The sequence below is a fragment of the Xanthomonas sacchari genome (assembly GCF_024266585.1).
Classification (GTDB): Bacteria; Pseudomonadota; Gammaproteobacteria; order Xanthomonadales; family Xanthomonadaceae; genus Xanthomonas_A; species Xanthomonas_A sacchari_C.
This window is the reverse complement of the sequence record NZ_CP100647.1, coordinates 1,934,399-2,387,344: the sequence shown is the minus strand read 5'-3', so window position 1 is coordinate 2,387,344 and position 452,946 is coordinate 1,934,399. Positions and strand designations below refer to the sequence as shown.

Below are 452,946 nucleotides of genomic sequence, written 5' to 3'. Positions count from 1 at the left end.
TCTGCGTGCCGACCACCCCGGCGCAGGCCTTCCACATGATCCGCCGGCAGATGCGCATGTCCACGCGCAAGCCGCTGGTGGTGATGACGCCCAAGTCGCTGCTGCGCCACAAGCTGGCGGTGTCGATGCTGGAGGAGCTGGCCGACGGCGAGTTCCAGCACCTGATCCCGGACGCCAAGGCCGACCCGAAGAAGGTCAAGCGCGTGGTCGCCTGCTCGGGCAAGGTCTACTACGACCTGCTCGAGGACCAGACCAAGCGTGGCCAGGACGACGTCGCGATCCTGCGCGTGGAGCAGCTGTATCCGTTCCCGCGCGCGCTGCTGGCCGCCGAACTCAAGCGCTACGGCAATGCCACCGACCTGGTCTGGTGCCAGGAAGAGCCGCAGAACCAGGGCGCCTGGTACCAGATCAAGCACCACCTGCAGGCCTGCCTGGCCGACGGACAGAGCCTGCACTACGCCGGCCGCGCCCGTTCGCCGTCTCCCGCCGCCGGCCATTTCGCCGAGCACGTGGAAGAGCAGCTGAAGCTGGTCGCCGATGCGCTGTTGAATCCGTTCAACGACCAAGTCGCTGAATAAATCCCTTTTCACATTCCAAAAAAGACACCACTAGGACGCCCCCTGCAATGGCCACCGAAGTCAAAGTTCCGGTACTGCCCGAATCCGTATCCGATGCCACCATCGCCAGCTGGCACAAGAAGGCCGGCGACGCGGTCAAGCGCGACGAGAACCTGGTGGACCTGGAGACCGACAAGGTCGTGCTGGAAGTGCCCTCGCCCGTCGACGGCGTGCTGAAGGAGATCAAGTTCGAGACCGGCGCCACCGTGACCAGCTCGCAGATCCTGGCGATCATCGAGGAAGGCGCGACCGCCGCCGCGGCCCCGGCCGAAGCCAAGGCCGCCGAGGCACCGAAGGCCGAGGCGCCCAAGGCCGCCGCCGCCGAAGCGCCGAAGGCCGCCAAGGCCGAGACGCCGAAGGCTGCCGGCGATGTCTCCAGCCTGCCGCCGGGCGCGCGCTTCAGCGCCATCACCGAAGGCGTGGATCCGTCGCAGGTCGAAGGCACCGGCCGGCGCGGCGCGGTGACCAAGGAAGACATCCTCAACTACGCCAAGAACGGCGGCGCCGGCAAGGCCAGCGGTGCGCGTCCGGAAGAGCGCGTGCCGATGACCCGCGTGCGCAAGCGCATCGCCGAGCGCCTGATGCAGTCGAAGAACTCGACCGCGATGCTGACCACCTTCAACGAGGTCAACCTGGCCAAGGTCTCGGCCGCGCGCAAGGAACTGCAGGACGAGTTCCAGAAGGCCCACGGCATCAAGCTCGGCTTCATGAGCTTCTTCGTCAAGGCCGCGGCCAACGCCCTGCAGCGCTTCCCGCTGGTCAACGCCTCGATCGACGGCGACGACATCATCTACCACGGCTACAGCGACATCTCCATCGCCGTGTCCACCGACAAGGGCCTGGTCACGCCGGTGCTGCGCAACGTCGAGCGGCAGTCCTTCGCCGACATCGAGCAGGGCATCGCCGACTACGCCAAGAAGGCGCGCGACGGCAAGCTGAGCCTGGAAGAACTGCAGGGCGGCACCTTCACCGTGACCAACGGCGGCACCTTCGGTTCGCTGCTGTCGACCCCGATCATCAACCCGCCGCAGAGCGCGATCCTGGGCATGCATGCGATCAAGGAGCGTCCGATCGCCGAGAACGGCCAGGTCGTGATCGCGCCGATGATGTACCTGGCGCTGTCCTACGACCACCGCATCATCGACGGCAAGGACTCGGTGCAGTTCCTGGTCGACATCAAGAACCAGCTGGAAAACCCGGGCCGGATGCTGTTCGGTCTGTAAGAGCCGGGAATCGGGAATGGAGAGTGGGGAATGGGACAAGCGCCCATTTCCCTTCCCTGTTCCCGCCTGGACCTGGATGGGAGGCGGCAGGCGCAGGCGCTTTTGCGACTCCCCATTCCCTATTCCCCATTCCCGTGTGAGCGAATGAAATGAGCGAACAATACGACGTCGTCGTCATCGGTGCCGGCCCTGCCGGCTATCACGCGGCCATCCGCGCCGCCCAGTTGGGCCTGAAGACCGCGTGCATCGACGCCGCGCTCGGCAAGGACGGCAAGCCGGCGCTGGGCGGCACCTGCCTGCGCGTGGGCTGCATCCCGTCCAAGGCGCTGCTGGATTCCTCGCGCCAGTTCTGGAACATGGGCCACCTGTTCGGCGAGCACGGCATCAGCTTCAAGGACGCCAAGATCGACGTCGCGGCGATGGTCGGGCGCAAGGACAAGATCGTCAAGCAGTTCACCGGCGGCATCGCGATGCTGTTCAAGGCGAACAAGATCACCCCGTACTACGGCTTCGGCGAGCTGCAGCCGGGCAACGTGGTCAAGGTCAAGCAGCACGACGGCAGCGAAGTCGAGCTCAAGGGCACCAACGTGATCCTGGCCGCCGGTTCGGATTCGATCGAACTGCCGTTCGCCAAGTTCGACGGCGAGACCATCGTCGACAACGTCGGCGCGCTGGACTTCACCGAAGTGCCCAAGCGCCTGGCGGTGATCGGCGCCGGCGTGATCGGCCTGGAACTGGGCAGCGTGTGGAAGCGCCTGGGCGCCGAGGTCACCATCCTCGAAGCGCTGCCGGACTTCCTGGCCCTGGCCGATGCCGAAGTGGCCAAGACCGCGCTGAAGGAATTCAAAAAGCAGGGCCTGGACATCAAGCTCGGCGCCAAGGTCTCCAAGACCGAAGTCACCGGCAAGGGCAAGAAGCAGGAAGTCGTCGTCACCTATAGCGATGGCGAAGGCGAGAAGAGCCTCACCGTGGACAAGCTGCTGGTGGCCGTCGGCCGCCGCGCCGCCACCAAGGGCCTGCTGGCCGAAGGCACCGGGGTCAAGGTCAACGAGCGCGGCCAGATTGAGGTCGATGCGCACTGCCACACCGGCGTCGACGGCGTGTGGGCGATCGGCGACTGCGTGCGCGGGCCGATGCTGGCGCACAAGGGCTTCGAGGAAGGCATCGCGGTCGCCGAGCTGATCGCCGGCCTGCCCGGCCACGTCAACTTCGACACCATTCCGTGGGTGATCTACACCGAGCCCGAAATCGCCTGGGTCGGCAAGACCGAGCAGCAGCTCAAGGCCGAAGGCGTGCCGTACAAGGCCGGCAGCTTCCCGTTCGCGGCGATCGGCCGTGCGGTGGCGATGGGCGAGCCGGCGGGCTTCGTCAAGGTCATCGCCCACGCCGAGACCGACCGCGTGCTGGGCATGCACCTGGTCGGCGTCGGCGTCTCCGAACTGGTCCACGAAGGCGTGCTGACCATGGAGTTCAACGGCTCGGCCGACGATCTGGCGCGCATCTGCCACGCCCACCCGACCCTGTCCGAAGCGATCCACGACGCGGCCATGGCGGTGAGCAAGCGGGCAATTCACAAGGCCAATTAAGGCCGGGAAACAGGAGTGGAGAATCGGGAATGGCAAGCGCATTCCCGGCACTCCACTCCCACCGCATGACGCCGGACTCAGGTCCGGCGTCATGCGTTTCGGCTTTTGGTTTTTCCCATTCCCTATTCCCTATTCCCGACTCCCCATTCTCGATGAAAAGCATCTGCGTCTACTGCGGCTCCAATGCCGGCAACAAGCCCGCCTATGTCGAACGTGCCACCGCGCTGGGCACGCGCATCGCCGAAGAGGGGCTGCGCCTGGTCTACGGCGGCGGCAATGTCGGCCTGATGGGCACCGTCGCCAATGCGGTGCTCGCCGCCGGCGGCACGGTCACCGGCGTGATTCCCAAGCAACTGGCCGATTGGGAGGTCGCGCACCGCGGCCTCACCGAGCTGGAAATCGTCGGCTCGATGCACGAACGCAAGTCGCGCATGTTCGACCTCTCCGACGCCTTCGTCGCCCTGCCCGGCGGCTTCGGCACCATGGAAGAGATCTTCGAGATGCTCACCTGGCGCCAGCTCGGCATCGGCAACAAGCCCTGCGCCTTCCTCGACGTGGAAGGCTTCTACGCCCCGCTGATCGGCATGATCGACCGCATGGTCGAGGAACGCTTCCTGCACCCGGACCAGCGCGCCGACCTGTGGTACGGCAGCGACATCGACACGATGCTGGGCTGGATGCGGGACTACACGCCGGCGCAGGCGTCGAAGTGGATCGACGAGAAGCGTCGCAACGCGTTGCGCTGAGAGGTACCTGACGGGCGGCGAGTTCGTGGCGCGTGGCGACGCGTTACAGAGTCCTGCGCCCCACGGCTCCTGCGGAGCGGATCAACAAAAAGCGGCGCAACGCGTTGCGCTAAGAGGTGCCTGACGGGCGGCGAGTTCGTGGCGCGTGGCGACCGCTTAGGTCACCGCATACAACGACAGGACGTGTCGTGTAGGAGCGGCTTCAGCCGCGACGGGCGTTCCCGGTATAGCTCCGTCGCCGCTGAAGCCGCTCCTACACGATAAGCTGCCATGGCGAAACCTTCAGTCGCTCCAGCGTCGGAGGATGACGGAGGCGCGAATCGAACAAACGCGCCGCAACGCATCGCGCTGCCGCCAACGGGAACGTGCCGACAGCAAGCGCCACGCGCACCGCGACCCGCGCCACGTTCGATCGCCTCAGAGCTGTTGCGGCGCGGCGGCCGGGCGCCCCAGCAGATAGCCCTGTCCGTAATCGCAGCCCAGTTCGCGCAGGGTCGCCAGTTGCTGCTCGGTCTCGATGCCTTCGCCCACCGTCTCGATGCCCAGGGTGCTGGCCAGGGCCAGGATGCCGCGTACCAGCGCATGGCTGCCGGCGCCGGCGCCGCCGTCGCCATCGCCCTGCAGGCCGGCGACGAAGCTCTGGTCGATCTTCAGCACCGAGATCGGGAAGCGGTGCAGGTACGACAGCGCCGAGAAGCCGGTACCGAAATCGTCCAGTTGCGCCAGCACGCCACGCTCGCGCAGCGCCTGCAGGATGGTCAGGGTGCGCGGGGCGTCGTCGAGCAGCGCCACCTCGGTGATCTCCACGCGCAGGCGGCGCGGATCGGCGCCGGCGGTGTCGATCAGCCCGAACAGCCGCTCGGTGAAATCCGGCGAGCGGAAGTGCCGCGGCGAGACGTTGACCGAGACGTAGCCGCCCTCGCTCTGCGCCAGGCGCCGGATCACCTGCGCGTACAGCAGCCAGTCCACCTGCTCGATCAGGCCGCTCTCCTCGCCCAGGTCGATGAACTGGCTCGGCACCAGCAGCCCGCGGCTTTCGTGGCGCCAACGCAACAGGGCTTCGTGGCCGATCACCTCGCCGTCGCGCAGGCGCACGATCGGCTGATAGAACGGCTCGAAGTCGCGGTTGTTGATCGCGCGGCGCAGGTCGGCCTCGAGATCCAGGCTGCGCAGCGCCGCCTCGCGCATGGCCTCGTCGAACACCACGCAGCGGTCCTGGGTCTGCGCCTTGGCCCGGTACATGGCCGCGTCCGCGTCGCGCAGCATCTCCTCGCCGTTGTGGTAGCGCGGATGCCAGGCGGCGATCCCCAGGCTGCCGGACGGGAACAGTTCGCGGCCGGCCACCCACATCGGCTGGCCGAGCACGTGCAGCAGGCGTCGCGCCAGCTCGCGCGCGCCGTCCAGGCCGTGCTCGCTCGGCGTCAGCACCGCGAATTCGTCGCCGCCCAGGCGCGCCACCACGTCCTGGCCGCGGATCGTGGAAACGATGCGCTTGGCCACCTGCACCAGCATCTCGTCGCCGGCGGCGTGGCCGATGCTGTCGTTGACCAGCTTGAAGCGGTCCAGATCCAGGAACAGCACGGAGAAGGTCTTGCCGCCACCACGCGCGCGGGCGATCGCCTCGCTGAGCCGGTCCAGCAGATGCGAGCGGTTCGGCAGCCCGGTCAGCGCATCGTGCAACGCCTGGTGGGTCAGGCGCTGCTCGGCGCGCCAGCGTTCGGCGATCTGCGCCAACAGTTGCTGGTTGACCTCGGCCAGTTCGCGGGTGCGCTCGTCCACGCGCTGTTCCAGCTCCGCGTGCGCCTGCCGCAGCCGCTCCTGCGCGCGCTGCCGCGCCAGGCCGTTGCCGACGTTGTGCGCGACGAAGGTCAGCAGGCGCTGGTCGTGCTCGGTGAACCGCACCTTGGCGATGTAGCTCTGCACCACGATCGCGCCGACCACCTCGCCTTCGTCGAACAGCGGCACGCCCAGCCAGCTGTACGAACGCCTGCCGTAGCCCTGTACCTCCCCCCGCGCCACCAGCTCGTCGATCGAAGCGACGTCGAGCAACTTCGGATGCCCCATGCGCATCACGTATTCGGTCAGGCCGCGACCACGGCCCCGTTGCGGCCGGTACGGCGTGTACTCGTCCACCGAATAGACGAACTCCAGGTGCTTGGCGTCGTCGGACAGCAGGGCGATGTACAGGTTGCGCGCATCGATCAGCCCGCCGACGATGGCATGCACCTCGGCATAGAACTGCTGCAGGCTCTCCGAACGGATCGCCAGCTCGGCAATGCGGAACAGCGCCAACTGCAGCGTTTCGGCGCGCTTGCGCTCCTGGATCTCCTCCTGCAGGTCGTGGTTGGCGCGCTGCAGTTCCTGGGTGCGCAGATGCACGCGCCGCTCCAACTGCACCTGCGCGTGGCGCCGGTCCATCGCGGTCTGCACGTGCTGCGCCACATAGGCCAGCAGCGCACGGTCGGCATCGGTGTAGCGCAGCGCGTGGTCGTAGTCCTGCACCACGATGGCGCCGCACACACGGCCCTCGCGCAGCATCGGCACACCCAGCCAATCCTGGCTCTCCGGGCCATGCTCGGTGTTGTCGCCGACCCTCAGGCGTTCGCGCACCTGCTCCGACGGTCCGCGCACTGCGCGGCCGTGGCGCAGCAGGCCGACGGTGAGGCTTTGCGGCATGTCGCGCAGGAAGTGGGTCTGCTGCGGATCGGCGACGAAATCGTCGTGGCGATCGCAGAAGTAAAGAAAACGCATGCTTTGCTGGTCTTCGTCGTACTCGACGATGTAGCAGTTCTCCGCGTACATCAACGATCCCAGCACCGCATGCACGCGCTGCAGCATCTGGCGCATTTCCAGATCGGCGCCGGCCAGGTCGGCGATCTCGTACAGCGCCTGCTGCAACTGCTTGGATTTTTCCAGGCCCTCGATGCGCGCGCGCATGCGCTCGGTGTCGAGCAGGTTCAGGCCGAACGCGACCGCGGCATCGCACCAGGCCGCGCGTTGCGCCGCGTCCAGGGGCTGCGCCAGCTGCGCGCCGATGGCAACGCAGGCGCCCTCGGCGGTGCGGTGCACGTGCAGCACCGCCGGCGTCGTCGGCAGCGGCCCGGCGTCGGCCAGCGCTTGCGCGACCAGCGCCTGCAGCCACTCCGGCGCCTCCGCGCTGGCGCCGTACAGGCGCCCGACCACGCCGTCGCCGCAGCCGATCGCCACCGCGCTGCCGGGCGGCAGCAGGCCGCACAAGGCCTGCGCCGTGCGCATGGGCGCATGGCCGCCGGACGAGTCTTCGCGGACGGTGGCGGACGAATTGAACGGCATCGACAACGACTCTCCTGCAGGGCCCCCCGGAACGGCTCCACGCTCGCCCTACGCCATCAGCATACCCGTTGCATGAACCGATCGACGCCCGATCGACCCCGAAGCGGCGAGATGGGCGTTTGTCTCCCCATGTTGTCCGAACTGCCCCCCTTGGCTCCCACTCCCCGGCCCGCGCCTCCCGACTATCCGCCGGCCCGGCGAACGCTTAGGCTTGCCGCCGTGGACGCCCCGGTCGAAGCGAGCGACGAAGCCCTGATGCTGGCCTACGCGGCCGGCGATGCGCGCGCGTTCGAGACGCTGTATCTGCGCCACCGCGGCCGCCTGTACCAGTACCTGCTGCGACAGCTGCGCGATCGCGCGCTGGCCGAAGAACTGTTCCAGGACGTGTGGCAGCGGGTGATCGCCGCCCGCCTGGACTGGCAGCCGCAGGCCGCGTTCAGCACCTGGCTGCTGCGCATTGCCCACAATCGCTTGGGCGACCATTGGCGCGCGGCCAAGCATCGCCCGCCGGCGCCGGCCGACGCCGACCTGCGCACCGCCCGCGTGCAGGACCCCGACACCCCGGAGCGGCAACTGTCCGCCTTCGAACAACGGCGCCAGCTGCAACTGGCGCTGGATGCGCTTCCCGAGGAGCAACGCGACGTGCTGCTGCTGCGCCTGGAGCAGGAACTGAGCCTGGACGAGATCGGGCAGATCACCGGCGTCGGCCGCGAGACGGTCAAGTCGCGGCTGCGCTATGCGATGGACAAACTGCGCGCGAGGCTGGGCGGATGAGCGCCGACGAACCGCTGACCCCGGAAGAGCGCGCGCTCGCCGAACGTCTGCGCCTGGGCCGGCAGGCGCTGCCACCGCCGTCGCTGGATGCGGCGATCCTGGCTGCCGCGCGCGCGGCGGTCGCGCCGGGTGCCACCGAGATCGCGGAATATCCCAGCAGCGCCGCCGAGCGGGCGCGGGCGCACGCCGCCGCAGCGCCAGCCGCACCGATGGCGGCAACGCCCGCCAATTCCACCTCGGCCTCGGCAGTGGCTGCACCGACGTCCCCCGCCACGGCACGTTCGCGCTCGCGCTGGCCGACCTGGCTCGGCCTGGCCGCCTCGCTGGTGCTGGTGGCCGGCATCGCCTGGCGCGGGCGCCCGCCGGCGCCTTCCGCGCCGGCACCGGCGGCGCTGCCCGCCCCGGCCGTCGCGCCCGCCTCCGACGCCACGCCAGCGCCTGGCGCAGCGCCGCCACCGCCGTCTGTGGAAGCGGCGCCGCCTGCCGCCGCGCCGGCGGCAGCCACGACCGCAGCACCGACCGCGACGGCCTCCGCGCGCATGGCAGCGGAGGCGCCAGCCACGCCGCCGCCGCAGCGCGCGCCGCAGGCGCAGGCAGGCGAGCCGGCACCCGCGGAGCGCATGGCGCCGGCTCCCGCGCCACCGGCCATGGTGGCGCCCTCCACACCGCCCGCCCCGGCCGCCACGCCGGCGCCGGTGCCGGCAGTCGCAGCGGAGCGCGACGCGCCTTCCGCCGAACCCGACACGACGCGACAGGCCGCACCGGCCACGATGGCCCTGCGCGCGGCGACGGCGCAGGACAGCTTGATGCGCAGTGCGCAAACCGACAGCACCATGCAGGCCAAGCGGGCCGCGTCTGGCGCGCACACCCAGGCCACGACGTCTGCGGCATCGGACGCGCATGCACCGCCCCCGTCGACGTCGACCGCCACTCCCACCGCCGCAGCGCCGGCGCCCCCCTCCGCCGCGGCCCTGGCGGCCGCGACGGAGGCCGATGCGCGCCTGCCGCCGCGCCGCTGGCTGCAGCGGATCCGCGAGCGCCGCGACCAGGGAGACCTGGAGGCGGCGCGCGCCAGCCTGCTGCGCTTCCAGCGCGCGCATCCGCACCGGTCGGTGCCGGAGGATCTGCGCGCGCTGTTGCCGGACTGAGCCGCACCGCGCCGACGCGAGCCCCGCGACGGGCCGGCGGCGCGTGTCGTCTACAATGCCGCCGATGCCCGATACGCTCCCGCACCCCGTCAGCCACAGCGTGGAGATCAAGCACAGCCGCTTCGTGGCCCACGCCGCGCCGATCGCCGACGCCGGCGCGGCCCTGGCGTTCGTGCAGCAGGTCTCGGTGGCCGACGCCACCCACAATTGCTGGGCCTACCGCCATGGCGACGAGTACCGCTCCAGCGACGACGGCGAGCCCGCCGGCACCGCCGGCCGGCCGATTCTGGCGGCGATCGACGGCCAAGGCTTCGACCGCGTGGTGGTGGTGGTGACGCGCTGGTACGGCGGCATCAAGCTCGGTGCCGGCGGCCTGGTCCGCGCCTACGGCGGCACCGCCGCCGAATGCCTGCGCCTGGCGCCACGGCAACCGCTGCTGGCGCTGAGCCTGCTGACCCTGCACTGCGGCTTCGACGACCTGGGCGCGGTGCATGCGGCGCTGGGCGCCTGCGCCGCGGAAAAACTCGACGAACGCTTCGATGCCGGCGGCGCCGAACTGCGCCTGCGCCTGCCCAGCGATCGGGTGGACGCCTTGAAAACCCGCCTGCGCGACGCCACTCGCAATCGGGTCCGCTGTTCGGAACCCGCTCCCGCATGAACACCCCGTCGGCCGACCAGGCCAAGTCGCTGCGCAGGCTCGGCAGCCTGCGCACCCTGTGGCCGTTCGTGCGACGCCGGCGCGGCCTGCTGATCGCCTGGCTGGTGGCGCTGGCGATCTCTTCCAGCGCCACGCTGAGCCTGCCGGTGGCGGTGCGGCAGATGATCGACCATGGCTTCAGCGACAGCAGCCGCATCAACCAGTCCTTCGCCCTGCTGTTCGCGGTCGCGCTGGTGCTGGCGGTGGCCACCGCCACGCGCTTCTACTTCGTGTCGCTGCTCGGCGAGAAGGTCGTCGCCGACCTGCGCGAGCGCCTGTACGCGCACCTGATCGGCCTGCATGCCGGCTTCCACGACCGCAACCGCAGCGGCGAACTGGTCTCGCGCCTGTCGGCCGACAGCGAACTGCTGCGCGGGGTCATCGGCAGCACCATGTCGGTGGCGCTGCGCAGCACGGTCACCGCGATCGGCAGCGTGGTGATGCTGTGCGTGACCAGCCCGCACCTAGCCGCCTACACCCTGCTGGGCATTCCGCTGGCGGTGCTGCCGATCGTGCTCGGCGCGCGCCGCCTGCAGAAGATCTCGCGCGCCAGCCAGGACCGCGTCGCCGACGCCAACACCCTGGCCGCCGAGACCCTGGGCGCGGTGCGCACGGTGCAGGCGTACGCGCGCGAAGGCTACGAACGCGGCCGCTTCGGCGAGGCGCTGGCGCAGACCGTGGCGGTGGCGCGGCGCCGGGTCGGCGCGCAGGCGATGATCACCGCCGCGGCCATCGTGCTGATCTTCGGCGCCATCGTGCTGGTGCTGTGGTCGGGCGCGCACGAGGTCGCCGCCGGCGAACTGAGCGCCGGCGCACTCGGCCAGTTCGTGCTGTACGCGATGTTCGGCGGCGGCTCGGTGGCCTCGCTGGCCGAGGTCTGGAACGACCTGCAGCGCGCCGCCGGCGGCATGGGCCGCATCGCCGAGCTGTTCCAGGAGCGCCCCGAAGTGGTGGCGCCGGCGCAGCCGTGCGCGTTGCCGCAGCCGCTGCGCGGCGAGGTGCGCTTCGACAACGTCAGCTTCCGCTATCCGCAGCGCCCCGATCACCCGGCGCTGGACGGCTTCGACCTGCACGTGCGGCCCGGCGAGAGCGTGGCCCTGGTCGGCCCGTCCGGCGCCGGCAAGAGCACGGTGCTGGCGCTGCTGATGCGCTTCCACGATCCGCAATCGGGCAGCGTGCAGGTGGACGGCCTGGACCTGCGCACGCTGGACCCGTCGCAGCTGCGCGCGGCGATCGGACTGGTGCCGCAGCACCCGACCCTGTTCGCCGCCAGCGCCGCCGACAACATCCGCTACGGCCGGCTCGAGGCCAGCGAGGCCGAGGTCGAGGCCGCCGCGCGCGCGGCCGAAGCCGATACGTTCCTGCAGCAACTGCCCGACGGCTACGCCAGCGAACTGGGCGAACGCGGCGCACGCCTGTCCGGCGGCCAGCAGCAGCGCATCGCCATCGCCCGCGCCCTGCTCAAGGACGCGCCGATCCTGCTGCTGGACGAGGCCACCAGCGCGCTGGACGCGCAGAGCGAACATGCCGTGCAGCATGCGGTGGAGCGGCTGATGGCCGGGCGCACCACCCTGGTGATCGCGCATCGCCTGGCCACCGTGCTCAAGGCCGACCGCATCGTGGTGATGGACCACGGCCGCATCATCGCCCAGGGCACGCATGCGCAGCTGCTGGCGCAGGGCGGGCTGTACGCGGAGCTTGCTCGGCTGCAGTTCATCGACTGAGCACGCCGCCCTAACGACCGCGGGACTGCGGTCGGACCGCGTCTGCGCTGCGGCCGCACGCACCGCGGCCGCCGCTCCGGCGCCCCGCATTCGATGCAGCGTTCGACAGGAGGCTCCCGATGTCCTTTCGCCAATTGCCCGCCCTCGGCCCCGACGGCGAGGCCTATCTGATCACCGAGTTCCAGGACGACGCGCCGCGCCAGCAGCAGGCGCAGCACGACGCGCACCACGACAGCGGACTGCGCTACGAACTGGCCGACGGCCGCAAACTGATCCGCCGCGGCCAACAGTTCGTCACCACCGGCGGCGAGCTGACCCTGACCGCGGTCTAGCGCTGCGACGGCAAGCATCGCCGCGAGGCCCCGTCATCGCCGCTGGCGTTCGGGGCGCTGGCGGCGGACTGGTCAATTTTTCGCCAGGCCACTTGACAGGCTTGCCGCGCAAGGCGCGCCGACGGTTATCCACATGTTTGCGCAGTGGCCATCCACATGGGCTGTGGATGACTCAGGGAAGGCGGGCGTGATGCGTTTCGGGGGCGGCGGTCGCGGCTGAAGCCGCGACCACGTAAACCAGCGAACCCACGCGATCGACCAACCTCGCGCGGCTCAGCCCGCCAGCACCCGCCCGATCCCGCTGGCGTCGATCTCCGCGGCGGCCATGCGCACCGCCGCCGCGTCGCTGGCAGGATCGAAGCCGAGCCGGAAATGCAGCTCCCCCGCCTGGGTACGCGAGGAATGGATCGAGGCCAGGTTGACCCCGTGGCGCTCGAACACGTGCAACAGCGCGCGCAGCGAGCCGGCGCGGTCTTCCGGCAGGTACACGCTGAGCGCGGCCTGCTCGGTCAGATCGGCCAGCAGGTAACCGACGCGCTCGTAGCTGTAGTTGCCTTGCGCGATCGCCGCCTCGCCCAGCGCCTGCCGGTTGGCGTCGAGGAACTCGGCGCGGAACTGCGCGCGCGCCGCGTCGTCGCCGCGGCCGACCTGCGCGCGCAGCCGCGACAGTTGCGCGATCAAGCCGTCCAGCACGTCGCCGACATGCGGATTGCCGAACTGGATGTCCTCGTAGATGGCAGGATTCAGGGCCAGGATGCGCGCGATGATCGCGGTATCCAGCTCGAACGAGGCCGAGCGGTACGGCAGCAAGGCCTGCAACGGCCCCAGCGCCGGCGCATGCGCGCGCAGCACGCCCGCCTGGGCCAGGTGCGTGGCGTGGACCATCGCCTGCACCAACGCCATCACCCGGTCGTGGTGCTCGGGCGTGGTGCGCACGCACTCGCCTTCCAGCGCCGCGCACATCTGCTGCAGCCAGGGCTGCCACTGCGCCACGCGCGCCTCGCATACCACCAGCACGCGGCCCTTGAGCGTGGGCGACTTGGGCGGCGCGGTCATCGGGTGCAGCCCGGCCACTTCCGCCTGCGAGGCCAGCATCGCCGCCACCGGTCCGGCCTTGACCGAGGTGACGTCCAGCCACAGCTGGCCGCGCTCGCGGCCGCCGGCGCGCTGCACGTAGTCGCCGATCAACGTCGGGGTGTGGCGGATCGGAGCGGAGAAGATCAGCACCTGCGCCTGTTGCAGCAGCGCCTCCGGCGCCAGCGACTGCGGGTCGGCCGGATCGTGGCCGACCACCTCCAGTTGCATGCGCTCGCGGAAGAAACGGCCCAGCCAGCGCCCGTAGGCACCGGCGCTGCCGACGATGCCGACGACCGGGCGCAGGCTCACGCCAGGCGCTCGGCGACGAAGCGCAGCGGGGTGGCCAGCGCCGCCGGCGCCGCCGCCAGCACGTCCAGTTCCTCCACGTCCGCGACCAGGGTCGCCTCCAGCGCCGCATGCACGCCGGCGATGGCGCGGCCGATCGCCGCCTCGAACGCCTCGCCGCGCAACAGGAACGCCACCAGCAGCGCCATCAGCACATCGCCGGTGCCGGCCACGTCCACCGGCAGCAACGGCGAACCCCAGCGGTAGACCGCGTCGCGGCTCACCGCCAGCGTCACCAGTTGCCCGGCATCGCCGCCGACGCTGTGCGCGAGCACCCACTGCGGCCCGCGCGCCAGCAACACCCGCGCCGCGGCGATCGCCTCGTCCTGGGCCAGCGCCGGCATGCCGGTCAGGCGGCCGAGTTCGAACGCGTTCGGCGTCACCAGCCATGCATGCGGCAACAGGCGCTCGGCGAAGATCGCTTCCAGGCCCGGCTCCACGTAGGGACCGGTGTGCGTATCGCCGATCACCGGGTCCAGGCAGTAGCGCAGCGTCGGGCACTGCGGCAGCGTGGCGTCGAGCCAGTCGGCGAAGGCCGCGCCATTGCCGACGCTGCCGAAGTAGCCGGAGACCAGCATGCGCGCGCGTTGCGGCAGGCCGCGCTCGCTGGCGCCGAGCAGCAGATCGGCGAACCAGTCCGACGGCAGCACCTTGCCGCGCAGCGTGGCGTAGAACGGCGCATTGCTCAGCAGCGTGGTCGGGATTTCGGCCACGCGCAGGCCCAGCGCGCGCAATGGCGGCACCGCCGCGCTGTTGCCGGCGTGGCCGTAGACGAGTTGCGACTGCACGGAAATGACATCGACCGGCGTCGGCCCGTCGGGCCGCTGGCGGCGGCCATGGATGAGATGACTGTCTGCGGAGGCGTCGGCTGCGTTCATCGCCGTAGTGTAGCGCCAGCGCAAGCACGCCCAGAGGCGCGCATATGCGCCGTGTTGCGGGGCTTTCAGCAACAACGGCCTCAGCTGCAACGCTCCGACGAGAAAGCGGCGCGGCTGAAGCCGCTCCTGCAACGAAGACGCCAGATGCAGGTGGATCGCCACGCATCAAGCCTTGAAGATCCTGATTCGCCGCTGCACTCAGCGAGCGAAACAGTCCAGCACAACATTCCGATGTAGGAGCGGCTTCAGCCGCGACGCGTTCGACGATAACGCGTCGGGGCTGAAGCCCCTCCCACAAAAAGCCTGGCAGCGACCAGGAACGCTTGGAACATCCCGAATTCCGGCTTTCAGCAGCCGCAGGCTGTCATCCCGAATCCCGAATCCCGAATCCCGAATCCCCAATCCCGGCCTTACGACGTCATCCGATCCCAGAACCCCTTCACCCCATCGATGAAGGTCGCCGACTTCGGCGAATGCTTGCGCGCGTCCTCGCCGGTGAAGGTGGACTCGAACTGCTCCAGCAGCTTGCGCTGGTCGGCGGTGAGGTTGATCGGCGTCTCCACCACCACCCGGCAGTACAGGTCGCCTTCGCTGCGGCTGCGCACCGAGCGCACGCCCTTGCCGCGCAGGCGGAACAGCTTGCCGGTCTGGGTCTCGGCGGGAATGCGGATCTCCGCCTCGCCGCCGAGGGTGGCCACGCGCACGGTGTCGCCCAGGGCCGCCTGCGAGATGCGGATCGGCACCTCGCAGTGCAGGTCGTCGCCGTCGCGCTGGAAGATCGCATGCTCGCGCACCCGCACTTCCACGTACAGATCGCCCGGCGGGGTACCGGCCGGACCGGCCTCGCCCTCGCCCGAAAGGCGGATGCGGTCGCCGTTGTCGACGCCGGCGGGAATCTTCACCGACAGCACCTTGGTCTCTTCCACGCGCCCGGCGCCGCGGCACACGCCGCACGGGTTCTGCACGATCTGGCCGCGACCGGCGCAATGCGGGCAGGTCTGCTGCATGGCGAAGATGCCGCGCTGGATGCGCACCTGGCCGCGCCCGTGGCAGGTGCCGCAGGTCTCGACCTTGCCGTCCTCCGAGCCGCTGCCGTGGCAGTGCTCGCACTCGCTCAGGGTCGGAATCTCGATGCGGCGCTCGATGCCGGCCACCGCTTCCTCCAGGTCCAGCTCCAGCACGTAGCCGATGTCGGCGCCACGCCGCGGCGCACGCCCGCCACCGCCGGCCCCGCCGAAGATGTTGCCGAAGATGTCGCCGAAGATATCGCCCATGTCCGGGCCGCCGGGACCGCCGCCCATGCCGCCCATCCCGTGCTCGAACGCGGCGTGGCCGTGCGCGTCGTACATGCGCCGGCGGTTGCCGTCGGACAGCACCTCGTAGGCTTCCTTGCATTCCTTGAACGCGGCCTCGGCGGCTTGGTCGCCGGGATTGCGGTCCGGGTGGTACTTCATCGCGCAACGGCGATAGGCCTTCTTCAGCTCGTCGTCGCTGGCGGTGCGGGCCACACCCAGCACTTCGTAATAGTCGCGTTTGCTCATAGCTGGGAATAGGCGGTGGAGAATGGGGAATGGTTCAAAACGGGCATCCTTTGGCGATACGTCATAGCGGCGTTGAAACCGGGAACCTTAAACGGCGAAGGAGCGGAGCCTGAGCACCGCTCCTTCGAAAACCGATTCCCTACAGCTGGGTCACGCCTTCTTGTCGTCCTTGACCTCGGTGAACTCGGCGTCCACCACGTCGTCGGACGGGGCCGAGGCGTGCGCGCCGCCGCCGGCGTTGCCGCCCGGCTGCTGCTCGCCGGCGGCCGCGGCCGCGTACAGCGACTGACCGGCCTCTTCCAGCGCCTTGGTCTTGGCCTCGATCTGGCCCTTGTCGTCGCCCTTCATCGCGGTTTCCAGATCCGCCAGCGCCGACTCGACCTTGCCGATCACGTCACCGCCGACCTTGCTGCCGTGCTCGGTGATCGCGCTGCGGGTGGCGTGGATCAGGCCGTCGGCCTGGTTGCGCGCCTGCACCAGCTCGTGGAACTTCTTGTCTTCCTCGCGGTTGGCTTCCGCGTCGGCGACCATCCGCTGGATCTCATCGTCCGACAGGCCGGAACCGGCCTTGATCTCGACCTTCTGTTCCTTGTTGGTCTTCTTGTCCTTGGCCGACACGTGCAGGATGCCGTTGGCGTCGATGTCGAAGGACACCTCCACCTGCGGCAGGCCGCGCGGCGCCGGCTCGATGCCGGACAGGTCGAACTTGGCCAGCGACTTGTTGAAGCGGGCCTGCTCGCGCTCGCCCTGCAGCACGTGCACGGTCACCGCCGACTGGTTGTCCTCGGCGGTGGAGAACACCTGCGAGGCCTTGGTCGGGATGGTGGTGTTCTTCTCGATGATCTTGGTGAACACGCCGCCCAGGGTCTCGATGCCCAGGCTCAGCGGGGTCACGTCGAGCAGCAGCACGTCCTTGACGTCGCCGGCCAGCACGCCGCCCTGGATCGCGGCGCCCAGCGCCACGGCCTCGTCCGGGTTGACGTCCTTGCGCGGTTCCTTGCCGAAGAACTCGGCCACGGCCTGCTGCACCTTCGGCATGCGGGTCTGGCCACCGACCAGGATCACCTCGGTGATGTCGCTGGCGCGCAGGCCGGCGTCGTTCAGCGCGGTGCGGCACGGGTCGATGGTGCGCTTGACCAGGTCCTCCACCAGCGCCTCGAGCTTGGCCCGGGTCAGCTTGATGTTGAGGTGCTTCGGGCCCGACGCGTCGGCGGTGACGTACGGCAGGTTGACCTCGGTCTGCTGCGAGGACGACAGTTCGATCTTGGCGCGCTCGGCGGCGTCCTTCAGGCGCTGCAGCGCCAGCGGATCCTTGCGCAGGTCGATGCCCTGGTCCTTGTTGAACTCTTCGACGAGGTAGTCGATGACGCGCTTGTCGAAGTCTTCGCCGCCCAGGAAGGTGTCGCCGTTGGTGGCCAGCACTTCGAACTGCTTCTCGCCGTCGACGTTGGCGATCTCGATGATCGACACGTCGAAGGTGCCGCCGCCCAGGTCGTACACCGCGATCTTGCGGTCACCGCCCTGGGCCTTGTCCAGGCCGTAGGCCAGCGCGGCCGCGGTCGGCTCGTTGATGATGCGCTTGACGTCCAGGCCGGCGATGCGGCCGGCGTCCTTGGTCGCCTGGCGCTGGCTGTCGTTGAAGTACGCCGGCACGGTGATGACCGCCTCGGTGACGGTCTCGCCCAGGAACGCCTCGGCGGTCTTCTTCATCTTCTCCAGCACCTGCGCGGAGATTTCCTGCGGCGCCAGCTTGCGGCCGTCGGCGGTGGCCACCCAGGCGTCGCCGTTGTCGTGCTGGACAATGCCGTACGGCACCAGGCCGATGTCCTTCTGCACTTCGGCGTCGGTGAACTTGCGGCCGATCAGGCGCTTGACCGCGTAGAAGGTGTTCTTGGGGTTGGTGACAGCCTGGCGCTTGGCCGAGGCGCCCACCAGTACTTCGCCGTCCTTGGTGTAGGCGACGATCGAAGGCGTGGTGCGGTCACCCTCGGAATTCTCGATGACGCGCGCCTTGCCGCCGTCCATGATCGCCACGCACGAGTTGGTGGTGCCCAGGTCGATGCCGATGATCTTGCCCATTGCGATGACTCCTGAAAGGTCGTGTTTCCGGCCAGTGCCGGGATCTGATTCGGATATAGGGATGGCCGCAGGTCATTCAAGCCATCGCCGCAAACTAGCGTTCCACTCATGCCGCGCCGGGTTCAGGCGCGGGCGGGCGGCCCCGCTCAGTCGTGCTTGGCGACCACGACCAGCGCCGGGCGCAGCAGGCGCTCGTTGAGCAGGTAGCCCTTCTGGAACACCTGGATCACGTGGCCCGGGGCGACGCCCTCGGCCTCGGCCTGGCTGATCGCCTGGTGGTGGTCCGGGTTGAACAGCTGCCCGGTCGGGTCCAGCAGGGTCAGGCCGTTGTCGGCGGCGACCTTCAGCAACTGCTTGTAGGTCAGCTCCAGGCCGTCGCGCAGCGGGCTGGGCTCGCTGCCGGCCGCGGCCAGCCCCGCGTCCAGACTGTCGAACACCGGCAACAGGTCGCCGAGCAGGCGCTCGTTGGCGAACTTGCGCGCCTGCTCCACGTCGCGGGCGATGCGCTTGCGCTGGTTCTCCAGGTCGGCCCGCTCGCGCAGGACGTCGGCCTTGACCAGCGCCAGCTCGCTGCGCAGCGTCTCCACTTCCGCCTGCAGCGGATCGGTCGAGGGCTGCTGCGCCTCGGTGAGGTGTTCGGAATCGAATTCGGGGTGCTCTTGCGTCATGTCCGTGTCCCTGGCGGGGTGCGTCCCGCCTTACCCGACCACCTATGTGGGCGTCCGGGGCGGATTCAAGACGCCTGAGTGCCGGGAATGGGGAATCGGGAATGGGGAATGGCGCGCCGCGGCTGGATCGCGGGCTGGCGGATGGCGCCGTGGCGCGTCACGAACCGTGTCAGCGGTCGCTGGGCGGGGCCGGGTCCAGGCGGGCGCCGAGGACGTCGGCGGCGGTCTGCACCAGGGGGATGACGCGGTCGTAGTCCATGCGCTTGGGGCCGATCACCCCGAGCACGCCCAGCACCTGGCCGCCGGCCATGTACGGGGCGGTCACCAGCGACACGCTCTTCAGCGGCACCATGCCGGTCTCCTCGCCGATGAAGATGCGCACGCCCGGGGCGCGGATGGTGCGCTCGAGCAGTTGCAGGATCTCGCGCTTGCTGGCGAAGACCTCGAACAGCTCGCGCAGCCGCTCCAGGTCCGACAGGTCCTGCACGCCCATCAGCTTGGTCTGCCCGGCCAGCACCACGTCGTCGCCGGCCGGGGCCAGCGCCTGCTCGGCCAGCTCGACGCTGTGCGCCAGCAACTGCTCCATCTCGTCGCGCGCATGGCGCAGGTCGCGCAGCAGGCTGGCGCGGATGTCGGCCAGCGCCCGCCCGGCGAAATGGCGGTTCAGATAGTTGGCCACCCGCTCCAGCTCGGCCGGTTCGTAGGCCTTGCGCGGCTCGATGACCCGGTTCTGCACCTCGTTGTCGGCGAACACCAGGATCGCCAGCACCCGCCGCGCGTCCAGCGGCACGAAGTCGATATGCCGGAACGCGAACTGCTCGCGCTTGGGCGCGCTGACCACGCCAACGAAGTGGGTCATGGCCGACAGCAGTTCCGAGGCGCTGCCCAGCAGCGCCTGAGTACCGGCGGCGCTGGCCATCTCCGCGCGCAGCCGCGCCACCTCGCCTTCGGCGGGCGGGCGCATCTGCACCAGGCTGTCGACGAACACCCGGTAGCCGGTGGCGGTGGGCACGCGTCCGGCCGAGGTGTGCGGCGAGCTGAGCAGGCCGGCGTCCTCCAGGTCGGCGAGGATGTTGCGGATCGTCGCCGGGCTCACGTCCAGCCCGGCATGCCGGGCCAGGGTCTGCGAGCCGACCGGCTCGCCGTCGCGGATATAGCGCGAGATCAGCGTCCGCAGCAGCTGCCGGGCACGCGGATCGAGGCTGGAATGGACCTGGGAAGCGCGCATGGAATCAACCCGTGAGACTGGTCCTTAGATAATGGCTGCACGCCGGCTTGGCAAGTCATTGGCCCACCTACCCGCGCATGCTAGCGTTGCGCGGCCCCGGAAGCAGACCCCATGCTCAGACATCTCTCGATCAAGGATTTCGCCGTCGTCCGCGGCACCGAACTGGAATTCGGCCCAGGCATGACCGTGGTGTCCGGCGAAACCGGCGCGGGCAAGTCGCTGATGGTGGACGCGCTCGGCTTCCTGTCCGGGCTGCGCGCCGACAGCGGCGTGGTCCGCCACGGCGCCGACCGCGCCGAACTGTCGGCCGAGTTCGTCGCCCCTACCCCGGCCCGCGCCTGGCTGCGCGAGAACGAACTCGACGACGAGGACCACTGCCAGCTGCGCCGGGTGATCCGCGCCGACGGCGGCTCCCGCGCCTGGATCAACGGGCGCCCGGTGACCTTGTCGCAACTGGCCGAACTGGCCGGACACCTGGTCGAGATCCACGGCCAGCACGAACACCAGGCCCTGCTCTCGCGCGGCAGCCAGCTCGGCCTGCTCGACGCCTACGCCCGCAACGACGCCGAGCGCGCCGCGGTGCGCGCCGCCGCCGCCCGCTGGCAGGGCCTGCTCAGCGAGCGCGAGACCCTGCTGGCGCAGGGCGACGTCAGCGACCGCATCGGGTTCCTGCAGCACCAGCTGGCCGAGCTGCAGCGCGAGGACTTGGACCCGGCGGCGATCGCCGCCCTGGACGCCAACCACCGCCGCCAGGCCCACGCCGCCGCGCTGATCGGCGCCTGCGAGGGCGCGGCGCAGCGGCTCAACGGCGACGAGGCGCCGGCCGTGCTGGACCTGCTGCAGCAGACCCGCCACGAGCTCGGCAAGGTCGGCGAGTACGACCCGCGCTTGGCCGAGGTGCAGGCGCTGATCGACAGCGCCGGCATCCAGCTGGAGGAAGCACTGGCGCTGATCGACCGGGTCCGCGACGACCTGGACGCCGACCCGGCGCAGTTCGATGAAATGGAACGCAGGCTCGGCCGCCTGCACGACCTGGCCCGCAAGCACCGCATCGGGGTGGACGCGCTGGCCGACCACCGCGACGCCCTGCTCGCCGAAGTGGAGAGCCTGCGCGGTGCCGGCGAGCGGCTGGACGTGCTCGACGCCGAGATCGCCCAGGCCACCCAGGCCTGGCGCGACGCCGCGGCGGCCCTGACCGCCACCCGCGACCGCGGCGCGCAGGCGCTCTCGCGCGACACCACCGCGCTGATCGGCGAACTGGGCATGGGCGGCGGCCGCTTCCTGATCCAGCTCGAGCCGCACGAGAGCGAACGGCCGGACCCGGCCGGCGCCGAGCGGGTCGAGTTCCTGGTCGCCGCCAACGCCGGGCAGCCGCCGCGCGCCCTGCGCAAGGTCGCCTCCGGCGGCGAACTGTCGCGCATTTCGCTGGCGATCGAGGTCGCCGCGCTGGGCCTGGACGCGGTGCCGACCATGGTCTTCGACGAAGTGGACTCGGGCATCGGCGGCGCCGTCGCCGACATCGTCGGCAAGAAACTGCGCGCGCTCGGCGAGCAGCGCCAGGTGCTGTGCGTGACCCACCTGCCGCAGGTCGCAGCGCAGGGCCATGCCCACTACCGGGTCAGCAAGGCACCGGTCGAAGGCATGACCCAGAGCTCGGTGGAACTGCTGGCGCCGCGCCAGCGCGAGGAAGAACTGGCGCGTATGCTGGGCGGGGTCGAGGTCAGCAAGGAAGCCCGCGCGGCCGCCAAGCGGCTGCTGCTCAGCGCCGGGTGAGACGCGGGGGCCGACGGCGCCATGCGGGCGCCGGCCGGCCCTGCCCCTAGCGCCGGCCCGGAGAGGCCACACCGGCTGGCCAGACATGTCTCTCCAGCCTGGCTGCGACGGACGTAATCGGCATGCGAGGGCGCGGCTGAAGCCGCTCCTACGGCTTGCGCCCAGGACACGCCCAGCGGATACCTTGTGGGAGGGACTTCAGTCCCGACGCTTTTCCCAACCAGCAGGTTGGCCGACACGGTGCATCGCGACTGAAGGGCACCTCTCATCGCCTGCTTCCGCCGCAATGAAGCGGGATGCCGAGTGCCCCGTAGCGATTAGAGCGGCCTCAGCCGCGAGCCGACAGTCCGCCAAGTCCACTCAGACGCCAGACCACGCATGCGCGCCGCTGCCGAGCCGGTATCGCCGCGGCATGAGGTCGGCGTTGTGCACCAAGCCATCCGTCGAGCGGCACCAAAGCCCCTCTCCCCCCGGGAGAGGGGTTGGGGTGAGGGTCCGTCGGCGAAGCCCCAGCGCATCTCCCGCGCCGGTGGCGCACAGGCTGGCCAGGCGCACCCGGCCGCCAGGACTACCCCTTCTTGCCGCTCGGGCGCTTGCTGCGCACGTACAGCACCAGGGAGTGCTCTTCCAGTTCGTAGCCGTGATCGGCGGCGATCTTGCGCTGCAATTCCTCGATTTCCGCGCTTTCGAACTCGATGATCTTGCCGGTGTCCACGTCCACCATGTGGTCGTGGTGGCCGCCACGGTCCAGTTCGTACACCGCCTGGCCGCCCTCGAAGTTGTGCTTGAGCACCAGCCCGGCCGCCTCGAACTGGGTCAGCACCCGGTACACCGTGGCCAGGCCGATCTCGTCGCCGTGGTCCAGCAGCTGCCGGTAGATCTCCTCGGCGGTCATGTGGTGCCGCGCCGATTTCTGCTCCAGCAGCTCGAGGATGCGCATCCGGGGGTGCGTGACCTTCAGGCCGACTTTGCGCAGATCGTGGGATTCCATGGCGTCTCCGTTCATAGCTGGTTTATCGCCAGCTGCCTGGGAATGGGTCGCGGCGGTCGCCGGGAGTGTATCATCGACGCGATTTCATTCAGCCCTGTCCCCGATGCGCAATCTCCTGCTGGTCGCCGCTGTTGCCCTGTCCACCGCTGGCTGCGGCATCATTTACAAGCAGCCCATCTACCAGGGCAATCTGATCGAGCCGTCGGCCGTGGAGCAGCTCAAGGTCGGGCAGAGCAAGCAGCAGGTCAATGCGCTGCTGGGCACCCCCTCGATTCCGGACCCGTTCCACGCGCAGCGCTGGGACTACACCTCCACCGAGCGTCTGGACCGGCTGGGCCATACCGAGATCAAGAATTTCGTGGTGTTCTTCGACAACGACCTGGTGACCCGTTGGGAAGGCGATTACTTCCCGGACCAGGACGAAGAGCTGGCCAAGAACAGCGTGCGCCAGTTCGGCCGCAACCTGGCCAAGGACAAGAAGAAGCAGCGCCGCGGCGAATGAGCCGACGGCCGCGTCCGCGCCCCGCCGCTCAGCGCGGCTTGGCGCGGCGTCGCCTGGCGTCCTTGGGATCGATCAGCAACGGCCTGAGCAGTTCCACCCGGTCGCCGTCCTGCAGCAGCCGCGTCGGCGCGGCGACTTCGCCGTAGACCGCGCACGGCATACCCGGCGTCGCCCCGGGCAACGCGGCGGCCGCAAGCGCATCGGCGACCGTCGCCCCCTCAGGCAGTTCCAGCCGGCGGGACACGAAATGCTCCGGCCAGGCCAGCACCACTTCGACCTGCATCGCGGCTAGCCCGGTTCCTGGTCGGCCACGCGCACGAAGTCGTTGACCATGCGATCGGCCAGGCTCTGGAAGCCCAGCGCCAGCGCCGGCCCCAGCAGGCGCGAGGCGGGTTCGAAGTCGAGCATCAGGCTGACCTTGCTGGCGTGATCGTTGAAGCCCTGGAAGGTCCACTGCCCCTGCAGGCGCTTGAACGGGCCGTCGCGCAGCTGCATATCGATGCGATCCGGACGCTGCAGGCTGTTTTCGGTGGTGAACCAGGTGCGGAACGAACCCAGCCCCAGGTCCAGCCGCGCCACCAGGAAGCGGTCGCTCTGCTCGAGGATATGGGCCGCATCGCACCAGGCGAACCGGCGCGGATAGGCGGCGACGTCGTTGACCAGATCGAACATGCGTGTTGCGGCGTGTTCGACCAGGGCGCTGCGGCGGATGATAGGCATTCGGGACGGGAAGTGGGACCAAGACGTTCGGGAGGCCCCGAATCGGAGACAATAGCAAGATGAGCAAGAAACCCGTCAAGGATAAAGCAAACGGCGCGGCGGCCAACAAGACCATCGCCCTGAACAAGCGCGCGCGCCACGAATACCACCTGGAGGACCGCTACGAGGCGGGCCTGGCCCTGCAGGGCTGGGAGGTGAAGTCGATCCGCGCCGGCCGCGCCAACATCGGCGAGAGCTACGCCTTCGTGCGCCAGGGCGAGCTGTTCCTGTTCGGTGCGCAGATCACCCCGTTGATCCAGGCCTCCACCCATGTGGTCGCCGACGACCGGCGCACGCGCAAGCTGCTGCTGCACCGGAACGAGATCGACAAGCTGATCGGCCGCGTCGAACGCGACGGCTACACCCTCGTGCCCACCGCGATGTACTGGAGCAAGAACAAGATCAAGCTCGAGATCGCACTGGCCAAGGGCAAGCAGGATCACGACAAGCGCAATGCGGCCAAGGACCGCGACTGGGCCCGCGACAAGCAGCGGATCATGCGCCGGCACAACAAGAATGCCTGAGGGGCGGGGATTGGGGAGTCGGGAGTGGGGATTCGCAACGGCGGCTGCCCCGCCCGCCCAGTCTCTCCCGTAGGAGCGGCCTCAGCCGCGACCGAGGACTGGGGATTAGAGACTGGACGCGCAACGGCAGTTCCCAGACGCACCAGCTCAGCCGCAAGCACGGGACTCACCCGTCGCAGGCGCGCCGATGCCCGTGTGGGAGCGGCTTCAGCCGCGACGCGCTGAAGTGGGAATCTCGCCGCGATGCGGACGCGCCGGTTGCAGAAGGCGCGCCAGCCCGTTTCAAGGCCTCATCCCGCCACGCTGGCATTCAGCCACGGCGGCGAAAGCAGATTCCCGCATGAAAGACGATTGTGGCCTGGGAACCGCTGTTGCGAATCCCCACGCCTAAATCCTCAATCCGCGCCTCACCGCGTCGCGGCTGAAGCCGCTCCTACAGAACCGACAAAACGGGCCGAGGCGCCGCCGTTGCGAATCCCCAATCCCAAATCCCCACTCCCAGCCCCACTCACGTCCCACCAAGCATCCGCATCAAGCTCGGCAACCCGCTGCCCTGCATGTAGCGATCGCGCTGCAGGTCCAGGCACTGCGCCAGCACCAGTTGCTTGACCCGGTCCGGTGCGCCGATGAACTCGCGGCGCACCGACAGGAACGCGGCGATCAGCCCGGACACATGCGCCGCGGCCATGCTGGTGCCGCTCATCTCCACCATCCAGGTGCCCGGATCCTCGAGCACATAGCCGTGGTGCGCCGACAGGATCTTTTCGCCCGGTGCGACCAGATCGGGCTTGTAGCGGCCATCGGCGGTCGGGCCGCGCGAGGAGAAATACGAAATGCCGTAGCTGTGCGGGCTGCTCTTGTGCACCGAGCCCACCGCCAGTGACTCCTCCAGGTTGGCCGGGTCGCCGATGCTCAGGTCCAGGTTCAGCGGGTAGGCCTCGCCATCGCCCTGCATCAGCCAGGCCAGGCCGTCGTTGCCGGCCGCGATCACCACCACCACGCCCTGCCGCCAGAGCCGGCGCAGTTCGTTGCACAGCGGAGTGAAGCCGCAACCATAGCTCTCGGCGTCGAAGTAGCCGCCCAGGCTCAGGTTGACCCCGTGCACCACCAGTTCGCCGGCGCGCTCGTTGAGCTCGGCCACCTGCTGCACGCCCTTGATGATCCACGAGTCGCGGCCGTTGCCGTCGTCGTCCAGCACCTTCAGCCCGTAGAGCCGGGCCAGCGGCGCCATGCCGGCGAACTGCAGCGGCGCGGCGGCCGGCAGGCCCGGCAGCGGCGCCTGGCATTGCCCGGCGATGATGCCGGCCACGTGGGTGCCGTGGCCGTTGCCGTCGAGCGCGTCGAAACCGGCCTCGCCCGGGCGCAGCGCGCGCGGGCGCCCGCGCTGGGTGCAGTCCCATTGCGCCAATACCGTCGCCGGCTGTCCGGACGCGTGGAAATGCGGATGCGCCGCGGCGATGCCGCTGTCCAGCACCGCCCAGCCGATGCCGGCGCCGAGCGCGCGATAGGCCACCTGCGCCGCGTCCACCTGGATCGTGCTGCGCGACTGGTAGATCAGCGCGCGCTTGCCCGCATCGCGCCACAGGCGCTTCAGGTTGAGGTCGCGATAGCGCTCGCGCAGGCTCTCGATCTCGAACCGGGTCAGCCGCGCCGACACGTAACGCTGCAGGGTGTCCTCCAGTTCGATCTGCGCATCCAGCGCCTCGCCATGCAGGCCGGTGGAGGCCTCGGTGAGCGCACGCAACGCGGCGATCAGCGCGTGCTTGCGCTGCGCCGGATCGCCGGCATCGGACAACCGCTCCAGCTCGATCAGCACTTCGTGCCGATAGTCCGGCGCGCGCGCCTCCAACTGGTCGGACAGGTCCTTGATCAGTACCGGATGCGCGATCGGCTGATCGAAGCCCACTCCCACCGCGCGCCGCACCTCGGCACGCACGTCGGGGATGGACAGGTAGCCGGCGGCGGAATGCGGGTTGTGCTGCCAATCCGGATTGATCTTCGAGCCGGCGATGTTGTGGAAGCGCCCGTCGGCATCGGCGATGTCGTCGCCGAGATCGGCGTCCAGTGCCACCGGGTCGCGCCGCTCGGCGACATTGACCCAGCGCGCCACGCAGGCCGGAAACGGCAACTTCGGCGTGCCGGTCCATTCCTTGAACATGCTGCGCACCACCGGCAGCCCCAGCGGCGAGCCGAGCGTGAGCAGCAGCGACACCTCGCAGTCCTGCGGCTGCAGCTCGCGCAGCACGTCGTAGGCGATCAGCGAGCCCTGGCTGTGCGCGATCACCACGAACGGGCCGCCGCCGGCGCGGATGCGCTGCAGCAGGCTCTCACGCATCTGCTCACGTCGCGCAGGCACGAAGAAGAAGTCGTGCACATCCTGCAGCAGCGCCGCGGAGATCAACTTGAGCAGCGCGCGGTTGAGCACGTCGACCACGCCTTGCGCATGCACGTCGGCGCTCGCCGCAGGCGGTGCCACCGCCTCCACTTCGTCCAGCAGTTGCTGCAGCCGCGCACGCTCGGCGTCGCTGGCGGCCAGCGTGTCGGCGAGCTGGCGCAGATCGGCCAGTTGCGGGGCCAGGCCGAGCGCGCTGAGCACGCGCTGCTCGGCCTGGTTCAACACCGGGCCGCGGTCCTGATCCTGGCAGTCGCCCGGCTCCGGCGACGGATAGCGTTCGCGATTGACCCAGTAGGCCATGCGCGTGCGTTCGCCCATCGCGCGACCGAACAACGCGCGGTCCCACTGGCAGCGCAACACCTCGGCCGGCGGCTTATTGCCAATGCCATGGATGTAGACGACCGTGCGTGCCCGCCCTTGCGCCAGCGAGCCTGCGCCGGTGGCCTTGGGCCGCAGCGCGGTGTCGGCCGGCGGCGTGGCGGCAGGCGCCGCCGCGGCGCGCCGGCCGGTGCGGGGACCCGCGGCGTTGGACCTGGGCGGCGCAGCGGCCGGTACCGATGCAGGCGCCGTTGTCGACGCACCTGCCGATACCGTCGCGGCCTTCTGCGCCGTTTTGGCGCCGGCGCCGCCGCTTGCGGCCGTCCTGGCCGCCGCCGTCGGCTTGCCGTCAGATGTCGGCTGCGCCTTGGCCGAGGCCTGTGCGCGGGCCGGGGTGGAGGACGTGACGGGCGTCTTGGACACGCGTCCGCTGCTGCGGCCACGCGACTGTCTGCTTGCCATTGCGCTGCTCCATGCTGGGGGTTGCCTGGGGGACCGCGCCGCGGCAGGGCCGGCGCCGCAGTGAAGCCAGCTTAAGCGCGGCCTGTCGCAAGACTTGTGACTGCCCTCCCCGATCCCTACACTGTGCAGGTCAGCGTTTGACGTTGTCCCCGGGGGTGCACTGGTTTCGACGGGGGTTGCAAAATCGCTTGGCGCATGCCGAGGGGGCAGCTTTCCTCGTAAATCCAGCCGCAAACTTATAGTTGCCAACGACGACAACTACGCACTGGCCGCTTAAGGCCTAGCCCCGAAATCGCTTGTGTCCGTGCTCGCGACGTAGGGTCATTATCACGGAATCGCCGGTGGTGGCTGCCTGTCAGCCATTGGCTAAATCAAGCAGGCTGGTCCCGGGATGCGCTTCGCACATCGTGCTGTCCCGGGGCGAGATCCAACGATGAGCTAAGCATGTAGTGCCGGGGATGGAGTGCCTTCGGACGGCGGTTCGATTCCGCCCACCTCCACCATCCAAACGTCCACGGACGTGCAAACGAAGCCGGAATCCCGATCGCATCGGTATCCGGCTTTTTTTGTGCCTGATGCCAACCAGTGGCCCGCCTGTCGCCACCGACACCGTCCGGTTAACCGGTCACGTTGCCGCGTGCCATGATGAGACACGGGACCGTGAGGAGCCCAACAGCCTTACGAGACAGCACTGCGACCACTCGCCGAGGAAGAAGACCATGAAACGCATTCTGTTCGCGCCCGTGCTATGGATGGTGCTAGCTTGCACCGCGCAGGCCGGTGAACCCGAGTTCGTGAAGGTATCGCCAGGCGTGTGGATGGTGACAGTCAAGAATCACGCCGGCATCTTCGCAAGCGCCGCCACGACCAAGCGCAAGGCACTCCTCGCCGCCAACGCTTTCGCCGCTGCCCAGAACATGCAGGCGGTGCCGGTGGCAATGCAAGCAGTGGACGCAGGCGGACCGGGCTAATGGCCATACGTCGAGTATCAGTTCCGCCTGGTCCCACAGGGGGCTGAGGATGCCGTCGGGTTGCAGCCACGAGCTGACATTCAGATCGAGGTGAACGCGAGCGCCACCTCGCCAGCCGCAGCCAGCGCGCCTGCGCACACACTTGGCGCCCAGCCCGATCTATACGCCGAACTGCTGAAGCTGGACGACTTGCGAAAGAAAGGCCTACTCACCGACGCCGAGTTCCAGGCGCAGAAGGCCAAATTGCTGTCGCGCTAGCCACGTCGAAAACAGCACTCACGCGATGTTCCGTACACAGGCACGCCGGCGCGGTGGCCGGGTGCGAGACAGCGAAACACGCACTGTGTGCTCCTCACGCGTGCTACCGTCGAACCGCCAGTCGCCGAAGCAGCAGTTGCTGTTTGCCTGCGGCCCCTCTTGAGACAGCGTCATCTTCGACGGCGGGCTCCTGCGAAGCGCACAGGAGCACTGTCGTCGCCTCAGGCCGCTTCCGACTCAACCAGCGATGGTCTGCACCGACCCGGAATCGACCCGGATGCCGGCGCCATTGATGAAACTGGCGCGCTCGGAGCAGAGAAACGCGACCGCCGCCGCCACCTCTTCCGGCCGGCCACGCCGCTTGAGGACCATGCCGGGGCGCTCCTCGTCCAGGAACGACGACACCGCTTCATCGAAGGTCGTTCCCTTCTCCTTCGCACGCTTGTGCATCATCGCGTCGGTCATCGGGGTATGGATGAACGCGGGCGACACCGTATTGACCAGCACGTTGTCGCCGCCGTAGGCCTTGGCCAGGCCCTTGGCGAGGCTCAGGATCCCCGCCTTCGACGCGCAATAGGCCAGCTCGTCCACGTAGGGCTGCACGGCGTCCTCGGACGCGAACAGCACGATGCGTCCCCATCGGTTGCGGCGCATCGCGGGAATCGCTTCGCGGCACATCCGCACCGCGCCCATCAGGTTGATGTCCAGCGTCTCGAGCCACCCGGCATCGCTCACGTCCAGAAAGTCGCCGGTCGCGCCGGTGACGCCGGCCGCGTTGACGTAGATATCCGGATCGCCCAGTTGCGCCCGGACCTGCGCCCAGATCTGCGCGACATCGTTCGCACGCCTCACATCGCCCGCCACGGCGATGACCTCGCCCAGGCCCGACAGTTCGGACAGCGCCTCCTCGAGCGTGCCATCGACGCGGTCGGTGATGGCCACGCGGACGCCGGCCTGCAGCAGTTGCCGTGCGGTTTCCTTGCCCATGCCCGAGTCGGCGCCGCTGATCAGGGCAATGCGATGGTTGATGCCTAGGTCCATGTCGATGTCCTCGTTATAGTGAAGGGGAAGCAACCGCCTATTGCGCGAGAAACCGCTCCGCGGTGCGCAGGCCGAGCGCCATCTGCGTCAAGCCGGGATTGGCCGCCAACGCACTGGGAAACACGGAGTTGTCGCAGACGTAGAGGTTGCCGATGTCGAACGAACGGCCGTCCGGATCGACCACGGCCCGCGCGGGATCGCGGCCCATCCGGCAGGTGCCGAGCGTGTGCGCCGAGCGCGCGGCGGCGAAGATGTCCTGGGCGCCGGCCGCCTCCCAGATCGCCTGCAGCGTGCGCCTGGCGTGGGCATCGAGCGCCTGTTCGTTGGGGCCGTAGCTGAAGTCGATGCGCGCCTTGCGCAGGCCGAAGGCGTCGTGCTCGTCGGCGAGCGTCAGGCGATTGGCGTCCTGCGGCAGGCATTCGCCATTGACGCCGATGCCGGCCAGGCGGTTGTAACGCATCATGGTCCGCACCAGCGCCGCGCCCCAGCGTCCGGCGCCGCGCGCCAGGGTGTTGGCGAGCGTCACCGGCTGCACGCCCAGGCTCTGGATCAGATAGCCCCCGGCAAACCCGGCATGCGCGGGGCGCAGCATGTCCTCGCTCATCAGCGACGAGGGGTAGCCGCGGTTCATGCGCATGTCCATGTCGAACGCGCCCCAGACCTGGGTGGCGACATGCGCCATGAAATTGCGCCCGACCTGGCCGCTGGAGTTGGCCAGTCCCAGGTTCAGCAGCAAGCGCGGGGTTTCCACACCGCCAGCGCACAGGAACAAGGCCGAGCAACGCTGGCGCAGTTCGCGCTCGCCCTGCCGGTAGACGACGCCGCTGACCGCGCCACGGCCGTCGCGCTCGATCCCGACCACCCGGCAATCGGTGCGCAGGTCGGCGCCATGCGCCCGTGCCAACGGCAACCAAGTCGTATCCACACTGACCTTGGCGCCGTTGCTGCAGCCCTGATGACACGCACCGCAATTGTTGCAGGCGACCCGCATGCCCCAATGCGGCTGTTCGTGCGTGCGGGTGACCAATGCCGCCGGTGCATCGGCGGCGGTGATGCCGAGGGCACGGCAGCCGCGCGCCATCGCCTCGGCAGGCGCGTTGCGCTGGGCGGGCGGGAAGGCATAGCAGCGCGCGCCATCCCATGGATAGACCGCCGGCCCGGACACGCCGATGAAGCGTTCGACACGCTGCAGATAGGACAGCAGCTCCTGATGCGGGATCGGCCAGTCTTCGCCCTGGCCGGTCTGCGTCCGCAGTTGCAGATCGCGCGGGTCCGGGCGCGGGCAGAAGGCGCCCCAATGCAGCGTCGAACCGCCGAGCCCCGCACCGGAATTGTTCGGGCCGAATGCCGTCGGCGTGCGCCCGCCGCTGAGGCGCTCGTCCATCCAGTAGATGTCCGTCGCCAGCTCGTCCGCGCGGTGCGCGTCTGGGCCGAACGCCGCGCCGGCTTCCAGCACCACCACCGAGACGCCGGCCTGCGCCAACCGCGCGGCCAGCGGACCGCCGCCGGCGCCACTGCCGACCACGACCGCATCCGCTACAGCAGCCGAGGCGACGGTCATGGATGCGCCTTGGGCAACAGCTGCCACGCCTCGCGCCGATCGGCGGCGGTTTCCTGGTAACCGGGGCTGCCCGCGCCCAATCCGCCCACGGCGAAGCCGTCGTAGCCCAATGCGGCCATGGTGACGGGAAGGCTTGTCCAGATCCGCACGGTCTCGGCGCGCAGGTCTTCGAACCAGGCGGCAAGTTGCGCCGCGCTCCATCCGCAATCGGCACAATCGCCCGCCTCGCGCACGAAAATGGCATGCAGCCAACGATCCTGCTCCTGTGCGGACAAGGCGGCGAACCCGCCCGACAGTGCGTCCAGCGCATCGAGCCCCAGCGGCCAGGCGAGACGATCGGGGGGCAGATCGGCAAAGCGCCATCCGTCGCCCACTTCGCTGGCGAGATCGACGTCGATGCGGCGTGCGATGTCCCTGGCGTCGCCGGCACCGTCCAGCACGCGTTCGACCACCGCGGCCAGCGTGCTCGACTGGCGCGCGCTCAATACCCCTTTCGCCGTGCTGGACGGCCCTGCGTGGCGATGCAGCAGCGTCTTGCGCATCTGCGGCGCGACACGCTCCGCGTTGAGCAACGCCACGAAGTCGTCGGGCAGCCGGCGTGCTGCGGTGCCGTCGACATGCGCGGCGATCAACGCCGCGAGCGCCTGCGGCTGTTCGTAGGGGATCAGGTGCGCGGCCTGCGCCACCACCGCGAGGCGCGCGTCGCGGTAATGCGGCAGGTTCCAGCGCCGCTGCGCCGCTTCGTCGAGATCGCCATCCTCGCTGCCCGCGACGATCAGGGCGGGCACTTCGATGCAGCCGGCTTGCGCCGCGCAATCCTCGCGGCTGCCATGCGTGAGCCAGGCGTTCCATGCGCGCGCGCTGCTGCGCAGCACATCGTCGACGGCGCCGTCGCGCGGCGGCGTCGGCAACGCCGTCGCGCAGTTGTCGTCGATGAACTGCTCGGCCTGCTGCCGCGTGGGACCGGCGGCGGCGAACCAGGACAGCATGGTCTGCCGCCGGGATTCGTCCATCGGCTCGGGCGCGGGCGGCGATGCGGCCACCAGGACGACCCCGGCCAGGCCGGCGAGTCCGGCCATGCCGTCGCGTGCGCGCGCCGCGGCCAGGGTGGCGATCTTCCCGCCCATGCTGTGGCCCACGACATACCAGCAGTCGGGCCTGTCCCGCGCGACCTCGCCCGTGAACCAATCGACCAGCGCCGCCACATCGGGACGGCGCAACGCCGGCGCATTGCCGAAGCCCGGAATGTCCAGTGCGATGCAGTCGAAGCGCGCGTCCAGAAACTCGATCACCGCAGACCACTCGCGCCCGCTCGAGCCGAGGGCGTGCAGGAAGTACAGGACCGGTTTTCCCATGGCGCACCTCGATGACGGTCACGCACGATGGAACAGCCCTCGTCCACGCCACGTGCAGGCCTGCGCGGCGCGTGCCGTCTTCACCGCGCGTCGGCAGCCCGACCACTACCGTCGGCCTGCCCTTGCTTATTGCGCTTTCTTCATGCCGCATCGACACGCCATGCCGGAATCGACGACGTACCAGCACTGCGCCAACGCGTGTTGGTGCGGAGCCTGAGCGCGTGCCTGCGACCGCCCGTCGGCGTCGTTCGACCCATACCGCTGAGCGCACCGACGGCGCATTGCCGATCGAGCAGTACGGCGCGCTTGGCGAAGGACGCTCGGTCGCGTTGACCGGGGCGGACGGCTCCATCGATTGGTGGTGCGCGCCCAACATGGACAGCGCGCCGCTGTTCGACCGGCTGCTGGATGCGGAGGAAGGCGGTTACTTCGTTTTCGCCCCGGACCAGCCGTTCCGCAGCGAGCGGCACTATCGGCGAGACAGCAATGTCCTGGTCACCACGTTCACCACCGCATCCGGACGGGCGACGCTGACCGAGTCGCTCAACAGCGGGCATGCGGGACGACTGCCCTGGTGCGAGCTTGCGCGGCGCATCGAGTGCCAGCGCGGAACAATGCGCTTCCGGCTGGAGCTGAAATTCAGCTTGCGGGCCAAGAACGCCAGCCCCTACTGTTCAGCGATCGGCCCGCACACCGTGTTCCATGTCGACCGCCTGCTCGGCGTCATGATCCATGACGACCGGCTGACCTGCGCGTGGTCGGACCACGGCGTTCGCGGCCATATCACCGTCGCGCAGGGGCAACGCGCGACGGTCGGCCTGGTCGTCGGCGAGGACGAGCCGCTGGTCGCCCCCACCATCGAGGAGATCGACAGCCGCATCGACCTGACCGACAAGGAATGGCGGGCATGGTCGAAGAACGTGACGTTCTCCGGCGAGGGCCGGGACTTTTTCCTGCGCAGCGCGCTCGCGCTCAAGCTGCTGCTGTATTCGCCCTCCGGCGCCATCGCCGCGGCCGCGACGACGTCGCTGCCGGAACGGATCGGGGGAGACAAGAACTTCGACTATCGCTATGCCTGGGTCCGCGATGCCGGCTACACCATCCAGGCGTTTCTCGCCGCGGGCCTGGAAGCGGAATCGAAGGCCGCGTTCACCTGGCTGATCCGGCAACTGCGACAGCACGGCCCGAAAGTCGTGTTCACCCTGGACGGCGGAGTGGTTACCGACGTCACCGAACTGGAGGCCGCCGGCTATCGCAACACCCTGCCGGTGGTGAAAGGCAATCTCGCCGGCGAGCAGCACCAGCACGGCATCTACGGCGACATCTTCGAGACCGCGTATTGCTTCGTGAGCCGCGGCAACATCCTGGACGCGTCCAGCGCCGAACTGCTGTCGCGCCTGGCCGACCAATGCGCCGATCGCTGGCGCAAGGCCGACTCGGGGATCTGGGAATTGCCCGAGCTGCAGCACTACACCATGTCGAAGGTCAGCTGCTGGCAGGCGCTGGCCAGGGCCGTGGAGTTGGCCGATCAGGGCCAACTGCCGACGACCTGTCGCGATCGCTGGGAACGCGAGCGCGACAGGATCAAGGACTGGATCGAAACCCACTGCTGGTCGGACGCGCAACAGGCGTTCGTGATGTATCCGGGAAGCGACAGGCTGGATGCGTCGGTGGCGCTCGCCGCGCGCTTCCGCTTCGACGGCAAGGATCGCCTGCTGTCCACCCTCGACGCGATCGACCGCGCGTTGGGGGCCGGCGTGTTCCATTACCGCTACTCCGGCATGGCGCAGGAAGAAGGGTGTTTCGTGGCGTGCTCCTACTGGATCGCCGAAGCCTATGCCCGCCTGGGACAGAAAGCCAAAGCCAGGAAACGGCTGATCCAGCTCAACGCCGCGCTGGATCGCTGCGACGGCCTGTTGAGCGAAATGGTCGATCCGCATTCCGGCGGTTTCCTGGGCAACTTCCCGCAAGGACTGAGCCATCTCGCCCAGATCATGGCGATGTCGACCATCGAGAACACGCAAACCAATCCGGTGAAACTCCGCCCACACGCCAAGAAGAGGAAGACGCGATGAACGATCGACTGAAGATGCAGGACCCGCGCGAACAATACCCCAAGCCGCCCTTCCCGCCGCAGCCGCAGCCGGTTCCGGGGAAGGCGTCGGACATGGACCCGGTTCCCGACCATGGCGAGACCAGCTACCGCGGCTCGGGCAAGCTGACAGGCCGCCGGGCGCTGGTGACCGGCGGCGACAGCGGCATCGGTCGCGCCGCGGCGATCGCGTTCGCCCGCGAGGGCGCCGACGTGGCCATCTCCTTCCTTGCCGAAGAGGCGTCGGACGCGCAGGAGGTCGTCGCCCTCATCGAGGCCGAAGGACGCAAGGCGATCAGCCTTCCCGGCGACATCACCGACCGGCACTGGTGCGCGGCGTTGGTCGAGAAAGCCGTTGCCGGCCTGGGCGGCCTGGACATCCTGGTGATCAATGCGGGGCGACAGCAGTATCGGGAAGAGATCGGCGAGGTCAGCGACGAGGATTTCGACAAGACGCTGAAGACCAATCTCTATGCCATGCACTGGATCTGCCGCGCCGCGGTGCCGCACCTGCCGGCGGGCGCCGCGGTGATCACCACCGCGTCCATCCAGGCGTACGACCCGTCGGCGATCCTGCTCGACTACGCGACCACCAAGGCCGGCATCGTCGCCTACACCAAGGCGCTGGCGGCGCAGTTGAGCGAAAAGGGCATCAGGGCGAACGTGGTGGCACCGGGTCCCTTCTGGACCGCGCTGCAGTCCTCTGGCGGCCAACCGATGGAGGCGGTCACCCAGTTCGGATCGAAGACGCACTTCAAGCGCCCCGGCCAGCCGGTCGAAATCGCCCCGCTGTATGTGCTCCTCGCCAGCCAGGAAGGCAGCTACCTGACCGGCGAGGTGTTCGGCGCGACGGGTGGCGCCGGCGTCGCCTAGCGCGGCGCGTTGCAGGCACACGGTCGACGCGGTTGCGCGCCCATGCGCGCAATCGCGTTTCCAGTCGCCGGGCCACTTGGCCTTGTGCCGCTGAAAGCGCGGGCGCCAGCGGAGCTTTCGTTGCGACCGCGTCCATCCACCAGCGCGCGGGCTGCGGATGGTGCGCGGCAGGCGCCGACACCGCGCGTCACGGCGTACGCTCCGAGCGCAGCGCAATGAACGCCATCGCGCTGCGCCTGCATCGCCACGAAAGACACGAAAACGCATCGCCAGACCAGTGTGCCTGGCGATGCGCAAGGAAGTGGTCCAGCCGCGGATGCTTGCATCCTTGAAGCAGCCCCGAGCGTTGCCTTCGGCCGCACAGCTGGTACGCGTAGGATGCGGCGGCGTCCGTTACGGCGGCGTCCTTGAGGCGTTGCGGAATGATGTCGACGCGACCGCGCCGCGGAACGCGCCGGACGCACGCCCCGCTCAGCGTCCGGCGCTCCGCCTGCCGGAGGCCACCTTCATGGCGCGCCGACGCCCCCGTCACCGCTGGCCTGTAGGGTGGAATGCCCTGACCGCTCCGAGACTGCCCGCCATGCCCTTGACCCAGGAACAACTGCGCATCCTGCAGGACATCCACGCCACCACGCCGGTCAGCGAAGCGGAGGCGGCCTGGGCGGTGCGCGAGAACTATGCGGCGCAAGGCGAGGACGGCGATCTCGCGCTGAACCAGAAGGGCTTGAAGGCCATCGACGGCGACGCGGCGTAGTCGTCCTCGCCGGCGTGTCGGGTTCGCCATGCCCTGCCGGCGCGATGCCAGCGCACCACGTCGCGGCGATCCCGTCATCGCATCGACGCGCACGGCGCCAGCTCGAGGCCAGCACCACGTCCGCTGCGCCGCCGTACGCGGCGGCTCGAGCCACCCCGACCCGGGCACGCCCGTCGTGTGGCGCAACCGACCTCTTCGCAACCTCCGTCCCGGCGTCAATGCGATGCCGTCGCGACGCACAGCGTGTCGACAATCGCGCGACGTCCTGTTCAGCAGCGGAATGAAAACCACAAAAACAGGTCGGGCACGGAACTTGCTTCTGCGTGCGCAGCATCCTTCCGCCTCCGCTGACGTCACCATGTCCGTCGCCCGCCCCAGCTCGCCCATCCACCTTGCCCATGCACTGATCCGGGGTCCTTCTCCGTGAGCGGCGCGGGATTGACCCTGCGCCGGCACTTCCGACTCGGCATCATCAAGGTCCTGGGTCCGTCCACGGCGGCGGTGCTGCTGCTGTTCGCCGCCTACCAGATGGCGATCGGCGCGCCATTGAACGCGCTGGCCGGTGCCGCGCTGGCCGGATTGGCCGCGCTGGCGACCTGGCTGGCGCTGCACCGCGGCGACGGCCGCATGGATCCGCTGCTGTCGCTGAGCTGGTTGCTGGGCAGCGCCCTGGCCTGCCATGCGCTGCGCCATGCCGCGGTGCCGTGGCTGTACCTGGTGATGATGAGCAACTTCTTCGTGGTGACGCGCCATGTCGCGTTGGCCTGCAACGCCACCCTGATCGCGGTCCTGCTGGTGGTCACGGCGAGCGGACTGGGCGCCGAACACCTCTTCTCGATGCTGGCGGTGTCGTTGCTGATCACCGGGCTGGGCTACATGCTGGCGTTGCGGGTGGAAGGCGATCGCGTGCAACTGGAGCAACTGGCGTCGCACGACCCGCTGACCGGGTTGCCGAACCGCCGCATGCTCGAGCGCAGCCTCTCGCAGCGGCTGGCCGACCCGCGTCGCGCCAACCGCCGGCATGGGCTGATCGTGCTCGACATCGATCATTTCAAGGAGGTCAACGACCTCTACGGCCATGCCGAGGGCGATCGGGTGCTGGCCGAGCTGGCGGCGCTGCTGCGCGCGCAGGTCCGCGCGCCGGACGAGGTGTTCCGGTTCGGCGGCGAGGAGTTCGTGGTGGTGGCGCGGCTGCAGTCCACAACCGAACTGTCCGCCTTCGCCAGGCGCCTGCACGACGCCGCACGCGCCGCGCTGCGCGGCCCCAACGGCACGATCACCGTCTCGCTGGGCGCGGCCATGCTCTGCGACGAGGTGCAGTGGCACGACTGGTTCTCGCGCGCCGACGCCGCGCTGTACCAGGCCAAGAACAACGGACGCGACCGCTACGTGATCGCCGAGGACGTCGCGCAGGACTGAGCGGCCGGCACCCGCGGGCAGACACGGCGCGATCGGCCGCGCGCAGGAGCGGCTTCCGCCGCGGCGGGCTAAACCAGAAACGCCCATCGCAGCGGAAGCCGCTCCTAAAGGCAACCCTGCATCCGGCCCGATGGTGAGACGAGATGGGCCGCCAGGCATCGCGGTGCGTGCAGTCGGCCCGCACCGCGGACTTCGCAGCCTCCCGCTCAGCGCGCCTGCACCGCGGACGCCGCCACCGCGGTGGTCGCCACGTCCCTGCCCGCCTCCGTGCCCGCATCCTGGCCCCAGCCGCCGAGCGCCTTGTACACCCGCACCACGCCGATGTTCACCGCGGCCTCCGCGTCGGCCAGGTCGGCGTTGGCGGTGAGTTGCGTGCGCTGCGCATCGAGCAGGGTCAGGAAATCCTCCGACCCTTCGCGATAGCGGATCTGCGCCAGCGCCTCGGCGCGCTGCGCGGCCTGCGCCTGCTCGGCCACGATCGCCAGCCTGGCCTGTTCGTGGGCATAGGCGGTCAGCGCGTTCTCTGTGTCCTCCAGCGCACCGAGCACGGCCTTCTCGTAGTCGGCGGCGGCGCCGTCGGCCTGCGCCTCGCTGGCGCGCAGGCGCGCGCGCACGCTGCCCAGGTCGAACGCCGCCCACTGGATCGACGGGGTCAGCGACCAAGCCTTGCTGCGGCCGTGCAGCAAGGCGCCGGCGTCGCCGGACAGGAAGCCGACGAACCCGGACAGGCTGATCCGCGGAAACAGATCGGCGGTGGCCACGCCGACCCGCGCGGTCGCCGCCGCCAGCCGGCGTTCGGCGATGCGCACGTCCGGACGCCGGCGCAGCAACTGCGTGGTGTCGCCCAGCGGCAAGGCCCGCGCATAGGCCGGGGTCGGCTGCGGCGCCAGCAGCGCGTCGAGCGTGCCCGGCGGCTTGCCCAGCAGCACCGCCAGCCGGTGCCGCGCCTGCGCGGCGTCGACTTCCAGCAGCGGGATGTCGGCCTCGATCGCCTTCAACCGCGCGCGGCTGCTCTGCACGTCCAGTTCGCTGCCGGCACCCAGCCGCCAGCGGGTCTCGGTGAGGCGCTGGGTGTCGTGCAGGTTGTCCAGTGTGGTGCGCGCCAGCGCGATGCGCTTCTGCGTGCCGCGCAGGGCGAAGTAATTGCGCGCCACCTCCGCGGCGACGGTGACCTGGGCGTCGGCCAGGCCGGCCTGCTCGGCCTCCAGATTCGCGCGCGCGGCTTCGCTGGCGCGGCGCTGGCGCCCGAACAGGTCCAGCTCCCAGCCGGCATCGAAGCCCAGCCGATAGCTCTCGGTGAGCACGCGTGCGCCGCCGGCGTCGGCATCCGGCGCCTTGCCGCGGCTGTAGTCGCCATCGGCGGTGACGTGCGGCGCCTGGTCCAGGCGCTGCTCGGCGAAGACCGCGCGCGCCTCGTGCACGCGCGCCAGGGCGATGCGCAGGTCCAGGTTGGCGACCAGGCTGTCGTGCACCAGTTGTTCCAGCACCGGATCGTCGAACTGCGCCCACCAGGACGCGACCGGCGAATCGGTCGCGAACACCGGCGACGCCGCGCCCTGCAGCGTCACCGGCGGCTGCGCCGGCGCGCGGTAGTCGGGGCAGACGCTGGCGCAGGCGCTGAGCAGCGCCAACGCCAGCGCGCCGAGTGCGGGACGGATCACCATGGCAGCACCTGTCCGACATGGGTGTAGCTGCCGGTGGGACCGTCCGCGTCGAGCAGCGCCATCATCACGCTGCTGCGGGCGCCGTCGGCCACGTCCAGCTCGCCCTCGCCCCCGTTCATGTCGGTCTTCACGTAGCCGGGGTGGATGGTGTTGACCTTGATCGGGGTATCGCGCAGTTCGTGCGCCAACTGGATGGTCCAGGCATTCACCGCGCTCTTGGACACGTTGTAGGCCGGCACCTTGAAGTCGTAGATCGGCGAACCGGGCTGGCTGTGCAGCGTGAGCGAGCCGAGCAGGCTGGAGACGTTGACGATGCGCGCGGCCGGCGCTTCGCGCAGCAGCGGCAGGAACGCCTGGGTGACCGCGATCAGGCCGAACAGGTTGGTGTCGAAGGTCTCGCGCCAGGTGTCCAGGCGCTGCTGCGACACGCTCAGGCGCAGGTCGTCGCGCAGGATGCCGGCGTTGTTGACCAGGATGTCCAGCCGCCCGTGGCGCGCGCGCACCGCCTCCACCGCGGCAGCGATGCTGGCGGCGTCGGTGACGTCCAGGGTCAGCGGCTCGACCGGCAGGCCCTCGCCCTGCAGTTCCAGGGCCGCGGCGCTGGCGCGGGTAGCGTCGCGCCCGGCCAGCAGGGTGTGCACGCCGGCTTCGGCCAGCTGCCGCACGGTATGCAGGCCGATGCCGCGGGTGGCGCCGGTGACCAGGGCGATCTTGTGTGCTGCGTTCATTGCGAAATTCCTGAGAAGGATGGGAAAAGGATCAGCCGTGCGCCGGCGCGTCGGCGTGGGCCGGCGCATGCGAGACCAGCGGCCGCCCGGCCAGCTTGCGCAGGGCGACATAGAACACGGGAGTGAGGAACAGGCCGAACAGGGTCACGCCCAGCATGCCGGCGAACACGGTGATGCCGGTGGCCGAGCGCACTTCCGCGCCCGCGCCATGCGAGAACACCAGCGGCACGGTGCCGGCGATGAAGGCGATGGAGGTCATCACGATCGGGCGCAGGCGCAGGCGGCAGGCCTGCAGCGCCGATTCGACGATGCCCTTGCCCTGCAGTTCCAGTTCGCGGGCGAACTCGACGATCAGGATCGCGTTCTTGCACGCCAGGCCCATCAGCACCACCAGGCCGACCTGCACGAACACGTTGTTGTCGCCGCCGCTCAGCCACACCCCGAACAGCGCCGACAGCAGCGTCATCGGCACGATCAGGATCACCGCCAGCGGCAGCGTCCAGCTCTCGTACAGCGCGGCCAGCACCAGGAACGCCAGCAGCACCGCCAGCGGGAACACCACCAGCGCCGCATTGCCCTGGGTCGCCTGCTGGTAGCTCAGGTCGGTCCACTCGATCTCCATGCCGTTGGGCAGTACCTGCTTGGCGATCTGGGCGATCTTGGCCATCGCCTCGGCAGAGGACAGCGATCGCGCATCCGCTTCGCCGGCCAGGTCGGCGGCCGGATAGCCGTTGTAGCGCAGCACCGGGTCCGGGCCGTAGGTCTGCTTGATCGTCACCATCGAGCCGATCGGCACCATCTCGCCCTGGGCGTTGCGGGTGCGCAGCCGGGCGATGTCCTCCACGCTCTCGCGGAACGGCGCATCGGCCTGGGCGATCACCTGCCAGGTACGGCCGAACTGGTTGAAGTCGTTGACGTAGGTCGAGCCCAGGTAGGTCTGCAAGGTGTCGAACAGATCGGTCAGGGCCACGCCCTGGGCCTTGGCCTTGACCCGGTCGACCTCGGCATCCAGCTGCGGCACGTTGGCCTGGTAGGTGCCGATCGGGAAGCTCATGCCCGGGGTCTGCGCCACCGCGCCCTGCATCGCGCTGACCGCGTTCTGCAACGCGCCGTAGCCGAGGTTGGCGCGGTCCTCGATGAACAGCTGGTAGCCGTTGCCGTTGCCCAGGCCGAGGATCGGCGGCGGCATGAAGGCGAACGACATGCCCTCGCCCAGCTGCGAGATGCGCTGGTTGATCTCGGCATTGATCTCCAGCGCGCTGCGGTGGCGCTGCGCGAACGGCTTCAGCGGCAGGAACACCACGCCAGTGTTGGGCGTGTTGGTGAACTGCAGCGCGTTCAGGCCCGGGAACGAGATCGCATGGGCCACGCCGTCGGTCTGCATGGCGATGGTGGCGACCTTGCGCAGCATCGCGTCGGTGCGCTCGATCGAGGCGCCTTCCGGCAGCTTGACGCCGGCGATCAGGTACATCTTGTCCTGGGTCGGAATGAAACCGCCCGGCACCGCCTTGAACATCAGCCCGGTGACCAGCAGCAGCGCCACGTACACCGCGAACACCGCGCCGCGGCGGCCGAGGATGCGCGACACCGCGCTCTGGTAGCGGTCGGAACTGCGGTGGAAGAAGCGGTTGAACGGACGGAACAGCCAGCCGCCGAACAGCCGTTCCATGCCGCGCGACAGGCGGTCCTTGGGCGCGTCGTGGCCTTGCAGCAGGCGCGCGGCCAGCGCCGGCGACAGGGTCAGCGAGTTGATCGCCGAGATCACCGTGGAGATGGCGATGGTCACCGCGAACTGCTTGTAGAACTGCCCGGTCACCCCGGACAGGAACGCCATCGGCACGAACACCGCGCACAGCACCAGCGCGATCGCGATGATCGGCCCGGACACCTCGCGCATCGCCTGGTGCGCCGCCGCCAGCGGGCTCAGCCCCTCCTCGATGTTGCGCTCCACGTTCTCCACCACCACGATCGCATCGTCGACCACGATGCCGATCGCCAGCACCAGCCCGAACAGGGTCAGCGTGTTGATCGAGAAGCCCAGCAGGTACAGCGCGGCGAAGGTGCCGACCACCGACACCGGCACCGCGATCAGCGGAATGATCGAGGCGCGCCAGGTCTGCAGGAACAGGATCACCACCAGCACCACCAGCAGCACCGCCTCCAGCAGGGTGTGCACCACCGCGCTGATCGAGTCGCGCACGAAGATGGTGGTGTCGTACACCGCCTCGTACTTCACGTCGTCCGGGAACTGCTTGGTCAGCTCGTCCATCTTGGCGATGACCTGGTCGCGGATCTGCAGCGCGTTGGCGCCCGGCGCCTGGAAGATGCCGATGCCGACCGCGTTCTTGCCGTCCAGCTGCGCGCGCAGGGTGTAGTCGCCGGCGCCCAGCTGCAGGCGCGCGACGTCGGACAGGCGCACGGTCTGGCCGTCGGCGCCGACCTTGAGCACGATGTCGCCGAATTCCTGCTCGGTGCGCAGGCGGCCCTGGGCGTTGATCAGGGTCAGGAACTTGCTTTCGGGCATCGGCTCGGCGCCGAGCTGGCCGGCGGAGACCTGCACGTTCTGCTCGCGCATCGCCGCGACCACGTCGCTGGCGGTGAGCCCGCGCGCAGCCACCCGCTCCGGGTCCAGCCAGGCGCGCATCGCGTAGTCGCCGCCGCCGAACACCTGCGCATCGCCCACGCCCTGGATCCGCGCCAGTGCGTCCTTGACGTGCAGGCGCGCGTAGTTGCGCAGGTACAGGGTGTCGTACTTGCCCTTGGGCGAGGTCAGGTGCACCACCATCAGGAAGGTCGGCGACTGCTTCTGCGTGGTCACGCCCTGCCGGCGCACGTCCTCGGGCAGGCGCGCCTGCGCCTGCGCCACGCGGTTCTGCACCTTGACCGCGGCATCGTCCGGATCGGTGCCCGGGCGGAAGGTCACGGTCATCTGCAGCACGCCGTCGGAGCCGGCGACCGACTTGATGTACATCATGTTCTCCACGCCGTTGATCGCTTCCTCCAGCGGCGTGGCGACGGTCTCGGCGATGACCTTGGGGTTGGCGCCCGGATACACCGTGCGCACCACCACCGAGGGCGGCACCACGTCCGGGTATTCGCCGATGGGCAGCAGCGGGATGGCGATCAGGCCCGCGGCGAAGATGACGATCGACAGCACGGCGGCGAAGATCGGCCGGTCGATGAAGAATCTGGAAAAGTCCATGGGTGGTGGTCCTGGAAACGGATGGAACGGGAGGCCGGGCGCGGACGCGGGCATGCCGGTGGCGGCGCCGGGCCTTTGCGGGCCCGGCGGGTACGGCCGGCGGTGGCCGGCCGGTGCTGCGTCGACGCCCGCGACTCAGTCGAGGGCGACGGCCTGGCGCGGTGCGGCCGGGGACGTGGTCTGCGCGATCGGCTTGGCCTGCACCGGCATGCCGGGCATGAACACCTTCTGCACGCCGTCGACGATGACCTTGTCGCCGGCGGACAGCCCGCTCTGCACGATGCGCAGGCCCTCGGCGCTGCGGCCGAGCTGCACGTCGCGCCGCTGCGCCTTGCCGTCCTTGTCGACCACGTAGACGTACTTGCGGTCCTGGTCGGTGAGCACCGCGCGGTCGTCGATCAGCACCGCGTCGAAGCGGCCGCTGCCGAGCAGCCGCACCCGCGCGAACAGGCCGGGCGTGAAGCGGCGATCGGCGTTGTCCAGCAGCGCGCGCACGTGGATGGTGCCGGTGCTGCGCACCAGTTGGTTGTCCAGAAAATCGACCTTGCCGGCATGCGGATAGCCGTCCTCGCCGACCAGGCCGACCTGCACCGGCAGGCCGCCATCGCGGTCGCTCGGGCGCTGGCCGTCGCGCGCCATCTGCGCATAGCGCAGGAAGGTGCCTTCGTCGGCATCGAAGTACACGTGCACCTTGTCCAGCGACACCAGCGTGGTCAGCACGCTGGCGCTGTCGCCGGCGCTGACCAGGTTGCCGGCGGTGACCATCGCGCGACCGGCGCGGCCGTCGATCGGCGCGCGCACCTGGGTCCATTCCAGGTTCAGGCGCGCGGTGTCCACCGCCGCCTGCGCGGCCAGCACGTCGGCCTGCGCCTGCTCGGCGGCGGCACGCCGCTGCTCCCAGCTCTCGGTGGAGATGGCCTGCTGTTCGGACAGGGTCTTGGCCCGCGCGGCCTCGCTGGCGCTGAGCTTGGCCTGGGTGCGCGCGCGCGCCAGCTCGGCCTCGGCACGCGCCAGCTCTGCGCGGTAGCTGCGCGCATCGATGGTGAACATCACCTGGCCTTTCTTCACTTCCTGGCCTTCGACGTAGGCGACCTTGTCGATGTAGCCGGACACGCGCGGGCGCAGGTCGACGTGCTCGACCGCCTCGACACGGCCGCTGAACTCGTCCCACTGGCTGATCTGCTTCTGCAGCGCGGGCGCCACGCCCACGCTCGGCGGCGGCGGCGCGCCCGGTTCGTTGGCGTGGCTGCCGCAGGCGGCGAGCGTGGCGACCAGCAGCGCCACCGCCAGCGGGCGCAGGGCGCCCGGCAGCAGGCGCGACGGCATCAGAATCGGATTCATGGAGAGACCTCGTGGGGGGAGAAGGAAAACGGCAAGGCGGTCAGCAGGGCGTTGCGCGGCTGGGCGAAGTGGCGGCGGTCGATCTCGACCAGGGCGCGGTCCGGTCGCTGCGGATCGGCGAGCAGGTGGACCACGGCGCGGCCGACGCCGAGGGTGGTGAACCACTCCGGGCAATCGTCGATGGCGGCGTCGCTGCGGCACACCGGCTCGGACAGCGACAGCAGATGCACGTGCACGCCCAGCGGCTTGGCTTCTTCGTGCAGCACCTGGGCGAGCATGCGGATCGCCGCCGCCGCCACCGAGCTGTCGCCATGGCCGGACCAGGCGCGCAGCGCGCACGGGCTGCCCAGCAGCACGTAGCGGCCGCCGCGCGGATGCTCGGCCAGCAGCGGCAGCAGGTGCCGGGCCGCGGCCAGGTGCGGCAGCAGGTCCGCATCCAGGCGCTTGCGCAGCGCGCTCAGCGGCCGCTCCAGCAGGCGCCCCGGCCGCAGCGGACTGCCCAGGCACACCACCACCGCCGCCAGCGGCCGCGGCCGCTGCGCGACCTCGGCCGCCAATGCCGCAGCGGCCGCGTCGGTGCCGACCGAACCGCACAGCACGTCCAGGCCCGGTTCGTCGCGGTGGCGCTCGCGCAAGGCGCCCAGGCGAGCGCGGTCGCGCGCCACCGCCAGCACCGGGCTGCCGGCCTCCAGCAGCGCCTGCACCACGCCCTGCCCGACCGTGCCGCTGCCGCCGAGGACCAGGACCTCGGGGGCCAACATCCCGCTCACGGGACTTTTCCTCCCGCCGACGGGACAATCGCGATGCGACCCAGCCGATCGCTGCCCGACGCGCCCAGGCGCAGGCTGCCGCCGCCCTGCCGCCGCGGCGGCGGCGTGAACTCGCGAAACGCTTTCGGGTAAAGGGATTGCGTCACCACGGCCGGCGCGGAACGGCGCCGCGGCTGGCGATCGGGGCAGGCGAAAAACTGGAACAGGTGGCGCATCGACATGGCAAAGACCGTCGGGGATGGCGAATGCGAACAAATTAGGCGCCAAAGCCGCACTTGATTAGTCCGAATTAAGGGGAATAATCGTCCCGCTATCGGTCCAATCGTCTCTCCCTCAAGGAACCGCCATGAGCCACGATCTGAACGACACCCTGATCTTCGTCAAGGTGGTCGAGCAAGGCAGCTTCATCGCCGCGGCCAATGCCCTCGGCCTGCCCAAGACCACCGTCAGCCGCAAGGTGCAGGACCTGGAGGCGCGGCTGGGCGCACGCCTGCTGCACCGGACCACGCGCCGGCTCGGGCTGACCGAGGCCGGCGCGGTCTACCACGAGCATTGCCAGCGCATCGCCCGCGAACTGGAGGAGGCCGAGAGCGCGGTCGGCCAGCTGCAGGCCGGCCCGCGCGGCTGGCTGCGCTTCAGCGTGCCCTACTCGGCCGGCATCTCCTGGGTCGCGCCGATCCTGGGCGAATTCCACCGCCAGCACCCGGAAGTGCGGCTGGAAATGATCATGACCAGCGACAAGGTCGACCCGATCGCCGAAGGCGTGGATGTGGCCCTGCACATGGGCACGCTGCCGGATTCGACCATGGTCGCGCGCAAGCTCGCCACCTTCCGCACCCAGGTCTTCGCCAGCCCCTACTACATCGAGCGCCACGGCGAACCGCTGCATCCGGACGACCTGCAGCACCACCGCACGCTGGCGCTGAGCAACGGCCGCAACGGCGGCAACCGGTTGTGCTGGCCGCTGCGCAACGGCAAGCAGAGCGGCGAGTTCCTGGTCCAGCCGATCCTGCTGGCCAACGATTCGGCGGCGCTGATCGGCGGCCTGGTCTGCGGCGAAGGCCTGGTGCTGGCCAGCGACGCGACGATCAAGCCGCTGATCGAGGCCGGCAAGGCGCGGCGCGTGCTCGGCGGCTGGGTCGGGCCGGACCTGGACTTCAACGCGGTGTTCCCGGGCGGGCGCATGCTCTCGCCGAAGGTGCGCGCCTTCGTCGACTTCCTGGTCGACAAGCTCAACTTCGACGTCAGCTACATGATGGCGCAGTGCCCGGCCAAGCTGGCCACGCAGCAGGCCGAGGATGGCGCCGAGTTCACCCTGTGCAGCGGCGTGGCGATGAACACGCAGTCGCTGGGCAGCGTGCCGCGCATCGCCGCCGCGCCCGTCCCCGCGCCTGCGGACGCGGCGCTGGAGACCGAAGCCGAGGACGAGGAGGACGCGGCGCTGGTCTGAACCACGCCGCGCACGCCGCCGCGCAGCGCATCGGTACGGCGGAAACGCGAACGGGCCGCAGTGCGGCCCGTTCGTTGTCGCTATCGCCGCAACCGATCAGCCGGCGGAGGCGCGCAGCGGCACCAGGCGGATCTCCACGCGGCGGTTCTGCGCGCGGCCGGCCTCTGTGCTGTTGTCGGCGATCGGATACTTCTTGCCGGCGCCCAGGGTCTGGATGCGCTCGGGCTGCACACCCTGCGCGGTCAGGTACGCGGCCACCGAGGAGGCGCGCTGTTCGGACAGGCGCTGGTTGACCGCATCGCTGCCGATGTTGTCGGTGTGCCCGACCACTTCGATCATGGTCTGATTGTATTCCTTCAGGGTGCTGGCCACGCCGTTGAGCGCCGAATAGAACTGCGGCTTGAGCGTGGACTGGTTGAAGTCGAAGGTGATGCCATCGGGCAGGTTGAGGGTGATGTTGTCGCCGTCGCGGCGCACGTCGATGCCGGTGCTGGCGGTGCGCTCGCGCAGTGCGCGCTCCTGCCGATCCTGGTAGTTGCCGATCGCCGCGCCGCTGAGCGCGCCGATGCCGGCGCCGATCATCGCGTGCTGGCGGCGCTCGGTGGCGCTGCTGCCGCTGAGCAGGCCGGCGGCCACGCCGATCGCGGTGCCGATCAGCGCGCCGCGGCCGGTGCGGTTCTGCTGCTCGGTGGGGTTGCCGTATTGGTCGCGCTGCACGTAGGAGCCGCCGGTGGCGCAGGCGGACAGCACCAGCGCACTGGCCAGAGCCACGGATATTCCGCGAAGGGCGGTCGTTTTCATGGTGTTCTCTCCCGAACCTGGATTGACGTGGCCGCAGCATAAACAGCGCCACGCGAGGCGCGGATGAACGCCGCCAGGCGCGCGATGCGTCCGGTTCAGGAAGACCGCAGCAGGCCCTCGGCCTCGGCCGCGCGCAGCGGCTGCTCCCAGTCGCTCATCAGCGCCAGGTACAGCAGCTTCTCGAATTCGGCGCCGACCCGCCGCATCACCGCGTCCGGATCGGGAATCAGCCGCGCATCGCCGATCAGGCCGAAGTGCACGCGGTGGTTGTAGCTCATGATCGACACGCCGACGCCGATCGAACCGGTCTGCGGCACCCAGAACATCATCTCGCGCACGCGGCTGCCGGCCAGGTACAGCGGCTGCTGCGGCCCCGGCACGTTGGTCGCCACGGTGGTGGCCTTGCGGCTGAACAGATCCAGCGCCGCCGACTGCAGCGCCGCCGGCGCCATGCCCACCGCGGCCAGCAGGCCGAACACCACCATCGCCTGGCGCGACTGCTTGAGCTGCCGCATCGACTCGGCCACGCGCTGCAGGCGCCGCACCGGATTGGCCTCGCCCACCGGCAGCTCCAGGAACACCAGGCCGAAGTGGTTGCCGAGCTTGCGCGCGTGCTCCAGTGGCCGCAGATTGACCGGCACGGTGGCGCGCAGGGTCACCCCGTCCAGGCGCTCGCCGCGCTCGAGCATGTAGTCGCGCAAGGCGCCGGCCATGGTCGCCATCAGCACATCGTTGACCGTGCAGTCGCAGGCGCGGCCGACCGCCTTGACCTCGTCCAGGTCCAGCGGCTCGGCCCAGGCCACGCGCTTGCTGACGCCGAGGCGGCCGCGCAGCAGCGTCGGCGGATCGTCGGCCAGCAGCAAGGCATTGACCAGTTCGCGACCGATCAGCCCGCCTTCGCGCGCCAGCATCGTCGGCAGGTTCGGGTCCTGCGCCATCGCCCGGCCCTTGTCGAGCATGCGCCCGCCGAGCTTGAGGTAGCGGTCCACCGCGCCGACCCGGCGCACCACCTCCTTGCCGTCGTCCTTCAGCCAGGCCTGGCCGAGCTGCGCCGAGGGTTCCGGCGTGCGCTGGGTATCGGTCAGCGACAGCAGCACCTGCACCAGCGCGATGCCGTCGGCGTAGCTGTGGTGGATCCGCGCCACCAGCGCCGAGCCGCCTTCGTAGCGTTCGATCAGGTGGAACTGCCACAGCGGCTTGGTCTTGTCCAAGGGCGTGGACGCCATCTGCCCGGCGAAGCGCTCCAACGCCTTCTTCTGCCCGCGCCCGGGCAAGGCCGACAGGCGCACGTGCCAGTCCAGGTCGAAATCGTCGTCGCGCTGCCAGTAGGCGCCGGTGGCGGTCTCCACCGGCTTCTGCAGGAACCGCGGGAAGGCCAGGAAGCGCTTGCGCACCAGTTGCTTGAGGGCCTGCAGGGTCAGCGGCTCATCGAACATCAGCACGCCGGTGATCATCATCGGATTGGTCGGCCGGTCCATCCGCAACCAGGCGGTGTCCACGCGCGACATCGGTTCGCGCGGCGGCTTGCGGCGAGCTGAGCTGGTGGCCATGCGGGCTCCTGTCCGAGCCCGGAGTGAATCATGGCCCCGCGAAGGGCGTCAATCGCGCCGGCGTCCATGCTGCGCTGCGCAATACGGCACGGCGCTCAGCCGGCGGCGGTCTCGCGGTAGGCGGCCAGCGCCGCATCGCGGCCGGCGGCCAGGTCCACGATCGGCTGTCGCGGATAGTGCGGCGCGGCGCGGGCCAGCCGCTGCGGCGCCTGCCACGGGGCGAAGCGCTCGGCCACCGGCAGCGCCGCCAGTTCCGGCACCCAGCGCGCGATGTACGCGCCCTGCGGATCGAACTTCTGCGCCTGGGTCACCGGGTTGAACACGCGGAAATACGGCGCGGCATCGGCGCCGGTACCGGCCACCCACTGCCAGCCCAGCGTGTTGTTGGCCAGGTCGGCATCGACCAGGGTGTCCCAGAACCAGCGCGCGCCCTCGGACCAATGCATGCGCAGGTGCTTGCACAGGTAGCTGGCGACGATCATGCGCACGCGGTTGTGCATCCAGCCGGTGTGCCACAGCTCGCGCAGGCCGGCATCGACGATCGGCACGCCGGTGCGGCCGCGCTGCCAGGCGTGCAGTCGCGCCGCATCGGGCTTGGCCCAGCGAAAGCGCTCGAAGCGCGGATTGAGATTGCGCTCGGGCGTGTCCGGGAAATGGTGCAGCAGGTGATGGGCGAAATCGCGCCAGCCGAGCTGGCGGATATAGCCGTCGATCGCCGCGGCGGTGGCGGCGCGGCGCTGCCGCTCCAGCGTCGCGACGATGCGCCACGGCGCGATCTCGCCGAAGTGCAGATGCGGCGACAGCCGCGAGGTGCCGACCTGGTCGGGGCGGTCGCGACCGGCGAGGTAGTCGCGCAACGCGCCATCGACGAATACCTCCAGCGCCTCGTGCGCCCCCGCCTCGCCCGGCTGCCACGCCTCCCAGAAACCGCGGTCCCAGTCCAGCGCCGGGGCCAGGCCGAGCCGCTCCAGCGGCAGGCTTTGCAGGTCCGCGGGCGGCGGCGGCAGGGTCTTCGGCGCAGGCTGCAGCGCCGGCACCTGCCAGTGGCTCAGCGCGCTGCGCCAGAACGGGGTGAAGACCTTGTACGGGCCACCCTGCTGGGTCGCCAGTTGCCAGGGTTCGAACAGCAGCGCGCTGTTGTGGCTGTGCACCTCCAGGCCCTGCTCGCGCAGGTCGCGTTTGAGCCGCGCATCGCGCGGCTGCGTGGCCGGCTCGTAGCGGCGGTTCCAGTACACCGCCTGCGCGCCGCAGTCCTCGATCACTTGGCGCAAGGCGGTGTCGGCCGGGCCCTGACGCAGGATCAGGCGCGAGCCGCGTTCGCGCAGCTGCGCATCCAGCGCCGCCAGCGAGCGCTGCAGCCAGCTGCGCGAGGCCGCGCCCGCGGCCCACGCGCCCTCGTCCTCCGGGCTGTGCAGGTACACCGGCACCGGCGTATGCCCGGCGTCCAGGGCGGCCTGCAGGGCGGGTTGATCGTGCAGGCGCAGGTCGCGCCGGAACCAGACGATGGCGTAGCTCATGCGCGAACGGGACGCAGCGAAGGACGCCCCATGATACGGATCGGGTGCAGCGGCCAAGTGAGCATGCGGCGACGTATGCCGCACGCGCTTGGCGATGCCGGTTGGTGTGCGGCGGGTACCGCCCTGGCCCGATTTCGTAGACATCGCCGCGCGCCGCGCACGTGCGCCTCGCCGCCCCTGCTATAACGCCGGGGCGGGCGCCGTCATGTCGAAGCGGCGCCGCGACCGCTGCTGTTGGATGACGTTCCGGGGAAGGACGTCATCCGTGCTTTCGCTGCACCGCGCACGACACGGCCACCGCCGTCTCGCGCGCACGGGGACATCCGCCATCGCCGCTGCGACCTCACCGCCACCACGGCCGGCGGCGCGGCTGCGTGCGCCCCGAACCGCCCGCGTACGGACCTGCACCGGCAGGGCCGCGACGCGCTGCGGGCAGTGCACGGCGCAGCGCGCTCATGCCCATCGCCGACATCCGCAAGACCTTCAGGAGAGCAAGACCATGGATAAGCGCATCGCAAAAGCCCTCGTCACCCTGGCACTGAGCCTCGCCGCCCCGCTGGCGATGGCCTGCACCACCGAACCGGGCGAATTCCAGAACGAAGTCAGCGCCGATAACGGCATCGAATGTGGCGGCGGCGGTGGCGGCGGCAGCACGCCGGTCTACACGCTGCAGGGCGTGATCCAGAACCAGGGCTACGAGTCCGACAACCGCCCCGCCGGTGGCAAGCGTCTGAAGATCCGCGCCTACTCGCGCTTCGCCAACGCCAACAACGATCGGGTCGACGCCCGCTACATCAACGTGCGCTGCAACGCCTACGACCAGGTCGGCAACGGCTACACCACCGACTACGACGAGGAAGGCAACGGCGCGCTGGTCGACGTGCACTTCACGTCCAACTTCGTCTATGGGATCTACCGCAAGATCACCGTGGTGTGCACCCACCACGCCGAGTACGGCGCCAACACCTACGACGCCACCAGCAACGCCGAGATCGAGATTCCCTACTGATCGTCGCGCCATGCGGACGGTGCCCGGAACACTCCGGGCGCCACACGTGTCACCGCCGTTGCCCGCGGATGCGGGCGGCGGCTTACTCGAACGCGCCCACCGAATCGTGCGCGAGGTTGTCGAAGCGGGTGTATTCGCCGAAGAACTTGAGCTTGCACGAGCCGGTCGGGCCGCCGCGGTGCTTGCCGATGATGATCTCGGCCAGGCCCTTGTCCGGCGAATTTTCCTTGTTGTAGTAGTCGTCGCGGTAGATGAACACGATCATGTCCGCGTCCTGCTCGATCGCGCCGGATTCGCGCAGGTCGGCCATCACCGGACGCTTGTCGGTGCGCGTTTCCAGCGAGCGGTTGAGCTGCGACAGCGCGATCACCGGCACCCCCAGTTCCTTGGCCAGGCCCTTGAGCGAGCGCGAGATCTCCGAGATCTCGGTGGCGCGGTTCTCGCTGTTGCCGGGCACCGACATCAGCTGCAGGTAGTCGATCACGATCAGGCCCAGGTCGTGTTCGCGCTTGAGCCGGCGCGCCTTGGAGCGCAGCACTTCCGGCGACACGCCTGGCGTGTCGTCGATGAAGATCTTGGTCTCCTTGAGCATCTTGATCGCGCCGGTGACCCGCGCCCAGTCCTCGTCCTCGAGCTGGCCGGTACGCAAGCGCTGCGCGTTGATGCGGCCGTTGGAGGAGATCAGGCGCATCGCCAGCTGCGAGGCGGACATTTCCATCGAGAACACCGCCACCGCCTTCTTCGACTTGATCGCCGCGTACTCGGCGATGTTCAGCGCGAAGGTGGTCTTGCCCATCGCCGGACGCGCGGCAAGGATGATCAGGTCGGTCGGCTGCAGGCCGGCGGTCATCGCATCGAAATCGTTGTAGCCGGTCGGCAGGCCGGTGATGTTGCCGCCGTTCTCGAAGCGGTTGCGCAGCTCCTCGAACGCGTCCTTCAACGCGCCGGGCATCGCCACGAAGTCGCTGCGCCCACGCGCGCCGGCTTCGGCGATCTGGAACACGGCCTTTTCCGCCGACGCCAGCAGTTCCGCGCTCTCGCGGCCTTCGGGCTGGAAGCCGTCGTTGACGATGGTGGTGCCGACCTCGATCAACTGCCGCAGCACCGCCTTGTCGCGGACGATCTCGGCGTAGGCGGCGATGTTGGCGGCCGAGGGCGTGGTGCTGGCCAGCTCGATCAGGTAGGCGCCGTCGCCGACCATCTCCAGCTTGCCTTGCGATTCGAACCACTCGCCCAGGGTCACCGCGTCGAACGGGCGCCCCTTCTCGGCCAACTCGCGGATCGCGCGGTAGATCAACTGGTGATCGCGCCGGTAGAAGTCCTTGTCGGTGAGCTGGTCGTTGACCCGGTCGTAGGCCTCCGGCGCCAGCATCAGGCCGCCGAGTACGGCCTGTTCGGCCTCGATCGAGTGCGGCGGCACCCGCAGTTGGTCGAGACGCGGCTCGCTGCGTTCGTTGCGCTCGCTTTTGCGATCGCCACGGTAGCCGGGACGGGCGGACATAGGCTGGGTCTTCTCTGTGGGGCGCGGGGCGCCGGGCGCGGCCTCACCGCGGCCCGGGTGCCGATTTTAGTCGCCGCGCTCGGCCGGGGCTAGGGCGCGGCGCCTGCACGGGCCGCGGTGCGCAGCGCGGCGGCTCGCCCGCGCTGGGGACAAGTCTGGGGACAAGCGGTTGAAAACCTCGCCCATGCCCTGCCGCACAAGGCCCCCCGGCCCGATCCGCGCGCCACCGACGGCGCGCGTGGCGCGGCTCAGGCCTGCAATTCGTCGACCCAGGCAATGAACTTGTCGACGAAGCCGGCGAGGAACTTGCGCGTGCGCTCGTCGTCGATGGCGCCGTCCTCGGCGATCAGGCCTTCCTTGAACTGCAGAAAGATCTCCGGCTGCCCGAGCACCGGCATGTCCAGGTAGGCCAGCACGTTGCGCAGGTGCTGCTGGGCCAGGGCGCTGCCGATCGCCCCCGGCGAGGTCCCGCAGACCGCCGCCGGCTTGCCGGCGAAGGCGCTCTCGCCGTACGGCCGCGAGCCCAGGTCGATGGCGTTCTTGAGCACGCCGGGGATGGAGCGGTTGTATTCCGGGGTGACGAACAACACCGCATCGGCGCTGCTGACCTGGGTCTTCAGGCGCCGGCCCTGCTCCGGGTAGTCGTGGTCGTGATCCTGGTTGTACAGCGGCAGGTCGCCGATCTCGATGTACTCGAAGCGCGCACGCTCGCCGGCGAGTCGCTCCAGCGCGCGTGCCAGGCGCCGGTTGAACGACTCCTTGCGCAGGCTGCCGACGAAAACGGCAATGCGGTACTGGCTCATGGCGTTGCTCCTAACCGAATGGACCTGCAGGCTAGCTGCCGGTGCGCGGCCATCAGGTGAACGCCGCTGGCGACGCGGCCAGCGCCAGCCGCGCACGCACCTGCTCCGGCAGCGGCGGCAGCGCCACGAAACCCGGCGTCGCGCGCACCCGCTGCAACCAGTCGCACAGCGCCGGATGGCGCGCCAGCGCGATGCCGGCATCGCCGGCGCAGTGGGTGTAGGCGAACAACGCGATATCGGCGATGCCGTAGGCCGAGCCGGTGAACCAGGCCTGCGCCTGCAGGTGCTGCTCCATCACCGCCAGCGCCCGCATCGCCCCCTCGCGCAGGCGCGGCAGTTCGGCGCGACGCGGCGAGTCGGCCGGCGTCCAGCCGCAGACGAAGCGCGCCACCGCCACGTAGGGTTCGTGGCTGTATTGCTCGAAGAACAGCCAGCTCAGCGCCTGCGCGCGCTGCCAGGGATCGGTGGGCAGATAGCCGGTGCCCTCGGCCAGCCAGCACAGGATGGCGTTGGATTCGGCCAGCACGCGCCCGTCCTCGCGTTCCAGCAGCGGCACCTTGCCGTTGGGGTTCTTGGCCAGGAACGCCGGGGTGCGGGTCTGGCCGTTGGCGCTGTCGATCTCCACCCAGCGGTAGGCGCAGCCGAGCTGGTCCAGCAACAGCCGCACCTTGTAGCAATTGCCGGACAGCGCCATGCCGTACACGGTCAACGGGAAACGTTCGGATGTCATGCATCGCTCCTGTGTGGAATTCTGTCCCCGCCGCGGCTCAACGCCGCGCCTGCCAGTGCGCCCGCGACTGGCCCCAGACCTCGATCGGCTCCTGCGCCAGCGGCTCCGGCAATTGCCCCGGGCGCAGATACCGCGAACCGAGCTTGCCCGCCACCGCCTTGGAGTTGGCGTTGTCCGGGGCGATGACGTGGATCACCTCGCTCCAGCCCAGGTGCGCGAATGCCCAGTCGATCGACGCCGCGGCCGCCTCCGGCGCATAGCCGTGGCCCCAGTACGCACGCGCGATGCCCCAGCCGACCTCGGTGCCCGGCCAGCCGTGCGGCTGCCAGGGACCGACCCGGCCGATCCACTGCCCGCTGCGCTTCTCGATCACCGAGAACATCGCAAAGCCCTGCAACTGCCAGCTGCCGACCATCGCCGCCAGGCCGCGCCAGGCCACCGACGGCACCTGCACGCCGCCGAGGTGGTGCATGGTCTGCGCATCGGCGGCGAAGGCGCAAAACGCCGCAAAATCCTCGGCACAGGGCGGGCGCAACAGCAGCCGCTCGGTCTCCACGCGCACATCGAAAACACTCATCGTCGGTCCTCCTGCAGAACGCGCCCGGATCCGCGCGCGGGCCATGGGTCAAAACGCATTGATGCCGGTCAGCTCGCGCCCGACCACCAACTGGTGCACGGTCTCGGTGCCTTCGTAGGTGATCACCGATTCCAGGTTCAGGGCATGGCGGATCGCGCCGTAGTCGGTGGTGATGCCGGCGCCGCCGAGCAGGTCGCGGCACTCGCGGGCGATGTCCAGGGCCATGCGCACGTTGTTCCACTTGGCCAGCGACACCTGCGCCGGCTGCAGCGTGCCGGCGTCCTTGAGCCGGCCCAATTGCAGCGCCAGCAACTGCGCGGTGGCGATGCGCCGCGCCATGTCGGCCAGCTTGATCTGCGCGCTCTGCGTCGCCGCCAGCGGCCGCCCGAACAGCAGGCGCTCGCAGGCGTAGGCCAGCACCTCGCGCAGGCAGGCGATGGCCGCGCCGATCGCGCCCCAGCTGATGCCGTAGCGGGCCTGGGTCAGGCAGCCCAGCGGGCCCTTGAGCCCGCGCACACCCGGCAAGCGCTGGCTGTCGGGCAGACGCACGTCGTCGAAGAACAGCGCCGAGGTCACCGAGGCGCGCAGGCTCATCTTGTGCGCGATGTCCTGGGTACCGAAGCCCGGGGTGCCCGCCTCGACCAGGAAGCCCTGCACGCCATCCTCGGTCTGCGCCCACACGATCGCCACGTCGGCGATGCTGCCGTTGGTGATCCACATCTTGTCGCCGCGCAGGCGCCAGCCGTCGCCGTCGCGCACCGCGCGGGTCTGCATCGCCGCGGGGTCGGAGCCGCCCTGGGACTCGGTCAGGCCAAAGCAGCCGATCGCCGTGCCGGCGGCCATCGCCGGCAGCCAGCGCTGGCGTTGCGCATCGCTGCCGTAGGCGTGGATCGGATACATGCACAGCGAGGACTGCACGCTGACGAAGCTGCGCAGGCCGCTGTCGCCGCGCTCCAGCTCCTGGCAGATCAGGCCGTAGCAGACCGCGTTGAGGCCGCCGCCGCCCTGCCCCGCGGGCAGGCTGGCGCCGAGCAGCCCCAGTTGCGCCAGTTCCGGCACCAGCTCGCGCGGGAACCGCGCCTGGTCGAAGGCATCGCCGATCACCGGCAGCACCTTGGCGTCGACGAAGCGCGCCACCGCCTGCTGGATCGCGCGTTCTTCCTCGCTCAGCAGCGCGGCTACGTTGAACAGGTCGTCGCAAGGCAGGGGCATGGCGGTGTCCACGGCGAAAGCCGCATTGTATCGGCCCTGCCCGCGCCGCCACCCGCAAATAGACGAAGGCCGGCGCAAGCGCCGGCCTTCGGGGAGACACAGCAGTGGCGGATCAGCGCTGGCTGACGGCGCTGTCGCCGGCCGAGGCGGTCTGGGTGACCAGGCGGCCGTCCAGCACCGGCAGGCGGTCGCTGTTCGGGCGGTCGTCCATGCGCACGGTCTTTTCCTGGCCGTCGTAGCGGTAGGTCACGTCGTAGCCCTTGACCACGTCCTGCGTGCCCATGGCGATGCGGCTGCCCGGCTTGCTGTCCATGCGCATGGTGCCGGTGGTGCCGTCGTCGTTGCGGTAGGTCACGTTGTAGCCGGTGATGGTCGAGGACTGCGCGGTGCTGTTCTCGGTGTGGCACTGGCGCTCGGTGCGGTCGACCACGCGGCCGCCGACGTGGTTCTGGTCGATGCGGTTGCCGATGAAGCCGCCGGCCACCGCGCCGGCCGCGGTGGCGGCCTTGCGGCCGTTGCCGTGGCCGACCTGGTTGCCGAGCAGGCCGCCGACCAGCGCACCGACCACGGTGCCGCCGACGTTGCCGTCGCGCTCGGGCAGGCGCTCCTGCACCACCACGTCGTTGCACACCTGGCGCGGGGTGGTGGTGGTGGAGGTCTCGCGCAGCGGCTCGGTGCCGATCACCTGGGCGTAGCGCTGCTGCTTCTGGGTGATCGGATCGACCCGCACCACGTCGGCGTACTCGAGCTTGCCGCCGACGCTGTTGTCCATCGCGCTGTCGCCGCGCGTATTGTCCAGAGCCGGGCGCACGTCGCTGCTGGCGACGTCCACCGGTTTGTCGCGATTGTTCATGAAGGCTGCGGTGGCGACGCCGCCGACCAGCAAGGCGCCAGCCGCGACCAGAACGGTTGTCGTAGTGCTTTTCATGTGTGCTCTCCTGCGGGCTGACCGCGTTGTCTACGGTGCTGTGATTACCACGCCGAAGCTGAACCGATCCGCTCCCTATTCAGTAACGCGGCGGATACGCGACTGGTAACGTCCCCGGAACGTCGCCATATCGCGGCTGTTAGCGTTTCCACCGCTGCCCCGGAGAACCTGCCATGCCCAACCCGATCGTGTATCCGCTGCTGCGCTGGGCGGGCAAACTGCGCTACCCGACGCTGTTCAAGATCACCGCCGGCCTGTTCGTGCTGAGCGTGCTGCTGCCCGATCCGGTGCCCTTCATCGACGAGATCGTGTTCGGCCTGGGCACGCTGCTGCTGGCCAACTGGAAGACCCGCACGCCGGCGCAGGCCACCGAGCCGCTGACCTCGACCGCGCAGCGCGTGCGCCGCTGATCGCCGATGCAGTTGATCGACAGTCACTGCCACCTGGACGCGGAGGAGTTCGACCCCGACCGCACCGCCGTGATCGCGCGCGCGCAGGCGGCCGGCGTGCAGGCGCAGGTGGTGCCGGCGGTGACCGCGGCGTCCTGGCCCAAGCTGCGCGCGGTCTGTGCGACCGCACCCGGCCTGTATCCGGCGTACGGCCTGCATCCGCTGTTCCTGGCCGAGCACCGGCCCGCGCACCTGCAGGCCTTGGAGGAATGGATCGAACGCGAGCGGCCGTGCGCGATCGGCGAGTGCGGCCTGGACTTCTTCGTCGAAGGCCTGGACGCGGCCGAGCAGCAGCGCTACTTCGTCGGACAGCTGCAGTTGGCGCGCCACTTCGACCTGCCAGTGATCGTGCACGCCCGGCGCGCGGTGGACGCGGTGATCCTGGCGATCCGCCAGGTCGGGCGCGTGCGTGGCGTGGTGCACAGTTTCGCCGGCAGCGCCGAACAGGCTGCACAGTTGCGCTCGCTGGATTTCCTGGTCGGGCTGGGCGGGCCGGTCACCTATGCGCGGGCGCAGCGCCTGCGCCGGCTGGCCGCCGCGCTGCCGTTGCAGCAGCTGCTGCTGGAGACCGATGCCCCGGACCAGCCGGATGCGGCGATCCGCGGCCAGCGCAACGAACCGGCGCGGCTGCGCACGGTGCTGGACACGATCGCCACGCTGCGCGACGCATCCCCCGCGTCCATCGCGGCGCAGACCACGGCCAACGCGCGACGCCTGTTCGGCCTGCCCGAGCCACGCGCCGACGCCGCCGCTCCGGCCTGAGGCAGGATCGCGTTCGCAGACAGCCAGCGCCGCGCGCCGATGCCGCAGCGATGCGCCAGCGCACCGCCGCCACGCAAGGCACCGAGCGCCTCACGGCGGGCGCGGACCGCAGCAACACGCCCGACCGCCGCTTGCCGCGCACCTTTCGCACGAAACTGTGAACTGGGCTACCGGATCGGCCTCTTTTGGCAGGGTTTCCGCGTGCTCGCTTCTGCTACTGTGCACCGCGCTGAAACGGCGAGCGGAGTGTTTGTCCGCCAGGCACCGGAGTGTGAACCCGTTCGCTCTCAGCGAAGGCTCGGCGGCCGGCTCGATGGCACGCGTTCTGGCAGATCGGATCATCCTGGCGTGAAACAATCGGCAAGCCGTTCCCCCTACCCGCTTCTCCACAGCGCGCGGTGCGCGCGTGCGATCTCCTCGACCGCCGCCTTTCCCGCGCGGACGGCGACCGCGCGCATGCGGGCGCCGTGGCGATGAAGAGTGGCGCCGGGTCGGAAAAATACGCCTCCAACGGCGAAAGCTGGGTCACGCTGAAGTTCCGCGACGGCAATCGCAGCCGCAAGATGCGCAGTACCCTGACCCTGGCCGGGGTGTCGTGCACCACGCTCGGCGTCCTGTGGACCATGTGCTACCTGTACTACGGCCGGCCGGAACTGGCCTTCGCCTTCGTCGGACTGACCGCGGTCGGCCTGCTCGCACTCGGCCGACGCCATCAGTGCGACGAGGCCTCGCTGTCGCTGGTCGCGCACGGCATCTTCGTGGTGGTGCTGGTGATCTCGATCATCGACGCACCGATCGGCACGGTGCCGCGCTCGGTACACACCTATTTCCTGACGCTGGCGGCCGGCGCGCTGTTCGTGTTCGAGCGCAGCCGCAGCTACCGCGCGCTGGTGTTTCCCATGGCGTGCCTGGCCGCCTTCGTCGCCTTCGGCTCGGGCGAACTGGACTGGCTGGCGCCGCATGCGTCGCCACCGTTGCGGATGCGCCAGCTCGGCGCGGTGTCCAACCTGGCCTGCGCGGCCGGGCTGCTGGCGGCGATCCTGCACATCTACCGCAACGACGTGAACGCGCGCATCTCGCTGGAACGGGAACTGGCACGGGCGGTCGGCAACGGCGAGATCGAGGTGCTGTACCAGCCGCAGGTCAACGCAAGCGGCAGCATGCTCGGGGCCGAGGCGCTGGTGCGCTGGCGGCATCCCAGCGGCAAGCTGCTGACCCCGGACAAGTTCATCCCGCTGGCCGAAGAAAGCCAGTTGATCCGCGAAGTGGGCCTGGAAGTGCTGCGCCAGGTCTGCAGCACCCTGCGGCGCTGGTCGCACGACCCGGACCTGCGCGCACTGGTGGTGGCGGTGAACGTCAGCCCGGTGCAGTTGCTCGACCCCAACTTCGTGGCCGCAGTGAAGCAGGTGATCACCGGCGAGGGCGTGGCGCCGGCGTCGCTGGAATTCGAGCTGACCGAATCGGCGCTGTACGTGGACACCGCCGCGGTGCGCGCCAAGATGCACGAACTCAAGGCGTTCGGCATCGGCTGGGCGCTGGACGACTTCGGCACCGGCTTCTCGTCGCTGGCGATGCTCAGGACGCTGCCGGTCACCAAGCTCAAGATCGACCGGCAGTTCGTCAACGACGCCAAGGCCGACGAGTCCTCGCGGCGCCTGCTGGCGAAGATCGTGGAGATCTCCGAGGTGATGGGCATGGTCGCGCTCGCCGAAGGCATCGAGGACGCGCAGCAGTGCGAGATGCTCTCGGCGATGGGCTGCCGGCACTTCCAGGGCTTCCTGTTCGGCCGCCCGCAGCCGGCGCACGACCTGGAACGGCTGGCCGTGCTGCAGGCCGCCACCGAGCGCAACCTGTCGACCGGCGCGGCGGACCCGCCCGACCCCTGCCCCGACAAGCGCTAGGCGGCCGCGGCCTCGCGCGCGGCGGCGCGCTTCAACAGCATCTCCAGCGCCTTGCCGACCGCGGCGAAGGCGAACGCCCCGGTGATGTGCGTGGCCGCGCCCAATCCGGCGCCGCAGTCCAGGTTCAGCGCCGCATCCGGCCCCAGCGCCGGCCGCAAGCCGCAGACGCTGCCGTCGGCCTGCGGGTAGCGCACGTTCTCCAGCGAGTACACCGCCGGCACGCCGAAATAGCGCTGCGGGTTCTTGGGAAAATTGAATTCGCTGCGCAGCTTCTTGCGGATCAGCGCCAGCATCGCGTCGTGCTCGGTGCGCGACACGTCGCGGATCCGCACCAGGGTCGGGTCGGTGCGTCCGCCGGCTGAGCCCACGGTCAGCAGCGGCAGCTTGCGCCGCCGGCACCAGGCGATGGTCTCGACCTTGACCCGGAAGCTGTCGCAGGCGTCGATCACCAGGTCGAACCCGGCATCGAGCAGTTCGGCGATGTTGGCCGGGGTCAGGAAGGCCTCGACCGCGACCGCCTCGATCTGCGGATTGATCGCCACGCAGCGCTCGGCCATGGCCACGGCCTTGTTGCGCCCGTACTGCCCGGCCAGCGCCGGCAACTGCCGGTTGGTATTGGAGACGCAGATGTCGTCGGCGTCGATCAGGGTCACATGGCCGACCGCCGAGCGCGCCAGCGCCTCCACCACCCACGAGCCGACCCCGCCCATGCCGACCACCGCCACCCGGCAGTGCGCCAGCCGCTCGATCGTGCCTTGCCCATAGAGCCGGTCGATGCCGGCGAAGCGCTCGCGCCATTGTTCGTTCATGCGCCCATTTTAGGGGATCGTGGGGTGGAGCCGGGATTCGGGATTCGGGATTCGGGATTGGAGATTGGAGATTGGAGATTGGAGATTCGCGCCGTGGCCTGGGCGCTCGCGCGCGACGCGTGGCCGCGGGCGTACCATCGGGGCTCCCTCCCGCTGCGCACGCCTCCGATGGCCAAGCCGCCCCCGCCCGCCTCCGCCTCCCGCTATCTGTTCGTGCTGCTGGCCGGGTTGCTGCTCGGCCTGGTCCTGACGGTGATGACGCTGCGTGCGGTGCAGGCGCGGCAGGATCCGTTCCCGCGCAGCCTGATGCAGGTCATGGGCAAACAGTTGGCGCTGCTCGAACGCGACACCGCGTACCGGCAGTGCAATGGCGCCGGCCCGCAGGCGCGGCTGCGCACGCTGCGCCTGCTCGGCGACGAACTGGGCACGGCGTTTCCCGCCCTGGCCGACGACAGCCGCTTCCGCGAGCACGCCGCCGCGCTACGCGCCGGCCTGGATGCGGCGCTGGCGCATCCGCCGGCGGACTGCGCCGCGCTGGCGCAGGCCCGCCAGCAGATCGACGAACGCTGCGACGCCTGCCACCGCGATTTCCGCTGACCATCCGGCGAGATCGGCGCCGACCTGCCTGCGGGCTTCATCGCGCACGTGCCGCGGCACGTTTCGCTGCCCACCCGGCGCGCGTTGCCGCGGTCGTTTCGCAGATCCGCCGGCACGCTGTTGCGCTGACCGCCCCGCGCCCCTTTCGATGAATTGCCGCTGACGCCGGCCGCCGCGAGGCTGAACGGCGCCTGCCAGGGTTGGCGTTGCATTCACGCAGGGGTGGACAGGATGCGTCCGAACGCGGCGCTGCCGCGCTCCATCACTGTCTGTCGAGGAGAGCACCCATGAAGATCCAACTGATGGCCACCGCTGCCGTGGCGACCCTGGCGCTGGCCGGCTGCGCCACGTCCCCCGGCTATGGCGGCGGTTACGGCGGCGGCTACAGCCAGCCGGCGGGCGGCGGCTACACCCAGACCCGCTGCGCCGACTGCGGCATCGTCACCCGCATCGACACCGTGCCGTCCGGGCGCACCGCGCCGTCGGCCACCGGCGCGATCCTCGGCGGCATCGTCGGCGCGGTCGCCGGCCACGAGATTTCCGACCACACCGGCGGCAGCAAGGGCAACCAGAACGTGTCGGCGGTGGCCGGCGCGGCGGCTGGCGCGCTCGCCGGCAACCAGATCCAGAAGAACGTCACCAGCGACACCTACGACGTGCACGTGCAGATGGACGACGGCCGGGTGATCGTGGTCAACCAGCGCGACCTCGCCGGCGTGCGCGAGAACACCTACGTGCGCGTGGTCAACGGGCGCGTCGTGCCGCGCTGATCGGCCGCGCCGACCATTGCCGGAAACGCAAAAAGGCCCGCATTGCGGGCCTTTTTGCTGCGCTTGGCGCGACGCGGCGCGCGGCGGCGACTCAGAGCGGCTGTACCGCGTCGGCCTGCAGGCCCTTCTGGCCCTGCACCACGGTGAAGCTGACCTTCTGACCTTCCTTCAGGCTCTTGAAGCCCTGGGTCTGGATGGCCCGGAAGTGCACGAACACGTCCTCGCCGTTTTCGCGGCTGATGAAACCGAAGCCCTTGGCATCGTTGAACCACTTCACGGTGCCGTTTTCGCGATTGCCGTTGCCGTTCATGATCGACTTACTCCTTGGAACACGTCTCAGGGGTGGGTACGCCGGGGGTGCGGCGGCTGGTTGCAAGGAGGAAGCGAGGTATAACGATGTAGCGGATCGATGGATCTACCGCATCAGGCCACGATTCACGGTGACCTTTGCAAGCGCAGCGGCTGCAACTTACCCCGGCCAAAATGAAAATGCAATCATCAAAAATGCCCCGCCTGTCAACCCCCAAAACTGCCCGGCGGTGAGCCACATGGACCCTGCGTTCATCTATTACCTGTGTGCCGGTCTGCTGGTGCTGGTCGGGCTGGCGGGGGTGGTGCTGCCGGCCCTGCCCGGCACCCCGCTGATGTTCGCCGGCATGGCGCTGGCGGCCTGGGCCGACGGCTTCCAGCGGCTGGGCTGGCCGACGCTGACGGTGCTGGGCGTGCTCACCGCGCTGTCGCTGCTGGTCGACCTGCTGGCCACCGCGTTCGGCGCGCAGCGCGTCGGCGCCAGCCGCAAGGCGCTGTGGGGATCGGTGCTGGGCAGCATCGCCGGCCTGTTCTTCATGCCGATCGGGCTGTTCGTCGGCCCCTTCGTCGGCGCGCTGGTCGGCGAGTACTGGCATGGCCGCGAACTGCGCCAGGCGACCCGGGTCGGCGTCGGCACCTGGCTGGGCATCGTCCTGGGCACCGCCGCCAAGCTCGGCCTGGCGCTGGCGATGCTCGCCGTGTTCGCGGTGGCATGGGTCGTCTGAAGGACCACAACCCACGTTCGCCACGCATGCCCTGTTCCGTGGGAGCGGCTTCAGCCGCGACGGGCGTTCCCGGTAAGCCCGTCGCGCTGAAGCCGCCCCTGCAGGTCGCGTCCCGGCGTTATTAGAGCGGCCCTGAAGACGGCGTCGCGGTGGCAGCATGAACGTGTGATGACCCTGTTGGCGTAGCTTCCTGTATTTTCGCTGCCGGCCATTCACCCCGGCAGCGCACCACCCGCCCGCGCCGCCCGTTGCAGCGAGAACCGCATGTCCCACCGCCAGGTCCGTCCCCTGTTGCTGCTGTCGATCGCGGCCGTGCCGCTTGCGCACGCCCAGGAAGTCCTGCCCACCCCCGCCTCGCCGGAGGCCTGCGTGGCGATCTCCAGCGACGCCGCGCGCCTGGCCTGTTACGACCAGGCGCTTTCGCGCAAGGTCGCCGACCCGCAGGCGGCCGATGCCGCCGCCCAGGTGGCCAGCGAACGCCAGAAGCAGCGTCTGGATGCCAGCGTGCCCGAGGACGCCAGCGTCGCCGAGCGCGCCCGCCAGCGCGCCGCCGCGCTGTTCAAGCAGGACCGCTACGACAGCACCATCGCCAATGCCGGCAAGGGCTCGCTGCTGGACAGCCGCTGGGAACTGGCCAAGGACTCCAAGCTGGGCACCTTCCAGTTGCGCGCCTACAAGCCGGTGTACCTGCTGCCGGCGTTCTGGACCAGCAAGAAGAACGAGATGCCGTCCTCGCCGAACCCGGCCAACACGGTGACCACCGCCGAGCCGCTGGACAGCGTGGAGGCGAAATTCCAGCTGAGCTTCAAGACTAAGATCGTGGAGAACATCTTCGGCGACAACGGCGACCTGTGGGGCGGCTACACCCAGAGCTCGCGCTGGCAGGTCTACAACGCCGAGCAGTCGCGGCCGTTCCGCGAGACCAACTACGAGCCGGAACTGATGCTGGTGTTCCGCAACAACTACAGCCTGTTCGGCTGGAAGGGACGGATGACCGGCATCCAGCTGACCCACCAGTCCAACGGCCGCAGCGATCCGCTGTCGCGCAGCTGGAACCGGGCGATGCTCAACATCGGCCTGGACCGCGAGAACTGGGCGCTGGTGCTGCGCCCCTGGTACCGCATCCCGGAGAGCCGCAAGCAGGACAACAACCCGGACATCGAGGACTACATGGGCCGTGGCGACGCGACCCTGATCTACAACCGCAACGGCCACGAAGTGGCGCTGATGGCGCGGCATTCGCTGCGCGGCGGCGACCGCTCGCACGGCGCGGTGCAACTGGACTGGGGCTTCCCGATCAGCAACCTGCTGCGCGGCCATGTGCAGGTGTTCGACGGCTACGGCGAGAGCATGATCGACTACAACCACCGCGCGACCTACGTCGGCGTCGGCATCTCGCTGCTGGAGTGGTTCTGAACCGGCTCCACGGCCGGAGCGTCTGCGCCGCCGGCGCCGTCTAGGCACACGAAGTACCGCATGCGGCAGCCGGACGGCTGTCGTGTGCGACGGCCGCTTCAGCCGCCGTCCGCCACGCGCGCAACGCGAAGCCAGCCCTCCTTACCGCTGCGATGCCACACCAGCGGCACAGTTGAGGCTGGCGCCACCCCGCCGACTCCCCGCACGGCGCCGCCGCAAGCGCCGCCCACTTGCGGCGGCGCCTGGCGAGCACCGACCATGCGCCCATGAGCACCGATGCCGCCGCGCGCCTGGTGGCGCGCCTCAAGACCGACCTGACGGCGGCGCTGCGCGCGCGCAACGCCGCCGAGGTCGCGGTCCTGCGCCAGCTGATCGCCGCCGTCGACGATGCGCAGGCGGTCGCGGTCGGCGACCGCCACGACCGCTACCGGGTCCACGCCTTCGGCGATCCGGCGGTGGAAGTGCCGCGCCAGTTGCTGGACGACGCCGCGCTGCGCGCGCTGCTCGAACACGAGATCCACGCCCGCGGCGCCGCCGCCGCGACCTATCGCCGCCTCGCCCAGGACGAGCGGGCGCAAGCGCTGGACGACGCGGTGCGGGTGTTGCGGCGCTATCTGCCGCCTGCGCACTGAGCCGGGCGCGGCGGCGGCCGGACGATCGCGACGCCGCAGACCGGCGGGACCGCCTTGCCTGTCGGTCGCCGACCGCATGAAACGCGTGCGGGGCGATGACGGCGGCGGCAGCCCGACGCCGATCGTCCACCGGCGCTTGCCGCAACGGCCACGGCGGCCTCGCGCGGCGGCCAGGCGCCTCCGCCGCACTCAGAACCGATAGTTGCCCTTCAGCCACAGGTTGCGGCCCGGTTCGGCGATGCGCACCGGGTCGGCCGGGAAACCGAAGTCGGCGCTACCGGCCAGATTGAGGTGTTCGCTGTAGCGCCGGTCGAAGACGTTGTCGATGCCGGCGGTCAGGCGCAGCGCCGCGCTGACGCGGTAGCCGCCGCTCAGCCCCAGCGTGGCGAACCCGGCGCTGCGGCCGAGGTCGCGGCCGACGACGTTGCCCTGGTCCGGCGCCACCCGTCCCTGCCGCGCCACCGCGCGCAGCAGCGCCCCGGCCGACCAACGCTGGCCTTCCCACTCCACCCGCCACCGCGACTCCAGCGGCGGCATCTGCGGCAACGGCGTACCGTCGCTGCGGTTCTCGCCCCAGGCATAGGCCAGCGTGCCGCCGAGGGTCAGGCCCTGCCACGGCTGCCAGTCCAGTCCGGCCTCGGCCCCGGCAATGCGTGCGTCGACGTTGTCGACGCGGGTGGAGGTGCCCATCATGCCGCCCTCGGCATAGGTGAACAGGATGAAGTCCTGCACCCGCCCGGCATAGGCCGACACCCACCCCTGCACGGTGGCGCCGCGGTACTGCAGGCCGAGGTCGAGCTGGGTGGTGCGCTCCGGACGCAGCCCGGCGAAGGCGTTGGCCGCGCCGATCGGGCCCATGTCGGCGGAGAACAGTTCCCAGTAGTCCGGCATGCGTGCGCTGCGGCCCAGCCCGGCATACCAGACGGTATCGGCGGAAAGAGTGCGCTCCAGGCGCAGGAAGCCGCTGCCCAGGTCTTCGCGGCGCGTCTGCCCGGCGGTGGGATTGGGCATGCCCATCATGCCGACGCTGCGGCGGGTGTCCTCGACCTGCGCGCGGTCCACGCGCAAGCCGGCGATCCAGCGCTGCGCGGTCCCGGCGCCGAAGGTGGCTTCGGCGAAGGCGCCGAGGTTGTCGAACCGCGCATCGGTCCGCCACGGCACCGTCCGGTACACACCCTCGCCGCTGGCGCTGCGGTCGCGGTGGCGGCTTTGCTGAGTGTCCACACCGGCCTGGACCACGACCTGGTCCCAGCGCCACTCCGATTCCACGCGGCCGCCACTGGTGCGCCGGTCCACGTTGGCGGCCATCGGCATCGGCATCGCCGACTGCGGGTTGGGCCGGCGCAGCGTGTAGTTGTCCATGACATGGTCGGCGTCGTTGACGTAGGCATTGGCGCGCAGCGCCTCCCAGGCGCCAGGCAGATCGGTGCGCTCGAAACGCGCGGCATAGCTGCGGCGGCGGAACTGGGTGCCGTCCATGCTGCGCCCGGCGTAGCGGGCCAGGCCGTCGCCGCTGCCGGCGGAGAGTTCCAGCACGGTGTCCGGATCCGGGGTCCAGCCCACCGCGGCGTCGGCGTTCCACTTGCGCCAGCGCGACGGCACCACCGCACCGTCGCCATCGCGGTAGTCATCGGACTCGGAGCGGTTGGCGTCCACGCGTGCGTAGCCGCCGCGGCTGCCGCCGCGCAGGTCCAGGGTCTGGTCGTTGCGGTTCCAGGAACCGACCAGCGCGCTGGCCTCGCCTTCCAGGGTCGGCGCGGCGTAGTGCGGGGTGTCGCGCTCGAAGCGCACGGTGCCGGCGGAGGCGCCGGGCCCCCAGCGCACCGTCTGCGGCCCCTTGACGATGGTGAGCCGGTCGAAGGTTTCCGGGGCGATGTAGGACAGCGCGTTGTCCATCCGCGCCGGGCACGCACCGATCAGGGTGCCGTCGTTGCTGAGCACGTTGAGCCGCGAGCCGAACATCCCGCGCAGCACCGGATCGCCGTTGGTGCCGCCGTTGCGGATCGCGGCGAAGCCGGGGACCGTCTTCAGATAGTCGGCGCCGTCGCTGGCCGGCACCGGCTGCCGCGGCAGTTTCGGATCGACCGTCCAGGTCAGTGGCGCGACCGGCGCGGTGGCGGTCACCAGCATCCGTTCGAGGGTGGTGGTAGCGGGTGTCTCGGCATGGCCGGCGGCGGGAAACAGGCTGGCGAGCAGGCAGCACGACAACGCCGCCCGCGCGGGCGGCGGCAGGAACTGAGGCATGAGGTGAACTCCAGAAAGGAACGGCGCCGGCGCGCCTAGCGCACCGGAAGCAGGAGGGCGTTCTGGAGACCCGGTGGCGGCCCACGTGCCGCATGCGCGCGCCGGCGCACGGCGGCATGGACGCGGTGGCGCAGCGGCGTCGCGGCTGCCGGTGCCGGCAGCGCCGCGGCCAGCAGCAGGACGATCGCCAACCACGGCAACAACCGCGCGGCGAGCAGGCAGTAGTCGCAGGCGGCATGCGCCGGGCCATGGTCGCGCTGCGCGCCCGCTGCATCGGCATGGCCGGCCTGGACCGCACCGTGCTGCGCCAGCCCGTCCGCGGCGGCCTGCAATCCGGCCGAGGTACACAACGGCACCGGCAGCGTCTCCGCCTCGAGGAGGCGGCTGGCCACCGGCGCGCCCACCAGCAACAGCGCGGCCAGCAAGGCGGGCCAGCGCATCAGGCGGCGCAGTCGGGCGGGAAGGCAGGGAACGGACACCGCATCATTCTAGGTGGCGACGCGGGTGGCGGCCACGGCATGGCGGCGGGTGCGACAACGTGACGCAGGCGGGCCGCCGGGCCTGCGTCGCCACGCGCTGCCGATGGGCAGGCGGCGTGGCAGACGTCCACGACGATGGTGCGGGAGCGTGGAACGACCGGCGCCGGGAGTGAACGGGAGGCGCCTGCTCAGCTCTCGGCACGAGCCTGCGCGTCAATCGCCCATGCCGCCATTCACGTGCGTCTGCGCGCCAGACGCAGCGCCGATGCTGTTCATTCCCTGCTCCGTACTGAAAATGAAGCGATGCTCGGCAGGCAAAGCCCCCTGCGAAACCGGCAGTTCGATCATGGAGTAAGCCGGCGCGCCTTCGCCCGAGAACAGCGCGGCGTGGATGCGCTGATACTGCGCCTCGCCCTGCGGGCCGTAGGCGATCAAGCGCCCGGCGCAAATGCTGATTCCACAAGCAAATGACGCCAAGGAGATGGCACGATCGTCGGTGACACCGCTCAATATCTGCCTTGCGTACACTTCAGTCAGTTCCGCGGACTCCACATCGCGCCGGGATTGAGAGGACATCGTCTTCATAAACTCGAGGAAGGCCTCGCCACTCATCAGGCTGACTGCACGATCGCGCGATAGCTGACCGCTGCGGATCATGTCGATCTCCGCAGGGAGATTTGCGCTCTTCACTGGATTCTCCGCTGCCGTTCCTAGACGCGGCCTGTCCTGCTTCGGTACGTGTTCTTCGTCCACACGTTGCAGCTGGCGACCATGCGGTGAGGCCGGCACTGCAGCGGACTCAATCGCGTGGCGAGCACGCCCTTCCAGTGCAGTCTTGTCGCCCGGAGCGCATGCAACGACCAGACACGCCACCACGAGCGCGATCGAAAAAATGCGATTCCGTGTAATCCTCACCTCGATCTCCTTGGGCTTTCTGCATCCTGCTTTCGCGGCCACTTGGCAATAACGCGAATGGAGCTGTTTGGATGCGCGCATTCAGAAAATAGCGCTTGACACGCTCGCCGGATCAGGCAGGTAATGCTGCGGCCTGCACATGCAAGTTTCATGGGTGGAGCGCTTGCGCGTCCAGAGCATCATGTCGTATCGGAAAATCGCTTGCGCCACCCATCAAGGAGGATTTTATGAGGACGACCAGTGTAGTGATTGTTTCAACGCTCGTCCTGGGATTTGCGGCTGCAAGTTTTTCATCATATGCGGCCACCCAGACGATCACGGCAAGCGCGAGCCATGGAAATACGTACAACGGGACGGCTTCCACCTCCGTGCCTTCCACCGTGACCTGCACGCAGGCAAGCGCGCCCGGCACCGACGGCACCAAGTGCATGATTCAAGCACCCGGCTGGTACGGCGCCATCAACCAGGGAGATTCCATCGGGACCACTGGCGCGGGGACGGTTGTGCTGAACTGCAGCGGTCAGTACGACTACAACAGCGGGAGCCTGTCGTGCGCCGCCACGGTCGAGGACACGGTCTGCCGCCAGTCGACGACACTGAATTCATCGATAAAAGGGCAGCGCAATATCGTTGCGACGACACCGATCAAGGCTGGCGCGACCGTGAAATGTACCGCGGCATCCGGCGGAATCTACGGAACGACCTGCGGTGTGACAAATCCGGGAGCGTCCATGGTCGTCCTGCCCGTCGGGCAATCGATCGTGGCCAACGGCCCCGGCACCGTCAAAATGGGGTGCAATGGCGCCTATGACGCCAATAGCGGCTCGCTGACCTGCTCGGCGCTGGTGACCCAGGTTTGCCAGTAGCTGGGGCGTCCCATACGGACGTTTCCACCCCGGCGACCACAGGCGCTTAGCGCGACCGGACCAGATTCTGCACCGGTTATCTCGTTGCTTGCAGACGGTTGCAGCATCGGCAGTTGACCAGCGCCTGGCCGCTGCGAGTCCAACGCTGGGACCTGACACACCACGGGGCTTGCGGATGCTCCGCAAGCCCTGCTCCGGCGCTCAGCGAAAACCTGCCGGGAAACTTCGACAGCCGCTGCCAGACAGCGCGACCGTCGGTACGGCCAGGCTCAGCGCGCGCGCCTCACATCCAGTCGCTAATGCCCTCGCGGCGATAGGCCTCGTGGAACGCCGGGCGCGCCTTCATCCTGTCGGCCAGCGCCTTCAGCGCCGGCCAGGTGTCGGTGGGCCGCGGCATGTTGCGCGACCAACGCATCAGCATGACCAGCACGAAGTCGGCGGCGCTGCAGTGCTCGCCCAGCAGGTAGGGGCCGCCCTGCTCCAGGTGCGCCGCCACTTCGTCCCAGGCCTTTTCCAGGAACGCGCGGGCGTTGGCGCGCACGCGCTCGGCATTCTCGGCGCCGGCCGGTTCGTCGGAGTAGAACCAGGCGCGATAGGCCGGCATCAGGGTGTAGGCGCCGAACAGCATCCAGCGGTAATAGGCCGCGCGCTCGGGGGTGCCGGGCGGCGGCGCCAGGCCGGCGTGCGGATACAGGTCGGCCAGGTGCATGGCGATGGCGACCGATTCGGTCAGCACCTGCCCGTCCAGGACCAGCGTCGGCACCCGCCCCTGCGGGTTGAGCGCCAGGTACTCGGGGCTTTTCTGCTCCTGGCGGTCGAAATCGAGCATGCGCAGTTCGAAATCGACCTGCAGTTCGATCAACAACCAGTGCACGACGAACGAAGCGGTACTGGGCGAACCGTAAAGCACAATGGACACAACGCTTTCCCCGAAGGCGGAACCAGCGCCGATTATTGCCGCGACGCCGGCGTGCCGCCAGCACCGCGCGGAACGCCGGCGCCAGCGCCGGCGTTCGCCGGGCCGATCAGGCCTCGACCACCACCGGGATCTTGCCGATGCGCGCCTGCCACTCGCGCGGGCCGGTCTTGTGCACCGACTCGCCGCTGGCATCGACCGCCACCGTCACCGGCATGTCCTTGACCTCGAACTCGTAGATCGCCTCCATGCCCAGGTCTTCGAAGGCCAGCACCTTGCTGGCCTTGATCGCCTTGGACACCAGGTAGGCCGAGCCGCCGACCGCCATCAGGTACACCGCCTTGTTGTCGCGGATCGCGGCGATCGCCGCATCGCCGCGCTCGGACTTGCCGACCATGCCCAGCAGGCCGGTCTGCTCCAGCATCTGCCGGGTGAACTTGTCCATGCGCGTGGCGGTGGTGGGGCCGGCCGGGCCCACCACCTCGTCGCGCACCGGATCGACCGGGCCGACGTAGTAAATGAAGCGGTTGGTGAAGTCCACCGGCAGCGTCTCGCCGCGGTTGAGCATGTCGATCATGCGCTTGTGCGCGGCGTCGCGGCCGGTCAGCAGCTTGCCGTTGAGCAGGATCGTCTCGCCCGGCTTGAAGCTGGCCACGTCCTCGCGGGTGATGGTGTCCAGGTTCACCCGGCGCGCGTTGGTCGGGTTGTAGGTCAGCGTGGGCCAGTCTTCCAGCGACGGCGGATCCAGCATCACCGCGCCGCTGCCGTCCAGGGTGAAGTGCGCATGGCGGGTGGCCGCGCAGTTGGGGATCAGCGCCACCGGCAGGTTGGCGGCGTGAGTCGGGTAGTCCTTGACCTTGATGTCCAGCACCGTGGTCAGGCCGCCCAGGCCCTGCGCGCCGATGCCCAGCGCGTTGACCTTTTCGTACAGCTCCAGGCGCAGTTCCTCGGCACGGTTGGAGGCGCCGCGGGCCTGCAGGTCGACGATGTCGATCGGCTCCATCAGCGCTTCCTTGGCCAGCAGCATCGCCTTCTCGGCGGTGCCGCCGATGCCGATGCCGAGCATGCCCGGCGGGCACCAGCCGGCGCCCATGGTCGGCACGGTCTTGAGCACCCAGTCGACGACGGAGTCGGACGGGTTGAGCATGGCGAACTTGCTCTTGGCTTCCGAGCCGCCGCCCTTGGCGGCGACGATGACGTCCACGGTGTCGCCGGGGACGACCTTGACGTTGACCACCGCCGGGGTGTTGTCCTTGGTGTTCTGGCGCTTGCCGGCCGGGTCGGCCAGCACCGAGGCGCGCAGCTTGTTGTCCGGATGGTTGTAGGCGCGGCGCACGCCCTCGTTGACCATGTCCTCCACGCCCATGGTGGCGTCGTCCCAGCGCACGTTCATGCCGATCTCGAGGAACACGGTGACGATGCCGGTGTCCTGGCAGATCGGCCGGTGGCCCTCGGCGCACATGCGCGAATTGATCAGGATCTGTGCGATGGCGTCCTTGGCCGCCGGCGACTGCTCGCGCTCGTAGGCGGCGGACAGGTTCTTGATGTAGTCGACCGGGTGGTAGTAGCTGATGTATTGCAGCGCGTCGGCGACGGACTGGATGAGGTCTTCCTGCTTGATCGAGGTCACGGCTGGCTCTGCGGCTGGCGGGGGGGAAGCCGGCTCATTTTAGGGCAAAGTGGCGGCCCCGCCCGCTGTCACGCCGGCACGCCCTGTTCCGTCCTGGTCGTCATGACCCACGATCCGACCTTCGAATCCCACCGCACCAGGCTGTTCGGCCTGGCCTACCGCCTGCTCGGCAGCCGCGCCGACGCCGAGGACACCGTGCAGGACGCCTGGCTGCGCTGGCAGGCCAGCGACCGCGACGCGATCCGCGACCCCGAAGCCTGGCTGGTGACCGCCACCACCCGGCTCGGCCTGGACCGCCTGCGCGCGGCGCGCAGCGCCCGCGTCCACTACGTCGGCCCGTGGCTGCCCGAGCCGCTGGAGATCGCCGACGCCGCCGACCCGGCCGAGCGCCATGCCCGTGCCGAGCAGGTGTCGGTGGCGTTCCTGGCGCTGCTGGAGCGGCTCGGCCCGCACGAGCGCGCCGCCTTCCTGTTGAAGGAGGCCTTCGACTACGACTACGCGCAGATCGGCCGCACCCTGGAGCGCAGCGAGGCCGGCTGCCGGCAACTGGTGCACCGGGCGCGTGAGCGCCTTGGCCAGGACCAGGTGCGCTTCGCGGTCACGCCGGAGCGCCACCGCCAGCTGCTGGAGCGCTTCCTGCACGCCTCGCAGCGCGGCGACCGCGCCGCCATCGCGGCATTGCTGCATGCCGACGCGCAGTTGCGCTCCGACGGCGGCGGCAAGGTCACCGCCAGTCTGCGCCCGCTGCGCGGCGCCGAGCGCATCGGCCGGCTGTACTGGGCCTTGGCGCGGCGCAACCTGGGCCTGCAGGCGCGGATCGGCACGGTCAACGGCGAACCGGCGATCCTGCGCTTCCTGGGGCCGCGGTTGCACTCGGCAACGGTGCTGCGCATCGACGGCGAGCGCATCGCCGAAGTGCTGACCCTGATGAACCCGGACAAGCTGCCGACACCGAGCGCGCGCCCTGCCGCCGGCGACTGACCTGCGGCGGCGCTGTCACGCCGGCACGCGCCGCCGCGTCCTGGAGGGGAAGGCGGCCATGGTGGCCGCCATGACCGCCACGCCCATGCACTTCCATCGGATCGACTACACCCGCCACGAACCCGAGGCGTACCGCGCCCTGCTCGGTGCCAGCCAGCAAGTCCACGGCGGCACGCTCGGCAGCGCCCTCACCGAACTGGTGTTCCTGCGCGTGTCCCAGCTCAACGGCTGCGCCTACTGCATCGACATGCACGCCACCGCCCTGCGCAACGCCGGCACCGAACCGCGCAAGCTCGACACCCTCGCCGCCTGGCGCGACAGCCGCTTCTTCGACGCCCGCGAGCGCGCCGCGCTGGCCTGGGCCGAGGCGCTGACCACGCTACCGGCCGGCGCACCGCCGCAGGCCGTGTACGACGCACTCGCGGCGCAGTTCGACCCGGCCGGCATCAGCGCGCTGACCATGGCCGTGGCGGTGATCAACGCCTGGAACCGGCTGGGCGTCGGCTTGCAGCCGGCGCTGCCGTAGGCGCTGCGCGCCGGGAATGGGGAATGGGGAATGGGGAATGGGGAATGGGGAAGCGGGAGGCAGATGCAGATGCAGATGCAGATGCAGATGCAGGATCTTGCAAGCGGCGGGACGTGTGGGGAATGCCGAATCCCGAATGTTGGCTGCTGGACGCGCTACCAGGCACGGCACACGCCAACGCAGCGCATGGCCGCAGCGCGCGCGATCCTGCCTTTCCGAATCCCCGATCTCCACTCCCTAATCCCCGATCCCACTGGCATGCGCCGCCGATGACCGACATGTCTCCGCAACACGGCGCCGCTAGCGTGACGCCCATTCCCGACGCGGAGCGCACGCATGATCGAGAACGTCCTTGCTGGCAGCCTGACCGACGACGCCGACCTGGCCCTCGCCTCCCCCGAGCCGCAGTCCCGCACCGGCGCCGGCCATCGCCACCGCCTGCTGATGTGCGCGCCGCTGCACTTCGCGGTGGACTACGTGATCAACCCATGGATGGAAGGCAACGTGCACGCCGCCAGCCGCGTGCGCGCGCAGGCGCAGTGGAACGCGCTGGTGGCCGCCGCCGAGGCCGCCGGCGCCCGCGTCGACTGCATCGCCGCCGCCGCAGGCCTGCCGGACATGGTGTTCAGCGCCAACGCCGGCCTGGTGCTGGGCGACCGCTTCGTGCCCAGCCGCTTCCGCCACGCCGAACGCCGTGGCGAGGAAGCCTTGTTCACCGCCTGGTGCCGCCAGGCCGGCCTGCGCATCCACGCACTGCCGGAGGCGGTGTATTTCGAAGGCGCCGGCGACGCGCTGCTGGACCGCGGCGCGCGCCGGCTGTGGATGGGCCATGGCCACCGCAGCGACCTGGCCGCCGCGCACGAGCTGACCGACCTGCTGGATATCGAGGTGGTGCCGCTGCGCCTGGTCGATGCGCGCTTCTACCACCTGGACACCTGCTTCTGCCCGCTGCGCGACGGCTACCTGCTGTACTACCCGGCCGCGTTCGACGCCGACGCGCAGCAGGCGATCGCCCAGCACGTGCCGGCGTCGCGGCGCATCGCCGTCGGCGAGGCCGACGCCCTCGCCTTCGCCTGCAACGCGGTGGACCTGGACGACACCCTGCTGCTCAACCGTGCCTCGCCGGACCTGTGCGCCGCCCTGGCGGCGATCGGCTACCGCGTGGTGCAGACCCCGCTGGACGAATTCCTCAAGGCCGGCGGCGCCGCCAAGTGCCTGACGCTGCGGCTGGACGAATAAGCCGAAAGAGGCTCCCGCGAGCCGCCGCAATCAGCCCCTCCCCCCCGGGAGAGGGGTTGGGGTGAGGGTGCGAGACGCCGCATGACACCGCCGGCGCGCCGGACAGCCCGCGCCGCAACCATCCCCCATCAGCACAGACCGAGGACCGCATTGAGCACCTCGCGCCACACCTGATCGAGGTCGATGCCGCCGCGGCCACCGAACAAGCGAAATACGCTGTAGCCGATCGCGAAGCCGACATACGACAGCGTCAGCACCACCATGACGGCGTTGCCCCACCACAGCAGCGCGGCGGCGAACAGAACGAAGACCGCGCAACCGAGCAGCTCGCGCCGCGACGGCAGGTGCCCACCCACGCGGGCGACGATAGGCGCGACGGGATCGGACATGGCAACAGCCTCGGCGGGACATCGACGAGACTAACCGACGCCTCGCCTTCGGAGGTCGCGCGCCTGCCACCCGGGTCAGCGCCGGTGCAGCCGCCGCCCCGGCGCGACCCACACTCCCCGCCCACACCCGCCCCCGGCACAATGCGCCGATGGCCTCTTCCTCCCCGTCCCATGGCGGCGCCCGCGCCGCGTCCCGCACCGGCCCGAGCCTGCGCGAGCGCTTCGACGCGATGCGCAACCTGCCGCCGTTCCTGCGCCAGATCTGGCAGACCAGCCGCTGGCTGACCCTGAGCAGCATCGGCCTGCGCGTGATCCGCGCGCTGCTGCCGGTGGCCTCGCTGTACGTCGGCAAGCTGATCATCGACGAGGCCATCCATCTGGTCGGGCAAGCGCCCGGCTTCGAGTCGCTGGGCCAGGCCCTGGCCAGCGGCCGGCTCAACCGGCTGCTGGAACTGCTGGGCCTGGAACTGGCGCTGGCGATCGCCTCGGACCTGCTCGGACGGCTGGTCAGCTATGCCGACACGCTGCTGTCGGAGCTGTTCAACAACACCACCAGCGTGCAGCTGATGGAGCACGCCGCGCAACTGGACCTGGAGGATTTCGAGGATCCGGAACAGCAGGACCGGCTCGACCGCGCGCGGCGCCAGACCATGGGCCGCATGAACCTGATGAGCCAACTGTTCGGACAGGTGCAGGACACGATCACCGTGGCCAGCTTCGCGGTCGGCCTGCTGGTCTACGCGCCCTGGCTCATCGCCCTGCTGGCGGTGGCGCTGGTGCCGGCGTTCATCGGCGAGGCGCACTTCAACGCGCTGGGCTATTCGCTCAACTTCCAGTGGACGGCCGAGCGCCGCCAGCTCGACTACCTGCGCCAGCTCGGCGCCAGCGTCGAGACCGCCAAGGAAGTGAAGATCTTCAACCTGCACAACTTCCTGATCACGCGCTACCGCGCCCTGGCCGACCGCTACTTCCAGGCCAACCGCGCGCTGGCGCGCAAGCGCATGCTGTGGGGCACGCTGCTGGCGGCGCTGGGCACGCTGGGCTACTACGGCGCCTACGGCTACATCGCCTGGCGCACCGTGCGCGGCGACTTCAGCATCGGCGACCTGACCTTCCTGGCCGGCAGCTTCCTGCGCCTGCGGCAGTTGCTGGAAGGCCTGCTGATCGGCTTCTCGCAGGTGGCCGGGCAGGCGCTGTACCTGGACGACCTGTATTCGTTCTTCCGCATCGTCCCGGAGATCCGCAGCCGTCCCGGCGCGGTGCCGGTGCCGCGGCCGATCAGGCAGGGCTTCGTGTTCGAGAACGTCGGCTTCCGCTATCCGGACGCCGAGCAGTGGGCGGTACGGCACCTGGACTTCACCCTGCGCGCCGGCGAGGTGCTGGCCCTGGTCGGCGAGAACGGCGCCGGCAAGACCACCCTGGTCAAGCTGCTGGCGCGGCTGTACGACCCGGACGAAGGCCGCATCCTGCTCGACGGGCGCGACCTGCGCGACTACGACCTGGACGACCTGCGCGCCAATCTCGGGGTGATTTTCCAGGACTTCGTGCGCTACCACTTCAGTGCCGGCGAGAACATCGGCGTCGGCCAGGTCGACGCGCTGGACGACGCGCCGCGGATCCGCGCCGCCGCGCAGCGGGCGATGGCCGCCGAGCTGATCGACGGCCTGCCGCAGGGCTACGCGCAGGTGATCGGGCGCCGCTTCAAGACCGGCGTGGACCTGTCCGGCGGGCAGTGGCAGAAGATCGCCATCGCCCGCGCCTACATGCGCGACGCGCAGGTGATGATCCTGGACGAGCCGACCGCCGCGCTGGACGCGCGCAGCGAGTTCGAGGTGTTCCAGCGCTTCAAGGAACTGTCCGACAACCGCACCGCGGTGCTGATCTCGCACCGTTTCTCCAGCGTGCGCATGGCCGACCGCATCCTGGTGCTGGCCGACGGCCGGATCGAGGCCAGCGGCACCCACGACGAACTGATGGCGCAGGGCGGCCGCTACGCGGAGCTGTTCGAACTGCAGGCCGCTGGGTATCGTTGAGCCTGGTCCGCCCCTTCCGACGCCGCCATGCTCCGCATCCTGCCCTGCCTGTTCGCCGCCGCCCTCGCCGTCCCGGCTGCCGCCGCTCCCGCCGCGGACGCGCCGGCGCCCGCCGACTACGCCGCGGCCAAGGCCCTGGCCGACCGCGACGAGGCCGGCCTGCCGGCGGCGCTGGAGCAACGCCTGCAGACCCTGCAGCGCGCGGCGCTGGACGAGGGCGTGGCCAGTTGCGCCACCCCGCGCCCGGACACCTCGCCGTTCACGGTGGTGGTGCAGGTGCAGGCCGACGGCAGCGTCGGCGCCAGTTGGCGCAACGGCACCACCCCGCTCGCCCTGTGCCTGGAACGCTTCCTGCGCCAGCGTCCGCTGCTGGCGCCGCCGCAGGCGCCGCTGTATCTGTCCTACGAGGTTTCGTTCGAGAAGTGAGCGTCGCTGGCGCGATGGCCACCCGGCCCCTCCAAATGAGAGTTGATCTCATTTGAGTCGACATGGGGTAGAATGGCCGCCGTTCCTTCCCCATCACGATCAACGGCATGTCTTCCGCTTTTGGCCCCGAAACGGTGCTCGAGGTCCGCCACTGGACCGAGGACTACTTCAGCTTCACCACCACCCGCAACGACGGCTTCCGTTTCGACAACGGCCAGTTCGTGATGATCGGCCTGGAGACGGAGACGCGGCCGCTGCTGCGCGCCTACTCCATCGCCAGCGCCAACTGGGAAGAGCAACTGGAGTTCTTCAGCATCAAGGTGCCGGACGGCCCGCTGACCTCGCGCCTGCAGCACATCAAGCCCGGCGATTCGGTGCTGGTCGGCAAGAAGCCCACCGGCACCCTGCTGATCAGCGACCTGCACCCGGGCCGCCACCTGTACCTGCTCGGCACCGGCACCGGCCTGGCGCCGTGGCTGTCGGTGATCAAGGACCCGGAAACCTACGAACGCTTCGACAAGGTGATCCTCACCCATGGCGTGCGCTTCGAGAAGGACCTGGCCTACCGCGACTATTTCGAGAAGGAACTGCCGCAGCACGAGTTCCTCGGCGAGACCATCCGCGAGAAGCTGCTGTACTACCCGGCGGTGACCCGCGAGGACTTCCGCAACCGCGGCCGCCTCACCGAACTGATCGAGAGCGGCGCGATGCAGCGCACCCTCGGCCTGCCGCCGCTGAACCCGGAGCACGACCGTGCGATGATCTGCGGCAGCCCGCAGATGCTGGCCGACCTGCGCCACAGCCTGGACGCCCGCGGCTTCGTCGCCTCCCCGCGCATCGGCTCGCCGGGGCACTACGTGTTCGAGCGCGCCTTCGTCGAGAAGTGACATCACATTGCGCGTAAGCGGCGCCACGTGGCCTCCAGGCCATCGGCCGCGCCGGACGCATGACCGATAACGCCGCACTATCCCCTGTGGGAGGGACTTCAGTCCCGACGCGTTCGAGTTAAAGGCGTCGGGACTGAAGTCCCTCCCACAACAGCAGCAGCCCGGCATTCGCGACCACGCCGGGAGTTCCGCGCCGAAGCGTCACCCCAGCGCCCGCTCGATATCGTCGGCCAGCGCTTCCGGCTTGTCGGTCGGCGCATAGCGCGCCAGCACCTGGCCGTCGCGGCCGACCAGGAACTTGCTGAAATTCCACTTGATCGCGGCGATGCCGAGCAGCCCGGACTTCTGCTGCTTGAGCCAGCGCCACAGCGGATGCGCACCGTCGCCGTTGACCTGCACCTTGGCGAACATCGGGAAATCGACGTCGTAGCTGAGCGAACAGAACTGGCGGATCTCCGCGGCATCGCCCGGCTCCTGGTGACCGAACTGGTCGCACGGAAAGCCCAGCACCACCAGCCCGCGATCGCGGTAGCGCTGCCACAGCGCCTGCAGCCCCGCATATTGCGGCGTGAAACCGCACTTGGACGCGACATTGACGATCAGCAGCACCTTGCCGGCGTACTCGGCCAGCGGCTGCGCCTGCCCGTCCAGCGTGGTCGCGGTGAAGGCGTAGGCGGTGGTCGGGGTGTCCATGCGAGGAACCTCACTGGCGATGCGCGCCGCGGCGGCGCGTGTTCGGCGCGATGCTACGCGCTTGGCCGCACGCCTCGCCAGCGCCCAGTGCAGGCCTCACCCCGGCAGCGCACCGGCAGCACCACGCGCCTGCGCGCTGGCTCGCGCAGCATCAGCGCCGCCCACCGGTGCGCGCCCCTTCACCGGCACCCGCAAGAGAAGGCGCATTGCATCAAGCCGCGCGCCACATCCCGCAAAGCCGTACCGGCCGCGGCGCGCCTGCTGCAGCGCGCCCATGGCTTTCGTCACGGGTCACGCCTGCCGGCCTGGGGTAGCCTGCCGGATCACCATGATTGCGGATACCGCTTGATGACCTCTCGCCTCGCCCTTGCCCTCGCCGCCACGCTCGGACTCGCCATGCCCGCCTACGCCGCTCCGGCCACCACGCCCGCCGCCACGGCGGCCACGCAGGCCAACCCGTTCTTCGCCGAAAGCCCGCTGCCGCTGCACTACCCGCAGTTCGACAAGATCAAGGACAGCGATTTCGCCCCCGCGTTCGACGCCGGCATGGCGCAGCAGTTGCAGGAAGTGCAGGCCATCGCCGACCAGGCCGCCAAGCCGACCTTCGACAACACCATCGTGGCGATGGAGAAAAGCGGGCAGGTTCTGGACCGCGCCACCACCGTGTTCTTCAACCTGGTCGGTGCCGACACCAACGACACGCGCAAGAAACTGCAGGCCGAATACGCCGGCAAGCTGGCCGCGCACCGCGATGCGATCGCGCTCAATCCCAAGCTGTTCGCGCGTATCCAGACGCTGTACGACACCCGCAACCAGCTCGGTCTGGACGCGGAGGGCGTGCGCCTGATCGAGAAGTACCACAGCGACTTCGTCCGCGACGGCGCCAAGCTCAACGATGCCGACAAGGCCAAGCTCAAGGCGATGAACGCCGAACTGGCCGAACTGGGCACCAAGTTCAGCCAGAACGTGCTCGCCGAAGTGAACGCGGCCGCGGTGGTGGTGGACGACGTCAAGCAGCTCGGCGGCCTGTCCGACGCACAGATCGCCGCCGCGGCCGAGGCGGCCAAGGCGCGCAAGCTCGACGGCAAGTACGTGATCGCCCTGCTCAACACCACCGGCCAGCCGCCGCTGGCCCAGCTCAAGGATCGCGCCCTGCGGCAGAAGATCTACGAAGCCTCGGTGTCGCGCGGCAGCCACGGCGGCCCCTACGACAACACCGCGCTGGTGTCGCGGATCATGACCCTGCGCGCCGAGCGCGCCAAGCTGCTCGGCTACCCGAACCACGCCACCTATTCGCTGGAAACCCAGACCGCCAAGACCCCCGAAGCGGTCAACGCCATGCTCGGCAAGCTGGCCCCGGCCGCGGTGGCCAACGCCAAGCGCGAGGCGGCCGACCTGCAGGCGATGATCGACCAGGAACAGAAGGCCGCCGGCAAGCCCAGCTTCAAGCTCGAGGCCTGGGACTGGGCCTACTACACCGAGAAGGTGCGCCAGGCCAAGTACGACTTCGACGAGGCCCAGCTCAAGCCCTACTTCGAGCTGAAGAACGTGCTGGAGAACGGCGTCTTCTACGCCGCCAACCAGGAGTACGGGCTGACCTTCAAGCAGCGCACCGACCTGCCCACCTACCGCGACGACGTGCTGGTCTACGACGTGTTCGACGCCGACGGCAGCCAGTTGGCGATCTTCATCGCCGACATGTACGCGCGCGAGTCCAAGCGCGGCGGCGCCTGGATGAGTTCCTACGTCTCGCAGTCGGCGCTGACCGGCGACAAGCCGGTGGTCGCCAACCACCTCAACATCCCCAAGCCGCCGGCCGGCCAGCCGACCCTGCTGACCTGGGACGAGGTCACCACCGCGTTCCACGAGTTCGGCCATGCGCTGCACGGCATGTTCTCGAACGTGAAGTACCCCTACTTCTCCGGCACCAGCGTGCCGCGCGACTTCGTCGAGTTCCCCTCGCAGGTCAACGAGATGTGGGCCGACGATCCGGCCATCCTCAAGCACTACGCCAAGCACTACCAGAGCGGCGCGCCGATGCCGCAGGCGCTGCTGGACAAGGTGGTGGCCACCGCCAAGTTCAACCAGGGCTTCGCCACCACCGAATACCTGGGCGCGGCCATGCTCGACCAGCGCTGGCACCAGCTCAGCGCGGGCCAGGTGCCGCCGGCCTCGGGGGTGATGGATTTCGAGGCCAAGGCGCTGGCCGCCGACGGCATCGCCTATCCGCCGGTGCCGCCGCGCTATCGCACGCCGTACTTCAGCCACATCATGGGCGGCTATGCGGCCGGCTACTACGCCTACATCTGGGCCGAGGTGCTGGACGCCAACACCCAGCAGTGGTTCAAGCAGCACGGCGGGCTGAGTCGCGCCAACGGCGACCGCTTCCGCCAGACCCTGCTCTCGCGCGGCGGCAGCGTCGATGCGATGCAGCTGTTCCAGGATTTCGCCGGGCACGCACCGCAGATCGAACCCTTGCTGGAGAAGCGCGGCCTCAACGCCACGCCGGTGGCGACGCCAAGCGCTCGCTGAGGCGCACCGCGGCACGGCCCCTGCGCCGTGCCGCCCGCTCGCGGCGACAGTGCAACACACACCCGCAACCAACCGCATCACCCAATACGCACGACGCCCGGCTCAGCCGGGCGTCGTGTTTTTCAGCCTGCAGTCTCGATGGCGACGCGTGTTGCCTCGCGCGCGGCCGTCGACGGCTTATTGGCCGTCGCTGGAGGCGTTGATGCTGGCCCCCAGGGAGGCATTGCCGCCGGCCTGCCCCTGCGCCTGGCCGTTGCCGGCCTGCGCACCGCCCTGGCCGCCCGCGCCCAGCTGGCCCGACACCGACCCACCGCGCGCGCCGGCATGGTGCGAGGCGCTGCCGCTGGCCGCGCCATTGGCGCTCCCGCTGCCGGACAGCGCCGGCAGGCCTCCACCGCTGGCCGCGCCGTTGCCGTTGCCGTTGCCAGCCGCGCTCGCGCCCTGACCGGTCATGCCGTCGCCCGCGCCGGCGGCATTGCCGGCCGTCGCCAGCGCCGCCGCGGGCGTGGCCGCACTGGTCGCCGCGCCGAGTGCAGCGTCGGCCTGACCCATCGCGCTGCCGGCCGCGCCGCGTGCCGCCGCACTACCACTGGCGGCCGCGTTGCCGGCCAGCGTCCGGCCCTGGTTCACCGCAGCGCCGGCGGTCTGCGCCGCGCCGTCGGCGGTGGCCGCGCCACGCGCCGCCGCCCGCTGTGCCGCCATCCGCGCACGCTGCGACTGCTGCTCGATGCCGCTGCGCGCGCGATCCAGCGGAACCCCGGCGTCCAGGCGGCCTGCGCCCATCCCGTTGCCGCCGAGGCTGCCGCCGCCCAGGCCGCCCAGGCCGCCCAGGGTGCCGTTGACCGCACCGCCCACGCTGCCCGCACCACCCAGCAACTGCGCACCGGCCACGCCCGGAATCAGCGCCACCGACGCCACCAGCACCGCGCTCGCCAACAGAGTCTTGCCGTTCATCGCATTCTCCTCGTGTCGCCGCAGGCCATCTGCGGCTCTCATGTAGTCCTACGAATCGAACGGCGCGGAACATCCCCTGCGCGGCGGACGCAGACAGAAAGCGTTCAGCCGCTCGGCGCGCGCTGCAGCGCCAGGTCCGCGCCGAGCAGGCCGGCGCCGTACACCGGATCGGTACCGGGCGCGCCGAGATCGCGTGCCTGCGCCTGCAACTGCGCGCGCACCTGCGCGGCCGCCTGCGGATCCGGCCGCGACAGTGCCTGCGCCGCCAGCCGCGCCACCAGCGGCGCGGCGAAAGAGGTGCCGCGCTGCATCTGCCAGCGGCCTTGCGGCGCCGCCGCGATCAAGTCGCCGACCGCGGCGAAGGCGACTTGCGGTCCTCGCCCGGCTTCGGGCAAGACCCGCCCACGCGCATCCACCGCGGTCACCCCAAGCACGCCGGGATAGGCCGCGGGATACAGCGGCGGTGCCGCCGGGCCGTCGTTGCCGACCGCCGCGACCAGCACGTGGCCGCGCGCGAGCATGCGCTGCACGGCCAGTTGCAGCGCGCGATTGGGGCCGCCGATCAGGCTGATGTTGACCACCGGCACCTGCCGCTGCGCCATCCACGCCAGCGCCGCGACCAATTCCACCGCAGTGCCGCCGTCGGCCTGCCCGCAGTAGATGTCGGCCGCATACAGCGTGCGCGCGAACGGCCCGTGCGCCACCGCGCGCCCGGCCAGCAACGAGGCGACCGCCGTGCCATGCGGCTGCGCGCGCACCTGCCCGTCGCAGCCCCAGGGCTGCACCTGGATGCCGGCCAGTGCCGGATGCGCGGCGTCCACGCCGCTGTCGATCAGGCCGACCACGAACCCGCCCGCCGCGGCCTCCGCAGTTGCCGGTGCAGCGGCTGCGCTGGCCGCTGCCGGTGGCGCCGCCGCCGATCCGCTGTAGACGTGGTTATAGTCGTAGTCGCCCTGCGGATCGCGCTCGCGCAATTGCTGCAGCGCGCGGCGCGTGGACAGGCCCGACGGCACCTGCAGCACCACCAGGCGCAGGCCGAATTCGCCGAAGCTGCGCTGCTCCAGCACCGCGAAGCCGGCCGCCTGCGCCGCCTGCAGCGCCGCCGGGTCCGGTTCCAGCGCCACCACCTGCCCGCGCATCACCACCGCGCCGCCCTCGTCGCGCTCCAGCCCGCGCGGATCGCTGCGCAGCAGCGCCTGCAGGCGTTTGAGCCGCAGCCGTTCGAGGTCGCCGCGCGCGTCCTGCAGCGACTGTCCCAGCCGATCCATCCCGCCTTGCATGCCCTGGGTGACGTCCTGCACCAGGCCGCCGGCCGATGGCAGCGCCAACTGCGCCAGCGCCGGTGTCGCCACCGCCAGCAAGGCCACCGCCATCCAGCGCATCCGCCTGCCCGTCGCCATGCCCCACTCCGTCGTCCGCCCCTGTTGGCGTGCCACACTAATCCTGCCATCCCGACCCGCCGTGAACGCCGCGCCGCGCCCATGGAAGAAACCGCCTCCGCCGAACGTATCCCCCACATGCACGCCGATCCCACGGCCGCCGTCGGCGACGGCATCTGTACCCTCCTGCCTCAGCTGCGGCGCTTCGCGCGTGCCGTCGCCGGCCACCGCGAGGATGCCGACGACCTGCTGCAGATCGCGATCGAACGCGCCCTGCGCCGCGCCGCGCAATGGCGGCCGGAGACGCCGCTGCAGTACTGGCTGTACGGCATCATCCGCCACGCCTGGATCGACGAGGTACGGGCGCAGCGGCGACGGCGGCACCTGTTCGTCGATGCCGCCGAGGGCGAACACGTCGGCGACACGCCGCTGGAGCGGCAGCAGGACTGGATGGCGGTGCAGGCCGCGATGGCCGGCCTGCCCGAGGAACAACGCCTGGCGATCGCGCTGGTGCTGATCGAAGGCCTGTCCTACAAGGATGCCGCGGCGGTGCTGGAGATTCCGCTCGGCACACTCACCAGCCGGCTCGCGCGCGGGCGCGAGGCCTTGCAGGCGTCACTGGAGGCGACCGCATGAACACCACGATCGACGCACTCACCCTGCAGGCCTACGCCGACGGCGAACTGGACGCGGCGCAGGCCGCCCAGGTGGAAGCGGCGCTGCGTACCGATCCGCAGCTGGCGCAGGCGCTGGAGCGGTTGCGCCAACTGCAGGCGCGGCTGCGCGCCGGCTTCGCCCCGGTGCTGGACGAAGCCGTGCCCGCGCGCCTGCTCGCCGCTGCGCGCGCGCGGCCGACCGACGCGCCCGGCCAGGACGCCGCTGTCGCGGTGCCGCCTCCCTCGCCCGTCCATGCGCCGGCGCAGGCAAGCCGGCCGACGCCACTGCGGCCGCGCGCGCGCCGCCGCTGGGCGCTGCCGGCGGCGTTGGCGGCGGCACTGCTGCTGGGGCTGTGGATCGCGCAGCGGCAGTTGCCGCAAGGCGCTGCGCCGGGCCCGACGTTCGCGGCAACCCAGGGCGGCATCGCCGAGGGCGCGCTCGCGCAGGCGCTGGCGCAGCAGTTGTCCGGCCAGAACCAGGGCAGCGTGCGCATCGGCCTGAGCTTCCGCGATCGCGATGGCCATTACTGCCGCACCTTCGCCATGGCGCGCGCCAACGCCGGCCTGGCCTGCCAGCGCGATGGCGCATGGCGGGTGGAGCTGCTGGTGCCCGCCGACGCGCGCGGCGACGGTGGCGGCATGCGCATGGCGGCCAGCCCGATGCCGGCCGCCGTGCTGCAAGCGGTGGATGCACGGATTGCCGGCGAGGCGCTGGATGCCGACGGCGAACAGCGCGCACGCGCGCGTGGCTGGCGCTAGCGGCAACGCAACGCCCTGGCTCCGTTGGGATGGACAGCGCGACCGAGGAGCGACCTTCAATCACTCCGGGACACGTCCGTTAGGAGCGGCTTCAGCCGCGACGGGCTTATCGGCAACGCCCGTCGCGGCTGAAGCCGCTCCTACAGGCATGCTGCATTCCGCTCGACTGTCGCGGAAGCAGCGTCTTCGAGGTGTCCTTAGGGCAGCGCGGCCTGCGTCTTCGATTCGGCAGCATCGAGGCCGTCGATGCCGGCCAGCATCTTTTTCAGCAGCGTCTCCAACTGCTGCTGTTCGCCGGCATCCAGCGCCGCGGTCTCCGCATCCAGGAACGCGCACACGTCCGGCAGCAGCCGCTCGATCAGGGCGATGCCGGCCGGCTGCAGGGTCAGCGCGACCTTGCGCCGGTCTTCCGGACTGGCCGTGCGCGACAGCAGCCCCTTGCTGCACAGGCTGTCGGTGAGACGGGTGATGTTGGCCGGTTTCTCGCTGGCGGCCTCGGCCACCTCGGTGGGGGTGATGCACTGCTCGGGCGTGCCATACAGCATCATCAGGATCTCGTACTCCGGCGGGCTGATGCCATACTCCTTGAGCACGCCGCTGGCGTTGGCATGCACGCGCTTGTACAGATGCTTGACCAACCGGACCAGGACGGCGGGTTCGCGCGGGAAAGCGGGATAACGCGCGCAAGTGTGCGCCACACGCCGCTCGGTCTGATCGAAACTGCCCATGAGGAAATCGATTGCAAAGTGGGGTGGCCGCCAATGCTACCCATTGCGCACCGCCCCGACGAGGGCAGGCGTTGCGTTCCGGCGCGCTGTCGACGCGATGCACCAAACGCGTTCGTCCAAGCGCAATGGCGCACTCGCGACCGCTCAGGCGGCGAACAGCGACGCGTACTCCGGCGCCACCAGGGGGCGCAGCACGCTGGCCGGCACGTCCACCGTCTGCGTGCCATCGGCGTACGGCCCCACCTGATACGGCGGGAACACGAAGCGCAAGGCGGTGATCTTGCCCGCCGCGTCGACCAGCGGCTGGAACTGGCTGAAGTTGCTGGCCTGCGGCTCGGTGCCTTCGGCGATCATCTTGCTGGCGCTGCGCACCTGCTCCTGCTGATCCTCCGGCGGCACCTGCTCGGCATCGACCCGCGCCTGCACCGCCTGGCGCAGTTGCGCGGCGGCGTAGTCGGCGACCTGTTTCCAGTGCGCCGCATCCGGGATCAGCGTTTCAGCGGTGAGCATGCGCTGCTGCTGCGGCAGCCACACCCAGCGCGCCACCAGCGGTTCGCCGTGCGCGCCGCCGGTATAGCGGCTGCCGTCGGCGCTCAGCGCGACCAGATCCGGACGCTCCAGCAGCATCTCGAACTGCAACGAGAGTTCGTAGGGCGCACGCGGGCGATCGTTACCAAGGCCGTCCACCGCCTCCATCAGTTCGCTGCGCGCGTTCTGCGCATAGCGATTGGCGGCGTCGGCCAGCCCCGGATAACGGTTGATCGCCGGCGGGAAAGTGATCCCGACCACATAGCTGGGGCTGTGCTCGACGATATCCTTCAGTTCCGGCGGCGTGGCCGGCGCCTGCTCCGCGACCGCCGGCGCGGCGGCCTCGGCCGGCGCCGCGGCGGGCGCTGGTGCGGCAGCCGGTTCCTCGCGCTTGCAACCGGCCATTGCCAGTGCCGCCGCGACCGCCAGTGCCGTCCATGCCATCCGCCCGTTGCCCATCGTCTCTGCCCTGCTCACGTTCGACTGCCCCTGTTCCTGCGATGTCTGTGGAAGTGCGCGCATTATCGCGCCGTTGCGATGCCGCGCGCTCAGCCGAGCAGCGCGGCGTACTGCGGATGCCGCTGGATGAACAGCGCCGCGTACGAACACGCCGGCACCACCTTCCAGCCTTGCGCCTGTGCATACTCAAGCGCGGCGGTGACCAGTTGCGCAGCCAGGCCGCGCCCGCCGATCGACGTCGGCACCCCGGTATGGGTGATGACCATGCGCCCCTGCTCCAGCACGTAGTCGAGTTCGGCGCGATGGCCGTCGACTTCCAGGGAGAAGCGGCGCTGCTGCGGATCGTGCGTGATCGGGACGTTGGCTGCGGACATGGGGAGCGGGCGGTGTCGCGGAGCGCGCAGTGTCCGCTGCCGCTTGCCGCGACGATGTGAAGCACCCGCTCCGGCGCATCACGCCGCCGACGCGGTGCGTCGGCTGCCCGCCGCTCAAGTCGTGCCGCGCGTGGCCGATACCGCCGGGACGGGCCGAAAACCTGGCACGGGAGTTGCAACTCCCATCACGCAGCGATCCAACAGGGAGCCACGCGCATGAGCGAGAACGAGAGCAAATACGACCAGGGCGACCACAACGCCTCCCTGCTGGAAGGGCTGTTCCAACTGTCGGTCAACGGCGACCACCAGGGCGGCGAGTTCAAGCAGCTCGACAACGAGGTCTACCAGCGCCTCAAGCGCACCTACGAGAATGCCGCCATCGGCAGCGCCAAGGTGCAGTTGCGCGGCCAGCAGACCCGCTGAGCGTCGATGGCGGCCGAACGGGCCGCCGCCAGCCCTTGCGCAATGCGGCCGTCCCCGGCCGCGCCGACGCCCCGGCGTCTCTCCCGACGCAGCGCACCCCACAGGCGCCGCTCACGCGGCGCCGCACTGCCCTGCTGGCGTCGACGCGCCGCGCGTCACCCGCGCCCGAAGCGCGGGTTCGCCAGCTCGCCCAGGAAGTGCTGCAGTATCGACGGCTCCATGATCAGCAGGAACATCACGCCGAACGCCGCGCCGGCCAGGTGCGCGCTGTGGTTGACGTTGTCGCCGCCGCGGCGGTCCATCCAGATGCTGTAGCCGACATAGAACACGGCGTAGAGGATGGCGGGGATCGGAATCGGGATGAAGAAGAAGAAGATCCCGGTCCACGGCGCCATCAGGATGAAGGCGAACAGCACCGCCGACACCGCGCCGGACGCGCCCAGGCTCATGTAGTTGGGGTTCTTCTGGTTCTTCAGGTAGCTGGGCAGGATCGAGACCACCAGCGCCGCCAGGTAGAACAGCGGATACACCAGCATGTTGCCGGTCAGCCGCTCCATCAGGACCTCGATCGGGCCGCCGAAGAAGTACAGCGTGACCATGTTGAACAGCAGGTGCGGGAAATCGGCGTGGATGAAGCCGTAGGTCACCAGCCGGTCGTACTGCTTGTGGCGGTCGATCGCCGGCGGCCACAGGATCAGCCGGTCGAGCAGCCGGCGGTTGTTGAACGCCGCCCACGACACGAGCACGGTCAGGACGATCAGGATCAGGTTGACGGGGGTGACGGAAGGCATGCGGGGTCTCAGGCGGGGCGGTAGTGGTCGACCATGCGGTAGCGGCGCGCGTACAGCCCGAACAGCAGTGCGGCGACGAAAGCGAAGGCGGCGAAGAAGAACATCAGGAACGCGGTCTCGCTGAGCCCGGTGCTGCCGATGTGCGCGGTGACGCGCTCGTTGCGCACCGCGGCGTTGGACAGCAGCACCCACAGGTTGCCGACGGTGGTGGTGAGGTTCCAGAAACTCATCACCACGCCCTTCATCGACTGCGGCGCCTGGCTGTAGGCGAACTCCAGGCCGGTCGCCGAGACCAGCACTTCGCCGAAGGTCAGCAGCGCATACGGCAGGATCTGCCAGGCGATGGACAAGGCGTCGCCGCCGTCCATCATCACCTGCAGGCTGCCGACCACGATCCAGGCCAGGCCGCTGAAGGCGATGCCGGCGGTCATCCGCCGCAGCGCGGTCGGCTCGTAGCCGCGCCGGCGCAGCAGCGGGTACAGCACCAGGTTGTTGAACGGGATCAGCAGCATCACCAGCGCCGGATTCAGCGCCTGCATCTGCGAGGCGCTGAACCAGTCCGGCATCTGCATCTGCTGGCCCTGCAGCACCCAGGTCGAGGCCTTCTGGTCGAACAGCGAGAAGAACGGGGTGACCAGCGCGAACACCACCAGCACCCGCAGCACCGCGCGCACGCCGTCCACCGCGGCGTCCGGATGCACCGCGCGGGCGCGTTCCAGCTGCCACCAGGTGCCGCCGCCGATGCCGGCCAGCAGCAGCACCAGCGCCAGGCACAGGCAGATCACCAGGCCCAGCGTCGGCGCCAGCGCGAACGTGCCCAACGCCAGCAGCACCGCCACGCCGGCCAGGGCCAGCCCGGGACGCCCCTGCCCCGGCACCTGCCGCAGCAACGCGGTGCGCACCACCTGGGCGAAGCCGTGCGGATCCTTGGGCGGCAGCGGCACGCGCACGTAGCGGTGGCGCCCGGCCCAGAACACCAGGGTGGCCACCAGCATCAGGATGCCGGGGATGCCGAACGCCCACGCCGGGCCCAGGTTCTTCAGCGCCAGCGGGATCAGCAGCGAGGCGAACAGCGAGCCGAAGTTGATGATCCAGTAAAAGGCGTCGAACACCACCTTGGCCAGGTGCTTGTTGCCCTGGTCGAACTGGTCGCCCATGAACGAGGCCACCAGCGGCTTGATCCCGCCCGCGCCCAGCGCGATCAGGCCCAGGCCGAGGAAGAAACCGCTGCGGTGGCCCTCGAACAGCGCCAGGCACAGGTGTCCCGCGCAGTAGACCAGGCTGAACCAGAGGATGGTGTTGTACTTGCCGAAGAAGCGATCGGCCAGCCAGCCGCCGAGCAGCGGGAAGAAGTACACGCCGATCATGAAGCTGTGCATGATGTGCTTGGCCTCGGCCTCGCGGCCGGGCGCGCTCACTTCCTGCAGCAACAGCGAGGTGATCAGGAACTGCACCAGGATGTTGCGCATCCCGTAGAAGCTGAAGCGCTCGCAGGCCTCGTTGCCGATGATGTACGGAATCTGCCGCGGCATGCGCGCGGTGGCGCGTTCCTGCGCCGCGCTCATGCGGCGTGTCTCGTGGTGGCTTGGCTGCTCACGGGCCTCCTCCAGGCAAAATTTTCAGAAGGTTACCCGATCGTTCCGGCGAATCGAACCGCCAGGGCGTGTCCTAGGGTGCTTTCGCAATCGGCGCGCTGCCCGCATCATGGGGGCCTGTCCCGAGACGGTGCCGAGATGATCCGACCCTGGCTGGCCTGCCTGCTGTTGCCGATGCTGCTGTGCAGCATGCCATCCCTGGCCAGCGATGCGGGCCTGTCCACCGAGGCCGAGCGCAGCGGGTTCGCGCGCACCGGCCGCTACGCCGAAACCATCGCCCTGTGCGATGCGTTCGCGCAGCGCTACCCGCAATCGGTGCGCTGCTTCGACTTCGGCACCTCGCCCGAAGGCCGGCCGATGAAGGCGCTGGCGGTGTCCACCTCCGGCACTCTGGACGCGGCGGGCGCGCAGGCGCGCAAGCTGCCGGTGGTGCTGATCCAGGGCGGCATCCACGCCGGCGAGATCGACGGCAAGGACGCCGGCTTCCTGGCGCTGCGCCAGCTGCTCGACGGCCAGGCCGCGCGCGGCGCGCTGGACAAGCAGGTGTGGCTGTTCGTGCCGGTGTTCAACGTCGACGGGCACGAGCGCTTCGGCGCCTGGAACCGGCCCAACCAGCGCGGCCCGGAACAGATGGGCTGGCGCACCACCGCGCAGAACCTCAACCTCAACCGCGACTACGTCAAGGCCGATGCGCCGGAGATGCAGGCGATGCTGCGCCTGGTCGAGCAATGGGATCCGCTGCTGTACGTGGACCTGCACGTCACCGACGGCGCGCAGTTCGAGCACGACGTGTCGATCCAGGTGGAACCGCTGCATGCCGGCGACGCCGCGCTGCGCGGCGACGGCCTGCGCCTGCGCGACGGCGTGCTCGCCGACCTGAAGCGGCAGGGGTCGCTGCCGCTGCCGTACTACCCCTCGTTCGTGGTCAACGACGACCCCGCCTCCGGCTTCGAGGACGGCGTGCCCACGCCGCGCTTCTCGCACGGCTACTTCCAGCTGCGCAACCGCTTCGGCATGCTGGTGGAGACGCACTCGTGGAAGCGCTACCCCGAGCGCGTGCGCATCACCCGCAACACCATCGTCTCGGTGCTGCAGCAGGTGGCGCGGCACGGTGCGCAGTGGCGCGCCGACGCGCTGGCCGCCGACGCCCGCGCGCAAGCGCTTGGCGGGCAGACCGTGGCGCTGAACTACCGCACCACCGACGCCTCGCACCTGGTCGACTTCCGCGGCTACGCCTACACGCGCACGCTTTCGCCGGTCTCCGGCGCGCTGATGACCCGCTACGACGAACGCACCCCGCAACGCTGGCGGGTGCCGCTGCGCGACCAGGTCGTGCCCAGCGTGGAGGTCGCCGCGCCGCGCGCCGGCTACCTGGTGCCAGCCGCGCAGGCCGCCCTGGTCGGCGCCAAGCTGCGCCAGCACGGCATCGCCTTCCGCACCCTGGAGCACGACGCCACCCTGCCGGTGCAGACCTTCCGCGCCGACACCGCCAACTTCGCCGCACGCTCGTCCGAAGGCCACCAGCGGCTCAGCGTCACCGGCGCCTGGAAGCCGGAAACCCGCGCCGTCGGCGCCGGCGCGCTGTTCGTGCCCATCGCCCAGCCCAAGGCGCGGCTGCTGATGGCGCTGCTGGAACCGCAGGCGCCGGATTCGCTGCTGCAATGGGGCGAGTTCAACAGTGCGTTCGAGCGCGCCGAGTACATGGAGGACTACGTCGCCGAGGACGTGGCGCGGCAGATGCTGGCCAGCGACCCGGCGCTCAAGGCCGAGTTCGAGGACAAGCTCGAACACGATGCGGCCTTCGCCAAGGATCCGCAGGCACGGCTGGAGTTCTTCTACCGCCGCCACAGCTCCTGGGACGAGCGCTACCGCCTGTACCCGGTCATGCGCAGCGACGAAGCCCCGTCCTGATCCGCGGTTCCGCCCTCCCCCGACTCCCCCCGATGCGCCTTCCCTTCATCTGCTAGAGAGGCTGTTCGCCCCGCTATGAAAACGTTTACAGGATCCCTTTGCCTGACCCTCGCGCTGGCCGCGCCCGCCACCGCCGCCCCGCCGGCGACGGCCGCCAGCGCCACCTCCACGACGAACGCCGCCGCCGATGCGCAGCGCCCGTGGAACGACCGCACCCTGTCGCCGGACCGGCGCGCCGCGCTGCTGGTGCAGGCGATGACCCCGGACGAGAAGTTCCAGCTGCTGCACAGCTACTTCGGCCTGGGCAAGGACGGCGGCCCGCGGCCGCCCGGCGCGCTCGGCTCGGCCGGCTATGTGCCGGCGATCGCGCGCCTGGGCATCCCGTCGCAGCAACTGGCCGATGCCGGCCTCGGCGTGACCAACCCCGGCAACATCCGCCCCGGCGACCATGCCACCGCGATGCCGTCCGGCCCCGCCACCGCCGCCACCTGGAACCGCGCGCTGGCCTTCGCCGGCGGTGAGACCATGGGCCGCGAGGCCTGGCAACAGGGCTTCAACGTGCTGCTGGCCGGCAGCGTCAACCTGCAGCGCGACCCGCGCAACGGCCGCAACTTCGAGTACGCCGGCGAGGACCCGCTGCTGGCCGGGGTGATGGTCGGCGAATCGATCCGCGGCGTGCAGAGCCAGCATGTGGTCTCGACCATGAAGCACTTCGCGATGAACGACCTGGAGACCGGGCGCAACACCCACAGCGCCGACATCGGCGAGCAGGCCATGCACGAGTCGGACCTGCTGGCCTTCGAGCTGGCGCTGAAGATCGGCCAGCCCGGCTCGGTGATGTGTTCGTACAACCGCATCAACGGCGTGTACGGCTGCGAGAACGACTACCTGCTCAACCAGGTGCTGAAGCAGGAATGGAAGTTCCCCGGCTACGTGATGTCCGACTGGGGCGGCGTGCACAGCGGCTCCAAGGCGGCGCTGGCCGGCCTGGACCAGCAATCGGCCGGCGAAGTCTTCGACAAGGCCGTGTACTTCGACCAGCCGCTGCGCATGGCGGTGGCCGCCGGCACCGTGCCGCAGGCGCGCCTGGACGACATGGTCAAGCGCATCCTGCGCGCATTCTTCGCCACCGGCAGTTTCGACAACCCGCCGCAGCACCAGCCGATCGACGACGCCGCCGGCGGCCTGGCCGCGCAGCGCGTGGTCGAGGAAGGCACGGTGCTGTTGCGCAACGAGGGCAAGCTGCTGCCGCTGTCGCGCAGCGTGCGCCGCATCGCGGTGATCGGCGGCCATGCCGACAAGGGCGTGATCGGCGGCGGCGGGTCCTCGATGGTCGGCGTCACCGTCAACGGCGGCAACGCGGTGCCGGGGATCGCCCCGACCACCTGGCCCGGCCCGGTGATGTTCCATCCGTCCTCGCCGCTGCAAGCGCTGCGCAAGGCCCTGCCCAACGCGCAGATCGACTATGCCAGCGGCGACGACCCGGCCGCGGCGGCCAAGCTCGCGCGCGCGGCCGACGTAGCCATCGTGTTCGCCACGCAGTGGTCGGCCGAGTCGGTGGACCTGCCGGACATCGCCCTGCCCGGCAAGCAGGACGCGCTGATCGCCCGGGTGGCCAAGGCCAACCCGAAGACGGTGGTGGTGCTGGAGACCAACGGCCCGGTGGCGATGCCGTGGCTGCAGCAGGTGCCGGCGGTGCTGGAGGCCTGGTATCCGGGCATCCGCGGCGGCGAAGGGCTGGCGCGGCTGCTGCTGGGCGAGGTCAATCCGTCCGGGCGCCTGCCGGTGACCTGGCTGCGCGACGTGTCGCAGCTGCCGCGGCCGTCGATTCCCGGCCTGGGCTTCAAGCCCGCGCAGCCGGCCGGCAGCAACGTCGACTACACCATCGAAGGCGCCAACGTCGGCTACCGCTGGTTCGCCGCGCGCGGCCTGGAGCCGGTGTATCCGTTCGGCTATGGCCTGTCCTACACCACGTTCGCCTACAGCAACTTCAAGGTGCAGGCCGACGGCGACCGCGTCGTCGCCAGCTTCGACGTGCGCAACACCGGCGACCGCGAAGGGGCCGACGTGCCGCAGCTCTACCTGCGCCTGCCGCAGGGCCACCACACCCCGATCCGCCTGGTCGGCTGGGACAAGCTGACGCTCAAGCCGGGCGAAAGCCGCCACGTCAGCATCGTCGCCGAGCCCAAGACCCTGGCCGACTACGACCCGAAGCAGCGCCGCTGGCACATCGCCGCCGGCGACTACGAACTGCTGCTGGGCCGTTCGGCGACGCAGGTGGAGGCGCGCGCGCCGCTGCACCTGAAGGACCGCGTGCTGCAGCACTGACCGCGGGCCGCGGCCCGGTGCCAGCCCCGCCTCCGCGCCCATGCGCGCCGGAGGCGGGGCGATGTTCGAATTCCCCCCCGCACGGCAGCGATTGTGTGGCGGCCGCCGTAGCACCGCCGGCTGTATACGCAACCCTGAGGCGCTGCGCCGTAGCATCCTGCGTATGAATCCCCGCGTCTTCCGATGGCATCGCACCGGCTGGCTGTTGCTGGCCGTGGCGGCATTGGCGCAGGCGCACGTGGCCGCGGACGCAGTGCCGACGGTCTCGGCGACACCGGACAGCGCCCTCACCGTGGTCACCCTCACGCTCGCCCCGGATCCGCGCGCGGCGCAGGACGGCGACGACTGGAGCGCGCGCCGCGAGCGCATCGTCGCGGCCCTGCAGCGCCTGCAGCCCGACGCCATCGCCCTGCAGGAAGTGCTGCAGACGCCGGAGATGCCGAACCAGGCGCAATGGCTGGCCGCGCGCCTGGGCTACCACTGCCATTTCATCAGCCCCGATCCGCCGAGCCGGCCGCAACGCCGCGGCAATGCGCTGCTGACCCGCCTGCCGGTGCTGGAGGAGGCCGAGACCTTGCTGCATCCGCTGGAGGACTACAGCGTGGCCGGCCTGGTGCGGGTGGATCTGCACGGGCAGCCGGTGAACCTGTACTTCACCCGCCTGCACGCCGCCCGCGATGGCGGCGCCAGCCGCCGCGAACAGGCCGAGGATCTGATGGCATGGATCGACGCCACCGCCGAGGGCGTGCCGTCGCTGCTGGCCGGCGGCTTCTTCGCCGCGGCGCGCGCGCCCGAGCTGGCGCCGCTGGCGGTGCGCTTCGAGGACGGCAGCGTGCGCGGCGAGTCGACGCGCAACCGGATCGCCGTGCGCGCGCCCGGCACGGCGGCGGCCGCCGATCACGTGTTCTTCGAACGCGGCCACTTCCGCCCCCTGCACGGCGCGCGCCTGTTCGCGCCGGCACCGGACCTGCGCGCGGCCGGCACGCGCGGCCTGCTGATGGCGCTGCAGCCGCTCGATCCGCTGCCGGAGCCGCTGCCGCCGATACCGTAGCGCACGGCGGGCCGGGCGCGTTCGCGCGCCGCGCGAGCACAGCCGTGCGATGCGGCGCATGCGGATGCCATCGGCATCGGCAAGCCACCGGCCCGGGACGATCGGGCACCTCACGCATCACGGCATCGTGTACGCGACGGCCTTGCACGGACAACCTGGTCGCGGCTGAAGCCGCTCCTACGCGCGTGCGGCCCCGAGGTGATAGACGCCCTGGCGACGCCGCGGCGCAAGCGGTGGCCGATGCGGTGCGGACCGCCATCGCTGCGAAGCAGGCTGCGCACGCGTACGGTGGGCGACTTGCCACCGCTCCTCGCCGCGCCGCGCAGCCACGCCCGCCTGCACCGCCAGCGCGTCCGTGTGGAATTCCCACAAAAAAGGCCGGGCGAACCCGGCCTTGTTCCTGCTGCGGCGCTGGCGCGCGATCAGCCGATCGCGGCGTGGTAGCGGCGCTCCACTTCCTTCCAGTCGACCACGTTGAAGAACGCGCCGATGTAGTCCGGACGACGGTTCTGGTACTTCAGGTAGTAGGCGTGTTCCCACACGTCCAGGCCCAGGATCGGGGTATTGCCCTCGAACAGCGGGCTGTCCTGGTTGGCGGTGCTCTCGACCACCAGCTTCTTGTCGGGGGTGACGCTCAGCCAGGCCCAGCCGCTGCCGAAGCGGGTCAACGCGGCCTTGGTGAAGGCCTCCTTGAACTTGTCGAAGCCGCCCAGTTCGCTGTCGATCGCCTTGGCGACGTCGCCGCTGGGGGTGCCGCCGGCGTTGGGCGCCATCACCGTCCAGAACAGCGAGTGGTTGGCATGGCCGCCACCGTTGTTGCGCACCGGACCCTGCAGGTTCTCCGGCAGCGACTTCAGCTTGGACACCAGCGCCTCGATCGGCAGATCGGCGTACTCGGTACCTTCCAGCGCGGCGTTGACATTGTTGATGTAGGTCTGGTGATGCTTGGTGTGATGGATCTCCATCGTCTGCGCATCGATGTGCGGTTCCAGCGCGTCGTAGGCGTAGGGCAACTTGGGGAGGGTGTAGGCCATGCGGTTCTCCTGGACTTTCGCCGTCGAAAGGACGAGCGTTGCGTGAGCAATGGTAGGGACGGTCGGCAACCTTACCAAGGGCGCGGCTGGGGAAACATCGTCCCATCCCGCGGCGGCGGTGTCGGCCGGCGTAACGAATCGGCGCCTACCATGCCCCACGCCCCGGTTAGTCGGATGTGAATCGCCCGCGCTACCGCCATGACCGGCGGCGTTTAGAGCGGGAACAGGCAGGCCGGCCCATACTGTCCGCGATGGCGCCGTTCTGCGCGCCGCCGCCGTTCCTGCAGGAGAGTCCATGCGCAAGCCCGTGCTGTTGATCGCCGCCATCGTCTTGCTGGTGGGCGGGCTGTGGGGCATCCGCGGGCTGCAGCATCCGCCGCACCCGCAATTCGCGCCCTCGCTGGACGCCGCCGCGCAGGCGCCGTACACCGTGCCCGGCAAGACCGCCGCGGCATCGGATGCCACGGCGCCGACACTGCCGGCGTTCCTGCCACCCGAAGCCCGCGCCACGGTGGCGCTGATCCTGCGCGGCGGGCCGTTCCCGCATCGCCAGGACGGCAGCGTGTTCGGCAACCGCGAGAACCGGTTGCCGGCGCAACCGCGCGGCTACTACCACGAGTACACCGTCGACACCCCGGGCCTGTCGCATCGCGGCGCGCGCCGCATCGTCACCGGCGGCACCCCGCCGCAGGTCTGGTACTACAGCGACGACCACTACGCCAGCTTCCGCAGCTTCCAGGTGGACGGTACGAGGGCGACACCATGAGCGGCTTCCCGTTCGCACTGAACCTGGCCGAGCCGGCCGCCTCCGGCGTCTACCGCGTCGCCAACCGCGACCTGGACAGCGTCGCCGCCCTGGCCCGCGACGCCGGCCTGCGGCTATGCCGGATCGACCTGCACGGCTGCACCGGCAAGGCCATGCTGCTGATGCGGCTGGCCGCGCAACTGGACTTCCCGCCCGGCTTCGGCCGCAACTGGGATGCGCTCACCGACGGCCTGCGCGACCTGTCCTGGCTGCCCTCCCCGCGCGGCTACGCGCTTCTGCTGGAGGATGCCGGACAGTTGCAGGCAGTGGCGCAGCCGGCATTCGACGTGCTGCTGGAGATCCTCGACGACGTCGCCCGCGAGTGGGCGCAGGACGGTCTCAGCTTCGTCGCGTTCGTGGGCGGCAGCGAGGAGCCGGAAGCGCCTGCGGAGTCCGACTGAGCGCAGTACGTAGGAGCGGCGTCGGCCGCGACCGGCAGTCGGAGCGATCTCGATCGCGACCGGCGTGCGAACTGATGCCATCGCTAACCATGGGTGGCACAGGCACATCCGTGGACGCGCGCCTGCACGCACATCGTGCAGGCGCCGCGTCAGCCGCGACCGCATTCACCGGGAACGCCCGTCGCGGCTGAAGCCGCTGCTACGACGAGCGCCCACTCCGCGCTCCAGGCGGAGCCGCCTAGCGGTGGCGGTTGCCGCTCCGGGTCCCGGCCTTTCAGCCGTCCAGCTCGCTCCAGCGCGCATACGCCGCATCCAGATCCGCCTGCGCCTGGCTCAGCGCCTGCGTGTGCACGTTCACCGCCGCCGCGTCGCGCTGATAGAAGCCCGGGTCGGTCATCGCCTCGGTCAGCGCGGCGACCTGCTGTTCCAGCGTTTCGATCCGCGCCGGCAATTGCTCCAGTTCGCGCGCGTCCTTGTAGCTGAGCTTGCGCTTGGCCGGCGCGGGCGCCGGTGCCGCCGCTGCCGCTGCCACCGGCGTGGTCGCCGCGGCGGTGGCCGACGCCTTCGCCACCGCCATCGCGCTGGCCGGCGCCGCCGGGCGCTGGCGCACCCAGTCGCTGTAGCCGCCGACGTATTCGCCGATGCGGCCGTCGCCTTCCATGACCATGGTCGAGGTCACCACGTTGTCGATGAAATCGCGGTCGTGGCTGACCAGCAACAGCGTGCCGCTGTAGTCGCCGAGCAGTTCTTCCAGCAGCTCCAGGGTTTCCACGTCCAGGTCGTTGGTCGGTTCGTCCATCACCAGCAGGTTGGACGGCTGCGCGAACAGCCGCGCCAGCAGCAGGCGGTTGCGCTCGCCGCCGGACAGGCGGGTGATCGGCGCGCGCGCACGCTCCGGGGTGAACAGGAAATCCTGCAGGTAGGCATGCACGTGCTTGCGCTTGCCGTTGACCTCGATGAAGTCGCGGCCCTCGGCCACGTTCTCGATCGCGCTCCAGTCCTCGCGCAGGGTGGCGCGGTACTGATCGAAGTACGCCACCTGCAGGTTGGTGCCCGCGCGCACTTCGCCCTGGTCCGGGGTCAGTTCGCCCAGCAGCAGCTTGAGCAGCGTGGTCTTGCCGCTGCCGTTGGGGCCGATCAGGCCGATACGGTCGCCGCGCAGGATGGTGGTGGAAAAATCGCGCACCATGCTGCGCGCGCCGAAGGCGAAGCTCAGGTCCTTGGCCTCGATCACCTTCTTGCCGGAGGATTCGCCCTGCGCCGCCTCCATGCGCACGTTGCCGCCGAGTTCGCGGCGCTGGGTGCGCTCGCGGCGCATCGCTTCCAGCCGCCGCACCCGGCCCTCGTCGCGGGTGCGCCGGGCCTTGATGCCCTGGCGGATCCACACTTCCTCCTGCGCCAGCAGCTTGTCGAAGCGAGCATTCTCCTGCGCCTGCGCGTTGAGCCGCTCCTCGCGGCGGCGCTCGTAGTTGGCCCAGTCGCCCGGCCAGCTGCTGACCTGGCCGCGGTCGATCTCGACGATGCGCGTGGCCAGGGCGCGCAGGAAGCGCCGGTCGTGGGTCACGAACACCACGCTGCCGTTCCAGCCCTTGAGGAAGCCTTCCAGCCAGTCGATGGCCTCGATGTCGAGGTGGTTGGTCGGTTCGTCCAGCAACAGCAGGTCCGGCGCCGACACCAGCGCGCGCGCCAGCAGCACGCGGCGCTTCATGCCGCCGGACAGCCGCGCGAATTCGGCGTCGCCGTCCAGCTCCAGGCGGGTCAGGGTCTCGTTGACCCGCTGGTCCAGCGCCCAGCCATTGGCGCCATCGATCTTGGACTGCACCGCGCCCAGCGCATCGCCATCGAACTCGGCGGCATGGCTGAGCCGGTGGAACTCGGCCAGCCAATGGCCGAGCTCGCCCAGGCCGTCGGCGACCACGTCGAACACGCTGCCGGCGGCGCCATGCGGCACCTCCTGCTCCAGCCGCGCGATGCGCACGCCCTGCTGGACCCGGACCTCGCCGTCGTCGGGCTTGAGTTCGCCGGCGATCAGTTTCATCAGGGTGGATTTGCCGGCGCCGTTGCGGCCGATCAGGGCGATGCGTTCGCCCGGCTCGATCGACAGGTCGGTCTTTTCCAGCAACAAGGGGCCGCCGACGCTGTAGTCGAGGTTCTGCAGAGTGATAAGAGGCATCGCGCTATTGTACGTGGATGCGCCCTGCGCCGAAGCCGGTTGCGGCGAAGCCGTCCTACGGCGCGCAACGGGCATCGCGCAGCGCCCAGCGCTCGCAGAACCACCCCATCCCGAATCCCCACTGCCGAATCCCCGCCGTCAACCGGCTAAAATGCCGCATGACCGATTTCGCCACCCTCTCCCTCTCCCCGGCGCTCGCGCCCGGCATCGACGCGCTCGGCTACACCAGCATGACCCCGGTGCAGGCGCAGAGCCTGCCGCCGATCCTGGCCGGGCGCGACGCGATCGTGCAGGCGCCCACCGGCAGCGGCAAGACCGCGGCGTTCGGCCTGGGCCTGCTGCACAAGCTGGACCCGACGCTGAGCCGCGCGCAGGCGCTGGTGCTGTGCCCGACCCGCGAACTGGCCGACCAGGTTGGCAAGCAGTTGCGCAAGCTGGCCACCGGCATTCCCAACATGAAGCTGGTGGTACTGACCGGCGGCATGCCGCTGGGCCCGCAGTTGGCCTCGCTGGAGGCGCACGACCCGCAGGTGGTGGTCGGCACGCCCGGCCGCATCCAGGAGCTGGCGCGCAAGCGCGCGCTGCACCTGGGCGGGGTGCGCACGCTGGTGCTGGACGAGGCCGACCGCATGCTCGACATGGGCTTCGAGGAGCCGATCCGCGAGATCGCCAGCCGCTGCGACAAGCACCGGCAGAGCCTGCTGTTCTCGGCCACCTTCCCCGAGGCGATCCGCGCACTGGCGCGCGACCTGCTCAAGGACCCGGCAGAGATCACCGTCGAGGGCGCCGACAGCGCCCCGGAGATCGACCAGCAGTTCTTCGAGGTCGACCCCACCTACCGGCAGAAGGCGGTGGCCGGCCTGCTGCTGCGCTTCACCCCCGAATCCAGCGTGGTGTTCTGCAATACCCGCAAGGAGGTCGACGAGGTCGCCGGGTCGCTGCAGCAGTTCGGGTTCTCGGCGCTGGCGCTGCATGGCGACATGGAACAGCGCGACCGCGACGAGGTGCTGGTGCGCTTCGTCAACCGCAGCTGCAACGTGCTGGTCGCCAGCGACGTGGCCGCGCGCGGGCTGGACGTGGAAGACCTGGCGGCGGTGATCAACTACGAATTGCCGACCGACAGCGAGACCTACCGCCACCGCATCGGCCGCACCGCCCGCGCCGGCAAGCACGGCCTGGCCCTGAGCCTGGTGGCGCCGCGCGAGACCGCGCGCGCGCAGGCGCTGGAAACCGAACAGGGCCAGCCGCTGCGCTGGTCGCGCGCGCCACTGGCGACCGCGCGGCCGGCGCAGTTGCCGCAGGCGGCGATGGTCACCCTGCGCATCGACGGCGGCAAGACCGACAAGCTGCGTCCAGGCGACATCCTCGGCGCGCTGACCGGCGATGCCGGCCTGTCCGGCGCGGCGATCGGCAAGATCGCCATCTACGCCACCCGCTCCTACGTCGCCATCGCCCGCGCCCACGCCGGCAAGGCGCTGGCGCAGCTACAGGCGGGCAAGATCAAGGGCCGCCGGTTCCGGGTCGCCAAGCTGTGAGCGCGACTGCGCAGATCCTGGCGTCGCTGCACCCGGACGAGGACGGCAACCTGTGGAGCGATGCGGTGCCGGTGCCGTGGATGCGCGACACCTGCTGCTTCGTGCTGGTGGGGTGCGACGCCGGCGACGTCCCGGCCGACGCGGCACCCGCCATCGAGACCTTCCTGCAGCTCGACGCCGCGGTGTTCGCCGCGGCCGCGCCGCACGTGTTCGCCTACTACCGGCACACGCAGGCGCTGTGCGCCAAGTACGGATGGCCTTCGCCGGACATCGCCAGCCCCGCCGAGGTGTGGGCGCACGTGCGCTTCGGCAGCGAAGCCTATGTCCGTCGCCATCGCGACGGCCGCCTGCGCATCAGCCTGGAATGCAACTGCGACTGGGAACAGGAACACGGCCTGCAGTTGGTGTTCGCCGACGACGGGCGGATCTGCAAGGTCGGCCCGTTCGACGGCAAGCTGAGCCACGCCGCCGCGCATGCCGACCCGGCGCTGGAGGACGTGATCTACCCGCATTGAGCCGGCTGCCGGCGCGGGTGCGACCGCTGCCGGCCTCGCCCGCGCGCAGCCTCCGGCCTCAGTAGCGCAGCGGCGCGGTGAGCGGAATGTCCGCCGGCCAGCGCGCCCGCGCGCCCAGCGCGGCCAGTTCCACCAGCACCGTTGCCGCGACCACCTCGGCGCCCACCCGCTGCGCCAGCGCCAGCGCCGCCAGCAGGGTGCCGCCGGTGGCCAGCACGTCGTCGACCAGCAGCACGCGCATGCCCGGCTGCAGCGCGTCGGCATGGATCTCGATGCGGTCGCGGCCGTACTCCAGGCCGTAGTCCTGGGCCAGGGTCTGCGCCGGCAGCTTGCCGGGCTTGCGCACCGGTACGAACCCCACGCGCAGTTCGTGCGCCAGCGGCGCGCCGAGGATGAAGCCGCGCGCCTCGATGCCCAGCACCACGTCCAGCGGGGTGCCGCGCCAGGGCTGGGCCAGCGCATCCAGGGCGGAGGCGAAATCCGGCCCGTCGGCCAGCAGCGGAGTGATGTCCTTGAACAGGATGCCGGGCTTGGGGAAGTCCGGCACGTCGCGGATTCGGGTGGCCCAGGACAGGGGTTCGGCAACGGCGTCGGTCATGGTCGCGCGTCCCGGCGGGCCGGGACGATCCAGTAAGGGCGTGACATCCTACCCGCTGTGCGCCGCCGTTGCCGCATCCGCCGGGTTGCGCCGCAGCGCGCGCCGCACCAGCACGAAGAACAGCGGCACCAGCAGCACCGCCAGCGCGGTGCCGGTGACCATGCCGCCGATCACGCACACGCCGATCTCGCGGCGGCTGGAGGCGCCGGCGCCGGTGGACAGCGCCAGCGGCAGCACGCCGGCGACGAACGCCAGCGAGGTCATCACGATCGGCCGCAGGCGCAGCCGCGCGCCTTCCAGCGTCGCCTCGAGCAACGGCATGCCCGCGCGCTGCCGCGCTTCGGCGAACTCGACGATCAGGATCGCGTTCTTCGCCGACAGGCCGATCGTGGTCAGCAGGCCCACCTGGAAATAGATGTCGTTGACGAACCCGGCCAGCGTGGTCACCAGCACCGTGCCGACCACGCCCAGCGGAATCACCAGCAGCACCGCCACCGGGATCGACCAGCTCTCGTACAGTGCCGCCAGGCACAGGAAAATGAACAGGATCGAGGCGGTGTACAGCCACAGCGTCTGGTTGCTGGACAGCTGCTCCTGGTAGGACAGCCCGCTCCACTGCAGATCGAAGCCCTGCTGCTTGGCCACCAGCGCCTGCATCCGCTGCATCGCCTCGCCGGAACTGCTGCCGGCCGCCGCACCGCCCTGGATCTGCGCCGCCGGCAAGCCGTTGAAGCGCTGCTGCAGTTGCGGGCCGCGGGTCCAGTGGGTGCTGGCGAAGCTGGCGAACGGCGCCATCTGCCCGCCGCTGCCGCGCACGTACCACTGCGCGATGTCCTCCGGCAGCGCGCGGTACGGCGCATCGCCCTGCACGTACACGCGCTTGACCCGGCCGCGGTCGATGAAGTCGTTGACGTAGCTGCCGCCCCAGGCGGTGGCCAGGGTGGCGTTGATGTCGCTCTGCGCCAGGCCCAGCGCGCTGGCCTGGGCGTGGTCGATGTCCACCTGCAGCTGCGCCTTGTCGCCCAGGCCGTTGAGCCGCACCGCGGTCAGCTGCGGATCGTCGCCGGCGTCCTTGAGCACCTGCTGCTGCGCCTTCAGCAACGCCGCGCGGCCGGCGCCGTCGCTGTCGCGGATCCACAGCTCGAAGCCGCTGGACTGGCCCAGGCCGCGCACCGCCGGCGGCGACAGCACGCTGATCTTGGCGTCGCCGACGTTGCGGAAATGCGCGTTGGCGCGGTCGATGATGGCCTGCGCGGTATTGTCGCGATTGCGCTCCCCCCACGGCCTGAGCGCCACGAAGGCCTGGCCGGCGTTCTGCCCGGTGCCGGCGTTGTTGCGGCCCACCACCATGAAGATCGCGGTGAGATTGGCCTTCTCGTGGGTCATGAAGTAGTCGCTGATGCGATCGCCCAGCGCCTGGGTCTTGGCCAGCGGCGTGCCTTCCGGGGTGGTGAACTGGATCTGCACCTGGCCCTGGTCCTCCACCGGCAGGAAGCCGGTGGGCATGCGCATGTACAGCACGACCATCGCCAGCACCACCAGCGCATACAGCGCCAGCCAGCGCCGCGGCCGCTGCAGCACGGTGCCGAGGCGCCGCTGGTAGGCCTGCTGGCCGCGCTCGACGCTGCGGTTGAACCACCGGAAGAAGCGACCGAGCTTGCGTTCCTGCTCCACCGGCTTGAGCAGGGTCGCGCACAGCGCCGGGGTCAGGGTCAGCGCGACCAGCGCCGACAGCGCCATCGCCGAGGCGATGGTGATGGAGAACTGCCGGTAGATGATGCCGGTGGAGCCGCCGAAGAACGCCATCGGCAGGAACACCGCGCCCAGCACCACGGTGATGCCGACCAGCGCGCCGGTGATCTCGCCCATCGAGCGCTCGGTGGCCTCGCGCGGCGGCAGGTGCTCCTCGTGCATGATCCGCTCGACGTTCTCCACCACCACGATGGCGTCGTCGACCAGCAGACCGATCGCCAGCACCATCGCGAACAGGGTCAGCGTGTTGATGGTGAAGCCGGCCGCGGCGAGGATGCCGAAGGTGCCCAGCAGCACCACCGGCACGGTGATCGCCGGGATCAGCGTGGCGCGGGCGTTCTGCAGGAACAGGAACATCACCACCACCACCAGCACGATGGCCTCGGCCAGGGTGTGCACCACGTTCTCGATCGAGATCCGCACGAACGGCGTGCTGTCGCGCGGATAGGCCACGTCCAGGCCCGGCGGGAAGGTCGGCTTGAGCCGTTCGATGGTGGCGTGGATCGCGTCGGAGGTGGCGATCGCATTGGCGCCGGCCGACAGCGTCACCGAGAACCCGGACGCCGGGTGGCCGTTGAGGGTGGCGTTGTTCTGGTAGTTCTCCGCGCCGATCTCCACCCGCGCCACATCGCCCAGGCGCACGCTGGAGCCGTCCGCGCGCGTGGCCAGGATGATCTGGCGGAACTGCTCGGGCGTCTGCAGCCGCGACTGCGCGGTCACCGTGGCGTTGAGTTCCTGCTCGGCGCCAGTAGGTAGCGCGCCGAGTTCGCCAGCGGTCACCTGGGTGTTCTGCGCCAGGATCGCGCTGCGCACGTCGCCGGGCATCAGTTGGTAGGCATTGAGCTTGTGCGGGTCCAGCCACACCCGCATCGCGTACTGCGCGCCGAACACGTTGATCTCGCCGACGCCGTTGATGCGGCTGATCGGGTCCTGCAGGGTGCTGACCAGGTAGTCGGAGATGTCGACGTTGTCCATGCGGTCGGTGCGGTCGTACAGCGCCACCGCCATCAGGCTGTCGCCCTGCGACTTGGCCACGGTCACGCCCTGCTGCTGCACTTCCTGCGGCAGGCGGTTGAGCGCCTGGTTGACCGCGTTCTGCACCTGCACCTGGGCGATGTCGGGATTGGCCGCCTGGTCGAAGGTGATGCTGATCCGCGCCTGCCCGGACGAGGAACTGGTCGAGGAGAAGTACAACAGGTGGTCGATGCCCTTGATCTGCTGTTCGATCACCTGGGTGACGCTGTCCTCCACCGTCTGCGCCGAGGCGCCGTTGTAGGTGGCGGTGACATTCACCGACGGCGGGGCGATGTCCGGGTACTGCTCGATCGGCAGGGTGAACACGGCGATGGCGCCGGCGGCCATGATGCAGATCGCCAGGACCCAGGCGAAGATCGGGCGGTGGATGAAGAAACGCGGCAGCATGCCGGCTCAGCCCTGGCCGGCGGCAGGGGCGGCCGTGACGGCGGCCTTCACCGTCACCTTGGCGCCGTCGCTGAGGCCCTGCCGGCCCGCCACCACCACCCGCTCGCCGGGCTTGAGGCCATCGCCGACCAGCCAGCGGTTACCGACCGCGCGCAGCGTGGTGAACTCGCGCTGGCGCACCACGTTGTCGGCGCCCACCACCCAGGCCACCGCCTCGCCGCGCGGCGTGCGGTCCACCGCCGCCTGCGGCACCAGCAAGGCCTGCTGGCGCACGCCCTGCCCGACCAGCGCACGCACGTACATGCCCGGCAGCAGTTGCGCGTCGGGATTGGGGAAGCGCGCGCGCAGGGTGACCGCGCCGGTGGTTTCCTCCACGTCGAGGTCGGCGAATTCCAGCGTGCCCGGCAGCGGGTATTCGGTGCCGTCGGACAGGGTCAGCCGCACCTGCGTGCTGGCCGGCTGCACGCCGCCGGCGGCGATCGCCCGGCGCAGCGCCAGGAACTGGTTGCCGGACTGGGTGATGTCCACGTTCATCGGATCCAGCCGCTGGATCTTGGCGATGGCGTCGGTCTGGTTGGCGGTGACCAGCGCGCCGGGCGTCACCCGCGCGCGGCCGATGCGCCCGCCGATCGGCGCCAGCACGGTGGCGAAGCGCAGCTGCGTGCGCGCGGTGTCCAGCGCCGCGCGTTGCGCGTCGCGGCTGGCCAGCGCCTGCTTGTAGGCGGCCTGCGCATCGTCCACGTCCTGTTGCGCGGCCAATTGGGTCTTGCCCAGGGTGCGATAGCGCTCGGCGCGCAGCGTGGCGGCGGCCAGCGTGGCCTCGGCGGTGGCCAGGTTGGCCTGGGCCTGGTTCGCGGCGGCTTGGTACAGGGTCGGCTCGATCTGGAACAGCGGCTGCCCGGCCCGCACCGTGGCGCCCTCCTCGAACAGCCGCTGGCGCAGGATGCCGCTGACCTGCGGCCGCACCTCCGATTCCTCCGAGGCCACGGTGCGCCCGGCCAGCTCCACGCTCAACGGCACGCTCTGCGGCTGCAGGGTCACCACCTCCACCATCTTCGCCGCCGGCGCCGCTGCCTGGCCCCCGCCCTTGCAGCCGGCGAACGCGAGCACGACGACGGACAGCAGCAACGGCAGCGCGCGGCGGCGCTGGACGAAAGGCGCGGGCATGCGCTTGATCCTGGGGACGACGAGGGGGATCATTTAATTTACTTAAAGACAAAAAAACAATCATGAAGGGAAGCAAACCCCTTGCCCGCCAGGAGGCACAGGCAGTGGCCACGGCGCCGGGGGCAGCGGCATCGGGCGCGCCCACCCGCCCGCGCGGACGGCCGGCGCTGGCGCGACAGCGCCTGCTGGCGGCGGCGCGCATGCTGCTGCTGGAGCACGGGCTGGAGGTGTCGCTGGAACAGATCGCCAGCCGGGCCGGGCTGACCCGGCAGAGCCTGTACAACCATTTCGCCAGCAAGGCCGAGCTGCTGATGCAGGTGTTCGAGGCCTTGAGCGAGGAACTGCAGACCCGCCTGGAGAACATCGGCAGCGCCACCGCGCAGGACCTGCCTGCGACCCTGCGGCAGATCGCGGTGACCGTGCCCGCGCACCTGTACGCGCCCAACGCCTTGCGCCTGCATCGCCTGCTGGTGCAGGCCAGCGCGCAGATGCCGGACCTGCTGCAGTCGCTGCACCGGCGCCGCGCCGGCCGCCTGCGCGAGCGCCTGAGCGCCTTGCTGCAGACCCTGCACGCGCGTGGCGACGTGCAGGTCGGCACGCCCTTCCTCGCCGCCACCGCGTTCATCGGCGCCACCTTCGGCTACGCCTATCCCGGTGCGATGCTCAACGGGCAGGCGCCGGACGCGGCCGCGCAGCAGGCGCTGGCGGAAGAAGTGGTGGCGACCTTCCTGGCCGCCTGGCGCTACCGCGGCGCGATGCCGTCCTGAGCGCACGCGCCGGCCCCGCTCAGGAACTGCACGACAGCATCGAACAGCCGGCCCGGCTCCGCGCCCAGTCCGGGCGTTTGGCCGCGAAGGCCTCGCGCCCGGGCTGCTCGTCGTAGGGATGGCGCATCACCTCCAGCAACTCGTCGATGCCGCCGGTGTCGCCCTGCTCGGCCCGGTCGATCGCCTGCTGCGCCAGGTAGTTGCGCAGCACGTAGCGCGGGTTGGCCGCGCGCATCTTCTCCACGCGCGCGGCAGCGGGCAACGGATCCTGCCGCAGGCGCTGCGCATAGCGCGCCAGCCAGGCCTCGAACGCCGGCGCCCGCGCCGCCAGCCTGGCGGGGTCGTAGAACGCCTCGGCCAGCGCCGCCAGCGCCTGCGCCGGCGTCCACGCCTGCCGCGGCAGCGCGCTCAGCCCGCGGAACCACAGGGTCATGTCGACTTCGCCCTGCTGCAGCAGGTCCAGCAACGCGTCCATCAACGCCACATCGGAGTCGCCGCAGGTCTCCAGGCCGAGCTTGGCGGCGATGCTGGCGCGCTCGGCCTGCGCGTATTCGGTGCGGAACCGCTCCAGCCCATCGTGCAGCGGTGCCACGTCGCCGAACAGCGGCGCCAGCGCCTGGGCCAGCCGCCCCAGGTTCCAGTACGCGACCTGCGGCTGGGTGCCGAAGCGGTAGCGTCGCCCCTGCGCGTCGGTGGCGTTCGGAGTCCAGTCCGGGTCGTAGTCGTCGACCCAGCCGTACGGGCCGTAGTCGATGGTCAGCCCCAGGATCGACATGTTGTCGGTGTTCATCACCCCGTGCACGAAGCCGACCCGCATCCAGTGCGCCACCATGCGCGCGGTACGCGCGCAGATCTCGGCGAACCAGGCCGCATCGCGCGCGCCGCCGGCGCCCTGCAGTTCCGGGAAATCGCGCGCGATCACCAGGTCGGCCAGGCGCCGCAGCAGCGCCGTGTCGCCGCGCGCGGCCGGCAGCTCGAAACTGCCGAAGCGCACGAACGACGGCGCCACCCGGCACACCACCGCGCCCGGTTCGGCGCGCGGATGACCGTCGTAGAACATGTCGCGCACCACCGTCTCGCCGGTGCCGACCAGGCTCAGCGCGCGCGTGGTCGGCACACCCAGGTGATGCATGGCCTCGCTGCACAGGAACTCGCGGATCGAGGAGCGCAGCACCGCGCGGCCATCGGCGCCGCGCGAGTACGGCGTGGGCCCGGCACCCTTGAGCTGCAACTCCCAGCGCCGTCCACCCGCGCCCAGGGCCTCGCCCAGGGAGATCGCGCGGCCGTCGCCGAGCTGCCCGGCCCAATGCCCGAACTGGTGGCCGCCGTAGTTGGCCGCGTAAGGCTGCATGCCCGGATAGCGTGCATTGCCGGCGAACACCGCGGCGAACTGCGGCGCCCGCACGTCCTGCTCGGACAGCCCGAGCAAGGCCGCCACCTCCGGCGAATACGCCAGCAGGCGCGGCGCCGCCACCGGCGTCGGCTCGACCGGCGACCACAACGCCCCCAGCACCTCGCGGCGCCGCGGACCGGTTTCGGGGTCGCCGGGCAGTTCGGCGACGAAGCGATTGTCGAAACGCAAGGCAGACATGGGCAACAGCGTAGAAGTCGTAGCCCGCATTGGAAAGGCCGCAGGGTGAGCATACGGTGCACGCCCGGTGCCGCTCGGGCCGGCAAAGCCCCTCTCGCCCCGGGAGAAGGGTTGGGGTGCGGGTCCGACTGCCGCAACGTCGCAGCGCCCATGCAAGAAGCCCGCGCCCCAGCAAATCCCCAATCCCGGATCCCCAATCCCCGCCCCACCTCCACTCGCCGCCGACACCGGCATCCGGCATGCTCCGCGCTCCTCTCAGGGATCGCCCATGTCCGACCGTCCGTTTCCGCCACGCTGGCCCCGCAACGTCCTGATCGCCGTGTCCTCGCTGCTGGTCTCGGCCTGCAGCAGCCTGTTCTTCGGCGGCCTCAACGCCAGTTCCTCGCGCAACGGCCTCAGCGAGCAGCGCGGCATCGTCTACGACGCCGCGCATGGCCTGGCGCTGGACGTGTACCGCCCGGCCGGGGTGCAGCACGCGCCGGTGGTGGTGTTCTTCCACGGCGGCACCTGGAAGACCGGCAACCGCCAGAACTACCGCTGGGCCGGCGAAGCGCTGGCGCGGCACGGCGTGGTCGCGATCGTGCCGGACTACCGCAAGTACCCGCAGGTGACCCTGGACGGCTTCATGCGCGACGCCGCCGCCGCGGTCGCCTGGAGCCAGCGCCATGCCGCCGACTACGGCGGCGACCCGCAACGGCTGGTGCTGATGGGCCACTCCGCCGGCGCGCACATCGCCGCGCTGCTGGCCACCGACGGCCACTGGCTGCAGGCACAGGGCCTGTCGCCACGGCAGTTGTGCGGCCTGGTCGGCCTGGCCGGCCCCTACGATTTCCTGCCGCTGACCGACCCGGACCTGATCGGCATGTTCGGCCAGGACCCGGCGCAGCAAAAGCGTTCGCAGCCGGTGACGTTCGTCGACGGCGACGAGCCGCCGGCGCTGCTGCTGCACGGCGACGCCGACACGGTGGTGGCACCGCACAACAGCCAGTCGCTGCAGGCCGCGCTGCAGCGCGCCGGGGTGCCGGCGACACTGAAGACCTATCCCGGCGTCGGCCACATGCGCCTGGTGCTGGCGCTGCGCAAGGACGACCCGGCACTGCCGGTCATGGCCGACAGCATCGCCTTCGTGCGCGCCTGCCCGGCGCGTCCGGCCGCTCGCTGAGCGTGCGGGAGGCGCGGCCGGGGCGAAGCGGGCTCAGCCGTCCGCACCGCCGAGCAGTTCGAACGGGCCGCCCTGCTGCAACGCGCGTTGGTAGGCGGGGCGCTGTTCGATCCGCTGCACGAACCCGGCCAGGTGCGGATGCGCCTGCAGGCCGATGCGCGCCGCCGCGGCCTGCACCGGGAAGCTCATCTGCACGTCCGCGGCGGTGAAGCGGTCGCCGGCGAACCAGCCGGTGGCCGCCAGCTCGCGCTCCATCCAGTCCAGGTGCAGGCGCAGCTGTGGCCCGACGAAGCCGCGCATCGCCTTGTCGACAATGGCCTTGGCGATCGGCCGGGCGAAGAACGGCATCTTCGCCGAGCGGATCCGCCCGAACACCAGGCTCATCAGCAGCGGCGGCATCGCCGAGCCTTCCGCGTAGTGCATCCAGTAGCGGTAGCGCAGGCGCTCGGGCGAATCCAGCGGCTGCGGCGCCGGCGACAGGGTGCAGCCGGTGTCGTAGCGGTCCACCAGATAGTCGAGGATCGCCCCGGACTCGGCCAGCACGTGGCCGTCGTCCACCAGCACCGGCGACTTGCCCAGCGGGTGGATCGCGCGCAGTTCCGGCGGTGCCAGCATGGTCTTGGGGTCGCGCTGGTACTTGATCACCTGGTACGGCAGCGCCAGTTCCTCCAGCAACCACAGCACGCGCTGCGACCTGGACTGGTTGAGGTGATGCACGGTGATCATGGCGACGGCTCCGGAGCTCGGGGGCCGCCATGGTAGCCGGATGCAGGGGTGAACCCGCGCATGCACGGACAGCGCCGCTGCGCCTGCGACATGACCGCGGCAGCGCCCCAACCGGCGCGAACGATGTCCGGGAAAAACGATCGTCCAAACAAAAACGCCGGAAGCTTGCGCTTCCGGCGTCTGGCTACCTTGCGGTGGCGGGCGTCCTTAGACGGCCTGCACCTGGTCAGCCTGCATACCCTTCTGGCCCTGCACGGCGACGAAGGTCACTTTCTGGCCTTCCTGCAGCGACTTGAAGCCGGTGCCCTGGATCGCACGGAAGTGCACGAACAGGTCCGGGCCGCTTTCCGGGGTGATGAAGCCGAAGCCCTTGGCATCATTGAACCACTTCACGATACCGTTCTGACGGTCAGACATTTGCTAACTCCTGAAACATTGAATTGAAGAAATCGCAGCCATCGGAGATCGAGGCCGAGACTGAGTTGCAGGCGTTAGTAAAGCGAGCGGAACGATGAAGCGGATCGCGAGATCTACTGCACCAAGCCACGATTCACGGTGACTCTAGCAAACACAGTGGGGCCACCATACGCGGGTCGCGCTCAAAAAGCGACATGTTTGTGTAGACAAACCGGGACTCACCACAAAGAAGCTGAACCTCACCCTAAAGTTAGTGCCAGCGCGGCCGATCCCCGTGCCGATTCGCGGAAACTGCGCAAATCCGCCGCCCTCCCCGGCAACGCCGACTGACCCCGCGGTCACGCCGGAGGCGCCCGTCTCGGCCCACCGCACCCATCGCCCTCCTCCCGGAAACGCCGGACCGGCCACCGATCCTCGACTCCCGGGCAGGTCCAGGACCGCCTGCGCCGCCGCACGCCGTATCCTATGCGCCCTTCGATCCCGGTAGCCGCATGGCCCTCACCGCCACCCTCCGCAAGGCGGAGCTGCAGATTTCCGACATGGACCGCGGCTACTACGCCGCGCATTCCCTGACCCTGGCGCAACACCCGTCCGAGACCGACCAGCGGCTGATGGCGCGCCTGCTGACCTTCGCCCTGTACGCCGACGAGCGCCTGCTGTTCGGCAAGGGCCTGAGCAGCGACGACGAGCCCGACCTGTGGCGAATGGACTACACCGGCGCGATCGAACAATGGATCGAGGTCGGCCAACCCGACGAATCGCGGGTGCGCAAGGCCTGCGGCCGGGCGCGCTCGGTGGTGGTGGCCAACTACGGCGGCCGCGCCGCGGACATCTGGTGGGAGAAGAACGCCTCGGCGCTGGGCAAGCTCAAGCCGGTGCAGGTGATCGACCTGCCGGCCGATGCGGTCGCCGCGGCGGCCGAGCTGATCCAGCGCAGCATGCGCTTCGACGTGATGATCCAGGATGGCGAGGTGCAGTGGCTGGGCGACGCCGGCAGCGTCACGTTCACCCCGACGGTGCGCAAAGCCGCGGCATGAGCGCCGGGACCGCCCCCATCCGCAGCGACGTCGTGGTGATCGGCGCCGGCGCCGCCGGGCTGATGTGCGCGATCGCCGCCGGCCAGCGCGGCCGCCGGGTGCGGGTCATCGACCATGCCAACAAGGTCGGCAAGAAGATCCTGATGTCCGGCGGCGGCCGCTGCAACTTCACCAACACCGGCACCGGGCCGGGCAACTTCCTGTCGGCCAACCCGCACTTCTGCAAGTCGGCGCTGGCCCGCTACCGCCCCGCCGACTTCATCGACCTGGTCGAACGCCACGGCATCGCCTATCACGAGAAGGAGCTGGGGCAGTTGTTCTGCGATATCTCCTCCAAGCAGATCGTGCGCATGCTGGTGGACGAATGCGCCGCGGCGGCGGTGACGGTGCGCACCGGCTGCAGCGTGCGCGCGGTGGAACGCGGCAGCGAAGGCTTCCGCCTGGACACCGACGACGGCCCGGTGCATGCGGCCTCGCTGGTGGTGGCCACCGGCGGCCTGTCCATCCCCAGCCTCGGCGCCAGCGGGTTCGGCTACGACCTGGCGCGGCAGTTCGGCCATGCGGTGCTGCCGACCCGCGCCGGCCTGGTGCCGCTGACCCTGAGCGGCAAGCACCAGGAGCGCCTGCAGGACCTGTCCGGGCTGGCGCTGCCGGTGGAGGCCCGCTGCAACGGCGCGCGCTTCCGCAACTTCATGCTGATCACCCACCGCGGGGTCAGCGGCCCGGCGATCCTGCAGATCTCCTCATATTGGCAACCGGGCGACGACCTGCGCCTGGACCTGCTGCCGGGGCAGGACGCGGCGGCCTGGCTGCGCGACCAGAAGCGCCTGCGCGGCGCCGCCGAGCTGCGCACGGTGTTGGGCGAGGCGCTGCCGCGCCGCTTCGCGCAGCGGCTGTGCGAGGTGTGGCTGCCGGACAAGCCGGTGCGCCAGCTGGACGAGCCGCAGCTGCGCGCCGCCGCCGAGCTGCTCGGCGCCTGGCCGCTGGTCGCCAGCGGCACCGAGGGCTACCGCACCGCCGAAGTCACCCTGGGCGGCGTGGACACCGACCAGGTGTCGTCCTCGACCATGGAATCGCGGCGCGTGCCCGGCCTGTACTTCGTCGGCGAAGTGCTCGACGTCACCGGCTGGCTGGGCGGCTACAACTTCCAGTGGGCCTGGGCCTCGGGCCATGCTGCTGGGCTGGCGGCCTAGTGGCCGGGAATGGGGAATGGGGAATGGGGATTTGACACAGCGCGCGTTGCTTGCGTGCGTCTCGGCCTTCCCCGGGAACATTCCCGCTCTTGCGATTCCCCATTCCCGATTCCCCATTCCCATTCCGACATGGACGCGACAGCAGGCATCGTGTATTAAACCCCGTCCCCGGGAGGCTTCATGCAGACAGGCAAAGACATCACCCTCCGCCTGATGATCGTCGACGACAGCGGCGAAGACGCCGAGGCGATCGTCAGCAGCCTGCGCAACAGCGGTATCGCCGTGCGTCCGTCGCGGCCGCAGCACGCCGAGGAGCTGGCGGCCATGCTGGCTTCGCAACCGATCGACCTGGTCCTCAGCGCGCAGGCCCAGTCGATCCCGCTGGCGCAGGTGCTGCAGCGGGTGGCGGCCAGCGGCAAGGACATCCCGGTGATCGTGCTGGCCGAACGCATCGAGGAGCAGGAATGGCTCGAGGCGATGGCCGGCGGCGCGCGCGCGATCGCGCTGCGGCGGCGCCCCGAGCACCTGCTGGCGGTGGTGCGCACCACCTGGGCCGACCTGCAGGCGCGGCGCGGCCTGCGTCGGATCGAAGCGCAGATGCGCGAGACCGAGCGCCGCTGCGACGCGCTGATCGCCTCCTCGCGCGACCCGATCGCCTACATCCACGAAGGCATGCATATCCGTGCCAACGACGCCTACCTGGAGATGTTCGGGTTCGACTCGTTCGACGACGTCGAGGGCGTGTCGCTGCTGGACATGGTCGCCCCGCAGCACGTGGAAGGCTTCAAGCAGTTGCTGAAGTCGCTGGGCAAGGGCGAGCCGCCGCCGGCGCAGTACCAGGTGGACGCGCGCACCCTGGAAGGCGAGAGCTTCCCGGCGACGATGGAGTTCGCCACCGCCAGCTACGAGGGCGAAGCCTGCGTGCAGGTGGTGTTCCGCCGCCGCGAGGAATTCGACCCGGAGCTGGCGCGCGAGGTCGAGGACCTGCGCCAACGCGACCAGGTCACCGGCCTGCTCAACCGCCCGACCTTCATGCTGGCGCTGGAGACCGCCGTGGCCCACGTCGGCCGCGGCGAGGGCCAGTACGGCTTCCTGCTGGTCGAGCCGGACCACTACGCGCGGCTGCTGGCCGACATCGGCCTGGACTCGGCCGACGCGCTGGTCGCGGCGCTGGCCCAGCACCTGGCCGCGGCCATCGACGGCGACGTGCAGGCGGCACGCTTCGGCGAACACAACTTCGCGCTGCTGCTGGAAGGCGACTACGCGCGCACCGCGGCGCTGGCCGAACGCCTGCTGCAGGCCTACGCCAGCCAGGTGTTCAGCGTCGGCGAACGCTCGGCCACGGTCACCGTCAGCATCGGCGGCGTGCAGATCGGCGAGAAGATCGCCAGCGTCGGCCAGGTCCTGGCCCGCGCCAGCGAGAACGTGCAGACGACCGTGGAACTGGGCGGCAACGCCTGCAAGATCTTCGACCCGGGCGCGGCCGACCGGCTCGAGGAGGAGCGCGTGCAGCGCTGGGTCCAGCACCTGCGCGAGGCCCTGGCCGGCGACGGCTTCCTGCTGCACTACCAGCCGGTGCTGAACATGCAGGGCGAACCACACGAGCTGTACGAGGCCTACCTGCGCCTGGAGCGCAACGACGAACTGATCGGCCCGTCGACCTTCCTCGGCATCGCCGCCGAGCACGGCCTGACCGCCGAGATCGACCGCTGGGTGGTCGCCCGTGCGATCGCGGTGATCGGCGAGCGCCAGCGCGCCGGCCATGCCACCAGCCTGATGGTCAAGGTCAGCCCGGAGGCCTTCGCCGACAGCCAGATGGTCGACCTGATCCGGCGCGAACTGGCGGCGCATGGCGTGCCCGGCGAGCGCCTGTGGCTGCAGACGCCGGAGGCCAAGGTGTTCACCCACCTGCGCAATGCGCAGCAGTTCCTCGCCGACGCCACCGCGCTGGGCTGCAAGGTCGGCCTGGAACAGTTCGGCTCGGGCCTGGACTCGTTCCAGCTGCTGGCGCACTTCCAGCCTGCGTTCCTGAAGCTGGACCGGGGCTTCACCCAAGATCTGACCCAGACCCGCGAACACCAGGACAAGATCCGCGAGATCACCGCACGCGCGCAATCGGCCGGCATCCGCACCATCGCCGAGTTCGTCTCCGACGCGACCTCGATGAGCCTGCTGTTCAGCGCCGGCGTCGATTACGTGCAGGGCGAGTTCGTCGGCCTGGCGACGCCGGCGATGACGTTCGATTTTGCCTGAGGGGCCGGGATTCGGGAGTGGGAGTGGGGAATGGCAAAAAGCGCCGGCCGGCGCAGCCTGCGCTGCGCCGGCCGGCGTCTCGCTCCCGCGCTGGCTCAGCTGACCGTCGCGTTGACCTGCGCGGCGCGCAGGGTGGCGATGCGCTCGGCCAGCGGCGGGTGGCTCATGAACAGCTTGCGCAGGCCCTGGCCCAGGCCGCCGGCGATGCCGAAGGCCTGCACCTGCGCCGGCAGCGTGCTCTGTCCGTGGTTGAGTTCCAACCGCTGCAGCGCCGCGATCATCTTGCCGCGACCGGCCAGGCTGGCGCCGCCGGCGTCGGCGCGGAACTCGCGGTAGCGCGAGAACCACATGGCGATCATCGTCGCGAACAGGCCGAACACCAGTTCCAGCACCATCACGATCGCGTAGTAGGCCAGGCCGCGACGGCCGTCGCGGTTGCCCGACAGGTAACTGTCCACCACGCCGCCGACCACCCGCGCCAGCACGATCACGAAGGTGTTGAGCACGCCCTGCAGCAGCGCCATGGTCACCATGTCGCCGTTGGCGATGTGGCTGATCTCGTGGCCCAGCACCGCCTCGGCCTCGTCCTCGGTCATGTTCTGCAGCAGGCCGGTGGAGACCGCGACCAGCGCGTTGTTGCGGTTGGCGCCGGTGGCGAAGGCGTTGATCTCCGGGCCGTCGTACACGGCGACCTCGGGCATGCCGATGCCGGCGGCCTGCGCCTGGCGCTGCACGGTCTGCAGCAGCCAGCGCTCGGTATGGTTGCGCGGCTCGGTGATCACCTGCGCGCCGGTGGCGCGCTTGGCCATGAACTTGGACAGCAGCAGCGAGACCAGCGAGCCGCCGAAGCCGAAGATCGCAGCCATCACCAGCAGACCGCCCATCTGGTTCGGATTGACCCCGAACACCGACATGACAATGCCGGCCAGCACCAGCACCGCCAGGTTGGTGATGAGGAACAGGACGATGCGATTGAACATGTGAGCGTGGGCTCCGCACGAAGAATGATGGAGGGATTGGCTCGAATCTGCGGTGTCGGCCGCTTGAATTCAAGCGCGTACCTGACCGAGGATTCAGCTTGTCCATGTCCCCGCCTCTCTACCTCGGCCGTTTCGCGCCCTCGCCCACCGGCCCGCTGCACCTGGGTTCGCTGCTCGCCGCCTTCGGTAGCTGGCTGCTCGCGCGCCACGCCGGTGGCGAGTGGCTGCTGCGCATCGAGGACGTGGACCGCCCGCGCAGCGTGCCCGGCGCCGCCGAGCGGCAGTTGGCCAGCCTGCGCGCCTGCGGCCTGGAGGCCGACGGCCCGGTGCTGCGGCAGAGCGAGCGCGCCCCGGTCTACCGCGACGCGGCGCACCGGCTGCTGCAGGCCGGCCTCGCCTTCCCCTGCCATTGCAGCCGCAGTGCGCTGGCGGCGCAGGGCGGCGTGCACCATGCCTGCGTCGCCACCGCGCCGCGTGCGCAGCCGGCCATCCGCCTGCGCGTGCCGCCCGGCACGGCCAGCGTGATCGCCTTCGACGACGGCCTGCGCGGGCGGCTGAGCCAGGACGTCCACGCCGAGGTCGGCGATGTGGTGCTGCTGCGCGCCGACGGCTGCTGGGCCTACCAGCTGGCGGTGGTGGTCGACGATGCCGCGCAAGGCGTCACCGACGTGGTGCGCGGCGCCGACCTGCTGGATTCCACGCCGCGGCAGATCCTGCTGCAGCGCGCGCTGGGCCTGCCGACGCCGCGCTACCTGCACCTGCCGCTGCTGCTGGGCGCCGACGGCCGCAAACTGTCCAAGTCGCATGCGGCGCTGCCGCTGGACGATGCCGACCCGCTGCCGGCGCTGCGCCTGGCCTGGGCGACGCTGGGCCAGCCGCCCGCGGCGTTGGCCGGGGCCGGTTCGGTGCCCGCACTGCTGGCCGCCGCGCTGCGCGCCTTCGACCCGTCGCGGCTGTCCATGCAGGACCGCGGCGTGGACGATGCGGCGCAGGTCGCGGCCGCTATCCCCAGCGACACCCAGGCTGACTAGAATCGGACCCTTGGCCGCGCCGCGGCCCCCCCCCCCCTTTCCTTATCTTTATCCGGAGCAACATCCATGACATCACGCGTTGCGCTGGTCACCGGCGGCACCGGCGGCATCGGAACCGCGATCTGCGAGCGGCTGGCCGCCCAGGGCCACCGCGTGGCCAGCAACTACCGCGACGAGGCCAAGGCCCTGGCCTGGCAGCAGCGCATGCGCGAGCGCGGCCATGACGTCGCCATCGTCCCCGGCGACGTCGCCTCGCCCGAGTACGCGCAGGCCCTGGTCCGCGAGGTCGAACGCCAGCTCGGCCCGGTCGAGATCCTGGTCAACAACGCCGGCATCACCCGCGACACCACCTTCCACAAGATGACCGCCGAGCAGTGGCACGAGGTCATCAACACCAACCTCAACTCGGTGTTCAACGTCACCCGCCCGGTGATCGAAGGCATGCGCCAGCAGCGCTGGGGCCGGGTCATCCAGATCAGCTCGATCAACGGCCTCAAGGGCCAGTACGGCCAGGCCAACTACGCCGCGGCCAAGGCCGGCATGCACGGTTTCACCATTTCGCTGGCGCGCGAGAACGCCAGCTACGGCATCACCGTCAACACGGTCTCGCCCGGCTACGTCGCCACCGACATGGTGATGGCGGTGCCCGAGGAGGTCCGCGCCAAGATCGCTGCCGACATCCCCACCGGGCGCCTCGGCAAGCCGGAGGAGATCGCCTACGCCGTGGCGTTCCTGGTCGCCGAGGAAGCCGCATGGATCACCGGCTCGAACCTGGACATCAACGGCGGCCACCACATGGGCTGGTGAGCGGCTGAATCGGTCAGCCGGCGGCGCTGGGCGCGCGGTAACGCCGCCCGCGATCGGCCCATCAAGGCCCGTGCGGCGACCGGTGCCGGGCCGCGAATGCTGCGCAGCATAAATTTTTTGCTGCACCCCCCTGTTCAGGCGGCAACGGCGGTTGCAAGCCCTGCTGCGCTGCGCCATGCTGCGCGCCTACCGTCACAGAGCGACCGCTTCATGGCTGAGATCCGCATCATCAAGAAGTATCCCAATCGCCGCCTCTACGACACCGAGATCTCCAGTTACATCACCATCGAAGACGTCCGCCAGCTGATCATCGACGGCGAGGAATTCGAAGTCCGCGACGCCAAGACCGGCGAAGACCTCAGCCGTGCGGTGCTGCTGCAGATCATCGCCGACCAGGAACAGGACGGCGAACCGATGCTGTCCACCCAGTTGCTCAGCCAGATCATCCGCTTCTACGGCGACTCGCTGCAGGGCTTCATGGGCAACTACCTGGAGCGCAGCATGCAGGTGTTCCTCGACCAGCAGCAGCAGTTCCGCCAGCAGATGGGCAATCTGCTGGGGCAGACCCCGTGGACCATGATGAACCAGCTCACCGAGCGCAACCTGGAGCTGTGGCAGGAGTTCCAGCGCAACCTCGGCGCCGGCTTCGGCCGCCCGGCCGGCGGCGCGGGCAAGCCCGGCGAACCGCCGGCCGGCGCCACGCCGAAATCGCGTCCGCGCTGAGCCGCGCGACCGCGCAGGGTTCGGCGGGGCGCTTCGCGCCTTACCCTCACCCCAACCCCTCTCCCGATGGGAGAGGGGCTATGGCGTTTCCCTTCTCCCGCCGGGAGAAGGTACCCCGCAGGGGCGGATGAGGGTCGGGCGCAGCCGCGCAGACTTGCTTCGGCGGGAGCGCTTCGCGCCCTACCCTCACCCCAACCCCTCTCCCGGTGGGAGAGGGGCTATGGCTGTTCCCTTCTCCCGCCGGGAGAAGGTGCCCCGCAGGGGCGGATGAGGGTCGGGCGCAGCCGCGCAGACCTGCTCAGCGCGACCTTGCCGGCTTGCAGCTCGCGCAGATCCGCTCGACCTTGTAGCCGCGCGCGCGCAAGCCGTCGACCACGCCGTCGGGCCCCAGCAGATGCAGCGCGCCGACCACCACCAGGGTGTCGCCGCCGCCATCCTTCAGGCGCTGCTCCAGGCGCGGCAGCCAGGCCTGGTTGCGCTCCACGTCGATGCGCTGGTACAGCCGCGGGTAGTCGCGCTTCATCTGCGCGCCGATCTCCTGCCACAGCTGGCGCTCGTCGCCGCGGCGCCAGGCGTCGTGCAGGCGCAGGGTCTGCGCCGCACCCTGCTCGGCATCGTCCAGCGCCTCGGTCAGCATCTGCTTCTGCTCCACCGGGTCCATGCCGTCGAGCAGGTCGATCTGCGCCTGCGCCGTCTCCAGGCCTTCGGCGGTCTTGCCGTCCTGCAGGGCCAGGGTCATGAAGTGGCGGTCCAGCCCGGCATCGGCCTGCAGGCCCTGCGCCTTCATGTCGGCGATGCTGATGCTGAGGCCGACGAACCACGGCTCGAAACCGCTCATCTGCGCCAGCGGCAGGCCGTGCCCGGCGGCATAGCGGCGCAGCCGCTCCCAGGTCGCCGGGTCCAGGTCGTCCTGCAGCCGCTTGCCGTCATGGCGCTGTGCCGCCTGCAGCATCTGTGCGCCCAGCTGCGGCGCGTCCACGTCCTTGGGTGCCAGTTCGAACAGCAGCCGCGGCGAGGCCGCATAGGCCGCATCGACCTCGCGCGCCAGCGGATAGTCGTCGGCCTTGAGCATGTGGAACGAACCCAGCAGGTACAGCGCCCCGCGCGGGCCGCTGACCTTCCACAACAACGGCGTGGGCGGCGCCACGGTGGGCGCAGCGGCGGCGGGTGCGACAGGCGTCGCGGCCACCGGCGGCGGCGTGCGGGCCAGTGCCGGCAGCACCAGGCACAGCGACAGGCCCAGCAGCAGGCGGCGCAACGGGCGCGGGAACGGGGTCATCGGCTTCCTCGGTTCAATGGGCGGCGGCGTAGGCCTTCTCGCCGGCGTCCACCGCCAGGTCGAGGCGGTTTTCCGGCGGCGGCAGCGGACAGGTCGCGAACGGGGTGAACGCGCACGGCGGGTCGTAGGCGCGGTTGAAATCCAGCACCACGCTGCCGTCGGCGGCGGGCGCGTCCACGTCCAGGAAGCGTCCGGCCGGGTAGCTGCCGTGGCCGCTGGTGCGGTCGGCGAACACCACGAACAGCGGCTGGCCGGGTTCGCCGATGGCCTGCAGGCGGTAGCGCTTGCCGCCGCGCTCGAACTCCAGGGCACCGGGATTGGGCGATGGCGTGGTGACGCCGATGATGTCGACGATGGGCAGGGTGGTGCCGGGCGGATTGGGCACGAAGCGGCCGCGCACGCGCCAGGACTCGGCCAGCGGCCAGTACGGCACGCCGGTGAAGCCGCGCCGGGTCGGCGCATCGGCGTGCTTGACCCGCAAGGCGTAGCGACCGCCGCGCTCGATCAGGCTGAGCTTGCCCTTGCCGTCGTCGAAGTCGACGACCGTCGGCTGCGGGTCGTGGTCGCTGTACAGGCGGATGCGCCCCTGCACCGGCGCGCCGGCGACGCTCAGTCCGACGCCACGCTCCGGGGTCAGGTACACCTCGCGCTGCACCTGCGACACCAGCGCCATCCGCGCCGGCCCCACCGCCAGGCGGATGCCGCTGTCCGCGCCGCTGCCGATGTAGTGCTCCTTCAGTTCCAGCCAGTGCAGGCCGACCAGGCTGGTCCAGCCGTCCGGCGCCTGCAGCTCGCGCTGGCGCTGCGCGCGCCAGGCCTGTTCGTCGGCCACGAACCGCGCGTCCGGCGCTGTCGGCGCGGCCGGTGCCGGCGCCTGCTTGCCGCATCCCACCAAGGCGACAAGCGCCGCCAGCAGCGCCGTCGTCCAGATCCGCTTGTCCATCATCGTCCCCGCAAGAACCAACGATCGATTTCGCCCAGGGTGAACCGCGCCCAGGTCGGACGCCCATGATTGCACTGGCCGGAGCGCTCGGTGGCTTCCATGTCGCGCAGCAAGGCGTTCATTTCCGGCACGGTGAGGCGGCGATTGGCGCGTACCGCGCCGTGGCAGGCCATCGTCGACAGCAGCGCATCGCGGGCGCCGGCGACGCGGCCGCTGTGGCCGTGTTCGCGCAGGTCGGTGAGCACGTCGCGCAGCAAGGCCTCCGGCTCGGCCTGCGCCAGCAGCGCCGGGATGCTGCGCACGTGCAGCGACTGCGGCCCGCTGCGGGTGACCTCGAAGCCGAGCGCGGCCAGCGTCTCCGCCTCGCGTTCGGCGGTGTCGGCATCGCGTTCGCCGACCGCCAGGGTGATCGGCACCAGCAGCGGCTGCGCATGCAGGCCGATGCCGTCGTGCGCGGTCTTCAAGCGCTCGTAGCCGATGCGTTCGTGCGCGGCGTGCATGTCGACCACGATCAGGCCGTCGGCGTTCTCGGCCAGGATGTAGATGCCGTGCAACTGCGCGATGGCGTAGCCCAGCGGCGGCACGCCGCTGTCGGCGACGGTCGGCGGCAGGCCGCCTGCCGGATCCTGGGTCTGCCGGCCGGCGACGGTGCCCGCCTCCGCAGGCGCGGCATACAGCGCCGCGTACGCGGCCGGCGCTTCTTCCACGCGCAGGCCCAGCGGCGATTGCGCCGGGCGCCACTGCGCGCCGTACCCGTAGCCCTGCCCGCCGCCGCCCGCGCCGCTGCCGCCATTCGGCGCGCCTGCGGCCGCCCAGCCAGGAGCGCCCGCGGCCGCGGCAGGCGGCGCCGCGTCGGCGCCCAGCGCCCCGGGCAGGCTGCCGGCACGGGTCTGCGCCAAGGCATCCTGCAGCGTGCGATAGACGAAATCGTGGATCAGCCGCGCGTCGCGGAAGCGCACCTCGTGCTTGGCCGGATGCACGTTGACGTCCACCCGCGAGGGTTCCAGTTCCAGGAACAGCACATAGGCCGGCTGGCGGCCATGGAACAGCACGTCGCCATAGGCCATCTTCACCGCGTGGGCGACGCTGCGGTCGCGCACCGAGCGGCCGTTGACGTAGAGATACTGCTGGTCGGCGCTGGCGCGCGAGTAATGCGGCTGCGCGATCCAGCCATGCAGGCGCAGGCCGGCGCCGCTGTGGTCCACCCGTAGCGCCTGCCGCGCGAAGTCCTCGCCCAGGGTTTCGCCCAGGCGCGCGTCCGAGTACAGATCGCCCGGCTTGTAGCGCCGCGACGGCTTGCCGTTGTGCGCGACGCGCAGCTCCACGTCCGGGCGCGCCAGCGCCAGCGAACGCAGCCACTCTTCGATGTGGCCCAGTTCGGTGCGTTCGGCGCGCAGGAACTTGCGCCGCGCCGGCACGTTGTAGAACAGCTCGCGGACCTCGACCAGGGTGCCCGGCGGCAGCGCGCGCGGCTGCACCTCGCCGACCTTGCCGCCTTCGACCTGCAGGGCCGCGCCGTGCTCGTCGCCGGCGCGGCGCGAGGCCAGGGTGAAGCGGCTGACCGAAGCGATCGACGGCAGCGCCTCGCCGCGGAAACCCAGCGTACCCACCGATTCCAGGTCGTCCAGCGAGGCGATCTTGCTGGTCGCATGCCGCGACACCGCCAGCGGCAGTTCCTCGGGCGCGATGCCGCCGCCGTCGTCGCGGATGCGGATCAGGCGCACGCCGCCTTCTTCCAGATCGATGTCGACGCGGCGCGCGCCGGCGTCCAGCGCGTTCTCCACCAGTTCCTTGACCACCGAGGCCGGACGCTCGACCACTTCGCCGGCGGCGATCTGGTTGATCAGGATCTCGGGCAGCTGACGGATGCTCATGCGGTCGCGGCCCCATGCACGCGCAGGCGCACGCCGGTCGTGGCGACGAAAGGAGGACGACAGCAGGAAAATGACATCGGCACGGCTCGCGGCGCGGACGCCGTCATCGAGGATCAGCCGTTAATGATAGCGTCTCAGCGACTGCCGCCGGCCACGGTGCCGGCCGCCGCTTCCGCCTCGGCCTGTGCGCGCGCGGCGAACAGCGTGCCCGGCGGCGGCTGCCGGGTGAAGAAGGTGCTGACGCCGTCGAGCACGGCGCTGGCGATGCGGCGCTGATAGGCCGGATCGGTCAACCGGCGCTCCTCGTCCGGGTTGGAGATGAAGGCGGTCTCGACCAGCATCGCCGGCATGTCCGAGGTGCGCAGCACCGCGAAGTTGGCGCGCTCGATCTCCGGCTTGTGGTTGTTGCCGATCCGCTTGAGCCCGCCCAGCACGTGCCCGGCCGCGTCTTCGGAGGCCTTCATGTGGCCGCTCTGGGCCAGGTCCAGCAACACGTTGGCCAGGGTGCTGTCGGTCTTCTGCAGGCGCACGCCGCCGATCAGGTCGGCCGCGTTTTCCTTGTCCGCCAGCCAGCGCGCGCGCTGCGAGGAGGCGCCCTTGGTCGACAGCACGTACACCGAGGAGCCGGTCGCGCTGCGGTTCTCGGCCGCATCGGCATGGATCGAGATGAAGATGTCGGCCTTGGCCGCGCGCGCCTTCTGCGCACGCATCGGCAACGGAATGAACACGTCGGTGGTGCGGGTCATGTAGGCCTTCATGCCCGGCGTGGCGTTGATCTGGCGCGCCAGTTCGCGGCCGATGGCCAAGGTCACGTCCTTCTCGTGCTTGCCGGTCGGGCCGCTGGCGCCGGGATCCTGGCCGCCATGGCCCGGATCGATGGCCACGATCAGCGGACGCATGCCCGGCGCCATCTTCACCCGCGCCGCCGCGCTGGGCATCACCGGCCGCGCTTCGGCGGCAGCGACGACCGCCGCGTCGTCCGCGTCGTCACGCTCGGAGCTCTCGTTCGCCGGCGGCGCGACCGGCGCGGGCGTCGGCGGCGGCACCACCACCCCCGGCATGGGACGGCCGGATCCCGCCGCGACCGCGGTCGGCGCGGCCGCCACGACGGTCGGTGCGGCCGCGGCGGGCGGCGGCGGCGGGGCCGGCGCGGGCTGGCTGGCGCGCTGCACCACCGACGAGGTCAACGCCGCGGTCGCGCGCGCCGCTTCGGCCCGCGCATCCGCTGGCGGCCTGGGCACCGGCACTGGCGCGGCCTGGGGCAGCGCGGCCGCGGCTGCCGGCGCGTCGCCGGCCACCGCCCTGCCCGCCGGCGCCTCGCCCGGCCACTCGATCACCAGCACCGAACTGCCGCCAATGGTCTGCATCTGCGGCTTGAACGCCACCACCGGGCTGCTCAGATCGAACACGATGCGCAAGGTGCCCGGTACCGGATGCCCGGTGCGCACGGCGCTGACCACGCCGCCGCCGGCCGGCAGCTTCAGCCCCTTGACCGCGGACGACTCGGGAAGATCCACCACAAGACGATTGGGATTGGCCAGCGACAGCGTGCTGAAGCCGCCACTGCCCTGCAGGCGGATCTCCGCGCGGGTGCCGGTGGCGCCGTTATCCAGAGAGACCGACTGCACCTGACCGGCGAACGCCGCCTGCGCCGCCAGGCACCAGCCTGCGGCGGCGGCGAAACTGGCGAAAAAACGGGTCCCCGGGCGCATGAACGCGATTCAAACATCGCCGGGAGCCAAAGGCAAGCGGTTTTCCCTTAATAATCCATAACCTGCCTTCACTTCCTAGCGTCAGCCGGCAAAAAGTCCCTGCAAGTCGGCCTGTTCGGCCATCCGTGCCAACCAAGCGGCGCCGACCTCGGTGCGCGCCTGCAGGACGACGCTGCGCCCGTGCGCGCGCACTGCCAGTCGCACGTCCAGATCGGCCGGCGCCAGCACGTCGCCGCCGCGCTCGGGCCATTCCACCAGCCACAGCGTGGCCCCGCCCTCGTCCAACCCCAGGAAATCCAGCTCGCCGGCCGCGCCGATGCGGTACAGATCCAGGTGCCAGGCCTCGCCGTCGGCCAGCGGATAGCGCTCCACCAGGGTATAGGTGGGGCTGCGGATCGCGCCCTGCACCCCGAGCGCGCGCAGCAGCGCCCGCGCCAGGGTCGATTTGCCGGCGCCCAGGTCCCCGTGCAGATGCACCGAGGCCTGTGCCGGGCGGGTCGCGGCCAGTGCGCGACCGAGGCGTTCGGTAGCCTCGCTGTCGGGCAGGAACAAGGCCATGCTCATGGTGTGGATTCCGGATTGGACAGGCGCCGCAGCGCCGGCAACAGGTCGGTGGGCAGCAGCCCGCGCTGGCCCGCGGCGGCGGCGCGGTCGCCGGCGCCGGCATGCAGCAACGCGCCGACGCTGGCCGCCTCGAACGCCGCCAGGCCTTGCGCGCGCAGCGCCGCGACTACCCCGGTCAGCAGATCGCCCATGCCGCCGACCGCCATGCCCGGATTGCCGGCGGCGATCACCCGCGGCGTTTGCCCCGGTGCGGCGACCAGGCTGCCGGCGCCTTTCAGCACCACCGCGGCCTGGTAGCGGTCGGCCAATGCCGCGGCGGCCGCGAAGCGATCGCGCTGCACCTGGGCGGTGGAGAGGCCGAGCAGGCGCCCGGCCTCGCCCGGATGCGGGGTCAGCACCGCCTGCGGTACGGCCCGCGGCGCCTGCGCGAGCAGGTTCAAGGCATCGGCATCCAGCACCAGCGCGCGCTCCGCGTCGGCCAGCACCGCCTGCCACAGCGCCTGCGCCCAGGCATCCTGGCCCAGCCCGGGGCCGAGCGCGACCACGTCGGCCTTGCGCAGCAATGGCGCCAGCGCCGCCGCATCGTCGACCGCATGCACCATCGCCTCCGGACAGCGCGCCAGCAGCGGCGCCACGTGCACGCCGCGGGTCGCCACGCTGACCAGGCCAGCCCCGCTGCGCAGGGCCGATTCGGCACCGAGCATCACCGCGCCGCCGCTGCCGAGGTTGCCGCCGACGCACAGCACATGGCCGGAATCGCCCTTGTGGCTGTCCTGCCGGCGCGGCGCCAGACGGCTGCGCAAGGCGCCGACGGTCCAGGCCTGCGCACGCGGCGCACAGCCGGCGAACGCCGCCGACGGCACCTCCAGCGTCGCCAAGGCGCGCTCGCCGACATGATTCAACGCCGCACCGGTATGCAGCCCGGCGTGGGCGACGATGAACTGCAGGGTCAGCGTCGCCGGCAGGACCGCGCCGGGCACGCTGCCGGATTCGGCGTCGACGCCGCTGGGCACGTCCAGCGCCAGCACCGGCGCACCGAGCCCGCCCAACGCGCCGAACAGTGCCGCCAGTTCGGCATCGGGCGCGCGATTGAGCCCGATCCCGAGCAGCGCATCCACCACCACGTCGGCCGGCGCCAGCGCCGCGTCGAACTCCTCGATACGGCCGCCCACGCCGATGTAGTCGGTGCAGGCACGCTGCGCCAGCGGCGATTGCGGCCCGCGCCCGGGCAACTGCAGCACGCGCACCTGGCGCCCGGCGCGGTGCGCCAGCCGCGCCAGCACGTAGCCATCGCCGCCGTTGTTGCCGCTGCCGCAGGCCACCAGGATGCGCTGCGCCTGCGGCCAGCGCTGCAACAGCGTCTGCCAGGCGGCCTGGCCGGCGCGCTGCATCAGCGTGTAGCCGTCGCCGCCGAGCAGCGCGGTGGCCTGCGCGTCGATGCGGCGCGCGGCCGCGGTGGCGTGGAGATCGAAACAGTCGTACATGCACGGGATTCTATACTTGCGCGATGTCCGCCCGCCTCGCCATCGCCGATCCCCACGCCGCCGCCGCGCGCATCCGCGCGCTCGCGCGCACGTTCGGCTTCCAGCGCTGCGGCATCGCCGGGATCGAGCTGCAGCAGGACGAGGCGCATCTGCGCGACTGGCTGGAACAGGGCCTGTACGGCACGATGCACTGGATGGCGCAGCACGGCGACAAGCGTTCCCGCCCGGCGGAGTTGATTCCGGGCACGCTGCGGGTGATCTCGGTCGGGCTGGACTACGGCCGCAACGACGACGATTCGGCCTGGGACACGCTGCGCGACGGCGAGCGCGCCTACGTCGCGCGCTACGCGCTGGGCCGCGATTACCACAAGCTGATGCGCAACCGCCTGCAGAAGCTGGCCGAGCGCATCCAGCGGGAGATCGGCCCGTTCGGCCACCGCGTGTTTGTCGACTCCGCGCCGGTGCTCGAACGCGCCCTGGCGCGCGATGCCGGCCTGGGCTGGATCGGCAAGCACACCTGCCTGATCGACCGCAACGGCGGCTCCTGGTTCTTCCTCGGCGAGATCTACGTCGACCTGCCGCTGCCGATCGATCCGCCGGCCAGCGCGCACTGCGGCACCTGCACGCGCTGCATCGACGTCTGCCCGACCCAGGCGATCGTCGCGCCGTACCGGCTCGATGCGCGCCGCTGCATCGCCTACCTGACCATCGAGCACGACGGCGCGATTCCCGAAGAACTGCGCCCGGCGATCGGCAACCGCATCTTCGGCTGCGACGATTGCCAGCTGATCTGCCCCTGGAACAAGTTCGCCAAGCGCAGCGACGAACCGGACTTCCGCGCCCGCAACGACCTGGACAAGGCCACGCTGGCGCAGTTGTTCGCCTGGGAAGAAGACGAGTTCCTGCGCCGCACCGAAGGCAGCGCGATCCGCCGCAGCGGCCACGAACGCTGGCTGCGCAATCTGGCGGTGGCGCTGGGCAACGCGCCGACCACGCCGCAGGTGCTGGCCGCGCTCGACGCGCGCGCGCAGCATCCTTCGCCGCTGGTGCGCGAACACGTGCAGTGGGCGCTGGCCCGGCATGCGGACACGTCGGCCCACACGCCGACTGTGCCTTCGCGGCCGGCGGCGCCTGCCGACGTGCGAGGATAGGCGCCCGTACGCCCTGCACTGCCCGCATGTCCGATCGCGCCGACCAGATCCTCAGCCCCAGCCAGCTCAACACGCTGGCCCGCGACCTGCTGGAAAGCACGTTTCCGCTGGCCTGGGTGGAAGGCGAACTGGGCAACGTCACGCGCCCGTCCTCCGGCCATCTGTACTTCACCCTGAAGGACGCCCGCGCGCAGGTGCGCTGCGCGATGTTCAAGCCCAAGAGCCAATGGCTGCGGTTCGTGCCGCGCGAAGGCCTGCGGGTGCTGGCGCGCGGGCGCCTGACCCTGTACGAGGCGCGCGGCGACTACCAGTTGGTGCTGGACCACCTGGAAGAAGCCGGCGAAGGCGCCTTGCGCCGCGCGTTCGAGGAACTCAAGGCCAGGCTCGCTGCCGAAGGCCTGTTCGCCAGCGAACGCAAGCGCGCCCTGCCCGGCTTCGTGCGCCGCCTGGCGGTCATCACCTCGCCCAGCGGCGCCGCCGTGCGCGACGTGCTGAGCGTGCTCGGCCGGCGCATGCCGCTGCTGCAGGTGGACATCCTGCCGAGCCTGGTCCAGGGCGACAGCGCCGCGGCGCAGATCGCCGCTTTGCTGCGCCAGGCCGACGCCAGCGGCCGCTACGACGCGATCCTGCTGACCCGCGGCGGCGGCTCGCTGGAAGACCTGTGGGCGTTCAACGACGAGCGGCTGGCGCGCACCATCGCCGCCGCGGTCACCCCGGTGGTGTCGGCGGTCGGCCACGAGACCGACGTGACCCTGGCCGATTTCGCTGCCGACCTGCGTGCGCCGACGCCGTCGGTCGCCGCCGAATTGCTGGTCCCGGACCAGCGCGATCTCGGCGCACGCCTGCGCGCCCAGCACGCGGCGCTGTTGCGCTGGCAGCAGCATCGACTGCGCCAGGCCCAGCAACGCGCCGATCGCGCCCTGCTGCGTCTGCAGGCGCAGAGTCCGCAGGCACGCCTGCAATTGCTGCAGCGCCGCCAGCACGAGATCGGACGGCGGTTGGCGGCGGCGTGGCGGCAACAGCAGGAACGCCGCCAGGCGCAGCTGCGCCATGCCGCCGCGGTGCTGCGCGCCGCGCAACCGCAACGACGGCTGGCACTGCTGCGGGTACGCCTGCTGGCGTTGGGCCGGCGCCCGCAGGCGGCGATGGCGCGGCAACTGCAGGCCGATGCGCAGCGCCTGCGCGCGCTGGCGCGCGCCCTGGAGACGGTCAGCCCGCTGGCCACCGTGGCACGCGGCTACAGCATCCTGACCCGCGCCGACGACGGCAGCGTGGTGCGCTCGGCCGCCCAGGTCGCGCCCGGCGACCGCCTGCGCGCGCGCCTGGCCGACGGCGAACTGCACCTGCGCGCCGAGCGCGCAGAGTGACCTTTCCAACCCGCATCATCCTCGCCGCCCATGACCGACGCCAACCTCCACGAAGCAAGGATCAAGGCGATCCTGCAGGGCATGCGCCGCGCCGAACGGCGCCGGGCCGAGCGGCGCGCCGACAGCAGCGACCTGCTGTCGCTGATCGACGGCGCCGCCTACGGCGCACCGGAAGACGCGCAACGCGCGCTCGCCTGGCTGGCGCATGACGGCACCCTGGCGCACCTGAACCAGGCCGACCTGCTCAATGTCGGCGAAACCATCTGCGTGGCGTGGAACGGCTGCGGCAGCGATCTGGCGGCGTTGTCGCACTGGATGCGGGAGATGCGTCTGGCCGATGGCCGCAGCGCACTGCAGACGCTGCGCGACGGCGACAGCGCGCAACTGCTGGCGGCGGCACGGGCGGCGTTTCCCGACTGACCCCGATCGGCTCCGCCGCCTGGCGCACGCAATGGCCCGCTAGCTGTGATCTCTCAGTAGGTTGTTCATCCGGGGCATCTCAGGAAGATGGGGGTTACGAAGCCAACCACCCCCCAAGAGCCCCGGATGAACCTGCATAAACATGCCCGCTTGAGTCCTCGCGGTCGAGCCCTGCTCGTGGATCGCATCCTTGTTCAGGGGCTGCGCGTGGAAGATGCCGCCCATGCGGCCGGCGTAAGCGTGAGGACGGCCTACAAATGGCTCAAGCGGTTTAAGGAAGAAGGCGCGCAGGGGTTGAACGACCGCACCTCCCGCCCACACAGCTGCCCCCATGCCACGCCGTCGGCCATCCTCGCTCAGGTCGTGGAACAACGCCGCTCACGGCAGACCTACCGCCAGATTGCCCAGCAGCTCTGCGTGGCACCCAGTACCGTCGCCCGGCTGTTGCGTCGTGCCGGCCTGCATCGGTTGGCCGAACTTGCGCCGGCCCCACCGGAGAGTCGCTACGAATACGCCAGCCCCGGCCAGTTGCTGCATCTGGATATCAAGAAGCTAGCGCGCTTCCGCCAGCCCGGTCATCGGGTCACCGGCAATCGCCAGGTCAACTCCGACGGCATCGGCTGGGAGTACGTCCACCTTGCCATCGACGACCACTCGCGCGTGGCCTTCGGCTCCATCGAGCCGGACGAACGCGGAATGAGCGCCTGCAAAGCCCTTCTTCGGGCGCTTCGCTACTACCGTGCCTTGGGCGTGCGCTTCCAGCGCGTGCTCACCGACAATGGCGCCTGCTATCGCTCCGGCGCCTTCCGCCGACTGCTCCGTCGCCTTGGCATGCGCCATCTGCGCACCCGGCCCTACACCCCGCGCACCAACGGCAAGGCCGAGCGTCTGGTCCAAACCAGCCTGCGCGAATGGGCTTATGCGCGCAGCTATGACACCTCCGAGCAACGCGCCCGCGCCCTCGCACCCTGGCTGCAATCACTACAACTGGCACAGGCCCCACGCCAGCCTCGGCTACCTGCCCCCTATCTCCAGAATCCCGCTGAACAACGTACTGGGTTTACACAGCTAGGTGCTGTGCTGACGTCCGCATTGCGCTGGCAGATACCATCACGCGTGGCGTTCTGGAGCACCGGCGATCGCCGGCAGAAGCGGCAGTTTCTCGCCCAAGCTGCCATGCAACGTCCGGGACTGCCCGGCCAACGCACGGTCGTCAGGGCCCATCGCCCGTGCGGCACTGGGCCTGCACGCACAGGCGCCCTGCGGCGGCGCTGGATTCAATCCAGCGGCGCGATCACCAGCAGCGGATCGAGGTCGTACCCCATCGCCACCGCCTTGGCCTTGATCGCCTCGAACACGCTGCGCTGCATGCGCGGCGAACGCGACAGCACCCACAGGTACTTGCGCCCAGGCTCGCCGATCAGCGCCCATTGATAGTCCGGATCCAGCGCGATCACCCAGTAGTCGGCCCATACAAACGGCACCCACCCCAGCCAGTCCGGCACGAAGCGCACCTGCAGCCGCCCGGGATGGCCTTCCACCCGCCGTGCCACGCCCTCGGCCGCCAGCAGGTCGCCGCCGGCGGTGCGGCAGGCGTTGCGCACACCGATCTGGCCGTCGTCGCGCAGCACATAGGCCGCGGTGACGTCGCCGACGCATTTCTTCTGGAAGGAAACCGGCAGGTGCGCGATCTCGTGCCACTGCCCGGCGTAGCGGCCGAGATCGAACTCGGCGACCGAACTCACCGGCTGCGCGGCACGCAGTGGCGGTGCGAGGCACAGCAGGCATGCCAACAACAGCAGCGCGATCGGCGAAAGGCGCATGCGCAGGTTCCGACGGACGGGAAGCAGCAGCTTATGCAGGAGCTGCGCAGCGATGTAAAGCGCCGCGGCATACGCCCACGGCGATGGCACCGCGGCTCATTGGCTGAGATCGGCCATGGCCTGCGGATCGGACCGGCTGGCGCATTGCACCGGCTCGCGCAGCACCACGCGTTCGACCACCCCGTCGCGTCGCTGCAGATACGTATTGACCAGCACGCACTCGGCACCGACCTGCTCGATATAGGGCGCGTCGGCACCGGGGCTGCCCTGTTCGCCCGCATGCTCGCCGCCGTCGACGGGGGCGGCCACGCCATGGCCGGCCATGGCCCACAGCAGCGCCACGCTGCCGCAGCGCCATCCGAATCCGCTGGTCATTGGCAGGTCCTCCCCGATTGCCCGTCCCTATGATTACGACAGGCAATGCCTTTGATTGAGCTGGATCTACCGAAAAGCCGCGAACCGGCTGCACTTGTCTACCGACGTGGACACACCTTCTTCACACGCGATCGGCGCAGGCGGTCGCCATCGCACGGGGCGGGGTAGCGGCACGCATGCGGAAGTCTGCATAGCGCCGGGGATCGGCACGGATGCCGGATGGCGACGGCCGTGACTCGTCGCATGGCAGGCTCGACCAGCCAGCCCCGCGACATAAACGCTCCACAGGGGCCGCGAAACGCAGGGGCAAAAGAAAAGGGCTTGCATTGCTGCAAGCCCTGAAAGAATGGTGGCCGAGGACGGAATCGAACCGCCGACACGGGGATTTTCAATCCCCTGCTCTACCAACTGAGCTACTCGGCCACTGCGCAACGCGGCAGTGCCGGTGCGAGGACGCGCATCATAGCGAGGTGATCGGGATTGGGCAAGCGCAATGTTGCAGAATTTTCCTACGGACCGACGCGGCGTGCGCCGACTGCCACCGTCCCCGGGCCGGCACGATGCTGTCCGTGTCCTCGGCATCCGGCCGGCGCATGGCAGGGACGCCTTGGCGATGGCGGCCGGCCGGAACGCCGAGGACGCTCCCCAGGCGCTGGAGCAGCACGATGTTGCCCCATGCATTCCGAACACTTTCGGGCACGTTCGGGCGCGCGTGGCCGGTGGGTGGCCTGGCCTCGGGAAGGATGGAGGAGGATCGGCGACGCTGGCGGAACAACAGCCCGGCCTAATGGCGCGCCTATAGACCGACCGCCTGGCGACCTGAAGGGCTGCCGATGGATCGGACCATCGGCAGACGGCGCCATCGCGCAGCCAGGCGTCGCATGCCGATGAGGGGCGCGCTCGGCGCCAGGCCGGGGCGACGGGGCGGGCGCCTCCGCCGCCCGTCGCCCGTCGCCTCGCGGTGGCACCCGCGGCGGCGGCGACCATGCCGCCAACACGCCACGGCGCACGGGTCCGCCCCCGCCGGTTCCGCCAGCGCCGCGCCACCACGGCATGCAGGGCCGTGGTGTAGTCTTCGCCGGTCTTCCCTTCTGTGGATTCCGCTCATGCGTCACCCGCTCCGCCTCGGTTTGCTCGTGTTGTGCACCGCCCTGCTCGGCGCCTGCAGCGACGGCATCGTGCGGCGCGTATCCGACCCGGCCGCCAGCGTGCAGCAGCTGACGGTCAACATGGACGGCAGCTGGAAGGTGGAACTGCGCCTGCAGAATTACAGCAGCATTCCGATGCGCTACGACACCCTGCGCCTGGACCTGGGCGTGGGGGGCGAAGCGGCCGGCAGCCTGCAGGCCGCCCCCGGCATCTCGATCGGCCCGGAGACGGCGGACGTGGTGAGCGTCGCGCTGCGGCCCAGCTCCAGCGCGCGCCTGGTCGTTGCCGACGCCCTGGCCGGCCGCCGCAGCCTGGAGTACACCCTCAAGGGCAGCATCGCCGCGACCCCGGAAGACAAGAAGCAGCGCAGCTTCGACATCGACACCCGCAACATGCTCTCGCCGGCGCCCGGTCTGGACGGCGTGCTGCGCTGACCATGCGGTGGCGCTGAAGCGCCCCCCTGCTCCGCTTGCTCTAACACGACGCCCCGACCCTCGGGGCGCAGCGCGCGCCTGCGCATCGACCTGCGCTTCACCGGACGCAGGCGCCTCCTCGACCTGCCCCTCGGCACGCTAGCGCGCCACCGCGTCGGCGCAGGCCCGCCCGCGCGTGCGCTGTTCACATCTGCGTCCCCGGCGCCGACCGCGTTCAGCCAGCATTACCGTAAAATTAATACATAAATGTATTATCTACATATGTACAAGAACCCGAGCCGGCCATGAGTCGCTTTGCCGCCACCGAGCAGCGCCTGGACGTGACCGCGCGCAAGCATCCGCCCTTCCCGCGCGAAGCGGCGCTGCTGCTGCGGCTGATCAAGCTGCTGCACAAGCTGAGCCTGGACCAGAGCAACGAGGTGCTGCGGCCCTACGGCCTGACCTATGCCGAATACAACGTCTTGATGATGATCGACGCCAGCGCGGACGGGACCTTGAATCCGTCCCAGCTCAGCGACGCGGCCGGCGAGAAGTCCGCCAACATCACCCGCCTCACCACGCAACTGGTCGACAAGGGACTGATCCAGCGCACGCCCAGCGCCGAGGACCGGCGCATGCTGTTGCTGCGCCTGACCGACGCAGGCGAGCGCCTGATCGAAGCGTTGATCCCGGCCCTGTGCGCCCAGCTCGACGCCTATGTCCAGCATCTGGATCCGGCGGCGATGGCGCAGTTGCAGACGCTGCTGAAGGCCTTGCTGCGCGGCGTCGAGGACGCCGCATGAGCGCGCCCCGGCCCAATCCCGTGCCCGCCGAGACCGCGCCGGGCCTGCGCACGCTGCTGACCGATGCCTTGCGCGGCGAAGGCGAGGCCTGGCTGTTCGTGCTGCGCTCCCTGCTGTCGATCTATCTGGCCGGGTGGATCGCGCTGCGCCTGGATCTGGCCTCGCCGATGACCGCGATGATCACCGTGGTGGTGGTGATGCACCGGCAGACCGGCATGGTCTTCGCGAAGGCGTTCTATCGGGTGCTGGGCACGCTGATCGGCAGCGTCGCGGCGCTGACCATGGCGGCGCTGTTCCCGCAGGAGCCGGTCCTGTTCCTGCTGGCACTGTCGCTGTGGATCGGCGCCTGCACCGGCGGTGCGCTGCTGTACCGCAACTTCAAGGCCTACGCCTTCGTGTTGTCCGGCTACACCGTGGCGCTGATCGCGCTGCCGGCGGTGAACCAGCCGCAGAACGTGTTCAACCTGGTGGTGGCGCGGGTGACCGAGGTGCTGCTGGGGCTGCTGGTGACCGGCATCGTCAGCGACGTGGTGTTTCCCAGCCGGCTGCGCCAGACCCTGCGCGACACCGTGCGCCGCGCCTCCGACGGCTTCCTGGACTTCGTCCGCGACGCCACCGGCGGGCAGTTGCCGCGCAAGGCGATGGAGCAGGCGCACCTGCGCTTCGTGCGCGACGCGGTGACCATCGAGGACCTGCGCAGTTCGGTGGTGTTCGAGGATCCGGAAGCGCGCGCGCGCAGCGGGCGGCTGCGCCTGCTCAACCAGCGTTTCATGGCGGTGTCGACCAGCTTCCAGGCGCTGCACCATTACATCAACCGGTTGCTGCGCAATGGCGCTGCCGACGTGGCCGAGGCACTGATCGGCCTGTACCGGCCGCTCAAGACCGCGCTCAGCGACCGCGGCGGGCGCGAGGGGGCCGCCGTGACGGCGCGCAAGCTGGCCGCCTGCCGCGATGCGCTGGCGGCGCGTGCGGCCGAAGCGCGTGCACCGTTGGCCGCGGCACAGCACGAGAGCTTCGACACCGGGGTCTCGCTGTTGCGGCGTTTCTTCGCCGATCTGCACGACTACATGGCGACCGAGGCGACCCTGGCCGCGCCGCAGCAATGGCGCACGCCGCAGGACCGTGGCGACACCGCCGTGTTCGTGCGCGGCAACGACTACGCGGCGGCGGCGCTGACCGCGTTGCGGGCGGCCCTGCTGGTGGCGTCGCTCTGCTGGCTGTGGCTCAACGCCGGCTGGGTCAGCGGCTCCACCGCGGTGCTGATGGCCGCGGCGCTCAACGCTATCCTGTCGTCCAGCGCCAACGCGCCCAGCGCCGCTCGCTCGCTGTTCAAAGGCTTCGTGTTCGGCCTGTCCCTTGGCGTGGTCTGCCAACTGATGGTGCTGCCGCAGATGGACGGGTACTTGCTGTTCGTGGCGGGCACGGCGCCGTTCCTGCTGCTGCTCCTGTATCTGGCCTCGAAACCAGCGCTGTTCGGCTTCGCCACCGGCGGCAATCTCGCCTTCATCACGGTCCTGGGCGTGCAGGCCACGCCCACCTTCAACGCCAGCGCCACCTTCAACAACGTGATGCCGACGTTGTTGGGGTCGCTGGCCGTGTGGGCCGCGTTCGTCCTCCTGCCGCCGGTGATCGGCACCCCGTGGCAGCGCCGGCGCCTGCTGGAGCGGTTGCGGCGGCAGACGGTGCTGGCGGCGCGCGCGCCGTTGCCGGGACTGGCGTTGCAGTTGGAGAGCGTCAATCGCGACCTGTTCCAGCAGATCGTGGCGCACACGCCGGCCGACAGCGACGAAATGCGCGAATTGCTCGGCTGGGCGCTCGCGGTGCACGAGACCTGCCGCGTCCTGGTCGATCTGCGCCACGATGCCGACGCCGGCGCGCTGCCGGCGGAGCTGGCGTCGGCGGTGGATGCGGTGGTGCAGGCCATGGCCCAGTTGTATCAGACGCCATCGCCGGAGCGGCATCGCGTGGCGCTGCAGCGCGTCGAGGCCGCGCTGGCGGCCAGTTGCCCGAACGGCGAGGTGCCGCTGCGCTGGAAACCGACCCGCGAACATCTGCACCTGGTACGCAGCGCATTGCTCGACGCCGACTCCGTCCTCGCCGCCCTCGCCGGCGACTCCGCCCCTTCCCCTACGTCATCAGGAGCCAGCGATGCAGCTGCCCGCTGAAGTGTCGATCGCCGGCGTCTATGTGCCCGGCCTGCTGCTGGTGGCGGCCGCCCTGCTGCTGGTCGCCTGGGCGCTGGACGCGGTCGCCGGCCGCGCCGGCCTGTACCGCTACGCCTGGCATCCGGCCCTGTTCCGTCTGGCCCTCTACGTGGGCGCGTTCGCCGCGCTCGGCCTGCTTCTTCTTCCCTGAGTCCTGCCATGAAGACCCCTGCCCTGATCCGTTTCGCCCTGACCGCCATCGTGGTGCTGGTCGCCGCCCTGCTGGCGCATGCGCTGTGGCGCCATTACATGCTCTCGCCCTGGACCCGCGACGGCCGCGTTCGCGCGGAAGTGGTGCGGATCGCGCCGGACGTCTCCGGCCTGGTCGATGCGGTGGCGGTGCGCGACAACCAGCACGTCAAGCGCGGCGACCTGTTGTTCAGCGTGGACCGCAAGCGCTACGAACTGGCCCTGGAGAAGGCCCGCGCCAACCTCGCGGTCGCGCAGGCGCAGGCACGCGCGGCCGGCGCCAGTCTGTCGGCGGCGGCGGCCACCCAGGCGGCCAGCGAAGCCGAGTTCCAGATGCGGCGCGCCCAGGCCGAGCGGCGCGCGCGCGCCGCGGCGGTGATCTCGGCCGAAGCGCGCTCGGACGCCGAAGCCACCGCGCGTTCGGCCCAGGCCGACGTGCACCGCAGCGCTGCACTGCGCGGGCAAGCCACCGCGGCGCAGGCGCAGGCGGTGGCCACCGTGGAGCAGGCGCAGGCCGCGCTCGACCTGGCCGAGCTGGATCTGCAGCGCACCCAGGTCCGCGCCACCGCCGACGGCTACATCACCAATCTGGACGTACGCGTGGGCGACTACGCCCAGGCCGGCGGCGCCCGCCTGGCGCTGGTACGCGACGACGCGATGTGGATCTACGGCTACTTCGAGGAGACCAAGCTGCCGCGCGTCCATGTCGGCGACCGCGCCGACATCCGCCTGATGAGCGGTGGCGTGATGCTGCACGGCCAGGTCGAGGGCATCGCCCGCGGCATCGCCGACAGCGACAACCCCACCGGCAGCTCGCTGCTGGCCGACGTCAGCCCCACCTTCAACTGGATCCGCCTGGCGCAGCGCGTGCCGGTGCGCATCCGCATCGACCCGGCCAGCGTGCCGCAGGGCACCCTGCTCGCTGCCGGCATGACCGCCACGGTCAGCGTGCATCCGCGGCAGGACTGATGCGGCGCCCATGTGGGCTTCCCATGATCAGGGAAGCCGCGTGTGCAAGCGCGGCTTCAGGGCACCGCTACTATCGCCAGGACGCGTCCCGTAGGAGTCAACTGTCATGCCCCAGCGATAACCGGAGGGGCGTACGGTGCCTGATCGCGCGCGATGGCATTGAGCCAGCGCAGGAACTTGTGCATGCAGGCGACGATGGCGACCTTGGCCGGCTTGCCGGCCGCGCGCAAGCGCGCGTAGGTGTTGGCCAAGGGGGATTTGGCGCGGATGCTGGCCCAGGTGGCCATGTACAGCACGCCTCGCACGTCGGCACGGCCGCCTTTGATGCGACGTTGGCCTTTCCAGCAGCCGCTGTCGTGATTGAACGGGGCCAGCCCGACCAGGGCGGCGAGCTTGCGTGGCGGCAGCGTGCCCAGCTCTGGCAACCGCGCGGCCAGGACCGCGCGCAGGATCGTGCCGAGCCCAGGCACCTTGGGCAAGCTCGAGCAGGTCTTGCCCTGCTGCTCGATCTCCTGCGTCAATGTCTGGATCTGCTGGTTCAGCAGGGCGACCACCTCTCGGCAGCGGCGTTGCACCTTGGCGCTGGTGATGTGCTCCAGGCGCCGCCGATGGGCATCGCGCTGGCCCACCAGGGTGGCGCGTAGGTCCAGCAGTTCGCGCAGGGACTGAAGATGCTCGGGCACCACGGTCGTGGGCGTGGCCGGGATGTGCTGGGCGGCGATGGCCAGCAGGCGCGCGTCCAGGGCGTCGGTCTTGGCCTGCAGGCCCAAGGCTTGGGCTAGCTTGCGCGGACGATCGGCGGCCATCCGCACTGCCGGCAGGTCCGCCTCTCGGAGTACCTGCAGCACGGCATGTTCGTAGCCGCCACTGGCTTCCAGCACGATCCGCTCGCAGCCCAGCGCCGCCAGGCGTTGGGCCAGCGCACGCTGCCCCTGTGGCGTATTGGGTTGGGTCCAGGCCTGCTCGTCCGGCAGGACATGAATGACCAGTTCGGCCTTGGATACATCGATCCCGACATAGCGCCGCATAGACGTTCTCCGCAGTAGACTCAGGAACGAGAGCACTCCTGCCGATGCCCATGCTTGTGGAGTTCGAGCTCGCGACTCGGGCAACTGTTCGGGCTGATGAGGCAGGAGATACGGGGTGCGGCGGCGCTGACTCCTACTCGTGCTTGCTGGCACTGCGGCTAAACGGCCTGCCGCACTCCGCTCTCACCTATAACGATAGACCCTCATTTGACACAAGCGGCTTCGGCCGCGACGGGCGCCCCGGTAAACCGTCGCGGCTGAAGCCGCTCCTACGGGTCGCAACGACGGAACCCGCGAAGCCTTAGAAACAGCGTGTTACTAGGATGCCGGTGCCGAGCGCCTGCAGTGCGGCACCGGTCCATGGCGCAGGCGTTGCACCTGCGCGCATGGCGTCGTTGCGTTGACCGTGGCCCTCAGTCCTTGGCCTGCCGATTGACCCCGAGGAAGCGCCCGGCGATCACCGCATAGCCGCTGCGCGACACCGCGCTGCCGGGATCGAAGTACGCATGCAGGGTCGGCGACAGGTCCTGCGGCCCCTGGGTCACCGCGAAGCGCGCGTTGAGGATGCCGGCATCCAGCGCCAGCTGCACGTAACCGCGCAGATTGCTCGGGATCGCCGCCACGTCCTCGATCGGCAGGCGCTGGTTGTTGTAGCTGACCGACAGCGTGCCGTCGAAGGCCAGCGCCTGCGTCTGCAGACCCAGCGCCTGCACCAGCGAGTACGCCAGCTGCAGCTTGCTGACGGTATCGTTGGGACGGAAATCGCCTGCGACCAGCCCCATCACCGCCGCCTGGTTCTGCTGCAGGTCGCGCAGCACCCCGCCCTTGCCCACCGCGGCCTCGGCGAACGGATAGGCCGGATCGTTGCGGCCGAGCCCGCTGAAGCTGGGCGTGGCCGGCAATGCCTGGCGCACGCCGGCGCCCATCACCAGATAGCGCGCCAACTCCGAGCGCTTGAGCGGATTCTGCGGGCGGAACAGGCCATCGGCATAGCCGTCCATCAGGCGGTTGGCGACCGCGTACTCGACCGCGCCGCGATCGCGATCGCCGCTGGCCACGTCGTTGAGACCGGTGTAGCCGCCGCTCAGCAGGAAGCTCAGGGTGCCGCGCACCGTGCCCGGGGCCGCCACGCCGTTGCTGCCCTTGGGCGCCACCTGCACGCCGCCGATCGATCCGATGCCGCGCACGCTGATGGTCCAGGTGCCCGGCTTGCCCGGCGCCCCGACGCTGACCGTGCTGCCCAGCAGCGGCAGCGCGATCGGCGAGCCGTGGCTGACGCCGTCCGGATCGGTCAGCACCAGCGCCTGGGTGTTGGCGTCGATGGTGGCCTTGGCGCTGACCCAGGCGACGTCCTTGCCGACGGTGAACGCCTGGGTCTGCGGCGTGCCCACCGGCGAGAATTGCACCTCGAACGGCTGGCTGCCACCGGGCAGCACCAGCGCGTTGCTGTTGAACGGATGCAGCGCATTGACCGTCTTGCCGAAGCCGCTGCGCTGCTTGCTGGCTTCCAGCAGCGCGGCATAGGCGTTCACGTAACCGGCGCCGGCCTCCCAGTAGGTGCGGCCGGGGATGTTGGTGGCGGTGCGTTCGAGCAGGTCCTTGACCTGGTCCGGGGTCAGGTCCGGATTGGCCTCCAGCAGCAGCGCGACGATGCCGGCCACGTGCGGCGTGGCCATCGAGGTGCCGCTCATCGTGGTGTAGAAGGGCAGCTGGGCCGGCGCGATCAGCTTGCTGTCCTTCTCCGCGGCCAGCGGCGGCAGCGCGCCGGTGGAATCGCGGGTGGAGACGATGTCCACGCCGGGCGCGGTGATCGTCGGCTCGTTCAGATAGGTCCAGGTCTTGCCGTCGGCCATGGTGAAGCTGCCGCTCTCGCCGCGCTTGCCGCGCGAGGAGAAGTCGGCCAGCGTGCCGTCCTTCTCGCCGGCGGCCACCGAAATCACCCACGGCGCCTGCGCGTACGGGTTGTGGGTGTCCTCGTCGGGGCCGTCGTTGCCGGCGGCGAACACGCTGACGATGCCGCGCTTGTACAACGCGTAGGTGGCGACGTTGACCGGGTTCTGCGGATCGAACTTGCCGGACGAGCCCCAAGAGTTGCTGGTGACGCGGATCGGATCCTTGAAGCTGAACTGATGCGTGGCCGCGTAGTCCAGGCCGCCGACCGCGTCCAGGATCAGCAGCACCGCGCCGGATCCGTAGCCGACCAGGCTGGCGCCGGTCGCCACGCCGCGGTAGTCGCCGTTGGACTGGGCGCCGGTGCCGCCGACCGTGCCGGCGCAATGCGTGCCATGGCCGGAGCCGAGGTCGGTATTGGGCACGCCCTCCACATAGGTGATCGGCAGCATCGCATCGACGTTGGCCAGGTTGGTGGTGCCCAGCACGTTCTGCACGACGCGGGTGCCGTAGGCCAGATCGCGATGGGTGGCATCGATGCCCGAGTCGTTGATCATCACCCCGACGCCGCGGCCGCTGTACGGCAGCGCGCGGCCGAAATCGCCGGGATTGCCCTGCGCGCGGTCCACGCCGGTCAGCTCGCGCGCTTCCTTGTTGAAGTAGCGCAGCGGCGCGTTGTAGTAGATCGAGGCGACGTCGTCGCGTTGCGCCAGCGCGCGGATCTCCGCCGGCGTGGCCAGCGCGCCGGCGATCGGCAGCGTGCGCATGGTGATCCCGCGGGTGATGCCCAGCGCGTGCAGCGCGGTGAGCTGCGAGGCGGAGACCGGCCCGGACTGGTCGTAGGTGATCACGATCTGCAGTTCGTCGCTGGCCGGCGCGCCGGCGAGCTTGGCCTCCAGCAACTGGTCCAGATGGGCGGCGGCCAGGGCGTCGCCGGCGAATGTAGCGCCGGCAAGCACGGCGCAGATGCCGATGGCAAGAATGGGACGGCGAATGGACATTGCAAAATCCCCGGATCGTCGAGGCCCGTAACGGGCGGTGGCCGAAGCGTGCCGGCCATCCCGATACGCGGCCAATCCGGCATCGCACCCAGCACGACCGGGTGGAAACACTCAGTCGGGCGTGCCCGACCATCAAGACGACGCGGCCACCGAACACCGGCGGCACGCAACGGCATCTCAGGCACCCCGCATGGTCGAGACTGCCCCCTGGCGCAGGTCCGCCAGCGCACGCCAGGAGACGCCGGCGCACGCTGCGTCGGTCCACGCGCGGCATGGCACGTGGCCACGACGCCGTGTCGCCACGCTACGACGCGCCGATGACAACGTTGGCTTCGGCGACGCGACAGCGTTGGCGAGAGCGGACGCTGTTCGTCCATCCCGTTGCGCAGGTGCAAGCGGCCATGACATGAACGACGGCGTGCCTGCCCTTGCACGCGAGCGGTGGCGCTCGGCTGCCTGCGGCAGGGTCACGGCGCGTGATCCAGCGAATACCGCGAACGGTACCGGAACAGCGCGCGTTCCGGGCAGCGGTGATCGACATGCGAGAAAGACCGGATCCGGCGGCGACCGGCCGGTCCGGGGCATGCGGCGCGGCGCGGCGCGGCGGAAACGAGAATGCGGGACGTGCGGGGCCCCACCGATTCCCGAACGCCATTCCGGGAACGCTGGAACCCCGCACGCCCCAGCACGGTGGGACCGCGGCGACCGGCCGATTGCGCTGCCCCATGCCGACAGCGTGATCGAAGGCAGCCGCGAGGGCGTCGACGACGCCGGTCATGCGGGTGGAGCTGCACGCCGTCGGCCAAGGACGGCGCACCGACTACAGCGCAAGCGCAGGCATCACGCGCGGTTGCGTTTGCGCTGTAGCGCGGGCGGACGTCGGCGTCCGCCCGGCCCGGATTACTTCTTGCTGGCCTCGAGCAGCGCCGAGTAGGCGTTGAGATAACCGCCGCCGACTTCCCAGGAGGCGCGTCCAGGCATCTTGGTCGCGGTGCGTTCGATCAGGTCCTTGACCTGGTCCGGGGTCAGGTTCGGGTTCGCCTCCAGCAGCAGCGCCACCACGCCGGCCACGTGCGGCGTGGCCATCGAGGTGCCGCTCATGGTGGTGTAGAACGGCAACTGGGTCGGCGCGATCAGCTTGGCATCCTTCTGCGCCGCCAGCGGCGGCAACAGGCCGGTGGAGGCACGGGTGGAGATGATGTCCACGCCCGGCGCGGTGATGCTGGGCTCGTTGATGTGGGTCCAGGTCTTGCCGTCGGCGGTGGTGAAGGTGTCGCGCTCGCCGGCCTTGCCACGCGAGGAGAAGTCGGCCAGGGTGCCGTCCTTGTTGCCGGCGGCGACCGAGATCACCCACGGCGCCTGCGCGTACGGATTGTGGGTGTCTTCCTTGGGACCGTCGTTGCCGGCGGCGAACACGCTGACGATGCCGCGCTTGTACAGTTCGTAGGTCGCCACGTTGACCGGGTCCGCCGGGTCGAACTTGCCGGACGTGCCCCAGGAATTGCTGGTGACGCGGATCGGATCCTTGAAGCTGTGCTGGTGCGAGGCCGCGTAATCCAGGCCGCCGACCGCGTCCAGGATCAGCAGCACGCCGCTGGAACCGTAGCCGACCAGGCTGGCGCCGGTCGCCACGCCGCGGTAGGTGCCGCCGGACTGGGCGCCGTTGCCGCCGACCGTGCCGGCGCAGTGGGTGCCGTGGCCGGAGCCGGCGTCGGTGTTCGGCACGCCCTCCAGGTAGGTGACCGGCAGCATGGAATCCAGATTGTGGAGGTTGGTGTTGGCCAGCACGTTCTGCACCACGCGGTCGCCATAGGCGAGGTCGCGATGGGTAGCGTCGATGCCCGAGTCGTTGATCAGCACGCCGACGCCGCGGCCGGTGAACGGCACGGTGCGGCCGAAATCGCCCGGATGGCTTTGCGCGCGGTTGACGCCGGTGGCCTCGCGGGCCTCCTGGTTGAAATAGCGCAGCGGCGCGTTGTAGTAGATCGAGGCGACATCGTCGCGCTCGGCCAGCGCCAGGATCTCTTCCGGCGTGGCCAGCGCACCGGCGATCGGCAGGGTCTGCATGCTGACGCCACGGGTGATGCCCAGGTCGTGCAGGACCGTCAGCTGCGCCGCCGAGACCGGCTTGGACTGCTTGTAGGTGATGACGATCTGCAGCTCGTCGGTCAGCGGCGCGTTGGCCAGTTTGGACTCCAGCAGGCTGTCCAGGTGTGCGGCGGCTTCGGCCTTGCCGCCGGCGAAGACGCCGCTGGCGAGGACGGCGCAGATGCCGATGGCGAGTGCGGGACGACGGATGGACATCTGGAATCTCCGGTTGGTGGCCCATGACGGGTGGGTGACTGCAGACTGAACCGGCGGCGCGGCGGCGCCTATCCGGGATCGCCCCTAGTGGGTATGAGTGGAAACACCCAGGACCGCGTGCATCGCGCGAACGGATCGGTATGATCGGGACGAAGGCAGCTGCCGCGCCGCGGTGCCGGGCGGGACGCGGCTGCGGTGCGCGGCGTCGGCACATGCAACAGGGGGTTTCAGATGCACACTTTTCAGATGCACACGATGTTCGCAAGAGTTTGCTTGCTGCTCTGCGCCGTGGCGGCGTCCGGCGGGCTCGCCGCGCAACCGCTGCCGGTGCAGGTGGACGTGAGCGGCAATGTGGCGACGGCGGCGATCGGCGCCGGCCCGCACCCGCTGGCGGAGCTGACGCTGGAGTTCGACAGCGTCAGCGACCTCAGCCCGGGCAATCTGGGCCTGAGCGCGGAACTGCTGAGCCCGGCCCAGGTCACCGCGCTGCTGCCGCGCCTGCCCGACGCGCAGGCCGGCCAGGTGCCGTCGCAGCTGCCGCTGTTGATCACGGTGACGCCGCCGCCGAGCGGCGGCCTGTCGTTCCGGCGGATCGTGCATGTCGAACTGCACACGCATGCGCTGACCTACACCGCCGGCAGCACCCTGCGCCTGTTCAAGGCACCGGAGGGCGGCGATTTCCGCGACATCACCGACGAGATCGCCCCCGGCAGCGTCCGCGCCCGCGGCACCACCGGCGGCTTCTCGCAGTTCATCGTGCTCCACGACCTGCGCCCGACCGCCAACGTGGTGGCCACCAAGCTGAGCCGCCTGCGGGCGCTGGTGGCACAGTTGCCCGCCAGCGAGGCGGCGCCGCTGACGCCCCTGCTGGACAGCGTGCAGAGCGCACTGGCCCACACCGACTACAGCGCCGCCACGGTGGCGCTGGACGGGTTCCGCGAGCAGGTGTCGGCGCGCGCCGGCCAAGGCATCGCGCAGACCTGGCACGCCGGCATGAGCGTGGGCAATCCCGCAGGCGAACTGCTGGCCGGCGCCGCGACGCTACGCTTCTCCATCGACTACCAACGTCTCTACGCGCCTTGAGCGCGGCTGGACCGGCCACGCGCGCCGCGACGGAGGACATCCCGCAATGCCCGCGCGCCTGACCGCCTACCTGCCCGACGCGCCGGCACCGACGCTGCTGCTCGCCGCCGGGCAGACCCTGGCGATCGGCCGTGCCGCGGACAACGCGCTGGCGCTGCAACACCCCTCCGTGTCGCGCTGGCACGCGCAACTGCAGCCACAGGCCGACGGCCACTGGCAGTTGCACGACCTGGGCAGCAAGAACGGCAGCTTCCGCGACGGGGTGCGCGTGGCCGCGCCGATCGCGCTGGAGACGGCGACCTGGCTGCGCTTCGGCGATATCTACGCCGAGTTCGCTCCGCTCAGCGCGGCCGATGCCGAACTGGCCGAACACCGCCAGCGCGCCCGCTGCGACCGCGCCACCGCACTCACCCAGCGCCTGGCCCAGCTCGGCGGACTTGACGACCTGCTCGGCGCCAGCCTGGAGGCGGTGGTCGAACTGGCCCAGGCCGAACGCGGCGTGCTGGTCCTGGCCGAGCCCCAGGGCCAGCGCGTCGCGGCCAGCCACGGCACCGGGCCGCTGCCGCTGCAGCGCGGTCTGGCCGGCAGCGAAGGAGCCCTGCAGCGCGCCCTGCGCCACGGCCAGGCCACCGTGGCCCACGACGTCGGCGGCGTGCCGTGGCTGGCCGAGCGCGCCTCGGTCTGCGCCGCCGACCTGCGCACCGTGCTGTGCCTGCCGCTACGCGACGGCGCGCGCGTGATCGGTGCGATCTATGCCGACAGCCGCCGCGCCGGCAGCGCCATCGGCGCGCTGGACATGCAGTTGCTCGAGGCCTTCTGCGAGCGCGCGGCGCTGTGGATCGCCGCGCGCCAGGCGCTGCGCGACGCCGGCGCGGAACCCGGGCCGGCATGAGCGACGCCGCCACGTCCACCGGCCTGTACGCGCAGGAAAGCCTGGCCACGGGCGACGTGCTGGCCGGCCGCTTCCGCATCGAGCGCCTGCTCGGCATCGGCGGCATGGGCCTGGTGTACCTGGCCCACGACCAGGCGCTGGGCATCGATGTGGCGGTCAAGCTGCTGCGCCCGGAACTGGCGCAGCGGCCGCAGGCGTTCGCGCGCTTCCGCCAGGAACTGCTGCTGGCGCGGCAGGTCTCCAGCCCGCACGTGGTGCGGATCCACGACCTGGCCGAACACGCCGGGCGCTGGCTGATCAGCATGGACTACGTGGATGGCGAGTCGCTGGAGGCGCGGCTGCAGCGCGAGGAACGGCTGGACCTGGACAGCGCCCTGCGCATCGCCGGCGACATCGCCCGCGGCCTGCAGGCGGCGCATGCGCGCGGCGTCGTGCACCGCGACCTGAAGCCGGCCAACATCCTGCTGCAGCGCGGCGGCGATGCGCTGATCAGCGACTTCGGGGTGGCCTGTTCGATGGCCAGCAGCGGCCTCGGCGCGACCCTCGGCAATGTCATCGGCACGCCCGCCTACCTGTCGCCGGAACAGGCGCGCGGCGATCCGCTCGACCCGCGCAGCGACCTCTATACGCTGGGCCTGATCCTGTACGAAATGCTCGCCGGGCAGGTGCCGTTCGCCGGCGGCACCCTGTCCGAGACCCTGGCCCAACGCATGCTGCGCGAGCCGCCGCCGGTGGACCGGCTGCGCGCCGACGTGCCGGCCTGGCTGGTGCGGCTGCTGCAGCGGCTGCTGCGCCCGCAGCCGCGCGACCGGCTGCAGCACGCCGGCGAGGTGATCGCGGCGATCGAGCGGCGGCAACTGCCGCGCGATCGCCGGCGTTGGCGCCGGATCGGGCTGGGCCTGGCCGCAACCCTGGCCGGCGCCGCCCTGCTCGGCGCCGGCGCCTGGCAATGGCACGCGCAACGCGCCAGCACGCCGCCGCCGGTGGCCGCGGTGCAACCGCTGCCGCGCCTGCTGGTCCTTCCGCTGGCCGGCGATCCGGCCAGCGCCGAACAACGCCTGGCGCTCGGCGCCTGGCTGCGCGGCAGCCTCGGCGAAACGCTGACCGTGGTCGACGACGAACGCACCCGCCAGGCGCTGCGCCAGTACGACCCCACTGGCCAGGCGCCGCTGGACGTGGCGGCGCTGCGCCGGCTCGCCTCGGCGCAACGCGTGCTGCAGCCGAGCCTGCAACGCCAGGGCGCCGGCTGGCGCCTGCAGGCGCTGCTGTCTCCGGCCAGCGGCGCGCCGCAACGCCTGGACGGGCCGGTCGCCGCCGATCCGGCCGCGGCCTATGCCGCCTGGTTGCCGATCGCGTCCAGGGCACTGCTTCGCGATGGCACCGCCCTGCCCGACGACCTCCCCGCGCCCGCCGCGCTGCAGGCCTACGCGCGCGGCCTGGCGGCGCAGCAGCACGACGACAGCGCGCAGGCGCTGCAGCAGTTCGCCGCGGCCAGCGCGCAGGCCCCGCACTCCGCGCCGCTGCGCCTGGCCGAGGTGGTGGCGGCGCAGGCCATCGGCGAGGAACAGAAGGCACACGAGGCGTTGAGCGCGCCCGTGCCCGCAGCGCCGGCGCGGCCGCGCACCCTGGCGCTGCTGGCGGCGCTGCGCCTGGAAGCCGAAGACGATCTCGCCGCCGCCGACCGCGCCTGGCAGGCGCTGGCCACGGCCCGGCCCGACGACAGCGTGGTGCAACTGCAGTACGCGCGCATCCAGGCGCAGGCCGGCCACCTGGACACGGCGCGCGGCCGGTTGCGCGCGCTGGCGCAGCGCGATCCCGACGATCCGCGGCTGTGGCTGGCGCTGGGCAAGCTGGCGATCCTCAGCGGCAACGCCGCCACCGCGGTGGACGACGACCTGCTGCGCGCGCAGCTGCTGTTCCGCCGCGGGCGCGACCTCTATGGCGAAGCGGAGACGGTGAACGCACTGGGCGTGGGCTACGGCCGCCTCGGTCTGGCGCAGCAGGCGCAGGCGCAGTACCTGCGCGCCGTGGAGCTGCGCCGGCAGGTCGGCAATCGCCGCGGCGTCGCCACCAGCCTGCGCAACCTGGCCGGCACCCTCAGCATCGGCGGCGCCTTCGCCGAGGCCGAACAGCACCTGCGCCAGGCGCAGGCGCTGTACACCGAGCTGGGCGACCGCAACGGCCAGGCCGCGGCCGCCAACGAACTCGGCCTGCTGGCCGAGGAGCGCGGCGACTACCCGCAGGCGCTGCAAGCGTTCCGCGGCGCGCTGTCGGCCTGGCGCGCGCTCGGCGATGCGCTCGGCGTGGCCGAGACCCTCAACAACATCGGTTTCGCGCATTTCCAGTTGGGCGACCTGGACAGCGCCCAGGCGTTCTGGGAACAGGCCGCGCGCGCCTATGACGACCTCAACGACGCCACCGGCCGCGTGCGCACCGCGCAGAATCTCGGCCTGCTGGCCACCGCGCGCGGCCACTGGACGCAGGCGCAGACCCTGCTGACCCAGGCGCTGCGCGAGGCCGAGCGCCACCAGATGCTCGAGGAGGTGGCGGTGAGCCGGCGCAACCTGGCCGAACTGGCGTTCTGGCAAGGCCAGCGCGGGGTGGCGCTGACCGAACTGGACCAGGCGCAACGGCTGTTCCAGCAGAGCCGCGACCAGCGCGGCCAGACCGACATCGCCCTGCTGCGCGCGCAAGTGTGGCTGGCGCTGGACGACCGCGCGCAGGCACGGCTGGCGCTGCAGCAGGTGCAGCGGCAGGCGCCCGCCTCGGTGTCCAGCGAACAGCGCGCCAGCGCCGCGCTGCTGCAGGCGCAACTGGCCGAACGCGACGGCGACAGCGCCGCGGCCGCCACCGCGCTGCGCCAGGCCGAGGCGCTGGCGCGCGCCAGCGGCACCCGCCTGCTGCAGCTGCAGGTGCAGGTGCAGGCGGCGCACGACGAACCCGCCCTGGCCGCGCTGGAGGGCGAGGTCGCGCGCCTGGGCAATGCCGGGCTGCGCCTGCGCTTTCTGCAGCAGGCGCTGCGCTATGGCGCGGCCGACCAGGTGGCGGCGCGCTACGCGCAGGCGCAGGCCCTGCTGCTGCGCGGCACTCCGCTGTTCGCCGCGGCGCTGCACACCCAGGCCGCGCAGCGCCTGCAGGCGCTCGGCGACGCCGATGCCGCGCAACGTGCCCGCCGCGCCGCCGCGCAGGCCGCCAGCGGTTCCGATGTCGCGCGCGCAGGAACCACCCCATGAGCGAGGCCGCCGCGACCGCCGCCGAACGCTACCGCCTGCTGCTGCAGCGCCTGGAAGCCAACGAACGCGAGTTCCGCCGCCTCGGCCGCGCCGTGGTCAAGGTCCAGGAGGACGAGCGCCGGCGCCTGGCGCGCGAGCTGCACGATGGCGTCGGCCAGAACCTGACCGTGCTCAAGCACCGGCTGGCGCAGCTCGGCGCGGCGCTCGGCGGCGCCGATGCGGCACTGCGCGCGCCGCTGGAGGACGCCATCCACCTGTGCACGCAGGCGCTGGAGGACACCCGGCAGATGTCGCGGCTGCTGCGCCCGCCGATTCTCGACGACCTGGGACTGGAGGCCGCGCTCGGCTGGCTGGGCCGCAGCCAGTCCGCCGCCGGCGCCACCCCGGTGGCGGTGGAGATCGGGCCGCTGCCGGCGCTGGACGAAGCGCTGCAGACCCTGCTGTTCCGCAGCGCGCAGGAGGCGCTGACCAATGCGCTGAAGCACTCGGGCGCGCAATCGGTGCTGTTGCGGCTGGTCGCCCGCGACGGCTGGGCGCACCTGCAGGTGCTCGACGACGGCCGCGGCTGCGATCCGCAGCGGGCGCTGACCGCCGGCGGCAGCGGCCTGAGCGGCCTGCGCGAACGCCTGCGCCTGAGCGGCGGCAGCCTGCGCCTGCAATCGTCCCCGGGCGAGGGCTGCTGCGTGCAGATCCGGGTTCCGCTGGAGGCCGATTGAACGCGCCCGCCCTGCCCCATTCCGACGCCCGCGCGGCGCTGCACACGCCGCGACCGGCCCCGCGACGGCGGCCTCCCGCCGCCCCCGGCCAACGCCACGGGAGCGGACCGGCATGACCGCGCCGATCCGTGTCCTCATCGCCGACGACCACACCCTGGTGCGCGAAAGCCTGGTCGCCGTGCTCGACGCCGTCGCCGGCATCCAGGTGGTGGCGCAGGCCGCCGACGGCATCGAGGCGCTGGCCAAGGCCGAGGCGACCCGCCCGGACGTGGCGATCGTGGACATCTCCATGCCGCGGCTCAACGGCATCGACGTGGTCCGGCGGCTGTGCGAGACCGTGCCGCTGGCGCGGATCCTGGTGCTGACCATGCACGAGGAACACGAGTACGTGCTGCACGCGGTGCGCGCCGGCGCCTCCGGCTACCTGCTCAAGGACAGCGCCAGCGCCGACCTGATCGCCGCGGTGCGCAACCTGCACGCCGGCCGCGGCCACTTCTCGCCGCAGGCCGCGCAAGCGCTGGTGACGCAGATGCAGCAGCCGCAGGCGCTGCCGCAGGACCCCTACCGCAGCCTGACCGCGCGCGAACGCGAGGTGTTCCACCTGATCGTGGAAGGCCGCACCACCAAGGAGATCGCGCGGGTGCTGCAGATCAGCGTCAAGACCGCCGAGAACCACCGTTTCCGCGTGCTCAACAAGCTGGGCATGCGCAATACCGCCGAACTGGTGCGCTACGCGGTCCGCCACGGCCTGCTTGACTGAACCGCGCCGCGCGCCCGCGCCTTCGCCGCGGCTGCGCACACTCCATACGCCATAGTATCCTGGCGACCTCGGCCGCGCCGCGGCCCCGTCACGAGCGATCGCATGAGCACCTATCAAGCCCCGTTGACCGATCTCCGCTTCGCACTGCACGACGTGCTGCAGGTGGAGGCGCTGTTCGCCCGCCTGGGCCATGCCGACGCCAACGCCGAACTGATCGACGCGGTGCTGGAGGAAGCGGCGCGCTTCACCGGCACGGTGCTGGCGCCGCTGAACCGGGTCGGCGACGAGCACGGCTGCACCCTGGACAAGGCCACCGGCGCGGTGACCACCGCGCCCGGCTTCCGCGAGGCCTACCGACAGTTCGCCGAGGGCGGCTGGACCGGGCTGACCGCCGCCGCCGAGTTCGGCGGCCAGGGCCTGCCGCACACCCTGGGCGTGCCGCTCAACGAGATGGTCAACGCCGCCAACCTGGCCTGGGGCAACTTCCCGCTGCTGTCGCACGGCGCGGTCGAGGCGCTCAAGCAGCACGGCGAGGCCTGGCAGCAGGAGGTGTTCCTGAAGCCGCTGGTGGACGGCCGCTGGACCGGCACCATGTGCCTGACCGAGCCGCACTGCGGCACCGACCTGGGCCTGCTCAAGACCCGCGCCGAGCCCAACGCCGACGGCAGTTGGTCGGTCAGCGGCACCAAGATCTTCATCACCGCCGGCGAGCACGACTTCACCGACAACATCGTGCACCTGGTACTGGCGCGGCTGCCGGACGCGCCGGCCGGGGCCAAGGGCATCTCGCTGCTGGTGGTGCCCAAGTTCAAGGTCGCCCGCGACGGCAGCGTCGGCGAGCGCAACGCGCTGCGCTGCGGCTCGCTGGAGCACAAGATGGGCATCCACGGCTCGGCCACCTGCGTGATGAACTTCGACGGCGCCGAGGGCTACCTGGTCGGACAGCCGCACAAGGGCCTGCAGGCGATGTTCACCATGATGAACACCGCGCGCCTGGGCGTGGGCCTGCAGGGCATCGGCCTGTCCGAGCGCGCCTACCAGAACGCGCTGCGCTACGCCCGCGAGCGCCTGCAGTCGCGTTCGCTCAGCGGCGCCAAGCTGCCGGAGAAGCCGGCCGACCCGATCCTGGTGCATCCGGACGTGCGCCGCATGCTGCTGACGGTGAAGGCGCTGACCGAAGGCAGCCGCCTGCTGGCGCTGCATGCCGCCACCCTGATCGACATCGCGCACAGCGCGCAGGACCCGGCCGAACGCGAGCAGGCCGACGTGCTGGTCAGCTTCCTCACCCCGATCTCCAAGGCCTGCCAGACCGAGTGGGCGGTGGAGAACACCTACCACGCGCTGCAGTGCTTCGGCGGCCACGGCTACATCCACGAGCACGGCATGGAGCAACTGGCCCGCGACGCGCGCATCACCACCCTCTATGAAGGCACCACCGGCATCCAGGCGCTGGACCTGATCGGGCGCAAGACCGCGGCCAGCCAGGGCGCCGGGCTGAAGCTGTTCCTGGCGCAGATCGAGGCGTTCCTGAGCGAGCACGCCGACAACCCGGCGGTGGCCGAATTCGTCGCGCCGCTGCGCGAAAAGGCCGCCGAGTGGGCGGCGCTGACCAAGCACGTCCTGCAGCGCGCCGCCGGCAATCCCGAGGAACTGGGCGCGGCCAGCTACGACTACGTGTTCTATTCCGGCTACGTGGTGCTGGCCTACTGGTGGGCGCGCAGCGTCGCCGCGGCCGAGGCCTCGGCGCACGGCGAGGCGTTCAAGCAGTCCAAGCGCGAGACCGCGCGCTTCTACTACGCCCGCCTGCTGCCGCGCACGCTGACCCACGCCGCGGCCATCGACAGCGGCGCCGCGCCGCTGATGGCGCTGGCCGACGCGCAGTTCTGAGGCGCACATTCACGTCCGAACGCCGCCCCGGCACGCACACCGTGTCGGGGTTGCACGGCGCGCCGCGGGCCGATACACAAACCGTCACCAATCGGGTATAAGCTGTCTTCCCGATGGAGACAGACACAACAACGCTTGGTCTGATCGATACCGGGGCCTGCGGCGCCTCGGCCGCGGTCCCGTCGCCTGCGGCGTCCCCTTCCCACCTGCCTTCGGTCCGGCTGCTGTCGCTGGACGCGCACGGCCGCGTGCTGGACTGGATCAACTGGCAGGATGCCGCCTGCCTGTACGCGCGCGGCGCGGTCGCCTGGACCCTGGGCGAGCCGTGCCTGCACATCCACGGCGGCATCTGCCGCGCCAGCGGCGAGCGCAGCGTGCTGGAGCTGCATCCGATCATCGCCGCGCGCGGCCATGCGCACGCGCGCGCGCTCGACCCCACCCCGACCCTGACCAACACCGCGCTGTTCGCCCGCGACGCGCAGTTGTGCCTGTACTGCGGCCAGCAGTTCAGCCGCCCGCACCTGACCCGCGACCACGTGCTGCCGGTGTCCAAGGGCGGCCGCGACACCTGGGAGAACGTGGTCACCGCGTGCTTCCACTGCAATTCGCGCAAGGGCAACCGCACCCCGCAGCAGGCGTCGATGCCGCTGCTGGCGGTACCGTACCGGCCGAGCTGGATCGAGCACCTGATCCTGTCCAACCGCAACATCCTGGCCGACCAGATGTCGTTCCTGAAGGCGCAGTTGCCAAAGCGCTCGAAGCTGTCGTTGTAGCGCGCGGCCTCACGCCGCCGTCACACCCGCTGCGACGGATTGCCGCACCCCGGCCGAAACAGGCCATGCCTGCGCCCGCGACTGAACGGGTCGATTGCGCGTGCCCGGAATGGAGAGGAAAATGACAGGTCCGCTGAACCTCCATTCCGATGATCGATCCCACCCGCTATCCGCGCCTCTCGCGCATCCAGGTCCCCGCCGAACTGCGTTGCTTCGATGAAGCGGAGCTGCCGGCCATCGCCGAGGAACTGCGCGCCTTTCTGATCGAGAGCGTCGGCAAGAGCGGCGGCCATTTCGGCGCCGGGCTGGGCGTGATCGAACTCACCGTGGCCCTGCATTACCTGTACGACACGCCGGTCGATCAGTTGGTCTGGGACGTCGGCCACCAGACCTACCCGCACAAGATCCTCACCGGGCGCCGCGACCGCATCCACACGGTCAAGCAGGCCGATGGCGTGGCGCCGTTCCCCAAGCGCGAGGAAAGCGAATACGACACCTTCGGCGTCGGCCATTCCTCCACCTCGATCTCGGCCGCGCTGGGCATGGCGGTGGCGCTGCAGCGCAGCGGCGACGAGCGCAAGGTGGTGGCGGTGATCGGCGACGGCGCGATGACCGCCGGCATGGCCTACGAGGCGCTGAACCACGCCGGCGGCATGGACCCGGAACCGAACCTGCTGGTGATCCTCAACGACAACCGCATGTCGATCTCCGAGGCGGTCGGCGGGGTCACCAAGATGCTGGGGCGGATGAGCGGCAGCAAGACCCTCAACGCCATCCGCGAGGGCGGCAAGAAGATCCTCGGCGACAAGAAGAGCAACCCCACCGCGCGCTTCGTGCGGCGCTGGGAAGAGCACTGGAAGGGCATGTTCGTGCCATCCACGCTGTTCGAGGAAATGGGCTTCCACTACACCGGCCCGATCGACGGCCACGACCTGCCGGCGCTGCTCGGCGCGCTGAAGACGCTCAAGACCCTGAAGGGTCCGCAGTTGCTGCACGTCATCACCACCAAGGGCAAGGGCTACGAGCTGGCCGAGGGCGACCAGATCGGCTACCACGCGGTCGGCCCGTTCGACCCGAGCAAGGGTCTGGTGCCCAAGCCGGGCGCCAAGGCCCCGACCTACACCGACGTGTTCGGCGACTGGATCTGCGACATGGCCGCGGCCGAACCGGCGCTGCTGGCGATCACCCCGGCGATGCGCGAAGGCTCGGGCCTGGTACGCTTCAGCAAGGAGTACCCGCAGCGCTACTTCGATGTGGCGATCGCCGAGCAGCATGCGGTGACCCTCGCCGCGGGCATGGCCGTGCACGGCGCCAAGCCGGTGGTGGCGATCTACTCCACCTTCCTGCAGCGCGGCTACGACCAACTGGTGCACGACGTGGCGCTGCAGCAGCTCGACGTGCTGTTCGCGATCGACCGCGGCGGCGTGGTCGGCCCGGACGGGGCCACCCATGCCGGCAACCTGGACCTGAGTTTCCTGCGCTGCGTGCCGCACCTGGTGGTGATGGCGCCGGCCGACGAAGCCGAATGCCGGCAACTGCTCAGCACCGGCCTGCGCCACCGCGGCCCGGCCGCGGTGCGCTACCCGCGCGGCACCGGTCCCGGGATCGCCCCGGGGACCACGCTGGAGCCCTTGCCGATCGGCAAGGCGCAGCTGCGCGCGCAGGGCCACACGCTGGCGTTGCTGGCGTTCGGCGCGACCCTGGCGGCGGCCGAACAGGTCGGCCGCGAACTGGGCCTGAGCGTGGTCAACATGCGCTTCGTCAAGCCGCTGGACCGGGCGCTGCTGCTGGAACTGGCGCAGAGCCACGACGGCTTCGTGACCATCGAGGACAACGTGGTGGCCGGCGGCGCCGGCGCCGGCGTGTCCGAACTGTTCAATGCCGAAGGCGTGCTGCGCCCGATCCTGCACCTGGGTCTGCCCGACGCGTTCCAGCATCACGCCAGCCGCGAGCAGTTGCTGGCCGAAGCCGGCATCGACGCCGCCGGCATCCGCGCCGCGGTGCTGGCGCGCTGGCCGCAGCTGGCCGCCAGCGGCAACGCGCCGCGCACCGCCGCGGGCTGACGGCGGCGGTCACCGCGAGCGCTGCTGCACTGTCTGCTGCGCCTGCCTGCACGACGCGACGCAGGCGGTCCGCACGCGTCCCGACACCGCGCGCACGCCAGGGCGGCCCATCCCTCCCAGATGACGCGCCCTAGGGCGTGATCACCTCGTCGCCGCGGGCGCGCAGCCGATCCAGCGGCCCGCCGGGTTCCTGCAAGGTCTGCATCGGCAGCACCGCGAAACTGGAGCGGTGCTGCGCCAGCGCCCGCTCGGCCGCCTGCAGCCACGCCGCCTGCGCACGCTGGCGCACGTCGCCCAGGCCCAGCTTGCGCGCGATCGCCGCGTCGCCGACCGCGTCCAGGCAGACCCGGTACTGATCGTTGGCCGGCAGCGTGGCCAGCGTGTCCAGATCGCCGATGGCCCAGGCGTTGGCGCGCAGGCGCATCGTCTGCAGGTCGCGGTCGATGACCTGCAGCGTGCGCGCAAAGCAGGTGCTGTCGTTGAGCGACGTCGCACGGAATTCCTGCAGCGCGCGCTTGGCGTCGGGCACGCTCACCTCGACCACCACCGGCACGATCGGCACCTTGGCGCGTTTGGCCGCGCGCTCGACCACCGGCTGCACGACGCTGCCCAGGACCAGGCCGGACTTGCGCATCGCCGCTTCGTACAGTTCCTGCGCGGCGAACACCGGCCGCCAGCGTTCCACGCCGCCGTCGCGGCCCAGGTAGCGCGCCTTCAGCGGCAGCCAGCGCGCGTACAGCTCGGGCGGCAGGACTTCCTGCAACGTGCGGTCGTCGGGATTGCGCCGCGCCTTGAGCAAGGCCGGCAGCAGCAACATGGTGCGGAACATGCCCAGGTTCGAACGCAGCGTCACCGTCGGCGCCGCAATCACCTGTTGCGATTCGGCGATCACCCGCTCCACTTCGCCCGATTCCCACTGCATGCGCCGGGGCAGCGGCGACACCGTGCCGAGGATCCACAGCACGTGGTCGCCGCGGCGGACCTGCCACAGGCCGGGGCCGGGCTGGCGCCCGCTGACCAGCACCGCCTCCAGGTCGACCACCGGTGGATTCGTTGGCGCGGCCGGCACCGCGGTCTGCGCCTGCGCGGCGGGCATGCCCGCCGCCAGCAACGCCGCAGCCAGGCACACCGCCGGCCCGATCCGGCGCCCGACCGCTTGCAGCGCGGTCGCCGCACTCCCCGTCCGCAGCGGCATCAGCCCGCCAGCTTCGGCAGGTGCGCGGCCAGCGGATCGGTGTCCGCCAGCAGTTCGAAGCGCTCCCACAGGAAGCCCGGCGCCACCACGCAACGCACCAGGCAATAGTCGGCCAGCGGACGCGCCGCCTGCCAGGTGCCGGCCGCGATCACCACCGACGGCATGCCGCCGCGCTCGCTGGCATCCAGCCGGTAGCGCTGCAGGCCATGCTGCGGATCGAAGCCGAGCAGTTCCAGCGCCCCGCCCTCTTCCCATTGCCAGGTCTCGTCGGCATCGATGCGGTGCCAGTTGCTGACCTCGCCGTGCGCCAGCAGGAAGCGGATCGCGGTGCAGGCCGGGCGCAGCGTTTCTTCGTGTTGCACCTGCAAGGCCGAGGTGTGCACGCGCGCGTAGCGCCCGCCTTCGGGGTGCGGCAGCAGCGACAGGTCGCGCACCAGGGCGGCGATTCGGAAAGCGGCGGCGCTGGACATGCGCCCAGTCTAATCCGGCACATGACCGTGCGGATGTCAGGCGACGCCATTTCCCCGGCCATGGCCGGCCGAGGTCACGACGGGCGCAGCGAGTCGCGCACGGGCGGCACCGCGCTCAGGCGCCGACCATGGCGCAGGCACAGGGCGAAGAACACCAGCAGGTCCCAGCTGTAGCGCTTGAGCAGGCGCCGCGGCTCGCGCAGCAGACGATAGATCCATTCCAGGCGCAGCCGACGCACCCAGGCCGGTGCGCGCCGGGCGGTGCCGGACAGGAAGTCCAGCAGCGCGCCCACGCCGAACGCCAGCGGCACCTGCAGCTGCGCGGCCTGCTGCAGCAGCCAGCGCTCCTGCAGCGGATTGCCGAAAGCCACCAGCAGCACATCGGCGCCGCTGGCGTTGATGCGCGCGGCCAGGCCGGCGCCGGCGGCGGCGAACTCGGCATAGCCGTCGCAGGTGCCGACCACCTCCTGTCCCAGCGTCTGCCGCAAGGTCCGCGCCGCGGCCTCGGCCACGCCGGGGCGGCCGCCGAGCAGGAAGAAGCGCAGCGGGCGCGCACTCTTCCGGCACAGCGCCGGGATCAGGTCGGTGCCGTTGAGATTGCCGGCGAAGCGGCGGCCGTGCACCAGCAGCGCGCCCAGGTCCATGCCGATGCCGTCGTTGACGATGCACACGCCCGGCGCCATCAGCCCTTCGCGCAGGGCCTGGCACTGCACCACGAAGTTGGTGTTGGCGAAGAACACCTGGCGGCGCTCGCCGCGCGCCAGCGCCTGCAGCAGCGTGGCGACGAAATCGGTCTCGGTGCTGCGCAGGATCGGATAGCCGCCCAGCGCCAGTACCGCGTCCTCGGCGCGCTCACCAGAGGTCATGCGGAAAGCTCTCCAGCAGGCCGCGCTGCACCGCGGCCAGGTCGAACACGGTATTGCCGCCCAGGGTCACGCACTCCTCCACGCTCCGCCCGGCATGCCAGCGGCTGCGGCCGGTGCCGGCGTAGTAGTCATCGTACTTGAAGCGGTCCTCGCCGTTGCCCCAGTCCAGGTACACCGACGGCACGCCGTAGGCCTCGGCCAGGATCAGGCCGTGCAGCGAACTGGACACGATCAGGTCGGCGCCGAGCAGTTGCCGCACGAAGGCGGCCGGCTGCCGGTTCGGCAGCACCAGATGGTCCTTGTAGCCGGCGTATTTCTCCAGCGGTTCGTTGAAATGCGGCACCACCAGGAACGGCCGCCGCGCCGGGGCCGGCGCCAGCGCTTCGCGCGGGAAGAACAGCGGCATCAGCAGGCCCGGGTCACCGTACACCTCCGGCACCCGCAGGCCGCGCTCGCGCAGGAACGCGCGGGTCATGGGGCCGCGCACGGCGCGCACGTCGAGGTGGCGGAAGCCATGGCGGTCGGCGGGGATCTTGCCGTTGACGCCGCTGCCCCAGACCGTGTCGCCGTCGCGGGCGAAATGCAGCACCGAGCCGATCGCGATCAGCCGCGTGCGTTTGTCGCGCTTGTCCAGCAAGGTGCGGTCGCGCTGGCCGAGTACGTTGGAGACGATGATCTTGGAAAGATGATCGCCGACGTTGATCTCGCCGTTCTTCGGCTTCCACCAGAACAGCGCCCGGCGCTCCTCGTAATCGATCCATTTTTGCAATGCGGACATCAGTCCTCCTTGGTTGCGCAGGGTGGACGGTGAAACGCGCTAGGCCACGCCGTCGGCGAACAGGCGCGTCTCCGGATAGGCGGCCGGGTCCAGGACCCGGTCGGTGGTGTCGGACCAGCTCAGGCACTGGCGATGGCGTACGTGCGGCGCCTGCAGCGCCTGCCCGATCGCCGCGACGATGGATGCTTCGTCGCCCGGGGTGTAGCCGAAGCGCGACGGATAGCGGCCGACCACGGCATTGGGGCACACCGCCGGCAGGCCGAAGAAGTCGTACTGCAGCAGCTTCATCGAGCTGTCGGCCAGGTAGGCCGGCACCTGCTCGGAGGCGTACGGGGCGATGCCGAAGCGGGCGTGCTTGATGTAGCGGATGGTCTCGGCATGCTTCATCTCGCCGTACACCACCACGTTGTCGCCGTAGCCCGGTGCGCGGCCCATGCCCGAGCCGATGACGTGGAAGGTGACCTGCGGGAAGGCGCGGCTGGCAGCGACGAAGAACGCGGGGTCGAACAGCATCGAGCCCACCGCCACCGCATGGATGCCCTCGCCGTACGGCGACGGATCGCCGAGCGTGTGCAGGTCGTGATCCACGCCGTGGCCGACGTGGTACACGTTGTGGCGGCTGGCGACCTCCTCGGCCATTGCCGGCGATACCAGTGCGATCACGTCCAGGCTCGGCGCCACGCGGTCGAACTCGCGCTCGATGTAGTCGGCGACGTTGATCGTGCTCAAGCCGTCGGAGGCGCGGTACACCTTGCGCGCGGTCGGATTGATCCGCGCCGCCAGCGCGATGAACGCCACCGCGATGCCGCTCTCGAACACGATCACGTCGGCCTCGCGGATCCAGCGGATCAGCGTCGCTGGCGCCCAGGCCGCATACAGCTTGAACATCAGGTCTTCCAGCGGCCGCAGCCAGCGCCGCCGGGTGTTGAACGGATGCAGCAGCGCGCGCCACAGATAGCAGTCCACGCCGTTGTGGCGGACCACGCGGTTGGCGCTGGCGTCCAGCGGCAGGCGCAGGTCGCCCTTGAGCCGCGACAGCAGGCTGTAGCGCAGCGAGAAGAAGCGCGTGGTGCCGCGCTTGGCCAGCTCGTCGGCGATGAAGTGGATGTTGGCGCGGCGCGGCGTGCGGTAGTCGTGCGCCGACAGCACCAGGTAGCACGGCGCACGGCCGCTGGCGGCCGCGGCCGGCGCAGACGCGGACAGCGTCGCTGCGGAAGAGTCGCTCATGCCGTCGCTCCTATGCGGAATGGAAGAAGAAGAACACGCAGGCGTACCTCACTCATCGCTGGCCCCGCGCCTGGCGCAGCAGCGTGCGCATCTGCAGGATCGCCAGCACGTCGCGGCGGAACGCCGGCCACAGCGCGAACACCAGCAGGCCAGACAGCGCCATCGCCGCCGCGCCGACGACGAGCTGCAGCCACAGCGACGCGCCGCCCCATTGCTGCGCGGCCAGGTAGGCGGCGACGCCGCAGACGCCGTAGCCGAGCACGGCGCGCAAGGCATTGTTGAACAGCTCCCAGGCCGGGATCTGCGGCGCGATGCGCGCGATCCAGATCACCGACAGCGGCCACATCACCAACAGGCCCAGCGTGTAGCCCACGGTCACGCCCATCACGCCCCACAGCGAGCCGGCGAAGATGCAGGCGATCAGCATCACCCGCCCCACCACCGAGTACACCAGTTGCTGGCGCATCAGGCCCAGCGCCAGGAACACCCAGTAGGTGGCGTAGGACGCGGTCTGGAAGATGCCGCCCAGGGTCAGCACCTGGAACAGCGGCACCGCCGGCCGCCATTGTTCGCCCAGCACCAGCACGATCAGCGGCAGCGCCAGCGCGCAGGCGAAGGAAAACAGCGCCACGATCAGGTGCACCATCACCGTCTGCCCGCGCAGCAGGAAGTTGCCGAAGCGCGGCGGGTCGTCCTGCAGCTGCGACAGCACCGGCAGCGCCACCGAGGTGGCCGGCGCGTTGATCTGGTTCAGCGGCATCATCAGCAGCTGGAACGCGCGGTTGTACAGGCCCAGCGCCTCGGCGCCGATGCGGTGGCCGATGATCACCTGGCCGACGTTGCGGCTGGCGTAGCCGAGCAACTGCGCGGCCATCAGGTTCCAGCCGAAGCTCAGGAAGGTGCGCATCGGCGCATCGCGCCGGTAGCCGCGCGGCAGCCAGCGCGCGCAGGCGCCGGCGATCAGCAGGTTGACCAGCGCCTGCACCACCTGCTGCCAGACCAGCGCCCAGTAGCCGTAGCCGGCCAGGGCCACGCCGACGCCGGCGAGCAGGCCCAGCACCTGCGCGCCGACATCGCTCAGCGACACCTGGCCGAAGCGCAGCGCCCGGCTCAGGTGCGCGCGGTACTGGGTGGTCATGCCGTTGAGCAGGAAGGTCACCGCCAGCGCCTGCGAGATGCCCAGCAAGGCCGGCTCGCGATAGAAGTGCGCGATCCACGACGAGGACAGGAACACCACGATCGCCAGCGCCAGGCCGATGCCGCTGTTGATCCAGAACAGGTTGTCGCGCTGCTCGCGGCTGACGTGCTTGGCCTGGATCGCCGCCGAGGACAGGCCGAAATCGCGCAGGATCTCGGCCATGCCGACGATCGCCGTCACCATCGCCATCAGGCCGTAGTCGTAGGGCGTCAGCAGCCGCGCCAGCAGCACGATGCCGCCGAACTGCACCACCATCTTGGCCAGTTGCCCGGCCATGGTCACCGCAGCGCCGCCGGCCGCGCGCGCGCCCAGCCCGGGTTGCGGCGCCGCCGGCCGCGACGTCTCCGCGCTGCTCATGCGCCCTCCCCATGCTGCGCGGTCAGCGCCTGCAGATAGCTGCGGTAATGCTGCTGGCCGATGCCGTTCCAATCGCGCCGCGACAGGTCCGGCACGGCGTGGGCCGGCAGTTGCTGCGCCTGCGCCAGGGCTTGCGCCAGTTGCGTCGCATCCAGCTCGCCCTGGTACAGCTGCACCCATTGCGCACCGACCTCGTCGGCGATGGCGGCATTGGCCTCGCTCCACGGCGCCAGCACCGGGCGCGCCAGCGACAGCGCCAACAGCAGCGTGCCGGAGTTGTGCATCTGCCGGTACGGCAGCACCACCAGTTCGGCCTCGCCGATCTCCTGCGCCAGCACCGCGTCCTCGACGTATTGCAGGCGCGCGCTGATCCGCGGATCCTCGGCGCAGGCGCGCTCGACCACGCCGCGGATCTGCGCGTCGATCGGATTGCCGGCGATGCGCAGGCTGAGCTGCGGATCCGGCAGCGCATGCACGGTGGCGACCAGCGTCTCCACGCCCTTGTACGGGCGCAGCAGTCCGAAATGCAGCAGGCGCCCGCGGACCCGCGGCGGTTGCGGCAGCGGCGCGTACCAGTCGCGGTAATGGCCGTGCAGGATGGTGTCGGTGGCCGGCGCGCGTGCGGGCGTGGTCGCATTGATGCGGATCCAGCGCGCGGTCTGGCGGTCGATCCAGCGCAGCAGCAGGCGTTCGCGCCAGCCCTTGTCCTCGTGCGGCGCCACGTTGTGCAGGGTACGCACCAGCGGCACGCCGGCCAGGCGCAGGCGCAGCAGCAACACCGCGACGCAGAGCTGCTTGGCCAGCGTGCCGAGCGCCGTGCGATGCCGCAACAGGTACTCCGGCCAGTGCAGGTGCAGCACGTCGTAGCGCGACAGCAGCGCCGCGCGCATCGAGAAGAAACGCAGCCGCACCTGCGGCGGCAGCGCCGCATAGAGTTGGGTCAGGTAAGGATTGGTGGTCGCGGTCGGGCGCTCGGTCGACAACAGCACCGTGATCGTCGGCGCGGACGCGTGCGATGCGTCGTGGCGCTGGCGCTCGCCGCTCATCGGCCGCCCTCCGCGCCGCCCAGCGCCAGGCGGTATTCGTCCAGGTAGGCGCCGACCACGCGGCCCCAGTCGTAGCGATGCGCGTACGCCATCGCCGCGGCGCGCTGCGCGGCGAAATCCGCGTCGGTGCCGGCGGCGAAGGCGCGCACAGTGGCCGCGGCCGCCTGCGGGTCGGCCGGGTCGACCAGCACGCCCTGCCCCGACTCGCGGTGCAGGCGCGCGAACGGTGGGATGTCGCTGAGGATCGGCAGCAGGCCGGCACTCATCGCTTCCACCGCGGCCAGGCCGAAGCCCTCGTGCCGCGACAGGCACACGAAGTACTGCGCGCTACCGAGCAACTGCGCCAGTTGCGCCTGGGTCGGCGCCACCTGCAGGCGGACCCGCTGCTGCAGGCCGCGCTCGGCGATCGCCTGCTGCAGGTCGGCCACGCTGAAGTCGTACTCGCGACCGGCCACGATCAACTGCCAGGCCGGGTCGTGCGCAGCCAGCGCGCGCAGCAGGTCCAGGGTCTCCAGCAAACCCTTGTTGACCGACCAGCGCCCGAAGTAGATCAGCGTGCGCCCGGGCGCGGCGCTGCCCTGGCCGGCGAACTTGTCCACATCCACGCCGTTCTCGATCACCCGCAGCCGCTGCGGCGCGACCACCTGCGAGAACAGCCGGCCATCGTTCTCGCTGGTCGCCACCACCCGCGCATAGGCCAGCGCCGAGGCGCGGGTGAGGGTCTTGAACCAGAGCATCTTCAGGCGCGAGGCATAGGTGGTGTGGAAGAAGCCGCCATGGGTGGACACGATCATCGGGATGCGGTGCAACGGCCGGGTCAGGGCCAGGAAGTCGTAGAAGAAATCGATGCCGTGCACGTGCAGCAGATCCGCGCCGCGTACCGCCGCCAGCACCGACGGCGCCAGCGGGTAGCGCGAGGAGCCGCGGTAGGCCAGACGCGCGATCGGCACGTCCTGGTACGCATCGCGCGGCGCCAGGCGCTGCTGCGAATCGGTGAACACCCGGTCCAGGCTCACCACCTCGACCTGGTCGCGCCCCTGTTGCAGATGGCGGCGCGCGATGTTCAGCACCACCTCCTCCATGCCGCCCACCGACGGATGGAACTGGCGCACCACATGTACCACCTTCATGCCAGGCCTCCGCCAACCGACGTCACGCGCACCGTCATCCTCATCGTCATGCCGCCGCTCCCGCCGGCGCGGCGCGCCGCACGCCGATCATCCACGGCGCCACCCGCACCAGCACCACCCGGATCGGCACGCTGGCCAGCACCGCCAGCACGCTCACCGACACCGCCCAGGTCGGCCCCCAGGCATCGCCGCGGACCAGTCCGGTGCGGGCGGCGACGCCGGCCATCACCGAGAACAGCAAGGTGTGGGTGCACAGGATCAGCAAGGTGTTGCGTCCGATCCACTGCAGCCAGGCCCAGTGCTGCACCAGCCCGGCGACGCACAGCGCCATCGCGCTGCCGAGCAGGCTGGCGGCGAGGAAACCCAGCGGGGAATCGCCGAACTTGAGCATGTTCACGTCCACGCGGCCGTTGTGCCAGGCGATCGCGAACCAGACCGCGCCCAGCAGCACTGCCGCCAGCGCATTGCCGGCCGGCCGCGCCGGCCACCAGTGCGCCCGCGTCGCCGCGAGCGCGCCGATCGCGAAGAAGCACAGCGCCACCGGCAGCACGTCCAGGGAGAACGGCAGGCGCATGTCCTGGCCCGGGAACCAGCACGCCCAGCCCCAGGCCAGCGGCAGCGACAGCCCGGCCAGGGCCTGCACCGACAGCACCCGGCGCAGCGCCAGATAGGCCAGCGTGCTCACGAACAGCGCCGGCAGGAACCACAGCGCCGGCATCACGTAGAGCTTGGGGCCGATGCAGCTGACCAGGCCCAGCAGCGGCTCCCACCACGGCCGGTCGCCCCACAGTTGCGCCTTGCTGCCGATATGCCGGGTCAGCATCCAGTACGCGTAGGCGACGAAGAAGAACGCCACGTAGGGCAGCAGCAGGCTGCGCGCCAGCTTGCCGACCGTGGCCAGGGTCAGCGGGCGGTTGCCGAAAGCCTCGCCGACCCAGCCCGACAACAGGAAGAACATCGGCACGTGGAAGCTGTAGGCCAGGATCACGTAGGCGTGGGGGATGCCCTTGGCATGGCCGAACACCACCAGCAGGATCGCAATCGCCTTGGCCGCATCGATGCGCATGTCGCGCGGCGCACGCGTCCGTGCGCTGCGCGCCTGCGCCGGCACGGACGCGGAGACGGCCGTGGCGGGCGCGCTCATGCCGGCACCGCCGGAATCCGCGAGACCGGGGCCGACCCCGCCGGCAACGCGGGCGCATCGCGCAGGCGCGGTGCCATCTGCCACAGGCAACCGCACACGAACCACCACAGCGCCGCGGTCTTGATCGAGAAATAGCCGTTGGAGACCAGCAGGCTCAGCGAGAAGGCGAAGATCAGCAGGTTCTTGAACAGCTGCCCTTCGATGGTGCGCATCAGCATCGCGAACGAATAGGCCAGCAGGAACGCCAGCACCAGCAGCACCGACTGCGAGGAGATGAAGTAGGCGATGCCGCTGTCGAAGTAGCGGTACGGCTGGTCCACGTCCAGCCCCATCCAGGCATCGGCACGCATGTTGCGGATCGAATAGACGGTGAAGAACACCCGTCCCAGGGTGGTGTCCTCATAGCTCTGGATGCCCGAGGCCCACACCAGCAGCCACGCACCGCCCAACACCGCGAAGAAGATCAGAAATCCCAGGCGCTGGTCCATGCGCAACAGCAAGGGGCTCAGCAGCGCCATCATCACGCAGGTGCCGGCGGCCAGGCGTCCGTCCGAGGCCACGATCAGGAAGCCGATCATCGCCACCGATGCGACGATCGCCAGCGGTCGCATCCAGCGCCAGAAGGTCAGCAGGATGGCAGCGAAGAAGATGATGAAGTTGCCCATCGTCACCGGCTCGATGAACACCGAGGAGGCGCGCGGCAGGTTCGACGAGGGCAGGAAGTTGCGCGCGCCCGGCCGCGTCGCGCTGACGAACAGGTTGCTGTCCTGGTTCCAGAAGCTCGACGCACTGGCGCCGCGCGCATTGACGAAGTAGCTCTTGGGGTTGACCACGTCGCCATAGACCTTGGGCAAGGCCAGTTCGAACACCGCCACCAGCGACACCAGCAGCGCCATGCGCACGAACATGCGCGGCAGCGAGCCGGTATAGGCCGCGCCGAGGATCAGGAAGGCGAACGGGATCAGCGCATCGCGGAAGAACTTCGGATCCAGCGACCAGGCCAGGAACAGGCGCACCAGCATCAGCAGCGCCAGCAGGGCGATGCCGGTGAACACCATCGCCATGCGCTTGCGGTCCAGCGCGCGCAGGCCGAGCAGGAAGCAGGCCGCGTACACCGCCAGCTCCACCACATAGGTCATCGCCGGGCTGACCCGGAACACCTTGGCGTTGATCACCGCCAGCACGAAGTTGTAGCCGATGGCGAACAGCAGCACCAGCTCGATCAGCAGGTTGCGGCGCTGCTCGCGCAGCGGCATGTCCGGCGCGCTCAGCATGCGCACCTCAGCGCGGCGGCGCATCGCGCGATGGCGCCACGCTGGACACGCGCCCGGCGTGGCGCCGGCGTGCGGCGCGTGGCGCCATTCGGCGCAGGCAGGGCAGGAACGACGGCGACGCGGGGGCGACGCCGGCGCTGCACACGGTCGGCGGGAGGAAGACGCATCGGGCGCATCAGTAGGCGGTCTTCTGCCCGAGCACCTTGAACGCGGTGAGCACGATGATCCGCGTGTCCAGCCACAACGACCAGCGACGGATGTAGTCCAGGTCGTACTGAATGCGCTTCTTCATCGTGCGCAGTTCCGGCGTCTCGCCACGGAAGCCGTTGACCTGCGCCCAGCCGGTGATGCCCGGCTTGACGTAATGCCGCTGCATGTAATGGTGGATCAGCTTCTCGTAGTGGGTGTTGTGCTGCGCCGCGTGCGGACGCGGCCCCACCACCGACATGCTGCCGCCGAGCACGTTGAACAGCTGCGGCAGTTCGTCCAGGCTGGTGCGGCGCAGGAACGCGCCGAAGCGGGTCACCCGGCTGTCGCCGCGGGTGGCCTGCACCACCACCTCGCTGGGCTCCTGCTGCACGCGCATGGAGCGGAACTTGTACATGTAGAACTCGCGCCCGCCCAGGCCGTGGCGGCGCTGGCGGAAGAACACCGGACCCGGCGAACTGAGCTTCACGCCCACCGCGATCGCCAGCATCAGCGGCCACAGCACCGCCAGCGCGGCCAGGGCCACCAGCTTGTCCTGCAGCGCCTTGGCGACCACGAAGTAGGTGTTGCGGTCCACCCCGCCCTGGCGCAGGTTGATCACCGGCACGTTGCCGATCTGGTCGCCGGACTGGTTGAGCATGCCGAAGTCGAACAGGTCGGGGATCAGCCTGACCTGGATCGGATAACGATCCATGCGCTGCAGCAACTGCTTGATGTGGTCGCGCTCGCCCAGCGGCAGCGAGATCCACACCTGCTCGACCTGGTGGTCGTCGAGATAGTCGATCAGCGCATCGGCGTTGCCCTCGCCCAGGCACTGCAGCTTCTGCGGATGGTCGGCCACCGACAGGTCGTAGTCGCTGCTGAAGTAGCCCACCACCTGCATGCCGACCCAGGGATTGCGGCTCAGGTAGTTGTGGATCTTCACCACCGGATGGCGCAGGCCGACCACCACCACGCGCTGCACGTCCACGCCTTCCGAGCGCAGCCGGTTGAGCACGCCGCGCACCACCGTGCGCGAGAGCAGCAACGTCGCCAGGCTGGTGACGAACCAGGTGCCGATCCACAGCCGCGAGACCTGCTGGCCGAACTGCACCACGAAGGCATGCACGGCGAACAAGGCGAACACGCCGCCGCAGGCCAGGCTCAACACCATCATCTCGCGCAGCAGGCCGCGCCCGCGCCAGCTGCGGTACAGCGGAAACAGGGCGAAGCAGATCACCGCGTACAGCAGTGTGGTGCCGATCGCCACCCGGTATGCCGGTTCCGGCATCCAGCTGCCGAACAGCAACCGATGGGTCAGCAACGCGCTGCCGACCATGACGGTCAGGTCGGACACGCGCAACAGGATGTCTGCCGCGGCCGCGTACTTGGACAGCATGCGCGGCGAGGAGGTCGTATAGGTGGCGCTACTCAGGTCTGCCAAAAGCATGATCGGGATTCCTATCCAAACCCGGTCGATCGGCATGCGGGGGAACATGCGACGCCGCCGGGCCTCGATTTCGCCTGCCTGTGGACCGCTGCGGCGCCTCCCTCGCCGACCCCAGGTCCACGGCAGCCCGTGATTACTTCAACAGAACAACGTCTTCGTACAACCGAGCAGGAAAATAATGGAGCACCTCATTGCTTAGCTGAACCACGTATCACCTCACTGAAGACTGTGCGTCGAACCGATGCCGTCGTGTGCGTTGCGGCACGCGCCGGCGCCTGGCGCGGTGCAACCCGCCATGGCGCCGCCACCTCACGGCGAGGCCGCCGCCGCGGCTTCGGCCTCGCCGATGAAGTAGCGCACCAGCGCCACCGCAACCGCCAGGAACAGGCCGAACACGAACGCCAGCGCCAGGTTGAGCAGCTTCTTCGGCGAACTCGGCTTGCCCGGCACGTCGGCGCGGTCGACGATCGAAATGTTGTTGGTGCCGACGTTGCCGACCACGCCGATCTCCTTGTAGCGCTGCAGCAGCGCGTCGTAGAGCTGGCGATTGGTGTCGGCCTCGCGGCGCAGCATGGTGTAGCGGATGCTGCGGGTCTGCAGGTCCAGTTCGTCGTTCTTCAGCGCGGCGATGCGGTCGCTGAGCAGGGTCTCCTGCTGCCGCGCCGCCTCGTAGTCGTTCTTCAGCGCGCTGCGGATGTTGGCGATCTCGTTGGCGATCTGCCGCTTGGTCTCGGCGATCTGGTTCTGCAGGCGCTGCATTTCCGGGTAGCCGGGCTGGAACGTGGCCAGCTTCTGCTGGTAGTCGGCGGTCAGCTTCGCCTGCTCGGTGCGCAGGCTCTGGATCAGCGGACTGCTGACCACCTGCGGCAGGCCCATGCCGTCGCCGATGCCGGCCTGGCGCCAGGCCGCCTCGGCCTTGATCCGCGCGTCCTGCGCCGCAGCCAGGCGCACATTCAGCTCGCTCATGTTCTGCGTCGGCAGCGACGGCTTGTCCTCGCCCATCGACACGATCTGTTCCTTGCTGGAATAGTCGACCGCGTTCTTCTCCGACTCCTCGACCCTGTCGCGCAGTTGCGCAAGGCGTTCGGACAGGTAGCGCGCGGCGAACGAGGACGCCTGCAGCCGGCGTTCCTGGGTCGAGGCGATGAACATCTTGGCGTAGGTATTGGCCACGCGCGCGGCCAGCACGCGGTCGGGCGAATCGAAGTTGATCCGCACCAGGCGCGAGTCGCGGACCGGCTCGATGGTCAATGCGTCCAGCACCGGGCCGACCAGCGCGTTTTCCGCCGCCGCGGCGCGCGCCTGCGGCGTCGGCGCGCGTCCGTCGCCGTTGTTCTGCAGCTTCTCCAGGGCTTCGTCCACCAGCGGCTTGAACGCCGGATCCTGGGTCAGCTTGGCCTCGCGGATCACCTGCCGCGCCAGCGAACGACTGCCGAGCAGTTCGTACTGGGTCTGGTAGAAGTCGCGGTCCTGCGGCGATTCCACCGGCATCAGGTTGGCGACGTTGGCGACGTTGAGCGATTCGCGCTCGATCTGCAGCACGTTGGTGGCGCGGTACTTGGGCGTCATCAGCAAGGTGACCAGCAGCGCCAGCAGCACCACCGCGGCGGTGATGCCGACGATCAGCCAACGCTGGCGGTACAGCGCATTCCAGTAGTCCAGCAGGCCGATGTCGGCCGGGCTCAGCGGGGCGCCCACCGGGCGCGGATGCGGCACGGAGGCCGGAGGCAGGGTGGAGGCGCTCATCGGTAGGCCCTCCAGACCATCACGAACGGAGTCAGTTGCACCACGGTGCGCAGCACCACCAGCGCATCGGAGCGGTACACCACCACGATGTCGCCGCCATAGATCGCCGGGTCGGGCGCGGCGCCCTTCTGGATATCGCGCAGATCGAAGCGGGCCAGCATCTTCTGCCCGCCGACGGTGCGGAACACCACCACATTGCCGCGGCTGGCCACGTCACTGACGCCCTTGCCCAGCGACAGCGCCTGCTGCAGGGTCAGTGCGGAGCCTTGGATGGGATAGATGCCCGGCTCGGATACCGCGCCGGTGACCGTGACCCGGTTGCCGGTGAACTCGTCGACCAGCACCGACACCTGCGGGTTCTGCAGGTAGCCATTGCGGTAGCGGTCGGCGATCTCCTTCTGCAGGGCGTTGACGCTGGAGCCGGCGGCCTTGACGTCGCCGATCAGCGGCAGCGAGATGCGGCCCTCGTTGTCGACCCGCACCTGGCGCTCCAGATCGTCGACCTGGAACACCTTGACCGTGAGCAGGTCGCCCGGGCCCAGCAGGTATTCCGGCTTGCCCATGGACGCGGCAAGCGGATCGCCCGGCGGCAGGTCGCCCCGCATCGCTGGCCCGCTGCTGCATGCCGACAGCAGTGCCAGACAGAAAAGGGCCAGCGCCCAGTGGAAGGTCACGGAGAGATTACCCATGCGCGATGCTGATGCCCTCTGTCGAATGGTTTTCGAAGTGCCGCACTCGCCCAGCCGGCCAGGGGTTCCATTCCCGGCCGGGGGATGATGACGGTCTCAATTCCTGCCTGGGACGAATGGCCCTGGCCAACAGCGAAGCTTCGTGTTGCAACGCACTATGGCACAGGCATCTGCCGTCACCAAGGCGTTACCCGACATTTTTTTGACGCAGTAACGCGGGGATTCAACTACATGTCCGGCAGTTCAGCCTAGCAAGGGCGAGTGAACGTTCCATCGACGCGACGTTAACGTGATCAATGTCAACGGATTGACGCTGCGCGGTTCCCAGTTCCGGTGCGGCTTTGCGTTCCGGCAGGGCGGCGGCGGCGCTCCGGAACGGCGCAATCCCGGACATTTTGTCTACGGCGCCGGGTTCGACCGCCCGCGCGACGTTACAGATCGCCATGTATGGCGACACCGACACGAAGTTGCCATTCGCACCTGGGCGGGCCGCGCGCCCGCCGCCGCCCACCCTCGCCCGGCACGCGGCACAAACAAAAAGGCCCATGTCGCGGGACATGGGCCTTCGAAAGATGGTCGGGGTAGCCGGATTCGAACCGACGACCACTAGTCCCCCAGACTAGTGCGCTACCAGGCTGCGCTATACCCCGATGGGTGTCTCCGCCGTCGCGGCGGACCCGCCTTGCGGCGAGTTGGCGATTATAGCGGGTTTGCCGCAGGCATTCCTAGCGGCTGGGGCGCCGCCGTCCGCTCAGCGCCGCAGCAACTGCAGGACTTCTTCCAGCTCCTGCCGCACCTGCTTGATGATCTGGTTGCTCAGCGCCGATTCCTGACGCGCGCCCTCGCCGTCCAGGCGCAGCCGCGCGCCGCCGATGGTGTAGCCCTGTTCGTACAGCAGGCTGCGGATCTGCCGCACCATCAGCACGTCGTGGCGCTGGTAGTAGCGCCGGTTGCCGCGCCGCTTGACCGGTTCCAGGCTGGGGAACTCGGTCTCCCAGTAGCGCAGCACGTGCGGCTTGACGTCGCACAGCTCGCTGACCTCGCCGATGGTGAAGTAGCGCTTGGCCGGAATCGGCGGAAGTTCGCGGTTACTGCCCGGGTCCAGCATACGCCTCCACTCGCTCCTTGAGCTTCTGTCCGGGACGGAAGGTCACCACCGTCCGCGCCGAAATCGGGATCTCTTCGCCGGTCTTGGGATTGCGACCGGGCCGTTGGTTCTTGCGGCGCAGGTCGAAGTTGCCGAAACCGGACAGCTTCACCTGACGCCCCTGCTCGAGCGCATCGCGCAGCACGTCGAAGAACGCATCGACGAATTCCTTGGCCTCGCGCTTGTTCAGCCCGACTTCGTCGAACAACCGCTCGGCCATTTCCGCTTTGGTCAACGCCATTGCCCTGCTATCCCCCTGTCCTTCTCAACCACGCATCCGCGCGTCGTGTTCGCGCGCCAGCGCCGCGACCGCTTCGGCGACCACCGCCTCCACGTCGCGGTCTGTCAGAGTGCGCGTGTTGTCCTGCAAAATCAAGCCCATAGCGAGACTCTTGCAACCAGCCTCGACCCCCGCACCGACGTAGCGGTCGAACAGCACCACCTCGCGCAGCAAGGGGCCCACGGCCGCTCGCACGCTGCGCGCCAGCGCCGCCCAGCTCACCGCCTCCGGCACCACGAAAGCCAGGTCGCGGCGCACCGACGGGAACCGCGACAGCTCGGCGGCGCGCGGCAGGGCACGCGCGGCCAGCGGCGCCAGGTCCAGCTCGAACGCCAGCACGTCGACGTCGATCTGCATGGCCTGCAGCAGCCGCGGGTGCAGCTGGCCGATCCAGCCGATCCGCACGTCGTCGCGATAGATATCGGCCGAGCGGGTCGGATGCGCGAACGGATGCGTCGACGGCCGGTAGTCCAGGCGCGCGCCGGACGCCGCGGCCAGGGAGTCCAGATCGCCCTTGAGGTCGTGGAAATCGACCTTGCGCGCCGGCAGGCACCACTGCAGGGCGTCGGCATCGCCGCACACCGCGGCCGCCACGCGCTGGGTCTCGGTCGGCGCCGCGCCGGCCTGCGCCGCCGCGGCGAACACCTTGCCCAGTTCGAACAGGCGCACGCGCCCAGCCTGGCGCGCCACGTTGCGCCCCAGCGCGGCGACCAGGCCCGGCAGCAGCGACGGACGCATCACCGCCAGCTCGGCGCTGAGCGGGTTGGCCAGGGCCACGCGGCCCTCGTGCAGGCCCCACTGGTCCAGCAGCGCGGCATCGACGAAGGCGTAGTTGATGGTCTCCAGCAGGTCGCGGGCCAGCAACTGCCGGCGCACGCTGCGCTCGTCCAGTTGGGTCTCGCTGTCCATGGCGATGCGCGTGGCGCCGCCGGGCAAGGTGGTCGGCAGGCGGTCGTAGCCGTGGATGCGTGCCAGCTCCTCGATCAGGTCCTCTTCCAGGGCGATGTCGAAGCGGCGGCTCGGCGCGGTGACCTGCCAGCCGTCGGCCGTCGCGACCACCTGCATGCCCAGCGCGCGCAGGATGCGCTCCACGTCGGCATCGGCGATCTCGATGCCGAGCACGCGCAGGATGCGCGCGCGGCGCAGCGCGATCGGCGCCGGTGCCGGCAGGAATTCGGGCAACTCGGCCTCGACCACCGGACCGGCGCGCCCGCCGGCCAGCTCCAGCACCAGCCGCGTCGCCAGTTCCAGCGCCTGCCGCGGCAGCGCCGGGTCCACGCCGCGTTCGAAACGGTGGCCGGCATCGGTGTGCAGGCCGAGCTTGCGGCCACGGCCCATGATCGCCGCCGGGGCGAAATGCGCCGCTTCCAGGAACACGTGCCGGGTGGTGTCGGTGACGCGGGTGGCGTGGCCGCCCATCAGCCCGGCCAGCGCCACCGGCCGGTCGGCGTCGGTGACCAGCAGGAAGCCCGGATCCAGCGCGGCCTCGCGGCCGTCGAGCAGGGTCAGGGTCTCGCCGGCGCGCGCGTGGCGCACGCTGATCGGACCCTGCAGGGTCTCCAGGTCGAACGCATGCATCGGCTGGCCCAGTTCCAGCATCACGTACTGGGTGATGTCCACCAGCAACGACAGCGGACGCACGCCGCTGCGGCGCAGGCGCTCGGCCATCCACAGCGGCGTCTTCGCCGCCGGGTCCAGGTCCTCGACCACGCGGCCGCAGTAACGCGGCGCATCGGCACCCGCGTCCAGCGCAACCGGCAGCGTGCGCGCGCTGCCCACCTCGGCCGGCGTCACCACCAGCGGCAGCACATCGCTGCCGCAGGCCGCGGCCACGTCGTAGGCGATGCCGCGCACGCCGAAGCAGTCGGCGCGGTTGGGGGTGAGCTTGATCTCGATGCTGGCGTCGGGCAGCCCCAGGTACGCGGTCAGCGCCTGGCCGACCGGCGCATCGTCGGGCAGTTCGAACAGGCCGGACGCATCGCTGTCCAGACCCAATTCCTTGGCCGAGCACAGCATGCCGTTGGAGGCGACCCCGCGCAGCTTGGCCGGCTTGATCGCGATGCCGCCGACCTGGGCGCCGACCAGCGCCAGCGGCGCGACCAGCCCGGCGCGCGCGTTCGGCGCACCGCAGACGATCTGCAGCAACTCGCCCTGCCCGGCATCGACCCGGCACACCTGCAGCCGGTCGGCCTCCGGATGCGGCGCGGCCTCGACGATCCGCGCCACCACCACCTGCTGCAGGCCGTCGCCGAGCGGCACGACCTCCTCGACCTCCAGGCCGATGGCGGTCAGGGTAGCCACGAGCTGCTCGCGCGAGGCCTGGGTCGGAACGTGGCTGCGCAGCCAGTTTTCGCTGAATTTCATTGAAGGGCCGGGAATCGGGAATGGAGAATGGGGAATCGAAGGCGCGGTCTGCTGGAACGGAAACGGAGAGTGGAAACGAGCCTGTGCATTGCCTTGCCCATTCCCGATTCCCGTTTCCCGACTCCCAGCCTCAAGCGAACTGCCGCAGGAACCGCACGTCGTTCTCGAAGAAGGCGCGCAGGTCGTTGACGCCGTAGCGCAGCATCGCGAAGCGCTCCACGCCCATGCCGAAGGCGAAGCCGGTGTAGCGTTCCGGGTCGATGCCGACGTTGCGCAGCACGTTCGGGTGGACCATGCCGCAGCCGAGCACTTCCAGCCAGCGGGTGCTGCCGTCGGGCTGCTGCCAGGCGATGTCGACCTCGGCGCCGGGCTCGACGAACGGGAAATAGCTGGGACGGAAGCGCATCTGGAAGTCGCGCTCGAAGAACGCGCGCACGAACTCGGCCAGGGTGCCCTTGAGGTCGGCGAAGGTCGCGTGCTCGTCGACCAGCAGGCCTTCGACCTGGTGGAACATCGGCGAGTGGGTCTGGTCGCTGTCGCTGCGGTAGACCTTGCCGGCGGCGATCATGCGCAGCGGCGGCGCATGCTCGCCCATGTAGCGCACCTGCACGCCCGAGGTGTGGGTGCGCAGCAGGCGGCCGTCGCCGAAATAGAAGGTGTCGTGCATCGCCCGCGCCGGGTGGTGCGGCGGGAAGTTCAGCGCCTCGAAGTTGTGCCAGTCGTCCTCGATCTCGGGGCCGTCGGACAGTTCGTAGCCCAGCCGCGCGAAGATCTCGGTGATGCGCTCCAGGGTGCGCGTGACCGGGTGCAGGCCGCCGCGTTCGCCGTGCCGGCCCGGCAGGGTCACGTCGATGCGCTCGGCGGCCAGGCGCGCGTCCAGTGCCGCGGTCTCCAGCAGCGCGCGGCGCTCGGCCAGCGCCGTCGACACCGTGTCGCGCGCGCGGTTGATCGCCTCGCCGGCCAGCTTGCGCTGCTCCGGCGCCAGCGCGCCGAGCTGCTTGAGCTGGGCGGTGATGCTGCCGCTCTTGCCGAGCAGCGCGACCCGCAGTTGCTCCAGCGCCTCCGGACTCTGCGCCGCGGCGATGTCCGCCAGCGCCTGCCCGCTCAGGGAATCGATCTCACTCATTGCACTCGCGCCTCACTGCTCCGGCCGAACCCGTGGCCACCGTGTCCCGCCGATGCGGAACCTCACTCTCCGGCAGGCGCCCCGTCGCCGGGACGCCCAAAAACGCAAAAGGGGAAGGACTTGCGCCCTTCCCCTGCATGCCTGCGATTGCTCCCGCCGAAACCCGCACATGGACGCGCGGGTGCCTGCGGGGACTCGCACTTATGCCGCCAGCGCGCCCTTCGCCTTCTCCGCCAGGGCGGCAAAGCCCTGCGCGTCGTGCACGGCGATGTCCGCCAGCACCTTGCGGTCGAGGGTGATGCCGGCCTTGAGCAGGCCGTTCATGAAACGGCTGTAGCTCATGCCGTTGATGCGGGCCGCCGCATTGATGCGGGTGATCCACAGCGAACGGAAATTGCGCTTCTTCTGCTTGCGGCCGATGTAGGCGTACTGCTGCGCCTTGATCACCGCCTGCTTGGCGACGCGGAAGACCTTGCGACGGGCGTTGTAGTAGCCCTTGGCGAGGTTCAGAACTTTCTTGTGACGACGGCGCGCCTGGACGCCACGCTTGACTCGAGCCATGGTTCAGTCCTCAGAGGTAGGGAAGCATACGGTCCAGACGGCCTGCGTCCTCGGCACGGACGTGGTTCGTCTGCCGCAGGTTGCGCTTCCGCTTGGTCGCTTTCTTGGTGAGGATGTGGCTACGGTTGGCGTGGCCGGCCTTGTACTTGCCGGAGGCGGTCTTGCGGAAACGCTTGGCCGCCGCCCGGTTGGTCTTGATCTTGGGCATTGCAATGTCCTTGATGGTGTTTTGTCACTGGTCAGGGCGGTGGCTGCGCCACACTTTCCGTCCGTGCCCTTACCTGCTTGTAAGCCCTTGATCCACTGAGGATCCGGGCGGGTCCTGTTGCCGCGCGAACGGCAATCCCGATGAACTGGGCCGCGCATTATGCCAGGGCTTGGAATGCCTTGCAAATCATGCAGTTCGATCTGGGCGCTGGCGCGCCGGGATTCGGGATTCGGGATTCGGGATTCGCACAGGCTGCACGGCGCACGGGCACGCCGCGGCAGCGCAGCCACGCTGCGCCCGGAGTGTCAGAAGGAGCTGCCCGCAGATGACGAGGAAACGCGCACCCACCAGTGGCGGGGCGCGATCCTGGGCTGCGGTCCGCGGATCAGCGCTTCTTCGGCGCGATCATCATCACCATCTGCCGGCCTTCCAGGCGCGGGCGCGATTCGATGACGATGTCCTCGCCCAGATCGGCCTCGATCCGTGCCGCCATTTCGCGACCGAGCTCCTGATGGCTCATCTCGCGGCCGCGGAAGCGGATGTTGACCTTGACCTTGTCGCCCTCTTCGAGGAAGCGGCGCATGTTGCGCAGCTTGATCTGGTAATCGCCCTCGTCCGTGACCGGACGGAACTTGATTTCCTTGATCTCGACCTGCTTGGTCTTCTTCTTGGCTTCGTTGGCCTTCTTCTGCTGCTCGAACTTGAACTTGCCGAAGTCCATGATCTTGCAGACCGGCGGATCGGCCTGCGGCTGGATCTCGACCAGATCCAGACCGTCTTCCTCGGCCATCGCCAGCGCTTCGTCGCGGGTCAACACGCCGACCATCTCGCCGTCCGCGCCGATCACGCGCACGCGCGGGACGCGGATCTCTTGGTTCTTGCGGTTCTGTTTGTTGTCAGGGGTACTGATGTTGCAATCTCCCAGGGGAATCGGACTGGCGCGGTCGGAGGCTCCGTCCGCGCCAGGGTGGTGTCACGCCAACTGCTCGGCGCGCAGCCGATCGGCGAAGGCGGCGACCGACATGGTGCCCAGATCCTCCCCCGATCGCGTGCGGACCGCAATGGCGCCGTTTTCGGTCTCGCGGTCGCCCGCCACCAACAGGTACGGCACCCGCTGCAGCGTGTGTTCGCGAATCTTATAGCCGATTTTTTCGTTCCGCAAATCGGCCTCGATGCGGAAGCCTTGATTTGCAAGGAGTTTCCGCACGTTGTCTACATACTCCGCCTGCGCGTCGGTGATGTTCATGACCACGGCCTGCACCGGCGCCAGCCAGGCCGGGAACATGCCGGCGTGGTGCTCGATCAGGATGCCGATGAACCGCTCCATCGAGCCGACGATGGCCCGGTGCAGCATGACCGGATGCTTCTTCTGGCTGTGCTCGTCCACGTACTCGGCGCCGAGGCGGCCGGGCATCATGAAATCGACCTGCATGGTGCCGAGCTGCCAGGTGCGGCCGATCGCGTCCTTCAGGTGGTACTCGATCTTCGGGCCGTAGAAGGCGCCCTCGCCCGGCAGCTCCTGCCACTCCACCCCGCAGGCGCCGAGCGCGGCGCGCAGGGCGGCCTCGGCCTTGTCCCAGGTGGCGTCGTCGCCGAGGCGCTTTTCCGGGCGCAAGGCGATCTTGATCTGGATGTCGTCGAAGCCGAAGTCGGCGTACACCTTCAGCGCCTGCTGGTGGAAGGCGGTGACCTCGGCCTCGATCTGCTGCTCGGTGCAGAAGATGTGGCCGTCGTCCTGGGTGAAGCCGCGCACGCGCAGGATGCCGTGCAGCGCGCCGGACGGCTCGTTGCGGTGGCAGGCGCCGAACTCGCCGTAGCGGATCGGCAGGTCGCGGTAGCTGTGCAGGCCCTGGTTGAACACCTGCACGTGGCCCGGGCAGTTCATCGGCTTGACCGCGTAGGTGCGCTTCTCCGACTCGGTGAAGAACATGTTGTCCTGGTAGTTGTCCCAGTGGCCGGACTTCTGCCACAGCGACACGTCCAGGATCTGCGGGCAGCGCACCTCGCCGTAGCCGCTGTCGCGGTAGACCTTGCGCATGTACTGCTCGACCACCTGCCAGATCGACCAGCCCTTGGGGTGCCAGAACACCAGGCCCGGGCCCTCTTCCTGCAGGTGGAACAGGTCCTGCTGCTTGCCGATCTTGCGGTGGTCGCGCTTGTCGGCCTCCTCCATCCGCAGGATGTAGGCGTCGAGCTGCTTCTTGTCGGCCCAGGCGGTGCCGTAGATGCGCTGCAGCTGCTCGTTCTTGGCGTCGCCGCGCCAGTAGGCGCCGGAGATGCGGGTCAGCTTGAAGGCCTTGAGGAAGCGCGTGTTCGGCACGTGCGGGCCGCGGCACATGTCCACGTATTCCTGGTGGTAGTACAGGCCCATCGCGGTGACGTCGTCGGGCATCTCCTCGATCAGGCGCAGCTTGTAGTCCTCGCCGCGCTGCTTGAACAGTTCGATCACCTCGGCGCGCGGGGTGACCTTCTTGATCACGTCGTAGTCCTGCGCGATCAGCTCCTGCATGCGCTTCTCGATCGCCGCCAGGTCCTCGGGGGTGAACGGGCGCTCGCTGTAGATGTCGTAGTAGAAGCCCTCGGCGATGACCGGGCCGATCACCATCTTGACCTCGGGGTACAGCTGCTTGACCGCGTGACCGACCAGGTGCGCGCAGGAGTGGCGGATGATCTCCACGCCCTCGGCGTCCTTGGCGGTGATCAGGCGCAGGCTGGCATCGTGGTCGATCAGGTCGCAGGCGTCGACCAGGCGGCCGTCGACCTGGCCGGCGATGGTCGCCTTGGCCAGGCCGGGGCCGATGGACTGGGCCACGTCCATGGGGCTGACGGGGTGTTCGAATTCGCGGCGGCTGCCGTCGGGGAGCGTGATCGTGATCATGGGAGTCGGCGGAAAGGGAAACGGAAGGACGGCGTCCACGCCACCACGGCGGCGGTCGCGACTGGGCGCGGGACAGAAAGAAGGCGCCACAAGGGCGCCTGCTCGGACAGCCTTGGGCGGGAACTCACGCGAGGGCGGTGGTAGTGCTCATGTCGCACGCTCGGCCGGCGTTGCCGCGGGCCACCCAGGTCCGGATCAGGTGATGGGCACGATGGTAAACCAGTTAGCGCGCAATTGGTAACTTTTGGCGATCCCGGCTCGCGCCGACAGCCCCTCCTGGACGCCAGCGGACCGACCCTCGCCACCGCCTCGCTGCGCCGCAGCAAGAGCTGCGGCGGGCGCCGTGGCATGCTTCGGTCACGTTTTCTCCGCATCGGACGCGCCGTCATCAAAGGCAAGGCCACATCGCTGGACATCGCCTACCTGGCAGGCGTGTCGCAACCCACCGTCTCGCGCGCGCTGCGCGGCAGCCCGGCGGTCAACGAGCAGACCCGGCGCAAGATCCTGGCGATCGCCCGCGAGCTGAACTACAAGGTCGACAAGCACGCCTCCAGCCTGCGCCTGCGCAATGCCGGCACCCTGGCGCTGCTGTTCTTCGAGGACCCGACCACCGACGACTCGCTGATCAACCCGTTCTTCCACTCGATGCTGGGGTCGATCACCCGCGCCTGCGCCCGCCATGGCTACGACCTGCTGGTGTCGTTCCAGCAGTTGTCGGACAACTGGCGCGCCGACTACGGCGACAGCCAGAAGGCCGACGGGCTGATCCTGCTCGGCTACGGCGACTACCTGCAGGCGCAACAGCGGCTGCAGCACCTGGTCGACCAGGGTATCCATTTCGTGCGCTGGGGCGCGGTGCTGCCCGGGCAGCCGGGCGTGTCGATCGGCAGCGACAACTTCCAGGGCGGCCACGACATCACCGCGCACCTGCTGGCGCAGGGCCGCCGCCGCATCGCCTTCCTCGGCGACGCCTCCAACCATTACCCCGAATTCCTGGAACGCTACCGCGGCCACCTGCAGGCGCTGCGCACGGCCGCTGCCGAGGCCACGCCGGCGCTGCAGGTCGACGCGATCACCACCGAACAGTCCGGCTACGCCGCGGCGCTGGCCCTGCTCGGCCGCGGCGAGCGCTTCGATGCGCTGTTCGCCGCCAGCGACCTGATCGCGATCGGCGCGCTGAAGGCCTTGCGCGAGCACGGGCTGCGCGTGCCCGAGGACGTGGCCCTGGCCGGCTTCGACGACATCCCGGTGGCGGCCAGCGTCGACCCGGCGCTGTCGACCGTGCAGCAGGACACCAAGCTGGCCGGCGCGGTGCTGGTGGAGACCCTGCTGGCGCAGATCGCCGGGCAGCCGGTGAGCAGCCGCACCTTGCCGGTGACGCTGGCGCTGCGCGGCTCCTCGCTGCGCGGCTGAGGCGTCACGCCCGCGCGTCGGGTCGCGAGCCGGACGCAGGCCGGCTCCAGGAGCGAAACGCGGAGTCCGCAAGACCGGCTCACACCACCCAACACGCGTGGACGGCGAGCGCAGGCCGACGCACCAGGCGGACGCGCATCCCCAAGCTTCAGGGCGTCGGCGCGACCCCGTCCTTGGCCGCCATCAGCCAGCGCAGGCGCGCGCGCAGGTCCGGCCGCACGATCGGCGCATCGGACAGGAACACGCGCACGCCGTGTGCCGGCACCTCGGCGCGCAACGCATCGCTCACCTCGGTGGCGCTGCCGTCGAAGCCGTCGCGCCAGATGCCGGGCTGCAGGTAGCGGCGCACCTCCAGCGTGCGCGGCGCATCGCCCTTGTTGAGCAGCACCAGCGCGGTCTGGGTGGTGCCCGCATGCTGGAACACGCGGTAGAACACCGCCTCGTCGCCGGACAGGCGCAGGTTGAGCTGCAGCCCACGCTGCAACGCCGGGCTGCGCTGGCGCAGCGTGGCGATGCGCCGCAGCGGCGCGAAGATCGGGCTGGACGGGGCGGCATTCACCCGCTCCTGGCCGAAGTAGTTGCGGTTGCCGGCATGCTCGGCGCGGCCGCGCATGAAGCCGGTCTCCGAGCCGTAGTAGATCACCGGGATGCCGCGCGCGGTGAACAGCCAGTTGTGCGCGTCGATGAAACCGGCGTCGCTGGCGTCCAGCCGCGCCATGTCGTGGTTGTCGTAGAAGGTCATCAGCTCGTACGGATTGGCGTACGGGCCGCGCTCCATGTACAGCGCCGGCTGCAGCGTCTCGTAGCCGCGCCGGGCGTGTCCGAACGTCGCCGCCAGCGCCTGCTTGAGCGGGAAATCCAGCACGCTGACACCCGCATTGTTCGCCCAGGTGTGGCCGGCGATCTTGCGCGCGTCGTAGTCGAAGTCCTCGCCGAACATGAACATGCCCGGGCGCTGCGCGCGGATGCGGCGCACGAACGCATGCCAGAAGCTGTCCGGCATCCAGCCGATGGTGTCGATGCGGAACGCGTCGGCACCCTGCCCCAGCCATTGCGAGTAGGCGCCGACCAGGTAGTCCATCACCGCCGGGTTGCGCTCGTTGAAATCGGACAGTTGCGCCAGGTTGCCGCCGGTGTTGTAGAACGCGTGCAGCGGGTTGTGTGCCGGGTCCAGCTTGGATGGCGGCAGGTTCTGGTGGTCGGCGATCAGCTTGCCGTCGCGGTCGAACACCTGGCCGAACATCGGCTGCCGCTTGGGCATGGTCCAGGCCGGCGAGCCGTGGTTGCCGACGATGTCCAGCACCACCTTCAGCTGCTGCGCGTGCATGGCCTGGGTGAAGCCGGCGAAATCCAGCCCCGGGCTCGGCAGATGCTCGTCGAGCTTGTAGAAATTGACGCCCCAGTAGCCGTGGTAGCCGGTCTTGCCGCGATCGCTCAGCGAACTGCCCCAGGTGATCGGCTTGCCGCCGGTGAAGGCTTGGTCGGGGTTGTCGACGATCGGGGTGATCCACACCGCGCCGAAACCCAGGTCGCGGATGTAGCCGGCGTTGTCGACCACGCCCTTGAAGTCGCCGCCGAGGTAGCCGATGTTGTCGCTCTCGCCCGGCGGCGCCGGGATCGGGATGTCAAAGGTGCGGTGCGCGCCGCCCTGGTCGCGGTGATCGTTGCCCGGGTCGCCGTTGACGAAACGGTCGGTGACCACAAAGTACACCGCCTCGCTGGCGAACGGCTCGAGCGTGCCGTAGAACTCCTCCTGCGCAGGCGCATGGGCCTGCGCGGACGCGGCACAGGCCCCCAACAGGGCCAGCGCCAGCAGCGACATCCGATCGATCATGCAGTTGCTCCCGAATCCGACGGCACCCGCAGCACGCACAGCGCCGCCACCAGCAGGCTGCCGCCGCCGATCACCAGCGCGTACAGCGGCCGGCCATCGAGCCAGTGCGTGAGCACGAAGCCCAGCACGCTGACCGCGACCAACTGCGGGATCACGATGAAGAAATTGAAGATACCCATGTACACGCCCATCTTCGCCGCCGGCACGCTGTCCGACAGCAAGGCGTAGGGCAGCGACAGGATCGAGGCCCAGGCGAAGCCCACCCCGACCATCGACAGCAGCAGCCACTGCGGATCGCGGATCCACAGGAACGACAGCAGGCCGGCCGCGCCCAGGCACAGGTTCAGCAGATGGCTCATGCGCAGCCCGCAGGCGCGCACCAGCCGCGGGATCGCGATCGCCGCCAGCGCGGCGAAGCCGTTGTAGGCGGCGAACAGCACGCCGACCCAGTTGGCGCCGTCGTTGTATGCGGCCGAGGTCGCATCGTGGGTGCCGTAATGGGTCTGGGTGACCGCCGCGGTGGTGTAGATCCACATCGCGAACAGCGCGAACCACGAGAAGAACTGCACCCAAGCCAGGCGCCGCATCGCCTGCGGCATGGTCTGCAGATCGCAGACGATCGCCGCCAGCATGTGCCCGCGGCGCAGGCGCGGCGCCAGCCCCTGCAGCGCGCCGTAGCCCAGGCACAGCCCGGCCAGCACGTACAGCATGCGGTCGCCGCCACTGACGGCGATGGCGGCGCCCCCGGCGATGCCCACCGCGCCCCACAGCGCAGCGGCGACATCGGCGCGGCGCGGCTGCGCCGCCGGCGCGGCCGGCACGGCATCGTCGAAACCGTGCAGATCCTCGGGCGGATACTCGCGGGTGCGCAGCACGGTCCAGCCGATGGACAGGAACAGCACCGCGCCGCCGAGGTAGAACGCGTAACGCACCGTCGCCGGCACCTCGCCGGGGGCGGCGGTGTTGCTGACGCCCCAGTGCGCCAGCAGCCACGGCAACATGCTCGCCACCACCGCGCCGACGCCGATGAAGAAGCTCTGCATCGCGTAGCCGCTGGCGCGCTGGCGCGGCGGCAACTGGTCGCCGACGAAGGCACGGAACGGCTCCATCGAGATGTTGATCGAGGCGTCCAGCACCCACAGCGTGCCGGCCGCCACCCACAGCGCCGGCGAGTTCGGCATCGCCAGCAGCGCCAGCGTGGTGAACAGCGCGCCGACCATGAAGTACGGCCGGCGCCGGCCGAAGCGGTTCCAGGTGCGGTCGGACAGGTAGCCGACGATGGGCTGCACGATCAGCCCGGTCAGCGGCGCGGCGATCCACAGCCCCGGCACCTGCTCCATGTCCGCGCCCAGGGTCTGGAAGATGCGGCTGGCGTTGGCGTTCTGCAGGGCGAAGCCGAACTGGATGCCCAGGAAGCCGAAGCACATGTTCCAGATCTGCCAGAACGACAGCGCCGGCTTGGCGCGGGCCACGTCCCTCATGGGCGACCTCCGGCAGCGCCGATCGGCGCGATCAACAGTGCGGCGACATCGGCGGCATTGACCACGCCATCGGCGCCGCCCTGCCCGCCGGTGTAGCGCGCGAAGTGTTGCAGCGCGCTCATGTTCGCCGCCGGCAACAGCCGCGCGTGGCAGCGCTGCCCGGCCTGCAGGGTGAACGCCGCCGCCGTGGAGGTCTGCTCGCCCACGCTGTGCGGCATCACCAGCGGCTGCGTCTGCGGTGACGCCGCACCGCATTGCACCTGCAGGCGTTTCACCGCGGCGGTGACGCCGGTGTTGATCGGGCCATGCGCGTTGACGTAGCGCAGGCTCAGCCGGTATTCGCCATCGTGCGGCGCCGTCCACGCCCAGTCGTCGGCGCCGTCCACGCGCGCGACGTCGCCGACGCAGACGGTGGGACTGTGCAGCGACTCCCAGCGGTCCCCGCGCCGGGTCAGGCTCAGGCACTGCACGCGCTCGGCCAGCGGCAACAGCATGCCGTCGGCGCTTCCCGTGCGCGCCTGCCCATCGACGTACAGCAGCGTGTCCGCGGCGGCCTGCACGCGCCAGCCCTGCGCCTCGCGCCGCACCTGCGGTGCCGGCGGCGCCAGCGGCGCGAAGACGTCCGCCGCCGCGAGCACATGCAGGGGCGCGCTACCGCTGCGCCGCGCGACCAGATCGACGGTGGTCACGCCGTCCTGGCTGCGGGTATCGCCGGCGACCAGCAGGTCGCCCTGCAGTTGCGCCGGCCGCCGCAGCACGACGCGTCGGTCCTGCAACTGCAAGGCGATCTCCTGGCGCTCGCCGAACAGCAACGGCACCAGGCTGGCGGGCAGCTTGGGCAACACGCGGCCGTCGTCCTCCACCCCGAACACGCCCTCGACCACCATCGCCAGATAGCCGGCCACCGACCACAGCTGCCGCGGCGAATTGACCACCGGCCCGCTGAGCGGGCCGTCGTCGACATGCGCGGCCTGGCTCAGGAACTCGTAGTTCTCCATGTTCGAGCCGGCCAGCGCGGCGCCGCGCAGCAGCGAACGCACTTCCAGGTCGATGCGCGCGCTGTCGTCGGTATGCCGCGCCGCGCGCAGCGCATAGGCGCTGACGAACGGCCAGATCGCCCGGTTGTGGTAGATCGGTACCTCGCGCTGCTGCGGCCACACCACCGGGCTGCCCGCCTCCACCGCCGGATAGCGCGCCAGCGCCTGGCGCGCGCGCGCGGCGGGCAGCACGTCGGCCAGCACCGCCAGCGACAGGCCCAGCAGATCGTAGCTTTCGTAGCGCACTGGATGCTCGGCGGTGCCGATATAGCTGACGTAGGTGCCGCGGTCCTCGCGCCAGAAGCGCTCGGCGATCGCCTGGCGCAGCGCATCGGCCCAGCCGGCATAGCGCGTGGCCGCCTGCGTGTCGCCCTGCTCGCGGGCCAGGCGCTCGCCCAGGCGCAGCGCCTGGTAGTGCAGCACGTTGGTGGACAGCGCGAAGGAACTGGCGATGAAGCCGACGTCCTCGCGGGTCCAGGCCGGATAGGTCTGCTCGCGCCAGTCCAGGAACGAGGTCTCGCCGCGGTACAGGCCGATGCGCGGATCGAACGCGAACGCACGGTCCTGCGCCAGCGTGGCGGCGAGCGCGGCGCGGGTGTCGGCGGCGAAGCCCGGTTCGTCCAGCAGGTGGCGCGCAGCCAGGAACCACACCACGCGGTCGCTGCTCACCGGCCAGCTGCCGCCGGAGCCGGTGTCCTGCGCCACGAACAGCCCCGGCAGCGCATCGGCGCCGCGCATCGGCGACAGCTTGAAGCGCAGCGAACGCCGCGTGCGCTCCGGGTCCAGCCGTGCCAGGGCCAGATCCGCGGCATAGCTGACATCGCGGGTCCATACGTAGGGCCAGCGCTCGCCGGTCTGGTAGCAATCGCACGGCAACGGCTTGCCGTGATCGAACGCCGGGTCGCGAATCGCCTGCACCTGGTCGTCGCGCAGTTCCTGCTGCGCCAGCGCGAACAGCGCATCGAACAGCGGGCTGTCGGTCTCGCTGCGCAGCGGCTGTGCCGGCAGCGTACGCGTGCCGTGCGCCGCGTGCAGCACGAAGCCGCCATCGGCGGTGGCCTCGGCCTGCGCGGTCTGGCCACGCCAGTGCAATGACGTCTGTCCAGCAGACGCCGACGCCGCAGCACCCAAGGTGGCGGCCAAGCAGATCATCTTCAGCATCGAAGCGGCAGACCGGCTCGCACCGATCGACCTCCCTCCCTCTTTGCCTGCGTGGTGAAAGCACGGGCCGACATTGCCGGCGCCGCGGTCGCCGCCTCCGCATCGCGGGGCGCTGTGGACATGGTAGACGGGCGGCACGGCGGCGCGTGCGCTTGCATACGTATTCATGCGCTGCGCAACGGCGGCATGCGATGCCGCGGCTATAGTCGTTGCGCTGCCACGGTCGCCTTGGGAGGGGATATGCCGCTGCCGCTTCACGTTTTGTCGCGCCTGCCCGCGTTTCGCCCGCGTCCGGCGCGACGCCTGCCGTCGCTGCTGGCGAGCGTGCTGTTGTGCATCGCACCACAGCTGCACGCGGCACCGCAGACGGTGGCCAGCGTCGACTCGCCCGGCAAGGTCCTGCAGGTCTCGCTGCAACTGGACGACGGCCGCCCCAGCTACCGCGTGCTGCGCCTGGGCGAACCGGTGGTCGGCGACTCGCGGCTCGGCTTCCAGTTGCGCGACGGCAATTTGGACCGCGACCTGGCCGTGCTGGACCAGCGCAGCCGCAGCGTCGACGAGACCTGGGAACAGCCATGGGGCGAGCGCCGCTACGTGCGCAACCACTACAACGAGTTGCGTGTGGAGCTGGGCGAGCGCGGCGGCCGCCAGCGCCGCTTCGCGGTGGTGTTCCGCGTCTACGACGACGGGCTCGGCTTCCGCTACAGCTTTCCGCAGCAGGCCGGCATGCAGGAAGCGATCATCGACGAGGAGCTGACCGAGTTCGACATCGTCCCCGATGCGACCGCCTGGTGGATCCCGGCCGGCGGCACCATCCACTACGAATACCTGTACCGGCGTACGCCGCTGCGCGAAGTGCCGCTGGCGCACACGCCGTTCACCCTGCGCAGCCAGGACGGCCTGCACCTGTCCATCCACGAAGCGGCCCTGGTCGACTACGCCGGCATGTGGCTGCGCCGTGGCGAAGGCCAGCGCCTGCACGCGCAACTGTCGCCGTCGGCGGAAGGCTGGAAGGTGCGCCGCGCCCTGCCCTTCGACACGCCGTGGCGCACGCTGCAGATCAGCGACACCGCCGGCGGCCTGGTCGATTCCAACCTGATCCTCAACCTCAACGAACCCAATGCGCTGGGCGACGTGAGCTGGGTGCATCCGGCCAAGTACGTCGGCGTGTGGTGGTCAATGCATTTGAACGAGCAGACCTGGGCACGCGGCCCCAGGCATGCCGCCACCACCGCCAACACCCGCCGCTACATCGACTTCGCCGCCGCGCACGGCTTCCGCGGCGTGCTGGTGGAAGGCTGGAACCCCGGCTGGGACGGCGACTGGGGCGGCAACGGCTATGACTTCGACTTCACTCGCCCCACCGCGGACTTCGACATCGCCGCGCTCAGCGCCTACGCAGCGAAAAAGGGCGTGCACCTGATCGGCCATCACGAGACCGGTTGCGCGGTGGAACACTACGAGGACCAGTTGGATGCGGCGCTGGATCTGTATGCGCGGCTGGGCGTGGACACCTTCAAGACCGGCTACGTCTGCGAGGACGGCCAGGTGGACCGGCGCAATCCGGCCGGCGGTCCGCTGTGGCGCGAATGGCACGATGGCCAGTTCATGGCCCGCCACCATCTCAAGGTGGTGCAGGAGGCGGCCAAGCGCCACCTGTCGGTCAACGCCCACGAGCCGATCAAGGATACCGGCCTGCGCCGTACCTACCCGAACTGGCTCTCGCGCGAAGGCGCGCGCGGCATGGAATACAACGCCTGGGGCGAGCCGCCGAATCCGCCGGAGCACGAAGTCGATCTGGTGTTCACGCGGATGCTGGCCGGCCCCATGGACTACACCCCCGGCATCCTCAGCCTGAAGGGCCGCGACGGACGCGCGATTCCGAGCACGCTGGCGCGGCAGCTGGCGCTGTACGTGACCCTGTACAGCCCGATCCAGATGGCGGCCGACCTGCCCGAACACTACCTGCAGCACCGCGACGCCTTCCGTTTCATCGAGGACGTGGCAGTGGACTGGGACGACAGCCGCGTACTCGACGGCGAGGTCGGCGATTACGTGACCATCGTGCGCAAGGACCGGCACAGTCGCGACTGGTTCCTCGGCAGCATCACCGACGAACACGGCCGCGTCCTGCCGATCGCGCTGGGCTTCCTCGAGCCGGGCGTGCGCTACCGCGCCGAGATCTACCGCGACGGCGATGCCGCCGACTACCAGCGCAATCCGTTCGACTTCGTGCGCGAGCAGCGCGAAGTCACCAGCGGCGATCGATTGCAGGTGAAGCTGGCCCCCGGCGGCGGCCAGGCGATCCGCTTCGTCCCGCTGGATCCGGCGCCGGCCTCCGCCGGCACGGCCGCGCCGCGCTAGCGCGCCACCGTGCCGCATGCGGCGCCGCCGGCGGCACGTCGGCGGCGCACGCGCGCGATGCCTGGTCACATGCACGGCGTCACGCCATCGTGCGCGGCAGGACAGCGCTGTGGCGCAGGGCAATTGGGCAATACGTGTGCCGTGCCATCCGCAACGCGCCCCAGTAACCCCGCACTGGCGCGAAACCGTGGCACTGCTACCGCGCCGCGTCCGCGCGTTCACGAGGGGCCACGTCGACGCATCGAGCATGCGCCTGTTCGCAACGATACCGGCGTCGCGACGTGCACGCGACAGTGCGGCCCTGAAAGCGCTTCCAATGCGATGCGCTCCAGTGAATACGTATGCAGCGGGCGTTCGCGACGAAGCCGCGTGTCTACCATACAGCGCAATCGCGACACCGCCGTGCGGCGGCGCGACACGCACATCCGGCCGCCTCGCCGGTTCAGATCTTCGCAAGACAACATTGCCTGGGAGGGGAAAATGTTGAACCACAAGCGCAACGCGCTGACGCTGGCGCTGGCCGTCGCACTGACGCCGATGCTGGCCGCTGCACAGTCCGAGACCGCCACCACCACGTCCAACGATCCGGTCACCGAACTGGACAAGGTCCAGGTGACCGGCATCCGCCGCGGCATCGAAAACGCCATCGCGGTCAAGCAGGACGCCACGTCCATCGTCGAGGCGATCTCGGCCGAGGACATCGGCAAGCTGCCGGACGTGAGCATCGCCGAATCGCTCGGCCGCCTGCCCGGCCTAGCCGCGCAGCGCGTCGCCGGCCGCGCCCAGGTGATCAGCGTGCGCGGCCTGTCGCCCGACTTCGCCACTACCTTGCTCAACGGCCGCGAAGTGGTCAGCACCGGCGACAACCGCAGCGTCGAGTTCGACCAGTACCCCTCGGAACTGGTCAACGGCGTGACCGTGTACAAGACGCCCGATGCCGGCCTGGTCGGCCAGGGCCTGTCCGGCACCATCGACATGCAGACCGTGCGCCCGCTGAGCTTCCCGGACCGGGTGATCGCGCTCAGCGGCCGCCTGCAGAAGAGCTCGCTCGGCAAGGCCGCCGATGTCGACGCCTTCGGCAACCGCTTCAGCGCCAGCTACATCGACCAGTTCCTGGACAACACCCTGGGCGTTTCGATCGGCTACGCCCACAGCGACATGCCGATCCAGGAAAACCAGGTCGGCCTGTACGAGCCGTGGACCACGCAGAACACCGACAGCGGCAGCCGTCCCGGCGTGGCCCCGGGCACCTACTTCTCCGACGGCATCAAGGCGCTGCGCCGCACCGGCAACAACAAGCGCGACGGCGTGATGGCGACCGTGCAGTTCCGTCCGTCCAGCAGCTGGACCAGCACCTTCGACGCGTTCCATACCGAAGCCGAGCAGATCGACACCGCCAACCAGTTCGAGGTCAATCTCAGCAACTTCAACGGCGGCTACACGCCCGGCCTGCTGATCACCAACCCGCAGGTCGACGCCAGCGGCAGCTTCACCGGCGGCACCGCCAGCGGCGTGTATCCGCTGGTGCGCGGCATGTACAACAAGCGCAAGGACAAGATCGACGCGTTCGGTTGGAACAACGAGTTCAACCTCGGCAGCGTGCGCCTGATGGCCGACCTGAACTACTCCAAGGCGACCCGCAAGGAGTTGAACCTGGAGAACAACCTGCAGCTGGTGCCGATGCCGCAGCTCGATACCGTCGGCCTGGTGATCAAGCCCAACGGCTTCTCGCAGATCACCCCTGGCCGCGACTACTCCAACCCGAACGACCTGTTCCTGACCAACACCATCTACGGCTCCGGCTACGGCAAGGTGCCGGAGGTCGAGGACCGCCTGAAGGGTGGCCGCCTGGCGGCGACCTTGCCGGCACCGCAGGCGTTGACCTGGTTTTCGGACATCGACGTGGGCGTGAACTACGCCGACCGCCGCAAGCAGAAGACCCAGGCCGAGGGCAACATCCTGCTCGGCGCGCAGGGCGACACCAGCATCGCCAGCGACCTGCAGTACGACCCGGTCAACCTGGGCTTCGCCGGCATCGGCACGATCCCGGCCTGGAACGTGCCGGCGGCGGTCTCGCGCTACATGAGCTTCAATCCGGTCACCAATCTGGACTACCTGATCCCGAAGTCGTGGACCGTGCAGGAGAAGATCACCACGGCCTGGGTCCGCGCCAACATCAACACCGACATCGGCGAGGTCGGGGTGCGCGGCAACATCGGCGTGCAGCTGCAGCACGCCGACCAGAGCTCGCAATCCAGCTACTTCGACCAATCGCGTCCCGCGGGCCAGAACGTGCTGCCGATCGATGCCGGCAAGACCTACAACGACTGGCTGCCGAGCCTCAACCTGGCCTTCCTGTTCCCGCACCAGCAGACCCTGCGCTTCGCCGCGGCCAAGCAGGTGGCGCGGCCGCGCGTGGACCAGATGCGCGCCGGCCTGGACTTCGGCGTCGACACCTCCACCGGCAAGCCCGGCGGCAGCGGCGGCAATCCCCTGCTGGACCCGTGGCGCGCCAACGCGCTGGACCTGTCGTACGAGAAGTACTTCGGCGAGAAGGCGTACGTGGCGGCCGCGGTGTTCTACAAGGACCTGAAGAGCTACATCTATACGCAGTCGCGCGACGACTACGACTTTTCCGCCTTGCTCGCCAGCTATGTGCGTCCGCCGGGCATGACCGTGCCCGTGCAGACGACGGGCACCTTCTCCTCGCCGCAGAACGGCAAGGGCGGCACCTTGCGCGGCCTGGAGCTGACCGCGTCGTTGCCGTTGGACATGTTGACCGACAGCCTGCGCGGCTTCGGCGTGCAGGCCAGCGCGACCTTCAACGACAGCGACATCAAGATCCTCGATCCGGAAAGCGCCTCCAGCGTCGGCTCGGCGCCGATCGACCTGCCCGGCCTGTCCAAGCGCGTGTACAACGTCACCGCCTACTACGAGCGCAACGGCTTCGAGGCGCGCGTCAGCCAGCGGCGGCGCTCGGACTTCATCGGCGAGATCGGCAACTTCAATGGCAACCGTACGCTGCGCTATGTGGTCGGCGAGAACGTCACCGACGCCCAGCTCAGCTACACCTTCGCCGACGGCAGCACCCTGGCCGGGCTGAGCCTGCTGCTGCAGGCGAGCAACCTGACCAACTCGCCCTACCGCACGTACGCCGGCACCAAGGACCGCCCGCTGGAGTACGTCGAATGGGGACGCACCTACATGCTGGGCGTGAACTACAAGTTCTGAGCCCCGCCTAGAGGATGCAGACGACGCCCGCCGGCGCACCCGGCGGGCGTTTTTTCGTTGCGCGGTTGCGGCCGCGGTGAGGTCGAATGCCTGGGAGCTCAGCGGCGAGAGGGGAGATCGCGATCGCGCAGCGGTGGCAGTCTCTTTCGTCATCCGGAGGGAAGACGAGTAGTTCGCAGGGACGCGCGCGCTACTCTTACCGAAAGCGAGGAAGCTCCATACCCGAACGTCCGATCGGGAGTCCGGACCAACCTGGTCGCCCTCCGGACGATAGGGCTCCGACAAAGCGGGGCTACGGCAGCCGATCAAGCATGGCATCACCATCGTGGACAATGGCTTGCAGCGGAAGACCGCGAGCACGCGCAACTGCCCGCGTCGGCGGGAAAGGCGGTGTTGCAGATCGCCGAGGCCGACGCGTGGGCCTGGCGACCTCGGGACGATGCCCGACAGTGCGGCGCAACGCCCACGCGGCGACGTGGCGCCCCCCCATCGCGGCGTTATAGGCGGCACGACGGGCGGTTCATCGTGTGGACCAGCAACGCCGTGTCTGGATCGGCCCTTGTGTGCTGGCGGCACCTACCGCGACGTCGTGGCCGCTGGCGCATGCCACCAACCGATGCCGGCACTCCGGATCGATCCGTACCACCCACTCAGGCGCCGACGTGGCCTCCGCACGCATACGGCCCAGTCCGGTGCGAGCCGGATCGTCACATCAGCCAACGGCCTCTCCGCAGTGCCGCAGCCGCATCAGCAGCGATGCGGCATTCCCCTCGACAGCGATCGCCCATCTGCGCTCACGCGCCCTGCAGGCACACCATCGCATAGCCGGGCAAACGCAAGCGCTCGCCGAGCGCCCCAGGCTCCACGCCCGGTACCTCCAGCGCCTGCCAGGCTCCCTCCGGCACCGCCACCTCGGCGGCCTCGGCGGACAAGTTGAACGCCAGCAGCAAGGTTTGCGTCGCGTGGCGGCGCTGGAACATCAGCACGGGCTCGGCCGTCTCGTGGAACACGATGTCGCCCTCGCGCAGCGCCGGATGGCGCTTGCGCCAGGCCAGGAACCGGCGGATCGCTAGCAGTACCGACTGCGGGTCGGCCTCCTGCGCCGCCACCGATTGCGCACGATGCGCTGGCGCGACCGGCAGCCAGGGCGTGCCCGTACTGAAGCCGGCCTGCTCGCCGGCATCCCACGGCAGCGGCGTCCGGCATCCATCGCGGCCCTTGAAGTTCGGCCAGAACGCGATGCCATAGGGGTCCTGCAAGGCCTCGAACGGCACGTCCGCCTCGCCCAGGCCCAGCTCTTCGCCCTGGTAGAGGCAGACCGAGCCGCGCAGCGAGCACAGCATCGCGACCAGCAGGCGCGCGAAGGCCGGCGTCTCGGCGCCCTGCCCCCAACGCGTCACTGCGCGCTGCACGTCATGATTGGAGATCGCCCAACACGGCCAGCCTTCGGTCATCGCCGCTTCCAGGCGGGAGACCGTCTGGCGGATGTAGGCGGCGCTGAAATCGTCGGTCAGCAGTTCGAAGCTGTAGCCCATGTGCAGATGCCCGGCCCGCGTGTACTCGGCCGTGGTCGCCAGCGAATCTTCCGACGAGATCTCGCCCAGGCTCACCGTCCCCGGATAGCGGTCGAGCAGGCTGCGCAGCTTCTGCAGGAACGGCAGATTCTCCGCCTGCGTATTGTTGTAGTAGTGATACTGGAACGCGTACGGGTTATCCGGGCTGAAGCCGCGGCCGACGCGCTTTTCCGGCGGCTTGGGCGGGTTGTCGCGCAGTTGCGGATCGTGGAAGCAGAAATTGATCGCATCCAGCCGGAAGCCGTCCACGCCGCGCGCCAGCCAGAACTCGACGTTGTCCAGCGTCGCCTGCTGCACCTGCGGATTGTGGAAGTTCAGATCCGGCTGCGACGCCAGGAAGTTGTGCAGATAGTACTGCCCCCGGCGCGGCTCCCATTGCCACGCCACGCCGCCGAAGATCGACAGCCAGTTGTTCGGCGGCGTCCCATCCTCGCGCGCATCGGCCCACACGTACCAATCGGCCTTCGGATTGTCGCGGCTTTGCCGGCTCTCCTTGAACCAGCCGTGCTCGACCGAGGTATGGCTGAGCACCTGGTCGATCATCACCTTCAGGCCCAGCGCATGCGCCTTGGCCAGCAGAGCATCGAAGTCGGCCATGGTGCCGAACAGCGGATCGACCTCGCGGTAGTCGGCGATGTCGTAGCCGAAATCGGCCATCGGCGACTTGAAGAACGGCGAGATCCAGATCGCATCGACGCCCAATGCCGCGATGTAGTCCAGCTTGCGCACGATTCCCGGCAGATCGCCGATGCCATCGCCGTTGGCGTCGAGGAAGCTACGCGGATAGATCTGATAGATGACGGCACCGCGCCACCATGGAGCCTGAGACATGCAACGCCCCCCTTCGGGCAGAAATCGCGCGTGCGACAGGCACGCGAAACGCCGCGTTAGAGTAGCGTTGATGTCTCAAGTTCAGACATAGATGCATACGTATTCACGCCAACGGACGGATAAAACTGGTTGGAGGCCGGCGGCGAGACGAAATTGCTGGCACGTCAGAGTTCGCACGGACAAGCAACAAACCAGAAATAAAGAATTCAAATCATAAATTAAAATTTCAACGAAAAATTAAATTCCCTTACGAATCAATATTTCTTAAACTGAGCCTCCGAACAATCCGTGCCTCTGACAACACATTCGGAGCCAGATGCCTCCTTACACCGGCGCAACGCCTCTTTCGTAGCCGCCTCGACACTTACAGCACTTACTATCTTTCCCACTCCGCTGCCGTCGGGGCCCTGGACGACCGCTACGCACTGGTTTTTATACGTGAAAGCAACTTTGCAATCCGAATTGCCGAGATCAGCACATCTTTTCAACGCGCCAGCCTCAGCATCCTTTTCGGAAAATCTACCGGTGCTGCTTCCGATGTCTCCACTGGACGCCGTCGCGATCGCACCCCACGTTTTAATCCACTCTCCTGTCGGACGAGCAGGAGCCTCGGCACCGCCAGGACTTGGGCCACACCGAGGACTACCAGGCGCCACGCCGGATGGACACGCCGTTTGCGCAGATGCCATCGAGCTGATCAACAGACAAGATAAAAAGAAGATGGCTTTCACAGCAGCCTCCAAAACCTGATTAACCTAGGTCCTGAGGCCTGAATCTGCGAACTCCCGTCTGGCCATTCGCATCGGAGGAGAAGCCAGGTTGTCTCAGCGCATGATTCTGCGTAACAGCGCTGGAGGGATTGAAATCATTGCCTCGATAGGACGCGTCATTGCCAGGCGACTGCGGCGTATAGGGCCTACCAGTCGCAGGATCCCGCTGGCAACAGCGTGAGCAGCGCAACCACACCAACGACACGAACGACACGAACACGACTGAATGCTTTCGTCCTCTTGTCCATGCGCACCTCAACAAAGATCTTGTAGAAACATCCCCCGCGCGTAACCAAGGCAAGGCGGTCAGTTGACCGCCGCCGCCCCCCGATTATCCGAAGACATCGATCTCGCCGGAGCCGATTTTCCGGATCCCTTACGCCGTGCATAGAACTCGTTCAACCACTGTTCTGGCGTCAGGTCGTCCGGCGCGACGCCATGTTCCTTGGCCTTGCGCTCCAACACCTCGTGCATGATTTCGATATTGTCGGTCGACGCCGAGATGACCGACAGCGCATCGTCCATGCCGCGGAGGTTGAGCTGGCACACCGACGACCCGTGGCCCTGCTTGACCAGGAAGCAGCGCGAGCGCTCGTCCAGGCTGACCACGACCTGGTACTCGGCCTCGGTGAGCTTGAGACCGTCCATGTAGTCTTCCTTGCTGGCATTGGGATTGGGCAGCAGGATCATGGTGGCGGTCTGTTCTACCAGCGCCGCGGAGATGTCGCTGGCGAGCGCATCCTCCGGGCTCTGCGTGGCGAATATACCCAGACCGTTCTGCTTACGGATGGTCTTCTGCTTGTTCTTGGCGAATTCCTTCAGGCCGCCCTTGCCGTCGAGGATCTTCCAGAACTCGTCCATCACGTAGATCAACGGCCGGCCGTCGATCAGCGCCTCCAGCCGATGCAGCAGGTAGTTGATGACCGGAACGCGCACTTCCGGGTTGTCGATGACGTCGGTGTAGTCGAAGCCGATGATGCTGGCCTTCTCGAGGTCGATGGTATCGACCGGGTTGTCGAACACCCAGCCGTGCGAGTTGCCGGCGGTCCACTTGCGCATGCGGGCGTACAGGCCGTCGTCGCCCATGTTGGGCAGGCTCTTGCGGAAGTTGGTCATGCTGCGCAGGTGCATCGGCGTATCGAGCATGCCTTCCACGCCACGGAAGATGTCCTCCTCTTCGCGCGAGGTGTACTCGATCTTGCCGGCCAGTACCTTGATCAGGTCGGCCAGGAACTGCACGTTCGCCTCGGTGCGCTCGCACTGGAACGGATTGAAGCCGGTGGGCTTGCCGTTCTCCAGCGCCAGGTAATTGCCGCCGCAGGCGCGCACGAAGATCTCGGCGCCGCGGTCCTTGTCGAAGAAGAAGATGGTCGGGACCGGATCGAACTTCTGCACCTGGCTGAGCAGGAAGTTGATCAATGCGGTCTTACCGGTACCCGACTTGCCGATCACCATGGTGTTGGCGATCGCCTTTTCGCCCAGCGAGTTCTCCGCCGGGTGCGTCGCGTGGAAATTGAAGTAGTACGGCTGACCGTTGGTGGTCTGCAAGGTGGTGACGCACTCGCCCCACGGATTGTTGTCGCGCTTGCCCTGGGCGAAGTTGTGCAGCGGCGACAGGCCAAGGAAGTTCAGCGAGCTGACACTGGCGATACGCGTGCGGTAGCGCCAGTTCCCCGGCAATTGGGCGTAGAAGGAGGACGCGACCGCCAGATCCTCCTTGGTCGAGACGAAACCGGCATTGGACAGCTCCGCACGCGTGGTGGCGACCTGCTGCGCGAGCTTCTCCTGCGTATCCGCGTAGACGGCGATGGTGAAGTGGTACTCGCCCAACACGAAATTGCCCGACGACAACTGGTCCATGGCCAGGTCGAGCTCGTGGATCTGGCTGACCGCCTTGTCGCCGGAGGACACCATCATGCCCTTGGTGCGATCGAGCACCTTCAGCGCATCGTGCCGCCCCATCGGGCTGAAGGAGTGGGTCACCACGTACTCGAAATCGAGATACTTCAAGCCATTGAGAATGCCGGGATAGGTCCCGTCGGTGTATTCCTTGATGTTCAGAATGGCGCCGAAGTGATTGATGCCTTCAGGCGTCTTGATCACGAAGTCGCCGGTCTTGTTGGCGAACATGTGCTTGCTGACCGGCAGATAGGCGGGCACCGGCGCCTGCAGCACCGGCACCGGCTCGTCGATGCGGTTGATCAGATAGCCGAAGAACTCCAGCGCCTCGGAGAACACCACGCCATTGCTGGCTTCGTACATGCTCAGGCGGTAGGGCGAATAGTCCTTCAGCACGGCTTCGACATTGCCCGCCAACTCGAGCACCTTGGCGATCGCCTGGTCCTGCTCGGACTGCAGCTGGGGAATGCTCGACGACTTGTCCATGAGACGCTTGCCCGTCACCACCGGGCGATAGATCATCGTCATGTACAGCTCGTTCTGCATGATCTTCTGCGACGACAAGGTGCCGTAATACTGGTCCGACAGGTCCTGGTTGAAGGCCTGCTTGAACTTTCCCGCATTCTTGATGCGGCGACGGCGGCGCACGTCGTGCACCCAGAACGCCACGTTGGCGAAATCCGGGGCACGCAGGGTCTGCAGCATGCGATTGAAGGTGTTGTGACGGTGTTCGATCTCCCACTCTTCGCGGCCCACGAACGGAAGCCCGCCCAAGTGCCAGATCAGCATGAAATCTCCTCCCGTCGTCTTCAGCACGGACGGCGCCACATGCGTGGAGATGGAGATGAACTCGCTGATCGAAGTATCCGGGATGAACATAAGGGAATAACTCAGAATCCGTTTCGTCTTGCAAAGGCCCGGCGCAGATGCTCCGGGAACCGCCAGCCACGCGCTACCGCCATCGCGCGCCGACACGAAAAACCGAACAACCCCATGCACGACACATACGTCGTGCATGGGGTCGACACCCGGTGCCCGGCTCCAAACTAGCGCTTGGCGCCTGGCACGTCTTTCCTGTACTCATTCGGCGAGAACACCCACATGCCGGAATAGCGCTGCAGGTTGCGCACGCGCATCCTCATCATCCAGCGCAAGCCGAGCATGCGGAAGATCATCTCGTCCCGCTTGGTCATCTGCTGCATGACGAAGACGATGACCGGAATGAGCGCCAGCAGCCACATATTGAAATAGATACCCATCAGGAAGCCGCCACCGGCACCGATGAAGAACGGGACGTAGGGCACCCCGAAAAACATCGCAGGCCGCGTACAGCCCCGGAAAAGTACGTTCTTATGCATACTGCATCGCGTGCTGGACGAGCGTGATGGCGGCAGTGCAGGACGTCTGGCCGGTATCGCCGATCAGCATCTTGGCCAACTGGCCGGCAGCACCGATCAGCACGCCCCCCAGCAGCACCGGCGCCACTTCGGCAACGCGCTTGTGCGCGAAGGCGATCTGGTAACCGGCGAAGACAACCGCGATGGTCACCACCACAATCGAGGCCATGTTCAGGATGTTGTTGGTCTTGCCGAGGAAACCACAGACCTTCTGATCTGCACCGGCGTAGTCGGTACCAGTCGCCATCGCGGCGCCGGAGGCGAATACGGCCGCGGTGAACATCGCCGCCTTCAATGCCGCCATACCGATGATCTTGGCGTTCGAATTCACTTCAGCTTTCTTGAACATCATGGGTTTCTCCTTGACTTGGAAACAGGGTGGTCAAAAGCCATTTGCATGGCCGTGCTACTGCATCTGGCTAGAATACGAAGGCCCCGTCGCCAGACGTCGGCGACGACGTACTTGTGCCAGGAACGGCCGCTCCCGCCACGACTGGAGGCGCGTGTGCGGCAGCGTGCGGAGCTGGGGGCTCTCCGCCACCTGCAGGAACCGCCACTCCTTTGCCGGCGCCTGTCGGTCGTATTACATAAAGATCGGAATCTGCAGCAGCGGCCTGAGCGGGTGCAGCCGCTACGGCACCCGCCGTTGGCTGCACCGGCGCCGCAATGGCAGCCTGGGCGGGCACGGACGGTTGCGTTTCCCTCGTGAAACCGCTGGCGAGCCGATCGGCCGCAGAGTCGATGCGCCGCGACACGATCGAATCGACTTCACGTATCGCTGCAGCCCTGACGGAGTCGGTGACAACGCGGCGCACGCCCCCTGCCGGGATCACCGGGATCGCACCTGCGGTGGAACCGGCAAGCGCCCTGCCCTGGTTGATCGACGCATAGACCTTCTGCACGTAACCGTGCCGATACCCGGTCTCGAAGTTGCCGGAGTAGTAGCAACTGAACGACTTGCCCCAGTTGCCGCCGGAGCGGTTGTAGCATTCGGCCAGGATCTTCGACGCGGCCTGCAGATTCGGGCAGGTCTTGAACGCCTTTTCGTAGGTATCCAGACCGTACTTGATCAGGTTGTAGCGATTGACCTGCCCCAGGCCGAGCGAAAAGTTGTAGCCCTTCTCCTCCAGCATCCGCGCCGTCGCGACCGCTTCGGACAGGTTTTGCGGCTGGCGCACCAGGCGCCCGCCGACCACCCCGATCGCGAACGGATTGTGCGACGACTCGACGCGCACAACGTGCTGCATGACTTCAGCCGGAACCGCCATTTCGGGACAGCTCAGTAGTTCCATGCCTGGCAACATGCCGTGGTTACTCCTTATGCATCGGCGCACCGGAAACGCGTCCGGAACACCGCAGATGTCGCAAATCAATCGTGTTGGAAGAAAAATTCAAAGTCAATCGGCGCTGTTTTGCCCTATCACCTCGGTGAACATATTCATCCACCACCCGAATGCATGCGCTCCGGATCGAAATCGATACCGGTGATATAGCGCCGGCCCGCGTGCGATTTGATGTGGACAACGATGTCGATGGTCATCATCAGCAGCCGCTTGATGACGGAAAACTCCAGGCCCGATCCTTCGGCCGACGCCTTGACCATCAGCGCCAACTGGTCCCAGGTCTGCCCGATGCTGCCAGCATGGCAACTGGTGATGGAACCTGGATGACCGGAGGCGCAGTTGCGGATGAAGTAGAACGACTCGTCGCCTCGCAGCTCGGCCAGGATGATGCGGTCGGGCTTCATGCGCAGGCACGCTTCCATGCAACTCTTCGCCGTGACGTTACTGGTGCTTTGTCCGCCTTTCGAATAGAGCAAATGCACGGAATTGGGCTGGCTGATGAAGAGCTCGCGCGCGTCTTCGATCGTCACCAGCCGTTCTTCGTGCGGAATGTGGTTCACCAGCGACTTCATGAAGGTGGTCTTGCCGCTGCCGGTGGCGCCGGCGACGACGACGTTCTTCTTGAACAGCACCGCCTTCTTGAAGAATTCGGCGTAATCGCGCTGCCGCCGCAGTTCCAGCAACTCCCGATCCTGCTCGCTGAGGCCCGATTGCACCTCCAGGATTTCCTGGAAGAAGCCGTCTTCCTTGTACTGCTCCAGGGTCTTGGTGTGCTTGGACGGCAGACGGATGGTGATGGATACCTTGCCGGCGTCGCAGGCCGGCGGGATCACGAACTGCGCGCGCTGACCGGTAGGAAAGGTCAACGACACCACGGGATCGGCATCGGTGATGCGCTGGCCGGTGTTGCTCTCGTTGACCACTGCCGTGCAAAACTGCCGCGCGCGCTCGAACGTCAGCGACGGAATCTCCAGTCGCTGCCAGCCACGCAGGGTCTCCAGATACAGCTCGCCAGGACGGTTGATACAGATTTCCGTCACTTCCGGCGAGTTCAGGTAATCCAGGATGCCCAGCACCGAGTACTGGTAATCCAGGAAATCCGTGGAGATCTGCGCAGTCGGAGAGTCGTCGAACGTCACGTCGCTGTCTCGCTCGCGATCAACGCGGCAACACCGCGGTGAAGTCGACGTCCTTGGCCACGTAGACGTTGACGATGGTGCCCTGGTTGATGGTCACGGTGGCGGGGCGGCGGCGATCCAGGGCCTGGTCGGCCAGACGCTGGATGGACTGGGCCGTGTTGCTCTCGTACGGCTGCTGGGTGACCACGCCGGAGTTGAGACCCACCGTCGTCGTCTTCGGACCATTCTCGGCCGCTGCCCACTTGAAGGCGTCGCTCAGCATGCTGATCATCAGCGCGGACGAGATGCGGCTTGCCCAATGCGCGCTGTATTGACCCGGGTGGCCGGAGCTGCCGAGATTGTCGACGCCCGGTCCAACCAGCGTCACATCGATGCCGGTGGGCGTGGTGATGCGATCCCAGACCACCTGCATGCGCGGACCGGTCGGCTCTGCAGCCCCGTACTGACCGAGGATCTTCGACCCCTTCGGTAACAGCAGGCGGCGGCCGTTGATGGAGTAGACCGGCTCGGTGATGATGCAGGAGGTGAAACCCGGGAAGTCGGTGATGATCCGGGTCTCCAGCACGCAGCGGATGTAGGTGCCGCGCACCAGCAAACCGTCCGGGTTGGCGATCGGCTTGGCAGAGGTCTCCTGCCCTTGCTGCAGCGGTGCGCCACCCTGCTCCTGTCCCGGCAGCATGCCGCCCATGCCCTGGCCACCACCAGACTCCTGTTGCAGGCCGGCCATACGCCGCTCCAGCAACGATGGTCCGCGCTCCTGCCGCGCCGCCGACTGCATCTGCGCATCTGCGTTGGTGGGCATCGGCGGCAACGGCGGCAGGCTCGGCTGCTCGGCCAGTGGCACCGGCTCTACCTGCTGCACCGGCGGCGGCGCCGCGGTCTGCGGCAACGCAGGTGCCACCACCGCTTCCTGGCGCGGCTTCGGTGCCGGCTCGGGCGTGCTGCTGCCGCTCACCAGCCAGAAGATCGCCAGGATCAGCAGCGCGGCGATACCGGCGAGGAACACCAGCGCCTTGCGGTTGAGCTTCTTCAGGTCGCTGGACCGGAGCACCGGCTCGTTGGCGTCCAGATCCGGGTCGGCAGTCTGCTGCTGGCGAGCGAAATAGGGATTCTCGCGCGGCGCATCGTCCGCACGCGGGGAACGCGACTGACCGTGGTCGTTGCCGTAATTTTCGTCAGACGGGGGTAGATTCGAGTTCACTTTTGCTTGTTCCTACGCAAGCCGACAACATTCTTGCCGTGGCGGATGACCAGGAAGGGATAGGTCCCGTGGACAATCAGGGTGTTGCCCTCGACTGTGGTATTGACCAGGAAATCCTCATCGCTCTCCTTCTCGCGGCCGAACACGGCCGGGAAATTGCCTGTCGGGAAACGCGTCAGATCCATTTTGATGTAGGTGAACTTGCCATCGTCGTAGACGCTGCTCGGCACGATCCATGGTTGCTTGGAACGCGTCGAATAGTCGTAATCGAAGTAGTAATGACGGTCCTTGGTCAGGCGCGTGTCGAGCTGCGACTCATCCTTCACCTCGTCGCTGGCCGCGGCAAAGCTGGTGTCCTTCGGATAGGTGAAGGTCACCTTGTACTGCACGCCGGCCTGCTTGGCCTGCTCCAGCCGCTGCCAATCCGTGGCTACCACCTTCAATTCCAGGATGTAGGAATGGGTAGCGGTGCGGATCATCATGTTGGTGTCGACGTCGACGTTCTTCGGCTTCAGATAGAAGACGTTCTCGCGACGACTGAGTTCCCAGCCACTGGTGAAACCGGTGCTGTAATCCAGGATCTTCTCGTTCGGGCTCAGTTCGATCTGGGTGGTGATGCCCAGGCCGGTACGCACCTGATAGATCTTGTCGGGCTCGTACTCGTACTGCTGGACCACCTGGGCCGACGCGATCGGCGCGAACAGGCCCAGAGCCAGCAACGCAAGATGCGCCGAACCGGTTTTCGTCAGGAAACTCATCGAACGTTCGCTCCATTACCGTTGTGCTGAGGTGCAACGCTGGGTGCAGGACGCGCCGCAGCCGGCTGCGCTCCTGGATAGACAGGCGCGCTCGCCGGATTGACCGTCGGCGCCTCCTGCGGAACCGGCATCGTGCCGTTCGCGCCCGGCGCCATCGGCTGACCAGGCATCTGCTGCACCGGCACTTGTCCTGCCGCTCCCGGCATCTGGGCGGCCGCGGGCTGCTGAGCCGCGCCGGTGGCGGGGGTCTGCACGGCGGACGACGGCGGAACCGGCATGGCCGAGTAGTCGTTATCGACCCGGTAATCGGTCACCTGGAACCCCAGCGGATTCTGCACCCGCAGTTCGTCTCCCATGGCCAGGTTGCTGTTGTAGCGGAAGGCCATGATGGCGAACTTGTTGTCGAGCAGCGTGGATTGCCCCGTCTTCTTGTCGTAGATGCTGCGCTGGAAGCGCACATTCGCACCGCTGTAGGGCTTGCCGCCGCCGCCGAGCAGCGAGATGCTCAGAATCTTGACCCGAATCGAGCGCGCCTTGCCGTAGGTGTAATACGGGGCCGAGGGGTTGTTGGGCGCGTGCAGATTGAAATACTCGGCCCCCACGGCGGTATCCCGCGGCGCCATCGAAAACACCGTATTCCAGTCGTTGAGCCCCATCATCTCCGAGTCGTAGGACTCACGTGCAGTGATGAAACGCGCCACATTGCTCTTGGCCAAAGCTTCACTGCTGGTGATGCTCTGCACGTCCCCGCTGTTGCGCAACACCGAGACCGTGGAGGTGCCGGTATACGCATCCGCCATCACCAGATACGGCACTTTTTCCTTCAACGGCAGCATGTAGTAGTACCCGCCGCCAAGCAGCAGGCACAGGATGATGGCGCCGAACGCGACCCACCAGGCACGGCGCTCGCTGCGGCGGGCCAGATCAGCGATGCTGATTTCGTAATTGACCGCCTTCGCTACCGCTTTGTTGACGTTTTCGCTTTCGACCGGCTTTTTACCGAACATCAGACTTCACCAGGTTTCGTAATGTGGCTGCCGGCGCACCGCGTGCGCGCCGACGGTGACGTCACTTCGCGCTGCCACTGGCCGTGGCCGCTGGCGCGCCGCTCAGCGATGACGACGGCTGCACCAGGATGCGATTGCCTGCAGCGGTCACGCTCACTCCTTCCTGCGCATAGACCACGCTCAGCTCGGCGACCGCCTGCTGGATGCTGGTCGTGTTGATCTTGGCGACCGGCGCGTACAGCGTGTAGTCGGACTGGATGCCATAGGACAGCTGCATGTTCGAATCCTTGGCCCAGCGCTCGAGCATCGTCTTCAGCGTGCCGTCCATCGGGATCGCCTGGTACACGTACGACGAGTACAGCGGAATCTCCATGGTCGACTCGGAGAAACGATTGACCGGCTTCCACTTGCCGCGGAAGTCGGGTGCCGGCCTGGTTGCACAGGCGCTCAACAGCGCGACGGCGCTCAACGTAGCGATCAGCCGAAACATATGCGTTCTTTTCACGCGAGCCTCTGAATTGCGGAAACGTATGAAGAGCGGGCGGCGCGCAGGCGGCCCACTGCTGGATTGCGGAGTTCGACGCGACGACGCGACACGCGCGATGCGGGAAGGAAGGCGCCGCGGATGGCGCCGGCGCGGATCTGCGGCAGCCAGCGGCAGGTGCCCGAGGCCGCACGACCAGCGCCAAAGAAAACGGAATTTGACAGCAAACCTTCCATGTCACCCCTTAACGTGTGCCGGTTCGACCCACGCTCCTGTTCCTGTTACCAACTTACCGCCATACCCGCGAGAATGTGCCGCAGGGGCATGCCCACGTCAAGCATTTGGCAAAAAAACGTTCAATTGACGACGACGCCCAGAAAATAGATGAATTTCGTCACACTCTCAAATCGAAAGCGTCGGAATATCGACTTTGGGGCGCAGCCGTGCGGTGAAGTAGCGATCCTTGTAGTACTTGATCTTGTCGCACTTCACCGGATGCGGGATGCCCTCGTACAGGAACACCTCTTGATCGTTCCCCATCGCCTTCAACTCCTGCGGCAGCATCAACGCCCGCTTTTCCTCCGATACGCTCCGGGTCACATCCTTGCCACGGGTGACGTTCTTCTTGCGGAAGGTGGTGTAGCCGAGCATCTCGGAGTAGTCGTTGGCGTCCTGCTGCTCGCGCGGAGCGTAGAGAATCTGCAGTGCATGATTCGTGATGATGGTCCGCGAGATGTCCTTGCCATAGGTGGCATCGAGCTGGGCCATGCTCTGGATGATCGGCAGAAGGCGGACATTGTAGCCAGCCATGTATGACACTGCCGAGGCGATGATGTCGACCTTGCCGATCGCGGTGAACTCGTCCATCAGCAGCAGGCACTGGTACTTCAATGCCGGATTGCTCTTAGGCAGTTCCTTGGTGTTGAGGTTGATGATCTGGCTGAAGAACAGGTTGATGATCAGGCGGCTTTCGGCCAGCTTGTTGGGCTGGATGCCGATGTAGATGGTCATCTTCTTCTTGCGCAAGTCGGTCAGCAGGAAGTCGTTGTCGCTGGTGGCCGCATCCAGCACCGGATTGATCCAGGCGTTGAGCGGCTCCTTGAGCGTGCCCATGATCGAGGCGAAGGTCTCGTCCGCCTGCGACAGCAGGTTGGAGAACGCCGACTTGGCGTTGCCGCTGAGGAAGCGCCGCTCCGACAGCGACTTCAGGTACTTCTTCAGATCGGTGCCGTCGCCGGACGACAGACGGTAGATCGCCCCCAGCGTCGGCGTGCCGAGACCGCCGGGGAAGCCGATGTTGCGCTCGTCGTCCCAGTTCTCGAACAGGTACAGCGAGAACGCCATGAACGCGTTGCGCGCCTGGCTGACCCAGAACTTCTGGTCGTCGGAGCCGTCCGGGTACAGCATGGCGGCGATGCTCATCAGGTCCGAGACGCGGAACGCCGGGTCGTCGGAGACATAGCTGAGCGGATTCCAGCGATGGGTGCGGCGGTCCTCCGCGAAGGGATTGAACAGGAACACCTCCTGGCCCTGGCTGGCGCGCCAGCCGCTGGTCAGATCGAAGTTCTCCTGCTTGATGTCCAGGACCACCACCGACTCCTGGTACTCGAGCAGGTTCGGGATGACCACGCCGACGCCCTTGCCCGAGCGGGTCGGGGCCGCCAGGATCACGAACTGCTGACCGCTGAGGCGCACCAGTTTGCCGCGGAACTTGCCGATCACGATGCCGTCGCCGCTGGCCTTGAACAGCCCGTGCCTGGACAGGTCGGCCGCACCGGCGAAGCGCGCGTCGCCATGCAGGCTGCGCTTGGCCGGCTTGAACATCAGCACCAGGATCAGCAAGGCCAGCAAGCCAGGCAAGCCGAAGCCGAGGTAGCCGGCCCATTTGATCTTGCCGACGTAGGGAGCCACCTCCGGCAGGCCGATGGCGTGCACGTACTGGTAATAGGTGCCCAGCCCGAACATCCGCGTGTCCAGCTTCAGCAGCAGCAGGACCAGGTAGCCGGACAGGAAGTAGCCGCAGGCGGCCGCGAGCACGACGACGAGCGCCGCCGCAACGAGTTTACGATTCGACAAGCCCCATCCTCCTTGATCCATCCTGGCGAATATTCTAGAGCGAGTTCCGCACTTTGCGACCAGCGCGTCGGCGATCCGTGCGGCGTGACGTCGGCCGCGTGCGGGAAGCTGAGCAGGCTGTGCCCCGCCGCGAGCCACGATGCTCGCCCATCCCGCCTACGGCGGCGCGCCGGACTCCGGCATGTCTTGTGCGAGCGCCGCCGGCCGGCTCGCGCGTGCCTCGACGCGCGCGGCGCGCCCTACCGGCGCTGCCGCGTACTCGGCTTGTGCCGCGACGGCTTCCTTTCCGTGCTGACCGCCTCCCGATCGCGCTCGATCAGGGTGTCCAGGAACACCCGCGCCTCGTCCCAGGACATGTCGTGCGGATCCACGCGCGCCCCGCCGTCGGTTGTGACCGTATAGCCCACCACGTTGGCCGGGCTGTAGTCCGGCTCCCGGGTCAACGCCACGAGCTGGTAGCGTCCTTTGACTTGCACCGTATGATGGTATTCCACCATGCGTCTGGCCTCCTCGCCTGATCGTCCGCTCGGATGCTAAAGCAAGCCTGGCCGCGCGGCCAGCGGCCCGCCTTCACGCCCCGATTGCCGGGCAGCCGGGGCACAGACACAAAAAAGCCGGCTTCCGCCGGCTTTGTTCGTTTCCACGTCCGCATCTTCGCGTCGTGGTGGGCGGTACAGGGTTCGAACCTGTGACCCCTACCATGTCAAGGTAGTGCTCTACCGCTGAGCTAACCGCCCTTCTCTGCCGCGGCGCACCGCTGCAGGGGCGCGAATCTTAGCCCACCTGGCGGACAAGAACAATACCCACCACCCACTCGGCCGGCCGCCTAGCTGACCAGGCTGGCATCGCGCAGCTTCTTGATCTGGTCGCGCACCCGCGCCGCATCCTCGAATTCCAGGTCGCGCGCGTGTTGGTACATCTTCTGCTCGAGGGCCTTGAGCCGGGCCGCGACTTCCGCCGGCTCCAGCGCCCGGTAGTCGGCCGGCTCCTCCGCGACCCGCCGCGCCTTGCTTTTGCCCTTGCCGGACTTGGTCTCGGCGACGTCGTCGCGCGCGCCTTCCAGGATGTCCACGATCGGGCGCGCCACCGATTTCGGGGTGATTCCATGCGCCAGGTTGTACTCCACCTGCTTCTCGCGGCGGCGCCCGGTCTCGTCGATCGCGGCCTGCATCGAACGCGTCATCTTGTCCGCGTAGAGGATGGCCTTGCCGCGCAGGTTGCGCGCGGCGCGGCCGATGGTCTGGATCAGCGAGCCGGTGGAGCGCAGGAAGCCCTCCTTGTCGGCGTCCAGGATCGCGACCAGCGAGACCTCCGGCATGTCCAGGCCCTCGCGCAGCAGGTTGATGCCGACCAGCACGTCGAACTTGCCTAGGCGCAGGTCGCGGATGATCTCCACGCGCTCGACCGTGTCGATGTCCGAGTGCAGGTAGCGCACCTTCACGCCGTGCTCGCCCAGGTACTCGGTGAGGTTCTCGGCCATGCGCTTGGTCAACGTGGTGACCAGGACGCGGTCGCCATCGGCCACGCGCAGGTTGATCTCCGACAGCAAGTCGTCGACCTGGGTGGCTACCGGGCGGATCTCCACTTCCGGGTCGATCAGCCCGGTCGGGCGCACCACCAGTTCGGTGATCTCGCCGGCCGACTCGCGCAACTCGTACGGGCCGGGCGTGGCCGACACGTAGATGCTGCGCGGCGAGCGCGCTTCCCATTCCTCGAAGCGCAGCGGCCGGTTGTCCAACGCCGACGGCAGGCGGAAGCCGAACTCCACCAGGGTCTCCTTGCGCGAGCGGTCGCCTTTGTACATCGCGCCGATCTGCGGCACGGTGACGTGCGACTCGTCCACCACCAGCAACGCGTCCGGCGGCAGATAGTCGAACAAGGTCGGCGGCGGCTCGCCCGGCGCCTTGCCGGTGAGATGCCGCGAGTAGTTCTCGATGCCGTTGCAGAAACCGACCTCGGCCATCATTTCCAGGTCGAACTGGGTGCGCTGCGCCAGCCGCTGCGCCTCGACCAGCTTGTTCTGCGCATACAGCTGTTCGAGCCGGTCCTTCAGCTCCAGCTTGATCGTGTCCACCGCGCTGAGGGTGCGCTCGCGGGTGGTGGCGTAGTGGGTCTTGGGGTAGATCGTGTAGCGCTGCAGCTTGCGCAGGGTCTCGCCGGTCAGCGGGTCGAACAGGGTCAGCTGCTCCACGTCGCCATCGAACAGTTCGATGCGCAAGGCTTCGCTGTCGGATTCGGCCGGGAACACGTCGATGACCTCGCCGCGCACGCGGAAGCTGCCGCGGTGCAGCTCGTACTCGTTGCGGGTGTACTGCAGATCGGTCAGGTGGCGGATCAGCTGGCGCTGCTCCACGTGCTCGCCGATCGACAGGATCAGCCGCAGCGACAGGTAGTCCTCCGGCGCGCCCAGGCCGTAGATCGCCGAGACCGTGGCCACCACCAGCGCATCGCGCCGCGACAGCAGCGTCTTGGTCGCGGCCAGGCGCATCTGCTCGATGTGCTCGTTGATCGAACTGTCCTTCTCGATGAAGGTGTCCGAGGACGGCACGTAGGCCTCGGGCTGGTAGTAGTCGTAGTAGCTGACGAAGTACTCCACCGCGTTGTTGGGAAAGAACGCCTTGAACTCGCCGTACAGCTGCGCCGCCAGGGTCTTGTTCGGCGCCATCACCAGGGTCGGCTTCTGGATCGCCTGGACCACGTTGGCGATGGTGTAGGTCTTGCCCGACCCGGTGACGCCGAGCAGGGTCTGCTTGGCCAGGCCGGCCTCGAAGCCGGCCACCAGCTTCTCGATCGCCTGCGGCTGGTCGCCGGCCGGCGAATACGGCGATACGAGTTGGAAACGGTCGGACATGGACCTTCACCTGGAGACGACAGATGAGTATAGCGAGCGGCGGATGACAGCCATGTCTGGATTATTCCTACAGCACTGTCGGCATCCCGGCGATGCCTCGGCCTCGCCCCCACCGCTAGCTTGTGGAACACCAGCCAAGGAGCGGACATGGCCAGAAGAACCCAAGGTTTCACCCTGCTGGAGATGATCGTCAGTCTGGCGGTCGTCCTGGTGATACTGAGCGTCGGGCTTCCGGCCTTCGGACGATTGCTGGACAGGCATCAGGAACTGGCGGCCACCAACGCGTTACTGACGCAGCTTGCCCTGGCGCGCAGTTGGGCCGTCTCCCGCGGCCAACCCGTCGCCCTGTGCCCATCCAGGACCCAGGGACGCTGCACCGCCGAGATCGAGTGGAGCAACAACTGGATGATCTACGCGGATCCGGATGGTGACCGGCAGCCCAATCGGAGCAGCGACATCCTGAGCGAAGCCGCAGCACCCGGCCGCTCCAGACTGCGCGTACTGTCGTCTCTCGGGCGTTCACAGATGCGCTACCTCCCCGATGGGCGCGCTACGGGAAGCAATGTGACCTTCAGGATCTGCCGCCGACAGGCCATCGCGTCCGAAGTGATCGTCAGCGCAACCGGAAGGGCGCGCTCGGTTCGCCATGCAGGCGAGCCCCCATGCGGGCAGTAGCAACAAAAAGGTGCTTGCCAGGCGCCCAAGATCTGCTTACAATGCGCGCCTCGCCCGAATAGCTCAGCCGGTTAGAGCACTTGACTGTTAATCAGGGGGTCGTTGGTTCGAGTCCAACTTCGGGCGCCACCTAAAAAAAAACCGCCGTTGCTCGGCGGTTTTTTTTTTTGCATCACCAGCACTTCGCCGGGGTTGAGGACAGAGAGCCACTGGCCGAACGCACGCCGCGCTGGTCGATCGTCAATGTCGCGCATTCCGTATCCCGCGCTTGCGCCTTTCCCGAGATCGGCACCGCAGTGATACTGAAACTGGTTGCAGTGCTGGCAGCCAGACTCACCGTGTAGAAGTTGCTGACATCGGTACTGCATGCCGGCAGCGTAGGCGCGGCACCGGCTGCGCTCAGATAGCTCATGTTGGTCGTGTGAAAGCGCTCCATGTACTGCGCCGCCTCCTGCAAGCAACCGGCTGCGGCCGAACGCCGCGCCTTGATCATCACCCAGTTGTAACTGACCATTGCAATGCTGGCGAGGATCGCAATGATCGCCACCGTGATCATCAGTTCGATCAGGCTGAAACCGCGCTGTGCTGCGAATCGACTACGACTGGGCATGCCTTAGCTCCAATGGATGTGGGAAACGTTTCGGGCTGAACGCTGTCATTCCTGGAGTAGCTCCTTCCATTGCACACGTCCCACTTTGCGAATTTCGCGAATCTTTTTGCAGACGGCGCTGCCATCGTTGATATTCAGGCAAGCCAGACCGCCGCTGCCACCCGCGCCGCCGGTGAAGTAATTGCTCGAGCTGCCCAAGCCGCCCAGGGCGACGGACGCGACGGGAATCGACACGCCCCCGACCGTCAGCGTTTCGTCGGCATAGGAGCCGTCCTGATTCAGGTCGAAGAACGACTGGTTGAGACTGGAGCCCGTGAACGCATCGATGGCGTTGTCCTGGCCCTTGCCGCCAGGCAGACACGGGTCATCGTCGGGAATGTTGCTGGTGAACGTCAGAACGCCGGAAATGACATTCACCCCGGTATAGACGCGCTCGCCATCGGCCGTTGCAGGCGCGGGGTCGGACACAGGCGGATCGATCAAATCCAGATACCAGCCCTTCTTGCCGGCTGCCAGCGCGCTGTTGGCCTCCATGACCCGCACCCTCTGATTGTTGACCACGCCGCTCGCCGCGAACTTGCGCCGCTGCAGGTCGGACTTGGCAACACCGCTCGTGGCGTCCTTGATTCCATAGACCGACTGCACGGTCATGTCGGTCACGTCGTCGGTGGTGAGAAAACGACCAGTACCGAAGAAGATCCACAACTGGAAGCTGGCAGGGTCACGCGCGATCGCCGGTGCCGAGGTGATGGGCTGCGGCGTCCCTGCGGAGTTGGTCGCGGTGAACAGGCGCAGGCGATTACTCGCAGCGTTCCAGCTGGAAGAGGTGGTGGCGGAAAGGTCGAAGCGCCATAGGTTCCCCTGCATGTCGCCAGCGTAGACGAAGTCGATGGTACCGTTGCCGTCGACGTCGCGCGCAGAGGGCGCAAACAGTCCGTTCGGAGACGAGGAAGAACCTACCCCCGTGTCGATTTCCGAAAGCAACGCACCATCGCTGAGCCGATACACGAACAAGGCTGCGCGCTCGTTGGTGCTATTGGGGCCGTTGGCCACGAGCACCCCGAGATCGCCATTGTTGAGCTTGGCGATGACGGGAGCGCCCAGATTCAGGCCCATGTTGTTGTCGGCCGTCGTGGACGCCCGATTATCGCCGGCTTTTTCCCACAGCACGTTGCTGTTGGAGAAACTGTCGGGATTGGTGACATCCAACGCATAGATCCCCTTGCCGCCGCGCCCGAGCGTGCCGACCAGGATCGTCTGGTTGCTCAGTTGATCGCGTCGGGAAAGGCTGATCGGGCCATCCACGAAGAAGCGATGGTCGTAGTCGGGCGCACTGAGGGTGGCCAGGTCGGTGAAGTTGAGACTGGCCGGCACATACGCAAATCGCTCCACGCCAGTATCGGCATTGAAGGCATGCATCATGCCGTCGTTGGAGCCGATGAAAATGGTCCCGCTGACCGTGTCGTAGGCCGGGGAAGAATTGACGAGGTCGCCGATCAAGGTGCTACGGGTGCGCAGATACCCGTTGGGGTGATCTTGCTCCAGGTCCTGGGTTCCGGCGATATAGGCCGCGTTGTCGGCGCCGGTGACGGCGGCGGCGGTTGAGGTGGCCGCGCGCGTCAGCGCCGTCCGCTGCGCGGAAGTGGGAAAGGTCGTGCCGGCGGTGCCGCTCCACGTGCGGATATTGCGCCCCGAACCGGGAATGCTTGCCACCCAGGACGGATTGGTCGCATCTACGCCGGTACTGGTGACCGGAATCGCCTTGAGCGCACCAGTCCATTTACCGGAAACGAAACTGGCCTGATAGACATGCGTACTGCTGGTGAGGCTGCTGGAATTCGCCGCGAGATTGCCGGCGGTGCCGGTACGCTCGACGATCGAACCAAGCGCAGATTTAAGCCCCTGCGTGAATTCGTCGGGATTGCTCGCGACGATGAAACTGCCATGACCATTCACCGCCGCGTGCCACAAATCGTCGATATTGGCGACACTATCGGCGGAAGGCGTCGGCCAGCTCTTCGCGCCCGAAGTGAGGGCCGGAAGATCCTGTTTCGGATCCAGAGTCCCCTTCGCACCGATAGAAATCGCGAACGTCGTCATGTGCTGCCAGAAAGCGGGATCTGCGGAATTGGTAGGCACGGAGTTCGCCATGTCGGATCTTAGATCCGACTTCCAGTAGCGCATCGCCACGTCGGCCAGGGTGTCCGAATCAGGACTTGCATAAGGCCGTGACGGGGTATAGGTGTACGTATTGCCGGTCGGACTGGAGATGGTGGCGCCGGCGACGTTATCCTGCTCGTTGACAGGCGTGTAGTCGCCCTTGGAATTCCAGTAACCATCGGTGGTCAGAATCGTGAAGTTCTGCCGGCAAACGAGCTGCGCGGCGCCGGCTTGCGGACCATAGGGACCCGCAGCATCGCTGCTACTGAAATACATGCCGGCACTGCTGAGCGCCCGGTGCAGCGGCGTGCCATTGTTGCCATAGGCAGCATACAGGCGGTCGTACCAGACCTTGCGATTATTATTATCCCCATTCACCCCATTGGGGTTGTCGAACAAACCGTCATTCCTATTCACTGGAATGGGGTTTGCATGGTTCATCGGAAGTGAATCTGCCGTTCTCTGCCAGATCGTGCGGAACCCGACCCGGACATTGGTCCCCAGGTCGGAAAACGCATGTCCTGCGCTGCCTTTGGCCACTTTGATGCGCGTGCGGCTGTAGGAATACCATGTCGCAAAGTTGGTACGCTCGTCCGCCTCGCTTCTGCCAGTGGGCGTTGCGCGCGTGCAGTTCTTCCACTGCCAATCATTACGGGAATTGGAGCAACCACGCCCCGCCAACCCCTGTTGGTTCGCGACGTTGTTCAGCAACTCGCTGCGGATGATGACACCATCACCCATGATCTGATAACGATAGTAATTTGCCGTATCCGACAGATAGGATTCCGAATTGTTTCCAGTATCCTTCGGGACATAGAACGTCCTCGTAGAGTCGTAAAGATTGATTGACGACGTGAGGTCATGCGAATTGTCATAAGCACTCCCATAATCCATGCCACCAGTCATGGGCGCTCCGGTGGAGTCCACCCACGGCTGATAGTTCACCGCCGGGTTGTAGTAGATGGAATTTCGCGTATAAGCGAAGCTACCAATACTGTTACCGCCCCTGCTGTCCCTGGTCTGCGGCACCGAATCCGGCATGTAGCTAAATTCCATGGAGCCGGAGTCGTCCAAAATGAACAACACATTGGGCGCGATACGCCCACCCGACTGCAGCGGGTAGCTTGGCACCACGATGCCGGCACTGGCCGGGAGCGCCAGCATGGTGCAGGCAAAGGCCGTAGCGAATGCATTGAGACGGGGCCAAAGGCCGCGTCGCTGCACACGATGGTCGTGAAACTGGCTCATGGCGGTGACTCCGTCTTACGGCGCGATATAACTGGATTGAAGAATGACGCTGGCGCGGCCAGGCGCCTGGCTGCGCGCCACCACCCGGTACATCGGTCGCACGCAGATCTGCTGGCCGGTGTACTTCTCGTCGCTGTTGCACTCGAACCAGGCTTCGGACGAGCCCATGTATTCGATATAGAAACTCGTGGTGGAGGCCGACGCACTACGGCTGGCGGCACTGGCGTTGATCCAACCAGTGAAGCCGGGGTCGCGCCAGCGCTCGGTCTGGGTCGCCTGCGGGCGTCCGCAAACGCCAGCGCTGCATCCGTTGCCGGTGGGCACGACGGTCTGCGCAGCCGCCAGCGCTTCGCCCTCGCGCAACGCCGATTCGGCGGCCTGGAAGTTGACGCTGCGATCAAGCAGGTTGCCGCTCATCCGCTCCTGCATCAGCGTTCCGCGCACGACCGCCAAGCCCAGCAGGGTCATCACCAGCAGCAGCAACAGCACGACGATCAAGGACACGCCGGCCTGGCGCGCGACGGGGATGGGGCGAGGCGTTGTGCTCATTCGTTGCGATTCCGCAAGGTGATGACATTGCTGATCGTGCGTGTCACCGGCAGCCCGTTGGTTCCGATCGTATCCTGGGTCTGGAAGGTCAAGGACAGATTGATGGCGGTCACCTGCCCCCAACGCGTCCCTACGGCCGCGGCATTGACGTAGCCGCCATCGTCGGGAATCAGATAGGTGATGGTCATGTTCTGCACGTTCTCGGCCACTTCCTGATCGACGATCGCCGGAGTACCAGAGGTGTTGGTCAACACGCCCTGGTACAGCGAGCGCCCCCCGCGAGGATTGGTGCCGATGAACCAGCGCGATGCGTTGAGCCGACTGAGCAGCGTGTTCGGCCCGTAGGTGAAGACGGAACCGTTGATGCCAAGGTTGGCACTGGAATTTCCCGGCGACCCGGAGGCGGCATGGCCGATGGTGGTCCCCCCTTGGCCGCTGCTCATCTGGAACAGCGCGCCCATTCGCAATACCCCGGTGGTTTCGGAATTCGGACCGCACGCGATCAGGAAGTCGCCATTTTTGAAGCCATGGGTATTCGCATTCACCGTGAATCGCGCGGACGCCGGGTTATGCGCGGTCACGATCGCGGTCGCGTCGCCGGAAGACAACAGCATCAAGCCATCCGTATTGGCCACGCGATTGGACACGACATCGGGAAAACTGCCGCTCGCCGACACGCCGACCAACCGGTTACCCGACCAGTTCGTCCACCAACGCGACGCCGGATCGTTGATGACGTTCGACATCCCCATATTGTCGCTACTGTTGCATTGATTGCCGCCAGCCTCGCGGATGTCGCGGGTCATCAGCTCGAACGCGGTGCGCACGTTCTCCTGTATGCGCCCCAGATTCTCCGTGGCCGTGTAGGTACGCCGATTGGTGAGGAAGATGCCGATGGCCGCCCCCACGACGAGCAGGCCCAGCACCAGCGAGATCATCAACTCGATCAGGCTCAGGCCCGCACTGCGGCGCCGGCATGGCGCATTTCCCCGGCGCATGCGGCTCATAGTCTGGTCACCGTCTGGAACTGCTGCGTTTGCACCGCCGTCGCGTCGGCGGCCGCATGACTGCCCCTGCTGTCATCCCACTGCACCGTCACCTGACATGCCGTGGCACTGCAGTTGATCGCGCCGCATGCAGAGGCACCCATGATCGCCTGCAGCGAGTTAATGAAATTGCGCTGGTCGACCACCACCTGCGAGGTACCACTGGGCGCGACACAGGTCATGCTCATGTTGTAGTTGCCGTTGCGAGCCGCGCTGAGATTGGCCCGCATCGCATCGAAGACCCCGGTCGTGCCGACCACCACCTGGCTACGTTCGAAGGAACTCTGGTTGTTGCGCAACGCGGTCGCCTGCAGAGCGGCCACGCCCAGCATGCCAATGCCCATGATCAACACGGAGATCATCACTTCGATCAGACTGACGCCGCGTTGCGATGCCATCGCGACCGATCGCGGAGAGGAAATGTGCATGACGTTCACTTCGATGGGGAATCCGAGGGTGCAGGACATGCGACGTTCCCGGGGGTACTGTAGAACGCCACCCGACTGCCGCCGGCGATGTACACCACACGCAGATTGTCGCTCGGACGCGTTGTGGCGATGCAACTGGAAAAGCCCGCATTGAGCAACATTCCGGTGCTGTTACGGGCAACGCCATCGGGGCTGAAGACGATGCGGTCATTGTTGCCGCTGACCGCCGCGCTCACGCTCATTTGCACCGGCGCCTTCACCGTACTGACGCGCAGCACGGTGGAGTCGGTCACCACGATGGTGATCCACTGGTTCCATGCGCCGCCGGCGGCGCAACTGCTGCCGTTATCGCTGCGGCACACCGCCACGTTGCGGTTGAGCCGGATCGCTTCCGAGCGCGCGAGCTGCAGCGAGGCCACCATTTCGTTGGCGGCGGCGGTCAGCCGGCTGGAGTTGATCAGATAGGTATAACTGGGAATGGCGATGCTCATCACCACCGCCAGCACGGCGACCGTCACCATCAGTTCGACCAGGCTGAATCCGCCGATCCCTCGGCGCCTTGCGGAGCGGCGCGGTCGCGCGGCGTGAAAACGCGGCATATCGTATCCCCTCTTTCCCACCCCTAAGCTAGAACTCCAGCCGGAACGATGCCAGCGGGGTCCGATGGGCGGTGGCAGATCGTAGCCGAACGGCACGGTTGACGACATGGGGGCTGGAACCGGGGCATGATGCGGCTGGCCTCCCCTCCCCATGCCCATGTCCCCCGCCCCCAGCCCCCCACCGGCCATGACCCTCGACATCCTGTGGCAACCCACGACCCTGATGTGGGTGGTGCTTGCCGGCGAGGCGGTGGCCGTGGTGCTGAGTCTGGCGCCGGGGCAGTCCAGCAATGGCTGGATCCATTTCGGCCTGACCTCGCTGCTGCTGCAATGGACGGCATTGACGACGCTGGCCTTGCTCTACCTGATGCGCGGCAACCTGCGCCGCCGCAGGCCCCAGCAGATCGCCTATCTGGCGGTGGCCGTCTTGGTGCTCGTCGCCGTCGGCGTGCACGCGATCGCCTGGGCGATACTCAGCGAGCTGTCGCTGCTGCAGGGAAGCTGGCACAGCTTCCTGCTGAGAGTGGCGGCCATCGCCCTGACCCTGGGGCTGATGGCACTGCTGGCGTTCCAGAACCACTGGCGCGTGCAGCACTTGGCGGTACAGGCCAAGCAGGCCCAGCTCGAAGCGCTGCGCGCCCGTATCCAGCCCCACTTCTTGTTCAACACACTCAACACCGGCGCGACGCTGGCGCGCTCCTGCCCGGAACAGGCGGAACACCTGCTACTGGATCTGGCCGACCTGTTCCGTGCAGCCCTGGCCGGGCCGGATCGACTGCGCCTGGAAGAGGAGTTGACGCTCGCTCGGCGCTATCTCGGCATCGAGCGGATGCGCCTGGGCGATCGACTGAGGGTGGACTGGCAGCTCCCCGATCCGCTTCCGGCGATCGAGGTGCCCACCCTCTCGATCCAGCCGCTGGTGGAGAACGCGATCCGACACGGCATCGAACCCAGCACCCGCGGCGGTCATGTCCAGCTGCGAATCGAACAGGATGCGCACTGGGTCAAGATCGAAATCGCCAACTCCCTGCCCGCTGCCGGCGAATCGACCGTCGGCCGCGGACATGGGATCGGCCTGGCCGGGGTCCGCGCCCGCGTGGAGAGCATCAGCGGCGGACGCCTGAGCGCCAGGCGCGAGGCCGACCGCTTCGTCAGCCTGCTGGAATTGCCGCGCTCTTCCTGATGGCGTGAACATCTCGCCGCCAGCGTTCCCGCTTCGCCCTCAGGCCATGACCCGATAGCAAGGCCGGTACTCGCCGGAGATCTTCATGCGGCGCTGTTCGACGAAGGCCCGCAGCAGTTCGTCCAGGGCCTGCATCATGTCCGCGTCGCCATGGATCTCGAACGGGCCGTGCTGCTCGATCCGGCGCATGCCGTCTTCCTTGACGTTGCCGGCGACGATGCCGGAGAAGGCGCGGCGCAGGTCCGCGGCCAGCGCATGCGGCGGGCGGCCGTGGTGCAGATCCAGCGCCGCCATCGCCTCATGGGTCGGTTCGAACGGACGCTGGTACTCCAGCGGGATGTCCACGGACCAGTTGAAGTAGAACGCGTCCTTCTGCTCCTTGCGGTGCGCGCGCACCTGCTGGATGCCGGCGGCCATCTTGCGCGCCACCGCCACCGGATCGCCGACCACGATCTCGTAGCGCGAGGTCGCCACTTCGCCCAGGGTCAGGCGCAGGAAGCGGTCGATCTGCTCGAAGTACGGCGCGGCGATGGTCGGGCCGGTGAGGATCAGCGGGAACGGCAGGTCGCGGTTCTCCTCGCGCAGCAGGATGCCGAGCAGGTACAGGATCTCCTCGGCGGTGCCGACGCCGCCGGGGAACACGATGATGCCGTGGCCGATGCGGACGAAGGCCTCCAGGCGCTTCTCGATGTCCGGCATGATCACCAGGTGGTTGACGATCGGGTTCGGCGACTCGGCGGCGATGATGCCCGGCTCGGTCACACCGATGTAGCGGTTGTCGTGCTTGCGCTGCTTGGCATGGGCGATGGTGGCGCCCTTCATCGGCCCCTTCATCGCGCCCGGACCGCAGCCGGTGCAGATGTCCAGCCCGCGCAGGCCCAGCTCGTAGCCGACCTGCTTGGTGTACAGGTATTCGTCGCGCGAGATCGAATGGCCGCCCCAACACACCACCAGCTTGGGATCGGTGGGCTGCAGGATGCGCGCATTGCGCAACTGGCCGAACACCGCGTTGGTGATGCCCTCGCTGGAGTGCAGGTCGGTACTGGATTCGGGGCCGAGTTCGATGGCCATGTAGGCCAGGTCGCGGACCACGGCGAACAGCAGCTCGGCCACGCCGTTGATGATCTCGCCGTCGACGAAGGCCATCGCCGGCGCATTGAGCAGGTCGATGCGCACGCCACGGTCGCGCTGCACCACCTGGATGTCGAAGTCGGGATACAGATCGCGCGCCGCGCGCGGATCGTCGGACGCGCTGCCGCTGGTCAGCACCGCCAGTGCGCAGCGCCGCAGCAGTTCGTGCAGGCCGCCGCTGGACGCATCGCGCAGGCGCGCCACTTCCACGCGCGAGAGGATGTCCAGGCCGCCGCGCGGGTAGATCCGCGCATCCACTACCGGCAGCGCGCGTGCGGCCGTATTGCTCGTCGTCATATCGAAGTTCTTGTCGTTGTGGTCAGCCGGCTGACTTTAACGTCAGCCCCCACAAAAGGAAAACGGCCGGGTCGCCCCGGCCGTTTCCAACGCATCAGCTAGCCTGCGCCGCGATCAGAACTGATAGCGGAAGCCCAACTGCAGCGACCACTGCGACACGCCGGTGTTGAACCCGTCGGCGTCGGCGTTGGCGGCCGTCGGCCGGTCGGTGTACAGGGTGTTGTACACGTACTTGCCCTGGTAGATGCCCTGCAGGTTGGCGACGCGGGCGTCGGCGTAGAAGCCGTAGTCGTAGATCCGGCCCCACTTCTTGTTCAGCAGGTTGCCCACGTTCTGGATGTCCAGCCAGACCTCGGACTTGTGGCCCTTGAAGAAGCCCGGCAGCTGCTGGGTGATGCGCACGTCGAAGGTGTTGATCCAGCCGGAACGGAAGCCGTTGGCCGGGGCGTAGCTGCCGGCGTACTTGGCCAGCTGCGGGTTCTTGGCCAGCCAGTCGAAGAACTGCTGCTGCAGCGCCGGGTTGGCGGTGAACGCGCCGGTGCTGCTCAGCGTGCCGAACAGCACGTCGCCCGGGCCCTTCGGCACGTAGAACAGGTCGTTGGTCGAACGGCCGTCGCCGTTGGCGTCGCCGTTGAACACGTAGCTGTACGGACGGCCGCTGCGGCCTTCGTAGACCAGGCCCACGCGGGTCTCGTAGTCGCCGAAGAACATGTGCTTCCAGTCCAGCGAGCCGGAGATGCGGTCCTTGATCTCGTAGCGCGAGGTGTTCTCGGTTTCCGAGTTGGCGTTGAACGCGTACTGGTAGCCCCAGCCCGAGCTGGCGGTGGAGCTGGTCAGCGAACCGACTTCGGTGGCGTGGGTGTAGGTGTAGCCCAGGGTCCAGGACCAGTCGCCGCCTTCGCTGAACGGCTTGGACAGCGACACGGTGAACTGCTGGGTCTTGCCCTTGTCGGTGTTGTCGATCAGGTAGACGTCGCTGTAGGCCTGGTTGCGGTTGTAGCGGTTGTTGCCGGTGGCCCACGGACGACCGGTCTGCGACGGGTTCCAGTACAGCGCGCGGCCGTCCGGACCGTAGTAGGCGGGGCTCGGATCCTGGCCCGGGCCATTGACGCGGCCGATGTTCAGGCTCTTGTAGTACAGGCCGTCCTTGACCTTGGTCACCAGCAACTCGGCCGAGGCCACGATGCCGTACCACGGCAGCTCGTGATCCAGGGCCAGGTTGGCCTTGTACAGCGACGGCAGCTTGAAGTCGTTGCCGACGAAGCTCACGCCCTGCGTCGCCGAACCCGGGGTGGTCGGCACCGGCTGGGTGTCCTTGTTCGGGCTGAACGGCAGCGCCGGGTTGTAGCTGGTGTAGCTGTAGGCGTTGTAGTTGAAGCCGGTGTTGGAGTAGCTGTTGCCGATCCACACCTGCGGCGCATCGCCCTGGAACAGGCCCACGCCACCGCGCAACTGGGTCGGACGGTCGGTGTCGAAGGTGTAGTTGAAGCCGAAGCGCGGCTGGATCAGGAAATCGCCGCTGAAGATCTTGCTGTTGTCGTAGCCGAAGTAGGCCTGCGCCCCGGCGTTGTAGGTCGGATCCGGGCTCACCTGCGGACGGTCGCCGCGCAGGCCCAGGGTCAGGGTCAGGTTGTTGTTGACGTACCAGGTGTCCTGCACGAACAGGCCGAGGTTGCTGTTCTTGTAGTCGGCCGCGATCGAACCCGGGCTACGCTCCTGGTTGAGCTGGTACGAGCTCCAGCGGCCGCTGGCGAAGTTGTCCAGGCCGAAGAAGGTGTACACGCCCCAGGTGTTGCGGCCGTACAGGTTGTAGATGTCGTTGGTGCTGTAGTCGACGCCGAACTTCAGGTTGTGGTTGTCCAGGGTCAGGGTGCCCGCACCGTAGTAGTTCCAGGTCTTGGTGGTGAGGATGTTGCCCTGCGAGTTGGTCTCGGTGCCCAGGTACAGCACGTCGCCGGTCGGGTTGGCGACCGAGCCGTCGAAGTACACGGCGATGCTCGGCGCGTTGGTCGGCACCACGCGGATCGCGGAGTAGTCGCGGTAGGACACCTTGAACTCGGTGGAGAAGTTCTCGGACCAGTCGCTGAACAGCTGGCCGACGTAGCTCTCGACCGACTTCTCGTGCTGGTACCAGTACGAGCTCAGCGAGGCCTGGCTGGAGTTGCCGGCACCGTTGATGCGCAGCTTGCTCTGGTCGAGCTTGCTGTAGCGGAAGCTGGCGCGGTGGTTGTCGTTGATGTTCCAGTCGAGCTTGAGCGCGTATTCCTTCAGGTCGGTGTTGCCGTCGCTGTCCAGGGTGCCGGCGTCGAAGCCGTAGTTCTTGGCGATCTGCTGGGCGCGGGTCACGTCGGCCATGCCGTACTTGGCGTTGGCCTTGCCCAGCGCGGTGCTGCCCAGGTCCAGGCCCGGCGCGTCCTGCTGGAACTTCTCGTAGTTGGCGAAGAAGAACAGCTTGTCCTTGACGATCGGGCCGCCGAAGGTCGCGCCGTAGGTCTTCTCCTTGGTGAAGCCGTTGAACTTGCTGCCGTCCGGGTTGTCGCCGAACCAGTCGCCGTCGCGATAGCTGCCGTACACCGAGCCGTGGAACTCGTTGGTACCGGACTTGGTCACCGCGTTGACGGTGGCGCCGGCGGCGCTGGCGATGCTGACGTCGTAGTTGGACAGGTTGACGTCGATGGCCTCGATGGCCTCCATCGACACCGGCTGGCGCCGGGTGGTCATGTTGTTGCCTTCCAGGCCGAAGGTATCGCTGGCCGAGACGCCGTCGATGTTGATCGAGTTGTAGCGCGGGTTGAGGCCGCCGGCGCTGATCGTGCCCGAGGCGCGATCGACGAAGGCCACGCGCGGATCCAGGCGCATGTAGTCCTGGATGTTGCCGTTCATCGACGGCAGCGCCTCGATCTGCTCGCGGCCGACATTGGTGCCCGAGCCCATCTTGGTGGCGCTGAACACTTCCGAGCCGCTGGCGATGGCCACGGCGTTGACCGTCTCCAGCGTGGTCGGCGCGGCCAGGTCGCCGGTCAGGTCGGCGTTGATGGTGGCGTTCTGGTTGACGCTCAGGTACACGCCGTCTTCGGTCTTTGTGCCGTCGCCCGGCTTGGTGATGGTGATGCTGTACGGACCGCCGACGCGCAGGCCGCGCGCGTTGTAGCGACCGGCGGCATCGGTGGTGGCGCGGCTGACCGTGCCCGACTCGACGTGGGTGATGGTCACCTCGGCGCCCGCGACCGGCTGGCCGGCATGGGTCACCACGCCGCCGACACCGGCGGAAGTGCTCTGGGCGAACACCGGCGCGGCAGCGAGCGCCGCAACGAGGCCCAGGGTGAGCTTGGACATCCGCAGACGGGGTTGGATCATTGCAATAGCCTCGATGGAGTTGACGAAATGCGCGTGGCAAGCCGTGCGGGTACGGGCGCACGACCGCGAAATGGAGGGCTGGTCCCCCTTGCCGATTCCCCGCAAGGGTTAACGTGAGTTTAACACCATAGAGCCGATTTGTTGCCAAACCGTGACAGCCGGGCAAAAGCGGACATCAGAAGACGTCGATCCCAGTCCTGGCGGGCATCGAGGACACCGCCAGGACAGGCGTGCTACGGGCGCGGCGCCCCCGCCTGGGCGAGCGCAAAGCGAAAACCTGTCACCCGTCACCCTTTACCACGGTCCGCCGCGGGAACAGCTTTGGGCGTTCCCGGGGAATGTCGAGACGGAGGTCGACACGTCACGGCGATCGGCCACGGACGCCCTGCCCGCTCACCGGGCCCACGGCGTACGGCCGAGGCCGCGACGGCGCCCGCGGCGGCGGGCACGGCGCCGCGGGCGGCGTCCCCCGCCCAGCCGCGAGGCAGCCTCAGCCGGCGACCGGCAGCTTCAGGTAGGCGCTGAGCCCGTCCAGGAACATCTGCACCGAGATCGCCACCAGCAGCATGCCCATCAGCCGCTCGACCGCGGTCAGCACGCGCATGCCGAGCAGCTTGTACAGCAGCGTGCCGGAGAACAGCAGCGCCGAGGTCGCCAGCCAGGCCAGGATCAGCGCCAGACTCCATTCGCCCAGGCGGGTCGGCTCGTTGCTGCCCATCAGCATCACCGCGGCCATGCCGGACGGGCCGGCCACCAGCGGGATGGCCAGCGGCACGATGAAGGGTTCGCCGTCCGGGATCTCGCCCATCAGCCCTTCCGGGCGCGGGAAGATCATGCGGATGCCGATCAGGAACAGCACGATGCCGCCGGCGATCGCCACCGACTCCTGGCGCAGGTGCATCACTTCCAGCGCGTACTTGCCGCCCCACAGGAAGCCCATCAGCACGCCCAGCGCGATCAGCAGTTCGCGCGCCAGCACGACACGCTGGCGCCGCGCCGGCAGCGGCTTGAGCACGCTCAGGAACACCGGGATGTTGCCCAGCGGGTCGAGGATCAGGAACAGCAGCAGCGCTGCCGACAGGATGGTCATGCCAGGGGCTTCCAGATTGCGCCGCGGTGCGCGGCACCGGCGGGCGACAGCAGTTCGACGCAGGCGCCGGCGTAGCGCGCCGGGTCGACCGCGTCGCGGTCTTCTTGATGGGTATAGGCGCGGGCGCGCAAGGCGCTGCGCATCGGACCCGGCTGCAGGCCGGCCACGCGCACGTGCGAGGCGGCCAGTTCCCCGTGCAGGCTCGCCAACAGGCCGCGGCGGCCATGCTGGGCCGCACCGTAGCCGCCCCAGTAGGCCTGGCCGACCCGCGCCGGATCGTCGACGGCAAACACGATCGCGGCATCCGGCGCCTGCCGCAGCAACGGCAGGCAGGCCCGGGTCAGCCAGGCCGCGGCGGTCAGGTTGACGTGGATGGCGCGCGCGAACTGGGCCGGATCGGCATGCTCGAACGGGGTCAGCCCGGCGAAGTCCGCGGCGCAGTGCAGCAGCCCGTCCAGGCGGCCAAGCTCGCCCTGCAGGCGCTCGGCCAGGGTCGCGTAGTCCGGCGGGGTGGCGCCGAGCAGGTCCAGGGGATACAGCAACGGCGCCGCGCCGACCGCGGCGATCGCGTCGTAGACCCGGTTCAGGCGTGCCGGCTTGTGCCCGAGCAGGACCACGGTGGCCCCGGCCTGGGCGCAGGCCAGCGCCGCGGCGCTGCCGAGTCCGCCGGCGGCGCCGCTGACCAGGATCACCCGCTGCGCCAGCGCGCCGGCCGGCGGCGACGCAGGCGCGCTCACGACTGGTAGGCCTCGGTCACGATGCGCTGCAGTTCGCCGGATTCGAACAGTTCCAGGGTGATGTCGCAGCCACCGATCAGTTCGCCATGGATGAACAGCTGCGGGAACGTCGGCCAGTTCGAATAGCGCGGCAGATTGGCGCGGATCTCCGGCTCGTCGAGCACGTTGACGGTATGCAGGCGGTCGGCGCCGGCGGCCAGCAGCGCTTGCAACGCACGGCTGGAAAAGCCGCACATCGGGTACTGCGGCGTGCCCTTCATGAACAACACGATGGGATGGCGTTCGACGTCGGCCTGGATGCGCTCCATCACCTGCATGCGGGTATCTCCTGCTGGGGCGAAAGAACGACCTCGGCGGTCGGCTAGACTCTCGCGTAGCCGCATAGTGTAAGCCCTGCACGCGGCAGTACCGCGACACGCATCCGAAACCGCCCGAGGATCCATGCCCATCGAACTCGCTCCCCTGCCCTACGCCGCCGCGGCGCTGGCCCCGCACCTGTCCGCCGCGGCGGTGGAACAGCACCACGCCCATGAGCGCGCCTTGGTGGAACGGCTCAATGCGCGGCTGGACGGCAGCGACCTGGCCGAGCTGGCGCTGCCGGACCTGCTGCGGCGCGCCCAGGGCCGGCTGTTCCAGGAGGCGGCCGAGGTCTGGAACCACGCGTTCTACTGGCGCGGCCTGCGCCCGCGCGGCGGCGGCGAACCCGGCGGCGCGCTCGGCGAGCGCCTGGCCAAGAGCTTCGGCGACGTGGCCCGGTTCAAGGCCGAGTTCGAGCGCATGGCCCTGGCGCTGTTCGGCTCCGGCTGGGTCTGGCTGGTGCAGCGTCCGGACGGCCACCTGGCCGTGGTCAGCACCGCCAACGCCGGCACCCCGCTGACCGGCGACGACACGCCGCTGCTGGCCTGCGACGTCTGGGAACACGCCTACTACACCGACTACCCCGGCGACCGCGCGCGCTACCTGCAGGCGTTCTGGAAACTGGTGAACTGGGAGTTCGCGGCGTCCAATCTGCGCTGAGCCGGGATTGGGGATTTGGGATTGGGGATTCGCAAGAGCGGCGGCCGTGGCCGCCGGTCCTTGCCCCGGGGGCGGCCCGGACTTCGTGTTGCTGGTTCAGCGCTCGCCGCGCAGGGCGGCGATCACCGGGGCGACCTGGGTCTCGCGCTGCAGTTGTGCGCCCACGGTCTGCAGGGCCTGCGCCAGCGCCTCCGGCGTGTCCTCGCGCAAGGTGGCGTGGCCGACCTTGCGGCCCTCGCGCGGCTCCTTGCCGTAGTCGTGCCAATGCCCGCCGGGCTGCGCCAGGACCGGCGCGGCATCGGGCATCGCCCCGATCCAGTTGAGCATGCAGGCATGGCCGCGCATGCGCGTGGATCCCAAGGGCAGCCCCAACACGGCGCGCAGGTGGTTCTCGAACTGCGAGGTCTCCGCGCCTTCGATGGTCCAGTGCCCGGAGTTGTGCACGCGCGGGGCCATCTCGTTGGCCAGCAGTTCGCCGTCGCGGCAGAACAGTTCCAGCGCGAACACGCCCACGTACTGCAGGCGCTCGGCCAGCGCACGCGCATGCGCCACCGCCGCCTGCTCCAGCGCGGCATCGGCCTGCGCCGGCGCCAGGCTGGCCGACAGCACGCCGTGCACATGCCAGTTCTCGGTCAGCGGCCAGGTACGGAACTCGCCGTCGCGGCCGCGCACCGCCACCACGCTGACCTCGCGCTGGAACGGCACGAACGCCTCGGCGATCAGGCCCACACTGGCCGCCTGCGCGCCCAGCGCCGCCCAGGCCGCATCGGCATCGGCAACCGAGGCAATGCGGAACTGGCCCTTGCCGTCGTAGCCGAGCCGGCGGGTCTTGAGGATGCACGGCGTGCCGACCTGGGCCAGCGCCGCGTCCAGGTCCGCACGACTGTCCACCGCGGCGAACGCCGGCACCGGAATGCCGAGTTCGCGGAACAGGGTCTTCTCGGCCAGGCGGTCCTGCGCCACGGCCAGCGCATCCGGGTTCGGGAACACCGGCACCTGCCCGGCCAGCCAAGCGGCGCTGGCCGCAGGCACGTTCTCGAAATCGAAGGTCGCCACCTCCACCGCGTCCGCGAACGCGGCCAGCGCGGTCTCGTCGGCATAGTCGCCGACCCGCAGCGGCGCGACCTGCCCGGCGCAGGCATCGGCCGCCGGATCCAGCAACGCGAAGCGCAGGCCCAGCGGGACGCCGGCCACGGCCAGCATGCGTGCCAATTGCCCTGCCCCCAGAATGCCAACGGTGGTCATTGGCGCGGATCGTCCTTGGCCATCACGTCGTCGGTCTGGCGCTGGCGGAAATCGCCAAGCGCGCTGCCGATGTCGGCGTGGTCGTGGGCCAGCATCGCCGCGGCGAACAGCGCGGCGTTGGCCGCGCCGGCGGTGCCGATCGCGAAGGTGGCCACCGGGATGCCGGCCGGCATCTGCACGATCGACAGCAGCGAGTCCATGCCGTTGAGCGCCTTGGACTGCACCGGCACGCCCAGCACCGGCACCGCGGTCTTGGCCGCGAGCATGCCCGGCAGGTGCGCGGCGCCGCCGGCGCCGGCCACGATCGCGCGCAGGCCGCGCCCGGCCGCCTGCTCGGCGTAGGTGAACAGCACGTCCGGCGTGCGGTGCGCCGACACCACCTTCACTTCATAGGGCACACCCAGCGCATCGAGTTTCTGCGCCGCATGCTGCATGGTCTCCCAGTCGGAGCGGGAACCCATCACGATGCCGACGAGCGGCGCGGTTTGCTTGGAGGTCATGGCCGTCCCCTGCCTTAAAGACGTATTCTAGCCATCTTCCACGCAAGACGAAGACCGGATGGACCGCAAACTGCTCGACCTGCTGTGCTCGCCCGACACCCGCCAACCGCTGGCGCTGCTGGAGGCGCGCGGCCTGGAGGCGTTGAACCGCGCCATCGCCGCCGGCGGCGTGCAGCGCGCCGATGGCAGTGCGCAGGCGCAACCGCTGCGCGAAGCCCTGATCACCCGCGACCGCAAGCAGGTGTTCCGCGTCGACGACGGCATTCCGGTGCTGCTGGCCGATGAAGCCATCGGCACCGCGCAGCTCGCCGACTTCCCGGCCAAATGAGCCGCGACCCGGCGCCGCCGCAGGCGCCCGCGCCGGAACTGATCGCCGCCGATGTCGCGCGTGCGCTGGCCGAGGATCTCGGCAGCGGCGACGTCACCGCGGCGCTGTTGCCCGACCGCGCCGACAGCGCCTACCTGCTGTGCAAGCAGGACGCGGTGATCGCCGGCCGGCCCTGGTTCGACGCCTGCCACCGCGCCCTGGATCCGCAGGTGCGGATCGACTGGCACGTGAGCGAAGGCCAGCGCGTGGCCGCCGGCACCGTGCTGGCCTTGCTGCACGGACGCAGCCGCGCCCTGGTCAGCGCCGAACGCGCCTCGCTGAACTTCCTGCAGACCCTGTCGGCCACCGCCACCGCCACCGCCGCCTACGTGGCCGCGGTCGCCGGCACCGGCGCGCGCATCCTGGACACGCGCAAGACCCTGCCCGGCCTGCGCCTGGCGCAGAAGTACGCGGTGCGCTGCGGCGGCGGCAGCAACCACCGGATCGGCCTGTACGACACGGTGATGCTCAAGGAGAACCACATCCACGCCGCCGGTTCGCTGCCCGCGGCGGTGGCGGCCGCGCGCGCGCAGTGGCCGGCGCTGCCGCTGGTGGTCGAGGTGGAAACCCTGGACCAGCTGCGCGAAGCGCTGCAGGCCGGCTGCGACCGCATCCTGATCGACGATTTCACCCCGGCGCAGCGCCGCGACGCGGTGGCGATCGCCGCGGGCGCCCCGTTCCATCGCGCAATTCCGCTGGAAGTCTCCGGTGGCGTCAACCTGGAGGCGGTGCGTGCGATCGCCGCCGACGGCGTCGACTGCATCTCCATCGGCGCGCTGACCAAGCACGTGCAGGCGGTGGATCTGTCGCTGAAACTCGGGCCGCCGCCGCCGTCGCGGCCAGCCGGCTGACGAGGCGGCCGCTGCGGCCAATCCCACGCTGGCGGCGCAGGCGCAGCCCGCCAAGGCGTGCCCAGGCGCATTGACTCCTTCAGCCGTCGCTGGATACGGCCCGCACACGCCTGGGCAGGCCGCGACACACCGTGGCGCAGCAGATGCGCCTGCGAACGCTGCCGCCAGCACGGTGCGCCACCACCGGCGCACGGCGCGTCCTACACTTCACGACTTCGCCAACGCCGCTCTGCGACGCTGCGCGGTACTTCCTCCCCACCGAGTTCGCCGATGCTCCGCCCCTGGTTCGCGTTGCTGTGCGCCGCCGCCCTGTTTCCTGCCGGCCGCGCCGCGGCCGCGGAAGTCTGCGATCTGCCGCCGCGCTTCGGCCTGACCCCGGCGGCGGTGGCGATCGTGCGCACCGCCTGCAACGAACACCGCCTGTGGTGGCGTCCGTTCATCGACCGCGACGGCCGCCTCGCCGGCCTGCGCGTCACCGAGGCCGAACGCGCCGACCTCGCCGACGACGGCATCGAAGCCTGGCAGCGTGTCGCCGCGTACTGGCGCGACAGCGGCACGCTGGGCGCGATGGGACGCATCGACGGCGCCGAGAGCTGCCAGGAGTTGGACGGCTCGCGCTACCGCGAGAACGACTGCCGCGCCTTCCTCGTCGACAATCCGTGGTCGGCGGCCTTCGTGTCCTACGTGATGGTGCGCGCCGGCGTGGCCGGCTTCCGCAGCTCGATCCGCCACATCGACTACATCCGCGCCGCCTACCAGGCCGGTGCCGACGGCCTGCCCTACCGCTACGCCGACCCGCAGCAGGAAAAGCCCGCCCCCGGCGACCTGTTGTGCTTCCTGCGCGGACGCCGGCAGCCGGTCGGCGCCGCCGGCCTGCGCGAGGCGCTGGCGCGCGGCCGCCCGCTGCCGTGGGAATCGCATTGCGACATCGTGGTCGCAGCCAACGTCGGCGGCGACCAGACCCTGTACCTGATCGGCGGCAACGTGTTCAACGCGGTGACCATGCGCAAGCTCAAGCTGGACCGCAGCGGGCGCCTGCAACTGGATGCGCCGCTGGCGCAGGAGCAGAACGACGAAGGCGCCGCGCTCGAATGCACGCCCGGCCACGAGGAACTGTGCGACTTCAACCGCCAGGACTGGTCGGCCCTGCTGAAACTGCAACCGCAGGCGCAGGTGCTGCCGCCGGTTCCGCCCGGCGTGCCTGGCGTCGTACCGATCGCGACGCCGCCGGCCACTCCAGCAGGCGCCGCACCCGGCACGCCTGTCGTCCCACCGGCACCGCCCACCGCCCCGAACACGCCGCCACCGCCGGCACCCGCCGCAGCGCCTCCACCGCCACAACCCGACGCATCCCCCGGCAGCCAAGCGCCCAGGACCGAACCGCAGCCACAGCGCTAGCACGCGTTCGCACCATCGCGCCGCTGGGCACCGCTAAAAACCAAGCTCCTGTGGTTGAACACCTCGCGCAATCAAGGCGCCGTGCGCGCCTGCCCAGGGCCATGGCGGCCGCGAGCGCTGATGGGCCTCGGCACCTCTCCCGCAGCTAACTGCAGGCGCACGAGCGCACGGCATCGCCCCGGCAACCGCCGAGGCGCCTGCCAATCCCTAATCCCGAATCCCGAATCCCGAATCCCCAATCCCCAATCCCCAATCCCCGCCCCCAAGATTGCCCGCCCACCAGCGCCTCGCTACAGTGACGCCATGCCCAGCCTGATCCTGTTGATGATCGCCGGCGCGGCGGTGTTCGCGTTCTGGAACGCCTCGCGTGCCGCTGCCGAACGCGCCGAAATCCTCGGCCGCAACGCCTGCAAGGCCGCCGACGTGCAGTGGCTGGACCAGAGCGTGCACGGCACCGGCCTGCGCCTGCGGCGCCTGCCCAGCGGCTGGCTCGGCTTCGAGCGCAGCTTCCGCTTCGACTATTCCTACGACGGGACCGACCGCCACAGCGGCCGCCTGGTGCTGCTCGGCGACCAGTTGATCGCCTTCACCGGGCCGTCGGTGGCGAGCGTGAGCAACCTGCAGGACGCGCGCGCGCAGCGCGACTGAGCCATCTACCAAGCCGCGCACCGATGGCGCGCGCGACCTCTTGGGCGACAGTGAAGGTGCGTGCGAGACCGCTGCGCATGCCACCTGGAATGGAGGGCGACCGCAGGGCCCCACGCGCCTGTTGTAGGAGCGGCTTCAGCCGCGACGGGCGCTACCAGGAACGCCCATCGCGGCTGAAGCCGCTGCTACGACAGAACATGGCGCGTGCAATACGCGCACACCAGAAATGCCAACGCGTAGGGATAGGTACAGCGCGCGGCCCCGAGGCCGCGCATCGACTGCCTACTTGACCACGCGCAGGCGCGGCCGCCTGCCGGCGTCGTCGGAACCGCCCGGCCGCGGCGGTGGCGGGGTGTCGTCGCCCGGCGGCTCGCTGGCACCGTGGATGTCGTCCGGCAGCGCCATGCCCTGCCCGGTTTCGCGTGCGTAGACCGCCAAGACCGCGGACATCGGCACCTGCACCGGATAGCTGACCCCGCCGAAGCGCGCGGTGAAGCTGACCCCATCGTTGTCGATCTGCAGACGCACCACCGCCCGCTCGGCGATGTTCAGCACCACCCGCCCGTCCTTGACCGCGCTCGGCGGCACCTGCACGCCGGGCAGGCCGGCGTCCACCAGGATGTGCGGGGTCATGCCGTTGTCGTTGATCCATTCCACCAGCGCCCGCAGCAGGTACGGGCGATGGCTGGTCATGCGGGAAGTCTCGTCGGTCATGCGCCCATTCTACGTGCCGGCGCGCAACGCCGGTACAACTCCAAAGACAACGGGGACGGCGCGCCTGCCGCCATCATGCCGGCAGGTCGCGCAGTTTCTTTTCCTGGTCGGTCAGGCTGCGGATGAAACCCGGATTGCGGAAGATGCGGTTGCCGTAATCCTCGATCGCCTTGCCGTCCTTCGGCAGCGGGATGTCCAGCGCCTGCAGGCGCCAGATGATCGGCGCCATCGCGCAGTCCGCCAGGCTCATCTCCGGATTGAGGAAGAACTTGCTGGCCTTGAACAGCGGCACCGACGCGGTCAGCAGTTCCTTCAGGCGCTTGCGCCCGGCTTCGGCCTGGGCCTTGTTGCCGAGCTGGATCGCCTGCACCTGCGGAACCCAGTCGTGTTCGATGCGCAGCATCGCCAGGCGCAGGCGCGCGCGCGAGAGCGGATCGACCGGCATCAGCGGCGGATGCGGGTAGCGTTCGTCCAGGTACTCGCTGACCACGGACGCGGCATACAGCACCAGCTCGCGCTCCACCAGCGTCGGCACCGAGTGGTAGGGATTCAGGTCGATCAGGTCTTCCGGCGGATTCTGCGGATCCACCGCCACGAAATCGTAGGTGACGCCCTTGGCCGCGAGCACCAGGCGGACGCGGTGGCACAGGACATCATCCGTGGAGGAAAACAACGTCAAGGTATTTCGCATGCGCAAACTCGCCGCCATTCAAGGCTCTCCGACGGCCGGAATCCGCCGGCCGCATCGACGCCGCCCGCACCTTGCGGACGGTCGTCACGGCCCCTGAGTGTGCAACCCTCGCTCACAAAAGCCAATAGGATGAACAGGGGATCGGCTCAGCAACGGTGCAGCCGGGGCTCCGCCGAAACGGCCCGCGCTCAATGCACGTCCTTCCAGTATTCCTTCTTCAGCAGATAGGCCAGGAAGGTCAACAGCGCCAGGAACAGCACCACCCACACGCCCAGGCTCTGCCGCTTGAGCGCCGCCGGCTCGCTGGCGTACTCGAGGAAATTGCTGATGTCGCGCACCGTCTGGTCGAACTCGACCGGGGTCTGCTTGCCCGGCGTCGCCAGCTGCAGCCTCGCCACCGGCTTGTCCACGCCCGGCTGCTCGGCCTTGCCGTAGACCGGCTGCTGCAGGCCCTGCAGCTCCCACAGCGGATTGGGCATGGAGGCGTTGGCGAACAGCTGGTTGTTCCAGCCCAGCGGCCGCGACTGGTCGAGATAGAACGACTTGAGGTAGGTGTAGACCCAGTCGGTGCCGCGCACGCGGGCGATCAGGCTCAGATCCGGCGGCGCCTTGCCGAACCACTTGGTCGCCGCATCGTGCGGCATCGCCGTCTCGATGTGTTCGCCGATCTTGGCGCCGGTGAAGTTGAGGTTCTGCATCACCTCGTCATCGCTCAGGCCCAGGTCCTCGGCCATGCGCTGGTAGCGCAGGTACTTCAGCGAATGGCAGCCTGAACAGTAGTTCATGAACAGCTTGGCGCCGCGCTGCAGCGAGGCGCGGTCGCCCAGGTCGTTGCCGGCCTGCAAGGTGGCCGCGCCCTCGGCGGCCATGGCCGAGGCGGACAGCAGCAGCGCCGACGCAAGGCCGGCGAGAACGGCGATCAGGCGCTTAGTCATGGCTGCTCACCCGCTCCGGCACCGGCTTGGTTCGATCCAGCGACGTCCATATCGGCATCGTCAGGAAGAAGGCGAAATACAGCACGGTCAGCACGCGGCCGATGTAGGTCTCGATGATCTCGGTACCGGGACCGGAACCGATCACGCCGAGCCAGACGAAGCACACCGCCAGCACCCCCAGCATCACCCGCGAGATCCAGCCGCGGTAGCGGATCGACTTGACCTTGGCGCGGTCCAGCCAGGGCACCAGGAACAGGATCGCGATCGCCGAGAACATCACCAGCACGCCGCCGAGCTTGTTCGGCACCACCCGCAACATCGCGTAGTACGGCGTGTAGTACCACACCGGCTTGATGTGCTCCGGCGTCACCAGGCGGTTGGCCTCGGTGAAGTTGTCGTGCTCCAGGAACAGGCCGCCGAAGCCGGGCGCGAAGAAGATGATGAAGGCGCCGATCATCAGCAGGAAGCCGACGCCGACCATGTCCTTGACCGTGTAGTACGGATGGAACGGGATGCCGTCGGCCGGCTTGTTCGGGCTCCAGCGGTTGCCCTTGGGGCCCTTCTTGATCTCCACACCGTCGGGGTTGTTGGAACCGACCTCGTGCAGCGCGCCCAGGTGCAGCACCACCAGCAGCAACAACACCAGCGGCAGCGCGATCACGTGCAGGGCGAAGAAGCGGTTGAGGGTGGCGTCGGACGGCAGGTAGTCGCCCATGATCCACTCGGTCAGGCCGTTGCCGATCACCGGGATCGCGCCGAACAGCGAGATGATCACCTTGGCGCCCCAGAACGACATCTGCCCCCAGGGCAGCACGTAGCCCATGAAGGCTTCGGCCATCAGCACCAGGTAGATCAGCATGCCCAGGATCCACACCAGCTCGCGCGGCTTCTTGTAGCTGCCGTACATCAGCCCGCGGAACATGTGCAGGTACACCACGATGAAGAACAGCGAGGCGCCGGTGGAGTGCATGTAGCGGATCAGCCAGCCCCACTCGACGTCGCGCATGATGTACTCGACCGAGTTGAACGCCTCGGCCGCGCTGGTCTTGTAGTGCATCGTCAGGAAGATGCCGGTGACGATCTGGTTGACCAGCACCACCAGCGCCAGCGAGCCGAAGTAGTACCAGAGGTTGAAGTTCTTCGGCGCGTAGTACTCGCTGACGTGCTTGCGGTAGAACGGCATCAGCCCGGGGGCGCGCTCGTTGACCCAGTCGAACACGTTGCCCGCGGTGCGGGTGAGGAGGTTGTCGGCCATGACTTACACCCCTCCCTTTGCGGACGCGCCCGGATCCACGCCGATCACCAGCGTGTTGTCGTCCTGGTAGTGGTGCGGCGGCACCAGCAGGTTGATCGGCGCCGGCACGCCCTGGAACACGCGTCCGGACATGTCGAAGCGCGACTTGTGGCAGGGGCAGAAATAGCCGCCCTTCCAGTCGGGGTCGTAGGGTTCGGGGCGGATCTCGGCGACCATTTCCGGCGAGCAGCCCAGGTGCGTGCACAGGCCGACCAGCACCGAGACGTCGGGCTTGATCGAGCGGTACTCCGGATTCTTCAGCACGTAGTCCGGCTGCTGGTCCTTGTTGGTGGACTCCGGATCCTTGAGCCGGCTGTCCAGCGACGGCAACGCATCGAGCATCGCCTTGGAGCGCTTGACGATCCAGATCGGCTGGCCGCGCCATTCCAGGATCAGGCGCTGGCCTTCCTGCAGGGCGCTGATGTCGGCGGTGACCGGCGCGCCGGCCAGCTTGGCCTTTGCGCTCGGATTCCAGGACTTGATGAAAGGAACCGCGACGAACCCCGCACCGACCGCACCCACGACGGACGTGGTGGCGGTGAGAAAGCGGCGGCGTCCTGCGTTTACAGAATCGTTGACCCCATCGTTGGCCATCCGGCACTCCGATCTGTGATTGGGTAGCGTGAGGCTGCCAGCAGCTCGGTGGGGGGCGAGCCGCACTAAATCCATTGCAGTGTAGCGGAACCCTTAACGCGTCGACAATGGAGACGCAACGCCGTGTGCAGAGCCGCGGCGGCGGCTCAACGCGCGGTCGCCAGCACGCCGCGGTAGCGCTCGGCGAGCACGCCCACCCGTTGCACGTAGCGTTGGGTCTCGCTGTACGGCGGCACCCCGCCGTGTTTGTCTACCGCGCCCTCGCCGGCGTTGTAGCCGGCCGCGGCCAGGCTGAGGTTGCCGTTGAAGCGCTTCAGCAGCCACGCCAGGTACTGCACGCCGCCGCGAATGTTTTGCGCTGCATCAAAAGAATCGCTGACGCCGAAGCGGCGCGCGGTCGGCGGCATTAGCTGCATCAGTCCCTGCGCGCCGGCGCGGCTGAGCGCCATCGGGTTGTAGGCGGACTCGGCGTGGATGATGGCGCGCACCACCGCCTCGTCGACGCCGTACTCGCGCGCAGCGGCGGCGATCTCGCTCTGGTAGGCGGTGGTGTTCAGGCGCACCGCACCGAAGTTGACCCCGGGATTGGCGCAGGCGTAGCAGGTCTCCATGAAGCTGTAGCGGATCGTGCGCACCGCGCCGAGATTGGCGACCTGGGTCGGGCGCGCACTGGTGTAGTGGCGCACGCCATCCTTCATGTACGAGTACAGCTGGCCGCTGACCAGGCGGCGCGGTACGCCGCTGCTGCCGGGCGGCACCGGCGCAATCCGGTTGGGCACGGCGTTGGCGGTGACCGGGGCCGGGGCGGTCACCGGGGCGCTGATCAGAGTGGCCGGCGCCACCGCTGAGGCGCTGGCGATGACGCCGCGGCTGGGCGCCCGCTCGACGCTGGCCTTGGCCGGCGCAGGGGCCGGGGCGGCGCGCGCGGCGCGGCGGTCGGGGGTGTAGCGGCCGATCACGCTGCAGCTGGCGCCGGACACGCGCTTGCTGCCGTAGCTGGGCACGCCGTCGCTGCCGGTGCACTTGTACAGGGTGCCGGCGCTGGCCGGCGCAGCCGTCAACGTGGCGAATCCCAGCCCCAGGAGCCACAGCATCCCCTTCATGGCGGCGAGTGTCCCAACTTCCCCGGCACTTGCCAAGTGCGCGCCACCCCAGAACACCCGGCAGACCTGGGCGCCGGCAGGCCCGGACGCCTACTGCCCGGGCGGTACGGACGCCGGCACCTGCTCCAGCAACGCGTTCAGCACCCCGCGCAGCGCGGCCCGCACCTCGGGCTCGGCCTGCAGTTCCGCGAACGGCACCCCGACGGTCAGCAACTGCGCCGCCAGCCACGGCACCGCATCGGCCAGCAGCGACAGCCGGCAGTGGCCGTCGGCCTCGTCCTGCAAGGTGCCGCACCACAGCGGAACGCGCGCTCCCAACTCGGCGGCGCTGCCGCGCAGGCGCACGCTGAGGGCGAACCCCATCGCCCGCGGGCTGTAGCGGATCGCCGCATCGACCATGGCCGCCGGTTCCTGCGGCGGCAGGCGCAGCGCCACCGCCGCGCCGAGCTGCAAGGGCGGCACGATGCGCTCGACGCGGAAGGTGCGCCAGTCGCCACGGTCGCGGTCCCAGGCCAGCAGGTACCAGCGGCGACCGGCGTTGACCAGCCGCAACGGCTCGACCAGCCGCTGGCTGGCGCGGCCGCCATGGTCGCGGTAGGCGAAGCCGAGCAGGCGCCGGTCGCGGCAGGCGCTGGCGACGCCGATCAGCACCCGCGTGTCCGGCCGCAGCGGGTCCTGGCCCAGCGCCAGGGTCGCGCCCTGCAGCGCCTCGGCGCGCTGCCGTACCCGCGCCGGCAGCAGCGGCTCGAGCTTGGCCAGCACCCGCACCGCCGTGTCCTCCAGGCCGGCCATGCTGGCGCAGGCGGCGCGCAGCGCCACTGCGACCGCCACCGCCTCGTCCTCTTCGAACAGCAGCGGCAGCATCTGCGCCCCCGCCGCCAGGCGGTAGCCGCCGCCGACGCCGGCCGCCGCCTCCACCGCATAGCCCAGCGCACGCAGCCGCTCCACGTCGCGGCGCAGGCTGCGGCGGTCCACTCCCAGCCGCTCGGCCAGCTCGGCGCCGGACCACAGCCGGCGGGTCTGCAGCAGGGCGATCAGGCGCAACAGGCGGGCGGCGGGCGAGGACATCGGTGCACGCTATTGCGGACAGAACCTGTCCGCAATGGGGTCTACGCTGCCAACACCGACCAGCCAGGAGCCGCGCATGACCGCCGACCGCCACATCACCCTGTTCCACAACCCGCAGTCGCGCTCGCGCGGCGTGCTGATCCTGCTCGAGGAACTGGGCGCCGACTACACCATCGCGCGCATCGACTTCGAGCGGCAGGCGCAACTGGCGCCGGAGTACCTGGCGATCAACCCGATGGGCAAGGTGCCGGCGATCGTGCATGCCGGCGCAGTGGTGACCGAACAAGGCGCGATCTACCCTTACCTGGCCGACCTGTACCCGGAGGCCGGCCTGGCGCCGCCGATCGGCGACCCGCTGCGCGGCCCTTACCTGCGCTGGCTGGCGTTCTACGGCGCCTGTTTCGAGCCGGCGCTGATCGACCGCGCGCTCAAGCGCGCGCCACCGCCGCGGGCGATGTCGCCCTATGCCGACTGCGACACCGTGCTGGCGGTGCTGGACGCGCAACTGGCGCGCGGCGACCACCTGCTCGGCGCGCGCTGCAGCGCCGCCGACGTGCTGTGGGGCAGCGCGCTGGGCTGGATGCTGCAGTTCGGCCTGCTCGATCCGCCGGCGCCGACCCGCGCCTACGCCGCGCGGATGGCGGCGCGGCCGGCGGTGCAGCGCGCGCAGGCGGTGGACGCGGGGGCCGGCTGAGCCCAGCGCAGCCGCGCCGGCACGGGTAAACTAGTCAGCTTCCCCAGCCACCCGCCTGGATTAAGCGCCATGCCCGGGACCATCCTGCATCCCCTGCCCTCCACCGGCACCGCCGCCGCGCCCTCGCCGGTGCGCGGCAAGCTGTACATCAAGACCCACGGTTGCCAGATGAACGAGTACGACTCGGCCAAGATGGCCGACGTGCTCGCTGCGGCCGAGGGCCTGGAGCTGACCGACAACCCGGAAGAAGCGGACGTGGTGCTGGTCAACACCTGCTCGATCCGCGAAAAGGCGCAGGAGAAGGTGTTCAGCCAGCTCGGCCGCTGGAAGGCGCTCAAGGCCGGCGGCAAGCCGGTGATCATCGGCGTCGGCGGCTGCGTGGCCTCGCAGGAAGGCGAGGCCATCGTCAAGCGCGCGCCCTACGTGGACCTGGTGTTCGGCCCGCAGACCCTGCACCGGTTGCCGGAACTGATCCGCGCACGCCGCGCCTCCGGGCAGGCGCAGGTGGACATCAGCTTCCCCGAGGTGGAGAAGTTCGACCGCCTGCCGGAACCGCGCGCCGAAGGCCCGTCGGCGTTCGTGTCGATCATGGAAGGCTGCTCCAAGTACTGCTCGTTCTGCGTGGTGCCCTACACCCGCGGCGAAGAAGTCAGCCGGCCGTTCGAGGACGTGCTGGTGGAAGTGGCGCAACTGGCCGCGCAGGGCGTGCGCGAGATCAACCTGCTCGGCCAGAACGTCAACGCCTACCGCGGCCCCTACGCCGACGCCGAGGCCGGCGAGGACGTGCAGCATGCCGACCTGGGCCTGCTGATCCGCAGCATCGCGCAGATCGAGGGCATCGGCCGCATCCGCTTCACCACCTCGCATCCGCTGGAGTTCAGCGACTCGCTGGTGGAGGCCTACCGCGACGTGCCACAGCTGGCCAACTACCTGCATCTGCCGGTGCAGGCCGGCAGCGACCGCATCCTCAGCGCGATGAAGCGCGGCTACACCGCGCTGGAATTCAAGCAGAAGATCCGCAAGCTGCGCGCGGTGCGCCCGGACATCTCGATCAGCTCGGACTTCATCGTCGGCTTCCCCGGCGAGACCGACGCCGATTTCGAGAAGACCATGAAGCTGATCGAGGACGTGGGCTTCGACCAGAGCTTCTCCTTCATCTATTCGCGGCGCCCGGGCACGCCCGCCGCCGACCTGGAAGACGACACGCCCGAGGCGGTCAAGCATGCGCGGCTGGCGCGGCTGCAGGCGCACATCAACGCGCATGCGCAACAGATCTCGCAGGGCATGATCGGCAGCGTGCAGCGCGTGCTGGTGGAAGGACCGTCGAAGAAGAACCCGGCCGAGCTGACCGGCAAGACCGAGAACATGCGCTCGGTGAACTTCCCCGGCCACCCGCGCCTGATCGGCCAGTTCGTCGACGTGACCATCACCGAGGCGCTGAGCAATTCGCTGCGCGGCCGCCTGCACCTGGCCGAGGACGACGCCGCGGCCTGAGCGGCAGCGGGCGCATCCTAGTCGAGCAGGCTCAGGAACCGTTCCCCGCGCGGGCCGATCTGCACCACTCGCGAGTCCGGCACGCGCCTGGCCAGCCCGGTGTCGAGGAGATGCCGGAGCAAGGCGCTGCCCAGCGCACCGGCGACATGGTCGCGGCGCTCGCTCCAGTCCAGGCACGGCCGGCACACCGGCCGGCGCGACGCGCGCAGCGCCGCCACGTCGATACCGAGCGTCGCGCACCAGGCCGCGCCGGACGCGCTCAGGGACATGCCATCGCCGCACAGCAGGTGTCCTCGCGCCTCCATCTGCTGGCGCCAGCGGATCGCCAGTTCGCCAGCGAGGTGGTCGTAGCACACGCGCGCCCGGCGCAACGCGGGATCCGACGGGCCGGCACGCCGCGCCGGCGGCGGCGCGAGCCCCATCATCGCCTCGACCGCTGCGGCGACCTGCGCATCGGCGAGGCGGAAATAGCGGTGCCGACCTTGGCACACCACCGCGAGCAGGCCGGCCTCGACCAGTTGCGCCATATGTCGGCTGGCGGTGGACGGCGCCACGCCCCCGTCCAGGGCCAATTCCGTGGCGGTGCGCGCCTGTCCGCTCATCAACGCGGCCAGCATGCGGCTGCGCGCGGCGTCGCCCAGCAGGAAGGCGACACGGGACAACGGCGTGGCTTCGCTCATGCTTCGATTCTAGACGAAGCATGGCGCCGCGCTGGCGTCTACCGTGCCCGCTTCCCACACGAGGCAGGCACATGGCCGACACGCTCCATCACTACGTTTCGCAACTGCACTGGACCGGCAACCACGGCGACGGCACCGCCGACTACGCCGGCTACGGCCGCGACTACATGCTGCAGGTTCCCGGCAAAGCGGCACTGGCGGGCAGCGCCGATCCCGCGTTTCGCGGCGACCCGGCGCTGCACAATCCGGAAGACCTGTTCGTCGGCGCCCTCGCCGCCTGCCACATGCTCACCTACCTGGCGCTGTGCGCGCATGCCGGCATCCGGGTACTGGCCTACCACGACCAGGCGCAAGGCTGGTTGGAGCTGCATCCCGGCCGCGGCGGACGCTTCCGCGAAGTGGCGCTGGCGCCGCGGGTGACCATTGCCGCGGACAGCGATGCGGCCCGCGCGCACGCGCTGCACGCACAGGCGCACGCGCAGTGCTTCATCGCCAACAGCTGCACGGTGGCGGTGCGCTGCGAGGCGACGGTGGTGCACGGCGAGGCAGCGGCGGAGACACTGCGATGAAGGACGTGGAGATCCATCTCGACGATCGCCCCGGCGCACTGGCGGCGATGGCCAAGGCACTGGGCGCGGCCGGCATCAGCATCGAAGGCGGCGGTGTGTGGCGCGTGGATGGCCATGCGGTCGCGCACTTCCTGTTCGATGCTGCCGCGCCGGTGCGCGACGCGCTGCAGGCGCACGGGATGCGCGTTGCCGCCGAGCGGCCCGCGGTGCTGCTGCGCCTGGACCAGGAAACACCGGGACAACTGGGCTTGCTGACCGGCCTGCTCGGCGACGCCGGCATCGACATCGCCGTGCAATACAGCGATCACCACGGTCAGCTGGTGCTGGTGTTGGACGACCTTGCCGGCGCACGGGCAATCGCGGACGCGTGGAGGCAGGCCCGCGACGCGCGCAGCGACGGTGGGCGTCGATAAGGCCCGCCGCAACCGATCCGAGAGCGACAAGCGCCGCGGCCACGCAGCGGTCGCCGTCCGGAGCGCTGCAGTTTTTTTCGCCAACCTAGGTCAACGCCTTGCGCGGCAAGGCGCCCGCACGGTTGTCCACAGGCTTTTGGACAATCGATCCACATCCATTGTGGACAACGTTGCCATCGCCAGGTCGCGCGGGTCGCGGCGGTGGCGCGCACGAACCCGCACGACGCACTGCGACTGCGTCGGCGTGCGCACGCCGGCCGCGGTCCCCGCGCGCCTTCACTGGCCCGGCTACGCGCTGCGCGCTACCCTTTGCGCCCCTACTTTCATGCGCCGCCGCCGGCGGCGTGCGCCCGCCATGACCACCCCTGCGCAACGCGACTTCACCCTGGATCCCGCCGACACCGAGCGCCTGGCCAACCTGGCCGGCCCGTTCGACGCGCACCTGCGGCAGATCGAACTGCGCCTGGGCGTGGAGATCTCCAACCGCGGCAACGTGTACCGGGTGACCGGACCGGAGCCGGCGGTGGCGGCGGCCGAGCGCCTGTTGCAGGCGCTGTACGCCGAAGCCGACCACGTCACCTTCGACGACCAGGAAATCCACCTGCGGCTGAACCAGTCCAACGTCGACCAGGTGGCGCAGCGCGTGTACCAGCCGCAGGAGGTCGCGATCAAGGTCAAGCGCGGCACGGTGCGCGGCCGCGGCGCCAACCAGGCCAAGTACCTGCACCAGATCGCCACCCACGACATCAACTTCGGCATCGGCCCGGCCGGCACCGGCAAGACCTTCCTGGCCGTGGCCAGTGCGGTGGAAGCGCTGAACGAATCGCGGGTGCAGCGCCTGATCCTGGTGCGCCCGGCGGTGGAGGCCGGCGAGAAGCTGGGCTTTCTGCCCGGCGATCTCAGCCAGAAGGTCGACCCCTACCTGCGCCCGCTGTACGACGCGCTGTACGAGATGCTGGGCGTGGAGAAGGTGGTCAAGCTGCTGGAGAAGAACGTCATCGAGATCGCGCCGCTGGCGTACATGCGCGGGCGCACCCTCAACGACGCCTACGTGATCCTGGACGAGGCGCAGAACACCACCATCGAACAGATGAAGATGTTCCTGACCCGGCTCGGCTTCGGCAGCACCGCCGTGGTCACCGGCGACCTGACCCAGATCGACCTGCCCAAGCACGTCAAGTCCGGCCTGCGCGATGCGATCGAGGTGCTGCACGAGGTGGACGGGGTCAGCTTCACCTTCTTCGAGGCGCGCGACGTGGTCCGGCATCCGCTGGTGGCGCGCATCGTCAACGCCTACGAGAAGCGCGACGTCGACGACCGGGCCAGCGGACCGGCCGCATGATCCGGCCCTGGCCGGGCCTGCTAGGAGCGCTGCTGGGCCTGGCCGGCAGTGCCGGCGGCCAGACGCCGGAGCAAACCCCTGCACGCGATCCTGCGCCGCAACGCGTCGCCCTGGCGCAATCGCTGACCTCGCCGTGCGTGTCGATCGCGCAGGACAGCGCCGTCATCGGCCTGCCGCGCGACGTCCTCGAACGCGCGGCAGCGGTCGTCCGCGCCTCGCCGACCGCGCCGCGCGACGACGAGGCGCAACGCCTGGCCTGGATCGCCGGAACCCGGGCGAAAGCCCTGCTCGAGGCGGCCGAGGCCGACGGCGTGACCCGCGACCGCTTCGGCTGCAACGCGCTTCCCTACAAGAAGGTGCCTGCGGACAGCCTTTACCTGGTCGGCGACCTACTCGAACACGGCCAGGCCGCGGTGTGGCTGCCTGCTTCGGGGCGCTTCGCCGCCAAGGTGGAGATCCTGCGCAACAATCCGCAATGCCAGCAAGGCCCGATGGGCGGCGTGGCCTACCGCACCGCTGCCGAAAAGACGCGCTTGCTGTTCCTGGTCGCATGCGTGACCTGAGCCGGGCGCCGCACGTCCCGACGACCTGTGCGGTCCTGTCGCGCCGCGCAGGCGCGGACGCTGCGGCGAGGCACGCTCGCCCCAGCGCCGACGCCGGAAGGTCGCCCTGAGCCGCCGCACGCGCGATACTGTCCGCCCGTCCGCTGCGTTCGCCGTCCCGCCATGACCAAAGGTCCCGTCCGCCTCGATGTCGGCGTCAGCTACGCCCTGCCCCGTGCCGGGCTGCCGGCGGCGACGAGCTTCCGCAAATGGGTCGCCGCGGCGCTGAAGGGCCGCATCCGCGAGGCCGACCTGGCGATCCGCCTGGTCGACGACCGCGAAGGCCGCGCCCTCAACCAGCACTACCGCGGCAAGGACTACCCCACCAACGTGCTCAGCTTCCCGGCGGAACTGCCCGAGGGGCTGCCGAAGGGCGTCAAGCTGCCGCTGCTCGGCGACCTGGTGATCTGCGCGCCGGTGGTGGCGCGCGAAGCCGCCGAACAGGACAAGCCGCTCAACGCGCACTACGCGCACCTGACCGTGCACGGCGTGCTGCACCTGCTCGGCTGGGACCACGAGGACGACAAGGAAGCCGAGGCAATGGAGCAACTGGAGCGCGACATCCTCGCCGACCTCGGCGTGTCCGACCCCTACGCCGGCGAACGCTGATCCGGCGGCGCCGGCTCGTCCTGCGCTGGTCAAGCGCAGGCGCCGGCGCTAACGTGGCCGCGCGGCACTCGCCGCAGCCCGCTTTCCTTCGAGGTTCCGTGCGTTGATCCGTCCCTCGCTCGTCCTGCTCGCGTTCGCCTGCGCCGTCCCGGCGGCGGCCGCGCCCGCCGCGCCACCGGCGGCAACGCTTGCCGCCAGCGCGGCCGCCGACCCGGCCATCGACCTGCCGGCGCTGCTGGAATGCCGCCAGCACGTGGCCGACTTCACCGCCCTGGCGCCGCTGCTGGCCGATCCGCTGAAGGCGGTGGCGCACGGCTGGCGGCCGCTGCCGCAGTCCAACCTGTTCATGACCGAGTACGCGCTGACCCGGCCGATCCAGGTGTTCGGCTACAGCAGCGAGCGCATCGCCTTTTCCGGCGCCAGCGTGATGGCGATCCTGGACCTGCCCGACCCACGGCCGCTGGCCAAGCGCCTGAACCTGGAAGCGGCGGTGGACACGCCGGAGAAGGCCATGTTCGGCCGCGAAGTGCTCAGCCGCGACGTCCGCGATCCCAAGACCGGCGAGCCGATGATCGAGTCGATCATCCTCAGCGTGTCCACGGTGAAATCGCACCCCGGCAAGACCCTGGCCGGCTGCAGCTACAGCCTGGACCTGCCCGAGGAACCCGGCGCGGCACCGGCGCCGGACGCGCTGCATACGCCGCCCTCTGGCGGCTGAACCTGCGCCGGCGGGCCGCCGGGGCCCCGCCGCCGGCGTCGCGATGCTGTCGCGACCGCCCTGTTAGACTTGCCGCTACCGCCCGTTCGACCGGGCGCCTACCCACAGAACATGTCAGAAGACGGACCGAGTAGCTCCTCCCCGGAACCCCACGAAAAACGGCGCGGCTGGCTGGAACGCCTGACCTCGGTGTTCTCCGGCGACCCGCACACCCGCGACGACCTGGTCGAGGTGCTGCGCGACGCGCAGCACGATGGCCTGATCGCCGCCGACACGCTGCGCATGATGGAGGGCGCGCTGTCGGTCTCCGAACTCACCGTCGGCGACGTGATGGTCTCGCGCGCGCAGATGGTCTCGCTGCCGGTGGAGTCGCGCTTCCTCGACCTGATGAAGCAGGTGGTGGAATCGGGCCACTCGCGCTTCCCGGTGCACGGCGAGAACAAGGACGACATCCTCGGCATCCTGCTGGCCAAGGACCTGCTGCGCGGCGTGGTCGCCGACCACGGCCCGGGCACGGTGCGCGAACTGCTGCGCCCGGCGGTGCTGATTCCCGAATCGAAGAAGCTCAACGTGCTGCTCAAGGAGTTCCGGCTCTCGCGCAACCACATGGCGATCGTGGTCGACGAGTACGGCGGCGTGGCCGGGCTGGTGACCATCGAGGACGTGCTGGAGCAGATCGTCGGCGACATCGACGACGAGCACGACGACGCCGAGGACGAGGCGTCGCTGATCGCCGCGCAGGCCGACGGCCAGTACGTGGTGGATGCGCTGACCCCGATTGAGGATTTCAACGAGCGCTTCGGCGCCGACTTCCCCGACGACGACTACGACACCGTCGGCGGCCTGGTCACCGAGGCGATCGGCCACCTGCCCGAGACCGGCGAGGAACTGACCCTGGGCCGCTTCGCGTTCCGCGTGGCGCGGGCCGACGCGCGCCGGGTGCAGGCGTTCCACGTCACCATCCTGCCGCCCGCCGAGCAGGACGGCGCTTGAGCGCGCGCACCGTGCCGCGCGCGCGCGCGGCCTGCTGGCTGGGAATGCTGCTGGCGCTGTGGGCCGGACTGGCGTTTGCGCAGACTCCGTCCGCCGATCCGGCGGCACCGCCGCCGCTGGCCGCCCAGGCGCCGGAGACGGCGGCAGCCGCCACAGCCGACGCCAGCGACCCGGCACCGCGCATCGGCGTGGCCACGATGCAGCCCGGCGAGGTGTTCTTCGAGCGCTTCGGCCACGACGCCATCGTGGTGCTCGACCCGCGCACCGGCCAGGCCACCTCGTACAACTTCGGTTTCTTCGACCCCAGCGAACCCGGCTTCGTCGGCCGCTTCGCCGCCGGCGACATGCGCTACTACCTGGTGGCGCTGCCGCTGCAGGAGGATCTCGAGCAGTATCGCGAAGCCGGCCGCGGCGTGGACATCCAATGGCTGGACCTGGCCCCGGCGCAGGCGCGCGCGCTGCAGCAGGCGCTGGCCTGGCGCGCGCGCCCGGAAAACGCCCGCTACCGCTACGACTACTACACCGCCAACTGCGCCACGATGGTCCGCGACGCGCTGGACCGGGCCATGGGCGGGGCGCTGCACGCGCAGCTGTCCGGCCGTTCGCGCGGCAACACCTACCGCAGCGAATCGGTGCGCCTGGCCTCGCCGGCGCCGTGGATGTGGCTGGGCTTCGACCTGGGCCTGGGCCCGTACGCGGACAAGCCGCTGTCGCGCTGGGAGGAGGCCTTCGTGCCGATGCGCCTGGCCGAGAGCCTGAACGAGGTGCGCAACAGCGCCGGCCGCCCGCTGGTGCAGGCGCGCCAGCAATTGCTGCCGCAGCGGCTGCCGCCGGAGCCGCCCGAGCAGGTGCGGCACTGGTGGCCATGGCTGCTGGTCGGGCTGGCCGCGGCGGCGGGCGTGCTGGCGCTGCGCCGCCGGCCGCGCTGGCTGGCCGCGCTGGCGCTGCCGTTCTGGCTGCTGTGCGCGCTCGGCGGCGCGGTCCTGCTGTACCTGTGGGGCTTCACCGAGCATCGCGCCGCCTGGGGCAACCGCAACCTGTTGCTGCTGGATCCGCTGTGCCTGCCGCTGCTGGTCGGCGGCGTGGCGCTGCTGCGCGGGCGCCGTCCCGGGCGCTGGTTCGACATGCTGCTGTGGCTGGTGGTGGCGCTGGCCGGCGCCGCGCTGCTGATCCACTGGCTGTCGATGCTGCAGCCGCAATTCAACCTGCAGTGGATCGCGCTGCTGTTGCCGGTGCACGCGGCGCTGGCCTGGGCGCTCACCCGCCCTCGCCCGCAGCCCTGATACCGTCGGGCCCCTCGCCACGCGCGCCTCCGCCGAACACGATCCTGCCATGGCCTCCGCGACCGCCAATCCCGCCTGCGTCATCAACTGCGTGCACTACGACGGCCACGGCCGTCGCCACGACATCCCCCTGGAGCAGATCAGCGACGTGCTGGCCGGCGACGACGACGGCTTCGTCTGGGTCGGCATGTACGAACCCGGCGACGCCGTGCTGCAGCAGCTCAAGGAGGAATTCCAGCTGCACGAGCTGGCGATCGAGGACACCCGCAAGGCGCACCAGCGGCCCAAGGTCGAGGCCTTCGGCAACTCGCTGTTCCTGGCCGTGCACACCGCGCAGGTGATCGACGAGCGCATCGTCTATGGCGAGACCCACGCCTTCCTCGGCGAGCGCTTCCTGCTGACCGTGCGCCACGGCGCCTCCCTGCCCTACGCGCCGGTGCGCGAGCGGCTGGAACGCGAGGCCTCGCTGATGAAATTGGGCCCGTCGTACGCGCTGTACGCGGTGCTGGACTACGTGGTGGACAACTACCAGCCGATCCTCGACGCCTTCCGGCAGAGCCTGGAGCGGCTGGAGTCGGACATCTTCGCCGAGGCGTACCGCCGCGACACCGCGATCCGCCTGTACGAACTCAAGCGCGAACTCAACCAGATGCGCCTGGGCGTGGCGCCGCTGCAGGACGTGCTGGCGCACCTCAAGCGCCACCCCGGCCCGCTGATCGCCGACGAAGTGCGGCTGTACGTGCGCGACGTGCTCGACCATGCGGTGCGCACCAACGACGCCATCGACACCCTGCGCGAGATGCTGGGCACCGCGCTGAGCGTGAACCTGTCGCTGGTGACCCTGGCCCAGGGCGAGACGGTCAAGCGCCTCGGCGCCTGGGCCGCCCTGCTCGCCGCTCCGACCCTGATCACCAGCTGGTACGGCATGAACTTCAAGCAGATGCCGGAACTGGAATGGCCCTGGGCCTACCCGCTGATGGTCGGCGGCGTCGCCGCGGTGTGCCTCGGGCTGTATGTGGCGTTCAAGCGGGCCAGGTGGTTGTGAGCCGCCGCGCAGCGGCGGCGGGAATGGGCAGCGCGCCGCTTACGTGAGGCAGTGGCGCAACCGTTGGACATACAGCACCCGTCCACAACGGACCGGCGCCCTCAGACGCCGCCGCTTCTCCCATTCCCCATTCTCCATTCCCGATTCCCCACCTCAAGCCACATACACCGACTTGATATTCATGAACTCATGGATGCCATGCTCGGCCAGTTCGCGACCGAAGCCGGAGCGCTTGATGCCGCCGAACGGCAGGCGCACGTCGCTCTTGACGATGGCGTTGACGAAGGCGGCGCCGCATTCGAGTTGGCAGGCCACGCGTTCGCCGCGGGCGCGGTCGGCGGTCCAGACGCTGCCGCCGAGGCCGAAGGTGGTGTCGTTGGCCACGCGTACCGCCTCGGCTTCGTCGGCCACGCGCAGGATCGCCGCGACCGGACCGAACAGTTCTTCGTCGTAGGCCGGCATGCCCGGCGCCACCTGGTCGAGGATCGACGCCGGATAGCCGGCGTGGCTGCCGCGCTCGGGTTCGCAGCCCAGCAGCGGCGTTGCGCCCTTGGCGATGCTGGCCTGCACCTGCTTGTGCAGTTCGTCGCGCAGGTCCTGGCGGGCCATCGGCGCCAGCGTGGTCGCCTCGTCCTGCGGATCGCCCAGGCGCCGCGCGGCGGCAGCGGCCACGAAGCGGCGCACGAACGCGTCGGCGATCGCCTCGACCACCACGAAGCGCTTGGCGGCGATGCAGGTCTGCCCGGCGTTGTCGAAGCGCGACTTCACCGCCGCAGCCACGGTGGCGTCCAGGTCAGCATCGTCCAGCACCACGAAGGCATCGCTGCCGCCCAGCTCCATCACGCACTTCTTCAACTGCCCGCCGGCATTGGCGGCGATGGAACGGCCGGCACGCTCGCTGCCGGTGAGGGTCACCGCGGCCACGCGCGCATCGCGCAGCACCTCGGCGGCCTGGTCGTTGTCGATGTGCAGCACGTCGAACACCCCGGCCGGCACGCCGGCATCGGCGAGCACCCTGGCGATCGCGTCGGCGCAGCGCGGCACGTTGCTGGCGTGCTTGAGCAGCGCGACGTTGCCGGCCATCAGCGCCGGCGCCAGGAAGCGGAACACCTGCCAGATCGGGAAGTTCCACGGCATCACCGCCAGCACGCAGCCCAGCGGTTCGTAACGCACGTAGCTGCGCTGCGCATCGGTGGCCACCGTCTGCTCGCGCAGATACTCGGCCGCGTGGTCGGCGTAGTAGTCGCAGGCTGCAGCGCACTTGTCGAGTTCGGCCAGCGCCTCCTTGCGCAGCTTGCCCATTTCCGCGGTCATCACCCGCTGGATCGCATCGCGCTGTTCGCGCAACTGCGCCCCGACCTTGCGCAGCAGCGCGCCGCGCTGCTCCAGCGGGGTCGCCGCCCAGTCGGGGAATGCCTGTGCGGAGGCGGCCAGACGCCGCTCGACGGCGGCGGCGTCCATCAGCTCCTGGCGGTGTTCGACCTGGCCGGTGGCGGGATTGACGGTGTCGTAAGGCATCGCGACGGACTCCTGGAAAAATGTCCGCTCAGCCTAGCGCCGCGAAGGTTGCGGCGGCGTGGCGATGGTGCCGCGTGCGATGGCTCACAGTGTTCCGCGAGGCCTGGCAGGAGCGGCTTTAGCCGCGACCGGGACCCTTTCCGGCAATGCAGATCGCGGCTGAAGCCGCTCCTACGTTGAGCAGCACCCTAGCCCGCCTGCTGCTGCGCCAGCTGCATGTCGCGCTGGCGCCGCTTCTCGCTGCGCGCCATCAGCCACCAGCCGACGACGGCGGCGATCGACACCGCCAGCACCATCAGCGTGGCCAGCGCGTTGATCTTGGGCTTCAGGCCCATGCGCACCGAGGAGAACACGGTCATCGGCAGCGTGGTCGAATCCGGGCCGGCGACGAAGTTGGCGATCACCACGTCGTCCAGCGACAGGGTGAACGCCAGCAGCCAACCCGACACCAGCGCCGGGGCGATGATCGGCACGGTGATCAGGAAGAACACCTTGAGCCGGTTGGCGCCCAGGTCCATCGCCGCCTCCTCCAGCGAGCGGTCCAGCTCCTGCAGGCGCGAGGACACCACCACGGTGACGAAGGACAACGTGAAGGTGACGTGCGCCGCCCAGATCGCCATCACGCCCTTGGGCGGAATGCCGAGCACGCCGCCCATCGACACCAGCATCATCATGATCGACAGGCCGATGATCACCTCCGGCATCACCAGCGGCGCGGTCACCAGCGCGCCGAACAGGCTCTTGCTGGGAAAACGCCGGAAGCGGGTCATCGCCATCGCCGCCAGCGTGCCGATCACCATCGACGCGGTGGCCGTCCAGAACGCCACCTTCAGGCTGATCCACGCCGCCTGCAGGATCTGCCGGTCGCGCAGCAACTCGCCGTACCACTTGGTGGAGAACCCGGCCCACACCGTCGCCAGCTTGGAGGCATTGAACGAATACACCATCAACAGCAGGATCGGCAGGTACATGAAGGCGAAGCCGGCGCCGAGTACCGTCCAGCGCAGCACCGTGCCCATGCCGCCGCGCACGCCGCTCATGCGTGCCCGCCTTCGAGCTGGCGCTGCTGGTAGCGGTTGAAGATCAGGATCGGCACCATCAACAATGCCAGCATCGCGATCGCCACCGCCGAGGCGGTCGGCCAGTCGCGGTTATTGAAGAATTCGCCCCACAACACCCGGCCGATCATCAGCGTGTCCGGGCCGCCGAGCATCTCCGGGATCACGAACTCGCCCACCGCCGGGATCATCACCAGCATGCAGCCGGCGACGATGCCCGGCCGCGACAGCGGCAGAGTCACGGTCAGGAACGCCTTCCACGGCGGCGCGCCGAGATCGTAGGCGGCCTCGAGCAGGCGCTGGTCGAGCTTGACCAGGGTCGCGTACAGCGGCAGCACCATGAACGGCAGGTAGCAGTAGACGATGCCGATGTAGGCGGCGACCGGGGTGTACAGGATGTGCAGCGGCGCATCGATCAGGCCCAATGCCAGCAGCGCGCGGTTGAGCACGCCGTTGCTGTCGAGGATGCCGATCCAGGCGTAGACGCGGATCAGGAACGAGGTCCACGACGGCAGCACCACCAGCATCATCGCGATATTGCGCGCCGACGGCGACAGCCGCGCGATCGCGTAGGCCATCGGGTAGCCGATCAGCAGGGTCAGCGCGGTGGAGATGCCGGCGATCTTGATCGAGCCCCAGTAGGCCTCGATGTACTGGTGGTCGCGCAGCAGCGCCAGGTAGTTCTGCAGGGTCAGCTTCAGCGTCAGCACGCCGTCGCGGATCTCCAGCAGTTCGCTGTACGGCGGACTGCGGATCGCCTGTTCGGAGAAGGAGATGCGCAGCACGATCAGGAACGGGATCGCGAAGAACAGCAGCAGCCACAGGTAGGGCGCGGCGATCACCAGCCAGCGCATCGCCGGCAGGGAACGCAGGCGCAAGCGCTGCTGCAGGCGCAGCCGCGGCGTCGGTTCCGACGGCACCGGCACGACGGGCGCGCTCATGCGGTCAGCACCACGCCGTCGTTGTCGTCCCACGACACCCAGACCGCATCGCCCCAGGTCATGCCTTCGCTGTCCCAGCGCTTCTGGTTGGCGAAATTGGACTGCACCCGGATGCCGCTGGGCAGGCGCACGTGGAAGATCGAATGGCTGCCGAAATAAGCGATGTCCTCGATGGTGCCGCGCGCCTTGTTGTAGGTCTGTTCGGGTTCGTCCTTGGTGATCCAGACCTTTTCCGGACGCACCGCAAACGCCACGTCCTGCCCTTCCACGCCGGTGATGCCGTGGCTGATGTAGATCGGCACCGGGAATTGCGGGCACAGCACCGTCACGTGGTCCGGGTGGTCCTCGCCGATCCGGCCCTCGAACATGTTCACCGAGCCGATGAACTCGGCGACGAAGCGGCTGTTGGGCGACTCGTAGATGTCGCCCGGGGTGCCGACCTGGCGGATGCGGCCATGCTCCATCAGCGCGATGCGCGTGGCCATGGTCATCGCCTCCTCCTGGTCGTGGGTGACCATCACGCAGGTCACGCCCGAGGTCTCAATGATGGAGACCAGCTCCAGCTGCATCTGCGAGCGCAGCTTCTTGTCCAGCGCGCCCATCGGCTCGTCCAGCAGCAGCAGTTTGGGCCGCTTGGCCAGCGAGCGCGCCAGCGCCACGCGCTGTTGCTGGCCGCCGGAGAGCTGGTGCGGCTTGCGCTTGCCGAGCGTGCCCAGCCGCACCAGCTCCAGCATCTCGCCGACGCGGCTGGCGATGGCCGCGCGCGACAGCCCATCCTGCTTCAGGCCGAAGGCGATGTTCTGCTCCACGCTCATGTGCGGGAACAGCGCATAGGACTGGAACATCATATTGAGCGGGCGCCGATACGGCGGCAGCCCGTCCAGCGCCTGGCCGTCGAGCACGATGCGGCCACGGCTGGGCTGCTCGAACCCGCCCAGGCAACGCAGCAGCGTGGACTTGCCGCTGCCGGAGCCGCCGAGCAGCGCGAAGATCTCGCCCTGGCCGATGTCCAGGTCGATGTCGTCCAGCGCGACGAAGCCGTCGAACTCCTTGCGCAGGCCGGCGATGGACACATAGCCGCCACCCTTGACCGGCGGCGGCGCCGGCAGATGGTCGGTTCTCGCTTCGCTCAACGCCATCGGTGATTCCCCGTGAAACACGCCGTCGTGCGGAACGCCGATGCCCAGGCGACCGCGGCGCGGTGAAGCTCAGTGTAGCCGTGACGGCGTGGGATTCGGGAGTCGGGAATGGGGATTGGTATAAGCAGCGCGCTCACTGCGTCGGGGCTGGCGTTGGCGCGGACGCCGGTACCGCCTGGGCCGCCCAGCCCAGGCCCAGGCTCTTCTGCAACGCCACGTAGCGCAGCAGCACCTGGGTGTGCGCCTGCAGCGCGCTGTCCTGGGCCGAGGCCTGCTGGCGCTGCACGTCCAGCGCATCGATCAGCGAGGACGCGCCGGCGGCGTAGCGTTGCTGCAGCAGCGCAGCGGACCGATCCGCCGAGGCCGCGGCCTTGTCCGCGGCCAGCGCCTGCTGGCGCGCGGCGCCGAACCGCGCCAGTGCGCCGTTGGCGTCCTGCAGCGCGGCCAGCACCGTGCCCTCGTAGGCGGCCAGGCGCGCGGCATTGCCGGCGCGGGCCTGTTCGACCTTGGCGCGGGTGGCGCCGAAGTCGAACAGCGACCATTGCAGGAACGGCGCCACCACGCTGTTGACCGCATCGCGGCCGAGATCGCCCGGCGAGGTCGCGGCCATGCCGATGTTGCCGAGCAGCCGCACTTGCGGGAAATAGGCGCTCAGCGCTTCGCCGATCTGCGCCGACGAGGCGGCCAGTTGGCGCTCGGCGCGGCGCACGTCGGGGCGCCGGCGGATCAGCGCGCCGGCATCGTCCACCGGCACGCGCGCCGGCAGCGTCGGCAACGGCCGGTCCGCGGCCAGCTCGGCATCGAGCGCGCCGGGCGCGCGGCCGATCATCAGCGCCAGTTGGTCCAGCGCCACCTGCGCCTGCGCCTGCAGGTCGGGCAGCACCGCTTCCTGCTGCTGCAGCTGCGCCTGTGCGCGTTCCACCTGCAGGTCGGCATCGGCGCCGCGCGCGCGGCGCTGGCGGGTCAGCTCCAGGGTCTGCCGGGCGGCCTCCAGGTTGCGCTGGGCGACGGCCATGCGCGCACGGGTGCTGCGATAGCCCAGATAGGCCTGCCCCACTTCCGCGGCGATCTGCACCTGGGTATCGGCCAGGTCGGCCTCGTCGGCCTGGGCGTCGGCCAGCGCGCCTTCGCTGGCGCGGCGGCGGCGGCCGAAGAAATCCAGTTCCCAGCTGGCATCGAGGCCGACGTTGTAGAGCTGCGTGCGCGGATTGATCTCCACCGGCTGGCCGGTGCCGGCAGCGATGCTGCCCACGCGATCGGCCAGCGCATCGGGCAGCCTGGCGTTGAGGTAGGCGGCATTGGCGCCGACGCTGGGCAACTGTTCGGCATGGCGCTGGTCGACCAGGGCGCGCGAGGCGCGCAGGCGCGCCTGCGCCACGCGCAGGTTGGGGCTGTGCTGCAGGGCCTGCTCGACCAGCAGGGTCAACTGCGGGTCCTGCAGGGTGTCCCACCAGCGCTGCGGCGGCGGGGCCGGCACCACCCCGGCGGCGGCGGCCGTGGCATCGGCGCGGTGCAGCCGCGGCTGCGCCAGCGCCGCCTCGGCTACCGGCGGCGGCTTCACGTAGTCCGGGCCAAGCATGCAGGCCGACAGCAGCGACGGCAGCGCGGCGGCGACGAGAACGCGGGAGAAACGCTGGGCCATGGAATCCTCAATGCATCGCGAGCGGAGCGCCGCCCTTGGGCAGCGGCTTGAGCAGGAACGCCAGCGGGATCGTGCACACCACGATCACCCCGAAGATCCAGAACAGATCGTTGTAGGTCATCACCAGCGCCTGCTGCTGCACTAGCCGCGCCAGTTGCGCCAGCGATTGCATCGCCGCGCCGGCGCCGGACGCCGACTGCAGCTGTGCGGCGATGCCGTGCAGGTAGTCCTGCGCCAGCGGCGAATTGGCGGTGGTGCCGCTGCCGAGCATCTGCGTGTGGAACACCATGCGCCGCTCCTGGAAAGTGGAGATCAGCGCCAGGCCGATCGAGCCGCCCATGTTGCGCGCGGCGTTGAACAGGCCCGAGGCGTCGCCGGCCAGGTCCGGCGGCACCGAGGAGATCGCCGCCTGGTTCAGCGACATCAGCGCCAGTGCCAGCCCGCAGCCCTGCAGCAGCTGCCCGGCGACGAAATGCATGCCCACCGACTCGGTGGTCAGGTGGATGTTGACGAAGCAGGCGCTGGCGAAGCAGGTCAGCCCGCCGAGCACCAGCACGCGCACGTCCACCGTGGTCAGCAGCTTGGGCATCATCGGCATCAGCAGCACCGTGGGAATGCCCGACAGCAGCACCACGTAGCCGGACTGCTCGGTGTTGTAGCCGGAGATCACCGCCAGGAACTGCGGAATCATGTACATGACCCCGAACAGGATCATGCCCACCGCCATCACCATCACGAACACCGCGCCGAAGCTGCGCTGCAGCAGGATCGACAGGCGGATCACCGGTTGCCGGCTGACGAACTGCGAGGCGACCAGGGCGACGAAGCCGACCAGCGAGACCACGCTCAGCAGCACGATCTCGGTGGACTCGAACCAGCGCTCGCGCTGGCCCTCCTCCAGCACCACGGTCAGCGCGCCCAGTCCCGCGGTCAGGCCGAAGATGCCGAGCCAGTCGGCGTCGAGCAGCCCGCGCAGGTACATGCGCTCGTGCGGCAGCCCGAGCAGCAGCAGCGCCACCAGGCCGGCGCAGACCGGCACGTTGAGGAAGAACGCGTAGTGCCAGCTCACGTTCTCGGTCAGCCAGCCGCCCAGCAGCGGCCCGATCACCGGCCCCAGGATCACGGTCATGCCGAACAGCGCCGTGCCCAGGGTCTGCTGCGCCGGCGGCAGGCGCGTGGCGACGATGGTCAACGCGGTCGGGATCAGCGCGCCGCCGGCGAAGCCCTGGCCGACGCGGCCAAGGATCATCATGGTCAGGCTGTTGGACAGCCCGCACACCACCGAGAAGAAGGTGAACAGCAGCGCGCAGATCAGCAGGAAATTGCGCAGCCCCAGGGTGCGCACGAACCAGCCGGTCAGCGGGATCATCACGATCTCGGCGACCAGGTAGGAGGTCGAGATCCAGGTGCCCTCGGTGCCGCTGGCGCCGACCTCGCCCTGGATGGTCGGCAGCGCGGCGTTGACGATGGAGATGTCCAGCGTCGCCATGAACGAGCCGATGGTGCCGGCAGCCACCGCCAGCCAGGCGCCGGTGTCGGCCTTGCGCGGCGCATGCGCGCCCGCCGCCGCGGCCGCTTCGCTCACGGGTTGCGCCCACGCGGGGCGACCGCATCCTGGCCCTGCACGTCCTCTTCCTCCACGCGTTCCTTGGCGTCCTTGGCGCTGCGCGTATCGACGGTCACCGTCACCGACATGCCCGGCACCAGCACCTTGCGCGCCTCGGCGCCGGCCTTGATCCGGATCCGCACCGGCACCCGCTGCACCACCTTGGTGAAGTTGCCGGTGGCGTTCTCCGGCGGCAGCAGCGCGAACTGCGAACCGGTGCCGGGGGCGATGCTCTCGACCACGCCGTCCAGTTCCACCCCGGACAACGCATCGACCTCGATCCGCGCCGGCTGCCCCGGCCGCATCAGCCCGACCTGGGTTTCCTTGAAGTTGGCGCTCAGGTACAGCGCGTCCACCGGCACCACGCTCATCAGCCGGGTGCCGGCGGCGACGAACTGGCCGACCTGCACGGTCTTGTCGCCGATGCGGCCGGCGATGCGCGCGGTCAGGCGGGTGTCCTCCACGGCGACCTGCGCCTGCGCGGCATCGGCCTGCGCCTGCGCCAGGCCGGCGCGCGCCTGGTCGAGCTTGGCCGCGGTGCCCTGCACCTGGCTCTCGGCGGCGGCGACCTGGGCCTTGGCCGCGTCGAACTGCGCCTGCGCGCGGTCGCGATCGTGGACGATGCTTTCGTAGTGTTCGTGGGTGTCGGCGCCGGAGGCGGCCAGCGGCCCGAAGCGCCTGGCCTCGCCCTGCGCGAAGCGCAGGCTGGCGGCGGCGGCGGTGACCTGGGTGCGCGCCTGCAGCAGGCTGGCGCGCTGCGCCTGCAACCCGGCCTCGGCGGCGGCGATGTCGGCCTGGCGCACCGCGATCGCGGCCTGCGCCTGCTCCAGGGTGGCGCGGTAGGTGCGCGGGTCGATCTCCAGCAGCGGCTGCCCGGCGGCGACGGCCTGGTTGTCGCGCACGTACACCGCGGTCACGTAGCCATTGACCCGTGGCGCCACCGCGACCGTGTCGGCCTGCAGGTAGGCGTTGTTGGTCTCCTGCAGGTAGCGGCCGGTGGTGAGGTAGTAGATCAGCCACACCACCAGGCCGATCGCCACCAGCAGCCCGATCAGCAGCAGGGTCCATTTGACCTTGGGGTTCTTCAGCGGGGACGGGGTGTCGGACTTGCCGGCGGCGGCGCCGCCCGCGTCGTCCCGGCGCTTGCCGGCCTGGCCCTGGTCGGCCTGGGGGTCGTGCGCGGCGCCCTGCCGCGGCGCCTGCGAGGAGTCTGGGTCGTGGTTGCTCAAGTCGCTGGTTCCTGGGGAGAGGAAGAACGTCGCCGGGTCGGGATGGCGACAGCACCAAACGGTAGCGTACGCCGGAACGGCGCATTGTTTGTACCGGCGAGTACAGGATGCGTGAGCATGGCATGGCGGGGGGCGTGCGGATGCCACAGGCCGGCGGCGCGCATGGTTCAGCACCAGGCGCGAGGGCTTGTCGGAAGCGACATCGGGGGGCGCGCATCACCGTAGGAAACGCGCGTGCAGGAGCGGCTTCAGCCGCGACGAGGCATCCCTGGGAAAACCCGTCGCGGCTGAAGCCGCTTGTGTCAAATGAGGGTCTATCGTTGTAGGTGAGAGCGGAGTGCGGCAGGCCGTTTAGCCGCAGTGCCAGCAAGCACGAGTAGGAGTCAGCGCCGCCGCACCCCGTATCTCCTGCCTCATCAGCCCGAACAGTTGCCCGAGTCGCGAGCTCGAACTCCACAAGCATGGGCATCGGCAGGAGTGCTCTCGTTCCTGAGTCTACTGCGGAGAACGTCTATGCGGCGCTATGTCGGGATCGATGTATCCAAGGCCGAACTGGTCATTCATGTCCTGCCGGACGAGCAGGCCTGGACCCAACCCAATACGCCACAGGGGCAGCGTGTGCTGGCCCAACGCCTGGTGGAGCTGGGCTGCGAGCGGATCGTGCTGGAAGCCAGTGGCGGCTACGAACATGCCGTGCTGCGGGTGCTCCGAGAGGCGGCCCTGCCTGCAGTGCGGATGGCCGCCGATCGTCCGCGCAAGCTAGCCCAAGCCTTGGGCCTGCAGGCCAAGACCGACGCCCTGGACGCGCGCCTGCTGGCCATCGCCGCCCAGCACATCCCGACCACGCCCACGACCGTGGTGCCCGAGCACCAGCAGTCTCTTCGCGAACTGTTGGACCTGCGTGCCACCCTGGTGGGCCAGCGCGATGCCCATCGGCGGCGCCTGGAACACATCACCAGCGCCAAGGTGCAACACCGCTGCCGAGAGGTGATCGCCCTGCTGAACCAGCATATCCAGACATTGACGCAGGAGATCGAGCAGCAGGGCAAGACCTGCTCGAGCTTGCCCAAGGTACCTGGGCTCGGCACGATCCTGCGCGCGGTCCTGGCCGCGCGGTTGCCAGAGCTGGGCACGCTGCCGCCACGCAAGCTCGCCGCCCTGGTCGGGCTGGCCCCGTTCAATCACGACAGCGGCTGCTGGAAAGGCCAACGTCGCATCAAAGGCGGCCGTGCCGACGTGCGAGGCGTGCTGTACATGGCCACCTGGGCCAGCATCCGCGCCAAATCCCCCTTGGCCAACACCTACGCGCGCTTGCGCGCGGCCGGCAAGCCGGCCAAGGTCGCCATCGTCGCCTGCATGCACAAGTTCCTGCGCTGGCTCAATGCCATCGCGCGCGATCAGGCACCGTACGCTCCTCCGGTTATCGCTGGGGCATGACAGTTGACTCCTACGGGCAACACGGCTTGCCAAGCTGCGGCAGGAAGGCGCGCTAGCGGCGGCCTTCGTCGCGAAGCGCGAAGACGCCGTGTGCGTCGGGCTGCATGCCGTCGGGACTGAAGTCCCTCCCACAACGGACGCAGTGCTTGGCTGGTCGACGTGGGTGAGAGAGGGCTTTGTCCCTGTCGCATAACAACCGCGACGGCTTGGCGGCGCGCCCCGCGCGCGCTGGTGGGCGTTGCGGGAGCGACCTAAGGGCAGCTTCCATCACATGCCTTCGCCACGATCAAGTTCGCCACGATCAAGCCGAATGGACGCTGCCCCTGTAGGAGCGGCTTCAGCCGCGACGGGCGTTACCGGGAAGGCTGTCGCGGCTGACGCCGCTCCTACGGGCAACGTGGCTTGCCAAGCTGCGGCAGGAGGGCGTGTTAGCGGCGGCCTTCGTCGCGAAGCAAAGACGCCGTGTGCGTCGGGAGCATGCAGTCGGGACTGAAGTCCCTCCCACAACGGGCGCATGCGCTCGCCCTGGCCGTGCCGGGGACCAGCGCGGCGTGCCGCCTGCCCCGGTCAACCCCAGGGCGTCTCCCGGGAGCGCGAACGCCAGCGGCTCAACGGCCGGTCTTGATCTCCGTCCACAGGCGGGTGTACAGCTTGTCCACTTCGGGCGGGTTGATCGAATAGGTGAACATCTTCGCGGCCACTTCCGGCGGCGGATAGATGGTGGGGTCGTTGCGGATCGCCGCGTCCACCAGCGGGGTCGCCTTCGGCACCGGGTTGGCGTAGTGGATGAAGTCGGTATTGGCCGCGGCCACCTTCGGCGTCAGCAGGTAGTTGATGAACGCATAGGCGTTCTCCGGATGCTTGGCGTCCTTGGGGATGGCCAGCATGTCGAACCACTGCGGCGCGCCCTCCTTGGGAATCGAATAGGCCACGTGCACGCCGTTCTTGGCTTCCTCGGCGCGGTCGCGCGCCTGGATGATGTCGCCCGACCAGCCCACCGCCAGGCAGGTGCTGCCGTTGGCCAGCGAGGTCACGTACTGCGAGGAGTGGAAGTTCTGCACGTACGGGCGGATGCGCTTGATCAGCGCCGCGGCCTGCTCGATCTTGGCCGGATCGGTGCTGTGCGGATCCTCGCCCAGGTAGTGCAGCGCGATCGGGATCAGGTCCGACGGCGTATCCAGCAGGGTCACGCCGCAGTCCTTGAGCTTGGCCAGGTTCTCCGGCTTGAACACCAGGTCCCAGCTGTTGGCGATGTCGGTGCTGCCGAACGCGGCCTTGACCTTGTCCACGTTGTAGCCGATGCCGGTGGTGCCGACCATGTACGGCACGCCGTACTTGTTGCCCGGATCCTGCTGGGCGATGCGCTGCATGATCTGCGGATCGAGATTGGCCAGGTTGGGGATCTTGCTCTTGTCCAGCGGCAGGAACACACCGGCCTGGATCTGCCGGCCGAAGAAGTTCAGCGTCGGCACCACCACGTCGTAGCCGCTGCCACCGGCCAGCAGCTTGGTCTCCACCATCTCGTCGCTGTCGAACACGTCATAGGTGACCTTGATGCCGGTCTGCTTCTCGAACTCGGGAATCGTGTTCTCGGCGATGTAGTCCGAATAGTTGTACACATTGAGGACCTTCGCCTCTTCCTGCCCCGACTTGCCTGCGTCGCTGCCGGAGCCGCCGCAACCGGCGAGCAGCACCGTGGCCAGGGATAGGGTGAGCAGTCGCAGGGTCATGGCAGGTCTCCGCAGGTCCATGTAGGGTCGGAAGGATCCGCGCGGCGCGCCGGATCCGGAAGAGAGAGGCTCCAGACTACCCAGCGCCGGGCTATTTGCCCAGCGCCTGCGCCGTGTCCTCCAGCGCCAACCAGGCCTTGTCGAACAGTTCGTCGACCTGGGCGCGGCTGAGGATCAGCGGCGGCGACAGCAGCATCGCGTCATTGGTGGCGCGCAGGATCAGGCCGCGGCGCAGCGCGTTGTCGCGGCACAGCGCGCCGACCTTGCCGCGCTCGGGGAAGTAGTGCCGGCGCGGCTTGTCCGGCACCAACTCGAGCGCGCCGATCATGCCGACGATGCGCGCCTCGCCGACCAGCCGGTGCTCGCCCAGCTCGGTCCAGCGCTGCGCCAGGTAGGGCGCGATCTCGCTGCGCGCGCGTGCGACGATGCCCTCGTCCTGCAGCAGGCGCAGGTTTTCCAGCGCCACCGCCGCGCACACCGGGTGGCCGGAATAGGTGCCGCCGTGGGCGAGCTCGCCGCCCTGCTCCTTCAGCACGGTGGCCACGCGCTTGCCGAACATCGCCGCGCCGAGCGGGATGTAGCCGGAGGTGATGCCCTTGGCGAGGGTCATCACGTCCGGCTGGAAGCCGAAATGCTGCGCCCCGAACCATTCGCCGGTGCGGCCGAAGCCGCAGATCACCTCGTCGGCGACCAACAGCACGTCGTAGCGGCGGCAGATGCGTTCGATCTCCGGCCAGTAGCTGCGCGGCGGGATGTACACGCCGATCGCGCCCATGATCGGTTCGCCGATGAACGCGGCCACCCGCTCCGGCCCCAGCTCCAGGATCTTGTCCTCCAGCCGCCGCGCGGCCAGCAGGCCGTATTCCTCGGGGTCCAGGTCGGCGCCGTCGCCGAACGGGTATGGCGGATCGATGTGGTGGATGTCCGGGATCGGCAAGCCGCCCTGGCGGTGCATGCCCTTCATCCCGCCGAGGCTGGCGCCGGCCATGGTGGTGCCGTGGTAGCCGTCGTGGCGGCCGATGAAGATGGTCTTCTGCGGCTGGTCCTGCACCGCCCAGAAGTGCCGCACCAGGCGCAGGATGGTGTCATTGGCCTCGGAGCCGGAGTTGGTGAAGAACGCATGGTCGAGGTCGCCGGGCGTCAGTTCGGCGAGCTTGGCGGCCAGGCGGATGGTGGGTTCGGTGGTGCACTGGAAGAAGCTGTTGTAGTACGCGAGCTGTTCCATCTGCCGCGCAGCGGCCTGGCCGAGTTCCTTGCGCCCGTAGCCGACGTTGACGCACCACAGGCCGGCGAAGGCGTCGAGCAACTGGTTGCCGTCGGCGTCCCAGACGTAGGCGCCGTCGCCACGGGTGAGGATGCGGGTGCCTTTCTGCGCCAGGGCGCCGTTGTCGTTGAACGGGTGCAGGTGGTGCGCGGCATCCAGGTCCTGCAGGGCGCGTGTGTCGATCCGGTCCATGTCCACTCCAATGTCGATACCAAGGCCGCCGCCGCGGCCGTGCTTTGCAGTTACAGTTGCAGTTTCTGTTGCAGTTTCTGTTGCTGTTGTTCTTGCCGTTGCTGTTGTTGTTGCTATTGCTTCGGCTGTTGCAGTTGTTGTTGCTTTTGACTTACCGGGTTCCCTTCCGAAGCGGCGGCCAGCCCGGGGAAAAACCCCGAAGGGGCGGCGCACATGGATGTGCGCCGTCCGCGGCAGGGGCAGGATGCCCCTTCCGCGGATCCCCGGGCTGGACGCGGACCCGGAGCGCGTTAGCGCGGAGGGCGCGAGGCAGGGTGTGCTTTCTTTTGGTTACTTTTCTTTGCACAAGCAAAGAAAAGTAACTCGCCGCAAGGCGAAAGCTTTGCTCTTGCTCTAGCTGATGCGGCGGCGACCGCTGGATCATAGGAGCGGCTTTAGCTGCGACAGCGAGAGTCCACTGTCCCTGTCGCGGCTAAAGCCGCTCCTACAGATCTTCTCGTCCGACAGGCAAACTTCAATCAACAGCAGTAGCAACAGCAAAAGTTTTAAAGGCTTTCGCCCTTGCGGGCGAGTTACTTTTCTTTGCTCGCGCAAAGAAAAGGTAACCAAAAGAAGCGCTTTACCACAGCCGAAGGCTGGTCAAGCGCGCCCTGCCTTCGCGCCCTCCGCGCTGCGCGCTCCGGGTCCGCGAACCAGACGGGATCCGCGGAAGGGGCTTGGCTGCTCCGCAGCCAAGTCCGGGGCAGTCGCCTCGCGGCGCCAGCCCGCCCGCCGGGGCGAAGCAGTGCTTCGCCTTTTTCCGGCGAGCCCTGCCCCTGCCGCGGACGGCGCACATCCATGTGCGCCGCCCTTCAGGTTTTTCCCGCCTGGTTCGCCGCTCCGGAAGGGAACCCGGTAAGGCAAAAGCAACATCAACGTCCGGAGCAAGAGCAACGTCAGGAGCAACAGCAACAGCAACAGCAGCGGCAACGGCAACGGCAACGGCAACCTCGATGTTCTGGCTGGCTAGCGCGAACCGCCCCCTACACGTTCAACAACAGGAACTCCCGCTCCCACGAGCTGATCACCCGGAAGAACGTCTCGTACTCCTTGCGCTTGACCGAAATGTACGCCCGCACGAAGCGCGGACCCAACAACTCCTGCAACGGCGCGCAGCGCTCCAGCTCGTCCAGCGCCTCGCCCAGCGAGCGCGGCAACTGATAGCCCATCTCCTTGCCACTGCCCGTGGTCGGCTCGGTCGGCTCGAGCTTCTCGCGGATCCCGAGCAGGCCGCAGGCCAGCGTTGCCGCCATCGCCAGATAGGGATTGGCATCGGAACCGGCAAAGCGGCTTTCCACGCGCATGTTCTCGATCGTATCGATCGGCACCCGCAGGCCGCAGGTGCGGTTGTCGAAACCCCACAGCACGTTGCTCGGCGACACCTCGCCGAACATCAGCCGGCGGTAGGAATTGACGTTGGGCGCGAAGAACGCCATCGCCATCGGCACGTACTTCTGCAGGCCCGCCAGATAATGGGCGAAGGTGCGGCTGTACTCGCCGGCACGGCGGCCGCTGAAGACGTTCTTGCCGTGCTTGTCCACCAGACTCTGGTGGATGTGCATCGCACTGCCCGGCTCGTTCTCCATCGGCTTGGCCAGGAACGTGGCGTAGACGCCGTGGCGCAGCGCCGCCTCGCGCATGGTGCGCTTGAACAGGAACACCTGGTCCGCACGCGACAACGCGTCGTCGTGAGTGAAGTTGACCTCCAGCTGCGCCGCGCCGGATTCGTGGATCAACGTGTCCACGTCCAGTTCCATCGCATCGCAATAGTCGTACATCAGGTCCAGGATCGGATCGAACTCGTTGACCGCGTCGATCGAATACGACTGCCGCGCCGTCTCCGGCCGCCCCGAGCGGCCGGCCGGCGGCAGCAGCGGGAAATCCGGATCGGTGTTCTTCTGCACCAGGAAGAACTCCAGCTCCGGCGCCACCACCGGCTTGCAGCCGATCGCCGCATATGCCGCCAGCACCCCGCGCAACACGTTGCGCGGCGCCAGTTCGTGCGGCTGGCCTTCCTTGGTGTAGCAATCGTGGATCACCTGCGCGGTAGGGTCGGCGGCCCACGGCACCATCCGCACCGTATCCGGGTCCGGGCGCAGCTGCATGTCCGAATCCGACGGCGAGGTCAGGTCGTAATAGTCGTCCGGATAGTCGCCGGTGACGGTGGTGGCGAAGATGCCTTCGGGCAGGCGCGTGCCGTAGTCGTGCGAGAACTTGGCGGCGGGGATGATCTTGCCGCGGGCATTGCCGGTGATGTCGGGCACCAGGCACTCGACCTCGGTGATGTGGCGCTCCTTGAGCCAGCGCCGCAGCGAACTTTCCTGCTGTTCCGGCGTGTGCTTGCGCGATCGGGATCGACTGGCCATGGGAATCAGCGCCTGCGGGTGGCCGCATAGTGGCGACAGGCGTCGCCGAAGGATTGGAAGATGCCGAGATAGAACGGGTCGTCGAGCACCCGCCACTCCGGATGCCATTGCACGCCGAGCAGGAAACCGGGACCGATGCCGCGGAAGGCCTCGACCAGCCCGTCCGGTGCCAGCGCCTCGACGATCAGGTCGCCGCCGAGCCGGGCCACGCCCTGGCCGTGCAGCGAATTGACCCGCACCCGCCCGCAGCCGGCGATCTCCTCCAGCCAGCCGCCTTCGCTGAGCGTCACCTCGTGCGCCGGTGCGTACTGCGCCTCAAGCGTCGCCTGCGGATCCTCGCGGTGATCGGACAGCCCCGGCTGCGCGTGCACCTTCTGGTGCAGGGTACCGCCGAGGGCGACGTTGACTTCCTGGAAGCCGCGGCAGATCGCCAGGATCGGCAGGCCCAGCGAGATCGCCTGCGGAATCAGGTCCAGCGTGTTGGCGTCGCGCGCCGGGTCGTGCGGGTTGCCGAGCCAGCTCGGCTCGTCGCTGTAGTGATGCGGCTCGATGTTGCTGACCGCACCGGTCAGCAACAGGCCGTCGAGCCGCGTCAGCCAGGCGCGGGCATCGACCGGCGGCTGCAGCGACGGCAGCAGCACCGGGGTCACCCCGGCGCCATCGACGGCGGCGCGCAGATACTTTTCGCCCGCGGCCAGGAACGGATGATGGCCGATGAGCTTGCGGTCGGTCGGCACGCCGACCAGGGGCGATACGGCCATGCGAAGAACTCGTGTGGCGTCGTCGCAAGTTACCGCGGGCGTTTTATTTTTACAACACGAGGCAATGCGGAACACGGCACAGACCGAGTGCGCGATGCCGTGACCTGAGCAGCGCAACGCAGCAATTGCTGCCTGCCACTCGGCAAAACCGGGCCACCGCCGCACGATAGCGCGACCGCACGTCCGCGCATCGTACCCGGCGCCTGTTGAGTATTCTTGACGCCACGGCGCTCTGCTAAGCTCGAAGCATTCCCGCCGTCCGCCGCGATGACCCGCATGCACGATGCTCCGCTGCTGCCCCCGGAGGATGCCCAGACCCTGCAGTGCATCGCCGGCTGCGAGCAGATCGACCTGCTGCTGCCGGACTGCAACGGCCTACTGCGCGGCAAGCGCATCGCCCGCGACGCGCTGGACAAGGTCTACCGCGACGGGGTGTGCCTGCCGATGTCGCTGATCGCCACCGACATCACCGGCAACACCGTCGAGGAAACCGGACTGGGCTACGACATCGGCGACGAGGACCGGCTGTGTTTCCCGGTGCCCGGCAGCCTGCGGCCGGTGCCATGGGCGCCGGTACCGTCGGCGCAACTGCTGCTGGCGATGCAGGACGGCGCCGGCGGCGCACTCGACTTCGCTCCGCGCCAGGTGCTGGCGCAGGTAGTGGCCCGCCTGCAGGCGCGCGGACTGACCCCGGTGATCGCGGTGGAGCTGGAGTTCTACCTGTTCGACCCGCACGCCGATGCGAACGGACGCCCGCAGCCGCCGCTGCAAGCCCACAGCGGGCGGCGCAACGACAGCACCCAGGTCTACTACATGCAGGAACTGGACGACCAGCGCGGCTTCACCGACGCGGTCGCGCAGGCCTGCCGCGCGCAGGGCATCCCGGCCGACACCGCGGTCGCCGAATACGCGCCCGGCCAGTTCGAGATCAACCTCAAGCACCGCGCCGATGCGCTGGCCGCCTGCGACGACGCGGTGCTGCTCAAGCGCGCGATCAAGGCGATCGCGCAGCAGCAGGGGCTGCTCGCCAGCTTCATGGCCAAGCCGTTCGCCGCGCAGTCCGGTAGCGGCCTGCACCTACACGTGAGCCTGCTCGATGGCGCCGGCCACAACCTGTTCGCCTGCACCCCGCAGGGGCCGGCCGCGCCCTTGCGGCATGCCATCGGCGGGCTGCAGCGCAGCGCCGAGGACTGCCTGCTGTTGTTCGCGCCGCACGCCAACAGCTACCGGCGCTTCGTCGCCAATGCCTTCGTCCCGCTCAACGACAGCTGGGGCTTCAACAACCGCACCGTGGCGATGCGGGTGCCGCACAGCGACCCGGCCAACACCCGCATCGAACACCGCATCGCCGGCGCCGACGCCAATCCCTACCTGGTCGCCGCGGCGGTCCTGGCCGGCATCGAACACGGCCTGGCGCAGGGCCTCGATCCGGGCCCGCCGACCCAGGGCAACGCCTATACCCAGCACCCCGCGCGCGAACCGGACTGGCGCGGCGCGATCGCCCGCTTCCTGGCCAGCGACTTCGCCGCCACCGCCTTCGGCGCGCGCTTCCGGCATATCTACGGCCAGCAGAAGCGCCGCGAACTGCTGGATTTCCAGGCGCAGGTCAGCGATGTGGACTATCGCTGGTATTTGCGCACGGTTTGACGGCGGGGAATCGGGAATGGAGAAGCGGGAATCGAAAGCAGCAACAGCGAAAGCGCCTGCCGCCCAGGGCATGGTGTGCCAGCGCCACCGCAGCAGTGCGCGGCCATGACCAGCGCTTCTCCCATTCCCGATTCCCGAGTCCCCCTTCCCGACGCTTCCTGGTACACACAAAGCGCCACGCCGTTCCCGGCGCAGGAACCGCTGCGCGGACGGGTGCAGGCCGACGTGTGCATCCTCGGCGCCGGCTATACCGGGCTGAGTGCGGCGCTGGCCCTGGCCGAGGCCGGGTATCGGGTGGTGGTGCTGGAGGCGCAACGGGTCGGATGGGGTGCCTCCGGGCGCAACGGGGGGCAGGCCATCGTCGGCTACGGTTGCGAACAACACACCCTGGAAGCCCTGCTCGGCCAGGACGATGCGCGGCTGCTGTTCGACTTCTCCCGCGACGGCATGCACTTGCTGCGCACCCGCATCGCCCGCCATGGCATCGCCTGCGACTGGCGCGACGGGCACGCGCACGTGGCGATCAAGCCGCGCCAGGAACGTGCGCTGCGCGCCGGCATCATCGAGATGGCGCAGCGCTACGACTATCCGCTGCAATGGTGGGACCGCACGCAGTTGCAGTCGCAGCTGCGCAGCCCGCGCTACCTGGGCGCGATGTACGACGCGGCCAGCGGGCACCTGCATCCGCTGGACTACGCGCGCGGCCTGGCACGGGCGGCGCTGGCCGCCGGGGTGCGCATCTACGAGCGAACCCCGGTCACGCACCTGGTGCGCGGCGCGCGGCCGATCCTGCGCAGCGCGCACGGCGAGGCCGAAGGCGAGTTCGCCATCCTCGCCGGCAATGCCTGGCTACGCGGCATCGCCCCGGAACTGGAGTCGCGGATCATGCCGGTCGGCACCTACATCGGCGCCAGCGCGCCGCTGGGCGAGGCGCTGGCCCGCGCGCTGATCGGCAACGACATGGCGGTGGCCGACGTCAACTGGGCGCTGGACTACTTCCGCCTCAGCCGCGACCACCGGCTGCTGTTCGGCGGCCGTGCCAGCTATTCGTCGCTGCCGCCGCCGGGCCTGCGCGGGGTGATGACCCGGCGCATGCGGCGGGTGTTCCCGCAACTGCGCCAGGTCGAAATGGAGTCGGTCTGGGGCGGCTACGTCGACATCACCCGCAACCGTGCCCCGCATTGGGGCCGGCTGACCCCGAACGTGTACTTCGCGCAGGGCTTCTCCGGCCATGGCGTGGCCGCCACCGGCCTGGCCGGGGCGGTCATCGCCGCGGCGATCGCCGGGCAGGCGCAACGGCTGGACGTGTTCGCGCGGATTCCGCACGCGCCGTTCCCCGGCGGCCGCCTGCTGCGCACGCCGCTGCTGGTGGCGGCGATGTCCTGGTACAAGCTGCGCGACGCACTCTGGTAGCAGCGCGCCGCCCTCAAGTTTGCGCGCGCGCGGCCGCTACCCGGGCTACCCCCCGATTGCCGCCCGCGAGGCATGCATGTCGCACCCGTTGTCGATCTCCCCGATCGCCCCCGACGGCAGCCCCGCACAGCAGCGCATCCTGCTGGTGGAAAACTCGCGCACCTTCACCGACCTGTTGCGCGCGGCGATCGAACAGCGGGTGGAACTGCCGGTCACCGTGGTCTCCACCCTGGCCGAGGCCGCCGCCGCCCTGGACGATGGCGGCTCCTGGTTCCTGGCGCTGACCGGGCTGGTGCTGGCCGACGGCGACCGCGACACCGTGGTGGATTTCTTCATCGCGCGCGGCTTGCCGACGGTGGTGGTCAGCGGGGTCTACGACGAAAGCCTGCGCAAGCGCATCCTGACCCAGCAGATCATCGACTTCGTGTTGAAGAACGCGCCGGACAGCATCGACTACCTGGCCTGGCTGGTGCAGCGGCTGGCACGCAACCGCGCCATCACCGCGCTGGTGGTGGACGATTCGCCGTCGGCGCGCGCCTACGCGGCCTCGCTGCTGAAGATGTACGGCTACCGCGTGATCGAGGCCGCCGACGGCGCCGCCGGGTTGCGCGCGATCGAAGCCAACCCGTCCATCCGCCTGGCGGTGGTGGACCAGGAAATGCCGGGCATGGAAGGCGTGGAGTTCACCCGGCGGCTGCGCGCGTTGCGCGCGCGCGACATGCTGGCGGTGATCGGCCTGTCCGGCAACAACGACCCGTCGCTGGTGCCGCGCTTCCTCAAGAACGGCGCCAACGACTTCCTGCGAAAGCCGTTCTCGCGCGAGGAATTCTTCTGCCGGGTCTCGCAGAACGTGGATCAGCTGGAGCTGATCGGCACCCTGCAGGACCTGGCGACGCGCGATTTCCTCACCAGCCTGCCCAACCGCCGGCACTTCCTCGAACAGAGCCAGCGCCTGCTGCCGCAGTGGCTGGCGCGGCAGCAACCGGTCAGCGTGGCGATGCTCGACATCGACCATTTCAAGCACATCAACGACACCTGCGGCCACGAGGCCGGCGACGAGGCGCTGCGCGCGGTCGCCGCGACCCTGGCCGCGCACGCCCGCCCGCAGGACATGGTGGCGCGCTTCGGCGGCGAGGAGTTCTGCATGCTGGTGCCGGGCCTGGACGCCGCGGCCGCCATCGACTACTTCGAGGCCCTGCGCGCGCGCATCGCCGACCTCAAGATCCCGGTGGGCACGCAGATGCTGCACCTCACCATCAGCATCGGCATCAGCAACAGCGGGCCGCAGCGGCAGAGCCTGCATCCACTGCTGACCGAGGCCGACAAACACCTGTACCTGGCCAAGGCCGGCGGCCGTAACCGGGTCGAGTGCGCCCCCGCCGAGGAACCGGCGCTCAGCGACGCGGTCGGCGAATCGCCAGCAGCGCCAGCAAGGTCAGCAGCGCCGCCGCACTGAGGTAGTAGCCCACCCACGGCAACCCGTAGTGCTTGGCCAGCCACACCGCCACGTAGGGCGCCGGCGCCGCGCCGAGGATGCCGGCCAGGTTGAACGACAGCGAGGCGCCGGTGTAGCGCACCGGCACCGGAAACAGCTCGGCCAGCAGCGTGCCACAGGGGCCGTAGGTCAGGCCCATGAAGAAGAACCCCAGCGCCAGGAAGCCCAGCACCTGCCAGGGCTGCCCGGCCTGGAACAGCGGCGCGAACAGCAACCCGAACGCGACGATCACCACGCTGGCCACGAGCATCGCCGGGCGCGTGCCGCGGAGGTCGCCATACCAGGCCGACAGCGGGATGCCGGCGGCGAAGAACAGGATGCCGGCCATCTGCAGCAGCAGGAACTGCTCGCGGCTGTAGTGCAGCGTGGTGGTGCCGTAGCCCAGCGCGAACACCGTCATCAGGTAGAACAGCACGAAGGTCGCCAGCACGGCGAACGTGCCCAGCACCGTCGCGCCGGCGTGCTGCGACAGCACCGTGAGCATCGGCAGGCGCACGCGCTCGTTGCGGTCGAGCGCGCGCTGGAAATCCGGGGTCTCGTGAATGCGCAGGCGCACCCACAGCCCGGTGATCACCAACAGGGCACTGGCGACGAACGGAATGCGCCAGCCCCAACGCAGGAATTGCGCCTCGTCCAGCCACGCGTCCAGCACCAGGAAGATGCCCGAGCACAGCAGGAAGCCCAGCGGCGCCCCCAGCTGCGGGAACATGCCGTACCAGGCGCGCTTGCCCGGCGGCGCGTTCTCGGTGGCCAGCAGCACCGCCCCGCCCCATTCCCCGCCCAGGCCCAGGCCCTGGCCGAAGCGGCACAGCACCAGCAACGCCGGCGCCCACAGGCCGATACGGTCGTAGCTGGGCAGCAGGCCGATCAGCACGGTGGACAGGCCCATGGTCAGCAGCGCCGCCACCAGGGTCGCCTTGCGCCCCACGCGGTCGCCGAAATGGCCGAACAGCGCCGACCCCAGCGGCCGCGCGACGAAGGCCACGGCGAAGGTCGCCAGCGACTGCAGCTGCGCCGCATCGGAATCGCCTGCGGGGAAGAACAGCTTGGGGAACACCAGCACCGCGGCGGTGGCGTAGATATAGAAATCGAAGAACTCGATGGTGGTGCCGACCAGACTGGCCAGCAGCACGCGACGTGGCGAGTTGACGGGCGGAACGGGAGACGCGACGGCGCTCATGGACTCGGCATTGGCGGACAACGCCTGCGATTCTGGCAGATCGCCTCGCCTTTCGCAGCGTCGTGCGGCCGGCCCATGCCGCGCTGCGCGCGTCCGCCCCTCGAACAGCGGAGCGCCCGCGCACTCCCGCTTGCCGGCGGTGGGCGACCGCCGCGACGGCCGTGACCACCCCAGGACATCGCACGCCGCCCGACAGCGGCACCAACGCCGGCGCCGCCACCGAGCAGGGATGTGCCCGCGCGCACCTCGCACGGGCACATCCGGGCACGACTGGGAAAGCCCGGCAAACGGACTATCCGCGCGACCGTGCGGCTCCCGCCGCCGCCCCGGTCCCGCGGCGGCCGCCGGCGCCGCGGTCGCCTCGCCCCTCAGACATCGTGCACCTCCTCGACAACGCCCGGATCGCACTCCAACGGCAGGCACGGCGCCTGCTCCACCACCTCCGCGTCGTCGCCCTTGCCGACCAGGTTGCCCTGCGCATCGACCTGGTACGGCATGTCGGCTTCCACGCCTTGCTCGCCGGTGGTGACCACGAGGTTGGTGTAGCGCTCGCCATCCCAGCAGCGGAAAATAAGCGTGGAGTTCTCCCCGCCGGTCAGCGTCGACCCCAGGCTGCCGATCAGCCTGCTGCGGGCACCGGCGGTCAAGACGCTGTTCTTGCCGGCGGTCAGCTTGCTGCGGTCGCCGGCCATCAGCGTGCTGTCGTCCCCGGCGGTGAGCCTGCTCCGGTCGCCCGCGGTGAGGTGGCTGTTGCGTCCGGCCAACAGCTTGCTGCGATCGCCGGCGGTTTGGGTGCTGTCGGCGCCGGCGATCAGCTTGCTGCGGTCGCCGGCGGTCTGCACGCTGTCCGCACCGGCGATCAGGGTGCTGCGCGACCCCGCGGTCTGGGAGCTGCCCTTGCCGGCGATCAGCATGCTTTTGTGGCCGGCGATCTGGATGCAGTCGTGGCCGGCGATCAGCGAGCTTCCGTAGCTGGCGATCAGGTTGCTGCCGTAGCCGGCCGTCAGGAAGCTGCGCACGCCGCTGGTCAGATTGCTGCCGTAGCCGGCGATCAGCGAACTGTCCTGCCCGGCGACGCCGGTGCTGCCGTAGCCTGCCGTCAGCGAACTGCTGTGCTCGGCCATCTGGGTACTGCCATAGCCGGCGGTCAACGTGCTCTCGTAGCCGGCGGTCTGGGAACTGCCGTAGCCGGCGATCAGCGTGCTGGCGTAACCGGCGATCTCGGTACTGCCGTAGCCGGCGGTCAACGAGCTGTTCTGCTGCGCGGTCAGCGAACTGCCGTAGCCCGCGGTCAAGGTGCTCTCATACCCGGCCGTTTGGGTACTGCCGTAGCCGGCGATCAACGAGCGGTCGTGGCCGGCGGTCGAGGTGCTGCCATAGCCGGCCGTCAGCGTGCTCTTGTAGCCGGCGGTTTGCGTGCTGCCATAACCGGCGGTCAACGAGCTGTCGTAGCCGGCCGTCGAGGTGCTGCCGTAGCCGGCGGTGAGGGAACTGCTCTCCTGGGCGGTCTGGGTACTGCCATAGCCCGTGGTCAGGGTGCTGTTGTAGCCCGCGGTCTGGGTGCTGCCGTAGCCGGCGATCAGCGAGCTGTCGGCGCCGGCAACCAAGCATCGGGGGGCGGCAAGGCCCGATTCTCCGAGCGGACGCGTGGGTCAGTTTCATGAAAACGACCACAGCGTCGAATCCGGCATTCTCACGGATTGAGACTGGGGAAGACGTTTGCGCTCCAAATGCGCCAAAGCGCGACTGGGTCACTTACCGCGGGAAAGCATGAAACTTACATGCCCACGCAACGAGAATTGATTATCTATTTTCGCGTGCGCCCGTTAACGCAAAAACTGGACCTGTGCAGTTCCGATACGACGCCCCTGCACGCGCACGAGCGCACTGCGCCTGTCGGGATGGGGCAACGACACCGGCCGCACGCACGCCGGCAGCGCATGCGCGCCGATAGCGCACGCGCACCGATGTCGATGTCGATGTCGAAAGAGAGCGTCGGGCCAGGCGCGGGGGGCAGGCCCGCTTGCCAGACCGCCCACGGCGCAGCGTGCAGACATCGACAACCGCCTCGAATGGCGGGGGCGCAGCGCCTACTGCCGCAGTTGCGCGCGGCCGGCGGCGGTCAGCACCGCCAGCTCGCGTTCGCCCGCACGTTCCACCCGCACCCAGCCCGGCCCCGCCTGCCGGGCGAGCTCGGCATCGCCGAGCCAGGCCAAGGTGCGCAGCAGTACGCTCATGCGCACGTCCAGGCGCTTGCACACGCGCGCCAGGACCATGCCCTCCGGCGCCTCGGCCAGCAGTTGCAGCAGACGTGCGGTCAGCAGCGGATCAGCGGACAAGCGCCACACCGATGTCGCGCGGAGCGGCCGCGGCGGCCTCGGCCAGGTGTGGGGTGACCACCACCGGAATCGACTTGGAGGTCGGTGTGCGCGCCTCGTCGGCGAAGCTGGACAACGGCACCAGCGCGTTGGTTTCCGGGTAGTAGGCCGCCAGGCAGCCGCGCGGGATGTTGTAGGCGACCAGCATGAAGCGCTTGGCCTGGCGCGGCACGCCGTCCTCGCACAGGCTGTGCAGATCCACCCAGTCGCCGGCGTGCAGGCCCAGGTCGGCGATGTCGGCGGCGTTGATGAACAGCACCCGGCGCTCGCCGAACACACCGCGGTAGCGGTCGTCCAGGCCATAGATGGTGGTGTTGTACTGGTCGTGCGAGCGTGTGGTGGCCAGGGTGAACACCAGTTGCCCCGGGTGCTGGCGGCGCGCGCGGTGGATCGGGTTGTCGGTGGGCACCGCATGCGCCTTGAACACCGCGCGGCCCTCGGGCGTGTCCCACACGCGGTCGCGCGCGTCGTTGGACAGGCGGAAGCCGCCGGGCACCCGCACCCGCGTGTTGAAGTCGGCGAAATCGTCGAACATCTGCGCGATCAGGTCGCGGATGCGGTCGTAGTCGGCGACCAGCCAGCGCCAGCGCACCGTACTGCGCGCGCCGAGCGTGGCCTCGGCCAGGCCCGCCACGATCGCCGGTTCGGACCGCAACTGCGGCGAGGCCGGCGGATTGATGCCGCCGGACAGGTGCACCATGCTCATCGAATCCTCGACGCTGACGTGCTGCGGCCCGCCCTCCTGGATGTCGATCTCGGTGCGGCCCAGGCACGGCAGGATCAGCGCGTCGCGGCCGTGCACCAGGTGGCTGCGGTTGAGCTTGGTGGTCACGTGCACGGTCAGCGCGCAGCGGCGCAGCGCGCGGTGGGTGGCCTCGGTATCCGGCGTGGCGGTGGCGAAATTGCCGCCCATGGCGAAGAACACCTTGGCGCGGCCGTCGGCCATCGCCTCGATCGCGCCGACCGTGTCGTAGCCGGGCGCGCGCGGCGGCGCGAACCCGAACACCGCCTGCAACCGATCCAGGAACGCTTCCGGCGGCTTCTCGTAGATCATCATGGTGCGGTCGCCCTGCACGTTGCTGTGGCCGCGCACCGGGCAGGCGCCGGCGCCGGGGCGGCCGAGATGGCCGCGCAGCAGCAACAGGTTGGCGATCATCTGGATGGTGGCCACCGAATGCTTGTGCTGGGTGATGCCCATGCCCCAGCAGGCGATCAGCCGCTCCGACGCGAGGTAGATCTCTCCGGCCTTGCGCACCTCGGCCTCGCTCAGCCCCGACTCCTCGACGATGGTGTCCCACGGCTCGGCGGCGACCTCGGCGGCGAAGGCCTCGAAGCCCACGGTATGGCGCTCGATGAACTCCAGGTCCAGCAGCCGCGGCTGGCCGCTGCCGGCGGCCTCGGCGTCGCGCTCCAGCACGTGCTTGATGATGCCCTTGACCGCGGCCAGGTCGCCGCCGATCTTCAGCTGGAAGTAGTCCGAGGAGATCCGCGTGGAGCCGTTGTGCAGCATCTGCAGCTTGTCCTGCGGGTCGGCGAACTTCTCCAGGCCGCGCTCGCGCAGCGGGTTGAACGAGACGATCGCCGCGCCGCGCTTGGCCGCCTGGCGCAGCTCGCCGAGCATGCGCGGATGGTTGGTGCCGGGGTTCTGGCCGAAGATGAAGATCGCATCGGCCAGTTCGAAATCCTGCAGCGACACCGTGCCCTTGCCGACCCCGATCTGCGCCTTCAGCGCGGTGCCGGACGGCTCGTGGCACATGTTGGAGCAATCCGGGAAGTTGTTGGTGCCGAACTCGCGCACGAACAGCTGGTACAGGAACGCGGCCTCGTTGCTGGTGCGGCCGGAGGTGTAGAAGATCGCCTCGTCCGGCGAGGCCAGGCCGTTGAGATGACTGGCGATCAGCGCGAACGCCGCGTCCCAGTCCACCGGCACGTAGTGGCCGGTGTCGGCGTCGTAGCGCAGCGGCTGGGTCAGCCGGCCCTGCCCCTCCAGCCAGTAGTCGCTGTAGCGGGCCAGTTGCGCGACGCTGTGCTGGGCGAACAGCTCGGGAGTGGCGCGGCGCGCGGTGGATTCGGCGGCCACCGCCTTGGCGCCGTTCTCGCAGAACTCGAAGGTCGAGGTGTGGTCGCGGTCGGGCCAGGCGCAGCCGGGGCAGTCGAAACCGTCGGGCTGGTTGGCGTGCAGCAGGGTCTTGGCGCCCTGCACCGCCACATCCTGCTCCATCAGGTGCTTGGCCACGGCGCGCAGCGCGCCCCAGCCGCCGGCCGGCTGCGTATAGGGTTGGATGGTCTTCTTGTTCATGCGGGCTCTCCGGCGGGTTCTATCTGCGCTAGGCGCTGCGGATGGCTGTAAATGACGTAATCGTGGTCGCGGGCGAAACCGATCAGGGTCAGGCCGGCGCTGTCGGCCAGCGCCACCGCCAGCGCGGTCGGCGCGGAGATCGCGGCCAGCAGCGGGATGCCGGCCTGCGTGGCCTTCATCGCCATCTCGTAGCTGGCGCGGCTGGTGACCACGGCGAAACCGGCGCCCGCATCGAGACCGGCGCCGACCAGTGCGCCGATCAGCTTGTCCAGCGCGTTGTGGCGGCCGACGTCCTCGCGGATCAGTTGCAGATCGCCCTGCGCGTCGGCCCAGGCCGCGGCATGGGTGGCGCCGGTCAGCGCGTTGAGGGCCTGCTGCGCGCGCAAGGCGCGCAGGGCCCGGGCCAGCGCCGCGGGCGTGATCGGGGTGCCGGCCGGCACCGGCCGCGGTGCGCGCAGCACCGCCTCCAGCGACTCGCTGCCGCACACGCCACAACCGCTGCGCCCGTCCAGGTTGCGGCGCCGCGCCTGTAGCGCGGCGGCCTGCGCCAGCGGGATCCGCAAGCGCAGCGAGATGCCTTCCAGGTAGGTCTCCACGGCCTCGATGCGCAACTGCGCCGGCGCCGCGACGATGCCCTCGCTGAGCGAGAAGCCCAGCGCGAAATCCTCCAGGTCCTCCGGCGTGGCCATCATCACCGCGAACGGCGTGTCGTTGTAGGCGAACGCCACCGGCACTTCGGCCGCCACCAGGTCCTGGGCGACGGTCGTGCGCCCGTCGCGGTGGCGACGCACGCCGCGCGCGACCGCGCCTGGTCGGGATGACGCACCCGAATACATCGCAACCCTCCGGACTCAGTGGAACAGCACGAACGCTTTCTGCAGGGTGACCCAGATGCCCCACAGCATCGGCACGCCGACCGCCAGCCAGGCCAGCGCCAGCAGCAGCGGGTTGCCGCCGCGGCCCACCAGCGCCAGCTGCGCCGCATCCGGCGCCACCTGGCCGCCGCCGCCGACCTTCTCGTGGGCCAGTTGCTTCTCCGCGGCCAGTTCCTGCTCGGTCATGAAGTGCCTGGCCGCCACCGGCCGTACCAACAGGTTGCAGATCAGGCCCAGCACCAGCATCCCCGCCAGGATGTACATGGTCGTGTTGTACACCTGTGATGGCGGCACGCCCATGCCCAGCTGGTACTCGCGCATGTAGCCGACCACCACCGGACCGAGGATGCCGGCGGTAGCCCAGGCGGTGAGCAGGCGGCCGTGGATGGCGCCGACCATCTGCGTGCCGAACAGGTCGGCCAGGTAGGCCGGGATGGTGGCGAAGCCGCCGCCGTACATCGACACGATCACGCAGAAGATGCCGACGAACAGCGCGCTGCCGCCGACCTTGCCGGCCCACGGCGCGGCCGCGTACAGGGCGATGCCGAGCACGAAGAACAGCGAGTAGGTGTGCTTGCGGCCGAGCTTGTCGGACATGCTGGCCCAGAAGAAGCGGCCGCCGATGTTGAACAGGCTGAGCAGGCCGGTGAAGCCGGCGGCGATGGCGGCGATGGCGGCCAGTTGCGTGGGATCGAGGCCGCCGAAGTCGGCGTTCACCCCGATCAGGCGGCCGCCGAAGACCTCCTGCAACATCGGCGAGGCCATGCCGATCACGCCGATGCCGGCCGACACGTTCAGGCACAGCACGCCCCACAGCAGCCAGAACTGCGGGATGCCCCAGACCTTGCGCACGTGCACGTGGTGGGCGGTGATCATCGCGTTGGCGCTGGCCGCCGGCGCGGTCCAACCGGCCGGGGTCCAGCCGCTCGGCGGCACCCGGTAGCCGAACGCGCCGGCCATCATGAACACGAAGTACAGCGCGGCCATGACCAGGAAGGTTTCCTTCACCCCGACCGAGTGCGGGCCGGCGAAATGCCGCATCAGCATGTCGGCCAGCGGGCTGCCGATCATCGCGCCGCCGCCGAAGCCCATGATCGCCATGCCGGTGGCCATGCCGCGGCGGTCCGGGAACCACTTGATCAGCGTCGATACCGGCGAGATGTAGCCCAACCCCAGGCCGATGCCGCCGATCACGCCCGAGCCCAGCCACAGCAGCCAGATCTGGTGCAGGTGGATGCCCAGCGCCGAGATCACCAGCCCGCCGCACCAGCACAGCGCCGCGACCACGCCGGCCTTGCGCGGGCCGGCGCGTTCCAGCCACCCGCCCCACAGCGCCGCCGAACAGCCCAGCAGGACGAAGAACAGCGTGTACATCCACTGCAGCTCGCTGATCTTCCAGTCGCAACTGGCCGAGACGATGCGCGCCAGGAACCCCATGTCGGCCGGACAGGCCACCGCCTCGGTGATGCCCAGCGCCTTGGACAGCGGCAGCCAGAACACGCTGAAGCCGTAGGCCATGCCGATGCACAGATGGATCGCCAGCGCCGCCGGCGGCACCAGCCAGCGGTTGAAGCCCGGCCGGGCGACGATGCGTTCCTTCGAGAGCAGGCCGGCGTGATCGGTCGGCACGGAGCCGGCAGCGCGGTGCGAGTCGTTCATATGGTGTCCCCCTGGGATGCGTCGGCGCCGTAGGTGCGGATGACGCGCCTGCGGCGTCTCCACGATGCCGCCTGGCGAACGGCCTGCCGACGCGCGACCGCACGCGCCGAGCGTAGTACAAAACGCGCGGTGGCGCCGCGCGGTACGCCGGAACTGTGCGGCACGCCAACCCTTGTGCCGTGCACGAGGGCCGGGCGCGTCCCTGCCCGCCAGCGCACGCGACGCCTGGGCACCTCCAGGCCATGTGTGATTCCTCCGTTGCGCAACCGTCGGTTAGGCTTGCGCCCCCTCGCCTGCGAACGCGTTCCATGCCTGTCCCCTACCGCTTCGGCCTCGCCGCCACCCTCCTGCTCGGCAGCCAGCTCGCCCATGCCGCCGATCTTCCGGCGGACCTGCTGCGCCAGGTGCCGGCCGGCTACCAGCCGCTGGCGCAGTTGCAGGCCGACCTGGATGGCGACGGCCGCGCCGACTACCTGCTCGCACTGCAGCAACGCGGCGAGCAAGGGCGCACGCCGGCACCGGCACGGCCGCTGCTGATCTTCGTGCAGCAGGCCGACGGCCACTACCGGCTGGCAGCACGTAACGATCGGGTGATCCTCAAGCGCGACCAGGGCGGCCAGTGCGATCCGTTCACCGACGGCGACGACCCGTTCGCCGCCAAGGGCCGCTATTTCACCGTGCAGAACGGGGTGTCCTGCGGCCAGCACTGGACCGACTTCACCACCTTCCGCTACGACCCGCAGCGCAAGCAGTGGCTGTTCCACAAGCGCATCCAGCAGCGCTGGGAGATGAACCCGGATCCTGCACCCGACGCCGAAGCGCTGGTCAAGGACGGCGAGCAGGTGCAATCGGCCGATCCGCGGCACCCGGTCGCCTTCGCCGATTACCTGCCGCGCTGAGGCGCGGACGCGCCGTCATCGCGGTCCGCCCGCCGCGATCGGCCGGGCCCGCGCATCCGCCGCTCACGGGCGGCGGAAACGCGCCCGCGCCCGTTCCACCTGCGCACGCACCACGCAGTCCTCGGCGTGATCGTTGACCAGACCCATGGCCTGCATGAAGGCATATACCGTGGTCGGCCCGACGAACTTCCAGCCGCGCGCCTTCAGTTCCTTCGACAACGCCACCGATTCGGGCGAGGTCGCGCGCGTTTGCGCCGTGTCCGCCGCCGGCGCCTCGTAGCGCCAGACGAACGCCGCCAGCGAACCTTCCTGCCGCACCAGCGCCTGGGCCATGCGCGCATTGTGGATGGCCGCCTCGATCTTGCCGCGGTGGCGGACGATCCCGGGATCCTGCAGCAGCCGCGCCACGTCGCCGTCGTCGAATGCGGCAAGACAGTGGTAATCGAAGTCGAGGAAGGCCGCGCGGAAGTTCTCGCGCTTGGCCAGGATGGTGCGCCAGCTCAACCCGGACTGGAATCCCTCCAGGCACAGCTTCTCGAACAGGCGGCGGTCGTCGTCGACCGGAAAGCCCCACTCGCTGTCGTGGTAGTGGAAGAACTCCGGCGCCGCCGCGCACCAGCGGCAACGCGGGCGACCGTCGGGGCCGGGAATGGTGGCGTTCATGCGCAGGTCCTGTCGATGCCGCGACGCCGGCTCATGCCAGCAGGAACTCGAGGCCAGGCGCGGCCTTGGCCGGCGCCACCTCGACGATCTCGCTGCGCACCACGCCGGCCGCGACGAACGGGTCCGCCTGCAGCCGGCGCTCGAGGTCGGCGCGGCTCAGGCCATGCGCCAGGATCGCGCCGCCGGCCTGCGGCGGCAGGCTGCCGGCCAGCGCGAACACGCCATCGTCGAAGCCCTGCTGCAACCACTGCACATGCGCCTGCAGCAACGGCCCGGCCTGGCTGCGATCGGCGGCAAAACGCAACAACACGATGAACATGAGCACGCTCCTGCGCGTGGGAAAGAGGAAACCAACGCCGATCACGTGGCTGCCGGCGCGGCGGCAACCGCGTCGAGCCAGGCCTGCATGCGCGCGACCTCGCGCTGGACGAAATCCGCATCGCCGAACGCCTGCGCCAGCACCGCCACGCCCTGGCTGAAGGCCAGCACGTGCATGGCCAGCGCATCGGCCTCGGCGCTGCGCCCAAGGCGTTCGAACTGCCGGCGCAGCCACTGGCGGAACAGGCCGAACAGCTGCGTGGCCTGCGCCTGCGCAGGGTGCTCGAGCTTGGACAGCTCGCCGCACAAGCTTCCCACCGGGCAGCCATGGCGCATGATCGACGCCTGGTTGCGCACCACGATCTGGATGAATTGGCGAATGCCGTCGGCGGGTGCCGCCGCTGCGTCTTCCCAGTCCTGCAGCATCGCCCGGGTCCGTTCCAGGCGCAGCGCGATCACCGCATCCAGGATCGCGTCCTTGCTCTTGAAGTGATGGTAGAAGTTGCCGCGGGAGATGCCGACCGCGTCGGCGACATCGGCGAACGAAGTCGCCCCATAGCCCTGCGCGTAGAACAGGCGGTCGGCCTCGGCGACGATGCGTGCGCGCGTGTCCATCCTCATTCCCCCGATCAGGCCAAGCTCTTTAGGACAATCATCCTAACTCCGAGAATGCGACTAGGTCAATCGACCTAGCACGACTGCCCGCCGCCGGTTGCCGTAGCGCTGCCACCGATCCGCTTGGCGCCGACGCGGACCGCCACGCACGCAAGGCCTGCGTGCTCGTGCGCGTAGCGTCGCTTCGGGCCGACGCGTGGGGCGACCCTCGCACGTACGTCGCGCCCGTCACCCGCCCCTTGCTACGGACGCCACCGCGACGCCAGGCGCCACCGCCCCCATGCCGGATGCCACGCATGACCAATACCGTGTCCGAATGCGGCCGGCACGGCGGCACGACGACCGGCACGCTGCGCGCTCCATTCGTTCCTGGAGCGCCCATGTCCAGCTTCCGTTGCGTCGGCCTGCCCGCCGCCGCGTTCGCCCCGCTGTTCGATCTCGACGATGCGCAACTGCAGGCGCGCCACGCGCAGCGCCTGCGTGCCGACAGCGCGCTCGGCTATCCATGCCGGATCAGCCTGGAGGACGCGCGGCCCGGCGAGGAGCTGCTGTTGCTGCATTACCTGCACCAGCCCGCGCAGACGCCGTACCGCGCCGCCGGGCCGATCTACGTGCGCCGCCATGTCGCCACCGCCGCGCCGGCGCCGGGCGAAGTCCCCGATGCCATCGTCCGCCGCCTGATCTCGCTGCGCGGCTACGACGCCTGCGACCTGCTGATCGCCGCCGACGTGCAGCCGGGCGAGCGCATCGCCACCGCGATCGCCTGCGCCTTCGCCGACCCGCAGGTGCGCTACCTGCATCTGCATCATGCGCGGCAGGGCTGTTTTGCGTGCCGGGTGGAGAGAGCGCCGGGAGTGGGGAGTCGGGATTGGCGATGAGTGGCTGCGCCGCGACCTGGAGCACCGTCCGCTGTGCAGGAGCGGCTTCAGCCGCGACAGGGTTTCCCGGGAACGCCCATCGCGGCCGAAGCCGCGCCTACGACATGCCAACCGCGGCCGCACGCTTGCCCCATCCCCGATCCCGATTCCCCACTCCCCGCTACTCAGCCAAATTGATCCAGGTCGCCTTCATCTCCGTGTACTTGTCGAAGGCGTGCAGCGACTTGTCGCGGCCGTTGCCCGATTGCTTGTAGCCGCCGAACGGCGCGGTCATGTCGCCGCCGTCCCAGTAGTTCACCCACACGCTGCCGGCGCGCAGCTTGCGCGCCACGCGGTGGGCGCGGCCGATGTCGCGGGTCCACACGCCGGCGGCCAGGCCGTAGTCGCTGTCGTTGGCCATGCGCAGGGCATGCGCCTCGTCGTCGAAGGCGATCACCGACAGCACCGGGCCGAAGATCTCCTCGCGGGCGATGGTGTGTTCGTGGCCGACCTCGTCGAAGACGGTCGGCTCCACGTAGCAACCGCCGGGCACCACCTCCACGCGCTTGCCGCCAAGCAGCAGGCGCGCGCCTTCGGCGTTGCCGCGGGCGATGTAGTCGAGCACGCGGTGGGTCTGGCGCTCGTCCACCAGCGCGCCCATCGCCGCGTCCTCGTCGAACGGATGCCGCGGCTGCAGCGCGCGGCCGGCGGCGACCACGCGCGCGACGAAGCTGTCCTTGATCGAACGCTCCACCAGCAGGCGCGAGGCCGCGGTGCAGACCTCGCCCTGGTTGTAGAAGATCGCCGCGGCCGCCGCCTGCGCCGCCTGCTCCAGATCCGGCGCATCGGCGAATACCAGGTTCGGGCTCTTGCCGCCGCATTCCATGTACGCGCGTTTCATGTTCGACAGCCCGGCGCATTGCAGCAGGCGCCGGCCGACCGCGGTGGAGCCGGTGAACACCAGCCCGTCCACGTCCATGTGCAGCGCCAGCGGCTCGCCGGCGGCCTTGCCGAAGCCCGGCACCACGTTGAACACGCCATCGGGAATGCCCGCCTCGGCGACCAGCTCGGCCAGGCGCAGCGCGCTCAGCGGCGACTTTTCCGAGGGCTTGAGCACCACCGAATTGCCCGCGGCCAGCGCCGGGGCGATCTTCCACGCCGCCATCAGCAGCGGGAAGTTCCACGGCACGATCGCGCCGACCACGCCCAGCGGCTCGCGGGTGATCAGGCCCAGCTCGTCCTGCCCGGTCGGCGCCACTTCGCCGTACAGCTTGTCCACCGCCTCGGCCGTCCAGGACAGGCAGCGCACCGTCGCCGCCAGGTCGACCTGGCGCGCATCGCGCACCGGCTTGCCCATGTCCAGCGACTCCAGCAGCGCCAGTTCGTCGGCATGGCGTTCGACCAGGTGCGCCAGCGCCAGCAAGGTCTTCTTGCGCTGCGCCGGCTTGGCCTGCGACCAGTGGCCGGCCTCGAAGCTGCGCCGCGCCGCGGCCACCGCGCGGTCGATGTCCACGGCCTCGCCCTCGGCGACATGGCCCAGCAGGCGGCCGTCGATCGGACTGGTGCACTCGAAGGTCTTGCCGCTGGCGGCGTCGACGTAGCGGCCGTCGATGAACGCCTGGGTGCGCGGCTGCAGCGTGTCGGCCAGCGCCTGCCAGGCGTCGCGGGTGCGGGGTGCGGTCATCGGGAACTCCTGCTGCGGGAGGATGGATCGGAACGGCGCGGCGGCCAGCGCCGGCGCCGCGGCATGCGACGCTCAGAAGGTGGCCGGGGTATTGGCGCTGACCAGCACCGCGGTCTCGCGGCCGACGTTGCGGAACCGGTGCGGCACCCGGCTCTCGAAATAGTAGCCCTCGCCGGCGCGCAGCACCCGCACCTGGCTGCCGACGGTGATCTCCACTTCGCCGGCCACCACCACCCCGCCCTCCTCGCCGTCGTGCACCAGCATCGCGCTGCCGGTGTCGCTGCCGGGCGGCATCACCTCGCGCAGGATGCACATCTGCCGCTGCGGGCGATGCTGGCCGACCAGGTAGTAGTGGATGCCGTCGCTGCCGACGTCGGGCAGTTCGTCGGCGCGGTAGAACGGCGCGTCGGCCGCGCCCACGTCCAGGTCCTGGGTGAAGAATTCGGCCAGCGAGATCGGGATGCCGTCCAGCACCTTCTTCAGCGAACTGACCGACGGGCTGACCTTGTTCTGCTCGATCAGCGAAATGGTGCTGTTGGTCACCCCGACCCGCTTGGCCAGCTCGCGCTGGCTCAGGCCATGGGCGGTGCGAACCCGGTGCAGGCGAGCGCCGATATCCATCGCGGGAGGAACGCCGGTGGCGGTGTTGCCGGATACTTTACACCCCCACCCCCGACGGTCAATGTCGCGCGCTGCGGCAACGCGACCAGCAAATGCCTGTGCCATTCGCGCGGACGGCGCCGCGCCGCGTCATGCCCGGCGCGCCGGCTTGGTGTAAAGTTTTTTCAACATCCCTCGCGTGGAGCCTGCGATGCGCCCTCAGCCGCCCCTCTCGCCCCAGGCGCTGTCCGACCACTACGCCGCGCAGGCCACCGGCGCCCCGGAGACGCTGGACGCGTTCTGGATGCCGTTCACCGCCAACCGCCAGTTCAAGGCGCGGCCGCGGCTGCTGGCCTCGGCCGAGGGCATGTACTACCGCAGCGTGGACGGGCGCCGGATCCTCGACGGCACCGCCGGCCTGTGGTGCTGCAACGCCGGACACGCGCGGCCGCGCATCGTCGAGGCGGTGGCGCGGCAGATCGCCACGCTGGATTTCGCGCCGACCTTCCAGATGGGCTCGCCGCTGCCGTTCGTGCTCGCAGAGCGGCTGGTGGAACTGGCGCCGCCGGGACTGGACCACGTGTTCTACACCAACTCCGGCTCCGAGTCGGTGGATACCGCGCTGAAGATCGCCCTGGCCTACCACCACGCCCGCGGCGAGGGCCAGCGCACCCGCTTCATCGGCCGCGAGAAGGGCTACCACGGCGTCGGCTTCGGCGGCATCTCGGTGGGCGGACTGCCGAACAACCGCAAGCGCTTCGGCCCGCTGTTGCCCGGCGTGGACCATCTGCGGCACACCCTGGATCTGGAGCGCAACGCGTTCTCGCGCGGCCTGCCCACGCATGGCGCGGAACTGGCCGAGGACCTGGAGCGGCTGGTGGCGCTGCACGACGCCTCCACCGTCGCCGCGGTGATCATCGAACCGATCTCCGGCTCGGCCGGGGTGGTGCTGCCGCCGCACGGCTACCTGCAACGCATCCGCGAGCTGTGCGACAGGCACGGCATCCTGCTGATCTTCGACGAGGTGATCACCGGCTACGGCCGCGTCGGCCACGCCTTCGCCGCGCAGCGCTTCGGGGTGACCCCGGACATGATCACCACCGCCAAGGGGCTCACCAACGGCTGCGTGCCGATGGGCGCGGTGTTCGTGTCCCACGCCATCCACGAGGCGTTCGCGCACGGCCCGGCCGGCGCCATCGACCTGTTCCACGGCTATACCTACTCCGGCCATCCGCTGGCCTGCGCCGCCGCGCTGGCGACGCTGGACACCTACGCCGAGGAGCAGTTGTTCGACAAGGCGATCGAACTGGGGCCGGTGTGGGAGACGGCGATCCATGCGCTGCGCGATCTGCCGCACGTCATCGACATCCGCAACTTCGGCCTGATCGGCGCGATCGAGCTGGCGCCGCGCAAGGGCGCGCCCGGCGCGCGCGCCTACGAGATCTTCGAGCGCTGCTTCCACGAGGGCGACCTGCTGATCCGCGTCACCGGCGACACCATAGCCCTGTCGCCGCCGCTGATCGTGGAACCGGCGCACATCGAGCGCCTGTTCGCGGTGCTGGCGGACATGATCCGCAGCACGCCCTGATCCCGTCCTTACACACCCACCGCCCGCGCTCCCCACGCGCCGCGTCTGCCTGGAGATCCGCTCATGCTGGTCGGCGTTCCGAAAGAGATCAAGAACCATGAGTACCGGATCGGGCTGACCCCGTCCGGGGTGCGCGAACTGGTGCTGCACGGCCACCAGGTGCTGGTGCAGCGCGGCGGTGGCCAGGCCATCGGCCTGACCGATACCGAGTACGAACGCGCCGGCGCGCGCATCGCCGAGGATGCGGCCAGCGTGTTCGCGCAGGCCGAGATGATCGTCAAGGTCAAGGAACCGCAGCCGGAGGAATGCGCGATGTTGCGCCCCGGGCAACTGCTGTTCACTTATCTGCATCTGGCGCCGGATCCGCAGCAGGCCGCGGCGCTGCAGCGCTCCGGCTGCACCGCCATCGCCTACGAGACCGTCACCGACGGCCATGGCGGCCTGCCGCTGCTGGCGCCGATGAGCGAGGTCGCCGGGCGCATGGCGATCCAGGCCGGCGCGCATGCGCTGGAGAAGGCGCAAGGAGGCTCCGGCGTGCTGCTCGGCGGCGTGCCCGGGGTCACCCCGGCGCAGGTGCTGGTGATCGGCGGCGGCGTGGTCGGCATCAACGCCGCGCGCATGGCGATGGGCCTGCACGCGCGGGTGACGGTGCTGGACCGCTCGCTGGAGCGGCTCAAGTACCTGGACGAACTGTACGGCCAGCAGTTGACCACGCTGTACTCCACCCGCGACGCGATCGAGCGGTGCCTGCCGCAGACCGACCTGGTGATCGGCGCGGTGCTGATCCCCGGCGCCGCCGCGCCCAAGCTGGTGTCGCGCGCGCAGTTGGCGCTGCTGCGGCCCGGCTCGGTGCTGGTCGACGTGGCGATCGACCAGGGCGGCTGTTTCGAGACCAGCCATGCCACCACGCATCAGCAGCCGACCTACGAGGTCGACGGCATCGTCCATTACTGCGTGGCCAACATGCCCGGCGGCGTGGCCCGCACCTCCACCTTCGCCCTGACCAACGCCACCCTGCCGTTCGTGCTGCTGCTGGCCGAACACGGCCTGCAGGCGCTGCGCGACGACCAGGACCTGCGCAACGGCCTCAACGTGCACGCCGGCCGGCTCACCCACCGCGCGGTGGCGCAGGCACTGGGCCAGGACTTCGTGCGACCGCTGGACGCGCTGGGCTGACGGTTGCCTGTGAGGCCGGGAAGCCGGGAATGGAGAATCGGGAATAGGGAGTCGAAAAGGCACTGCAGCGCGCGCATGGGGCAATCCGTCAGCCGCATCGCTTGCTCTTGCTCTTGCCATTCCCGATTCCCCACTCCCGATTCCCGGCGCACGCCCCACGACCCGCCGCAACGCAGCACGCGCCAGCGGAGGCCGGGTGTAGCCTTGCGCCACCCCGGCACCCGGCCGGGGTCCACCGCCGCCCCAGGAGCCGCTCCATGATCAAGGTCAGCGTGATGTATCCGTACACGCCAGGCGCCCGTTTCGACCACGCCTACTACCGCGACACGCACATGCCGCTGCTGCAGGCACGCATGGGCTCCGCCTGCCTCCGCTACACCGTGGACAGGGGCCTGTCCGGCGGCACCCCCGGCAGCGATCCGACCTACATCGGCATGTGCCACATCTTCAGCGACTCGGTAGAGGCCTTCCAGGCCGGCTTCGCCCCGCACGCCCAGGAGATCCTCGCCGACATCGCCAACTACACCGACCTGAGCCCGGTGATGCAGATCAGTGAGGTGGTGGTGGGGTGATGCCGGGAATGGGGAAACGGGAATAGGGAATCGGAAAGCGCTGCATGCGCGGACCGCCCGCGCGATGCGTCCGCGGCACATGCTGTTGCCATTCCCGATTCCCCGCTCCCGATTCCCGGCCTCTACAATGCCGCCCCCCGAGCCACGCCGTGCCGCCCCATTGATGAACATCGTCGTCAAAGAAGACCTCAAGGCCTACATCGATCCGCTGACCCCCGACGAATACGCCGCTCTGGAACGCAGCCTGCTGGCCGAGGGCTGCCGCGACGCGCTGGTGCTGTGGGGCGACATCCTGGTCGACGGGCACAACCGCTACGGCATCTGCCAGAAGCACGGCCTGCCGTTCCAGACCGTGCAGAACACCCGCTTCCAGTCGCTGCAGGACGTGCACCTGTGGATGATCGACCAGCACCTGGGCCGGCGCAGCGTCTCCGATTTCCAGCGCGGCGTGCTGGCGCTGCGCAAGCGCGAGATCCTGGCCGAGCGGCGCGCCAGCGCGGCCGCCGCGGAAGCACCCGCGGCCGACGTCGCCGCCGCGGATGCCGCCGCCGAGGCCGCCCACGACACCGAGACGCCGCCGTGGGCCGACGCGCCGGCGCCGCTGAGCCGCGCCGAACTGGCGCGCGTGGCGCGGCTCAGCAACAGCCAGGTGGTGCAGATCGAGAAGATCCAGAAGCAGGCCGCCGCCGAGGTGGTGGAAGCGGTCAAGTCCGGCGCGATCTCGATCAATGCCGCCGCCGCGGTGGCCAGCCTGCCCGAGGAGGAACAGCGCGCCGCGGCCATGGCCGGCAAGGACGAACTGAAGCAGGCCGCCAAGCGCGCCCGCGAATCCAAGCGCAAGCCCAAGCCCGCACCGGCGGACGCCGCCGACAGCGACGTCTCGGCACCGGCCCCCGCACCGGACGCGGATGCCGACGCAATCGCCGCGCTCCACCGGCGCGTGGCCGAACTCGAAGCCGAGAACCAGGCGCTGCGCGAGGAAGTGGCGGCGCTGCGCGCGCAGTTGCCGGGCTGATCCACGCCGGTGGGCGCGGCCGATGCCGCGCACCGCCCTCGGACGTGCTGGGCCAGCGACAACACGTTCGGACGAAGACCACGGGCGGCCGTAGCACCGTGCCCGACGCCACGGACGGCCCGCCGCCGGGGCTGCCGTGTCCATGCAACCGCGCTCACCGCGCACTGCGTAGACTCGGCCGCATGAGCGTGCCCTCCTCCCCCAACCTGGCGCCGGATCCGCGCCGCGCGCAGCTGCGGCGGATGAAGCTGCTGGCGGTCCTGTTGCTGCTGGCGATGCTGTGCGGCTTCCTGCTCAGTCATGCGATGGGCCTGCACGGCGTGTGGGCCTGGGTCGGCGCCTTCTGCGAAGCGGCCACGGTCGGTGCGCTGGCCGACTGGTTCGCGGTGGTGGCGCTGTTCCGGCATCCGCTGGGCCTGCCGATTCCGCACACGGCGATCATCCCCCACGGCAAGGCGCGCATCGCCGACAGCCTGGCGGTGTTCGTGCGCGATCAGTTCCTGGAACCGGGCGCGTTGCTGGCCAAGCTCAGCGCCTTCGATCCCGCGGCGCGGCTGGGCCAGTGGCTGGCCGAACCGGCGCAGTCGGCGCGGCTGGCCGACCTCGCCCGCGGCTGGGCGCTGCAGGCGCTGGACCTGCTGGACGAGGCGGCGGTACGGCGCCGCATCCATGGCTTCGTGGTGGCGCGGCTGCGCGACTGGGACGCCGCCGCCACCGCCGGCGAACTCCTCGGCCTGCTCACCGCCGACGGCCGCCACCAGGCGCTGCTCGACGAAGCGCTGACCCGGCTCGGCCGGCACCTGGACGATGCCGCGGTCAAGCAGCGGGTGTCGGCGATGATCGTCAAGTACGCGCGGCGCGAATGGCCCAAGCTGGTCGGCACCGTGGAATGGGTGAAGCCGGTCGAAGGCATCGCCGACACCCTCGCCGAGCGGTTGGCGCACGCGCTGCTGGAGGAACTGCAGGACGTGCTGTCGCAGCCGCAGCACCCCCTGCGCCAGGACTACGAGCGCTGGCTCGGCGGCTACGTGCAGCGGCTGCGCGCCGACCCGGCCACCGCGGCCAAGGTGCAAGCGCTGAAGCAACGGCTGATCGAGCACCCCGGCGTGCAGGAGTACGTGCAGGGTCTGTGGGACCAGATCCATGCTGCACTGCGCGAAGACCTGTCGCGGCAGGACGGCGCGCTGGTGCAGCACCTGCAGCGCGCCCTCGGCGCGCTCGGCCAGTCGCTGTCGCAGGATCCCGCCCTGCGCGAGGCGCTCAACCAGCACCTGCTCGGCGGTGCCGAGCGGCTGACCCAGCGCCTGCGCAGCGGCGTCACCGAGCACATAGCGCAGACCGTGAAGGGCTGGGACGAACGCCACCTGGTCGAGCAACTGGAACTGAGCGTGGGCCGCGACCTGCAGTACATCCGCTTCAACGGCACCCTGGTCGGCGGCCTGATCGGATTGGCGCTGCACGCTGCCGTCACGCTGCTTGGCTGAGCGTGCCTGGCAAGGATGCACTGCGCTGCGCGATGGCCGCTCAGGCGCCGACGCACGACGCGACGCGGACAGCCGGTGTCGCGCATCGCGCGCCACGGCGCACCGTGCCACCCACGCTGCAAGGTGTAGATGCGCCTCGGCGGTCCGGCCTGCAGGGCTGGCGCGGCCGTGCCGCCCGCGCTAGCGTTGCGGAACGACCTGCGGGACCTGCGCCACCGCTGTGAACGCCATCCCGCAACCGGTCAGGGGAAAGCCGATGCGCGTGCCGAACGCGCGGTGCCAGAGGAAGGGGGAGCATGTCGAAACATCGCCGGACACCCGCCGCCGGCCCTGTGCGGTTGGCGCGGCTCGCCGCCCTGGCCGTGCTGGCCATCGGCCTGATCGCCGCGCTGCTGATCGCGCGCGGCGTGCAGCAACGCAATCGCGCGCAGGCGCAGGTGCGCTTCGACCAACTGGCCTCGCACGTGGCCAGCGATCTGCGGCAACGCCTGGACATGTACGAGCACGGCCTGCGCGGCACGCGCGGCGCGGTGATCGCCGCCGGCGGCGAGCGCATCTCGCGCGAGCGCTTCGCCCGCTACAGCGCCTCGCGCGAGTACCTGCGCGAATTCCCCGGCGTACGTGGCTTCGGCTACATCCAGCGGGTACCGCGCGCCGACGAGGCGGCGTTCCTGCAGCAGGCCCGCGCCGATGGCGCGCCGTCGCTGCGGATCGGCGAGCTGGCCCCGCACGAGGGCGACCGCTTCGTCATCGTCTACATCCAGCCGGCACCGTCCAACGCGTCCGCAGAAGGCTTCGACATCGCCTCCGAACCGGCGCGACGGACGGCGGCGATCGCCGCGGCGCGCTCAAGCGTGCCCACCATCACCGCGCCGATCCGCCTGGTACAGGCACCGGGACTGGGCCAGGGCGGTTTCCTGCTGCTGTTGCCGGTGTACCGCGAAGGCCTGCCGCTGCAGACCCCGGAACAACGCTGGCAGGCCACCAGCGGCTGGGCCTACGCACCGCTGAACATCGCCGAGGTGCTGGCCTCCTCCGACGACCACAGCAACGCGCTGCGCCTGCGCCTGGCCGACAGCCAGAACCCGGCACAGCCGTTCTACCGCGACGACGCCACGCCGATCCTGGCCGGCGGGCCGACCGCCGAACGCACCTTGCAGGTCTACGGCCGCCAGTGGCGGCTCGACGCGCAAGCCACGCCGGGCTTCGTGCGCTCGCTCGACCAGGTCTCGCCGCTGCTGGCCGGCGGGTTGTCCGCCGGCATCGCGTTGCTGCTCGCCGCGCTGCTGTACGTGTTCCTGACCAGCCGGCGCCGCCGCGACGCGATCCTGCGCGAACAGAGCCAACTGGCCGCCCTGGTCGCCAGCACCAGCGAGGCGATCGTCGCCGAAGACCTGCACGGCCGGGTGACCCACTGGAACCCCGCGGCCATGCGCATCTTCGGCTATACGCCGGAGCAGGCCATCGGCCAGCCGCTGCAGCAACTGCTGGGCGCGCAGATCCACGCTCCCGTCGACAGCGGCGACGGCGTGCGCGAGTTGCGCCACCGCGACGGCCACACGGTCAGCGTGCTCGCCAGCGTTTCGCCGATCGTCGGGATGGGCGGCGACCCCCTCGGCCATTCGCACCTGCTGCACGACGTCACCGAACGGGTGCGCGCGCAGGCGCGGGTGCTGGAACTCAACGCTACGCTCGAACAGCAGGTGGCCGAGCGCACCAACGAACTGGTGACCTATTCGGCGCTGCAGCGCGCGATCCTGGCCAATGCCGGCTACGCGATCGTCGCCACCGACCCGGACGGCGTCATCACCCTGTTCAATCCCGCCGCCGAGACCCTGCTCGGCTACGCCGCGCACGAGTTGATCGGACGCAAGGCCACCGGGCTGTTCCTGGACCCGGAACAACTGAGCGCGCGCGCCGAGCGCATGGCCGCGCAGTCGGGCATGGCGGTGCAACCGGCGTTCGAATCGGTGGCGGCGCTGTCCACGCTGGGGCGCAGCGACACCCGCGAATGGACCTACCTGAGCAAGGACGGCCACGCCTTTCCGGTACTGCTCACGCTGAGCACGCTGCGCGACGACGACGAGCGGGTGATCGGCTATCTCGGCATCGCCGTCGACCTGACCGAGCAGAAGCGCCACGAGCGCGAGCTGCGCCTGGCGATCGACGCGGCCGAAACCGCCAACCAGTCCAAGAGCGATTTCCTGGCCAACATGAGCCACGAGATCCGCACGCCGATGAACGCGATCCTGGGCATGCTGTACCTGCTGCGGCACAGCGAGCTGTCGCAGGCGGCGCAGGACATGATCCAGAAGATCGAAGTGTCGGCGCGCGCGCTGCTGGAGATCATCAACGACATCCTCGACTTCTCCAAGATCGAGTCCGGGCGCATCGACCTGGAATCGGCGCCGTTCGACCTCAACCAGCTGCTGGAGAACATCGCCGCGCTGATGACCTCCGCGACCAGCGCCAAGCCGGTGGAGATGATCGTCGAGCCGCTGCCGCCGGGCTGCCGCTGGCTGCGCGGCGATGCGCTGCGCCTGAACCAGGTGCTGATCAACCTGGTCGGCAACGCCATCAAGTTCACCGAACAGGGCGAGGTGGCGCTGTCGGTGCGCGCCTTCCCCGGCGCCGAATCGGGCACGCTCAAGCTGCTGTTCTCGGTGCGCGACACCGGCATCGGCATCCCGCGCGAAAAGCAGAGCCTGATCTTCTCGCCGTTCCTGCAGGCCGACACCTCCACCAGCCGTCGCTACGGCGGCAGCGGCCTGGGCCTGACCATCAGCCGGCGCCTGGTGGAACTGATGGGCGGGCAACTGGAGGTGCAGAGCGCGCCCGGTCAGGGCAGCGATTTCTACTTCGTCATCGCCTTCGCGGTGGCGCCCGCGCCGGATGCCGACGCCGCGCCGGCGGAGGCGCGGCGGGTGCTGATCGCCGACGACCACGACCTGGTGCGGCGCAGCCTGGCCGACATCGCCAACGGCTTCGGCTGGCAGGTGGAAGCGGTCTCCGGCGGCAACGCGGCGCTGGCCGCGGCCGCGCCCGAGCGCGCCGAGTTCGACGTGATCCTGCTGGACTGGCGCATGCCCGACCTGGACGGGCTGAGCGTGGCCCAGCGCATCCGCGCGCAATCGGCGCCGGACCGGCAGCCGATCATCGTCATGGTCACCGCCTACGAGCGGCGCCTGCTCGAGGAACAGCAAGGCGGCGTGGCCGACGTGGACGCGGTGATGACCAAGCCGGTCACCGCCTCGGCGCTGCAGCGCACCATCGCGGCGCTGCTGGCACGCCGCCGCGGCGAGGCACCCGCGCTGCCGCTGGCCGGCGACGGCGGCGCGCGCCTGGCCGGGGCGCGGCTGCTGGTGGTGGACGACAGCGACATCAACCGCGAAGTCGCGCAACGCATCCTGGAAAGCGAAGGCGCGGTGGTCGAGCTCGCGCAGAACGGCGTGCAGGCGCTGCAGCGGCTGCGTCGCGACCCCGGTCGCTTCCACGTGGTGCTGATGGACGTGCAGATGCCGACCATGGACGGCTACGAGGCCACCCGCCAGCTGCGCGCCGACCCGGAACTGACCGCGGTGCCGGTGATCGCGCTCACCGCCGGCGCCTATCGCCAGCAGCAGGAGCTGGCCTTGACCAGCGGCATGAACGGCTTCATTGCCAAGCCGTTCCAGGTCGAGGAACTGATCGCGATCATCCGCCAGTTCCTGCCGCCCGGCCTGGCCGCGCTGCCACTCGCCGCGCAGGTACCGGCGCTGCCGCCGGGCGACTGGCCGGCCAGCGACCCCGCCCTGCTCGACACCGTGCAGGCGCTGCGCCTGTGGGGCGAGCGCGATCCGTACCGGCGCTATCTGCTCAAGCTGCTGCAGGAGCATCCCGATCCGGCCGCAAACGTGCGCCTGCTGCTCGAGCAGCAGCGGCCCGCCGAGGCCATCTCGCTGGTGCACAAGCTGCGCGGGTCGGCCGGATCGCTGGCGCTGCCGGCGCTGAGCGGCGCCAGCGCGGCGCTGGAGGAGCGCCTGAGCAGCACACCGGCGCAGGCCGAGGCGGAGATCGTCGCGCTGGCGGCGGCGATGGCCGCCACCGCCGCCGAAGTGCGGCACTTCGCCGAGGCCACCGCGTCGCTGGCGGCCCCCGTGGCCTCCGCCAGCGACGCGGCCCCCGACCCGGCGGCGTTGCAGGCGTCCTGGCAGCAGGTGCTGCAGGTGCTGGACAGCGACGATGCGGACCGCATCGACCAGACGATGCGGCAACTGGCCCGGGCCCTGCCGGCAGCGCAGGCCACCGAACTGCAGCGGTTGCTGGAGAATTTTTCCTTTCGCGAGGCCGAGGCTAAAGTCAGGCGCTGGCTGGCCGATGCAGGCGTTTGAAAGTGCGCCGCCCGCGCGGCGGCGCGTGTCCGACGGAAACCCACCATGCCCCAGCCGTGCATCCTCTGCGTCGACGACGAACCCAGCAACCTGGCCCTGATCCGGCAGCTCCTGCGTGACGACTACACGCTGGTGTTCGCCAAGAACGGCGCCGAAGCCCTGCGTGGGGTGGCCAAGCACCGCCCGTCGCTGATCCTGCTCGATGTCGACCTGCCCGACGTCGACGGCTACACCCTCGCCCGCACCCTGAAGGACGATCAGCGCAGCGCGGCGATCCCGATCATCTTCGTCACCGCCAAGGACAAGGACACCGACGAGAGCATCGGCTTCGACGCCGGCGGCGTGGACTACATCACCAAGCCGTACTCGCCGAGCATCCTGCGCGCACGGGTGCGCACCCACCTGTCGCTGGTCAGCGCCACCAGTCTGGCCGACAGCCACCGCGACGCGATCGAGATGCTGGGCATGGCCGGCCACTACAGCGACTCGGACACCGGCACGCATATCTGGCGCATGGCCGCCTACGCCCGCACGCTGGCGCTGGCCGCCGGCTGGTCGCGCGAGGACGCCGACCTGCTGGAGCAGGCCGCGCCGATGCACGACACCGGCAAGATCGGCATCCCCGACGCGGTGCTGAAGAAGCCCGGTCCGCTGGACGCGGACGAATGGCAGGTGATGAAGCAGCACCCTCGGATCGGTTACGACATCCTCAGCCGCAGCGGCGCGCCGCTGTTCCGCCTCGCCGCCGAAGTCGCGCTGTACCACCACGAGCACTGGGACGGCGGCGGCTACCCGGCCGGACTGTCCGGCACGCAGATTCCCGAATCGGCACGGATCGTGGCGCTGGCCGACGTGTTCGACGCCCTCACCTCGCCGCGCCCGTACAAGGACCCATGGCCGCTGGAACAGGCCTTGGCGCTGTTCCGCGACAAGTCAGGCAGCCAGTTCGAACCGCGCCTTGTGCAGTTGTTCGAGGCGATCCTGCCGCAGATCCTGCAGATCCAGGCGTACTGGAACGAACGCGAGGCGGACCAGGACCCGCCGCAACGCGGCAAGGCGCAGCACCGCGACGGCTGAGCCGCTCCTACGAGGCAACCGGCGCGACGCGCCTCAGCGCCGCTGCAACCGCCAGGCGCGGTGGATGCGCGGGTTGCGCTCGAAATCCGGATCGATGGTCTGCGCGCTGATCTCCTCGCATACGGCGAACTCGGCCAGCGCGTTCTCGTCGAGCTTGAAGCGGCGGAAGTTGTTGGAGAAGTACAGCACGCCTTCGGGCATCAGCCGCGCCACCGCCGCGCGCAACAGCCGCACGTGCTCGCGCTGGATGTCGAAATCCTCGGCGCGCGCGGAGTTGGAGAAGGTCGGCGGGTCGCAGAAGATCACGTCGTAACGGTTCTTCTCCGCCTCCAGCCAGCTCAGCGCATCGGCCTGCACCAGCCGGTGCTGGGCGCCGCCCTTGCCGTTGAACGCCAGGTTGTCGGCGCACCACTGCAGGTAGGTGCCGGACAGGTCCACGCTGGTGGTGGAATCGGCGCCGGCCACCGCCGCCTGCACGCTGGCCACCCCGGTGTAGCAGAACAGGTTGAGGAAGCGCTTGCCGCGCGCCTGCCGCGCCATCGTCCCGCGCAGCGGACGGTGGTCGAGGAACAGCCCGGTGTCCAGGTAGTCGAACAGGTTCACCCGCAGCAGCGCCTCGTGCTCGCGCACCACCAGGAACTCGCCGCGCTGCTCGAAGCGGCCGTACTTGCTGCCGCCCTTGCCGCGTTCGCGGGTCTTCAGCGCCACCTGTTCGGCCGGCACCGCGAACACCTCGCGCGCGGCCGCCAGCAGTTCGTTGCGGCGGCGGCGCACGTCCGCATCGGGAATGCTGTCCGGTGCCGCGTACTCCTGCACGTGCAGGAAGGTGCGCGCCTGGCCGCCGTCTTCCTGGTACACGTCGATCGCCGCCGCGTACTCCGGCAGGTCGGCGTCGTAGGCGCGGTAGCAGCTGATCCGCTCGCGCGTGCGCCAGGTCTTGAACTTGCGCAGGTTCTTGCGCAGGCGGTTGGCGACCATCTGCGCGCCGTCGCTGAGCGCGCGCGGCGCCTCGGCGGCGCCCGCGCGCGGCGCGACCGCGATCGGGTCGCAGACGATCAACGGGCATTCCAGCGCGCCGTTGAACATCTGGTACTTCTTGGCCGCGCGCAGGCCGGTGGCATAGGCCAGTTCGTCGCTGCCGCACAGCAGGCTGGCGCGCCACTGCGGCACCGCGCGCTTGAGCGCATCGCCCAGGCGCCGGTACAGCGCCGCGTCGGCGGCCAGGCGCTCGTCGTAGGGGGGATTGCACACCACCGTGCCCAGCGCCTGCGCCGGCGCGCGCAGGTCGGCGACGTCGTGCACGGCGAAGACGATCGCCTCGGCCACGCCGGCGGCCTGCGCGTTCTCGCGCGCCGCGCGCAGCGCGTGCGGGTCGATGTCGCTGCCGTACAGCACCGGCCGCAACGCCGCGCGACCGGCCTGGGCACGCTGCCGCGCCTCGGCCAGCAGCGTGCGCCAGGCCGCCAGGTCGAACCCCAGCCAGCGGCTCGGCGCGGCGTCGGCGTCGGTGTCGCCGCGCTGCTGCGCCGCCAGCTCGCCGCGCAGCAGGCCCGGCGCGACATCGGCGGCCATCAGCGCGCCTTCGATCAGCAGCGTGCCGCTGCCGCACATCGGATCCAGCAGTCCGCCACCCTGCGCGTACAGCGCCGGCCACTGCCCGCGCAGCAGCACCGCCGCGGCCAGGTTCTCCTTCAGCGGCGCCTCGTTCTGCGCCTGGCGCCAGCCGCGCCGGTGCAGCGAGCCGCCGCCCAGGTCCACCGACAGCGTGGCGCGGCCCTTGCGCAGCGACAGGTTCAGGCGCAGGTCCGGGTGCTCCACGTCCACCGACGGCCGCTCCAGGCCCTCGCCGCGCAGCGTGTCCACCACCGCGTCCTTGACCCGCTGCGCGGCGAAGCGCGCGTGAGTGATGCCGGTGCCGGACACATGCGCGTCCACCGCCAGGGTGTGCTGCGGCGCCAGATGGTTGCGCCACGGCAGCGCCGCCACGCCTGCGTACAGCGCCGCCTCGTCGGGGCAGTCGAAGGACTGCAACGGCCACAGCACGCGGCTGGCCAGGCGCGACCACAGCACCGCGCGCTGCGCGTCCTGCAGGGTGCCTTCGGCATTGACCCCGGCGACGGTGGCGGTGGCCTGCGCCACGCCGAGCGCGAGCAGTTCATCGACAAGCAGGTATTCCAGGCCCTTGGCGCAGGAGACGAAGAATTTCACGGAAGGCGGACCAGGACGGACGGGAGGGAGGCACGGCGGACGACGCGCGCGTGGCGCATCGCAGCGCCGGATCCGGCGTTGCCGCGGCCGCGGCCGCGGATCGGCGGTGAGCGCGCGAACGCACGGCACCGCAACGGCGCGCAGAATACCACAGGGTCCGTGCGCCCCTGCCTGCTGCGCGGCGCCATAGCGCAGCGTGCGCCGCGGCCGTCAGCGGCCTCGTGCGCCTGGCGCAGCGACCTCGCCCGCCGTCGCTCGCCTCGCGACCGATCCCGCGCCGCTATGGGACAGCTGACGCTGCAGACGCGCACTCCGTAGCCGTGGTGCGCACCGCATCGCTCAATGCGAGGCGACGAATGCCGCGCCGGCCATGGCCGGCGGCACGGCGAAGTCGGCGCGCATGCGCCGTGCTTCCGCCATCGGCGGCCGGCCGAACAGACGTTTGAACTCGCGGGTGAACTGCGACGCGCTCTCGTAGCCGACCGCGTGACCGGCGGCCGCGGCGGTCATGCCCTCGCGCGCCATCAGCAGCCGCGCCTGGTGCAGGCGGATCGATTTCAGGTACTGCATCGGCGCGACCTGGGTCACCGCCTTAAAATGCGCATGGAACGAGGGCGTGCTCATCCCCGCCTCGCGCGCCAGCTGCGCGACGTCGAGCCGCCGGGCGTGATCGCGGTGGATGCGCTGCAGGGCACGACCGATGCGGCCGAAGTGGCCTTGCTGCGCCAAGGCCGCGCGCAGCCCGTGGCCTTGCGGCCCGGTCAGCACGCGGAAGTACAGCTCGCGCACGAGTGCGCGGCCGAGGATCGCCGCGTCCAGCGGGTGGCTCAGCGCCTGCAGCAGGCGCTGCACGGTCTGTCGCATGCTGTCGTCCATCGGGCTGGACAGCATGCTCGCCGGCGCCTGCGCCAGCGGCACAGGACCGGCCTGGTCGAGCTCGACCAGCAGCCCGGCCGCGAGCTGGAAGTCCAGGTGCAGGTACAGCGCCAGCAACGGACGCTCCGCGCTGCCGTCGGATTGCATGGTGAAGGGCACCGGGACGGCGACGGACAGATAGTGCTGCTCGTCGTAGACGAACACCGACTCTCCGAAATGGCCGCGCTTGGCGCCCTGGCAGACGATGACGATGCCCGGGTCGTACAGCACCGGCGTATCGGTCAGCGGCCGGCAGCACCCGGACATCCGGCAATGCGGTCAGGTTGTAGCCCTCCTGCGGTGCCAGGGCACGCAGCAAGTCGACGGAACTGGCGACGGCAGTCATAGAAACAGGCAAGGATTGCAGAGATCGCGGCATCGGAGCGGCGCGTTGATCATCGCATCATTCGCCGCTCATCCCCTCAGGAGCGTGCCATGGCACCGGAAAAAACCTTGCTCATCACCGGCGTCAGCAGCGGCCTCGGCCGCGCGCTGGCTCAAGCGGCGCTGACGGCCGGACATCGCGTCGTCGGCACCGTGCGCAGCGCGCAGGCGCGGCAGGAGTTCGAGGCGCTCGGCGCCGGGGCGGTCGCCCGTGTGCTGGACGTCACCGACGTCGAGGCCATTCCCGGCATCGTCGCCGAGATCGAAGCCACGGTCGGGCCGCTGGACGTGCTGGTCAACAATGCCGGCTACGGCCACGAAGGGATCCTGGAGGAATCCCCGCTGGAGGCCCTGCGTCACCAACTCGACGTCAACGTGGTCGGCGCGGTGGCGATGATGAAGGCGGTGCTGCCCGCCATGCGTCAACGAGGCCGCGGGCACATCGTCAACATCACCTCGATGGGCGGCTTCATCACCATGCCCGGCATCGCCTACTACTGCGGCAGCAAGTTCGCGCTGGAGGGCATTTCCGAAGCGTTGGGACAGGAGGTCGCCGCGCTGGGCATCCACGTGACGGCGGTGGCGCCGGGGTCGTTCCGCACCGACTGGGCGGGCCGTTCGATGGTCAGGACGCCGCGCAGCATCGCCGACTACGATCCGCTGTTCGATCCGATCCGCGACGCCCGCCAGGCCAAGAGCGGCCGCCAGCTCGGTGACCCGGCCAAGGCCGCCCAGGCCATGCTAGCGTTGATCGACGCGCCTGCACCGCCTGCACATCTGTTGTTGGGTAGCGACGCCCTGGGCCTGGTGTGTGACAAGCTCGACCACCTGAAGGCGGACATCGCGGCCTGGGAGGCCGTGAGCCGTTCCACCGATGCCTGAGCGGCGGCCGTCGCGCCGCCCTGCGACGCACAACGTCGACCGCGGCACGGACCGATGCAGGCTGCAGGCTGCAGGCTGCGCAGATCATCGCGGCGAGGGCGCTGACGCTGTCAGTGCCCTCCCCAGCTCGCCGCGCAACGCCCGGCGGCCGACCCCGTCGACGGCAGCGCACGCCACTCACCATGGCGTCAGCCGCCACGCCTCGGGATCGGCCTGCAAGCGCTGCTGCAGGCGCAGCGTGTCGAGGAAGTCCGCATCGTGCGACACCACCAGCATCGCGCCGGGATACTGCAGCAACACCGCACGCAGCGCGTCGCGGGCCTCGCGGTCCAGATGGTTGTCCGGCTCGTCCAGCAACAGCAGCTCCGCCGGCGGCGTGCGGTAGAACGCGCAGGCCAGCGCGGTCTTCAGCCGTTCGCCGCCGCTGAGTCGGGCGCAGGGCACGCCGATGCGTTGCGCGTCCAGGCCGAGCAAGGCCAGCCGCGTGCGCAGGTCGGCCAGCGCGATGCCGGGCGCTGCGGCCTGCACCTGTGCCAGCGCGGTGGCGGCCGGATCGAGCAGCGTCAGCGACTGGTCCAGATAGGCGCTGGCCGCGCGCACCCGGCAACTGCCGGACAGTGCCTGCACGTGCCCGGCCAACGCGCGCAGCAGGGTCGACTTGCCGCTGCCGTTGGCCCCGACCACGCCGATCCGTGCGCCGCCCTGCACCACCAGATCCAGCGGCTGCCGCGTCGCCGGCGCGAACGGCAACCGCAGCGCCTGCAACTCGACCAGGCGCCGGGTCGCCGCATCGGCCGGCGGCGGCGCGAACAGCGCCACCGGCACGTCGGGCTGCACCTGGCGCGCCGCCGCGGCGATGCGCGCCAGGGTGCGCGCCTGCGTCGCCTGGTGGTCGCGCACGCGCTTGCCGGCGCTCTCCTGGCTGCGCTGCTTCTGGCGGCCGAGCAGGACCGGCGCCTGGTTGGCCACGCCGGCCTGCTGCCGGCCGCGCGCGCTGCGCCGCTGCTGTCGCTCGTGCTGCGCCTGCCAGGCGGCGTTGTCGCGCGCATGCTGCAGCTTGTGCCGGGCCAGTTCGGCCTGCGCGACGTCGCGCTCGCGTGCCCGGCATTGCAGGTAGAACGCGTAGTCGCCGCCGTAGTCGCGCAGCCCGCCGGGCGACAGCTCCAGCGTGCGCTGCATGTCCTGCAGCAGCAACGGATCGTGGCTGATCACCAGCAGGCCGCCCGGCCAGCGCTGCAGCGCTTCGCGCAGGCGCTGCCGCTGCGCCGCGTCCAGGTGCAGGGTCGGTTCGTCGAGGATCAGCGCATCGGCATCGGCCAGCCAGGCGCCGATCAACGCCACCCGCATCGCTTCGCCGCCGCTGAGCGTGGCGGCCAGGCGTTGCGGCGGCAACCCGCCCAGGCCGTGGGCGTGCAGCTGCGCCTGCAACCGCTGGGCGATGTCCCAACGCTCGCCGAGCGCATCGAAGTCGGCCGCGTCGACGCTGCCCGCCTCGATCCGCGCCAGCGCCTGCAGCGCCGCGCCCACCCCGGCCAGGTCGGCGACGGTGGCATGCGCTGGCGGCGCGATCTGCTGCGGCACGTAGTGGAGGCGACCGTGGCGCACGCAGCGCCCGGCGCTGGGCGTCAACTCGCCGGCCAGCAAGCGCGCAAACACGCTCTTGCCGACGCCATTGCGCCCCACCAGGCCGGAGCGGCGCGCGTCGAGCGCGAAGTGCAGATCGGAAAACAGGATCCTGCCATCGGGCAGGACATGCGTCGCGCTGTCCAGCGCAAGCAGCGGATGCGTCATGGGAACCTCCATGGATGCCGGTCGTGCCCACCGATCGCTCGGCAGGTGGGACGAAGGCCGTCGCGAAGACGGCGGCATCAATGGCGCATCGGCGTGGATCCTCGAGGGGGGCGCGCGGCGATGCTAGCGCACCCCGCCCCTGACGGGCGACGTCGCGCCGCGATGGCTCAGGAAGCGGACAGGAACGCCGGGTGGTAGGTCACCTCGGCCATCGGCGGCAGGCGCTCGCCGAAGGCCAGCGCCTGGAACGCCTCGACCGGCACGCCCGGCAGGGTCAGCCCCGGCTCCGGACGGAAGCCGAAGCGCGCGTAGTACGCCGGCTCGCCCAGCACCACGCAGCCGGCCGCGCCCAGCGCTTGCAACTGCGCCAATGCCTCGCGCACCAGCCGCGCGCCCAGGCCCTGGCGCTGGTGGCCCGGCCCCACCGACAGCGGCCCCAGGCCGTACCAGCCGCGGCTGCCGTCGGACAGGCTCACCGGCGACACCGCGACATGGCCGACGACATAGCCCTCATGCTCGATCACCAGCGACAGGGTCAGCGCGCCATCGGCGCGCAACCGTTCGATGATGTCCTGCTCGTCGTGGCGGCTGTGCGCGACGCGGAAGAACGCGACCAGGGTCAGCGCCTCGATCGCCGCCGCGTCGGCCGGCCGCGCGGCGCGCACCGACAACGCGTCGGACGCGCTCACAGGCGCTCCAGCAGCTCGGCGAAGGCCTGCGCCGAGGTCGCCACGTGCTCGCCCAGGCGATGCGTGTCGTCGACCAGCAGCAGCCGCGCGGCGCGCGCCTGCGCCCAGGCGATCACCTCGCCGGCGGGAATCAGTTCGTCGCGCCAGGCGTGCACCACCGAGGTCGGCACCGGTGCCGCGTCCAGCGCCGGCAGGTGGCCCATCCGCGTCGGCGGCACCATCAGGAACAGGCCGCGCACCGGCACGTGCAGCGACACCTGCGCGGCGATGTAGGCGCCGAGGCTGGAACCGGCCAGCACCAGCGGCCCGCGCTGCGCCGCGGCCTGCGCCAGCTCCAGCAGGCGCTGCAGGCGGGTCGGCACGTCGCCGAGCGGGCTGATGTCGCGGCGCGCGTCCAGGTCGGTGTAGTCAGGGCGCGAATGGCTCCAGCCCAGGCGCTGCGCGACCTCGGCCAGCGCGGTCACCTTGATCGCGTCCGGCCCGCTCTCGAAGCCGTGCGAGAGGATGCAGTGGCCGCGGCTCACAGCGCCACCACCGCATCGCCCAGCCGCAGCGTGCCGCCCTGCACGATGCGTGCGCACAGGCCGCCGTGGCCGCGCATGGCGTTGTAGCCGCCCGGCCCAAGCGCCTGTTCCATGCGCGAGCACGGATCGCACGGCGCGACGCCTTCCAGCTCGACCTCGCCGATGCGGAAGCGGCGCCCCTTCAGCGCGATCAGCGGAATGCCCGAGACCACCACGTTGCGCCGCAGGGTCGCCGGCGCCACCGCCGCGTGACCGGCCAGCGCGGCGATCGCCGGCAGGTGCTCGGCCTGGATCAGGGTCACCCCGCGCTTGCCGTTGCGCCCGGCGTAGCGGTCGCCGTGCAGGCCGCCCCCGGTCTGCGCCGCGGCGGCGTCGACTGCGTGCATCGGCACGTCGCGCGCCGGGCGCAGGCCGATCCATTCCACGCGTCCGGCGCGCGGCAGTGTGGCCAGCAGGGTCGCCAGCGGGCTTTCGGAATTCAGGGTCATCGGCGAATGCTAGCATCCGCGCATGCCGCCCACCTCGCCGTTGCCGATCCACGATGCGCCCCTGCCCTACGTCGGACTGCTGGAGGAGCGCGCGCCGGAGAGCATCACCCTGGCGGTGATCCACTGCACCGAGCTGCCGGACCTGGCCAGCGCGCGCCTGTACGGCGAGCGCGTGCTGTATCCGTCGGGCACCGGCAACAGCGGCCATTTCTACATCGACCGCGACGGCAGCGTGCACCGCTACGTGCCGCTGCAGCGCATCGCGCACCACGTGCGCGGCTACAACCGGCAGTCGCTGGGTATCGAACTGGTCAATCGCGGCCGTTATCCGCTGTGGCTGGATTCGCGCCACCAGGCGATGGCCGAGCCCTACCCGCCGGCGCAACTGCAGGCGCTGATCCGGCTGCTGCAGCAACTGCGCGCGGAGTTGCCGCAACTGCGCCACATCGCCGGGCACGATGCGCTGGACCGCAGCCTGGAACCGGCCAGCGACGATCCGACGCGGCAGGTGCAGCGCAAGCTGGATCCGGGGCCGCGCTTCCCGTGGCCGCAGGTGCTGGCGGCGGTGGCGCTGGCGCCGTATGCGCCGCCGGCCTGATCGCGACCCGTCGCAGGAGCGGCTTCAGCCGCGACCGGGCGTCACCGATCGAATCGGGTCGCGGCTGATCCGGCAAAAGGGGACAAGAGCCGCTCCTACGAAATATCAGCGCGCGCCGACGTAGTTCTTCTCGCCGGCCGTCACCGCCACGTCCAGGCGATTGCCCACCGGCGCCAGCGCACACACCACGTGCGGGGTGAACGCGCACGGCGGGTTCTGCGCCAGGTTGAAATCCAGCACGATGCGGTCGCCCTGCGGCGGCGGCACGAACAGATAGCGGGCGCCGCCATAGCTCTCGCGGCCGCTGGTGCGGTCGGAGAACGGCAGGAACAGGCGCTGGCCGGCGCCGTCGCGCAGGACCTGCAGGCGATGGTGCCGCCCGTGCAGCACGAATTCGGCGCTGCCGACCAGGGCCAGCGGCTGCGGCGTGCCGATCGAGGTCAGCAGCACCATCGCCCGCGGCGCCGGCAGCGGATGCCAGTCGGCCACCACCCGCCACTGCGGATCGATCGGGAAATAGTCGATGCCGCGGAAGCGCGCGCGCGCCGGCGCCTGCGGATCGCGGAACCGCCAGCCGAACAGGTTGCCGGTGCGCACCACGTAGAACTCCTGCGCGCCCAGCATCAGGCGGGTCTGGGTGCCATGCGCCGTGTCGGTCTCCAGCCGGCCGCCGCGGAACGGCTGGCCGTTCACCTGCACCGTCGCGTCCGCCGCGGCCTGGAAATGCACGCCCTGCTGCGGATCCACCTGCAGCACGCCCAGATGCGCCGGGCCGGCCGGCAACTGCACGTCGTTGCCGGCGGCGCTGCCGACCTGGTGCACGCCGCCGTGCAGGCGGCCGGAGCCGGTGTAGCTCAACCAGCCCGACGGCGCGCGCAGCGTCGCCACGCGCTGCGCACGGCTGTGCTGCACCGCCTCGCGATAGTGCGTGGCCGATTGCGCACGCGGCGAGGCATCGGCGCCATCGGTCGCCGCACGCCGGTCGCCGCAGGCAGCCAGGCCCAGCAGCATCGCCAGCCCGCAAGTCTCACGCCACCGCATGCGTCCGCCCCCTGTCGCCCACCATCGTGCCTGTCCGCCGTGTCGATGCCGCGCGCCTAGCCGGTGGCGCGCGGCCGCGCCGGATCGGCGATCCAGCCGCTCCAGGAGCCGGCATACACGCGCGCGCCGTGCAGGCCGGCATGCTCCAGCGCCAGCAGCAGATGGCAGGCGGTGACGCCGGAGCCGCACATCAGCACCACCTCGCGCGGATCGCGCCCCTGCAGCAGCGGCTGCAGCTCCGCGCGCAGTTCCTGCGCCGGGCGCAGGCGGCCGTCGCGCAGGTTCTGCGCCAGCGGCCGGTTGAGCGCGCCGGGGACGTGGCCGGGCAGCGGGTCGATCGGCTCCACTTCACCGCGAAAGCGTTCGCCGGCGCGCGCATCGAGCAGCCAGCCCGGCGCCTCGTGCAGGCGCGCGGCGACCTCCTCGGCCGAGACGATGCGCGCCGCGTCGAAGGTCTGCGGATACGGCGGCAACGGCGACGGCGCAGTGGCCGCGTCGGTTTCCGGCAGGCCGAGCCGGCGCCACTCGGCCAGGCCGCCGTCGAGCACGGCGACACGGCGATGGCCGAGCAGGCCCAGCATCCACCACAACCGCGCCGCGGCCATGCTGCCGTCGCCGGCGTCGTAGACCACCACCTGGTGCTGCCGGCCGATGCCCCACTGGCCCAGGGTGCGCGCGAACGCCGCGGCGTCCGGCAACGGATGCCGGCCCAGGCCGCGACGGCCGAGATCGGACAGATCGGTGTTCAGATCGGCGTAGACCGCGCCGGGCAGGTGCGACTGCAGATAGGCCTGGCGCGCTGCCGCGGCGGCGGCGGGGTCGAGCAGTGCCGCCGGCGCGAAGCGCGCATCCACTAGCCGCAGCGCGGGATCGCCGAGCGCGGCGGCCAACGCCGACGCCTCGACCAGGGTGTGCCATTCGAGAGACGCGGTGGTCATGCGGTTTGCTCCAGTCGGCGGCGCAGGTTGAGCAGGATCGCCGCGGTCGCGCCCCAGATCCGCTGGCCGGGCCAGCCGTACTCCAGCACGACCCGCGGGCGTCCGCGGTAATCGGTCTCGATGCTGCGCAGGTTGTCCGGCGCCATCAGATAGGCCAGCGGCACCTCGAACACCTCCGCCACCTCGCCCGGATGCGGCTGCGGCACGAAGCGCGGATCGATCGCCGCGACCACCGGCATCACCCGGAAGCCGCTGATGGTGACGAACGGATCCAGGTAGCCCAGCGGCTCGGCCTGGGTCGCCGGCAGCGCGATCTCTTCCTCGCTCTCGCGCAGCGCCGCGGCCACCGCGTCGGCGTCGCTGGCCTCGATGCGGCCGCCGGGAAAGCTGACCTGGCCGCCGTGGTGGCGCAGGCTGTCGGTGCGCCGGGTCAGCAGCACGTGGGTGCCGTCGGCGCGCGGCACCAGGCCGGCCAGCACCGCGGCTTCCACCGGCGCGCCGTCCGGCAGCAGGTCCTGCAGTTCGTGGTGGTTCCAGCCCGGCCCCGCCGGCGGCCGCTGCAACGGGTGCAGCGCACGCAGCAGATGCGCGCGTTCGGCCAGGCGCTGCGCCGGCGACGGCGACCAGCCGCGGCCCGGCAGCACCTCGTCCATGTAGCGGCGGCGTTCGGCGTCGCTCATGCCGCGCCAGCGTGCGATCTCGTCGCCGCTGCGCAGGCAGCCCACGCAATGGCCCTGCGCATCGAGACGGCAGATACCGATGCAGGGCGTAAGCGGGGCATGCGGAACGGGATCCATCGGATTCGACACCTTGCCAGCCTAGCGCGATTCGTCGGCGCCGTCGTCGCCTGCCAAAAAAAATTGCGCCGGCATCGCTGCCGGCGCAATCGTCGTGCACTGGAGCGGCGTGCTTACTTGACGCTGACCAGCTTGATCTCGAACTGCACCGCCACGTTCGGCGGGAACGGCGTACGCGGGTCGGCGCCGTAGGCCTTGTCCGGCGGCAGGGTCACTTCCCACTTGGAGCCGGCCGGCATCTGCAGCAGCGTGTCGCGCATGGCCTGCATCTCGACTTCGCTGACCTTGATCGCCGGGATCTGCTGCGCCGGGCGCGCCTGCGCCGGGCGCTGGCCGAACGGATACGGACCGGCCACTTCCAGCTGCACCGTGCTGGCCTGGGTCGGCTTGGGACCGGTACCGGCCTCGATCACGCGGTACTGCACGCCGCTGGGCAGCGTCTGCACGCCGGGCTTGGCCTTGTTCTGGGCCATGAACTGGTCGCTCTTGGTCTTGTTCTCGGCAGCGGCCTTCTCGTAGTCGGCCTTGGCCTGCTGGGCGCGGGCCTGCTCGCGCTTCTGGAACGCTTCCACCGCCGGCTTCAGCTGGTCGGCGCTGACCGCCGGCTGCTTCTTGGCGTAGGCGTCCTGCAAGCCCTTCACCACCGCATTGATATCGAGCTGCTCGCCGCGGCCGGTGAGTTCGGCAAGGTTGTTGCCGTAGTCGTAGCCGAAGTAATAGCTCAGCTTGCCCTTCTCGGACGAGGTGTCCTGGGCGAACGCATTGCCGCTCAGGGCGAGGGCCGCGACAGCGACCGCAATAGAACGCAACTTCATCAAACAATTCTCCAGGGTGGTGGCACAGGGCGGCCCGTGCCGCCTGAGATGACGCGTTAGGATAGCCGCCGCGACGCATAACCGCTACCGACGACGCTGCTCTGACTGCTGCGGCCCGCCCAGAGTTCCCATTACTTTTTTTTAACAACCAGGAATGCACATGTCCGGCACGCCGGTCCTCGCCGATACCCAGGGTGCGATCCGCATCCTCACCGTGAATCGAGCCGACAAGCTCAACGCCTTGAATCGCCAGGTATTGCAGGCGCTGGATGCGGCCTTCGCCACGGCCGCCGAGGACCCGCAGATCCGCGTGGTGGTGCTGACCGGCGCCGGCGAGAAGGCCTTCGTGGCCGGCGCCGACATCGCCGAAATGAACGAACTGACACCGGTGCAGGGCCGCGACTTCTCGCAACTGGGCCAGCGCCTGATGCGCCGGATCGAGCGCATGCCCAAGCCGGTGCTGGCGATGGTCAACGGCTTCGCCCTCGGCGGCGGCCTGGAACTGGCGATGGCCTGCCACCTGCGCGTGGCCGCCGAGAGCGCCCGCCTGGGCCAGCCGGAGATCAACCTCGGGCTGATCCCCGGCTTCGGCGGCACCCAGCGCCTGCTGCGGCTGGCCGGCCGCGCCGCGGCGCTGGAACTGTGTCTGCTCGGCGCGCCGATCGACGCGGCGCGCGCGTTGCAACTGGGCCTGGTCAACCGGGTGGTGGCCGCCGCCGAACTGCGCGCGACCACGCTGCAGCTGGCGCAGCAACTGGCCGAGGCCGCGCCGCTGGCGCTGCGCGGCATCCTCGACGCGATCCAGATCGGCGGCGAGAGCGCGATCGAACAGGGGCTGGAGTACGAGACCGCGCAGTTCGGCCTGCTGTTCTCCAGCGAGGACATGCGCGAAGGCACCCGCGCCTTCCTGGAGCGGCGCCGGCCGCACTTCCGCAACCGCTGAGCCCGCGCACGATGTCGCACGCCCCCACGCCCGCCACGCCGCTGCAGTTGCTGCGCTGGATCCTGGACGACGATCTGGACGCCGCGATCGACGGCGGCCTGATGGACTACCGCGGCGACGATCCCGGCGACGATCGCCTGGATCCGGCGCATCCGCAGCTGCGCGCGCAGTTGCGCGCCGCGCAGCACCGCCTGCGCGATGCCTGGGCTGCGCGGGCGCGCTACCGGGCGCGCGCCGCGCGGCTGGAACGCCGCGCCGCGGCACGCCAGGCGCGCCGCGCCGGACCGGTGCCGGCCGCGGCCACAGCAACCGCGCCGAGCGCGCCGGCCCTGCCGGCGGCGGCCGCGGCGATCCTGGCCCGGGCCAAGGCCAAGGCCGCGCAGCGGGGTGGCCGATGAGCGCCACCGCCACCGCGCCAGCGCCAGCGCGGCGCGGACGCCTGCTGAGCAGGGACGAGATCCAGGAGCTGTTCTCGCGCCTGTCCGAACTCAATCCCAGCCCGACCACCGAGCTGGAGTACACCACCCCGTTCGAACTGCTGATCGCGGTGATCCTCTCGGCGCAGGCCACCGACGTCGGCGTCAACAAGGCCACCCGCCGCCTGTACCCGGTGGCGAACACCCCGGCCGCGATCCTGGCACTGGGCGAGGACGGGCTGAAGCGCTACATCTCCACCATCGGCCTGTTCAACGCCAAGGCCAAGAACGTCATCGCCACCTGCCGGATCCTGGTCGAGCAGCACGGCGGCGAGGTGCCGCATGCGCGCGCCGCGCTGGAGGCGCTGCCCGGGGTCGGCCGCAAGACCGCCAACGTGGTGCTCAACACCGCCTTCGGCGAACCGACCATGGCGGTGGACACGCACATCTTCCGCGTCGCCAACCGCACCGGGCTGGCGCCGGGCAAGGACGTGCGCGCGGTCGAGGATTCCCTGCTCAAGCGGGTGCCGGCGCAGTTCCTGCACGATGCCCACCACTGGCTGATCCTGCACGGCCGCTACGTGTGCAAGGCACGCAAGCCCGACTGTCCGCAGTGCGCGATCCGCGACCTGTGCCGGTACAAGGACAAGACGCCGGGGTGAGCGGCGCAGTCGCAGGCAGGCGCGCGCGTCATTGTCTGCACCACAGCCTTGAGCGCCGGTTGGTGCGGGACTGGGGACATCGGCTCCGGCAACCAGCGCGGCACGCGAGGTCCGCCGCTCCGCTCGTCGCGACTGAAGTCGCTCCCACAATGGCGTTCCGCAAGCCGGAACCTGCTGTTGTGGGAGGGGCTTCAGCCCCGACAGCAGCTAACACCCGGAGCCTATCGCTGCGCTCGTCGCGGTTGAAACCGCTCCTACAGTGCTTCCCAAGCCGTCGCCTGCGGCATTGCAGGAGCGGCGTCAGCCACGACAATCTCCGTCGCCGACATCGCCTGCCGCGCTCGCCACGGTCGAAACCGCTAGCGGAACGCCGCCTGATTGCACTGTAGGAGCGGCTTCAGCCGCGACAGTTTCCGTCGCTACACGGCCTCGCCTGCCCGCATCGCGGTTGAAACCGCTCCTACAGGATGTTGTCGACTGGCCAGGCGAAAGCACTGCCGGCCACACCACAGACTACGCCGCACGTTGCCCTTCCACGCGCCGGTCCAGTTCCTTCCAGTCCACCACCAGGGCACAGCCGCGGGCCGCGGCATTGCGGCTCCAGTCGCGCAGCAGTTCCAGGCACGCGTGGTCGACATGGCGCAGTCGCGCCACGTCCAGGTGCAGTTCGGTGTTCGGCGGCAGCCGCTCCAGGGTCCGCGCCATCGTCGGCACGCGCAGGAACGTGGCCGAGCCCTCCAGCGACAGGCGCAGCTTGCCGGCACCGGCGCCGGCACCGTCTTCGTGCGCATGCACCCCGACCGTCAGCCGCGACTGCTGCAGCGCCAGCCGCAGCAGCGACAACGCAAAGCCGATCAGCACGCCGGTCAGCAGGTCGGTGGCGACGATGGCGAAGGTGGTCGCCAGGTAGATCGCGGCGGTGCCGCGGCCGTAGGCGGCCAGTTCGCGCACCTGCCCGAGCTTGACCATCTTCAGCCCGGTATAGACCAGGATGCCGGCCAGGCACGCCACCGGCGTCATCCGCAGCAGCCACGGCAGCAGCAACGCGAACACCAGCAGCCACGCCGCGTGCAGCATGGTGGACACGCGCGTCGCCGCGCCGGCCTGCACGTTGGCCGCACTGCGCACGATCACCCCGGTCATCGGCAACGCGCCGAGCAAACCGCACAGCATGTTGCCCACGCCCTGCGCGGCCAGTTCGCGGTCGTACTGGGTGCGCGGGCCCTGGTGCATGCGGTCCACCGCCGCCGCCGACAGCAAGGTCTCGGCGCTGGCGATGAAGGCGAAGGTGAACGCCGACAGCAGCAGCGTGGCGTCGAACACGCCGAGCATGTCGTCCAGGCTCGGCACCCGGATCGCCGAGAGCAGGTTGGCCGGCACGTCGACCTTGCGCACGTCCAATGCCTGCACCTGCACCAGCGCGGTCATCGCCACCACCGCCAGCAGCGCGCCGGGCACGAAACGCAGGCGCTGCGGACGCAGCCGCTCCCACGCCAGCATGATCGCGATGGTGCCCAGGCCGACCAGCAAGGCGGCGCGGCCCACGCCGGCGTCCAGCGCGCGCCACAGCGCCGTGGGCAACGCGGCGAAGTTCTCCAGGCCGCGGGCCTTCGGCGCCGCATCCAGCAACACGTGCGATTGCGAGGCGACGATCAGGATGCCGATGCCCGAGAGCATGCCGGCCACCACCGCCGGCGAGGTCATGCGGAACCACACGCCGGCCCGGCACACTCCGGCCACCAGCTGGATCGCGCCGGCCAGCAGGATCACCGGCCCCAGCGCCGCCACGCCATGCGCGCGGACCAGTTCGAACACCAGCACCGCCAATCCCGCGGCCGGGCCGCTGACCTGCAGCGGCGAGCCGGCGATCAGCCCGACCACCAGGCCGCCGACGATGCCGGTGATCAGCCCGGCGGCCGGCGGCATGCCCGAGGCGATCGCGATCCCCATGCACAGCGGCAACGCGACCAGGAAGACCACCACCGAGGCCAGCAGGTCGCGGCCGAAGGCGCCGCCGCGCAGGTAACGGGCCAGCGCGGAGGCGCCGGCCGGAGCGTGCTCTGTCATGGTGTGCATGGGCGGCTCCTCAGACGGCGACGTTGCGCAGGGCCGGGGCCAGGCGCGGCCGCGGCGTGGCATCGGGCGGGCGCCGCCCGGCTTCCGGCAGCAGCGGCAGGAAACGCCCCTGCTCGACATCGAAGGCGCGGATCTCGCCATGGCCGATGTCGTAGATCCAGCCGTGCAGACGCAGCGTGCCGCGCGCCAGCCGCGCCGCCACCACCGGCTGCGTGCGCAGGTGGTCCAGCTGCGCCACCACGTTCTCCTCGGTCAGGCAGTGCAACGCGTCCTCGCCATGCGCGGCATGGCCGTGCTGCGCGGCGACGTGGCGTGCGCTGTCGGTGTGCTTGAGCCAGGCGGCCACGGTCGGCACGTCCTGCAGCGCGGCGGGATTGAGCACCGCCTTCATCGCGCCGCAATCGGTATGGCCGCAGATCACGATGTGCTCGACCTGCAGCACCGCCACCGCGTACTCGATCGCCGCGACCACGCCGCTGACGTGCTGCGAGTACGGCGGGACCACGTTGCCGATGTTGCGGTAGACGAACAGCTCGCCGGGCTGGGCGGCGAACATCAGTTCCGGCATCACCCGCGAATCGGCGCAGGTGATGAACAGCGTGTGCGGGGTCTGGCCGGCGGCGAGTTGCCGGAACAGTCCACGCTGGCGCGGATAGACCTCGTTGCGGAAGTGGCGGAAACCGTCGAGCAGACGTTGCATGGGGGGATCTCCAGGCACGGGGGGACAGAGGCCGCACCGCATTCGGTACGACGCAGACGCAAGCAGCAGCACAGCAGGATCGGCATCGCCAGCGGCGATGCGGGGCGTCAGGCGACGGCGGGAGGACGCAGCGCCGGGCGCCGATAGCCGCGGCAAGGCGCGGCCGCCGGCCCCGGCAAGACAGGCCGGATCAGGGGCAGTGGCGGAAACAGCGCGGGCGCGACCGCGAGCGGCACGTCGTGCGGGTCTGCATCGGCGGCTGGCGCTTCCAGCTCGGGCGGGTCGAGGTCGATGTCAGCGTCGACTTCGCTGGCGCAGGCGCTCGCGCACAGCGCCACCGGTGCCGCCGCCGCGACCGATCCTGCACGGATCGCGGACAGCGCCAGCAACGCGGACAACACCAGCATGGACAGACGAGCGAGCATGCCTCGACAGTAGGAAGGCGCCTCGGCGATGACAAGTGCTGCGCCGCACAATTTGCCGCATCGTCCACCGCTGTCGACGCGAACCGTGAAGGCCACCCCGGGCACTGTCGCGCCGCGGGTGCCTGCGTGATCGCGACGCAAAAAAGAAGGCGACGCAGTGCGTCGCCTTCGGGTACAGCGTGCGCGGTGGCGCCGATCAGAACGACAGGTCGCCCCAGACGCCGAATTCCTTGGTCTCCACGTCGGTCTTGGCGCTGGCGTTTTCCTGGTGCGTGTACTTGTACACGGTGGCCAGCTTCAGGTTCTTCAACACCGGGAACTCGACGCCGACGTTCCAGTACTTGTCGTTGAGGGTCGGGTCGATGGTCTTGCTCAGGTCGGTCTTGTCGTAGCGGGCGAAGGCGTTGATGCCGCCGTCGGTCAGCGCCACGCTGCCCCACACCGACCAGCCGCTGGACTTGTCGCTCGCCGCGGTCAGCACGTTGTTGAGGTTCTTGGCCTGGAAGTACTCGCCGCCCAGGCGGAAGTTGGAGTCGGCGTAGGCGACCATCGCGTCGGCGCGGGTGTAGTCGTGCTGCGCGTCGAGGATGTCGGTTTCCTTGCCCAGCTTGCCCGAGTAGGCGCCGACGGCGATGGCCAGGTTCTGCATCGGCATGTAGGCGACGCGGCCTTCCACGTCCATGCCCTTGCCGCGGGTCGGGTTCTTGTAGCCGGCGCCGTTGACCACCGACATCGCGTAGTTGACCTGCGAACCCAGGTCGCCGAAGGCATGCAGGCCCCAGTCGGAGGAGTTGGCGTACTTCAGGCGGTCGGTCAGGGTGTTCTCGACGTAGCGGTAGCCGTAGAACTTCTCGACGAACGGCACCCACGGCATGTCGGCGGCACCGATGCGCAGCGCGAAGGCGTCGTCGAACTTGCCCTGCACGTAGGCCTTCTTGACGAACAGCTGGGTGTTGGACAGCGCCGAGCTGTACTGGAAGTCGGTGGTCAGGTTGGCCGACCAGATCTCGTTGAAGCTGTGGTCGACGGTCAGGTAGAAACGCTTGACGTCCAGGCCGGTGCCGCTGGCGGCGGTCTTGGCGCCGCCGCTGGTGCGGTCGATGTTGGTCAGGTCGAAGAACATGCGGCCGCCGATCTTGTTGTCGTTGACCAGCTTGGCGAGCTTGTCGACCTTGGCGGCGCTGGCCTGCGCCGATTCGGTCGCCTGGGCCTGCACGACATTCACTTCCGACTGCGCGTCGGACTGCGCCTGCAAGGCCTCCGACTGCGCCTGCAGCTGCTGGACCTGGGTCTGCAGCGCTTCGATCTGCGCCTGCAGCTGTTGCAGCTGGGCAGCGCTGACGGCGGGCGGGTTGCTGCTGGCCTTGGCCTTCGCCGCGAACGCCTGCGGCGCCGACGCCAGGCCGAGGCTGGCGAGGATCGCCGTGGCGAGAAGATGAGAACGCATTGGGATGTCTCCGATGGGTGGTGGCAGGGTGGTATGGGTGCGGTGCGGCCCCAGTGCGATGGCCCGACCATTTGTAAAGATTCCGTCAAAGACATGACGTTTTTGAGTCAGCTTCGTGTCGGAACGAAGGCATCCCCGCCCGGCCTGGTTGTCACCGGACTGACATCCGGTTTTCTTCAGACGTTCATGAAAAAGTCTTGGAATGCAGCCGATGCCGGCAGGGGTGCCGACATCCCACCTATTTCAGGAGTTCTCCCGATGCGTTCCCTCAAGCTCCGACTGCTGGCAGCCGCCGCGGTCGCTTCGTTTTCGCTCGCGGCGCAAGCCACCGATGTCACTGGCGCAGGCTCCAGCTTCGTCTATCCGGTGCTGTCGAAGTGGTCGGCTGCCTATGCCGAGAAAAGCGGCAACCGCGTCAACTACCAGTCGATCGGTTCCGGCGGCGGCATCGCGCAGATCCAGGCGGCCACGGTCGATTTCGGCGCCTCCGACAAGCCGCTGAGCGGCGCGGAGCTGGACAAGTTCGGCCTGGGCCAGTTCCCGGTCGTGATCGGCGGCATCGTGCCGGTGTTCAACGTGGCGGGCGTGGCCCCGGGCGCGATGAAGCTCGACGGCACCACGCTGGCCAACATCTTCCTCGGCAAGATCAGCAAGTGGAACGACCCGGCGATCGCCGCGCTTAACCCGGGCCTGGCCCTGCCCGACCTGAAGATCACCATCGTGCACCGCTCCGACGGTTCGGGCACCAGCTTCAACTTCACCAACTACCTGTCCAAGGTCAGCCCGGAGTGGAAGAGCAAGGTCGGCGAAGGCACCGCCGTGCAGTGGCCGGCCGGCATCGGCGGCAAGGGCAACGAAGGCGTGGCCGCCTACGTCAAGCAGATCCGCGGCGGCATCGGCTACGTCGAGTACGCCTACGCGCTGCAGAACAAGCTCAGCTACGCCGGCATGAAGAACGCCGCCGGCCGTTTCGTGATGCCCGACGACAAGACCTTCTCCGCCGCCGCCGCCACCGCGGACTGGAAGTCGGCCAAGGACTTCAACCTGATCATGACCAACGCCCCGGGCCAGGACGCGTGGCCGATCACCGCCACCACCTGGGCCATCATGTACAAGAAGGCCAAGAAGCCGGTGTCGTCGAAGGCCGCGCTGGACTTCTTCAAGTGGTCGTTCGAGCAGGGCCAGGCGCAGGCCAAGGCGCTGGACTATGTGCCGCTGCCGGAGCCGCTGGTCAAGCAGATCGAAGCCTACTGGGCGCAGAACATGAAGTAAGCCGGCGTCCCGCCCGTGCCGGCGCACTCGCCCGGCACAGCGCGACACCCGCAGGCGCGGACCGCAGGGTCCGCGTCTTTTTTGTCCCCGATCGCGAGGCCTTGCCGGTCCGCCATCGGCACCCGCCAGCCGCATGGCATACGCCTGCGGAATGGCGCGCCCAGCGCATCCCGTGATGGCGTCCGCCAACCACCTCGCAAGTCATCTGGCTGTAACAAAAATATCATTTCATAGCGAGCATCCGCCGGATGTCCCGGCGCTCTTCGCTACGGAGTGACCCCATGAAACTGCAGCCGGCACGCATTGCCGTCCTGTCCCTCGCCCTGGCCTTCGCCGTCACTGCCTGCCAGCCCGGCAACGGCGACAAGCAGGGCGCCGCCGACGCGGCAGGCGGGACGCCCGCTGCTGCCCCGGCCGCCGGCGCCAAGACCACGGCGGAGATTTCCGGCGCCGGTGCCTCCTTCATCTATCCGCTGATCTCCAAGTGGTCGGCCGACTACAACGCGGCCACCGGCAACAAGATCAACTACCAGTCGATCGGCTCCGGCGGCGGCATCGCCCAGATCAAGGCCGGCACGGTCGATTTCGGCTCCTCCGACAAGCCGCTGGACAGCGCCGAACTGGCCGCGGCCGGCCTGGGCCAGTTCCCCTCGGCGATTGGGGGGGTGGTGCCGGTGGTCAACCTCGACGGCATGGACGCGGGCAAGCTGCGGCTGACCGGCCCAGTGCTGGCCGACATCTTCCTGGGCAAGATCAGCAAGTGGAACGACCCGGCGCTGACCGCGCTGAACCCGGGCGTGACCCTGCCCGACACCAAGATCAACCTGGTGCACCGCTCCGACGGCTCGGGCACCAGCTTCAACTTCACCAACTACCTGTCCAAGGTCAGCCCGGAGTGGAAGGGCAAGGTCGGCGAAGGCACCTCGGTGCAGTGGCCGGGCGGCGTCGGCGGCAAGGGCAACGAAGGCGTGGCCTCGTACGTGCAGCAGATCAAGGGCGCGATCGGCTACGTCGAACTGGCCTACGCGCTGCAGAACAAGATGCCGTACGCGTCGATGCAGAACGCCGCCGGCAACTGGGTGCAGCCCAACGCCGAGAGCTTCGCCGCGGCCGCCCAGTCGGCCGACTGGGCCAACGCCAAGGACTTCAACCTGGTCATCACCAACGCCACGGGCGCGCAGGCGTGGCCGATCACCGCCACCAACTTCATGCTGATGCACAAGCAGGCCAAGGACCCGGCGCGCAGCAAGGCGACCCTGGACTTCTTCAAGTGGGCCTTCGAGAAGGGCCAGCCGCAGGCCGACGCCCTGCACTACGTACCGCTGCCGCCGGCGCTGGTGCAGCAGATCGAAGCGTACTGGGCCAAGGAGTTCAAGTAAGCGCGACACCGCTTCCGCCCTTGTCGGCGGAAGCACGCGCGCGGACGCGTGAGGCGTCGCGCGCGCGCCGGCACCGGCGCTGCACCGTGCAGCGCCGGTCGCCGTCTCGGCATCACGTACTTCGGACTTTCGGGTTCCCGCCTGTGCGGGAGCGACGCAGCCACCCACCGCGCGCGGCCCCCCCCGCCGCGGCCACGATCGGATCGCGCCGCCGCGCGCTCCGACACATACCGAGCCCATGAACGCCACCGTCATTCCCGAAGCGATCACCGCGCCCCGCGGACGCGACCTGCGCGACGCCCGTGCCGACCGTCTGTTCCGCTGGATCCTCACCGCCACCGTCGTGTTCGTCCTCGTCGCCCTGGCCAGCGCGGCGCTGTCGATGCTGTGGGGCGGCCGCCACGCCCTGCAGTTGCAGGGCCTGAGCTTCTTCTATTCCAGCGAATGGAATCCGGTCGAGAACAAGTACGGCGCGCTGGCGCCGATCTACGGCACCCTGGTCACCGCGCTGATCGCGATGCTGATCGCGGTGCCGGTGAGCTACGGCATCGCCTTCTTCCTCACCGAGGTATCGCCACGCTGGCTGCGCGGCCCGATCGGGACCGCGATCGAACTGCTGGCCGGCATTCCCTCGATCATCTACGGCATGTGGGGCCTGTTCGTGCTGGTGCCGGTGATGACCGAGTACGGCACGCCGTGGCTCAACGACCACCTCGGCACGCTGCCGCTGATCGGCCCGATGTTCCAGGGCCCGCCACTGGGCATCGGCCTGCTCACCGCCGGTTTCGTGCTGGCGATCATGGTGATTCCGTTCATCTCCTCGGTGATGCGCGAAGTGTTCCTGACCGTGCCGACGCGGCTGAAGGAATCGGCCTATGCGCTGGGCTCGACCAGATGGGAAGTGAGTTGGGACATCGTGCTGCCCTACACCCGCTCGGCGGTGATCGGCGGCATCTTCCTGGGCCTGGGCCGCGCGCTCGGCGAGACCATGGCGGTGGCGTTCGTGGTCGGCAACACGGTGCGGCTGTCGCCGTCGCTGCTGGAGCCGGGCACCACCATCGCCGCGCTGATCGCCAACGACTTCGGTGAAGCCACCGAGACCTACCGCTCGGCGCTGCTGCTGCTCGGCTTCGTGCTGTTCATCGTGACCTTCATCGTGCTGGCGATCGCCCGCCTGATGCTGGCGCAACTGTCGCGCAAGGAGGGCAACTGAGATGGCCGCCGACGTCGCCCACCGCCTGTACAACCGCCGCCGCGTGGTCAACGTGTTCGCGCTGCTGCTGTCCTGCCTCACCGCACTGTTCGGGCTGGTGTTCCTGGGCTGGATCCTGTGGACGCTGCTGGCCAAGGGCATCGCCGGCATCAACCTCGACCTGTTCACCCGCATGACCCCGCCGCCTGGCGAAGAAGGCGGCCTGGCCAATGCGTTCTTCGGCAGCGCGGTGATGTGCGGCCTGGCGCTGCTGATCGGCACCCCGCTGGGCGTGGCCGCCGGTACCTGGCTGGCCGAATACGGCAACGCGCGCAAGACCGGCCAGGTGGTGCGCTTCGTCAACGACATCCTGCTGTCGGCGCCGTCGATCGTGCTCGGCCTGTTCGTGTACACGTTGTACGTGATGCAGACCGGCGGGCGCTTCTCGGCGCTGGCCGGTGCGCTGTCGCTGGCCTTCATCGTGCTGCCGGTGGTGGTGCGCACCACCGACGAGATGCTGCGCCTGGTGCCGGCGCAGATGCGCGAAGCGGCGCTGTCCTTGGGCATTCCGCAATGGAAGGTGACCATCCAGGTGCTGTATCGCAGCGCCTCGGCCGGCATCGTCACCGGCGTGCTGCTGGCGCTGGCGCGGATCAGCGGCGAGACCGCGCCGCTGCTGTTCACCGCGTTCGGCAACCAGTACTGGAACAACAACATCATGCAGCCGATGGCGAGCGTCCCGGTGGTGATGAACTCCTTCGCCGGCAGCCCCTACCCCACCTGGCAGCAACTGGCCTGGTCGGGCGCCCTGGTGCTGACCGTGTTCGTGCTGCTGGTCAGCCTCGGCGCGCGCGGCATTCTGCGGCGCTACAAGACATCCAACGATTGAGCCCCCTATGGACCCGGCCATGAACGATCACCACAACGCCGCACCGATGCACCGCATCGCCATGCCCCATGGGCACACCGCACTGGCGCCGTCGCCGGTCAAGATCGCCGCGCGCGGCCTGGACTTCTACTACGACAAGTACCACGCGCTGAAGGGCATCAACCTGGAAGTGCCGGAGAAGCGCGTCACCGCGCTGATCGGCCCATCCGGCTGCGGCAAGTCCACCCTGCTGCGCATCTTCAACCGCATCTACGCGCTGTACCCGAAGCTGGAGGCGCGCGGCGAAGTGATGCTGGACGGCGAGAACATCCTGTCGCCGAAGTACCCGATGAACCGCCTGCGCAGCAAGGTCGGCATGGTGTTCCAGAAGCCGGTGCCGTTCCCGATGACCATCTTCGAGAACGTGGCCTACGGCATCCGCCACCACGAGAAGCTGTCCAAGGCGGACATGGCCGACCGGGTCGAGCACGCGCTGCGCCAGGGCGCGCTGTGGGACGAGGTCAAGGACAAGCTCGGGCAGAGCGCGCTGGGCCTGTCCGGCGGCCAGCAGCAGCGCCTGTGCATCGCCCGCGCGGTGGCGCTGCGCCCGGACGTGCTGCTGCTCGACGAGCCGACCTCGGCGCTGGACCCGATCTCGACCAGCCGCATCGAGCAATTGGTGGAAGAGCTGAAGAACGACTACACCATCGTCATCGTCACCCACAACATGCAGCAGGCCGCGCGCGTGTCCGACTACACCGCCTTCATGTACCTGGGCGACCTGATCGAGCACGACCGCACCGAAATCATCTTCTCGCAGCCGAACAAGCAGCAGACCGAAGACTACATCACCGGCCGTTTCGGCTGAGCCGCTGCGGCCGCCGCTGCCTCGCCGCAGCGGTCGCGCCCTTCCCGCGCGGGACGGGCGCACGGCGACGCCAGCACCGCACCGCCAGGCATGGCCGCGGCGACACCAACGCACTTATTGGACCTACCACATGAACACTCAGCCCAACGAGCACATCGTGAAGAGCTACGACGAAGAACAGCATCGCCTCGCCGCCGAGATCGTGCGCATGGGCGAGACCGCGGTGGCGCAGTTGGAAGCGGCACTGGACGTGGTCGAACGCCGCGACGACAACGCCGCGCTGCGTATCGTCGTCAACGACGAAGCGATCGACGCGCTCGAGCATTCCATCAGCCATGACGTGATGCGCCTGGCGCTGCGCGGGCCGATGGCGCGCGACCTGCGCGAGATCCTCGCCGGCCTGCGCATTCCCGCCGACGTCGAACGCATCGGCGACTACGCCGCCAACGTGGCCAAGCGCTCGATCGCGCTGAACATGTCGCCGCCGATGCCGCAGACCCTGGGCCTGCGCCAGCTCGGCAAGCTCGCCGCCGAACAGGTACGCGCGGCGCTGGCCGCCTACCAGCACAACGACGCCGACGCCGCGCTGCGGGTACGCCAGGGCGACGCGCAGCTCGATGCGCAGTACACCGCGCTGTTCCGCGAGCTGCTGACCTACATGATGGAAGACCCGCGCAACATCACCCCGTGCACGCACCTGCTGTTCATGGCCAAGAACCTGGAGCGGATCGGCGACCACGCCACCAACATCGCCGAGAACGTGTGGTTCCTGGTCCACGGCGACCAGCCGCTGCCGCCGCGCGACAAGCGCGACGAGACCAGTTCCACCAGCGGCATCTGATCCCGCCGCGCGAACCAGCCAGGCGCCGCTCCGCCGCCGGGCGTCTCCGGCGCGCCGTGCGCGACGGGGCCTGTCGCGTCGTCGCGCACCGCCGCATGCAGCGCGCGGCGGCAACGGGTAGGCTTGGCGGACTCACCCGTCCATGGCCAGGAGCCCGCGCATGTCCACCACCTCTCGTCCGTCCTCCGTGCTCGCCGGTGCGGTCCTGCTGGGCGGGATCGGCCTGTCCGCTTCCGCCCTGGCCATGACCGACCTGGCCCAGGGCTATGCGCTGGGCGCGCAGGCCGCCGCCACGCCGCCACAGGGCGCGCAGGCCAGCGCGCAGGCCGCGCCGACACCGGCGTCGCCGGCGCAGACCACCCAGGCCGCCGATCCGGCCAAGGCCAGCGAAGGCGGCTGCGGCGCCAAGGCCGGCGACGGCAGTTGCGGCGCGCACGCGCCGGCGGCGACACCGGCCAAGCCCGCGGCGGCCGCTGCCGCGGCCACGCCCCAGGCCAAGCACGACGACAAAGGCATGGCCGAAGGCAAGTGCGGCGAGGGCAAATGCGGTGGCAGCCACTGAATCGCGGCCGCTGGCCGCGGCCAGCGCCGGCCTCGGGCTGCGCCGCGGCCTGCTGCAGGAGTTGCTGCAGGCGCCGGCGGACGCGTTCGATTTCCTCGAATGCGCGCCGGACAACTGGATCGGTGTCGGCGGCCGCCCGGGGGAACTGCTGCAGACGCTGAGCGCGCGCCATCCGCTCAGTTGCCACGGCCTGTCGCTGTCGCTGGGCGGCGTGGCCGCGCTGGACACCACCCTGCTGCAGCAGACCCGGCAGTTCCTCGACCGGCATCGGGTCGCGCTATACAGCGAACACCTCAGCTACAGCGCCGACGACGGCCAACTCTACGAACTGCTGCCGCTGCCGTTCACCGACGAGGCGGTGCGCCACGTCGGCGCACGCATCGCCCAGGTGCAGGACGCGCTGGGCCGCCGCATCGCGGTGGAAAACGTGTCCTATTACGCGGCGCCGGGACAGGCGATGAGCGAAGCCGCCTTCGTGACCGCAGTGCTCGCCGAGGCCGACTGCGACCTGCTGCTGGACGTCAACAACGTGCACGTCAACGCCTGCAACCACGGCGACGACGCGCTGGCCTTCCTCGCCGCCATGCCCAGCGCGCGCATCGCCTCGTACCACGTCGCCGGCCACCGCGACGACGCCGCCAGCGGGCTGAAGATCGACACCCATGCCGCGCCGGTGGCCGACCCGGTGTGGGCGCTGCTTGCCGCCGCCTACCGCCTGCACGGGGTGCGCCCGACCGTGCTCGAGCGCGACGGCCAGTTCCCACCGCTGGGCGAGCTGCTGGACGAAGTGCAGCGCATCCGCGCCGTGCAGGCGCAGTCGCCTCACGCATGAGCGAGACCCTGCGCGCGCAGCAGTTCGCACTGACCCTGCATTTGCGCGATCCGCAGCGGTACCCGCCGCCGGCGGACATCCCGCCGCGGCGGCTGGCGGTGTACCGCGCCCTGTTCTTCGACAACCTGGCGCAGCTGCTGGGCGGGCAGTTCCCGGTCCTGCGCGCCACCCTCGGGCAGGCCGACTGGACGGCGCTGCTGCGCGCGTTCTGCGCCGAGCACCGCGCTCGCACGCCGCTGTTCCCGCGCCTGGGCGAGGAACTGGTGGCGTTCCTGGAGCAGCGCCCGCCCGATCCGCAGCGTCCCTGGCTGGCCGAGCTGGCGCACTACGAAACCGTGGAACTGCAGGTGCAGATCGACGATGCCGCACTGCCGCCGCACGATCCGCAGGGCGACCTGCTCGACGGCATCCCGCAACTGTCGCCCTGGCTGCGCCTGCTGCGCTATCGCTGGCCGGTGCAGCGCATCGGCCCGGCCTGGCAGCCGGACACGGCGCCGGCGCAGCCGACCTGCCTGCTGGCGCGGCGCGAGGCCGACGGCCAGGTGCGCTTCGCCGAACTGGCGCCGCTGGCCTACGCCGTGCTGGCGGCGCTGCAGCCCGGCACGCGCAGTGGGCGGGCGCTGCTGCTGGACCTCGCCGCCGCGCACGGCCTCGCACCGGACGCCCTGCTGCACGAGGGCGCGGCCCTGCTGGAGCGGCTGCGCGCGCAGGGCAGCGTGCTCGGCACGCGTCCGCCGGGGTGACGCGGCGGCGGCCGCCCGCCGCGCTCTGCTAACCTTGGCGGATGAACGATTCGGTCGACAGCCCCTCGCAACCTTTGGTCATCACCCCGATGTCGCGGCGTTTCCGCGGCTATCTGCCGGTGGTGGTGGACGTGGAAACCGGCGGTTTCGACTGGAACAAGCATGCGCTGCTGGAGATCGCGGTGGTGCCGATCGAGATGGACGATTTCGGCCAGCTCTACCCCGGCGTCACCGCCAGCGCGCACGTGGTGCCGGCGCCCGGCACCCTGATCGACCCCAAGTCGCTGGAGGTCACCGGCATCGTCCTGGACCACCCGTTCCGCTTCGCCAAGCCCGAACGCGAGGCGCTGGACCACGTGTTCGCGCCGGTGCGCGCGGCGGTGAAGAAGTACGGGTGCCAGCGCGCCATCCTGGTCGGCCACAACGCCCATTTCGACCTCAACTTCCTCAACGCCACGGTCGCCCGCTGCGGCCACAAGCGCAATCCGTTCCATCCCTTCAGCGTGTTCGACACCGTCACCCTGGCCGGCATCGCCTACGGCCAGACCGTGCTGGCGCGCGCGGTGCAGGCCGCCGGCTTCGACTGGAACGCCGCCGACGCGCACAGCGCGGTCTACGACACCGAGCAGACCGCACGCCTGTTCTGCAAGATCGCCAACGCCTGGCCGGCGCCGCCGGTCGGGGCGGCGCCATAGCCGCGGCGTGTATTGCACGACACGCGCGCCGCCGTCGCGTCGGCCCGGCGGCATTGCGGCCGAACGCCCCCTGGTAGAGCCGCGCGCTCGCCGGCAGCGGCTCGCATGACCCGCCACCTGCTGTTCGTCTGCAGCCGCAACCGGCTGCGCAGCCCCACCGCCGAACAGGTGTTCGCCACCTGGCCCGGCGTGGAAACCGCCTCGGCCGGGGTCGACCACGACGCGGACACCCCAATCACCCCGGAATTGCTGGCCTGGGCGGACATCGTCTTCGTCATGGAACCGGCGCATCGCGCCAAGCTGTCGCGCCGCTTCAAGCGCCACCTCGGCCGCGCACGCATCGTCTGCCTCGACATCCCCGACGACTACGGCTACATGGATCCGGCGCTGGTGCAGGTGCTGACCGCGAAGGTGTCGCGGCACCTGCCGGCGCGCTGATCCGGCGCTCGCCCGCTGCATGCAGCGCCGCGCAACCGGCATCGGCGCTCTGCGCGCGTGCTACGCTCGCCGCCGCGCCGGCATGGGCGCTTACAAGGACAACGGCATCATGCAGGCATGGAAGCGCCGCAGCATCGGCATTCTCGACATTGGCGGATCCGGCATCGGCATCCTTGCCATCCTCAGCCAGGTGCCGCACCTGCGGCAACCGGCCGACTGGATCATCTGTGCCGCATTCGCCGCGCTCTATGGCTGGGGTATCTACTGCGGCACACAGCTGCTGGAAGGCCGGCCGAACGCGGCCCGCGCCAATCGGGCGTTCTGGCTGGCGCAGGTGCCGGCCTTCAACAGTCCGTGGGTCAGCTACGTGTTCACCTGCGGCTTTCATCTCACCGCCGGCGTGGAGTTCGCCCCGCTCAAGTTTGGCGCGAACTTCATGCTCGGCAGCCGCTTCATGTTCACCCTGTTCCGGCCGGAGGGCGCGAGCTTCTTGGGGCTGAACCTGTTCGCGCTGGCGATCGCCCTGGTCCTGGCGCAGCAACTGCGCCGCCGCACTGATGCCGGGACCGAAGCAGTCACTGCACCACCGCACGACAACGCGCCTCATGGCGAGCCGTGACACCGAACGTACCCCAGTGAACAAAACCAACGCCCTGACCTTGCTGCGCGCGCAGCAACCGCTGCCCGACGACGACAAGCTCACCCAGCACCTGATCGACGCCTATGAGGCGGCGAGACGGCTGTTTGTCGCCGATCCCGATCGCGCCGCGCTGCCGCTGTTCCTGCGCTCCTTCGGCACCGGCGATGGCTGGGGCGTCTATCCGTTGGTCGAGGACGTGTTCCATGCCTGCGACCGCAGCGACGCCGTCGCCGCGATCCGGGAGGCGCTGGAAGATCCCACGCTGCCCGACGGCAGCCGCTACTGGATCACGCAGTTGTCGGCGGCCTTTGCGGATCCGGCTATGCGCGGAGGCCTGGCCCTGTCGTTGCGGTCGGACCATGCGGACACCCGCGAGGCCGCGCAGATGGCGCTAGAACTGCTGGACGACCCCGGCCCGCACTGAATAACGGTTTGTGGTGCCCAGGACGTGCAGCGCCTAACGACAGCGCCCGATCCGCAGCCGTCCGCGTTCTCAGCCCACGCACACCCGATCGCGCCCCATTCCCTTGGCCCGGTACAGGGCGCCGTCGGCGCGCTGCAGCCACTGGCTCGGCGTCTCGTCCGCGCGCAGCGCGACCAGGCCGCCGCTGAAGGTGACGCGCAGCGCCGGTGCCTCGGGCGCCCACTGCAGGCGCGCATGGAACAGGTCGCGCAGGCGCGCGGCCATGCGCTCGGCATCGGCCAGCGTGGTGTCGCCGAGCAGTACCACGAACTCCTCGCCGCCCAGGCGCGCCGGCAGGTCGGAGGCGCGGCAGGCGCTCAGCAGCAGTTGCCCGACCTCGCGCAGCACCGCATCGCCGGTGGCATGCGAGTAGCCGTCGTTGATCTGCTTGAAGCGGTCGATGTCCATCACCAGCAGGCACAGCGGCGTGCCGCTGCGCTGCGCGCGCTGCATGCTGCGCACCAGCACTTCGTCGAAGTGACGCCGGTTCGGCAACGCGGTCAGCGCATCCTCGTGCGCCAGGCGCTCGAACGCGGCGGCCTGCCGCTGCAGTTCCGCCAGCAACTGGCTCTTTTCGGCATCGGCCTGCAACAGGCGCTCGGTCTGCAGGCGCAGCGCGCTGGTGCGCCGCTCCACCAGCCGTTCCAGGCGCAGGGCGCGACGCTTGTAGCGCGCAATCAGGTAGCGGTACAGCAGCACCAGCGCCAGCAGCAGCGCCGCCAAGGCTGCCGCCTGCACGCTGTGCCGCTGCCACCATAGCGGCGCGACGCTGAAGTGCCACACCGCCTCGCGGGTGCTCCAGACGCCGTCCGGATGCGCCGCGGCCACGTGCAGGGTGTAGTCGCCCGGCGGCAGGCCGACGAACTCCACGCTGCGCTGGTTGCCGCGCTCGACCCAATCGCTGTCCAGACCGTCGAGCCGGGTGCGGTAGCGGATGCGCTCGGGCAGCAGATAGCTCAGGCCGACATAGGACACGCTGATGCGCTTGGCGCCAGGCAGCTGCGACCTGCCCCGCCAGGGAAACGGCTGACCGTCCAGCAGCACGTTCTCGATCGCCGCCGGCGGCGGCAACCGATCGCGGAAGCGTGCCAGGCGCCGCGGATCGACCATGCTGACGCCGCCGGCGGTGACCAGCCACACGCTGCCGTCGTGGCGCACGATCATCGATGGCCCGGAGCTGCCGTTGCCCTGGGCGTTGGACATGCCGTCGATCTCGTCGTAGCGGCTCACCTGCAGCCGCGCCTGGCGGCCGTCGGCGACCGCGTCCAGCGCCGCCGCGGTGGTGCGCAGCACGCCGCGGTTGCTGCTGATCCAGACGTTGCCGAGACGGTCGCGGACGAGCTGGAACACCGTATCCACCGGCATGCCCTGCTCCAGTCCGACCCGCGCCAGGCGGCCGTCGCGGTCGCGGTACAGGCCGCGGTCGGTGGAGATCCACATGTCCCGGCCCAACGCCTGGAAGCCGAACACGGTGCGCGCGCCGCCCAGCGGTTCCAGCGCCAACTTCCGCACCTGCCCGTCGCGCAGCACCGCCGCGCCTTCGACCGAGCCGATCCACAGCGCACCGTCGACGCTGGCCAGGGCGGTGATCAGGCCGCGCGGCAGGCCGGGCACGTCCGGCACCGACAGCCGGTCGCCGTCGATGCGCCTCACTCCGCTGCGCGTGCCGATCCAGACCGTGCCGGCGGCATCGACGCTGAGCGCGCGCACCTGGCCGCTGGGCAGGCCGTCGCCCGGCCCGTAGTGGCGCACCACGCGGCCATCGCGCAAGCGGAACACGCCGTCGGCATAGGTGCCCATCCACAGGTCGCCGTCGCTGCCGCGCGCCAGACTCAGCACCGATGGCGCGTCGCGCAGCGCGACCGGGCTGATGCGGCCGTCCGGCGCCATCCGGTCCAGGCCGGCGGCGCTGCCGATCCACAGCGCGCCATCCGGGGTCTCCAGCAGCGCGCGCACGTAGTCGCCGCTGAGCCCGTCGCGGCGGGTGTAGCCGGCGAACAGGGTCTCGCGCAGGCGGAACAGGCCGCCGTTGGCGCCGATCCAGATGCTGCCCTCGGCATCCTGCAGCAGGCTGACGATGCGCCCGTTGGGCAGCACGTCGCCCGGCAGCATGCGCTCGATGCCGTGCGCACTGATCCGCAGCAGCCCCTGGTTCTCCGTACCCAGCCAGGTCGCGCCGTCGCGGTCGCGCAGCATCGAGGTGAAATGGCCATAGCCCGGCAGGTGCTGCACCAGCACCGCGCGCTCGCCCTGCAACCGGTACAGGTTCTCCCCGGCCACCAGCCACAGCGAGCCGTCCGGCGCCCGGTACGGCCAGGCCAGTCCCGGCGGCAGACCGAACGCGGCCGGCGCGCGCCGCAGCACGCCCTGCCGGTCGCGGTACAGCAGGCCATCGAGACTGCCGATCCAGACCCGCCCCTGGTCGTCGGCGGCCAGATGCGGGAAGCTCGCCGCCAACGGCAGGTCGCGCGGCGCCGGCTGGTAATCGAAGCGTCCGTCCGGCCACAGGCAGCCCAGGCCGTTGCCCTCGAACAGCAGCCACATGCGGCCGTCGCGGTCCTGGGTCATGGCGTGGATCAGCGCGCGCGGCCAGCCCGGCGGCTGCAGCCAGAAGCGCCAGCGGCCGGTCGCATCGTGGCGGCCGAGATTGCCGCGCGAGTCGCTGAGCCACAGCGCGCCGGCGCGATCCACGTACAGCGAACCGACGCCGTTGTCGGGCAGGCCCGGCCGGGTGCTGCGGTCGATGACGGTGAAGTCCAGGCCGTTGTAGCGCACCAGCCCTTCCCAGGTGGCGAACCACAGGCGGCCGTCCGGGGTCTGCGCCAGATCGCGCAGGGAGTTGTGCGGCAGGCCGTTGCGCGAGGTCCAGGAATCGATCGCGTAGTCGCGCAGCGGCGGCACGCCGTCGGCGGTGCCTTCGGCGGCGGCGCGCCAGGCCACGCCCAGCGCCAGCAGCAGGATCAGCAGCAACGGCCAGGCGAACGGCCACGTGCGCCTGCGGTCACACGCGAGCACCGCCTCCCCCCTCCCCCTGGCAACGGTCACTGTCCCGACCCGATCCGGCGCAGGCGGGGCGCGACAGAACCCTGGCGCGGGGGGCCAGAGTCGAGGGGACGGGGGCGACGCAGACTCATTACAGGAACGGAACACGGGACGAGCGCCCATGGTAGGCAAAAAAGCGGCGCCGCGTGTGTAGGCCGTAGCAGAGCCCCGGCAAAGGGCATGTGAAGATTGCTCGGCGGTTAAGCCCGGGGCGGCTTGGTGTCCGCGAGGGGCTTCGCCCCCGTACCCTCACCCCAACCCCTCTCCCGGGGGGAGAGGGGCGATGGCGTCTCCTTCTCCCCTCGGGAGAAGGTGCCCCGCAGGGGCGGATGAGGGTGCGGGCGAAGCCTGGTGGCGCCCAGATGCGCGAGGGGCTTCACCCCCTTACCCTCACCCCAACCCCTCTCCCGGGGGGAGAGGGGCAGTGGCGTCTCCTTCTCCCCTCGGGAGAAGGTGCCCCGCAGGGGCGGATGAGGGTGCGGGCGAAGCCTGGTGGCGCCCGGATGCGCGAGGGGCTTCGCCCCCGTACCCTCACCCCAACCCCGCTCCCGGGGGGAGAGGGGCTTTGTTTGCGCCCGGCAATGAGGCGCGCCGCCGACATCGCATGCCGCCGCGCTCAGCCCATGCGCTGGCGCACCGCCTCGAACAGGGTCACGCCGGCGGCGACCGAGACGTTGAGGCTCTCGATCTCGCCCGGCATCGGGATCCGCACCAGGCCGTCGCAATGCTCGCGGGTCAGCCGGCGCAGGCCGTCGGACTCGCCGCCCAGGACCAGCGCCACGTTGCCGCGCAGGTCCTGCGCGTACAGCGAGGTCTCGGCCTCGCCTGCCAGGCCGTAGATCCACACGCCCTGCTTCTGCAGGTCGCGCAGGCAGCGCGCCAGGTTGGTCACCGCCACGATCGGCAGGCGGTCGGCGGCGCCGGCCGAGGTCTTGCGCACGGTGGCGTTGACCGGGGCCGACTTGTCCTTGGGAATCACCACCGCGGTGACCCCGGCCGCGGCGGCGCTGCGCAGGCAGGCGCCGAGGTTGTGCGGGTCCTGCACGCCGTCCAGCACCAGCAGCAGGGCGCGGCCCTCGGCGGCGCTGACCAGGCCTTCCAGTTCGCTCTCGGCCCAGGTCCGCGCCGCGGCGTAGCGCGCGGCCACGCCCTGGTGCCGTACCGCGCCGCCGACGCCGTCCAGCGCCTGGGTGTTCACCCGTCGCACGTCGATGCCCTTGCGCCGCGCGTTCTCCTCGATCTCCTGCAGGCGCGGATTCTTGCTGCCCGCCTCCACCAGCACCTCGCGCACGTTGTCCGCGTCGTTCTCGATCGACGAGGCCACGGCATTGACGCCGACGATCCACTGGTTCTGCTTGCTCATGAGGCGGGACTACGCGAAAGGAAAGCGGGCATGGTAGGGGTTGTGGCCGCTGGCGTCATGCCTGGGGGCCGGGATCGGGGATTGAGGATTCGGGATTGGCAAAAGCGGGGGGCTGCCGCCTCGATGCTTCGCGGTTGCTGTCTGGCGCCTACACGACAGCGGACATCCAACTGAGCAAATGTTGTGGGAGGGACTTCAGTCCCGACGACGGGCGGCCTGAATGCCTGCCCGCTTGCCGGCCGCCACCTGTCGCCTGCGACAGCATCGCCGCGGGCCGCGGCGGTGGCGGCAGACGCGCGCCTTCCTATCAGGCCGGCCAATGCTCGGTATCGTGGTCCGGATGCTGGCGCGAGACGATATCGGCCAGGAACGGCGCGGCGGCCAGATCGCCTTCGGTGCGGGTCGCCGACAGGCGATGCAGGGTGTCCACGAACGGCAGCTTCGCTTCGACGCCGTACTGGATGGTCGGCGGCAAGGCCTCCGGATGGTCGAAGGCGCCGGCCGCGATGGCGACGCCGTCCGGGGCCTCGTAGGTCAGCGGCGTGCCGCAGTCGGCGCAGAAGCCGCGCTGCACCAGGTTGGACGAGGCGAAGCGCCTGGGCGCGCCGCGGGTCCAGGTCAGTTCCGCGCCGCGGGTGGAGACCAGCGGTGCGTAGTAGGCGCCGAACGCCTTCTGGCACATCCGGCAATGGCAGATCGAGGCGTCGTGCAGCCGTCCGCGCACCCGGAAGCGCACCGCGCCGCATTGGCAACCGCCACTGTACTCCTGCTCCATGTCTGCTCTCCGTTGCGAACCGCATCGCGCAGTCGGCGCCTCCCGCACCAGGCGTGGGGAGGCGCGAGCGCGGCGGCCGCCAGGCGGTCCGCCGCGACGCTGCGCCGTCAGTACTTCTTTTTCTTCCGCTTGGCCGGCTGCCCGCGCGGCGGCGGCGGCGGCAACGCCTCGTGAGCCGACGAGCCCTCCTCGACCAGCCGGAAGTCGATCTTGCGTTCCTCCATGCTCGCCTTCAGCACCAGGATGCGCACGCGGTCGCCCAGGCGGAACTCGCGCCCGCGGCGCTCGCCGGTGAGGGTCTTGCGGGTGGCATCGAACTGGTAATAGTCCTGCGGCAACTGGGTCACGTGGATCAGGCCGTTGACCTTGGACTGGTCCAACTCGACGAACAGGCCGAAGCTGGTCACGCCGCTGACCACGCCGTCGAACTGCCCGCCGACGTGCTTCTCCATCCACGCCGCGCGGTAGCGCTCGTCGACCTCGCGCTCGGCCTCGTCGGCGCGGCGCTCGCGCTCGGAGCACTGCAGCGCCAGCGCCGCCATCTCGCGCGGTGCATACAGGTACTTGTCCGGCGCGCCGCGGGTCAGCGCGTACTTGATCGCACGGTGCACCAGCAGATCCGGATAGCGGCGGATCGGCGAGGTGAAGTGCGCATACGCCTCCAGCGCCAGGCCGAAGTGGCCGGCGTTGTCGGGCGAGTACACCGCCATGCTCTGGCTGCGCAGCAGCACCGATTCCAGCAGCGCCGCGTCCGGGCGCTCGCGCACCTTCTTCAGCAGCTTGGTGAAATCGCCCGGCACCACCTTGCTCCACGCCGGCAGGCTCAGCTTGAATTCCTTGAGGAACTCCAGCAGGTCGGCGTACTTGGATTCCGGCGGCCGCTCGTGCACGCGGAACGGCGCCGGCACGCGCGTCTCCAGCAGGTAGCGCGCCGCGGCCACGTTGGCGGCGATCATGCATTCCTCGATCAGCTTGTGCGCGTCGTTGCGCACCAGCATGCCGGCCTGGGTCACCTCGCCGGTGTTGTCCAGCACGAAGCGCACTTCCGAGGACTCGAACTCGATCGCGCCGCGGCGCGCACGCGCCTTGGCCAGGATCTGGTAGAGCTGATGCAGGCGCTCCAGCTGCGGCAGCACCGCCGCCACGTCCTTGCGCACCTGCTCGTCCTTCTCGCCCACCGCCTGCCACACCTGTTCGTAGGTGAGCCGCGCGTGCGAGTTCATCACCGCCTCGTAGAAGCGCGCGCCGCTCACCTCGCCCTGGCGGTCGATCTGCATGTCGCAGACGAAGCACATGCGGTCGACCTTGGGGTTGAGCGAGCAGATGCCGTTGGACAGCGTCTCCGGCAGCATCGGCACCACGAAGCCGGGGAAGTACACCGACGTCGCGCGCCTCACCGCCTCGGTATCCAGCGGCGTGCCCGGACGCACGTAGTGCGACACGTCGGCGATCGCCACCACCAGGCGGAAACCGTCGGCATTGGACTCGCAGAACACCGCGTCGTCGAAGTCCTTGGCGTCGGCGCCGTCGATGGTCACCAGCGGCGTCTGCCGCAGGTCCACGCGGCCCTTGATCGCCGCCGGCTCCACCGTCAGCGGCACCGCCGCGGCTTCGTCCAGCACCGCCTGCGGGAATTCGTAGGGCAGTTCGTGGCCGTGGATCGCCGCCTCCACCAACAGCGACGGGGTCAGCTTGTCGCCCAGCACCGCGATGATCTTGCCGATCGGCGGGCGCCGCGCATCCGGCGCGGAAGTGAGTTCGCACACCACCAGCTGCCCGTCGCGGGCCTCGCCGACGGCGTCGGCGGGGATCTGCACGTTGCGCTGGATGCGCTTGTCGTCCGGCACCACGAACGCGATGCCGGCTTCCAGGCTGAAACGGCCGATCAGCCGGGTCAGGCCACGCTCGAGCACGCGCGCGATGCTGCCCTCGCGGCGGCCGCGGCGGTCGATGCCGATGACGTTGGCCAGCGCACGGTCGCCATGCAGCACCTTGCGCATCTCGTAGGGCGGCAGGAACAGGTCGTCGCCGCCCTCGTCCGGGCGCAGGAAGCCGAAGCCGTCCGGATTGGCGATCACCACGCCGGCGATCAGGTTGGTCTGCTGCAGCGGCGCGTAGCCGCCGCGGCGGTTCTGCACCAGCTGCGCCTCGCGCAGCATCGCGCCCAGGCGCTTGCTCAGCGCTTCCTTGCGCGCCGGCTCGGTCAGGCCGAGCTGTTCGGCCAGTTCGTCCAGGGTCTGCGGGCCATCGCAGCGTTCGAGCAGTTGCAGGATCGCCTCGCGGCTGGCGATCGGTTCGGCGTAGCGCTCGGCCTCGCGCGCGGCATAGGGATCATGGATCGGCGCGGGCGTGCCGGCCGGTGCGGCGGGCGGCGGCGAGGTGGGGTGCAGGGGCTGCAGCGGCGGCTTGGGGCCGCGGCGCAGGAAACTGGGCATCCAGGCGGGCAGACGCGATTTCTTCGGCGTCTCGGCGGCGGGGGTGTCGTTGGACGGGGAGTTGCCGGGCTTGCCGGACTTGCTTTTGCGAGTTGTCATCCGGGCATGGTACTCCCATGCAGGTGGCCGCCACCGGAACCGGGCCGTGCCGCCGCCACGAACGCGCACCCCAGAAACGACGAAGCCCGCGTCAGCGGGCCGGTCGGTGCGAGAGTTCAGCGCTCTCGCGATGTTGCCTGTGGTGCCCAGGAGAGGACTCGAACCTCCACGGTTTTACCCGCTAGTACCTGAAACTAGTGCGTCTACCAATTCCGCCACCTGGGCGCTGAAGGCCGCGAATTCTGCGGTGCCTGCGCGACCTTGTCAACGCCTATTTTGCGTGCGGCCGCGATCGCCTGCGTCGACGAAGGGATCCGCGCACGCCATGCGGCGGCGCCACGCACGCACCGGCGCCGCGCGGCCGTGCACCCGCGCACGTTCGAGCGGCGCGCGGATCGGGCGAAAAACCGCACGCGCGGGGCCGATTCCGACACGGCGCTGTCACAAACGGACCGGCTTCGAAGATGCGCCGTGACGGCAACGGGAGTTCGCGATTTTGTCGGTTGACCCGGCGCGGCACCCCGCTAGTTTGCATCCGGCAATCCGTCGCCCTCCCCCACGCTCCGGAGCATCCCCCATGCACAGCCTGTCCACCTCCCTGCTCGCCGCTGCCCTGTTCGCCAGCGCCACCAGCGCCTCCGCCGCCACGGCCGGCGCCGACGACGCCACGCTCGGCTCGCTCACCCAGATCCAACGCGCCCTGGACAGCGGCGCCTCGGTCGCCGTGGCGATCGACCTGAGCCAATGCACGCCCACCTCCGGCGGCGCCACGCCCAGCCAGACCCGCGGCGGCCTGCGCATCGGCGCCTACCGCGTCACCGCCGACGGCACCCTGTCGTTCGCCGACGAACACGTGACCGTCGGCCGCGACGGCAAGCCGATCCAGCAGTTCCTGCGCTACCAGGTGCATCCGGACAACACGGTGGACTTCACCATGTTCGTGTTCGCCCTGCCCAGCTACCAGCAGACCGGCAACACCCTGGGCTATCGCTGCGCGATCAACCAGGGCCTGCGCTTCAACGTCGGCTACTGAGGCCCACACGCCAGCGCCTTGCGGCAGGCGCCCCGCGCGGGCCTGCCGCAAGCACGGAGCGCTGCGCACCTACCGGCCTGTCGTCCTTGGCAACTGCGCCTGCCAGTGTCACAGTCCGGGCTTCGTCGACATCTGCCCCATTCCATGGATTGGCGCGCCCCGTTCCGGAAAGCCAAGCCGCCGCAGGCGCAGGAATCCTGCGGCAGGCTGCCGCAACGCCTGCTGGAGGCGATCGCCCCGCTGATGGGCGATCGCCGTCCGGAAGTCCCGGAAACGTTCCTGCCCACCACCAACGCGAGCGACCTGGGGGCCATCGATCAACGGCTGCGGGCATGCACCAGCACAGCCTACGCGACATGGGCTGCCGACACGTTGCAGTGCATCCTGACGTGCCCGATGACGGACGACGCGCGGCAGTCGCTGCTGTTCGTGGCGAGCGCGCACTACGACGGCAGGGAACGGCAAAAGGCCGTGGCGAGGCTCGGCGCATTCCCCGGCTATCTGAGCCTGGTCGCCGCGTTGATCCGTTGCGCCGACTGGGTACCGCAGGTGCGAATCGCAGCGCGCGAAGCGGCCACGCAACTGCTACGGACCAGCACCGCCGACGATGCCCTGGCGGCGTGGCCCATGGTCCTGCGGTTGCAGCGATGGGTGCGCGTGTCCGATGGGTGGCTCGAGGAGAACGTCGAGCAGTGGATGCTGGAGGCGTCCAATCGCGACGTCCTGCAACGCGCGCGTGCAGCCGCCGATCCCGTCGTCCGCGCTTGGGCCTATCGCAGATCGATCGAACGCGGCGCAGCACCGTTGCACGTCGAGGCGACGATGCAACCCGACCCGCGCATCGGCCTGCATGCGCTGCGCCATGCCCAGGCGACGTGCGCTAGCGCCGCCATCGCGGCGATTGCCACGGCCGGACTGCATGCACCGCATCCTGCCGTGCGCAGGGAATGCCTGCGCACGCTCGCATTGGCGGATCCGGCAGCGGCGGCGGCAGCGCTGCCACACGCCTTGCTCGATCGCGCCGCCGGCGTGCGTCGTCTTGCGGCCTACCTGACGCGCGAGCACGGCGCCGACCCGCGCACGGTGTGGCGCCGCGCACTCGATCAGGCTGGCACCGATGGCGCCCTGGCCTCGCTTGCACAGGAAGCCGAACCCGAGGACGCGACCCGGTTGCGTTGCTACCTGTTCGCGACGCGCGCGGCCATGCGCCAGCATGCGCTGAAGGGTCTGCTGCGCATCGGGCAAACGGTCTCGCCCAACGACATCGGCCGTCTTCTCCAGTGCGGGGGCGGCAGGGTATTGGAGACGCTGGCCGTTGCCGTGCGGGACAGCGCGATTGCGCTCGACACCCCGCTGATCCTGCACATCCTCGGCGATGCAGCTGTCGACGATGAGGGCAGAGCACGGTTGCGCAAACTCGTGGGGACCAGCAGTCTCTGGGATTGCCTGACACGGCTGCTGGCGTTGCCTGCCGACTCGAATCGTCCATGGTGGCTCGCTGCCGTCGACGACTGGATCGGACGAAGCGAGACGTACACACCGTTGGGCAACCTGCGCAAGCGCACGTTGCTGGAGGCCGCAGCCGAACGCGCCGGGGAGCTGGGCCCCGAGCGCACGGCGAAGATCCGGGCCGCCTTGTTGCGCTATTGAAGGCGTCCCACGCCAACACCGCCAGGCGCAGCGGAACCTCGCTTCGATGGCGTCGCCCACCATGCCGCTGCGTCGACCGCACCTGCGTGCATGCCCTCGAACCGACCACGCACGTCGGCAGAACAAAACCGCTTGACAACAAGCCGGCGCGGCCGCAGAATTCTCGTTCTGAGTTGCCCAGGTGGCGGAATTGGTAGACGCACTAGTTTCAGGTACTAGCGGGTAAAACCGTGGAGGTTCGAGTCCTCTCCTGGGCACCACGACCGACAGGTCGAGAAAGATCTCAAAACCCGCTTCGGCGGGTTTTTTGTTGGCTGCGTGCAGGCCGCAGCGTTCAACGCTGCGGCGGACGCAATGGACCGATGTCCACGCGCACGCCCTTCACCCACACCTCCACCTTGTAGGCACGGTAGCCCGGGTTGTGGCGTTCGGCCGCCCGCGCGGCCAGGTAGGCATTGGCCGCATGCACCAGCACCTGCAAGGTCGGCTCCAGTTGCGCGACGCGCCGGAGTCTCACTTCGTAGGTGGCCATGCGCCCTCCCCCACGCACCGGCAGGCGCCGCGTCGTGCCGCTGTCGGCCAGCGCATGGCGGCGGCGCACCGCGGCGCCGACACCCTCCTCTTCATCACGTCCATGTCCCGCATGCGCCCCCTCGCGCGTCCGTGCGTTCCGCACCGCCCGAGTATTGAGTTTCCGAACAATTGGAGTCAAGCGTGACTGTACGACAAGCCGGCGGATGCTCCATATCTTGGTAGGCCCGCCGTCCCCCAAGGCCCACCGCGATGAATAGCTTCGGCGACCGTTTGCGCGAAGCCAGAAAAGCCGCCGGGCTCACCCAGGAGCAGCTCGGCTTCGCGCTGGACGTGACCAAGTCATCGGTGTCGGCCTGGGAGAACGACCGCGAAACGCCGAGCTTCCGCCTGCTGCCGACGCTGCGCAGCGTGCTGAACCGCTCGCTCGACGAACTGGTGTGCGGCGTGGGCCCGGGCAAGCGCGTGCAGGACCTACCCTCCGACTATCCGTTGCTGGCCCAGGATGCGCAGGAACGCGCGCTGTTGGCGCGCTATCGCAACGCGCCGCCGGGCCACCGCGACGCCGTGCTGGAACTGCTCAAGCCCAGCAACGGCTGAGGTCGCGCCGGCGGCGGCTGGGCTTTCCAGCACCGCTGGCAACGACGCAAACGCCATTCGCAGGAGCGGCTTCAGCCGCGACGAGCCGCTCCCTGTCATGCCTCGCAACGGCTGAAGCCGCTCCTGCGAGGACACCAACGTCTCCCGCCGAGCCGCGGCAAAACGCGTTGTTTGAAGCCGCCGTTTAGCCGCCGACGCCGATCTCGCGCAGGGCGTCGCCCCAGATGCGGTAGCCCGCCTCGCTGGGATGGGTGCCGTCGGGCATCAGCGTTGCCGGCAGCGTGCCGTCCGCCTGCAGGAAGCGCGCACCGATGTCCAGCCACTGCACCTGCGGGTCGTGGCCGAAGCGCGCGGCGAGCAGGCGGTTGGTCAGCAGGATCGGCGCGCGTTGCGGCGCATCGGCGGCCAAGCCGCGCGGGAAGATGCCCATCAGCACGATCCGGCTGCGCGGCAGGCGACGTCGGACCTCGGCGACCACCGCCGCCACGCCGTCGGCGGTCTCCTGCGGCGTGTTGCTGCGCGCATGCTCGGTGCCGGCGAGATTGTTGGTGCCGAGGTTGATCACCACCCAACGTGGCGCCAGGCCATCGACCTCGCCCTGGCGCAGCCGCCACAGCACGTTCTGGGTGCGGTCCCAGCCGAAGCCCAGGTTCAGCACCGGCGCGGCGCCGAAGGTGCGCTGCCAGGCCTGCGGCCCATTCACCCGGATGCCCTGCGGTTCGCCCGCCCAGAAATGGGTGATCGAATCGCCGAGCATCACCACCTGCGGCCGCAGTTGGCGTGCGGCCTCCAGCGCCGCATGGTGGCGGCCGTACCAGTCGTAGGAATCCTGCTCCAGCCAGGGCACTGCGATGCGTGCGGTGTCGACATCGGTCATCGCCTCCAGTGGCACGCGCGGCGCTTCATCGAGCAGCCGCGCCAGGGTCGGCTCGATCGCCTCGGCCATGCGCCGCTGCCCGCGCGTGTCCGGGTGCAGCGCGCCGCTGCCGGGCCGCTGCCGCGGATCGTAGAACAGGTCCTGCTGCAGCGTGCCGTCGGCGCGCTGGAACACCGTGCCGATGTCCAGGTAGGCCACGCGCGGGTTGTCGCCGTAGCGCACCGCCAGCGTGCGGTTGACCTCGGCATCGCGCGCGCGCTTCTGCGCCGACAGCGCACTGGGCAGCAGGCCCAGCAACAGGATGCGCGTGTGCGGAAGGCGCTGCTCCAACGTGGCGATCACCGCATCGATGCCGCGCACCGTGTCCGCCGCGCTCTGCCCTTCGTGGCCGGTGTTGTTGGTGCCGATCAGCAGAACCGCGACCTTGGGCCGCAGGCCGTCGACTTCGCCGTGCTGCAGGCGCCACAGCACGTGTTCGGTGGCGTCGCCGCTGAAACCGAGGTTGAGCGCGCCACGGCTGCCGTAGAAGGTCTGCCAGGTCGACTGGAAGTCCTGGTCCGGCGCCTGCGCCTTCTCGTAGTTCTGGGTGATCGAATCGCCGATCAGCAGCAACGGCGCATCCGGCTGCGCGCGCACCTGCGCCAGCACCTGCTGGTGGCGCGCGGCCCACCAGGCTTCGTGCAGGCGATCGGCCGGGGTCACCGCAACCGGCGAGGCCGCGGGCGGCGGCGCGGCCTGGGCGTTGCCTGGATGCGCACCGAGGCACAGCAGTGCGAGGACGGCCGCACGCGGAAGCGACGCGGCGAAGCGGGCGCCGAGGGCGCGGAGAGAACGCTGCATGTGCGGGGCTGCAGAAGCCTGCGAAGAGCCGCATTCTGGTGCGCGGGCCGCGGCAGCGGCAAGTGTCCCGGCGGCGGAGCGCGCCGCCGGGCACGCAGGCCGCACCGGCGGCGTTGGACGGCGTGCCGGACTCGCCCGCCACCGCATCCCAGGCCATCCGCGAGGCCAGCGCAGCAGCGGCGCGGACCCGGCGCCGACGGTCCGCGTCCGCGCCGGCCGGACGCCGCGTCGCCGCCTGGCTCAGTGGCCGCCGGCAGCCGCCGCGCCGCCACCGCCGCCGAACGGCGGCTTGGCCAGCCACAGGAAGAAGATGATCGCCAGGAAGGTCCAGCCCAGCAGGTAGAAGATGTCGTTGAAGCCCATCTGCGAGGCCTGGTGGTTGATGGTGTTGTTGAGCACCGCCGCGCCGTTCTGCAGGCTGCCGTTGCCCATCATCTGCACCTGTTCCTGCATGCCCGGCGTGTAGCTGGAGATATGCTCGGTCAGGTTCGCGTGGTGCAGCTGGGTGCGCTTGGCCCACAGGTAGGTGGTCAGCGAGGCGGCGAAGCTGCCGCCCAGCGTGCGCAGGAACGTGGCCAGGCCGGAGCCGGCGGCGATCTCGCGGCCGTCCAGGTCCGACAGCAAAATCTGCAGCACCGGCATGAAGAACAGCGCCACGCCCACGCCCATCAGCAACTGCACCCCGGCCACGTGCGGGAAATCCACCTGCAGGTTGAAGTCCGAGCGCATGAAGCTGGTGACGGCCATGAAGATGAAGGCGATGCTGGCCAGCAGCCGCAGATCGAAGCGCGAAGCGTACTTGCCGACGAACGGGGTCATGATCACCGGCAGGATGCCGATCGGCGCGGTGGCCAGGCCGGCCCAGATCGCGGTGTAGCCCATGTCGCGCTGCAGCCACTGCGGGATCAGCAGCGACACGCTGAAGAACGCCGCGTAGGCCACGATCAGCGCCATGGTGCCGGCGCGGAAGTTGCGGTGGCGGAACAGCCGCAGGTCGACGATCGGATCCTTGTCGGTCAGTTCCCAGATCAGGAACACCGCCAGCGCCACCGCCGAGATCGCGGCCAGCACCACGATCTTGGTCGAACTGAACCAGTCCTCGTCGTTGCCCAGGTCCAGCACCACCTGCAGGCAGCCCACGCCGATGATCAGGGTGATCAGGCCGACGTAATCCATGCGCGGACGTTCGATCGGCTCGGGACGGTCGCGCAGCTGCGAGCCGACCACGGTCGCGGCGATGATGCCCAGCGGCACGTTGATCAGGAAGATCCATTCCCAGCTGTAGTTGTCGGTGATCCAGCCGCCGAGGATCGGCCCGGCGATTGGCGCGACCACGGTGATCATCGCCAGCAGCGCCAGCGCCTGGCCGCGTTTCTCGCGCGGATAGATCGACACCAGCAGGCTCTGGGTGATCGGGTACATCGGGCCGCAGACGAAGCCCTGCAGCGCGCGCGAGACCACCAGCATGCCCATGCTCTGCGCCAGGCCGCACAGCAGCGAGGCCGCGGTGAAGGCCAGCGTGGCCCACACGAACAGCTTGGTCTCGCCGAAACGGCGGCTGAGGAAGCCGGTCAGCGGCAGCGCGATGGCGTTGCTGACCGCGAACGAGGTGATCACCCAGGTCGCCTGCTGCGAACTGGCGCCGAGGTTGCCGGCGATGGTGGGCAGCGAGACGTTGGCGATGGTGGTATCGAGCACCTGCATGAACGAGGCCAGCGCCAGGCCCACCGTGCACAGTGCCACACTGGCCGGGCGGAACCCGGCGGCCGGTGCGCCCGGGACCCCGGGCGCGGCAGGAGCGACAGCTTCGTTGGACATGACCGGGCTCAGTCCGCCTTGGCGGCGTCAGGCAGGTTGGCGTGGATGATCTGCTTCACGGCCGCATCGGCCTGCTGCAGCTGCTGGGCGTAGACATCGGTATCCAGCAGCACACCGCTGGCCGGCTTGCTCGGCAGCACCGAGCCGTTCTGGTCGTGCAGATTGACGTCGGCCTTCATCGACAGGCCGATGCGCAGCGGGTGCTGCTGCAACTGCTTGGCGTCGATGGCGATGCGCACCGGGACGCGCTGCACGATCTTGATCCAGTTGCCGCTGGCGTTCTGCGCCGGCAGCAGCGAGAACGCGCTGCCGGTGCCGATGCCCAGGCTCTGCACGGTGCCGTGGTAGGTCACCGCACTGCCGTACAGATCCGACTCCAGTTCCACCGGCTGGCCCAGGCGCATGTGCTTGAGCTGGGTTTCCTTGAAGTTGGCGTCCACCCAGACCTGGTTCAGCGGTACCACCGCCATCAGCGCGGTGCCGGGCTGCACGCGCTGGCCGACCTGCACCGAGCGCCGCGCGACATAGCCGGACACCGGCGCGACGATGGCGCTGCGGGTGTTGTTGAGGAAGGCCTGGCGCATCTGCGCAGCGGCGGCCTTCACGTCGGGCTGGTCGGCCACGCCGCTCTCGTCGATCAGCGCGCGGTTGCGCGCCAGGGTCTCGCGCGAACCGCTGACCGCGGCCTCGGCGGCGGCCAACTGGTCGCGGGCGTGCGCCAGCTCTTCGGCGGAGATGGCGCCGGTGGCGACCAGGCTGGCGCGGCGGGCGACGTCGGCGCGGGCGCGCTGCAGGGTCACCTGCTGCGCGGACAGTTCGGCCTGGGCACCCTCGACCGAGCGGTACAGACCGCGCACCTGGCGCACGGTGCGCGCCAGATTGGCCTCGGCCTGCTGCAGCGCGACCTCGGTGTCGGCCGGGTCAAGCTTGACCAGCGGCTGGCCACGCTCCACGCGCATGCCGTCGTCGGCGTCGATGCGCACCACGGTGCCGGCCACCATCGGCGTGATCTGCACCAGGTTGCCCTGCACGTAGGCGTCGTCGGTGTCCTCGTGCCAGCGGCCGACCAGGAAGTACCAGATCGCCAGCGCGATCAGCACCAGCACCACTACCACGGCCAGGCCGCGCAGCAGCTTGCCGCGCCGGCTGGGGGCGGGAGCGGAGGAAGCGGGGGTCGTTGTCTGATTCATTGCAGCGATCTCAGGAATGCGAAGGTGCGGAAGAAGAACTCGGCGCGTCGGCGGCGGAGGTGGCGTCGTAGCCGCCGCCCAGCGCCTGATTCAGGCGCACCGAGACCAGGAGCTGGTTGGATTGCAGGGAGGCCAGGCGCTGCTGCGCCTCCAGCAACTGCTGCTGCGCGCTGAGCACGTCCAGGTAGTTGCCGATGCCGGCGCGATAGCGCTGCTGCGACAGGTCGAAGGCGGCCTGCGCGGTCTCCAGCGCCTGCGCCTGCTGCTGCACCTGCTGCGCCAGCGAGCGCGCCGCGTTGACCTGGTCGGCCACCTCGCGCAGCGCCGCCACCAGGGTCTGGTTGTAGTTGGCCACCGCCAGGTCGTACTGCGCATCGCGCTCGGCCAGCTGGCTGCGCAGCCGCCCGCTGTCGAACAGCGGCAGGCTCACGCCCGGGCTGAGCAGGCCGAGCACCGACGAACTCTTGAACAGGTCGCCCGGATTGGTGGCGGCGACGCCGCCCAGCAGGGTCAGGTTGATGCTGGGATAGAACTGCGCCTTGGCCGCATGGATGCCCTGCGAGGCGGCCTCGACCCGCCAGCGCGCGGCGACCACGTCGGGGCGGCGGCCGAGCAGGTCGCTGGGCAGCACCGACGGCACCCGCGCGGCCTGCGGATCCAACAGCCGCGGCCGCCCGATCTGCAGCCCGCGGTCCGGGCCGCGCCCGAGCAGGGCCGCCAGCGCGGTGCGCGCTTCGTCGATCTGCTGCTGCGCCGCGGCCTGCTGCTGGCGCGCCGCCGGGACCCGGGCCTCGGCCTGGCGCAGTTGCAGGTTGTTGTCGATGCCGGCATCGCGGCGCTGCCGCACCAGCGCCAGGCTGTTCTCCGAGCGCGCCAGTTCGGCGCCGGCCAGGTCGTACAGATGCCAGGCGTAGCCGAGCTGCGCGTAGGCGCTCGCCACCGCGGCCGACAGGTCCAGGCGCGCGGCCTGCGCATCGACCTCGGCCGCATGCGCCTGGTCCACCGCCGCTTCCCACGCGGCGCGCTTGCCGCCCCACAGGTCGAAGCCGTAGCTGAAGTTCAGCAGCGCCTGTTCGTTGTGGAGGTACTTGCCGCCGATCTCGTCGCCAGCCAGGCCCTTGGGCAGCTGCAGGCCGGTATAGCCGGCCGACAGCGACAGCTTGGCGCCGCGGTCCGCATCGGCGGCACCGGCCTGCGCCTGCGCCAGGCGCAGCCGCGCATCGGCGGCGTCGAGGCTGGGCGTGCCCTGCAGGGCCTCGGCGATCAGCGCGTCGAGCTGCGGATCGCCCAGCGCCTTCCACCAGTCCTGCTGCGGCCACGGCGCCGGCGCCAGCGCGTCGGCGGCCAGGGTCTTGCCGATGTGCAGTTGGCGGTCGGCGTCGAGCCGGCGCCCCTGCGGTTCCAGGCCACGGCTGCTGGCACAGGCCGCCAGCGCCAGGGTGAGGGCCGCGACCGCGAACGGACGCAGGCGGGAGAGTGCGGGAGACAGGTTCATGTGGGCGGGTTTCAGGGCGAATTGAGGGAGTCGCGGACGCGGGCCAACAGCGAAAACAGGTGCTCGCGCTCCTCGGCGGACAGATCGCGCAGCGCGTCGGCGATGGCGTCGTCGCCGCGCTGCTTGAGTTGCTGCCACAGCGCGCGGCCGTCGTCGGTGAGCACGATCTGCAGCGCGCGGCGGTCCTGCGCATGCGCCTCGCGGCGCACCCAGCCCAGGTCTTCCAGCTTGTCCAGCAGGCGCGTCACCGCGCTGGGGTTCTGGTCGAGGGCCTGGGCCAGTTCGTTGGCGGTGCACGGCGACATGTAGGCCAAGGCCTTCATGCCGAGGTAGTGGCTGAAGCACAGGTCCAGTTCCAACCCGGCCATGGCGTCGTCCAGGCGCCGCATCAGGCCGTCACGCACCTGGCGCAGGAGCAGGCCGAACGAGGGCGGACCGGGCAGATTGGGAGCGCAGTTCATGGGCGCCTATTATTTTCATCTAGAAATATATGTCAAGAAAATATCCCCAAGGAAAGTAGATGCTGCGTTGCAGCGAAGGAACACTGGTGACGGTGCGCACTCTAGCGGCCGCGGCGCGTGGCCCGGTATTACAATCAGGACAATGGATATCAAAATCGGGCCAATCGCTCCCGCCCCTCCCTCCCCTGCCGTCGCCTCCGACAGCGCCCTGGACCCGCGCGCCCTGCACTGGTTCGAGCGCGCCGACGGCCCGCCCGCGCTGGCATTCATGGCGCACTCGTCGGTGTCGCTGCGGCGCGAGGTGGACTGGCACCGCCACGTGCGCGGCCAGCTGATCTACGTCGAGGAGGGCGTGCTCGGCACCTGTACCGCGCACGGCCAGTGGTCGCTGCCGCCGGGCTGCGCCGGCTGGATGCCGCCGCAGGAACTGCACACCGTGCAAGTGTCCGGGCGGGTGCGCAGCTACCTGGTGCTGATCCGCCCCGACGTCTGCGCCGACCTGCCGCCGCGGACCTGCGTGATCGGCATGAACGGCCTGTTCCGGGAACTGCTGCGGCGCATGACCCAATGGGGCGTGCCGGCGGCGCTGGACGCCGAACAGCAGCGCCTGTGTGGCGTGCTGTTGGACGAGGTGCGCAACGCTCCGGTCGAGCATCTGCACCTGCCGATGCCCCGCGACCGGCGCCTGCTGCGCATCGCCACCCAGTTGCTGGAGACCCCCGCCGACGACCGCTCGCTGGCGCAATGGCCGATTGGGCCGGCCTGTCCTCACGCAGCCTGAGCCGGCACTTCCGCGACGAGACCGGCTTCGGCTTCGCCGGCTGGCGCCAGCAGGCGCGGCTAGCCGAAGCCCTGCGCCGCCTGAGCGACGGCGCCAGCGTCGCCGACACCGCCTATCAACTCGGCTACAGCAGCTCCAGCGCCTTCGTCACCGCCTTCCGCGGCCGCTTCGGTCATCCTCCGGCTCGCTACCTGGCCAGCGCCGGCGGCACGCGCGGCTTGGCATCGCCGGCCGCATCCGGATAATCGACCGGCTGACCTGCGGCGCCTGGCGCCGCGTTCCCCTATAGGTGTTCCCTGCGCATGACCGATCTCGCCCGCCCCGCCTTCCATGGCTTCGAACAGCTGCCGCTGCGCGAATACGCCGAACGCGCCTACCTCGACTACTCCATGTACGTGGTGCTGGACCGCGCCCTGCCGTTCCTCGGCGACGGGCTCAAGCCGGTGCAGCGGCGCATCATCTACGCGATGAGCGAGCTGGGGCTCAATGCCGCGGCCAAGCCGAAGAAGTCCGCGCGCACCGTCGGCGACGTGATCGGCAAGTACCATCCGCACGGCGACAGCGCCTGCTACGAAGCGCTGGTGCTGATGGCGCAGCCGTTCTCCTACCGCTATCCGCTGATCGAGGGCCAGGGCAACTTCGGCTCCACCGACGACCCGAAGTCGTTCGCGGCGATGCGCTACACCGAGTCCAAGCTGACCCCGATCGCCGAAGTGCTGCTGGGCGAACTGGGCCAGGGCACGGTGGACTGGTCGCCGAACTTCGACGGCACCCTGGACGAGCCGACCTGGATGCCGGCGCGGCTGCCGCACCTGCTGCTCAACGGCACCACCGGCATCGCCGTGGGCATGGCCACCGACGTGCCGCCGCACAACCTCAACGAGATCGTCAGCGCGCTGATCCGCCTGCTCGACGACCCCGATGCGAGCGTCGCCGACCTGTGCGAGCACGTGCGCGGCCCCGACTACCCAACTACCGCCGAGATCATCACCCCGGCCGCCGACCTGCGCACCATTTACGAAACCGGCCATGGCAGCGTGCGCGCCCGCGCCACCTACCAGAAGGAAAACACCAACATTGTGGTGACCGCGCTGCCCTACCAGGTGTCGCCGTCCAAGGTGATCGAGCAGATCGCGCAGCAGATGCGCGCCAAGAAGCTGCCGTGGCTGGAAGACATCCGCGACGAGTCCGACCACGCCAACCCGGTGCGGGTGGTGCTGGTGCCGCGCTCCAACCGGGTCGACGCCGAGCAGCTGATGGGCCACCTGTTCGCCACCACCGACCTGGAGCGCAGCTACCGGGTCAACCTCAACGTGATCGGCCTGGACGGCCGCCCGCAGGTCAAGAACCTCAAGACCCTGCTGGAGGAATGGCTGCGCTTCCGCAGCGACACCGTGGTGCGCCGCCTCAACCATCGGCTGGAGAAGGTCGAGCGCCGCCTGCACCTGTTGGAAGGCCTGCTGACCGCGTTCCTCAACCTGGACGAAGTGATCCGCATCATCCGTAGCGAGGACGAGCCGAAGCCGGCGCTGATCGCGCGCTTCGCGCTCAGCGAGGAACAGGCCGACTACATCCTGGAAACCCGCCTGCGCCAACTGGCGCGGCTGGAAGAGATGAAGATCCGCGGCGAGCAGGACGCGCTGGCCAAGGAACGCGAGCAGTTGCAGGCGGTGCTGGCCAGCAAGACCAAGCTGAAGAAGCTGATCAAGGACGAACTGATGGCCGACGCCAAGAAGTTCGGCGATGCGCGGCGTTCGCCGCTGGTGCAGCGCGACGCGGCCCAGGCCATCGACGAGACCGAGCTGGTGCCGAGCGAGCCGATGACCGTGGTGATGTCGGAGAAGGGCTGGATCCGCGCGGCCAAGGGCCACGACGTGGACCCAGCGGCGCTGTCCTATCGCGACGGCGACAGCCTGCTGGCGGCGGTGCGCGGGCGCAGCACCCAGCAGGTGGCGTTCCTGGATTCGGAAGGCCGCGCCTACTCGACCCTGATCCACACCCTGCCCTCGGCGCGCGGCAATGGCGAGCCGCTGACCGGACGCTTCTCGCCCGCGGCCGGCGCGTCGTTCCAGGCCATCGCCAGCGGCGAGCACGACAGTCGCCTGGTGCTGGCGTCCTCGCACGGCTACGGCTTCGTCACCCGCTTCGAGAACCTGACCAGCCGCAACAAGGCCGGCAAGGCCATGCTCAACCTGACCCCGAACGCCAAGGTGCTGCCGCCGGCCCCGGTGAGCGGCGCCGGCAGCGACCGCATCGTCGCGGTCACCAGCGCCGGCCACCTGCTGGCGTTCCCGGTCGCCGACCTACCCGAGCTGGACAAGGGCAAGGGCAACAAGATCATCGACATCCCCAAGGCCAAGCTCAGCACCGAACGGGTGGTGGCGATCGCCGCGGTGGCGCCGGGCAACACGCTGCTGGTCAAGAGCGGCCAGCGCACCATGTCGCTGTCGTTCAAGGACCTGGACGCCTACCTGGGCGCCCGCGCCAGCCGCGGCGGGCTGCTGCCGCGCGGCTGGCAGAAGGTCGACGATCTGGCGGTTGAGTAAGCCGCCGCGCAGGCAAGAGCCCAGAGGACGGCGCGACAGCGTGCGCGCCGCTTATCCTAAGTCGTGTCGCCAAGTCGCACGGATGCCGGCGCCGCATCGATCCGCGCGCCATCGGCCGTACCATGCACGGCCGCCAGCGCGCGAATCCGTGCGGCTACGCCGGCATCGACGGGCGTGTAGACGATCATGCCCAGGTCCGGCCGGCCGTCCACGGCGAAGGCCGAGTACTCCAGCGCGATCTCGCCTAGCAGCGGATGCCTGAGACGCTTTTCGCCATCGCCCTCGCCGTGGCTCAACACCTCGTGGTCGTGCCACAGGGCCGCGAACTCGGCGCTGCGCGCGCACAGTTCGGTCACCAGGGCCGCCGCGTCCGACGCGATGCCCGCACGCACCACGTCGGCACGAAACGCGCCCACCACGAAGCGCGCCACCCTCGCCCAATCGTGCTGCTTGGCGCGCGTGGCGGGATGACAGAACAGGAAGCGCAGGATGTTGCGCTCGCCGACGGGGAGCTGGCCGTAGTCGGTCAGCACCACCGCCGCCGCGCGATTCCAGGCCACCACGTCCCAGGTCGGGGTCTTGACGATGGCCGGGCTCGTTTCCAGCGCATCGAGGACGCGCTGCAGCCGCGGGTCGACCCCCGCCACCACACGGTAACGCACCTCCGGCCGGCGCCCCAGCGCGACCATGAACAAGTGGTCGCGTTCGGCCTCGGTCAGCAGCAGCGCGCCGGCGATGCGCTCCAGCACCTGCGCCGACGGCGCGCCCCCGCGCCCTTGTTCCAGCCAGGTGTACCAGGTCGGGCTGATGTTGGCGCGCTGCGCGACTTCCTCGCGGCGCAGGCCCGGTGTGCGCCGACGGCCGGAGAAGCCGAAGCTGGCAGGATCGAGCCGGGTCCGCCGGCTGCGCAGGAAGTCGCCCAGGGAATTGGCCGGATCGGAATGCATGGCAAGCCTGTTAGTCGCTTTACTACGATGACGTCACTACTTTAACGGGATATGCCGATGCCGGAGAGTGGTCCGCACTGACACGACGGAGTGCACCATGCGTATCTTTCTGACGGGCGCGACCGGTTTCATCGGTTCGGCCCTGGTTCCCGAACTGCTCCAGGCCGGCCATCGCGTGCTCGGCATGACCCGATCGGAGGCCGGATCGCAGGCGCTGCGCGCGGCCGGCGCCGAGGTCCACCACGGCACGCTCGAGGATCCGGACAGTCTGGCGCGTGGCGCCGCCCAGGCCGATGCCGTGATCCACGCGGCGTTCGACCATGATTTCAGCAACTTCGCCGCCAACTGCGAGAAGGACGGACGCGCGATCGCGGCCCTCGGCGCGGCGCTGCGGGGTTCCGATCGCCCGCTGCTGATCACCTCGGGCACCGGCGTGGGCAGCGGCGAACACGGCGAGCCGGCCAGCGAGGACGTGTTCAACGCCACCCACCCGAATCCGCGCATCGCCTCCGAGCAGGCCGGCAACGCGTTGCTCGAGGCCGGCGTCAATGTCTCGGTGCTGCGGCTGCCGCAGGTCCATACCCCGTATCGGCAAGGGCTGGTAACCCCGCTGGTGGCGATCGCGCGCGACAAGGGCGTGGTCGCCTATGTCGGCGACGGCCGCAACCGCTGGCCGGCCGGCCACCTGTCCGACGTGGTGCGGCTGTACCGTCTTGCGATCGAGAGGGCGCAGCCGGGCGCGCGTTATCACGCGGTGGGCGAGGAAGGCATCCGCAGCCGCGAGATCGCCGAGGCGTTGGGGCGCGGTCTGAAGTTGCCGGTAGTGTCGATCGCGCCCGGCGAGGCGGCCGCGCATTTCGGCTGGATGGCGATGTTCGTGCAACTCGACATGCCGGCCTCGAGCGCGCTGACCCAGGCCAGGCTCGGCTGGACGCCGACCGGCCCGACGCTGATCGCGGATCTCGATGCAGGCAAGTTCGCCGCCTAGTCGCGCGGTCGGGGCGGCACGTGCAGCGTCCTGCGGGTACCGCGCCTTGTCTGCGGACGCTTCGCTGCTGCCTCAGGCGGCGTCTGTCGACGCCTGCTTCGCGCTGTCATCCGCCGCCGCTCCGTCGCGCAGCTGCTCGATATGGCTGGCGATCATCGCCGCCACCGTATCGGCCACCGCGCGGGCGCTCAGGCGGGTGTCGAACAGCAACTCCACGGTCGCATAGATCAGGTCGACCACGATGCGGCTGACCAGCCGCAGCTGGCGCGGATCGGCGTCGGGGAAGGCCTCGCTGAGGAAGCGCACCTGGCCCTTGGTGACCTGCGCGTGCGACTCCAGCCGCACCTGCTGCAGCGCCGGCACCGCACGTAGCGCGCGCAGCACCCACACCCCGCCCTCGGTTGCCTTGGTGACGCGGTAGGTATCCAGCACCAGCCCGGCCAGCGCACGCTGCAGTTCCTCGCGCGTGCCGCTCATCGCCGACAGGGTGATCCACTTGGGGATGAGCTGGTTCTGCCGCTCCATCAGCCGCCGGCCCAGTTCCGACAGCAGCGCGTACTTGTTGGGGAAGTAGCGGTACAACGCCGGTGGCGTCAGCCCGGCACGCGCGCACACCAGGTTGGTGGACAGCCGCTCCACACCGACGTCCCCGAGCAGTTGCGCGGTGACCGAGAGGATCTGTTCGTAGGTCTCGGTGGCGCGATGCTGGGCCGGCACCTTGTTCCCGGTCAGGCGCGGGCGGTGCGGTGCGGAGGGACGCGGCGTGTCGGCGGGCATGGGATCTCGATGGTGGTGAAGCGGCAGGCGCCGCGGTGGCGGCACTACGCCAGCCTCACGGCACGCATCGCCGCGGCAATGGTGCGCGGACTACGCCGCAACGTCGTTGCACGCGCCGACATCGCATCTTACCGCGCCCGCACCTGACACACCGTAGCGTCGCTCAGCGTCGTGCCAGCCACGCGCTGAGGCCGGCCGCCAATCGTTGTTGCAACCTGGTGTACGGAGGAAAGAACGCCTTGACGATCGGCAGGCGCCCGCCCTGCAGCAACGCGCGCTCGTGCGAGAAGGCGCGGAAGCCGTGCACGCCGTGCGCGCTGCCGAACCCCGAAGCGCCAACGCCGCCGAACGGCAAACCGCTGTGCACGAACTGCTGCAGGCAATGGTTGACCACCGCGCTGCCGGAACTGGTGCGCGCCAGCACCCGCGCCACGCCGGCGCGGTCGCGGCTCCACAGGTACAGCGCCAGCGGCTTGGGCGCGGCATCGAGCCGATCCAGCACCTCGTCCAGGCGCGCGAACTCGACCACCGGCAGCACCGGGCCGAAGATCTCTTCCTGCGCGATCCGCGCCTGCGCCGGCACCTGGCCCAGCAGCGTCGGCGCCACGTAGCGCCGCGCCGCGTCGTGCTCGCCACCGGCCAGCAGCTGCGCGCCGCCGGCGCGCGCCTCGTCGATCAGGACGGCCACGCGCGCGGCATGCGCCGGATGAATCATGCGCGCCAGGTGCGGGCTGGCGGCGACCGCCTGCGCATCGGCACCGTAGCGCTGCGCCAACAGGGCGCGGCAGTGGTCGAGCAGACGCGCGCTGACATCGCGATGCACGAACAAGGTATCCGGGGCGATGCAGGTCTGTCCGGCATTGACCAGCTTGGCCCAGACGATCACCTCGGCGGCGCGGCGCAGGTCGGCGCTGCGGTCGACGATGACCGGCGACTTGCCGCCCAGCTCCAGCGTCACCGGGGTCAACTGCCGCGCCGCCGCGGCCATCACCTGCCGGCCCACCGACGCCGAGCCGGTGAAGAACACATGGTCGAACGGACACGCCAGCAAGGCCTGCGCGGTCGCCGCGCCGCCCTGCACCAGCGCCACCTCCTCCGGCGCGAACGCTTCCTCCAGCACCGCATGCAGCACCGCGTTGACCTGCGGCGTGAATTCGGACGGCTTGATCAGCGCGGTGTTGCCGGCGGCCAGCGCCGACACCAGCGGCCCCAGCACGGTGGCCACCGGATAGTTCCAGGGCCCGATGATCAGGCAGCGGCCCTTGGGTTGGAACGCGATGCGCGCGCGCGTGCCCAGGGCCAGCAGGGTCGGCGCGACCTTGCGCGGCCGCATCCAGCGCGGCAGCTGCGCGATGGCGGTGGCGATCTCGTCGACCACCGGCAGCAGCTCGGTCAGTTCCACTTCCAGTGCGGGCTTGGCGAAATCGGCGGCGAAGGCGGCGATCAACGCCTGCCGCCGCGCCAGCAACGCATCGCGCAACGCACGCAGATGTGCGCGCCGCGCGTTTGCCGAGGAGCCGCGCCAGGCCAGCGCGGTGGCCTGCTGCGCGGCGAACAGCGCCGCGATCGTCTCCGGCGCAGTGTCCTGCACGGGCTCAGGCGACATCGCACTTCTCCTGCGTGTGGAGCGTCGGCCGCCAGCCTGCGTGTGGCAGTGCCCTGCCCTGCGCCACGCGGCGCAGGCCGCCCTGCGCCGCGGCGGCGACCAGCGCGCAGGAGCGGCCGCCATTACCCGGCATGCGAGCCCGCCTGCACGACGGCCGGGTGGCGCTGCCGCCGGCCGATCCACAGCGCCAGCAAGGCCGCGGCCAGCGCGAAGCCCAGCCCGACCAGCGGCACCGGCGCCGGATCGTCTGCGTGCAGCAGCAGCGACGCCAGCAACGGTCCGCACGCCGATCCGATCAACTGCGCGGCCGGCACCAGCACCGCCACCCGCCCCTGCGCATCGGCGCGCAGCGCCAGGCCGACATGGAACGGCATCAGGAACATCCAGGCGAAGCCGAACGCCACGCACACCGCCGCGAAACCCGGTGCCGGATGCCCGGGAACCCGGTACATCGCCGCAGCCACCAGGCACAACGCGACGCTGCCCAGGGTCAGCGTCGCCGTCACCGACAACCGGCGCACCCAGTAGATCGCCGCCAGCCCGCCGACGATCTGCATGCCCAACACCCACGAGGTCTGCAGCTGCGCCGCATGCGCATCCAGCCCGGCGCGCAGCGCCAGCGGCTCCAGGTAGGCCCACAGCGCGCCGATCGCCGCCATCTGCAGGAACGCCACCAGCAGCGGCGCCAGCGTCGCCGGCGACCAGCGCAGCCGGGCGGTGGCGCTCGCCGCGCACGGGACACCGGCCGCCGCGGCCAGGCTTGCCGGCGCCGGCAGGGCCGCCGCCAGCGGCAACACCAGCAGGCAGGTCGCGGCCATGGCGGCGAAGCCGCCCTTCCAGCCGGCCGCCGGCAACACCCACAGCGCCAGCGCCGCCGCCAGCGCGATCTGCGCCAGCGCCTGCAACACCATGAACACCGCGGTGATCCGGTCCGGGGCGGCCGCGCGCACGATGCTGACCGTGGCCACCCACACCAGCAGGCCCTCGGCCAGGCCGGCGGCCGCGCGCAGCGCGACGAAGGCCGCATCGCCCTGCGTCTGCAGCGTGGCCAGGTTCAGCAGCGCGGCCAGCAGCGCCGCCACGATCGCGGTGCGTCGCTGCCAGGACACCGGCAGCAGCGCATCGCCCAGCGCCACGCCGATGCCCAGGGCGATGATCTCGCCCATCGCCACCACGCCCACCCCGGGCAGGGTGATCAGGCGCTGCTCGACCAGCGCGCCGAGCACGATCGGCTGCACGCCGAGGATCAGCAGCGCGATCGCGCCGATCGACAAGGCCGCGGCGAGCGGACGCGCCGCCTGCACGGCCGCCGGCGGCATGGACGATGGGGACGGCATGGCGGTCATCGCAGCGCTTCCTCAATACCCGGTACTTTCGGCCGGCAGTTCGCCTGCGGCAAACGCCGCGGCGGCCCGCGTCTGGTCCTTGCGCAAGCGCCCGTTGGCGATGCGCCGGACCCACCATGGCAGTTCCCGCACCTGCCCGCCGGTGGCCGCGGCAAGCACATAGGCCTTGGCGCATTTTTCGAACAGTTCCAGGTTCAGCGCCAACCGCTGCGCACTGCTCCCCAGGCACAGCGGGCGCCCGCCCAGCAGCAGGGCGTTGCCGATCTGCGGCGGCCCGCTGGTCAACCGGTCCGCAGCCGCCAGCGGCGCCGGCATCGGCCCGATGTGCCGGGCCTGCTCGTCGAACACCTGCGGCAGCACGCCGCCGACATCGGCCAGACGATGGCCGAACGCGCCCGCCGACCAGGCGCTGGCGCCGACATCGGGACGCCGCAGGTACACCTGCGCGTGCACCTGCGCCGACGCCGGCAACGCCGGGTCGCGCCAGTCCAGCCACTGCGGCCGCTCCGCATCGAGCGCGCCGCAGCACATCGCCGTGCTGCCCGGGCAGCGCAGCGAAAGCGCTGCCGCGTCGTCGCCGAGCAGGCGCTTGGTCGCGAGCCGCTCGCGGGTGTGCCGCCACAGTGCTTCGATCTGCGAGACGGTGGGCATGCGCTACACCAGCTTGAACACGTCGTCGAAGCGGTTCAGCGCCTCGTCGACCACCGCATCGGTATCGGCGCGGCTGGTGTAGAGGCGGCTGCCGGCCAGGGTGATCAGCCCGTGCGCGGAATACGCCGCGCCCATCTCCTCCATCATGTGCTTGCGCTGCTTGGCCTCGTTGCGCACGCGCCACAGCTTGTACAGGTTGCCGGTGTCCAGCAGCAGCACGCCGGAGGTCTGCAGGTGCACGATCGAGCCCATGTTGTAGACCACGTACGGCAGGCCGAGACGGCGGATGATCGTCTCCAGCCCCTGGCGCAGGCGATCGCCGGCGCGGCCGGCCTTGCCGGCGGCATCGCTGCGCTGCGCCTCCAGCAAGGCGTGGTAGCCGGCCACGCAGGACAGCGGATTGGCCGACAGCGTGCCGCCGACGAAGGCGCGCCGCGCGGTGGTGCCGATGCCGCCGACCAGGCTCATCATCACCTCGCGGCGGCCGCCGATCGCCCCGGCCATCGGATAGCCGCCGGCCAGGCATTTGCCGAGCACGGTGATGTCCGGCATCACCCCGAAGTAGCCCTGTGCACCGCCCGGGCCGAGCCGGAAGCCGGTGACCACTTCGTCGAAGATCAGCAGCGCGCCGAACTCGTCGCACAACGTGCGCACCTGCCGGTTGTAGTCGTGGTGCACCGGCCGCGTGCCGCTCTCCGGCCCCAGCGGCTCCACCAGCACCGCCGCGGTACCGCCGCGCAGGCGATTGAACTGCAGCTTGCGGCGCAGCGCATCCAGATCGTTGGGATGGCATTCCTGGGTATAGGCGGTGGCACCGCGCGGGATGCCGATCGCCTCCATGCGCCCGGTGCCCGGCAGGCGCATGCCGTACACCAACTGGTCGCTCCAGCCGTGGTAAGCGCCGCCGATCTTGATGATCCATTTCTTGCGGGTGTGGGTGCGGGCCAGGCGCACCGCGCCCATCACCGCCTCGGTGCCGGAGCCGAGCAGGCGCAGCATCTCCACCGCCGGCATGCTGGCGCAGACCAGTTCGGCAAGCTTGACCTCGTACTCGTGCAGCAGGCCGGTCACCGGGCCGCACTGGTCCAGCACCGCCTGCACGTGCTCGCGCAGCTCCGGCGGATTGGACCCGAGCAGGGTCGGGCCGCCGGCCTGCAGGAAGTCGATGTAGCGGTTGCCGTCCACGTCGGTCAGGTACGCGCCCTCGGCGCTGTGCATGGCCAGCGGGAACGGATGGTTGAACGCCAGGTTGTGCTGCACGCCGCCGGGGATCACCTGCTTGGCCGCCTCGCCCAGGCGCCTGGAACCCTGGCAGCGCTCGTCGAAGTAGCGCATCACCTTGGCCATGCCGGCGGCGCCGATCGGCCGCATCGGCTGGTTCACCAACGCGTGGAAGCGTGCGTACAACTGGTCCACATCGGGCCATTGCGAAATGGCGGGGGTCTGGCTCATGGTCGGTGCCGGGCTCGGGGGAACTGAAACGGAAAGGGCGTGCATGCGCTCAGGCCTCCAGGGCAGTCAGAACGGCGCGCAACGGCGCGGCCAGGCCGGTGTCGTGCAGGGCGCGGCGGCGGATGCGGCGTGTCAGGTGTTCGCGCGCCACCTGCTCCAGCGCATCGACCGCCGCCACCGCCTGCTCCAGGCTGCGGCCGCAGCACAGCACGCCGTGGTTGCGCATCAGATAGGCATTGCGCGATGGGCGCAGTTGCCGCGCCAGCAGCCAGGCCAACAGCCCGGTGCCGGACGGGAAGTAGCCGACCATCGGCACGCTGTGGCCGATCGCCACCTGCAACGCCGGGTCCTCCACCGGCAGCGCCGCACCGAGCAGCGCGCAGGCGCTGGCCACCGGCTGATGGGTGTGGATGCTGCAGGCCATGTCGGGCCGGCGGCGCAGCACCTGCGCATGCAGCCCGGTCTCCACCGACGGCGTGGCGGCGCCATCCAGTTGCCGCAGGTCGGCCAGGCGCACCACGCAGATGTCCTCGGCACGCATCGCCAGGTAGTCGGTGGCCGACGGCGTCACCGCGAAGCGCTCGGCATCCAGACGCAGCGCGACGTTGCCGCCGGTGCCGGCCAGATAGCCGCGTCGCGACAACTCCACACACAGCGCGACCACGCGTGCGCGTTGTTCATGCGCAAACATGCTGGGAAACCTCCGGCACGCACTCGGGAAGGGGATTCATGCGCCGGTAGATCGGCGCCAGGGTACGCTGCAACTCGCGGAACGTCGCATAGCGGTCGTCGTACAGCGCGCGCGTGGCCGCAGACGGTTCGTACACCCGGCGCGCACGTTGCAGCGCCGGCAGGTCGGCGAAGCGCAGCCGGCCCAGGCCCACACCGGCGATGAAGGTGGCGCCGATCGCATTGGCCTGGATCGGGTTGTGCAGTTGCCGGATCGGCTGGCCGCTGACATCGGCGATGATCTGGCACCACAGGTCCGACTGCGCGCCGCCGCCGACCGCGGCGATCACGCCGGGATCGCGGCCGAGCAGGCGCGCGAACGGCTCCATCATCCAGCGCGTGTTCAAGGCCACGCCTTCCATGAAGGCACGGATGATGTCCTCGCGGGTGTGCATCAGCGACAGGTTGACCAGCCCGGCGCGCAGGCTGTGGTCCTCCACCGGGGTGCGCTCGCCGAACAGCCACGGCATGTACAGCAGGCCGTTGGCGCCCGCCGGCACCCGCGCGGCGATGACGTTGAGCACCTCGTACACGTCCGGGCGTTCTTCGTCGCGCAGCAATTCGTCGGGATGGAACAGGATGCGGTCGCGTAGGAACGACAGGTTGGCGCCGGCGGTGGACTGCAGCGCGGTGGCCAGATAGCGCCCGCTCACCGCGCACGGCACCGCGGCGATGTTGCTGAACACGTCGGTCTTCATCCGCGGCACGTGCGCGCCCAGCCACGACGAGGTGCCCAGGTACAGATGCGCGGCGTAGTCCTCGACCGCCGCGGCCACCGCCACCGCCGAGTTGTCGATGGCGCCGGCGACCACCCGGGTCTGCGGCGACAGACCCAGCTGCGCCGCCACCTGCGGCAGCAGCGGCCCCAGCACCTCGGTGGAGGCCACCAGGTCCGGCAGCTTGTCGCGTTCGATGCCGAGCAGGCGCAGCAAGCCGTCGTCGTAGCGGATCCGCATCGGGTCGCGGTTGTCGGTGACCCAGGTGGTGAGCACCGAATCGGCGGTGGCGCAGAAGCGCCCGGTCAGGCGCAGGTTGAGATAGTCCAGCGCGTTGAGGAACTTGTGCGTGCGCTGGTAGCGCTGCGGTTCGTGGTCGCGCAGGTAGGCGATGTGGCCGGCGCAATCCTTGCCGCTGCCGGCCGGCGCACCGCCGCTCAGGCGCAGCCAGCGCAGCAACTTCAGTGGCGCATAGCCGCGCAGGTTGAGCCAGCGTCCGCGCAGGCGCCGCGCGATCGCCGCCTGCCCGCGCATGTCCAGCCACAGCATCGCGTTGCCCAGCGCGCGGCCGTCGCGGTCCACGCACACGGTGCACTCGCCCTGGGTCGAACAGCACACCGCGGTCACCCGCCGGCGCAGCGCCTCGCCGCCCTGCAGCACCGCCGCGGCGGTGACCAGTAGCGCGTTCCACCAGTCGCGCGGATCCTGCTCGGCGCAGACCCCGTGCACGTGCAGCGGCACCGGCTCGAACGCCCAGGCGATCACCTGGCCGTCCAGGGTGACCAGCGCGCACTTGCAGCCGGAGGTGCCCAGGTCCACCGCCAGCACCAGCGGCTGGTCGCCGCCACGGTCGGCATCGAGCAGTTCGCTACGCATGGCTCAGAACGTGTAGCCGACCGAGGCCACCAGGGTGTCGCCGTCGGTCTTGCGGATGCGCGCACCGTCCTGCACCCAGTACAGTTCGTGCGCGTTGACCCGGGTGCTGACCCAGTCCAGGTTCCAGTCCAGGCCCCAGTGCTTGTGGGTGACGCCGATCTGGTAGTCGGCGAAGCTGCCCTCGCTGAAGTTGCGCAGTTTCTGGTAGCCGGCGTGCAGGCGCAGCGTGGTCGATGGCAGCAGCGACGGCAGCAGCGGGGTCTGGTAGTTCAGATCGCCCAGCAAGGTGCCGCGCGAGTCGTGGTCGCCGCGGGCGAAGCAGCGCAGCGCCGCGCTCGGGTCGGCGGCGAACTGCAGGATCTGCGCGCACACCCCGCCGGTGTCGGCACCGCGGTAGGTCTTGGAGAACACGTACAGCACGCGGCCCTCGACCGCGCCGTAGCCGAGTTCGAGCACGCCGAAATTGCTGTCGTAGTCGGTGCGGCGGATGTCCTCCGGCGTGCCGGTCTGCAGGTCGATCCGGTGCGGGGCCAGGAAGCTGGCGCCGGGGAAGCGTTCGGTGGCCAGGCCGATGCCGGCATGCCAGGCATCGGGGTTGCCGAAGCGGTAGCCGGCCGCGGCGGTGATGCCCAGACCGTCGCCGTCGAGGAACTGCTTCTTGCTGACCTTGGCCACCTCCAGCAGCGCGACGAAGCCGCTGGCGTGCACGAACTGAGTGGTCCACTTCAGCGACGGGCGCATCAGCGAGTCGGACACGCCGCGCGTGCGCTGCTCGCTCATCAGCTTGAGCTGGTTCTGGAACTGGTAGTCGACCGTGCCATCGGTGTCGGCCTGCTGGGCGTGGGCCTGGGCGCAGCACGCGCCGTGCAGGGCCAGTGCGCCCGCGAGGGTCGCCATGAAGCGGACTGCAGTCATCTCGATCTCCCCTGGTTCGCTGAGGAAGGTGGGACGCGCGGCGGCCGGCGGCGGCCCCGCACGTCGATGGCGCCGGCGCATTGCGCGCGGCGGGTGACTACTTGGCGCAGACCGGCGTGCTGGGCAGCGCCTGCACGCGGGTGAAGCGTTCGGTCTCGCCGAGCACCTCCACGCCGACGAAGGCGCGCAGGTCCAGCGACCTGCCGCTGGCGCGCAGCGTGGCCTTGTAGCGCTTGCCGCTGCGCGGATCGAAGGCCCAGCCGTCGCGCCAGGTGTCGCCGTCCTCGCGCGCCAGGCGCGCGATCTGCACGCCGCAGGTATCGCTGGCGGTACCGGCGTCCTTGTCCCAGACGATGCGCCCGCACAAGGCGGTGGCCGCATCCGTGCACGGTGCGAACGCCACCACCGCGTCCTTGGCCGCGGTCAGCCACAGCCCCTGCGCCGAGGCCGGTGCGGCGCATGCCGTGGCCGGCACCAGCGTCGCTCCCGCGACGAGCACACCCACCGCGCCGTACCGCTTGATTCCCGGACTCGCCTGCATCGAATGCCCCCTCGCCATCGCGCAATCAGGTAGTGAAAACTACCGTATAGCGATCGCTACCGTTTTGCAAGCGCCGCGTACATGTCGCGCATGGCGTGCCTCGCCAGGCGCGCAAGCATCTGGATTCGAAGGAATTTCGCGAACAGCGCAGTGCGCGCACCGGCCGATCTCTGCGGCATCGCAGCAGCCGCTGGCAAGCACGGCGATCGGCATTGGCTCGCTGCGCAGCGATGGCAGCGCGCCGCAGAGGCGCCAATACCTCAGCCGCACCATCCAGCGCTGCCGCCACGCGCGCGCGGCCGAACGCGGTCGGCTATGTCAGGAAGAAGGAACAACGGTTCGGCATCCGCTGCCGCCGGGAGGCGGCGGCCTCGATGACAGGCAGCGCCGCGCGCGAAGGGCGGCCGTGCCGATGCGGTCAGGCGAAAAATGCGGCGACAGGCGCGTACGCCCTGTCGCCCACGGCCGGCAATGCGCAGCCGCGGTGGCGGGGACACCCCCGCCCAGCGATGACGCCTCCCGCCTGCGCGGGAGGCGCGCGGATCAGGCGTCCTTGCCGGACACGTGCCCGTCGATCTTCGAGGTCTGGTACAGCGCCATGCCGATGCGCTTGATCAGGCCAAGCTGCTGTTCCAGCCACCAGGCATGGTCTTCCTCGGTGTCGCGCAACTGCGCCAGCAGCACGTCGCGGCTGACGTAGTCGCCATGCTGTTCGCACAGCTTCATGCCCGCGGCCAGATTGGCGCGCACTTCGTACTCGACCTTCAGATCCTTCTCCAGCATCTCCTCGACCGTGCGCCCGGGCTCGAACGCATGCGGGCGCATGTCCGGGTCGCCTTCCAGGAACAGGATGCGTCGCAGCAGCGCATCGGCGTGCTCGGTTTCCTCTTCCATTTCGTGGTTGATGCGTTCGTACAGCGCCAGCAGGCCCTGGTCCTCGTAACGCCGCGAGTGGATGAAATACTGGTCGCGCGCGGCCAGTTCGCCGCGCAACAGTTCCTTGAGGCATTGCACAACGTCGGGGTGTCCCTTCATGGGGCGGGCTCCGTGGGGTCGACTGAGGGCGCCATAGTGCCCGATGCCGCCGCGCCGCGTTCCAATCGGAATCATTCACATCCCGAGTCGCAGGCGCGCGATGCGTGACCCCGCGCACAGCGCATCGCACCCACACGGGAACGACACGCAGTCGCGTCTAGAATCGGGAGCGTACCCACCGGAGAGAGACGATGCGCGGTCGATGGAAACGCCTGTGCTGCTGGGCACGCTGCTGCTGGCGGTGGCCTTGGCGCTGGGCGTCTGGCTGCTGCTGCGCGGCAGCCTGGCCACGCTCGACGGCAATGCCCCGCTGCAAGGCCTGCGGGCGCCAGTGAGCATCCAGCGCGACGCGCTGGGCGTGGTCACCATCGAGGCAGCCGACGAGGCAGATGCGATGCGCGCGCTCGGCTACGTGCATGCGCAGGAGCGCTTCTTCGAAATGGACCTGCTGCGCCGCGCCGCCGCCGGCGAACTGTCCGAGCTGGTCGGCCCGCACGCGCTGGGCGTGGACAAGGCGCGGCGTGCGCATCGCCTGCGCGCCCGCAGCAGCGCGCAGCTGGCCGCCTTCGCCGGCACGCACGCGGCGACGCTGCAGGCCTACAGCGCCGGCGTCAACCAGGGCCTGCACGCGCTGCGGGTGCGGCCGTGGCCGTATCTGCTGCTGTTCGCCACGCCGCGCGACTGGCAGCCGGTGGATTCGGCGCTGGCCGGCCAGGCGATGTACTTCGACCTGCAGGGCCAGCAGCTCGAGCGCAAGCTGGCGCTGTACCGCCTGCAGCAGCGCTTGCCGGCGCCGCTGTACGCGCTGCTGCGCCACGAGGGCAGCAGTTGGGACGCGGCCCTGGACGGCAGCGTGCGCGGCGACGCGGCGCTGCCCGCTGCCGCCCAGGTCGATCTGCGGCGCCTGGCGGACGCGCCCGCGCGCGCCGCTGCGGACGCGGTGGCCACTACCGCGCCCGGCAGCAACAACTGGGCCATCGCCGGCAGCCGCACCGCCGACGGCCGCGCCATCGTCGCCAACGACATGCACCTGGCGCTGCGCGCGCCCAGCCTGTGGTTCCGGGTGCGCCTGCGCTATGCCAATGCGCAGGCCCCCGGCGGCCGCGTGGACGTGTCCGGCTTCTCGCTGCCGGGCCTGCCGGCGGTGATCGTCGGCAGCAACGGTCACATCGCCTGGGGCTTCACCAACAGCTATGCCGATACCGCCGACTGGTACCGGCTCACGCCCTGCGCGGCGACGCCGCAGCCCGGCTGCACGCCGGTGAGCGTGCACCGCGAACGGATCCGGGTCTCTGGCGCCGCCGACACCGTGCTGCAGGTGGAGGACACCGCCTACGGCCCGATCCTGCAGCACGAGGCGGACGGCAGCGCGCTGGCGCTGCGCTGGGCCGCGCAGTTGCCGGGCGCGCTGAACCTGGGCCTGGCCGACTTCGCCCGCACCGACACGCTGGGCAGCGCCTTCGCCCGCGCGCAAGACATCGCCACGCCGGCGCAGAACCTGGTGTTGGCCGACCGCGACGGCCACATCGGCTGGCGCGTGCTCGGCCCGCTGCCGCTGCGCGGCCCGCATTGCGCGGCCGACGCGGTGATGCACGACGTGCGCGCGACGGTGCCGGCGGATGTCCGCTGCGCGCCGTGGCCGCTGTCCACCACCCGATCGCCGCAGCGCATCGATCCTGCCGACGGGCAACTGTGGACCGCCAACGCCCGCGTGGTCGGCGGCGCAGAGCTGGCGCCGATCGGCGACGGCGGCTACGCGCTGGGTGCGCGCGCGCGGCAGATCCGCGACGACCTGCGCCTGCACCCGCGCTTGAACGAACAGCAGTTGCTGGCGATCCAGCTCGATGACCGCGCGCTGTTCCTGCAGCGCTGGTGGGCGCTGCTGCAGCAACGCGACGCCGGCGCGGCCACGCCAGCGCTGCACGCGGTGGCGCAGGCAGCCGCGCATTGGGAAGGCCGCGCCAGCACCGGCTCGGTGAGCTACACCCTGGTGCGGGCGTGGCGTCTGGCGGTGCTGACCCGGATCCGCGACGGACTGATCGCACCGGCCCGCGCCGGATCCGGCGACGACACCGCGCCACCGCCGCTGCCGCAACTGGAAGGCGTGGCCTGGCCGCTGCTGCAGCAACAGCCGCTGCACCTGTTGCCGCGTCGCTACGGCAGCTGGCAGGCGCTGCTGGAAGACGCCGCCGCCGAGGTGCGCACACGACTGCAGGCCGATGGCCCGCTGGACACACGCCGCTGGGGCCTGGAAAACCGCGCGGCGATCTGCCATCCGCTGGCGCAGGGCCTGCCGGGGCCGCTGCGCGGCTGGCTGTGCATGCCGGCCACGCCGCTGCCCGGCGACGACGACATGCCGCGGGTGCAGCGCCCGGCCTTCGGCGCCTCCGAACGCATGGTGGTGGCGCCGGGCCACGAGGCCGACGGCATCGTGCACATGCCCGGCGGCCAGAGCGGCCACCCGCTGTCGCCGTTCTGGGGCGCCGGTCACGCCGACTGGGTGCAGGGGCGCGCCACAAAGTTCCTGCCCGGCCCGACCCGGTACACGCTGACATTAAGGCCGCCCGCACCACAATGACCTGGTCCCGGTCCCGTGCCGGCGCCTGTCTCCATGCTGCGCCGGCCGGCTCCGCCTCCCCCTCCCCCACAGCCGAGTCCGCCTACCGATGAAGCGCCCTCCCCTGCTCACCCTGTTGCTGCCGCTCGCCGCGGCCGTGTCGTTCTCCGCCTGTGCCACGCCGGCCGCCAACGCACCCGCTGCCGCTTCCGACTGCAGCGTACGCGCCGAACCCGGCGACGATCTGCAGGCCGCGATCGACCGTGTCCCCAACGACGGCAAGCCCGCCACCGTGTGCCTGAGCGCCGGCGAATTCCAGGTCGGCAAGCTGCTGTCGATCCAGCGCGACGGCCTGCGCCTGCGCGGCCAGGGCGACAGCACGGTGCTGCGCATGCGCGACCACGTGCAGCAACCCACCATCGTCATCGGCGACTACCAGAACGAGCGCCCGATACGGCCGATCCGCGACGTGCGCGTGGAGCAGTTGCAGATCATCGGCGGCACCATCGACAAGGAGTTCATGCCCGAGCGTCCGTACCTGAGCAACAGCCTGGTGGTGGTGCGCAACGGCCAGAACATCCAGCTGACCCACCTGCGGGTGAGCAAGTGCCGCAGCGCCTGCCTGCTCAGCGAATTCGACAGCCGCGACCTGCTGATCGCGCACAACGACGTCTCCGGCGCGATCTGGGACGGGGTGTCGTTCAACCGCACCGCCAAGGTCAAGCTGATCGACAACGTGATCCACGACAACGTCGCCGCCGGCATCACCACCGAGCACCTGGAAGACAGCGAGATCCGCGACAACCGCCTGGAGCGCAACGGCAGCCAGGGCGTGTACCTGGCCGACGCGCGGCGCAACCTGTTCGCCGGCAACCAGTTCATCGACAACAAGGGCGCCGGGATCTACCTGACCTGCTCGATCCGCCAGCGCACGCCGCAGATCCTGTGCTGGGACAACAGCATGAGCCAGGACAACACCTTCGAGAACAACACCTTCCGCGGCAATCCCTACACCTACACCATCGGCGTGGACAGCGCGGCCAACTGCACCGGCAAGGACTTCCGCCCCAACCTGTGGCGCAAGAACAACCAGGCCGATGCCTCGGGCATCGACATCCAGCCCGAACGCTACGGCCACTGCGTGCGCTTCGAGTAAGCGCACGGCACTGCGCGCGTCCGGCCGCCGCGCCATCCCGGACGCGCGGCGATGGACGCCAGGCCAACCCTGCACGGCCCCGCGGCACGCTTCCGCCCCGGGGCGTAGCGATGCATCCGGGTCCTGCGCGCGGCGCCGCCGACCACCCGCCCCCCTGTCGGACGCGCTAAAGCTCCACCTGCGGCGGCCGCTAATCGGTGACGACGCCCCAGCGTCCGACGGATATCGCGCTGGGCCACCGCACCGGCCGTGCCACGCAGACGCTGCAGCGCTCCAAGGGAACGCAGATGACCTACCAAAACCACATCCGCCGCGTGCTTCGCCGGCCGATCCTGGCGCTGCAAGGCCTGGTGATGCTGGCGTGGCCATTATCGTTGCTGTGCAACCCGTGGCTGCAAGCGCCATTGGACCTGCGCTACGCGCTTGTCTTCGCCGCCCTGCTCGGCACCAGCGCGATCATGAGCCTGACCAAGCGCTTCTGGCAGTGGCGGCTGTTCGGCTTCCTGTTCATGCTCGCAACCTGCGCAGCGCTCCGGCTCGAGTTGCACGACATGGGCGCCGCCAGTCTGGACTGGACGCTGCCGGTCGCGGTGACCCTGTGCCTTGGACAGAGCATCGTGTTCAGCTACTCCCGCGACTATCTGCTGGCAATGGCCGCCACCTGGACGATCCTGCTCGGCTGGCAGGACGCACTGGTGACCTCGTCCGCCGACCTGCCACTGCTGGTCATCCTGGTGGCGGCGGTGACCATGATCGGCTTCACCCTCAACCGTACCTTCGTCACCGCCATGCGCACCACGCATGCGCTCAAGGAAGGTTACCGGCGTCTTGCCGAGACCGATGCGCTGACCGGCATTCCCAACCGGCGCGCGCTGATGGCCGACCTGCAGACCGCGGCGAGCACGCCGCAACTGCTGCAGTTCGCCATGCTGGACATCGATGACTTCAAGCAGATCAACGACCGGCATGGCCATCATGTCGGCGATGCGGTGCTGCAGGCGCTGGCGACGGAACTGCTGCGGCTGGATCCGCGCTGCCGTGTCGGCCGCCTCGGCGGCGAGGAATTCGGCCTGCTGTTCGAAGGCCTGTCGCAGGCCAAGGCCAACGAACTGCTGCAGCGGCTGCTGCAGCGGGTCCGCGGTTTGGAGGTGGTCGGCGTGCGCTTCGCATTCAGTGCCGGCCTGGCGTCGCTGCCGCCAGGTGGCGAGGTGTCCGACCTGCTCGCGCGCGCCGACCGCGCGCTGTACGCGGCCAAGGGCAGCGGCAAGAGCGCGATCCGGCTCGACACGGCGCCCGCCACCGCACCGGCACCCGCCGCCGGCGATGCCGCGATCCCGTCGACGAGCGCGGGATGAGCCGTGCGGGCCGCTACAGCAGACGCAGACCCAGCCCGCTCATCAGCACCGCACTGAACCGGTCCAGCGACCGCCGCGCGCGCATCCACAAGCGCCGCGCGCCGGGTGGACAGCACCCCGGCCACCAGCGCGAATCAGGCCGCGCGCGAACCCCCGGCGGCCAGCCGCGCCACCGGCTAGAAGCTCGCGCCGGGACTGATCTCCCCAGCGTCAGCATCCCGGCGATCGCCAGCAGGCTGGCGCCGGTCATGCCAACGCTTGCGCGTGCACCCCGGCCACCGCGCGGCCGGAGGGATCGGCCATCGCCGCGAAGCTGGCGTCCCAGGCGATCGCCGCCGGCGAGGAGCAGGCGATCGACTTGCCGCCGGGCACGGTCTCGGCCGCAGCCGGGGTCGGGAACGCGCGCTCGAACAGGCTGCGGTAGTAATAGGCTTCCTTGGTCTGCGGCGGGTTCACCGGGAAGCGCTTGTCGGCCGCGGCCAGTTCGCGGTCGCTGACCTGCGCTTCGGCATGCGCCTTCAGTCCGTCGATCCAGCCGTAGCCGACGCCATCGCTGAACTGCTCCTTCTGCCGCCACAGGATCGACTCGGGCAGGTAGCCCTCGAAGGCTTCGCGCAGCACCGCCTTCTCGATGCGCTTGCTGCCGTCGGCGCGGGTGCCGGCCATCTTGTACTGGGCGTCCATGCGCATGGCCACGTCCAGGAACTCCACGTCCAGGAACGGTACGCGCGGCTCCACGCCCCAGGCCATCATCGACTTGTTGGCGCGCAGGCAATCGTAGTTGTAGAGGGCGTCGAGCTTGCGGATCAGCTCCTCGTGGAATTCGCGCGCGTTCGGCGCCTTGTGGAAGTACAGGTAGCCGCCGAAGATCTCGTCGCTGCCTTCGCCGGACAGCACCATCTTCACCCCCATCGCCTTGATCCGCCGCGCCAGCAGGAACATCGGCGTGGAGGCGCGGATGGTGGTGACGTCGTAGGTCTCGATGTGCCGAATCACCTCCGGCAGCGCGTCCAGGCCTTCCTCGAAGGTGTATTCGAAACCGTGGTGCACGGTGCCCAGCGCCTCGGCCGCGATCGCCGCGGCGGCCAGGTCCGGCGAGCCCTTCAGGCCGATCGCGAACGAGTGCAGGCGCGGCCACCAGGCCTCGGCCTCGTCGTTCTCCTCGATGCGCTTGCGCGCGAAGCGCGCCGCCACCGCCGCCACCAGCGACGAATCCAGCCCGCCGGAGAGCAGCACGCCGTACGGCACGTCGGTCATCAGTTGGCGATGCACGGCGCGCTCGAAGGCCTCGCGCAGTTCCTGCTTGCTCACCTCCACGCCCTGCACCGCCGCGTAGTCGCGCCATGGCTTGCGGTAGTACTGCACGAGCTCGCCGCTGGCGCTGTCGTAGTAATGGCCGGGCGGGAACTGGGCGACGTCGGCGCAGCTGTCGGCCAGCGATTTCATCTCCGAGGCCACGCGCAGCCGGCCCTGCGTGTCATGGCCCCAGTACAGCGGGCACACGCCCATCGGATCGCGCGCGATCAGCACGCGGCCGGCGGCCTTGTCCCACAGCGCGAAGGCGAAGATGCCGTTGAGCCGGTTCAGCAGCGCGTCCGGCGTGGTTTCGCGGTACAGCGCGTTGATCACCTCGCAGTCCGAGCCGGTCTGGAAGGCGTAGGGCTGGGCGAGTTGCTTCTTCAGTTCGCGGTGGTTGTAGATCTCGCCGTTGACCGCCAGCGCCAGTTGCCCATCGTCCGACAGCAGCGGCTGCGAACCGCCGGCCGGATCGACGATGGCCAGGCGCTCGTGCACCAGGATCGCGCCGTCGTCGACATACACGCCGCTCCAGTCCGGGCCGCGGTGGCGCTGCCGCTGCGAGCAGTCCAGCGCCTGCCGTCGCAGGGCCTGCAGGTCGTCGCCCGGTTGCAGGCCGAAGATGCCGAAGATCGAACACATGGGAAAGCTCCTGATCGTGGGGTGGTGATGGCGAAGGGGCACGCACGCAGACACAAAAAAACCCGCATCGGCCGATGCGGGTTTTCTGGTGGCTGGGCGTGGTGGTTCTGGTAGCGCCTAGTCGCAGACCCGCATCGGCCGCGCACGATTATTCGCCAGCGCATGATTGCGGCCGTTGGCGGTGGTCGAGCGGAGGGCGGACAGCGAGTGCATGGAGCGAACGTAACCCGGCGCGCGGGCCGGCGCAACTGTTACCGCAGCAACCGTTCGATCAGGCGCAGGTACAGGTCCGGCAGCGCCTCCAGGTCGGCCACGCGCACATGTTCGTCGACCTGGTGGATGCTGGCGTTGACCGGGCCGACCTCGATGCATTGCGCGCCCAGCGGGGCGATGAAACGCGCATCGGAGGTGCCGCCGCCGGTGCTCTCCTCCGGCGGCGCACCGGCGACCTCGCCCAGCACCTCGCGCGCCACCCGCCGCAGCGTGCCTTCCGGGGTGTAGAACGGCTCGCCGCTGCGGTGCCAGCGCAGCTCGTAGTCCAGGCCATGACGATCGAACAGCGCGGCGATCTCCGCCTCCAGCCGCGGCGCATCCCAGTGCGGGGTGTAGCGCAGGTTGAAGGCGACCTGCAGTTCGCCGGGGATCACGTTGTTGGCGCCGGTGCCGGCGTGCACGTTGGAGATCTGCAGGCTGGTCGGCGGGAAGCTTTCGTAACCGTCGTCCCAGTGCCGCGCGACCAGCTCGGCCAGCGCCGGCGCGGCCAGGTGGATCGGGTTGCGCGCCTTGTGCGGATAGGCCACATGGCCCTGCACGCCGCGCACGCGCAGCGCGCCGGAAAGGCTGCCGCGACGGCCGACCCGCAGCAGGTCGCCGAGCCGTTCGGTGGACGACGGTTCGCCGGTGAGGCACCAGTCGATGCGCTCGCCGCGCTCGGCGAACATGCGCGCCACGTGGCGCACGCCATCGATCGCATCGCCCTCCTCGTCGCTGGTCAGCAACACCGCCAGCGTGCCAGGGTGCTGCGGATGCGCCGCCACGAACCGCTCGGCGGCGACCACGAAGGCGGCCACGCTGCCCTTCATGTCGGCCGCGCCGCGCCCGTACAGCACGCCGTCGCGAACCTGCGGCGCGAACGGATCGCTGGCCCAGGCTTCGCGCGGCCCCGGCGGCACCACGTCGGTATGGCCGAGCAGGGCCAGCACCGGGCCGTCGCCGCCGCGGTGGGTGGCCCAGAGATTGTCGACCTGGCCGCAGCGTAGCCGCTCGATGGCGAAACCGGCGCGCGCCAGCCGCTGCGCGATCAGCTCCTGGCAACCGGCATCGTCGGGGGTGACCGACGGGCGGGCGATCAGGTCGCAGGCGAGTTCAAGGACATCGGACATGCAGGGACACCGTTTGGAAGGCGGAAGACGCAATGCTGCGGACGCTGCGCCGTGGCCTGCAGACCGCGCGAGCGGTCGCCACGTGCACGCTGACGGCGCAGCGGGAACCGCAGTGTACGAGGGCGGGATAGCGATGCCGAGCACCCTGCCTGCCCGCCTGGCCGAGCGCAGGCGGGCCGCGGACCGCGCTCAGCCCGCGCGCGCCGGCCAGCGCATGCACTGCACGCGCACCGCGAACGCCTCGTTGCCTGGCATGCGCCCATGCTGCATGCCGGTTTCGACGAAGCCACAGGCGCGGTAGAACGCCAGCGCCGCGGCATTGCCCTCCAGCAATTCCAGCGTCAGGCCCGCCGGGCTGGCCTCCTGCACCGCGGCCACCAGCGCCTGGCCGACGCCGCGCCGGCGTGCGGACGGATCCACGTACAGCCAGGCCAGTTCCTCGCCATCGTAGGCGACGAAGCCGAGCACCTGTCCCTGCCATTCGGCGACCTGCACGCGGTAATCGAACAGGCCTTCGCGCGCGGCCGCGATCGGCAGCGGCAGGAACGCATCGGCCAGCCCCGCCGCCTGCAGTTCCTCCAGGCGCGCGGCGTCGTGGATGGCGCACAGGCGCGCCCAGTCCTCGGCCCGGTACGGGCGGATGGTCACGCCACCCCGAAGCGCTGCTTGAAGCCGTTGTCGGAAAAGCCCTGGCTGAGCCGGCCGTCGTCGGTCACCACCACCGGCCGCCGGATCAGCTGCGGATACTCGCGCAGCAGCAGCTTCCACTCGGCATCGGAGCCGGGGGTCTTCTTGTTGTCGGGCAGTTGCCGCCAGGTGGTCGAGGACTTGTTGACCAGCGCATCGAAGCCGCCGGCCTGGCCGGCCCAGTCCAGCAGGGTGTCCGGCGTCGGCTTGTGCTCGCGGTAATCGACGAAGGTATAGGCCACGCCGAAGCGGTCCAGCCACTTTGTCGCTTTCTTGCAGGTGTCGCAGTTCTTCAATCCGTACAACGTCGTCATCGAAACCATCCCTTCAAGCGAGGAAGCCCCTCTTCCACCGGCGACCGTAGGGAGTCCCCGTGGGGGAGAGGGGTTGGGGTGAGGGTCGGCACGCCGCGTGGCAGCGTGGCGCGCGTGATCTTACCCGGCGCGCGCGCCGTCGGGTCCCCTGCGCAGCAGGACACCGCGATCGGCCGGACCGCTCCTCATTGCGCCGGCATTTCCTTGAGCTGCGCCGAGTCGATCCGCCAGCGCAACTGCGCGGCCGCGGCGCCGTCCACGCCGTTGACGCGGCGCAGGACGTCGTCGCCGCGGAAGCGTTGCCGCGTGCCGTCGGCCAGCGTCGCCTCCACGGTGACCGGCACGGGCTGGTACACCGAGCCGGCGGCACCTTCGCCGGCGCCCAGCGCGCCGATCGTCACCTGCACCGCGCGGGTCCGGGCGAAGCCGGCCTTGAACGCAGCGTAGGACTGCCCCGGGCGCCCGTCCTCGCCCCACTGCTGCCAGGCCGTGGCGTAGTCGCGCGCATTGATCGCCGCGTAGTAGCGCCGCACCACCGCGGCCGCCGCCTGCGGGCTGTCGGCGGCCGGGCCGCAACCGGCGGCGGCCGCCGCGTCGCGGCCGAGCAGCGCGCAGCTGCGGGCGATCTCGTTGTCGATCATGGCGCAGCTGTTGGCGGCATTGCAGGGCGGATGGGTGGCCGGCGACACCGCGCGGCAGGTGGCCACGCGCGCCGCCGCGGCGTCGGCGCCGATCTCGGCGGCGCAGGACAGCGGCTCGCTTGCCGCGCTCGCATCCGCCGTCGCGGTCGCTGCCTGCGGTGGTGCGGACGCCGCTGGCACCGTCGACGCGGAGGCCGGCGCAGCGGCCGCCGCCGCGTGCGTGTCGGCATCCTTGAGCGCCGCCGGCGCCGGCGCGCCCTCACGGCCGCATCCGGACAGCGCCAACGCTGCCGTCATCCAGAAAGCCCATGTGATCTTTCGCATCGGTGTCTCCTGTCGGCGCAGCGGCAACCCCCGACGACGGTCTGCGCCGGGCATCGTCGGGTCCGATACGCACCGCCGAGGCAGCGCCTGAACCCGTGTGTGGCAGCGTATCCGGCCACCGATGTACGTCGGGTATGCGCCCTGCCACCGGCGCGAGATTGCGAATCTGCGCGGACCAGGCGACCGCCTCGCGCCCGCGCGACCACCACCATGGGCTGTCCTGCCCGCCCGCAGACAAGACGGCGGTACGGGATTCGCAAAAGGCTGCATGCCGGCGACAGACGGAAGCTGCCGCGTGCTTGCCGCTCCGGCCGACCACGACGTCGACGGGGAGCGGCGTGCCAGCGCGAGACCGGGCCTGGCCCGGTCTCGCCATGCTCAGTCGGCCAGCCCGCGCAGCAGATCGTTGACGCTGGTCTTGCTGCGGGTCTTGGCGTCGACCTGCTTGACGATCACCGCGCAGTACAGCGAGTGCGAGCCGTCCTTGGACGGCAACTGCCCGGACACCACCACGCTGTACGGCGGCACGTAGCCGTAGGAGATCTCGCCGGTGGCGCGGTTGTAGATGCGCGTGCTCTGACCCAGAAACACGCCCATGCCGATCACGCTGTGGTGGCCAACCACCACGCCCTCCACCACCTCCGAGCGCGCGCCGATGAAGCAGTGGTCTTCGATGATGGTGGGGCTGGCCTGCAGCGGCTCGAGCACGCCGCCGATGCCGGCGCCGCCGGACAGGTGACAGTGCTTGCCGATCTGCGCGCAGGAACCGACCGTGGCCCAGGTATCGACCATGGTGCCCTCGCCGACGTACGCGCCGATGTTGGTGAAGCTCGGCATCAGCACCACGTCCTTGCCGAAATAGCTGCCGCGACGCGCGACCGCCCCCGGCACCACGCGCACCCCGGCCTTGCGGAACTCGGCCTCGTGGTAGCCGGCGAAGCGCGCTTCCACCTTGTCCCAGAACGGCGCCGGCTGCGCTTCCACCACGGCCATCTCGTTGACCCGGAAGTACAGCAGCACCGCCTTCTTCAGCCACTCGTTGACCTTCCAGCCGCCGTGCCCGTCCGGCTCGGCGACGCGGAACTCGCCGCGCTCCAGGCCATCGATGACGCGGTTGACCACCGGCCGGGTCGATCCCTCGATCTCGTCCAGGGTCAGGGTGGCGCGGCGCTCGAAGGCGCTGTCGATGGTGAACTTCAGTTCGTCGGCGCTGGGCACGGCAACCGGCTTGGCGCGCGGCGGCTTCGGCGCGGGCTTGGCGGCCGGCTTGGCCGCCGCGGTCGGCGCCGCGCGCTTGGCGGCGGCGGGCTTGGCCGGCGTCTTGGTGGCGGTCTTCTTGGCGGCGGGCTTCTTGGTGGCCATCAGCGGGGGTCTCCAGGCGGGGAATCGGGGTCCAGGCAGGCCTGCAGCGCGGCCTGCAGCGCCTGGCGGGCGGCGTCGGGCAACGGCAGGTTGTGCTCGTCGGTGATGTGGAACTGGTCCTCGGCGCGCTCGCCGAAGGTGGCGATGCGCGCATCGTGCACGCGCAAATGCTGCCGGCGCAGCACCTGGGCCACGTCCGACAGCAGCCCGGGGCGGTCCGGCGCGACCAGGCTGAGCCGGGTCCGGCGGCCATCGAGGCTTTCGCGGAACTCGATGCGCGGGGCGAAGCGGAAATGCCGCAACTGCCGCGGCACCACCCGCCGCGCCGGACGCAGCCGCGCCAGGTCGCCGGCCAGCGCCTCGCGCAGCGCCGCCTGCAGTTGCGCCAGGTCGCCGCTGGCGAAGGCATCGGCGGGCATGACCTCGAAGGTGTCGAAGATCGCCTCGTGCGGCGCATCGAGCACGCGTGCGCGGTGGATGCCGTAGCCGAGCCGGTCCAGGGTCATCACGATCGCGGCGAACAGGCCGTCGCGGTCCGGCGAGTACACGAACACTTCCAGCGCCGCATCGTCGGGGGTGACCGGGCGCACCTTGACCAGGGTGCCGCCCAGTTCCACCTCCATCAGCGACGTCGCCTGCCAGGCCAGTTGCTCGGGGCGGAAGCGCAGGAAGCTCTCGTCCGGCATGCCGGCGAACTGGCGGTCGATGGTGACGTCGTCGTGGCCCTGGATGCGCATCAGCGCGCGGGTGGCCTCGCGCGCCTCCTGCAGGCGCTCGGCCACCGGCAGCGGATGCTCCAGGCCTTCGCGCAGGGCGCGCCGCGCGGCGAAATACAGGTCGGCCAGCAGCCGGTCCTTCCACGCGTTCCACAGCTTGGGGCTGGTGCCGGCGATGTCGGCGCAGGTCAGCAGATACAGGTAATCCAGGCGCTCGCGGTCGCCGGCCAGGCTGGCGAAGCGGTGGATCACCTCCGGATCGGCGATGTCCTGCTTCTGCGCGGTCACCGACATGCGCAGGTGCTGCTCGACCAGCCAGGCGACCAGGTCGGTATCGGCGGCGCTGAGCGCATGCGCGGCGCAGAACGCGCGCGCATCCACCGCCCCCAGCTCTGAATGGTCGCCGCCGCGGCCCTTGGCGATGTCGTGGAACAGGCCGGCCAGCAGCAGCAGTTCCGGCTTGCGCAGCCGCGGCCAGACTTCATGGGCGATGGAGAAGCGCTCGTCGGCGCGCGCCTTGGCGAACACCGCCATGTTCTTCAGCACCATCAGCGTGTGCTGGTCGACCGTGTACACATGGAACAGGTCGAACTGCATGCGCCCGGACACCTGCGCGAACGCCGGGATCCACTGCCCGAGCACGCCCAGCCGCGCCATCCGGGTCAACGTCTGCACCGCGCGCGGGCCGCGCAGCAGGCCCAGGAAGCGCTCGCGCGCGGTGGCGCTGGCGCTGGCGTAGTCCGGCAGCTGCGGCAGCGCCTCGGCCAGCGCGCGCGCAGTCAGCGAGTGCAGGCCGCGGATCTCGCCGTGCGCGGCCCAGGTGGCGAACAGCGCGAACACCTGCACCGGGTCGGCCTGCGGCCAGCGCTCGGCGTCGGCGGCCAGGTAGCCGCGGCGCAGCGAGAAGCCGCCATCCAGCGGCTGTGGCTGCGCCTCGCCGTCGAACTGTTCCTCGAAGCGCTGCAGCAGGCGGTCGCTGAGTCGGCGCACGATCGCCGCGCTGCGGTAGAAGCGCTGCATCATCTTCTCGACCCCGAGGCTCTCGGGGTCGTCGGAGAAGCCCAGGCGCTGCGCCAGGGTCTTCTGGTAGTCGAAGCGCAGCCGCTCTTCCGGGCGATTGGCGACCAGGTGCAGCCCGTAGCGCAAGCGCGCCAGTTCGCGGCGCTCGCGGCGCAGCGCGGCGGCCTCGTCGCCGCCGACGTGGCCCAGCCCGATCAGCGGCTCCAGATCGCGCACGCCGAATGCGCGCAGCGCCATCCAGCCCAGCGTGTGCAGGTCGCGCAAACCGCCGGGGCCGTCCTTGATGTCCGGCTCCAGGTTGTCGGCGGTGTCGCCGAAGCGCTGGTGGCGGGCCTGCAGTTCCTCGCGCTTGGCCATGAAGAATGCGCGCGGCGGCCACACCCGCTGCGGCGCGATGGCCGCCGCCAGCGCCGCCTTGGCGGCGGCGTCGGCCTGCAGCGGGCGCGCCTCGATCAGCGCGGTCAGCACGGTCTGGTCGGCGCAGGCGGCGGTGCACTGCGCGGCCGAGCGCACCGCGTGGCTGACCGGCACGCCGGCATCCCACAGCAGCGGGAACAGCCGCGCCAGCGCCGGTTCGTGCGCGGGATCGAGTTCGCCGAACACCAGCAGGTCGATGTCCGAACGCGGGAACAATTCGCCGCGGCCATAGCCGCCGACCGCGAACAGGGCCAACCCGGCCTCGCGCGGCACGCAACGGCTCCAGGCGTGGCGGATCAGTTGGTCCAGCGCGCGCGCGCGCAGCGCCAGCAGGCGGTCGATGTCGTCGCCCTGGTCGAAGCGCTTGCTCAGCCGCGCATCGGTCTGCGCCAGCAGTTGCCGGACCGCCGCCGCCCAGCCGGCGTCGTCGACGCCGGCGTCGGGCATGCCGGCATCGGCACCGGCCGGCAGCAGGCTCACGGTTCGCCGAGGCCGCCGGGCGACAGGGTCAGCACCTCCACCCCATCGTCGGTGACGGCGACCATGTGCTCCCATTGCGCCGAGAGCTTGCGGTCCTTGGTCACCACGGTCCAGCCGTCCGGCAGGACCCGGGTGTAGCGCGTGCCCTCGTTGATCATGGGCTCGATGGTGAATGTCATGCCCGGCTGCAGCACCAGGCCATCGCCCGGCCGGCCGTAGTGCAGCACCTGCGGTTCGTCGTGGTAGACCTTGCCGATGCCATGGCCGCAGTACTCGCGCACCACGCTGAAGCGCTCGCTCTCGGCGTACTGCTGGATCGCATGGCCGACGTCGCCGAGCGTGGCGCCGGGCTTCACCGCACGGATGCCGCGCCACATCGCCTCGTAGGTGGCCTCGATCAGGCGCCGCGCCATCACCGAGGGGGTGCCCACGCAGTACATGCGGCTGGTGTCGCCATGCCAGCCGTCCTTGATCACGGTCACGTCGATGTTGACGATGTCGCCGTCCTTCAGGACCTTGCTGTCGCTGGGAATGCCGTGGCAGATGACGTTGTTCACCGACGTGCACACGGTCTTCGGATAGCCGCGGTAGCCGACGTTGGCCGGCACCGCCTGCTGCACCTTGACGATGTGGTCGTGGCAGATGCGGTCCAGCTCGGCGGTGGTGACGCCGGGCTTCACGTACGGGCCGATCAGGTCCAGTACCTCGGCGGCCAGGCGGCCGGCCACGCGCATCTTCTCGATGTCCTGCGGAGTTTTCAGATTGACGGTCATAGCCGTCATTATCGCTCATCCCGGCGCTGGCTGAACGCGCCGGGCGCGTTGGCGGCTTTTTGGCGCGTCGGCCAGGCCGTCGCCACCTTCATCGCACTGAACGTGGCGTCCTGCGGTCGCCGTCTCATGTGAAAACTGGATGACGATCCATAAAAGTGTGAATTGGCTAGCATTTTGCATTGGCAGTGGCACCGGCGGTCGTCCGCCATTTCCGAAGAAACCCTGCCATGTACCTCTTCCACCGCGTTCTCGCCTTCCTCGTGCTGTTCGCCGCCGGGACCGGCCTGGCCTGGGCCCAGTCCGACTCGCGCACCTTCAACGTCAAGATCCAGATCACCAGCGTCTGCGACATCCAGACCGCGCCCACCGACGTCGATTTCGGCAGCGTCAATTCCAACCAGAGCGCGATCAACAGCACCGGCACCTTGAACGTGCGCTGCACCTCCGGCACCCCGTACAACATCGCGCTCAACGCCGGCTCCGGTTCCGGCGCCACGGTGACCACGCGCACCATGGGCAGCGCCGACGCCGGCAATACCGCGCGCGTGCCCTACGCGCTGTACCGCAATGCCGCGCGCACCCAGAACTGGGGCTCGACCATCGGCACCGACACCCAGGCCGGCACCGGCAATGGTGCAGTGCAGCCGATCACCGTCTACGGCCAGGTCGCCAGCACCAACTACCCTGCGGGTTCGTACAGCGACGTGGTCACCGCCACCGTCACCTGGTAACCGGAGCCGCTTGCATGTGTCCGCGCCCGCATTCCTTCCTGCGCCTGCCGGCGATTGCCGCACTGTGGCTGGCGGCAGCCGGCGCCGCCCTGGGCGCTAGCCTGCAGGTGGCGCCGACCTCGGTGTCGCTGCGCGCCGAGGAGACCGCCCAAGGCCTCTGGCTCAGCAACAGCGGCGACGTGCCGCTGCGTGCGCAGGTGCGCGCGTTCCGCTGGCAGCAGCGCGATGGCGAGGATGTGCTCGACCCCAGCGACCGCATCGCGCTCAGCCCGCCGATGCTGGAGCTGGCGCCGCACGCGCGGCAACTGGTGCGAGTGATCCGCCTGAACGCCGCGCCCGGCGCAGGCGAGGACGCCTATCGCATCCTGGTCGACGAACTGCCCAGCCAGGACGCCGGCGGCAACGCCAGCGCCGGGCTGCAGTTCGTGCTGCGCTACTCGGTGCCGGTGTTCCTGCAGCCGGCCGTGGCCACCGCACCGGCGCTGCGCGCGCGGCGCGTCCACGACGGATCCGGCGCGGCGCTGGAAGTGCGCAACCAGGGCAACGGCCACGCGCAACTGGTGGACCTGCACTTCGTCGCCGGCGACGGCCGCCGCCGCGCCATCGCCGAGGGCCTGGCCGGCTACGTGCTGCCGGGCCAGCGCAAGCGCTGGCCGCTGCCGGCGGAACTGGCGCAAACCCCTGGCACGTTCGAGGCAAGGATCAATGGCGAGCCGCGTGCGCAGTCGCTGGTCGTGGACACCGCGGCGCCTTGAACTGCTGCTGGCACTGTGGGCCGGCCCCGCCGCGCTCGCCATCGCCCAGCCGCAGGCCCCGACCCAGCCGCAGGCGGCTGCACCGGCGCAGGAGACCCTGTACCTGGAGGTCACCGTGAACCAGACCCGGCAGCCCGGCCTGTTCCAATTCGAGCGCGCTGGCGAGCAACTGCGCGCCAGCGCCGCGACCCTGCGCCAGCTCGGTCTGCGCGTGGACGGCGGCGACGCCACTGCGGCGATCGCCCTGAGCGACCTGGACGGCGTGCGCTTGCGCTACGACGCCAGCCTGCAGCAGTTGACCATCGACGCACCGGTGGCGCTGCTCGACGTCGCCACCACCCGCATCGACGCCCGCGGCGATGAACCGTCGCTGCCGGCGACCAGTTCCCCCGGCGCCCTGCTCGACTACGACCTGTACGCCAGCCGCCAGGGCGGCGCCAGCAATCTCACCGCCAGCGGCGAACTGCGCGTGTTCGGCCTGGGCGACGGCCTGCTGCGGCAGTCCTTCGTCGGCCGGCTGTACCGCGAACCGCAGCGCGACTGGCGCGCCCAGGCGATCCGCCTGGACACGCAATGGCAATGGTCGCTGCCCGAGCGCATGACCAGCGTGGTGCTGGGCGATACCTTCAGCAGCGGCACCAGTTGGAGCCGCACCCTGCGCCTGGGCGGAGTCCGGGTGGGCAGCGACTTCGGGCTGCAGCCGTACCGCGCGCTCGCCCCGCTGCCGGAATTCCTCGGCGAGGTGGCGGTGCCGTCCAGCGTGGACCTGTACGTCAACGGCATCCGCCAGTACGGCGCGCAGCTGCCGGCCGGGCCGTTCCAGCTGTCCGCCGCACCGGGCGTGGACGGCGCCGGCAACGCCCAGGTGGTGATCACCGACGCGTACGGCCGGACGCGTTCGCTGGCCTTTCCGTTCTATGCGACCCAGGATCTGCTGGCCAGCGGCCTGACCGACTGGTCGCTGGCGCTGGGCCGGGTCCGCGAGGACTATGGCGTCGCCGACTTCGCCTATGCCGGGGATACCGTCGGCAGCGCCAGCTGGCGGCGCGGCGTCAGCCCGCGCTTCACCGCCGAGGCGCATGCCGAGGCCGGCGCCGGCGTCCGCAACGCCGGTGCCGGCGGGCAGTGGCTGCTGCCGCGCGCCGGCGTGTTCGGCGCTTCGCTGGCGCACGGCAGCGCGGCCGGCCGGCAAGGCCTGCAGTACGCGCTCAGCTACCGCTGGAACAACGGCCGCTTCAACCTGGCGATGGATACCCAGCGCGCGCAATCCGGCTACCGCGACGTGGCCGCGCGCTACGGCGCCGCGCCGCCGCGGATCAGCGAGCGCGCCCTGTTCGGCAGCACCTGGGACGGCGTCGGCAACATCGCCTTGAGCTATGTGCGCCTGGCCTACCCCGACAGCGGCGAGCAGCGCTACGCCGGCCTGTTCTGGACCCGCACCCTGCCGCGGCAGTCGTCGTTGAACCTGAGCATCAACCAGAACCTGGACCAGGCCCGCGACCGCAGCGTGTACCTGGGCTGGTCGATCGCGCTGGACGGCCGCCGCCAGGCCGGCGTCGCCGTGCAGCGCATCGGCACGCGCACCGGCGCGACGGCCGACCTCAGCCAAGCGGCCGCCGCCGACGGCGGCAGCGGCTGGCGGCTGCAGGCGCGCGGCGGCCAGGACGGCGGCGGCGGCCTGGCCGAAGCCAGCTGGCGCGGCGCCAGCGCCCGCTACGCCGGCGGCATCGCCAGCGCCGGCGGCCAACGCTACGGCTATGCCGAAGCCTCGGGCGGCCTGGCCTGGATCGGCGGCGGCTGGTTCCGTGGCCGCGACCTCGACCAGGCCTTCGCCCTGGTCTCCACCGGCGGCATCGCCGACGTGCCGGTGCTGCTGGAGAACCGGCCGATCGGCCGCACCGATGCGCGCGGCTTCCTGCTGGTCACGCCGCTGCTGGCCTGGCAGCACAACCGCCTGTCGATCGATCCGATGCACCTGCCGCCGGAGCTGCGGCCGGAGCAGGTCGACCAGATCGTGGTGCCGCGCGACCGCGCCGGCGTGGTGGTGGCGTTCCCGATCCGCCGCAGCGACGGCGTGCTGGTGCGACTGCACGATGCCGCCGACGCGCCGCTGCCGGTCGGCAGCCGGGTGCATGGAGCGGGCGTCGACACGGTGGTCGGCTACGATGGCCAGGCCTATGTGGAAGGGCTTCAGCCCGGCCGCAACGACCTGGAGGTGGAGATGCAAGGGCGCCGTTGCCGGTTCCGGATCGAGCGCCCGGCACAGGCGCCGCCGACCCGGCTAGGCCCGCTGCGCTGCGCGCCGGAGACGGCGCCATGAGCGCGCGCGCCTGGCCGATGGCGCTGACGGCGCTGCTCCTGGCGGCCGCGGCGCTGCTGCCGCAGCGCGCCGCGGCCACCACCACCTGCGCCGCGCAGGCTACGGCGGTGAGCTTCGGCACCCTTTCCGACACCGCCGCCACCGACGCCACCGCGCAGATCGTGGTGACCTGCCAGACCGGCGCGATCAGCGTACTGGGCACGATCTACGTGCGCATGTGCCTGAACATCGGCGAGGGCCTGCAGGGCGGCGGCTTCGGCATCACCCCGCGGCGCATGCTCAACCCGCTCAACGACAGCCTCGGCTTCCAGCTCTACCGCGACAGCGCGCGCAGCCTGATCTGGGGCAGCGCCCTGAGCGGCTCCACGCCGCTGCAGGTAGATCTGACCTACTCGTCGCTGCTGACCGGCGGCAGCGGCACCGCCACCTACACCGTCTATGCGCGGGTGCCGTTGCAGAGCGGCATCGCCACCGGGCTGTACCAGAACAGCTTCAGCGGCGTGTCCACCAACCTGCAGTACCGCTACGACGAGCCGCTGGTGGGCAACCCCGCGGCGGTACCCGCCTCCTGCACCACCGGCGGCAAGGGCGGCGGGACCTCGGTGCAGTTCCCGTTCGTGGTCAGCGCCAGCGCCGCGCCGACCTGCACCATCGCCAGCATCGCCGACCTGGATTTCGGCACCCAGTCGGGCCTGATCGACAAGGCGCTGAACTACACCACCGTGCTCAGCATGAACTGCCGCTACCGCACCGCCTGGCAGGTGAGCCTGGACAACGGCCAGAACGCCAGCGGCAACGTGCGCCGCATGCGCAGCGCCAGCGGCCAGTACCTGACCTACGAGCTGTACCGCGACGCCGCGCGTACCCAGCGCTGGGGCAGCACCCTGAACAGCGATACCCAGACCGGCACCGGGACCGGCAGCGCACAGTCGCTGACCCTGTACGGTCAGGTCCCGGCCCGGCAGACGCCTGCACCGGGCAGCTACAGCGACGTGGTCAAGGTCACCGTCACCTACTGAGGTCTGAACGGCGCCGTCGCGCCGATCAAGTTGCCGCGGCGCGGGCCGCTATCTGCGGTGTCCGCCTCGGAGTCCCGCTTGATGACCGTGCCGTTCCTGCGACCGCTGCTGCTGGCGAGCCTGTGCGTGGCCGGCGTCGACGCGGCGGCGCAGCCGGGCGTCGGCAACGGCGGCGCCATGCTGCGGATCGGCATCCGCATCGAACGCAGTTGCGAGGTCGGCGTCCCGGCCCGCGCGCAGCCCGGGGGGCTGCCGACGGTCGCCTGCAACCGCCCGCTCACCTACCAGGTCAGCGTCGACGGCACGCCCGCGCCCGACGCCGGCACCGCATTGGCGTTGAGCCTGCCCGCGGCCGCCGCCACGCCCCGCGCGCCGGCGCGCTACGCCACGGTCGCGTTCTAGTGGGCCGCGCCCGCGGCATGCGCAGGCGCCTGCTGCCGACGCTGCTGCTGGCGCTGGCCGGCAGCGCCGCCGCGGCCGGGGTGCGGATCAGCCCGACCCTGGTGCAACTGGCGCCCGGCGAAACCAGCACCGAGATCTGGCTGAGCAACACCCAGGATCGCCCCTGGCAGGCGCAGGTCCAGGTGTACCGCTGGCAGCAGACCGACGGAATGGAAGTACTGGAGAGCACCGACGAGGTCCGGCCCAGCCCGCAATCGATCGCCATCCCCGCACAGGGGCGGCAACTGCTGCGGCTGGTGCGCCTGGCTCCCGCCGCCGCCACCGAGCGCGCCTACCGCCTGGTGCTGGAGGAACGCGCCACCCCGCCCGACCCGGCCGCGCCCATGCCCGCCGCGCAAGCCGCGCCCCTGCTGCTGCGCTATTCCACGCCGGTGTTCCTGCCCCCCAACGACCCCGCGGCCGCGCCGCGCCTCAGCGCCCACCTGCTCGCCGGCGCGCATGGGCCGGAACTGGTGGTGCACAACCGCGGCAGCGTCCACGCCCGGCTCAGCGACCTGAGCTTCATCGGCGCCGACGGCCGCACCCTGCCCCTGTTCCCCAGCCTCGCCGGCTACGTCCTGGCCGGCGCCTACAAGCGCTGGCCGCTGCCGCCCGGCGCGGCCGCGCCGGGCGGCCGCTTCGCGGCCAGGCTCGACGACCAGGCCCCGCTGCAGCCGCTACCGACCGAGTGAACCGCCCGGCGCATTGCGCCACCGACCTCCGCCAGGTATAGTGCGCGGCTTCGTCGTGCCTGTCATCGGCCGATGGACCGTCCACGCCGGACGCACCGGCGAATTCACACCTGCCGCCATCGCCCGTGCCGGGGTGCTCCGCAAGGAGTTCGGCCACGGAGGCGGCAGGGAGGCCCAACCCCGGAATCGTCGTGCGGACCCGCAAGGCCGCACCGTCATGCGCGCGCTTCACCCATTCCTGCCCGCGCACGGCCGGTTCCCCATCAGGAGTCACTGCAATGCCCCAGGTCACCATGCGTCAGATGCTGGAAGCCGGCGTCCACTTCGGCCACCAGACCCGCTACTGGAACCCCAAGATGGCGCCGTACATCTTCGGCGCGCGCGGCAAGATCCACATCATCAACCTCGAGAAGACGGTTCCGCTGTTCAACGACGCGATGAACTTCATCTCCAGCGTCGCGCAGAAGCGCGGCACCATCCTGTTCCTGGGCACCAAGCGCAGCGCCCGCGACGCGGTGAAGGAAGAAGCCGAGCGTTGCGGCCAGCCGTTCATGACCCAGCGCTGGCTGGGCGGCACGCTGACCAACTTCCGCACCGTCAAGCAGTCGGTGGCGCGCCTGAAGGAGCTGGAAGCGGCCGAGACCGACGGCACCTTCGACAAGCTGGTCAAGCACGAAGTGCTGACCCTGCGCCGCGAGCGCGACAAGCTGGAAGCCTCGCTGGGCGGCATCAAGGAAATGAACCGCCTGCCGGACGCGCTGTTCGTCATCGACATCGGCCATGAAGACATCGCCATCAAGGAAGCCAAGAAGCTCGGCATCCCGGTGATCGCGGTGGTCGACACCAACTACAACCCGGACCTGGTCGACTACGCCATCCCGGGCAACGACGACGCCATCCGCGCCGTGCAGCTGTACGCCCGTGCCGCCGCCGACGCCGTGCTGGAAGGCAAGGCCGCTGCGCCGAACGCCGCCAGCGTGCGCGAGGAAGAGTTCGCCGAGGGCGGCGACGACAAGGGCCGCGGCCCGCGCAAGAACGGCAAGAAGGCCGAAGAGACCGCTCCCGCCGCCGAGTAACCGGCGCGCCATGCGGCTGCGCGATCATGCGCAGCCGCCACCCGGCGCGTTCGACGCGCCCGGCTTCGCGAGCGCCGCCTGCGGCGCCCGCTTTCCAGATTTACCGGCCGGCCGCAAGCCGGCCTTTTCCCACCTTTCGTGAGGACATCCCGTGGAAATCACTGCTTCCCTGGTCAAGGAACTGCGCGAGCGCACCGGCGCCGGCATGATGGAGTGCAAGAAGGCACTCACCGAGAACGCTGGCAACATCGACAACGCCGCCGAGTGGCTGCGCAAGTCGGGCCTGGCCAAGGCCGACAAGAAGGCCGACCGCGTCGCCGCCGAAGGCCGCATCGCGATGGCCCAGGACGGCGGCAAGGCGGTCCTGGTCGAAATCAACTCCGAGACCGACTTCGTCGCCAAGGACAACAACTTCCTGGCCTTCACCGACGCCGTCGTCCAGGCCGCCCTGGCCTCCGGCGCCGCCGACGTCGAAGCGCTGAAGAGCGCCAAGCTGCCCAGCGGCGAGACCGTCGAGGCAGCCCGCGCCGCGGTCATCGCCAAGGTCGGCGAGAACGTGCAGGTGCGCCGCCTGGTGCGCATCGACAGCGCCAACAACGTCGCCGCCTACGTGCACGGCGGCCGCATCGGCGTGCTGGTCGAGGTCAAGGGCGGCGACGCCGACCTGGCCCGCGGCATCGCCATGCACGTCGCGGCGATGAACCCGCCGCACGTCAAGGCGTCCGACGTGCCGGCCGAGTTCGTGGCCAAGGAAAAGGAAATCGAGCTGGCCAAGATGTCGGAGAAGGACAAGGCCAAGCCGGCCGACATCCTCGAGAAGATCATCAGCGGCAAGATCGCCAAGATCGTCAACGAAGTCACCCTGTACGGCCAGCCGTACGTGCTGAACACCGACCAGAGTGTGGAGCAGGCGGTGAAGGCCGCCGGCGCCGACGTGGTCGGCTTCCAGCGCCTGGCGGTGGGCGAAGGCATCGAGAAGGTGGTGGAAGACTACGCCGCCGAAGTGATGAAGCAGGCCGGCCTGGCCTGATCCCGCACCCGGGAAGAAAAGAGCCGCGCATTGTCGCGGCTTTTTTTTTGCGGGTGTACGCTGCGCGGGCTGGGACAGGCCGCTGCCCGCCCTCACCACACTGCATCGGACGTGCATGCATCCTGAACTCGAAGCGATCCTGAGTCATTCCCGCGACCTGCCCTCGCCGCCCGGCGTCGCCTTGCGCATCATCGAACTGGCGCAGGATGCGGACGTGGACCTGGCCGCTACCGCCGACGCCATCGCCATGGACATGGCGCTGAGCGCGCGCATGCTGCGCATCGCCAACTCCCCGCTGTACGCCAGCCGACGCCGCGTCGACAACCTCGGCCAGGCCCTGACCATGCTCGGCCTGAACGCCGCGCTGAGCCTGGCGCTGGGCTTCTCGATGGTGCAGAGCCTGCGCGGCGGCAACGGCGAGCCGCAGGAACGGCTGTGGCGGCGCAGCGTGCTGGCGGCGCTGGCCAGCCGCCTGCTCGGCCAGGCCGCCGGGCTGCGCAAGCACGAGGAACTGATGCTGGCCGGCCTGCTGCAGGACATGGGCGCGCTGGCCCTGCTGCACGTCTGCCACGACCGCTACGCCGCCCTGCTGCACGAGGCCGCCGGCGATCCGCAGCGGCTGAGCGCGCTGGAGCGCGAGCACCTGGGCGCCGACCGCGCCGAGGTCGGCGCCTGGCTGGCGCAGAAATGGAAGCTGCCCGCCTACCTGCAACGCAGCATCGGCAGCAGTGGCAACAGCGGCCCCGCGACCGAGCCCTTCGACATCTGCGTGCAGCTGTCCGGCCCCATCGCCGACATCTGGCTCGGCGACGACCCCGAAGCCGCGCGCACCTACGCCATGCAGCGCGCCTTTCGCGAGCTGCAGCTGGACAGCCGCCGCTTCGACGAGGTGGTGAGCCACATCGCCGAGGCGCTGCCGGCGGTCAGCCCGATCTTCGACGTGCGCATCGCGCAGCCGGAGCGGGTCGACGCGATCATCAGCCACGCCCGCGAGTTGATGGTGCTGCGCAACCTGCGCGAGGTGCAGGAGGCCAACCGCGTGCGCCAGCGCGCCGACGAATACGAGCAGCGCGCGCGGCGCCTGGCCGAACAGGCCAGCCGCGACGCCCTCACCGGCGTGTTCAACCGGCACCAGCTGGACACCCTGCTCACGCAGCAGTTCGAACTGGCCAACCGCCACGACTGGCCGCTGTCGGTGGCCTTCATCGACCTGGACGACTTCAAGAAGATCAACGACGCCCACGGCCACCTGGTCGGCGACCAGGTGCTGCGCGCGTTCGCGCAGACTCTGCTGCCGCTGCTGCGCAACAGCGACACCGTGGCGCGCTTCGGCGGCGAGGAATTCCTGGTGCTGCTGCCCAATACCGGCGAGGACGCCGCGCTCGGGGTGATGCGGCGCATCCTCACCGAGATCGCGCAGCGACCGATGGCCGAGACCAAGCAGGGGCCGCTGCACATCAGCTTCTCCGCCGGCGTGGCCACCCAGGGCGGCCGCGAGCGCTTCAACAGCGCGCAGGAACTGCTGCAGGCGGCCGACGACATGCTGTACAGCGCCAAGCACGGCGGCCGCAACCGCGTCACCGCGCGGTCGTGCGGCGATCCGCAACGCTGAGGCGCCAGCGGCGGCGCAGACGCGCTGGCGCGCATCGGCTAAAATCGCGTGGTTTGCCCGTCACCCCCCAACGAGGTCGCCATGTCCCAGCTCGCCTATCGCCGCATCCTGTTGAAACTTTCCGGCGAAGCGCTGATGGGGGACGGGGACTACGGCATCGACCCCAAGATCATCAACCGCCTCGCCCATGAGGTGATCGAAGCGCAGCAGGCCGGCGCGGAAGTGGCCCTGGTGATCGGCGGCGGCAACATCTTCCGCGGCGCCGGCCTGGCCGCCGGCGGCATGGACCGGGTCACCGGCGACCACATGGGCATGCTCGCCACCGTGATCAACGCGCTGGCGATGCAGGACGCGCTGGAAAAGCTCGGCGCCAAGGTGCGGGTGATGAGCGCGATCAAGATCAACGACGTGTGCGAGGACTTCATCCGTCGCCGCGCGATCCGCCACCTGGAAAAGGGCCGCATCGCGATCTTCGCCGCCGGCACCGGCAACCCCTTCTTCACCACCGACTCCGGCGCCGCGCTGCGCGCGATCGAGATCGGCGCCGACCTGCTGCTGAAGGCGACCAAGGTCGACGGCGTCTACGACAAGGACCCGAAGAAGCACGCCGACGCGGTGCGCTTCGACAGCCTGACCTACGACGAGGTCATCGCCCGCAACCTGGAAGTGATGGACACCGCCGCCTTCGCCCTGGCCCGCGACAGCGACCTGCCGCTGCGCATCTTCAACATGGGCCAGCCCGGCGAACTGCTGAAGATCCTGCGCGGCGCCGAGATCGGCACCCTGGTGAAAGGCCGGGGCTGAAACGCCGGGAGTGGGGAATCGGGAGTGGGAAATCGCAACAGCGTTGCGCGCTGCAGCATTGGCGCCAGCCCCGATTCTCGCGACATTCGCGTTCAGTTAGGCGCGCCGGGATCCGCCTTTGCCGTTCCCCATTCCCGATTCCCCACTCCCAGCAGGCTATAATCGTCCGATTCAGATTCAGCACGGACACCGGCGATGCTCAACGAAATCAAGCAAGACGCACAGACCCGCATGGCCAAGAGCATCGACGCGCTGCGTCATACGCTCATCAAGGTGCGCACCGGGCGCGCGTCGACCGCGCTGGTCGAGCACCTGAGGGTCAACTACTACGGGTCGGACATGCCGCTGAGCCAGGTCGCCAGCGTCGCCGTCGCCGACGCCCGCTCGCTGACCATCACCCCGTGGGAAAAGCAGATGGTCGGCGCGGTGGAGAAGGCGATCCTGGCCTCGGACCTGGGCCTGACCCCGAACACCGCCGGCACCACCATCCGCCTCAACCTGCCCGCGCTCACCGAGGAGCGCCGCCGCGAGCTGTCCAAGGTCGTGCACGGCGAAGGCGAGGACACCAAGGTCGCGATCCGCAACATCCGCCGCGACGCCAACCAGCAGGTCAAGGATCTGCTGAAGGACAAGAAGGTCACCGAGGACGAGGCCCGCGCCAGCGAGGACGACATCCAGAAGCTGACCGACAAGGCGATCAAGGACGTGGACGAAGTGGTCAAGGGCAAGGAACAGGAACTGATGGCGGTCTGAGCCTGCGCCTCGCGGCCATGCCTTCCGACCCCGTCCCCATGTCCCTGCCCCGCCACCTGGCCATCATCATGGATGGCAACGGCCGCTGGGCGCAGCGCCGCCGCCGGCCGCGCGTGATCGGCCACCGCGCCGGCGCCCGCGCGGTCAACCGCACCATCGACTTCTGCCTGGAGCGCGGCATCGCCGCGCTGACCCTGTTCGCCTTTTCCAGCGAGAACTGGGGGCGCCCGCAGGAGGAAGTGGACGCGCTGATGAAGCTGTTCCTGCACGCGCTCGACCGCGAGGTCGACGAGCTACAGCGGCGTGGCGTGCGCGTGCGCTTCATCGGCGACCGCTCGCGCTTCGCGCCATCGCTGTGCGAGCGCATGGCCCAGGCCGAGGCCCGCACCCGCGACAACCAGGCCCTGCACCTGTCGATCGCCGCCAGCTACGGCGGGCGCCAGGACATCGCCCTGGCCGCGCGCGCGCTGGCCGAGGACGTCGCCGCCGGGCGCCTGCGCCCGGAGCAGATCGACGAGGACGCGCTGTCGGCGCGCATGGCGCTGGCCGACCTGCCGCCGCCGGACCTGTTCATCCGCACCGGCGGCGACCTGCGCATCAGCAACTTCCTGCTGTGGCAGCTGGCCTACACCGAACTGTGGTTCACCGAGACCCTCTGGCCCGAGTTCGGCCCCGAGGTGCTGCAACAAGCCCTGGACGACTACGCCCGCCGCGAGCGGCGTTTCGGCCTCACCAGCGCGCAGGTCGCCGAAGCGGCGACGGAGAACGTTTCCGCATGACCCGTACCCGCGTCATCGCCGCGCTGATCATGGCCCCGCTGGCCATCTGCGCCATCCTGCTGCTGCCGACCCAGTGGCTGGTCGCGCTGGCCGCGTTGATCTTCCTGATCGGCCTGTGGGAATGGCTGAAGCTGGCCGAGGTCGACGACACCCTGCCGCGCACCATCCTGCTGATGCTCAACCTGCTGCTGATGGTGCTGCTGGTGTGGGCCTCGGCCGGCTCGCTGGTGCTGTTCCAGCTCACCACCCTGATCGGCGTCGGCTGGTGGTGCGTGGCCCTGCTGTGGCTGGGCTTCTACCGTTTCGGCTCCGACCATGCCACCTACGCGCGGGTGTTCAAGCTCGCCGCCGGCACCCTGGCGATCGTCCCGGCCTGGGCCGCGCTGGGCCTGATCCACGCCAGCGAGCCGAACGGCCACCGCTGGCTGCTGACCGCCCTGGCCACGGTGTGGGCCGCCGATTCCGGCGCCTATTTCGCCGGCCGCCAGTTCGGCAAGCACAAGCTAGCGCCGCGGATCAGCCCCAACAAGACCGTGGAAGGCCTGGTCGGCGGGCTGCTGGCCGGCCTGGCCGTGGCCGCCGGCTTCGGCTGGCTGGCCGGGGTGACCCTGCCGCACCTGCCCGGGCTGCTGATCGTGGCCGCGGTCAGCGTGCTGGCCTCGGTGGTCGGCGACCTGTTCGAGAGCCTGCTCAAGCGCCACGTCGGCGCCAAGGACTCGGGCAACGTGATTCCCGGCCATGGCGGCGTGCTGGACCGGATCGACGGCGTGCTGGCGGCGCTGCCGATCTTCGCGCTGGGCAAGGACATCTTCGGGTTCTGAAGCCAGTGAACACGCAACGCAGCAAGGCCGCCACGGTCCGCACCATCGCCGTGCTCGGCGCCACCGGCTCGATCGGCGCCTCGGCGCTGGACGTGATCGCGCGCCATCCGCAGCGCCTGCGCGCCGGCGTGCTGGCGGCCGGACGCAACGTCGAGGCGCTGCTGGCGCTGTGCGCCACGCACCGCCCCGCCCATGCGGTGATCGCCGACCCGGCCCTGTACCCGGCGCTGCGCGACGGCCTGCGCGCGGCCGGACTGTCGACCCAGGCGCATGCCGGCGACGCCGCGCTGGACCAGCTGGTGGCCAGCGACGCCTGCGACAGCGTGGTCGCCGCCATCGTCGGCGCCGCCGGCCTGGCCTCGACGCTTGCCGCCGCCCGCGCCGGCAAGCGCCTGCTGCTGGCCAACAAGGAAGCGCTGGTGCTGGCCGGCGAACTGGTCACCGCCGCGGCGGCCGCGGCCGGCGCCGAGATCATCCCGATCGACAGCGAGCACAACGCCATCTTCCAGTGCCTGCGCTCGCGCCAGCCCGGCGCCGAGGTGCGGCGGGTGCTGCTGACCGCCTCCGGCGGCCCTTTCCGCGGCTGGGACCGCGCCCGTCTGCAGACGGTGACCCCGGCGCAGGCGGTGGCGCACCCGAAGTGGTCGATGGGGCCGAAGATCTCGGTCGATTCGGCGACGTTGATGAACAAGGGCCTGGAAGTGATCGAGGCCCACCACCTGTTCGCGCTGGCGCCCGAGCGCATCGAGGTGCTGGTGCACCCGCAGAGCCTGGTGCATTCGCTGGTCGAATTCATCGACGGTTCGACCCTGGCGCAGATGGGCCTGCCGGACATGCGCACCACCCTGGCGGTGGGCCTGGGCTGGCCGGACCGCATCGCCTCCGGGGTCGCCGGGCTGGACCTGCTGGCGCAGGGGCGGCTGGACTTCGAGGCGCCGGACCTGGACGCCTTCCCCTGCCTGGCCCTGGCCTGGCGCGCAATGCAGGCCGGCGGCAGCGCCCCGGCGATCCTGAATGCAGCCAACGAAGTGGCCGTTTCAGCCTTTCTTCAGGGCCGGATCGGTTTCCTAGCGATTCCTGCGCTGGTCGAGAACGCCCTGACCGAGCTGCCCGTGGTCGCGGCCGATTCCCTGGACGCATTGCTGGCGGCGGATGCGCACTCGCGCAAGATCACCGAACTCGCCATTGCCCGCCACTTCGCCCATGCTTGACGCCCACGCCGCCATGAGCCACGCGCATGGGTAATGTCATTGGCTCCGTCTGGTGGATGCTGGTCAGCCTGGGCATCCTGGTGACCTTCCACGAGTTCGGCCATTTCTGGGTCGCCCGCCGCTGCGGGGTCAAGGTGTTGCGCTTCTCGGTGGGCTTCGGCAAGCCGCTGTGGTCGCGCTACGACCGCCATGGCACCGAATTCGCGATCGCCGCGATCCCGCTCGGCGGCTACGTGAAGATGCTCGACGAGCGCGAGGGCGAGGTGGACCCGGCCGAGCGCGCGCAGGCCTTCAACAACAAGAGCGTGTGGCAGCGCATCGCCATCGTCGCCGCCGGCCCCATCGCCAACCTGATCCTGTGCGTGGCCCTGCTGTGGGCGATGTTCGTGATCGGCAAGCAGGACTACGCGCCCATCGTCGGCCGCGCCGAGGGCCTGGCGCAGCAGGCCGGGTTCCAGCCCGGCGAGCGCATCGTCCGCGTCGGCGACCGCGACGTCGCCACCTGGAGCGAGGCGGCCATGCAGTTGACCGTCGCCGCCATGGACCGCGAGGACGTGCGGGTGGAGACCGAGGACGCGCAGGACGGCGTCAGCCGCACGCATACCCTGCGCCTGTCGCAGCTGCCGGTCGGCTTCGACGAGCAGCAGGTGCCGGCCCTGGCCGGCCTGACCTGGCGCTTCACCCTGCAGCCGGCGGTCATCGCCAACGTCACCCCCGGCTCGGCAGCCGACGGCGTGTTGCGCCCGGGCGACCGCGTGCTGGCGGTGGACGGCACCCCGATCACCAGCGCCGACCAGGTCGCGCCCCAGGTGCAGGCCCTGGGCCGCGACGGCGGCAACGGCCTGATCGAGGTCGAGCGCAACGGCGAGCGGCTGGCCCTGGAGGTCCATCTCAAGCAGGCCGCCGGCCCCGGCGCGCCGACCTGGAAGCTGGGCGTGGCCATCGGCGAGCAGCGCCGCCCCGCCTACGACGCCACCCTGCGCTACGGCCCGCTGGCGGCGATCCCGGTCGCCTTCCGTGAAACCGGCCAACTGGCCGGCGACACCCTCGGCATCCTGCGCCGCATGCTGACCGGCGAGGCCTCGCTGAAGAACGTGTCCGGCCCCATCACCATCGCCAAGGTCGCCAACGGCTCGGCCAAGCAGGGCCTGGACGGGTTCCTGAATTTCCTGGCGCTGCTGTCGCTGAGCCTGGCGATCATGAACCTGCTGCCGATCCCGATCTTGGACGGCGGGCACTTGCTGTATTACCTTATCGAGTTGGTCAAGGGCAGCCCGCTGAGCGAGCGCGCCATGGCGGCAGGGCAGTTCGTGGGCCTGACGTTGCTGGCAGGACTGATGGGGTTGGCGTTCTACAACGACCTTTTCAGCCAGGCAGTGCGATGACCTGCGCCGATTCACTCGACCCGCTGTCGTCTTGCGCCGGCGCCCATGCAACAACGATATCGACCTCTACCGGACGTGACATGACGAGATTTCCCACTCGCCGCCTGCTAGCCCTCGCCCTCGCCGCCAGCCTCAGCCTGCCGGCCCTGGCCCAGGTAGCGGAGCCCTTCACCGCCAGCGACATCCGCGTCGACGGGCTGCAACGCATTTCGTCCGGCACCGTCTTCACCTACCTGCCGGTGGAACGCGGCGACACCGTCGACGAGGCCAAGGTCGCCGAGGCGATCCGTGCGCTGTACCGCACCGGCTTCTTCGAGGACGTGCGCGTCGATCGCCAGGGCAACATCCTGGTGGTCACGGTCAAGGAACGTCCGGCGATCAACAAGCTGACCGTCACCGGCAACAAGGACATCAAGAGCGAGGAACTGCTCAAGGGCCTGTCGGACATCGGCCTCAGCGAAGGCGGCACCTTCGACCGGCTGAGCCTGGACCGGGTGACCCAGGAGCTGACCCGCCAGTACAACAACCGCGGCAAGTACAACGTCGAGATCACCACGACGGTGAGCCCGCTGGACCGCAACCGCGTCGACGTGGCCATCGCGATCAAGGAAGGCAAGGCGGCCAAGATCCGCCACGTCAACCTGATCGGCACCGAGAAGTTCCTCAACAAGGACATCATGGAGAACTGGGAGTCGCGCGAGCACAACTGGCTCTCCTGGTACCGCCGCGACGACCAGTACTCCAAGGAAAAGCTGTCCGGCGACCTGGAAAAGCTCAACTCCTGGTATCTGGACCGCGGCTACGTCGACTTCAGCGTCGACTCCACCCAGGTCGCGATCAGCCCCGACAAGCGCGACATGTACCTGACCGCCGGCATCACCGAAGGCGAGCAGTACAAGATCTCCGACATCAAGGTCACCGGCGACACCATCCTGCCGCAGGAAGAGATCGAGAAGCTGGTGATTCCCAAGCCGGGCGACACCTTCTCGCGCGCGCTGCTGGAGTACAGCTCCGACGCGATCACCAACACCCTGAGCAACATCGGCTACGCCTTCGCCAAGGTCACCCCGATCCCCACCACCGACCGCGAGAAGCGCACGGTGGCGGTGAACCTGCAGGTGACGCCGGGCCCGCGCGTGTCGGTGCGGCGCATCGTGTTCCGCGGCAACACCCGCACCTCCGACGAAGTGCTGCGCCGCGAAATGCGCCAGTTCGAGGACACCTGGTACTCGCAGGCGGCGATCGACCGTTCCAAGGTCCGTCTGCAGCGCCTGGGCTACTTCGAGTCGGTCGACGTGGAAACGCCGCCGGTGCCGGGCAGCAACGACCAGGTCGACGTGGTCTACAACGTCAAGGAGACCACCTCGGGCAGCTTCACCTTCGGCCTGGGCTACTCGCAGACCTACGGCGTCACCACCTCGGTGCAGCTGTCACAGAACAACTTCCTCGGCGGCGGCAACCGGGTCGCGGTCGACGCCTCGCGCAGCAGCTACCAGGAGCGCTACGCGTTCTCCTACACCAATCCGTTCTTCACCGACGACGGCGTGTCGCTGGGCTACAACCTGTCGTGGCGCAAGCTGGACTACTCCGACTTCGGCACCGCGCAATACAACAGCACCAACGGCGCGGCGCAGGTGATCTTCGGCGTGCCGATCACCGAGACCGACAGCGTCTCGCTGATGTTCGGCGTCGACAGCAACCAGATCACCACCTACCCCGGCTTCACCCCGCAGGCGATCATCAACTACATCGACGCGATGGGGACCAAGACCTTCCACGCCTGGCGCAGCGAACTGGGCTGGGCGCGCGACACCCGTAACGACTACTTCATGCCGACCGCCGGCATGTATCAGCGCGTGGGCCTGGAAGCCACCCTGCCCGGCTCGACCGTGGAGTACTGGAAGCTCAACTACCAGATCTCCAAGTACTGGCCGATCTCGCCAGCGCTGGTGCTCAATACGCGCGCCGAGTTCGGCTACGGCGACAGCTACGGCAGCGACGTGTCGCGCGATATCTGCGGCACCTACACCAGCGATGCGCAAGGCACCACGGTCTATAACCCGCAGGCCTGCGACGGTTCCAACCTGATCCGCCGCGTCACCGCCTCTGGCCTGCCGTTCTACGAGAACTTCTACGCCGGCGGCACCAACTCGGTCCGCGGCTTCGAGGACAACACCCTCGGCCCGCGCTCGGAGGCCACCACCTCGTACCGCCGCGGCCAGCCGCTGGGCGGTTCGTTCAAGACCGTGGGTTCGGCGGAAATGTACTTCCCGAAGCTGTTCGACAGCCCGTCGGCGCGCATTTCGGCATTCGTGGACGTCGGCAACGTGTTCAACGGCGTGGACAACTTCAAGTCCAACGAACTCCGCGCTTCGACCGGTATCGCGTTGCTGTGGCGCGCACCGGTCGGCCCGATCTCGATCAGCTATGCGATTCCGCTGAAGAAGGAAGACAACGACGAGATCGAGCGGCTGCAGTTCACTTTTGGTGGCCAGTTCTAAAAGAACTGCCACCCGCTGCCAGGGCTGCGCCCTGGCAGCCAGGTTTTCGCGGCGCGAAAACCTGCTGGGGCTTGGCCTGCCTAATCCCCGCGCCTTCGGCGCGCCCCCTTTAACAAAAGGGGGCTTTACTCCAGCCCGTTGATCGCTATCTGCTCGCAGCTAAGCTTGGGTAGGGTCCGTCGCGCCCTACGCGGCCGTACGTATGACCGTGCTAGTGGCACACGGTAGAATCCCCCGGTGAATACTTCGACCTATACCGCTGACGAGATCGCCGAGCGTTTCGGCCTGCAGGTGCATGGCGACGGCAGCGTCGCGGTGCATGGCGTGGCCACGCTGGCGCAGGCAGGCCCGGGACAGCTCAGCTTCCTGGCCAATCCCCGCTATCGCGCACAACTGGCCGACAGCACCGCGGCGATCGTGGTGCTGCGTGCCGACGACGCCGAGGCGGCGCCGGGTACCGCACTGATCGCGCGCGACCCGTACGTCGCCTTCGCCAAGATCGCCGCGTTGTTCGACGTGGCGCCGGTGCGCCCGCCCGGCATCCATCCCAGCGCCAGCATCGACCCCAGCGCGCAGGTCGCGGCCAGCGCGCATATCGGCGCGTTCGTCAGCATCGGCGCGCGCAGCGTGGTCGGCGAGGGTTGCGTGATCGGCCCCGGCTGCGTGATCGGCGAGGACTGCCAGGTCGGCGCCGGCAGCGAACTGATCGCCCGCGTCACCCTGGTCACCCGGGTGCGCCTGGGCCAGCGCGTGCGCGTGCATCCCGGCGCGGTGCTCGGCGCCGACGGTTTCGGCCTGGCGATGGACGCCGGCCGCTGGATCAAGGTGCCGCAGCTGGGCGGCGTGAGCATCGGCGACGATTGCGAGATCGGCGCCAACACCTGCGTGGACCGCGGCGCGCTGGAAGACACCACCCTCGAGGAAGACGTGCGCCTGGACAACCTGGTGCAGGTCGCGCACAACGTGCACATCGGCGCGCACAGCGCCATCGCCGGCTGCACCGGCATCGCCGGCAGCGCCAAGCTCGGCCGCTACGTGATGCTCGGCGGCGCGGTCGGCGTGGTCGGCCACCTGGAGATCTGCGACAAGGTCGTGGTCACCGGCAAGTCGGTCGTGCGCAACTCCATCCACGAGCCGGGCGAGTATTCGTCCGGCACCCCATTGACCGACAACCGCACGTGGCGCAAGAACGCCGCGCGCTTCAAACAGCTCGATGCCCTGGCCCGTCGCATCCTGTCTGTCAGCAAGGAGAAGGAATGAGCCACGATCAGCCCCTGCCGGACATCGCCCAGATCCGCGCACTGCTCCCGCACCGCTACCCGTTCCTGCTGGTGGACAAGGTGGTTTCGCTGGACTTCGAGAACCGCAAGATCGTCGCGCACAAGAACGTGAGCGTAAACGAGCCGTTCTTCCAGGGGCATTTCCCGGGGCAGCCGATCATGCCGGGCGTGCTGATCATCGAGGCGCTGGCGCAGGCCGGCGGCATCCTGACCCAACTGGCGATGGGCCGCGACGCGCAGTCCAAGCTGTTCTACATGGTCAAGGTCGACAATGCCCGCTTCAGCAGCCAGGTCGTGCCCGGCGACGTGCTGGAACTGCACGTGGAGATCAAGCGGGTGATCCGCAACATGGCGGTGTACTACGGCGAAGCCAAGGTCGAAGGCAAGGTCGTGGCCTGCGCCGAAGTGCTGTGCGCCGGCACCCGCGAATGACCCTGGCAGGAGACCTGCGATGAGCGCCAATGCCCCCCTGATCCACCCGTCCGCCGTCATCGACCCGGCGGCGACGCTGGCCGCCGACGTGCGCGTCGGCGCCTTCACCGTGATCGGCGCGGACGTGGAAATCGGCGAAGGCTGCGAGATCGGTTCGCATTGCAGCATCGTCGGTCCGACCCGCCTGGGTCGCGACAACCGCCTGGTCGGCCACGTCGCGCTCGGCGGCGACCCGCAGGACAAGAAGTTCGCCGGCGAACGCACCGAACTGGTGATCGGCGACCGCAACGTGATCCGCGAGTTCGTCACCATCAGCCGCGGCACCGGCAGCGGCGGCGGCATCACCCGGGTCGGCAGCGACAACTGGTTCCTCGCCTACACCCACGTCGCCCACGACTGCATCGTCGGCAACCACTGCGTGTTCTCCAACAACACCACCCTGGCCGGGCACGTGGAGGTGGGCGACCACGTCATCATCAGCGGCTTCGCCGGCGCCCACCAGTTCTGCCGCATCGGCGATCACGCCTTCCTCGGCATGGGCGCGCTGATCAACGGCGACGTGCCGCCGTTCACCATGGTCGGCGGCAATTCGCTGGGGCGCCCGCGCGGCATCAACAGCGAAGGGCTGAAGCGCCGCGGCTTCGATCCCGAGCGCGTGGCCGCGATCAAGCGCGCCTACCGCGCGCTGTACGTGGCCGGCCTGCCGCTGGCCGAGGCCAAGCACCAGCTGGCGCTGCTGGCCGAAGGCAGCGAGGACGTGCGCGCGATGCTGGAGTTCATCGAATCCAGCGAGCGGCCGTTGTTGCGATGACGGCCGGGAATGGGGAATCGGGAATGGGGAATGGGAAGAGCGGCCGCCCGCCCGGCCCCAGCTCCGCTGTTGCTTCAACCATTCCCCATTCCCCATTCCCCATTCCCGGCGCAGCACCGCTGCGCATCGCCCTGGTCGCCGGCGAAGCCTCCGGCGACCTGCTCGGCGCGGGGCTGATCGAGGCGCTACGCGCGCGCTATCCGGATGCCGAGTTCGCCGGGGTCGGCGGCGAGGCGATGCGCCAGGCCGGGTGCCAGACCTGGTTCGACGCCAGCGAGCTGGCGGTGATGGGCCTGCTGGAAGTGCTGCGGCATCTGCCGCGCCTGCTGAAGCTGCGCCGCGCGCTGCGCGAGCGGCTGCTGGCCTGGCGCCCGGACGTGTTCGTCGGCATCGACGCCCCCGACTTCAACCTGGGCGTGGAGCGCTGGCTGAAGCGGCGCGGGCAGCGCACGGTGCATTACGTCAGCCCGTCGGTGTGGGCCTGGCGCGAGCAGCGCGCGGCCAAGATCGGCGCCAGCGCCGACCGGGTGCTGTGCCTGTTCCCGATGGAGCCGCCGATCTACGCCAGGCACGGCGTGGACGCGCGCTTCGTCGGCCACCCGATGGCCGACGCGATCGCGTTGCACGAGGACCGCAGCGCGGCGCGCAGCGCCCTTGGCCTGGGCGCCGACGTGCCGGTGCTGGCGGTCCTGCCGGGCAGCCGCCTGGGCGAGATCGGCAAGCTCGGCGACACCTTCTTCGCTGCCGCCGCGCAGGTGCTGCAGCAGCTTCCGCACGCGCGCGTGCTGGTGCCGGCCGCCAATGCCGCCTGCAAGGCGCTGATCGCCGAACAACTCGCGCGCTCGGCCTTGCCGCCGGCCGCCACCCAGGTGCTGGACGGCCACGCGCGCACCGCCCTGCTCGCTGCCGATGCGGTGCTGCTGGCGTCCGGCACCGCGACCCTGGAAGCGATGCTGGTGAAGCGGCCGATGGTGGTCGGCTACAAGGTCGCCCCGCTCACCTACCGCATCGTCAAGGCGCTGGGGTTACTGAAGGTGGACCGCTACGCCCTGCCCAACATCCTCGCCGGCCACGACCTGGCGCCGGAACTGATGCAGGACGCCTGCACCCCCGACGCGCTGGCCGCCGCGCTGCTGCACTGGCTGCGCAACCCGCAGGCGGTGGCGGCGCTGCAGCCCGAGTACGAACGCCTGCATCGGCTGCTGCGCCAGGACGCCTCGGCGCGCGCGGCCGATGCGGTGCTCGAATTGCTTGAGGGCCGGGATTCGGGAATGGGGAATCGGGAATCGTCAGGAGCAACGGCATGAAGCGCTCCCTTTCTCCATCGTCGCCACAGCAGCCGCTTTTACCCCATTCCCCATTCCCCACTCCCGATTCCCGGCTCTACGCCGGCGTCGACGAAGCCGGCCGCGGCCCCCTGGCCGGGCCGGTGGCGGTGGCGGCGGTGGTGTTCGATCCGGGCCGCACCCGCATCAACGGGCTGGACGATTCCAAGCAACTGACCGCGGCGCGGCGCGAGACGCTGTATGCGCGCATCGTCGAGCGCGCGCTGGCCTGGCAGGTGGTGCTGATCGAGGCCGAGGAGATCGACCGCCTGAACATCTACCAGGCGACCATGCTTGGCATGCGCCGCGCGGTCGAAGGCGTGGCCCATGTGGCCGGTTTCGCCCGCATCGACGGCAACCGCGTGCCCAAGGGCCTACCCTGCGCCGCCGAGGCGCTGGTCGGCGGCGACGGCCGCGACCGCGCGATCATGGCCGCCTCGATCGTCGCCAAGGTCACCCGCGACCGCATCATGCAGCGCCTGCACGACGAACACCCGCACTACGGCTTCGACCTGCACAAGGGCTACGCCACCCCGGCGCACCTGGCGGCGCTGGCCGCGCACGGCCCCTGCGTCCACCACCGGCGTAGCTTCGCGCCGGTCAGGATGGCCCTTGCGGGCCGGGATTCGGCAGCGGAGATTGGGGATTCGCTGGAGTCGCTGCAGCTCGCGTAAGACCTTCACCGGGGATAGGCGGGCAATCACGCGCACTCACCGCCCACTGAGACCGCAACCAATCCCCAATCCCCACTCCCGAATCCCCGCCCCTCGCTGTCAAGCCTTGCCCGGCTCGCCCCCCGCCGCTACCCTGCCCGGGCATCGCTCTGGTTCCGCATGTCCACTTCCCGCTTCGCCCATCTGCACATCCACACCGAGTTCTCGCTGGCGGATTCGACCATCCGTGTGCCCGAGAAACCGGATCAGGCTGACCCGAAAAAGGCCAAGCAGGCCAACCTGCTCAGCCGCGCGGTCGAGCTGGACCTGCCCGCGCTGGCAGTCACCGACCTCAACAACCTGTTCGCGCTGGTCAAGTTCTACAAGGCCGCCGAAGGCGTGGGCATCAAGCCGATCGCCGGCGCCGACCTGCTGATCGCCGACGGCGCCCAGGCGCCGTGGCGGCTGACCGTGCTGTGCCGCAACCGCGACGGCTACCTCAGCCTGTCGCGGCTGCTGACCCGCGCCTGGCTGGAAGGCCACCGCAGCGAAGGCGGCGTGGCGCTGCGCCCGGAGTGGCTGCAGCACGGCAGCGACAACCTGTTCGCCTTGGCCGGCCGCGAGAGCCTGGCCGGGCGCCTGGCCAGCGAAGGCCGCCACGACCTGGCCGAGCAGCAACTGGCCGACTGGCAGCGCATCTTCGGCGATGGCCTGCACCTGGAACTGACCCGAACCGGCCGCGACGGCGAGGAGGCGTTCAACCAGTTCGCCCTGCACGCCGCCGGCACCCGCGGCCTGCCGGTGGTCGCCAGCAACGACGTGCGCTTCCTGTACGCCAGCGATTTCGCCGCGCACGAGGCGCGCGTGTGCATCTCCTCCGGCCGCGTGCTCGACGATCCCAAGCGCCCGCGCGACTACAGCGACCAGCAGTACCTGAAGTCGGCCGAGGAGATGGCCGCGCTGTTCGCCGACATCCCCGACGCGATCGACAACACCCTGGCGCTGGCGCAACGCTGCAACATCGAGATGCAGCTGGGCACCTACTTCCTGCCCGCCTACCCGGTGCCCGACGACGAGACGCTGGACAGCTGGATCCGCAGCCAGTCGCGCGAAGGCCTGGCCGCGCGCCTGGAGAAGAACCCGCTGGCGCCCGGCAAGACCCGCCAGGACTACGTGGACCGGCTCGAGTTCGAGCTGGACACCATCATCAAGATGGGCTTCCCCGGCTACTTCCTGATCGTGGCCGACTTCATCCAGTGGGGCAAGAACCAGGGCATTCCGATCGGCCCGGGCCGCGGCTCCGGCGCCGGTTCGCTGGTGGCGTGGGCGCTGCAGATCACCGACCTGGACCCGCTGCCGTACAACCTGCTGTTCGAGCGCTTCCTCAATCCGGAACGCGTGTCGATGCCCGACTTCGACATCGACTTCTGCATGGACCGCCGCGACGAGGTGATCGACTACGTGGCGCGCAAGTACGGCCGCGACCGGGTCAGCCAGATCATCACCTACGGCACCATGGCGGCCAAGGCGGTGGTGCGCGACTGCGGCCGCGTGCTCGGCTTCCCGTACGGCCTGGTCGATGGCGTCGCCAAGCTGATCCCCAACATCCTCGGCATCACGCTGAAAGATGCGATGGGCGAAGGCAAGGACAGCGAGATGGCCTCGCCGGAGCTGATCCAGCGCTACCAGGCCGAGGACGACGTCCGCGACCTGATGGACCTGGCGCGGCAGCTCGAGGACCTGACCCGCAATGCCGGCAAGCACGCCGGCGGCGTGGTGATCGCGCCGACGCCGCTGTCGGATTTCTGCCCGCTGTTCGCCGAACACGATGTCGACAACCTGGGCAAGAACCCGGTCACCCAGTTCGACAAGGACGACGTCGAACAGGTCGGCCTGGTCAAGTTCGACTTCCTCGGCCTGCGCACCCTGACCATCATCGACTGGGCGGTGAAGGCGATCAACGTGCGCCACGCGCGCGCCGGCATCCCGCCGGTGGAGATCGCCGCGATCCCGCTCGACGACGCGCCCACCTACAAGGGCATCTTCGCCTCGGGCAACACCGGCGCGGTGTTCCAGTTCGAATCCTCGGGCATGCGCCGGCTGCTGAAGGACGCCCGCCCCGACCGCTTCGAGGATCTCATCGCGCTGGTGTCGCTGTACCGCCCCGGCCCGATGGACCTGATCCCCTCGTTCAACGCGCGCAAGCACGGCCAGGAGGAGATCGTCTATCCCGATCCGCGCACCGAAGCGATCCTGAAGGACACCTACGGCATCATGGTGTACCAGGAGCAGGTGATGCAGATGGCGCAGATCGTCGGCGGCTACTCGCTGGGCGGCGCCGACCTGCTGCGCCGCGCGATGGGCAAGAAGGTGCCGGCGGAAATGGCCAAGCACCGCGAGATCTTCCGCGAGGGCGCGGCCAAGGGCGGCGTCGGCGAGGCCAAGGCCGACGAAATCTTCGACCTGATGGAGAAGTTCGCCGGCTACGGCTTCAACAAGTCGCACGCCGCCGCCTACGCGCTGGTCAGCTACCAGACCGCATGGCTGAAGCGCCACTATCCGGCCGAGTTCATGGCGGCCACGCTGTCCTCGGACATGGACAACACCGACAAGGTGGTCGGCTTCCTCGACGAGGTGCGCAACCTCGGCCTGACCGTGCTGCCGCCGCGCATCAACGCCTCGGCGTACATGTTCGAGGCGGCCACCCCGGACACCATCCAGTACGGCCTGGGCGCGATCAAGGGCGTGGGCCGCGGCGCCTGCGAGGCGATCGTGGCCGAACGCGAGCGCGGCGGCGAATACACCTCGCTGCTGGATTTCTGCACCCGCGTGGAATCGGCCAAGCTCAACAAGCGCACCCTCGAGGCGATGATCAACGCCGGTGCGATGGACGGGCTGGGCAGCAACCGCGCCACGCTGATGCTGCAGTTGCCGGAGGTGATGAAGGCCACCGAGCAGATGGCGCGCGAGCGTGCCTCCGGGCAGAACTCGCTGTTCGGCGGCGCCGACACCAGCGCGCCGGCGCTGCGCCTGGACCTGCCGGAGAGCAAGGAGTGGCCGCTGGGCCAGTTGCTGGCCGGCGAACGCGAGACGCTGGGCTTCTACCTCAGCGGCCATCCGTTCGATCCGTACCGCGACGAAGTGCGCGAACTGGTCGGCTGCGACCTGAGCGCGCTGGAGAAGATCTGCGCGCAATCCGGCGGCGGCCGCGGTGGTGGCGGCGACGGCGAGAAGCGCGCCTGGCGCCCGGAGGTCAGCGCGATCCTCGCCGGCCAGGTGGTCGGCGTGCGCCGCAAGGGCGACAGCCAGGTGTTCGTGCAACTGGAGGACGGCCGCGGCCGCATCGAGTGCAGCGCGTTCTCCGACGCCATCGCCGAGTTCGGCCACCTGCTGACCCGCGACCGCATCCTGATCGTCAAGGGCGGCGTGCGCGAGGACGAATTCAATGGCGGCTACGCGATGCGCATCCGCCAGTGCTGGGACTACGAGCAGATCTGCACGCACCACGCGCAGCGCCTGTCGCTGCGCCTGGACCTGCGCCAGCGCAGCGCCTGGCCGCGCATCGACAGCCTGCTCGCCCGCCACCGCCCGGGCAAGACCCCGCTGCGCCTGGACCTGCTGCTGCAGTCGGCGCAGGGCGGCATCGCCGGCATGCTCGACCTCAACGGCAGCCATTCGGTGCGCGTGGATCCGCAACTGCTGGACGCCCTGCGCGGCGACCCCGCGGTGCGCGCGGTGAAGGTCAAGTACAGCCCGCCATGGGCGTGAGCCGGGATTGGGGAATCGGGAATGGGGAATCGCAAAAGCCGGCCTCCCGGTTGCGTGAACATCGCGCGCAACCGCCCCGCTCTTCCGATTCACCATGTGCTTGAGCCGGGAATGGGGAATCGGGAGTCGCGAATCGTAGAAGCCGGCCTCCCGATGGCGTGAACATCGCGCGGAGCCGCCCCGCTCTTGCCATTCCCCATTCCCGATTCCCCATTCCCGGCCTCGTCCCCCCGTTCCCCCCCGTACGGGCCATCCGCATCGCTTCGGCTACACTTCCCCCTTTAGTTCTCCACGGCTTCCAATGAACCCGAACTACCTCGACTTCGAGCAACCCATCGCCGATCTGGAAGCCAAGATCCAGGAACTGCGCAATGCCAGCACCGGCCCGGCGGTCAACGTCGAGACCGAGGTCGGGGCACTGGAGGACAAGCTGCGGGTGCGTACCGCGCAGATCTTCCGCGACCTGTCCTCGTGGCAGATCTCGCAGCTGGCGCGGCATCCGCAGCGCCCGTACACGCTGGACTACATCAACGTGTTCTGCGACGAGTTCCAGGAGCTGGCCGGCGACCGTGCGTTCGCCGACGACAAGGCCATCGTCGGCGGCCTCGGCCGCATCGACGGCCGCGCGGTGGTGATCATCGGCCACCAGAAGGGCCGCGACACCAAGAGCAAGATCGCGCGCAATTTCGGCATGCCGCGCCCGGAAGGCTATCGCAAGGCGCTGCGCCTGATGAAGCTGGCCGAGCGCTTCAAGCTGCCGCTGCTGACCTTCATCGACACCCCCGGCGCCTACCCCGGCATCGGCGCCGAGGAGCGCGGCCAGAGCGAGGCGATCGCGCGCAACCTGCTGGAGATGGCCGAACTGAAGGTGCCGGTGATCTGCACCGTGATCGGCGAAGGCGGCTCCGGCGGCGCACTGGCCATCGGCGTGGGCGACCGCACCCTGATGCTCGAGTACAGCACCTATTCGGTGATCTCGCCGGAAGGCTGCGCCTCGATCCTGTGGAAGGACGCGTCCAAGGCCAAGGACGCCGCCGAGCAACTCGGCCTGACCGCCAAGCGCCTGTCCGCGCTGGGCCTGGTCGACAAGGTGATCCGCGAACCGATCGGCGGCGCCCACCGCAACCCGACGCAGATGGCCAAGCGCCTGAAGGCGGTGCTGCTCAACGAACTGCACGCCCTGGAACAGCAGCCGATCGAGCAGTTGCTGGAGAAGCGATACGCGCGCCTGCGCGGCTACGGCGCGTACGAGACGGCGTGATCGCAGCGGCGGAGCCGCTGCGGGGAATTGGGAAACGGGAATGGGGAATGGGAAAAGCTGGTCGCCTCGACGCTGTGGCATGCGAGACGAATCCGGCTCGCGCTCTAACAGCTAGCGTCGCGCCGCTTTACCCATTCCCGTCTCTCCATTCCCCATTCCCAGCCCCACTCAAAACGGCTTCGCCAGCACCAACCAGATCACCACCAGCAACCCCAGCACCGGCAGTTCGTTGAACAGGCGCAGCGCGCGCGAGGACGGCAGGGGCTGCGCCTGGTCCACGCGCTTGAGCCAGCGGCCGGTGAAGATGTAGTAGGCCAGCATCAGCGCCACCAGGCCGAGCTTGGCGTGCAGCCAACCGCTGTGGCCGGGCGCGACCATGGTCGGGAAGTCCGGCAGCACCTTGTAGCCCAGCCACAGGGTCAGCCCCAGCAGCAGCGCCAGGCCGAACATGCTGTGGCCGAAGCGGTACAGGCGCCGCCCCATCAGCGCCAGGCGCGCCTGCACCTGCGGCTGGCCCGCGCTCTCGGCGATGTTGACCAGGATCCGCGGCAGGTAGAACACCGCCGCCATCCATGCGATCACGAACAGCAGATGCAAGGACTTGATCCACAGGTAGAGTTGCATGCGCTGGCTCCAGGTCGCTGGCGTAGGATGTGCGGCCATTTTCGCCGATTCGTCCGGCGCCCGCACGGACCCCACGCCCACATGGACAAACAGTACGACGCCGCCTACTTCCAACGCTGGTATCGCCACGACGGCATCGGCGACGCCGCGCGCCTGGCGCGCAAGGTCGCGCTCGCCGTGGCCCAGGCCGAGTACTACCTGGAACGGCCGATCCGCAGCGTGCTCGACATCGGCTGCGGCGAAGGCGCCTGGCGTGCGCCGCTGCTGAAACTGCGGCCGAAGCTGCGCTATCTCGGCTTCGACAGCAGCGACTACGCGGTGGCACGCTATGGCCGCCACCGCAACCTGCATCCGGCGCGCTTCGGCGATTTCGCCTGGCTGCGGCCGTGCGCGCCGGTGGACCTGCTGGTGTGTTCGGACGTGCTGCACTACGTGCCCAGCCGCGAACTGCGCCAGGGCCTGCCCGGCCTGGTGGAACTGTGCGGCGGCGTGGCCTTCCTGGAGACCTTCGCCGCCGAGGACGACTTCGATGGCGACCACGCCGGCTTCCAGCCGCGCGCGGCGCGGTGGTACCGGCGCCAGTTCGGTGCGCTCGGGCTGCGCCCGGTCGGCAGTCATTGCTGGCTGGCGCCAGCGCTGGCGGGGGATGCGGCCGCCCTGGAGACGATTGGTCTGGCGCCCCATTAAGGTGCAAGCGCCCCGGATGGGGTATGCTGCACGGCAGCATACGCTCAGGATGGAAACGCCGGCATGCTCTACCAGTGGCACGAACTGACCCGTAACCTGCTTGCCCCCTGGGTCCACCAGGCCGAAGCCAACGCCAAGATCTTCTCCGACGCGAACAGCCTGTGGGCGACCCTGCCGGGCGCCGAGCGCCTGGCCGCCAGCAACGAGTTGATGCATCGCCTGGGCAAGGACTACGAGAAGCCGGCGTGGGCGCTGGACCATGTCGACGTGGATGGCCACGCGCTGCCGATCGTCGAGCAGGAAGTGCTGCGCAAGCCGTTCTGCCGCCTGCTGCGCTTCAAGCGCTTCAGCGACGACGCCAAGGTCGTGGACGGACTCAAGCGGCAGCCGGCGGTGCTGGTGGTGGCGCCGCTGTCCGGCCACCACGCCACGCTGCTGCGCGACACCGTGCGCACCCTGCTGCGCGACCACAAGGTCTACGTCACCGACTGGATCGACGCGCGCATGGTGCCGCAGGCCGAAGGCGATTTCGGCCTGGACGACTACGTGCGCTACGTGCAGGACTTCATCCGCCATATCGGCGCCGAATCGCTGCACGTGATGAGCGTGTGCCAGCCGACCGTGCCGGTGCTGGCGGCGGTGTCGCTGATGGCCGGACGCGGCGAGACCACGCCGCGCTCGCTGGTGATGATGGGCGGCCCGATCGACGCGCGCCGCAGCCCCACCGAAGTCAACAACCTGGCCACGCGCAATCCGCTGTCCTGGTTCGAGCACAACGTCATCCACAGCGTGCCGCCGGCCTACCCCGGCCACGGCCGCGAGGTTTATCCGGGCTTCCTGCAGCACATCGGCTTCCTGGCGATGAACCCGAGCCGGCACTTCATGTCGCACTGGGATTTCTACGCCAACCTGGTCAAGGGCGACCTGCAGGACGCCGAGGCGCACCGCCGCTTCTACGACGAGTACAACGCGGTGCTGGACATGCCGGCCACCTACTACCTGGACACCATCCGCGTGGTGTTCCAGGAGTTCCTGCTGCCGCGCGGGGAATGGGTGATCGACGGAGAACGCGTCGACCCCGCCGCGATCCGCGACACCGCGCTGCTCAGCATCGAAGGCGAACTGGACGACATCTCCGGCCTGGGCCAGACCGCGGCCGCGCACGATCTGTGCACCGGCATCCCCGCCGCGCGCCGCCAGCACCTGGAAGTGCAGGGCGCCGGCCACTACGGCATCTTCAGCGGCCGCCGCTGGCGCGACATCGTGTATCCGCAGGTGCGCGCCTTCATCGCCGCCAACGCCGGCGCCAGCCGCGCACCGGCCGGCAACGTCACCCCGCTCAAGCGCCGCGGCAGCCGCAAGGCGGGCTGAGCCGGCTCGACGCCCGCGGCGCGACACGCCGCGGGCAGTCCACTCAAGGCGCTTCGCTGCGCAGCAGCACAGGCTGCCGTAGGCGCGCGGGTCGGCGACCACGCCGAGGAAGCGCCCGGCCCGCGAGCGCCGCTTCGGCGGCACTGGCGGCTGCAGCGCGCGGCGCACCGTCACTTCTGTATCGCGCTAGATCTCGGCCACGTCATCCGGCGCGCCGCCCCTGCCCGCGCCCAGCGACAAACATTTCGGCAACGTCGCGCTGGCTACACTGCGGGACCTTCCTTTTTGCATGCCATCCAGGAGGTTACGCATGAGCCCGACGCCCGCCCCCGCGGAACCCGGCCAGGCCACCGACGCCAGCTTCGCCAGTTCCGGCCACCAGTTCTCGACCGGCCCGGTCAAGCGCGATCCAGAGGCCGGTTCGGGCTCGGTCGAGTACAGCCGCACGGCCGCACAGGCCAAGTACGGCCCGCTGGAGTACGCGGCGGTGCACACCGGCAAGGTCGGCGCCGGCCGCAAGCAGGAAGACGGCAAGACCGTGTTCAACGTCGAGATGGAGTTCACCCAGGGCCATCGCATCCAGGGCGACTTCAAGGCCGGGCGCCTGGCCGCCGACGGCAGCCTGACCCAGGCCACCGGCGAGCGCGGCCGCTACGAGGTCCGGCTGCGCGGCGAGGCCACGGCCGACGCCGCTGCGCGGGTGAATCCCTTCGATCCCGGCACCATTCCGGTTGGCGGCAGCGTCAAGCTCGATGGCCAGGTGTTCGCCAAGACCTCGATGGAGGCCGCATTCCGCGGCTTCGCCACGTCCAGCGAGCGCACCGACGCGGCCGGCATGAGCTATGCGGTGCAGCGCCTGGACGCCGATCGCGTCCGCGTCGCGGTCGGTCCGACCCAGGCGGTGGAACGGCTGGAGTCCGTCGGGCTGAAGACCGACATTGCCCAGGCCATGCTGGGCCGGCAGGATGCGCTCGGCCAGGCGACCATGCGCACCGCCACCTTCGACCTGCGTGAACCGCAGGCCCAGGCCGCGTACCGCGACTTCCTGGCCAGCGGCCGGCTCGCCGCCAATGCGCCCGGCGTCGGCGGCGTGCAGAAAGTCGAAAGCCTGACCATGAATTCGGAGACCCGCGCCCAGCTCGGCCTGGGCCCGTTCAAGGCCGACCTGGGCGGCCAGCGCAACACTGGCGAGAACGTGCGCACCACCTATGCCGACGGCAGCTACAGCGTGGTCGGCAAGGTGCAGTACGCCGGCAACGTGCCGATGACCCTGACCCGCCAGTTCGACCCCGCGGGCAAGGAGCGCGTGGACGAACGCAGCTATCAGTTCACCTTCGACAAGGTCGACCACAACCAGGCGCAACTGCTCAACGCCGCGCTCACCGGCAAGGACACCGCCTCGGCCGATACGCCGATCGCGGCCGGCCAGAACGCCACCCTGCGTTTCTCCGAGCAGCAGATGGACGCGCTGCGCCAGCAGTACCAGCGCGCCGCGCAAGCCAGTCCGATGACCGCGCACGAGGCCGCACAGTATGAGAAGCAGAGTCCGCAGGACTTCGCGATCGGCCTGGCGCGAAACCTGGGCAATTCCCAGTACGGCCTGAGCGAGCGCCTGTTCCGCGTCGCCAGCAGCGCCGGCGGCACCCCAGGCGGCGAGTTGGTGCGCATCGACGCGCAGGTCGACCGCGCCGACCAGCCATCCCCGTCAGCGCCCGCGCGCTCCGCCCCGAGCACGGGCACTGCGCCCGATGCGCACGCCACCGCCGATCCGCAGCAACAGGCGATGCAGGAGGCGATCGCGCGCAAGCTCACCCCCTACGACGCCAACGTCGCCGGCAGCCTGCTGCTGGCGGCCCGGCGCGATGGGCTGACCCAGGTCGATCACGTGCTGCGCAACGACAACGGGCGGGTGTTCGCGGTACAGGGCGACCCGCTGTCCGCCGACAAGCGCGTGGCCTACGTGGACGCCGCGCAGGCGGCGACCATCCCGGCCGCAGAAAGCGCCAGGCAACTGGCCGCGCTGCCGCCGACGCCGAGCCAGGCGCCGCTGCAGGAGGCGCAGGAACCGCAGCGGCGCGCGCTGTCGTAAGCAGCACGGTCGGCGGCACGGCGGTCGCGCCGTGCCGCCGGCGCATTGGCAGCGACCACCGCTTCGGTGAGAATCGGACGCTCACCGACCGGGCCGTCCTCATGCCGCTGCGCACTTCCCTGCTCGCCCTCGCGCTGTCCCTGTCCGCCTCCGCCGCGTCTGCGGCACCGCCGCCGCCGGCGACGCCGTACCGCAGCCCGCAACAGATCCTGGACGCCTCCAAGCCCAGCGACTGGCGCACGCTGGATCCGGCCAACACGCTCTACCTGGACCTGGACGCCGGCCGCGTCGTCATCGAACTGGCGCCGGCGTTCGCGCCGCAGCACGTCGGCAACATCCGCACCCTGGCCCACGAACATTTCTGGGATGGCCTGAGCATCTACCGCTCGCAGGACAATTTCGTGGTGCAGTTCGGCGACCCCGACGGCGAGGAGCCGGGCAAGGCCAAGTCGCTGGGCAGCGCCAAGACCCACCTGCCCGCCGAATTCCAGCGCCCGGCCGCGGGCCTGGCGTTCCAGCCGCTGCCCGACCGCGACGGCTGGGCGCCGCAGGTGGGCTTCGTCGACGGCTTTCCGGTGGCGCGCGATCCCAAGGCCGGCACCGCCTGGCTGGCGCACTGCTACGGCACGCTCGGCGCCGGCCGCAACAACGACGAGGACAGCAGCATCGGCGCCGAACTGTACGTGGTCACCGGGCAATCGCCGCGGCAACTGGACCGCAACATCACCGTGGTCGGCCGCGTGGTCAAGGGCATGGAACTGCTCAGCGTGATCCCGCGCGGGCCGGACCCGATGGGCTTCTACGAGAAACCCGAGCAACGCACGCCGATCCGCGCGATCCGCCTGGCCAGCGACGTGCCGGACGCCGAACGCACGCCGCTGCAATTGCTGCGCACGGATACGCTGACCTTCCGCGAGGTGGTCGAGGCGCGGCGCAACCGCCGCGATGCGTTCTACAAGCGCCCGGCCGGCCACATCGACCTGTGCAACGTGCCGCTGCCGGTGCGTACACCGCCGAAGTGACGCGTCATGCGCGCGCCGGACGGCGCGCGCTCAGGCGCCGCCGACGCTGCGCCGCTGCGGCTGCTGCACGTGCAGGAAACGGGTGAACAGTTCGCGCGGCTGCTCCACGGCGCACTCGGTCAGCAGCATGGCGATGTTGCCGCGGTGGAAGGCGCCATGCGCGAGCACGTGGAACAGCATTTCCTGCCGGCTCATGCGGCCGGCGTCGCCATCGGTGAAACGGAACGCCAGCGTCTGCTGCAAGGCGGGCGCGTCGAGCCGGACGACGTAATCGGCATACCATCGGTCCGATTCGGTCACGTCCGCGCCCAGCGCCTCCAGTTCCGGCGTCTGCGGCGTGTTGCTCGCGGTGAATGCATGCGTGCCGCCCTCCAGGTGCGCGGCGAAGATCCGGTCCACCACGTAGGTGTGGTTCAACAGCCGGATCGCACGCTGTCGCTGCGCCGGATACGCGGCCGCATCGATCTGCGCCAGCGCCTGCAGCATCTCGGCGTTGGCCCACGCCTTGAAAGCGAACTGCGATGCGAGCAGGGAATCAGTCATTGCGTCGTCCTCCAGGCCAAGTGATCGTGCCATGCCGCGGTTGCGGCGGCACCACGCGAGCGCGCCAGTATCCGGCATCCTCACCCACGCCTGCCACCTGCGGCTCGGCCGCCGCGTCCTGGTACGGGTGGTGGTGTTCCGATGCCGCCACGCGGCGGCTGGCAGGCCGAATCCAACACGCGATGTTGCTAGCGCATGGATGACACGCTCTACCGCCTACCGCGCGCGCTGGCTGAAGGCCACGCTGCCCAGGATCAGCGCACCGGCCAGCAACATGGTCCAGGTCAGCGGCTCGCCCAGGAACCACCAGGCCAGCAGCGCGCCGAACACCGGGATCAGGTAGGTCACGGTCGAGGCGCGGGCCGGGCCGATGCGCTGGATCAGCCGGTAGTACATCAGGTAGGCCAGGCCGGTGCAGACCACGCCCAGGCCGCCCGCGCAGGCCCAGGCCAGCGCCGGCACCGGTGCGGTCGGCCAATGCGTCCACGCCAGCGGCGCCAGCAGCAGCGCGCTGCAGCCCAGCGTGGCCGCCGCCGACGCGGCCGGCGGCAGGTCGCCCATGTGCCGCTTCACCAGGTTGTAGCCGATGCCGTACAGCAGCGACGCGGTGGCGCCGGCGAAGGCCGACGGACCGACGCTGAGCCCAGCCGACTTGCCGGTGGCCAGCACCAGCACGCCGACGAAGCCCACCAGCAAGGCCAGCGCGCGACGGGAACCGATCCGCTCGCCGAAGAACAGGAACGCGATCAGCGCGGTGAACAGCACCGTCATCGCATTGCAGATCGCGCCGATCGCCGCCGGCGCATGCTGCGCGCCCCACGCGAACAGCAGGAACGGCAAGGCGGAGTTGAGCACGCCGATCGCCGCCAGGGTCGGCCAGCGCCGCAGCGGGAAGCGCGCCCGCGCCAGCCACAGGAACGGCAGCAGCACCGTCGCGCCCAGCGCCAGGCGCAGTTCCACCAGCGCATAGGCGCCGAACTGCGGCGCGGCCACGCGCATGAACAGGAACGAGCAGCCCCAGACGACGCCGAGGAAGCCCAGTTCCAGCGGCGTGCGCCAGTCGCGTGTCGCAGCGCGGTCGGGTGTGGACGCAGGAGGGGCGGAGATGGCCGGCTGCAGGGAGGGTTCGGAAGTGGGCATGGAGGAGGCTCGCGGTCGACCGGAAACGCGCCGCAACGCTCATGCGACGCCACGCATCCGCTGCCGGCTGCGGATGCGTGGCGGCGCGGTCGCGCCACACCCCGCATCGCGCCTGCCCGCCGCGCATGTCGTGTTCGGCTGCCAGCATCGCCCCGCATCACAGGGGCCGACAAGCGCGTAGTATCGTCGCGAGCCACAAATCTGCCGCGTGTCTGACCGTGCAACTGCGCCCGTCCCTGCTGCCCGCGCTCGGCGTCTTCGCCGCCGCGGCCCGCCACCAGAACTTCGCCCATGCCGCGGAGGAACTGCATCTCACCGCCAGCGCGGTCAGCCACCACGTGCGGCGTCTGGAAGCGCTGCTCGGCGCCACGCTGTTCCAGCGCCACGCGCGCGGGGTCAAGCTGACCGCCGAGGGCCGGCAACTGGCCGACGCGGCCAGCGCCGCGCTCGCCGATATCGCCGCGGTGGCCGGCAACCTGCACCCGCAAGCCGACACCGCGCCGCTGCGCATCACCACGCTGCGCTCGCTCTCGTACTGCTGGCTGCTGCCGCGCCTGCCACGCTTCTGCCAGGCTTATCCGCACGTGCGCCTGGAGATCCAGACCGACTCGGCGTTCTCGCGCTTCGAAGAAGGCGGCCCGGAGCTGGGCATCCGCTACGGCCAGGGCGACTGGCCGGGACTGACCTCGCACCACCTGATGGACGACGAACTGTTCCCGGTCGCCTCGCCGGCCCTGCCGCAACTGGCGACGCTGCGCCGCCCGGAGCAGATCGCGCAGTTGCAACTGCTCACCGACATGTCGCCGCAGGGCTGGCGCGACTGGTTCCGCGCCGCCGGCGTGCGCGGCGTGGCGCTGCCGCCGATGCACACTTTCAACGACAGCACCGATGCGCTGCGTGCGGCGGTGTACGGCGTGGGCGCGGTGCTGGCGCGCAAGCACATCGCCCAGCCCTACCTGCAGCGCTACGAACTGGTGCGCCTGCCCGGCCCGGCGCTGACCGCGCGCTATTCCTACTACATCGTGCATCCCACCCACCGCCTGCTCAGCCCGGCCGCCAGCCACTTCATCGACTGGCTCAAGCGCGAGGCGCCGGACGAACGCACGCCGATGCCGGCCTTGCCGGCCGAATTGCTGGGGTTGCCGCCGACCGCGCGCTAGGGTTCCGAAGGATTGCGCAGCGCGCACTGCAGGAACGACGCTGGCGCAGGCCCACGCGGCGCAGGCGCGACGCGTGCAGGTGCTGCTCGGCGCCGACGATCGCCACCTGGCGTTCCGCAGTTGCGTCGGCATGACGCTGCGCGACGACGGCAGCGCCGAGCTGAGCCTGGAAACGCGGGTGGCCTGCCGCAATCGCTTCGGGCACCTGTACATGGCGCTGATCGCCGCCGCGCACCGCCGCTACATCGCGCCGACGCTGCTGCGTGCGGCCGCCGAGGCGCTGCTGCTGCCGGTGGCCGAGCATGCCGGCCCGGACGCGGTCGTGCCGCTGCGCTGAGCGCGTCATCACCCCGCCTTAGCCGATGCCTGCCTAGCCTGCGCCTTCCCCCTAAGAGGAAGGCACATGCCCCAGCTCCGCATCCGCATCACCGGCAGCGATGACGACGCCCGCGCCATCATCAACCTGCTGTCGAGCCTGGAGGGCATCGAACACGTCGAGGAGATCGACGACCTGATGCCGCACATGGACGACGAGGATTCCAGCTCCGCCGGCCTGCCCGACGACCAGGGACCCGGGACCCACGAAGTGGAAGTGGAGGCCGGCAATGCCGCCACCGCGCTGAAGGTGCGCGAGGCAGTGGAAGCGTTGGCGTTCGAGCTGGACGTGGTCGTGGAGTTCGAACAGGACGAAGGCTGAGGCCGACCTGTGGGGCGTTGCGCCGTGGGGCGCAGCGTCCCGCGGGACGCACGGCCTGCCTCCTCGCATGGGAGCGGCGTCAGCCGCGCCTCAGCGCCCGACCGCGCCATCACTGCGCGACGCAGCGGCAGCGACACCGGTGCCGGCATCGCCAGCCATACCCGTAGGAGCGGCTTCAGCCGCGACCCGGGACCAATGACAGCCCACGGCAGGGGCGGCGCAATTAGCGAGCACGATGCTGCGGCACCTTGCCCTGGCATCGCCCGCCCCCATTCCCGCCCACGCCCATCGGACGGGAACAGCGCTGGCTCCTAGGCCGAGCGCCGCCGCCGTCGGCGCCAGGCGATCAGCCGCCACAGCACGTAGCCGAGCAACGCGAACGGCGCCAGGCCGACCACCGCGCGAATCGCCCAGGCGATCGAGCCGGCGAAGATTTCGCCACTGTCGCGCAGCGCATCGCCGATGTCGCTGCGGCTACGCTCGGCGGTCGGCGCGGCGAAGGTCAGCGTCACCCGCTGCGTATCCAGGCGCCGGCGCTGCTGCGCGGCTTCCTGGCTGGTGGCGAGCAACTGCGTCTCCACGGCGGCCAGCTTCTCCGACAGCGCGATCATGTCGGCCACGCTGAGATCGCGACGTTGCTGGAACTCCTGCAGGCGCCGCTGCTCGGCCTGCAGCCGCTGGCGTTGCGCGTCGTTGTCCTGCACCGCCTGCGCCAGATCCTCGGCATGGGTGGTGCGGCTTTCGATCTGGCCGTCCTGGCCCGCCTGCGCGATCAACGGCTCGACCCCGGCCGGCGCGATCCGCACGCTGAGTTCGCCGCGCGGCCGCTCGCCGCCGCGCTGTTCGACCTGCAACACCGTGCAGGCGCCGAAACTGGCTTTCAGGCAGCCGTCCTGCAGTTGCTTGAGCCGTGCGGGAATCTGCGCCGCCGGCAGCGCCACGCTGACCTCGTGCTCGTAGGCCAGGGACGGCATGACGCGTCCGTCGCCACTCGGCGGGGGCGCCGCGACGACCGCGTCCGCCGCCTGCACCGCGGCCTCCGCCGCACTGGCGGCGCTACTGGCAGCATCGGCGGAATAGCGATCGGCGGCCGGCAACGCAGCGCTCTCGCCGCCGCGGCTGCAGGCCGCGAGCGACGCCAGCAGCGCCAGCGAAGCGCCCCAACGACGCCAGCGCCGGCGCGCAGGCAACAGACTGCGTGCCGCGCCAGCGGGCACGGCGCGCCCTGCGGCGGCGGCAGGCAGTGCAGCGTTAATCGCGACCGCCGCGGTGGCGGCCTTCGGATCGAACGCGAAATCGAACGCGACAGGGTCGCGGTGGCGACGTCCGTTGTCCTGCATTGTGCAGCTCCCGGGTGGCAAAAACCGCAAGGGTAATCCAATGGCAGGGGCGCCGGCAGCCGCGGCGGCGCTACCCTGGCGGATCGACCCACTCCAGGAATCCCGATGCGCCAGCACCTGCTCGCCGCCGCCCTGCTCGCCGCCCTCGCCGGCTGCCAGCAGCAACCTGCCGACGCGCCCGCCGCCAGCAACGCGCCCGCCAAGGCCGCGACGGCATCCGATGCGGCGGCCGACGCCAGCTTCGCCGCGCTGTCCAAGCGCGCGGTGGACACCTGGATGCAGCTGTCTCCGGTCAGCGCCACCCAGACCGGCGACCACCGCTACGACAGCGAACTGGACGACCTCAGCGCGGCCGGACGGCAGAAGAGCCTGGACGCGAGCAAGCAGTTGCTGGCGGAGCTGGACAAGCTCGACGTGAGCAAGCTCTCGCGCGAGAACCAGGTGGACGCGGCGATCCTGCGCAACCAGTTGCAGTCGGACATCTGGAACAGCGAGGTGGCGCAGGGCTGGGCGACCGATCCGCAGGTCTACAACGGACTGGCCGGCGGCGCGATCTACGGGCTGATGGCGCGCGAGTTCGCGCCGCTGCCGGAGCGGCTGAAATCGGCCACCGCGCGCATGGAGAAGATCCCGGCGCTGTTCGCGCAGGCGCGCGCCAACCTGGACCCGGCGCGCGTGTCGGAGATCAGCGCCAAGACCGTGGCCAAGCAGAACCGCGGCATCCTCAGCATCGTCGACAGCTTCATCGTCCCGCATGTCCAGGAACTGCCGCAGGCCGACGCGCAGCGTCTGCAGGCGGCGATCGAGGGCCTGAAGAAGGCCGTGGCCGAGCAGCAGACCTGGCTGGACCAGACCCTGGTGCCCAACGCCAAGGGCGACTTCCGCCTGGGCGCGGAAAAGTACGACCAGAAGCTGAAGTTCGCGCTCAACTCCTCGCTGTCGCGCGCCGACATCAAGCAGCGCGCCGAAGCCGAACTCAAGCGCGTGCGCCAGGACATGTACGGCATCGCCCGCACCGTGCTCAAGGACAAGCCCGGCGCGCCGGCCCTGGTCGATGCGCCCAGCGACGAACAGCAGCAGAAGGCGATCGAAGCGGCGCTGGAGCTGGCCTACGCGCAGCATCCGGCGCGCGACAAGGTGGTCGAGGCCGCCAAGGCCTCGCTGGCCGACGCCACCGCCTTCGTGCGCAAGAAGGACCTGGTGACCCTGCCCGACGCGCCGGTGGACATCATCCTGATGCCCGAATTCCAGCGCGGCGTGGCGGTGGCGTACTGCGACTCGCCCGGCCCGCTCGACAAGAACCTGAAGACCTTCTACGCGGTGTCGCCGATCCCCGACGACTGGACCGCGCAGCAGGCCGACTCGTTCCTGCGCGAATACAACAGCCGCATGATCCATCTGCTGAGCATCCACGAGGGCGTGCCCGGGCATTACGTGGAAGGCTGGCACTCGGCCAAGTTCCCCTCCACGCTGCGCGGCGTGCTGCGCTCGGGCGTGTTCGCCGAGGGCTGGGCGGTGTACACCGAACGGATGATGCAGGAGCAGGGCTACCTGGACAACGATCCGCTGTTCCACCTGGTGCAACTGAAGTTCTACCTGCGCAGCATCGCCAATGCGCTGCTCGACCAGGGCGTGCACGTGGACGGCTGGAGCAAGCAACAGGCGCTGCACCTGATGATCCACGACGCCTTCCAGCAGCAGAGCGAGGCCGAGGGCAAGTGGGTGCGCGCGCAGCTGACCTCGGCGCAGTTGCCGACCTACTTCGTCGGCGTGCAGGAGCACCTGGACCTGCGCAAGGCGATGCAGGACAAGCTCGGCGACAAGTTCAACCTCAAGGCCTACCACGACCAGGTGCTGTCCTACGGCGCGCCGCCGGTGCGGTTCGTGCGCGAGCTGATGCTGGACGAGCCGATCAAGTAGTCGGGATTGGGGAGTCGGGATCGGGGATTGGCAACGGCGGCGGCGCCGAGGCGCCGGGAGAAAAGCTCCCTCGGTTGAGGGGGCTGCCGGAGACGGCGAAAACGGATGACGCCGGAACTGTGTTGCTGCAATTGACGGGACGCAGCGCAGATCGGCCATCTCGCTGCGATCGCGCCGCGACCGCGCCACCCCGGCGCGGGGCCGGCAACGCGAAGGCGTTTTCGCCAGGCGCCGCCGCGGTCGGCGGCGGCGCCTGCACTGCTCGCTCGCCGTAGACCTCGATTTCCGAACAGGCCAACCACGAGGACGGGGTGTGGGCCTCGACCCTCAAATGCTCGGCGGTGCTGCCGTCCAGGGCGATGTACGCCGGCGCCACGTCCGAGTGATCGAGTTCGGTGCAGGATTGTGGATTGTCGAAGGACACCGGCCCGGGGCTGGAGCTGCCGCCGAACACCGCGCCCCAGACGGACGCCGCACGCGGCGCATCAGCGTCCGCGCCTTCGTCGCATCGCCGCGACGGCGGCGGTCAGCGCGTCGGCGTTGGTGTCGACGCACGCGCCAGCGAGCGGGCGACGGCCCGCTGCATCGCAGGCAGCGCGTCGTCCACAAGAACGCGCGGCGGTGCGCGCAACACACTCACCCCGCGTGGCCTGCCGGGGTCTCGCTGCTCCACAGCAGCATCGCATCGCCATAGCTGAAGAAGCGGTAGCGCTGGGCGATGGCGTGGCGATAGGCGGCGAAGATGCGTTCGCGGCCGGCGAAGGCCGAGACCATCATCAGCAGCGTGCTTTCCGGCAGATGGAAATTGGTCACCATCGCGTCAACGCTGCGGATGCGGTAGCCGGGCAGGATGAAGATCTGCGTCTCGCCGGCGAACGGATGCAGTTCGCCGTCCTTGGACGCGCTTTCCAGCGCGCGCACTACCGTGGTCCCGACCGCGATCACGCGGCCGCCGGCCGCGCGCGTGCGCCGCACCTGCTCGACCAGGCTGGCGCCGACGTTGAGCCACTCGCGGTGCATCTGGTGCTGTTCCAGCGCCTCCACCCGCACCGGCTGGAAGGTGCCGGCGCCGACGTGCAGGGTCACATGCCCGACCTCGACGCCGCGCTGCTGCAGCGCCTGCAGCAACGGCGCATCGAAATGCAGTCCGGCGGTCGGCGCGGCGACCGCGCCGGCCTCGCGCGCGAACACGGTCTGGTAGCGCTCGCGGTCGTCCAGCCCAGGCTCGCGGCGGATGTACGGCGGCAACGGCAACCGCCCGGCCTGCTGCAGCCAGTGCTCCAGCGCGCCGTCCACATGGAACTGCAACCGGTAGAACTCGCCATCGCGGCCCAGCACCTCGGCCTCGCCGCCGGCGTCCAGGGCGATGCGCGCCCCGGCCTTGGGCGACTTGCTCACGCCCAACTGCGCCCGCGCGCGCTGGCCGCCGAGCAGCCGCTCGATCAGGATCTCGACCCGACCGCCGGTGCGCTTCTGCCCGAACAGCCGCGCCGGAATCACCCGCGTGTCGTTGAAGATCAGCAGATCGCCGGCACGCAGCAACTCCGGCAGATCGCGGACGTGGCGGTCATCGAAGGGTGCCGGCGCCGGCGGCACCAGCAGCAGCCGGCTGGCCGAGCGCTCGGCCAACGGCGCCTGCGCGATCAGTTCCTCGGGCAGGTCGTAGTGGAAATCGGACTTCTTCAAGGCGCCGGCAAAAATCGGGAATGGGCCGAACATTGTAGCGGCGCCGGGATTGGAGATTCGGGATTGGGGATTGTCCAAGGCATGAAGCGGGATCCAGCTCTTGCCAATCCCCAATCCCCAATCCCGACTCCCAGCCTTCAACGCTCGAACTTGGTGGACAGAATGATCGACGAGGTCGTGCGCTCCACCCCGTCCAGCGCGCCGATGCGATCGGTCAGTTCGTCCATGTCGTTGACCCCCGGCACCACGCCCAGCGCGATCAGGTCGAAGGAGCCGCTGACCGAATGCAGCACGCGCACCGCGTCGATCTCGCGCAGCGCCTTGACCACCGAGGTCATCTTCTTCGGCAGCACGGTGATCAGGATATGCGCGCGGATATGGCCCTGCTCGTAGTCGTCGCGGGTGCGCACGGTGTAGCCGCAGATCACGCCCTCGCGCTCCAGGCGCTCGATCCGGCTCTGCACGGTGGTGCGCGACAGGCCGAGGCGGCGGGCGATCTGCGCGGTGGAGGCGCGCGCGTCCTCGCGCAGCAGCGACAGCAGGGCGTCGTCGGAGGCGGTGATCTTCATGGCCAGGGATTTTCGTCGAATCGACGAAATTGCGTCAATTCCTGCACGGATTCACGCTGCCATTCGACGATCCTGTCCCGATAATAGGGAGGATCGTCGCCAGACAGCCCGCCTTCAGGAGATCTTGCATGACCGTACTCGGCCCGCTCGCCCCGCTCCGTGCCCACGCCGGCGACCGCCTGACCCATGGCCTGGACGACGCCAGCATCGAGCGCCTGGCGGCCTCGCATCCGGCGCTGCGCGCCGCGATCGACGCGGCGGGCGAAGACTATGCACGCATCGCTGCCGAATTCGGCGAGTTGCTGGAACTGGACGAAGCCGAACAGATCCGCCACCTGCAGGCCGGCTTCGTCAATTTCTACGCCGACGACGCGGTCACCCCCTACGTGGCGCTGAGCGCGCGCGGCCCGTGGGTGGTCACGCTGAAGGGCGCCGTGCTGTACGACGCCGGCGGCTACGGCATGCTCGGCTTCGGCCACACCCCGGAGGCGGTGCTGGAGGCGATGGCGCGGCCGCAGGTGATGGCCAACGTGATGACCCCCAACCTGTCGCAGTTGCGCTTCGAGCGCGCGCTGCGCGCGGAGATCGGCCACCGCCGCGGCGGCTGTCCGTATGCACGCTTCATGTGCCTCAACTCCGGTTCCGAAGCGGTGGGCCTGGCCGCGCGCATCGTCGACATCAACGCCAAGCTGCAGACCGACCCGGGCGCGCGCCACGCCGGCGCCAAGATCAAGCGGCTGGTGGTCAAGGGCAGCTTCCACGGCCGCACCGACCGGCCGGGCATGTACTCCGACTCCAGCCGCAAGACCTATCTGCAGCACCTGGCCAGCTACCGCGGCGAGGATTCGCTGATCGCCATCGCGCCCTACGACGTGGAGGCGCTGCGCCGCGCCTTCGCCGAGGCCGAGCAGCACGGCTGGTTCATCGAAGCGGTATTCCTGGAGCCGGTGATGGGCGAAGGCGACCCCGGCCGCGCGCTGCCGCCGGCGTTCTACGCCGCCGCGCGCGAACTGACCCGCAACCACGGCAGCCTGCTGCTGGTCGACTCGATCCAGGCCGGCCTGCGCGCGCACGGCGTGCTCTCGGTGGTGGACTATCCCGGCTTCGAGCAACTGGACCCGCCGGACCTGGAAACCTACTCCAAGGCGCTCAACGCCGCACAGTACCCGCTGTCGGTGCTGGCGGTGACCGAGCACGCGGCGCAGGTGTACCGCAAGGGCACCTACGGCAACACCATGACCAGCAACCCGCGCGCGCTGGACGTGGCCACCGCCACCCTGGCGCAGCTGACCCCGCAGGTGCGCGCCAACATCCGCGAGCGCGGCGCCGAGGCGGTGCAGAAGCTGGAAAAGCTCAAGGCCGAGCTCGGCGGCGCCATCACCCAGGTGCAGGGCACCGGCCTGCTGTTCTCCTGCGCGCTGGCCCCGCAGTACAAGTGCTACGGCGCCGGTTCGACCGAGGAGTGGCTGCGCCAGCACGGCGTCAACGTGATCCACGGCGGCGAGAACTCGCTGCGCTTCACCCCGCACTTCGCGATGGACAGCGAAGAGCTGGACCTGCTGGTCGGGCTGATCGGCCGCGCCCTGCGCGAAGGCCCACGCTTGGCGCAGGCCGCGGCGGCCTGAGTTCGCTCGACGCTGCAAGCATCGCGGCACCACGGCGCGGCAGCATGGGGAAGGCGATTCGCTCGCCCCCAATGCAAGCGCATGCGCGACCGCCATGCGCTTGTTTCGCGGCGTTCGCGAACCATGACAATCGCAAGCCATCCGCGTATCGAATTGGCTGGTTCGCCAGCCTTCGCTTGCGCCGATTCACCTATACTGATTCGACTCAGCGACGGTCCAGCGAATGCGCACTCCTCTTCTCCTTTCCATTGGCGTGCTCTTCGCGGCCGCTCATCCCATGGCGTACGCCGCTGCTTTTTCCGAAGGCGAACTGCTATTCGACCAGCCCGGGTGGGACTACTCCCCCAGCTCGCTCATCGATCTGGATGGAAAAGAGAAAGTGTGGTGGTGCGGCCATCTGAATGGCCATGACGTCGTCAAGTACCGCGAGCGCACGGGAACGGGCAGTTGGAGCGCTCCCGTGATTGTCCTTCAAGCCAATCAGTTCTTGCGCGGTGCACGCCCGCTCACCTGGGAGGGCGTCCACACCTGCGACCCCACGGTGACCCGTGGACATTGGAATTACCAAGGCCAGGACTACAGCTACGTGATGTACTACACCACGGAGCGGCCTGGCAGCAACGGCATCGACAATCGCATCGCCGTGGCGTTTTCGAACGATGGAATCAACTGGAAGAAGCACGACGCGCCCGTGATCCATGACGGCGATCCCGGCACCTATGGCACAGGACAATCCGTTGCCTGGAGCGCGGACGGCGCAGCCGGCATCAGAACCGTCTACACCTATGTGGATGGCAACGGCGACATCAGTTATTTCTACCGGGAGTCGCCGGACGCAATCAACTTCGGCGAGAAGCGGAAGCTCAGCCAGAACGGCCTCACCTTGAACGGGCAAAGCGGCATCTCGCATGCCAAGCCCGCGCTCGGCTTTGCGCCAGGATCCTACAACGGGCACTATTTTTATTACATGGCCAGCGTCTGCGAGGCCCATCTGGACTCCAGCTATGGCCCCGCCTATCCAGAGTGGGGTACGGCAAAGGGCGTGTGCGTTTATCGCGCGGAAGGAGAGGACGCGTTTACCGGCACCTGGACCAAGGTGTTGGACAGCGCGCACATCAAACCGGTGGAAGTCGAACCCGGCTTTCTGACCAACATTTACGGCAGCCTGGACGGAATCCTGCCCACGATTTCCATTCGCTATGGGTGCAGCGGATCCGGCGATCCGAACACCTGGGAGATCTGCTGGTCCGAGGGAAAACTCGATTAGCGCTTTCTCGCCTTGACCGCGCCTGGGTCGCGGTGATCGACCCGATGGCGCGTCATGCCGGCCTCTTCCGGCCACACCGCGTCGCCTGCGCGCGTTTCGCCCCGACACCCCTGCGTACTCCGACGCCGGTGGTGTCGGCGGCCATCCTCGCGGCCACGCACCATCCTGCGGGGTTCGCATCTTGGCCCCGCCCCCGCTGTCGAGCGTAGGACCAACATCGCCACGGACATCCTGTCCGGCTCGCCCCTCCGGTAGCGCTCCAGACGCCGTCCGAACCCGAACCCGGCCCCCGCTCAACCGACCGGCAGCGGACACCTTTTCGGGCATCAACGGCCATGCGGCAATGAGATCGCCGGTACAAAACGACAAAGATATTGCAAACAATTCGCATTTGCATGGAAAATGAACGGACTGCCCGCATCGCTCTCGCGGCAGACACCCTTTCGCACTGCCGCCCGATCCCGGCGCCGCGCCCGCTCCCACTGAGGGACGGTCGGTGTCTGCGGCCGGGGCGTCATCCATCCTGCAAACCGAACCGCCCATGACCTCCTCGATCAAGCGCCGCAAACATCCCGTGACCCGCCAGGCCGCGGCACCGACCCTCACCACCGCCATGCTGCTCGGCGGCCTGAGCCTGCTCTCCTCCGCGCACGCCGCGACGGCCGACCAGCCCACCACCCTCGACCAGGTCGACGTACAGGCCCAGCGCGCCAAGCGCTACCTGGTGGAAGTGCCGGATTCGCCGAAGTTCACCCAGCCGCTGATCGACACCCCGCAGACCCTCAACATCATCGGCAAGGACCTGTTCAACGAGCAGGGCGCGACCACCCTGACCGAGGCGCTGCGCAACAGCCCGGGGGTCGGCACGTTCTATGTCGGCGAGAACGGCAACACCAGCACCGGCGACGCGATCTACATGCGCGGCTTCGACAGCTCCAGCAGCATCTTCGTCGATGGGCTGCGCGACCTCGGCTCGATCTCCCGCGACGTGTTCAATATCGAACAGATCGAGGTCGAGAAAGGCCCGGCCGGCACCGACAACGGCCGCAGCGCGCCGACCGGCGCGATCAACCTGGTGACCAAGCAGGCGCACCTGGACGACGCCACCAGCGCCACGCTGTCCGGCGGCGACCACGGCCAGCGTCGCGCGACCGCGGACTGGAACCAGAGCCTGGGCGCCAGCAGCGCGCTGCGCATCAACGCGATGGGCCAGGACAGCGACGCCATCGGCCGCGACCATGTCGCCAACAAGCGCTGGGGCCTGGCCTCGTCGCTGGCCTTCGGCCTGGGCACCGACACGCGCTACCTGCTCGACCTGCTGTACGTGAAGCAGGACAACGTGCCCGACGGCGGCGTGCCGACCATCGGCCTGCCCGGCTACAGCTCGCCGGATCCCACGCGGCCGTGGCTCGGCGCCGCCGCACGCGTGGACAGCGCCAACTTCTACGGCACCCGCGCCGACCACGACGACGTGACCGCGAAGATGGCCACCTTCCGCATCGAACACGACGTGTCCGACGCGGTCAAGCTGACCAACACCGCGCGCTGGGGCCGCAACGAACAGGATTACCTGCTGTTCGCGTTCATGCCCAACGCCGCCAACCTGCGCACGCCGAATCCGGCCGATCCGACGACCTGGACGGTGGCGCGCAGCCTGCCGACCTTCAAGGACCAGCAGTACACCCTGCTCGCCGACCAGTTGAACCTGCGCGTGGACTTCGCCACCGGCGCGGTGCGGCACAACCTCAGCACCGGCGTGGAAGTCTCGCGCGAGGAGCTGCGCAGCTGGGGGCACAATCTCGTCGACCGTGCCGCGTGGCTGGCGGCCAATCCGGCCAACCTGTACGCGCCGGACTGGAACACCACGCCGCTACGCAGCGCACGCAACGGCGCGCGCAGCCACGGCACCACCACCACCTACTCGGCCTATGCCTTCGACACGCTGAAGTTCGGCGACAGTTTCCTGGTCACCGCCGGGGTGCGCGCGGACCACTACAAGACCGACTTCGACAGCCTGGTATGCAGTTCGGCCACCTCCACCGCCGCGCCCTGCACCACCGTGGTCGGCCTGGACACCGACATCGCCGACACGCTGTTCAGCTGGAAACTCGGCGCGGTCTACAAGGCCAACGAGGACGTCAGCGTCTACGCCAACTTCGCCACCTCGCAGCAGCCGCCCGGCGGCAGCACGCTGGAACTGAGCGCGTCGGCCAACAACGCCAACAACCCGCGTTTCGATCCGCAGAAGGCCAGGACCGCCGAGGTCGGCACGAAGTGGAACTTCCTCGACGATGCGCTGTTCGCGACCCTGGCGCTGTTCCGCACCGACGTGAACAACGAGATCGTGCAGGGCAGCGACGGGCTGTACTACCAGAGCGGCGAGAAGCGCGTGCAGGGCATCGAACTGTCGGCGGTCGGCAAGCTGACCGAGCGCTGGTCGCTGTCCAGCGGCTACACCAAGCTGGATGCGCGGGTGCGGCAAGGCACCACGGTCTCGCAGGACGGCAGCCAGGACCTGGCCTACACCCCGGACAGCGCGTTCACCGCCTGGAGCACCTACACCCTGCCGTTCGGGCTGACCATCGGCGGTGGCGTGCGCTATTCGGGCGAGATGAAGCGCGGCCGCGACGGCGCGGTCGGCACCCCGGCGTTCGTGAAGTCGTACACGGTGTGGGACGCGGTGCTGAGCTACCCGGTCAACGACCATGTGGCGCTGCGTCTGAACGCCTACAACCTGTTCGACAAGGATTACGTCTCCGCCATCAACAAGAGCGGCTTCCGCTACACGCCCGGCGCGCCGCGCTCGGTGCTGCTGACCGCCGAAGTCCGGTTCTGACCGGTCGCCTCTGCCAATGCGCGGTGGACGCTCTATCCTGGGCGTCCACCGCCGGAGCGCACCATGCTGCTGCACATTCCCGACATCCTCACGGCCGATGAGGTCGCGCAGTTCCGCCAGGCGCTGGCCTCGGCCGACTGGGTGGACGGCCGCGAGACCGTCGGCGCGCAAGGCGCGCAGGTCAAGCGCAACCTGCAACTGGCCGACGCGTCCGCGCTGAAGCAGGAACTCGGCCAGGCGGTGCTGAGCGCGCTGGCGCGCAGCCCGCTGTACTTCGCCGCGGCGCTGCCGCTGCGCACCATCCCGCCCCGCTTCAACCGCTACGCCGGCGGCGGCAGCTACGGCCTGCACGTCGATGGCGCGGTGATGACCCAGGCGGCCACGGCCGCGCAACCGGCGCTGACCGTGCGCAGCGACCTGTCCTGCACCCTGTTCCTGAGCGCGCCGGAGGAGTACGACGGCGGCGAGTTGCTGATCCACGACACCTACGGCGAGCACGAGGTCAAGTTGCCGGCGGGCGACCTGATCCTGTATCCGTCCAGCAGCCTGCACCGGGTGGCGCCGGTGACCCGCGGTGCGCGGCTGGCTTCGTTCTTCTGGGTGCAGAGCCTGGTGCGCGATGCCGCCCGGCGGCAGACCCTGTTCGACCTGGACACCGCGATCCAGGCGCTGACCGCCAGCGGCGCCGACGCGGCGGCGCTGCTGCGCCTGACCAACGTCTACCACAACCTGCTGCGCGACTGGTCGGAGACCTGAGCGTGCGCGGCGACGCGGTCCCCAGCGGCAGGGCCGGACGCTCCGGCGGTGTCGCGGCACCGCGGCGCCAGGTCGACGCATGACCCACCTCGCCACCGGGCGCGCGTCCAGCGGCGGCATCGCCACGCTGCAAGGCCACAGCATGGGCACGCGCTGGAGCGCCAAGCTGGTGCCGCGGCGCGACCACGACCTGCCGGCGCTGCGGGATGCGATCCAGGCCCAGCTCGATCTGGTCGTCGCGCAGATGAGCACCTGGGATGCGCAGTCGGACCTGAGCCGCTACAACCGGGCCGACGCCGGCACCTGGCACGCGTTGCCCGCCGCGCTGGACACGGTGCTGCGCTGTGCGTTGGAAGTGGCGCAGCGCAGCGGCGGCGCCTTCGACCCCAGCATTGGCGCCGTGGTCGGCCTGTGGGGGTTCGGCGCCGAGGCCGGACCGCAGCGCGTGCCCGACGCGGTCGCACTGCAACGGGCCCGCGCCGCCGGCGACTGGCGCCGGCTGCGCGTCGACGGCGCCGGCCGCTGGCCGCAGCCCGGCGGCTTGCGCCTGGATCTGTCGGCGATCGCCAAGGGCTACGGCGTCGACCTGGCGGTGGCGGCGCTACGCGCGCACGGCGTGGAGAGCGCGCTGGTGGAGGTCGGCGGCGATCTGTATGGCTACGGTCGCAAGCCGGACGGGCACGCGTGGCGGGTGCTGATCGAGGCAACTCCGGAAGCGCAGGTGCCTGCCGATGCAGCGCCGCGCGCGCTCGCAGTCGACGGCCTCGCGGTGGCGACCTCCGGCGACCGCTGGCACCACTTCGACCAGGACGGCCGGCGCTACGGCCACCTGCTGGATCCACGCAGCGGCCAGCCGATCGCGGCGACGCTGGCCGCGGTCACCGTGGCGGCCGCCGACACCATGCGCGCCGATGCCTGGGCCACCGCGCTCGGCGTGCTTGGCGTCGACGCCGGGCTGGCCTGCGCCGAGCGCGAATCGCTGGCGGTGCGCTTCGTGCTGCGCCACGGCGGCGGCATGCAGGAACGGCACAGCAGCGCCTTCGCGGCGTTGGCGGACGCCTGAGCGCGGCACGCTGCTCCGGATTCCGCGGTGGCGCAGACCAGCAGCGCAACGGGCGAGGCGCGCGCGGGCTTGGGGAGGACGCCGCGGCCGAACCGCCGCTGCCCGCCGGCGGCATGGGCAAGAAGCGGCCAGGCCCGGACTCGGCGCGAGACCGGACGCCTGCAAAGGCAGGCAAGCGCGACCACTACGATGACGTCGTCCGCAAGGCTGCAGCGTGCGCCCCGCTCCCCCGCTTCCCCGCGCCTGCACCTGCACACCTGCACACCTGCACACCTGCAAGCGAGCCTGGCATTGCAGCTGCACGCCGGGAAGCGCGAACGGACCAGGGCGACAGCAGGGTGTCTCGAGTAACGGCAAGAGGCGCACGCGGAGCAGGCTGTTGTCCCCATTGTGGGATCAGCAGCCTCGACCAGGCGTTCCCGGCAAGGCTGTCGCGGCTGAAGCTGAAGCCGCTCCTACGTGACAGCGTCATGCATGGCGAACGCAATTTGTCAGGGGTCCCCAGCAGGCGGCGCCTGGTCGGGCACTGCCTCGTCCACGCCCCATTTGAATCACGCGCGACCGGCACGCGCCAGGACGCTCGGCAGAAGGCCCACACGGCGCCGGACATTCCCGCGCCACCATGCGGGTGCAGGAGCCATTTCAGGGCACCCCTGACAACGCCGGGACATGTCGTGTAGGGGCGGCTTGAGCCGAGACGGGCTTGACCGGGAGCGCCCCGCGGCTGAAGCCGCTCCCACAGGGAAAGCGGCATCCGGCGCGAGTGGGACGGAAGCAGGCGATCAGAAGAACCCTTCAGCCGCGACAGACAGTGCAGGCGCATCGCGCCATCGCACCTCAGCGCGTGGCCGGCAATCCCATGCGCTGCAGTTCGAACACATACCCTTTGCCGCGCACCGTACGGATCCATTGCGGCACCAGCGGATCGTCGCCGAGCTTCTGGCGCAGCCGCGACACCTGCAGATCGATGCCGCGGCTGCCCGCCGACGCGCTGGTCTCGCCGTCGCCCAGCGCGGCACGCAAGGTCTCGCGGGTAAGCACCTCGCCGGGCTGTTCGAGGAACACCGCCATCAGCCGCAGTTCGCCGGGCGACAGCGGAATGGTCCGCCCGTCCGGCGCCACCGCCTGGTGACGCGCGGCGTCGACCTGCCAGCCGCCATGCGCCGCCGGCGGCGGCTGCGGCGCCCGCACCCGGCGCAACACCGCGTTGAGCCGCGCCACCAGTTCGCGCAGGTCGGGCGGCCGCACCAGGAAGTCGTCCGCGCCCAGGTCGAGCCCGATCACCCGATCCACCGGCTCGGCGCGATCGGCCATCATCACGATGGCGATGTCGCCGCGATCGCGCAGGTGCCGGCACAGGCGCAGGCCCTCGGCGCCATCGAGGCCGGCATCGAGCACCACCGCGTCGTAATGCCCGGCCGCCAGTTGCGCCTGCAGGTGCGGCGCACTGTCGGCGTCGTGCGCCTGCAGGTTGAAGCAGGCCAGGTAATCGCGGATCCGGTCGCGCAAGGCCGGGTCCGCGTCCGCTACCAGGATTTTCGCCAACCACCTGTTGTCCGAGAGCACCTGTCGGCTTCCGCTGTCCGGCCCGGGTGGCCGCGTTCGCGCATTGGACGCGGTCGGCGCCGACGCCGCAAGACCCGCGCGCGTGGGCGCGCAGGCTCAGTCCGCGGGCGTCGGCACGGCCTCGATGCGCATCGCCAGCAGCGCTCCACCCCCGCTCAAAGCAAAGCGGCGCCTGGCGTCGGCGGACAGCCAGGCACTGTCGCCAGCCGCCAATGGCGGCAGTCCGCTGGCCGCATCGAACTGCGCTTGCCCTGCCAGAAGATGAACGGCCCAGGCGACGCCGGGTTCGGCGAAGAACAGCATCGGCCCGACCAGCGGCCGGTGCAGCAGTTGCGTGCGCAGCCGGTCGCGTCGCCACATGAGGTTGAAATCGTGGGTCGGCCCGTCCAGCAACTCGCCGCGCAGCGGCCGCTCGCCGGCAAAGCGCAGGCGCGCGCAAGGCTCCTGCAGCACCTGCTCCTCGCCGTCGTCGAAACGCAGGCGCACGCCGTTGCCGCGCAGCAGGACCAGTTCGCGGTCGATACCAGGGAAGGCGGAGAAGACGGCGTCCTGCTCGATCTCGGCGATGGACAGGCGCATCAGCCAATCCTCGCCAGCGGCCGGCAAGCGCAGGATCTCCCGGGTCCAGCCCAGGCCGTTGCGCCAGCGTTCGCGGCGATACGCGTTGGCGGGAATCACCCGCGCGGGCAGCGTGCACCAGTCCATGCGCGCATTCTGCACGATCGTGGCAACGCTGCACGATCGCGGCAACGACGCCTGTCCTTGGCCGGCCTGGATCCGCCACCACGATGCGCCATCGCCCCAAAAAAACATCGCCCGGCTGCACGTCACTGTGCAACGCCGGGCGACGATGTACCTCCTTGTCGGCGTCCTGCCTTCCCCCTTCGCATCCTGCTCAGTGAGGCTGCGGCCGCGCGTCCAGCGCCGGCCCTATCCTTTCGTTGCAAATCCCTTTAACGCCTTTCCACCGGCTTGGCAGCTGCCTGCTTGGCGGCTGTCGGCGCGGGTGCCTTCGTGGCGCCCACTTCGATCCGGTCGCGGTTCCGTTCGACCGTCTTGAGTCCGATGCCTTTCACCAGTGCCAGTTCCTCGGCGCTCTTGAAAGGTCCGTGCGCCTGCCGGTAGTCGACGATCGCCTGAGCCTTGGAGGCTCCTACATTCGCCAACACCTGGTCGATTTCCTCCGCTCCAGCGGAGTTGATGTTGACCTTGTCCGCGGCGAGCGCGGAACCGGACAGCATCAGGGCTACGACCAGCGACTTCAGGATCACGATAAAAGACTGCATGGCAACGCTCCTTGTGACTTGGATGGGGACTTCGCCGGCCTTTCCTGCCGGCGTGGTCAGCATCGCTCGCCACATGGGTACAGCCTATCGTCGGAGCGCGTCACAAACAGCAGGTAAACGGCGCGTTGCCGTGTAGGAAAAACCCTACACGGGCACCGGGCGTAGAATGGCTGCACACGTGTGCAATCACCCCGGAGTTTTTTCATGGATAGTGCCAAGATCGACCGTTTCCTGAGCGAAAAGTGGGACGACGACATCGTCCCGCAACTGGTCGATTACATCCGCATCCCCAACAAATCGCCGATGTTCGACGCCGATTGGGTCGCGCACGGCTACATGGCCGATGCGGTGGCGCTGATGGAGCGCTGGGCGCGGGCGCAGGCCATCCCCGGCCTGCAGGTGGAGGTGGTGCAACTGGAAGGCCGCACCCCGTTGATCTACCTGGAGGTGCCAGCCAGCAGCGAGGCGACCGGCGAGGACACCGTGCTGCTGTACGGTCACCTGGACAAGCAGCCGGAAATGACCGGCTGGGACGCCGACCTGGGTCCGTGGACGCCGGTGCTCAAGGGCGACCGCCTGTACGGCCGCGGCGGCGCCGACGACGGCTATGCCCTGTTCGGTTCGCTGGCGGCGATCCAGGCGCTGCAGGACCAGGGCATCCCGCACGCGCGCTGCGTGGTGTTGATCGAAGCCTGCGAGGAATCGGGCAGCTACGACCTGCCCGCCTATGTCGACCACCTGGCGGCGCGGATCGGCAAGCCGTCGCTGGTGGTGTGCCTGGATTCGGGCTGCGGCAACTACGAACAGCTGTGGTGCACGACCTCGCTGCGCGGCCTGGCCGGCGGCAACTTCAGCGTCAAGGTGCTCAGCGAAGGCGTGCATTCGGGCGATGCCTCCGGCGTGGTGCCGTCGAGCTTCCGCATCCTGCGCGACCTGCTGTCGCGGCTGGAGGACGAGGCCACCGGCAAGATCAAGGTCGACGGCCTGTACGCTGACATCCCGGAGGAGCGGCTGGCGCAGGCGCGCAAGGTCGCCGAGGTGCTGGGTGACGAGGTCTACAACAAGTTCCCGTTCCTGCCCGGCATGCGGCCGATGCACGAGGATCTGCCGGAGCTGGTGCTCAACCGCACCTGGCGCCCGGCGCTGTCGGTGACCGGTGCCGACGGGCTGCCGCCGCTGGCCTCGGCCGGCAACGTGCTGCGCCCGGAGACCGCGGTGAAGCTGTCGCTGCGCCTGCCGCCGACGCTGGATGGCAAGCGCGCCGGCGAGTTGCTGAAGGAGGTGCTGCTGCGCGACCCGCCGTATGGCGCCGAGGTGTCGCTGGCGCTGGAGAAGTCCTCTTCCGGCTGGAACGCGCCGGCGCAGTCGCCGTGGCTGACCGATGCGATCGAATCGGCCTCGCAGGCCGCATTCGGCAAGCCGGCGATGTACATGGGCGAAGGCGGCTCGATCCCGTTCATGGGCATGCTCGGCGAGAAGTTCCCCGGCGCGCAGTTCATGATCACCGGCGTGCTCGGCCCGCATTCCAACGCGCACGGCCCCAACGAGTTCCTGCACATCCCGATGGGCAAGCGGGTCACCGCCTGCGTGTCGCGGGTGATCGCGGCCCACCATGCCGCCAGCCTGCGCGGCGAGACCACCGGCAGCGCGGCGGTGGCCGGCGGCGAGCAGCATGGCGGGCATGGCTGCTGTTGAGGGGCCGGGAGTCGGGATTGGGGATTGGGGATTGGCGAAGCCGGTTTCCTGAGTACCTGATTCGCCCCCCTGTTTGCGGTGGGAGAGGCGTCGGCTCCGACGCGGCGCCTTTCCGATAGTGTCATCGCTACGTGGCGCGGCCGGCCTTGCATCGGCCGTGCCGCCTGCGCCGCGCGCGCAAGCATCGACGCCAGCACGGTCGATCTGGCACGATCCGACGCTGATCCCCCTCCGTGTCCGGAACGCTCTCCATGCACACTCTGTTCGGCAGCGACAGCTGGCTCTACATCATCCTGGTGGGCTTCGTGGTCGGCCTGCTGGCGCGCTTCCTCGGCCCCAGCAGCGGACGTTCCGGCTGCCTGTTCACGGTGCTGCTGGGCATCGCCGGTGCGCTGCTGGCCGGCTGGTTCGGCCACTACATGGGCTGGTACAGCCGCGGCGAGCCGGCCGGCTTCCTCGGCGCACTGCTCGGCGCCATCGCCCTGCTCGCGCTGTTGCGGCTGTTTTCCAGCAAGCGTTGAGGCGCGCCGCGCCGCTCGCCACGGCGGCGGCGCACGTTTACGCTGTGCGGCTCGTTTCCGCCGCAGCCTGCCGATGAGCGCCAGTCCTTCCGTTCCCGATGTCCTTGCGGCGCGCGCCGCACACCGCCTGGCCTGGGCCCGCACGACCCTGGACGATGCGCAGGCGACGCTGGAGCGCGCCTCGGTGGATGCCGGCCAGCGCAGCTACTGGCGCAGTCACGGCGGTGGCGCCAGCCGCATCGTGATGGATTCGCCGCCGGACCTGGAAGACGTGCGGCCGTGGCTGCGCATGCACGCCCTGCTGCGCGCCGGCGGCGTGCGCGTGCCGGCGATCCTGGCGCAGGACGTGGACGCCGGTTTCCTGCTGCTGGAAGACCTGGGGCAACCGACCCTGGCGCAAAGTCTGGACACGACCACGGCCGACGCGCACTTCGAGGCCGCGCTCGGCCAGTTGCTGCGCCTGCAGGCGATCGCGCCGCCGCCGGGCATGGGCGTGTTCGGCGAGGCGCTACTGCAACGCGATGCCGGGCTGTTCGAGGACTGGTTCCTGCAACGCCACCTGGGGATCCGCCTGGATGACGACGAACGCGCGGCCCTGCATGGGGCGCAGCGCCAGCTCATGGACAACGCGCTGGCGCAACCGCAGGTGCTGGTGCATCGCGATTTCATGCCGCGCAACCTGATGCCGGCGGCCGACGGCCCGGCGGTGCTGGATTTCCAGGACTGCGTGGTCGGGCCGGTGGCCTACGACCCGGTGAGCCTGTTCAAGGACACCACGGTGAGCTGGCCACTGGCGCAGGTGGATGCGTGGCTGGCCAGCTACCACGCACGCGCGCTGCAGGCCGGGATCCCGGTGCCGCCGCTGGCGCAGTTCCTCCGCGATGCCGAGTGGATGGGCATCCAGCGCCACCTGAAGAACCTGGGTATCTTCGCGCGGCTCAACTACCGCGACGGCAAGGGCTGGTACCTGGACAACGTGCCGCGCTTCATCGCCTACCTCGACGAGGCGCTGCCGCGGCACCCCAGCCTGCAGCCGCTGGCGCAGTTGCTGCAGACGCGGATCAAGCCGGCCCTGGCGCAGCGCGCGGCGGCCGGCGCATGAAGGCGCTGATCTTCGCCGCCGGCCTCGGCGAGCGCATGCGGCCGCTGACCACGCACACGCCCAAGCCGCTGCTGACGGTGGGCGGCACGCCGCTGATCGTCTGGCATCTGCGCAAGCTCGCCGCGCTGGGTGTGCGCGAGGTGGTGATCAACACCTCCTGGCTGGCCGAGCAGTTCCCGCAGACGCTCGGCGACGGCGGCGCGTTCGGGCTGCGCATCGCCTATTCCTACGAAGGCGCCACGCCGCTGGAAACCGGCGGCGGCATGCTGCACGCGCTGCCGCTGCTCGGCGAGGCGCCGTTCCTGCTGGTCAACGGCGACATCTGGACCGACTTCGATTTCGCCCGGCTGGCGCCCGAGCCGCCCGGCCTGGCGCAACTGGTCCTGGTGGACCCGCCGGCCTATGCCGCACATGGCGATTTCGCCCTGCAGGACGACGGGCGCGTGCACAACACCGGCGCACCGCTGCTGACCTATGCCGGCATCGGCATGTACCGCCCCGCCCTGCTGCGCGACTGGCAGACCATCGCCGCCCCGGCGCCCACCGCGCCCGGCACGCCGCCGCGCTTCTCGGTGGTGCCGCTGCTGCGCGCGCAGGCCGAGCAGGGCCAACTCCATGGCCTGCGGCATCGTGGGCGCTGGACGGATGTGGGGACGCCGCAGCGGTTGGCGGAATTGGAGCTGGGAATGGGGAATCGGGAGTCGGGAATGGGGAAAAGCTGAGTCGCGAGAGCTGAAGCAGTACCCAGAAGCTGGAAGAGTAAAAAGCAGCTTGCAATCGATGCACTGCTTGCCGCTGCGGACAACGATGGTAGCGGGGGCAGGATTTGAACCTGCGATCTGTGGTGGGCGACGACGCATGCCGGGATTGAGGCTGCCGAAGCTCGCGGGAACTCAGCTTTTCCCCACTCCCAATTCCCCACTCCCGATTCCCAGCCCCTCCAGCACCCTACGCAAAAACGGCACCGTCACCCGTCGCTGCGCCGCCAGCGATTCGCGGTCCAGGCGTTCCAGCAGGCCGATCAGGCCGGCCAGGTCGCGGCCGGCATGGGTCAGCAGCCAGTCGATCGCCGCGTCTTCCAGCACCAGGCCGCGGCGCTGGGCGCGCTCGCGCAGCACCGCGGCGCGGCCGGCGTCGTCCAGCGGCGCCAGGGCGATGCGGGTGCACTGCGCCAGCCGCGAGCGCAGGTCCGGCAGGCTGAGCGCCAGGCCGTCGGGCATCGCCTGGGCGGTGTACAGGAGGGTCACCCCGGCGCTGCGCGCGCGGTTGTGGAAATCGAACAGCGCCACCTCGTCCTCGCGCTGCCCGGCGATCGCTTCCAGCCCGTCGAGCGCGACCAGGTCGCGTCCTTCCAATGCTTCCAGCGCGTCGCGCAGGCGCCCGGCGGCGGCCTGCAGCGGCAGGTAGGCGGCGCTGCGCCCGGCCTGTTCGGCCGCCGCGCACAGCGCCAGGGCCAGGTGGGTCTTGCCGGTGCCGGCGGGGCCGGACAGATACACCCAGTCGTCGGCGGCGCCGTCGGCGACCGCCTGCAACTGCGCCAGCAGCCCGGCCGGCGCGCCCAGGTAGCGGTCCAGGCGCTGTTCCGGCGGATAGCGCAGGGCCAGCGGCAGTTGCGGCACGCTCACGGCTGCTCGGGGCTGCGCGGCGGCAGTTCGATGATGGTGGTGCGCTCGGTGACGGTGTCCAGCAGGATCGCCGACTTCTCGCCCGCATACAGATCGCTCTGCCGGTACTGCTCGTGCAGGTAGTGCAACAGCACGTTGGCCACCGCCGCCACCGGCAGCGCCAGCAGCATGCCGAGGAAGCCGAACAGCTGGCCGCCGGCCATCACCGCGAAGATCACCGCCACCGGGTGCAGGCCGATCTTGTCGCCGACGATGCGCGGGGTCAGCACGTAGCTCTCCAGCAACTGGCCGACGGTGAACACCACGCCGACCAGGATCAGCAATTGCAGGTCCAGGCCCTTGGCCTGCACCAGCGCGGCCAGCACCGCCAGCAGGATGCCGGTGGTCGCGCCCAGGTAGGGGATGAAGCTGATCAGGCCGGCGACGATGCCGATCAACAGGCCGAGCTTGAGCCCGACCAGGGTCAGGCCGCCGGCGTAGATCACCCCCAGCGCCAGCATCACCAGGAACTGGCCGCGGATGAACGCGCCCAGCACCTCGTTGGACTGCTGCGCCAGGCGGGTGATCGTGCCGACGTGGTTGCGCGGGATGGTGATCGCCACGCGCGCGACCAGCAGGTCCCAGTCGCGCAGGAAGTAGAAGGTCAGGATCGGCAGCAGCACCAGGTTGACCACCCAGGTCACCATCGCGAACCCCGAGCGCGACAGGTAGCCGAAGAAGGTCGCGGCGACGCCGCCGGCCTGCTGCCAGTGCCCGCGGATCCAGTCGATCAGCCGCTCCGGGTCCAGCCAGCCCATCAGTTCCAGCCCGGTCTTGTGCTCGGCCCAGGGGATCGCGGTGCCGATGAACCAGTCGCGCGCCTGCGGCAGCACGTCGATGAAGGTGACGATCTGCCGTTCCAGCATCGGCACCAGGATCACCAGTGCCAGCACCAGCAGCAGCACCATCAGCACGAACACCAGGGTCACCGCCATGTTGCGCGAGCGCCCGGCGCGTTCCAGCCGGTCCACCAGCGGGTCGCCGAGCCAGCCGAGCAGCAGCGCCAGCACGAACGGGGTCAGGATCGGCGCCAGCAGCCATACCACCCACAGCACGCCGAAGATCACCGCCGTCCATTTCAGGCGGCGCAGGAACAGCGCGATCTCGGCTTCGGGCGACAAGGTCATTTCAGGCGGTACTCCGTGGGTTCGCTGGTGAGGATCACCGGACCCTCGACCGGCGCCACCACCGGCTGCAGCGCGGCGTCCGGGCCGAGCATGCGGTTCAGCCCGGACACGCCGCTGAGCAGGTCCAGGTCCAGCTCCAGGCGATCGCCGTCGGCGCGGATCGGCACGATGCGCCGCACCACCGAGGCGTTCTGCAGCGCGGCGGACGCGCGCAGGTAGTCGTCGGCGTTGCGGATGCCGGTGATCACCACCCGGTAGATCCCGGCCGGGCCGGCGCTGACCGCCTTGGCGTAGCGCTTGACCAGGGCGTCGGCGGCACCGTCGGCGCCGCTGGCCATGGCGCGGCGCGCGTCGGCGTCGCTGGCCGACCAGGTCGACAGCACCTTGCCGCCGTCCACGAAGGTCCAGTCGGCGGTCCAGCCGCCGGCCTTGCCGCGGTACAGCTTGCCGATCAGCTGCATCGGCGGGCTGTAGCGCGACGAGGCGCTGGCCACCGCCGCGGTGTCCTGGCGCCAGATCGCGCCGGCCAGGGCCTGCTCGGCGGCGTTGCCGGTGGGCAGGCCGAGGCGGAAGCCGCGCTCGATCGCGCGGTCGAGCAGGCTGCGCGCGGCGTTGGACTGTTGCACGCCGACCAGGCGCGGGCCGCTGCCGTCGTCGATGGCCAGCCACACCACCGGCTTGGGCCGCGGCTGCGGCCACACCGGCAGGCCCAGCGCCGCGGCCAGCCCGTCCACGTCCTGCGGGCGGAAGCGCGCCACCAGGATGGTGCGGAAGGTCGGCGCGCCGCTCGGCGAGGTGCCCTGGTCCTGGCGGTAGTCGAAGGTATCGACCAGGTTCTTGGCGTTGCGCAGCGCCTGGGTCACCCCGGGCCGCGACATCACCCCCTTGTCGCCGGAGATCTTGCCCAGTACCACGCCGAGCGCGCGGGCCAGGGCGCCGTTGCGGTCGGCCTCGCTCTGGCTGTTGACCGGCACCTCGGCGTCGTAGGGACCGGTAGCGCCGGCCACGTCGCCCTCGGTGCGCAACTCGGCCTGGGCCAGGGCGGTCGCGGCGGGCAGGCACAGTGCGAAAGACAGGAGGAAGGCAAGGCTGCGGCGCATGAAGAGTCCAATACTCGGCGTATCCGGGGCGAATTGTTGCCCGAATGCGGGCCTAGCGCCAATGCGGCCTGTTAAAATCGCCGCCTTTCCGCCGACCCCGCCGCCCGTGACCACTTCCCAGCCCCCCGCCGCCGCCCCGTTGACCTACCGCGACGCCGGCGTCGACATCGATGCCGGCAACGCCGTCGTCGAACGCATCAAGCCCCTGGTCAAGCGCAGTTTCCGCCCCGAGGTGATGGGCGGGCTGGGCGGCTTCGGCGCGCTGTTCGACCTGTCCGGCAAGTACCGCGAGCCGGTGCTGGTGTCCGGCACCGACGGCGTCGGCACCAAGCTGAAGCTGGCGCAGCAGCTCGGCCGCCACGACACGATCGGCATCGACCTGGTCGGCATGTGCGTCAACGACGTGCTGGTGCAGGGCGCCGAGCCGCTGTTCTTCCTGGACTACTTCGCCACCGGCAAGCTCGACGTGGAGACCACCGTGGCGGTGGTCGGCGGCATCGCCCGCGGCTGCGAACTGGCCGGCTGCGCGCTGATCGGCGGCGAGACCGCGGAAATGCCCGACATGTACCCGCCGGGCGAATACGACCTGGCCGGCTTCACCGTCGGCGCGGTGGAGAAGTCGCAGCTGCTCGACGGCGCCCGGGTGCGCCAGGGCGACGTGCTAATCGGCATCGCCTCCTCCGGCCCGCATTCCAACGGCTACTCGCTGATCCGCCGCATCTACGACCGCGCCGGGCGCCCGGCCGAGCTGCAGGTCGGCGGCGTGGCCCTGGCCGACGCGCTGATGGCGCCGACCGCACTGTACGTCAAGCCGATCCTGTCGCTGCTGCGCGAACAGGGCGAGGGCATCCACGCCATGGCGCACATTACCGGCGGCGGCCTGACCGAGAACATCATCCGGGTGATCCCGGACGGCCTGGGCCTGGACATCCGCGCCAGCGCCTGGACCCTGCCGCCGGTGTTCGACTGGCTGCAGCGCGAAGGCGCGGTGGCCGACAGCGAGATGTGGCGCACCTTCAACTGCGGCATCGGCTTCGTGCTGGTTGCCGCGCCCGAGCAGGCGGCCGCGCTGGAACGCAGCCTGGACGCCCTGGGCCTGGCGCACTGGCAGATCGGCGCGGTGGTGGCCGCCGCGGACGCCGGCGAACGCGTGCACATCGGCTGAGCCGCGTGGCGGCGGCCAAGCGCGCCTGGCGTGCCGCGTGCCGGTTCGGCGCGGCGCGGCCGGCAGCGGCGTTCCCGTCCGACACGGTGTCGGGCCGGCGGCCTCTGCGGGCGCGGCACCGTCCGTCCGCCATTGCCCAGCCCCGGACTTCCGCCCGATGACCCTCCGTCTCGCTGTGCTCGCCTCCGGCCGCGGCTCCAACCTGCAGGCCATCCTCGCCGCGATCGCCGCCGGCACCCTCGATGCCGAGGTGGTCGGCGTGTTCGGCGATCGCCCCGCGGCGCCGGCGCTGGCGATGGTGGCACCGGACCGGCGCTGGGCGGCGCCACCCAAGGCCTTCCCCGACCGCGCCGCGTTCGACCAGGCGCTGGGCGACGCCGTCGCCGCGGTGCGGCCGGACTGGGTGGTCTGCGCCGGCTACATGCGCATTCTCGGCGCCGGCATCGTGCAGCGCTTCAGCGGGCGCCTGCTCAACATCCACCCCTCGCTGCTGCCCAAGTACCGCGGCCTGCACACGCATGCGCAGGCCCTGGCGGCCGGCGACGCCGAGCACGGGGCCAGCGTGCATTTCGTGGTGCCGGAACTGGACGCCGGCGCGGTGATCGCGCAGGTACGGGTGCCGGTGCAGGCCGGCGACGGCCCGGACGATCTGGCGCAGCGCCTGCTGCCGCGCGAACACCGGCTGCTGTGCGCGGTGCTGCGGCTGGCCGCGGCGGGCCGCCTGGCTGAACGGGACGGCAAGGTCTGGCTGGACGGTCAGTGCCGGTTTAGTCCGCTGCGCCTAGATTGCGACGACGTGCTGCTTCCCTGAATGCGCTGCGGCACCTGTCCGCGGCCTCTTCCCCTCCTCCCCTCCCGCTCACGCCAGCCGATCCCATGAAGCTCGCTCCGCGTCCGTTCGCCCTCCTCGTCGCGTCCGGCCTCGGCCTGCTGGCGCCCATCGTCGGTGCGCAGGTCGTACCGGCGCCCACCGCGCCGCCGGCGCCGCAGACCGCGCCCGCCCCGACAACGCCCGCCACCGGCACACCCGCGCCGGCCGCGGTCGCGCCGCCGGCGCTGCCCGCCGAAGCCTGGACGCCGCCGCCGCTGCAGCCGTTCGTGGCCACCTACGACGCCCTGTACAAGGGCAAGCCGGCCGGCGACGCGCGCATGGACGTGGTGCACACCGGCGGCGACCAGTGGCGGGTCGACCTGGGCGTGCACGGCCGCAGCGGCTTCGCCAGCATCCTCGGCCTGAACATCGAGCAGAGCACGGTGTTCACCGTGCAGGACGGCCGCTATGTGCCGCAGAGCCAGAGCACGGTCAAGAAGGCGGTGTTCTTCGGCAAGAAGGTCACCGGCGTGTACGACTGGAAACAGGGCGTGGCGCGCTGGGACGGCGACCTGAAGAAGGACCGGCAGGCGCCGATCCCGCTGCAGCCCGGCGACCAGAGCGCGCTGCTGCTCAACCTGTCGCTGATGCGCGATGCGCAGCCGGGCAAGACCATGACCTACCGCTTCGTCGACGTCGGCCGGGTGCGCGAACATGTGTACCGCGCCGCCGACCAGACCGAAACCGTGCAGGTCGGCGACATCAGCTACGACGCACTGCGGGTGTCGCGCACCAATGGCGGCCGCAATGAGACCATCCTGTGGATCGCCAACGGCGTGCCAACGCCGGTGCGCATCCTGCAGCGCGAAGACGGCGAAGACCGCATCGACCTGCGCCTGACCGAATACCAAGGAGCCTGACCATGACCCGCATCGCCCGCCCGCTGACCGCCCTCGCCGCCGCCCTGCTGGCCACGGCCAGCCTGCCCGCCCTGGCCCTGGAGCCGTTCACCGCGGACTACCAGGCCAGCTACATGGGCATGCAGGCCAACGGCGTCATGACCCTGGCCAAGGAAGGCGGCAACCGCTGGCGCTACAGCCTGGCGATCAAGAACCAGGTCGCCGACCTCAGCCAGAGCACCGTGTTCGAGGAAAAGGGCGGGCAGCTGCGTCCGCTCAGCAGCGACGACCGCTCGGTGTTCCTGATCAAGAAGAAGGCGGTGACCGCCAACTACGACTGGAGCACCGGCCAGGCGACCTGGGGCGGCGACCTCAAGGCCGACCGCCGCGGCCCGGTGAAGCTGCAGCCGGGCGACATGGACGCGCTGCTGATCAATCTGGCGATCGCGCGCGACGTCAATGCCGGCAAGACCCCGAGCTACCGCATGGTCGACGAGGGCCGCGCCAAGCCGATGACCTACCGCGTCGCCGGCAAGGAAGCGGTCACCGTCAACGGCAAGACCGAGCAGGCCACCAAGGTCAGCCGCACCGATGGCTCCAAGGAAATCGTCGCCTGGATCGTGCCGGACATGCCGGTGCCGGTGCGCATCCTGCAGCGCGAGAACGGCCAGGACGCGCTGGACCTGACCATCAAGGCGTTGCGCTGAAGAGCCGGGATTGGGGAATGGGGATTGGGGAATCGTGAAAGCAGCTCCCCGCCCGCGATCGTTCCCGTGTGAGGGCCGGCATTGGGGAATCCGGATTGGGGAATCGCAACAGCGGCTCCCCGCCCGGGTTTTTCCCATGAGGAGCGGCTTCAGCCGCGACGCGGCGAGCCGGAATTCGGGATTCGGGATTGGGGAATCGCAACAGCAATTCCCTGCCCGTGGTGCTTCCCATGTGGGAGGGGCTTCAGCCCCGACGCGCGGATGCGCATCGTCTTGCGCAAACCAGCTGGCGAGTTGCAGCAGACCCCAAACGGCGCGCGTCGACTCCTATCCACGGCACATGGAGCGTGACGACAGGCCTTGCCTCTCTCTACCGCACTCCCTACGCGGGCGCCACTTAGGCGGCGCCCTGCCCCTGGCCCTTACTTCTTCTCCGCCGGCGCAGCCTTGAAGGTGGTGCGGCAATCCACGCGGATCTGCGCACCCGTGCTGCGCCAGTAGAACGTGCTGCACTCACGCGGGCCGTTCTGGGTGCGGCTGACGCCGACCGCGTAGAACGACTGCCAGATCTCGTCGCGGGTGACCTGGCCGTCGCCGTTCCAGTCCATGTCGCGCTCCTCGATGCCCTGGGTGATGGCGATGCCGGTGTACCAGGCATAGCCGACCCAGGCCAGCAGCACCACCACGATCGCCAGCAACATCTTGCGCCGGCGGCTGAAGCGGCCACTGAGGATCATGCGACGCGCCGGATGGACGCGCCCAGCGCCCCCAGCTTCTCCTCGATGTTCTCGTACCCCCGGTCCAGGTGGTAGATGCGGTCGATGGTGGTGTCGCCGTCGGCGACCAGGCCGGCCAGGATCAGCGAGGCCGAGGCGCGCAGGTCGGTAGCCATCACCGGCGCGCCGCTGAGCCGCTCGCTGCCGCGCACGATCGCGGTATGCCCTTCGATCTGGATGTCCGCGCCCAGGCGCAGCAGTTCGTTGACGTGCATGAAACGGTTCTCGAAGATCGTTTCGTTGATCACGCCGACGCCGTCGGCCACGCAGTTGAGCGCCATGAACTGCGCCTGCATGTCGGTGGGGAACGCCGGATACGGCGCGGTGGTCAGGCTGACCGCGCGCGGGCGCTTGCCGTGCATGTCCAGGCGGATCCAGTCCTCGCCGGTCTCGATGCTGGCGCCGGCCTCGGTGAGCTTGTCCAGCACCGCATCGAGGGTGTCGGCGCGCGCGCGGCGCACGGTGACGCTGCCGCCGGTCATCGCCGCGGCGACCAGGAAGGTGCCGGTCTCGATGCGGTCCGGCAGCACCGCGTGACGGCCGCCGGACAGGCGCTCCACGCCGTGCACGACGATGCGCGAAGTGCCCGCGCCTTCGATCTTCGCGCCCAGCGCGATCAGGCAGTCGGCCAGGTCGCTGACCTCCGGCTCCATCGCCGCGTTCTCCAGCACGGTGGTGCCTTCGGCCAGGGTCGCGGCCATCAGCACGTTCTCGGTGCCGGTGACGCTGACCATGTCGAACACGTAGCGGCCGCCCTTGAGCCGGCCATTGCTGCTGGCCTTGATGTAGCCGTTCTCGACGCTGATCTCCGCGCCCAGCGCCTGCAGGCCCTTGATGTGCTGGTCGACCGGCCGCGAGCCGATCGCGCAGCCGCCCGGCAGCGACACTTCGGCCGCGCCGAACTTGGCCAGCAGCGGGCCCAGCACCAGGATCGAGGCGCGCATGGTGCGCACCAGCTCGTATGGGGCAACGTGCTGGTGGACCTTGCGCGGGTCGACGGTGATTGCGCTGCCGCGCGACAGCGTGCCCTCGTCGATGGTGACTTCCGCGCCCAGCTCGCCGAGCAGCTTCACCGTGGTGATCACGTCGTGCAATTGCGGCACGTTGGTGATCTCCACCGGCGCATCGGCCAGCAGGGTCGCGCAGAGGATCGGCAGCACGGCGTTCTTGGCGCCGGAAATGTTCACTTCACCGTGCAGCGCGCTGCCGCCGGTCACTACGATTTTGGCCATGGGTCTCGTGGGGGAAGGGAAAAGGGGGAAACGGACGCGCAGCGGCTCAACCGGCCGCGCGCTCGGCCTGCTCGGGGGTCAGGGTGGTCAGCGCCAGCGCGTGGATGGCGCCGCCCATCAGCTCGCCCAGGGTGGCGTAGACCATGCGGTGGCGCGCCAGCGGCAGCTTGCCGGCGAAGGCGTCGCTGACCACGGTGGCCTCGAAGTGCACGCCGTCGTCGCCCTGCACCTGCACGCGCGCGCCAGGCAGGCCGGCCTCGATGAGTTTACGGATGGTTTCGGCGTCCACCGGGCTTTCCTAATAAAATGATCGGCCATTCTACCCTCCGACCGGCACCCGCATGGATGTATCGCCCCTGTCTCCCGCTGCGCCCGACGACGCCGGCCTGGTCGCTAGCGGCCGCCGCGTGGTCGAGATCGAGCAGGCCGCGCTGGCGGCGGTGGGCGCCCGCATCGGCGCCGACTTCGCCGCCGCCTGCCGGTTGATCCTGGGTTCGCGCGGGCGCGTGGTCGCCACCGGCATGGGCAAGTCCGGCCACGTGGCGCGCAAGATCGCCGCCACCCTCGCCTCCACCGGCACGCCGGCGTTCTTCGTGCATCCGGGCGAGGCCGGGCACGGCGACCTGGGCATGATCACCGACGCCGACGTGGTGCTGGCGCTGTCCTACTCCGGCGAGTCCGACGAGATCCTGATGCTGCTGCCGGTGCTCAAGCGCCAGGGCAATGCGGTGATCGCGATGACCGGCCGCGCGCAGTCCACGCTGGCGCGCGAGGCCGACCTGCACCTGGACGTCAGCGTGCCGGCCGAGGCCTGCCCGCTGGACCTGGCGCCGACCTCCAGCACCACCGCCTCGCTGGCGCTGGGCGACGCGCTGGCGGTGGCGCTGCTGGACGCGCGCGGCTTCACCGCCGACGACTTCGCCCGCTCGCACCCGGCCGGCAGCCTCGGCCGCCGCCTGCTGCTGCACATCACCGACGTCATGCACGGCGGCGACGAACTGCCCAAGGTGCGCGAGGACGCCAGCCTCAGCGAAGCGCTGGTGGAGATGAGCCGCAAGCGCCTGGGCATGACCGCGGTGGTGGACGCCGACGACCGCCTGCTCGGGCTGTTCACCGACGGCGACCTGCGCCGCGCCCTGGACAGCGCGCTGGACGTGCGCCAGACCCGTATCGCCGAGGTGATGACCCGGCAGCCGCGCACCATCGGCGCCGACCAGCTCGCCGCCGAGGCCGCGCGGCTGATGGAAACCCACCAGATCAACGGCCTGATCGTGGTCGACGCCGCCGGCCGCGCGGTCGGCGCGCTCAACATTCACGACCTGTTGCGCGCCAGAGTGGTTTAACAGGCTGAACCCGTTCACTGCCCACCGGCGCCCCCACGCCGCGGGCCCTGGCCGCTGGAAAGCCGGCCTCCCCGCCCCGATATCCGAACCATGCCCTATTCCCCGCTGGCCGACCTCCCCGCCGACCTGATCGACCGCGCCGCCCGGATCCGCCTGGCGTGCTTCGACGTCGACGGCACGCTGACCGACGGCCGCCTGTACTACGACCGCGACGGCAACGAGAGCAAGGCCTTCAACGTGCTCGACGGCCAGGGCCTGGTGCAGCTGCGCCGGCACGGCATCGACGTGGCGCTGATCACCGCGCGCCCCAGCCTGGCCGCGGAGAAGCGCGGCCAGGAGCTGGGCCTGCTGGTGCAGATCGGGGTCAAGGACAAGCGCGCCGGCGTGCAGGCGCTGTGCGACGCGCGCGGCATCGGCCTGGAGCAGGTCTGCTTCATGGGCGACGACCTGCCCGACCTGGCGCCGCTGCGCGTGGTCGGCCTGGCGGTGGCTCCGGCCAACGCCCACCCCTGGACCGCCGAACACGTGCACTGGACCACCCGCGCCCGCGGCGGCGAAGGCGCGGCGCGCGAACTGTGCGACGTGCTGCTGGCCGCCCAGGGCCACGTCCCCTCGCTGCTGCAGGAGCATGGCGCATGAACTGGCGCACCACCCTCGGCGGCCTGCTGCTGGTCGGCGCGCTGATCAGCGGCTGGTCGGCCTGGAACCAGCGCAGCAAGCCCACCCGCAATCCGTCCGACGAAGCCAGCGTGGACTACATCGCCCGCGACTTCGAGATCGTCAGCCTGGACAAGCAGGGCAAGGAAGCGATGACCCTGCGCGCGCCGCAGATGCAACGCAGCCGCGCCGACCAGACCCTGTCGATCGTGACCCCGCTGTTCCTGCTGCCCGACGCCAACGGCCAGCACTGGGAAATGCGCAGCAAGACCGGCTGGGTCAGCGCCAATGGCGACGAACTGCGCCTGCGCGACGACGTCGCCGGCGACAGCCCCAAGGTGCCCAGCATCCCGCCCACCACCTTCCGTACCCAGAGCCTGGACGTGTTCCCGCAGACCAACAGCGCGCGCACCGCCGACCCGGTCACGATGACCCGGCCCGGTATGATGCAGACCGGCGTCGGCTTCCAGGTCGACTTGAAATCCCGGCAGTACAAGCTCCTTTCACAGGTCAAGACACGCTATGAACCGAACGCTGCCCGCTAAGCTCGCACTGCTCGCCCTGCTGCTGCCCGCACTGGCGATGGCCAAGTCGTCCGATCGCAACCAGCCGATGGATATCACTTCCGCCAGCCAGAGCGGCAACATGCTCGACGACGACGGCAAGATCCGTTACACGGGCAATGTCGTCATCATCCAGGGCACGCTCGAAATCCATGCCGACACCGCCGACCTGTTCAAGAAGAACGGCGACATCGATCGCGTCGTGCTGACCGGCAAGCAGGCCACCTTGAAGCAGGAACTGGACGACGGCTCGCCGATGGACGCGGTCGCGGACAACATCGACTACAAGGTGCCCACCGACACGGTGATCCTCACCGGCAATTACCGCATGACCTCGCCCAAGGGCACCAACGCCGGCCAGCGCATGGTCTACAACACCAAGACCGGCGACATGCAGGGCGGTGGCGACGGCACGCGCGTGCACACCGTCATCCAGCCGAAGAATGCCGCCGCAGCGCCGGCCGCCGCGCCCGCGAACAACGCCAAGCCCGCCGCCAAGCCGGCCGCGACGCCCGCCAAGCCGGCCAAGCAAGGAGGCAAGTGATGCTGCTCGCCGAAGGCCTGCGCAAGCGCTACAAGCAGCGCGAAGTGGTGCGCGACTTTGCGCTGACCCTGGAAGCCGGCGAAGTGGTCGGCCTGCTCGGCCCCAACGGCGCCGGCAAGACCACCTGCTTCTACATGATCGTCGGCCTGGTCGACGCCGATGCCGGGCGCATCGTGCTCGACGGCAACGACATCACCGCGCTGCCGATGTACAAGCGCGCCAAGCTCGGCGTCGGCTACCTGCCGCAGGAACCGTCGGTGTTCCGCAAGCTCAGCGTCGCCGACAACATCCGCCTGGTGCTGGAACTGCGCGAGGATCTGGACGCCGCCGGCCAGGAACGCGAACTGGTGGCGCTGCTGGACGAACTGCAGATCAGCCACGTCGCCGACCAGCTCGGCGCCAGCCTCTCCGGCGGCGAGCGTCGCCGTTGCGAGATCGCCCGCGCGCTGGCCGCCAAGCCGCGGCTGATGCTGCTCGACGAACCCTTCGCCGGCGTCGACCCGATCTCGGTCGGCGAAATCCAGCGCATCGTCACCCACCTCAAGCAGCGCGGCATCGGCGTGTTGATCACCGACCACAACGTGCGCGAAACCTTGGGAATCTGCGACCGGGCGTATATCCTCAACGAGGGCAGTGTGTTGGCGCAGGGGGCGCCGGAAGCACTGCTGGCCAACAGCGACGTGCGCCGCGTCTACCTCGGGGAAACCTTCAGGCTCTGACCGCGCGCGCCGGCTACGCTCCTTCCGCGCTCGGGACAGGCATGAAAGCACGGCTGCAGACATCGCTGGGACAGCACCTGGTCATGACGCCGCAGTTGCGTCAGGCGATCAAGCTGTTGCAGATGTCCAGCGCCGAGCTGGAAGTGGAAATCGCCGAGGCGGTGGAGAGCAACCCGCTGCTGGAATGGTCCGAGGACGCCGCACCGGCGTTCGAACGCGGCGATGGTGCCGACCACGGCCATGATCACGACCACGCGCCGAGCGAGGCGCGCAGCGGCGACGATGGCGACCGCGGCGATGTCGCGCCTTCCAGCGACGGCGCCGACTGGAACGAAGCCGAACCGGCCTGGAGCGGCGGCAGCGGCGGTTCGTTCGACGACGACGACCTGGGCAGCGCGGCCGAACGCGTGGCCGAGCCGGACACCCTGATCGACCACCTGCTGTGGCAGTTGCACCTGTCGCCGCTGTCCCCGCGCGACCGCAGCATCGGCGCGGCGCTGATCGACGCGCTCGACGACGACGGCTACCTGCGCGAGCCGCTGGCCGCGATCGCCGAGACCCTGCGCCCGGACATCCTCGCCGACGAAGACGAGATCGGCACCGTGCTGCACCAGATCCAGCGCTTCGATCCGGCCGGCATCGCCGCGCGCACCCTGGGCGAGTGCCTGACCCTGCAACTGGACACGCTGCCCGAGGACACGCCCGGGTTGGCGCTGGCGCGCACCATCGCCAACGGCCCGCTGGAGCGGCTGCCGCGCAGCGGCGTGGCCGGGCTGGCCCACGAACTCAAGCGTCCGGCGGCCGAGGTCGACACCGCGGTCGCGCTGCTGCGCTCGCTGGACCCGCGCCCGGGCAAGCAGATCGGCGAGCTCGGCAGCGATACCTACGTGGTGCCGGACTGCGTGGTCTGGCGCCAGCGCGGGGTCTGGCATGCGGCGCTGTCGGCGCACGCCCAGCCCAAGGTCACCATCCACCGCGGCTACGAACGGCTGATCCGCCAATGCGGCGAAAGCGACGCCGGCTACCTGCGCGGCCAGTTGCAGGAAGCGCGCTGGCTGCTGAAGAGCCTGGAGGCGCGCGGCGAGACCCTGCTCAAGGTGACCCGCTGCCTGCTCAAGCAGCAGGCCGGCTTCCTGGAGTTCGGCGAACAGGCGCTGCGGCCGCTGACCCTGCGCGAGATCGCCGGCGAACTTGGCCTTCACGAAAGCACCATCTCGCGCGCCATCGCCCGCAAGTACGTGCGCACCCCGCGCGGCACCATCCCGCTGCGCGCCTTCTTCGCCTCGGGCATCGACACCGACAGCGGCGGCGAGGCCTCCAGCACCGCGATCCAGGCGATGATCCGGCGGCTGATCGATGCGGAGAATCCGCGCAAGCCGCTTTCTGACGCCAAGCTGGCCGACCTGCTGAAAAGTGCCGGCGTCCCTGTAGCGCGCCGCACCGTGGCGAAGTATCGTGAGGCCATGAACATTTCCGCCTCCCACGAACGCGTCCGGATCGGCTAGCGACGGCAGTGGCGGCAATGGTTCATAGGTGTGAAACCCGAACCAAGGAGTATCCGATGCGTATCGAGACCTACGGCCAGCAGATCGAAGTCACCCCCGCCCTGCGCGAGTACGTGGAGACCAAGCTGCAACGGCTGAAGCGACACTACGAGGAAACCATCGAGGTCCGCGCCCAGCTGGCGCTGCGCAAGCCCGAGCATCACGTCGAGGCCACCGTCAACGTCCCCGGCCGCACCCTGCACGCCGACGCCAGCGCGCAGACCATGTACGCGGCGATCGACCTGCTCGCCGACAAGCTGGACCGGCTGATCATCAAGCACAAGGAAAAGAAGCACGACCACCATGCGGCCGAGGTGCGCGACAATCTCGCGTGATCCTCCCCACGTTGCGCCGCCATGCCCTTGACCGATCTGATGGCGGCCGTCAGCACCCAGGTGCTTGCGGCCGCCGATCGCGACACCCTGCTGCACACCGCCGCCGGCCTGCTGGCCTGCCAGCAGGCCGGTGCCGATGAACTCTTCGCCAGCCTGCGCGAGCGCGAACGGCTCGGCAGCACCGCCATCGGCCACGGCATCGCCATCCCGCACGGCCGCGCGCCGGACCTGGACGCCCCACGCGGCGCGCTGCTGCGCTTGCAGCAGCCGATCGATTTCGACGGCCAGGGCACCCAGGTCGACCTGGTCTTCGCCATGGCCGTGCCGGCGCACTACACCCACCAACACCTGATGCTGCTGTCCGAACTGGCCGAGCAGTTCTCCATCGAGGAATTCCGCGACGCCCTGCGCAATGCGCCGGACGCCGCCGCACTGTATGCGCTGCTCGGCGGCGCGCCACGGGCCGCCGCATGAACACCAGCATCGACGCACGCGAACTGTTCGACCAGCAGCGCGACCGCCTGGGCCTGCGCTGGCTGGCCGGGCACAAGGGCGAACACCGGGTGCTGGAGGCCGGCAATGCGGTCTCGCGGCGTCCGTCGCTGGCCGGCTATCTCAACACCATCTACCCCAACAAGGTGCAGATCCTCGGCACCGAGGAACTGGCCTGGCTGGATTCGCTGGACGCGCGCCAGCGCTGGGAAACCATCGAGAAGATCGTGCAGGTGCGGCCGCTGGCGCTGGTGGTCACCAAGAACCAGTCGTGCCCGGAAGACCTGCGCGCGGCCGCCGACGAATCCGATACGCCGCTGTGGGTCTCGCCCAAGCGCGGCCACGAACTGCTCAACCACCTGTCCTACCACCTGGCACGGACCCTGGCGCCGCGCGTGATCCTGCATGGCGTGTTCATGGAGATCTACTCGATCGGCGTGCTGATCACCGGCGAGGCCGGCTCGGGCAAGAGCGAGCTGGCGCTGGAACTGCTCAGCCGCGGCCATCGCCTGGTCGCCGACGACGCCCCCGAATTCACCCAGATCGCCCCGGACGTGCTCGACGGCACCTGCCCGGAACTGCTGCAGGACCTGCTGGAGGTGCGCGGACTGGGCGTGCTGAACGTGCGCGAGATGTTCGGCGATACGGCTGTAAAGAAGAACAAGTACCTTCGGCTCATCGTGCACCTGACCCGGCCCATGACCGAGCCCACGCCCCACGGCTACGAGCGCCTCACCGGCGATTCCGGCACCCGCCACGTGCTGGACCTGGACGTGCCGCTGATCACCCTGCCGGTGATGCCCGGCCGCAACCTGGCGGTGCTGACCGAGGCGGCCACACGCCTGCACATCCTGCGCACCAAGGGCATCGACCCGGCGGCGATGTTCATCGCCCGCCACAGCAACCTGCTGGAGCGGCGCAGCCCATGACCGCCGGCGCCAATATGTCCACGCTGGTCATCGTCAGCGGCCTGTCCGGCTCCGGCAAGTCGGTGGCGCTGAAGACCTTCGAGGACCTGGACTACTACTGCGTCGACAACCTGCCGGTGGAACTGCTGCCGGCCTTCGTCAAGAGCCTGGTGCGCGAGGATGCCGGCCCCAGCAAGCTGGCGGTGGGCATCGACGTGCGCAGCCGCCACAGCGACCTGACCCAGCTCGCGCGCTGGCGCGAGGCGGTGGCGCAGTTCGGCCTGGACGCACGGTTGCTGTTCTTCGACGCCAACGACGAGGCGCTGATCAAGCGCTACGCCGACACCCGCCGGCGCCATCCGCTGTCGCACCAGGGCCTGTCGCTGCCGGAGGCGATCGAGCGCGAGCGCGCGCTGACCGAGCCGCTGCGCCGCGAGGCCGATGCGGTGATCGACACCAGCTCGCTCAACGTGCACCAGCTGCGCCGGCGGGTCACCACCGAGTTCGCGCTGTCCGCCGAGAACACCCTGTCGCTGCTGTTCGAGTCTTTCGCCTACAAGCGCGGCGTGCCGGCCGAGGCGGATTTCGTGTTCGATGCGCGGGTGCTGCCGAACCCGCACTGGGACCCGGAACTGCGTCCGATGACTGGCCGCGACAGCGGCGTGCGCGACTACTTGGACGCGCAACCGGACGTGCAGCGCTACACCGCGCAGCTGATCGACTTCCTGGACACCTGGCTGCCGCGGCTGCGCAACGACACCCGCAGCTACGTCACCATCGCCTTCGGCTGCACCGGCGGCAAGCACCGCTCGGTGTACCTGGCCGAACGCCTGGCCCGCCACGCCCGCGAACAGGGCTGGCCGGAAGTGGCGACCTTCCATCGCGAGCAGGATTGATCGAAAGCCGGGATTGGGGATTGGGGATGGGCGCGTCTGCGCGCGCTGTGGCGCAAGCGCGGCGCGCGAATCTGTAGACGAATCGCGGCCCCCGCATTTCCGTAGGAGCGGCTTCAGCCGCGGCCATGCCCCGTCGCATCGCGGCTGAAGCCGCTCCTACAGGCCACCTGCCTCGGCGCGCGCAGACGCGCTCACCCCCACGTTCGAATCGCCAATCCCGGCTTCCGGCCATTCCCTGCGCCCTGCCTGACCTGTTAACGTTCTCCCATGGCTTGCGGCATTCTCCTCATCACTCATCCCGGAATCGGTGCGTCGCTGTTGCGCGTGGCCACCGGACTGCTGCGGCAGTTGCCGCTGAAGACCGAAGCGTTCGAGGTGCCGTTCGATGCCGACCTGGATGCGCTGCTGCCGCAGGCCTCGGCCGCGTTGCGGCGGGTGGACGATGGCGATGGCGTGCTGGTGGTGACGGATCTGTACGGAGCCAGCCCGAGCAACCTCGCCGCGCGGCTGGCGCGCCTGGGCACGCCGGTACGGCGCGTCTCGGCATTGAGCCTGCCGATGCTGCTGCGGATCATGAACTACCCCGAACAAGGACTGGAGCAGTTGCCCGCGACGGCCGCCGCCGGCTCGCGCAACGGCGTGGTGATCGACGATGCTTGAACGCGAACTGCTGGTCTCCAACCGCCTCGGCCTGCACGCCCGCGCCACCGCCAAGCTGGTGCAGACGCTGTCTTCGTTCCGCTGCAACGCCACGCTTGCGGCCAAGGGCCGCGAGGTCAACGCCAAGAGCATCATGGGCGTGATGCTGCTGGCCGCCGCGCAAGGCACGCCGGTGACGGTGCGGGTGGACGGCGCCGACGAAGCCGAGGCGCTCAAGGCCGTGGTCGACCTGTTCGAGCGGCGCTTCGACGAGGACAGCTGAGCATGCGCCGCCGGCGGCCGCAGGCAGGGACGCGGTGCCGCCGCACGGGGCAGGCGCAATGAGCGTGCGCATCGCCGGCCATGGCGCATCGCGCGGCAATGCCCTGGGCCGGGCGCGGGTGCGCCTGCCGCACGCGTTGGAGGTGGCCGAGCAACGCATCGGCGCCGCGCAGATCCCCGGGGAACTCGATCGCCTGCACCGCGCGGTGGATGCCGCGCGCGAAGAGATGCACGGCCTGCGCCAGCGCCTGCACGGCGCCCTGGCCAAGGAGGTCGGCGAATTCCTCGACCTGCACGCGCTGCTGCTCGACGACCCGGAACTGCTGCACGGCCTGGACGAACTGATCCGCACCGGCCGCTACAGCGCCGACTACGCGCTGCGCCTGCAGCGCGACCGCCTGGCAACCGTGTTCGACGACATGGAGGACGCCTACCTCAAGAGCCGCATGGACGACCTGGACCATGTGATCGGGCGGATCCATGCGTTCCTGCAGAAGCGCCAGCCGGACAGCGACGGCCTGGCCGGCGAGATCCTGGTGTGCGAGAACGTGGCGCCGTCGGAGCTGGCGCAACTGCAGGCGCAGGGCGTGGTCGGCATCGTCACCAGCGCCGGCAGCACCCTGTCGCACAGCGCGATCCTGGCGCGCAGCCTGCACCTGCCGCTGGTGGTCGGCGTCGCCGATGCGTTGCAGAAGATCAACGACGGCGACGTGCTGATCATCGACGGCAGCCAGGGCGCGGTGCTGGTCGACCCGACCCCGGACGACCTGCGCGACTACCGCAGCCGCGTGCGCGACCAGGCCAAGCTGCAGCGCAGCCTGGGCAAGCTGCGCTCCAAGCCCAGCCGCACCCGCGACGGCGTGGACATCACCCTGCTGGCCAACGCCGAGTCGCGCGACGACGTGGCCCGCGCGCATGCGCTCGGCGCCGACGGCCTGGGCCTGTACCGCACCGAGTTCCTGTTCCTGCAGCGCGACGCCCTGCCCGACGAGGAAGAGCAGTTCCGCACCTACCGCGACGCGGTGCTGGGCATGAGCGGCCGGCCGGTGACCATCCGCACCCTCGACCTGGGCGCGGACAAGGCCGACCGCACCGGGCTGACCATGAGCAACGAAGAAAACCCGGCGCTGGGGCTGCGCGGCGTGCGCCTGTCGCTGGCCCGGCCCAAGGTCTCCGACACCCAGTTGCGCGCGCTGCTGCGCGCCTCGGCCTACGGGCCGGTGCGGGTGCTGGTGCCGATGATCAGCACGCGCGAGGAGCTGATGGCGATGCGCCGCCATCTCAAGCGCATCGCCGCGCAGTTGCGCCGCGACGGCCACGCCATCGCCGAGCGGGTAACGCTCGGCGCGATGATCGAGGTCCCCGCGGCGGCGATCGCCCTGGACACCTTCATCGACGCCATCGACTTCCTGTCGATCGGCACCAACGACCTGGTGCAGTACCTGCTCGCCGCCGACCGCAACAACGAGGCGCTGGCCGAGCTGTATTCGCCGCTGCATCCGGCGGTGCTGCGCCTGATCGCGCAGGTGATCGCCACCGGCCAGGCGCATGGCAAGCCGGTGGCGGTGTGCGGCGAGATCGCCGGCGACCCCGCGCTGACCCCGATGCTGCTGGCGCTGGGGCTGCGCGAGTTCAGCCTGCACCCGGCGACGATGCTGGAAGTGCGCCAGGTGATCCGCGACACCGACCTGCAGGCGCTGCGTCAGCGCGGCATCAAGCTGCTGCAGGCGCGCGACCGCAAGGGCATCGAGCGCTGGCTTGCATGTGCCACTTAGAAATGCGAAGACATCCTTAATACCTAAAAATTTCTTGCCAATAAATCGAAACTTCCGATTTTCAGGATCACCCCATGTGCTCACGCTGCAATTGGATTGCAATTTTCATACTAAACGCATTCCCATTATTCGCATCAGCACAAACAGTGCACTACATCCACACAGATGCATTGGGCTCAATCGTGGCCATTTCAGATAAAGACCGAAACACCACGGAACGCCGCGACTATGAACCCTTTCGGCTCGCTTCTCAACCCACAGAAAGCCGATGGCCCCGGCTATACCGGTCATGTCGAAGATGCGACCACCGGCCTTACATACATGCAGCAACGTTACTATGATTCCGGCATAGAACGATTTTTGTCAATTGACCCAGTAATGACTCGGCAAAATGGAGCCAACTTCAACAGATATGCCTATGCAGCAAACAATCCCTTCTCAGCGATCGATCCGGATGGACGTTATGTATGCAAGGGAAGCAAAGAACTATGCACGGGTATAAGAAAGGCGCTCCGCTCAATCGCACAATCGGCTCGCGCACAGACCGGCACCCTGATCAAAGACGCCCGATCCGCCGCTGTGGCTAATTTCTACGGGAAGGAAGGCGTAGACAATGGCGTTGCGGTAAATGACACCGACATAGAAGCGTATGGAAAGGCCGAAACAATCGGCTCCACCACCACCGTCTCATTCAACATGTCAGCAATCAAAAGCATGAGTGATCGCGATACGAGTGCGCAAAACATACTAGACGCGACCGCACTCCACGAGGGATCACATGGAGTCGATCAACGCGAGCGACTGAAAAGGGGCCTTGATCCGATGACCAACAGTCGCAAGGAACTACTCAGAGGCGAGTACCGAGCATATCGAGCGGAAGCTGCTTATCATGAGTCCCTGCAGGTCCGATCACCATGGGGCTTTTGGGAGCCAGGCACAGGGCGCAACGAAAGCGATATCAGTGAACAAGCAAAAGCTAGTGTAGAAACAACCTGCAACCTTGGAAAGTGCGAGCCATGAAAAGCCTAGCACTAACTTACCTATTGATGGCCACCACCCCACATCACGCGCCCGCACAAATCTGCCAAGATTCCACTTCAGACATTTCAGTCCATCAACTGATAACGAACCCATCCTGGGACCAAGAGATCACCATAGCAGGCTGCTATCTTGGAACCAGACACGGCGTCTCCATCCAGGATTGTGAAAAAAAACCCGGATCTGGCTTGTGGCTTGAATTCGCAGAAAACCTAAAAACCACGACTTTAGTCAGAAAATTTCGGAAATCGGCATTCAGACAACCAGCGCTTCATGGAGCAAGCAATCCACTCCCCATTCGAGTGAAGGGCCGATTGGTAAAACGGGATACCCACGTACCAGGAGGAACGGTATTGCTGATTACTCAAATTATTTGCTTCACACCTTTATCGGAAAATAAAGGATGAGCCACTGCACGCCGGACGCGATGCAGCCAATCTGAATCAACCCAGCGCAGACCGCCTGCAGGAAATCCAGTTACAACCTGAAGCCGGCGAACTCTTATTTCACGTACTGATTCCATCACTGTATAGTGGCGCGGCAGGCATCATCTGATGGAAAAGCATGCTCTGCCGCTCTCACAACAAAGCACAGCACCGCAGGCTCTGACGATACCGCGCGCGATCCCAACTCACGAAGTCCTGGCGCCAGTCGACGGGCACTGTGCTTCCCGCAACATGCAGGCGATAATGTGGGGATGAACATCTGACCGACCGCGTTTCTTCGGAGCGCGGCCTCACCCCAAGGGAGCAGCGCATGGCCGACGCCGTCCGCCACGACAAGACCGCGCGGCAGCTACGCATGCTGTCCGATGCGCTGGACAGCGGGCGTCTGGGCCCGGTGCGCCGACTGGTCAATACGCTGGCGCCGGCCGAGATCGGCAACCTGCTGGAGTCGCTGCCGCCGGGCAAGCGCGAGGTGGTGTGGGGGCTGGTCGATCCGGAGGACGACGGCGAGGTGCTGGTCCACGTCGGCGAGGAAGTGCGCGAGAGCCTGCTCGCGGACATGGACCCGGACGAAATCGTCGCCGCGGTCGAAGACCTGGACATCGACGACCTCGCCAACCTGGTCGAGGATCTGCCGGACACGGTCATCGACGAAGTGCTCAAGTCGATGGACCGCGAGAACCGCGAGCGGCTCGAGCAGGTGCTGTCGTATCCCGAGAACAGCGCCGGCCGCCTGATGAACCCGGACGTGGTCACCGTGCGCGCCGACGTCAACGTCGACGTGGTGCTGCGCTACCTGCGCCTGCGCGGCGAGCTGCCTGACCACACCGACCACCTGTTCGTGGTCAGCCGCCGCCACCAGTACCTGGGGCGGGTGTCGCTGGCGGCATTGGTGACCCACGAGGACTCCACGCCGATCAACCGCCTGATCGACGACGAGCAGCCGGCCATCGACGTCGGCGAAGGCGCCGACGAGGTTGCGCGGCAGTTCTCCGACCACGACTGGATCTCCGCGCCGGTGGTGGACGACAACAACATCCTGCTCGGCCGCATCACCATCGACGACGTGGTCGACATCATCCGCGACCAGGCCGAGCACCAGGCGATGAGCGCGGCCGGCCTGGACGAGGACGAAGACCTGTTCAGCCCGGTGCGGCGCGCGTTCCGGCGCCGCCTGCTGTGGCTGACGATCAACCTGGGCACCGCCTTCATCGCCTCCAGCGTGGTCGGCCAGTTCGAAGGCACCATCG

General features: G+C 69.7%; 393 protein-coding genes, 6 tRNA genes, 1 other RNA gene and 4 pseudogenes (2 of these 404 only partly in view). 195 read left to right on the top strand and 209 right to left on the bottom strand.

Annotated elements, in window-relative coordinates; all coding sequences use genetic code 11:
• From NKJ47_RS09770 to NKJ47_RS09755, 4 genes are all read left to right on the top strand, one after another.
• Positions 1-578, top strand: partial view of a 2-oxoglutarate dehydrogenase E1 component gene (locus NKJ47_RS09770; RefSeq protein ID WP_254461249.1) — the end only. It extends 2,248 nt beyond the left edge of the window; 578 of the gene's 2,826 nt are visible here — the last part of the coding sequence; its start codon lies beyond the left edge, outside the window; its stop codon occupies positions 576-578.
• A gap of 47 nt (positions 579-625) precedes the next feature.
• The gene (gene sucB, locus NKJ47_RS09765) at positions 626-1,840 is read left to right on the top strand and encodes a dihydrolipoyllysine-residue succinyltransferase (protein WP_254461248.1); all 1,215 of its coding nucleotides are present in this window, start codon (positions 626-628) and stop codon (positions 1,838-1,840) included.
• A 149-nt stretch (positions 1,841-1,989) separates the two neighbouring features.
• A complete protein-coding gene (gene lpdA / locus NKJ47_RS09760) occupies positions 1,990-3,426 on the top strand; it encodes a dihydrolipoyl dehydrogenase (protein WP_254461247.1) in 1,437 nt (478 codons plus the stop codon).
• A 152-nt stretch (positions 3,427-3,578) separates the two neighbouring features.
• Complete coding sequence (locus NKJ47_RS09755; RefSeq protein WP_254461246.1) at positions 3,579-4,172, top strand: TIGR00730 family Rossman fold protein; 594 nt, start codon at positions 3,579-3,581, stop codon at positions 4,170-4,172.
• A 417-nt stretch (positions 4,173-4,589) separates the two neighbouring features.
• On the opposite strand, the gene NKJ47_RS09750 is transcribed toward NKJ47_RS09755, so the two are convergent.
• Positions 4,590-7,484, bottom strand: a complete 2,895-nt coding sequence (locus tag NKJ47_RS09750; RefSeq protein ID WP_254461245.1) for an EAL domain-containing protein — start codon at positions 7,482-7,484, stop codon at positions 4,590-4,592.
• Between the two features lie 219 nt (positions 7,485-7,703).
• Here NKJ47_RS09750 and NKJ47_RS09745 point away from each other — a divergent pair, with 219 nt between their 5' ends.
• From NKJ47_RS09745 to NKJ47_RS09725, 5 genes are all read left to right on the top strand, one after another.
• Complete coding sequence (locus NKJ47_RS09745; RefSeq protein WP_254461244.1) at positions 7,704-8,258, top strand: RNA polymerase sigma factor; 555 nt, start codon at positions 7,704-7,706, stop codon at positions 8,256-8,258.
• Positions 8,255-9,406 carry a hypothetical protein gene (locus NKJ47_RS09740; RefSeq protein ID WP_254461243.1) on the top strand — a complete coding sequence of 384 codons (1,152 nt, stop codon included), beginning with the start codon at positions 8,255-8,257 and terminating at the stop codon, positions 9,404-9,406. Before NKJ47_RS09745 ends, NKJ47_RS09740 begins: the two co-directional genes overlap by 4 nt.
• 64 nt (positions 9,407-9,470) lie before the next feature.
• Positions 9,471-10,064: an IMPACT family protein gene (locus tag NKJ47_RS09735; protein ID WP_254461242.1), complete on the top strand. Its 594-nt coding sequence runs from the start codon at positions 9,471-9,473 to the stop codon at positions 10,062-10,064.
• Complete coding sequence (locus tag NKJ47_RS09730; RefSeq protein ID WP_254461241.1) at positions 10,061-11,827, top strand: ABC transporter transmembrane domain-containing protein; 1,767 nt, start codon at positions 10,061-10,063, stop codon at positions 11,825-11,827. Before NKJ47_RS09735 ends, NKJ47_RS09730 begins: the two co-directional genes overlap by 4 nt.
• 119 nt (positions 11,828-11,946) lie before the next feature.
• Positions 11,947-12,159 carry a hypothetical protein gene (locus NKJ47_RS09725; RefSeq protein ID WP_254461240.1) on the top strand — a complete coding sequence of 71 codons (213 nt, stop codon included), beginning with the start codon at positions 11,947-11,949 and terminating at the stop codon, positions 12,157-12,159.
• Between the two features lie 273 nt (positions 12,160-12,432).
• Here NKJ47_RS09725 and NKJ47_RS09720 read toward each other — a convergent pair whose 3' ends face one another.
• From NKJ47_RS09720 to hrcA, 6 genes are all read right to left on the bottom strand, one after another.
• Complete coding sequence (locus tag NKJ47_RS09720) at positions 12,433-13,545, bottom strand: prephenate dehydrogenase (protein ID WP_254461239.1); 1,113 nt, start codon at positions 13,543-13,545, stop codon at positions 12,433-12,435.
• A complete protein-coding gene (gene pdxY, locus NKJ47_RS09715) occupies positions 13,542-14,459 on the bottom strand; it encodes a pyridoxal kinase (protein ID WP_254461238.1) in 918 nt (305 codons plus the stop codon). The genes NKJ47_RS09720 and pdxY overlap by 4 nt, the downstream gene beginning before the upstream one ends.
• Before the next feature lie 410 nt (positions 14,460-14,869).
• The gene (gene dnaJ / locus NKJ47_RS09710; RefSeq protein WP_254461237.1) at positions 14,870-16,000 is read right to left on the bottom strand and encodes a molecular chaperone DnaJ; all 1,131 of its coding nucleotides are present in this window, start codon (positions 15,998-16,000) and stop codon (positions 14,870-14,872) included.
• A 150-nt stretch (positions 16,001-16,150) separates the two neighbouring features.
• Entirely contained in the window at positions 16,151-18,079 is a 1,929-nt protein-coding gene (gene dnaK, locus NKJ47_RS09705) for a molecular chaperone DnaK (RefSeq protein ID WP_254461236.1), read from the bottom strand.
• 146 nt (positions 18,080-18,225) lie between these two features.
• Positions 18,226-18,747, bottom strand: a complete 522-nt coding sequence (grpE, locus tag NKJ47_RS09700; RefSeq protein ID WP_254461235.1) for a nucleotide exchange factor GrpE — start codon at positions 18,745-18,747, stop codon at positions 18,226-18,228.
• 169 nt (positions 18,748-18,916) lie between these two features.
• Positions 18,917-19,975, bottom strand: a complete 1,059-nt coding sequence (hrcA, locus tag NKJ47_RS09695; RefSeq protein WP_254461234.1) for a heat-inducible transcriptional repressor HrcA — start codon at positions 19,973-19,975, stop codon at positions 18,917-18,919.
• A 111-nt stretch (positions 19,976-20,086) separates the two neighbouring features.
• Here hrcA and recN point away from each other — a divergent pair, with 111 nt between their 5' ends.
• Positions 20,087-21,748, top strand: a complete 1,662-nt coding sequence (recN, locus tag NKJ47_RS09690) for a DNA repair protein RecN (RefSeq protein ID WP_254461233.1) — start codon at positions 20,087-20,089, stop codon at positions 21,746-21,748.
• Positions 21,749-22,316: 568 nt separating this feature from the next.
• Here the strand turns inward: recN and fur are convergent.
• Positions 22,317-22,739 carry a ferric iron uptake transcriptional regulator gene (gene fur, locus NKJ47_RS09685; RefSeq protein WP_026143876.1) on the bottom strand — a complete coding sequence of 141 codons (423 nt, stop codon included), beginning with the start codon at positions 22,737-22,739 and terminating at the stop codon, positions 22,317-22,319.
• A 103-nt stretch (positions 22,740-22,842) separates the two neighbouring features.
• On the opposite strand from fur, the gene NKJ47_RS09680 reads away from it, so the two are divergent.
• Positions 22,843-23,241, top strand: a complete 399-nt coding sequence (locus NKJ47_RS09680) for an outer membrane protein assembly factor BamE (RefSeq protein WP_254461232.1) — start codon at positions 22,843-22,845, stop codon at positions 23,239-23,241.
• A 28-nt stretch (positions 23,242-23,269) separates the two neighbouring features.
• Here the strand turns inward: NKJ47_RS09680 and NKJ47_RS09675 are convergent, their stop codons facing one another.
• Positions 23,270-23,524: an RnfH family protein gene (locus tag NKJ47_RS09675; protein ID WP_254461231.1), complete on the bottom strand. Its 255-nt coding sequence runs from the start codon at positions 23,522-23,524 to the stop codon at positions 23,270-23,272.
• A 5-nt stretch (positions 23,525-23,529) separates the two neighbouring features.
• Entirely contained in the window at positions 23,530-23,961 is a 432-nt protein-coding gene (locus NKJ47_RS09670) for a type II toxin-antitoxin system RatA family toxin (RefSeq protein ID WP_254461230.1), read from the bottom strand.
• Between the two features lie 59 nt (positions 23,962-24,020).
• Here NKJ47_RS09670 and smpB point away from each other — a divergent pair, with 59 nt between their 5' ends.
• The gene (smpB, locus tag NKJ47_RS09665) at positions 24,021-24,524 is read left to right on the top strand and encodes an SsrA-binding protein SmpB (protein WP_160970445.1); all 504 of its coding nucleotides are present in this window, start codon (positions 24,021-24,023) and stop codon (positions 24,522-24,524) included.
• Positions 24,525-25,032: 508 nt separating this feature from the next.
• Here smpB and NKJ47_RS09660 read toward each other — a convergent pair.
• Positions 25,033-27,276, bottom strand: coding sequence for a S8 family serine peptidase (locus NKJ47_RS09660; protein WP_254461395.1), 2,244 nt, complete (start codon positions 27,274-27,276; stop codon positions 25,033-25,035).
• A 574-nt stretch (positions 27,277-27,850) separates the two neighbouring features.
• Here NKJ47_RS09660 and ssrA point away from each other — a divergent pair.
• The 3 genes from ssrA (at position 27,851) to NKJ47_RS09645 (ending at position 28,928) form a co-directional block, all read left to right on the top strand.
• Positions 27,851-28,202, top strand: a transfer-messenger RNA (tmRNA) gene (gene ssrA / locus NKJ47_RS09655).
• Between the two features lie 216 nt (positions 28,203-28,418).
• Positions 28,419-28,670 (top strand): hypothetical protein, encoded by a 252-nt coding sequence (locus NKJ47_RS09650; RefSeq protein WP_254461229.1) that lies wholly within the window; start codon positions 28,419-28,421, stop codon positions 28,668-28,670.
• A 90-nt stretch (positions 28,671-28,760) separates the two neighbouring features.
• Positions 28,761-28,928, top strand: a complete 168-nt coding sequence (locus NKJ47_RS09645; RefSeq protein ID WP_254461228.1) for an SHOCT domain-containing protein — start codon at positions 28,761-28,763, stop codon at positions 28,926-28,928.
• Between the two features lie 237 nt (positions 28,929-29,165).
• On the opposite strand, the gene NKJ47_RS09640 is transcribed toward NKJ47_RS09645, so the two are convergent.
• From NKJ47_RS09640 to NKJ47_RS09630, 3 genes are read right to left on the bottom strand one after another with little or no spacing between them, the layout of a single operon-like run.
• Positions 29,166-29,969 carry an SDR family NAD(P)-dependent oxidoreductase gene (locus tag NKJ47_RS09640; RefSeq protein ID WP_254461227.1) on the bottom strand — a complete coding sequence of 268 codons (804 nt, stop codon included), beginning with the start codon at positions 29,967-29,969 and terminating at the stop codon, positions 29,166-29,168.
• 37 nt (positions 29,970-30,006) lie between these two features.
• Positions 30,007-31,530, bottom strand: a complete 1,524-nt coding sequence (locus tag NKJ47_RS09635) for a GMC family oxidoreductase (RefSeq protein ID WP_254461226.1) — start codon at positions 31,528-31,530, stop codon at positions 30,007-30,009.
• Positions 31,527-32,885: an alpha/beta hydrolase gene (locus NKJ47_RS09630; RefSeq protein ID WP_254461225.1), complete on the bottom strand. Its 1,359-nt coding sequence runs from the start codon at positions 32,883-32,885 to the stop codon at positions 31,527-31,529. Before NKJ47_RS09630 ends, NKJ47_RS09635 begins: the two co-directional genes overlap by 4 nt.
• Positions 32,886-33,106: 221 nt before the next feature.
• Between NKJ47_RS09630 and NKJ47_RS09625 the strand changes: the two genes are divergently transcribed.
• The 4 genes from NKJ47_RS09625 to NKJ47_RS09610 all read left to right on the top strand — a co-directional run bounded on the left by NKJ47_RS09625 (position 33,107) and on the right by NKJ47_RS09610 (position 38,023).
• Complete coding sequence (locus NKJ47_RS09625; protein ID WP_254461224.1) at positions 33,107-34,960, top strand: glycoside hydrolase family 15 protein; 1,854 nt, start codon at positions 33,107-33,109, stop codon at positions 34,958-34,960.
• Positions 34,957-35,850: an SDR family oxidoreductase gene (locus NKJ47_RS09620; protein ID WP_254461223.1), complete on the top strand. Its 894-nt coding sequence runs from the start codon at positions 34,957-34,959 to the stop codon at positions 35,848-35,850. Before NKJ47_RS09625 ends, NKJ47_RS09620 begins: the two co-directional genes overlap by 4 nt.
• A 580-nt stretch (positions 35,851-36,430) precedes the next feature.
• Positions 36,431-36,604 (top strand): hypothetical protein, encoded by a 174-nt coding sequence (locus NKJ47_RS09615; RefSeq protein WP_254461222.1) that lies wholly within the window; start codon positions 36,431-36,433, stop codon positions 36,602-36,604.
• 423 nt (positions 36,605-37,027) lie between these two features.
• Positions 37,028-38,023: a GGDEF domain-containing protein gene (locus NKJ47_RS09610; protein WP_254461221.1), complete on the top strand. Its 996-nt coding sequence runs from the start codon at positions 37,028-37,030 to the stop codon at positions 38,021-38,023.
• 206 nt (positions 38,024-38,229) lie between these two features.
• On the opposite strand, the gene NKJ47_RS09605 is transcribed toward NKJ47_RS09610, so the two are convergent.
• The 6 genes from NKJ47_RS09605 to NKJ47_RS09580 form a co-directional block, all read right to left on the bottom strand.
• Complete coding sequence (locus tag NKJ47_RS09605; RefSeq protein ID WP_254461220.1) at positions 38,230-39,687, bottom strand: efflux transporter outer membrane subunit; 1,458 nt, start codon at positions 39,685-39,687, stop codon at positions 38,230-38,232.
• Entirely contained in the window at positions 39,681-40,415 is a 735-nt protein-coding gene (locus tag NKJ47_RS09600) for an SDR family oxidoreductase (RefSeq protein WP_254461219.1), read from the bottom strand. Before NKJ47_RS09600 ends, NKJ47_RS09605 begins: the two co-directional genes overlap by 7 nt.
• Positions 40,416-40,446: 31 nt before the next feature.
• On the bottom strand, positions 40,447-43,617 hold the full coding sequence (locus tag NKJ47_RS09595) for an efflux RND transporter permease subunit (RefSeq protein WP_254461218.1): 3,171 nt from the start codon (positions 43,615-43,617) through the stop codon (positions 40,447-40,449).
• Between the two features lie 135 nt (positions 43,618-43,752).
• Complete coding sequence (locus NKJ47_RS09590; protein WP_429002531.1) at positions 43,753-44,943, bottom strand: efflux RND transporter periplasmic adaptor subunit; 1,191 nt, start codon at positions 44,941-44,943, stop codon at positions 43,753-43,755.
• An 11-nt stretch (positions 44,944-44,954) separates the two neighbouring features.
• Entirely contained in the window at positions 44,955-45,728 is a 774-nt protein-coding gene (locus NKJ47_RS09585; protein WP_254461216.1) for an SDR family NAD(P)-dependent oxidoreductase, read from the bottom strand.
• Positions 45,725-45,949, bottom strand: coding sequence for a hypothetical protein (locus tag NKJ47_RS09580; RefSeq protein ID WP_254461215.1), 225 nt, complete (start codon positions 45,947-45,949; stop codon positions 45,725-45,727). Before NKJ47_RS09580 ends, NKJ47_RS09585 begins: the two co-directional genes overlap by 4 nt.
• A 125-nt stretch (positions 45,950-46,074) precedes the next feature.
• On the opposite strand from NKJ47_RS09580, the gene NKJ47_RS09575 reads away from it, so the two are divergent.
• Positions 46,075-47,178, top strand: a complete 1,104-nt coding sequence (locus tag NKJ47_RS09575) for a LysR family transcriptional regulator (protein ID WP_254461214.1) — start codon at positions 46,075-46,077, stop codon at positions 47,176-47,178.
• Positions 47,179-47,274: 96 nt separating this feature from the next.
• Here NKJ47_RS09575 and NKJ47_RS09570 read toward each other — a convergent pair whose 3' ends face one another.
• The 3 genes from NKJ47_RS09570 to NKJ47_RS09560 form a co-directional block, all read right to left on the bottom strand.
• Positions 47,275-47,979, bottom strand: coding sequence for an OmpA family protein (locus NKJ47_RS09570; protein WP_254461213.1), 705 nt, complete (start codon positions 47,977-47,979; stop codon positions 47,275-47,277).
• Positions 47,980-48,074: 95 nt separating this feature from the next.
• Entirely contained in the window at positions 48,075-49,529 is a 1,455-nt protein-coding gene (locus tag NKJ47_RS09565) for a WS/DGAT/MGAT family O-acyltransferase (RefSeq protein WP_254461212.1), read from the bottom strand.
• A gap of 95 nt (positions 49,530-49,624) precedes the next feature.
• Entirely contained in the window at positions 49,625-51,046 is a 1,422-nt protein-coding gene (locus NKJ47_RS09560; RefSeq protein WP_254461211.1) for a cryptochrome/photolyase family protein, read from the bottom strand.
• A 499-nt stretch (positions 51,047-51,545) separates the two neighbouring features.
• On the opposite strand from NKJ47_RS09560, the gene NKJ47_RS09555 reads away from it, so the two are divergent.
• A complete protein-coding gene (locus tag NKJ47_RS09555; protein WP_254461210.1) occupies positions 51,546-52,055 on the top strand; it encodes a hypothetical protein in 510 nt (169 codons plus the stop codon).
• Between the two features lie 82 nt (positions 52,056-52,137).
• Here NKJ47_RS09555 and NKJ47_RS09550 read toward each other — a convergent pair whose 3' ends face one another.
• The 6 genes from NKJ47_RS09550 to NKJ47_RS09525 form a co-directional block, all read right to left on the bottom strand.
• Positions 52,138-53,556 (bottom strand): replicative DNA helicase, encoded by a 1,419-nt coding sequence (locus NKJ47_RS09550; protein ID WP_254461209.1) that lies wholly within the window; start codon positions 53,554-53,556, stop codon positions 52,138-52,140.
• 248 nt (positions 53,557-53,804) lie between these two features.
• Positions 53,805-54,359: an NADPH-dependent FMN reductase gene (locus NKJ47_RS09545; RefSeq protein WP_254461208.1), complete on the bottom strand. Its 555-nt coding sequence runs from the start codon at positions 54,357-54,359 to the stop codon at positions 53,805-53,807.
• 52 nt (positions 54,360-54,411) lie between these two features.
• Positions 54,412-55,089, bottom strand: coding sequence for a glutathione S-transferase family protein (locus tag NKJ47_RS09540; RefSeq protein WP_254461207.1), 678 nt, complete (start codon positions 55,087-55,089; stop codon positions 54,412-54,414).
• A gap of 37 nt (positions 55,090-55,126) precedes the next feature.
• Positions 55,127-55,666, bottom strand: coding sequence for a GNAT family N-acetyltransferase (locus tag NKJ47_RS09535; RefSeq protein ID WP_254461206.1), 540 nt, complete (start codon positions 55,664-55,666; stop codon positions 55,127-55,129).
• A 48-nt stretch (positions 55,667-55,714) separates the two neighbouring features.
• Positions 55,715-56,878 (bottom strand): acyl-CoA dehydrogenase family protein, encoded by a 1,164-nt coding sequence (locus NKJ47_RS09530; protein WP_429002511.1) that lies wholly within the window; start codon positions 56,876-56,878, stop codon positions 55,715-55,717.
• Between the two features lie 112 nt (positions 56,879-56,990).
• Positions 56,991-57,806: a glycine zipper 2TM domain-containing protein gene (locus tag NKJ47_RS09525; protein WP_302329813.1), complete on the bottom strand. Its 816-nt coding sequence runs from the start codon at positions 57,804-57,806 to the stop codon at positions 56,991-56,993.
• Between the two features lie 173 nt (positions 57,807-57,979).
• On the opposite strand from NKJ47_RS09525, the gene NKJ47_RS09520 reads away from it, so the two are divergent.
• The 3 genes from NKJ47_RS09520 (at position 57,980) to NKJ47_RS09510 (ending at position 60,918) form a co-directional block, all read left to right on the top strand.
• The gene (locus NKJ47_RS09520; RefSeq protein WP_254461204.1) at positions 57,980-58,216 is read left to right on the top strand and encodes a DUF6116 family protein; all 237 of its coding nucleotides are present in this window, start codon (positions 57,980-57,982) and stop codon (positions 58,214-58,216) included.
• Between the two features lie 6 nt (positions 58,217-58,222).
• The gene (locus tag NKJ47_RS09515) at positions 58,223-59,017 is read left to right on the top strand and encodes a TatD family hydrolase (protein ID WP_254461203.1); all 795 of its coding nucleotides are present in this window, start codon (positions 58,223-58,225) and stop codon (positions 59,015-59,017) included.
• A 473-nt stretch (positions 59,018-59,490) separates the two neighbouring features.
• On the top strand, positions 59,491-60,918 hold the full coding sequence (locus NKJ47_RS09510; RefSeq protein WP_254461393.1) for a putative bifunctional diguanylate cyclase/phosphodiesterase: 1,428 nt from the start codon (positions 59,491-59,493) through the stop codon (positions 60,916-60,918).
• Here NKJ47_RS09510 and NKJ47_RS09505 read toward each other — a convergent pair.
• On the bottom strand, positions 60,915-61,727 hold the full coding sequence (locus NKJ47_RS09505) for a tRNA threonylcarbamoyladenosine dehydratase (RefSeq protein ID WP_254461202.1): 813 nt from the start codon (positions 61,725-61,727) through the stop codon (positions 60,915-60,917). The two genes, NKJ47_RS09510 and NKJ47_RS09505, sit on opposite strands and share 4 nt — an antisense overlap.
• A 168-nt stretch (positions 61,728-61,895) precedes the next feature.
• Between NKJ47_RS09505 and NKJ47_RS09500 the strand changes: the two genes are divergently transcribed.
• Both NKJ47_RS09500 and NKJ47_RS09495 read left to right on the top strand, forming a co-directional pair.
• Positions 61,896-62,324 (top strand): hypothetical protein, encoded by a 429-nt coding sequence (locus tag NKJ47_RS09500; RefSeq protein WP_254461201.1) that lies wholly within the window; start codon positions 61,896-61,898, stop codon positions 62,322-62,324.
• A gap of 287 nt (positions 62,325-62,611) precedes the next feature.
• On the top strand, positions 62,612-63,094 hold the full coding sequence (locus NKJ47_RS09495) for a glycine zipper 2TM domain-containing protein (protein WP_254461200.1): 483 nt from the start codon (positions 62,612-62,614) through the stop codon (positions 63,092-63,094).
• A 91-nt stretch (positions 63,095-63,185) separates the two neighbouring features.
• Here NKJ47_RS09495 and NKJ47_RS09490 read toward each other — a convergent pair whose 3' ends face one another.
• Positions 63,186-63,404 (bottom strand): cold-shock protein, encoded by a 219-nt coding sequence (locus NKJ47_RS09490; protein ID WP_153750422.1) that lies wholly within the window; start codon positions 63,402-63,404, stop codon positions 63,186-63,188.
• A 238-nt stretch (positions 63,405-63,642) separates the two neighbouring features.
• Here NKJ47_RS09490 and NKJ47_RS09485 point away from each other — a divergent pair, with 238 nt between their 5' ends.
• From NKJ47_RS09485 to NKJ47_RS09475, 3 genes are all read left to right on the top strand, one after another.
• The gene (locus NKJ47_RS09485) at positions 63,643-64,128 is read left to right on the top strand and encodes a DUF456 domain-containing protein (RefSeq protein ID WP_254461199.1); all 486 of its coding nucleotides are present in this window, start codon (positions 63,643-63,645) and stop codon (positions 64,126-64,128) included.
• A gap of 264 nt (positions 64,129-64,392) precedes the next feature.
• Complete coding sequence (locus NKJ47_RS09480) at positions 64,393-65,544, top strand: phospholipase A (protein ID WP_254461198.1); 1,152 nt, start codon at positions 64,393-64,395, stop codon at positions 65,542-65,544.
• A 266-nt stretch (positions 65,545-65,810) separates the two neighbouring features.
• Positions 65,811-66,176, top strand: coding sequence for a GatB/YqeY domain-containing protein (locus tag NKJ47_RS09475; RefSeq protein ID WP_254461197.1), 366 nt, complete (start codon positions 65,811-65,813; stop codon positions 66,174-66,176).
• A 189-nt stretch (positions 66,177-66,365) separates the two neighbouring features.
• On the opposite strand, the gene NKJ47_RS09470 is transcribed toward NKJ47_RS09475, so the two are convergent.
• From NKJ47_RS09470 to NKJ47_RS09460, 3 genes are all read right to left on the bottom strand, one after another.
• A complete protein-coding gene (locus tag NKJ47_RS09470; RefSeq protein WP_254461196.1) occupies positions 66,366-68,420 on the bottom strand; it encodes a TonB-dependent copper receptor in 2,055 nt (684 codons plus the stop codon).
• Between the two features lie 35 nt (positions 68,421-68,455).
• On the bottom strand, positions 68,456-68,860 hold the full coding sequence (locus tag NKJ47_RS09465; protein WP_254461195.1) for a DUF2946 family protein: 405 nt from the start codon (positions 68,858-68,860) through the stop codon (positions 68,456-68,458).
• A 252-nt stretch (positions 68,861-69,112) separates the two neighbouring features.
• Positions 69,113-69,895 carry a hypothetical protein gene (locus NKJ47_RS09460; RefSeq protein WP_254461194.1) on the bottom strand — a complete coding sequence of 261 codons (783 nt, stop codon included), beginning with the start codon at positions 69,893-69,895 and terminating at the stop codon, positions 69,113-69,115.
• A 146-nt stretch (positions 69,896-70,041) separates the two neighbouring features.
• On the opposite strand from NKJ47_RS09460, the gene NKJ47_RS09455 reads away from it, so the two are divergent.
• A complete protein-coding gene (locus tag NKJ47_RS09455) occupies positions 70,042-70,680 on the top strand; it encodes a hypothetical protein (RefSeq protein WP_254461193.1) in 639 nt (212 codons plus the stop codon).
• A 283-nt stretch (positions 70,681-70,963) separates the two neighbouring features.
• On the opposite strand, the gene NKJ47_RS09450 is transcribed toward NKJ47_RS09455, so the two are convergent.
• Together NKJ47_RS09450 and NKJ47_RS09445 are read right to left on the bottom strand one after the other, a co-directional pair.
• A complete protein-coding gene (locus NKJ47_RS09450) occupies positions 70,964-71,599 on the bottom strand; it encodes a glutathione S-transferase family protein (protein WP_254461192.1) in 636 nt (211 codons plus the stop codon).
• A 106-nt stretch (positions 71,600-71,705) separates the two neighbouring features.
• Entirely contained in the window at positions 71,706-73,226 is a 1,521-nt protein-coding gene (locus tag NKJ47_RS09445; protein WP_254461191.1) for a fumarate hydratase, read from the bottom strand.
• Positions 73,227-73,328: 102 nt separating this feature from the next.
• Between NKJ47_RS09445 and NKJ47_RS09440 the strand changes: the two genes are divergently transcribed.
• The 3 genes from NKJ47_RS09440 to NKJ47_RS09430 all read left to right on the top strand — a co-directional run bounded on the left by NKJ47_RS09440 (position 73,329) and on the right by NKJ47_RS09430 (position 75,972).
• A complete protein-coding gene (locus tag NKJ47_RS09440) occupies positions 73,329-74,207 on the top strand; it encodes an RNA polymerase sigma-70 factor (protein WP_254461190.1) in 879 nt (292 codons plus the stop codon).
• An 85-nt stretch (positions 74,208-74,292) separates the two neighbouring features.
• Positions 74,293-74,733 carry a carboxymuconolactone decarboxylase family protein gene (locus NKJ47_RS09435; protein ID WP_254461392.1) on the top strand — a complete coding sequence of 147 codons (441 nt, stop codon included), beginning with the start codon at positions 74,293-74,295 and terminating at the stop codon, positions 74,731-74,733.
• Positions 74,734-75,069: 336 nt separating this feature from the next.
• On the top strand, positions 75,070-75,972 hold the full coding sequence (locus NKJ47_RS09430) for a dimethylarginine dimethylaminohydrolase family protein (RefSeq protein ID WP_254461189.1): 903 nt from the start codon (positions 75,070-75,072) through the stop codon (positions 75,970-75,972).
• 128 nt (positions 75,973-76,100) lie between these two features.
• Here NKJ47_RS09430 and NKJ47_RS09425 read toward each other — a convergent pair whose 3' ends face one another.
• Positions 76,101-76,361 carry a hypothetical protein gene (locus NKJ47_RS09425; protein WP_254461188.1) on the bottom strand — a complete coding sequence of 87 codons (261 nt, stop codon included), beginning with the start codon at positions 76,359-76,361 and terminating at the stop codon, positions 76,101-76,103.
• Between the two features lie 149 nt (positions 76,362-76,510).
• Between NKJ47_RS09425 and NKJ47_RS09420 the strand changes: the two genes are divergently transcribed.
• The 3 genes from NKJ47_RS09420 to NKJ47_RS09410 all read left to right on the top strand — a co-directional run bounded on the left by NKJ47_RS09420 (position 76,511) and on the right by NKJ47_RS09410 (position 79,707).
• Positions 76,511-78,394, top strand: coding sequence for an ABC transporter ATP-binding protein (locus tag NKJ47_RS09420; RefSeq protein WP_254461187.1), 1,884 nt, complete (start codon positions 76,511-76,513; stop codon positions 78,392-78,394).
• A gap of 27 nt (positions 78,395-78,421) precedes the next feature.
• Positions 78,422-78,820 (top strand): hypothetical protein, encoded by a 399-nt coding sequence (locus NKJ47_RS09415; RefSeq protein WP_254461186.1) that lies wholly within the window; start codon positions 78,422-78,424, stop codon positions 78,818-78,820.
• Positions 78,821-78,927: 107 nt separating this feature from the next.
• Positions 78,928-79,707 carry a ferredoxin--NADP reductase gene (locus NKJ47_RS09410; RefSeq protein WP_254461185.1) on the top strand — a complete coding sequence of 260 codons (780 nt, stop codon included), beginning with the start codon at positions 78,928-78,930 and terminating at the stop codon, positions 79,705-79,707.
• Positions 79,708-79,908: 201 nt separating this feature from the next.
• Here the strand turns inward: NKJ47_RS09410 and NKJ47_RS09405 are convergent, their stop codons facing one another.
• Positions 79,909-80,400, bottom strand: a complete 492-nt coding sequence (locus NKJ47_RS09405) for a glutathione peroxidase (protein ID WP_254461184.1) — start codon at positions 80,398-80,400, stop codon at positions 79,909-79,911.
• Between the two features lie 348 nt (positions 80,401-80,748).
• Between NKJ47_RS09405 and NKJ47_RS09400 the strand changes: the two genes are divergently transcribed.
• Positions 80,749-82,932, top strand: coding sequence for a M3 family metallopeptidase (locus NKJ47_RS09400; protein WP_254461183.1), 2,184 nt, complete (start codon positions 80,749-80,751; stop codon positions 82,930-82,932).
• Between the two features lie 177 nt (positions 82,933-83,109).
• On the opposite strand, the gene NKJ47_RS09395 is transcribed toward NKJ47_RS09400, so the two are convergent.
• On the bottom strand, positions 83,110-83,886 hold the full coding sequence (locus tag NKJ47_RS09395) for a hypothetical protein (protein WP_254461182.1): 777 nt from the start codon (positions 83,884-83,886) through the stop codon (positions 83,110-83,112).
• A 104-nt stretch (positions 83,887-83,990) separates the two neighbouring features.
• The gene (locus NKJ47_RS09390; RefSeq protein ID WP_254461181.1) at positions 83,991-85,286 is read right to left on the bottom strand and encodes a S8 family serine peptidase; all 1,296 of its coding nucleotides are present in this window, start codon (positions 85,284-85,286) and stop codon (positions 83,991-83,993) included.
• Positions 85,287-85,367: 81 nt separating this feature from the next.
• Between NKJ47_RS09390 and NKJ47_RS09385 the strand changes: the two genes are divergently transcribed.
• Together NKJ47_RS09385 and NKJ47_RS09380 are read left to right on the top strand one after the other, a co-directional pair.
• The gene (locus NKJ47_RS09385; protein ID WP_429002510.1) at positions 85,368-85,901 is read left to right on the top strand and encodes an RNA polymerase sigma factor; all 534 of its coding nucleotides are present in this window, start codon (positions 85,368-85,370) and stop codon (positions 85,899-85,901) included.
• Entirely contained in the window at positions 85,898-86,680 is a 783-nt protein-coding gene (locus NKJ47_RS09380; RefSeq protein WP_254461179.1) for a hypothetical protein, read from the top strand. Before NKJ47_RS09385 ends, NKJ47_RS09380 begins: the two co-directional genes overlap by 4 nt.
• Positions 86,681-86,877: 197 nt before the next feature.
• Here the strand turns inward: NKJ47_RS09380 and NKJ47_RS09375 are convergent, their stop codons facing one another.
• From NKJ47_RS09375 to NKJ47_RS09365, 3 genes are all read right to left on the bottom strand, one after another.
• Positions 86,878-87,408, bottom strand: a complete 531-nt coding sequence (locus NKJ47_RS09375) for a MarR family winged helix-turn-helix transcriptional regulator (RefSeq protein ID WP_254461178.1) — start codon at positions 87,406-87,408, stop codon at positions 86,878-86,880.
• 144 nt (positions 87,409-87,552) lie between these two features.
• Complete coding sequence (locus tag NKJ47_RS09370; RefSeq protein ID WP_254461177.1) at positions 87,553-88,380, bottom strand: DUF3298 and DUF4163 domain-containing protein; 828 nt, start codon at positions 88,378-88,380, stop codon at positions 87,553-87,555.
• Between the two features lie 104 nt (positions 88,381-88,484).
• Complete coding sequence (locus tag NKJ47_RS09365) at positions 88,485-88,769, bottom strand: GNAT family N-acetyltransferase (RefSeq protein ID WP_254461176.1); 285 nt, start codon at positions 88,767-88,769, stop codon at positions 88,485-88,487.
• Positions 88,770-88,985: 216 nt separating this feature from the next.
• On the opposite strand from NKJ47_RS09365, the gene NKJ47_RS09360 reads away from it, so the two are divergent.
• Positions 88,986-89,192 (top strand): hypothetical protein, encoded by a 207-nt coding sequence (locus NKJ47_RS09360; protein ID WP_254461175.1) that lies wholly within the window; start codon positions 88,986-88,988, stop codon positions 89,190-89,192.
• 155 nt (positions 89,193-89,347) lie between these two features.
• On the opposite strand, the gene NKJ47_RS09355 is transcribed toward NKJ47_RS09360, so the two are convergent.
• Together NKJ47_RS09355 and NKJ47_RS09350 are read right to left on the bottom strand one after the other, a co-directional pair.
• A complete protein-coding gene (locus NKJ47_RS09355) occupies positions 89,348-89,983 on the bottom strand; it encodes a rhomboid family intramembrane serine protease (RefSeq protein ID WP_254461174.1) in 636 nt (211 codons plus the stop codon).
• An 8-nt stretch (positions 89,984-89,991) separates the two neighbouring features.
• On the bottom strand, positions 89,992-91,548 hold the full coding sequence (locus NKJ47_RS09350; protein ID WP_254461173.1) for an oligopeptide:H+ symporter: 1,557 nt from the start codon (positions 91,546-91,548) through the stop codon (positions 89,992-89,994).
• 168 nt (positions 91,549-91,716) lie between these two features.
• Here NKJ47_RS09350 and NKJ47_RS09345 point away from each other — a divergent pair, with 168 nt between their 5' ends.
• The 3 genes from NKJ47_RS09345 (at position 91,717) to NKJ47_RS09335 (ending at position 96,868) form a co-directional block, all read left to right on the top strand.
• Complete coding sequence (locus tag NKJ47_RS09345; protein ID WP_254461172.1) at positions 91,717-93,489, top strand: M14 family metallopeptidase; 1,773 nt, start codon at positions 91,717-91,719, stop codon at positions 93,487-93,489.
• A gap of 75 nt (positions 93,490-93,564) precedes the next feature.
• Positions 93,565-95,817, top strand: coding sequence for a beta-glucosidase family protein (locus NKJ47_RS09340; protein ID WP_254461171.1), 2,253 nt, complete (start codon positions 93,565-93,567; stop codon positions 95,815-95,817).
• A 163-nt stretch (positions 95,818-95,980) separates the two neighbouring features.
• Positions 95,981-96,868, top strand: a complete 888-nt coding sequence (locus NKJ47_RS09335; RefSeq protein WP_254461170.1) for an endonuclease/exonuclease/phosphatase family protein — start codon at positions 95,981-95,983, stop codon at positions 96,866-96,868.
• A 422-nt stretch (positions 96,869-97,290) separates the two neighbouring features.
• On the opposite strand, the gene NKJ47_RS09330 is transcribed toward NKJ47_RS09335, so the two are convergent.
• Positions 97,291-97,902 (bottom strand): superoxide dismutase, encoded by a 612-nt coding sequence (locus NKJ47_RS09330; protein WP_254461169.1) that lies wholly within the window; start codon positions 97,900-97,902, stop codon positions 97,291-97,293.
• Between the two features lie 295 nt (positions 97,903-98,197).
• Here NKJ47_RS09330 and NKJ47_RS09325 point away from each other — a divergent pair, with 295 nt between their 5' ends.
• The gene (locus NKJ47_RS09325) at positions 98,198-98,668 is read left to right on the top strand and encodes a ribonuclease (protein WP_254461168.1); all 471 of its coding nucleotides are present in this window, start codon (positions 98,198-98,200) and stop codon (positions 98,666-98,668) included.
• Complete coding sequence (locus NKJ47_RS09320; RefSeq protein WP_254461167.1) at positions 98,665-99,108, top strand: barstar family protein; 444 nt, start codon at positions 98,665-98,667, stop codon at positions 99,106-99,108. Before NKJ47_RS09325 ends, NKJ47_RS09320 begins: the two co-directional genes overlap by 4 nt.
• 274 nt (positions 99,109-99,382) lie before the next feature.
• On the opposite strand, the gene NKJ47_RS09315 is transcribed toward NKJ47_RS09320, so the two are convergent.
• A complete protein-coding gene (locus tag NKJ47_RS09315) occupies positions 99,383-101,281 on the bottom strand; it encodes an ATP-binding cassette domain-containing protein (protein ID WP_254461166.1) in 1,899 nt (632 codons plus the stop codon).
• Positions 101,282-101,439: 158 nt separating this feature from the next.
• On the opposite strand from NKJ47_RS09315, the gene dbpA reads away from it, so the two are divergent.
• Both dbpA and NKJ47_RS09305 read left to right on the top strand, forming a co-directional pair.
• A complete protein-coding gene (gene dbpA / locus NKJ47_RS09310; RefSeq protein WP_254461165.1) occupies positions 101,440-102,816 on the top strand; it encodes an ATP-dependent RNA helicase DbpA in 1,377 nt (458 codons plus the stop codon).
• Complete coding sequence (locus tag NKJ47_RS09305; RefSeq protein ID WP_254461164.1) at positions 102,813-103,331, top strand: DUF6985 domain-containing protein; 519 nt, start codon at positions 102,813-102,815, stop codon at positions 103,329-103,331. Before dbpA ends, NKJ47_RS09305 begins: the two co-directional genes overlap by 4 nt.
• Before the next feature lie 58 nt (positions 103,332-103,389).
• Here NKJ47_RS09305 and NKJ47_RS09300 read toward each other — a convergent pair whose 3' ends face one another.
• The 3 genes from NKJ47_RS09300 to NKJ47_RS09290 are packed head-to-tail and all read right to left on the bottom strand — an operon-like array spanning position 103,390 to position 108,270.
• Positions 103,390-103,929 carry an adenine phosphoribosyltransferase gene (locus tag NKJ47_RS09300; RefSeq protein WP_254461163.1) on the bottom strand — a complete coding sequence of 180 codons (540 nt, stop codon included), beginning with the start codon at positions 103,927-103,929 and terminating at the stop codon, positions 103,390-103,392.
• Between the two features lie 48 nt (positions 103,930-103,977).
• A complete protein-coding gene (locus NKJ47_RS09295) occupies positions 103,978-107,103 on the bottom strand; it encodes an efflux RND transporter permease subunit (RefSeq protein ID WP_254461162.1) in 3,126 nt (1,041 codons plus the stop codon).
• A 6-nt stretch (positions 107,104-107,109) separates the two neighbouring features.
• Positions 107,110-108,270 carry an efflux RND transporter periplasmic adaptor subunit gene (locus NKJ47_RS09290; protein WP_254461161.1) on the bottom strand — a complete coding sequence of 387 codons (1,161 nt, stop codon included), beginning with the start codon at positions 108,268-108,270 and terminating at the stop codon, positions 107,110-107,112.
• 62 nt (positions 108,271-108,332) lie between these two features.
• Here NKJ47_RS09290 and NKJ47_RS09285 point away from each other — a divergent pair, with 62 nt between their 5' ends.
• Complete coding sequence (locus tag NKJ47_RS09285) at positions 108,333-109,037, top strand: TetR/AcrR family transcriptional regulator (protein WP_254461160.1); 705 nt, start codon at positions 108,333-108,335, stop codon at positions 109,035-109,037.
• A gap of 19 nt (positions 109,038-109,056) precedes the next feature.
• Here NKJ47_RS09285 and NKJ47_RS09280 read toward each other — a convergent pair whose 3' ends face one another.
• Positions 109,057-110,628 (bottom strand): protein adenylyltransferase SelO, encoded by a 1,572-nt coding sequence (locus NKJ47_RS09280; protein ID WP_254461159.1) that lies wholly within the window; start codon positions 110,626-110,628, stop codon positions 109,057-109,059.
• Positions 110,629-110,896: 268 nt separating this feature from the next.
• Here NKJ47_RS09280 and NKJ47_RS09275 point away from each other — a divergent pair, with 268 nt between their 5' ends.
• Positions 110,897-111,790, top strand: a complete 894-nt coding sequence (locus NKJ47_RS09275; RefSeq protein WP_254461158.1) for an alpha/beta hydrolase — start codon at positions 110,897-110,899, stop codon at positions 111,788-111,790.
• Between the two features lie 33 nt (positions 111,791-111,823).
• Here NKJ47_RS09275 and NKJ47_RS09270 read toward each other — a convergent pair whose 3' ends face one another.
• Both NKJ47_RS09270 and NKJ47_RS09265 read right to left on the bottom strand, forming a co-directional pair.
• On the bottom strand, positions 111,824-112,516 hold the full coding sequence (locus NKJ47_RS09270; RefSeq protein WP_254461157.1) for a glutathione S-transferase family protein: 693 nt from the start codon (positions 112,514-112,516) through the stop codon (positions 111,824-111,826).
• A 207-nt stretch (positions 112,517-112,723) separates the two neighbouring features.
• Positions 112,724-112,933, bottom strand: coding sequence for a cold-shock protein (locus NKJ47_RS09265; RefSeq protein ID WP_209031199.1), 210 nt, complete (start codon positions 112,931-112,933; stop codon positions 112,724-112,726).
• A gap of 491 nt (positions 112,934-113,424) precedes the next feature.
• Between NKJ47_RS09265 and NKJ47_RS09260 the strand changes: the two genes are divergently transcribed.
• The 3 genes from NKJ47_RS09260 (at position 113,425) to NKJ47_RS09250 (ending at position 117,416) form a co-directional block, all read left to right on the top strand.
• Positions 113,425-113,970 carry a YaeQ family protein gene (locus NKJ47_RS09260; protein WP_254461156.1) on the top strand — a complete coding sequence of 182 codons (546 nt, stop codon included), beginning with the start codon at positions 113,425-113,427 and terminating at the stop codon, positions 113,968-113,970.
• On the top strand, positions 113,967-115,163 hold the full coding sequence (locus NKJ47_RS09255; RefSeq protein WP_254461155.1) for an NAD(P)/FAD-dependent oxidoreductase: 1,197 nt from the start codon (positions 113,967-113,969) through the stop codon (positions 115,161-115,163). The genes NKJ47_RS09260 and NKJ47_RS09255 overlap by 4 nt, the downstream gene beginning before the upstream one ends.
• A gap of 180 nt (positions 115,164-115,343) precedes the next feature.
• Positions 115,344-117,416 (top strand): GGDEF/EAL domain-containing response regulator, encoded by a 2,073-nt coding sequence (locus tag NKJ47_RS09250; RefSeq protein ID WP_254461154.1) that lies wholly within the window; start codon positions 115,344-115,346, stop codon positions 117,414-117,416.
• A gap of 95 nt (positions 117,417-117,511) precedes the next feature.
• Here the strand turns inward: NKJ47_RS09250 and htpX are convergent, their stop codons facing one another.
• Positions 117,512-118,396, bottom strand: a complete 885-nt coding sequence (htpX, locus tag NKJ47_RS09245; protein ID WP_254461153.1) for a protease HtpX — start codon at positions 118,394-118,396, stop codon at positions 117,512-117,514.
• Between the two features lie 104 nt (positions 118,397-118,500).
• Here htpX and gluQRS point away from each other — a divergent pair, with 104 nt between their 5' ends.
• The 3 genes from gluQRS to phaR all read left to right on the top strand — a co-directional run bounded on the left by gluQRS (position 118,501) and on the right by phaR (position 120,957).
• Positions 118,501-119,427, top strand: a complete 927-nt coding sequence (gene gluQRS, locus NKJ47_RS09240) for a tRNA glutamyl-Q(34) synthetase GluQRS (RefSeq protein WP_254461152.1) — start codon at positions 118,501-118,503, stop codon at positions 119,425-119,427.
• A 66-nt stretch (positions 119,428-119,493) separates the two neighbouring features.
• Positions 119,494-120,234: a beta-ketoacyl-ACP reductase gene (locus tag NKJ47_RS09235; RefSeq protein ID WP_254461151.1), complete on the top strand. Its 741-nt coding sequence runs from the start codon at positions 119,494-119,496 to the stop codon at positions 120,232-120,234.
• A gap of 210 nt (positions 120,235-120,444) precedes the next feature.
• A complete protein-coding gene (gene phaR / locus NKJ47_RS09230) occupies positions 120,445-120,957 on the top strand; it encodes a polyhydroxyalkanoate synthesis repressor PhaR (RefSeq protein ID WP_254461150.1) in 513 nt (170 codons plus the stop codon).
• Between the two features lie 298 nt (positions 120,958-121,255).
• On the opposite strand, the gene NKJ47_RS09225 is transcribed toward phaR, so the two are convergent.
• From NKJ47_RS09225 to NKJ47_RS09200, 6 genes are all read right to left on the bottom strand, one after another.
• Positions 121,256-122,236: a TraB/GumN family protein gene (locus NKJ47_RS09225; RefSeq protein ID WP_254461149.1), complete on the bottom strand. Its 981-nt coding sequence runs from the start codon at positions 122,234-122,236 to the stop codon at positions 121,256-121,258.
• 13 nt (positions 122,237-122,249) lie between these two features.
• Positions 122,250-123,179, bottom strand: a complete 930-nt coding sequence (locus NKJ47_RS09220) for a DUF1684 domain-containing protein (RefSeq protein WP_254461148.1) — start codon at positions 123,177-123,179, stop codon at positions 122,250-122,252.
• Entirely contained in the window at positions 123,179-125,053 is a 1,875-nt protein-coding gene (gene mutL / locus NKJ47_RS09215; RefSeq protein WP_254461147.1) for a DNA mismatch repair endonuclease MutL, read from the bottom strand. The genes NKJ47_RS09220 and mutL overlap by 1 nt, the downstream gene beginning before the upstream one ends.
• A 134-nt stretch (positions 125,054-125,187) precedes the next feature.
• On the bottom strand, positions 125,188-126,765 hold the full coding sequence (locus NKJ47_RS09210; protein ID WP_254461146.1) for an N-acetylmuramoyl-L-alanine amidase: 1,578 nt from the start codon (positions 126,763-126,765) through the stop codon (positions 125,188-125,190).
• Positions 126,766-126,846: 81 nt separating this feature from the next.
• Positions 126,847-127,329, bottom strand: coding sequence for a tRNA (adenosine(37)-N6)-threonylcarbamoyltransferase complex ATPase subunit type 1 TsaE (gene tsaE / locus NKJ47_RS09205; RefSeq protein ID WP_254461145.1), 483 nt, complete (start codon positions 127,327-127,329; stop codon positions 126,847-126,849).
• The gene (locus tag NKJ47_RS09200) at positions 127,326-128,813 is read right to left on the bottom strand and encodes an NAD(P)H-hydrate dehydratase (RefSeq protein WP_254461144.1); all 1,488 of its coding nucleotides are present in this window, start codon (positions 128,811-128,813) and stop codon (positions 127,326-127,328) included. The genes tsaE and NKJ47_RS09200 overlap by 4 nt, the downstream gene beginning before the upstream one ends.
• Before the next feature lie 23 nt (positions 128,814-128,836).
• On the opposite strand from NKJ47_RS09200, the gene queG reads away from it, so the two are divergent.
• The 4 genes and pseudogenes from queG to NKJ47_RS09180 all read left to right on the top strand — a co-directional run bounded on the left by queG (position 128,837) and on the right by NKJ47_RS09180 (position 132,823).
• Entirely contained in the window at positions 128,837-129,964 is a 1,128-nt protein-coding gene (gene queG / locus NKJ47_RS09195; protein ID WP_254461143.1) for a tRNA epoxyqueuosine(34) reductase QueG, read from the top strand.
• A 26-nt stretch (positions 129,965-129,990) separates the two neighbouring features.
• Positions 129,991-131,331, top strand: coding sequence for an exodeoxyribonuclease VII large subunit (gene xseA / locus NKJ47_RS09190; RefSeq protein WP_254461142.1), 1,341 nt, complete (start codon positions 129,991-129,993; stop codon positions 131,329-131,331).
• 30 nt (positions 131,332-131,361) lie between these two features.
• A complete protein-coding gene (locus tag NKJ47_RS09185; protein ID WP_254461141.1) occupies positions 131,362-131,751 on the top strand; it encodes a hypothetical protein in 390 nt (129 codons plus the stop codon).
• Positions 131,752-131,877: 126 nt separating this feature from the next.
• Positions 131,878-132,823 (top strand): annotated as a pseudogene (locus NKJ47_RS09180) (IS481 family transposase).
• A 205-nt stretch (positions 132,824-133,028) separates the two neighbouring features.
• On the opposite strand, the gene NKJ47_RS09175 reads toward NKJ47_RS09180, so the two are convergent.
• The 3 genes from NKJ47_RS09175 to NKJ47_RS09165 all read right to left on the bottom strand — a co-directional run bounded on the left by NKJ47_RS09175 (position 133,029) and on the right by NKJ47_RS09165 (position 134,372).
• Complete coding sequence (locus NKJ47_RS09175) at positions 133,029-133,574, bottom strand: lipocalin family protein (RefSeq protein ID WP_254461140.1); 546 nt, start codon at positions 133,572-133,574, stop codon at positions 133,029-133,031.
• A 96-nt stretch (positions 133,575-133,670) separates the two neighbouring features.
• On the bottom strand, positions 133,671-133,949 hold the full coding sequence (locus tag NKJ47_RS09170; protein ID WP_254461139.1) for a hypothetical protein: 279 nt from the start codon (positions 133,947-133,949) through the stop codon (positions 133,671-133,673).
• A 347-nt stretch (positions 133,950-134,296) separates the two neighbouring features.
• Positions 134,297-134,372, bottom strand: a tRNA-Phe gene (locus tag NKJ47_RS09165).
• 683 nt (positions 134,373-135,055) lie between these two features.
• Between NKJ47_RS09165 and NKJ47_RS09160 the strand changes: the two genes are divergently transcribed.
• The 5 genes from NKJ47_RS09160 (at position 135,056) to NKJ47_RS09140 (ending at position 139,676) form a co-directional block, all read left to right on the top strand.
• Entirely contained in the window at positions 135,056-135,532 is a 477-nt protein-coding gene (locus tag NKJ47_RS09160) for an LEA type 2 family protein (RefSeq protein WP_254461138.1), read from the top strand.
• Positions 135,533-135,816: 284 nt separating this feature from the next.
• Positions 135,817-136,314, top strand: coding sequence for a MarR family winged helix-turn-helix transcriptional regulator (locus tag NKJ47_RS09155; RefSeq protein WP_254461137.1), 498 nt, complete (start codon positions 135,817-135,819; stop codon positions 136,312-136,314).
• A complete protein-coding gene (locus tag NKJ47_RS09150; protein ID WP_254461136.1) occupies positions 136,311-138,479 on the top strand; it encodes an FUSC family protein in 2,169 nt (722 codons plus the stop codon). Before NKJ47_RS09155 ends, NKJ47_RS09150 begins: the two co-directional genes overlap by 4 nt.
• Positions 138,463-138,669, top strand: a complete 207-nt coding sequence (locus NKJ47_RS09145; RefSeq protein ID WP_254461135.1) for a DUF1656 domain-containing protein — start codon at positions 138,463-138,465, stop codon at positions 138,667-138,669. The genes NKJ47_RS09150 and NKJ47_RS09145 overlap by 17 nt, the downstream gene beginning before the upstream one ends.
• Before the next feature lie 8 nt (positions 138,670-138,677).
• Positions 138,678-139,676, top strand: a complete 999-nt coding sequence (locus tag NKJ47_RS09140; protein ID WP_254461134.1) for a biotin/lipoyl-binding protein — start codon at positions 138,678-138,680, stop codon at positions 139,674-139,676.
• A 104-nt stretch (positions 139,677-139,780) separates the two neighbouring features.
• Here NKJ47_RS09140 and NKJ47_RS09135 read toward each other — a convergent pair whose 3' ends face one another.
• The 3 genes from NKJ47_RS09135 to NKJ47_RS09125 all read right to left on the bottom strand — a co-directional run bounded on the left by NKJ47_RS09135 (position 139,781) and on the right by NKJ47_RS09125 (position 145,899).
• Positions 139,781-140,704 (bottom strand): IS110 family transposase, encoded by a 924-nt coding sequence (locus NKJ47_RS09135; RefSeq protein WP_254458495.1) that lies wholly within the window; start codon positions 140,702-140,704, stop codon positions 139,781-139,783.
• Between the two features lie 413 nt (positions 140,705-141,117).
• The gene (locus NKJ47_RS09130) at positions 141,118-143,595 is read right to left on the bottom strand and encodes a S8 family serine peptidase (RefSeq protein WP_254461133.1); all 2,478 of its coding nucleotides are present in this window, start codon (positions 143,593-143,595) and stop codon (positions 141,118-141,120) included.
• 900 nt (positions 143,596-144,495) lie between these two features.
• A complete protein-coding gene (locus NKJ47_RS09125) occupies positions 144,496-145,899 on the bottom strand; it encodes a S8 family serine peptidase (protein ID WP_254461132.1) in 1,404 nt (467 codons plus the stop codon).
• Between the two features lie 231 nt (positions 145,900-146,130).
• Between NKJ47_RS09125 and NKJ47_RS09120 the strand changes: the two genes are divergently transcribed.
• The 8 genes from NKJ47_RS09120 to dxs all read left to right on the top strand — a co-directional run bounded on the left by NKJ47_RS09120 (position 146,131) and on the right by dxs (position 157,306).
• Entirely contained in the window at positions 146,131-146,982 is an 852-nt protein-coding gene (locus NKJ47_RS09120; RefSeq protein WP_429002509.1) for a DUF6689 family protein, read from the top strand.
• Between the two features lie 46 nt (positions 146,983-147,028).
• Positions 147,029-147,874 (top strand): FHA domain-containing protein, encoded by an 846-nt coding sequence (locus NKJ47_RS09115; protein WP_254461130.1) that lies wholly within the window; start codon positions 147,029-147,031, stop codon positions 147,872-147,874.
• Positions 147,871-151,107, top strand: coding sequence for a serine/threonine-protein kinase (locus NKJ47_RS09110; RefSeq protein WP_254461129.1), 3,237 nt, complete (start codon positions 147,871-147,873; stop codon positions 151,105-151,107). The genes NKJ47_RS09115 and NKJ47_RS09110 overlap by 4 nt, the downstream gene beginning before the upstream one ends.
• Positions 151,104-151,823 carry a sensor histidine kinase gene (locus NKJ47_RS09105; protein WP_254461128.1) on the top strand — a complete coding sequence of 240 codons (720 nt, stop codon included), beginning with the start codon at positions 151,104-151,106 and terminating at the stop codon, positions 151,821-151,823. Before NKJ47_RS09110 ends, NKJ47_RS09105 begins: the two co-directional genes overlap by 4 nt.
• Before the next feature lie 112 nt (positions 151,824-151,935).
• Positions 151,936-152,583: a response regulator gene (locus NKJ47_RS09100; protein ID WP_254461127.1), complete on the top strand. Its 648-nt coding sequence runs from the start codon at positions 151,936-151,938 to the stop codon at positions 152,581-152,583.
• 102 nt (positions 152,584-152,685) lie between these two features.
• Positions 152,686-154,470, top strand: coding sequence for an acyl-CoA dehydrogenase C-terminal domain-containing protein (locus NKJ47_RS09095; protein WP_254461126.1), 1,785 nt, complete (start codon positions 152,686-152,688; stop codon positions 154,468-154,470).
• A 113-nt stretch (positions 154,471-154,583) separates the two neighbouring features.
• Positions 154,584-155,243: an HNH endonuclease gene (locus tag NKJ47_RS09090; protein ID WP_254461125.1), complete on the top strand. Its 660-nt coding sequence runs from the start codon at positions 154,584-154,586 to the stop codon at positions 155,241-155,243.
• Positions 155,244-155,392: 149 nt separating this feature from the next.
• On the top strand, positions 155,393-157,306 hold the full coding sequence (gene dxs / locus NKJ47_RS09085) for a 1-deoxy-D-xylulose-5-phosphate synthase (RefSeq protein WP_254461124.1): 1,914 nt from the start codon (positions 155,393-155,395) through the stop codon (positions 157,304-157,306).
• A gap of 130 nt (positions 157,307-157,436) precedes the next feature.
• On the opposite strand, the gene NKJ47_RS09080 is transcribed toward dxs, so the two are convergent.
• The 23 genes from NKJ47_RS09080 to thrS all read right to left on the bottom strand — a co-directional run bounded on the left by NKJ47_RS09080 (position 157,437) and on the right by thrS (position 180,626).
• Complete coding sequence (locus NKJ47_RS09080; protein WP_254461123.1) at positions 157,437-158,501, bottom strand: TraB/GumN family protein; 1,065 nt, start codon at positions 158,499-158,501, stop codon at positions 157,437-157,439.
• The gene (locus NKJ47_RS09075; protein ID WP_254461122.1) at positions 158,501-158,971 is read right to left on the bottom strand and encodes a cupin domain-containing protein; all 471 of its coding nucleotides are present in this window, start codon (positions 158,969-158,971) and stop codon (positions 158,501-158,503) included. Before NKJ47_RS09075 ends, NKJ47_RS09080 begins: the two co-directional genes overlap by 1 nt.
• Before the next feature lie 74 nt (positions 158,972-159,045).
• Positions 159,046-159,837, bottom strand: coding sequence for a WecB/TagA/CpsF family glycosyltransferase (locus NKJ47_RS09070; RefSeq protein WP_254461121.1), 792 nt, complete (start codon positions 159,835-159,837; stop codon positions 159,046-159,048).
• Positions 159,824-160,615 carry a polysaccharide pyruvyl transferase family protein gene (locus NKJ47_RS09065; RefSeq protein WP_429002508.1) on the bottom strand — a complete coding sequence of 264 codons (792 nt, stop codon included), beginning with the start codon at positions 160,613-160,615 and terminating at the stop codon, positions 159,824-159,826. Before NKJ47_RS09065 ends, NKJ47_RS09070 begins: the two co-directional genes overlap by 14 nt.
• A 39-nt stretch (positions 160,616-160,654) precedes the next feature.
• Positions 160,655-161,842 carry a glycosyltransferase family 1 protein gene (locus NKJ47_RS09060; protein WP_254461120.1) on the bottom strand — a complete coding sequence of 396 codons (1,188 nt, stop codon included), beginning with the start codon at positions 161,840-161,842 and terminating at the stop codon, positions 160,655-160,657.
• A 52-nt stretch (positions 161,843-161,894) separates the two neighbouring features.
• Entirely contained in the window at positions 161,895-163,397 is a 1,503-nt protein-coding gene (locus tag NKJ47_RS09055; protein WP_254461119.1) for a lipopolysaccharide biosynthesis protein, read from the bottom strand.
• Positions 163,394-164,443: a glycosyltransferase gene (locus tag NKJ47_RS09050; RefSeq protein WP_254461118.1), complete on the bottom strand. Its 1,050-nt coding sequence runs from the start codon at positions 164,441-164,443 to the stop codon at positions 163,394-163,396. Before NKJ47_RS09050 ends, NKJ47_RS09055 begins: the two co-directional genes overlap by 4 nt.
• Positions 164,440-165,573 carry a glycosyltransferase family 4 protein gene (locus tag NKJ47_RS09045; RefSeq protein WP_254461117.1) on the bottom strand — a complete coding sequence of 378 codons (1,134 nt, stop codon included), beginning with the start codon at positions 165,571-165,573 and terminating at the stop codon, positions 164,440-164,442. The genes NKJ47_RS09050 and NKJ47_RS09045 overlap by 4 nt, the downstream gene beginning before the upstream one ends.
• 46 nt (positions 165,574-165,619) lie before the next feature.
• Positions 165,620-166,717 carry an acyltransferase family protein gene (locus NKJ47_RS09040; RefSeq protein WP_254461116.1) on the bottom strand — a complete coding sequence of 366 codons (1,098 nt, stop codon included), beginning with the start codon at positions 166,715-166,717 and terminating at the stop codon, positions 165,620-165,622.
• The gene (locus NKJ47_RS09035; protein WP_254461390.1) at positions 166,714-167,991 is read right to left on the bottom strand and encodes a polysaccharide biosynthesis protein GumE; all 1,278 of its coding nucleotides are present in this window, start codon (positions 167,989-167,991) and stop codon (positions 166,714-166,716) included. Before NKJ47_RS09035 ends, NKJ47_RS09040 begins: the two co-directional genes overlap by 4 nt.
• 175 nt (positions 167,992-168,166) lie before the next feature.
• Positions 168,167-169,627 carry an undecaprenyl-phosphate glucose phosphotransferase gene (locus NKJ47_RS09030; protein WP_254461115.1) on the bottom strand — a complete coding sequence of 487 codons (1,461 nt, stop codon included), beginning with the start codon at positions 169,625-169,627 and terminating at the stop codon, positions 168,167-168,169.
• Positions 169,628-169,936: 309 nt separating this feature from the next.
• Positions 169,937-171,373, bottom strand: coding sequence for a GumC family protein (locus tag NKJ47_RS09025; RefSeq protein ID WP_254461114.1), 1,437 nt, complete (start codon positions 171,371-171,373; stop codon positions 169,937-169,939).
• Positions 171,370-172,062: a polysaccharide biosynthesis/export family protein gene (locus NKJ47_RS09020; protein ID WP_254461113.1), complete on the bottom strand. Its 693-nt coding sequence runs from the start codon at positions 172,060-172,062 to the stop codon at positions 171,370-171,372. Before NKJ47_RS09020 ends, NKJ47_RS09025 begins: the two co-directional genes overlap by 4 nt.
• Positions 172,063-172,285: 223 nt before the next feature.
• Positions 172,286-172,621 carry a hypothetical protein gene (locus tag NKJ47_RS09015; protein WP_254461112.1) on the bottom strand — a complete coding sequence of 112 codons (336 nt, stop codon included), beginning with the start codon at positions 172,619-172,621 and terminating at the stop codon, positions 172,286-172,288.
• Between the two features lie 14 nt (positions 172,622-172,635).
• Positions 172,636-172,712: transfer RNA gene (locus NKJ47_RS09010), tRNA-Pro, on the bottom strand.
• Positions 172,713-172,813: 101 nt separating this feature from the next.
• The gene (locus NKJ47_RS09005) at positions 172,814-173,170 is read right to left on the bottom strand and encodes a MerR family transcriptional regulator (protein ID WP_045727228.1); all 357 of its coding nucleotides are present in this window, start codon (positions 173,168-173,170) and stop codon (positions 172,814-172,816) included.
• Complete coding sequence (locus NKJ47_RS09000; RefSeq protein ID WP_003466661.1) at positions 173,151-173,450, bottom strand: integration host factor subunit alpha; 300 nt, start codon at positions 173,448-173,450, stop codon at positions 173,151-173,153. Before NKJ47_RS09000 ends, NKJ47_RS09005 begins: the two co-directional genes overlap by 20 nt.
• 24 nt (positions 173,451-173,474) lie before the next feature.
• The gene (gene pheT, locus NKJ47_RS08995; protein ID WP_254461111.1) at positions 173,475-175,853 is read right to left on the bottom strand and encodes a phenylalanine--tRNA ligase subunit beta; all 2,379 of its coding nucleotides are present in this window, start codon (positions 175,851-175,853) and stop codon (positions 173,475-173,477) included.
• Between the two features lie 130 nt (positions 175,854-175,983).
• Positions 175,984-176,979, bottom strand: a complete 996-nt coding sequence (gene pheS / locus NKJ47_RS08990) for a phenylalanine--tRNA ligase subunit alpha (protein ID WP_254461110.1) — start codon at positions 176,977-176,979, stop codon at positions 175,984-175,986.
• 201 nt (positions 176,980-177,180) lie between these two features.
• Positions 177,181-177,540: a 50S ribosomal protein L20 gene (rplT, locus tag NKJ47_RS08985; protein WP_010342859.1), complete on the bottom strand. Its 360-nt coding sequence runs from the start codon at positions 177,538-177,540 to the stop codon at positions 177,181-177,183.
• Positions 177,541-177,550: 10 nt separating this feature from the next.
• Positions 177,551-177,748: a 50S ribosomal protein L35 gene (gene rpmI, locus NKJ47_RS08980; protein ID WP_010342861.1), complete on the bottom strand. Its 198-nt coding sequence runs from the start codon at positions 177,746-177,748 to the stop codon at positions 177,551-177,553.
• Between the two features lie 385 nt (positions 177,749-178,133).
• Entirely contained in the window at positions 178,134-178,673 is a 540-nt protein-coding gene (infC, locus tag NKJ47_RS08975; protein ID WP_254461389.1) for a translation initiation factor IF-3, read from the bottom strand.
• A gap of 48 nt (positions 178,674-178,721) precedes the next feature.
• A complete protein-coding gene (thrS, locus tag NKJ47_RS08970; RefSeq protein WP_254461109.1) occupies positions 178,722-180,626 on the bottom strand; it encodes a threonine--tRNA ligase in 1,905 nt (634 codons plus the stop codon).
• Between the two features lie 348 nt (positions 180,627-180,974).
• Between thrS and NKJ47_RS08965 the strand changes: the two genes are divergently transcribed.
• The gene (locus NKJ47_RS08965; RefSeq protein WP_254461108.1) at positions 180,975-182,039 is read left to right on the top strand and encodes a LacI family DNA-binding transcriptional regulator; all 1,065 of its coding nucleotides are present in this window, start codon (positions 180,975-180,977) and stop codon (positions 182,037-182,039) included.
• 148 nt (positions 182,040-182,187) lie between these two features.
• Here the strand turns inward: NKJ47_RS08965 and NKJ47_RS08960 are convergent, their stop codons facing one another.
• From NKJ47_RS08960 to NKJ47_RS08950, 3 genes are read right to left on the bottom strand one after another with little or no spacing between them, the layout of a single operon-like run.
• On the bottom strand, positions 182,188-183,861 hold the full coding sequence (locus NKJ47_RS08960; RefSeq protein WP_254461388.1) for an alpha-amylase family glycosyl hydrolase: 1,674 nt from the start codon (positions 183,859-183,861) through the stop codon (positions 182,188-182,190).
• A gap of 8 nt (positions 183,862-183,869) precedes the next feature.
• Complete coding sequence (locus NKJ47_RS08955; RefSeq protein WP_254461107.1) at positions 183,870-185,354, bottom strand: MFS transporter; 1,485 nt, start codon at positions 185,352-185,354, stop codon at positions 183,870-183,872.
• On the bottom strand, positions 185,351-187,552 hold the full coding sequence (locus tag NKJ47_RS08950) for a Six-hairpin glycosidase-like protein (protein ID WP_254461106.1): 2,202 nt from the start codon (positions 187,550-187,552) through the stop codon (positions 185,351-185,353). Before NKJ47_RS08950 ends, NKJ47_RS08955 begins: the two co-directional genes overlap by 4 nt.
• Before the next feature lie 240 nt (positions 187,553-187,792).
• Here NKJ47_RS08950 and NKJ47_RS08945 point away from each other — a divergent pair, with 240 nt between their 5' ends.
• Together NKJ47_RS08945 and NKJ47_RS08940 are read left to right on the top strand one after the other, a co-directional pair.
• Entirely contained in the window at positions 187,793-189,916 is a 2,124-nt protein-coding gene (locus NKJ47_RS08945; RefSeq protein ID WP_254461105.1) for a glycoside hydrolase family 97 protein, read from the top strand.
• A gap of 480 nt (positions 189,917-190,396) precedes the next feature.
• Entirely contained in the window at positions 190,397-193,147 is a 2,751-nt protein-coding gene (locus NKJ47_RS08940) for a TonB-dependent receptor (RefSeq protein ID WP_254461104.1), read from the top strand.
• A gap of 794 nt (positions 193,148-193,941) precedes the next feature.
• On the opposite strand, the gene NKJ47_RS08935 is transcribed toward NKJ47_RS08940, so the two are convergent.
• The 15 genes from NKJ47_RS08935 to uvrB all read right to left on the bottom strand — a co-directional run bounded on the left by NKJ47_RS08935 (position 193,942) and on the right by uvrB (position 210,477).
• Complete coding sequence (locus tag NKJ47_RS08935; protein WP_254461103.1) at positions 193,942-195,552, bottom strand: alpha-glucosidase; 1,611 nt, start codon at positions 195,550-195,552, stop codon at positions 193,942-193,944.
• A 254-nt stretch (positions 195,553-195,806) separates the two neighbouring features.
• Positions 195,807-196,241 carry a DUF4189 domain-containing protein gene (locus NKJ47_RS08930; protein WP_254461387.1) on the bottom strand — a complete coding sequence of 145 codons (435 nt, stop codon included), beginning with the start codon at positions 196,239-196,241 and terminating at the stop codon, positions 195,807-195,809.
• A 387-nt stretch (positions 196,242-196,628) separates the two neighbouring features.
• Positions 196,629-199,100: a VirB4 family type IV secretion/conjugal transfer ATPase gene (locus NKJ47_RS08925; protein WP_254461102.1), complete on the bottom strand. Its 2,472-nt coding sequence runs from the start codon at positions 199,098-199,100 to the stop codon at positions 196,629-196,631.
• A gap of 167 nt (positions 199,101-199,267) precedes the next feature.
• Positions 199,268-199,579, bottom strand: coding sequence for a type IV secretion system protein VirB3 (locus NKJ47_RS08920; protein ID WP_254461101.1), 312 nt, complete (start codon positions 199,577-199,579; stop codon positions 199,268-199,270).
• A complete protein-coding gene (locus NKJ47_RS08915) occupies positions 199,572-199,967 on the bottom strand; it encodes a TrbC/VirB2 family protein (RefSeq protein ID WP_429002530.1) in 396 nt (131 codons plus the stop codon). The genes NKJ47_RS08920 and NKJ47_RS08915 overlap by 8 nt, the downstream gene beginning before the upstream one ends.
• 70 nt (positions 199,968-200,037) lie before the next feature.
• On the bottom strand, positions 200,038-200,922 hold the full coding sequence (locus NKJ47_RS08910; RefSeq protein WP_429002507.1) for a lytic transglycosylase domain-containing protein: 885 nt from the start codon (positions 200,920-200,922) through the stop codon (positions 200,038-200,040).
• Positions 200,923-201,056: 134 nt separating this feature from the next.
• A complete protein-coding gene (gene virB11 / locus NKJ47_RS08905; RefSeq protein ID WP_254461099.1) occupies positions 201,057-202,100 on the bottom strand; it encodes a P-type DNA transfer ATPase VirB11 in 1,044 nt (347 codons plus the stop codon).
• Between the two features lie 19 nt (positions 202,101-202,119).
• Positions 202,120-203,301, bottom strand: coding sequence for a TrbI/VirB10 family protein (locus NKJ47_RS08900; protein ID WP_254461098.1), 1,182 nt, complete (start codon positions 203,299-203,301; stop codon positions 202,120-202,122).
• Positions 203,298-204,059, bottom strand: a complete 762-nt coding sequence (locus tag NKJ47_RS08895) for a TrbG/VirB9 family P-type conjugative transfer protein (protein WP_254461097.1) — start codon at positions 204,057-204,059, stop codon at positions 203,298-203,300. The genes NKJ47_RS08900 and NKJ47_RS08895 overlap by 4 nt, the downstream gene beginning before the upstream one ends.
• Positions 204,056-205,066: a virB8 family protein gene (locus tag NKJ47_RS08890; protein ID WP_254461096.1), complete on the bottom strand. Its 1,011-nt coding sequence runs from the start codon at positions 205,064-205,066 to the stop codon at positions 204,056-204,058. The genes NKJ47_RS08895 and NKJ47_RS08890 overlap by 4 nt, the downstream gene beginning before the upstream one ends.
• Positions 205,067-205,127: 61 nt before the next feature.
• Positions 205,128-205,556: a toxin co-regulated pilus biosynthesis Q family protein gene (locus NKJ47_RS08885; RefSeq protein WP_254461095.1), complete on the bottom strand. Its 429-nt coding sequence runs from the start codon at positions 205,554-205,556 to the stop codon at positions 205,128-205,130.
• Between the two features lie 396 nt (positions 205,557-205,952).
• Positions 205,953-207,626, bottom strand: coding sequence for a type IV secretory system conjugative DNA transfer family protein (locus NKJ47_RS08880; RefSeq protein WP_254461094.1), 1,674 nt, complete (start codon positions 207,624-207,626; stop codon positions 205,953-205,955).
• 239 nt (positions 207,627-207,865) lie between these two features.
• Positions 207,866-208,075 (bottom strand): hypothetical protein, encoded by a 210-nt coding sequence (locus NKJ47_RS08875; RefSeq protein WP_254461093.1) that lies wholly within the window; start codon positions 208,073-208,075, stop codon positions 207,866-207,868.
• A gap of 213 nt (positions 208,076-208,288) precedes the next feature.
• A tRNA-Val gene (locus tag NKJ47_RS08870) sits at positions 208,289-208,363 on the bottom strand.
• 89 nt (positions 208,364-208,452) lie between these two features.
• Positions 208,453-210,477, bottom strand: coding sequence for an excinuclease ABC subunit UvrB (gene uvrB, locus NKJ47_RS08865; RefSeq protein WP_254461092.1), 2,025 nt, complete (start codon positions 210,475-210,477; stop codon positions 208,453-208,455).
• A 147-nt stretch (positions 210,478-210,624) separates the two neighbouring features.
• Between uvrB and NKJ47_RS08860 the strand changes: the two genes are divergently transcribed.
• Positions 210,625-211,152 carry a GspH/FimT family pseudopilin gene (locus NKJ47_RS08860; protein ID WP_254461091.1) on the top strand — a complete coding sequence of 176 codons (528 nt, stop codon included), beginning with the start codon at positions 210,625-210,627 and terminating at the stop codon, positions 211,150-211,152.
• A gap of 52 nt (positions 211,153-211,204) precedes the next feature.
• Positions 211,205-211,281, top strand: a tRNA-Asn gene (locus tag NKJ47_RS08855).
• Between the two features lie 43 nt (positions 211,282-211,324).
• Here NKJ47_RS08855 and NKJ47_RS08850 read toward each other — a convergent pair.
• Genes NKJ47_RS08850 through NKJ47_RS08825 form a run of 6 tightly spaced genes read right to left on the bottom strand, consistent with a single transcriptional unit; the run spans position 211,325 to position 217,792 of the window.
• A complete protein-coding gene (locus tag NKJ47_RS08850; RefSeq protein ID WP_254461090.1) occupies positions 211,325-211,762 on the bottom strand; it encodes a type IV pilin protein in 438 nt (145 codons plus the stop codon).
• A gap of 45 nt (positions 211,763-211,807) precedes the next feature.
• The gene (locus NKJ47_RS08845) at positions 211,808-215,170 is read right to left on the bottom strand and encodes a pilus assembly protein (RefSeq protein WP_254461089.1); all 3,363 of its coding nucleotides are present in this window, start codon (positions 215,168-215,170) and stop codon (positions 211,808-211,810) included.
• Between the two features lie 15 nt (positions 215,171-215,185).
• Entirely contained in the window at positions 215,186-215,719 is a 534-nt protein-coding gene (locus NKJ47_RS08840) for a pilus assembly PilX family protein (protein WP_302329812.1), read from the bottom strand.
• Positions 215,716-216,726: a prepilin-type N-terminal cleavage/methylation domain-containing protein gene (locus NKJ47_RS08835; protein WP_254461087.1), complete on the bottom strand. Its 1,011-nt coding sequence runs from the start codon at positions 216,724-216,726 to the stop codon at positions 215,716-215,718. The genes NKJ47_RS08840 and NKJ47_RS08835 overlap by 4 nt, the downstream gene beginning before the upstream one ends.
• Complete coding sequence (pilV, locus tag NKJ47_RS08830) at positions 216,723-217,232, bottom strand: type IV pilus modification protein PilV (RefSeq protein WP_429002506.1); 510 nt, start codon at positions 217,230-217,232, stop codon at positions 216,723-216,725. The genes NKJ47_RS08835 and pilV overlap by 4 nt, the downstream gene beginning before the upstream one ends.
• Positions 217,199-217,792 (bottom strand): GspH/FimT family pseudopilin, encoded by a 594-nt coding sequence (locus NKJ47_RS08825; protein ID WP_429002505.1) that lies wholly within the window; start codon positions 217,790-217,792, stop codon positions 217,199-217,201. Before NKJ47_RS08825 ends, pilV begins: the two co-directional genes overlap by 34 nt.
• A gap of 187 nt (positions 217,793-217,979) precedes the next feature.
• Between NKJ47_RS08825 and NKJ47_RS08820 the strand changes: the two genes are divergently transcribed.
• Positions 217,980-218,975 carry a sensor histidine kinase gene (locus NKJ47_RS08820; RefSeq protein WP_254461086.1) on the top strand — a complete coding sequence of 332 codons (996 nt, stop codon included), beginning with the start codon at positions 217,980-217,982 and terminating at the stop codon, positions 218,973-218,975.
• 39 nt (positions 218,976-219,014) lie between these two features.
• Here the strand turns inward: NKJ47_RS08820 and ppnN are convergent, their stop codons facing one another.
• From ppnN to grxD, 5 genes are all read right to left on the bottom strand, one after another.
• Positions 219,015-220,403, bottom strand: coding sequence for a nucleotide 5'-monophosphate nucleosidase PpnN (ppnN, locus tag NKJ47_RS08815; RefSeq protein ID WP_254461085.1), 1,389 nt, complete (start codon positions 220,401-220,403; stop codon positions 219,015-219,017).
• 114 nt (positions 220,404-220,517) lie between these two features.
• Complete coding sequence (locus tag NKJ47_RS08810) at positions 220,518-223,739, bottom strand: TonB-dependent receptor (protein ID WP_254461383.1); 3,222 nt, start codon at positions 223,737-223,739, stop codon at positions 220,518-220,520.
• Positions 223,740-224,250: 511 nt separating this feature from the next.
• A complete protein-coding gene (locus NKJ47_RS08805; protein WP_017907241.1) occupies positions 224,251-224,850 on the bottom strand; it encodes a MarC family protein in 600 nt (199 codons plus the stop codon).
• The gene (locus NKJ47_RS08800; RefSeq protein ID WP_254461084.1) at positions 224,847-225,587 is read right to left on the bottom strand and encodes an SDR family NAD(P)-dependent oxidoreductase; all 741 of its coding nucleotides are present in this window, start codon (positions 225,585-225,587) and stop codon (positions 224,847-224,849) included. The genes NKJ47_RS08805 and NKJ47_RS08800 overlap by 4 nt, the downstream gene beginning before the upstream one ends.
• Positions 225,584-225,904, bottom strand: coding sequence for a Grx4 family monothiol glutaredoxin (gene grxD, locus NKJ47_RS08795; protein WP_254461083.1), 321 nt, complete (start codon positions 225,902-225,904; stop codon positions 225,584-225,586). The genes NKJ47_RS08800 and grxD overlap by 4 nt, the downstream gene beginning before the upstream one ends.
• A 124-nt stretch (positions 225,905-226,028) precedes the next feature.
• On the opposite strand from grxD, the gene NKJ47_RS08790 reads away from it, so the two are divergent.
• Positions 226,029-226,604 (top strand): superoxide dismutase, encoded by a 576-nt coding sequence (locus NKJ47_RS08790; protein ID WP_254461082.1) that lies wholly within the window; start codon positions 226,029-226,031, stop codon positions 226,602-226,604.
• Positions 226,605-226,700: 96 nt separating this feature from the next.
• On the opposite strand, the gene NKJ47_RS08785 is transcribed toward NKJ47_RS08790, so the two are convergent.
• Together NKJ47_RS08785 and purE are read right to left on the bottom strand one after the other, a co-directional pair.
• Positions 226,701-227,849: a 5-(carboxyamino)imidazole ribonucleotide synthase gene (locus NKJ47_RS08785; RefSeq protein WP_254461081.1), complete on the bottom strand. Its 1,149-nt coding sequence runs from the start codon at positions 227,847-227,849 to the stop codon at positions 226,701-226,703.
• Positions 227,846-228,349 (bottom strand): 5-(carboxyamino)imidazole ribonucleotide mutase, encoded by a 504-nt coding sequence (purE, locus tag NKJ47_RS08780; RefSeq protein WP_254461080.1) that lies wholly within the window; start codon positions 228,347-228,349, stop codon positions 227,846-227,848. Before purE ends, NKJ47_RS08785 begins: the two co-directional genes overlap by 4 nt.
• A gap of 58 nt (positions 228,350-228,407) precedes the next feature.
• On the opposite strand from purE, the gene NKJ47_RS08775 reads away from it, so the two are divergent.
• The 4 genes from NKJ47_RS08775 to NKJ47_RS08755 all read left to right on the top strand — a co-directional run bounded on the left by NKJ47_RS08775 (position 228,408) and on the right by NKJ47_RS08755 (position 231,613).
• Positions 228,408-228,677 carry a Trm112 family protein gene (locus NKJ47_RS08775; protein ID WP_254461079.1) on the top strand — a complete coding sequence of 90 codons (270 nt, stop codon included), beginning with the start codon at positions 228,408-228,410 and terminating at the stop codon, positions 228,675-228,677.
• Positions 228,674-229,567 carry a carboxylating nicotinate-nucleotide diphosphorylase gene (gene nadC / locus NKJ47_RS08770; RefSeq protein ID WP_254461078.1) on the top strand — a complete coding sequence of 298 codons (894 nt, stop codon included), beginning with the start codon at positions 228,674-228,676 and terminating at the stop codon, positions 229,565-229,567. Before NKJ47_RS08775 ends, nadC begins: the two co-directional genes overlap by 4 nt.
• A gap of 270 nt (positions 229,568-229,837) precedes the next feature.
• Positions 229,838-230,965 carry a DUF2272 domain-containing protein gene (locus NKJ47_RS08765; RefSeq protein ID WP_254461077.1) on the top strand — a complete coding sequence of 376 codons (1,128 nt, stop codon included), beginning with the start codon at positions 229,838-229,840 and terminating at the stop codon, positions 230,963-230,965.
• 303 nt (positions 230,966-231,268) lie between these two features.
• Entirely contained in the window at positions 231,269-231,613 is a 345-nt protein-coding gene (locus NKJ47_RS08755; RefSeq protein ID WP_254461076.1) for a DUF3301 domain-containing protein, read from the top strand.
• 282 nt (positions 231,614-231,895) lie between these two features.
• Here NKJ47_RS08755 and NKJ47_RS08750 read toward each other — a convergent pair whose 3' ends face one another.
• The 7 genes from NKJ47_RS08750 to NKJ47_RS08720 all read right to left on the bottom strand — a co-directional run bounded on the left by NKJ47_RS08750 (position 231,896) and on the right by NKJ47_RS08720 (position 238,012).
• Complete coding sequence (locus tag NKJ47_RS08750; RefSeq protein ID WP_254461075.1) at positions 231,896-232,327, bottom strand: ClpXP protease specificity-enhancing factor; 432 nt, start codon at positions 232,325-232,327, stop codon at positions 231,896-231,898.
• A gap of 73 nt (positions 232,328-232,400) precedes the next feature.
• Positions 232,401-233,036, bottom strand: a complete 636-nt coding sequence (locus NKJ47_RS08745) for a glutathione S-transferase N-terminal domain-containing protein (protein WP_010342124.1) — start codon at positions 233,034-233,036, stop codon at positions 232,401-232,403.
• Positions 233,037-233,206: 170 nt separating this feature from the next.
• Positions 233,207-233,953, bottom strand: a complete 747-nt coding sequence (locus NKJ47_RS08740) for a cytochrome c1 (RefSeq protein ID WP_254461074.1) — start codon at positions 233,951-233,953, stop codon at positions 233,207-233,209.
• Positions 233,946-235,208, bottom strand: coding sequence for a cytochrome b (locus NKJ47_RS08735; protein WP_254461073.1), 1,263 nt, complete (start codon positions 235,206-235,208; stop codon positions 233,946-233,948). The genes NKJ47_RS08740 and NKJ47_RS08735 overlap by 8 nt, the downstream gene beginning before the upstream one ends.
• A 3-nt stretch (positions 235,209-235,211) precedes the next feature.
• Positions 235,212-235,841, bottom strand: coding sequence for a ubiquinol-cytochrome c reductase iron-sulfur subunit (petA, locus tag NKJ47_RS08730; protein ID WP_254461072.1), 630 nt, complete (start codon positions 235,839-235,841; stop codon positions 235,212-235,214).
• Positions 235,842-235,987: 146 nt separating this feature from the next.
• Positions 235,988-236,944, bottom strand: coding sequence for a lytic transglycosylase domain-containing protein (locus NKJ47_RS08725; protein ID WP_254461071.1), 957 nt, complete (start codon positions 236,942-236,944; stop codon positions 235,988-235,990).
• Between the two features lie 90 nt (positions 236,945-237,034).
• Positions 237,035-238,012 carry a helix-turn-helix transcriptional regulator gene (locus tag NKJ47_RS08720; protein ID WP_254461070.1) on the bottom strand — a complete coding sequence of 326 codons (978 nt, stop codon included), beginning with the start codon at positions 238,010-238,012 and terminating at the stop codon, positions 237,035-237,037.
• 76 nt (positions 238,013-238,088) lie between these two features.
• Between NKJ47_RS08720 and NKJ47_RS08715 the strand changes: the two genes are divergently transcribed.
• Complete coding sequence (locus NKJ47_RS08715) at positions 238,089-238,706, top strand: glutathione S-transferase family protein (RefSeq protein WP_254461069.1); 618 nt, start codon at positions 238,089-238,091, stop codon at positions 238,704-238,706.
• 69 nt (positions 238,707-238,775) lie between these two features.
• On the top strand, positions 238,776-240,200 hold the full coding sequence (miaB, locus tag NKJ47_RS08710) for a tRNA (N6-isopentenyl adenosine(37)-C2)-methylthiotransferase MiaB (RefSeq protein ID WP_254461068.1): 1,425 nt from the start codon (positions 238,776-238,778) through the stop codon (positions 240,198-240,200).
• A 17-nt stretch (positions 240,201-240,217) separates the two neighbouring features.
• Here miaB and NKJ47_RS08705 read toward each other — a convergent pair whose 3' ends face one another.
• A complete protein-coding gene (locus NKJ47_RS08705) occupies positions 240,218-240,880 on the bottom strand; it encodes an ArsR/SmtB family transcription factor (RefSeq protein ID WP_254461067.1) in 663 nt (220 codons plus the stop codon).
• A gap of 71 nt (positions 240,881-240,951) precedes the next feature.
• Between NKJ47_RS08705 and NKJ47_RS08700 the strand changes: the two genes are divergently transcribed.
• The 9 genes from NKJ47_RS08700 to NKJ47_RS08660 all read left to right on the top strand — a co-directional run bounded on the left by NKJ47_RS08700 (position 240,952) and on the right by NKJ47_RS08660 (position 248,454).
• Positions 240,952-241,449: an OsmC family protein gene (locus tag NKJ47_RS08700; protein ID WP_254461066.1), complete on the top strand. Its 498-nt coding sequence runs from the start codon at positions 240,952-240,954 to the stop codon at positions 241,447-241,449.
• Positions 241,446-241,862: an ACT domain-containing protein gene (locus NKJ47_RS08695; protein WP_254461065.1), complete on the top strand. Its 417-nt coding sequence runs from the start codon at positions 241,446-241,448 to the stop codon at positions 241,860-241,862. The genes NKJ47_RS08700 and NKJ47_RS08695 overlap by 4 nt, the downstream gene beginning before the upstream one ends.
• Before the next feature lie 355 nt (positions 241,863-242,217).
• A complete protein-coding gene (locus NKJ47_RS08690; RefSeq protein WP_254461064.1) occupies positions 242,218-243,204 on the top strand; it encodes a PhoH family protein in 987 nt (328 codons plus the stop codon).
• Positions 243,201-243,767 carry a hypothetical protein gene (locus NKJ47_RS08685; protein ID WP_254461063.1) on the top strand — a complete coding sequence of 189 codons (567 nt, stop codon included), beginning with the start codon at positions 243,201-243,203 and terminating at the stop codon, positions 243,765-243,767. The genes NKJ47_RS08690 and NKJ47_RS08685 overlap by 4 nt, the downstream gene beginning before the upstream one ends.
• Positions 243,768-243,929: 162 nt before the next feature.
• Positions 243,930-244,415: an rRNA maturation RNase YbeY gene (gene ybeY, locus NKJ47_RS08680; RefSeq protein WP_254461062.1), complete on the top strand. Its 486-nt coding sequence runs from the start codon at positions 243,930-243,932 to the stop codon at positions 244,413-244,415.
• A 103-nt stretch (positions 244,416-244,518) separates the two neighbouring features.
• Positions 244,519-245,133: a hypothetical protein gene (locus tag NKJ47_RS08675; protein WP_254461061.1), complete on the top strand. Its 615-nt coding sequence runs from the start codon at positions 244,519-244,521 to the stop codon at positions 245,131-245,133.
• 111 nt (positions 245,134-245,244) lie between these two features.
• Positions 245,245-246,126: an HlyC/CorC family transporter gene (locus tag NKJ47_RS08670; RefSeq protein ID WP_254461060.1), complete on the top strand. Its 882-nt coding sequence runs from the start codon at positions 245,245-245,247 to the stop codon at positions 246,124-246,126.
• 44 nt (positions 246,127-246,170) lie between these two features.
• Entirely contained in the window at positions 246,171-247,409 is a 1,239-nt protein-coding gene (locus tag NKJ47_RS08665) for a DUF4105 domain-containing protein (RefSeq protein ID WP_254461382.1), read from the top strand.
• A gap of 49 nt (positions 247,410-247,458) precedes the next feature.
• Positions 247,459-248,454, top strand: coding sequence for a magnesium and cobalt transport protein CorA (locus tag NKJ47_RS08660; RefSeq protein WP_254461059.1), 996 nt, complete (start codon positions 247,459-247,461; stop codon positions 248,452-248,454).
• Positions 248,455-248,607: 153 nt separating this feature from the next.
• Here the strand turns inward: NKJ47_RS08660 and NKJ47_RS08655 are convergent, their stop codons facing one another.
• From NKJ47_RS08655 to NKJ47_RS08625, 7 genes are all read right to left on the bottom strand, one after another.
• Positions 248,608-249,972 carry an NAD-dependent succinate-semialdehyde dehydrogenase gene (locus tag NKJ47_RS08655; protein ID WP_254461058.1) on the bottom strand — a complete coding sequence of 455 codons (1,365 nt, stop codon included), beginning with the start codon at positions 249,970-249,972 and terminating at the stop codon, positions 248,608-248,610.
• A 188-nt stretch (positions 249,973-250,160) separates the two neighbouring features.
• The gene (locus NKJ47_RS08650) at positions 250,161-251,012 is read right to left on the bottom strand and encodes an ABC transporter permease subunit (protein WP_254461057.1); all 852 of its coding nucleotides are present in this window, start codon (positions 251,010-251,012) and stop codon (positions 250,161-250,163) included.
• On the bottom strand, positions 251,009-251,884 hold the full coding sequence (locus tag NKJ47_RS08645; RefSeq protein ID WP_429002529.1) for an ABC transporter permease subunit: 876 nt from the start codon (positions 251,882-251,884) through the stop codon (positions 251,009-251,011). Before NKJ47_RS08645 ends, NKJ47_RS08650 begins: the two co-directional genes overlap by 4 nt.
• Before the next feature lie 83 nt (positions 251,885-251,967).
• The gene (locus NKJ47_RS08640) at positions 251,968-253,110 is read right to left on the bottom strand and encodes an ABC transporter ATP-binding protein (RefSeq protein WP_254461055.1); all 1,143 of its coding nucleotides are present in this window, start codon (positions 253,108-253,110) and stop codon (positions 251,968-251,970) included.
• A 133-nt stretch (positions 253,111-253,243) separates the two neighbouring features.
• Complete coding sequence (locus tag NKJ47_RS08635; RefSeq protein ID WP_254461054.1) at positions 253,244-254,752, bottom strand: efflux transporter outer membrane subunit; 1,509 nt, start codon at positions 254,750-254,752, stop codon at positions 253,244-253,246.
• Between the two features lie 7 nt (positions 254,753-254,759).
• On the bottom strand, positions 254,760-256,337 hold the full coding sequence (locus NKJ47_RS08630; RefSeq protein WP_254461053.1) for a DHA2 family efflux MFS transporter permease subunit: 1,578 nt from the start codon (positions 256,335-256,337) through the stop codon (positions 254,760-254,762).
• Positions 256,334-257,587: an HlyD family secretion protein gene (locus NKJ47_RS08625; RefSeq protein WP_254461052.1), complete on the bottom strand. Its 1,254-nt coding sequence runs from the start codon at positions 257,585-257,587 to the stop codon at positions 256,334-256,336. The genes NKJ47_RS08630 and NKJ47_RS08625 overlap by 4 nt, the downstream gene beginning before the upstream one ends.
• A gap of 513 nt (positions 257,588-258,100) precedes the next feature.
• Between NKJ47_RS08625 and NKJ47_RS08620 the strand changes: the two genes are divergently transcribed.
• Positions 258,101-259,024, top strand: coding sequence for an IS110 family transposase (locus NKJ47_RS08620; protein WP_254458989.1), 924 nt, complete (start codon positions 258,101-258,103; stop codon positions 259,022-259,024).
• 608 nt (positions 259,025-259,632) lie between these two features.
• Here the strand turns inward: NKJ47_RS08620 and NKJ47_RS08615 are convergent.
• The 4 genes from NKJ47_RS08615 to NKJ47_RS08600 all read right to left on the bottom strand — a co-directional run bounded on the left by NKJ47_RS08615 (position 259,633) and on the right by NKJ47_RS08600 (position 265,376).
• A complete protein-coding gene (locus tag NKJ47_RS08615; RefSeq protein WP_254461051.1) occupies positions 259,633-260,754 on the bottom strand; it encodes a polyamine ABC transporter substrate-binding protein in 1,122 nt (373 codons plus the stop codon).
• 91 nt (positions 260,755-260,845) lie between these two features.
• Positions 260,846-262,210 (bottom strand): aspartate aminotransferase family protein, encoded by a 1,365-nt coding sequence (locus NKJ47_RS08610; RefSeq protein ID WP_254461050.1) that lies wholly within the window; start codon positions 262,208-262,210, stop codon positions 260,846-260,848.
• Positions 262,211-263,232: 1,022 nt separating this feature from the next.
• Complete coding sequence (locus tag NKJ47_RS08605) at positions 263,233-264,615, bottom strand: glutamine synthetase family protein (RefSeq protein ID WP_254461049.1); 1,383 nt, start codon at positions 264,613-264,615, stop codon at positions 263,233-263,235.
• Positions 264,616-264,620: 5 nt separating this feature from the next.
• Positions 264,621-265,376, bottom strand: a complete 756-nt coding sequence (locus NKJ47_RS08600) for a gamma-glutamyl-gamma-aminobutyrate hydrolase family protein (protein ID WP_254461048.1) — start codon at positions 265,374-265,376, stop codon at positions 264,621-264,623.
• A gap of 267 nt (positions 265,377-265,643) precedes the next feature.
• Between NKJ47_RS08600 and NKJ47_RS08595 the strand changes: the two genes are divergently transcribed.
• The 3 genes from NKJ47_RS08595 (at position 265,644) to NKJ47_RS08585 (ending at position 269,892) form a co-directional block, all read left to right on the top strand.
• Entirely contained in the window at positions 265,644-267,023 is a 1,380-nt protein-coding gene (locus NKJ47_RS08595; protein WP_254461047.1) for a glutamine synthetase family protein, read from the top strand.
• 105 nt (positions 267,024-267,128) lie between these two features.
• Positions 267,129-268,436 (top strand): NAD(P)/FAD-dependent oxidoreductase, encoded by a 1,308-nt coding sequence (locus tag NKJ47_RS08590; protein ID WP_254461046.1) that lies wholly within the window; start codon positions 267,129-267,131, stop codon positions 268,434-268,436.
• A 76-nt stretch (positions 268,437-268,512) separates the two neighbouring features.
• Positions 268,513-269,892 carry a diguanylate cyclase gene (locus NKJ47_RS08585; protein WP_254461045.1) on the top strand — a complete coding sequence of 460 codons (1,380 nt, stop codon included), beginning with the start codon at positions 268,513-268,515 and terminating at the stop codon, positions 269,890-269,892.
• On the opposite strand, the gene NKJ47_RS08580 is transcribed toward NKJ47_RS08585, so the two are convergent.
• From NKJ47_RS08580 to NKJ47_RS08555, 6 genes and pseudogenes are all read right to left on the bottom strand, one after another.
• Positions 269,831-271,111 carry an MFS transporter gene (locus NKJ47_RS08580; protein ID WP_254461044.1) on the bottom strand — a complete coding sequence of 427 codons (1,281 nt, stop codon included), beginning with the start codon at positions 271,109-271,111 and terminating at the stop codon, positions 269,831-269,833. The two genes, NKJ47_RS08585 and NKJ47_RS08580, sit on opposite strands and share 62 nt — an antisense overlap.
• 368 nt (positions 271,112-271,479) lie before the next feature.
• Positions 271,480-272,712: pseudogene (gene inaX / locus NKJ47_RS08575) on the bottom strand (ice nucleation protein); the annotation flags it as partial.
• Between the two features lie 489 nt (positions 272,713-273,201).
• Complete coding sequence (locus NKJ47_RS08570; RefSeq protein ID WP_254461043.1) at positions 273,202-273,450, bottom strand: hypothetical protein; 249 nt, start codon at positions 273,448-273,450, stop codon at positions 273,202-273,204.
• Positions 273,440-275,788, bottom strand: a complete 2,349-nt coding sequence (locus tag NKJ47_RS08565; RefSeq protein ID WP_254461042.1) for an FdhF/YdeP family oxidoreductase — start codon at positions 275,786-275,788, stop codon at positions 273,440-273,442. Before NKJ47_RS08565 ends, NKJ47_RS08570 begins: the two co-directional genes overlap by 11 nt.
• Positions 275,785-276,624, bottom strand: a complete 840-nt coding sequence (gene fdhD / locus NKJ47_RS08560; protein WP_254461041.1) for a formate dehydrogenase accessory sulfurtransferase FdhD — start codon at positions 276,622-276,624, stop codon at positions 275,785-275,787. Before fdhD ends, NKJ47_RS08565 begins: the two co-directional genes overlap by 4 nt.
• A gap of 15 nt (positions 276,625-276,639) precedes the next feature.
• A complete protein-coding gene (locus NKJ47_RS08555) occupies positions 276,640-278,322 on the bottom strand; it encodes an OFA family MFS transporter (RefSeq protein ID WP_254461040.1) in 1,683 nt (560 codons plus the stop codon).
• 308 nt (positions 278,323-278,630) lie between these two features.
• On the opposite strand from NKJ47_RS08555, the gene NKJ47_RS08550 reads away from it, so the two are divergent.
• Positions 278,631-279,221: a hypothetical protein gene (locus NKJ47_RS08550; RefSeq protein ID WP_254461039.1), complete on the top strand. Its 591-nt coding sequence runs from the start codon at positions 278,631-278,633 to the stop codon at positions 279,219-279,221.
• A gap of 63 nt (positions 279,222-279,284) precedes the next feature.
• Here the strand turns inward: NKJ47_RS08550 and NKJ47_RS08545 are convergent, their stop codons facing one another.
• The 3 genes from NKJ47_RS08545 to NKJ47_RS08535 are packed head-to-tail and all read right to left on the bottom strand — an operon-like array spanning position 279,285 to position 280,817.
• Positions 279,285-279,884, bottom strand: coding sequence for a DNA-3-methyladenine glycosylase I (locus NKJ47_RS08545; protein WP_254461038.1), 600 nt, complete (start codon positions 279,882-279,884; stop codon positions 279,285-279,287).
• A 31-nt stretch (positions 279,885-279,915) separates the two neighbouring features.
• Positions 279,916-280,203: a YciI family protein gene (locus NKJ47_RS08540; protein WP_017915756.1), complete on the bottom strand. Its 288-nt coding sequence runs from the start codon at positions 280,201-280,203 to the stop codon at positions 279,916-279,918.
• A 41-nt stretch (positions 280,204-280,244) separates the two neighbouring features.
• The gene (locus tag NKJ47_RS08535) at positions 280,245-280,817 is read right to left on the bottom strand and encodes a TetR/AcrR family transcriptional regulator (RefSeq protein ID WP_254461037.1); all 573 of its coding nucleotides are present in this window, start codon (positions 280,815-280,817) and stop codon (positions 280,245-280,247) included.
• A gap of 380 nt (positions 280,818-281,197) precedes the next feature.
• Between NKJ47_RS08535 and NKJ47_RS08530 the strand changes: the two genes are divergently transcribed.
• A complete protein-coding gene (locus NKJ47_RS08530) occupies positions 281,198-281,695 on the top strand; it encodes a DUF1203 domain-containing protein (protein WP_254461036.1) in 498 nt (165 codons plus the stop codon).
• 160 nt (positions 281,696-281,855) lie between these two features.
• Here the strand turns inward: NKJ47_RS08530 and NKJ47_RS08525 are convergent, their stop codons facing one another.
• Together NKJ47_RS08525 and NKJ47_RS08520 are read right to left on the bottom strand one after the other, a co-directional pair.
• Positions 281,856-283,358, bottom strand: a complete 1,503-nt coding sequence (locus tag NKJ47_RS08525; protein ID WP_254461035.1) for an aldehyde dehydrogenase — start codon at positions 283,356-283,358, stop codon at positions 281,856-281,858.
• Between the two features lie 72 nt (positions 283,359-283,430).
• A complete protein-coding gene (locus NKJ47_RS08520) occupies positions 283,431-283,979 on the bottom strand; it encodes a cupin domain-containing protein (protein WP_254461034.1) in 549 nt (182 codons plus the stop codon).
• A gap of 178 nt (positions 283,980-284,157) precedes the next feature.
• On the opposite strand from NKJ47_RS08520, the gene NKJ47_RS08515 reads away from it, so the two are divergent.
• From NKJ47_RS08515 to NKJ47_RS08485, 7 genes are all read left to right on the top strand, one after another.
• Positions 284,158-285,546, top strand: a complete 1,389-nt coding sequence (locus NKJ47_RS08515) for an aspartate aminotransferase family protein (RefSeq protein WP_429002504.1) — start codon at positions 284,158-284,160, stop codon at positions 285,544-285,546.
• 63 nt (positions 285,547-285,609) lie between these two features.
• On the top strand, positions 285,610-286,722 hold the full coding sequence (ald, locus tag NKJ47_RS08510) for an alanine dehydrogenase (protein WP_254461033.1): 1,113 nt from the start codon (positions 285,610-285,612) through the stop codon (positions 286,720-286,722).
• Between the two features lie 257 nt (positions 286,723-286,979).
• On the top strand, positions 286,980-287,294 hold the full coding sequence (locus tag NKJ47_RS08505) for an EthD family reductase (protein ID WP_254461032.1): 315 nt from the start codon (positions 286,980-286,982) through the stop codon (positions 287,292-287,294).
• Between the two features lie 163 nt (positions 287,295-287,457).
• Positions 287,458-288,309 (top strand): plasmid replication/partition related protein, encoded by an 852-nt coding sequence (locus NKJ47_RS08500; protein WP_254461031.1) that lies wholly within the window; start codon positions 287,458-287,460, stop codon positions 288,307-288,309.
• A 242-nt stretch (positions 288,310-288,551) separates the two neighbouring features.
• Entirely contained in the window at positions 288,552-289,793 is a 1,242-nt protein-coding gene (locus tag NKJ47_RS08495; protein ID WP_254461380.1) for a DUF445 domain-containing protein, read from the top strand.
• A 296-nt stretch (positions 289,794-290,089) separates the two neighbouring features.
• The gene (locus tag NKJ47_RS08490; RefSeq protein WP_254461030.1) at positions 290,090-294,163 is read left to right on the top strand and encodes a CHASE domain-containing hybrid sensor histidine kinase/response regulator; all 4,074 of its coding nucleotides are present in this window, start codon (positions 290,090-290,092) and stop codon (positions 294,161-294,163) included.
• 45 nt (positions 294,164-294,208) lie between these two features.
• Complete coding sequence (locus NKJ47_RS08485; RefSeq protein WP_254461029.1) at positions 294,209-295,240, top strand: HD domain-containing phosphohydrolase; 1,032 nt, start codon at positions 294,209-294,211, stop codon at positions 295,238-295,240.
• A gap of 33 nt (positions 295,241-295,273) precedes the next feature.
• Here NKJ47_RS08485 and rlmKL read toward each other — a convergent pair whose 3' ends face one another.
• Both rlmKL and NKJ47_RS08475 read right to left on the bottom strand, forming a co-directional pair.
• Complete coding sequence (gene rlmKL / locus NKJ47_RS08480; protein WP_254461028.1) at positions 295,274-297,448, bottom strand: bifunctional 23S rRNA (guanine(2069)-N(7))-methyltransferase RlmK/23S rRNA (guanine(2445)-N(2))-methyltransferase RlmL; 2,175 nt, start codon at positions 297,446-297,448, stop codon at positions 295,274-295,276.
• A gap of 339 nt (positions 297,449-297,787) precedes the next feature.
• Complete coding sequence (locus NKJ47_RS08475; RefSeq protein WP_254461027.1) at positions 297,788-298,630, bottom strand: AraC family transcriptional regulator; 843 nt, start codon at positions 298,628-298,630, stop codon at positions 297,788-297,790.
• A gap of 168 nt (positions 298,631-298,798) precedes the next feature.
• Here NKJ47_RS08475 and NKJ47_RS08470 point away from each other — a divergent pair, with 168 nt between their 5' ends.
• A complete protein-coding gene (locus NKJ47_RS08470) occupies positions 298,799-299,629 on the top strand; it encodes an oxidoreductase (protein ID WP_254461026.1) in 831 nt (276 codons plus the stop codon).
• Between the two features lie 177 nt (positions 299,630-299,806).
• Here the strand turns inward: NKJ47_RS08470 and NKJ47_RS08465 are convergent, their stop codons facing one another.
• From NKJ47_RS08465 to NKJ47_RS08450, 4 genes are all read right to left on the bottom strand, one after another.
• The gene (locus tag NKJ47_RS08465) at positions 299,807-301,420 is read right to left on the bottom strand and encodes an ABC-F family ATP-binding cassette domain-containing protein (RefSeq protein WP_254461025.1); all 1,614 of its coding nucleotides are present in this window, start codon (positions 301,418-301,420) and stop codon (positions 299,807-299,809) included.
• A gap of 167 nt (positions 301,421-301,587) precedes the next feature.
• Positions 301,588-302,109: a GNAT family N-acetyltransferase gene (locus NKJ47_RS08460; protein ID WP_254461024.1), complete on the bottom strand. Its 522-nt coding sequence runs from the start codon at positions 302,107-302,109 to the stop codon at positions 301,588-301,590.
• Positions 302,106-302,633, bottom strand: a complete 528-nt coding sequence (locus NKJ47_RS08455) for an alpha/beta fold hydrolase (protein ID WP_254461023.1) — start codon at positions 302,631-302,633, stop codon at positions 302,106-302,108. The genes NKJ47_RS08460 and NKJ47_RS08455 overlap by 4 nt, the downstream gene beginning before the upstream one ends.
• Entirely contained in the window at positions 302,630-303,121 is a 492-nt protein-coding gene (locus NKJ47_RS08450; protein WP_254461022.1) for an MOSC domain-containing protein, read from the bottom strand. The genes NKJ47_RS08455 and NKJ47_RS08450 overlap by 4 nt, the downstream gene beginning before the upstream one ends.
• A 22-nt stretch (positions 303,122-303,143) precedes the next feature.
• Between NKJ47_RS08450 and NKJ47_RS08445 the strand changes: the two genes are divergently transcribed.
• Positions 303,144-303,719: an N-acetylmuramoyl-L-alanine amidase gene (locus tag NKJ47_RS08445; RefSeq protein WP_254461021.1), complete on the top strand. Its 576-nt coding sequence runs from the start codon at positions 303,144-303,146 to the stop codon at positions 303,717-303,719.
• Between the two features lie 105 nt (positions 303,720-303,824).
• On the opposite strand, the gene NKJ47_RS08440 is transcribed toward NKJ47_RS08445, so the two are convergent.
• The 4 genes from NKJ47_RS08440 to NKJ47_RS08425 all read right to left on the bottom strand — a co-directional run bounded on the left by NKJ47_RS08440 (position 303,825) and on the right by NKJ47_RS08425 (position 307,310).
• Positions 303,825-304,760, bottom strand: a complete 936-nt coding sequence (locus NKJ47_RS08440) for a DUF1684 domain-containing protein (protein ID WP_254461020.1) — start codon at positions 304,758-304,760, stop codon at positions 303,825-303,827.
• A 56-nt stretch (positions 304,761-304,816) separates the two neighbouring features.
• Entirely contained in the window at positions 304,817-305,698 is an 882-nt protein-coding gene (locus NKJ47_RS08435) for a sulfurtransferase (protein ID WP_254461019.1), read from the bottom strand.
• Positions 305,695-306,495, bottom strand: coding sequence for an NUDIX hydrolase (locus tag NKJ47_RS08430; RefSeq protein ID WP_254461018.1), 801 nt, complete (start codon positions 306,493-306,495; stop codon positions 305,695-305,697). The genes NKJ47_RS08435 and NKJ47_RS08430 overlap by 4 nt, the downstream gene beginning before the upstream one ends.
• A 113-nt stretch (positions 306,496-306,608) precedes the next feature.
• Positions 306,609-307,310, bottom strand: coding sequence for an FKBP-type peptidyl-prolyl cis-trans isomerase N-terminal domain-containing protein (locus NKJ47_RS08425; RefSeq protein ID WP_254461017.1), 702 nt, complete (start codon positions 307,308-307,310; stop codon positions 306,609-306,611).
• Between the two features lie 160 nt (positions 307,311-307,470).
• Between NKJ47_RS08425 and NKJ47_RS08420 the strand changes: the two genes are divergently transcribed.
• Genes NKJ47_RS08420 through nth form a run of 3 tightly spaced genes read left to right on the top strand, consistent with a single transcriptional unit; the run spans position 307,471 to position 309,331 of the window.
• The gene (locus tag NKJ47_RS08420; RefSeq protein WP_254461016.1) at positions 307,471-308,253 is read left to right on the top strand and encodes an enoyl-CoA hydratase/isomerase family protein; all 783 of its coding nucleotides are present in this window, start codon (positions 307,471-307,473) and stop codon (positions 308,251-308,253) included.
• A gap of 11 nt (positions 308,254-308,264) precedes the next feature.
• A complete protein-coding gene (locus NKJ47_RS08415) occupies positions 308,265-308,651 on the top strand; it encodes a hypothetical protein (RefSeq protein ID WP_254461015.1) in 387 nt (128 codons plus the stop codon).
• Positions 308,648-309,331, top strand: coding sequence for an endonuclease III (gene nth / locus NKJ47_RS08410; protein WP_254461014.1), 684 nt, complete (start codon positions 308,648-308,650; stop codon positions 309,329-309,331). The genes NKJ47_RS08415 and nth overlap by 4 nt, the downstream gene beginning before the upstream one ends.
• A 513-nt stretch (positions 309,332-309,844) precedes the next feature.
• On the opposite strand, the gene NKJ47_RS08405 is transcribed toward nth, so the two are convergent.
• The 4 genes from NKJ47_RS08405 to NKJ47_RS08390 form a co-directional block, all read right to left on the bottom strand.
• A complete protein-coding gene (locus NKJ47_RS08405; protein ID WP_429002503.1) occupies positions 309,845-311,407 on the bottom strand; it encodes a SulP family inorganic anion transporter in 1,563 nt (520 codons plus the stop codon).
• 10 nt (positions 311,408-311,417) lie between these two features.
• The gene (locus NKJ47_RS08400; protein ID WP_254461013.1) at positions 311,418-312,107 is read right to left on the bottom strand and encodes a carbonic anhydrase; all 690 of its coding nucleotides are present in this window, start codon (positions 312,105-312,107) and stop codon (positions 311,418-311,420) included.
• Between the two features lie 107 nt (positions 312,108-312,214).
• A complete protein-coding gene (locus NKJ47_RS08395) occupies positions 312,215-312,532 on the bottom strand; it encodes a hypothetical protein (protein ID WP_254461012.1) in 318 nt (105 codons plus the stop codon).
• A 196-nt stretch (positions 312,533-312,728) separates the two neighbouring features.
• Positions 312,729-313,979, bottom strand: a complete 1,251-nt coding sequence (locus tag NKJ47_RS08390; protein WP_254461011.1) for a porin — start codon at positions 313,977-313,979, stop codon at positions 312,729-312,731.
• Positions 313,980-314,237: 258 nt separating this feature from the next.
• Between NKJ47_RS08390 and pstS (NKJ47_RS08385) the strand changes: the two genes are divergently transcribed.
• From pstS (NKJ47_RS08385) to NKJ47_RS08325, 13 genes are all read left to right on the top strand, one after another.
• Positions 314,238-315,251 (top strand): phosphate ABC transporter substrate-binding protein PstS, encoded by a 1,014-nt coding sequence (pstS, locus tag NKJ47_RS08385; RefSeq protein WP_254461010.1) that lies wholly within the window; start codon positions 314,238-314,240, stop codon positions 315,249-315,251.
• Between the two features lie 281 nt (positions 315,252-315,532).
• Positions 315,533-316,630: a phosphate ABC transporter substrate-binding protein PstS gene (gene pstS / locus NKJ47_RS08380; RefSeq protein WP_254461009.1), complete on the top strand. Its 1,098-nt coding sequence runs from the start codon at positions 315,533-315,535 to the stop codon at positions 316,628-316,630.
• A gap of 238 nt (positions 316,631-316,868) precedes the next feature.
• Positions 316,869-317,843, top strand: a complete 975-nt coding sequence (pstC, locus tag NKJ47_RS08375) for a phosphate ABC transporter permease subunit PstC (protein ID WP_254461008.1) — start codon at positions 316,869-316,871, stop codon at positions 317,841-317,843.
• 1 nt (position 317,844) lies between these two features.
• Positions 317,845-318,711, top strand: a complete 867-nt coding sequence (gene pstA, locus NKJ47_RS08370) for a phosphate ABC transporter permease PstA (protein ID WP_254461007.1) — start codon at positions 317,845-317,847, stop codon at positions 318,709-318,711.
• A gap of 19 nt (positions 318,712-318,730) precedes the next feature.
• Positions 318,731-319,558, top strand: a complete 828-nt coding sequence (gene pstB / locus NKJ47_RS08365; protein WP_254461006.1) for a phosphate ABC transporter ATP-binding protein PstB — start codon at positions 318,731-318,733, stop codon at positions 319,556-319,558.
• Positions 319,559-319,688: 130 nt separating this feature from the next.
• Positions 319,689-320,399 carry a phosphate signaling complex protein PhoU gene (gene phoU, locus NKJ47_RS08360; protein WP_254461005.1) on the top strand — a complete coding sequence of 237 codons (711 nt, stop codon included), beginning with the start codon at positions 319,689-319,691 and terminating at the stop codon, positions 320,397-320,399.
• Positions 320,400-320,559: 160 nt separating this feature from the next.
• The gene (locus NKJ47_RS08355) at positions 320,560-320,961 is read left to right on the top strand and encodes an HvfA family oxazolone/thioamide-modified RiPP metallophore (RefSeq protein ID WP_254461004.1); all 402 of its coding nucleotides are present in this window, start codon (positions 320,560-320,562) and stop codon (positions 320,959-320,961) included.
• Positions 320,948-321,793, top strand: coding sequence for an HvfB family MNIO-type RiPP peptide maturase (locus NKJ47_RS08350; RefSeq protein WP_254461003.1), 846 nt, complete (start codon positions 320,948-320,950; stop codon positions 321,791-321,793). The genes NKJ47_RS08355 and NKJ47_RS08350 overlap by 14 nt, the downstream gene beginning before the upstream one ends.
• On the top strand, positions 321,790-322,536 hold the full coding sequence (locus tag NKJ47_RS08345; protein WP_254461002.1) for an HvfC family RiPP maturation protein: 747 nt from the start codon (positions 321,790-321,792) through the stop codon (positions 322,534-322,536). Before NKJ47_RS08350 ends, NKJ47_RS08345 begins: the two co-directional genes overlap by 4 nt.
• A 41-nt stretch (positions 322,537-322,577) precedes the next feature.
• On the top strand, positions 322,578-323,231 hold the full coding sequence (gene rnt, locus NKJ47_RS08340; RefSeq protein ID WP_017911007.1) for a ribonuclease T: 654 nt from the start codon (positions 322,578-322,580) through the stop codon (positions 323,229-323,231).
• A 105-nt stretch (positions 323,232-323,336) separates the two neighbouring features.
• Positions 323,337-323,669: a low molecular weight protein tyrosine phosphatase family protein gene (locus tag NKJ47_RS08335; RefSeq protein ID WP_254461001.1), complete on the top strand. Its 333-nt coding sequence runs from the start codon at positions 323,337-323,339 to the stop codon at positions 323,667-323,669.
• A gap of 19 nt (positions 323,670-323,688) precedes the next feature.
• Positions 323,689-324,288 (top strand): hypothetical protein, encoded by a 600-nt coding sequence (locus NKJ47_RS08330; RefSeq protein ID WP_254461000.1) that lies wholly within the window; start codon positions 323,689-323,691, stop codon positions 324,286-324,288.
• A gap of 16 nt (positions 324,289-324,304) precedes the next feature.
• Complete coding sequence (locus NKJ47_RS08325; RefSeq protein WP_254460999.1) at positions 324,305-324,733, top strand: hypothetical protein; 429 nt, start codon at positions 324,305-324,307, stop codon at positions 324,731-324,733.
• Positions 324,734-324,802: 69 nt separating this feature from the next.
• Here the strand turns inward: NKJ47_RS08325 and NKJ47_RS08320 are convergent, their stop codons facing one another.
• From NKJ47_RS08320 to NKJ47_RS08300, 5 genes are all read right to left on the bottom strand, one after another.
• On the bottom strand, positions 324,803-327,742 hold the full coding sequence (locus NKJ47_RS08320; RefSeq protein WP_429002502.1) for a diguanylate cyclase: 2,940 nt from the start codon (positions 327,740-327,742) through the stop codon (positions 324,803-324,805).
• Positions 327,743-328,430: 688 nt separating this feature from the next.
• Positions 328,431-329,177, bottom strand: a complete 747-nt coding sequence (rlmB, locus tag NKJ47_RS08315; protein ID WP_254460998.1) for a 23S rRNA (guanosine(2251)-2'-O)-methyltransferase RlmB — start codon at positions 329,175-329,177, stop codon at positions 328,431-328,433.
• Between the two features lie 307 nt (positions 329,178-329,484).
• Positions 329,485-329,952, bottom strand: coding sequence for a GFA family protein (locus NKJ47_RS08310; RefSeq protein WP_254460997.1), 468 nt, complete (start codon positions 329,950-329,952; stop codon positions 329,485-329,487).
• 107 nt (positions 329,953-330,059) lie between these two features.
• Entirely contained in the window at positions 330,060-332,486 is a 2,427-nt protein-coding gene (gene rnr, locus NKJ47_RS08305) for a ribonuclease R (RefSeq protein WP_254460996.1), read from the bottom strand.
• A 140-nt stretch (positions 332,487-332,626) separates the two neighbouring features.
• Positions 332,627-332,711: transfer RNA gene (locus tag NKJ47_RS08300), tRNA-Leu, on the bottom strand.
• A 352-nt stretch (positions 332,712-333,063) separates the two neighbouring features.
• Here NKJ47_RS08300 and NKJ47_RS08295 point away from each other — a divergent pair.
• From NKJ47_RS08295 to NKJ47_RS08285, 3 genes are all read left to right on the top strand, one after another.
• Positions 333,064-333,519 (top strand): VirK family protein, encoded by a 456-nt coding sequence (locus tag NKJ47_RS08295; protein WP_254460995.1) that lies wholly within the window; start codon positions 333,064-333,066, stop codon positions 333,517-333,519.
• Positions 333,520-333,663: 144 nt separating this feature from the next.
• Positions 333,664-335,169 carry a hypothetical protein gene (locus NKJ47_RS08290; RefSeq protein WP_254460994.1) on the top strand — a complete coding sequence of 502 codons (1,506 nt, stop codon included), beginning with the start codon at positions 333,664-333,666 and terminating at the stop codon, positions 335,167-335,169.
• A 175-nt stretch (positions 335,170-335,344) separates the two neighbouring features.
• Positions 335,345-335,429: transfer RNA gene (locus tag NKJ47_RS08285), tRNA-Leu, on the top strand.
• 74 nt (positions 335,430-335,503) lie between these two features.
• Here the strand turns inward: NKJ47_RS08285 and NKJ47_RS08280 are convergent.
• Positions 335,504-335,701, bottom strand: a complete 198-nt coding sequence (locus tag NKJ47_RS08280; protein ID WP_254460993.1) for a hypothetical protein — start codon at positions 335,699-335,701, stop codon at positions 335,504-335,506.
• A 251-nt stretch (positions 335,702-335,952) separates the two neighbouring features.
• Between NKJ47_RS08280 and NKJ47_RS08275 the strand changes: the two genes are divergently transcribed.
• Positions 335,953-336,300 (top strand): helix-turn-helix domain-containing protein, encoded by a 348-nt coding sequence (locus NKJ47_RS08275; protein WP_254460992.1) that lies wholly within the window; start codon positions 335,953-335,955, stop codon positions 336,298-336,300.
• Positions 336,301-336,484: 184 nt separating this feature from the next.
• Here NKJ47_RS08275 and NKJ47_RS08270 read toward each other — a convergent pair whose 3' ends face one another.
• The 5 genes from NKJ47_RS08270 to NKJ47_RS08250 all read right to left on the bottom strand — a co-directional run bounded on the left by NKJ47_RS08270 (position 336,485) and on the right by NKJ47_RS08250 (position 342,981).
• Positions 336,485-338,017 carry a GDSL-type esterase/lipase family protein gene (locus NKJ47_RS08270; RefSeq protein ID WP_254460991.1) on the bottom strand — a complete coding sequence of 511 codons (1,533 nt, stop codon included), beginning with the start codon at positions 338,015-338,017 and terminating at the stop codon, positions 336,485-336,487.
• A 240-nt stretch (positions 338,018-338,257) separates the two neighbouring features.
• Positions 338,258-339,835 carry a DHA2 family efflux MFS transporter permease subunit gene (locus NKJ47_RS08265; RefSeq protein WP_254460990.1) on the bottom strand — a complete coding sequence of 526 codons (1,578 nt, stop codon included), beginning with the start codon at positions 339,833-339,835 and terminating at the stop codon, positions 338,258-338,260.
• 8 nt (positions 339,836-339,843) lie between these two features.
• Positions 339,844-341,025 carry an efflux RND transporter periplasmic adaptor subunit gene (locus NKJ47_RS08260; RefSeq protein WP_254460989.1) on the bottom strand — a complete coding sequence of 394 codons (1,182 nt, stop codon included), beginning with the start codon at positions 341,023-341,025 and terminating at the stop codon, positions 339,844-339,846.
• Between the two features lie 10 nt (positions 341,026-341,035).
• Positions 341,036-342,520 (bottom strand): efflux transporter outer membrane subunit, encoded by a 1,485-nt coding sequence (locus NKJ47_RS08255; protein ID WP_254460988.1) that lies wholly within the window; start codon positions 342,518-342,520, stop codon positions 341,036-341,038.
• A gap of 11 nt (positions 342,521-342,531) precedes the next feature.
• Positions 342,532-342,981 carry a MarR family winged helix-turn-helix transcriptional regulator gene (locus NKJ47_RS08250; RefSeq protein WP_254460987.1) on the bottom strand — a complete coding sequence of 150 codons (450 nt, stop codon included), beginning with the start codon at positions 342,979-342,981 and terminating at the stop codon, positions 342,532-342,534.
• A 142-nt stretch (positions 342,982-343,123) separates the two neighbouring features.
• Between NKJ47_RS08250 and NKJ47_RS08245 the strand changes: the two are divergent.
• A pseudogene (locus NKJ47_RS08245) lies at positions 343,124-344,007 on the top strand (AraC family transcriptional regulator).
• A 57-nt stretch (positions 344,008-344,064) separates the two neighbouring features.
• A complete protein-coding gene (gene parC, locus NKJ47_RS08240) occupies positions 344,065-346,308 on the top strand; it encodes a DNA topoisomerase IV subunit A (RefSeq protein ID WP_254460986.1) in 2,244 nt (747 codons plus the stop codon).
• Between the two features lie 56 nt (positions 346,309-346,364).
• Here the strand turns inward: parC and NKJ47_RS08235 are convergent, their stop codons facing one another.
• Positions 346,365-347,255 (bottom strand): helix-turn-helix transcriptional regulator, encoded by an 891-nt coding sequence (locus NKJ47_RS08235; RefSeq protein ID WP_254460985.1) that lies wholly within the window; start codon positions 347,253-347,255, stop codon positions 346,365-346,367.
• Between the two features lie 97 nt (positions 347,256-347,352).
• On the opposite strand from NKJ47_RS08235, the gene NKJ47_RS08230 reads away from it, so the two are divergent.
• Positions 347,353-348,243 (top strand): SDR family oxidoreductase, encoded by an 891-nt coding sequence (locus NKJ47_RS08230; RefSeq protein WP_254460984.1) that lies wholly within the window; start codon positions 347,353-347,355, stop codon positions 348,241-348,243.
• A gap of 72 nt (positions 348,244-348,315) precedes the next feature.
• On the opposite strand, the gene NKJ47_RS08225 is transcribed toward NKJ47_RS08230, so the two are convergent.
• From NKJ47_RS08225 to bfr, 10 genes are all read right to left on the bottom strand, one after another.
• Entirely contained in the window at positions 348,316-349,020 is a 705-nt protein-coding gene (locus NKJ47_RS08225) for a TetR/AcrR family transcriptional regulator (RefSeq protein WP_254460983.1), read from the bottom strand.
• A gap of 163 nt (positions 349,021-349,183) precedes the next feature.
• A complete protein-coding gene (locus NKJ47_RS08220; RefSeq protein WP_254460982.1) occupies positions 349,184-350,626 on the bottom strand; it encodes an aldehyde dehydrogenase family protein in 1,443 nt (480 codons plus the stop codon).
• A 122-nt stretch (positions 350,627-350,748) separates the two neighbouring features.
• Positions 350,749-351,900, bottom strand: coding sequence for an MFS transporter (locus NKJ47_RS08215; protein ID WP_254461377.1), 1,152 nt, complete (start codon positions 351,898-351,900; stop codon positions 350,749-350,751).
• 84 nt (positions 351,901-351,984) lie between these two features.
• On the bottom strand, positions 351,985-352,623 hold the full coding sequence (locus tag NKJ47_RS08210) for a hypothetical protein (protein WP_254460981.1): 639 nt from the start codon (positions 352,621-352,623) through the stop codon (positions 351,985-351,987).
• 3 nt (positions 352,624-352,626) lie between these two features.
• The gene (locus NKJ47_RS08205; protein ID WP_254460980.1) at positions 352,627-354,075 is read right to left on the bottom strand and encodes an aspartate aminotransferase family protein; all 1,449 of its coding nucleotides are present in this window, start codon (positions 354,073-354,075) and stop codon (positions 352,627-352,629) included.
• Positions 354,076-354,124: 49 nt separating this feature from the next.
• Complete coding sequence (locus NKJ47_RS08200; RefSeq protein ID WP_254460979.1) at positions 354,125-354,766, bottom strand: class II aldolase/adducin family protein; 642 nt, start codon at positions 354,764-354,766, stop codon at positions 354,125-354,127.
• The gene (locus tag NKJ47_RS08195; protein WP_254460978.1) at positions 354,753-356,396 is read right to left on the bottom strand and encodes a xylulokinase; all 1,644 of its coding nucleotides are present in this window, start codon (positions 356,394-356,396) and stop codon (positions 354,753-354,755) included. Before NKJ47_RS08195 ends, NKJ47_RS08200 begins: the two co-directional genes overlap by 14 nt.
• Before the next feature lie 3 nt (positions 356,397-356,399).
• Positions 356,400-357,293, bottom strand: coding sequence for a TorF family putative porin (locus tag NKJ47_RS08190; protein ID WP_254460977.1), 894 nt, complete (start codon positions 357,291-357,293; stop codon positions 356,400-356,402).
• Between the two features lie 115 nt (positions 357,294-357,408).
• Entirely contained in the window at positions 357,409-357,852 is a 444-nt protein-coding gene (locus NKJ47_RS08185; RefSeq protein WP_254460976.1) for a DUF2147 domain-containing protein, read from the bottom strand.
• Between the two features lie 543 nt (positions 357,853-358,395).
• Positions 358,396-358,887, bottom strand: coding sequence for a bacterioferritin (bfr, locus tag NKJ47_RS08180; protein ID WP_026143459.1), 492 nt, complete (start codon positions 358,885-358,887; stop codon positions 358,396-358,398).
• Between the two features lie 202 nt (positions 358,888-359,089).
• On the opposite strand from bfr, the gene NKJ47_RS08175 reads away from it, so the two are divergent.
• From NKJ47_RS08175 to NKJ47_RS08165, 3 genes are all read left to right on the top strand, one after another.
• Entirely contained in the window at positions 359,090-361,465 is a 2,376-nt protein-coding gene (locus NKJ47_RS08175) for a penicillin acylase family protein (protein WP_254460975.1), read from the top strand.
• 88 nt (positions 361,466-361,553) lie between these two features.
• Positions 361,554-362,600, top strand: coding sequence for a right-handed parallel beta-helix repeat-containing protein (locus tag NKJ47_RS08170; RefSeq protein ID WP_254460974.1), 1,047 nt, complete (start codon positions 361,554-361,556; stop codon positions 362,598-362,600).
• A 287-nt stretch (positions 362,601-362,887) separates the two neighbouring features.
• Positions 362,888-363,955, top strand: a complete 1,068-nt coding sequence (locus tag NKJ47_RS08165; protein ID WP_254460973.1) for a GGDEF domain-containing protein — start codon at positions 362,888-362,890, stop codon at positions 363,953-363,955.
• 246 nt (positions 363,956-364,201) lie between these two features.
• On the opposite strand, the gene asnB is transcribed toward NKJ47_RS08165, so the two are convergent.
• From asnB to NKJ47_RS08140, 5 genes are all read right to left on the bottom strand, one after another.
• Positions 364,202-365,893 carry an asparagine synthase B gene (gene asnB / locus NKJ47_RS08160; RefSeq protein ID WP_254460972.1) on the bottom strand — a complete coding sequence of 564 codons (1,692 nt, stop codon included), beginning with the start codon at positions 365,891-365,893 and terminating at the stop codon, positions 364,202-364,204.
• Between the two features lie 251 nt (positions 365,894-366,144).
• Entirely contained in the window at positions 366,145-367,275 is a 1,131-nt protein-coding gene (dapE, locus tag NKJ47_RS08155) for a succinyl-diaminopimelate desuccinylase (RefSeq protein WP_254460971.1), read from the bottom strand.
• A gap of 189 nt (positions 367,276-367,464) precedes the next feature.
• Entirely contained in the window at positions 367,465-367,923 is a 459-nt protein-coding gene (locus NKJ47_RS08150; RefSeq protein ID WP_254460970.1) for a GNAT family N-acetyltransferase, read from the bottom strand.
• On the bottom strand, positions 367,920-368,276 hold the full coding sequence (locus NKJ47_RS08145) for an arsenate reductase (protein WP_242159347.1): 357 nt from the start codon (positions 368,274-368,276) through the stop codon (positions 367,920-367,922). The genes NKJ47_RS08150 and NKJ47_RS08145 overlap by 4 nt, the downstream gene beginning before the upstream one ends.
• Before the next feature lie 185 nt (positions 368,277-368,461).
• Complete coding sequence (locus NKJ47_RS08140) at positions 368,462-368,917, bottom strand: hypothetical protein (protein WP_254460969.1); 456 nt, start codon at positions 368,915-368,917, stop codon at positions 368,462-368,464.
• Between NKJ47_RS08140 and NKJ47_RS08135 the strand changes: the two genes are divergently transcribed.
• A complete protein-coding gene (locus NKJ47_RS08135; protein WP_254460968.1) occupies positions 368,916-369,332 on the top strand; it encodes a hypothetical protein in 417 nt (138 codons plus the stop codon). The genes NKJ47_RS08140 and NKJ47_RS08135 overlap by 2 nt on opposite strands.
• A gap of 287 nt (positions 369,333-369,619) precedes the next feature.
• On the opposite strand, the gene dapD is transcribed toward NKJ47_RS08135, so the two are convergent.
• From dapD to map, 3 genes are read right to left on the bottom strand one after another with little or no spacing between them, the layout of a single operon-like run.
• The gene (dapD, locus tag NKJ47_RS08130) at positions 369,620-370,603 is read right to left on the bottom strand and encodes a 2,3,4,5-tetrahydropyridine-2,6-dicarboxylate N-succinyltransferase (RefSeq protein ID WP_254460967.1); all 984 of its coding nucleotides are present in this window, start codon (positions 370,601-370,603) and stop codon (positions 369,620-369,622) included.
• The gene (locus NKJ47_RS08125) at positions 370,603-373,203 is read right to left on the bottom strand and encodes a [protein-PII] uridylyltransferase (protein ID WP_254461376.1); all 2,601 of its coding nucleotides are present in this window, start codon (positions 373,201-373,203) and stop codon (positions 370,603-370,605) included. Before NKJ47_RS08125 ends, dapD begins: the two co-directional genes overlap by 1 nt.
• 29 nt (positions 373,204-373,232) lie before the next feature.
• Entirely contained in the window at positions 373,233-374,009 is a 777-nt protein-coding gene (gene map / locus NKJ47_RS08120) for a type I methionyl aminopeptidase (protein ID WP_429002528.1), read from the bottom strand.
• Between the two features lie 227 nt (positions 374,010-374,236).
• Between map and NKJ47_RS08115 the strand changes: the two genes are divergently transcribed.
• From NKJ47_RS08115 to NKJ47_RS08005, 23 genes are all read left to right on the top strand, one after another.
• Entirely contained in the window at positions 374,237-374,740 is a 504-nt protein-coding gene (locus NKJ47_RS08115) for a Csu type fimbrial protein (protein ID WP_254460965.1), read from the top strand.
• Between the two features lie 14 nt (positions 374,741-374,754).
• Positions 374,755-375,495 carry a fimbrial biogenesis chaperone gene (locus NKJ47_RS08110; protein WP_254460964.1) on the top strand — a complete coding sequence of 247 codons (741 nt, stop codon included), beginning with the start codon at positions 374,755-374,757 and terminating at the stop codon, positions 375,493-375,495.
• A complete protein-coding gene (locus NKJ47_RS08105; protein ID WP_254460963.1) occupies positions 375,458-377,815 on the top strand; it encodes a fimbria/pilus outer membrane usher protein in 2,358 nt (785 codons plus the stop codon). Before NKJ47_RS08110 ends, NKJ47_RS08105 begins: the two co-directional genes overlap by 38 nt.
• Complete coding sequence (locus tag NKJ47_RS08100) at positions 377,812-378,834, top strand: Csu type fimbrial protein (protein ID WP_254460962.1); 1,023 nt, start codon at positions 377,812-377,814, stop codon at positions 378,832-378,834. Before NKJ47_RS08105 ends, NKJ47_RS08100 begins: the two co-directional genes overlap by 4 nt.
• Positions 378,835-378,915: 81 nt before the next feature.
• Positions 378,916-379,236, top strand: a complete 321-nt coding sequence (locus NKJ47_RS08095; RefSeq protein WP_254460961.1) for a hypothetical protein — start codon at positions 378,916-378,918, stop codon at positions 379,234-379,236.
• Positions 379,237-379,253: 17 nt separating this feature from the next.
• Positions 379,254-379,967, top strand: a complete 714-nt coding sequence (locus tag NKJ47_RS08090; protein ID WP_254460960.1) for a fimbrial biogenesis chaperone — start codon at positions 379,254-379,256, stop codon at positions 379,965-379,967.
• Positions 379,968-380,245: 278 nt separating this feature from the next.
• On the top strand, positions 380,246-381,043 hold the full coding sequence (gene rpsB / locus NKJ47_RS08085; RefSeq protein ID WP_017908839.1) for a 30S ribosomal protein S2: 798 nt from the start codon (positions 380,246-380,248) through the stop codon (positions 381,041-381,043).
• Between the two features lie 151 nt (positions 381,044-381,194).
• Positions 381,195-382,073, top strand: a complete 879-nt coding sequence (gene tsf, locus NKJ47_RS08080; RefSeq protein WP_254460959.1) for a translation elongation factor Ts — start codon at positions 381,195-381,197, stop codon at positions 382,071-382,073.
• A 115-nt stretch (positions 382,074-382,188) separates the two neighbouring features.
• The gene (locus tag NKJ47_RS08075) at positions 382,189-383,685 is read left to right on the top strand and encodes a GGDEF domain-containing protein (RefSeq protein WP_254460958.1); all 1,497 of its coding nucleotides are present in this window, start codon (positions 382,189-382,191) and stop codon (positions 383,683-383,685) included.
• Positions 383,686-383,766: 81 nt separating this feature from the next.
• Positions 383,767-384,489 (top strand): UMP kinase, encoded by a 723-nt coding sequence (pyrH, locus tag NKJ47_RS08070; RefSeq protein ID WP_160970848.1) that lies wholly within the window; start codon positions 383,767-383,769, stop codon positions 384,487-384,489.
• Positions 384,490-384,684: 195 nt separating this feature from the next.
• Positions 384,685-385,242: a ribosome recycling factor gene (frr, locus tag NKJ47_RS08065; protein ID WP_254460957.1), complete on the top strand. Its 558-nt coding sequence runs from the start codon at positions 384,685-384,687 to the stop codon at positions 385,240-385,242.
• Between the two features lie 38 nt (positions 385,243-385,280).
• Positions 385,281-386,021, top strand: a complete 741-nt coding sequence (uppS, locus tag NKJ47_RS08060; RefSeq protein ID WP_254460956.1) for a polyprenyl diphosphate synthase — start codon at positions 385,281-385,283, stop codon at positions 386,019-386,021.
• Positions 386,018-386,842, top strand: a complete 825-nt coding sequence (locus NKJ47_RS08055; RefSeq protein ID WP_254460955.1) for a phosphatidate cytidylyltransferase — start codon at positions 386,018-386,020, stop codon at positions 386,840-386,842. The genes uppS and NKJ47_RS08055 overlap by 4 nt, the downstream gene beginning before the upstream one ends.
• Before the next feature lie 5 nt (positions 386,843-386,847).
• Positions 386,848-388,053: a 1-deoxy-D-xylulose-5-phosphate reductoisomerase gene (locus NKJ47_RS08050; RefSeq protein WP_254460954.1), complete on the top strand. Its 1,206-nt coding sequence runs from the start codon at positions 386,848-386,850 to the stop codon at positions 388,051-388,053.
• A 26-nt stretch (positions 388,054-388,079) separates the two neighbouring features.
• Positions 388,080-389,438, top strand: a complete 1,359-nt coding sequence (gene rseP, locus NKJ47_RS08045; protein ID WP_254460953.1) for an RIP metalloprotease RseP — start codon at positions 388,080-388,082, stop codon at positions 389,436-389,438.
• A gap of 80 nt (positions 389,439-389,518) precedes the next feature.
• Positions 389,519-391,939 (top strand): outer membrane protein assembly factor BamA, encoded by a 2,421-nt coding sequence (gene bamA / locus NKJ47_RS08040; RefSeq protein WP_254460952.1) that lies wholly within the window; start codon positions 389,519-389,521, stop codon positions 391,937-391,939.
• A 237-nt stretch (positions 391,940-392,176) separates the two neighbouring features.
• Positions 392,177-393,199 (top strand): UDP-3-O-(3-hydroxymyristoyl)glucosamine N-acyltransferase, encoded by a 1,023-nt coding sequence (gene lpxD, locus NKJ47_RS08035; protein WP_254460951.1) that lies wholly within the window; start codon positions 392,177-392,179, stop codon positions 393,197-393,199.
• Positions 393,196-393,651, top strand: a complete 456-nt coding sequence (fabZ, locus tag NKJ47_RS08030; protein WP_254460950.1) for a 3-hydroxyacyl-ACP dehydratase FabZ — start codon at positions 393,196-393,198, stop codon at positions 393,649-393,651. Before lpxD ends, fabZ begins: the two co-directional genes overlap by 4 nt.
• Before the next feature lie 19 nt (positions 393,652-393,670).
• Positions 393,671-394,462 carry an acyl-ACP--UDP-N-acetylglucosamine O-acyltransferase gene (gene lpxA / locus NKJ47_RS08025; protein WP_254460949.1) on the top strand — a complete coding sequence of 264 codons (792 nt, stop codon included), beginning with the start codon at positions 393,671-393,673 and terminating at the stop codon, positions 394,460-394,462.
• Positions 394,463-394,485: 23 nt separating this feature from the next.
• Positions 394,486-395,769 carry a lipid-A-disaccharide synthase gene (gene lpxB, locus NKJ47_RS08020; protein ID WP_254460948.1) on the top strand — a complete coding sequence of 428 codons (1,284 nt, stop codon included), beginning with the start codon at positions 394,486-394,488 and terminating at the stop codon, positions 395,767-395,769.
• Entirely contained in the window at positions 395,766-396,461 is a 696-nt protein-coding gene (locus tag NKJ47_RS08015) for a ribonuclease HII (RefSeq protein ID WP_254460947.1), read from the top strand. The genes lpxB and NKJ47_RS08015 overlap by 4 nt, the downstream gene beginning before the upstream one ends.
• A gap of 159 nt (positions 396,462-396,620) precedes the next feature.
• Complete coding sequence (dnaE, locus tag NKJ47_RS08010; RefSeq protein WP_254460946.1) at positions 396,621-400,208, top strand: DNA polymerase III subunit alpha; 3,588 nt, start codon at positions 396,621-396,623, stop codon at positions 400,206-400,208.
• A 301-nt stretch (positions 400,209-400,509) separates the two neighbouring features.
• Positions 400,510-401,469 carry an acetyl-CoA carboxylase carboxyltransferase subunit alpha gene (locus NKJ47_RS08005; protein ID WP_254460945.1) on the top strand — a complete coding sequence of 320 codons (960 nt, stop codon included), beginning with the start codon at positions 400,510-400,512 and terminating at the stop codon, positions 401,467-401,469.
• Positions 401,470-401,637: 168 nt separating this feature from the next.
• On the opposite strand, the gene NKJ47_RS08000 is transcribed toward NKJ47_RS08005, so the two are convergent.
• Positions 401,638-402,093, bottom strand: coding sequence for a CopD family protein (locus NKJ47_RS08000; protein ID WP_254461375.1), 456 nt, complete (start codon positions 402,091-402,093; stop codon positions 401,638-401,640).
• 81 nt (positions 402,094-402,174) lie between these two features.
• Between NKJ47_RS08000 and NKJ47_RS07995 the strand changes: the two genes are divergently transcribed.
• The 4 genes from NKJ47_RS07995 to NKJ47_RS07980 all read left to right on the top strand — a co-directional run bounded on the left by NKJ47_RS07995 (position 402,175) and on the right by NKJ47_RS07980 (position 407,262).
• A complete protein-coding gene (locus NKJ47_RS07995; protein WP_254460944.1) occupies positions 402,175-402,780 on the top strand; it encodes a class I SAM-dependent DNA methyltransferase in 606 nt (201 codons plus the stop codon).
• Positions 402,781-402,843: 63 nt separating this feature from the next.
• Positions 402,844-404,151, top strand: a complete 1,308-nt coding sequence (locus NKJ47_RS07990; RefSeq protein WP_254460943.1) for a polyhydroxyalkanoate depolymerase — start codon at positions 402,844-402,846, stop codon at positions 404,149-404,151.
• Between the two features lie 310 nt (positions 404,152-404,461).
• Entirely contained in the window at positions 404,462-406,240 is a 1,779-nt protein-coding gene (locus NKJ47_RS07985) for an XVIPCD domain-containing protein (RefSeq protein WP_254460942.1), read from the top strand.
• Positions 406,241-406,341: 101 nt separating this feature from the next.
• Positions 406,342-407,262 carry a peptidylprolyl isomerase gene (locus NKJ47_RS07980; RefSeq protein WP_254460941.1) on the top strand — a complete coding sequence of 307 codons (921 nt, stop codon included), beginning with the start codon at positions 406,342-406,344 and terminating at the stop codon, positions 407,260-407,262.
• Between the two features lie 30 nt (positions 407,263-407,292).
• On the opposite strand, the gene NKJ47_RS07975 is transcribed toward NKJ47_RS07980, so the two are convergent.
• The gene (locus tag NKJ47_RS07975) at positions 407,293-407,883 is read right to left on the bottom strand and encodes a DinB family protein (RefSeq protein WP_254460940.1); all 591 of its coding nucleotides are present in this window, start codon (positions 407,881-407,883) and stop codon (positions 407,293-407,295) included.
• 138 nt (positions 407,884-408,021) lie between these two features.
• Positions 408,022-408,945, bottom strand: coding sequence for a DMT family transporter (locus NKJ47_RS07970; protein ID WP_254460939.1), 924 nt, complete (start codon positions 408,943-408,945; stop codon positions 408,022-408,024).
• Positions 408,946-409,163: 218 nt separating this feature from the next.
• Here NKJ47_RS07970 and NKJ47_RS07965 point away from each other — a divergent pair, with 218 nt between their 5' ends.
• The 3 genes and pseudogenes from NKJ47_RS07965 (at position 409,164) to NKJ47_RS07955 (ending at position 410,802) form a co-directional block, all read left to right on the top strand.
• Positions 409,164-410,105 carry a LysR substrate-binding domain-containing protein gene (locus NKJ47_RS07965; protein WP_254460938.1) on the top strand — a complete coding sequence of 314 codons (942 nt, stop codon included), beginning with the start codon at positions 409,164-409,166 and terminating at the stop codon, positions 410,103-410,105.
• A 37-nt stretch (positions 410,106-410,142) separates the two neighbouring features.
• Positions 410,143-410,442, top strand: a pseudogene (locus NKJ47_RS07960) (DUF2867 domain-containing protein); the annotation flags it as partial.
• Between the two features lie 66 nt (positions 410,443-410,508).
• The gene (locus tag NKJ47_RS07955; protein ID WP_254460937.1) at positions 410,509-410,802 is read left to right on the top strand and encodes a hypothetical protein; all 294 of its coding nucleotides are present in this window, start codon (positions 410,509-410,511) and stop codon (positions 410,800-410,802) included.
• 311 nt (positions 410,803-411,113) lie between these two features.
• On the opposite strand, the gene NKJ47_RS07950 is transcribed toward NKJ47_RS07955, so the two are convergent.
• Positions 411,114-411,776, bottom strand: a complete 663-nt coding sequence (locus NKJ47_RS07950) for a DUF4349 domain-containing protein (protein ID WP_254460936.1) — start codon at positions 411,774-411,776, stop codon at positions 411,114-411,116.
• 471 nt (positions 411,777-412,247) lie between these two features.
• Between NKJ47_RS07950 and NKJ47_RS07945 the strand changes: the two genes are divergently transcribed.
• Positions 412,248-414,062 carry a DUF885 domain-containing protein gene (locus NKJ47_RS07945; protein WP_254460935.1) on the top strand — a complete coding sequence of 605 codons (1,815 nt, stop codon included), beginning with the start codon at positions 412,248-412,250 and terminating at the stop codon, positions 414,060-414,062.
• A gap of 636 nt (positions 414,063-414,698) precedes the next feature.
• Here NKJ47_RS07945 and queA read toward each other — a convergent pair.
• Positions 414,699-415,748 (bottom strand): tRNA preQ1(34) S-adenosylmethionine ribosyltransferase-isomerase QueA, encoded by a 1,050-nt coding sequence (gene queA / locus NKJ47_RS07940; protein ID WP_254461374.1) that lies wholly within the window; start codon positions 415,746-415,748, stop codon positions 414,699-414,701.
• A 137-nt stretch (positions 415,749-415,885) separates the two neighbouring features.
• On the bottom strand, positions 415,886-416,317 hold the full coding sequence (locus tag NKJ47_RS07935; RefSeq protein WP_010344072.1) for an Lrp/AsnC family transcriptional regulator: 432 nt from the start codon (positions 416,315-416,317) through the stop codon (positions 415,886-415,888).
• 128 nt (positions 416,318-416,445) lie between these two features.
• Here NKJ47_RS07935 and NKJ47_RS07930 point away from each other — a divergent pair, with 128 nt between their 5' ends.
• From NKJ47_RS07930 to NKJ47_RS07910, 5 genes are all read left to right on the top strand, one after another.
• The gene (locus NKJ47_RS07930) at positions 416,446-417,942 is read left to right on the top strand and encodes an aminotransferase class III-fold pyridoxal phosphate-dependent enzyme (protein ID WP_254460934.1); all 1,497 of its coding nucleotides are present in this window, start codon (positions 416,446-416,448) and stop codon (positions 417,940-417,942) included.
• A 223-nt stretch (positions 417,943-418,165) separates the two neighbouring features.
• Positions 418,166-419,209: a hypothetical protein gene (locus NKJ47_RS07925; RefSeq protein ID WP_254460933.1), complete on the top strand. Its 1,044-nt coding sequence runs from the start codon at positions 418,166-418,168 to the stop codon at positions 419,207-419,209.
• A 541-nt stretch (positions 419,210-419,750) separates the two neighbouring features.
• Entirely contained in the window at positions 419,751-422,045 is a 2,295-nt protein-coding gene (locus tag NKJ47_RS07920; RefSeq protein ID WP_254460932.1) for a catecholate siderophore receptor Fiu, read from the top strand.
• 63 nt (positions 422,046-422,108) lie between these two features.
• Positions 422,109-422,801 (top strand): Fe2+-dependent dioxygenase, encoded by a 693-nt coding sequence (locus NKJ47_RS07915; protein WP_254460931.1) that lies wholly within the window; start codon positions 422,109-422,111, stop codon positions 422,799-422,801.
• Positions 422,802-422,943: 142 nt separating this feature from the next.
• Positions 422,944-423,864 carry an FAD:protein FMN transferase gene (locus tag NKJ47_RS07910; RefSeq protein ID WP_254461373.1) on the top strand — a complete coding sequence of 307 codons (921 nt, stop codon included), beginning with the start codon at positions 422,944-422,946 and terminating at the stop codon, positions 423,862-423,864.
• Between the two features lie 837 nt (positions 423,865-424,701).
• On the opposite strand, the gene NKJ47_RS07905 is transcribed toward NKJ47_RS07910, so the two are convergent.
• From NKJ47_RS07905 to NKJ47_RS07895, 3 genes are all read right to left on the bottom strand, one after another.
• Positions 424,702-425,430 (bottom strand): response regulator transcription factor, encoded by a 729-nt coding sequence (locus tag NKJ47_RS07905; protein WP_343237531.1) that lies wholly within the window; start codon positions 425,428-425,430, stop codon positions 424,702-424,704.
• 96 nt (positions 425,431-425,526) lie between these two features.
• On the bottom strand, positions 425,527-426,135 hold the full coding sequence (locus NKJ47_RS07900) for a HutD/Ves family protein (RefSeq protein ID WP_254461372.1): 609 nt from the start codon (positions 426,133-426,135) through the stop codon (positions 425,527-425,529).
• Positions 426,136-426,383: 248 nt separating this feature from the next.
• Positions 426,384-426,716 (bottom strand): ComEA family DNA-binding protein, encoded by a 333-nt coding sequence (locus NKJ47_RS07895; RefSeq protein WP_343237530.1) that lies wholly within the window; start codon positions 426,714-426,716, stop codon positions 426,384-426,386.
• 204 nt (positions 426,717-426,920) lie between these two features.
• Between NKJ47_RS07895 and NKJ47_RS07890 the strand changes: the two genes are divergently transcribed.
• From NKJ47_RS07890 to murU, 4 genes are all read left to right on the top strand, one after another.
• Positions 426,921-428,411, top strand: a complete 1,491-nt coding sequence (locus NKJ47_RS07890) for a M20 family metallopeptidase (RefSeq protein WP_254460928.1) — start codon at positions 426,921-426,923, stop codon at positions 428,409-428,411.
• A gap of 251 nt (positions 428,412-428,662) precedes the next feature.
• The gene (locus NKJ47_RS07885) at positions 428,663-428,932 is read left to right on the top strand and encodes a GlsB/YeaQ/YmgE family stress response membrane protein (RefSeq protein WP_010344083.1); all 270 of its coding nucleotides are present in this window, start codon (positions 428,663-428,665) and stop codon (positions 428,930-428,932) included.
• A 73-nt stretch (positions 428,933-429,005) separates the two neighbouring features.
• Complete coding sequence (locus tag NKJ47_RS07880) at positions 429,006-430,034, top strand: aminoglycoside phosphotransferase family protein (RefSeq protein WP_254460927.1); 1,029 nt, start codon at positions 429,006-429,008, stop codon at positions 430,032-430,034.
• A complete protein-coding gene (gene murU / locus NKJ47_RS07875; protein WP_254460926.1) occupies positions 430,031-430,756 on the top strand; it encodes an N-acetylmuramate alpha-1-phosphate uridylyltransferase MurU in 726 nt (241 codons plus the stop codon). The genes NKJ47_RS07880 and murU overlap by 4 nt, the downstream gene beginning before the upstream one ends.
• Positions 430,757-430,927: 171 nt before the next feature.
• On the opposite strand, the gene hda is transcribed toward murU, so the two are convergent.
• From hda to NKJ47_RS07860, 3 genes are read right to left on the bottom strand one after another with little or no spacing between them, the layout of a single operon-like run.
• Positions 430,928-431,659: a DnaA regulatory inactivator Hda gene (gene hda / locus NKJ47_RS07870; RefSeq protein WP_254460925.1), complete on the bottom strand. Its 732-nt coding sequence runs from the start codon at positions 431,657-431,659 to the stop codon at positions 430,928-430,930.
• The gene (locus NKJ47_RS07865) at positions 431,656-432,825 is read right to left on the bottom strand and encodes an AI-2E family transporter (protein ID WP_254460924.1); all 1,170 of its coding nucleotides are present in this window, start codon (positions 432,823-432,825) and stop codon (positions 431,656-431,658) included. The genes hda and NKJ47_RS07865 overlap by 4 nt, the downstream gene beginning before the upstream one ends.
• On the bottom strand, positions 432,822-433,925 hold the full coding sequence (locus NKJ47_RS07860) for a DUF2066 domain-containing protein (protein WP_429002501.1): 1,104 nt from the start codon (positions 433,923-433,925) through the stop codon (positions 432,822-432,824). Before NKJ47_RS07860 ends, NKJ47_RS07865 begins: the two co-directional genes overlap by 4 nt.
• Positions 433,926-434,031: 106 nt before the next feature.
• Here NKJ47_RS07860 and purM point away from each other — a divergent pair, with 106 nt between their 5' ends.
• The 4 genes from purM to NKJ47_RS07840 all read left to right on the top strand — a co-directional run bounded on the left by purM (position 434,032) and on the right by NKJ47_RS07840 (position 437,507).
• On the top strand, positions 434,032-435,090 hold the full coding sequence (gene purM, locus NKJ47_RS07855) for a phosphoribosylformylglycinamidine cyclo-ligase (RefSeq protein WP_254460923.1): 1,059 nt from the start codon (positions 434,032-434,034) through the stop codon (positions 435,088-435,090).
• 157 nt (positions 435,091-435,247) lie between these two features.
• Positions 435,248-435,901: a phosphoribosylglycinamide formyltransferase gene (gene purN / locus NKJ47_RS07850; RefSeq protein WP_254460922.1), complete on the top strand. Its 654-nt coding sequence runs from the start codon at positions 435,248-435,250 to the stop codon at positions 435,899-435,901.
• 65 nt (positions 435,902-435,966) lie between these two features.
• The gene (locus NKJ47_RS07845) at positions 435,967-436,821 is read left to right on the top strand and encodes a DUF3108 domain-containing protein (protein ID WP_254460921.1); all 855 of its coding nucleotides are present in this window, start codon (positions 435,967-435,969) and stop codon (positions 436,819-436,821) included.
• A gap of 2 nt (positions 436,822-436,823) precedes the next feature.
• Positions 436,824-437,507 (top strand): DUF3108 domain-containing protein, encoded by a 684-nt coding sequence (locus NKJ47_RS07840; protein ID WP_254460920.1) that lies wholly within the window; start codon positions 436,824-436,826, stop codon positions 437,505-437,507.
• A 422-nt stretch (positions 437,508-437,929) separates the two neighbouring features.
• On the opposite strand, the gene NKJ47_RS07835 is transcribed toward NKJ47_RS07840, so the two are convergent.
• Genes NKJ47_RS07835 through NKJ47_RS07825 form a run of 3 tightly spaced genes read right to left on the bottom strand, consistent with a single transcriptional unit; the run spans position 437,930 to position 439,804 of the window.
• Positions 437,930-438,244, bottom strand: coding sequence for an EF-hand domain-containing protein (locus NKJ47_RS07835; RefSeq protein WP_254460919.1), 315 nt, complete (start codon positions 438,242-438,244; stop codon positions 437,930-437,932).
• Positions 438,241-439,515 (bottom strand): UDP-N-acetylglucosamine 1-carboxyvinyltransferase, encoded by a 1,275-nt coding sequence (gene murA, locus NKJ47_RS07830; RefSeq protein ID WP_254460918.1) that lies wholly within the window; start codon positions 439,513-439,515, stop codon positions 438,241-438,243. Before murA ends, NKJ47_RS07835 begins: the two co-directional genes overlap by 4 nt.
• 46 nt (positions 439,516-439,561) lie before the next feature.
• The gene (locus tag NKJ47_RS07825) at positions 439,562-439,804 is read right to left on the bottom strand and encodes a BolA family protein (protein ID WP_254460917.1); all 243 of its coding nucleotides are present in this window, start codon (positions 439,802-439,804) and stop codon (positions 439,562-439,564) included.
• A 52-nt stretch (positions 439,805-439,856) separates the two neighbouring features.
• Here NKJ47_RS07825 and NKJ47_RS07820 point away from each other — a divergent pair, with 52 nt between their 5' ends.
• The 15 genes from NKJ47_RS07820 to mgtE all read left to right on the top strand — a co-directional run.
• Positions 439,857-440,858, top strand: coding sequence for a KpsF/GutQ family sugar-phosphate isomerase (locus tag NKJ47_RS07820; protein WP_254460916.1), 1,002 nt, complete (start codon positions 439,857-439,859; stop codon positions 440,856-440,858).
• Between the two features lie 90 nt (positions 440,859-440,948).
• The gene (locus NKJ47_RS07815) at positions 440,949-441,497 is read left to right on the top strand and encodes a KdsC family phosphatase (RefSeq protein ID WP_254460915.1); all 549 of its coding nucleotides are present in this window, start codon (positions 440,949-440,951) and stop codon (positions 441,495-441,497) included.
• Positions 441,494-442,060 (top strand): LPS export ABC transporter periplasmic protein LptC, encoded by a 567-nt coding sequence (gene lptC / locus NKJ47_RS07810; protein WP_254460914.1) that lies wholly within the window; start codon positions 441,494-441,496, stop codon positions 442,058-442,060. The genes NKJ47_RS07815 and lptC overlap by 4 nt, the downstream gene beginning before the upstream one ends.
• Entirely contained in the window at positions 442,038-442,622 is a 585-nt protein-coding gene (gene lptA, locus NKJ47_RS07805) for a lipopolysaccharide transport periplasmic protein LptA (RefSeq protein ID WP_254460913.1), read from the top strand. The genes lptC and lptA overlap by 23 nt, the downstream gene beginning before the upstream one ends.
• Entirely contained in the window at positions 442,622-443,341 is a 720-nt protein-coding gene (gene lptB / locus NKJ47_RS07800; RefSeq protein WP_019799410.1) for an LPS export ABC transporter ATP-binding protein, read from the top strand. The genes lptA and lptB overlap by 1 nt, the downstream gene beginning before the upstream one ends.
• A gap of 41 nt (positions 443,342-443,382) precedes the next feature.
• Positions 443,383-444,846 carry an RNA polymerase factor sigma-54 gene (locus tag NKJ47_RS07795; protein WP_254460912.1) on the top strand — a complete coding sequence of 488 codons (1,464 nt, stop codon included), beginning with the start codon at positions 443,383-443,385 and terminating at the stop codon, positions 444,844-444,846.
• 56 nt (positions 444,847-444,902) lie between these two features.
• On the top strand, positions 444,903-445,220 hold the full coding sequence (gene hpf, locus NKJ47_RS07790; RefSeq protein ID WP_254460911.1) for a ribosome hibernation-promoting factor, HPF/YfiA family: 318 nt from the start codon (positions 444,903-444,905) through the stop codon (positions 445,218-445,220).
• A gap of 21 nt (positions 445,221-445,241) precedes the next feature.
• The gene (locus NKJ47_RS07785; RefSeq protein WP_254460910.1) at positions 445,242-445,694 is read left to right on the top strand and encodes a PTS sugar transporter subunit IIA; all 453 of its coding nucleotides are present in this window, start codon (positions 445,242-445,244) and stop codon (positions 445,692-445,694) included.
• A complete protein-coding gene (hprK, locus tag NKJ47_RS07780) occupies positions 445,691-446,641 on the top strand; it encodes an HPr(Ser) kinase/phosphatase (protein WP_254460909.1) in 951 nt (316 codons plus the stop codon). The genes NKJ47_RS07785 and hprK overlap by 4 nt, the downstream gene beginning before the upstream one ends.
• Positions 446,638-447,516, top strand: coding sequence for an RNase adapter RapZ (gene rapZ, locus NKJ47_RS07775; protein ID WP_254460908.1), 879 nt, complete (start codon positions 446,638-446,640; stop codon positions 447,514-447,516). The genes hprK and rapZ overlap by 4 nt, the downstream gene beginning before the upstream one ends.
• Before the next feature lie 267 nt (positions 447,517-447,783).
• Positions 447,784-448,176, top strand: coding sequence for a PTS sugar transporter subunit IIA (locus NKJ47_RS07770; RefSeq protein ID WP_254460907.1), 393 nt, complete (start codon positions 447,784-447,786; stop codon positions 448,174-448,176).
• On the top strand, positions 448,169-448,438 hold the full coding sequence (locus NKJ47_RS07765) for an HPr family phosphocarrier protein (protein ID WP_010344110.1): 270 nt from the start codon (positions 448,169-448,171) through the stop codon (positions 448,436-448,438). The genes NKJ47_RS07770 and NKJ47_RS07765 overlap by 8 nt, the downstream gene beginning before the upstream one ends.
• A 58-nt stretch (positions 448,439-448,496) precedes the next feature.
• The gene (ptsP, locus tag NKJ47_RS07760) at positions 448,497-450,212 is read left to right on the top strand and encodes a phosphoenolpyruvate--protein phosphotransferase (RefSeq protein WP_254460906.1); all 1,716 of its coding nucleotides are present in this window, start codon (positions 448,497-448,499) and stop codon (positions 450,210-450,212) included.
• Positions 450,213-450,440: 228 nt separating this feature from the next.
• A complete protein-coding gene (locus NKJ47_RS07755; protein ID WP_254460905.1) occupies positions 450,441-451,232 on the top strand; it encodes an RHS repeat-associated core domain-containing protein in 792 nt (263 codons plus the stop codon).
• A 774-nt stretch (positions 451,233-452,006) separates the two neighbouring features.
• On the top strand, positions 452,007-452,946 hold the 5' portion of the coding sequence (gene mgtE / locus NKJ47_RS07750) for a magnesium transporter (RefSeq protein WP_254460904.1). The gene runs 419 nt beyond the window's last position; 940 of the gene's 1,359 nt are visible here — the first part of the coding sequence; the start codon lies at positions 452,007-452,009; its stop codon lies off the right edge, out of view.

Excerpts from the sequence above, each read along its gene's own strand:
- NKJ47_RS09130 (WP_254461133.1), bottom strand. The coding sequence starts at position 143,595 with ATGTCCATTCGCCGTCCCATTCTTGCCATCGGCATCTGCGCCGTGCTT.
- NKJ47_RS08860 (WP_254461091.1), top strand. The coding sequence starts at position 210,625 with ATGGCCAGAAGAACCCAAGGTTTCACCCTGCTGGAGATGATCGTCAGT.
- NKJ47_RS09390 (WP_254461181.1), bottom strand. The coding sequence starts at position 85,286 with ATGGCGACGGGCAGGCGGATGCGCTGGATGGCGGTGGCCTTGCTGGCG.
- NKJ47_RS08430 (WP_254461018.1), bottom strand. The coding sequence starts at position 306,495 with ATGGATCCCGTTCCGCATGCCCCGCTTACGCCCTGCATCGGTATCTGC.
- NKJ47_RS09320 (WP_254461167.1), top strand. The coding sequence starts at position 98,665 with ATGAGCGGCTTCCCGTTCGCACTGAACCTGGCCGAGCCGGCCGCCTCC.
- NKJ47_RS08620 (WP_254458989.1), top strand. The coding sequence starts at position 258,101 with ATGCGGCGCTATGTCGGGATCGATGTATCCAAGGCCGAACTGGTCATT.
- NKJ47_RS07785 (WP_254460910.1), top strand. The coding sequence starts at position 445,242 with ATGCCCTTGACCGATCTGATGGCGGCCGTCAGCACCCAGGTGCTTGCG.
- NKJ47_RS07950 (WP_254460936.1), bottom strand. The coding sequence starts at position 411,776 with ATGCCGTCCCTGGCCTACGAGCACGAGGTCAGCGTGGCGCTGCCGGCG.
- NKJ47_RS08910 (WP_429002507.1), bottom strand. The coding sequence starts at position 200,922 with ATGTTGCCAGGCATGGAACTACTGAGCTGTCCCGAAATGGCGGTTCCG.
- NKJ47_RS08810 (WP_254461383.1), bottom strand. The coding sequence starts at position 223,739 with ATGTCCAAGCTCACCCTGGGCCTCGTTGCGGCGCTCGCTGCCGCGCCG.
- NKJ47_RS09435 (WP_254461392.1), top strand. The coding sequence starts at position 74,293 with ATGCACTTCCATCGGATCGACTACACCCGCCACGAACCCGAGGCGTAC.
- pstB (WP_254461006.1), top strand. The coding sequence starts at position 318,731 with ATGAACGATCACCACAACGCCGCACCGATGCACCGCATCGCCATGCCC.
- NKJ47_RS08470 (WP_254461026.1), top strand. The coding sequence starts at position 298,799 with ATGGCACCGGAAAAAACCTTGCTCATCACCGGCGTCAGCAGCGGCCTC.
- pheT (WP_254461111.1), bottom strand. The coding sequence starts at position 175,853 with ATGAAATTCAGCGAAAACTGGCTGCGCAGCCACGTTCCGACCCAGGCC.
- dbpA (WP_254461165.1), top strand. The coding sequence starts at position 101,440 with ATGACCGATTTCGCCACCCTCTCCCTCTCCCCGGCGCTCGCGCCCGGC.
- NKJ47_RS08700 (WP_254461066.1), top strand. The coding sequence starts at position 240,952 with ATGGCCGACACGCTCCATCACTACGTTTCGCAACTGCACTGGACCGGC.
- NKJ47_RS09425 (WP_254461188.1), bottom strand. The coding sequence starts at position 76,361 with ATGTCCGATCCCGTCGCGCCTATCGTCGCCCGCGTGGGTGGGCACCTG.
- NKJ47_RS08715 (WP_254461069.1), top strand. The coding sequence starts at position 238,089 with ATGACCGCCGACCGCCACATCACCCTGTTCCACAACCCGCAGTCGCGC.
- NKJ47_RS08930 (WP_254461387.1), bottom strand. The coding sequence starts at position 196,241 with ATGGCATCTGCGCAAACGGCGTGTCCATCCGGCGTGGCGCCTGGTAGT.
- NKJ47_RS08190 (WP_254460977.1), bottom strand. The coding sequence starts at position 357,293 with ATGGCGACCCTCGCGGGCGCACTGGCCCTGCACGGCGCGTGCTGCGCC.
- NKJ47_RS07955 (WP_254460937.1), top strand. The coding sequence starts at position 410,509 with ATGCCCCAGCTCCGCATCCGCATCACCGGCAGCGATGACGACGCCCGC.
- NKJ47_RS08335 (WP_254461001.1), top strand. The coding sequence starts at position 323,337 with ATGACCCGCCACCTGCTGTTCGTCTGCAGCCGCAACCGGCTGCGCAGC.
- NKJ47_RS09210 (WP_254461146.1), bottom strand. The coding sequence starts at position 126,765 with ATGCGCCCGGGGACCCGTTTTTTCGCCAGTTTCGCCGCCGCCGCAGGC.
- NKJ47_RS09200 (WP_254461144.1), bottom strand. The coding sequence starts at position 128,813 with ATGTACGACTGTTTCGATCTCCACGCCACCGCGGCCGCGCGCCGCATC.
- NKJ47_RS08750 (WP_254461075.1), bottom strand. The coding sequence starts at position 232,327 with ATGACCGACGAGACTTCCCGCATGACCAGCCATCGCCCGTACCTGCTG.
- sucB (WP_254461248.1), top strand. The coding sequence starts at position 626 with ATGGCCACCGAAGTCAAAGTTCCGGTACTGCCCGAATCCGTATCCGAT.
- NKJ47_RS09525 (WP_302329813.1), bottom strand. The coding sequence starts at position 57,806 with ATGAAAAGCACTACGACAACCGTTCTGGTCGCGGCTGGCGCCTTGCTG.
- NKJ47_RS08535 (WP_254461037.1), bottom strand. The coding sequence starts at position 280,817 with ATGGACACGCGCGCACGCATCGTCGCCGAGGCCGACCGCCTGTTCTAC.
- NKJ47_RS08525 (WP_254461035.1), bottom strand. The coding sequence starts at position 283,358 with ATGACCGCACCCCGCACCCGCGACGCCTGGCAGGCGCTGGCCGACACG.
- phoU (WP_254461005.1), top strand. The coding sequence starts at position 319,689 with ATGAACACTCAGCCCAACGAGCACATCGTGAAGAGCTACGACGAAGAA.
- NKJ47_RS08005 (WP_254460945.1), top strand. The coding sequence starts at position 400,510 with ATGAACCCGAACTACCTCGACTTCGAGCAACCCATCGCCGATCTGGAA.
- NKJ47_RS07910 (WP_254461373.1), top strand. The coding sequence starts at position 422,944 with ATGGGCACGCGCTGGAGCGCCAAGCTGGTGCCGCGGCGCGACCACGAC.
- NKJ47_RS09500 (WP_254461201.1), top strand. The coding sequence starts at position 61,896 with ATGGCCAAGCCGCCCCCGCCCGCCTCCGCCTCCCGCTATCTGTTCGTG.
- NKJ47_RS08055 (WP_254460955.1), top strand. The coding sequence starts at position 386,018 with ATGACCCGTACCCGCGTCATCGCCGCGCTGATCATGGCCCCGCTGGCC.
- NKJ47_RS09575 (WP_254461214.1), top strand. The coding sequence starts at position 46,075 with ATGAGCCACGATCTGAACGACACCCTGATCTTCGTCAAGGTGGTCGAG.
- NKJ47_RS09290 (WP_254461161.1), bottom strand. The coding sequence starts at position 108,270 with ATGCCCGCGCCTTTCGTCCAGCGCCGCCGCGCGCTGCCGTTGCTGCTG.
- NKJ47_RS09055 (WP_254461119.1), bottom strand. The coding sequence starts at position 163,397 with ATGAGCAGCGCGGAGACGTCGCGGCCGGCGGCGCCGCAACCCGGGCTG.
- fabZ (WP_254460950.1), top strand. The coding sequence starts at position 393,196 with ATGAGCCACGATCAGCCCCTGCCGGACATCGCCCAGATCCGCGCACTG.
- NKJ47_RS09580 (WP_254461215.1), bottom strand. The coding sequence starts at position 45,949 with ATGTCGATGCGCCACCTGTTCCAGTTTTTCGCCTGCCCCGATCGCCAG.
- rnr (WP_254460996.1), bottom strand. The coding sequence starts at position 332,486 with ATGACAACTCGCAAAAGCAAGTCCGGCAAGCCCGGCAACTCCCCGTCC.
- pilV (WP_429002506.1), bottom strand. The coding sequence starts at position 217,232 with ATGTCCTGCACCCTCGGATTCCCCATCGAAGTGAACGTCATGCACATT.
- NKJ47_RS09570 (WP_254461213.1), bottom strand. The coding sequence starts at position 47,979 with ATGAAAACGACCGCCCTTCGCGGAATATCCGTGGCTCTGGCCAGTGCG.
- NKJ47_RS09355 (WP_254461174.1), bottom strand. The coding sequence starts at position 89,983 with ATGCCTTCCGTCACCCCCGTCAACCTGATCCTGATCGTCCTGACCGTG.
- NKJ47_RS08740 (WP_254461074.1), bottom strand. The coding sequence starts at position 233,953 with ATGACTAAGCGCCTGATCGCCGTTCTCGCCGGCCTTGCGTCGGCGCTG.
- NKJ47_RS09025 (WP_254461114.1), bottom strand. The coding sequence starts at position 171,373 with ATGAGCGCCTCCACCCTGCCTCCGGCCTCCGTGCCGCATCCGCGCCCG.
- NKJ47_RS08330 (WP_254461000.1), top strand. The coding sequence starts at position 323,689 with ATGCAGCGCCGCGCAACCGGCATCGGCGCTCTGCGCGCGTGCTACGCT.
- NKJ47_RS09000 (WP_003466661.1), bottom strand. The coding sequence starts at position 173,450 with ATGGCGTTGACCAAAGCGGAAATGGCCGAGCGGTTGTTCGACGAAGTC.
- NKJ47_RS08260 (WP_254460989.1), bottom strand. The coding sequence starts at position 341,025 with ATGAATCAGACAACGACCCCCGCTTCCTCCGCTCCCGCCCCCAGCCGG.
- NKJ47_RS08490 (WP_254461030.1), top strand. The coding sequence starts at position 290,090 with ATGTCGAAACATCGCCGGACACCCGCCGCCGGCCCTGTGCGGTTGGCG.
- dnaE (WP_254460946.1), top strand. The coding sequence starts at position 396,621 with ATGTCCACTTCCCGCTTCGCCCATCTGCACATCCACACCGAGTTCTCG.
- NKJ47_RS09565 (WP_254461212.1), bottom strand. The coding sequence starts at position 49,529 with ATGGCCACCAGCTCAGCTCGCCGCAAGCCGCCGCGCGAACCGATGTCG.
- NKJ47_RS08690 (WP_254461064.1), top strand. The coding sequence starts at position 242,218 with ATGACCACCCCTGCGCAACGCGACTTCACCCTGGATCCCGCCGACACC.
- NKJ47_RS08685 (WP_254461063.1), top strand. The coding sequence starts at position 243,201 with ATGATCCGGCCCTGGCCGGGCCTGCTAGGAGCGCTGCTGGGCCTGGCC.
- NKJ47_RS09410 (WP_254461185.1), top strand. The coding sequence starts at position 78,928 with ATGTCTTCCGCTTTTGGCCCCGAAACGGTGCTCGAGGTCCGCCACTGG.
- NKJ47_RS09295 (WP_254461162.1), bottom strand. The coding sequence starts at position 107,103 with ATGCTGCCGCGTTTCTTCATCCACCGCCCGATCTTCGCCTGGGTCCTG.
- NKJ47_RS09125 (WP_254461132.1), bottom strand. The coding sequence starts at position 145,899 with ATGTCCATCCGTCGTCCCGCACTCGCCATCGGCATCTGCGCCGTCCTC.
- NKJ47_RS08100 (WP_254460962.1), top strand. The coding sequence starts at position 377,812 with ATGAGCGCGCGCGCCTGGCCGATGGCGCTGACGGCGCTGCTCCTGGCG.
- NKJ47_RS08695 (WP_254461065.1), top strand. The coding sequence starts at position 241,446 with ATGAAGGACGTGGAGATCCATCTCGACGATCGCCCCGGCGCACTGGCG.
- NKJ47_RS09325 (WP_254461168.1), top strand. The coding sequence starts at position 98,198 with ATGCGCAAGCCCGTGCTGTTGATCGCCGCCATCGTCTTGCTGGTGGGC.
- NKJ47_RS07840 (WP_254460920.1), top strand. The coding sequence starts at position 436,824 with ATGACCCGCATCGCCCGCCCGCTGACCGCCCTCGCCGCCGCCCTGCTG.
- htpX (WP_254461153.1), bottom strand. The coding sequence starts at position 118,396 with ATGTTCAATCGCATCGTCCTGTTCCTCATCACCAACCTGGCGGTGCTG.
- NKJ47_RS09050 (WP_254461118.1), bottom strand. The coding sequence starts at position 164,443 with ATGAGCGGCGAGCGCCAGCGCCACGACGCATCGCACGCGTCCGCGCCG.
- NKJ47_RS08885 (WP_254461095.1), bottom strand. The coding sequence starts at position 205,556 with ATGTTTCGGCTGATCGCTACGTTGAGCGCCGTCGCGCTGTTGAGCGCC.
- bamA (WP_254460952.1), top strand. The coding sequence starts at position 389,519 with ATGACGAGATTTCCCACTCGCCGCCTGCTAGCCCTCGCCCTCGCCGCC.
- NKJ47_RS08840 (WP_302329812.1), bottom strand. The coding sequence starts at position 215,719 with ATGAGCACAACGCCTCGCCCCATCCCCGTCGCGCGCCAGGCCGGCGTG.
- NKJ47_RS08755 (WP_254461076.1), top strand. The coding sequence starts at position 231,269 with ATGCCCAGCCTGATCCTGTTGATGATCGCCGGCGCGGCGGTGTTCGCG.
- NKJ47_RS08955 (WP_254461107.1), bottom strand. The coding sequence starts at position 185,354 with ATGAGGGACGTGGCCCGCGCCAAGCCGGCGCTGTCGTTCTGGCAGATC.
- NKJ47_RS08425 (WP_254461017.1), bottom strand. The coding sequence starts at position 307,310 with ATGAAGTTGCGTTCTATTGCGGTCGCTGTCGCGGCCCTCGCCCTGAGC.
- NKJ47_RS07835 (WP_254460919.1), bottom strand. The coding sequence starts at position 438,244 with ATGATCCTCAGTGGCCGCTTCAGCCGCCGGCGCAAGATGTTGCTGGCG.
- NKJ47_RS09650 (WP_254461229.1), top strand. The coding sequence starts at position 28,419 with ATGAAACGCATTCTGTTCGCGCCCGTGCTATGGATGGTGCTAGCTTGC.
- NKJ47_RS09105 (WP_254461128.1), top strand. The coding sequence starts at position 151,104 with ATGAGCGAGGCCGCCGCGACCGCCGCCGAACGCTACCGCCTGCTGCTG.
- NKJ47_RS09115 (WP_254461130.1), top strand. The coding sequence starts at position 147,029 with ATGCCCGCGCGCCTGACCGCCTACCTGCCCGACGCGCCGGCACCGACG.
- NKJ47_RS08165 (WP_254460973.1), top strand. The coding sequence starts at position 362,888 with ATGACCTACCAAAACCACATCCGCCGCGTGCTTCGCCGGCCGATCCTG.
- NKJ47_RS08205 (WP_254460980.1), bottom strand. The coding sequence starts at position 354,075 with ATGAGCCAGACCCCCGCCATTTCGCAATGGCCCGATGTGGACCAGTTG.
- NKJ47_RS09485 (WP_254461199.1), top strand. The coding sequence starts at position 63,643 with ATGGACCCTGCGTTCATCTATTACCTGTGTGCCGGTCTGCTGGTGCTG.
- NKJ47_RS09145 (WP_254461135.1), top strand. The coding sequence starts at position 138,463 with ATGCAGCTGCCCGCTGAAGTGTCGATCGCCGGCGTCTATGTGCCCGGC.
- NKJ47_RS08125 (WP_254461376.1), bottom strand. The coding sequence starts at position 373,203 with ATGCCCGACGCCGGCGTCGACGACGCCGGCTGGGCGGCGGCGGTCCGG.
- NKJ47_RS08000 (WP_254461375.1), bottom strand. The coding sequence starts at position 402,093 with ATGCAACTCTACCTGTGGATCAAGTCCTTGCATCTGCTGTTCGTGATC.
- NKJ47_RS09545 (WP_254461208.1), bottom strand. The coding sequence starts at position 54,359 with ATGAGCCAGTACCGCATTGCCGTTTTCGTCGGCAGCCTGCGCAAGGAG.
- phaR (WP_254461150.1), top strand. The coding sequence starts at position 120,445 with ATGGCTGAGATCCGCATCATCAAGAAGTATCCCAATCGCCGCCTCTAC.
- NKJ47_RS07795 (WP_254460912.1), top strand. The coding sequence starts at position 443,383 with ATGAAAGCACGGCTGCAGACATCGCTGGGACAGCACCTGGTCATGACG.
- NKJ47_RS08790 (WP_254461082.1), top strand. The coding sequence starts at position 226,029 with ATGCCCATCGAACTCGCTCCCCTGCCCTACGCCGCCGCGGCGCTGGCC.
- recN (WP_254461233.1), top strand. The coding sequence starts at position 20,087 with ATGCTCAGACATCTCTCGATCAAGGATTTCGCCGTCGTCCGCGGCACC.
- NKJ47_RS09260 (WP_254461156.1), top strand. The coding sequence starts at position 113,425 with ATGGCCCTCACCGCCACCCTCCGCAAGGCGGAGCTGCAGATTTCCGAC.
- NKJ47_RS09270 (WP_254461157.1), bottom strand. The coding sequence starts at position 112,516 with ATGATCACCGTGCATCACCTCAACCAGTCCAGGTCGCAGCGCGTGCTG.
- NKJ47_RS08940 (WP_254461104.1), top strand. The coding sequence starts at position 190,397 with ATGTTGAACCACAAGCGCAACGCGCTGACGCTGGCGCTGGCCGTCGCA.
- purE (WP_254461080.1), bottom strand. The coding sequence starts at position 228,349 with ATGACCTCCAAGCAAACCGCGCCGCTCGTCGGCATCGTGATGGGTTCC.
- NKJ47_RS09365 (WP_254461176.1), bottom strand. The coding sequence starts at position 88,769 with ATGTCCGCAGCCAACGTCCCGATCACGCACGATCCGCAGCAGCGCCGC.
- NKJ47_RS09520 (WP_254461204.1), top strand. The coding sequence starts at position 57,980 with ATGCCCAACCCGATCGTGTATCCGCTGCTGCGCTGGGCGGGCAAACTG.
- NKJ47_RS07995 (WP_254460944.1), top strand. The coding sequence starts at position 402,175 with ATGGACAAACAGTACGACGCCGCCTACTTCCAACGCTGGTATCGCCAC.
- NKJ47_RS07915 (WP_254460931.1), top strand. The coding sequence starts at position 422,109 with ATGCTGCTGCACATTCCCGACATCCTCACGGCCGATGAGGTCGCGCAG.
- NKJ47_RS09185 (WP_254461141.1), top strand. The coding sequence starts at position 131,362 with ATGACCGACGCCAACCTCCACGAAGCAAGGATCAAGGCGATCCTGCAG.
- NKJ47_RS08195 (WP_254460978.1), bottom strand. The coding sequence starts at position 356,396 with ATGCGTAGCGAACTGCTCGATGCCGACCGTGGCGGCGACCAGCCGCTG.
- bfr (WP_026143459.1), bottom strand. The coding sequence starts at position 358,887 with ATGAAGGGACACCCCGACGTTGTGCAATGCCTCAAGGAACTGTTGCGC.
- NKJ47_RS08775 (WP_254461079.1), top strand. The coding sequence starts at position 228,408 with ATGGACCGCAAACTGCTCGACCTGCTGTGCTCGCCCGACACCCGCCAA.
- NKJ47_RS08610 (WP_254461050.1), bottom strand. The coding sequence starts at position 262,210 with ATGGACCGGATCGACACACGCGCCCTGCAGGACCTGGATGCCGCGCAC.
- NKJ47_RS08145 (WP_242159347.1), bottom strand. The coding sequence starts at position 368,276 with ATGACGACGTTGTACGGATTGAAGAACTGCGACACCTGCAAGAAAGCG.
- NKJ47_RS07880 (WP_254460927.1), top strand. The coding sequence starts at position 429,006 with ATGAGCGCCAGTCCTTCCGTTCCCGATGTCCTTGCGGCGCGCGCCGCA.
- NKJ47_RS09555 (WP_254461210.1), top strand. The coding sequence starts at position 51,546 with ATGGATAAGCGCATCGCAAAAGCCCTCGTCACCCTGGCACTGAGCCTC.
- NKJ47_RS08140 (WP_254460969.1), bottom strand. The coding sequence starts at position 368,917 with ATGATCGACAACGAGATCGCCCGCAGCTGCGCGCTGCTCGGCCGCGAC.
- NKJ47_RS09060 (WP_254461120.1), bottom strand. The coding sequence starts at position 161,842 with ATGAGCGACTCTTCCGCAGCGACGCTGTCCGCGTCTGCGCCGGCCGCG.
- xseA (WP_254461142.1), top strand. The coding sequence starts at position 129,991 with ATGTCCGATCGCGCCGACCAGATCCTCAGCCCCAGCCAGCTCAACACG.
- NKJ47_RS08600 (WP_254461048.1), bottom strand. The coding sequence starts at position 265,376 with ATGGCCGTATCGCCCCTGGTCGGCGTGCCGACCGACCGCAAGCTCATC.
- NKJ47_RS08255 (WP_254460988.1), bottom strand. The coding sequence starts at position 342,520 with ATGAACCTGTCTCCCGCACTCTCCCGCCTGCGTCCGTTCGCGGTCGCG.
- ald (WP_254461033.1), top strand. The coding sequence starts at position 285,610 with ATGCTGGTCGGCGTTCCGAAAGAGATCAAGAACCATGAGTACCGGATC.
- NKJ47_RS08015 (WP_254460947.1), top strand. The coding sequence starts at position 395,766 with ATGAAGCGCTCCCTTTCTCCATCGTCGCCACAGCAGCCGCTTTTACCC.
- NKJ47_RS08945 (WP_254461105.1), top strand. The coding sequence starts at position 187,793 with ATGCCGCTGCCGCTTCACGTTTTGTCGCGCCTGCCCGCGTTTCGCCCG.
- dapE (WP_254460971.1), bottom strand. The coding sequence starts at position 367,275 with ATGTCCGATGTCCTTGAACTCGCCTGCGACCTGATCGCCCGCCCGTCG.
- NKJ47_RS09455 (WP_254461193.1), top strand. The coding sequence starts at position 70,042 with ATGAGGACGACCAGTGTAGTGATTGTTTCAACGCTCGTCCTGGGATTT.
- lpdA (WP_254461247.1), top strand. The coding sequence starts at position 1,990 with ATGAGCGAACAATACGACGTCGTCGTCATCGGTGCCGGCCCTGCCGGC.
- NKJ47_RS08895 (WP_254461097.1), bottom strand. The coding sequence starts at position 204,059 with ATGAGTTTCCTGACGAAAACCGGTTCGGCGCATCTTGCGTTGCTGGCT.
- NKJ47_RS08585 (WP_254461045.1), top strand. The coding sequence starts at position 268,513 with ATGTCGCACCCGTTGTCGATCTCCCCGATCGCCCCCGACGGCAGCCCC.
- NKJ47_RS09505 (WP_254461202.1), bottom strand. The coding sequence starts at position 61,727 with ATGAACGAACAATGGCGCGAGCGCTTCGCCGGCATCGACCGGCTCTAT.
- ybeY (WP_254461062.1), top strand. The coding sequence starts at position 243,930 with ATGACCAAAGGTCCCGTCCGCCTCGATGTCGGCGTCAGCTACGCCCTG.
- NKJ47_RS09530 (WP_429002511.1), bottom strand. The coding sequence starts at position 56,878 with ATGCCCCTGCCTTGCGACGACCTGTTCAACGTAGCCGCGCTGCTGAGC.
- NKJ47_RS09090 (WP_254461125.1), top strand. The coding sequence starts at position 154,584 with ATGGAGACAGACACAACAACGCTTGGTCTGATCGATACCGGGGCCTGC.
- NKJ47_RS08435 (WP_254461019.1), bottom strand. The coding sequence starts at position 305,698 with ATGACCACCGCGTCTCTCGAATGGCACACCCTGGTCGAGGCGTCGGCG.
- NKJ47_RS08175 (WP_254460975.1), top strand. The coding sequence starts at position 359,090 with ATGGAAACGCCTGTGCTGCTGGGCACGCTGCTGCTGGCGGTGGCCTTG.
- NKJ47_RS09380 (WP_254461179.1), top strand. The coding sequence starts at position 85,898 with ATGAACACCACGATCGACGCACTCACCCTGCAGGCCTACGCCGACGGC.
- NKJ47_RS08200 (WP_254460979.1), bottom strand. The coding sequence starts at position 354,766 with ATGTTTGCGCATGAACAACGCGCACGCGTGGTCGCGCTGTGTGTGGAG.
- NKJ47_RS09415 (WP_254461186.1), top strand. The coding sequence starts at position 78,422 with ATGCTCCGCATCCTGCCCTGCCTGTTCGCCGCCGCCCTCGCCGTCCCG.
- rpmI (WP_010342861.1), bottom strand. The coding sequence starts at position 177,748 with ATGCCCAAGATCAAGACCAACCGGGCGGCGGCCAAGCGTTTCCGCAAG.
- NKJ47_RS08170 (WP_254460974.1), top strand. The coding sequence starts at position 361,554 with ATGAAGCGCCCTCCCCTGCTCACCCTGTTGCTGCCGCTCGCCGCGGCC.
- NKJ47_RS08400 (WP_254461013.1), bottom strand. The coding sequence starts at position 312,107 with ATGCAACGTCTGCTCGACGGTTTCCGCCACTTCCGCAACGAGGTCTAT.
- uvrB (WP_254461092.1), bottom strand. The coding sequence starts at position 210,477 with ATGTCCGACCGTTTCCAACTCGTATCGCCGTATTCGCCGGCCGGCGAC.
- NKJ47_RS09225 (WP_254461149.1), bottom strand. The coding sequence starts at position 122,236 with ATGACCCCGTTCCCGCGCCCGTTGCGCCGCCTGCTGCTGGGCCTGTCG.
- rnt (WP_017911007.1), top strand. The coding sequence starts at position 322,578 with ATGAACGATTCGGTCGACAGCCCCTCGCAACCTTTGGTCATCACCCCG.
- NKJ47_RS08530 (WP_254461036.1), top strand. The coding sequence starts at position 281,198 with ATGTCCAGCTTCCGTTGCGTCGGCCTGCCCGCCGCCGCGTTCGCCCCG.
- NKJ47_RS09170 (WP_254461139.1), bottom strand. The coding sequence starts at position 133,949 with ATGACCAGCGGATTCGGATGGCGCTGCGGCAGCGTGGCGCTGCTGTGG.
- murU (WP_254460926.1), top strand. The coding sequence starts at position 430,031 with ATGAAGGCGCTGATCTTCGCCGCCGGCCTCGGCGAGCGCATGCGGCCG.
- NKJ47_RS09250 (WP_254461154.1), top strand. The coding sequence starts at position 115,344 with ATGCAGACAGGCAAAGACATCACCCTCCGCCTGATGATCGTCGACGAC.
- NKJ47_RS09470 (WP_254461196.1), bottom strand. The coding sequence starts at position 68,420 with ATGCCTCAGTTCCTGCCGCCGCCCGCGCGGGCGGCGTTGTCGTGCTGC.
- NKJ47_RS09725 (WP_254461240.1), top strand. The coding sequence starts at position 11,947 with ATGTCCTTTCGCCAATTGCCCGCCCTCGGCCCCGACGGCGAGGCCTAT.
- NKJ47_RS09465 (WP_254461195.1), bottom strand. The coding sequence starts at position 68,860 with ATGCGCTGGCCCGCCTTGCTGGCCGCGCTGTTGCTGGTGGGCGCGCCG.
- hpf (WP_254460911.1), top strand. The coding sequence starts at position 444,903 with ATGCGTATCGAGACCTACGGCCAGCAGATCGAAGTCACCCCCGCCCTG.
- NKJ47_RS08735 (WP_254461073.1), bottom strand. The coding sequence starts at position 235,208 with ATGGCCGACAACCTCCTCACCCGCACCGCGGGCAACGTGTTCGACTGG.
- NKJ47_RS09460 (WP_254461194.1), bottom strand. The coding sequence starts at position 69,895 with ATGCGCGCATCCAAACAGCTCCATTCGCGTTATTGCCAAGTGGCCGCG.
- murA (WP_254460918.1), bottom strand. The coding sequence starts at position 439,515 with ATGGCCAAAATCGTAGTGACCGGCGGCAGCGCGCTGCACGGTGAAGTG.
- NKJ47_RS09395 (WP_254461182.1), bottom strand. The coding sequence starts at position 83,886 with ATGAACGGCAAGACTCTGTTGGCGAGCGCGGTGCTGGTGGCGTCGGTG.
- NKJ47_RS09680 (WP_254461232.1), top strand. The coding sequence starts at position 22,843 with ATGCGCAATCTCCTGCTGGTCGCCGCTGTTGCCCTGTCCACCGCTGGC.
- NKJ47_RS09370 (WP_254461177.1), bottom strand. The coding sequence starts at position 88,380 with ATGGCATGGACGGCACTGGCGGTCGCGGCGGCACTGGCAATGGCCGGT.
- asnB (WP_254460972.1), bottom strand. The coding sequence starts at position 365,893 with ATGTGTTCGATCTTCGGCATCTTCGGCCTGCAACCGGGCGACGACCTG.
- NKJ47_RS09150 (WP_254461136.1), top strand. The coding sequence starts at position 136,311 with ATGAGCGCGCCCCGGCCCAATCCCGTGCCCGCCGAGACCGCGCCGGGC.
- NKJ47_RS09070 (WP_254461121.1), bottom strand. The coding sequence starts at position 159,837 with ATGACCTCTGGTGAGCGCGCCGAGGACGCGGTACTGGCGCTGGGCGGC.
- NKJ47_RS08645 (WP_429002529.1), bottom strand. The coding sequence starts at position 251,884 with ATGCGCTGGCTGGTGATCGCCGCGCCCTACCTGTGGCTGCTGCTGTTC.
- dnaJ (WP_254461237.1), bottom strand. The coding sequence starts at position 16,000 with ATGAGCAAACGCGACTATTACGAAGTGCTGGGTGTGGCCCGCACCGCC.
- NKJ47_RS09110 (WP_254461129.1), top strand. The coding sequence starts at position 147,871 with ATGAGCGACGCCGCCACGTCCACCGGCCTGTACGCGCAGGAAAGCCTG.
- NKJ47_RS09540 (WP_254461207.1), bottom strand. The coding sequence starts at position 55,089 with ATGACATCCGAACGTTTCCCGTTGACCGTGTACGGCATGGCGCTGTCC.
- NKJ47_RS08595 (WP_254461047.1), top strand. The coding sequence starts at position 265,644 with ATGACCCGCATGCACGATGCTCCGCTGCTGCCCCCGGAGGATGCCCAG.
- NKJ47_RS08485 (WP_254461029.1), top strand. The coding sequence starts at position 294,209 with ATGCCCCAGCCGTGCATCCTCTGCGTCGACGACGAACCCAGCAACCTG.
- NKJ47_RS09385 (WP_429002510.1), top strand. The coding sequence starts at position 85,368 with ATGGAAGAAACCGCCTCCGCCGAACGTATCCCCCACATGCACGCCGAT.
- rseP (WP_254460953.1), top strand. The coding sequence starts at position 388,080 with ATGGGTAATGTCATTGGCTCCGTCTGGTGGATGCTGGTCAGCCTGGGC.
- queG (WP_254461143.1), top strand. The coding sequence starts at position 128,837 with ATGTCCGCCCGCCTCGCCATCGCCGATCCCCACGCCGCCGCCGCGCGC.
- dapD (WP_254460967.1), bottom strand. The coding sequence starts at position 370,603 with ATGGCCACCAAGAAGCCCGCCGCCAAGAAGACCGCCACCAAGACGCCG.
- NKJ47_RS09285 (WP_254461160.1), top strand. The coding sequence starts at position 108,333 with ATGAAGGGAAGCAAACCCCTTGCCCGCCAGGAGGCACAGGCAGTGGCC.
- NKJ47_RS09315 (WP_254461166.1), bottom strand. The coding sequence starts at position 101,281 with ATGCCTCTTATCACTCTGCAGAACCTCGACTACAGCGTCGGCGGCCCC.
- NKJ47_RS07765 (WP_010344110.1), top strand. The coding sequence starts at position 448,169 with ATGCTTGAACGCGAACTGCTGGTCTCCAACCGCCTCGGCCTGCACGCC.
- pstS (WP_254461009.1), top strand. The coding sequence starts at position 315,533 with ATGAAACTGCAGCCGGCACGCATTGCCGTCCTGTCCCTCGCCCTGGCC.
- NKJ47_RS08820 (WP_254461086.1), top strand. The coding sequence starts at position 217,980 with ATGACCCTCGACATCCTGTGGCAACCCACGACCCTGATGTGGGTGGTG.
- pdxY (WP_254461238.1), bottom strand. The coding sequence starts at position 14,459 with ATGAACGCAGCCGACGCCTCCGCAGACAGTCATCTCATCCATGGCCGC.
- NKJ47_RS07755 (WP_254460905.1), top strand. The coding sequence starts at position 450,441 with ATGAACCCTTTCGGCTCGCTTCTCAACCCACAGAAAGCCGATGGCCCC.
- NKJ47_RS09400 (WP_254461183.1), top strand. The coding sequence starts at position 80,749 with ATGACCTCTCGCCTCGCCCTTGCCCTCGCCGCCACGCTCGGACTCGCC.
- NKJ47_RS09095 (WP_254461126.1), top strand. The coding sequence starts at position 152,686 with ATGAGCACCTATCAAGCCCCGTTGACCGATCTCCGCTTCGCACTGCAC.
- ppnN (WP_254461085.1), bottom strand. The coding sequence starts at position 220,403 with ATGACGACGAGCAATACGGCCGCACGCGCGCTGCCGGTAGTGGATGCG.
- NKJ47_RS09420 (WP_254461187.1), top strand. The coding sequence starts at position 76,511 with ATGGCCTCTTCCTCCCCGTCCCATGGCGGCGCCCGCGCCGCGTCCCGC.
- NKJ47_RS08605 (WP_254461049.1), bottom strand. The coding sequence starts at position 264,615 with ATGGCCAGTCGATCCCGATCGCGCAAGCACACGCCGGAACAGCAGGAA.
- NKJ47_RS09675 (WP_254461231.1), bottom strand. The coding sequence starts at position 23,524 with ATGCAGGTCGAAGTGGTGCTGGCCTGGCCGGAGCATTTCGTGTCCCGC.
- NKJ47_RS09030 (WP_254461115.1), bottom strand. The coding sequence starts at position 169,627 with ATGCTTTTGGCAGACCTGAGTAGCGCCACCTATACGACCTCCTCGCCG.
- NKJ47_RS08670 (WP_254461060.1), top strand. The coding sequence starts at position 245,245 with ATGTCAGAAGACGGACCGAGTAGCTCCTCCCCGGAACCCCACGAAAAA.
- NKJ47_RS09620 (WP_254461223.1), top strand. The coding sequence starts at position 34,957 with ATGAACGATCGACTGAAGATGCAGGACCCGCGCGAACAATACCCCAAG.
- NKJ47_RS09275 (WP_254461158.1), top strand. The coding sequence starts at position 110,897 with ATGTCCGACCGTCCGTTTCCGCCACGCTGGCCCCGCAACGTCCTGATC.
- NKJ47_RS08075 (WP_254460958.1), top strand. The coding sequence starts at position 382,189 with ATGCATCCTGAACTCGAAGCGATCCTGAGTCATTCCCGCGACCTGCCC.
- NKJ47_RS07985 (WP_254460942.1), top strand. The coding sequence starts at position 404,462 with ATGAGCCCGACGCCCGCCCCCGCGGAACCCGGCCAGGCCACCGACGCC.
- NKJ47_RS09005 (WP_045727228.1), bottom strand. The coding sequence starts at position 173,170 with ATGCTGGACCCGGGCAGTAACCGCGAACTTCCGCCGATTCCGGCCAAG.
- NKJ47_RS08720 (WP_254461070.1), bottom strand. The coding sequence starts at position 238,012 with ATGTCCTCGCCCGCCGCCCGCCTGTTGCGCCTGATCGCCCTGCTGCAG.
- NKJ47_RS08310 (WP_254460997.1), bottom strand. The coding sequence starts at position 329,952 with ATGGAGCAGGAGTACAGTGGCGGTTGCCAATGCGGCGCGGTGCGCTTC.
- NKJ47_RS08235 (WP_254460985.1), bottom strand. The coding sequence starts at position 347,255 with ATGCATTCCGATCCGGCCAATTCCCTGGGCGACTTCCTGCGCAGCCGG.
- NKJ47_RS08520 (WP_254461034.1), bottom strand. The coding sequence starts at position 283,979 with ATGGATATCGGCGCTCGCCTGCACCGGGTTCGCACCGCCCATGGCCTG.
- NKJ47_RS08590 (WP_254461046.1), top strand. The coding sequence starts at position 267,129 with ATGACCAGCGCTTCTCCCATTCCCGATTCCCGAGTCCCCCTTCCCGAC.
- NKJ47_RS09615 (WP_254461222.1), top strand. The coding sequence starts at position 36,431 with ATGCCCTTGACCCAGGAACAACTGCGCATCCTGCAGGACATCCACGCC.
- NKJ47_RS08265 (WP_254460990.1), bottom strand. The coding sequence starts at position 339,835 with ATGTCCAACGAAGCTGTCGCTCCTGCCGCGCCCGGGGTCCCGGGCGCA.
- NKJ47_RS09595 (WP_254461218.1), bottom strand. The coding sequence starts at position 43,617 with ATGGACTTTTCCAGATTCTTCATCGACCGGCCGATCTTCGCCGCCGTG.
- rapZ (WP_254460908.1), top strand. The coding sequence starts at position 446,638 with ATGACCGCCGGCGCCAATATGTCCACGCTGGTCATCGTCAGCGGCCTG.
- NKJ47_RS08890 (WP_254461096.1), bottom strand. The coding sequence starts at position 205,066 with ATGTTCGGTAAAAAGCCGGTCGAAAGCGAAAACGTCAACAAAGCGGTA.
- NKJ47_RS08555 (WP_254461040.1), bottom strand. The coding sequence starts at position 278,322 with ATGAACGACTCGCACCGCGCTGCCGGCTCCGTGCCGACCGATCACGCC.
- NKJ47_RS09640 (WP_254461227.1), bottom strand. The coding sequence starts at position 29,969 with ATGGACCTAGGCATCAACCATCGCATTGCCCTGATCAGCGGCGCCGAC.
- NKJ47_RS08115 (WP_254460965.1), top strand. The coding sequence starts at position 374,237 with ATGTACCTCTTCCACCGCGTTCTCGCCTTCCTCGTGCTGTTCGCCGCC.
- NKJ47_RS08705 (WP_254461067.1), bottom strand. The coding sequence starts at position 240,880 with ATGAGCGAAGCCACGCCGTTGTCCCGTGTCGCCTTCCTGCTGGGCGAC.
- NKJ47_RS08395 (WP_254461012.1), bottom strand. The coding sequence starts at position 312,532 with ATGCTCGCTCGTCTGTCCATGCTGGTGTTGTCCGCGTTGCTGGCGCTG.
- lpxB (WP_254460948.1), top strand. The coding sequence starts at position 394,486 with ATGGGGAATGGGAAGAGCGGCCGCCCGCCCGGCCCCAGCTCCGCTGTT.
- NKJ47_RS08640 (WP_254461055.1), bottom strand. The coding sequence starts at position 253,110 with ATGGCGTTGAGCGAAGCGAGAACCGACCATCTGCCGGCGCCGCCGCCG.
- NKJ47_RS08935 (WP_254461103.1), bottom strand. The coding sequence starts at position 195,552 with ATGTCTCAGGCTCCATGGTGGCGCGGTGCCGTCATCTATCAGATCTAT.
- NKJ47_RS07925 (WP_254460933.1), top strand. The coding sequence starts at position 418,166 with ATGCGCACTCCTCTTCTCCTTTCCATTGGCGTGCTCTTCGCGGCCGCT.
- NKJ47_RS07980 (WP_254460941.1), top strand. The coding sequence starts at position 406,342 with ATGCCGCTGCGCACTTCCCTGCTCGCCCTCGCGCTGTCCCTGTCCGCC.
- NKJ47_RS07975 (WP_254460940.1), bottom strand. The coding sequence starts at position 407,883 with ATGCCGGATACTGGCGCGCTCGCGTGGTGCCGCCGCAACCGCGGCATG.
- NKJ47_RS08565 (WP_254461042.1), bottom strand. The coding sequence starts at position 275,788 with ATGAACAAGAAGACCATCCAACCCTATACGCAGCCGGCCGGCGGCTGG.
- NKJ47_RS09265 (WP_209031199.1), bottom strand. The coding sequence starts at position 112,933 with ATGTCTGACCGTCAGAACGGTATCGTGAAGTGGTTCAATGATGCCAAG.
- NKJ47_RS08355 (WP_254461004.1), top strand. The coding sequence starts at position 320,560 with ATGTCCACCACCTCTCGTCCGTCCTCCGTGCTCGCCGGTGCGGTCCTG.
- NKJ47_RS09495 (WP_254461200.1), top strand. The coding sequence starts at position 62,612 with ATGAAGATCCAACTGATGGCCACCGCTGCCGTGGCGACCCTGGCGCTG.
- NKJ47_RS07890 (WP_254460928.1), top strand. The coding sequence starts at position 426,921 with ATGGATAGTGCCAAGATCGACCGTTTCCTGAGCGAAAAGTGGGACGAC.
- NKJ47_RS07935 (WP_010344072.1), bottom strand. The coding sequence starts at position 416,317 with ATGAAGATCACCGCCTCCGACGACGCCCTGCTGTCGCTGCTGCGCGAG.
- NKJ47_RS08655 (WP_254461058.1), bottom strand. The coding sequence starts at position 249,972 with ATGCCTTACGACACCGTCAATCCCGCCACCGGCCAGGTCGAACACCGC.
- NKJ47_RS08785 (WP_254461081.1), bottom strand. The coding sequence starts at position 227,849 with ATGACCACCGTTGGCATTCTGGGGGCAGGGCAATTGGCACGCATGCTG.
- NKJ47_RS07895 (WP_343237530.1), bottom strand. The coding sequence starts at position 426,716 with ATGCAGTCTTTTATCGTGATCCTGAAGTCGCTGGTCGTAGCCCTGATG.
- grpE (WP_254461235.1), bottom strand. The coding sequence starts at position 18,747 with ATGACGCAAGAGCACCCCGAATTCGATTCCGAACACCTCACCGAGGCG.
- NKJ47_RS08825 (WP_429002505.1), bottom strand. The coding sequence starts at position 217,792 with ATGCCGCGTTTTCACGCCGCGCGACCGCGCCGCTCCGCAAGGCGCCGA.
- NKJ47_RS09255 (WP_254461155.1), top strand. The coding sequence starts at position 113,967 with ATGAGCGCCGGGACCGCCCCCATCCGCAGCGACGTCGTGGTGATCGGC.
- NKJ47_RS09515 (WP_254461203.1), top strand. The coding sequence starts at position 58,223 with ATGCAGTTGATCGACAGTCACTGCCACCTGGACGCGGAGGAGTTCGAC.
- purN (WP_254460922.1), top strand. The coding sequence starts at position 435,248 with ATGACCCTCCGTCTCGCTGTGCTCGCCTCCGGCCGCGGCTCCAACCTG.
- NKJ47_RS08475 (WP_254461027.1), bottom strand. The coding sequence starts at position 298,630 with ATGTCCGGGTGCTGCCGGCCGCTGACCGATACGCCGGTGCTGTACGAC.
- gluQRS (WP_254461152.1), top strand. The coding sequence starts at position 118,501 with ATGTCCCCGCCTCTCTACCTCGGCCGTTTCGCGCCCTCGCCCACCGGC.
- map (WP_429002528.1), bottom strand. The coding sequence starts at position 374,009 with ATGACCGTCAATCTGAAAACTCCGCAGGACATCGAGAAGATGCGCGTG.
- uppS (WP_254460956.1), top strand. The coding sequence starts at position 385,281 with ATGTCCCTGCCCCGCCACCTGGCCATCATCATGGATGGCAACGGCCGC.
- NKJ47_RS09560 (WP_254461211.1), bottom strand. The coding sequence starts at position 51,046 with ATGAGCTACGCCATCGTCTGGTTCCGGCGCGACCTGCGCCTGCACGAT.
- fur (WP_026143876.1), bottom strand. The coding sequence starts at position 22,739 with ATGGAATCCCACGATCTGCGCAAAGTCGGCCTGAAGGTCACGCACCCC.
- NKJ47_RS09755 (WP_254461246.1), top strand. The coding sequence starts at position 3,579 with ATGAAAAGCATCTGCGTCTACTGCGGCTCCAATGCCGGCAACAAGCCC.
- NKJ47_RS09080 (WP_254461123.1), bottom strand. The coding sequence starts at position 158,501 with ATGCCGCTGCGGACGGGGAGTGCGGCGACCGCGCTGCAAGCGGTCGGG.
- NKJ47_RS08185 (WP_254460976.1), bottom strand. The coding sequence starts at position 357,852 with ATGCAGGCGAGTCCGGGAATCAAGCGGTACGGCGCGGTGGGTGTGCTC.
- NKJ47_RS08135 (WP_254460968.1), top strand. The coding sequence starts at position 368,916 with ATGGCGCAGCTGTTGGCGGCATTGCAGGGCGGATGGGTGGCCGGCGAC.
- NKJ47_RS08540 (WP_017915756.1), bottom strand. The coding sequence starts at position 280,203 with ATGTTCATCGTGTTGTTGCGTTTTGCCGCCGATCGCAGCCAGGCCGGG.
- NKJ47_RS07970 (WP_254460939.1), bottom strand. The coding sequence starts at position 408,945 with ATGCCCACTTCCGAACCCTCCCTGCAGCCGGCCATCTCCGCCCCTCCT.
- NKJ47_RS09135 (WP_254458495.1), bottom strand. The coding sequence starts at position 140,704 with ATGCGGCGCTATGTCGGGATCGATGTATCCAAGGCCGAACTGGTCATT.
- NKJ47_RS09475 (WP_254461197.1), top strand. The coding sequence starts at position 65,811 with ATGAGCACCGATGCCGCCGCGCGCCTGGTGGCGCGCCTCAAGACCGAC.
- NKJ47_RS07920 (WP_254460932.1), top strand. The coding sequence starts at position 419,751 with ATGACCTCCTCGATCAAGCGCCGCAAACATCCCGTGACCCGCCAGGCC.
- NKJ47_RS08280 (WP_254460993.1), bottom strand. The coding sequence starts at position 335,701 with ATGGCCACCTACGAAGTGAGACTCCGGCGCGTCGCGCAACTGGAGCCG.
- hrcA (WP_254461234.1), bottom strand. The coding sequence starts at position 19,975 with ATGCGCGCTTCCCAGGTCCATTCCAGCCTCGATCCGCGTGCCCGGCAG.
- NKJ47_RS09345 (WP_254461172.1), top strand. The coding sequence starts at position 91,717 with ATGATCCGACCCTGGCTGGCCTGCCTGCTGTTGCCGATGCTGCTGTGC.
- NKJ47_RS09670 (WP_254461230.1), bottom strand. The coding sequence starts at position 23,961 with ATGCCTATCATCCGCCGCAGCGCCCTGGTCGAACACGCCGCAACACGC.
- rlmB (WP_254460998.1), bottom strand. The coding sequence starts at position 329,177 with ATGAGCAAGCAGAACCAGTGGATCGTCGGCGTCAATGCCGTGGCCTCG.
- NKJ47_RS09590 (WP_429002531.1), bottom strand. The coding sequence starts at position 44,943 with ATGCCGTCGCGCCTGCTGCCGGGCGCCCTGCGCCCGCTGGCGGTGGCG.
- NKJ47_RS08495 (WP_254461380.1), top strand. The coding sequence starts at position 288,552 with ATGAAGCTGCTGGCGGTCCTGTTGCTGCTGGCGATGCTGTGCGGCTTC.
- NKJ47_RS08580 (WP_254461044.1), bottom strand. The coding sequence starts at position 271,111 with ATGAGCGCCGTCGCGTCTCCCGTTCCGCCCGTCAACTCGCCACGTCGC.
- NKJ47_RS08550 (WP_254461039.1), top strand. The coding sequence starts at position 278,631 with ATGCCTGTCCCCTACCGCTTCGGCCTCGCCGCCACCCTCCTGCTCGGC.
- smpB (WP_160970445.1), top strand. The coding sequence starts at position 24,021 with ATGAGCAAGAAACCCGTCAAGGATAAAGCAAACGGCGCGGCGGCCAAC.
- NKJ47_RS09340 (WP_254461171.1), top strand. The coding sequence starts at position 93,565 with ATGAAAACGTTTACAGGATCCCTTTGCCTGACCCTCGCGCTGGCCGCG.
- petA (WP_254461072.1), bottom strand. The coding sequence starts at position 235,841 with ATGGCCAACGATGGGGTCAACGATTCTGTAAACGCAGGACGCCGCCGC.
- NKJ47_RS08965 (WP_254461108.1), top strand. The coding sequence starts at position 180,975 with ATGCTTCGGTCACGTTTTCTCCGCATCGGACGCGCCGTCATCAAAGGC.
- NKJ47_RS08915 (WP_429002530.1), bottom strand. The coding sequence starts at position 199,967 with ATGTTCAAGAAAGCTGAAGTGAATTCGAACGCCAAGATCATCGGTATG.
- NKJ47_RS09160 (WP_254461138.1), top strand. The coding sequence starts at position 135,056 with ATGCGTCACCCGCTCCGCCTCGGTTTGCTCGTGTTGTGCACCGCCCTG.
- NKJ47_RS07990 (WP_254460943.1), top strand. The coding sequence starts at position 402,844 with ATGCTCTACCAGTGGCACGAACTGACCCGTAACCTGCTTGCCCCCTGG.
- nth (WP_254461014.1), top strand. The coding sequence starts at position 308,648 with ATGAGCGCCACCGCCACCGCGCCAGCGCCAGCGCGGCGCGGACGCCTG.
- NKJ47_RS08635 (WP_254461054.1), bottom strand. The coding sequence starts at position 254,752 with ATGGCCCAGCGTTTCTCCCGCGTTCTCGTCGCCGCCGCGCTGCCGTCG.
- NKJ47_RS09750 (WP_254461245.1), bottom strand. The coding sequence starts at position 7,484 with ATGCCGTTCAATTCGTCCGCCACCGTCCGCGAAGACTCGTCCGGCGGC.
- NKJ47_RS09600 (WP_254461219.1), bottom strand. The coding sequence starts at position 40,415 with ATGAACGCAGCACACAAGATCGCCCTGGTCACCGGCGCCACCCGCGGC.
- hprK (WP_254460909.1), top strand. The coding sequence starts at position 445,691 with ATGAACACCAGCATCGACGCACGCGAACTGTTCGACCAGCAGCGCGAC.
- NKJ47_RS09635 (WP_254461226.1), bottom strand. The coding sequence starts at position 31,530 with ATGACCGTCGCCTCGGCTGCTGTAGCGGATGCGGTCGTGGTCGGCAGT.
- NKJ47_RS09605 (WP_254461220.1), bottom strand. The coding sequence starts at position 39,687 with ATGGTGATCCGTCCCGCACTCGGCGCGCTGGCGTTGGCGCTGCTCAGC.
- ptsP (WP_254460906.1), top strand. The coding sequence starts at position 448,497 with ATGAGCGTGCGCATCGCCGGCCATGGCGCATCGCGCGGCAATGCCCTG.
- NKJ47_RS08295 (WP_254460995.1), top strand. The coding sequence starts at position 333,064 with ATGCACAGCCTGTCCACCTCCCTGCTCGCCGCTGCCCTGTTCGCCAGC.
- NKJ47_RS09300 (WP_254461163.1), bottom strand. The coding sequence starts at position 103,929 with ATGACCGACGCCGTTGCCGAACCCCTGTCCTGGGCCACCCGAATCCGC.
- NKJ47_RS07815 (WP_254460915.1), top strand. The coding sequence starts at position 440,949 with ATGCCCTATTCCCCGCTGGCCGACCTCCCCGCCGACCTGATCGACCGC.
- NKJ47_RS09100 (WP_254461127.1), top strand. The coding sequence starts at position 151,936 with ATGACCGCGCCGATCCGTGTCCTCATCGCCGACGACCACACCCTGGTG.
- mutL (WP_254461147.1), bottom strand. The coding sequence starts at position 125,053 with ATGAGCATCCGTCAGCTGCCCGAGATCCTGATCAACCAGATCGCCGCC.
- NKJ47_RS09335 (WP_254461170.1), top strand. The coding sequence starts at position 95,981 with ATGAATCCCCGCGTCTTCCGATGGCATCGCACCGGCTGGCTGTTGCTG.
- NKJ47_RS09440 (WP_254461190.1), top strand. The coding sequence starts at position 73,329 with ATGACCCACGATCCGACCTTCGAATCCCACCGCACCAGGCTGTTCGGC.
- NKJ47_RS08665 (WP_254461382.1), top strand. The coding sequence starts at position 246,171 with ATGCTGCTGGCGCTGTGGGCCGGACTGGCGTTTGCGCAGACTCCGTCC.
- NKJ47_RS09220 (WP_254461148.1), bottom strand. The coding sequence starts at position 123,179 with ATGGACAAGCGGATCTGGACGACGGCGCTGCTGGCGGCGCTTGTCGCC.
- NKJ47_RS09490 (WP_153750422.1), bottom strand. The coding sequence starts at position 63,404 with ATGAACGGCAACGGCAATCGCGAAAACGGCACCGTGAAGTGGTTCAAC.
- NKJ47_RS09630 (WP_254461225.1), bottom strand. The coding sequence starts at position 32,885 with ATGGGAAAACCGGTCCTGTACTTCCTGCACGCCCTCGGCTCGAGCGGG.
- dxs (WP_254461124.1), top strand. The coding sequence starts at position 155,393 with ATGATCGATCCCACCCGCTATCCGCGCCTCTCGCGCATCCAGGTCCCC.
- NKJ47_RS07930 (WP_254460934.1), top strand. The coding sequence starts at position 416,446 with ATGACCGTACTCGGCCCGCTCGCCCCGCTCCGTGCCCACGCCGGCGAC.
- NKJ47_RS09730 (WP_254461241.1), top strand. The coding sequence starts at position 10,061 with ATGAACACCCCGTCGGCCGACCAGGCCAAGTCGCTGCGCAGGCTCGGC.
- NKJ47_RS08445 (WP_254461021.1), top strand. The coding sequence starts at position 303,144 with ATGCCGCCCACCTCGCCGTTGCCGATCCACGATGCGCCCCTGCCCTAC.
- NKJ47_RS08275 (WP_254460992.1), top strand. The coding sequence starts at position 335,953 with ATGAATAGCTTCGGCGACCGTTTGCGCGAAGCCAGAAAAGCCGCCGGG.
- NKJ47_RS09375 (WP_254461178.1), bottom strand. The coding sequence starts at position 87,408 with ATGGGCAGTTTCGATCAGACCGAGCGGCGTGTGGCGCACACTTGCGCG.
- pheS (WP_254461110.1), bottom strand. The coding sequence starts at position 176,979 with ATGAGTGAGATCGATTCCCTGAGCGGGCAGGCGCTGGCGGACATCGCC.
- fdhD (WP_254461041.1), bottom strand. The coding sequence starts at position 276,624 with ATGTATTCGGGTGCGTCATCCCGACCAGGCGCGGTCGCGCGCGGCGTG.
- nadC (WP_254461078.1), top strand. The coding sequence starts at position 228,674 with ATGAGCCGCGACCCGGCGCCGCCGCAGGCGCCCGCGCCGGAACTGATC.
- NKJ47_RS08845 (WP_254461089.1), bottom strand. The coding sequence starts at position 215,170 with ATGAGCCAGTTTCACGACCATCGTGTGCAGCGACGCGGCCTTTGGCCC.
- NKJ47_RS09120 (WP_429002509.1), top strand. The coding sequence starts at position 146,131 with ATGCACACTTTTCAGATGCACACGATGTTCGCAAGAGTTTGCTTGCTG.
- NKJ47_RS08765 (WP_254461077.1), top strand. The coding sequence starts at position 229,838 with ATGCTCCGCCCCTGGTTCGCGTTGCTGTGCGCCGCCGCCCTGTTTCCT.
- NKJ47_RS08805 (WP_017907241.1), bottom strand. The coding sequence starts at position 224,850 with ATGACCATCCTGTCGGCAGCGCTGCTGCTGTTCCTGATCCTCGACCCG.
- NKJ47_RS07900 (WP_254461372.1), bottom strand. The coding sequence starts at position 426,135 with ATGGACTGGTGCACGCTGCCCGCGCGGGTGATTCCCGCCAACGCGTAT.
- NKJ47_RS08545 (WP_254461038.1), bottom strand. The coding sequence starts at position 279,884 with ATGAACGCCACCATTCCCGGCCCCGACGGTCGCCCGCGTTGCCGCTGG.
- NKJ47_RS08850 (WP_254461090.1), bottom strand. The coding sequence starts at position 211,762 with ATGCCCAGTCGTAGTCGATTCGCAGCACAGCGCGGTTTCAGCCTGATC.
- NKJ47_RS09140 (WP_254461134.1), top strand. The coding sequence starts at position 138,678 with ATGAAGACCCCTGCCCTGATCCGTTTCGCCCTGACCGCCATCGTGGTG.
- NKJ47_RS09740 (WP_254461243.1), top strand. The coding sequence starts at position 8,255 with ATGAGCGCCGACGAACCGCTGACCCCGGAAGAGCGCGCGCTCGCCGAA.
- NKJ47_RS08440 (WP_254461020.1), bottom strand. The coding sequence starts at position 304,760 with ATGCGGTGGCGTGAGACTTGCGGGCTGGCGATGCTGCTGGGCCTGGCT.
- NKJ47_RS07885 (WP_010344083.1), top strand. The coding sequence starts at position 428,663 with ATGCACACTCTGTTCGGCAGCGACAGCTGGCTCTACATCATCCTGGTG.
- NKJ47_RS08920 (WP_254461101.1), bottom strand. The coding sequence starts at position 199,579 with ATGCATAAGAACGTACTTTTCCGGGGCTGTACGCGGCCTGCGATGTTT.
- NKJ47_RS07770 (WP_254460907.1), top strand. The coding sequence starts at position 447,784 with ATGGCTTGCGGCATTCTCCTCATCACTCATCCCGGAATCGGTGCGTCG.
- NKJ47_RS09065 (WP_429002508.1), bottom strand. The coding sequence starts at position 160,615 with ATGTCCGCATTGCAAAAATGGATCGATTACGAGGAGCGCCGGGCGCTG.
- NKJ47_RS09735 (WP_254461242.1), top strand. The coding sequence starts at position 9,471 with ATGCCCGATACGCTCCCGCACCCCGTCAGCCACAGCGTGGAGATCAAG.
- pstC (WP_254461008.1), top strand. The coding sequence starts at position 316,869 with ATGAACGCCACCGTCATTCCCGAAGCGATCACCGCGCCCCGCGGACGC.
- NKJ47_RS08230 (WP_254460984.1), top strand. The coding sequence starts at position 347,353 with ATGCGTATCTTTCTGACGGGCGCGACCGGTTTCATCGGTTCGGCCCTG.
- NKJ47_RS09510 (WP_254461393.1), top strand. The coding sequence starts at position 59,491 with ATGAAGAGTGGCGCCGGGTCGGAAAAATACGCCTCCAACGGCGAAAGC.
- pstS (WP_254461010.1), top strand. The coding sequence starts at position 314,238 with ATGCGTTCCCTCAAGCTCCGACTGCTGGCAGCCGCCGCGGTCGCTTCG.
- NKJ47_RS09535 (WP_254461206.1), bottom strand. The coding sequence starts at position 55,666 with ATGAGTGTTTTCGATGTGCGCGTGGAGACCGAGCGGCTGCTGTTGCGC.
- lpxA (WP_254460949.1), top strand. The coding sequence starts at position 393,671 with ATGAGCGCCAATGCCCCCCTGATCCACCCGTCCGCCGTCATCGACCCG.
- NKJ47_RS09035 (WP_254461390.1), bottom strand. The coding sequence starts at position 167,991 with ATGCTGAGCGCGCCGGACATGCCGCTGCGCGAGCAGCGCCGCAACCTG.
- rpsB (WP_017908839.1), top strand. The coding sequence starts at position 380,246 with ATGCCCCAGGTCACCATGCGTCAGATGCTGGAAGCCGGCGTCCACTTC.
- NKJ47_RS08345 (WP_254461002.1), top strand. The coding sequence starts at position 321,790 with ATGAGCGAGACCCTGCGCGCGCAGCAGTTCGCACTGACCCTGCATTTG.
- NKJ47_RS08390 (WP_254461011.1), bottom strand. The coding sequence starts at position 313,979 with ATGCGTTCTCATCTTCTCGCCACGGCGATCCTCGCCAGCCTCGGCCTG.
- NKJ47_RS08725 (WP_254461071.1), bottom strand. The coding sequence starts at position 236,944 with ATGAAGGGGATGCTGTGGCTCCTGGGGCTGGGATTCGCCACGTTGACG.
- lptC (WP_254460914.1), top strand. The coding sequence starts at position 441,494 with ATGAACTGGCGCACCACCCTCGGCGGCCTGCTGCTGGTCGGCGCGCTG.
- NKJ47_RS07820 (WP_254460916.1), top strand. The coding sequence starts at position 439,857 with ATGGATGTATCGCCCCTGTCTCCCGCTGCGCCCGACGACGCCGGCCTG.
- miaB (WP_254461068.1), top strand. The coding sequence starts at position 238,776 with ATGCCCGGGACCATCCTGCATCCCCTGCCCTCCACCGGCACCGCCGCC.
- lptB (WP_019799410.1), top strand. The coding sequence starts at position 442,622 with ATGCTGCTCGCCGAAGGCCTGCGCAAGCGCTACAAGCAGCGCGAAGTG.
- NKJ47_RS09015 (WP_254461112.1), bottom strand. The coding sequence starts at position 172,621 with ATGTCCCGCGACATGGGCCTTTTTGTTTGTGCCGCGTGCCGGGCGAGG.
- NKJ47_RS09020 (WP_254461113.1), bottom strand. The coding sequence starts at position 172,062 with ATGGGTAATCTCTCCGTGACCTTCCACTGGGCGCTGGCCCTTTTCTGT.
- NKJ47_RS08660 (WP_254461059.1), top strand. The coding sequence starts at position 247,459 with ATGGCCTCCGCGACCGCCAATCCCGCCTGCGTCATCAACTGCGTGCAC.
- NKJ47_RS09350 (WP_254461173.1), bottom strand. The coding sequence starts at position 91,548 with ATGAGCGCGGCGCAGGAACGCGCCACCGCGCGCATGCCGCGGCAGATT.
- NKJ47_RS08505 (WP_254461032.1), top strand. The coding sequence starts at position 286,980 with ATGATCAAGGTCAGCGTGATGTATCCGTACACGCCAGGCGCCCGTTTC.
- NKJ47_RS08210 (WP_254460981.1), bottom strand. The coding sequence starts at position 352,623 with ATGCCCACCGTCTCGCAGATCGAAGCACTGTGGCGGCACACCCGCGAG.
- rplT (WP_010342859.1), bottom strand. The coding sequence starts at position 177,540 with ATGGCTCGAGTCAAGCGTGGCGTCCAGGCGCGCCGTCGTCACAAGAAA.
- NKJ47_RS09040 (WP_254461116.1), bottom strand. The coding sequence starts at position 166,717 with ATGAGCGCGCCCGCCACGGCCGTCTCCGCGTCCGTGCCGGCGCAGGCG.
- NKJ47_RS09430 (WP_254461189.1), top strand. The coding sequence starts at position 75,070 with ATGATCGAGAACGTCCTTGCTGGCAGCCTGACCGACGACGCCGACCTG.
- NKJ47_RS08225 (WP_254460983.1), bottom strand. The coding sequence starts at position 349,020 with ATGCCCGCCGACACGCCGCGTCCCTCCGCACCGCACCGCCCGCGCCTG.
- NKJ47_RS09550 (WP_254461209.1), bottom strand. The coding sequence starts at position 53,556 with ATGTCCGCCCGTCCCGGCTACCGTGGCGATCGCAAAAGCGAGCGCAAC.
- NKJ47_RS08420 (WP_254461016.1), top strand. The coding sequence starts at position 307,471 with ATGTCCGGCACGCCGGTCCTCGCCGATACCCAGGGTGCGATCCGCATC.
- NKJ47_RS08500 (WP_254461031.1), top strand. The coding sequence starts at position 287,458 with ATGAACATCGTCGTCAAAGAAGACCTCAAGGCCTACATCGATCCGCTG.
- NKJ47_RS08290 (WP_254460994.1), top strand. The coding sequence starts at position 333,664 with ATGGATTGGCGCGCCCCGTTCCGGAAAGCCAAGCCGCCGCAGGCGCAG.
- NKJ47_RS09280 (WP_254461159.1), bottom strand. The coding sequence starts at position 110,628 with ATGTCTGCCTTGCGTTTCGACAATCGCTTCGTCGCCGAACTGCCCGGC.
- lptA (WP_254460913.1), top strand. The coding sequence starts at position 442,038 with ATGAACCGAACGCTGCCCGCTAAGCTCGCACTGCTCGCCCTGCTGCTG.
- NKJ47_RS08095 (WP_254460961.1), top strand. The coding sequence starts at position 378,916 with ATGACCGTGCCGTTCCTGCGACCGCTGCTGCTGGCGAGCCTGTGCGTG.
- pyrH (WP_160970848.1), top strand. The coding sequence starts at position 383,767 with ATGTCCCAGCTCGCCTATCGCCGCATCCTGTTGAAACTTTCCGGCGAA.
- NKJ47_RS08450 (WP_254461022.1), bottom strand. The coding sequence starts at position 303,121 with ATGACCCTGAATTCCGAAAGCCCGCTGGCGACCCTGCTGGCCACACTG.
- thrS (WP_254461109.1), bottom strand. The coding sequence starts at position 180,626 with ATGATCACGATCACGCTCCCCGACGGCAGCCGCCGCGAATTCGAACAC.
- NKJ47_RS09075 (WP_254461122.1), bottom strand. The coding sequence starts at position 158,971 with ATGTCCAGCGCCGCCGCTTTCCGAATCGCCGCCCTGGTGCGCGACCTG.
- NKJ47_RS08110 (WP_254460964.1), top strand. The coding sequence starts at position 374,755 with ATGTGTCCGCGCCCGCATTCCTTCCTGCGCCTGCCGGCGATTGCCGCA.
- NKJ47_RS08270 (WP_254460991.1), bottom strand. The coding sequence starts at position 338,017 with ATGCAGCGTTCTCTCCGCGCCCTCGGCGCCCGCTTCGCCGCGTCGCTT.
- NKJ47_RS07860 (WP_429002501.1), bottom strand. The coding sequence starts at position 433,925 with ATGCGCCGCAGCCTTGCCTTCCTCCTGTCTTTCGCACTGTGCCTGCCC.
- NKJ47_RS08745 (WP_010342124.1), bottom strand. The coding sequence starts at position 233,036 with ATGGCGGCGAGTTTGCGCATGCGAAATACCTTGACGTTGTTTTCCTCC.
- NKJ47_RS09480 (WP_254461198.1), top strand. The coding sequence starts at position 64,393 with ATGTCCCACCGCCAGGTCCGTCCCCTGTTGCTGCTGTCGATCGCGGCC.
- grxD (WP_254461083.1), bottom strand. The coding sequence starts at position 225,904 with ATGCAGGTGATGGAGCGCATCCAGGCCGACGTCGAACGCCATCCCATC.
- NKJ47_RS09175 (WP_254461140.1), bottom strand. The coding sequence starts at position 133,574 with ATGCGCCTTTCGCCGATCGCGCTGCTGTTGTTGGCATGCCTGCTGTGC.
- frr (WP_254460957.1), top strand. The coding sequence starts at position 384,685 with ATGCTCAACGAAATCAAGCAAGACGCACAGACCCGCATGGCCAAGAGC.
- NKJ47_RS07865 (WP_254460924.1), bottom strand. The coding sequence starts at position 432,825 with ATGACCTTGTCGCCCGAAGCCGAGATCGCGCTGTTCCTGCGCCGCCTG.
- NKJ47_RS08615 (WP_254461051.1), bottom strand. The coding sequence starts at position 260,754 with ATGACCCTGCGACTGCTCACCCTATCCCTGGCCACGGTGCTGCTCGCC.
- NKJ47_RS07845 (WP_254460921.1), top strand. The coding sequence starts at position 435,967 with ATGAAGCTCGCTCCGCGTCCGTTCGCCCTCCTCGTCGCGTCCGGCCTC.
- NKJ47_RS09405 (WP_254461184.1), bottom strand. The coding sequence starts at position 80,400 with ATGGACACCCCGACCACCGCCTACGCCTTCACCGCGACCACGCTGGAC.
- NKJ47_RS09155 (WP_254461137.1), top strand. The coding sequence starts at position 135,817 with ATGAGTCGCTTTGCCGCCACCGAGCAGCGCCTGGACGTGACCGCGCGC.
- NKJ47_RS08090 (WP_254460960.1), top strand. The coding sequence starts at position 379,254 with ATGCGCAGGCGCCTGCTGCCGACGCTGCTGCTGGCGCTGGCCGGCAGC.
- NKJ47_RS09045 (WP_254461117.1), bottom strand. The coding sequence starts at position 165,573 with ATGAAGGTGGTACATGTGGTGCGCCAGTTCCATCCGTCGGTGGGCGGC.
- dnaK (WP_254461236.1), bottom strand. The coding sequence starts at position 18,079 with ATGGGCAAGATCATCGGCATCGACCTGGGCACCACCAACTCGTGCGTG.
- NKJ47_RS08925 (WP_254461102.1), bottom strand. The coding sequence starts at position 199,100 with ATGTTCATCCCGGATACTTCGATCAGCGAGTTCATCTCCATCTCCACG.
- NKJ47_RS08650 (WP_254461057.1), bottom strand. The coding sequence starts at position 251,012 with ATGAGCGGCGTGCGCGGCGGCATGGGCACGGTGCTGCGCTGGACGGTA.
- NKJ47_RS08250 (WP_254460987.1), bottom strand. The coding sequence starts at position 342,981 with ATGAACTGCGCTCCCAATCTGCCCGGTCCGCCCTCGTTCGGCCTGCTC.
- NKJ47_RS08835 (WP_254461087.1), bottom strand. The coding sequence starts at position 216,726 with ATGAGCCGCATGCGCCGGGGAAATGCGCCATGCCGGCGCCGCAGTGCG.
- NKJ47_RS08960 (WP_254461388.1), bottom strand. The coding sequence starts at position 183,861 with ATGTCGCTGCTGGCGCTGGCCCTGTTGGGGGCCTGTGCCGCGTCCGCG.
- NKJ47_RS09235 (WP_254461151.1), top strand. The coding sequence starts at position 119,494 with ATGACATCACGCGTTGCGCTGGTCACCGGCGGCACCGGCGGCATCGGA.
- NKJ47_RS08405 (WP_429002503.1), bottom strand. The coding sequence starts at position 311,407 with ATGCACACCATGACAGAGCACGCTCCGGCCGGCGCCTCCGCGCTGGCC.
- NKJ47_RS08220 (WP_254460982.1), bottom strand. The coding sequence starts at position 350,626 with ATGTCGCCTGAGCCCGTGCAGGACACTGCGCCGGAGACGATCGCGGCG.
- NKJ47_RS09330 (WP_254461169.1), bottom strand. The coding sequence starts at position 97,902 with ATGGCCTACACCCTCCCCAAGTTGCCCTACGCCTACGACGCGCTGGAA.
- NKJ47_RS08465 (WP_254461025.1), bottom strand. The coding sequence starts at position 301,420 with ATGACGCATCCGCTGCTTGCGCTGGACAGCGCGACGCATGTCCTGCCC.
- NKJ47_RS08950 (WP_254461106.1), bottom strand. The coding sequence starts at position 187,552 with ATGCTGAAGATGATCTGCTTGGCCGCCACCTTGGGTGCTGCGGCGTCG.
- parC (WP_254460986.1), top strand. The coding sequence starts at position 344,065 with ATGACCGATCTCGCCCGCCCCGCCTTCCATGGCTTCGAACAGCTGCCG.
- NKJ47_RS08415 (WP_254461015.1), top strand. The coding sequence starts at position 308,265 with ATGTCGCACGCCCCCACGCCCGCCACGCCGCTGCAGTTGCTGCGCTGG.
- tsaE (WP_254461145.1), bottom strand. The coding sequence starts at position 127,329 with ATGAGCATGGCCTTGTTCCTGCCCGACAGCGAGGCTACCGAACGCCTC.
- pstA (WP_254461007.1), top strand. The coding sequence starts at position 317,845 with ATGGCCGCCGACGTCGCCCACCGCCTGTACAACCGCCGCCGCGTGGTC.
- NKJ47_RS09360 (WP_254461175.1), top strand. The coding sequence starts at position 88,986 with ATGAGCGAGAACGAGAGCAAATACGACCAGGGCGACCACAACGCCTCC.
- NKJ47_RS07945 (WP_254460935.1), top strand. The coding sequence starts at position 412,248 with ATGCGCCAGCACCTGCTCGCCGCCGCCCTGCTCGCCGCCCTCGCCGGC.